The sequence below is a fragment of the Burkholderia cepacia GG4 genome (genome assembly GCF_000292915.1).
In the GTDB taxonomy this organism is placed as follows: domain Bacteria; phylum Pseudomonadota; class Gammaproteobacteria; order Burkholderiales; family Burkholderiaceae; genus Burkholderia; species Burkholderia cepacia_D.
Genome location: NC_018513.1, coordinates 56,268 through 517,640, shown reverse-complemented (window position 1 = coordinate 517,640; position 461,373 = coordinate 56,268). Strand labels below are relative to the sequence as shown.

Genomic DNA, 461,373 nt, shown 5'->3' with positions numbered 1-461,373 from the left:
GGCGTGCCGAGCGCGCTCGCGGGCTCGATCGGCGAGGACTGTTTCTCGGACGTGCTGTGGCGCACCAGCGAGGCAGCCGGGCTCGACCTGCGCTTCCTGCAGCGCGTCCCGCGTGCACCGCTGCTCGCGATCGTCCACGAGACGCGGCCGCCCGCGTACTTCTTCATCGGCGACGCGAGCGCGGATCTCGCGTTCGACCCGGCGCGGCTGCCGGCCGGCTGGACCGACCACGTGCAATGGGCGCACTTCGGCTGCATCAGTCTCGTGCGCGAACCGCTCGCGGGCACGCTTGTCGCGCTCGCGGCCGACCTGCACGCGCGCGGCGTGAAGATCAGCTTCGATCCGAACTACCGGAACCTGATGACGGCCGCGTACCGGCCGACGCTGGAGAAGATGGCCGGTCTCGCCGACCTGATCAAGGTGTCCGACGAGGACCTGCGCCACCTGTTCGGCGGCGACGGCCCCGACGCGGTCGCGGCGGTGCGTGCGCTGAACCCGCGCGCTGCTGTGCTCGTCACGCGCGGCGCGCAGGCGGCGACGCTCTACGCGGACGGCGACGTGCACGAGGCCAGCCCGCCGCGCGTCGAGGTGGTCGACACCGTCGGCGCGGGCGACGCGTCGATCGGCGGCATGCTGTTCAGCCTGATGGCCGCGCCGCAACGGTCGTGGCGCGCGCATCTCGAATTCGCGCTCGCGGCGGGCGCCGCCGCGTGCCGGCATACGGGTGCGCACGCGCCGACGCTCGACGAGGTCGTGGCGCTGCTCGAACGGTGACGCAATGACGACGGCGCGCTGATCGGTCGCCGATAAGCGGCGCTGTACATGCTGCGCCGCAGTGCTACGATGAAGTGTCCTATTGCGGGAGAGGCACGATGGACACGAACACGTTCACCAAGGGCATCTACACGGCCAAGGCGCATACGCAGCACTCCGCCAACGGGCAGTACCAGGGCTACGTGCTCCTCGCCCGGGACGACGGCGACGAGACGGAGAACATGCGCTACGACGTCCACACGACGAGCCCGAGCGAGGAAGAAGCGTTCGACGAGGCGAAGGCGCTGGCGCACCGGATCCTCGGCGAAATCGAACTGTAATGCGCCGAACCGTCACGCGCGCCGCGGCCCGAACGCGACGCGCCGCGTGCGGCGCGGTTCGAGGTCACCGCGCCATCATCGACACCGGCCATCAGAGCAGCCGCGCCACCAGCGACACCAGCATCGTCAGCACCAGCGTCGACATGAACGGGAACGGGTAGCGCCGCCCGCCGAGCGTCAGCGTGACGTCGCCCGGCATCCGCCCGATGCCGAGCTTGCCGAGCCACGGCCAGCAGCGCTGCAGGATCATCACCGCGACGAACGACGCCATCAGCCAGCGCAGCATCCCGGGCTCCGGTCAGAGTACGTGCGAGCGGTCGCCGCGCGCGAATGCGTCGAGCGTGCCGTCGATCCCGCGCGAGAACGCGATCACCTTGAACAGCTCGCCCATCTCGGCTTCCGAGATCAGCTTCTGCACCGCGTTCGCGGCCGGCAGGAACTGGTGGATGTCGGACGGATCGATCGCGGCCAGCGCGTCGGTAATGCCCGCGTTCAGCAGGAAGCGCGCCTGCGACGTGTAGCCGAGCAGGTCCGCGCCGGTGGCGATGCCCGCGTCGTAGATGCCAGTGAATTCGACGTGCGCGGTAATGTCCTGCAGGCCCGGGTACAGGAACGGGTCGTCGTGCGCATGGTGGCGGTAGTGGCACATGAGCGTGCCGCGGTCGCGCTGCGGATGGTAGAACTCGTGCGCGGGAAAGCCGTAGTCGACCAGCAGCACCGCGCCGCGCGCGAGCATCGTGCACACGGTGCGCGTGAACGCGAGCGCGGCTTCATGCGTCTCGGTCAGGTAGCCGTCGTCGACGTCGAGCCCCGCGAGCACCGGCGGCAGCCCGGCCGGCCCGGCGGGCCGGTCGTCGAACACGAACGCGTGCCGTGCGTCGAGCGCGACGCCGCGCTCGAGCCAGGCACCGCCCGCCTTCGAGAACAGCCGCACCGGCATCGCGTCGAGCACTTCGTTGCCGACCACCACGCCCTCGAAGCGCTCGGGCAACGCATCGAGCCAGCGCACCTTCCCGGCCAGCGCCGGCGCGGCGGCCGCGATCGTGTCGCGCTGCCGTTCGCGCAGTTCGCCGGACAGGTCGACGATCAGGTAGTCGTCGAGCTCGACACCGAGTGCATCGAGCGCGGCGAGCAGCCCGGCCGCGAGCTTGCCCGTGCCTGCGCCGAATTCCATCACGCGGCGCGTACCGCTCGCCGCGAGCGCGTCCGCGACGGGATTCGCGAGCGTCTGCGCAAACAGCGGCGACAGCTCGGGCGCCGTCACGAAGTCGCTGCCGTCGTCGGCGCGGCGCCCGAACTTGCGCGCGCCGCCGCTGTAATAGCCGAGGCCGGGCGCGTACAGCGCACGCTCCATGAAGCGGTCGAACGGCAGCCAGCCGCCGGCCGCCGCGATCTCGTCGCGCAGTTGCGCGGCGAGGGTTTCGGACTGCGCGAGCGCGTCAGGGCCGGGAGCAGGTAAACTAGCGGGTTCGTGAGCTTTCGGGTTCATCCCGGCATTGTAAATGACCGTTTCAGCCGATACGTCGCCCCCGCGCATCGCGCTCGTCGCTGGCGCGCTCGGCAGCGCGGCCGACGCCGCGTCGATCGGCCGTGCGCTCGCGACAGGATTCGCGCGGCGCGGCTGGGACGTCGCGCTGCAGCGCAGCCCCGGCGTGGCGCCCGCAGCCGCCGACGCGCTCGTCGCCGCAGTCGCCGCACTGGGCCGCCGCGCGGCCGTGCTCGACGCCGATCTGGCCCTGGAAGCCGACGCGGCCGCGCTCGTCGCCGCCTGCGGTGCGGCGCTCGGCCGGCCCGGCTGCGTGGTGTTCGTGAGCGCGTGCGCCGACACCGACGACGCGCACACGGTGGACGGCGCGTCGCTCGCCGGCGCGCTCGCGCGCAACGTGACGGCGCCGCTCGCACTGGCCCGTGCGCTCGCCGATGCGACGCCCGACGCCGCGCGCAACGACGAAACGCTGCGGGCATGCGCGATCCACGTGCTGGATCAGGCCCTGTTTCACCCGGCGCCTGCGCAGTTGTCGCACGCGCTGATGCAGGCCGCGCTGAACCGCGCGACTTCCGCGCTGGCGCTGGCGCTGGCGCCGAAGGTGCGGGTCGCGGCGCTGGTGCGCGGCCGCGCGCCGCACGCCGACGACATCGCGGCGGCGGCCTGCTATCTCGCGAGCGCGCCCGGCGTCACGGGCGCGACGCTGACCGTCGACGGCGGCGAGCACCTCGTGCCGCCCGCCGCCGGCCCGAATGACTGAACCGCGCGGGCGCGCGACCTGATCGCCGCCGCCCGCGCCGCTTTGCGTGCATGCACGCCAATTTGACTGGGACGACCATGTTTTCCGCTCTCCTGCACCCCCGCCTCGCGGACTGCCGCAGGCTCTACCTGCGCGACTACGAGGTGCACATCAACATCGGGGCCTTCGAACACGAGAAGCGCGGCGAGCAGCGCGTCGTCATCAACGTCGACCTGTTCGTGCCGCTCGCGCTGTCCACCCCCGTCGACGACCGGCTGCATGAAGTCGTCGACTACGACCTGATGAAGCAGAGCGTCGCGCAGTGCCTGGCGCGCGGCCACATCCACCTGCAGGAAACGCTGTGCGACGCGATCGCCGCGAACCTGCTGACGCACGACGCCGTGCGCGCGGTACGCGTCTGTACCGAGAAACCGGACGCCTATCCGGACTGCGACGCCGTCGGCGTCGAAGTCTTTCGCATCAAGGACGAGGAGCGCGCATGAACGCCCCCCACATGAATGACACGGCGGCCGATGGCGCCGCCATCGAAGCCACCGTCGCCGAACCCGGCCGCCGCGTGCTGACGCGCCGCGAGCAGAAGGAAGCGTACGAGAACAACAAGCTGTTCAAGCGGATCGTGCGCCAGGTCGGCCAGGCGATCGGCGACTACAACATGATCGAGCAAGGCGACAAGGTGATGGTGTGCCTGTCGGGCGGCAAGGACAGCTATGCGATGCTCGACGTGCTGCTGCGCCTGCGCGAGCGCGCGCCGATCGACTTCGACATCGTCGCGGTCAACCTCGACCAGAAGCAGCCGGGCTTCCCCGAGCACGTGCTGCCGGAGTACCTGACGCAGGTCGGCGTGCCGTTCCACATCGAGAACCAGGACACCTACAGCATCGTCAAGCGGCTCGTGCCCGAAGGCAAGACGACCTGCTCGCTGTGCTCGCGGCTGCGCCGCGGGATCCTGTACCGCGTGGCCGGCGAGCTCGGCGCGACCAAGATCGCGCTCGGCCACCACCGCGACGACATCCTGCAGACGCTGCTGCTCAACATGTTCTACGGCGGCAAGCTGAAGGGGATGCCGCCGAAGCTGCAGTCGGACGACGGCAAGAACGTCGTGATCCGCCCGCTCGCGTACGTGAAGGAAACCGATCTCGAGAAATACGCGGAACTGCGCGAATTCCCGATCATCCCGTGCAACCTGTGCGGCAGCCAGCCGAACCTGAAGCGCGCGGAAATGAAGGCGCTGATCCGTGAATGGGACAAGCGCTTCCCGGGCCGCGTCGACAACATGTTCAGCGCGCTCTCGAACGTCGTGCCGTCGCACCTGATGGATACGACCCAGTTCCCGTTCGCGTCGCTGCGCGCGACAGGCGTTGCCGACCCGCAGGGCGACATCGCGTTCGACGAGGAACCGTGCGCATCGGGTGACGCCGCCGCGGCGCCGGGCGCCGCGCAACCGATCTCGATCGTCCAGTTCGACGACCTGTAAACAGGGCGCGACCATCCGCCGGAACGGGGGCCGCGCCGCGTTCCGGGGCTGTCGCCCCGCCGCGACAGCCCCGGAACGGCAAGGGCCGCATGCTAAAATGGTCGGCTTCGAACTCCTCAGACAAGCTGGCGCCATGAATATCGTGATTTTGGCGGCAGGCACCGGCAAGCGCATGCGTTCCGCGCTGCCGAAAGTGCTCCATCCCCTGGCCGGCAGGCCGCTCCTCTCCCACGTCATCGCCACCGCGCGCACGCTGCAGCCGTCGCGGCTCGTCGTCGTCGTCGGTCATGGCGCCGAGCAGGTCCAGGCCGCCGTCGCCGCGCCCGACGTCCAGTTCGCGTTGCAGGCCGAGCAGCTCGGCACCGGCCATGCAGTGCGCCAGGCGCTGCCGCTGCTCGATCCCGCGCAACCGACGCTGGTGCTGTACGGCGACGTGCCGCTCACCCGCGCATCGACGCTGCAGCGTCTCGTCGACGCCGCGCGCGAGGGCCGCTACGGGATTCTGACCGTCACGCTCGACGATCCGACCGGTTACGGCCGCATCGTGCGCGACGCGTCCGGCTTCGTCACGCGCATCGTCGAACAGAAGGATGCGTCGCCCGAGCAGCTGAAGATCGCCGAGATCAACACCGGCATCATCATCACGCCCACGGCGCAGCTGTCGATGTGGCTCGGCGCGCTGAGGAACGAGAACGCGCAGGGCGAGTACTACCTGACCGATGTCGTCGAACTCGCGATCGAGGCCGGCTTCGAGATCGTCACGTCGCAGCCCGACGAAGAGTGGGAAACGCTCGGCGTGAACAGCAAGGCGCAGCTCGCGGAGCTCGAGCGCATCCACCAGCGCAACGTCGCGGATGCGCTGCTCGTCGACGGCGTCACGCTCGCCGATCCGGCGCGCCTCGACGTGCGCGGCACGCTGCGCTGCGGCCGCGACGTCTCGATCGACGTGAACTGCGTGTTCGAAGGCAATGTGACGCTCGCCGACAACGTGACGATCGGCGCGAACTGCGTGATCCGCAATGCGTCGATCGGCGCGGGCACGCGCATCGACGCGTTCACGCACATCGACGGCGCCGAACTCGGCGCGAACACCGTGATCGGCCCGTACGCGCGGCTGCGCCCGGGCGCGCAGCTCGCGGACGAAGCGCACGTCGGCAACTTCGTCGAGGTGAAGAACGCGGTGATCGGCCACGGCTCGAAGGCGAACCACCTGACGTACATCGGCGACGCCGACATCGGCGCGCGCGTGAACATCGGCGCGGGCACGATCACCTGCAACTACGACGGCGCGAACAAGTTCCGCACCGTCATCGAAGACGACGTGTTCGTCGGTTCGGACACGCAGCTCGTCGCGCCGGTGCGCGTCGGCCGCGGCGTGACGATCGCGGCGGGCACGACGGTATGGAAGGACGTCGCCGAGGGCGTCCTCGCATTGAACGAGAAGACGCAGGTCGCGAAAAGCGGCTACGTCCGCCCGGTCAAGAAGAAAAATTAACATCATGCGGGCGCTGCACGGCGCCCGTTTCCACATAGAGGGTAGATTTTTATGTGCGGCATTGTCGGCGCAGTTGCGCAGCGTAATATCGTTCCGGTGCTGATCGAAGGATTGCGGCGCCTCGAATACCGTGGCTACGATTCGTGCGGCGTCGCCGTGCTCGAGCCGGGCGCACCGAAGCGCGCGCGCAGCGTCGCGCGCGTCGCCGATCTCGACGCGCAGGTGCAGGAATCGCACCTCGAAGGCACGACCGGCGTCGCGCACACGCGCTGGGCGACGCACGGCGCACCCGTCACGCACAACGCGCACCCGATCTTCTCGTCGAACGCGCTCGCGCTCGTCCACAACGGCATCATCGAGAACTTCGAGACGCTGCGCGACACGCTGCGCGCGAAGGGCTACGAATTCGTGTCGCAGACCGACACCGAAGTGATCGCGCACCTCGTGCACAGCCTGTATCGCGGCAACCTGTTCGAGGCCGTGCGCGAAGCCGTGCAGCAGCTGCACGGCGCGTATGCGATCGCAGTGACCCACAAGGACCAGCCGCACACCGTCGTCGGCGCGCGCCAGGGTTCGCCGCTCGTCGTCGGCCACGGCGACGGCGAGAACTTCCTCGCGTCCGACGCGCTCGCGCTGGCCGGCAGCACCGACCACTTCACGTTCCTCGAGGAAGGCGACGTGTGCGAGCTGTCGCTCGACGGCGTGAAGATCGTCGACCGTCACGGCGCGCTCGCGCAGCGCGAGATCCGCGTCGTCAGCGCGTACGGCGGCGCGGTCGAGCTGGGCCCGTATCGCCACTTCATGCAGAAGGAAATCTTCGAGCAGCCGCGCGCGATCAGCGACACGGTGCCGCAAACCGAAGCCTTCGACGCAACGCTGTTCGGCGACGCCGCACCCGCCGCGTTCGCGGACATCGACAGCCTGCTGATCCTCGCCTGCGGCACGAGCTACTACTCGGGCCTCACTGCGAAGTACTGGCTCGAATCGATCGCGAAGATCCCGACCCAGGTCGAGATCGCGAGCGAATACCGCTACCGCGACTCGGTCCCGAACCCGCGCCAGCTCGTGCTGGTGATCTCGCAGTCGGGCGAGACGGCCGACACGCTCGCCGCGCTCAAGCACGCGCAATCGCTCGGCCACACGCATACGCTCGCGGTGTGCAACGTCGCGACGAGCGCGATGGTGCGCCTCACCGAGATGCAGTTCCTGACGCACGCGGGCACCGAGATCGGCGTTGCGTCGACGAAGGCGTTCACGACCCAGCTGGTCGCGCTGTTCGTGCTGGCCGCGACGCTCGGCAAGCTGCGCGGGCACGTCGACGCCGCGCAGGAAGCGGAATTCCTGAAGCAGCTGCGCCACCTGCCGGCCGCGCTGAACAGCGTGCTCGCGCTCGAGCCGCAGATCATCGCGTGGGCGGAGGAATTCGCCCGCAAGGAAAACGCGCTGTTCCTCGGCCGCGGGCTGCATTACCCGATCGCGCTCGAAGGCGCGCTGAAGCTGAAGGAAATCTCGTACATCCACGCGGAGGCCTATCCGGCCGGCGAACTGAAGCACGGGCCGCTCGCGCTCGTCACGGAAGCGATGCCGGTCGTCACGGTCGCGCCGAACGACACGCTGCTCGAGAAGCTGAAGTCGAACATGCAGGAAGTGCGCGCGCGCGGCGGCGAACTGTACGTGTTCGCCGACGCGGATACGCAGATCGTCAACGACGACGGCCTGCACGTGATCCGGATGCCGGAACACTACGGGCAGCTGTCGCCGATCCTGCACGTCGTGCCGCTGCAGCTGCTCGCGTATCACACCGCGTGTGCGCGCGGCACCGACGTCGACAAGCCGCGCAACCTCGCGAAGTCGGTGACGGTAGAGTAAGCAATCGGCGCAGTGCAGTCCGGCGCGCCGACGAGACAGACGGAGAGACCATGGTAAGACTGTTTGGATGCGGATTGCTGGCGCTGACCGTCGCGTCGACGGGCTGGGCGGCCGAGCACTACGTCGAAGTCTGGAACCCGCCGGAGGCGCGGCTGCCGGCGGCCCGCACGCCGGCAGCACGCACGGGCGCCGACCCTCGCGCCGGCAGCAAGGGCGCGGAAAAGCATGCGAGCGTGCCGCCGAAAGCTGTCGTGAAGCCGCACAAGCGCCGCGTCGCGCAGGCCATGAAAACCGCCCCGCATCGTCCGCCCGCCGCCGCGGCCGAAGCGCCGGCCGCACCGCACCCGGTCGCGCAGCCCGCACCGGGCCGGCTCACGGTGATGCAGCCGGCCGCGCCCGACGCGACGCACGCGCTCGGTTTCTCCGACATCCCGCGTCAATACACGCCGGACGGCAACGTGCTGCGGGTCGGCACGGGCAGCCGTTCCGCGGAGGTGACTCGATAATGGAAGCGCAGACCTATCACGGCTACCAGATCTGGGGCCATTCGATCCTGCAGCAGGACGAGATCCTGCAACCCGAACGCTTCGCGGCGAGCGGCACGATCACGCAGAACAACCGCCTCGTCGAAGCGTCGGGCGTGCTCGGCGTGTTCGATACCGAGGACGACGCGCGCGAAGCGGGGCTCGAATGGGCCCGCGCCTGGATCGACAGTCATCGCTGAGCGGCCGTGAACCGTGCATGAAACAACAAGGGGCGTCGATGACGCCCCTTGTCTCATTCGAACCGGGAAAGATCAGGCCGCCGGCCGCGGCGGCCGCATGGCCGTCTGGGGCCGGCCGACGAGCCGTGCCAGCACGACGATCGTGACCAGCGTCGCGACGTACGCGGCGATCTGGATGCCCGCCGGACGCGCGGTATAGCCGATCAGCGTATGCAGCGCCTTGCCGACGATGCTCGTTTCCTTGAGCAGCCACGACGTATCCCACACCGCATCGCCCCACGACGGCACGAGGCCGGCGGCGAGCAGGAAACCGACGCACTGGCTCGCCATCCCTGCCGCGAGCAGCACGATCAGCCCGTTGGTGACGGAGAACAGGCGCTTCAGCGGAATCTGCAGCAGGCCCGCGTACATCGCATAGCCGAGCCCGGCCCCGCCGAGCACGCCGAGCAGCCCGCCGACGATCATCTGCGGCGTCTGCCCCGGATCGCCCGCCGCGATGCCGTACAGAAACAGCACGGCCTCGGAGCCCTCGCGCAATACCGCCACGCCGACCACGATCGCGAGCCCCGTCAGCGGCCGGCTGCCGGCCGCGACGGCCCGCCCGACCTCACCCATGTGCAGCGCCATCTCGCGGCCGTGCCGGCTCATCCAGATGCAGTGCCAGGCCAGCATCAGCGTCGCGACGAACATCACGCCGGCGTTGAAGACTTCCTGCCCCATGCCGGACGCCCATTGCGAGATCACGTCCGCGAATGCGGCGATCAGGCCGGCGCCGATCACGCCGCCGACGAGCCCGCCGCCGACCCACCAGCCGCGGCGCGGCACGCCCTTCGTCGCGGCCATCACGATCGAGACCACCAGCGCGGCCTCGAGCACTTCACGAAAGACGATCAGGGCAGTAGACAGCATGTCGGTATCCGCTTACTTGACGGTCAGGTGCGTCTTCGACTGCGCTTCGTGATACTCGTCGTGGAACTCGTAGGTGCCTGCCTTCAGCGGCCCGACCAGGATCTCGACCGACTTGCCGGCCGGCACGACCTTCTCCGCCTTGAAATCGTCGCTCTCGAATTCCGCGGGCGTCGCATCGAGGTTCTTCACAACGAACTTCACCTTCTTGCCGGCCGGGATCGTCACGCCTTCGGGCGAAAACTTGTGATCCTTCAGCGTCAGGTTGACGACATCGTCGGCAGCGAATGCGGAGGTTGCCGATGCGCCCAGCAGGGCCAGTGCGAAGCCGATAGCGAAACGAGTCATGTGCGTAATGAAGTGAAATATCGAAGGGGATTGATACTAAGATCGATTCGCATTTTCACCCCGGAGTACCCTTACTGCAATCATGGAGATTGTAGGTCAGCGGCGCGCCGCGCGCCTTGTCGCACAAGGCTTCCACCAGACTTCGCCGACAATGCGTCGCCGTCAATCGGGACAAGTTCGGACTGACGCTCGCGCGCGAGCCGCAATTCATCTGACTTCCGCCTTACAAATCGCCACGCGACACCGAACGCTGCGAGCACACTTGACCTTCCCACCATGGCAAGCTTCATGCTGAGCGTACTCGTCAATCGTCAACTCAGGAGAACACGATGGAATTCGAAGTCCAGGACATGACCTGCGGCGGCTGTGCCAACGCGATCACGCGCGCGGTGACGGCCGCCGATCCCGCCGCGAAGCTCGATATCGACGTCGCCGCGAAGACCGTCAAGGTCGAATCGACGCAAGGCGTCGAACGCGTGCAGTCGATCATCGAGGCCGCGGGCTTCCACCCGGCGCTGCGCACCGCCTGAAGCACGCGGGCGCGGTGCCGCCCGGCGCCGCGCCCGCAGGTTGGTCCGTCGCGTCAGCGCAGCCGGATCAGCGTCGACTTCAGCTCGGTGTACTTCTCGAGCGCGTGCAGCGACTTGTCGCGGCCGTTGCCCGACTGCTTGTAGCCGCCGAACGGGAAGTTCATGTCGCCGCCCTCGTCGTAGCAGTTCACCCATACCGTGCCCGCCCGCAGCCGGCGCGACACGTCGTGCGCGGTCGTCAGGTCCGACGTCCATACGGCCGCCGCGAGCCCGTACTCGGTATCGTTCGCGATCCGCACCGCCTCGTCGACATCGTCGAACACGATCACCGACAGCACGGGGCCGAAGATCTCCTCGCGCGCGATCCTGGCATCGGGCTTCACCTCGAACACGGTCGGCTCGACGTAGAAGCCGCCCGACTCCTCCTTCACGCGCGCGCCGCCCGTCACGAGCGTGCCTTCCTTGCGCCCGGCGTCGATGTAGCCAAGCACGCGTTCGAGCTGGATGCCGTCGACGATCGCGCCCATCGACACCGACGGATCGAGCGGATTGCCGGGCACGTACGCACGCGCGGCCGCGACGAGTTTCTCGATGAACGCGTCCTTGATGTCGCGATGCACGAGCAGCCGCGAGCCCGCCGTGCACATCTCGCCCATGTTGTAGAAGATCGCACCGGCCGCGGCCTGCGCGGCGCGGTCGAGATCCGGACAATCGGGCAGCACGATGTTCGGCGACTTGCCGCCAAGTTCGAGCCACGCGCGCTTCAGGTTCGACTGCGCGGCGTACTGCATGATCAGCTTGCCGACCGCGGTGGAGCCGGTGAATGCGATGCAGTCGACGTCGCGGTGCAGCGCGAGCAGCTTGCCCGGTTCGCCCGCGCCCGGCACGACGTTGAACACGCCCGCCGGGATGCCGGCCTCGTATGCGAGCTGCGCGACGCGGATCGCGGTCAGCGGCGACTTCTCCGACGGCTTCAGCACGACGCTGTTGCCGGCCGCGAGTGCCGGGCCGAACTTCCATGCGGCCATCAGGATCGGGAAGTTCCACGGCACGACGGCCGCCACCACGCCGACCGGTTCGCGCGTGACGAGGCCGACGAGATGATGGTCGGCCGGCGCGACCTCGCCGCCGACCTTGTCGATCGCCTCGGCGAACCACTCGACGCAATACGCGGCGCCCGGCACATCGACCGTCGTCGTGTCGCCGATCGGCTTGCCCGCGTCGAGCGTCTCCAGCAGCGCCAGTTCGTCGAGATGCTCGCGCATCAGCGCGCCCCAGCGCAGCAGCACGGCCTTGCGCGCGCGCGGGTTCAATCCGGCCCACACGCCCGCGTCGAACGCGCGGCGCGCGGCCGCGACGGCGGCGTTCACGTCGGCTTCGCCGCAATCGGCCACCTTCGCGAGCACGCGGCCGTCGATCGGGCTCACGCAGTCGAACGTCTTGCCGCCGTGCGCGTCTCGCGACGCGCCGTCGATGAATGCGCGCCCATCGATCTCGAGCGACGCCGCCTTGTCCTGCCAGTCAGCCAAAGTCAACTTGTTCATCAGGATGCCTCAATTGTTGTGGCATTCGCGCTGCAGCACGCCGCGCAACGGCAACACTGCCGGCGGCGAATGCGGTGATGCGCGGTCAGAAGGTGGCCGGCGAATTGGCCGACACGACCTCGCAGAGCTGTTCCGCGCTGGGATTGCGAAAACGGTGCGGCAAACGGCTTTCGAAGTAGTAGCCGTCTCCGGGGTCGAGCAGCCAGGTCGCGCCGTCGACGGTGAGCTCGAGCCGGCCCGACACGACGACACCGCCCTCATGCCCCGCGTGCACGAGCATCTCGGGCCCCGTATCGGCGAGCGGCTGGTAGATCTCGCGCATGATGCACATGTTGCGGTCCTTCACGCCCGCGCCGACGAGATGAAACGCGAGCGCGTCGTTGCCGAGGTTCGGCATCTCGTCGCGACGCGACACGACCGAGCGCGACTCGACCAGCTCGAACGTGAAGAACTCCGCGAGACTCATCGGGATGCATTCGAGCAACTTCTTCAGCGAGCCGACCGACGGGCTCACGCGGCCCTGTTCGATCAGCGAGATCGTGCCGTTGGTCACGCCGGCCCGCTTCGCGAGCTCGCGCTGCGACAGGCCATGCTTGTTGCGCACGAAGCGCAGGCGCTCGGCGACTTCGGTAGACATCGATTCGGTTTCGGGCACGATAGGTAGCGCGGTGAGAAAGTGAAACGACGCGTTAGGCAGCCGTTGAATATTCTAATCACTTTATGCCGCGCATCAGCGGGGAAAACCCTGAAAGGCGTTCGAAATAATGAACACCTCGCGAGTCATTCCGTTTACGAATATTTTGTTCGCAGTGCTCGGGAAAGCCCTGACACACGACCGTCAAAAAACATTTGACGCCGTTTTTGGCTCGTATATGCTGGCTCTCAGGTCAGCGTCATTGGCCATTCATAGGCACCAGAAAACGTTATCGCAACGTAAAAATTGATGCCCATCGATGTAAGTGACGCGAGCCCGGCACCTCGATTATTTTAAACGCCCCGCGCGCCAAAACGATCAGGTGTTCAATACTTTCAACAAACCAGTCGAGTGTAATCGTGAGAGTCCGTGGCCCTCTGGTGAGGTGGGATCGAGGCGATGTGCGAAGTTTGCGCAGCGCTGTTCCCGCTTCCGATGGCAGTTGCGGCTGGCATAGTCCTCGCCTGCTGCACCTGTCGATCTACACCATCCTGTCCCGTCGTTCCGTTCGGCGTCACAACGCCGTTTCCGCACGCGCATTCGTGGCCGTCGATACCGACGAAGTCGCGTCGCTGCTGCCATAGCGCCTCTCCCCCTTTTCTCGTCGTTCGTTTCAGCTGCCTGCTCGTTAGCCGCGTCGTCTGCGCGGTGACGGAACGCGTTCGCGCATGCCTTGCCGCGTCGCGCCTCGCAACGAAACGAACGACGGCCTGACCGTCGCGCGCAGCGCGGATCGCCATGCGAGCCCGTTGCGCCCATTCACCAGCGGCCTTGCGCATTTCGCCAGGCTGCGGGGCCGTGTCGCGCCTGCATTTCGCGCTGTTCCTGCGCAATGCACACGGCAGCCCTACGGACAACTGATTGACGTCATGGAAAGGAAACCCCTCGTCGGCATCACCGCCGACTTCACGCAGCTCGGCGCACACGCGTCGCACACGGTTGGCGACAAGTACGTCGCGGCGATCGTCGACGGCGCGCACGCGTTCGCGATGGTGCTGCCGGCACTCGGCGATCGCCAGTCGGTCGACGACGTGCTCGACACGGTCGACGGCCTGCTGTTTACCGGCAGCTACTCGAACGTCGAGCCGCACCTGTATGGCGGCGAGCCGAGCGCGCCAGGCACGAAGCACGATCCCGCACGCGACGCGACGACGCTGCCGCTGCTGCGCGCCGCGATCGCGGCGGGCGTGCCGGTGCTCGCCGTATGTCGCGGCTTCCAGGAGCTGAACGTCGTCTGCGGCGGCACGCTGCACCAGCGCGTGCACGACGTGCCGGGCCTCGCCGATCATCGCGAAGACGACGATGCGCCGATGGACACGCAATATGGCCCGGCGCACACCGTGCGCCTGACGCACGGCGGCGTGCTGCACGCGCTCGCCGGCGGCCGCGACGACGTGTACGTGAACTCGCTGCACAAGCAGGGCATCGCGCAGCTCGGTTCCGGCCTCGCCGTCGAGGCCGTCGCGCCGGACGGCCTGATCGAGGCCGTCAGCGTCGTCGATGCACCGGCGTTCGCCCTCGCCGTGCAATGGCACCCGGAATGGCGGCATGCGCATGACCCGCTGTCGAGCGCGATTTTCCGCGCCTTCGGCGACGCCTGCCGCACGCGCCGCAACGCCCGCACGCGTGCCGCGGCCGCCGCCGCGCTCGCTTGAGCGCGCCGACCCACATAACGAGAACGAGAACGAGAACGAGAACGAGAACAGACATGCAAGACATCGAAGATTTTCTGAAGCAACACCGGATCACCGAAGTCGAAGCGATCATTCCCGACATGGCCGGTATCGCGCGCGGCAAGATCACGCCGCGCAACAAGTTCACGTCCGGCGAATCGATGCGCCTGCCGCAGGCCGTGATGGTGCAGACCGTCACCGGCGAATATCCGGAAGACGGCTCGCTCACCGGCGTGACCGACCCCGACATGGTGTGCGTGCCCGACACGTCGACGATCCGCCTGATTCCGTGGGCGGTCGACCCGACCGCGCAGGTGATTCACGACTGCGTGCACTTCGACGGCTCGCCGGTCGAGATCTCGCCGCGCTACGTGCTGCGCCGCGTGCTCGACCTGTACAAGGCGAAGGGCTGGAAGCCCGTGGTCGCGCCGGAGCTCGAGTTCTACCTGGTCGACATGAACAAGGACCCGGACCTGCCGCTGCGTCCGCCGGTCGGCCGCACAGGCCGCCCCGAGACAGGCCGCCAGTCGTATTCGATCGAGGCGGTGAACGAATTCGATCCGCTGTTCGAGGACATCTACGAGTACTGCGAAGCGCAGAACCTCGACATCGACACGCTGATCCATGAAGTCGGCGCCGCGCAGATGGAGATCAACTTCATGCACGGCGACGCGCTGTCGCTGGCCGACCAGGTGTTCCTGTTCAAGCGCACGGTGCGCGAGGCCGCGTTGCGCCACAACATGTACGCGACGTTCATGGCCAAGCCGATGGAAAACGAGCCGGGCTCCGCGATGCACGTGCACCAAAGCATCGTCGACGAGGAAACGGGCCGGAACCTGTTCACCTCGCAAGAAACGGGCGGCGCGACCTCGCTGTTCTACAACTACCTCGCGGGGCTGCAGAAGTACACGCCGGCGCTGATGCCGATCTTCGCGCCGTACATCAACTCGTACCGCCGGCTGTCGCGTTTCATGGCCGCGCCGATCAACGTGCAGTGGGGCTACGACAACCGCACGGTCGGCTTCCGCATCCCGCACTCGGGCCCGGCCGCACGACGCATCGAGAACCGGATCCCGGGCGTCGACTGCAACCCGTACCTCGCGCTCGCGGCGACGCTCGCGGCCGGCTATCTCGGCATGACGCAGCGCCTCGAGCCGACCGAGCCGCTCGTCAGCGACGGCTACGAGTTGCCGTACCAGCTGCCGCGCAACCTCGAGGAAGGACTCACGCTGATGGCCGCGTGCGAGCCGCTCGGCGAGATTCTCGGCCACAAGTTCCTGAAGGCGTATTTCGCGCTGAAGGAAACCGAATACGAAGCGTTCTTCCGCGTGATCAGCTCGTGGGAACGCCGTCATCTGCTGCTGCACGTGTAAGCGCGCGCACAACCGCATTACGGAAATACGGAGGAAACATGACTTACCGCAACGAATCCGCGTGGATCCAGCCGGCCGCGCCGGCGGCCCGCACGACGCAGGCACGCTCGACTGCCGAATACCGCGCGCTCGACGCCGCGCACCACATCCACCCGTTCTCGGACATGGGTGCGCTCAATCGCGCGGGCAGCCGCGTGATCGTGAAGGCCGACGGCGTCTACCTGTGGGACTCGGACGGCAACAAGGTGATCGACGGCATGGCCGGCCTCTGGTGCGTGAACGTCGGCTACGGCCGCAAGGAACTTGCGGACGCCGCGTATCGCCAGATCCAGGAACTGCCGTTCTACAACACCTTCTTCAAGACGACGCACCCGCCGGTGATCGAACTGTCGGCAATGCTCGCCGAAGTGACGCCCGCAGGCTTCAACCACTTCTTCTATTGCAACAGCGGCTCGGAAGGCAACGATACCGTGCTGCGCCTCGTGCACCAGTACTGGCGCGTACAGGGCAAGCCGCAGAAGAAGTATGTGATCTCGCGCAAGAACGGCTATCACGGCTCGACGATCGCCGGCGGCACGCTCGGCGGGATGGGCTACATGCACGAGCAGATGCCGTCGAAGGTCGAGCACATCGTGCACATCGACCAGCCGTATTTCTTCGGCGAAGCGCAACCGGGCGAGACGCCGGAAGCGTTCGGCCTCGCACGCGCGCAGCAGCTCGAAGCGAAGATTCTCGAACTCGGCGCGGAGAACGTCGCGGCGTTCATCGGCGAGCCGTTCCAGGGCGCGGGCGGCGTGATCTTCCCGCCGTCGACGTACTGGCCGGAAATCCAGCGGATCTGCCGCAAGTACGACATCCTGCTGGTCGCCGACGAAGTGATCGGCGGGTTCGGCCGCACCGGCGAATGGTTCGCCCACCAGCACTTCGGCTTCGAGCCGGACCTGATCACGATGGCCAAGGGCCTGACGTCGGGTTACGTGCCGATGGGTGCGGTCGGCATCCATGAACGCATCGCACGCCCGATCATCGACAACGGCGAGTTCAATCACGGCCTCACGTACTCGGGCCACCCGGTCGCAGCTGCGGTCGCGGTCGCGAACCTGAAGCTGCTGCGCGACGAAGGGATCGTCGAGCGCGTGAAGCACGACACGGGCCCCTACTTCCAGGCGCTGATGCGCGAAACCTTCGCGCGTCACCCGATCGTCGGCGAAGTGCACGGTCACGGGATGGTCGCGAGCCTGCAGCTCGCCGAGTCGCCGGCCGAACGCCGCCGCTTCGCGAACGGCGGCGAGGTCGGCACGATCTGCCGCGACTTCTGCTTCAACGGCAACCTGATCATGCGTGCGACCGGCGACCGGATGCTGCTTTCGCCACCGCTCGTGATCTCGCGTCAGGAAATCGATGAACTCGTATCGAAGGCGAAGAAGGCCGTCGATGCGACCGCCCAGCAACTGGGCCTTTCGTAACGGCTTTGCCTACAGGCGTGCGGCGGGCGCCGCACGCCACCATAACCCAAGGGAATTCCACCATGCGTGCCTGCCTTCTTCGCCAAGCCTGTTCCGTCGCGGCCCTTGCCGCCGCGGCCGCGTTCACGTCGGTCGCCAGCCCGTCGGCGCATGCCGACGAGCTGAACGTCTACAACTGGTCCGACTACATCGCACCCGACACGATCCCGAACTTCCAGAAGCAGACGGGCATCCACGTCAAGTACGACAATTACGACAGCGACGACACGCTGCAGGCGAAGCTGTTGGCGGGCAGCTCGGGCTACGACATCGTCGTGCCGACCTCGAACTACATGGCCAAGCAGATCCAGGCCGGCGTGTACCAGAAGCTCGACAAGTCGAAGATCCCGAACCTCGCGAACCTCGATCCGCTGTTGATGAAGATGATCGCGGATGCCGATCCGGGCAACCAGTACGGCGTCCCCTGGGCGTACGGCACGGACGGCATCGGCTACAACGCGCAGGCGGTGAAGAAGGCGCTCGGCGACAAGGCGCCGGTCGACAGCTGGGCACTGGTGTTCGACCCGGCCAACATGGAGAAGCTGAAAGGCTGCGGCGTGTCGTTCCTCGACCAGGCCGTCGACGTGTTCGCGGCCACGCTGCAGTACATGGGCAAGGATCCCAACAGCAAGAACCCCGGCGACTACCAGGCGGCGTTCGAAGTCCTGAAGAAAGTCCGCCCGTACATCACCCAGTTCAACTCGTCCGGTTACATCAACGACCTCGCGAACAACGACGTATGCGTCGCGCTCGGCTGGTCGGGCGACGTCGGCATCGCGCACCGCCGCTCGTCGGAGGCGAAGCGCTCGTACGACATCAAGTTCTCGAACCCGAAGGAAGGCGGCCTGCTGTGGTTCGACGTGATGGTGATCCCGAAGGACGCGCCGCACCCGGAAAGCGCGATGAAGTGGATCAACTACGTGTCCGATCCGAAGGTCAACGCGGCGATCACCAACACGGTGTTCTACCCGACCGCGAACAAGGCCGCGCACCCGTTCGTCACGCCGTCCGTCGCCCAGGACCCGACCGTGTATCCGCCGGAAGACGTGCTGAAGAAGATGGTGCTGATGAAGCCGATGCCGGCCGACATCCTGCGCCTCGAGAACCGCCTGTGGGCGCAACTGAAGACGGGCCACTGATCGCGAACCAGCACGGCGGCGCAGGCATCGGCTGATCGTCGGCTGACGCCTGCCCGCTCGAGATCCGCGGACGTTCCGTCCGCCCGCGCGCACCGCGCGCCCTGTTCCATCCGGCACGAGCCGTTGTCCGCGAGTCGCGTTGCGCGCCTCGTGCGGGGACGCTCACGCCTGCAATCCGTGAAGAACGAATGGTGACTCCCATGCAATCGATACCCTCTTCCGCTGCTGCACGACAGACCCAACCGGCCCCCGTGGCCCGTTCGAAGAACGACGCGTTCGTGCGCATCGAAAACGTCGTGAAGAAATTCGGCGACAGCACCGCCGTCGACAACGTGAACCTGACGATCGCGAAGAACGAGCTGTTCGCGCTGCTCGGCAGCTCCGGCTGCGGCAAGTCGACGCTGCTGCGCATGCTTGCCGGGCTGGAGACGGCCACCTCCGGCAAGATCTTCGTCGACGGCGAGGACCTTGCCTCGCTGCCGCCGTACCGGCGCCCGGTCAACATGATGTTCCAGTCGTATGCGTTGTTCCCGCACATGTCGGTCGAGTCGAACGTCGCGTTCGGCCTGAAGCAGGAAGGCACGCCGAAGCACGAGATCAAGGAACGCGTGGCCGACGCGCTCGCGCTGGTGCAGATGAGCAAGTACGCGAAGCGCAAGCCGCATCAGCTGTCCGGCGGCCAGCAGCAGCGCGTCGCGCTCGCACGTTCGCTGGTCAAGCGCCCGAAGCTGCTGCTGCTCGACGAGCCGATGTCCGCGCTCGACAAGAAGATCCGCCAGAAGACCCAGCTCGAACTCGTGAACATCATCGAGAAGGTCGACGTGACCTGCGTGATGGTCACGCATGACCAGGAGGAGGCGATGACGATGGCGAGCCGCCTCGCAGTGATGAGCGAAGGCAAGATCGTGCAGATCGGCACGCCCGGCGAAGTATACGAATACCCGAACAGCCGCTTCTCGGCCGAGTTCATCGGCTCGACGAACCTGTTCGAAGGGCGCGTGGTCGAGGACGAACCGGATCACATCTTCGTCGAAAGCGACGACCTCGAGGCACGCATGTACGTGAGCCACGGCGTGACCGGCCCGCTCGGGATGCCGGTCGGCATCTCGGTGCGCCCGGAGCGCGTGCACGTATCGCGCGACAAACCGGGCTCGCATCACAACTGGGCGCGCGGTGTCGTCACCGACATCGCGTACATGGGCAGCTACTCGCTGTATCACGTGCGGCTGCCGAGCGGCAAGACGGTGGTGTCGAACCTGTCGAGCTCGCACCTGCTGCATGACGGCGCGCCGTCGTGGAACGACGACGTGTTCGTGTCGTGGTCGCCGGCCAGCGGCGTCGTGCTGACGCAGTGAGGGCGACATGATGAGAACTTCCGCTTCCACTCCGTCCGCGCCGGTGCCGACCGGCGCTACCGCTGCGACCCAGGCCGCCAAGCGCCGCAGCCGCTTCGCCGCGCTGTCGCGCTTCCTGCCGTCGGGCCGCAACCTCGCGATCGGCGTGCCGTTCCTGTGGCTCACTGTCTTCTTCGCGCTGCCGTTCGTGCTGGTATTCAAGATCAGCTTCGCCGACCAGGTGATGGGGATCCCGCCGTACACGTCGCTCGTCGAGATCAAGGACGGCGTCGTGCACTTCGCGCTGCAGCTGTCGCACTACGCGTTCCTGCTGCAGGACGACCTGTACATCGCGACCTACCTCAGCTCGCTGAAGATGGCCGCCGTGTCGACGCTGCTGTGCCTGCTGATCGGCTTCCCGATGGCGTACTACATCGCGCGCTCGGAACCGGGCCGGCGCAATGTGCTGATGATGGCCGTGATGCTGCCGTTCTGGACGTCGTTCCTGATCCGCGTGTACGCATGGATCGGCATCCTGAAGGACGACGGCCTGCTGAACCACGCGCTGATCGCGCTGGGCATCATCCACACGCCGCTGCGGCTGTATCACAGCGATGCGGGCGTCTACATCGGGATGGTCTATTCGTACCTGCCGTTCATGGTGATGCCGCTCTATGCGCACCTCGTGAAGATGGACCTCACGCTGCTCGAGGCCGCGTACGACCTCGGCGCGAAGCCGTGGGTCGCGTTCACGCGCATCACGCTGCCGCTGTCGAAGAACGGGATCATCGCCGGCAGCCTGCTGGTGTTCATCCCGGCGGTGGGCGAGTACGTGATTCCGGAACTGCTCGGCGGCGCCGACACGCTGATGATCGGCCGCGTGATGTGGGATGAATTCTTCAACAACATGGACTGGCCGATGGCGTCCGCGGTGACGGTCGCGATGGTGCTGCTGTTGCTGGTGCCGATGGCGCTGTTCCAGTACTACCAGGTCAAGGAACTGGAGGACGCGAAATGATCAAGCCGAGCAAACCGCTGTCGACGGGCGTTCTCGCCTTCGGCTTCCTGTTCCTGTACATCCCGATCATCAGCCTGGTCGTGTACTCGTTCAACGAGTCGAAGCTGGTGACGGTGTGGTCGGGCTTCTCGCTGAAGTGGTACGCGGCGCTGTGGCAGGACGACGAGCTGCTGACGGCCGCGTGGCTGTCGCTGAAGATCGGCCTGCTGACGGCGACCGCGTCGGTCGTGATCGGCACGTGGGCGGGCTTCGTGCTCGCGCGCTTCGGCCGCTTCAAGGGCTTCACGCTGTACACGGGGATGATCAACGCGCCGCTGGTGATTCCGGAGGTGATCCAGGGGATCTCGCTGCTGCTGCTGTTCGTTGCGCTGGAGCAGATGTTCGGCTGGCCGAAGGGTCGCGGGATGGTGACGATCTGGATCGGCCACGTGATTCTATGCGTGTCGTACGTGGCGATCATCGTGCAGTCGCGCGTGAAGGAGATGAACAAGTCGCTGGAGGAGGCGGCGCTGGATCTGGGCGCAACGCCGCTGAAGGTGTTCTTCGTGGTGACGCTGCCGCTGATCTCGCAGGCGCTGCTGTCCGGGTGGCTGCTGTCGTTCACGCTGTCGATCGACGACCTGGTGCTGTCGGCGTTCCTGTCGGGGCCGGGTTCGACGACGCTGCCGCTGGTGGTGTTCTCGCGCGTGCGGCTCGGGCTGAACCCGGAGATGAATGCGCTGGCGACGCTGTTCATCACCGCGGTGACGATCGGCGTGATCGTCGTGAACCAGATGATGATCGCGCGCGAGCGGCGTCGTGTGGCCGACATGAAGGCGGCGTTCGCGGCGGCTTGAATCCCCTCTTCCCCATCCCTCGATAACAAGACCCGCGCGCCGCACGATGCGGCGCGCAAACCGATCGCACATTGACAGGCACACGACAAGGAGAATCCGCAATGAAGAAGAAACTGATCTGCCTGCTGGTGGCCGGCGCGCTGCCGGGCATCGCGCTGGCCGACTCGACTTCCGCCGAGATCAAGGCGCTGCAGGCGCAGGTCGCCGCGCTGCAGAAGCAGATGAAGGCCATGCAGGCGCAGCTCGCCGCGAAGCCCGGCGGCGCGCCGGTGGTCCAGGCCGGCGCGACGGCCGCGACCAAGCCGGTCATCGTGGCCGCCGATCCGTCCTCGCCGGATTACGGCCGTGCCCAGGCCGCGCTGACCAACGACGAAGTCAGCGAAATGAAGCAGCAGATCGCGAACCAGCAGCTGAAGGTCGACTCGCTGACGGACGCGGCCAACACCGGGCCGCTCGCGGGCCTGTCGGTGACGGGCTACATCGACCCGACCTACATCTACAACCGCGCGGCCGGCACGTCGTCGTTCCTGTTCGCGAACCACGAGAACGCGTACAACTACTTCAACAGCACGTTCGGCGATCTCTACCTCGACATCAAGAAGACGTTCGGCGTCGGCCCGATGGCGCCGTCGGCGGAAATCACGCTGATGCCGAACCGCGGCAACGGCATCACGCTGCTGCAGAACTCGCGCGGCTCGATCACCGACAACCTGCTGAACACCGCAGTCGTCAACGTGCCGATCACCGCCGAGACGACGCTCGTCGCCGGCCTGATCCCGAGCTTCGGCGGCTACGAGGTGCAGCAGTCGAACCAGATGCTCACGCTCACGCACAACCTGCTGTACGACTTCTCGGATCCGGGCAGCTACGTCGGCGTCGGCGCGAACTACACGAAGGGCAACTGGGCGTGGAAGTTCTTCCTCGGCAACGAGCAGTACCGCACGTATGGTTCGGTCACGCAGAAGGGCGTGAATGCGCTGGGCGATCCGATCACCACCAGCAACAAGGTGCCGACCTTCACCGCGCGCGCGGACTACACGTGGTCGAGCGCGCTCGATATTGGCGGCTCGTTCAACATCGGGAGACAGACTCTGTCGTCAGCCGCAGTGACCGACCCGGTAACCGGCCAACAGATCGGTGTCAACTACGGCCCGGGTGGTGCGGCCCCGAGCGCATACGGTTCGTTCTTCTTCGGCGAACTCGACGCGACCTACACGCTCGCCGACATTCAGTACAACGCGGAAGTCGACTACGGCCAGCAGCAGCATGCGGCGTACAACGGCGGGCTGGCGCAGTGGTACGGCCTGTCGCTGCTCGCGCACCGCAAGTTCAACGCGCCGGTGGTCGGCCGCATGGGCGTGACGCTGCGCTACGACCTGCTCGCCAACTCGAAGAACGGTGGCGGCGGTGGCGGCATCGCGCTGAACGGCAACGGGATGGATCCGAGCAACGGCTTCGGCGTCGACGCGGACTGCCTCGCGCAGTCGAAGGCCGGCGGCGGCCTGGGCTTCGAGTGCAAGGGCGCGATCCGTCAGGACGTCGCGCTCGACCTGCTGTTCTATCCGACCCAGCAGATCACCGTGAAGGTCGAATACCGGCACGATTGGGCGAACAACAAGGTGTTCCTGCGCAACGACGGTTCGTACGGCAAGTCCAACGACCTGCTCGCGACGCAGTTCATCTATTCGTTCTGATGCGGGCCGCGCGGGACGCCGTGCCGCAATCATGGCGTCCCGCGCCGTTTCACCCGGCCGGATGGCGGTGCAGCGCGCACCGGCGCCGGCCGTCTTCGACGGAGTCGGTTTGATGACGCAGTCTTTCACCCAGCGCGCCGATGCGCTCGCGCGCGACTCGTACTACGAAGCAACCGCCACGCGCCCCGTGGTCGACGACCCTGTGCTCGACGATGCGATCGACGTCGACGTGTGCGTGATCGGCGCGGGCTTCGCGGGCCTGTCGACGGCGCTCGACTGCCGCGCACGCGGGCTGTCGGTCGCCGCGATCGACGCGCACCGCCCCGGCTGGGGCGCGTCGGGCCGCAACGGCGGCCAGGCGATCACGGGCTTCGCGAAGGACGAGGTGATCGAGCGGCAGCTCGGCGCCGGCGGCGCGCGCGCCGCGTGGTCGCTGTCGCTCGACGGCGTCGCGCTGATCGCCGAGCGGATCGCACGCTATGGGATCGACTGCGACTTCACGCGCGGCTACCTGACGGTCGCGACGAAGTCGCGCCGCATCGACGACCTGCGCACGTGGATGGAGGCCGCGACGTCGCGCTGGGGTCATCCGTCGCTGGCGTGGCTCGATACCGGCGAGATTCGCGCGCGGATCGCATCGTCCCGTTATCTGGCAGGCGTCTACGATCCGCTGTCGGGCCACCTGCATCCGCTCAAGTATTGCCTCGGCCTCGCCGAGGCCGCGCGCCGCGAAGGCGTCGCGCTCCATGCGCATACCCCCGCGCTCGACGTCGTGCGCGGCGCACGGCCGGTCGTGCGCACGCCGTCGGGCGAAGTGCGCTGCCGCTTCGTCGTGTCGTGCTGCAACGCGGGCCCCGGCGGCATCTTGCCCGCCGCGACCGCCGCGCGCATCGCGCCGATCGCGTCGTACATCATCGCGACCGAACCGCTCGGCCGCGCGCGCGCCGACGCGCTGATCGCGCAGCGCGAAGCCGTGTGCGACAACAACTTCTTCCTCGACTACTTCCGGCTGTCGGCCGACCACCGGATGCTGTTCGGCGGCCGCGCGAACTCGGCCGGCGCCTCGCCCGACACGCTCGCCGAAACGATCCGGCAGCGCATGGTCGGCGTGTTCCCGCAACTCGCCGACGTGCGTGTCGACCACGCGTGGGGCGGCTTCGTCGACGTCACGCGCAACCGCGCGCCGGACTTTGGCGCGCTCGATCCGAACTTCTTCTACGTCCAGGGCTTCAGCGGACACGGCGTCGCGCTGACCGGGATCGCCGGGCGCACGATCGCCGCCGCGATCGCGGGCGACACGCGCGCGTTCGACCTGTTCGCACGGCTGCGCCACCGGCGCTTTCCCGGCGGCGACGCATGGCGGCAGCCGGCGCTCGAACTCGGGATGCTGTACCACCGCGTGCGCGAGCTGTTCTGAGCCCCCTTTCTCCGTTCTACTGATCATGCAGACATTCGCCAACCAGCCGCACGTCGCGTCGTACTACGCGGCGACCGCCAACGATACGACCCGCCACGCGCCGCTCGCCGGCACGACCGACGCCGACGTGTGCGTGATCGGCGCGGGCCTCACGGGCCTGTCCGCCGCGCTCAACCTCGCCGAGCGCGGCCATTCGGTGACCGTGCTCGAGGCGTCGCGGGTCGGATGGGCGGCGAGCGGGCGCAACGGCGGCCAGTTGATCGGCGGCTTTGCGTGCGACATCGATACGTTCGGCAACTTCATGCCCGAAGGCGACGTGAAGCGGATCTGGGACATGGGGCTCGAAACGTTGTCGCTCGTGAAGTCACGGATCGCACGGCACGACATCGACTGCGCGCTGGTGCCCGGCTACCTGACCGCCGCGAACACCGAGCGCGATGCCGATTCGCTCAAGCGCTGGCGCGACGAGGCCGCGAAGCGCTTCGGCTACGACCGTTTCCACTTCGTCGAAGCCGACGAACTCGGCGACTACGTGCAGTCGGCGCGCTATTGCGGCGGCCTGTACGATCCGGACAGCGGCCACCTGCATCCGCTCAACTACACGCTCGGCCTCGCGCGTGCGGCAACCGACGCAGGCGTGCGCATCCACGAGGACAGCTGTGTGACCCGCGTGCGCGACGTCTCGGGCGGCCACGTCGTCGAAACCGGCCAGGGACAGGTGCGGGCACGCTTCGTCGTGCTCGCATGCAACACCTACGTCGGCACGCTCGCGCCCGCGCTATCGAAGAAGATCATGCCGGTCGGCACCTACGTGATCGCGACCGAGCCGCTCGGCGACGCGCGCGCCGCCGCGCTGATGCCCGCGCGCGCGGCGATCTGCGACAGCCGCTTCGTGCTCGATTATTTCCGGCCGGCGCCCGACACGCGGCTCGTGTGGGGCGGCAAGGTCAGCTATTCGACGCGGCAGCCGCGCGATCTCGCGGCGGCAATGCGCGCGGACATGCTCAAGACGTTCCCGCAGCTCGCGGACGTGAAGGTCGACTATGCATGGGGTGGCTTCGTCGACATCACGATGAACCGCGCACCGCACTTCGGCCGTGTCGCGCCGACGATGTACTTCGCGCAGGGATTCTCGGGGCACGGCGTGAACACGACCGCGCTCGCGGGCAAGCTGATCGCCGAGGCGATCGACGGACAGTCGAGCCGCTTCGACCTGTTCGACAGGATCCGCCATCGCGACTTCCCGGGCGGCGCGACGCTGCGCACGCCGGCGCTGGTGCTCGCGATGAGCTGGTACCGGATGCTCGACGCGTTCGGCGTGCACTGAGCGCCATACGCGCCAATGAAAAACGGCCGCGTCAAGCGCGGCCGTGCGGCTCTCGTGTAGCGCGGCTGCGTGCCGCCCTCGCTAGTCCGCCACCTTCTGCCGCATCGTCACGAATTCCTCGGCCGCGGTCGGGTGGATGCCGATCGTGTCGTCGAACTGCGCCTTCGTCGCGCCCGCGCGAATCGCGATCGCGATGCCCTGGATGATCTCGCCCGCATCGCGGCCGACCATGTGCGCACCGATCACGCGCTGGCTGTCGCGCGCGACGACGAGCTTCATCATCGTGCGCTCGTCGCGGCCCGACAGCGTGTGGCGCAACGCCTTGAACGACGTGCGGTAGATGTCGAGGTCGGCGTGCACGCGACGCGCATCGGCCTCGGTCAGGCCGACCGTCGCGACCTCGGGCTGGCTGAACACGGCCGACGGCACCCATTCATGATCGGCCGCGACGCGCGACCCGCCGAACAGCGTCCGCGCAAGCAGCCCGCCGTCGCGTGTCGCCACCGGCGTGAGCTGCGGCCGCGACGTGACGTCGCCGATCGCATGGATCGAAGGCACCGACGTCGCCGAATACGCATCGACGGCGATCGCGCCGCGTGCGTCGAGCATGACACCCGCCTGTTCGAGCCCGAGCCCGTCCACGTTCGGCACGCGGCCGGTCGCATAGAGCACCGCGTCGTAGGGCCCGTGCCGCGCATCGCCGACACGCACGGACAGCGTGCCGTCGTCCGCGCGCTCGATCGACTCGACCACCGAGCGCGCGTGGATCGTGACGCCCTGCTTCGTCATCTCGTCGGTCAGGAATTGCCGCACGTCGTCGTCGAAGCCGCGCAGGATCTTCTCGCCGCGATAGAACAGGTCGACGTGGCTGCCGAAGCCGTTGAAGATGCCCGCGAACTCGACCGCGATATAACCGCCGCCGACCACCGCGATGCGCTTGGGGCACGTCCCGAGCGACAACGCCTCGCGCGACGTGATCGCATGCTCGATGCCGGGACGGTGCGGCAGCACCGGCCGCGAGCCGGTCGCGATCGCGATGTGGCGCGCGCGGATCGTGCGGCCGCCGATCGCGACCGTATGCGCGTCGACCAGCGTCGCTCGCCCCGCGTGCATGTCGACGCCCGATTGCCGCAGCAGGTTGATGTAGATGTCGCTGAGCCGGTTGATCTCGCGATCCTTCGCGGCGATCAGCGCGGACCAGTCGAGCGTGCCGGCGCCGAAGCGCCAGCCGAAGCCCTGCGCGTCCTCGAGCTCGTGCGGATAGTGCGATGCGTAGACGAGCAGCTTCTTCGGGATGCAGCCGCGCAGCACGCAGGTGCCGCCGATCTGCTCCTGTTCCGCTATGCCGACGCGTGCACCGTATGACGCCGACATCCGGGCGAGCCTCACGCCGCCGGAGCCGGCCCCGATGACGAACAGGTCGTAGTCGAAATCCATCGCAAGCCCTCATCGCAGTTCGGATGACGGCACGATAGCAAGATTCCGGAATTCGTGCGGGACGTGGCGCCGCAGCACACGCGCCCCATAAAAAACGGCGAGAGACGTCGCCTCTCGCCGGTCAAACCAGCTGCCGGGTGTGCCATGCGTCACCGATCGACCACATGCCCGGCCTGCCGGCCGCGCGGCACCGGTCCGCCCGGGCGCGCGAACGGCGCACCCGCGGCGGGACCAGCCGCCATGCTCAGGCCTGCGACGTGTCGCTGCCGTCCGTCGCCTGCGTGTCGTCAGCCTGCTGCGGCTGCTCTTCCTTCTTCTCGAGCATGCCTTCGATCGCCTCGGCGCCCTTGAAGCCGGCGACGGCTGCCGCCGCCTTGGTCAGCAGGCCCGCATCCGGATCGACCTTCTCGGCCGCCTCGACGGCTGCCACTGCGCCAGCGATTTCACCCACGGTGTTCAGGATACCCATCGTCATCCCCTTTCAAGAAAATCGTGAGCGCATCGTCCCACGAAAAAAAACCGGCAGACCGTGTCTGTCATCACCGGATACACAAGTTACGCACCAGGCCGGCCGTGCACGACGCGCACTCCGGAACGACGCCCGCGCGTGCCCATTGCGACACACGGCGGACCATGCACGCAGCGTAGCGGAAACACCGGGCGCGCACTGTCAAAGTATGTTCTGTCATGCCGACGGAACCCTTACGGCCGGGCCTTTCCTGATGGAGCGATCGCTGAATAGTCGGCCGCGCGCATGAAGGTCGCGTGACGAAAAAAAGAGGCTCCCGCGGGAGCCTCTTCGATGCGCGCCGAGCCGAGGCCGGTGCACGCGTGCCGACGTTCGTCAGAAGATATTGCGCAGGCCGATCGCGATGCCGGTCTGGTTGCTGCGACCCGGCAGCTCGACGTTCGCCGCGCCGTTCGTCTTGTTGAAGTCGACGGTGCCGTAAACTTCCGTGCGCTTGCTGAGCGCGTATTCGGCGATGCCGACGATCGCGTAGCGGTTGCCGCTCGCGAGCGTGCCGTTGGTGGTCATCGCGTTGCGCATGTGGTCGTAGTAGAACGCGCCCGTCAGCGTCAGCGGCGTGCTGACCTGCCAGCTCACGCCCGCGAACGGACCGTCGTCGATCCGGCCGGTACCCTTCGCGACCGGAATCGACTGCTGCGCGAGCAGGCTGTCGACGAAACCGGTGTCGTCCTTCGAGCGCAGGTAGCCCGCGTAGACCTTCGCCTTGCTGAACGCGTACACGACGTTTGCGTGGTAGATGGTCTGCTTGCGTGCGGAGTTGTCGCTGTTCTGCTGCGCGCCGGCCGCGATGCTGAGCGGCCCCATCACGTACGACAGCGACACGCCCCAGGCATTGCCCTTGCCGAGCGAGCCCGGGATCTGGCCCGAGAAGCCGCCCGCGCCGGTCGATTCGTAATTGGTGCCCGTCGAGTACATCGCCTTCGCGGTCAGGCCCGCGAACTTGCCGGTGTACTTGATCTGGTTGTCCGCATACAGGCCGCCACCCAGCGCGACCGGCAGCCACGCGTTTTCGAGGTAGTTGCCGACCGTCAGCGGATCGTAGGTGTCCGACAGCAGGTCGAACAGCGGGGTCTTCTGGCGGCCGAGGGTCACCGTGCCGTACGGGCTCTGCAGGCCGACGTACGCTGCGCGGTTGAACAGGCGGCCGCTGTCGGCGAATGCGCCGTTCTGCAGGTTCACGCCGCTTTCGAGGTTGAACAGGGCCTTCAGGCCGCCGCCGAGGTCTTCCGTGCCGTAGATGCCGAAGCGGCTGTTGGTGATCGCGCCGTTGGTCATCGACAGCAGGCCGTCGTTCTTGGCGTTCGCGTTGGTCAGGTACCGGACGCTGACGTCGGCGACGCCCCACAGCGTGACCGAGCTTTGTGCTGCTGCGTACTGGCTGGCGAAGGCCAGGGCCGCGCCCCCTGCGATGGCTGCGAGTCGGGTGGTCTGCTTCATGAGCTTTCCTATTTGTAGGTGTCTCCATTCATGGCCGGCCGCGTGCGCAACCGGGTGGCGATCGCGAACGTTCTTGGCGCGCGCGATGTGGGCTGAATCATAAGACCAGTGCGCGCCCTGAAAGAAATTGAAATGCGTGGTAACGCGCGATTGTCGCCCGGGAACAACGTTTCCCGCGCCAGGCTTGCCTCTCGCGGCGCTGACCCGGGGCGAATCGAGCGTCGAAAGCGGGTCGGTGCTGTAAGGATCGAGTGGATGCGGGCGACGCGGTTCGTCGCGCGGCGGGCGGCGGGCGGCGGTGGCACGGTCCACGGAGGGTCGGCAGTGGCGCCGATCGACGGTATCGGATGCGGCCGGGGCAACCGGTTTGCATTCGGGTGTAACTGCGGGTCGGTGACGGTATGAACCGGTCAATCCGTCACGCGGTAATTCGGTCACGCGCTGCCAGGCAAGCCGCGCGGTGGCGGCCCTCGGCCCTCTGCACGCGTCAGGCGGCCGGCCTCGGCGTCCCGCCGTCGGGAGTGCTGGCGTTGCTGCCATTGCTACCGACGTCGCCCGCCCTGCCGCCGCCGCCGTCACGGTCACCACCCACACGCCGCCACGCCCGCCGCACGATCTCCGCGAACGCACCGGCGAGCAGCAGCACGGCGCCCCACAGCGCAAGGTCCGGCACGAGCCGCGTCACGAGGCCGCCGACCACCGCGCCGGCCAGGAAGCAGAAGCTGATCGTCGCGAGCAGTGCCGAGTCGTGCAGCGCGCCCGCGTCGTAGCGCGGAATCAGCCCGATGAACAGCTTCTGCGCGGCGCGCCGCAGGTTGCCGGTCGTCATCACCGACGTGTAGGACAGCTCCTCGAGATGGGTGAACGACAGCGTCTGCAGCGTCGCGACGAACGAGATGCCCGGGATCAGCCATGCGCTCGACGCGCCGACGAGCCCGCTCGCGGCGATGCCGAGAAACGCGATCTCGACGATCAGGCTCGCGAACGCCGTGTGGCGCATCCAGCCGCGTTGCGCGGCGAGACCGAGCAGGTGCGCGACGAACACCGCGACCACGAAGCCGCCGAGCGGCGGCACGTGATGCAGCGCGGCCGCCCATTCGCCCGCCGACAGATTGATGCCGAGCAGCGCGACGTTGCCGGTCATCGTGTTCGCGAACACGTGGCCGTGGCCGACATACGTGTAGGCGTCGAGGTAGCCGCCGGACAGCGTCAGCAGTGCGGCGACAGTGAGGTTGCGGCTTGCGCCGTCGAGATCCATCGATCCTCCCGTGTGGCGCGTCGCCCGGCCGCACGCGGCGGGCGGCGCCAGGTTCATCGGTGCCGGCGGGCGCAGGACGCCGCGGCTTCGGCGCCGCCCTGGCTCAGGCTCGCGGGCCGCGCCAATATCATGCTCGGCGTCGGGCGAGCATCCAGTCGCACGGTGCCGGCACGCACCACCGTCGCGGATGGCCGCGCCGAAAGACCGGCCGAGTAGACCGGCCACCTCGCCGGCCACTTCACTGACCCCGATTCACTGGCCGATGCCGGTGAGCCCGATCAGCGCGCCGGCCGCGAGCAGCCACAGCGGGTGGATGCGGGTACGCCACGCAAGCACCGCGCACGCGGCGGTGATACCCCACTGGATCGCGGTGCGATTCGATGCCGCCGAAATCAGCACCGCGCTGGCCGCGACGAGCCCGGCCGTGACCGGCATCAGCCCCTGCTGCACGTAGCGGCGCCACGGCCGGTCGCGAAAGCGCTCCCACGCATGCAGCGCCAGCACGGTGACGACCGACGACGGCCCGAATTTCGCGATCGACGCGACCAGCAGCCCGGCCCAGCCCGCCACATGCCAGCCGACCAGCGACACGATCATCATGTTCGGCCCCGGTGCCGCCTGCGCGAGCGCGAACAGTGCGGTGAACTCGTGTGCGCTCATCCAGTGATGCACGTCGACCACCTGCCGCTGCATCTCCGGCAGGATCGTGTTGCCGCCGCCGAACGCGAGCAGCGACAGCTGGCTGAAGATCGTCGCGATTGCGATCAGCGTGTCGTTCATGACCGGGCTCCGTCGCGCGCGGTGGTGCGCGGCGCTGCCGGCGTATCGCGGCGCCGCGACGCGAGCCAGATGCTGACCGGCGTCAGCACCAGCATCGTCGTCAGCAGCGGCAGGCGCAGCACCGCGATCGCGACGAACGCGAGCGCCGCGACGCCGGCCGCCGCGCGCGGCGCGTGCCGCAGCGGCTTCACGACCTTCACCGCCATCGCGACGAGCAGGCCCGCAGCCGCGGCGGCGAGCCCGCCGAACAGGTGCTGCACGCGCGGATCGCCCTGCGTCTTCGCATACAGCACGCCGAGCGCGACGACGACCAGCGTCGGCCCGGCGATCAGCCCGAGAATGCCGGCGAATGCGCCCGCGACGCCGCGAAAGCGCATGCCGACGGCGACCGACAGGTTGATCACGTTGCCGCCCGGCAGGAACTGACACAGCCCGAGCAGATCGGTGAATTCTTCGGCGGACAGCCATTTGCGCTCGTCGACGATGGTGCGCCGCGCAAACGGCAGCGCGCCGCCGAACGACATCAGGCCGAGCGACAGGAAGCCGGTGAACAGCTCGGCGAGGCCGACCCGGCGTGCGGACGCGGCGGGCGGCGGAGAAACGGATTGCATGGGGATCCTCACAAACGGTGCCTCGAGGTTACCGCCGTTCAGGAGGCCGGCAAAACGATTTTATCGGCGCGTCCTTGTGATCTAGAATCACAAGCATGGCACGTGATCTCCCGCCCTTTTCCGCGCTTCGGGCCTTTGAAGCGGCGGCACGACATGAAAGCTTCAGCGCTGCCGGCGACGAGCTGCATGTGACTCACGGTGCCATCAGCCGGCAGATCGCCGGGTTCGAGGCATGGCTCGGCAAGCCGGTGTTCCACCGCTACGGCAAGCGCGTGAAGCTCACCGACGAAGGCCGCCGCTATCTGGACACCGTGCGCGCCGCGTTCGACAGCATCGCGCTCGCCACCGAGCAGCTGCGCAACACCGGTGCCGCGCGCGTGCTGCGCATCAATGCGCTGCCGACCTTCGCGATGAAATGGCTGCTGCCGCGCCTGTCGCGATTCCAGCGCGACGTGCCGAACGTCGAGCTGAAGCTGTCGACTTCGAATGCGCCGCTCGACACGCTCGACGGCTTCGACGTCGCGATCCGCCGCGGCCCCGGCCACTGGCCGAATTGCACGAGCGGCCACTTCCTCGACGAAAGCGTGATCCCGGTCTGCAGCCCCGCGCTGCTCAAGCGCGCGCCGATTACCCGCGCGGACGATCTCGTGCGGCACGTGCTGCTGCATTCGGATACGCGGCCGGAAGGCTGGCGCGACTGGTTCGCGGCGGCCGGCGTGACGATGAAGGGGCGCAAGCGGCAGTCGTTCGACCACTTCTACCTGGCGCTACAGGCGGCCGTCGACGGGCTGGGTGTCGCGCTCGGCCCGCTGCCGCTGATCGACGACGAACTCGCGAGCGGCCGGCTGGTGATGCCGCTCGACGGACCGCGCATCGCGACGCGCAGCTACTGGTGGATCGCGCCCGGCGCGCCGGCCGACGATCCGCTCGTCGCGCAGTTCTGCGCGTGGCTGCAGGGGCAGTCGAATACCAACACATGACGCGACACGCACCCGGCACGAGATCGAAACGGCAGCGATACGCCGCCTCCCGCCCCGCACGCGTTGCACGGATGAAACCGATCCGCACGCGCCGCGTGCGTTTCCCCAGCAGAATCGCCATCGCGCGGCACCGCAATTCCCCCGTCATTCCCGTCATTGCGCACCGGGCCTGATGCGCCGCCGACCGGCCCCGCCACCCGTGTTTCACGCCTGAAACATTTTCGCGTCCGCAACGTCGCACAACCGCCACGCCGTACCCGCTCAGCCCCTGTCCGCGCCGCAGTCCGCGCGCTGGCCCGTTGCTTGCTGATGCTGCCGTGCAGACAACAACGACTGCACGGGCGAGCGGCTCGATGCAGGCACACACAATCACTAAGCGGGTCGGGGAAATCATGTCGAAACTCACATCGGCCGTCATACGGCTGCTGTCCTGCCTCACTCCTCCTGTTACGCATCGGCTGATGCCGGCGGCGCGACTTCGCCCCGTCGACGCCCGGTGCGCCCATTCGATCCGCGCCGTCACCCGACGTCACGACGCCCCGATTCGATAGCCGAATCCCGGAAAGCTGCCTGCCTGGCGCATGCGCGCCACGACAATCCGTGCCGTTCGCACGGGCATTGCCGCCGGCGCTCGCCTGCGCGCAGATCCGCGCGCGGGCGGCGACGGCCGCGATAGAAGTCGTACGCCCGCGGCGGCGCAGCCAGGGTGCTCGTGCCCGAGCACCGCGCCGGTCCGACTCCGCATACCGACACAAAGGAGGTGCCCGCCCAGCAAGCGATCCGACTCCGACGCACCCGGAAGACCCATCGCGCATCCGGACGATCGAGACCCCGTCCCGAATGACCCTCTCGTCGCACCGGCTGCACATTCCAGCTTTCAAGGGAGAAATGCATCATGAAGCAATCCTTACTGACCAAGGCGGCGCTTGCCGCATCGCTTGCTTGCGTGACCGTTGCGGTATCGGCCGGACAAGCCAGCACGACGTTCGGCGTGTCCGCCACGGTCAACGCAACCTGCCTGATCGACTCGGCGGGCGCACTGACCTTCCCGGCCTATACGCCGGGCACCGGCGATCAGACCGCGCAGTCGGCGGTCACGGTCCGCTGCACGAACGGCACGAATTTCAACATTGGCCTGAATGCGGGCACCACGTCCGGCGCCACCGTGACCAACCGCATCATGACGAGCGGCTCGAATCAGCTCAACTACTCGCTGTACCAGGATTCGAACCGTACGGTCGTCTGGGGCAACACGCCGCCGACCGACACCGTCAACGGCACGGGTGCGGGCATGGCGATGGCCCAGGCGATCACCAAGACGGTCTACGGCAAGGTGCCCGATCAGCCCAATGCGGTGCCGGGCAGCTACGCCGACACGGTGACGGTCACCGTGACGTTTTAGTGCCGAGCGGAGGGCTCGCGGCATCCCGCCTGCGCGCCCTCCCGACCCGCGGCCGCCGCGCGTGCCGACGCGAATCTCCTGAAGGTGGATCTGTCATGAAACCGAACGTGTGCAAACTCGCGACCTGGATCGCGGCCGTGACGCTCGCCGCCGCATGCGCCGACAGCCAGGCGACCGACTTCACCGTGTCTCCCGTTCGCGTCGAGCTCTCCGCCGCGCAACGGAGCGTCGCGCTCATGGTCAGGAACGAGTCGTCCGACCAGCCCGTGATCGTTCAGCTGCGCACCGCTGCGTGGTCGCAGAACGCGGGGGATGACGTCTACGCGTCCACCGGCGACCTGATTGCCGCCCCGCCCATCTTCACGATCGCGCCCGGCGGTTCGCAAGTCGTGCGCATCGGCCTGCGGCACCCGCCGGCCGCTGATCGGGAAACCGGCTACCGGCTCTATCTGCAAGAGATTCCGCCCGCGCCGAAGCCGGGCTTCGCCGGCGTGCAGATCGCGCTGGAAATGAGCCTGCCGATCTTCGTCAAGCCGGCCACCGACACCGCCCCGCGGCTGCGCTGGAGCGCGGAGCCGCGACCGGGCGGGGCCGGCATGCTCGCACTGCGCGTCACCAACGACGGCACCGCGCATGCGCAGGTCGCGAACCTCGCGCTGTTCGCGCCGGGCAACGATCGCCCCGTCGCCACGCATGCGGAATTCGCGTACGTCCTGCCGGGCCAGTCGCGGGAACTGATGTTCAAACCCGGCGCCGGAGCCTCGCCGGCCGTTGTTTCCGGGTTGCATCTGGTCGGCTACTCCGATGCGGGCGACATCGATTCGACGGTCGCGCCGAGCGCGCGCTAACGCGGCGCTTCTGATCGCGATCCTCATGAACGCGCAGATGACACTCGCGGAAGAACGCCTCGTCGCGGTACCGACTGCGCCTGCGTCGCATGGCGCAGCGGGCGGCCCGGCCGAGCTGCTGTATCAAGTCGACATCAACCGACAGGGGCTCGATGAAACCGCGCTGCTGATCAAGGCGGCCGACGGCGAATTCTACGTGTCGGCCGACGACCTGAAACGCTGGCGGCTCCGGCAGCCGGACGTCCCGCCGCTGGCCGGGACCGACGCGCCGTTCTATCCGCTCAAAGCAATCGCGGGACTCACGTACACCGTCGACGAGCCAAGCCTGACGATGGCGATCAGCGCCCCCGCGCAAGCGTTCACCCGCTCGACCTTCGACGAGACCGACAGGCACCGCGCGCCCGCAGTCGAACCGGGCATCGGCGGCTTCTTCAACTACGACCTGCTCGCCGAGCAGGCGGGTGGCCAGACGCACGGCTCGGGCCTGTTCGAGCTCGGCTTCTTCAACCGCTTCGGCGTCGGCGTCGGCACGTTCCTCGCGGACGAATCGGGCCCGACCCGGCGGCTGACGCGCCTCGAAACCACCTGGACGACCGATCTCCCCGGCAAGCTCGCCAGCCTGCGCATCGGCGACGCGATCAGCCGCCCCGGCATGTGGGGCCGCGCGATCCGCTTCGGCGGCATTCAGTACGCGACCAATTTCGCGACGCAGCCCGGGCTCGTCACGATTCCGCTGCAGGGCGTGAGCGGGCAGGCCGTGCTGCCGTCGACCGTCGACGTCTACGTCAACAACGCGCTGACGTCGTCGCGCGACGTCGCGCCCGGCCCGTTCGCGATCAACAACGTGCCGGTGGTGACCGGCCAGGGCGACGTGCGGGTCGTGGTGCGCGACGTCATGGGCCGCGAGCAGGTGATCACCCAATCGTTCTATGCAAGCGCCAATCTCCTCAAGCAAGGCATGCAGGACTTCTCGTATGAGGTCGGCAAGGAGCGGCGGGATTTCGGCCTGGCGAGCAACGACTACGGGCGATGGTTCGCCAGCGCGACGCACCGGATCGGCATGACCGACCGGTTCACCGGCGAGATCCACGCCGAAGCCGAAGCGTCCCGGCAGAACCTCGGCGTCGGCGGCGTGGTGCTGGCCGGGCCGCTCGGCGTCGTCAACGCGTCCGCCGCAGCGAGCCGCAGCACCGACGGCCCGGGCGCGCTCGCGACGATCGGCATCGAAAGCCAGTCCGGCCTCGTCGAGTTCGGCGCGCACGCGCAATGGGCCACGCCGCATTTCGCGCAGATCGGACTCGAGCCGGGCACGCTCGCGCCGAAGCTGCTGACGAGCGTCAACGTCGGCGTCGGGATGGGCCGCTTCGGCTCGCTCGGGCTCGCGCATGTGTTCCTCGACAATCGCGGCGGCTACAAGACCCAGTTGCTGTCGCTCAGCTACAGCGCCCAGCTCGGCCGCTTCGGCTTCGCCAACGTCAGCGTCAGCAAGCCGTTGGGCGGCACGGGCGCGACGCTCGTGGGCGTTGCGTGGACGATACCGGTCGACAACCGCACGAGCGCGTCCGTCACGCTGACGCACCAGCAGGGTGCCACCGAAATGCTCGCGCAACTGCAGCGCAGCCTGCCGGTCGGCGAAGGATTCGGCTATTCGCTGCAGGCGGGCAACGACACACAGGATGCGAGCGCGACGCTGCAAACGCGCACCGGCACCTACAGCGTCGAGGCGGCGTCCTATCGCGGCCGGGCCGGCGTACGCGCCAACGCGGCGGGCGGCATCGCTTTCGTCGACGGCACGGCACGCCTGTCACGGCAACTCACGGACAGCTTCGCGCTCGTCAAGGTACCGGGCTTCGCCAACGTCGGCATCCTCGCGGACAACCAGCTCGTCGCACACACCGACGCCAGCGGCGTCGCGCTGCTGCCGCGGCTGCGCGCGTACGAAAGCAACCCGATCTCGATCGAGCAGGCCGACCTGCCGTTCGACGCGACGATCGGCACGCTGAAGCTCGACGCGGTGCCCTACTTCCGCAGCGGCATGGCGCTCGAGTTTCCAATTACGCGTTCGCGCGGCGCGATGCTGACGCTCGATCTCGAGAACGGCGCGCATCTGCCGGCCGGCGCGACCGTCACGATCGCAGGGCGGAACGAAACATTTCCGGTCGGCCGCGACGGCGTCGTCTACGTCACCGGATTGTCGGAACAAAACCGTCTGCATGCGGCGTGGCGCGACCGGCAGTGCGACGTGACCGTGCGCTTTCCCGCCGGCGACGACCCGCTGCCGGACCTGGGCACCCATCTTTGCAAGGGAGTCACACCATGAGACATCGCAAGCATGGCGGGCGGCCGGTCCGGCTCGCGCGCTTCGGCGCCGCCGCGGCGCTCGCCGCCGGTGCGGCCGCGCTGGTGGCACTGCCCGTGCGCGCGGCGACGACGTGCACGATGAATGCGCCGTCGTCGATGGTGTTCGGCACGTACGACACGATCAACGCCGCCACCTCGGCCGTCACGATCTCGATCAACTGCACCGGCAACGGCAACGCCACGCCGACGGTCACGGCGAGCGCGGGCGGCGGCACTTTCGCGAACCGCTTGATGACGCGCACCGGCGCGACCCAGACGCTCGGCTACAACCTGTATCTCGACAGCGCACACACGTCGATCTGGGGTGACGGCACGAGCGGCACGTCGGCGATTTCGTGGGGCAAGATCACCGGCGCCGGGGCCTTCAGCGCGACCGTGTACGGGCTGATCCGCGGCGGCCAGAACGTCGTGCCGGGCGGATACGCGGACCACAACATCACGATCCTGTTCAACTACTAGATGCGGTGGCGGCGCAGGCCTGGCGCGTACCGCCACCGGTCGCCATCACGGACTCGGACAACGGGGACATACCATGAATCGAACCGAGACAGCGAACGCCGCCGCATCGCGGTGCGACCGGTGCGGACGGACCCGCGCTGCGTCTCTCGGCCCGCAGCGGGCCGCCCGCCGCGCACGCCGGCTGGTTGGCGCCGCGGTCGCGCTGTCGATCGCGCTGCTCGGCGCGGCGCCGGGTCATAGCGATGCGAAGCAGTCGAGCCGATCGGTGCAGGTCGGTACGACGGTCCAGGCGTATGCGCGGGTCAATGCGACCAATCCGGCCAAGCTCGTGATCGCGAACAAGGACACGAGCATCGGCTACCTGGCCGTGCCGAACGTCAGCAACCCCACCGGGACGACGCTCGCGATCCAGACCAACGACCGGGCCGGGTACACGGTGCTGGTGCAGGTTGCGGCCGCCAGCCAGTCGCAGTTCAGCTCGATCGAGATCAGCGGCTTAGGCGGCAAGGTCGTGCTACCGGGGACGGGCGGCACGATCGCCGTGCCCTATACGGCGCTGAACACGACCTTCACGCTGACCTATCGTTTCGTGTTCGCGCCGAAGGCGAAGGACGGGACCTTTGCATGGCCACTCACGTTTTCGGTGCACCCGAACCCGTGACGCCCGGCTCGCAGGTGCCCGCGGCCACGATCCGCGCCGCGGTCACACCACCGGGCCCGGTTCCTTTTCCTTGCGCAGGATCGCGTACAGGATGATCGCGCCGAACGTCGCGGTGCCGATCCCGCCGAGCCCGAAACCGCCGATCTTCAGCGAGAAGTCGCCGGCGCCGAGCACCAGCGTGACGGCCGCGACGATCAGGTTGCGGTTGTCGGAGAAGTCGACCTTGTTGACGACCCAGATCCGCGCGCCCGTCACCGCGATCAACCCGAATACGACGATCGACACGCCGCCGAGCACCGGGCCCGGAATCGTCTGGATCACCGCGCCGAATTTCGGCGAGAAACCGAGCACGATCGCGATCAGCGCGGCGACGACGAACACGAGCGTCGAGTAGATCCGCGTGACGGCCATCACGCCGATGTTCTCCGCATAGGTCGTGACGCCCGTGCCGCCGACGCTGCCCGACACGATCGTCGCGAGCCCGTCGCCGATGAACGCACGGCCGACGTAGCGGTCGAGGTTGTGGCCCGTCATCGCGCTCACGGCCTTGATGTGCCCGAGGTTCTCGGCGACCAGGATCACCGCGATCGGCGCGAGCATCAGCATCGCATGCGAATCGAACACCGGCGTGCGGAAGGTCGGCACGCCGAACCACGCGGCATGCGCGACGACCGCGAAGTCGATCGGCTTGCCGAGCGCCATGCCGTTGGTCGCGATCGCGTAGATCACGTAGGCGATCACGAGCCCGACGAGGATCAGGAGACGCTGCATCATCCCGCGCGCGAACACTGCGACGCCGCCGACGCACAGCACCGTGACGAGCGCCATCACCGAGTCGAAGGTCGAGGCCGACACGCCCTTGACCGCGATCGGCGCAAGGTTCAGCCCGATCACCGCGACCACCGCGCCGGTGACGACGGGCGGCATCAGCGTCTCGATCCAGCGCGTGCCGATCGCCTGCACCAGCGCACCGAGCGCGACGTACACGACGCCGCACGCGATGATCCCGCCGAGCGCGACCGGGATGTTCGGGTTCGGGCCGCTGCCGCCGTAGCCGGTCACCGCGATCACGAGGCCGATGAACGCGAAGCTCGAGCCGAGGTAGCTCGGCACGCGGCCGCCGACCAGCACGAAGAACAGCAGCGTGCCGATGCCCGACATGAAGATGCACAGGTTCGGGTCGAAGCCCATCAGCAGCGGCGCGAGCACGGTCGAGCCGAACATCGCGACGACGTGCTGCACGCCCATCGCGACCATCTGCGGCCATGCGAGGCGCTCGTCGGGGCCGACCACGCGCGACGCCGCGCCGGTCGATTGCTCCCGCCAGCGCGGGAAGTAGGAATCGGACATAGGGAAAAGGGCTCCTGTCGAACGCCGGCTGCGGACGGTGCGCCGGTCTGGAATCTGGCGCGAGTTTACGGAGCGGAAATGGGGCTGGCAAGCGCGAACCGCCAATGCGACGGCCGTGCCCGCCGGGCGGGCATCGGAGCGGCGCGACCGCATCGGCGGCGGTCGGCCGGCGCACCGCACGATGTAAGCGGGCGCTCACATCGCAGCGGACGCCACGGGGATCACGGATTGATGTACTGGAACAGCGACATGTTCTGCAGCTGCGCGTAGGCCTTCTGCGCGCCGCTCAGCGCGTTCTGCACCTGCAGGTACTGGCTGATGGTCGTGACCATGTTGGCGCTCGTCAGGTCCGACAGGTTGCTGGTCGTCTGCAGCGCCGCGGTCTGGTTGACGGTCTGCATCGCCTTGACCTCCTGCTCGCGGCCGCCGACCGTCGCCAGCACGGTCGTGACGTTGCGCATCGAGTTGCCGATCTTTATCGCGGCCGTGCTCAGCGTGTTCGACAGCGCGGCGGTCGCCGTCGGATTGCCGGCGACGGGCGTCTTCAACGCCGTGATCATCGAATCGAGCGTCGAGAACACGTCGACCCCGCTCGCCTGCGGCGCGGGCGTGACCGAAAAGGTGTCGGTGGGCGACGGCGTGCCCGACACGGCGACCTTCATCCCGTTGCCGAGCGCGATCGCGGTGCCCGACGTATAGGCCTGCGCGGGCCCGGGCGTCGGGGGCGAAATCGAGTTGTCGGTCACCGTGTAGGTCGGCGCGGCCGCCGTGCCGCCGAAGGTGATCGTGAACTGATGGCCGTTGGTCGCAGCCGACGGATCCGTCACCGTGACGTTGCCGATGGTGGCCGTGCCGGTGTTGGCCGCGCCGGCCGCCTGGACGGGCGAGTTGCCCAGCGCCTGCACCGACATGAACACCGAGAGGCCCGAGTCGCCCTGCGGCACGTTGCGCGAATCGTCGATCTGTACGGTGCGCGTGCCCGTATCGCCGACATAGCTGATGCTGCCGGCGGCGTTCTTCGTGAACGGCGCCGTCGAATTCTGGTAGCCGGCGAACAGGTAGTTGCCCGCGCCGTCGGTCGAGTTCGCGAGCGACACCAGCTGGTCGCGGTAGCCCTCGAGCTGCGCCGCGAGCGCCGCGCGGTTGTTGTCGGCGAGCGAACCGTCGCCGGCGCGCACGATCGTCGACTGGACGCTGCCGAGTACGTTGCCGACGCTCTGCAGCGTCTGGTCCTCGGCCTGCAGCGACGCGAGCGCCGTGCTCTGGTTCGCCGCGTACTGCGACAGCGTGGCCGACGTCATCGACAGCTGCACGGCCTGCGCCGCGCCCAACGGGTTGTCGGCCGGCGTCGCCAGGCTCACGCCGCTCGAGATCTGCTGGTAGAGCTGCGCGAGCTGGGCCTGCTGATCGTTCATCTGGCCGACGTTCAGCTGGTAGAACTGGGTCGTGGAAATCCGCATCGTTTCTATCCTCTCGAATCCGGTCAGCTGAACAGGCCCAGCACGGTCTGGAACAGCGAAGCCGCCGTCTGGATCACCTTCGCGTTGGCCTGGTAGAGCTGCTGGTACTGCATCAGGTTCGCGGCTTCCTCGTTCTGGTTCACGCCCGACACCGACTGCTGCGCGGAGGTGATCTGGCCGACCAGCGCTGTCTGTGCGGTACTCGACGACTTGAGCTGGCTCGCCGCGTTGCCGATGTTGTTCACGTAGTTCGCGTAGGCGCCCGTGATCGTCGTCGTGCCGCCGCCGAGGGTCTTCGCGTTGACGAGCCGCGACAGCGCGAGCGCGTTGCTGCCGTCGCTCGTGCCGCCCGCGTACGGCCCGATCGTGAACGAATCGCCGTCCGACGGCGTGCCCGACAGCGTGACGGTCACGCCGTTCAGCGCCCCGGCGGCCGTGCCCGACATCGTCATCGCCGCGCCGTTCGACGGGTCGTACGGCACGGAGTCGGTCGGATTGCTGATCGTCACCGACGTCGGCGGCGTGCCCGGGATCGTCACCGTGGTGCCGACCGGGAAGCCCGACAGCGACTTCGTCGCCGCGTCGTAGGTCAGCTTGGTCGACGGTACCTGATAGCCGGAGGTCACCCCGCTCAGCGCGATCTCGCCGGTGCCGATGTTGGTGCTCGACGCCGACGTGACGGCCGGCGACGCGGCCGCGATCGCCGAGCCGCTCGTCGTCGCGAGGCCGAAGCCCGTCAGCGCGCCGCGCGTCGGCAGCACGGTGAACTGGTCGCCGGCATTCATCGTGCCCGATGCAATCGAGAAGTTCAGCCCGGTCGCTCCACCGAGCGAAACCGGCATCGGTCCGCTTTTCTGGTCGACCACCGCGCCGGAAGCGCGGTCCGTCAGCGTGTAGTTGGTACCGTCGTACGACAGCGTGTAGTCGCTCGTCGTCGGCTGCGACGCGTTGGCGAACGAGACGGACAGCGCCGCGTTGCCGGTATTGCCCTGGTTCGAATAGACGGTCGGGTTCGCCACCGTGAACAGGTTGCCGCCCGGATTGCCCGCCAGGTCGACGCCGAGCGCGTTCTGCCCGTTGACCTGCGCGGCGAAGCTGGTCGCGAGCGCGCCGAGCTGCGCCTGCGCGGGGTCGAGCGTCTGGCTGCGGAACGCGAGCAGGCCGCCGAGCGTGCCGCCCGACAGCGACGAATCGGGCAGCGCCTGGTTCGGCCCCGGCGGGTTCGCGCCCGCGATCCCCTGCGACACGACGGTCAGCTCGCTCGGATCGGACGACGACGTGACGGTCGCAAGCTGGTAACTCTTGTCGGCGAGGACGAGCGGCTGGCCGCCCGCGAGGAACACGCTGTAGCCGCTGTCGTTGCGCACCACCTGCACGCCGGCGAGGCTCGACAGGTTCGACACCGCGAGGTCGCGCTGGTCCATCAGCTGGTTCGGCGGCTGCCCCTGGCTGCTCGCCGCCGAGATCTGCTGGTTCAGCTGCGCGATCTGCTTGGTGTACGTGTTGATCTGCGACACCGCGCTGGTGAGCTGCGTATTCACGCTCTGGCGCAGCGCGTCGTACTGCTGGCCGGCCGCGTTGAGCTGGTTCGCGAGGACCTGCGCATTGCTGACCGCGGTCTGCCGCACCGACGGATCGGCGGCGCTGTTCGCGACGTTCTGCAGGCCGGTGAAATAGCCGGTGATCGCGGTCGAGATGCCGGCCGTCGGGCTGCCGACGTAATTGTTCAGCTGCGCGACGAGCGAATACCACGTCGACAGCGAGCCGCCCTGCGACTGCGCGCTGTTCAGCTGGTCGCTCAGGTACTGGCTGTACTGCCGCTGCACGGTGACGGTGTTCACGCCCTGCGGCATGTAGCCGCTCGACGTGTACTGGCCGCTCGCCTCGGCATAGACCGGGCGCTCGACCGAATAGCCGGGCGTCGCGGCGTTGCTGATGTTCTGGCCGGTCGTCGTGAGGCCCCAGAGCGCGGCATTGAGGCCGCTGACGCCGAGGTTCATGAGTGTGTTGGACATGCGCGATCCTGATGAGCCGGCCGCGCTGCGGCCGCCGGGTTGCGTGACTCCCGGTATAACGGCCGCGGATCGGAAAAATTGAGGAAAAAATGCGCATGCGACGCGCGGGTGCGCGTCGTCGGTCGAGCGTCTCGGCAGGCCCTGCCGGCGCCGCTGCGAACGCGGCCCCGCGCGGGGCCGCGCGCGGCCGTGTCAGGCCCGCGCGAGCGAGCGGCGCTTCATCTCGAGCTGCGTGATCAGGCGCTGCAGCGTGTTCTCGGCGCTGCCCGGCAGCGACATGAAGCGAAAGCCGAGCTGGTAGCGCCGCGAGCCGTTCGGCATCTGCGTCGAACGCTGCGACACGAGCCGCAGGTCGAGCGACAGTTTGCCGTGGCCGGTCAGCTCGAGCTCGACGTCGGGCAACAGCGTGCCGACCTCCAGCGCCTCGACGCGTTCGTCGGCCGTGCGCAGCCCGACGCCGCCGAGCGACAGGTTATGCACCTCGAACACGAAACCGTCGCCGTCCGGCAGCTTGCCGCGGCACAGGAACGGATCGACGATCGGCGCATCGACGCGGAAATACTCGCGGCGCTGGATGCACATCAGCACGTCGGGGAAATCGGCGACGAACGCGGGCAGCCCCTCGTAGCGCGTCTCGCGCGGCGTGTTCGTGGTGAACTCGACGCGCACGCCCTCCGGCGCGGCCGCGAACGTGCAGTGCGACGCGCCGAGGATGCCGGCGTTCTGCTCGGACAGCGCGCCCCAGTCGAACGTGAACGTGCGCGCGCCGACGTCGACCTCGAGCAGGCGCGTGACGAGCTGGCCGCCCGGGTACTGGACGGTCAGGAAGTCGCCGCGGTTCACGAGGTTGCGCAGCTGCACGCCGATCTCCAGCGGATTGCGGCGGGCATAGTCGGGCCCGGAATGGCCCGCATCCAGGCTCGGATCGGTCGACGTTTCGATATTCATGGCTAGCCGGTTTTCTTTTCATGGGCGCCCGGGCGACCGGTGCGCAGTAAAACCGGGCCAGAACATGGCCCGGTTACAGGTCTCTCACACTTAGCGGCAGTGCTCACCGAAAGTTTAGATCGATTTACCGATTTTTTTCGCGCAAACGTTGAAACCGCGCGCGGCGGTCAGCCGGGCGCGGTCCGAATGAGGGCAAACGGGCGGCGGGAACGGGCTCTGGCCGTCAGCCGATCTGCTGCATGATCGAGATCAGTTTCTTCGCGTAATTCGGGTCGGTCGCGTAGCCGGCCTTCTGCATTCCATGCGCGAAGCCCTCGACGCTGCGGCTCGCGCTCAGCACGCCCGCGTAGCGCGGGTTGTTCTTCAGCAGGTTCGCATAGTCGGTCATCGCGTGCTCGTACGAATCGTACGCGCGGAACTTCGCGACGACGCGGCGCGGCGTGCCGTTCACGTATTCGGTCGTCAGCGCCGACACCGTGCGGCCCGTCCAGCCCCTGTTCGCCTTGATGCCGAACACGTTGTAGCTCGTCGAGCCGTCGCTTGCGCGAATCTCGCGCTTGCCCCAGCCCGATTCGAGCGCCGCCTGGCCGACGATGAAGCGCGCCGGGATGCCGGTGGTTGCGCTCGCCGCCTGCGCCGGGCCGGCGAGCCGGTCGACGAATGCGTCGGCGTCCGGCGTACCGCCCGCGCCCTTCAGCGGCGGCGTCAGCGCACTGCCGGCCGAGTAGCCGCGCGCGCCGGCAAGCGCGCCGTTGCCGCCGGCCGCGCTCGCGTTCGCGTACGCCTTTGCCATCGCATTCATCGCGGCGAGGCTGCCTTCGTTGCCCGACGTGCCTAAGCCGGCCACGCCGGCGTCGGCCGCCGTGTCGTCGCCGGTGCCCTGCCCGGCATTGCGCAGCAGCTGCTTCATCAGTGCATCGGCCACGCCGATCCCGCGCTTCGACATCTGCTGCGCGAGCTGCTGGTCGAGCATCGACGTGTACATCTTCGACGTGTGCGAATCGAGCAGCCCGCCCTCGGGCGACGCGTCGCGCATGCTCTTGAGCATCATCTGCGTGAACATCGCGTCGAACTGGCCGGCGACCGCTTTCGCGCCGGCCTGCGGCGACTGCTTCGCCTGCGCGCGCAGCGCATCGAAGCCCTGCACGTCCAGTGCGAAGCGCTGCGTGAGGTCGTTCGCGTTCGGAAGGTTCGCTGCCATTTAGATGATCTCCAGGTCCGCGCGCAGCGCGCCGGCCGCCTTCATCGCCTGCAGGATCGACATCAGGTCCGCCGGCGTCGCGCCGAGCGTGTTCAGCGCCTTCACGACGTCGGCGAGGTTCGCGCCGGCCGTCACCATCTTCAGCGCGCCGTTGTCCTGCTTCAGCTGGATCTGCGACTGCTGCGCGACCACCGTCTGGCCGTTCGAGAACGGCCCCGGCTGCGACACCACCGGCTGCGTGTTGACGACCACCGACAGGTTGCCGTGCGCGACCGCGCAGCTTTGCAGCGTGACCATCTGGTTCATCACGATCGAGCCGGTGCGCGCGTTCAGGATCACCTTCGCGGCGGCCTTGTCCGGGCTCACGTCGAGGTTCTGCAGGCGCGCCATGAACGCGACCTGCTGCGCGGAATCCGCCGGCGCGGCGAGCTGGATCGTGCGGCCGTCGAGCGCCGTCGCGGTGCCCGGGCCGAAGCTCGAATTGACTGCGGACACGATCCGCTGCGCGGTGCCGTAGTCCATGTCGTTCAGCTGCAGCTGCAGCACGCCGTTCATCTGCGCGATCGCGTTCGGCACCGAGCGTTCGACGATCGCGCCGCCGACGATCCGGCCGGCCGCGAGCTGGTTCACCTGCACGCGGCTGCCGTTCGCGCTGGCGCCCGCGCCGCCGACTGCCATGTTGCCTTGCGAGAGCGCGTACACCTGCCCGTCCGCGCCCTTCAGCGGCGTGAGCAGCAGCGTGCCGCCGCGCAGGCTCTTCGCGTTGCCGAGCGACGATACCGTCACGTCGAGCGCCTCGCCCGGCCGCGCGAACGGCGGCAGCGTGGCCGTCACCATCACGGCCGCGACGTTCTTCAGCTGCATGTTGTTCAGCGACGACGGGCCGCCGTTGGCCGACCCGTTGTTGATCGAGATGCCGAGGTTCGCGAGCATGTTCGCGAGCGTCTGCGTCGTAAACGGTGTCTGCATCGTCTGGTCGCCCGTGCCGTCGAGACCGACGACGAGGCCATAGCCGATCAGCGGGTTGTCGCGCACGCCCTGGATCTGCGCGAGATCCTTCAGGCGCTCCGCGTGCGCGGGCAACGCGCCGAACGCGCACGCCGCCAGCGCGAGCGCGGCGGCGATCCGCGCGACGGCGCGCGCGCGCGACGACAGGCGGTGGAAACGGTGAAAAAGAGGCTGCTGCATCGTCATCACCACGGTGCGATGTTGAGGAAGAAGCGCTGCAGCCAGCCCATCGTCTCGGCTTCGTTGATGTAGCCCTTCGCCGAGTATTCGATCCGCGCGTCGGCGACCTGCGTCGAGTAGACCGAGTTCGAGCCCGAGATCGAGTTCGGGTTGACGACCCCGGAGAAGCGCACGAATTCGTTGCCCTGGTTGATCAGCATCTGCTTCTCGCCGCTGACGACGAGGTTGCCGTTCGGCAGCACGTTGGTGACGGTCACCGTGATCGTGCCGTTGAACGTGTTCGCCGCGCTCGCGCCACCCGTCGACGCAAACTTGTTGTTGCCGGCCGCCGACAGGTTCGCCTTCGCGAACAGGCCGCCGAGGAAGCCGGCCGTCGGCACGTTGAAGTCGGTGGTGCCCTGCCGGTTGGTGTTCGCGCCCGACGATTTCGTCGCGTTGATGTTCTCGGCGATCACGATCGTCAGGATGTCGCCGATGTTGCGCGGCCGCTGATCCTCGAACAGCGGCCGGCCCGCGTAGCCCGGGTTGTAGATCGAGCCGGGCGCCTGCATCGACATCGGCATCGGCGGCTGCGCCGTCATCGGCTGCTGGATGATCGGATCGCGCGGAATCTGCGCGCAACCGGCGAGCGCGGCCACCGCGACCGCACACGCGGCGCGGACGGGGGCTGACGGGAGGAGGCGAACCTGCTTCATGGCGACGGCGGGACTTTCCGGTTAGCTCTTCATCTGCGTGACGGTCTGCAGCATCTGGTCGGACGTCGTCACGGCCTTGCTGTTGATCTCGTACGCACGCTGCGTCTGAATCATGTTGACGAGCTCCTGCACGACGTTCACGTTCGACGCCTCGACATAGCCCTGGTTGAGCACGCCCGCGCCGTTCAGGCCCGGCTGCGACACGTTCGGCGCGCCCGACGACGTGGTCTCGGCGAACAGGTTCTCGCCCTTCGCCTCGAGGCCGGCCGGGTTGATGAAGGTCGCGATCTGCAGCGAGCCGATCTGCACCGCGTTGCTCGAGCCCGGTTGCGTGACCGACACGACGCCGTCCTTGCCGATCGTCAGGGACTGCGCGTTCTGCGGCACCGTGATCGCCGGCAGGATCTGGTAGCCGCTCGACGTGACGAGCTGGCCCTGCGCGTTGGTCTGGAACGAGCCGTCGCGCGTGTACGCGTTCGTGCCGTCCGGCATCAGCACCTGGAAGAAGCCGGCGCCGTTGATCGCGACGTCCTTCGAGTTGCCGGTCTGCGTGAGGCCGCCCTGCGTGTACAGGCGCTCGGTCGCGACCTGCTGCACGCCGGTGCCGAGCTGCAGGCCCGACGGCAGTTCGGTCTGCTGCGTCGAATTCGCGCCCGGCTGGCGGATGGTCTGGTACAGCAGATCCTCGAACACCGCGCGCGACGCCTTGAAGCCGTTCGTGCTGGTGTTCGCGAGGTTGTTCGAGATCACGTCCATCTGCGCCTGCTGCGCATTCATGCCGGTGGCGGCGATGTAGAGCGATCGGTTCATGTTGAATCTTCTCCTGGTAGCGAGGGCCGTGCCGCTCAGCTGAAGTTGAGCAGCTGGTTCGCCGACTGCTCGTTCTGGTCGGCCGTCTGGATCAGCTTCGACTGCAGCTGGAACGCCCGTGCGTTGTCGATCATCGCGACCATCGCGGTCACCGGGTTGACGTTGCTGCCTTCGAGCGAATTCGGCGTGACGACCACGTTCGGGTCGGCCTCGGCCGAATTGCCGTCGGCGGTGCGGAACAGCCCGTCGTTGCCCCGCGTGAGCGTGGCCGGATCGGGGTTCACGAGCTTCATCCGGTCGACGATCGCGACCGCCGTCGGCGGGTCGCCCGGCATCAGCGCGGACACCGTGCCGTCCTTGCCGATCGTCACTTCGGCGTTCGGCGGCACCGAGATCGGGCCGCCGTTGCCGACCACCGGCAGGTTGCTCGCGTTGACGAGCTGGCCGTTTTCATCGACGTGCAGGTTGCCGGCGCGCGTGTACGCCTCGCCGCCGTCGGCCGTCTGCACCGACAGCCAGCCGGCGCCCTGCACGGCGACGTCGAGCGGATTGCCGGTGCGCGTGATCGGCCCCGGCGCGAAATCCGCGCCGGGCGTCGACGCGAGCACGTAGGTGCGCGTCGTCGTCGGGTCGATCGTGCTGCCGTCGCCGAAATTCATCGGCACCGCGCGATAGGTCGCAAGCTGCGCGCGAAAGCCCGTCGTCGAGGTGTTCGCGAGGTTGTTCGCGACGATCGCCTGCTGGTCGAGCGACTGCGACGCGCCCGTCATCGCCGTGTAGATCAGTCGGTCCATGGCTGCCGGTTATCCGCGCATTACAGGTTGATGAGCGTCTGGTCGACGGTCTGCTGCGTCTTGATCGTCTGCGCGTTCGCCTGGTAGTTGCGCTGCGCGGTGATCAGGTTGACGAGCTGCGACGTCAGGTCGACGTTCGAGTTCTCGAGCGCGCTGCCCTGCAGCGCGCCGTGGTTGGTGCTGCCCGGCGCGGAGATCTGCGGCACCCCCGACGCGGCCGTCTCGGCGTACTGGTTGCCGCCGAGGCTGACGAGCCCGTTCGGGTTGTTGAAGTTCGCGAGCGCGATCTGGCCGAGCACGGCCGTCTGCCCGTTCGAGTAGTTGCCGGTCAGCTTGCCGTCCGAGCCGATCGAGAAAGTCGTCAGCGTGCCGCTCGCGTAGCCGTCCTGCGCGAGGTTGTTCACGCCGTCCTTGCCGCCGTACTGGGTGGTGCCGGTCAGGTCGAGCGTGAGCTGCTGCGGCGTCGCCGAGCCATCGGTGGTCGGCACGGTGAACTGGAACTGGCCGAGCGACGCGGTCGGCGCGACCGGCGCGGCCGTCGTCGTGCTCTGGATCGCGCCCGACTGGTCGAACGTGACCGTGCCGAGGTCGGTCGCGGCGCCGCCCTGCACGCCCGCGTAGGCTTCCCAGGTGCTCGACGCCGACTTCACGAAGTACATGTTGACCGCCTGCGAGCCGCCGAGCGAGTCGTACACCTGGACCGAGGTCGAGAAGTTGTACGTCGTGGTGTCGGTCGGGTCGAACGGCGTCTTGGTCGGCACCGTGTCCTGCGAGTTCAGGTTGAACTGGCCGGTGATCTTGGTCGTCGGGGTCGGCGCGATGTTGGTGGTCGGCGCCTGCAGCGGCACGGTCTGCGCGGTGCTCACCACGCCGTTCTTGTCCGCCGCGTAGCCCATCAGGTTCATGCCCTGCGCGTTGACGATGTAGCCGTTCTTGTCGCGCTGGAACGTGCCGTCGCGCGAGTACGACGTCACGCCGTTGTTCGACATCTGGAAGAAGCCGTTGCCGTTGATCGCGACGTCGAGCGCCGAGTTCGTCGAGTTGATCGTGCCCTGTCCGAACTGCTGCTGCACCGACGCGAGCGTCGTGCCGATCCCGATCTGCGTGTTGACCGACGTCGCGATCGAGTTCGCGTACATGTCGGCGAACTGCGCGGTGCTCGACTTGAAGCCGACCGTGTTCGCGTTCGCGATGTTGTTGCCGATCACGTCGAGCGCGCTCGATGCGCCGGCGAGGCCGCTCAGACCCTGTTGATAACCCATTTCGGTCTCCGTTGCGAGAAAGCTGGATCAGTTGGTGGTGGTCGTGCCGCCGGACGACGACGACGCGGTGTTCGGGAAAATCGACGCGACCTGGGTCAACCCCACCGTCGTGCCGTTCGACAGCACGAGCCCCGCCGTGCCGTCGGCCTGCTTGATCACGCTCTGCACCTGTGCGGCCGCGAGCACGGTCGGCGCATACGTCTTGCCGTCGGTGCCCGTGTACTGCGCGCTCACGGTGTACTTGCCGTCCGCCAGCGTGTTGCCGGCCGCATCGGTCGGCGTCCAGTTGAACGGCACCGTGCCGGCCGACTGCTGGCCTGCGTTGATCGTGTTGACGACGACGCCCGAGCTGTTCTTCACGGTGATCGTCAGGTTCGACACGTCGTTCGCGAGCGACACGCCGAACGGCGACGCCGCGCCGCTCTTCACCGCGACGCTGTTGCCCGGCGCGAGCACGTTGGTGCCGATCAGCGCCGCCGCCTGGGTCTGCTGGCCGGCCGCGAGCTGGGTCGACAGCGAAGTGAGCGACGTGTTCAGCTGCGCGATGCCGCTCACCGTGTTGATCTGCGCGAGCTGCGACGTCATCTGCGAGCTGTCGACGGGGCTCGTCGGATCCTGGTTCTGCAGCTGCGTGACGAGCAGCTTCAGGAACGTCGCCTGCAGGTCGCTCGCCGACGTGCCGGTCGTCGACACGCTGTTGGTGTTCATCGTGTCGGTCGGCAGGGTCGACACGTTGGTGCCGTTGCTGCCGATCGTCGTGCTGGAGGAGGTCATCCTGGGTGGCCTTGTGTCGGAACTGTCGGGTCTGGGTGTCGGTCTGGAAGGTCGCTCGGCGCGCGGCTTACGTGCCGATCGTCAGCGTCTTGAGCATCAGCGTCTTCGCGGTGTTCAGCGTCTCGACGTTGGCCTGGTACGAGCGCGACGCCGAGATCATGTTCACCATCTCCTGCACCGGATCGACGTTCGGCATCTGCACATAGCCGTTCGCGTCGGCGGCCGGGTTCGCCGGGTCGTAGGTCGACTTCATCGGCGACGGATCGTCGACCACCTTCGACACGCGCACGCCGCCCACGCCCTGGCCGGACGCGGTGCGCGCGCCACCCATCGGGTCGGCCGCGAACACGACCTGCTTGGCCTTGTACGGCTTGCCGTCGGGGCCGGTGGCGCTGTCGGCGTTCGCGAGGTTCGACGCGGTGACGTTCAGGCGCTGCGATTGCGCGGACAGCGCCGAACCGGCGACGCCGAAGATGTTCATCAACGAAGGCATGGAGGCTCCTTGTGCTCGGGTGCGGAAGCGGCGCGCGCTTACGAGTTCGTCGAGATCGCGGCGATCATCGCCTTGATCTGCTGGGTCATCACGGTCATCCCGGTTTCGTAGTGCAGCGCGTTGTTCGCGAACTGCACGCGCTCGACGTCGAGATCGACCGTGTTGCCGTCGAGCGACGGCTGCAGCGGCATCCGGTACTGCGCGCGACCGTAGTCGTCGGCCGGGCCGCCGGTCGGCATCAGCTTCGCGGTGCCGGCCATGTGGCCCGGCGCCGTCGACACCATCGACATCCCGCTCGTCACGCCGGCCGGCTGCGCCATCGGCAGCTGCGCGGCGTTGCTCGGCGCGAGACCGCCGCCGGTCTGCTTCAGCGAGCGCGCGAGGGTCGACGCGAAATCGGTGTCGCGGGCCTGGTAGCCGGGCGTGTCGGCGTTCGCGATGTTCGACGACAGCAGTTCCTGCCGATAGGCGCGCACGTCGAGCGCCTGTCGGCCGAACGCGAATTCGGCATCGAGTTTGTCCAGCATGTGTGCGTCTCTCCGTATGAAGCGCTGCACGCCCGTTGCGCCGGATGGCGACGCAAGGGGCTTTTTTCCATGACAGCGATGGTAGGCGGCGGGCGCAACCGGCAATCGGGCGAATAACGCGGCAAAGGCCCCCTCTATTCATCGTTTGCGCGACGGCCCCGCTCCCTAGAATGCGAATCGGATCAACGGTTCGAGGACACGGCGATGGCAGGCAGCGCACTTCGCGGAAACGACGGACGCCGGACGCGCGTCCGGCGTGCGCTCGCGCTCGCCGCGGCGCTGTGGCTCGCGGTGCCGGCCGCGCACGCGGACGACGGCATGATCGTGATTCCCGGACGTGGCGAGACGGCCGAGACCGCGCTCGCGCATGCGAATGCGGCGAGCGGCGGGCAGTTCGGCGGGAATGCGGGGACGGCTGCGGGCGCGGGCATGGCGATGGCGGGCGGCGTGACTGGCGTTGCCGGCGCGACTGGCGTTGCCGGCGTGACCGGCGCGGCCGCGGCCGGCTACGCGGCGCAGCCGGCCAGCTCGATGGTCGTGACGAGCTTCACGAGGTTGCTTCTTGCGTCGTCGACGGTCTTGGCCTGCCACGGCGTGAAGCCGCCTGCTGCCTTGACGTCCGCCGGCGTGCGGCCGGGTTTGCCCGCGTGGGCGTTGTCTTCACCGCGATATGCGTATTGCATGATGTGCCTCCGGTTCGATGTCGATCGGTCTGGATGGGTCCGCGTTGCGAGTGGACACGAGCACGATATCGGCGGCAAACCCGGCGGGAAATGGGCCGAAGGTGTGACGGGGCGTCAGGGGAGGGATGGCACGGGAGGATTCAAGCTAAAGAAGCGTACGCCAATAGCGAACCTCTTCGATTGGCGCGCCGTCGATCTCGAACGTCTTGACGTCGCGCTCGACGACAAAGCCCTCGCGTTCATAGAATGCCTTCGCACGACGATTCTCGACGAGCACCCACAGCGACACCCGGACATGCCCTGCGTCATGCAGCGCACGGCACGCATGGTTGACCAGCGCCGCGCCGATTCCTTGGCCGCAATGCGACGGATGCAGGTAGATCGCTTCGATTTCGCCCCAGGTCGAGTCCTTGTCGGTGTCGCGTGTCGGACCATAGGCAACCCAGCCTCGCGGCTCGCCTTCCTGCAGCAGCAGGTCGCGGGCCTGCCGGGCAAAACCACCGCGACCGTCGCGGCCGCGTTTCCGCGCGGGCTCGCCGCGTGCACGACGCTCGAGCCGTTCCTGCCGACCGGCGCACGCCTGTGGGGCCGCACGACGGTCGGCGTGCGCTGCGCGGGTGAACGGCCGTGGACCGTCTACCTGCAGGCGAAGGTCGCCGTGCAGGCCACCTACTACGTCGCCGCGCGGCAGATCGCGCCGGGCGAACCGCTCAGCGCGGCCGACCTCGTCGCGCGCGACGGCGACCTGACCGTGCTGCCGCTCGCGGTGATCACCGATCCCGCGCAGGCAGTCGGCGCGACCGCGCTCGTGCGGATCTCGGCCGGGCTGCCGCTGCGTCAGGACTTGCTGAAGAGCCCGGCGTCGGTGTCGGCCGGCCAGACGGTGCGGGTCGTCGCGGCGGGGCCCGGCTTCACCATCTCGGCCGAGGGCAGCGCGCTAGCGAACGCGGCGCCCGGCCAATCGGTGCGGGTCAGGATGGCCGCCGGCCAGATCGTCACGGCGATCGTCAAGGACGCCGGCACCGTCGAAATTCCGCTGTAGGGACGGATCTCGCCGGAAGATTGTAAAGAATTGTTTCTTCGGAGAATTTCAGGCTCACGATGCTAAAGTTCGGGCCGACCCGGCCGTTATCTGGGTCATACCGTCCAGGAAACCCATCGTGAAGATCGATTCCACTCCGAACCCGAGCCCACTCGCGTCGACCGGCAACGGCGCGACCCGCGCGCAATCCGGCGCGGCTTCGTCGTCCGCACAGGCGGCCGACGCAGGATCGACCGGCGGCGACACGACCGTGAACCTGTCGGGTTTGTCCGGCCAGCTGCGTTCGGTGTCGGCCTCCGGCAGCGCCGACATCGACACGGCCCTCGTCCAGTCGATCAAGGACGCGCTGAACAACGGCACGTTGACGATCGACGTGAACAAGATCGCCGACGGCGTACTGAATACCGCCCGCGACCTGCTGCAACGGCAGCGCTCGCAGGGTAACTGAGCCGGCCCGGGGCCCGTCACGCCCTGACCGGTCCCCTGGTTTGCCGGCATGCGGAAACGCGTGCCGGCGCGACGAGCATGACGCGATGAGAGAAGAGCTGCTGGCCACGGTCAACGACGAACACGCGACGGTCGAAGCGTTCGCGTCCCTGCTCGCCTACGAGGAAAAGGCGCTGACGACGGCGGAGCCGCTTGAAATGCTGCCCGGCATCGTCGAGAAGAAAAGCGCGCTGATCGACCGGCTCGCGCAGCTCGAGCGCACGCGCGACACGCAGCTGTCAGCGCTCGGCTTTCCGGCCGGCAAGAAAGGGATGGACCAGGCCGCCGAGCGCGATGCGCGCCTGGCCGGCCGCTGGCAACTGCTGCTGCAGGCCGCCGAACGCGCGCGCCAGGCCAATGCGACCAACGGGATGCTGATCCGGATCCGGATGGACTACAACGAGCGTGCACTCGCGGTGCTGCGTTCGGCTCCCGCGCCGGCCGGCGTGTACGGGCCCGACGGGCGTGTGTCGGCACTGATGCGCTAATGCGCTGATCCCACTGACGTCATGATCACGCCGGCGCACCGACGCGCCGGCTGCGCATCGACGCGCCGGCTGCGCATCGCGCGGCCCTGCTGCGGCCGCGCGCACCTTCCCCGTCTTACAACAGCGGACACGCGGTGACCTGCGTGCCGCGCTCCACGCAAAGCCGTTCGTAGTCGCGCAGGTACGTGCGCTCGTCGTCGTCCAGCAGCGTGACATCGATCAGGTCCCAGTCGTAGCCGACCGTGACGATGTTCTCGAACGCCACGGTGTCCGACTCTTCGTCATCCGCGCGCACGATCACGATGTTCTCGATCCGCACGCCGCCCTTGCCCTGCAGGTAGATGCCCGGCTCGACCGAAATCACCGCATTCGGCACCAGCCCGTACTTCGCGCCCGGCGCGAACCGCACGCCACCCTCGTGCACGTGAATCCCGACACCGTGCCCGGTGCCGTGGCCGAAGTCGTAGCCGTGATCGCGGCACACCTGGCGCACCGTCGCGTCGACATCGCCGCCCGTCGCCGCTTTCGGGAAGCGCGTGACGAGCCCCTTGATGCACGCCTTCAGCGCGACCGTGTAGATCTCGCGCTGCCACGGCTGCGCCACCGTGTCCGGGTGCGTGCGGCGCAGCACGACACGGGTGCAGTCCGTCGCGAAACCGGCGTCGTAGTACGCGCCGCTGTCGAGCAGCACCAGTTCGCCTTCGGTCAGCTCGACCTCGGCGCTCGCCGCCGTGTAATGCGCGAACGCACTGTTCGCGCCGTTCGCGGCGATCGACGGGAACGTCAGCGCGACCGCCGAGCGTGCGCCGTACGCGTCGTTGATCGCACGCGCCAGGTCGTATTCGGTATGGCGCTGCCCCGGCTCGCCGGCCTTCGCCCAGCGCATCGTCTCGGCGATCGCCGCCGAGCTGCGCGCGAACGCGTCGCGGAACCGGTCGAGCACGGCCGGCGTCTTGCCGGCCCGCAGCGCCTCGACCGGGTTGAAATCGGCGTGGCGTGCATGCGGCCACACGCGGCGCACCGATTCGACGAGCGCGCAGTTGACCGACTCGAAGCCGTAGCACACGTGATCGACCGCGAACTGCGCGAGGAAGCGCTCGAGTTCGGCGAAGTCGCGCCGGATCACGTGCAGCGCCGGATACGACGCCAGCTCGACCGGGCACGCGTCGCAGCCTTCCGGCAGGAACAGCGCGACCTGCTCGCCGACCGCGAACAGGAAGCCCAGGTGCGACGACGCATTCGGGATGTGATAGCCGCGGCTGTTCAGCAGATACGCGAGGTCGTCCGATGCGCACGTGAAGAACGCGGTCTTGCCGTGCGCCGCGCCGGTGTGCGCGGCGAGCCGCCGGTTCAGCGTGTCGAGGTTCTGCGCGACGCTCGCGCCGGTCATCACTTCGGGCAGCTCGAAGATCGGCCGCTCGACCACCCAGCCCGGCAGCGCGATCGCGCGGTCGATCTCGCGCTCGGCCAGGCTCGTCCAGTCGAGCGACGCAGCCTGCGTCTGCTCGATCAGCCGGTCGCGCTGCGCGACGCTGATCCGCAGCGCGTCGTAGCCGACCCGGGCGAGCCGGCTCGCGTGCGCGACCAGCCAGTCGGCCAGCGCCTGCCAGATCGTCACGTTCATCCCGAGCTTCTCGATGCGCACCTGCGCCGGGTCGCACTGCTGTTCGGCCTGCAGGTGATAGCGGCCATCGACGAACAGCACGAACGGCGGCACGCCGAGCGCCTGCGCGGTCGCCGCACTCAGGAAGATCCCGCAGCCGGCCGAGCCGTCGAAACCCGACAGCGCGTAGCGCGGGTTGTTGCGGCGCGGCAGGTATTCGGTGATGTATTCGTCCTGCGACGTGACCACTACCGCGTCGAGCCGCGCTGCGTCGAGCAGGCGCGACAGGCCGGCCTGCGTGTCGGCGACGGACGCGTCGTACGAGGGAAGGCCGGAGAAGCTGTATTTCAGTCGATCGATCATCGGATGCCCGTTATTGATTGTCGTCGGCGGACAGCGTCACGCGGCATGGCGCACGCGTGAAGCGACACACCGCCCGTGCGTGGATGACGCGCGGCCCGGCGAGCAGCCGGGCTGCGGTGCCGTTCCAGCGGCAGACCCTCGGGAAAGTTTTGTCTCACTTAACTTTGTTTGATGCGTGCGACAGAATCTAGAGCACGCTGAAATTGAGGTCAAGCTAAAATTTTCGTAGGGCTAAAATTTCCGGCATGGCGCCCGACGGCGGCGCGGCCCTGCGCGGCCATACGCGGCGCAGCGCCGTCCGGGCGCCACCGCGCGCGGTACAATCCGCCGGCATCGTCGTCCCGACGGCCGTGTTTCGTGCGATTCGCGGAAAGCTACATCCCGGCGACAGCACCGCCCCTCCGCTCGCCTTCCGACTCGTTGCCACGAAAGAGATTCATGGATTCAGACATCATGCGTATCGGCCAGCGCATTCGCCGCCTGCGCCGGGAAGCGAAGAAGACGCTGCTGGAAGTCGCGACCGAAGCAAACCTGTCGGTCGGGTTCCTGTCGCAGGTCGAGCGCCATCTCACCGGCATCTCGCTCTCATCGCTCGTCAACGTCGCGAAGGCGCTGAACGTGCCGCTCGGCACGCTGATCGACCAGCCGCGCCAGGCGCAGCCCGACTCGCACGCGGGCCGCCGCGAACCGTACGCAGTCGACGCCGCCTCGCAGTGGTACGAGCGGCTGTCCACCACCTTCGACGGCAGCCAGCTCAACGCGCTCAAGGTGCGGATGATGGAGGGCTACCGTTCGGAATGGGTCGCGCACGGCGGCGACGAGTTCGTGTACGTGCTGACCGGCCGGATCTGCTACACGATCGGCAAGAAGGATTACCCGCTGTCGCCCGGCGACTCGCTGCACTTCGACGCGAGGAAGCGCCATCGCGTCGCGAACGTCGGCGACGGGCCCGCCGAGCTGATCGCGGTCGGCACGCTGCCCCTCTTCGACGACAACTGCGCCGAGTTGGGGACCGCGGCGATGAAAATCAGGCTGCTCGCGCGCGACGCCGGCGCGACGCCGGGTGAGCCGCGCGTGAGCCGCCGCGATCCCGCGCCGAAGCGCGAACGCGACGCGGACGCGGCAGCGCCCGCCGACAACCCGGCCCGCGCAACGGCACAGCCGGCTGCCGGGAAGCCGCGCGCGGCCGCCGGCAAACGTCCGGCTGCCGCCACCCCGGCCCGCCGCGCCACCCCGCGTACGAAGAAATAACGGCCGCGGCCGAGCGGCGAACCACGCCACCCGAGCGCGTCGTCCCAGGCTATTCGGCGATCGCCAGCGCCTGCTTGACGGCCTCGACCCGCGCGCGATGCACGGCCTCCTTGATCTGCATCGCGTCGTTGCCGATCGCGCGCGCGATCGCGCCCGCGTCGACGCTGCGCGCGGCCACCAGCGCCACCCGCAGCCGCTCGGCCTGCGGATACGGCTGGGTGTCGAGCCCGAGCCGGCCGCGCGCGTCCGACTCGCACGCCTGCAGCATCTCGGCGAAGCGCGCCGGCTTGCGCAGTGCGTCGCTACGCTCGAAGAACCGCACCAGCGCGGCGGCGCCCATCTCCATCACGCGATGCAGGTTGCCGTGCTCGCGCGCGACCACCAGCGCGAGGTCGCGGCAGTCGTTCGGCACGCGCAGCCGCTCGCACAGCGGCTTGAGCAGGTCGACGCTGCGGCCTTCGTGGCCGACATGGCGCGGCAGCACGTCCGCGGGCGTCGTCGCCTTGCCGAGATCGTGCGTGAGCGCCGCGAAGCGCACCGGCAGCGAATAGCCCTGCTTCGCCGCATAGTCGACGACCATCATCACGTGCACGCCGGTGTCGACTTCCGGGTGGTAGTCGGCGCGCTGCGGCACGCCCCACAACGCGTCGATCTCGGGCAGGATGCGCGCGAGTGCGCCGCAGTCGCGCAGCACCGCGAACATCCGCGACGGCTTCGCCTCCATCAGCCCGCGCGCGATTTCCTGCCACACGCGCTCGGGCACCAGCGCATCGACCTCGCCCGCGTCGACCATGTGCCGCATCAGCGCAAGCGTTTCGTCCGCGACCTTGAAATCCGCGAAGCGCGCGGCAAAGCGCGCGATCCGCAGGATCCGCACCGGATCCTCGACGAACGCGTCGCTCACGTGCCGGAACACGCGCGCACGCAGGTCGGCCTGCCCGTCGAACGGATCGATCACCGGGCCGACCAGCGCACCCTTCGGGCTCACTTCGCGCGCCATCGCGTTGATCGTCAGGTCGCGCCGCGCGAGATCCTCGTCGAGCGTCACGTCCGGCGCATAGTGGAACTGGAAGCCGTGATAGCCGGCCGCCGTCTTGCGCTCGGTGCGCGCGAGTGCGTATTCCTCCTGCGTGTCCGGATGCAGGAACACGGGAAAATCCTTGCCGACCGGCCGGAAGCCCTGCGCGGCCATCTGCTCCGGCGTCGCCCCCACCACCACGTAGTCGCGGTCCTGCACCGGCACGCCGAGCAATTCGTCGCGGATCGCGCCGCCTACTGCGTAGATATTCATGGCTGCGGTTCGTATTCGGCAATCACGTTGGTCTCGCCGCGCGCGCCATCGATCCAGCGCTGCACCGCCGGCAGCGCCGTCACGCGCGCCGCGTAGCCGGCCGCGTCCGGCGACAGCGCCGGCTCGTACGTGTTGAAGCGCATCACGACGGGCGCATACATCGCATCGGCGATCCCGAATTCACCGAACAGGAACGGCCCGCCCGATGCCTCGATGCACGCGCTCCACAGCGCGTCGATGCGCGCGACGTCGGCGAGCGCATCGGGCGTCGCGCCGCGCCCCGGCATCGACGCGCGCACGTTCATCCCCATCTGCGTGCGCAGCGCGGCGAAACCCGAGTGCATCTCGGCCGAGATGCAGCGCGCATGCGCACGATCGAGCGGATCGGCCGGCCACATCGGGAATTGCGGATAGCGCTCGGCGAGCGTCTCGGCGATCGCCAGCGAATCCCAGATCGCGACGCCGTGGTCGTCGATCAGGCACGGCACCTTGCCGGTCGGCGAATACTCGCGAATGCGCGCGGCCGTGTCGTCGCGGCGCAACTCGATCGCGATCTCGTCGAACGGGATACCGAAATGCGCGAGCAGCAGCCACGGCCGCATCGACCACGACGAGTAGTTCTTGTCTCCAATGACGAGTTTCATGGCGATGTTCCGAAAAAGCGCGAAAGTGAATGACGAAAGCGACGGCCCGCGACGCCTAGCGGCGCGAGCGGAACCAGTCGAAGCGGGAGCGCTGCGCGGCGTTGCCGAGATACGCGGGCGCGATGCTCTCGAGACTCGCCGGCGACAGCCCGAGTTCCGGCGCGAGCGGCCCGGACAGCACGTTCGGCACCGACATCGACGCGAGATTGTCCCGCGTGAGCACCGGCTCGCCGGGCAGGCATTCGAACACGCTCGCCTGCAGCCGCGCGAGCGCGTCGGGCAGCCGCACGATGCGTGCCTGCCGGCCGACCAGCGTGCCGCAATAGCGCACCAGTTGCTCGAGCGTATAGACGGTCGGCCCGCCGAGCTCGTAGGTCCTGCCGTACGCGGCCGCGAGATCGAGCGTGTTGACGAACGCGCGCACGACGTCGCCGACGAACACCGGCTGGAAACGCGCGTCGGGCATCGCGAGCGGCAGCACGGGCAGCGTGCGCTGCAGGTTCGCGAACGTGTTGAGGAAAGCGTCGCCGGGGCCGAACACGACCGACGGGCGGAAGATCGTCAGCGCGAGCGAATCGGTCGCCGCGACCGCATGCAGCGCGGCCTCGCCGTCGCCCTTCGAGCGCTGGTACATGCTCGCGCCGTGCGAATCGGCGCCGAGCGCGCTCATGTGCAGCACGCGCTGCACGCCGACCTCCACGCACGCGGCGGCCAGCGCGGCCGGCAGCGCGACGTGCGCGCGCTCGAACCCGGGCCCGTACGGCGTGCCGCGGCCGCCGTGCAGCACGCCGACCAGATTGACGGCCGCGTGCGCGCCGGCGACGAACCGGGCCAGCGTGCGCGTATCGAGCGCGTCGAGCTCGACGATCTCGACCGGCAGCATCTGCAGGTGGCGCGCGTGTTCGCGCCGCCGCGTGCCGATCCGCACCTGCTTGCCGGCGTCGATCAGCGCATTGACGAGCCGGCTGCCGATGAAGCCGGTGCCACCGAGCAGCGCGACGGTCTGATCCATGTTCCGAACCTCAAAGGGGCTGTTCACGCTAATGACGGGCTTGCGAACGAGCCTTGCCGGCTGCAGTGCAAGAAGCAAGGAGCGCCGTTTGGCCGAGCCAAACAAGCGACGCGCGACGCCGCAATGCGGCCGGCAACGCTCGTTCCCCAGACCGGGAAAAATCATAAATGGGGCTGGCCGCCAGAAGGGCCGATCGCTGCGTCATGCTCCTTGCGAATACGTCGAGTATTCGCCTCGTCACACTCCTTGCGCTCGGCCCTTCTGGCGGCCAGCGCAAGCCCGTTATTAGCGTGAACAGCCCCTTCACACCGCCGCGTCTCGCGCGGCAGTGTGAAGATTGTCGATCAGGGCGAGATCATGCCCAGGCGTTTCTTCAACGACTGCGGTTTGCCCTCGAAGAGCGCCGCGTAGTAGACGGTATTCGACAGCACGTTCTTCACGTAGTCGCGCGTCTCGTTGAACGGAATCGTCTCCGCGAAGATCGCGCCTTCGACCGGCTGCGTCAACACCTGGCGCCACTGGCGCGGCCGACCCGGGCCCGCGTTGTAGCCGGCGGTGGCCAGCACCGGCGAGCTGTCGAAGTTGTTGTAGATGTCCGCCAGATACCAGGTGCCGAGCTGGATGTTGGTATTGATGTCGTGCATCTGCGCGCGCGTGATGGTGCCCATCCCGAGCTTCTTCGCGACCAGCTGCGCGGTGGCCGGCATCAGCTGCATCAGGCCGCCTGCACCGACCGACGAACGCGCGTTCGTGATGAAGCGCGATTCCTGGCGAATCAGCCCGTATGCCCATTCGATGTCGAGGCCCGACGACTGCGCGTAGCGCTCGACGATGTCGCGGTACGGCGACGGGTAGCGCAGCGTGAAGTCGTGCTCGGCCTTCGTGCGGTCGGCCGTGTTGACCGTGCGGTCCAGCAGGTCGACGCGCTTGCCGTATTCCGCGGCCGCCAGCAGCTGGCGATCAGTCATCCCGCGCAGCGGCCAGTTCCATTCGCGGTTGCCTTCGAGGCGCAGGTTCAGCCCGTAGAAGCGCTGCGCGAGCGCGAAGCCCGGAATCTTGCCCATCGCGTCGACCTCGGCGTCGCTCACCTTCGTGCGCGGCGGGATCGACGTGCGCTGGCCGAGCTCTTCGCCGGCGAGCTGCCCGTAGAAGTTGAACTGGCCGGCGACCTGCTCGAATTCCTGGTTCGCCTGCAGCGTGTCGCCGCTCTGCTTGAGCGCGCGCGCATGCCAGTAGATCCATGCCGGATCGTCCCGCAGCGACGGCGGCATCTGCTCGATCGACCAGCGCACCATCGGCCAGTCGCCGGCCAGCAGCGCGGCGCGCGTACGCCATTCGTAGCTCGGATTCGACAGCGGCGCATTCGCGGATTTCGCGTACCAGACCGACGCGAGCGGCGAGCGCTTGATCGCGCCCTGGTAGCCGATCGCACCCCACGCGATCGCCTGTTCCTGCTTCGTCAGCGACGCGGCGACCGACGTCAGCATCCCCGCCGCCGCGTCCGGATCGTTGCGCGCCATGCGGCCGAGCGCGATCAGCGCGAGCTGGTGCGATGCCGCGTCGGAGCCGACGCCGCGCGCGAGGTACAGCGGTGGGGCGCTCGTCGCCTGGTCGAAGCCGGCCGGGCGCTGGCCGAGCGCATCGACGATCTTGCCGCCGAGCGTCGTGTAGTTCTGCTCGTACGCGAGGCGTGCCTGCTGCCACACGTCGTCGCTCGTCAACTGCTGGTTGATCGTCAGCGCGGTAATCAGGTCGACACAGGCATCGCCGTAGTATTTCGGTTCGACGAGCAGCGCACGCGCCGCCTCGGCGACGTTCTCGCCGCGTGCCGCGCGCGATTCGAGCGCGTAGCACTTGACCTGCGTGTCGTCGTCGAGCACGAAGCGCTTGTACTGGTCGTCGAAGTTGCGCCAGTCGTGGCGCGCGCCGAGCACGAGCAGGTAGTCGTTGCGCAGGCGATCGGCGATCGCCTGGCCGTCGTAGCGCTGCAGGAACGACTGCACGGACGCGTCCGGCGCATCGACGCGCGCGCGGCCCGTCGAATCGAACAACTGCGGCTTGATCTGGAAATACTCGACGTAGGACGGGACAGGATAGTTCGGGATCGTCGACGCGAGCTGCGCGGCCTTCGCGGCGTCATTGCGGCGCGCGGCTTCGCGAAGCTGCACGAAGATCTGGTCGTCCCCGGCGAGCGTGTCGTCGCCCGGTGCGGCGCACGCGGCCGTGCCCGCGACGAGCGCGGCGGCCGAAAGCGTGAGCGCGACCGCGCGATATACTCGGAAAAGGCTGTTCGACATCGTTTTGAATGGAGCACGAATTGAGCGAAAGCATAGCATGCAACCCTGTGCCTAACCCGAAGGTTGCGCTGCGCAAAACGCTGTCCGGCGCGCGTCGTGACGCCGCGTCGCAGCCCGCCGCGAACGCCGCGCTCGACGCGCGGCTGCGCCTGTTGCTCGCACGGCTCGCGCCGCGCACGGTCGGCTTCTACTGGCCGCTGCCGGGCGAATTCGACGCGCGCGACGCGGTGCTCGCGTGGTCCGCGGCAGGCGCGGGCCGCCGCGCTGCGCTGCCCGTGATCGGCGAGCGCCACACGCCGCTCGAATTCCATGCGTGGGACGCACACACGCCGATGCGCGAAGGGCATCACCGGATTCCGGAGCCGGCGTCGGGCGTCGTCGTCGTGCCCGACCTGTTGCTGATTCCGTGCGTGGGATTCGATCTGGAGCGCTACCGGCTCGGCTATGGCGGCGGCTATTACGACCGCACGCTCGCCGTGTGGCCGGGCGACACGCTGCCGGTGACGGTCGGCATCGCGTATGAAGCATGCCGCGTCGATGCGCTGCCGGCCGAGGCGCACGATCTCGCGATGCGCTGGATCGTGACCGACGGCGCACTCTACCCGGCTGCCGGATGACCCGGCGCGCGACGGAGCGGCCAGCGCCGGACGCGCGTCAGCATCATGCTGCGCGCACCCTCGCTCAGCGCGCCGTCCGCAATCGTTTACAACGACGCCGCCGCGCGCGCGGCGGTGTCGTAGAGGCCCGATGCGTGGCGCAGCAGTTGCGCCGCGTCACCGATCTGCTCGTTGGTGAGGCCGCTGTCCTTCAGCGTCTCGATCAGGCAATGCTCGCGCACTTCCCGATACTTCAGGCACAGATCGCGGCCCGCGTCGGTCGCGAAGAAGAACACTTCCTTGCCGCTCTTCTCGCTCTTCACATAGCCGCGGGCGATCAGTTTTTTCAGCGCATAGGTCGCGACGTGCGTATCCTCGATATTGAGCACGAAGCAGATGTCGGCGAGCTTCTTCTTGCGTTCGCGATGACTGACGTGATGCAGCAGCGACACCTCGACCGCCGTCATGTCCTTCGCGCCCGCGGCCGACATGCAGCGCACCATCCAGCGGTTGAACGCGTTGCCGGCCATGATGAGCCCGTATTCGAGTTCCGACAGCTCCGCGCTCGAATCGGAAACGAGGTGTTCGGATGACACGATCTTGGTCGGAGGACGCTTCATGGACATGCGGAGCAAGCAGGATGTCAGGGTGTGCCGAGTGTACGACAGAAGCATCGGCACGCGAGCTAGGCAAAAACGCTTATTGGTAAGTTATCGATATCTTATTGACAATGTGCGCTAACATTGCCGTCCGAACCGTGCCAGTCCGATGACGCAACCCCGCATTTATCCGCTCGGCGATGCCGCCCTCGTCTGCGAGGTGCCGCCGCCCGCCACGCTCGATTGCCAGCGCCGCGTCTGGGCCGTCGCCGAGGCCGCGCGCGCGTGGCCCGACGTGATCGACGTCGTGCCGGGCATGAACAACCTGACCATCGTGTTCGACGCGCTCGCCGCGACGGCCGAGTCGCTCACGCCGGCGCTGCGCGACGCGTGGGAGACGGCCGACGTCGAGCACGCGGACGGCCGGGAGATCGAGATTCCGGTCGAATACGGCGGTGCGGCCGGCCCCGACCTGGCGGCCGTCGCCGCGCACACGGGGCTGTCGACCGACGAGGTCGTCGCACGCCATGCGGCCGGCGAATACGTCGTGTTCTTCGTCGGGTTCCAGCCGGGCTTCGCGTATCTCGGCGGCCTCGACGCGTCGCTGCACACGCCGCGCCGCGCCGCGCCGCGGCTGGAAGTGCCGGCCGGCTCGGTCGGCATCGGCGGTGCGCAGACCGGCATCTATCCAGCCACGTCGCCCGGCGGCTGGCAGCTGATCGGCCGTACGTCGCATGTGCTGTTCGACCCGGCCCGGCCGCAGCCGACGCTGCTGCTGCCCGGCGACCACGTGCGCTTCACCATTGCGGGAGTCGATGCGACATGAGCCAGAACACCGCACCGGGCACCATCGAGGTGGTGCGCGCCGGCCCGCTGTCGACCGTGCAGGATCTCGGCCGCCGCGGCACGCGCCATCTCGGCGTCGCGCAGGGCGGCGCGCTCGACGGCCTCGCACTCGAAGTCGGCAACCGGCTCGTCGGTAACCGCGCTGACGCGGCGGCGGTCGAGATCACGATCGGCCCGGCAGCGTTCCGCTTCACGCGCGCGACGCGCATCGCGATCACCGGCACCGAATTCGGCGCGACGCTCGACGGCAAGCCCGTGTACTCGTGGTGGAGCCTGCCGGTCGAAGCCGGGCAGACGCTCGTGCTGCCGGCCGCGAAACGCGGAATGCGCGGCTACCTGTGCATCGCGGGCGGCATCGACGTGCTGCCGATGCTCGGCTCGCGCAGCACCGATCTCGCCTCGCGCTTCGGCGGCCTCGGCGGCCGCACGCTACGCGACGGCGATCGGCTCCCGGTCGGCGTGCCGCCGGCCGGCGCGGGCTGCCTGGCAGCCGACGCACCCGAATTCGGCGTGAAGGCGCCCACTTGGTGCGCGTTCGTGCGGGTCGACGAGCCGCCGCGTCGCCACCGCCCCGCGCATGCGCCGTGGGCGATGCCCGTGCGCGTACTGCCGGGTCCCGACTACGCATCGTTCGGGGCCGACTCGCAGCAGGCGTTCTGGGACGAGGAATGGCTCGTCACCGCGAACAGCAACCGGATGGGCTACCGGCTCGCCGGCGCCGAGCTCGTACGCGAGCGGCCGGCCGAGTTGCTGTCGCACGCGGTGCTGCCCGGTACGATCCAGGTGCCGCCGAACGGCCAGCCGATCGTACTGATGCACGATGCGCAGACCACCGGCGGCTATCCGAAGATCGGCACGGTGATTCGCGCGGATCTATGGAAACTCGCACAGGCGCGGCTCAACCTGCCGATCCGGTTCGTGCGCACGACGCCCGACGCCGCGCGCGCCGCGCTGACCGCGGAACGTGCGTATCTGCGGCAGATCGACGTCGCGATCGAGATGCGCGAGGAAACGCGCCGCCGCGCGCAATCGCGCGCGGCGTGACAATGGCAACAGCGGCACGGAGGACGCGCCACGCCACCAGTGGACGAGGGACATCATGGAAATCGATCTGAATGCCGATCTCGGTGAAGGATGCGGATCGGACGAGGCGCTGCTCGATCTCGTCACGTCGGCGAACATCGCGTGCGGCTGGCATGCCGGCGGCCCCAATGCGATGCGCGACTGCGTGCGCTGGGCCGTGCAGAAAGGCGTGTCGATCGGCGCGCACCCGAGCTTTCACGATCCGGAGAACTTCGGCCGCAAGGAAATGCAGCTGCCGGCCGGCGAGATCTACGCGGGCGTGCTGTACCAGCTCGGCGCGCTGTCGGCGATCGCGCAGGCCGAAGGCGGCCGCATCGCGCACGTGAAGCCGCACGGCGCGCTGTACAACCAGGCCGCGCGCGACCCGATGATCGCCGACGCGGTGGTGTCCGCGATCCACGACTTCGACCCGTCGCTCGCCGTGTTCGGGCTCGCGAACAGCTTGTTCGTCGCGGCCGCGCGGCATGCGGGTCTCGCCGCGGTCGAGGAAGTGTTCGCCGATCGCGGCTATCGCGCGGACGGCTCGCTGGTGCCGCGCAGCCAGCCCGGCGCACTGATCGACGATGAAGACACCGTGCTCGCGCGCACGCTCGACATGGTGCGCGAGCGGCAGGTGCGCGCGGTGAGCGGCGAATGGGTGCCGCTCAATGCGCAGACCGTCTGCCTGCACGGCGACGGCCCGCATGCGCTGGCGTTCGCGAAGCGGATCCGCACGGCACTCGAGGCAGCGGGCGTCGACGTCGTCGCGCCCGGCGCGCTGCAGGCCGACGAAGGCGCGTAACGTCCCCGGTCCCCGGTCCCCGCCGTCGCCGGACGAAAACCGCCGCACCAAAGAAAAAAGCGCCCTCGTGGCGCTTTTCTGTTGGCGCAATCGCCGCGGACTTCGCCGTCTGTCGATTCGCCCCCCGAAGCCGTCGGTCGACGGCGACCGGAAAGATGCTCCGGATCAAAAAACGTCCGCCGCCGCCCGATTACCGCTTCCCCCGGTCGGACGACGGAACGTCGCTTATCTGCAAGTCTGCCGCATGCATTTGTTCTGCCGACGATGTTTGGCCCCGCCGTGCATGCAGACACTCCGTGGCCGGCACGTACATCACGTGCCGGCTACGCTAACCCCGCGCTTTGTTTTTGCTACCCCGTAGAACGTTTTCTATTCTTTTCATTTTTTCAACTTGTGGGATGAAGAATAGAGATTGCCAGAACCGGATGTCAATCGTTTTAAACGCTATTTTCTGAAGATTCGAGGGTTTTCCTTATCGGTGCGCACGGCTGCACCAGCGCCTCGCAGCGCGTGCGCGCCATCGATCGGACCGGGGAAGATCTGTACGTGCGACCGGCCGCGATCAGTTCGCGTCGACCCGGTATCCTTGCTGGCGCAACAATTCGAGTACACCGCGCTGGCCACCCAGATGCAGCGCGCCGATCGCGACGAACAGCGGCCGGTTCGGCGCGGCGATTGCCGTCATCCGTGCAACGAAGCGCCGGTTGCGCTCGTACAGGATCTTGTTGTCGATCGACGCCGACAGTGCCTTCGAACGGGCCAGCCGCTCGCTCTTCGCAACCGCCCACGCCGAGATCGCGTCGGCGTCGCCAATTTGCCACAGCCGGTGCAGCGCCTTGATGTCGTCGGCGTTCTGCGCCGGGGTCTGCACCATGTCCTGGGCGAGCATCTCGCGCTGCTCGGCGAGCGTCAGCCCGGTGAATGCGCGCATCTGCTCGGCGAGCGTCTCGAGCCCGATCACGCGGCCGCCCGTCTTCTTCAGGAACACGTTCTGCAACTGCGCCTCGGTGCCGTACTCGGTCTGCAGGCCGGCCGACAGCGAGTCGTAGGTCTCGACGACGAGCGCCGCGAGCCACGGCCGCATCCGGCGGATCTCCGCGAGCGCGGCCGGGTTGCCGCGCAGGCGCGCCGCGAGCCGCTGCCACAGCGGCTCGGGCAGCATGCGCTGCAGGCACGGGTAGCGGCACACGCCGTACTTCGACACGTCGTCCTGCGATTCGAGCAGATCGTCGGGCGACAGCTCGAGCGCGACCGTCGGCGACGCGGCGAGCGCCGCGAGGATGCGCGGCCGGAACGGCTGGGCGGGCGGGTAGTCGGACGGGTCGCCCGTATGCAGCGTGCCGAGCACGTACAGCGTGACCTTGCCCTTGGTGGCGACATAGAACGGCATGCGCGCAGGCTGCACACGCACCGTGCCGCGCGCGACCGTGCCGTTCGACACGGACGGCACGTGGAAGCCCGGCAGGTTCAAGCCCGGTGGCGGAACCTGCGACGGACGGATCGGCGAACTCGCCGGCGCGCGCCCTTCGGCACGCGCGGCGTCAACGGGAACCAGCACGCTGGCGGCCACGCACGCGCCGGCCAGCGCCGCGCCCGTGACCGTGCGCACGCTCCAGCGCCGTGCGTTGCGGCACGCGCGCATCACGCGCGCGCTGCCGGCCCCCGAACGGCGCACGCCAGGCGCGCGCGCCGCCAAACCATCAGGCATTCGCCTCCCCCACCTCCTCGGCGCGATGGCAGGCCACGCGGCGTCCGTCGACGTCGCGCAGCTGCGGTTCCTCGACGCGGCAGCGCTCGACCGCGTACGGGCAGCGCTGGTGAAACGCGCAGCCCGACGGCGGATTGAGCGGCGACGGCAGCTCGCCCTGCAGCTTGATCTGGATCCGGCGGTCTTCTTCGAAGATCGCCGGCGTCGCCGACATCAGCGCGCGCGTGTACGGATGGCGCGGCCGTGCGTAGATCGTCGCCTTGTCGCCGAGCTCGGCGACACTGCCGAAATACATCACCATCACGTCGTCCGCCACGTGCTCGACCACCGACAGGTTGTGCGAGATGAACACGTAGCTCGTCTTGAACTGCTCCTGCAGATCCATGAACAGGTTCAGGATCTGCGCCTGGATCGACACGTCGAGCGCGGACACCGGCTCGTCGGCGACGACGATGCGCGGATCGAGGATCATCGCGCGCGCGATCGCGACCCGCTGGCGCTGGCCGCCCGAGAACATGTGCGGATAGCGCTTCGCATGCTCGGGCCGCAGGCCGACCGTGCGCATGATCTGCGCGATGCGCTGCGCGCGCTCGGTGGCCGTCAGGTTCGTGTTGATCTCGAGCGGCTCGGCGAGCGTCTGCTCGACGGTCTTGCGCGGGTTCAGCGACGCGAACGGGTTCTGGAACACCATCTGCACGCGGCGGCGCAGGTCGGCGACCGTCTCGCGGTTCGCACCGGCCACGTTCTTGCCGTCGATCACCAGGCTGCCCGCGGTGGGCGTCTCGATCATCGTGAGCTGGCGCGCGAGCGTCGATTTCCCGCAGCCCGACTCGCCGACGACGGCGAGCGTCTTGCCGCGCTTCAGCGTGAACGACACGCCGTTCAGCGCCTTCACCGTGCCCTGCCCGAACATCCCGCGCTTGACCGTGTAGTGCTTCGCGAGCTGGTCGGCGACCAGCACCGCGTCCTCGTCGTGCGGCGTGGCACGCGTTTCGTGGACTGCATTCATCGTGCGCCTCCCGTCAGGTCGAGGTTGGAAACATTGAGCGGCTTGATGCAGCGCGCACGCATCGCATCGTTGCCGGACACCAGCGTATCGAGCGCCGGACGTGCCTTGCGGCAATCGTCGACGACATACTTGCAGCGCGGCGCGAACAGGCACCCGGACGGGCGATCATCGCGGCCGGGCACCATGCCGGGCAATGCGGCAAGGCGACGCGCCCCCTGATTGTGCTCGGGAATCGCCGCGAGCAGCGCTTCGGTATACGGATGATGCGGCGCACGGAAGATGTCCGGCACGCGATTGGTCTCGATGACCTCGCCCGCATACATCACCGCGACGCGCTGCGCGACCTCCGACACCACGGCCAGATCGTGCGAGATCAGCACGAGCGCCATGCCGCGCTCCTTCTGCAGCTTCACGAGCAGGTCCATGATCTGCGCCTGGATCGTCACGTCGAGCGCGGTGGTCGGCTCGTCGGCGATCAGCAGCTTCGGATTGCACGCGACCGCCATCGCGATCATCACGCGCTGGTTCATCCCGCCCGACATCTGGTGCGGGAACGCCGTGATGCGGTTCTTCGCATCGGGAATCCCGACCTGGTCGAGCAGTTCGAGCGCGCGCCGGTGCAACGCGTCGCCGCGCAGCCCTTCGTGCAGCTTCAGCACCTCCTTGATCTGGTAGCCGACCGTGTAGCTCGGGTTCAGGCTCGTCAGCGCGTCCTGGAACACCATCGCGATGTCCTTGCCGACGATCTTGCGCCGCGCCTTCGGCGACGCCTTCAGCAGGTCCACGCCGTTGAACGTGACCTCGTCGGCCGTCACCTTGCCGGGCGCATCGATCAGGCCCATCAGCGCCATCATCGTCACGCTCTTGCCCGAGCCCGATTCGCCGACGACGCCCACCACCTCGCCCGGCGCGATCGACAGGTTGATCCGGTCGACGGCGGGCAGGCCGTTGAAGTTCACCGCGAGATTGCGGATGGTCAGAAGATTCTGGGTCATGTCAGGCCATCCGCTTCAGTTTGGGATCGAGCGCGTCGCGCAGCCCGTCGCCGAGCAGGTTGATCGCGAGCACCGAAATCAGGATCGACAGGCCGGGCATCGTCACGATCCACCATGCGTTGTCGATGTAGTCGCGCGCGGATGCAAGCATCGCGCCCCACTCGGCGGTCGGCGGTTGCACGCCGAGGCCGAGGAAGCCGAGCGCGGCCGCATCGAGGATGGCCGACGAGAAGCCGAGCGTCGCCTGCACGATCAGCGGTGCCGTGCAGTTCGGCAGCACCTGCGAGAACATCAGGCGCAGCGTGCCGGCACCGGCCACGCGCGACGCCGTCACGTACTCCTTCTGCAGCTCGCCGAGCGCCGATGCGCGCGTGAGACGCACGTAGGCCGGCAGCGCGACGATCGCGATCGCCAACATCGTGTTGGTGAGGCCCGGGCCGATGATCGCGACGACCGCGACCGCGAGCAGCAGCGACGGCAGCGCGAGCAGCACGTCCATGATGCGCATCACGGCCGTGTCGGCCCACTTCTGGAAGAACGCGGCGACCAGCCCGAGCACGATGCCGGGGATCAGCGCGAGTACGACCGACACGAAGCCGATCCAGAACGACATCCGCGCGCCGAACATCAGGCGGGACAGAATATCGCGGCCCGCTTCGTCGGTGCCGAGGATGAACTTCCAGTTGCCGCCGTCGAGCCACGCGGGCGGGATCTTCACGAAGTCGCGGTATTGCTCGACCGGGCTGTGCGGCGCGATCAGCGGCGCGAACAGCGCGACCAGGATCAGCACCAGCACGACGATGCCGGCACCGACGGCGCCGCGGTTACGCGAGAAGTTGGCCCAGAACTCGCGCAGCGCGAGCGCACGGCCGCCGGCCGGCGCGGATTCGGTCGGCAGGGTGTTTTGCAGATTGCTCATGGAATTACCTCGTGTGGCGAATGCGCGGATTCAGCACGCCGTACAGCAGGTCGACGACCAGGTTCACGACGATCACGAGTGTCGCGATCAGCAGGATGCCGCCCTGGACGACCGGATAGTCGCGGCGGCCGATCGCATCGATCAGCCATTTGCCGACACCGGGCCACGAAAAGAGCGTCTCGGTCAGCACGGCGCCGGCAAGCAGCGTGCCGATCTGCAGGCCGATCACGGTGACGACCGGGATCAGCGCGTTGCGCAGCGCATGCACGACGACCACGCGTGCGGGCGACAGCCCCTTTGCGCGTGCGGTGCGGATGTAGTCCTCGCGCAGCACTTCGAGCATCGACGAGCGCGTCATCCGCGCGATCACCGCGAGCGGGATCGTGCCGAGCACGATCGCAGGCAGGATCAGGTGGCTGACCGCCGACTTGAACGAGCCTTCATCCGGCGCGAGCAGCGCGTCGATCAGCATGAAGCCGGTCGGGTGCGGGAAGTCGTACTCGACCGCGATGCGCCCCGACACGGGGGTCCAGCCGAGGTAGGACGAAAACACCATGATGAGGATCAGCCCCCACCAGAAGATCGGCATCGAGTAGCCGGTGAGCGCGGTGCCCATCACGCCGTGATCGACGACCGAGCCGCGCCGCAGCGCGGCGATCACGCCGGCCGGCAGCCCGACCGCGAGCGCGAACACGAGCGCGCACAGCGACAGCTCGACGGTCGCCGGGAAGCGCGCGAAGAACTCGCCCGCGACGCTGGTGTTGGTGATGATGGACGTGCCGAGGTCGCCGTGCAGCGCCCGGCCGATGTAGTGGATGTACTGCATGGGCAGCGGCTGGTCGAGCCCGAGGCGTTTCATTGCCTCCGCATGCATCGCGGGATCGACGCCGCGCTCGCCCATCATCACTTCGATGGGGTCGCCCGGTATCAGGTGAATCAGCGCAAACGCCAGGATGGTGATGCCGATGAAGGTCGGGATCACCATGCCCACGCGGCGCAACACGAATGTGAACATGATGCGTCTCGTATTTTCTTGTGGGAAATGTGCGACCGGCGACGGGAAGCTTTTGGCCTCCCGCCGCCGGATGAGTTAGCCGGTCACGATCTTCCTGGACAGCTTACACGGGCCGTATTACTTCACGCCGACACCGTCGAAGCGTGCGTAGCCAAGCGGCTCGATGCGCATGTCGACCACGTTCTTGCGTACCGGCTGGTAGACCGTCGAGTTCGCGATCGGCGAGAACGGCAGTTGCTGCGCGAAGATCTGCTGGGCCTGCGTGTAGATCTTCGTGCGCGCGTCCTGGCCCGTCGTCGTGCGACCCTTCTGGATCAACTCGTCGAACGGCTTGTAGCACCAGTGCGAGAAGTTGTTGCCCTTGATCGCTTCGCAGCCGAGCAGCGTGCCGAGCCAGTTGTCGGGGTCGCCGTTGTCGCCCGTCCAGCCGATCAGCATCGTGTCCTGCTCGCCCGTGTGCGCGCGCTTGATGTACTCACCCCACTCGTACGTGACGATCTTCGCCTTCACGCCGATCTTCGCCCAGTCGGCCTGAATCATCTCGGCCATCAGGCGGGCGTTCGGGTTGTACGCGCGCTGCACCGGCATCGCCCACAGCGTGATGTCGAAACCGTTCGGATAGCCGGCCTTCGCGAGCAGCGCCTTCGCCTTCTCGGTGTCGTTCGGGGCCATCTTCAGGTTCTTGTCGTACGACCATTGGGTCGGCGGCATCGGCGCGCTGGCGGCCTGGCCTGCGCCCTGGTACACGGACTCGAGAATCGCCTTCTTGTTGATCGCCATGTCGAGCGCCTGACGCACTTCGAGCTTGTCGACCGGCTTGTGCTCGACGTTGTACGCGAGGTAGCCGAGGTTGAAGCCCGGCTGCGACGGCATGTCGATGCCCGAGTCGGCCTTCAGCGTCGCGATGTCGGCCGGACGCGGATAGCTCATCACCTGGCATTCGTTGCGCTTGATCTTCTGCACGCGCACACCCGGGTCGGGCGTGATCGAGAAGATCAGCTTCGACACCTTCACCGCGCCCTTCTTCCAGTAATCAGGATTGCCGTCGAAACGGATCGTCGCGTCCTTCGTGTAGCTGCGGAAGATGAACGGGCCCGTGCCGACCGGCTTCTGGTTGATGTCGGCGGCCTTGCCGGCCTTCATCAACTGATCGCCGTATTCGGCCGACAGGATCGACGCGAATTCCATCGCCATGTTCTGGATGAACGGCGCGTTCGGCTCGGACAGCGTGAACTTCACGGTGTACGGATCGACCTTCTCGACCTTCGTGATCAGCTTGTCGAGGCCCATGTCGGTGAAGTACGGGAACGACACCGGATACGCCTTGCGGAACGGCTGGTTCGGATCGAGCATGCGCTCGAACGAGAACACGACGTCGTCCGCATTGAACTCGCGCGTCGGCTTGAAGAAGTCGGTCGCGTGGAACTTCACGCCGTGGCGCAGGTGGAACGTGTACACCTTGCCGTCGGACGAGACGTCCCACTTCTCGGCGAGGCCCGGCTCGACCTTGGTGCCGCCGCGCTCGAATTCGACGAGACGGTTGTAGACGGTGAACGTGGCGGCGGTGAAATCGACGCCGGTCGTGAATTGCGCGGAATCAAAACCCGCCGGGCTGCCTTCTGAGCAGTAGACGAGCGTTTTGTTCGGGATCTGTGCGAATGCAGAACCCGCGACGCCGAGCGATGCCGCTGCCACGCCTGCAATGGCGGTAACACGCAGGGTGTGCAACAGACGGTTGTATTCCATGTTTCCTCCAGGTCTCCAGATCGGAACCGGTCCCCCAGGGGGGCCGGGTACGCGGATATTACTTGAGCTAGCGATTTTGCAACAAGCTGGAGAAAAAACTCTTCTACACGCGCCCACACGGGTTTTTGCGGATGTCTTGCGCACGCGAAAAGTGCCTCTGCGCGCGCAAGCGGCCATTTCGATCATCCCGCGCATGTTTCCTTCGGCAACTAAACATTTCGTACGCGAACGCGAACGTGCGTCACGTGCTTTTCCGGGACCTGCCGGCCATCGTCACGTTGATTGAAAGGATCGATGGACGGCCGCGCGCCGTCAGGCCGGCGCGTCGAGATCCGCGCTGCGCGCCGGCACGAACGCGACCGCGACGATCGACAGCACGAGCCCCGCCATCACGTAATAGGTCGGCGCGAGCGGCGAGCCCGTCACCTTGATCAGCCAGGTGACGATGAACTGCCCGAAGCCGCCGAACAGCATCACCGCGACGTTGTATGCGATCGACAGCCCGGTCGAGCGCACGTTGGCCGGGAACAGCTCGGCGATCATCGCGCCGAACGGCCCGTAGTAGCCCGCGAGCGTCACCGACAGCACGGCCTGCACCGCGATCAGCCGGCCGATGCTCGGCGCCGCGTCGAGCCATGCGAACAGCGGATACATCAGCACGAGCGTCAGCACGAGCGACCACAGCGACAGCCCCTTGCGGCCGATGCGGTCCGACCATGCGCCCGCGACCGGTGACAGCACCATCAGCAGCAGGTTGCCGACGATCACCGCGTAGAACGATTCCGCATAGGGCAGCTTCAGCTGCTTCACCGCGAAAGTCGGCAGATAGCTGATCAGCACGTAGATCGTCACCGTCAGCGCGATCACCGAGCCGAGCCCGCACAGCACCTCGCGCGGGTGGCGCGTGAACACCTCGCCGAGCGTCGCGCGGCGCGCGCTTTGCTGCGCATGCAGGAACGCTTCGGAATCGGCGAGATGACGGCGGATATAGAAGCCGATCGGGCCGATCACCAGCCCGAGGATGAACGGCACGCGCCAGCCCCAGCTGCGCAGCGCGTCGTGCGACAGCCCGCGCGTGATGGCCGCGCCGACGAGCGCGCCGATCAGTAGCGCGGCCGCCTGGCTCGCCATCTGCCAGCTGCCATAGAAGCCGCGTTTCGAGAACGGCGCGGCCTCGATCAGCAGCGCGGTCGCGCTGCCGAATTCGCCCCCCGCCGAGAAGCCCTGCAGCAGGCGGCCGAACACGATCAGGAGCGGGCCGCCGATGCCGATCGCAGCATACGGCGGCGCGATCGCGAGCAGGAAGATGCCGGCCGTCATCAGCAGGATCACGAGCGACAGCGCAGCCTTGCGGCCTGCGCGATCCGCGTACAGCCCGAACACGATGCCGCCGATCGGGCGCATGAAGAAGGCGACGCCGAACGTCGCGGTGGTCAGCAGCAGCGACGAGTACTCGCTGGAAGTCGGGAAGAACAGTTCAGCGATCACGACCGTCATGAAGCCGAACACCGTGAAGTCGTACCACTCGAGCGCGTTGCCGATCACGGCCGCCGCGACTGCGCGCCGGTTCAGCGCACGCTCGGGCCGGATCGTTTTGGTTGAATTCGCAATCGTCGCCATGCGTGCCTCTTCCTCGTGGATTCGCCGTGTCGGGCGGCGCGGCGCGCGGGGTGGCCGCAGCGCGCTGGTTTGCAGCGAGTGTAGAAAGCGACGGAACCGTTTTCAAGCATAAAAAACGCCCGCCATCTTCCGACGGCGGGCGTTTTGCGGTTTTCGCCACATTGCGGCATCGCACGATGCCGCCGCGGACATCAACCCATCTTCGAGAATGCGCTGCACCAGCCCTTCGCTGACACCTGCTTGCCGGGGAATGCGCCGCACGGGCCGGAAGCCGAGCCCTTCTTGCCCTGGTACAGCATGCAGGCCGCGCAATCCTGGCCCGCTGCGTATTTCGGATACTTCGTCTTGTCGACCTTCGTGGCATCGGCCTTGTAGCCGAGCGCCACTGCGGTCGGATCCGTTTCCGACAGCATCGGCGCATCGGCCAGTGCTTCGCGCGACAGCGCCAGCGCGGACACGACGCCAACGCTCGAAATCAGGAAACTCCGACGGGATGTTTTCATGGGGGACTCGCTCCAACGTTATCGGTTTGAAAGCTGTTCTGGCGACAGCCGTTCAACAGAATAACCGCCAAGCGAATAAATGTGCGCGCCGAAATGCCGGAGATAAGGGATTTCACACGGGGATTTCACGCATCCGGCCCGCGCGGGTGCGGGCCGGATCCGTCATGCATGCGACGTCATGTCGCCCACGCGCTGCGCGAGCGCGAGCGACGCGGTCAGCCCTGGCGACTCGATGCCGAACAGGTTCACGAGCCCGCGCACGCCGTGCTGCGCGGCGCCCTGCACGATGAAGTCGGCCGGCGGCTCGCCGGGCCCCGCGAGCTTCGGGCGGATTCCCGCGTAAGCCGGCTGCAGCGCGTCGTCGGGCAATTCCGGCCAGTACGCGCGGATCGATGCGTAGAACGCCTGCGCGCGCGCCGGATCGACTTCGTAGCGCAGCGCATCGACCCATTCAACGTCCGGGCCGAAGCGTGCCTGCCCGGCCATGTCGAGCGTCAGGTGCACGCCGAGCCCCGCCCGGTCGGGCATCGGGTACACGAGGTGCGAGAACGGCGCGCGCCCGGACAGGCTGAAGTAGTTGCCGCGCGCGAGATACAGCGGCGGCACCCAGCGCGGGTCGAGGCCGCGGATACGGCGCGCGAGCGCCTGCGCGCCGAGGCCCGCGCTGTTGATCACGCACGCCGCCTCGATTTCGGTCGGCGCGTCGCCGCCGGTGCGCACGACGAAGCAGCCGCCGCGCAACACCTCGATCGACTCGACCGGCGATTTCAGCGCGCACACGGCGCCGTTGCGCTCCGCGTCGCCGAGCAGCGCAAGCATCAGCTGGTGGCTGTCGACGATGCCGGTGGCCGGCGAGAACAACGCCTCCACGCATTCGAGCGCGGGCTCGAGCGTCTGCGCCTCGGTACGCGTGAGCGGCATCAGGTCGAACACACCGTTTTCCGCCGCGCGCGTGGCGATCGCCTTCAGTTGCTTCACCTGCGCGGCGCTCGTCGCGACCAGCAGCTTGCCCACACGCCGGTGCGGCACGTGATGCGTATCGCAGAATTGGTACAGCAGGTCGCGGCCGTGCACGCACGACATCGCCTTCAGCGAGCCGCGCGGGTAGTAGAGCCCCGCGTGGATCACCTCACTGTTGCGCGAACTCGTGCCCGTGCCGATCGCATCGGCCGCCTCGAGCACGATCGTCTCGCGCCCGCGCGCAGCCAGTTCCCGCGCAATCGCCAGACCGACGACGCCGGCGCCTATCACCACACAATCCATCTGCTCCATAGCGTTTCGCGTCGCTCACGCGTCGAGGGGAGGAAAAGGAATTGTACGTCCCGGTTCGCCCGCTTGCCGAATGCATCTGCATCCGCGCGTGCGCGCGCCTCGCGATACTCGTCGCGACGCGCGCGCTGCCGGCTCAGAAGCCGATCGGCCGGCGCTTCGCCGCGCCCTCGTCGGCGCGGATGTCGCCGGGCGCGATCACGTCGCGGCTATCGAGCCGCGCGGCGCCGAATGCATGCAGCAGCGCGCGACGCATCGTGCGCGGCGGCGTCGCGGCCAGCACGTCGAGCGCGTCGTCGTCGAGCGCGTCGGGGAAGCGCCGCCCCCACGCGTGCGACGTGCGGATCTCGTCGTAAATGGTCTGCGCGATCCGACGCGCGCCGGCCGCATCGGGCGGCGCGATCTCGTACACGTTCATCCGGTTCAGCAGCGGCTCCGGAATCGCCTGCGCGTCGTTCGCAGTCGCGACCCAGATCACGTTGCCCGCATCGATCGGCACTTCGGCGAATTCGTCGACGAACGCGCGCGCAGTGTCGTGCTCGAGCAACGCATACAGCGCGCCGAGCGGATCGTATTGCGCATCGCTGCCGGCCTTGTCGATCTCGTCGACCGCGATCACCGGGTTCGCATAGCTGCCGTTGACGAGCGCTTCGAACACCTTGCCCGGCTTCGCGTTCTTCCATTGCGACGACGCGCCCGACAGGATCCAGCCGGCCGTCAGCGAACTCATCGGCACGTAGTGATACGCGGTGCCGAGCAGCTGCGCGAGCGCCTTCGCGAAATGCGTCTTGCCGATGCCGGGCGGCCCGAGCAGCAGGATCGGCATCAGTTCGAGCCGATCGTCCGTCTCGAGGCACAGCGCGACCTGCTTGCGCACGTCGCCGAGCGGCTCGGTGAAATTGGGCAGCGCGTCGCCGAGCTCGTCGAACGACGGCATCCGGTTCGGCTTTACGCAAAAGCGCAGATTGCCGGTCTTGAGCATTCGCTCGTAGGTGGCGCGCAGTGCGTCGCTCGCGCCCTCGTTCAGGTCGTTCAGCGCCGCCTCGACCTGCTCGAGGTCGTACACCATGCTGAAGGACGCCACCGCCAGTTCCTGTTTCACCATCGCCGTCGTCATACCAACCTCGCTGCCGCTACCGTCACACCACCATCAGACCCTTACGATTTCAGTGTAGCGATCCCGCAACCGCGTGCAAGCAAGCAGCCGAGCGAGTCTGCTGCTAACAGCGCGCGTGCGCTGCAGCGTCGCGCGGCGCGGCGTATCATCGACAGTTCACCGGCCGCCGCGCCGGCCTCGCCGACGGCGCCCGCGCGGCGCGTCGCGCTTCGTTCCGAAGGTATGCCGATGCCCGCCCCCGCCGCTTCCCCGCGCGTCGACACCGACGCGCTCCCCACGGTCGACGCCGTCGACACCGCGCTCAAGTCGCGTCGCGCGATTCGCGCGTTCCTGCCGACACCCGTGCCGCGCGACACGCTCGAGGCGATCCTCGAAGCCGCGAGCCGCGCGCCGTCCGGCACCAACATCCAGCCGTGGCACGTGTACGTCGCGACCGGCGCGACCCGCGACGCACTCGCCGCGGCGCTGACGGCCGCCTACGACGATCCGGCGCGCGACGAAAAATACGTCGCCGAGTACGACTACTATCCGCGCGAATGGGTGTCGCCGTATATCGACCGGCGCCGCAAGGTCGGCTGGGACCTGTACGGGCTGTTGAACATCGGCCGCGACGAGAAGGCGCGCATGCACGCGCAGCACGCGCGCAATTTCCGCTTCTTCGATGCGCCGGTCGCCTTGTTCTTCACGCTCGACCGCGTGATGACGCACGGTGCGTGGCTCGACTGCGGCATGTTCGTGCAGGGCGTGATGACGGCCGCGCGCGCACGCGGCCTCGATACCTGCCCGCAGGCCGCGTTCGTGCCGTTTCACCGGGTCGTTGCCGAGCACCTCGGCATACCGTCCAACCAACAGCTCGTCTGCGGGATGTCGCTCGGCCATGCGGATCCGGACGCGATCGAGAACGGCCTCGTCACCGAGCGCGCGAGCGTCGCCGAGTTCGCGCGCTTTTTCGCTTGAAAACGTGTGACGCGCACCTACCTTTCGATCAGGACCGCATCGTGCGGCGAACCTGCGGCGCCCCGTCCTGTCACACCATCGTCCAAATCGATCGGGCGTAAGATGTGCGTCCGTTACCCGCTACCCCGCGTTTCCGGAGAAGTTTCATGCTGAAACACGGCCTGGCCGTCCTGCTCGCGAGCGTCGCGCTCGCCGCCCACGCACAAAGCCCCGCACCGGCCAGCGTCGCGTGGGAGATCCAGGTGCTACGCGACGGTCAGACGATCGACACGTTCCAGCAGCGCACCACCGTGGGTCAGACCCGCACCGATACCCATCGCTATCCGTCCGCCGTGCCCGTCGGCTGCGGCAATGCCGCGCGCGTCGTGCCGACCGAGCGCTCGCGTTCGGTGACGGTCGCGCCGCTCACCGTCGACGCCACCGCGAACACGGTATCGCTCGCGCTCGACGTGCAGGAAACCCTCGACGACGAAAACGCGACGCGCAGCGATCCGTGCTTGCCCGCGTCGCCGCGGCAGATCGTCGCGAGCCACCCCGGGCTGTCGGTCGGCGGCGATGCGTGGACCGACTGGACGCTCGTCGAGCAGCATCCGCATCTTGTCTACCGTGTGCGTGCGCACGTCGCGAAGGACTGAACGCCATGTCCGCCGACGCCCTGTCCTTGCCGTTCGCCGAGCCGCACGCCGCGCCCGACGAAATCACCGCGGTCAGCTGGAACCTGCACAAAGGCCGCTCGCCGCTCGGCTTCACCGCATGGAACGCGATGCGCAACTGGATGCAGTCGACGCACGCCGACGTGTATTTTCTGCAGGAAGCGATGGCGCGCCGCATGCCGCGCCCGCTGCTCGCACCCGGCTTCGGCGCACCGATGGACGACGCGGTCGACGACGTGTGGCATTGCCAGGCCACCGAGATCGCGCAGGCGCTCGACTGGCAGATCGCGCTCGGGCCGAACGTGTTCAAGCCGTCATGGCGGCACGGCAACGCGATCCTGTCGCCGCACCCGCTCGACCTCGGCGGCCGCTGGGACATCTCCGCGCACCGCTTCGAGCGGCGCGGGCTGCTGGTCGCGCGCGCGACGCTCGCCGGCGCGCGCCCCGTCACGCTGCTGTGCGCGCACCTCGCGCTCACGCGCGCGGCGCGACTGCGCCAGATGCACTGGATCGCGCACTGGATCGTGCGCAACGCGGGCGACGACCCACTCGTGCTCGCCGGCGACTTCAATGACTGGCGCAACGATTCGGTCGCGCTGTTCGGCGAGATCGGGCTGTCGGAGGTCGCGACGCTGCTCGGCCAGTCGGGCCGCACGTTCCCCGCGTTCTCGCCGGCGCTCGCGCTCGACAAGATGTTCGTGCGCGGGCTGACGCCGCTCGAATGGCAGGCGCCATCCGGCGAAACCGCCTGGCTGTCGGACCACCTGCCGTATATTGCGCGATTGCGCCTCGATCCACAGTGATCCGGTAACGCCGCAAGCGCGGCCGCGCGGTGCACGCTACAGTAGCGCTTTGCCCGCCCCGCCGCCGCGCCGCCATGTCCTACCTCCCGATCCTGCTGCAAATCGCCGTGGTCTACCTCGTCGCGGCGATCACGCCCGGCCCGAATTTCTTCATGATTTCGCAACTGTCGCTCGCGGGGCGGCGCAGTCTCGGCGCCGCGTCGGCGCTCGGCGTCGGCACCGCATCGGTCGCGTGGGCAACGCTCGCGATGCTCGGCCTCGCGGCCGTGTTGCACCAGGTCGAATGGCTGTACGAGACGATCCGGATCGGCGGCGCCGTCTATCTCGTGTATTTCGGCGTCAAGCTGCTGCGCTCGGGCGTGCGCCGCGATCCGGCGCCGGCCGACGCGCCGGACGCGCGCGTGCCGCCTGCCGCACCGCACCCGCGCGACTACCTGCGCGCCTATCGCAGCGGCCTGCTCACGTGCCTGACCAACCCGAAATCGTGCGCGTTCTGGACCAGCGTGTTCGCGGCGATGCTGCCCGCGCACGTGCCGCTGTGGTTCAACGGCGCGGTGCTGGTGACGATCGGTGTGCTGTCGGCCGGCTGGTATTCGAGCGTCGCCTATCTGTTCGCGAGCCCGCGCGCGCAGCGCGGCTACCGGCGCGTGCGGCGCCCGCTCGACGCGCTGTGCGGGGCCGCGCTCGTCGGCCTCGGCGCAAAGCTCGCAGCCGATCGCTGAAAGCCGGTTGAAATAATTCGTTGCGCCAAATCCGCGCAGCCGCGCGGGTCAAGCCCGCATCTGCCCCAAGCAGGGTAAAATAACCAGTTCCTCAATCGTCTGTCATCGAGAAGGCGCGTGTCCGACGCGCCGGCCGGCCGATCCTCGATCGGGCCGACGCACTCGGTTTTTTGCCCGTTTTTGGGCCCGTTACACGCGTTCGCTACGCGCGTCCGTTTTCAAAGCCATGAGCAAATACGACACCGCCACCGTCCAATCCGTCCACCACTGGACCGACACGCTTTTCAGCTTCACCTGCACTCGTGAGCCGAGCCTGCGCTTCAACAACGGCGAATTCACGATGGTCGGCCTCGAGGTCGACGGCAAGCCGCTTGCGCGCGCCTACTCGATCGTCAGCCCGAACTACGAAGAGCACCTCGAATTCTTCAGCATCAAGGTCCAGAACGGCCCGCTGACGTCGCGCCTGCAGCACCTGAAGGTGGGCGACCCGGTGCTGATCGGCAAGAAGCCGACCGGCACGCTCGTCGCCGACAACCTGCTGCCCGGCAAGACGCTGTGGATGCTGTCGACCGGCACGGGCCTCGCCCCGTTCATGTCGATCATCCGCGACCCGGACATCTACGAACGCTTCGACAAGGTCATCCTGACGCACACCTGCCGCCTGAAGGGCGAGCTGGCGTACATGGACTACATCAAGCACGACCTGCCGGGCCACGAGTACCTTGGCGACATCATCAAGGAAAAGCTCGTCTACTACCCGACGGTCACGCGCGAAGCGTTCGACAACGAGGGCCGCATCACCGACCTGATCGCGACGGGCAAGCTGTTCACGGATCTCGACGTGCCGCCGTTCTCGCCGGAAAACGACCGCGTGATGCTGTGCGGCAGCACCGCGATGCTGAAGGACACGACCGACCTGCTGAAGCAGGCCGGACTCGTCGAAGGCAAGAACAGCGCACCGGGTCACTACGTGATCGAGCGCGCATTCGTGGACTGATCGATCCCCGAATTTGTGCCGCATCAAGAACCGGAGCAAAAGCTCCGGTTTTTTTTCGTCCCTACTTGGCGAATTCGTTACAAACTGGGACCATCCCATCTCAAATAGTTACATTTGGATACGGGCTGTTCGCATACTTTCATGTCAGTGTTTTTCCTACAACAGCTTCATTCCGATTATTCACATTTACCCTTAAATGTCCGCCCGACATGACCTTTTCAGAATTTTTGAGATATGATTCGGCCCGCGTGGTTGCCGTTCGGACGGTCATTGAAGGGTCGGATGCAAACGTTACAAAATGTAACTTTTGTTACCTCTGGATGCGGCGATTCTCTGGCGGCGGCCGTCATCGAAACGGCAGCCAATTCACCCAGCCAGCCGGTGTCTGAACCGCTTTCTGACAGCAGGGAGAGTCATGGATACGTCGCTCAACGCGCCAGCGGGCGCTCACGCCCCGTTCCCGTCGCGGCAGCTGGTGCACAGCTGCGCCGCTACGCCGGCCATGGCCGAAGCCCTGCCCACACGCGAAGCGTCCGCAGCCCGGATCGCGGCGCTGTCGGAGCAACTGCTGGCCGCCGACGAAGCGGCCCGCCGCCATCTGGCCGGCGAGTTGCATGACGGGCTCGGCGCCGAACTCACCGCCGCACGTTTCGCGCTCGCAAACGTTCAAACGTGGCTGCCGGCCGATGCGCCGGACGGCTGCCTGCGCGCGCTCGAGCTCGCCCAGCAGGCGCTCGAGGCCGCGACCGACGCAAATCGCCGGCTGATCGACGAACGCGACACGCCGGCGCTCGACGGAGGGCTGGTCGGCGCGTTGTCGGCATGGACCGACAGCCACGCGGCGCGCACCGGCCTGCGCACGAGCTTCGTGTGCGCGGCCGACGCACGACTCACGCAACTCGGTGGCGCCAGCGCGCTCGCGATCTTCCGCGTCGCGCAGGAAGCGCTGGCGAACGTCGCGAAGCACGCGCGCGCCGCGTCCGTCGACGTGCAGATCGACACGGACGGCACGCATCTGTCGCTGATCGTCACCGACGATGGGACCGGTTTCGCGCGCAGCCGGCGCAGCGGCTACGGCCTCGCCGGCATGCGCGCCCGCTGCGAAGCGTTCGGCGGCAGCTTCGACACCAGCGCGCCGGAATCGCGCCGCGGCACGCGCGTCACCGCGCGCTTCGCGTGGGACTCGCTGTTCGCCGTACGCGCCGCGACGCGCCGTGCGTCGTGTTCGTGAGGTCCTGATGAGCCTGAACATCCTGCTCGTGGACGATCACGCAATCGTCCGGCAAGGGATCCGCCACCTGCTGATCGACCGCGGCATCGCGCGCGAAGTGACCGAAGCCGAGACCGGCGGCGATGCGGTGGCCGCCGTCGACCGCCAGAGCTTCGACGTGATCCTGCTCGACATCTCGCTGCCGGATGCGAACGGCATCGAGGTGCTCAAGCGCATCAAGCGCAAGCTGCCGGGCACGCCGGTGCTGATGTTCTCGATGTACCGCGAGGACCAGTACGCGGTGCGCGCGCTGAAGGCCGGCGCGGCCGGCTACCTGTCGAAGACGGTGAATGCCGCGCAGATGATCGGCGCGATCCAGCAAGTCGCGGCCGGCCGCAAGTACGTGAGCCCGGCGATGGCCGAGGCGCTCGCCGAATACGTGTCGTTCGAGAACGAGCCATTGCCGCACGAGAAGCTGTCCGACCGCGAATACCAGACGCTCTGCATGCTGGCGTCGGGCAAGCGCCTCACCGACATCGCGAACACGCTGTCGCTGTCGGTGAAGACGGTCAGCGTGTACCGCTCGCGGCTGCTCGAGAAGATGCGGCTGTCGAACAACGCGGAACTCACGTTCTACGTGATGAGCAACCGGCTCGTCGACATGGCGCCCGCGTCGGGCGCCTGAAGCACCGGGGTCGCCCGATTCACCGGCCCGGTGCGCGGCGCGGCACCCGCCGGGCGTCGCGCATGGCACGCAAGCGCTTGTTTTATCGGACGATTCCGCAGTGCAGCGCTGCGCCGCAGCGAGGTTTCCACGCCAAATCGGCTAAAATTACGGGTTTTCACTCGGTCAGCGTCCCCGCGCTCGCGCGCGCTGGCGATTCATCGCAATGTCACTCTTCCGCAAGAAAAACGTCGATCGCATGATCGCCGGCGCGCATGGCGCCGGGCTCAAGAAAGCGCTCGGCGCGATCGACCTCACCTTCCTCGGCATCGGCGCGATCATCGGCACCGGTATCTTCGTGCTGACCGGCACGGGCGCCGTGCAGGCCGGCCCGGCGCTGATGCTGTCATTCGTGATCGCCGCGATCGCGTGCGGCCTCGCCGCGCTGTCGTACGCCGAATTTGCGTCGACGATTCCCGTCGCGGGCTCGATCTACACGTATTCGTACGCGACACTCGGCGAGCTCGTCGCGTGGATCATCGGCTGGGACCTGATGCTCGAATACGGCCTCGCCTCATCGGCCGTGTCGGTCGGCTGGTCGGGCTACCTGCAGTCGCTGCTGCAGGGCTTCGGGCTCACGCTGCCGACCGTGCTGACGGCCGCGCCTGGCGCGATTCCGGGCGTCGCCACGTGGTTCAACCTGCCTGCGTTCCTCGTGATGCTGGTGATCACAACGCTGCTGTCGATCGGCATCCGCGAGTCGACCCGCATCAACAACATCATGGTGTTCATCAAGGTGACGGTGGTGCTGCTCGTGATCGCCGTCGGCCTGTTCCACGTGACGCCCGCGAACTGGAAGCCGTTCATGCCGCACGGCTGGAACGGCGTGTTCGGCGCGGCGGCCGTGATGTTCTTCGCGTTCATCGGCTTCGACGCGGTGTCGTCGGCGGCCGAGGAAGTGAAGAATCCGAAGCGCGACCTGCCGATCGGCATCATCGCGTCGCTCGCGGTGTGCGCAGTGCTGTACGTGACGGTGGCGGCGATCGCGACCGGTATCGTGCCGTCGGCCCAGTACGCGAACGTGTCACACCCGATCTCGTATGCGCTGCAGATCGCCGGCGAGAAGTGGGTCGCGGGCTTCATCGACCTCGGCGCGGTGCTCGGCATGCTGACCGTGATCCTCGTGATGAGCTACGGCCAGACGCGGATCATCTTCGCGATGTCGCGCGACGGGCTGCTGCCGGCGACGCTGTCGCGCGTGCATCCGCGCTACGCGACGCCGTTCCTGACGACCTGGCTCGTCGGCCTGTTCTTCGGGCTAATCGCCGCGCTCGTGCCGCTCAACGTGCTCGCCGAGCTGATCAACATCGGCACGCTCGCCGCGTTCTCGATGGTGTCGATCGCGGTGCTGGTGCTGCGCCGCACGCACCCGGACCTGCCGCGCGCGTTCCGTTGCCCCGGCGTGCCGGTGGTGCCGATCCTCGCGGTCGGCTCGTGCCTGTTCCTGATGCTGAACCTGCAGCCCGTCACGTGGGCCGCGTTCGGCATCTGGCTCGTGATCGGCCTCGTGGTCTACTTCCTGTATTCGCGGCACCACTCGAAGCTCGCCCGCGGCCACGCGGACTGAAACACGACGGCGACGCGCCATGCGTCGCCCCGCTGAAACGGCGCACTCGCCTCGCGGGTGCGCCGTTTGCTTTTTTGCGGGCGCGGCAGGCAGTCCGAACAAGCCCTCCGCGCCGGCCCTTCACACCAGCCGTCCGCACCGGCCCTCCCGATTCCCGCCACCGCTCGGCCACGCGCCGGCACGCGGCAAGCAAGGCGGCGGCAGGCGGTTCATAATGCGCCCAATCAATGAGGTAACGACGATGGAAAGTGTGGATCTCGACGTGTTGAAGTCGAGCGCGCGCTGGCTCGACGAAGGGCGTCGCGTGCTGCTCGTGACGGTCGTGAAGACGTGGGGCTCGTCGCCGCGCCCCGAGGGCGCGATGCTCGCGGTGCGCGAGGACGGGCTCGTGGTCGGCTCCGTGTCCGGCGGGTGTATCGAGGATGACCTGATCGCTCGCGTGCATGCGAGCGGCATCGCGGCCGACGCGCGCCCGGAAGCCGTCAAGTACGGCGTGACGGCCGAGGAAGCGCACCGCTTCGGCCTGCCTTGCGGCGGCACGATCCAGCTCGTGCTGGAACCGCTCACGCGCGACAGCGGGATCGCCGCACTGTGCGCGGAAGTGGAAGCCGGCCGGCTCGTCACGCGCACGATGACGCTCGCGACCGGCCGCGCATCGCTGTCGCCCGCGCAGGCAACCGACGGGCTCGCGTTCGACGGCGAACGGCTCGTCACGATCCACGGGCCGCGCTACCGGATGCTCGTGATCGGCGCGGGACAGTTGTCGCGCTATCTGTGCCAGATCGCGGTCGGGCTCGACTACCAGGTGACGGTCTGCGATCCGCGCGAGGAATACACGGATGCGTGGGACGTGCCGGGCACGCGCGTCGTGCACACGATGCCCGACGACACCGTGCTCGACATGAAGCTCGACGCGCGTTCTGCCGTGATCGCGCTCACGCACGACCCGAAGCTCGACGATCTCGCGCTGATGGAGGCGCTGAAGACGCCCGCGTTCTACGTGGGCGCGCTCGGCTCCCGGCGCAACAACGCGGCACGGCGCGAGCGGCTGCTCGAATTCGACCTGAACGACGCGGAACTCGCGCGGCTGCACGGGCCTGCCGGCATTTACATCGGCAGCCGGACGCCGCCGGAAATCGCGATCTCGATCCTCGCCGAGGTCACGGCCGCGAAGAACAACGTGTCGCTGCCGACGATCCTGCAGGTCGAAGGCGCGAAGGCCGCCCGCGAGATCGCGGCCAACAACGGCGCGACCTGCGGCTTCTGAGGTCGACCGGCGCCGGCGCATGGCCGCACGGCCGGATCCGCATCACGCGCCAGCCGCAGGCCGGCGCGATCCGACGCTTGCGTCAGGCGAGGCCCGCGGCGAACGCCGCGGCGACCGAGCCGGCCACCAGCACGACGCCGACCGTGCGGCGCTTGTTCAGCTCCGTCCACAGCAGCACGCCGGTCAGCGACAACAGGATCAGCGAGCCCGCGATCGTGTCCATCAGCAGCACCCAGCCGAGACTCATGCCGACACCGCGATGCAGGTTGTTCAGTGTCGTCAGGAACGTGTTGCCGGTGCGCTTCACCGACACGTAGCCGTTGCCAACCCAGTATTCGGCCTGCAGGTTCTGGTGCGGCCCGAACAGGCCCATCTGCCAGTGCTCGGGCTGCATCACGCGCTTGTCACCCCAGGCCACCGGCTGCGCGGGCTCCTTGCGCACGCGGCCCGGCCGGCCGTCGAAGTGCAGCTCGTGCTGCAGCCACTTCGTCATCGCGGCCGGCGACTTCGGCACCGGGTCCGGCAACGCAATCTGCATCTGTTCGACCTGCGGCTCGCCCGTCGGGATCTTCAGCGGCGGCGCGCGATGGTTGAGCAGCACGCCCGTCACGCCGAACAGCAGCCCGAGCACCGCGCCCCATAGCCCGACCCAGCCGTGCACCTTGCGCAGCCATTTGATGAAGGTCGCGCGCCGCGAACGCTGGCGGCGCGCCGCCAGTTCAGCGTCGGTCAGGGGACGTGCGGCCGGATGCAGCACGGTGACGCCCGCAGGGGGCATGCCCGCCTGCGGCGGGGCGATCGTTTCGGGCGCGTTCACGCGAGAGTTTCCATTCGTTCAAAGCAACGGGCGGCGCACGAAGAAACGTGCGCCGCCCGGGCAGCATGAAAATGAGAATGGATATCATTACACAAACAGCGGGGCGGCTCAATCCTTCCGCGTGTCGCGGGCGCGCACGAAAATCCGACGATGAACGACAAAGTGCGCAGATTGCGTACTGATCGAACCAAGTAAACAAAAGATGGCGGCGAAATAACTACGAAAGGCCGAGACAGGATTTCGCAAGAAACCGTGGCGTGCCGCGCGCTCAGCGACGCAGCGGCGGCAGCGGAAAGCGCGGCGCGGCGTCGCCCGGCACGGGTTCGGCCTCGGTGCGCTCGAGCGCGTACAGCCACGCGAGCAGGTCAGCGACGGCCTGGTAGAGCTGCGGCGGAATCCGGTCGTCGAGGTCGACCTGCATCAGCAGCGACACCATCTCCGGCGCGGTGTGCACATAGAGCCCCGCATCGCGTGCGCGAGCGACGATCATCTCGGCGAGCAGGCCGTACCCCTTCGCGACGACGCGCGGCGCGGCGTCGCCGCCTTTCGGATCGTAGACGAGCGCGGCCGCGCGCTTGCGGGACATCATGCTCATCGCGGCGCCTCGTCGTCGGCGCCCTGCGTGCCGCCGGCCGCGCTACGCGCGTACGCGGCGGCCGCCGCTTGTGCAACCAGCGGGTCGAAGGCGTCCTGTGCGTCGTCGACCGCGCGGATCGACAGTCCGCCGAGCCGCAGCCCCGATCCCTCGAACCGCTGCCGCAGCGCGGCCTCGTTCCGTGCGAGAAGGTCGGCGCCGGCCGAATTCGCGCGCAGCCGCGCGACGAGCTGGGCGCCGTTCAACACCAGTTCCGCATCGACCGTGCCGAGCGACGGCAGCGTCAGCGTCAGCCGCGTGCGCCACGCGATGCCGTCACCCGGGTCGTCGCCGCCGCGCGACGCATGGCCGCCGGGGTCGTCGGGCTCGATCGTCCAGTCGAGCCGCGCGCCGGGCCATGCCTCGCCCGCCCAGCGGAACTGGTCGGTCGCGAGCGCATCGAGCTGTTGCCGGACGATCGGCACGGCGGCCGGATGGACGGAAGGCGAGGTCTGCGCGTGCGGATCGGACGACGCGGCGGCCAGTTCGGCGCGCGCGGCAGTCGAGCGCGTGTCGGGGGGGGCGCCGAGTGGATCGGCCACGCCCGCCGCGCCCGACGTTGCGCCTTGCCGGACGGCCATCGCAGCATTCTGCGCGAACGCATGCGCAAGCGCGCCGCCCGGCGCGGGCGTACCCGGCGGCGCGGCGGTTCGCGCCGCCGCCGGCAACGGCAACCGCTGCGCGAGCAGTTCGTCGAGCACGTCGGGCGCATCGTGCTGCGCGGCATCCGGGGCGGCCGGCACCGGCATGGTCACGAGGCGCGCCTGCGGTTCGCGCATCAGCGCGGCGAGCGGGCGCTGGCCGGCCAGCCACTGCGCGAGATGGGACTCGTAGAACAGGCCGCTTTCGCTCACAGCCTGCGCGAGCGCCGCGCGCAGCGCAGCGACGGGCGGCAAGCTCGCCGCATCGCGCGCGGCAGCCGCGGACGACGTAGCGGACGCCCCGGCGGACGAGCCGGCGGACGAAGATGCGGAGGAAGGTGTGGAAGACGCCGGTTCAGCCGCCTGCGGCCCGTCCGGCAGCGCGGCCGGTGCGCTCAGCAGCACGGCAGGATCGGCCAGCAGCGGCGCACGCCCGGCGATCACCGGCGTCGCGACGCCGCCCGAGCGCGAGATCGCGTCGAGCACGAGCGCGACATCGGACAGCGCGGTCTGCGCGGAGGCCGGCGGCGCGGCCGGCGGGCTGCCCACCGAAGTCGGGGACGAAGCGCCGGCGCCCGGCGTGCCGACCTGTACGGTCGAGCCGCCGCCCGCGGGCGCCGTCATGGTGCCGGTCAGCAGGCTGTCGAGGCGGCTCGCCAGCAGGGCGGCCGCAACGGAGTCGATACCGGTCATGATCGGAGCCTGCTCACCTCAGCCACTTCGTTGCGAATCCGGGCACACGGCCACCACCGCCCCCGGCAAACGGGCACTACCCGCGCGCGCGGTAGAGATCGGCCAATACCTTGGTCGAGCGCCGCGCCTCGAACAGCGCGGACAGCCGCGCGACTTCCGGGCTCGCGAGATCGCGGATCGCGGCGTCGTCGGCGAGAATGCGGCGGATCAGGGCAAGCTTGCGGCCGAGGTCCGATTCGTCGAGCGCCACGCCCGGATCGGCCTCCTTCAACCCGTCGACGAGCCGCAGGAATTCGGCCTGCAACTCCGGCAGCGCGGCCCAGTCGGCACTGCGCGCGGCGCACAGCATCCGGCCCGACACGGCTGCGAGCGCCTCGTAGCGAGCGAAGTATTCGGCCTTGAGATTCATCGCGCCGCGTCCGCCGCCTGTTGCGCGGCGATCCGCGCGACTTCCGGCGCGATGCCCGTCCACGCTTCCTCGAGCGTCGCCAGCAACCCGTCGACCTCGACCAGCATCGCGTCGCTCGCCTGCGCGTTGGCCTGGAGCAGGCGCCGGCCGATATACGCATACAGCGCATCGAGGCGCCCGGCGATCTCGCCGCCCACGTCGCGGTTCAGCGAAGCCTGCAGGCCGCTCTCGACGATGTCGATCGCCTTGCCGATCGCTTCACCGCGCGCCGGCGCGTTGCCCTGCTGCAATTGCATGCGCGCGAGCGCGATCGCCTGCCGCGCGCCCTGGTACAGCATCGCGATCAGCCGGTGCGGGGAGGCGCCCATCACCCCCGTCTCGACGCCGACACGCGCGTACGCACTGGCTCCAGCGTGTCCTGGGGAAAACATGCGCTTCTCCTTGTGATGCGTTGGCTATGCGGTAGCCGCCGCCCTGCATTGCACGACGCCACCTTGTTCCGGAGTTATCGGAAGGGAATTGAAAAGCTTTAGACACACGGGCCGCCGGCCCGGCCGGCAAGCCGCCCTCGGGATGCCCGTCGCCAGATGCCTGTCGCCGGGTGCCCGTCGCGTCACACCGACATCTGCATGATGTCGTTGTAAGCGCTCACCAGCTTGTTGCGGACCTGGAGCCCGAACTGGAAGCCGATATTGGCCTTCTGCATGTCGACCATCACGTCGTTCAGCGACACGTTCGCCGCGCCAACCTCGAATGCCTGCGCCTCGCCGAGCGCGTGCTGCTGGTCGCCGCTGATCTTGTCGAGTGACGCCTTCATCGCGCTCGCGAACGTGCCGGCCGTCGCGGCGCCCGAGCCGGCGAGCGCCGCCGCCGGGCTCGCGACCCCGCCGGACGCCTGCGCAGCCATCGCCTGCATCTGTTGCAACACCGAACCGATTCCGCTGACGTTGGCAGCCATGCTGTCCCCAGACATAAGAGTAGAGACCCGGACGTACCGGGCGTTTCCGCCGGCGCCGCACGACGCGCACCATGCCGGATCGCGAAAAAGGATAGCAGCGTGCCGCGCGCCAAAGCCGCGAAAGTACGGGGGAAACCCCGCTCTTTTCGGTCGATCGGAGTGCCGCCCGGATCCCGATAATCGCATCGTGTCATTGTCCGTCCGCTCGTCCGAGCGGCTCAGTCGTCCCGCTCCGGAGAAACTCCACGCATGGATTCGCAGGCCAACTCGCTGATCAACCCCGACGCCCGCACGGGCCTCGCCAGCCCGGTGCCAGGCGCCACCGCGGCCGCCGCGTTGCCGGGCGCGGGCGCAGACTTCGGGTTCGGCGGCTTCGCGGAACGGATTCCCGGCATCTCGCGCATGAAGGGCAACCCGAAGCTGCCGTTCGTGATCGCCGTCGCGTTCGCGATCGCCGCGATCACCGCGCTCGTGCTGTGGAGCCGCGCGCCCGACTACCGCGTGCTGTACAGCAACCTGTCGGACCGCGACGGCGGCGCGATCATCACCGCGCTCCAGCAGGCAAACGTTCCCTACAAGTTCGCCGATGCCGGCGGCGCGATCCTCGTGCCGTCGAGCCAGGTGCATGAGACGCGCCTGAAGCTCGCCGCGATGGGCCTGCCCAAGGGCGGCTCGGTCGGCTTCGAGCTGATGGACAACCAGAAATTCGGCATCAGCCAGTTCGCCGAGCAGGTGAATTACCAGCGCGCGCTCGAAGGCGAGCTGCAACGCACGATCGAATCGATCAACGCGGTGCGCGGCGCGCGCGTGCATCTCGCGATCCCGAAGCCGTCGGTGTTCGTGCGCGACAAGGAAGCGCCGAGCGCGTCGGTGTTCGTCGACCTCTACCCGGGCCGCGTGCTCGACGAGGGCCAGGTGCAGGCGATCACGCGGATGGTGTCGTCCGGTGTGCCCGACATGCCCGCGAAGAACGTGACGATCGTCGACCAGGACGGCAACCTGCTGACGCAGTCCGCCTCGGCGTCCGGCCTCGACGCGAGCCAGCTCAAGTACGTGCAACAGGTCGAGCGCAACACGCAGAAGCGCATCGACGCGATCCTCGCGCCGATCTTCGGCACCGGCAACGCGCGCTCGCAGGTCAGCGCGGACGTCGATTTCTCGAAGCTCGAGCAGACCTCGGAAAGCTACGGCCCGAACGGCACGCCCCAGCAGACCGCGATCCGCAGCCAGCAGACCAGCAGCGCGACCGAGCTCGCGCAGGGCGGCGCCTCGGGCGTGCCGGGCGCGCTGTCGAACACGCCGCCGCAGCCGGCCTCCGCGCCGATCGTCGCGGGCAACGGCCAGACCGGGCCGCAGTCGACGCCCGTCAGCGACCGCAAGGACCAGACGACCAACTACGAGCTCGACAAGACGATCCGCCATGTCGAACAGCCGATGGGCAGCGTGAAGCGGCTGTCGGTCGCCGTCGTCGTCAACTACCAGCCGGTCGCCGACGCGAAGGGCCACGTGACGATGCAGCCGCTGCCGCCCGCGAAGCTCGCGCAGATCGAGCAGCTCGTGAAGGACGCGATGGGCTACGACGAGAAGCGCGGCGACTCGGTGAACGTCGTGAACAGCGCGTTCTCGACCGTGAACGACCCGTACGCCGACCTGCCGTGGTGGCGCCAGCCGGACATGATCGAGATGGCGAAGGAAGCCGCGAAGTGGCTCGGCGTCGCGGCGGCCGCGGCGGCGCTCTACTTCATGTTCGTGCGCCCGGCGATGCGCCGCGCGTTCCCGCCGCCCCAGCCCGCCGCACCGGCGCTCGCGGCGCCGAGCGATCCGGTCGCGCTCGACGGCCTGCCCTCGCCGGACAAGGCCGGCGAGCCCGATCCGCTGCTGCTCGGCTTCGAGAACGAGAAGCACCGCTACGAACGCAACCTCGACTACGCGCGCACGATCGCCCGCCAGGATCCGAAGATCGTCGCCACCGTCGTGAAGAACTGGGTGTCCGATGAACGCTGAAGGCCTGACCAAGAGCGCGCTGCTGCTGATGTCGATCGGCGAGGAAGAGGCCGCTGAAGTATTCAAGTTCCTCGCGCCGCGCGAGGTGCAGAAGATCGGCGCCGCGATGGCCGCGCTGAAGAACGTCACGCGCGAGCAGGTCGACGACGTGCTGCAGGACTTCGTCAAGGAAGCCGAGGAGCACACCGCGCTGTCGCTGGATTCGAGCGAGTACATCCGCTCGGTGCTGACGAAGGCGCTCGGCGAGGACAAGGCCGGCGTGCTGATCGACCGCATCCTGCAGGGCAGCGACACGAGCGGCATCGAGGGCCTGAAGTGGATGGACTCGGGCGCGGTCGCCGAGCTGATCAAGAACGAGCATCCGCAGATCATCGCGACGATCCTCGTGCACCTCGACCGCGACCAGGCCTCCGAGATCGCGTCGTGCTTCAGCGACCGGCTGCGCAACGACGTGATGCTGCGGATCGCGACGCTCGACGGCATCCAGCCGGCCGCGCTGCGCGAGCTCGACGACGTGCTGACCGGCCTGCTGTCCGGCAGCGACAACCTGAAGCGCAGCCCGATGGGCGGCATCCGCACCGCGGCAGAGATCCTGAACTTCATGACGAGCAATCATGAAGAGGGCGTGCTCGAAAGCGTGCGCCAGTACGATGCCGATCTCGCGCAGAAGATCGTCGACCAGATGTTCGTGTTCGAGAACCTGCTCGACCTCGAGGATCGCGCGATCCAGATGGTGCTGAAGGAAGTCGAGTCGGAAACGCTGATCATCGCGCTGAAGGGCGCGCCGCCCGCGCTGCGCCAGAAGTTCCTCGCGAACATGTCGCAACGCGCGGCCGAACTGCTCGCCGAGGATCTCGACGCGCGCGGCCCGGTACGCGTGTCCGAAGTCGAGACGCAGCAGCGCCGCATCCTGCAGATCGTCCGCAATCTCGCCGAGAGCGGCCAGGTCGTGATCGGCGGCAAGGCGGAAGACGCCTATGTCTGATTCCCCGCGCGACCGCGCCGGCACCCTCACCGCGTACCAGCGGTGGGAGATGGCGTCGTTCGATCCGCCGCCGCCCCCGCCGCCGCCCGACCACGCGGCAGCGACCGCCGCTGCGCTCGCAAAGGACCTGCAGCGCGTGCGCGACTCAGCACATGCCGAGGGCCATGCGGCCGGTCACGTCGAAGGCCAGGCGCGCGGCTACCAGGCCGGCTTCGACCAGGGCCGCGAACAGGGCTTCAAGGCCGGCCAGGCCGAAGCGCGCGAACAGGCCGCGCAGCTCGCGGCGCTCGCCGCATCGTTCCGCGAAGCCGTGTCGAGCGCCGAGCACGATCTCGCGGCCGACCTCGCGCAGCTCGCGCTCGACATCGCGCAGCAGGTCGTGCGCCAGCACGTGAAACACGATCCCGCCGCGCTCGTCGCGGCCGTGCGCGACGTGCTCGGTGCCGAGCCGGCGTTGTCCGGCACGCCGCATCTCGCGGTCAATCCGGCCGACCTGCCCGTCGTCGAAGCCTATCTGCAGGACGATCTCGATACGCTCGGCTGGAACGTACGCACCGACGCGACGATCGAGCGCGGCGGCTGCCGCGCGCACGCAGCGACGGGCGAGGTCGACGCGACGCTGCCCACCCGCTGGCAGCGCGTCGCCGCCGCGATCGGCAAGGTGAGCGCATGGTGACGCCCACGCCCGAATCGATCCTGCACGACGGGATGACGCCGCTCGAGCGCGAACTCGCGCTCGCGTCGTTCGGCCCCGACAGCGGGCCTGACAGCGCACACGGCGCCACCCCGCACGCGGCGAGCGCTTGCGGCGATGCGCCGCGCGCGCCGCACAACCCGCATCTCGCACACTGGCGCACGCACCTGAACGGGCTGGCAGCGCGCAGCCACCGCGCGCTGCCGCTGCGGCCGTGCGGGCGCCTCACGCGCGCGGCGGGCCTCGTGCTCGAGGCGATCGGGCTGCGCCTGTCGGTCGGCGCCGAATGCACGATCGAATTGCCGCCCGGCAGCACGCTGCCGCACGCGGAAGCGGAAGTCGTCGGCTTCTCCGGCGATCGCCTGTTCCTGATGCCGACCACCGACGTCGCAGGCGTCTTGCCCGGCGCGCGCGTGTGGCCGCTGGAAAGCGCGCCCGTTGCCGATCCGCTCGCCGGCGCGAAGCGGCTGCCGGTCGGCTGGGAAATGCTCGGACGCGTCGTCGATGCGTCGGGCCGCCCGCTCGACGGCCTGGGCCCGCTCGCGTCGAAGGTCGACGCGCCGCTGTCGGCGCCGTCGATCAACCCGCTCGATCGCGAACCGATCCACCACGTGCTCGACGTCGGCGTGCGCGCGATCAACGCGCTGCTCACCGTCGGCCGCGGGCAGCGGATGGGCCTGTTCGCCGGCTCCGGCGTCGGCAAGTCGGTGCTGCTCGGCACGATGGCGCGCTACACCAGCGCGGAAGTGATCGTGATCGGGCTGATCGGCGAACGCGGCCGCGAAGTGAAGGAATTCATCGAGCAGATCCTCGGCGAGGACGGACTCGCGCGCTCGGTCGTCGTCGCGGCGCCGGCCGACGTGTCGCCGCTGCTGCGGATGCAGGGCGCGGCCTACGCGACCTCGCTCGCCGAGTATTTCCGCGACCAGGGCAAGCACGTGCTGCTGCTGATGGATTCGCTGACGCGCTACGCGATGGCGCAGCGCGAGATCGCGCTCGCGATCGGCGAGCCGCCCGCGACCAAGGGCTATCCGCCATCGGTGTTCGCCAAGCTGCCCGCGCTCGTCGAGCGCACCGGCAACGGGCCCGAGGGCGGCGGTTCGATCACCGCGTTCTACACGGTGCTGACCGAAGGCGACGACCAGCAGGACCCGATCGCCGATTCGGCGCGCGCGATCCTCGACGGCCACATCGTGCTGTCACGCGCGCTCGCCGAGGCCGGTCACTATCCGGCGATCGACATCGAGGCATCGATCAGCCGCGCGATGACCGCGCTGATCGACGAAACGCATCTCGACCGCGTGCGGCACTTCAAGCAGATGCTGTCGCGCTACCAGCGCAATCGCGACCTGATCGCGGTCGGCGCCTATGCGCCCGGCCGCGACGCCCAGCTCGACCGCGCGATCGCGCTCTATCCGCGCATCGAGGCGTTCCTGCAACAGGGCTTTCGCGAATGCGCGCCGTTCGCGTCGAGTCTGGACGCGCTCGATGCCCTGTTCGACGTACACGGAGGCTGATCCCGATGGCACACGGCTTTCCCCTTCAACTGCTGCTCGACCGTGCGCAGGAAGACCTCGACACGGCCGCGAAGCAGCTCGGCACCGCGCAGCGCGACCGCAGCGCGGCCGCCGACCAGCTCGACGCACTGCTGCGCTATCGCGACGAATACCACGCGCGCTTCGCGCAGTCCGCGCAGCACGGGATGCCGGCCGGCAACTTGCGCAATTTCCAGGCGTTCATCGATACGCTCGACGCGGCAATCGTGCAGCAGCGCAACGTGCTGGCCGCAGCCGAAGTGCGCATCGACGAGGCACGCCCGAACTGGCAACAGAAGAAGCGCACCGTCGGCTCATACGAAATCCTGCAGGCGCGCGGTGTCGCGCAGGAAGCGCAGCGCGCCGCGAAGCGCGAGCAGCGCGATGCCGACGAGCACGCCGCGAAGATCCTGCGCATGCGGGCCGACGCGGCCCGATCGGCGTAACCGCCCACCGCTTTCGAACGAGAGAATCGTCATGCCTCCCCTGCCCCTGCTCGGCGCGCTGCTCGACACCGCCGGCGCCGCACTCAAGGCCGTCCGCGACGCCGGTTCGTCCAGCGCCGCCACCCCGTCCGCCGGCAACGATGCCGCACCCGGCGCGGCGGCCGTGCCGTTCGCGCAGACGCTGAAGCAAAGCATCGTCACGCGGCATGACGCAGCGAACGCCGGCAATCCCGACGTCACATCGAAGCAGGCAGCGTCGACGCCGGCCGCCGGCACGAAGCCGTCCGGCACCGACGACGACAAGTCGACCGACGACGCAAACGCCACCACCGCCAATCCCGATGCCGCCGCGCTCGCCGCGGCAGCCGCCGTGCAGGCACAACTGCAGGCGCGCATGAACGATGCGGCACCGGCCAGCGCCGATGCCGCCACCGCTGCCGCCGCCGCCGCGCAAACGACGGCCTTATCCGGCCAGCCGGATGCCACGGCCGCGCTGACCGGTCATGCAGGCAAGGACGCGGCCGCCGAGCCGGCCGTGCCGGCGTCGGGCCGCGACGCGCTGCCGACGGCGCTTGCGAAGCTGACCGGCGGCTCTGGGGCGATCGCGATGCCCGCGACGGGCGCGGCAGCACCGGCGGCGACGCTTTCCGCATCGGCCACCGCCGCACCGCTGACGCCGAAAGTCCCGACCTTCGATCACACGCTCGCCGACGCGAAAGGCGCACTCGCCGCGCAGCAGACGCCCACGCAGGCCGCCGCGCAGGCGCTGCAGCCCGGCGCACCCGGCCAGCCCGCCGCGCAGCATGCATTCGCGGCGACCGAAGAAGCCGCCAGCCCCACCGCCGACGCGTCGGTCGCGGCCGCCACAACGGCTGCGGCTGCGGCAGCCGCACAAGCGAACCAGCAGGCAGCGCCCGTCGCGAACACGATCGCAGCAGCCAACACGCATGTGCTGGCGCCGCATGTCGGCACCGCCGACTGGACCGACGCACTGAGCCAGAAGGTCGTGTTCCTGTCGAACGCGCACCAGCAGAGCGCCGAGCTGACGCTGAACCCGCCGGACCTCGGCCCGCTGCAGGTGGTGCTGCGCGTCGCCGACAACCACGCGCACGCGCTGTTCGTGTCGCAGCACCCGCAGGTGCGCGACGCGGTGGAAGCCGCGCTGCCGAAGCTGCGCGAAGCGATGGAAGCGGGCGGGCTCGGCCTGGGCAGCGCGACCGTCAGCGACGGCGGCTTCGCCTCGCAGCAGCAGAACCCGCAGCAGCGCTTCGCCGGCGGCCAGCAATCGCCGCGCGCACGCGCCGGATCGTCAACCGTCGATGCACCGGTCGACGCTGCGCAATCCGCAGCGGCCGGCGCGATCGTGAGCCGCGCGGGCCTCGTCGATACGTTCGCCTGAGCATCGCGTGCGTCGCGTGCCGGTGCGCGCCGCTCAGCGGCCGTGCACCGCCGCGGCCGCCTCGCCGCGCGGCACGCCGCCGCGGCGGGCCGCGACGATGAAGTCCGCCGCGCGTTCGCCGATCATCACCGACGGCGCATTCGTGTTCCCGCCGATCAGCGTCGGCATCACCGACGCGTCCACCACGCGCAATCCTTCGACGCCCCGCACGCGCAGTTGCGGATCCACGACCGCGCGCGCATCCGAACCCATCCGGCAGGTGCCGACCGGGTGATAGATCGTGTCGGCGTGCGCGACGATGGTCGCGCGCAGCTCGGCTTCGCTCTGGTCCGCCCGCGTGTACAGCTCGCGCCCGCCCTGCGACGCGAGCGGCGCCTGCGACAGGATCCGGCGCATCGCCTGCGCGCCGCGCACGAGCAGGTCGAGGTCGCGCGTGTCGCTGAAGAAGCGCGGATCGATCAGCGGCGCATCGCGCGCGTCGCCGCTCGCGAGCGCAACCGTGCCGCGGCTGAACGGCCGCAGCGCGCAGACGTGCAGCGAATAGCCGAAGCCCCAGTGCATCTTGCGGTTGTGGTCGTCGACGAGCGCCGTGCAGAAATGCAGCTGCAGGTCCGGACGATCGAGCGATGGATCGCTCTTGATGAAGCCGCCGGCCTCCGCGACGTTGCTCGTCATCATCCCCGTGCGGCTCGAGAAGTAGCGTGCGAGCGCCGGCGTCATCTTCGCGATCCCGCGCAGGCAGATGCCGACCAGCTCCGACGAATTCACGCGCGTGTTGATGATGAAGTCGATGTGGTCGATGAGGTTGGTGCCGACGTCCGGCGCATCCTGCACGACCGCGATCCCGTGCCGGCGCAACTGCTCCGCCGGACCGATCCCCGAGCACATCAGCAGTTGCGGCGAATTGAACGCGCCCGCCGACAGGATCACTTCCGCGCGCGCGCCGAGCGTCTCGACGCGTCCGTTGCGCGACACCGCGACGCCGACCGCGCGCTTGCCGTCGAAGCCCACGCGCAGCACCGTCGCATCGGTGATCACGTGCAGGTTCGGCCGGTTGCAGCCGTAGATGTACGCTCGCGCGACGCTGCAGCGCGAGCCGTCGCGGTGCGTGACCTGATAGAAGCCGACGCCTTCCTGCGTCGCGCCGTTGAAATCGTCGTTGAGCGGGTAGCCGGCCGCATGCGCGGCCTGGATGAATCGTTCGGAGAACGGATTACGAAAGCGCAGGTCGGACACCGTCAACGGGCCGTCCGCGCCGTGCCATGCGTCGGCACCGCGCGCGTTGCCTTCCGCGCGGCGGAAATACGGCAGCACGTCCTGCCAGCCCCAGCCCGTCGCGCCGAGTTGTGCCCACTCGTCGTAGTCGCCCGGGTGGCCGCGCGTGTAGATCATCGCGTTGATCGCGCTCGAGCCACCCATTCCGCGTCCGCGCGGCTGGTAGCCGCGGCGGCCGCCGAGGCCCGGTTGCGGCACCGTCTCGTAACCGTAGTTCGTGCCGAGCTTGAACGGCACGAGCGCCGCGATCCCCACCGGCATGTTGACCAGCAGGTTGCGCTCCGTGTGCGAGCCGGCCTCGATCAGCGCGATCGTCGCGTCGGGGCATGCATCGGCGAGGCGGCTGGCGAGGCTCGACCCGCCCGACCCTCCGCCCACGATGATGTAGTCGTATTGCATGTCACGTCTCCTTCGTGTCATGAACGGCGCCCGGCGCGGCCCGGCTCCCGCTTGTAATGTTCGGGCATTGTAGGAACGACCGTCGCGCCCGCGGCACGCGGATTCAAGAGCGATTCCTCTAAACGCCCGCGTGAACTAAATTTAAGATGTATCGATTGAATCGCCGCGATGCACCGGCCGCGAGAAGCCGCGCCGTCGCGAAACTGGGGAGACGACGATGCAGCGCCACGTTCCGCAGGCCGTGCGCCGACCGGGTTGTCCGGACGCGCCGCGCAGGGTCCGCATTTCATTTCAAACGGCAGCCCGTGCGGTGATCTGCGACACCACGCGCGCAGCCACGCGAGATCGAACGACAACGCGCGTCGCCGACCGTTTGGACGGCGTTTCGCATCAACGGCACGAGAGGCCGGAGCGTGAGTGGCGGCATGCAGCGCGCCGCCCCGCTGCCGTGCAGCGGACCACGCACGACGCGCGGCACCGCACGCCGGCCAGGAACCGCCTCGGGCCGCACCTGCTGACCGTGCGATCCCGCTTTCGGATGCGGCAAGCGTCGCGCGCATACGACGCTTGCCGCACGCTGCAACCTGTTTTCGACCGTGCATCGCATCCGGCCTCGCGCCGCGCGACGCGCGCCATCCTGAACCGCCCCGCCACGCTCGCCGAGCGCGCACGTGCGGCCTGACTGCTGGCCGACGCGCCACGCCCCACTGGAGGAGACGACATGAAGAACGACCTGCCCGAACTGGCCCCGCAAGCGCTGCCGTCGGTCGATGCGCTGACGTCGCTGCTGCGCGACCAGCGCGCGGCCTACCTGCGCGCGCCGTACCCGGAATGGGACACCCGCGCGCAGCACCTGCGCGCGCTGCGCACGATGCTGATCGATCACGCGGATGCGCTCGCCGACGCGATCAGCGCCGACTTCGGCCACCGCGCGAAGCAGGAGGTCCTGCTGTCGGAAATCTGGATGGCGAAGGAAGAGATCGACGATGCGCTCAAGCACGGCAAGCGCTGGATGAAGCCGAGCCGCAAGCCGATGAACAAGTGGCTGCGGCCCGCGCGCGCGAAGGTCATTCCGCAGCCGCTCGGCGTGGTCGGTATCGTCGTGCCGTGGAACTATCCGGTACTGCTCGCGGCCGGCCCGCTGATCTGCGCGCTCGCGGCCGGCAACCGCGCGATCATCAAGATGTCCGAACTGACGCCGCGCACATCGGCGCTGTTCGAGCAGCTGATCGCGAAGACCTTCTCGCGCGACCACGTCTCGGTCGTGAACGGCGATGCGGAAGTCGGCGCCGCGTTCAGTGCGCTACCGTTCGATCACCTGCTGTTCACCGGCTCGACGCACGTCGGCCGCCACGTGATGCGCGCGGCGGCCGACAACCTCACGCCCGTCACGCTCGAGCTCGGCGGCAAGTCGCCGGCGATCGTCGGCCCGAATGCACGCTTCGATGCGGCCGTCGACGCGATCGTCGCCGGCAAGACGCTGAATGCGGGCCAGACCTGCATCGCCCCCGATTACGTCCTGCTGCCGCGCGGGATGGAAGCCGCGTTCATCGAGCGAGCGCGGGCGCGGTTCGCGAAGATGTATCCCGACCTGTCGGCGAACGGCGACTACACGACGATCGTGTCGCCGCGTCACTACGCGCGCCTGCAGCAACTTGCGAGCGACGCGCAGGCGGCCGGCGCGCAACTGCATCCGCTGTCCGACGCGCAGTCCGATCCCGCGGCGCGCCGCTTCGTGCCGTGCGCGGTCACGCACGTGCCGGCTGCGTCGCAGCTGATGCAGGAGGAAATCTTCGGGCCGCTGCTGCCGCTCGTGCCGTACGAGCGGCTCGACGAGGCCATCGCCTATGTGAACGCGCGCCCGCGACCGCTCGCGCTGTACCTGTTCGACGAAGACGGCGGCACGATCGACCGCGTGATGCGCGAAACGATCTCGGGCGGCGTGACGGTCAATGACGCGCTGATGCACATCGCGTGCGGCAGTTTGCCGTTCGGCGGGGTCGGCGCGAGCGGGATGGGCGCGTATCACGGCTACGACGGCTTCGTGACGTTCTCGAAGATGAAGCCCGTGCTCACGCAGGCACGGCTGAACGCGCGCAACCTGCTTGCGCCGCCGTACGGCAAGCGCTTCGCCGCGCTGATCAAGCTGATGCTGAAGTTCTGAGCGACGCGGGCCGCGTGCCGCGCGCGGCGGCCCGCCCCGGGATACCGCGCGGCGCCCCCGCCGCGCGAGCCGTCACACGGGCCAGAGCGGCCCTTCCTGCATCGCGCCGATCTGCTCGCGCAGTTCGAGCACGCGTGCTTCCCAGTAGCGATGGGTGTTAAACCACGGGAACGCCGCCGGGAAGGCGGGGTCGTCCCAGCGGCGCGCGAGCCACGCCGCGTAGTGAATCAACCGCAGCGTGCGCAGCGCTTCGACCAGATGCAGTTCGCGCGGCTCGAATTCGCAGAAATCCTCGTAACCGGCGAGCAGGTCCGCGAGCGCGCGCGACGCGCCTTCGCGATCGCCCGGCAGCAGCAGCCACAGATCCTGGACGGCAGGCGCCATCCGGCTGTCGTCGAAGTCGACGAAATGCGGGCCCGCATCGGTCCACAGCACGTTGCTCGGATGACAATCCCCATGCGTGCGCAGCAGGCGGATCTCGCCGGCTCGCTCGAACGCGGCCTCGACGCCCTCGAGCGCGAGCGTGACCGCCGTCTCGTACGCGGGCCGTACATCGTCGGGGATGAAATCGTGCGCGAGCAGGTAGTCGCGCGGCTCGTAGCCGAAGGTGCGGATGTCGAGCACGGGACGCGCGACATACGGCTGCGTCGCGCCGACCGCGTGAATCCGGCCGATGAAGCGGCCGAGCCATTCGAGCGTGTCGCTGCGGTCGAGATCGGGCGCGCGACCGCCGCGCCGCTCGAAGATCGAGAAGCGGAAGCCGTCGAACGCGTGCAGCGTGCGGCCGTCGAACGCGCGCGCGGGCACCGCCGGAATCTCGCGCGCGGCGAGTTCGGCGACGAACGCGTGTTCTTCCAGGATCGCCTCGTCCGTCCAGCGCGCGGGCCGGTAGAACTTCGCGACGACCGGCGGGCCGTCTTCGATGCCGACCTGGTAGACGCGGTTTTCGTAGCTGTTGAGGGCGAGCAGGCGCCCGTCTGTGCGCAGCCCGTCCGGCATCAGCACGCTGTCGAGCGCGTCGAGCACGCACTCGGGCGTGAGGCCGGCGAACGGCGGGCCGGCGGGAGCTGCGGGGGCGGAAGTGTCGTCTTTCATGCCCCGCATTGTGCCGTCAGCCGCGCCGAAACACGAGCGTCCGCTACGGCAGCGCGCTCAGTGGACCGCGGCGCCGGCCGGCAGCACGGATTCGCCGGTATCGATCAGGTCCTCGAGAAAGAACGGCTCGGTGTTGAGTTCCTTCGACTCGCCCGGCACGCCCGCGTACCAGGTCACCATGGCCATGTCGCCCAGAACGCGCTGGACGATGCCGCGCGCGCCCTTCGGCACCGCGATATGGGTAGTGCAGACAATCGACCCGACATGCATGATGGTTCCCCACTCTTGAAACTTGAAACCCGGCTCGCTGGCGAGCCGGCAAATGCACGATCCGCGCCGCCCTCGTCGGGGTGTTGCGCGTAATCCCATTGTTCACGGTTTATCGAAGCGCGAAAAGAAGAAGAAGCAGGCGAAGTGCCGCGAATTCGTCGAATGTCTCCAATCAACCACTGCATCGCGCGTGCGCTTGCACGGGCGGCTACCCCCATCATACCCTGTCGAATGTGACCGCCCGCCGAATCCGGCCACACGCGCGGCGCGCACGCGAATTGCACAACGGGCGTATCGTCTGCCCTTTGCCCGGTTGTCAGGAGACTTCGCGTGACCGCACCGAACGGAACCACGCCCGCGGCCGCGCGCCGCGACACCTCGCCCCCCTATCTCGAACGCGGCTCGCGCAGTTACTGGCGCGCGAGCGTCGCGCTGCTGTTCGCGGGCTACGCGACCTTCTCGCTGCTCTACTACGTGCAGCCGCTGCTGCCGGAATTCTCGACCACGTTCGGCGTGAGCCCCGCGCAGAGCAGTCTCGCGCTGTCGTTCTCGACGGGCGCGCTCGCCATCGCCGTGTTCGTCGCGGGCTTCGTATCCGAAGGCCTGAGCCGTCACCGGCTGATGACCGCGTCGCTGATGCTGTCGTCGGTGCTCACCCTCGTCGCCGCGTTCGCGCCGCACTGGCATCAGATGCTCGTGCTGCGTGCACTGACCGGGCTCGCGCTCGGCGGCGTGCCCGCCGTCGGCATGGCGTATCTCGCCGAGGAGGTGCACCCGGACGGGCTCGGGCTCGCGATGGGTCTCTACGTCGGCGGCAATGCGATCGGCGGGATGGCCGGGCGCGTGATCGCGGGCGTGCTCGCCGACCTGTTCACATGGCGGATCGCGATCGCCGCGATCGGCGTGCTCGGCCTCGCAGCGACGCTCGCGTTTCGCGCGCTGCTGCCGCCGTCGCGCCATTTCACGCCGCGCCGCGGGCTCGGTTTCGCCCAGCATCGCGCGGCGCTCGCCCGGCATCTCGCCGGCCGCCGTGAACTGCCGGTGCTGTTCGCGATGGCCTTCATCCTGATGGGCGGCTTCGTCACGCTGTACAACTATGTCGGCTACCGGCTGCTCGCGCCGCCGTATTCGATGAACCAGGCGACGATTGGCGCGATCTTCGTCGTCTATCTCGTCGGCGTCGTCGCGTCGCCGTGGTCGGGGCGCATGGCCGATTCGCTCGGCCGCGGCCGGGTGCTGATCGCAAGCGTCGTCATCATGCTGGCGGGCGTCGCGTTGACGCTGCTGCAGCCCGTCGCCGCGATCGCGTGCGGCATCGCGTGCGTGACGTTCGGCTTCTTCGCCGGGCATTCGACCGCGAGCGGCTGGGTCGGCCGCCTCGCGACGCAAGGCAAGGGCCAGGCCGCCGCGCTCTACCTGCTGTCCTACTATCTCGGCTCGAGCATCGTCGGCTCGCTCGGCGGACGCTTCTGGAGCGCATCCGGCTGGGCCGGCGTCGCGGCGCTGGTCGCCACGTTGCTCACCGCCGGGCTCGCGGCCGCGGCATGGCTGCGCAGGCGCGAACGCAGCGGCGCCGCGTAACGTGCGGGCGCGCGGCGCCGGCTTCCCGCCGACAGTTGTTGCGCTGGATGGCCGCCTTGCGTTACCTTTGACGTTCATTCGCGTTCAAGCGCATTTCGACACGATGCATCCGCTCACGTCCGCCCTCGCAAAATCCCGGCCGCAGTTCGACTCGCGGCCGCAGGCGTGCGCGCATCCGTCGGTCCTCCCTCCTCCTGTCGCACCGCCGCTCGTCGGCGCCGCGCCGCCCCCGCCGGCGGCACGCGTCGGCTGACCAGCCGGCTTTCGTTTTCCGTTTTCCATTCGCCCGTTTTCGGCCGTTCGTGCGTCATCACGCACGGCGTGTTGCTGCGCGCGCGACATGGAACGTTTCGATCCGTTCGACAGGTGGATTCACATGGTTTCGTTCAAACGCGCGCTCGCCGCGCATGGCGCGACGTCGCTCTTCGTGCTGCTGTGGAGCAGCGGCGCGATCTTCGCTGAATTCGGTCTGCGTCACGCATCCGCGTTCGTCTTTCTCACCGCACGCTTCGCGCTCGCGTCGTTCGTGCTGCTCGTGCTGGCCATGATGCGCGGACGCTGGCTGCCGCCGCGCGGCGAGCGGCGCATGGCCGCGCTGACCGGCCTGCTGATGATGGGCGGCTATTCGATCTTCTATCTGCTCGCGCTCGAGCGCGGGATCGCACCGGGCGTGCTCGCGACGATCCTCGGCGTGCAGCCGATCCTCACGCTCGCGATCGTCGAGCGGCGCTGGCAGCCGATGCGCGTCGCCGGGCTCGGGCTGTCGCTGGCCGGTCTCGCGCTCGTCGTATGCCGCGGCGTAGGCGGTGCCGGCCTGCCGATCATCGGCGTCGCGTGCGCGCTCACGGCGCTCGTCGCGCTGACTGTCGGCGCGCTGCTGCAAAAGCGCGTGCGTGCGGCACCCGCCGACGTGCTGCCGCTGCAGAACGCGATCGGCCTCGCGCTGTGCATGGCGATCCTGCCGTTCCGGCCGATCTCGCTCGATGCGAGTTGGGCGTTCGTCGTGCCGCTGCTGTGGCTCGGCATCGTGATCTCGGTGATCGCGCAGTTGCTGTTCTACCGGTTGATGCAGCGCGGCGATCTCGTCAACGTGACGAGCCTGTTCTATCTCGTGCCTGTCGTCACCACGCTGATGGATGCGGTATGGCTCGGCAACCGGCCCGAGCCGCTCGCGCTCGCCGGCATGGGGGCGATCGTCGCGGGGCTCGCGCTCGTGTTCCGCACGCCGGCCGTTCGCGCGCAACCCGATCGCGCGTAAGCGGATGGTCCGCCGCGCCCGCGGGTACGGCGGACCATCTCGAACACGTACGACGTTTCCGCACAAAACGAAAGGAACGAGAAAGACTTGCGCAAGGCATTCGTCTAATTCGCGGGAAACATGCGGAATCCTCGGGTTTTTCCGCAGACTTTTAATGGTTCGGATAGCGAAAAGCGCCGCGAGGTTGCCTATACTCGAACTGTCCGTCCCGCTCGCAATCGGGTCGGCCCAACATTAGAAATGCCCGGCATGGGGCTGGAACACGCGCATGCGCCTGTTCCGGCCGACTACGGAGACACGCATGACGACCTATTTCACGATCGGCGACTTCATCCTGTTGATTCCGATGGCGCTGGCCGGGGCGCTATTTCTCGGCGCGGTGCCGTGCGCAACCGAATTCCGCCACAACCTGCTGCGCGTGCTCGGCGTCATCCTCGGCGTCGGAGTTGCGGTATTGCTCGTCGAAGGCCTGCCAGCGCTGCTGTAGCGACACGTTGGCGCGCGCCGCCAGTCACATCGCTGCATCGCAGCGACGTGACGGCTTGTGTGCGTGCGCTGCGATACGGCATGCGATAGTTCGCATCCCGTATCGACTGCCTTTGCTGCCGGTCAGATCGCTTGGTCGGTGGATGGCTTTTCCCACAGATTGATGCCGCCTTCGGTCGCGTAGCGATCGATCTCCGCAAGTTCGTCGGCCGAGAATTCGAGGTTCTTCAGCGCGCCGACGTTTTCACGCACCTGCTCCGCACGGCTCGCGCCGATCAGCGCGGACGTCACGCGGCCATTGCGCAGCACCCACGCGAGCGCCATTTGCGCGAGGCTCTGCCCGCGCCGTTCGGCGATGCCGTTGAGCTTGCGCACCTGCTCGAGGTTGTCCGCGCTCAGATGATCCTGCTTCAGCGAGCCGCCGCCCGGCTTGTTCACCCGCGCATCGGCCGGCACGCCGTTCAGGTATTTCGACGTGAGAAGCCCCTGCGCGAGCGGCGTGAACGCGATGCTGCCCGTGCCGATCTCGTCGAGCGTGCCGAGCAGGTCGGGCTCGATCCAGCGGTTCAGCATGTTGTACGAAGGCTGGTGGATCAGCAGCGGCACCTGGTATCGCGCAAGCAGCTCGGCCATCTCGCGCGTCTTCGCGGCCGAATACGACGAGATGCCGATGTACAGCGCCTTGCCCTGCTGCACCGCCGACGCGAGCGCACCGGCCGTCTCCTCGAGCGGCGTGTGCGCGTCGAAGCGGTGCGAATAGAAGATGTCGACGTAGTCGAGCCCCATCCGCTGCAGGCTCTGGTCGAGGCTCGCGAGCACGTACTTGCGCGAGCCGCCGCCGCTGCCGTACGGGCCCGGCCACATGTCCCAGCCGGCCTTCGTCGAGATCAGCAGTTCATCGCGGTACGGCCGGAAATCCTCCTTCAGCAGCCGGCCGAAGTTGGTTTCGGCGCTGCCGTACGGCGGTCCGTAGTTGTTCGCGAGATCGAAGTGATTGATGCCGAGGTCAAACGCGGTGCGCAGGATGTCGCGCTGCGTCGCGATCGGCGTCGAGTCGCCGAAGTTGTGCCACAGGCCGAGCGACAAGGCGGGCAATTTGAGCCCGGATTTGCCGCAGGTGCGGTATTGCATGTCGGCATAACGTTCGGAAGCTGCTTCGTAGGCCATGGGTCTGTTCCGTCAGGACGTCGGGGAAGGGACGCGCGCCGCACGCGAACAGCGCGCGCCGGCGGCGAAGGAAACCTATGACGGCTATGGTAGCGAACGGGGCGCAAGCGCGCACGGCGATGGACGCGGCCGCGCACGTCGCCTAAACTGCGGCGTCTCGAATCACCGTTACAGCGAGGTTGGTATGTCCCGGGTCATCTCGGTTGCGCTGCTCGTCGTCGGCGTCGTGCTGCTGTATTTCGGCGGACAGTCGTTTCATTCGATCAACGACAACGTGTCGCGCTTCTTCACCGGTTCGCCCGCCACGAAGACGATCCTGCTGATCGCGGGCGGCGCCGTCGCATTGCTGATCGGCCTGACCGGCCTCGCGATGCCGTCCAACAAGCGCTGATCGCGCAGCCGCGCGACCGGCAGCGGCCCGCATCGCGCGAGCGGGCTGCGCAAAACGCAACGGGCGGCCAGGCCGCCCGTCTTTTCATGCGCCCACGCGGCCGCCGCGCCCCATCGGGCAATCGGCGCGGCGTCGTCGCCGGCCCGCAGCGCGGCTAGAACTGCACTTCCGGCTTGGTCGCCGAACGCGTGCCCGGCACCGGCCGGTTGCTCAGGCCGTGATACGTGTACACGAGCGAGAACTTCACCTGGTCGGAACGGTTCTGCCCCGCCGAATGCAGCGTGTTGCAGTGGAAGAACACGACGTCGCCCGCCTGGAGCGGCGGGCAGGTTGCCGCGTCGATCATCTTGCGGTTTTCCGGCAGGTCGCTGCGGAAGAACTTCGCGTCGTCAAACGCCTCCGGCCCGAATTCGGCCGTATGCGAACCCGGCACCAGCCAGAGCGCACCGTTTTCGTTCGTTTCCGGCCCGAGCGCGAGCCACACCGACACCATGTCCGCGCGCTCGAACGACCAGTAACGGAAATCACGATGCCAGCCCGTGAGGCTGCCGTACGCAGGGTGCTTCGTCATCATGCAGTTGTGATGCGTGCGCGACAGCACCGGCTGCTCGCCGAAGTACTCGCGCATCCACACGCCGATTTCCGGCGCGATCGCGCGTTCGGCGAACGCCGGATCACGCGTGTATGCGTCGAGCAATCGCCGCACCGTATGCCCGCCCGGCGCATGCTTCGACTCGGGCGCGCCCGGGTAGCGCAGGTCCGCCTCGAACTCGATCGGCTCCGCCGCTTCCTGCAACTGGCGCTCCGCGATCTGCTTGAGCGCCGCGCACTGCGCTTCGCCGACGAGGCCGCGCGCGACGACGAAGCCGCGTTCGCGCAATTCCGCGACTTGCGCGCGGATCGATTCCGACTGCAATGGAGACGACATGGGATGCCAGACGTTTATTGTGTGAATGTGACGATTGTAAATCGGCGCCGGATGCCGCGAACAGCACCATTGTCGTGCGCAGGGGCATGCCAATTGCCGATTTGATCTGGCTCAAGGGAACTGTGCGGCGCGGCGCGAGCCTCAACGACAGGCGGTATGCGGAAACACGCTTGCGGCACAAGGGTTTATCGCGACTTTTGCGCGTCACGAAAGCCCTGTAGCCTGTCGCGGCCTGTCAATTCTGGCGGGCGCGGCGCGCAACGACTTTCGGTAAGATGCGTTGCGCCATCCGAGGCCGTTCATACCAGTGCGCTCTTCAAGGGCGCCACCCATACAAGCGAAGCATCGTTCACATGCCATTCCGTCTGACTTCCCGTCTCAGCCGCGCTGCGAAGCGCGTCGTGCCGTCCGCTCCTGCCCGCCCGCTGCGCCATCACCGCGCCCGCACGCAGGCGCTCGCCGAGCACACGCACGCGCACAGCCGGCTGGACGGCATCCGCGCGTGGTTCCACGCGTTCTTCTCGATGATGAGCGCGCAGGCGTTCGCACGCCGCGCCGGCCTGCGCTCGCTGCTGCAGAAGCCGTCGTCGCTGCGCGCGCTCGCGCTGCGCCGCGCGCTGGGCCCGCAGCGCCGCGTGAACCGCCCGCGCCGCCTGGCGGCGAGCAACGGCTGGTTCGGGTTCGGCGCACGCTGAAGCCGCGCCGGCGGGCAAGGCCCGCCACGATCGCCGTCATCTCGACGGCGCTCGACTCGCATAAAAAAACCCCGGCATGCCGGGGTTTTTCGTTTCGGGCGAACGGCGCTTACGCGACGCGTGCCGTCGGCTCCACGCCGGCCGCTTCGGCCAGTGCGAGTGCCTTGTCGGTTGCTTCCCACGAGAATTCCGGCTCTTCGCGGCCGAAGTGGCCGTAAGCTGCCGTCTTCTCGTAGATCGGGCGCAGCAGGTCGAGCATCTTGATGATGCCCTTCGGACGCAGGTCGAAATGCTCGCGCACGAGCTTCGTGATCAGCGCATCCGACACGCGGCCCGTGCCGAACGTGTTGACCATCACCGAGGTCGGCTCGGCGACGCCGATCGCGTACGACACCTGGATCAGCGCGCGCGATGCGAGGCCCGCGGCGACGATGTTCTTCGCGACGTAGCGGCCGGCATAGGCTGCCGAACGGTCGACCTTCGACGGATCCTTGCCCGAGAACGCGCCGCCGCCGTGCGGTGCGGCACCGCCGTAGGTGTCGACGATGATCTTGCGGCCGGTCAGGCCGCAGTCGCCCTGCGGGCCGCCGATCACGAACCGGCCGGTCGGGTTCACGAGGAACTTGATGTCGCCCTTGATCAGGTCGGCCGGCAGCGTCGGCTTGATGATTTCCTCGATCACGGCTTCGCGCAGTGCCGGCAGTTCGATGTCCGGTGCGTGCTGCGTGGACAGCACGACGGTGTCGATCGAATCGGGGCGGCCATCGACGTAGCGGATCGTCACCTGCGACTTCGCGTCCGGGCGCAGCCACGGCAGGCGGCCGTCACGGCGCAGGCTGGCCTGGCGCTCGACGAGGCGGTGCGACAGGTGGATCGGCAGCGGCATCAGTTCGGGCGTTTCGTCGCACGCGTAACCGAACATCAGGCCCTGGTCGCCCGCGCCTTGATCGAGGTTGTCGTCATGTGCGCGATCGACACCCTGCGCGATGTCCGGCGACTGCTTGTCGTACGCGACGAGCACCGCGCAACCCTTGTAGTCGATACCGTACTCGGTGTTGTCGTAGCCGATGCGCTTGATGGTGTCGCGCGCGATCTGGATGTAATCGATGTTGGCCGTCGTGGTGATTTCACCGGCCAGAACGACGAGACCCGTGTTGCACAGCGTTTCGGCTGCGACGCGGGAATATTTGTCCTGCTCGAGGATGGCGTCGAGAATCGCGTCCGAGATTTGGTCCGCGACCTTGTCCGGATGGCCTTCGGAGACGGATTCGGACGTGAAGAGATAATCGTTTGCCACTTTTTCAGGCTCCTGTGTGGTTACGGTGGGTTTCACGTAGCCAGCTTCGTTAGGCCTGAAGCGGCGACGCTTTAGCGGATTACCAGGACCGGGCAGCGCGCTTCGCGCCAGCCGGCTTCGCCCCGCAAGTTGTCAGTTAACTCGGCGAAGCCCGTATTATAGCGGCTTTCGTGAATTGTCACAGAGCGCCGCCCGTGCCGCATCATCCGCTGTCCTACCCCCCTGTTCGCAACGTGCCGGCCAGCCGGCCCCACGGAGATTCCGCATGCTAGGCCGCCTCGGCACGCACCTCGCCATTGGCTTGCTGAAGCTGCTCGCCCTGCTACCGTACGGACTGACCGCACGGCTCGGCGACGGCCTCGGCTGGCTGCTGTACCAGATTCCCAGCCGGCGAAAGCGCATCGTACATATCAATCTGAAACTTTGCTTCCCCGACTGGAGCGACGAACGGCGCGAGGAAGTGGCGGGCCTGCATTTCCGCCACGCGATCCGCAGCTACGTCGAGCGCAGCTACCAGTGGTTCGCGTCGGAACAGGCCTACCGCAAGCTGTTTACGGTTGAAAGCGAGGTCGACCTCAGCGATCCGGACATGCCGCCGACGCTCTTGCTCGGCTTCCATTTCGTCGGCATCGAGGCAGGCTCCATGGCGATCAACCTCGCACTCGACCGTCCGTGCGGCTCGCTCTACACGCCGATGAAGAGCCCGGAAATCGAAGCCGCGGCCAAAGCCGGCCGCAGCCGCTTCGGCGCGGAACTCGCGAGCCGGGCCGACAGCGCGCGAACCGTGCTGCGCTGGCTGCGCGACCGCAAGCCCGTGATGCTCGGCGCCGACATGGACTACGGGCTGCGCAACTCGACGTTCGTACCCTTCTTCGGCGTGCCCGCATGCACGCTGACGGCCGTCGGCCGGTTCGCAAAGACCGGCCACGCGCAGGTTCTGCCCTTTATCGGCGAGGTGCTGCCGAACTACAAGGGCTACCGGCTGAAGGTGTTCAAGCCGTGGGCCAACTACCCGACCGGCGACGACGATCTCGACGCGCGGCGGATGAACGAATTCCTCGAGGAACAGATTCCGCTGATACCCGAGCAGTATTATTGGGTCCACAAGCGCTTCAAGACGCGCCCGCCCGGCGAGCCGAGCCTCTATTGAGTCGAACCCGCGGGCGCGCCGTTACACACGCGCCTGCACCCTCGCCACCTTCGGCGCGCCTTTCGCACGCGCCTGCCAGAGATCGTAGGCCGACTGCGGCGCGAGCCATCGATCCGCCTTCCCGCCGCTTTCCTCGCCCAGCCACGCTTCGAGACGCAATGCCATTTCAGGCGAGATGCCGGCATGGCCGTGCAGGATGCGCGACAGCGCCGCCCGCGTGACGCCGGATTCACCTGTCGCGACAACGCTCGCCACACCGCACCACCTCAATCTGCCCACTCCTCTCTGCCCGCGCAACCAGTCAGCCGATCGGCCGACACCGTCCCGCTCCGCCGTTAAACGACGCCCGGCGCCCCGCCCGCGCAGGACGCCCCTGTCGGCTGCATGTATCATTTGCGGTTGAGATCAGCACGACGAACAAGGCCGCCCGCGATGGCGGCACACCGCGTCCGTCGCGCCGACCGCCTTGTTCGTCATGGAATTCCCGACCCAGTGAAACTCTCGTTCACCAAGATGCACGGCGCGGGCAACGACTTCGTCGTGCTCGACGGCTATTCGCGCGCGTTGCCGCCGCTCACCGAAGCGCAGGTACGCGCGCTCGCCAACCGACACTTCGGCATCGGCGCCGACCAGTTGCTGCTGGTCGAGAAACCGACCGTCGACGGTGCGGATTTCAAGTACCGGATCTTCAATTGCGACGGCGGCGAAGTCGAACACTGCGGCAACGGCGCGCGCTGCTTCGTGAAGTTCGTCAGCGACCGCGGCCTGACCGGCAAGCGCAGCGTGCGCGTGCAGGTGATGAAGGGCCTGATCACGCTGACGATGCAGGACAACGGTGAAGTCGTCGTCGACATGGGCGCGCCCGTGTTCGCGCCGGCGCAGGTGCCGTTCGACGCGGCGGGGCTCGACGGCCAGACGGAAGGCAACGACACGCTGTGGCCGCTCGACGTCGGCGGCCACACGCGCTGGATCTCGACGGTGTCGATGGGCAACCCGCACGCGGTGCAGATCGTCGACGACGCCGAAGCGTATCCGGTGCTCGAAGAAGGCCCGCTGATCGAGCGCCACGCACGCTTCCCGCAGCGCGTGAACGCCGGCTTCATGCAGATCGTGTCGCGCAACGAGGTGAAGCTGCGCGTGTACGAGCGCGGCGCGGGCGAGACGCTCGCGTGCGGCACCGGCGCGTGCGCGGCGGTGGCGGCCGGCATTCGGCGCGGCCTGCTCGATACGCCCGTGACCGTGCACACGCACGGCGGGACGCTGACGATCGGCTGGGACGGCGCGCGCGACGAAGCGGCCGCGCTGATGATGGCCGGTCCCGCTGCGACCGTCTTCGAAGGCGAGATCGACCTGAACGTCTGACCCTTCAACGTCCTGATAACTGAACGCTCCAGCCACATGAACGATCGCGAAGTCGCCGACTACCTGCTCGCCAATCCCGAATTCTTCGCGCAACACGCGGAGCTGCTCGCGACGATCCGTCTCGCGAACCCGCACGGCAAGGCCGCGATCTCGCTGCAGGAGCGGCAGATGGAGATGCTGCGCGACAAGAACAAGCATCTCGAGCGCCGGCTCGCCGAGCTCGTGCGCTACGGGCACGAGAACGACAGCCTGTCCGCGAAGTTCAGCCGCTGGACCGCACGCGTGATCGCGGAACGCGACCCGTACGCGCTGCCGCGCACGATCGCCGACGGCATCGCCGACGTGTTCGACGTGCCGCAAACGGCACTGCGCGTGTGGGATGTCGCCGACACCTACGCGCAGGCCGAATTCGCGCGCCAGGTCGGCGAGGAAGTGCGGCTCTTCACGAACGGGCTGTCGACGCCGTACTGCGGCGCGAATACCGGTTTCGAAGCGGCCCAATGGCTCGCGCCCGCGCTCGCCGCACCGGCCGCGAATGCTGCGGAAGGCGCCGAAGCCACGCCGGCCGGCGACGGCTCGGCCACGTCGGTCGCGCTGCTCGCGCTGCGCGCGCCGCTCGCCGGCACCGATGCGCCCGCGTTCGGCCTGCTCGTGCTCGGCTCGCCCGATCCGCGCCGCTTCCACGACGGCATGGCCACCGATTTCCTCGCGCAGATCGCGACGCTCGCGAGCGCCGCGCTCACGCGCCTGCTGCCGCACTGATGTCGCGCCCGCGATGACCGACGATCCGATCGCCGCCTACCTGTCGAACCTGAAGCACGTCAGGCTGCTGTCGGAACACACGCTGCGCGCGTACACGCACGAACTCGACGAACTGAAGAAGCTCGCGGCCGGCCGGCCGCTCGCCGCGCTGACGGCCGCCGACATGCGCGGCGCGGTCGTGCGCGCGCATGCGGGCGGGCTGTCCGCACGCTCGATCTCGCACCGGCTGTCCGCCTGGCGCGCGTTCTACCGCTGGCTCGCGCAGCGCATCGAGATGCCCGCGAATCCCGTCGCCGGGGTTCGTGCGCCGAAACGCGAGAAACCACTGCCCAAAGCGCTGTCGGTCGACGACGCGGTCGCACTGATGGATACGCCGCTGCCCGACACGACCGAAGGCATCCGCGATCACGCGATCCTCGAGCTGTTCTATTCGTCCGGGCTGCGCCTCGCGGAACTGGTCGGGCTCGACGTCATGTACACGCAAGGCGACGGCTACCGCTCGGCCGGCTGGCTCGATCTCGCCGAAGCCGAAGTCACGGTGCTCGGCAAGGGCAACAAGGAACGCAAGGTGCCGGTCGGCCGCAAGGCGATCGACGCGCTGAACGCGTGGCTCGCGGTGCGCGGCGAATTCGTGAAGCACGATCCGCACCCGCTGTTCGTATCGGTGCGCGGCAATCGCATGGCGCCAGGCGTCGTGCGCGACCGCGTGAAGCGTGCGGCGCTCGCCGCGGGCATCCCCGCCAACGTCCACCCGCACGTGCTGCGCCACTCGTTCGCGACGCACGTGCTGCAGTCGAGCGGCGACCTGCGCGCGGTACAGGAACTGCTGGGCCACGCGAGCGTCGCCGCGACGCAGGTCTATACGTCGCTCGACTTCCAGCATCTCGCGAAGATTTACGACAGCGCGCATCCGCGCGCGAAGAAGCGCGACTGACGCGCATCCCGTGTTACCCGCCGCGCGCGGCAACCGGCCACGGCCGGCGCCGGGCGCGGCCCATTTCGATCCGATCATGCAAACCGTCACACTCAAACCGTCCAAGGAAAAATCGCTGCTGCGCCGGCATCCGTGGGTCTACGCCAATGCGATCGACCGCGTCGACGGCAAGCCCGCGCCCGGCGCGACCGTGATCGTGCGTGCACACGACGGCCGCTTCCTCGCGCGCGGGGCGTACAGCCCGCAATCGCAGATCCGCGTGCGCGCATGGAGCTTCGACGAGAACGAACCGATCGATCACGCGTTCTTCAAGCGCCGCGTGCAGCGCGCGGTCGCGCACCGCACGACGATGGTGTCGGGCACCGGCGCGGTACGGCTCGTGTTCGGCGAGGCCGACGGCTTGCCGGGGCTGATCGTCGACTACTACATCGCGGACACCGCCGAGCCCGGCGCCGCGCCGCGCGGCCAGCTCGTGTGCCAGTTCATGGCCGCCGGCGTCGAAGCGTGGAAGGACGCGATCGTCGCGGCACTCAGCAGCGCGACCGGCTGCCCGAACGTGTACGAACGCTCGGACGTATCGATCCGCGACAAGGAAGGCCTCGAGCAGACGACCGGCGTGCTCGCCGGCGACGCACCGCCCGCGACGCTGATCGCGAACGAAAACGGCGTGCGTTATCACGTCGACGTGCCGAACGGCCACAAGACGGGCTTCTACGTCGACCAGCGCGACAACCGCGCGCTCGTCGCGCAATACGCGGACGGCCGCGACGTGCTCAACTGCTTCTGCTACACGGGCGGCTTCTCGCTCGCGGCGCTCAAGGGCGGCGCGAAACGCGTCGTGTCGATCGACTCGTCGGGCGACGCGCTCGCGCTCGCGCAACAGAACGTCGTGGCCAACGGCTTCGACACCGAACGCGCGACCTGGCTCGACGCGGACGCGTTCAAGACGCTGCGTCGCCTCGTCGACGAAGGCGAGCGCTTCGACCTGATCGTGCTCGATCCGCCGAAGTTCGCGCCGACCCGCGACAGCGTCGACCGCGCGGCCCGCGCGTACAAGGACATCAACCTCAGCGGCTTCAAGCTGCTGCGTCCGGGCGGCCTGCTGTTTACGTACTCGTGCTCGGGCGCGATCGACATGGACCTGTTCCAGAAGATCGTCGCGGGCGCGGCCGCCGACGCAAAGGTCGACGCACGCATCCTGAAGCGGCTCGGCGCGGGCGTCGATCACCCGCTGCTCGCTGCGTTCCCGGAAGGCGAATATCTGAAGGGCCTGCTGTTGCAAATCGTCTGATTGCCCCGATCTAGACGCACACCCGCGTCCGCCGGCCCTTCCGCGCTGGCGGACCCGCGCTCGAGCCTGTCGTCCGGACGACGGGCGAGGGCTTGACAGGTATGTTTCAATGGATGGTTGTGCGCCCCGGCTCGCGAGTCGAAGGCGCGACGCACCCACCCTGGTTTTGACCCCGATTCACGAACCACAGGCGACCGACATGGCCACTCCCGTCACCATCCTTACCGGCTTTCTCGGCAGCGGCAAGACGACGCTGCTCAAGCGCATCCTGAACGAACAGCACGGCATGAAGATCGCCGTGATCGAGAACGAATTCGGCGAAGAGAACATCGACAACGAGATCCTCGTGCAGGATTCGAACGAGCAGATCATCCAGATGAGCAACGGCTGCATCTGCTGCACGATCCGCGGCGACCTCGCCCGCGCGCTCGGCGATCTGGCCGCGAAGAAGCGCGAAGGCAAGCTCGACTTCGACCGCATCGTGATCGAGACGACCGGCCTCGCGAACCCGGGCCCCGTCGCGCAGACCTTCTTCATCGACAGCGAGATCGCCGACGATTTCCTGCTCGACGCCGTCATCACGCTGGTCGACGCAAAGCATGCGAACGCGCAGCTCGACGAACACGAAGTGGTGCAGCGCCAGGTCGGCTTCGCCGATCGCCTGTTCATCACGAAGTCGGACCTCGTCGACGACCAGGCCGTCGCGGCGCTCAAGCACCGCCTGATGCACATGAACCCGAAGGCGACGATCAAGGTCGTGAACTTCGGCGAAGCCGACATCAAGGAAATCTTCGACCTGCGCGGCTTCAACCTGAACGCGAAGCTCGAGATCGACCCGGACTTCCTCGCCGAGGACGATCACGCGCACCAGCACCACGATCACGACCATGACCACGATCACGCGCATTGCGACCACGATCACGGTCAATGCGCGCACGATCACGACCACGGCCATCACCACCACGCGCACCACGACGACAAGATCAAGTCGTTCGTGTACCGCAACGACCGCCCGTTCGACCCGAACAAGCTGGAAGACTTCCTCGGCGGCATCCTGCAGATCTACGGCGAACGGATGCTGCGCTACAAGGGCGTGCTGTACATGAAGGGCGTCGATCGCAAGGTCGTGTTCCAGGGCGTGCACCAGATGATGGGCAGCGACCTTGCCGCGAAGTGGCTGCCGGTCGAGAAGAAGACCAACAAGATGGTGTTCATCGGTGTCGACCTCCCGCAGGACCTGATCACCGACGGCCTCGACGCCTGCCTCGCCTGAGCGTCCAGGCAGGCGCCGTGCGCCGCCCGGGCGGCCGCCTTCGCGGGCGGCCGCGGCCGTCGCGCGGTGCCTTTTCCGGGCAGGGCTTCGTCGTCATCGCTTTTTCGCGATTTGCGCGTTATATTTTCTAGATATTGGCGCAGCCGACGGGGATCGACCCGATACGGCGCCCGCTTGCGATTCAGTTACAATACGTGCCCGCTGGAGTACGGTAATAACAGGTCCGGTTCTTGCTGAACCAATACCCGGGCATCGCAACCGCGCCGGATCGCTCATCCGCCACCCGGCCGCGGCCGATGCGATCTGCCGCGCAGCACCGGTTCGCCGCGCGCGCAAATCCGCGCCAGGCCTATCCTGGTATTTGAGAACCGGTTTTCCAGAGGCTTTCGGCCCCGCGGCGGCAAATCGCAAATGATTGCAAGCGCGGTTGCGGGTAATCCCAAAGTGCAGGCAATATCTCTTGATTTGCCGCACATTGAAGAAGCAAGCAGATGACGAAGAAACTCTTGACCGAAGCCGAAATCCTGAAGATGAGCGACAAGGATTACATGAATGAGGATCAGCTCGCCTTCTTCAAAAATCGGCTCGAACAGTTGCAGGCGGACATCCTCAAGAATGCAGGCCAGACGACCGAGAACCTGCGTGAGACGGTGATCGTGCCCGACCCCGCCGATCGCGCGACGATCGAGGAAGAGCACGCGCTCGAGTTGCGTACGCGCGATCGCGAACGCAAGCTCCTCAAGAAGGTTCAGCAATCGCTCGCCCGCATCGATTCCGGCGATTATGGCTGGTGCGAGGAAACCGGCGAACCGATCGGCATCCCGCGCCTGCTCGCGCGCCCGACGGCCACGCTGTCGCTCGAGGCGCAAGAGCGCCGCGAGCTGCGCCAGAAGCTGTTCGGCGACTGATCGAGCGGCGTTCCGCTCCGACACGCTGCTTCCCGAAAGCGCGCGGCCTGCCGCGCGCTTTTTGTTTTTCCGGCACCGGTTCCCGGTTGGCCGATTTGCCCCCCCCTCTTGATATCCCGGCGCCCGCCCTAAAATGAAACGGACGCGCGCCGGGCCGCTCCCCGGCGCACTGCGATTCATGCGGCGGCGCCCCGCGCCGCCCGACTCTTCCCCGTTTTTCTCAAGGAACGCAGATGGAGCAATTTCACGGCACGACCATCGTTTCGGTCCGGCGCGGCGACAAGGTCGCACTCGGCGGCGACGGCCAGGTAACACTCGGCAACATCGTCATGAAGGGTGGCGCGCGGAAAGTGCGGCGGATCTACAACAACCAGGTACTGGTCGGATTCGCGGGCGGCACCGCCGATGCGTTCTCGCTGCTCGATCGCTTCGAGGCGAAGCTCGAGAAGCACCAGGGCAACCTGACCCGCGCGGCCGTCGAGCTCGCGAAGGACTGGCGCACCGACCGGATGCTGCGCCGCCTCGAGGCGATGCTGATCACGGCCGATGCGACCACCACGCTCGTGATCACCGGCAACGGCGACGTGCTCGATCCTGAAGGCGGCATCTGCGCGATCGGCTCGGGCGGTGCGTACGCGCAGGCCGCGGCCCGCGCGCTCGCCGAGAACACCGAGCTGTCGCCGCGCGAGATCGTCGAGAAGTCGCTCGAGATCGCCGGCGACATGTGCATCTACACGAACCACAACCGCATCATCGAAACGATCGAGTAAGGACCGCACCATGAGCACCATGACCCCTGCCGAGATCGTCTCGGAACTCGACAAGCACATCATCGGCCAGGACAAGGCGAAGAAGGCCGTCGCGGTCGCGCTGCGCAACCGCTGGCGCCGCCAGCAGGTCGCCGACCCGCTGCGCCAGGAAATCACACCGAAGAACATCCTGATGATCGGGCCGACGGGCGTCGGCAAGACCGAAATCGCGCGCCGCCTCGCGAAGCTCGCCGACGCGCCGTTCATCAAGATCGAAGCGACCAAGTTCACCGAAGTCGGCTACGTCGGCCGCGACGTCGACAGCATCGTGCGCGACCTGATCGAGATCTCGGTCAAGCAGACGCGCGAAACCGAGATGCGCAAGGTGCGCAGCAAGGCGACCGACCAGGCGGAAGACCGCATCCTCGACATCCTGCTGCCGCAGCCGCGCGCGGTCGGCTTCGGCGGCAATGCCGAACACGCGAACGACGACAACAACGCGACGCGCCAGACCTTCCGCAAGCGCCTGCGCGAAGGCCAGCTCGACGACAAGGAAGTCGAGCTCGATATCGAGCAGCCGTCGGCCGGCATGGACATCATGGCGCCGCCCGGGATGGAAGAGATGACCGAGCAGATCCGCTCGATGTTCTCGAACCTCGGCAGCGGCAAGAAGCAGCGCCGCAAGGTGAAGATCAAGGAAGCGCTGAAGCTGCTGACCGACGAGGAAGCGGCGAAGATGCTCAACGACGAGGAAGTGAAGGCGAAGGCCGTGCAGAACGTCGAGCAGAACGGCATCGTGTTCCTCGACGAGATCGACAAGATCACGTCGCGCAACAACGAAGGCAGCGGCGGCGAAGTGTCGCGCCAGGGCGTGCAGCGCGACCTGCTGCCGCTCGTCGAAGGCACGACGATCAACACGAAGTACGGGATGGTGAAGACCGATCACATCCTGTTCATCGCGAGCGGCGCGTTCCACCTCGCGAAGCCGAGCGACCTGATTCCGGAACTGCAGGGCCGCTTCCCGATCCGCGTCGAGCTCGACTCGCTGTCGGTGAAGGACTTCGAGGCGATCCTGGTCGCGACCGACGCGAGCCTCGTCAAGCAGTACCAGGCGCTGCTCGCGACCGAAGACGTGCAGCTCGAGTTCGCCGACGACGGCATCCGCCGCCTGGCCGAGATCGCGTATTCGGTCAACGAGAAGACCGAGAACATCGGTGCGCGCCGCCTGTACACGGTGATCGAGAAGCTGCTCGAGGAAGTGTCGTTCTCGGCCGGCAACCACGCCGGCGAGCGCGTGACGATCGACGCGAAGTATGTCGACCGTGCGCTCGGCGAAGTGTCGCAGGACGAGGACCTGTCGCGCTACGTGCTGTAACGCGCGCGGCGTCGGACAAACGAACGGGCGACCTCGTCGGGGTCGCCCGTTTTTTCATGGCTGCGCGATGCCGCGCAGCTATCTGCGATTCGGAATGCGTCAGGTGGCCAGCGGGCCGAAGCGTCCCTAAAATCGGAACTCCCCTGACTCCGAGCCGTCACCGCCATCCGATGATCATCTATCCGTCCATCGCCGGCCAATTCGTACCGGCCTTGCGCGCGCTGACGCGTGCCGACATCCGCTCGCTCATGCAGCGTATCAGGCGGGATTCGCTGCCCCGCTACAACCTCGCGTTTGCGCTCGCCTGGCTGGGCGCGCTGGCCGGTACGGCGCTCGCCGGCGTGACGATCTATCTCGGCATCCACTTCGTCGCGCGCTGCGCATCGGCAAAGCCGTGGCCCGTCGCCACCGCCATCGTGGTCGGCGGGCTCGCGCCGCTGCTCGGCAACATTTTCTACTCGGCGCTGATCGCGCTCATGCTGAAACGCGAGATCGTCGCACGCGTGCCGCTGGCCCCGGGCCCGCGCGGATAACGCGCCCGGCTTACTGGCGCACCGGCTTCTTCGCGAGCTTGCGCTGCAGCGTGCGGCGGTGCATGTTCAGCGCGCGCGCGGTCGCCGAGATGTTGTTGTTGTTCTCCGCCAGCACGCGCTGGATGTGCTCCCATTCGAGCCGGTCGACCGACAGCACGACCGGATTCTCGAGCGCCTCGTCTGCCTGCACTTCGCTGGCATTGGTCTGCAGCGCAGCCAGGATGGACTCGATGTTCGCGGGCTTCGCGAGATAGTTGTCGGCGCCGTCCTTCACGGCCTGCACGGCCGTCGCGATGCTCGCGTAGCCGGTCAGCACGAGAATCCGCGCGTCGGGCTGCAGGTCGCACAGCGGCGCGATCAGGCTCAGGCCCGAATCTTCGCCGAGATGCAGGTCGACGGTGATGAACTGGAACTTGCCGCCGGCCGCGAGCCGCAGCGCCGTCTCCTTGTCGTGCGCCTGCTGGACCGCATAGCCGCGGCGCTCGAGGCCGCGCGCGAGCGTACCCGCGAACACCTCGTTATCGTCGATCACCAGGAAATTGTTCTCGCTCATGTGGTTTCTCCGTCTACGTGTTGGTTGAGGCCGCCGGCACCGCGATGCGCGCCACCGGCAGGCGCAGCACGGCACGCGTGCCGCGGCCGGGGCCGCCGGCCGGGCGGCTGTCCTGCGTGAGCACCGCGCGTTCGCTTGCGCGCTGGCCCGACGCAGCAGCGGCATGGCCATTCGCACCGCCACCGGCGCGCCCGTTGCCGCCGGCCGCGCGCGGCATGACATCGGACAGCTCGATCTCGCCGCCGAGCCGCACGGCCGCGCTGAACGCAAGGTACAAGCCGACCCCGTGCCCGCCCTGCGTGCTGTCGACCGGCATCGCGCCGAGCGATTCGCGCAACGCGGCCGGAATCCCGGGGCCGTCGTCGCTTACCTCGAATTCGATCTGGTCGGCCGCCCGCTCGTTGTACGCGAGCTTCGCGGCCAGTGTCACGCGGTGCGGGCTCGCCCGCGCGGCGTTGTCGAGCAGGATCGTCAGGATCTGGCCGGCGGCGACCGTGTCGTCGAGCGCGACGCCCGACGGTCGTGCGCCGAGCAGCTCGAACTGCACGTGCGGGTGCCGCAGGCGCCAGTGCTCGACGAAGGTGTCGAGCCAGTCATCCACCGGCTGGCGGCTCGCCGGCGCGCTCGCCCGGCTGCGCAGGCGCGCCAGCGCCGACGTGCAAAGCGTCATCTGTTCCTCGAGCACCTTCAGGTCGGCCTCGTAGCGCGCGAGCCCCGGATCGGCGCGTGCCGCGTCGCGCAGTTCCTCCGCGAGCATCGCGATCGTCGACAGCGGCGCGCCCATCTCGTGCGCGACGGTGGCGGCCTGCACGCCGAGCGCGACCGCCCGCTCGTCGCGCAGCAGGTGCGCCTGCGCTTCGCCGAGCGCTGCATCGCGCTGGCGCAGCGCGTTCGACATGCGCGCCACGAACCACGCGATCAGCCCGACGCTGACCATGAAGTTCGCCCACATCCCGGTGCGGTAGTAGTCGAACAGGTTCGCCGGGTTATCCATGTTGAGCGGCACCGAATCGAAGCCGAGCGCCGCGTAGCACGCGACCGCGAACGCCGCGAGCCAGATCATCAGGTGCCACGGCAGCACGGCCGCCGCGATCGCGAGCGACGGCAGGTACAGCGACACGAACGGGTTGGTCGTGCCGCCCGACAGGAACAGCAGCGCCGACAGCGCACCGAGGTCGACCCACAACTGGCCGAGCAGCTCGAAATTGGTCTCGGGCCGCGCGCGCAGCACGCGCACCCAGGTCAGTGCGTTGAAAACGATTTCGAGCGCGATGACCATCAGCATCGCCGGCAATGGCAGATGCACGCCGAAATAGGTCTGCACGACGCCGATCGTCACGAGCTGGCCGATGATCGCGAGATTGCGCAGCCAGAACAGGTGACTGAGGTTGACGCGCCCGGTGGTGGTGATTCGTTGCATCCGAGCAGTTTACCCGTTTAGCGCCCGGCGCCTCTACCGGGGCCGGATCGGAATCGACGAACGGCCGGGCGGGCGAGCCGGCATCTCGTCCGGTTGCACGGGCCTGCGCCGTCAGCCGGGCGCACCGGCCATGCGCTGCGCGATCTCGTCGGCGAGGCATTCCGGGCACCGGCAGCGCGCGCCGGCTGCCGGCTGCGCGCCGCCGGGCAGGGCCGGCATCGACGCGCACCAGCAGTCGAACGGCTGCGTACGGCCGTCGGTGGCAAGGGTGACGACAGTGAGTTCGGCCTGGGCTTTGGGAAGGCGGGCTACTACACGCTGGCTCTGAATAAAGCAGTCGGCGACAGCAATGCGCTGGACGTCGTGGCGGCTCCCGCTGGCTCCGACGCGTGGGTGCTCGACGGCGCGGGATTGATGGCGAACGGCTCGGCGCGCAAATCGTTCTCGGAATCGGGCAACACGGCGCCCGGGGCATACAAGACCATCTCGGCTGATCTGACCGTCACCCCGACGATCAACAAGCTGCCGGAGCTGGATCTTTCCAATGGCGGCGTTGCGCTGGATGGCTCTGCGACCCTCGAGTTGACCTATCTGTAAGCAGAGCGATCGAAGTTGGCCGGAGCGTTGGCGGCAGCGATGGCCGGTGCTCGGGCCAATTTCTGTCGGACACTGCTGTTCGCCGGGCAAGCAGGGGGCGAGGGACTTGGCTAGCTGACGCTATGCGCAGTGTTCCGATTTGGCGGGTTTTTCGAAAGGCGGACATTTCGGTCGGGACATCACGACACTGGCGCTATTGGGTGGACGGAAGAGCGGCTCAAGCAAGGCTTCGCGCGCGACGTGATCCTGCTGAAACTGGTCGGCATCAATCCGGTGATCGTCCACGGCGGTGGCCCGCAGATCGATCACGCGCTGAAGAAGATCGGCAAGGCCGGCACCTTCATCCAGGGCATGCGCGTGACCGACGAAGAAACGATGGAAGTCGTCGAGTGGGTGCTGGGCGGCGAAGTGCAGCAGGACATCGTGATGCTGATCAACCACTTCGGCGGCCACGCGGTGGGCCTGACGGGCAAGGACGGCGGCCTGATCCACGCACGCAAGCTGCTGATGCCGGACCGCGACAACCCGGGCCAGTACATCGACATCGGCCAGGTCGGCGAAGTCGAGGCGATCAACCCGGCGGTCGTGAAGGCGCTGCAGGACGACGCGTTCATCCCGGTGATCTCGCCGATCGGCTTCGGCGAAGACGGCCTGTCGTACAACATCAACGCCGACTTGGTCGCCGGCAAGCTCGCGACGGTGCTGAACGCCGAGAAGCTGCTGATGATGACCAACATCCCCGGCGTGATGGACAAGGACGGCAACCTGCTGACCGACCTGTCCGCGCGCGAGATCGACGCGCTGTTCGAGGACGGCACGATCTCGGGCGGCATGCTGCCGAAGATCGCGTCGGCCCTCGACGCGGCGAAGAGCGGCGTGAAGTCGGTGCACATCGTCGACGGCCGGATCGAACACTCGGTGCTGCTGGAAATCCTGACCGAGCAGCCGTTCGGCACGATGATCCGCTCGCATTGAGCGCGCGCCGCCAGCCAGCCAGCCCCGGCCTGCCGGCGTCGCTGCGACGCCGGCGCATCTCCCGCAGCCGGCCGCGCGCCGGCGCCCCCGTCTGGCTGTTCGATCTCGACAACACACTTCACCACGCATCGCACGCGATCTTTCCGGAGATCAACCGCGCGATGACGCAGTACATCATCGACGCGCTCCACGTCGAGCGCGCCGAAGCCGACCGGCTGCGCACCGGCTACACGCAGCGCTACGGCGCCGCGCTCCTCGGCCTCACGCGCCATCACCCGATCGATCCGAACGACTTCCTGCGGGTCGTCCACACGTTTTCCGACCTGCCCGCGATGCTGCGCGCCGAGCGCGGTCTCGCGCGCATCATCGCCGCGCTGCCGGGCCGCAAGTTCGTGCTGACCAATGCGCCCGAGAACTATGCGCGCGCGGTGCTGCGCGAGCTGCGCATCGAGCGGCTGTTCGAGCGCGTGATCGCGATCGAGCACATGCGCGATCGCCGCACGTGGCGCGCGAAGCCCGACCACACGATGCTGCGCCGGACGCTGCGCGCCGCGCATGCGCGCCTCGCCGACGCGATCCTGGTCGAAGACACCCGCAGCCATCTGAAGCGCTACAAGCGCCTCGGCATCGGCACGATATGGATTACCGGCCACCTGCCGGGCCATCTGCCGAATATCGGTCGTCCGCACTATGTCGACCAGCGCATTCGTTCGTTAAAATCGCTCCGACTGGGCACACGATCGGGGCGACAGAAATGCAGCCGACTTACCCGCAGGACCAAGCCGTAACGGAAGACCATGCCACGCCGTCCCGCCCGCGCCCGAAGCCGGGCGAGCGGCGCGTGATGATCCTGCAGACGCTCGCCGCGATGCTCGAGGCGCCGAAGCCGGAAAAAATCACGACGGCCGCGCTCGCGGCCCGGCTCGACGTGTCGGAAGCCGCGCTGTACCGGCACTTCGCCAGCAAGGCGAAGATGTACGAAGGCCTGATCGAGTTCATCGAGCAGGCGCTGTTCGGCCTCGTCAACCAGATCGTCGCGAAGGAGCCGAACGGCGTGCTGCAGGCGCGCACGATCGCGCTGACGATGCTCAATTTCGCTGCGAAGAATCCCGGGATGACGCGCGTGCTGACCGGCGAGGCGCTGGTCGGCGAGGACGAGCGGCTCACCGAGCGCGTGAACCAGCTGCTCGACCGGATCGAGGCGACCGTCAAGCAATGCCTGCGGGTCGCGCGGACGGAGGCGCAGGCGCCCGACGGCGCGGCGCCGTTCGTGCTGCCGGCCGATTACGATCCCGCTGCGCGCGCGAGCCTGCTCGTCAGCTATGTGATCGGCAGGTGGCATCGGTTCGCGAAGGGCGGGTTCCAGAAGCCGCCGGGCGAGCAGGCCGATGCGCATTTGCGGTTGATCCTGCAGTGATGTGCGGCGCGCACGCGCCAATCGACGCAAGATCCGGCACCTCCGCGTAACGGCCGCCCACCACTGAATCAAGCGCCATTTCCGATTTGCGTGGCCGGATGCACGCGACGCCCGCCCGTGCGCACTTTGCCCGGGCGTCGTCCGCCTTTGTGACGATCGGCACGGCCGACGAACGAACCCGATGCAACTACACATCTGAGCGGGCGCCACTAATAATCAGGATTCCCGTTCATTAATGCGCATCTGCGGCTCCCGGTCAAGGTCACATTCCGCCAGCATCCGCCGCCACACGCCCGGGCGATCGCAATGCGCGCCTCAACTCCACTGAATACCCCCTGCCCCGCTCCGACTGCATCCGCGCCCAGCGACGATGGACGCTGAGCCCGTATGCCTGACGATTTTTAAAATAGTTTGGGACTTGACCTAATAAATCCCCAAGCGAATTAGTAATCGTCCAATTCTTTCACCCCCCTTAAAAATCAACAATATCGCCTGTTTCCTGTCGCCGTTTCAGTTCGTTTCGACGACGTCGACAGACAGCGTTCAGGAAACGTCGGTGCGTCGCCCTTCGACGCAGGATTCCTTACTAACAGGTACTTTCATGTCCAATAAAGCACTTTCCATTCTGATGGCGACAGCGGGTCTCCTGGCCGTTGCTTCGTCGGCCCAGGCAGCCGACGGCACGATCACGATCACCGGCGAGATCACCGCTCAGACCTGCAACATCTCCGGCGACGGCGGCGGCAAGGACTTCACCGTCACGCTGCCCAACGTGTCGACGTCGGCACTGAGCACGCCTGGCTCGACGGCCGGCCGCAAGCCGTTCCGCATCGCACTGTCGAACTGCTCGCCGAACTCGGGCAATGCATCGGTGTACTTCGAGCCGGGCACGACCGTCAACGCGCAGACGGGCCAGTTGTTCAACGCGACGGGTGACGCGAAGAACGTCGAGGTCGGCCTGCTGAACAAGGACGGCTCGAACATCAAGCTCGGCGCGGCCCAGGCGCAGCAAAACTCGCAGGTCGTTCCGATCTCCGGCGGCGCGGCAACGCTCGACTACTACGCGCAGTACGTCGCAACCGGCGGTTCCGCCACGGCCGGCTCGGTCGGCACGTCGGTCCTGTACTCGGTCTCGTATCAGTAATCCGGTCTCGCGACCGGCGGCCCGTGCGCAGCCATGGCAGCGCACGGGCCGCACCCGACCGACGGTATGCGATCTGACTATCTACAAGGAGAAATCGGTGATGGTGATGCCAATCAACTGGCGCTCGAGCGTGGGCGCCGCGGCGGTGGTTGCGTCGATGTCCGGCATGGGCGCGGCGGACGCGAGCGTGGTCATCAGCGGGACACGCGTGATCTATCCCGAGAAGGAACGCGAAGTCACGGTCAAGCTGACCAACAATGGCGACAGGCCGTCACTCGTGCAGGCCTGGGTAGACGACGGCATTGCGAACGCCCTGCCTGACGATTCGAAAGTGCCGTTCACGCTGACCCCGCCGTTGTTCCGCCTCGATCCGAACAAAGGCCAGAGCCTGCGGCTGATCTACACGAAGGAGCCGCTCGCGCAGGACAAGGAAACGCTGTACTGGCTCAACGTGCTCGACGTTCCGCCGCAGGCCACCGACGATCCGGACACCCCCAACTTGCTGCAGCTCGCGTTCCGTTCGCGCATCAAGCTGTTCTTCCGTCCTGCCGCACTGCAAGGCGTGGCCGACGAGTCTGCGGAGAAGGTGACCTGGAACTTCGCGCCGAAGGCCGACGGTGGCTATGCATTGCAGGCGAAGAACCCGACGCCCTACCACGTGACGTTCACCAGGCTCACCGTCAAGTCTGGCGGCGCAACGTGGAGCAACGACAAGGGCGGCATGGTCAAGCCCGGCGCCACCGAGCAATTCGACGTCGGCAACGTGCCGCCGCTGCCTGCCGGACCGATCGAGGTCGACTACACGTTCCTCAACGACTACGGCGGCGGCGTCGAAGGCAACTACGCGCCAAGGAAAGTGCACTGACGTCACTCGCCCGCCCCTGACTCAACCCATCGCTGGCCCGCCGACGCAGCAATCGCATCGGCGCAGGCAATCCGTCGTTCGCATCATGCAGATGCGGCATTAATACATCTAATTCATGCGAACAACTTATCAACACCGAACACTCGAGGCGCCGGCGCGCTTCCCGCTCAAGCCGGGATATCTGCTCGTCACGGCGGCGCTCGGCAGCTGGGCTGCCGACACGCTCGCCGCACCTGCGGACGGTTTCGATGTCGCGCAGGTTCAGTTCAACGACACGCTGATGATGAAGCCGCGCGGGCAGCGACTCGACCTCGATCGTTTCTCGAAAGGCAATCCGGTTCCGGCGGGCGACTATCTGGTCGATCTCTACGTCAACGGCACGTGGAACGGCCGTTCGACGGTGCGCTTCAGCGCGGCCCAAGGCGCGGACAACGCGACGCCATGCTTCGATCGCGCGCTCGTGACCCGGCTTGGCCTCGACGATCAGGCGCTGACCGACACCGGACGCGCCGAACTGGCCCGCGTGTTGGCAGGCGCATGCACGGACGTCGACAAGCTGGTCGCCGACGCGACGGTCGAATTCGACATGTCGGAACTGCGCCTCAACGTGAGCGTTCCGCAGGCGGCGCTGCTGCGCAATCCGCGCGGCTACGTGAGCCCGGAACTGTGGGACGACGGCGTACCGAGCGCGACGCTCAAGTACAACGCGAACGCGTACCGCAACGCGTCGTCGGGTTACGCAAGCACGCAGGCGTACGTGGGGCTGAACGCGGGCGTAAACATCGGGAACTGGCATTTCCGGCACAACGGCTCCTACACGTCGCAATCGCAGGGCGAGAACCGCTATCAAGCGCTGAACACGTACGTTCAGCGCGACCTGCCGGCCTGGCGCAGCCAGCTGAAGATCGGCGAGACGTACACCGACGGCACGCTGTTCAACAGCGTGGGCATGCGCGGTGTCACGCTCGAGACCGACGATCGCATGTTGCCCGATTCGATGCGTGGCTATGCGCCGGTAATTCGCGGCGTTGCAACGAGCAACGCGCACGTCACGGTCGTGCAGAACGGCGCCGTGCTGTACGAAACGAACGTCGCACCGGGGCCGTTCGAAATCAACGACCTGTACGCAACGGGCTACGGTGGCAACCTGCTCGTCACCGTCACCGAGGCCGACGGCAAGAAGCACAGCTTCACGGTACCGTATTCGGCCGTCGTGCAATCGCTGCGCCCTGGCGTCTCGCGCTTCGGCGTCGCACTCGGCCAGTTGCGCGAGCCGCAACTCGATCGTCATCCGAATTTCGCGCAGGCCACGTATCAGCGCGGCATCAGCAACCTGATGACGGGTTACGTCGGCGCGATCGTCGCGGAAAACTATCTGGCCGGGCTGGTCGGCGCGGCGTTCAACACGCCGGTCGGCGCGCTCGCCGTCGACGTCACGCACGCCAGTGCGCGCATCCCGGGCGTGTCGGCGACGAGCGGGCAAAGCGTGCGGGTGAGCTACAGCAAGTCCGTCGAGGCGACCGGCACGAATATCGCGGTCGCCGCGTATCGCTACTCGTCCCGCGGTTACTGGGAACTGCGCGACGCTATGTACGCTCGCGAACAGGCGACAGCAGGCGCAGATCCGAACAATGCCTACCGGCAACGCAACCAGGTTCAGTTGACGCTCAACCAGACGCTCGGCGAAGGGCGCGGCAGCCTGTTCGCGGTGGGCTCGACGTCCAGTTACTGGAATCGCAAGGGCACGACGACGCAGTTCCAGCTCGGCTACAACAACAGCCTGCGGATCGGCGGCCGCAACCTGAGCTACAACCTGTCCGTTTCGCGGCAGCACGACGGCTACACGGGCCGCCCGAACAACCAGGTGTACGCCAACGTGACGGTTCCGCTCGGCCGGCGGTCGCATGCGCCGACCCTGTCCTCGAGCATCGCGCACGACAGCAATGGCGGTGCAACCGGGCAAATGTCGCTGACCGGTTCCGTCGGGCAGTCCAATGCGTTCTCGTATGGGGTCAACGTCAACACCGGTGGGAGCGCGACGTCCGGCGGCGGCAACGCGCAGTATCGCAGCCCGTACGCGACGCTCTCGGGCAGCGCGAGCGGCGGCAGCGGCTACTCGAGCGTGTCCGTCGGCGTGTCGGGTGCGGTCGTCGGCCATGCGGGCGGCCTCACGCTCGCCAACGACCTCGGCGAAACGGCCGCGATCGTCGAGGCGAAGGATGCCGTCGGCGCGCGCGTCACGAACGGCACGGACATCCGGATCAACCGGCGCGGTTATGCGGTGCTCCCGTACCTGACACCGTACCAGATGAACACCATCGAGCTCGATCCCAAAGGCATTCCGCTCGATGTCGAAATGACCTCGACCAGCGAACGGATCGCGCCGCGCGCGAATTCGGTCGTGAAGGTTCGCTTCGCGACGGTCAGCGGGCGAGCGGCGTTGTTGACAGTGCGCCAGCCGAACGGGGCGCCGCTGCCATTCGGGACCGGCGTAACTGACAGCGAAGGCAAGCATGTCGGGACCGTGGGGCAAGGCGGACACCTGTTCGTTCGAGGCGCGGACGACACCGGCACGCTGACGGCCAAATGGGGCAATCGATCCACGGACAGCTGCGCATTCACCTATCAGTTACCGATCAAGGACGTGAAGGGTGTCGCTTATGCGCGTGCCGATGTGATCTGTGACTACAGCGTGCCGAAGGCCCACACGCCCCTCGATACGATCGAGTCGGGTGCGTTGCCGCATACCGATGCAGAGACTCGCCTAATCGAACGCAAGGGCATCGCGAGCAGCATCCGCAGCAACGCAAGCGTCGATGCTCTGAATGGAGAGAAATTTAAATGAAATTTCATGCTAACAATCGAGCGATCGACGCCCTTAAATTCATCATCCTTTTATTTTTTTCATGGATAGGCGTCAATCAGCATGCGCACGGCCAAATGTGCAATTTTCCGGGTAACAACAATGCGTCCAGCTTTCCGCACTTCACCTTCAATAACCCGTCTCTTCCATTCGACGCACCGGACGGAGCAGTGCTTGCAACAGCGACAATCGAACAGCCATTCGAATGCCAGGCTGCGCCGGACGGTATTGGAGGTTACAGCCTGGAATACACTCCCATGCTACACGCAACACAGTTCCCCGACGTTGGCAGATATGGCGGCTCGGGCAATATGCACTGGTACGTTGGTTATAGGGTAACCAATATGGCCACCGGAAAGGTATTCAATCCATCCGGCAACGCTCCTCAGGAGTGGGCCCCACCAATTACCTCCACCAAGCCAGTTACGGGCTCATTCAGAGCAAAAATTGAACTGATTAAAATAAGCGACAACCTATACAACGTAAAGGAATGGCCATATGGACCACTACAAATTGGCAATTTCAGAATCAGAAAACGAGCACAGCCCGACGTATACAACTACCGATATTTAACGCTTGGGTCAAAACGCGAAAATATCAAACCCATGCCGGAGAGTTGCACCATCGTGAATTCGTCGGTGGACGTGCGATTGCCGCCGGTCAGTTCGGGCAAGCTGGGTCATGTGGGCGCTTCCGCAGGCGAGACGGGTTTCAACATCGGACTGAATTGCAGGGCCGGCTCGAATGTATACGTGACCTTGACGGATCTGACCGACCCGGGCAACACGGGTGACCAGTTGACGCTGACCCAGGATTCGACGGCGAAAGGCGTGAAGTTGCGCATATCGCGAAATGGGCAGCCGGTTCGCTATGGTCCCGATTCGCGTCTTCCCGGCAATCCGAACCAGTGGTATGTCGGCCCGTCGGTTTCGACGTCGAATATTCCGCTGACCGCGCAATACGTCGCCGACGGTCCGGTATCCGGTGGAACCGTGAAGGGAGTCGCCACGTTCACCATGAGCTATCAGTGAGCGCGCGGGTCCCTTGCCGTCCCGAATTCCAGGGTAGCGATGCGTGTTCGCGACGAAGTCGCGCAACGCAAGTTTTCCCTGGCAAGCCGCCGACAGGCGGCTGAAACAGGCTTCTGGTTAGCAATCCGAAGTGGCTGAATCAGGAGGCCATCGCAGGAAGAAGCCGCGAGTCACGGAAGGTACCGCGAAGTCGGCGGCAGGGACTCGACGACGGAATCCTCTTTTCTACTCATGTACTACAGGAATTGACATGAAACTCGCATTCTCCAGCATCGCCGCTCTCACCATCGCTGCCGCGGCAGCACTGCCTGCCGTGTCGCACGCCGCGGATGGCACGATCACGATCAACGGCAAGATCGGCACGCAGACCTGCACGATCGACGGCAACGGCACCGGCAGCAAGAACTTCGCCGTGGCACTGCCGAAGGTGTCGACGTCGGCGCTCGTCAACGGCGGTTCGACGGCCGGCCGCACGCCGTTCAAGATCAGTCTGAAGAACTGCTCGCCGGCAAGCGGCAACGTCTACACGCACTTCGAGGCGGGCACCACGGTCAACTCGACGACGGGTCAGCTGTTCAACGCAACGGGTACCGCGAAGAACGTCGAAGTCGGCCTGCTCAACGGCGATTCGTCCAATATCGCCCTGGGCAAGGCCGATGCAAACTCGAAGGCGGTCGCGCTGGCGAGCGGCTCCGCGGAACTCCCGTACTACGCGCAGTACGTTGCAACGGGTGGGTCTGCGGGCCAGGGGACGGTGAATACGTCGGTGATGTACTCGATCATGTACCAGTAAGAAACGGCGATCCGGCGCGCGTCCCGCGTGCGCCGGATCGTTGCCGGGGCGCGGCAGGATGCGTGCCCCGGCCTTCCGATGGCTGCCGGACGCACACAGTCGCTCGGCAGCCGTCCATTCGTGCCCGGACAAATCCGGCACTCGCGCGGTCAGCACCGCACACCATTCGTTTTGCAGTTGCCGCGCCAATTGGCTGGAAACATGCACGCCCGATCGCGTGCGTCCGTCCAGTACGCCATCCGCTCTCGTCGAATACCCCGCAGGCAATCCGAATAACGCGCGTCGAAAGATCCCCGTATTTCGTGCGTGCTCCGTGCCGCCCGCCAGGCAACCGCAAAAATTCGAACTTGTCCAATTTCAAAATAGCTAGCACCGGCTCATCTTCACTAACTTGGAATAAATCAAGGTGATCAGGTGAACCCCAGTCATTTCGCTTTTTTTCATTCACGCATCGGCCGGCGTGTCCTGCATTCCGCGCTGCTCGCCGGTGCGGCAATGCCATAGGCGTCGACGGCACAAGTCGTCGGCGGCGGACCGCAACTCGCCGATGGCATCGCGCTCGAGGTCGCACCGGGCGACTATTCGACAACCGCATCCGCCAAGGCCGCGCTGTTCGCCGTCAACGGCGGCGTACTGACGACCCTCGGCAAGACCCGCGTGTTAACGACCGGCTACGTCTCGGCCGGCGCTGCCGCGTAGGGCACCGGGTCGCGCGTCGCGCTGCGCGATGCGGAAATCCGTACGCGCGGCAACTCGAGCGCAGGCATCGATCTTCGTCAGGGCGGCAGCGCATCCGCTGAGCGCATCTCCATCGATACCGACGGCGACTACGCGCACTGCGCATTCATCGACGGCACCAACGGCCGGCTGTCGCTCTCCGACAGCGTGATCGTGACACGCGGCGAGGAGGCGTCGGGCATCGCGACGATCCTGGTTCCGGGTGGCACGATCGACGTGGCCGACACGCTGATCCGTACCAGCGGCCTGTTCGGCACCGGCCTGTCCCTCAGCTACGGCGGCATCCGGGCCACGCTGAAGCGCACCGATATCCGCACCGATGGCGACTATGCGTCGGTGCTGTACATGCCGGGCGCATCCACCGTCATCTTCAGCGACTCGCATCTCGAAACGAGCGGATACGCGGCGCTCGGCGTGGATACCCGCGAGGGTAGCGTCGAGTTCGAACGCACGCGCATCGTCACGCACGGCATCAGTTCGCACGGGCTTTACGCGTCGAAGGAGTACACCGACACGCCCGTCATCGACGCCACCGATACGCACGTGACGACCACCGGAAAGGGCGCGATCGGCCTGGTCGCCCGACTCGGCGGCAAGGTCGCGATGCTCGATCGCAATGCATCCTCGTTCAGCGTGCCGCGCGACCGCGCGGCGCTCCGGGTCGGCGCGACGGGCCAGGTGTCGAAGCGCTTCGCGATATCGGCGGGCCTCGGCGTGGAGGCGAACCTGTCGGACTATGCGATGGTCAAGGGCGAACTGGCGGCGAAGTACCGCTGGTGACGGGGTGCGGCCGGCGCCGCCTGCTCCCCGCGCAGGCGGATCCGGCCGGCCCGGCGGATCCGCAGGGCCGGGCCGCCGGCCAGCCCGCACACCTCCCGAATCCGCGTCCCACAATTTCCGCTATACTTTGCCGACTTGCCGCCCCCTTGGCGGCAGGTCGGAAGCGCGCCGATTTGCTGACTCGATTGCGGGCGCGCGAACCGGCCGGGCCTTGATGCGTCGATGCGTCGTTCCCCGGCGGTTCACTATAAATGCGGCTAAAGAGGTCGTCAGCCGCGCATCTCCGACTCCGCGCATCGCCGACACCATTTAGCCGCCCAGTCATAAGGCATAAGGCGGAACGAATGGAATCGATCGGCATCGTCGCTCCACAGACCATGCACTTCGCCGAACCGCTGCGCTTGCAAAGCGGCAGCGTGATCGGCAACTATCAGCTCGTCGTCGAGACGTACGGCGAGCTCAACGCCGCGCGCTCGAACGCGGTGCTCGTCTGCCACGCGCTCAACGCGTCGCACCACGTCGCCGGCGTCTACGCGGACGATCCGCGCAGCACCGGCTGGTGGGACAACATGGTCGGCCCGGGCAAGCCGCTCGACACCAACCGCTTCTTCGTGATCGGCGTGAACAACCTCGGCTCGTGCTTCGGCTCGACCGGCCCGATGAGCATCGATCCGTCGACCGGCAAGCCGTACGGCGCGCGCTTCCCGGTGGTCACCGTCGAAGACTGGGTGCACGCGCAGGCGCGCGTCGCCGACGCGTTCGGCATCGAGCGCTTCGCCGCCGTGATGGGCGGCAGCCTCGGCGGGATGCAGGCGCTCGCATGGAGCCTGATGTATCCGGAGCGCGTCGCGCACTGCATCGACATCGCGTCGACGCCGAAGCTGTCCGCGCAGAACATCGCGTTCAACGAGGTCGCGCGATCGGCGATCCTGTCCGATCCCGACTTCCACGGCGGCGATTACTACGCGCACGGCGTGAAGCCGAAGCGCGGCCTGCGCGTCGCGCGGATGATCGGCCACATCACGTACCTGTCCGACGACGACATGGCCGAGAAATTCGGCCGTGCGCTGCGCCGCGCGGACGGCGCGCTCGACGCGTACAACTTCAGCTTCGACGTCGAATTCGAGGTCGAGTCGTACCTGCGCTACCAGGGCGACAAGTTCGCCGACTACTTCGACGCGAACACGTACCTGCTGATCACGCGCGCGCTCGACTACTTCGACCCGGCGAAGGCGTTCGACGGCAACCTGACGGCCGCGCTCGCGCACACGCAGGCGAAATACCTGATCGCGAGCTTCTCGACCGACTGGCGCTTCGCGCCGGCACGCTCGCGCGAGATCGTGAAGGCGCTGCTCGATAACAAGCGCACGGTCAGCTACGCGGAAATCGATGCGCCGCACGGCCACGACGCGTTCCTGCTCGACGACGCGCGCTATCACAACCTGCTGCGCGCGTATTACGAACGAATCGCCAACGAGGTGGGCGTATGAACCAGCAAGCGCTGAATTCCCTGTCCGCGCGCGCGGACTTCCGCACGATCGCACGCTGGGTCGAGCCGCGCTCGACCGTGCTCGACCTCGGCTGCGGCGACGGCTCGCTGCTCGCGCTGCTGATGGAAGAGCTGGACGTCACCGGTTACGGCATCGAACTGCACGACGCGGGCGTGCTCGCGAGCGCGAAGAACGGCATCAACGTGATCCAGCAGAATCTCGAGGACGGCCTGCGGCTGTTCGAAGACCACAGCTTCGACATCGCGATCCTGTCGCAAACCTTGCAGACGATCCACCAGACGGCCGCGATCCTGCGCGAAACGGCGCGCGTCGGCCGCGAGTGCATCGTGTCGTTCCCGAACTTCGGCTACTGGTCGCACCGGCTGTCGGTGCTGCAAGGCCGGATGCCCGTGTCGAAATCGCTGCCGTACCAGTGGCACAACACGCCGAACGTGCGGGTGCTGACGATCAAGGATTTCGAGGCGCTCGCGCCCGAAGTCGGCGTCACGATCCTCGACCGCGTCGTGCTGCACGAAGGCCAGCCGATTCGATGGGGAGCGAACTGGCGTGGTAGTCTTGCTGTCTACCGCGTCAAGCGCAGCTGAGCCGGGGGCCGTTGACGGATGATCCGGCCCGCACGTGCGTGCGGCCGCCCCTCCTGTGCCGTCCGCGCCGCCTGCGCTGCCGCCGCAATCAGTCAACGCTACCCGGTTCCTGTCCATGTCCAAAACGCCACACGAGGCGCCCGCACTCACCGCTCACGAGGATCACCCCGGCTGGCGTGCCTATCTGAACACGCACATGCTGATCTGCGTGTTCCTCGGCTTCACGTCGGGGCTACCGCTGTTCACACTCGTCTACCTTGTGCAGGCATGGCTGCGCTCCGAGGGCGTGAACCTGAAGGAAATCGGCCTGTTCGCGCTGATCCAGTTCCCGTATACGTGGAAGTTCCTGTGGGCGCCGCTGATGGATCGCTACATCCCGCGCCTGCCCGGCTGGCGGCCGGGCCGCCGGCGCGGCTGGATGCTGCTCACGCAGGTGCTGGTCGCCGGCGCGATCGCCGCGCTCGGCTTCGTGTCGCCGCGCAATTCGATCTGGACGGTCGCCGCGCTCACGACGCTCGTCGCGTTCTTCGGCGCCAGCTCCGACATCGTGATCGACGCGTATCGCCGCGAGCTGCTGCGCGACACCGAGCAGGGCCTCGGCAACGCGGTGCACGTGAACGCGTACAAGCTCGCCGCGCTGATTCCCGGCTCGCTGGCGCTGATCCTGTCCGACCACATGCCGTGGGACGCCGTGTTCGCGCTCACCGGCGCGTTCATGCTGCCGGGCATCCTGATGACGCTGCTCGTGCGCGAGCCCGAAGTGGTCGGCACACCGCCGCGCAACCTGCGCGACGCGATCGTGCTGCCGTTCCGCGAATTCATCCAGCGCGACGGCTGGGCCGGCGCGCTGCTCGTCATCGCGTTCATCTTCCTGTTCAAGATCGGCGACACGATGGCGACCACGCTGTCGACGTCGTTCTTCCTCGACATCGGCTTCACGCGCACCGAGATCGGCATCGTCGCGAAAACCACCGCGCTCGTCGCGAGCGTCGCCGGCGGCATCATCGGCGGCGTCTGGCTCGTGAAGATCGGCATCGGCCGCGGGCTGTGGATCTTCGGCGCGCTGCAGATGGTGTCGACGCTCGGCTTCGCGTGGCTCGCGCAACTCGGCCCCGGCTCGCCGGTGCTCGCCGTGCTCTACGACTTCACGATATCGACCAGCCACGCGATCGCGGCGGGGCTGTCGGTGTTCGGCATCGCCGTCACGCCGCAATTCAGCCCGATGACGGTCGCGCTCGCGATCGTCTACGGCGTCGAAACCTTCACGACCGGCCTGACGATGGCTGCGTTCGTCGCGTATATCGCGAGCACGACCGACCCGCGCTACACCGCCACGCAGTTCGCGCTGTTCACGAGCCTCGCCTCGGTGCCGCGCACACTCGCATCGGCCGCGAGCGGCTTCATCGTCGCGAAGATCGGCTGGTTCGACTACTTCATCGCGTGCACCGCGCTCGCGATCCCCGGCATGCTGTTGCTGTTCAAGATCGCGCCGTGGAACGGCACCGCGCGCAACGGCGAGGCCAGCCGTGCGCAATGATCGACTGCATCGCCTGGCACGCGTCGCCGCGTCGCTGAGCGTCGCCATCGCGACGCTCACGGCGACCGGTGCGCACGCGGCCGACGCAAGCGCGACCGCGCCCGCCACCGCGCCGGCTGCACCGTCGACGGCGGCGACCCCCGTTCCGCCTTCCGCCGCCGAAGCCGCGCAGCCGACCGGCGCGGCCGTGCCCGCGAAAGCCTATACGCCGACACCGCAACAGGTCCGCTACGGCAACGCGATCGCGTTCCGCACGCTGATCCCGTCGCCGCTGCTCGAACAGCTCACTGCGAGCGAATACGCGCAGATCGTGCAGGCGGCCGCGGACAGCGACCGCCTGCTGCCCGCGAACCAGCCGCGCGTGAAGCGCCTGCGCACGATCGTCATGAAGCTCGCACCGTATTCGGTGAAATGGAACGATCGCGTGAAGAACTGGACGTGGGAGGTCAACGCGATCCGCTCGCGCGACATCCGCATCACCTGCCTGCCGGGCGGCAAAGTGCTCGTGTACGGCGGGATGCTCGATCGCATCCGCCTGAACGACGACGAATTCGGCGTGCTGCTCGCGCACGGCATCGCGCATGCGCTGCGCGAACACGCGCGCAGCAATTTCAGCGTGACGTCGCAAACCTCGCTACGCGCGGCCGCGCTGCCGCCGCTGTTCGGCGTCGGCGATCCGCTGCCGCAGGCGCTGAACCTCGGCGCGCGCCTGCAGACGCTGCGCTTCGACCCGACCGACGAGACCGAAGCCGACGTGATCGGCGGCGACATCGCCGCACGCGCGGGCTTCGATCCGCGCGCGGCGATCACGCTGTGGGACAAGCTCGCGGCGGCGACGCGCGCGAACAAGACGACGGGCTTCATCTACATGCACCCGTACAGCGCGACGCGGCGGCAGGATCTGCTGAACCGCCTGCCGGACCTGATGCCGCTGTACGCGAAGGCGACGGCCAAGCGCGTCGACACGCTGCCCGACTACGCAGGCATCAGCGCGCAGCGGCGCAAGGTCGTGCGGCGCTGAGCGCCGCAGCCGGCCGCTCCGTCTCGAGCCCGGCCGGCGCACGACGCCGCACGCTATGCGCCGGCGTCCGCTTCGACCGGCCGGCCTCCGCTTTCGCGCATCGCGCGCACCTCGTCTCCGGGGCTACGGCCGAACAGCCGCTTGAACTCGCGGCTGAACTGCGACGCGCTCGCGTAGCCGACCCGCGCGGCAGCAGCGCCCGCCCCCACGCCGTCCTGCATCATCATCAACCGCGCCTGGTGCAGGCGCGCGGCCTTCACATACTGCATCGGCGACGTGGCCGTCACGTGCTTGAACTGTGCGTGGAACACCGCGAGACTCATGCCGGCCTCGCGCGCGAGCGTCTCGACGTCGAGATCGGCCTTCAAATCCGCATGAATACGCCGCAGTGCCTTCGCGATGCGACCGAAATGATGCTGCTGGACGAGCGCCGCGCGAATCGCGTCGCCTTGCGCGCCCGTCAGCACGCGGTACGCGATCTCGCGCATGATCGCCGGCCCGAGCACGCAGGTGTCGTGCGGCGACGCGAGCGCTTCGAGCAACCGCACCACCGCGTCGGCGAGCGGCGCATCGAGCGGCGTCGAATAGACGCCGTGCGGCTCGCTGATCGCAGCACCCAGCGTCTCGTCGAGCAGGATCGCGAGCTCGGCGATCACCGCAAGATCGACGCGGATCGAAATCGCGAGAAACGGCTCGTCCATGCTCGCGAAGGTCTCGCATTCGAACGGCAGCGGCACCGACAGCACGAGATATTGCTGCGCGTCGTAGACGAACGAGCGGTCGCCGAGATAGCCGAGCTTGCGCCCCTGGCACACGACGATGATGCTCGGTTCGTACAGCACCGGCATGCGCGGCACCGGGCGGCTCACGCGAATGAAGCGCACGCCGTCGAGCGCCGCCAGCGTATCGCCCTCGTTCGGCGCGAGGCGCGCGTGCAGCTCGATCATGCGACGCTGCACACGGTCGCCCGAGTCGTCAAAAAGGGGCTGGAAGCTCATCGGCGTCGTCCTGTCCGGCAAGAGAATCTGGCTCGCAATGTAGCACCTTGAAAGCGTTTTGACGGCCGTTCGCGCGCAATTCGAGAGGAATAGGCAAATCTTCGAGACCTTCGTGTATTTCGCCGACGCGGCCCGCTCCTTACGATGGGCACCTGTCTCGCCGCGTCGCCACATGATGCGGCGGCAGTCTGTTTCGCCGGAAGTTTTCCCGGACAAGGAGCCCCCTGCATGAGCACAACTTACGCTTACGCGGCGACCGACGCGCAGTCGCCGCTCGCCCCGTTCGAATTCCAGCGCCGCGCGCTGCGCGACCTCGACGTCCAGATCGAGGTGCTCTACTGCGGCGTCTGCCACTCGGACCTGCACCAGGCCCGCAACGAATGGCGCAACACGATCTACCCGGTCGTGCCGGGCCATGAAATCGTCGGCCGCGTGACCGCGACCGGCCCGCAGGTGTCGCGCTTCAAGGTCGGCGAGCTGGTCGGCGTCGGCTGTCTCGTCGATTCGTGCCGCACCTGCCCGAGCTGCGCGGAAGGCCTCGAGCAATATTGCGAGAACGGCTTCGTCGGCACCTACAACGGCCAGGACCGCGTGAGCGGCGACGTCACGTACGGCGGCTATTCGACGCAGCTCGTGGTCGACGAGGCATTCGTGCTGCGCGTGCCCGAGACGCTCGACCCGGCCGGTGCCGCGCCGCTGCTGTGCGCGGGGATCACGACCTATTCGCCGCTGCGCCAGTGGAACGTCGGCCCCGGCAAGAAGGTCGGGATCGTCGGCCTCGGCGGGCTCGGCCACATGGGCGTGAAGCTCGCGCGCGCGATGGGCGCGCACGTCGTGTTGTTCACGACGTCGCCGTCGAAGATCGAGGACGGCAAGCGGGTCGGCGCGCATGAGGTGGTGATCTCGAAGGACGACGCGCAGATGAACGCGCACCTGAACAGCTTCGACTTCATCCTGAACACGGTCGCCGCGCCGCACGACCTGAATCCGTTCCTGCACCTGCTGAAACGCGACGGCACGATGACGCTCGTCGGCGCGCCGGAGCACGACCATCCGTCGCCGCAGGTGTTCAACCTGATCTTCAAGCGCCGCCGCCTCGCGGGCTCGCTGATCGGCGGGATCGCGGAGACGCAGGAAATGCTCGACTTCTGCGCGGAGCACGGCATCACGTCGGATATCGAAACGATTCCGATGCAGCAGATCAATGCCGCTTACGAGCGGATGCTGAAGAGCGACGTGAAGTACCGGTTCGTGATCGACATGGCGTCGCTCAAGCAGTAAGCGACGCGCCAAGCGAAACGGGCCGCATGTCAGACATGCGGCCCGTTCTGCATCCGGCGACCGGCGGGTTCGACTGCGATGCGCACCACGTCGCATCGCGTCGACGATTACTTCTTGTAGTCGTAATCCACCGTCAGCGGCGCGTGATCGCTGAACTTGATGTCCTTGAAGATCGACGTGCTTTTCGCGGTGCCGGCCACACCCGGCGTCGCGATCTGGTAATCGATCCGCCACCCGACGTTCTTCGCGTACGCCTGGCCGCGGTTGCTCCACCACGTGTACTGCTCGGCGCGCGGATCGAGCGTGCGGAACACGTCGACATAGCCGACGTCGTCGAACAGCTGCGTGAGCCACGCGCGCTCTTCCGGCAGGCAGCCCGAGTTCTTCTGGTTGCTCTTCCAGTTCTTGATGTCGATTTCCTTGTGGACGATGTTCACGTCGCCGCACAGGATCACCTCGCGCTTCTTCTTCAGCTCGGCGAGATGCGGCATGAACTCGTCCATGAAGCGGTACTTCGCCTGCTGGCGCTCTTCGCCGCTCGAGCCGGACGGCACGTACACCGACACGACCGACAGCTTGCCGTAGCGCGCCTCGACGTAGCGCCCCTCGGAATCGAATTCGCTGCTGCCGAAGCCGATGATCACGTCATCCGGCTCGTGGCGGCTGTACACGCCCGCGCCGCTGTAGCCCTTCTTCTCGGCGTGGTGGAAATAGCTCCTGAAGCCGTGCGGCTCGACGAATTCGGCCGGCAGGTCGTCGGCCGACACCTTGATTTCCTGCACGCACACGCAGTCGGCATTCTGTTCGCCGAGCCATTCGAAGAAGCCCTTCTTCGCGGCGGAGCGGATGCCGTTCAGGTTGGCGGTAATCACTCGCATCATGTCGGATTCCGTTGTTCAGTTCAGTTCGGTTCGATGTGTTTGGCAGGATCGCAGCCTAGCGGATCTTCACGCCTTCGAGTTCCGGCTTCGGCGGCGGGAATTCGAGCTTCATGTCGGTCATCGTGCGCAGCAGCAGCTCGGCGATCATCACGTTGCGGTGCGTCTTCGAGTTCGCCGGGATCACGTACCACGGCGCATGCTCGGCCGACGTCGCGGCGAGCGCATCGCGGTAGGCCGACTGGTACGCATCCCAGTGCTTGCGCGCGTCGAGATCGGAGATGTCGAACTTCCAGTGCTTGGTCGGATCGTCGATGCGCGCCTGCAGCCGCTCGCGCTGCTCGTCCTTCGAGATGTGCAGGAAGCACTTGACGATCGTCGTGCCGTTCTCGGCGAGCATCGTCTCGAAATCACAGATCTGCCGGTAGCGGCGTTCGCATTCCTTGTCGCTGATGACCTCGAGCACGCGCGGCACGAGCACGTCCTCGTAGTGGCTGCGGTTGAAGATCGCGAGTTCGCCGGCAGCCGGCACCTGCGCGTGCACGCGCCACAGGAAGTCGTGCGCGGCCTCGATCGGCGTGGGCGCCTTGAACGGCACGATGCGCAGGCCGAGCGGATCGACGTCGCGGAACACCGCACGCACGGTGCCGTCCTTGCCGCTGGTGTCCATCCCCTGCAGCACGAGCAGCACGCGCTTCTTCTGCTGCGTGTGCAGGCGCTCCTGCTGCACGTCGAGCTCCGTCGACACGGCCGTCAGCCGTTCGCGGTCGGCGTCCTTCGACCCCGACGAAAACGGCTTCGCGGCCGGATCGAACGCATCGAGCTTGAATGCGGCAGCTTCCTTCTCGCGCGTGCTGTAGGGCACGCGGAAATCGTCGAGCGACGGTTGTTTCGCCATTCGTTCCTCCGTTGGGCGGTGCAATGCACACGCGCACACGATAACGCATGCACCAAAACGACGGGCCGCCCCGAACGAATTCGGCGGCGGCCCGTCGTCAGGCGCGGTTCAGGCGCGCGGCCATGTTCAGCCGAGTTTCTTCTTCAGCAGTTCGTTCACCTGCTGCGGATTGGCCTTGCCCTTGGTCGCCTTCATTGCCTGGCCGATCAGCGCGTTGAACGCCTTTTCCTTGCCCGCGCGGAATTCCTCGACCGACTTCGCGTTCGCCGCGAGCACTTCGTCGATGATCGCTTCCAGCGCGCCGGTGTCGGAGATCTGCTTCAGCCCCTTCGCGTCGATGATGCGGTCGGCCGCCCCTTCGTCGGTCGCCTTCTCGTCCCAGATCGTCGCGAAAATTTCCTTCGCGATCTTGTTCGAGATCGTGCCGTCGGCGATGCGCTGCAGCACCAGTGCAAGCTGCGCGGCCGAGACCGGAATCGCGTCGATCTCGATGCCGTCGCGGTTCAGCTGCGACGACACGTCGCCCATCAGCCAGTTCGCGGCGATCTTCGCGTTCGCCGCGCCGGCCTTCGCGACCACGGCCTCGAAATATGCGGCCATCGCCTTGCTCGACGTCAGCACACCCGCGTCGTACGCGGACACGCCGTACTGCTCGGCAAAGCGCTGCTGCATTGCGGCCGGCAGCTCGGGCATTCCGGCCTGCACGCGCTCGACCCAGTCCTGGCCGATCACGAGCGGCATCAGGTCGGGGTCGGGGAAGTAGCGGTAGTCGTGCGCGTCTTCCTTGCTGCGCATCGAACGCGTCTCGCGCTTGTCCGGATCGTAGAGGCGCGTTTCCTGCACGACTTCGCCGCCGTCCTCGATCAGCTCGATCTGACGACGCACTTCGTAGTTGATCGCTTCCTCGAGGAACCGGAACGAGTTCAGGTTCTTGATCTCGGCGCGCGTTCCGAACTTTTCCTGGCCGACCGGGCGCACCGACACGTTCGCGTCGCAGCGGAACGAGCCTTCCTGCATGTTGCCGTCGCAGATGCCGAGCCACACGACGAGCCCGTGCAGCGCCTTCGCATAGGCCACGGCCTCGGCCGCGCTGCGCATTTCCGGCTCGGTGACGATCTCGAGCAGCGGCGTGCCCGCGCGGTTCAGGTCGATCCCCGTCATCCCGGCGAAGTCTTCATGCAGCGACTTGCCCGCATCTTCCTCGAGGTGCGCACGGGTCAGGTTGACGGTCTTCTCGTACGCTTCCTTGCCGGCCTTTTCGTTGGCGGGCACCTGGATCGTGATCTGGCCGCCCTGCACGACCGGAATCTCGTACTGGCTGATCTGATAGCCCTTCGGCAGATCGGGGTAGAAATAATTCTTGCGCGCGAAGATGCTGCGCGGCGCGATGGTCGAGCCGATCGCGAGGCCGAAGCGGATCGCACGCTCGACCGCGCCGCGGTTCAGCACCGGCAGCACGCCCGGCAGCGCCAGGTCGACCGGGCAGGCCTGCGTGTTCGGCTCGGCGCCGAACTGCGTCGACGCGCCGGAGAAAATCTTCGAGACGGTCGACAGTTGCGCGTGCGTCTCGAGACCGATGACGACTTCCCACTGAGTAGCCATATGCTTACACCCCCGCCGGAACTTGCTTGTGCCAGTCGGTCGCGCGCTGGAACGCGTCGGCGACCTGCAGCATCCGGGCTTCGTTGAAATAGTTGCCGATGATCTGCAGACCGACCGGGCGCTTCGCGTTCGCGCCGGCGCCGAAGCCGCACGGCACGCTCATGCCGGGCAGGCCGGCAAGGCTCACCGACAGCGTGTAGATATCCGCGAGATACATCTGTACCGGATCGTCGCCCTTCGCGCCGAGATCCCATGCGACCGTCGGCGACGCCGGGCCCATGATCACGTCGCAGGAGTTGAACGCTTCCTGGAAGTCCTGCGCGATGATGCGGCGGATCTTCTGCGCCTGCAGGTAGTACGCGTCGTAGTAACCGTGCGACAGCACGTACGCGCCGACCAGGATCCGGCGCTTCACCTCGGGGCCGAAGCCTTCGGCACGCGACTTCTTGTACATGTCGAGCAGGTCGCCGTACTGCGCTGCGCGGTGGCCGAAGCGCACGCCGTCGAAACGCGACAGGTTCGACGAGGCCTCGGCCGGTGCGATCACGTAGTACACGGGGATCGACAGTTCCGTCTTCGGCAGCGACACGGGCACGAGCGTCGCGCCGAGCGCTTCATATTGCTTGAGTGCCGCGTCGATCGACGCGCGCACGTCGTCGGCGAGGCCGGCGCCGAAATACTCGTTCGGCAGGCCGATGCGCAGCCCCGCGAGCGGCTTGCCCGCATCATTGCCGGCCACCCACGGCTGGCCGAGGTGGCGCGTGAAGTCTTCATCATCGCGCTCGAGGCTCGTCGAATCGCGCTCGTCGAAGCCCGCCATCGCGTTCAGCAGCAGCGCGCAGTCGGACGCGCTCTGCGCCATCGGGCCGCCCTGGTCGAGCGACGATGCGAACGCGATCATCCCGTAGCGCGACACGCGCCCGTAGGTCGGCTTGATGCCCGTCACGCCGGCGAACGACGCGGGCTGGCGGATCGAGCCACCGGTGTCGGTGCCGGTCGCGGCCGGCGCAAGGCGCGCGGCGACGGCGGCCGAGCTGCCGCCCGAGCTGCCGCCCGGCACCGCGTTGGTGTCCCACGGGTTCTTCACTGCGCCGAACGCGGAGTTCTCGTTCGACGAGCCCATCGCGAACTCGTCCATGTTGGTCTTGCCGAGCGTGACCATGCCGGCCGCCTGCAGGCGGGCGACGACGGTCGCATCGAACGGGCTCTCGTAGTTCGCGAGCATCTTCGAGCCGGCGGTCGAGCGCCAGCCGCGCGTGACGAACACGTCCTTGTGCGCGATCGGCAGGCCGGTCAGCGCGCCGCCCGCGCCGCGCGCGAGTTCGGCGTCGGCGGCCTTCGCCTGCGCAAGGGTCAGATCGGTGTCGACGTGGACGAACGCGTTCAGGTCGCGAGCCGCGTCGATCCGTTTCAGGTAGAGCTGCGCGAGCTCGACGGCCGAGCATTCCTTGGCGGCGAGCGCGGCGCGCAGTTCGGTCAGGCTTTTTGCGTGCATTGAGTGGTTTTCCTGGGAATTCTGGGTGGCGCGCGGCGCGGCGCCGGCGCGCTTGTCATCGAATGCTTACTCGATCACCTTCGGCACGAGATAGAGGCCGTCCTGGACGGCCGGCGCCGGACGCTGGTTGTCGTCGCGATTGACGACTTCCGTCACGGCGTCGTCGCGCAGGCGCTGCGCGACTTCCTGGATCTGTTCGATCGGGTGGGCGAGCGGCGCGATGCCGGCGGTGTCGACCGCCTGCATCTGCTCGACGAGCCCGAAGAATTCGTTGAGCTGGCCGAGCATATGCTCGGCGTCGGCGTCGGCCATTTCGAGTCGCGCCAGGTGCGCGATGCGTTTCACATCGGTCAGGGTCAGGGCCATGCGATCACCGGAAAAACAAGGCTGCGCAGCACATCAAAAGCAGCGCTGCGGCGGGGGGTTGGAGGGTACGATCCCACCCTCAAAAATCGGGGCCGAAGCGGCAAAAATACCGCCCGTTTCGATTCAAATACCGTGAAATTATAAGGTATCATTACGCGTTCGACCCAAACCCGGCAGCCTTTTCCCGCACCGTTTCGCCCCGCTTCGGCAAGCCGTGCGTGCTTCGTGCGATCCCCGGTAGACATCACTCGCAGCTTCGTGCGCCGCGGCGGCCGCTTCCGCCACGCTTCCCGAGGCTGTTATTTTTTCCGCTGCCGCCCTCAGCGCTCGCTATGCAGGGCCGGCCCAGAGCGAAACAGGATTCTGAATGTTCGGTTTTTTGCGCAGCTACTTCTCCAACGATCTGGCGATCGACCTCGGCACCGCAAACACCCTGATCTACATGCGCGGCAAAGGCATCGTGCTCGATGAGCCGTCGGTCGTATCGATTCGCCAGGAAGGCGGTCCCAACGGCAAGAAAACGATCCAGGCGGTCGGCAAGGAAGCCAAGCAGATGCTCGGCAAGGTGCCGGGCAACATCGAGGCGATCCGCCCGATGAAGGACGGCGTGATCGCCGACTTCACCGTCACCGAGCAGATGATCAAGCAGTTCATCAAGACGGCGCACGAGTCGCGCATGTTCTCGCCGTCGCCGCGCATCATCATCTGCGTGCCGTGCGGCTCGACCCAGGTCGAGCGCCGCGCGATCAAGGAAGCGGCGCACGGCGCCGGCGCGTCGCAGGTCTACCTGATCGAGGAGCCGATGGCGGCCGCGATCGGCGCGGGCCTGCCGGTGTCGGAAGCGACCGGCTCGATGGTCGTCGACATCGGCGGCGGCACGACGGAAGTCGGCGTGATCTCGCTCGGCGGCATCGTGTACAAGGGCTCGGTGCGCGTCGGCGGCGACAAGTTCGACGAAGCGATCGTCAACTACATCCGCCGCAACTACGGGATGTTGATCGGCGAACAAACCGCCGAGGCGATCAAGAAGGAAATCGGCTCCGCGTTCCCGGGTTCCGAAGTCAAGGAAATGGAAGTGAAGGGCCGCAACCTGTCGGAAGGCATTCCGCGCAGCTTCACGATCTCCAGCAACGAAATCCTCGAAGCGCTGACCGATCCGCTGAACCAGATCGTGTCGTCGGTGAAGATCGCCCTCGAGCAGACGCCGCCGGAACTCGGCGCCGACATCGCCGAGCGCGGGATGATGCTGACGGGCGGCGGCGCACTGCTGCGCGACCTCGATCGCCTGCTCGCAGAAGAAACCGGCCTGCCGGTGCTCGTCGCCGAAGATCCGCTCACCTGCGTCGTGCGCGGCTCGGGCATGGCGCTCGAGCGCATGGACAAGCTGGGCAGCATCTTCTCGTACGAGTGATCGTCTAGGCAGTTTCTTGACATGACGCACCCGCGGCGTGGCCGGATCGCTCGTTCAGAACGAACCGCCACGCCGTTTGCGCGTCTGAGCATTATTTAACCGATCACCACGCGCCCGGCGCCGACCATGGAATACAGTCCGCCGCCCCTCTTCAAGCAAGGCCCGCCCGCGCTCGCGCGGCTCTTCTTCTTCGTCGCCCTCGCCATTGCGCTCCTCGTGTCGGACGCGCGCTTCAGCACGCTCGAAATCGTCCGCGGCGTGCTCGGCACCGTGCTGTACCCGCTGCAGCGCGCGGCGCTCGTGCCGCGCGACCTGTTCATGGGCGCGGCCGACATCGCCGTCACGGGTGCGTCGCTGCGCCACGAGAACGACGCGCTGCGCAAGCGCAACCTGCAACTGTCCACGCAGGCCAACCAGGCCGCGGTGCTCACGCAGGAAAACGGGCACCTACGTGCGGTGCTCGAGCTGCGCCAGCACATCGCGACACAGTCGACGCCGGTCGAGATCCAGTACGACACGAGCGACCCGTTCACGCAGAAGATCGTGATCGGGCAGGGTTCGCAGCAAGGCATCCAGAACGGCGCGCCGGTCGTCAGCGAAGACGGCGTGGTCGGCCAGATCACCCGCGTGTTCCCGCTGCAGGCCGAAGTCACGCTGATCACCGACCGCGATCTCGCGATTCCGGTGCAGGTGCTGCGCACCGGCCTGCGCAGCGTGATCTACGGCACGCCGAAGGGCGATGCGCTCGACCTGCGCTTCGTGCCGACGAGCTCCGACCTCGTGGTCGGCGACGAACTCGTCACGAGCGGCCTCGACGGCGTCTATCCGCCGGGTACGGCCGTCGGTGGCAAGGGTGACGACAGTGAGTTCGGCCTGGGCTTTGGGAAGCTACTATACTACACGCTGGCTCTGAATAAAGCAGTCGGCGACAGCAATGCGCTGGACGTCGTGGCGGCTCCCGCTGGCTCCGACGCGTGGGTGCTCGACGGCGCGGGATTGATGGCGAACGGCTCGGCGCGCAAATCGTTCTCGGAATCGGGCAACACGGCGCCCGGGGCATACAAGACCATCTCGGCTGATCTGACCGTCACCCCGACGATCAACAAGCTGCCGGAGCTGGATCTTTCCAATGGCGGCGTTGCGCTGGATGGCTCTGCGACCCTCGAGTTGACCTATCTGTAAGCAGAGCGATCGAAGTTGGCCGGAGCGTTGGCGGCAGCGATGGCCGGTGCTCGGGCCAATTTCTGTCGGACACTGCTGTTCGCCGGGCAAGCAGGGGGCGAGGGACTTGGCTAGCTGACGCTATGCGCAGTGTTCCGATTTGGCGGGTTTTTCGAAAGGCGGACATTTCGGTCGGGACATCACGACACTGGCGCTATTGGGTGGACGGCTTCGTCGAGGCCGCGCTGTGGCCGATCGCGAGCCACCTGCTGCTGATGCCGCAACGCCGCCCGGTCGACCCGGACGACACGCGCCCCATCTGAGCCGGACCGACCTTGAATACCCGCCGCCCCCACGCCCGCCGCGCGCCGCGCTCCGGGGCGGCCCCTCGCCCGCGCCCGCTCGCCGCGCCCGGGCCAGATCGACTGTAACCGCATGACCGAATTCAACGACACCCAACAGCAGCTCTCGAAGTTCCGCCTGCGCGTCGCGGCGGCGGGCGTGTTCGTGTTCGTCTGCTTCGGGCTGCTCGCGAGCCGTTTCTTCTACCTGCAGCTGATGCAGCACGGCAAATACGCGCTGCAGGCCGAGGAAAACCGCATCTCGGTCGCGCCGATCGTGCCGAACCGCGGGATCATCACCGACCGCAACGGCGTGATCCTCGCGAAGAACTATTCGGCGTACACGCTCGAGATCACGCCGTCGAAGCTCGACGACACGCTCGACAACACGATCGACAAGCTGTCCGAGATCGTCCCGATCGACGCGCGCGACCGCCGCCGCTTCAAGAAGCTGCAGGAAGACTCGAAGAACTTCGAGAGCCTGCCGATCCGCACGCGCCTCACCGACGCGGAAGTCGCGCGCTTCACCGCGCAGCGCTTCCGCTTCCCCGGCGTCGACGTGCGCGCACGGCTGTTCCGCCAATACCCGCTCGGCATGACGGCCGCGCACGTGATCGGCTACATCGGCCGGATCTCGAAGCGCGACCAGGATCGCATCGACGCGATGAGCGACGACAACGACAGCGATCAGGAGCATTACGATCCGCGCCGCGACGCGAACAACTACAAGGGCACCGACTACATCGGCAAGATCGGTGTCGAGCAGAGCTACGAAACCGAACTGCACGGGCTGACGGGCTTCGAGGAAGTCGAGGTCACGGCCGGCGGCCGGCCGGTGCGCACGCTGTCGCGCACGCAGGCGACGCCCGGCAACAACCTCGTGCTGTCGCTCGACATCGCGCTGCAGCAGGTCGCCGAGCAGGCGTTCGCCGGCAAGCGCGGCGCGCTCGTCGCGATCGAGCCGAAGACGGGCGACGTGCTCGCATTCGTGTCGTCGCCGAGCTTCGACCCGAACTCGTTCGTCGACGGCATCGACCAGCAGACCTGGGACGAACTGAACAACTCGCCCGACAAGCCGCTCCTGAACCGCCCGCTACACGGCACCTACCCGCCCGGCTCGACCTACAAGCCGTTCATGGCGCTGGCCGGCCTGACGCTCGGCAAGCGCACGCCGGGCTGGGGCTTCCAGGATCCCGGCTACTTCACGTTCGGCGGCCACACGTTCCGCAACGACGTACGCTCGGGCCAAGGCTGGGTCGACATGAACAAGGCGATCATGGTGTCGAACGACACCTACTTCTACATGCTCGCGCGCGACCTCGGCGTGAACGCGATCGCGAACTTCATGAAGCCGTTCGGCTTCGGCCAGATCACCGGCATCGACATCCAGGGCGAGGCGCGCGGGATCCTGCCGTCGACCGACTGGAAGAAGAAGGCGTTCAAGAAGGCCGCGCAGCAGAAATGGTTCGACGGCGAGACGATCAGCCTCGGGATCGGCCAGGGCTACAACTCGTACACGATCCTGCAGCTCGCCCATGCCACCGCGACGCTCGCGAACGACGGCGTCGTGATGAAGCCTCACCTCGTGAAGGAAGTCGAGGATCCGATCTCGCGCGGGCGCCACCTGACCGTGCCGAAGGAAAGCGAAGTGATTCCGCTCAAGCAGGCCGACATCGACGTCGTGAAGCGCGGGATGGAGAACGTGATCGAGAACCCGTCCGGCACCGCGTACAAGGTGTTCCGCGGCGCGCCGTACCTCGCGGCCGGCAAGACCGGTACCGCGCAGGTGTTCTCGCTGCAGGGCTCGAACTACAAGGGCCACCTGCTCGCCGAGCACCTGCGCGACCACGCGCTGTTCATCGCGTACGCGCCGGTCGACCATCCGCAGATCGCCATCGCGCTGGTCGTCGAGAACGGCGGCTGGGGCGCGCAGGCCGCGGGCCCGATCGCGCGCCGCGTGCTCGACTACTACCTCGTCGACCGCCAGAACCCGAAGAACGAAGCCGCGGCCGTAGCCGCCGCCGCGTCGGCGACCGAGCCGGTGAGCGCGCCCGTGATCGGCGATGCGGTGAAGGCCGCCGCCGTCGCGGCCGGTTTCACCGCGCTGCCGCAGCCGGTCGTGCCGAATGCTGCCAGCGCGGCGGAGGCCGCCTCGGCCGCGCTGGCGCCCGCTGCATCGAGCGCGGCACTGCCGGCGGACGCGAGCGCCGCGGCGCCGATGCCCGCGAGCCTGCCGCCGATCCGGCGCCCGCACCGGCCGCACCGCCCTGCCAGCGACGCGCAGCCGCTCGCCACCGCGCCGCGCGACGACAACTTCCGTGCCACGGCCCCCGCGAAAGCGGTGACCGCCGGCACCGCTCATTAACGGAGATAGGCATGCAATTCGACAAGCGCGCCTGGCTCGACAAGATCAAGCAGATGTTCGCGGGCTTCGACCGCCCGCTCGCCCTCATCGTGTTCCTGCTGATGTGTGTCGGCATCGTCACGCTGTACAGCGCGGCGATCGACATGCCGGGCCGCGTCGAGGACCAGCTGCGCAACATCCTGCTGACGTTCGTGCTGATGTGGGTGATCGCCAACATCCCGCCGACGACGCTGATGCGCTTCGCGGTCCCGCTCTATACGTTCGGGGTCGCGCTGCTGGTCGCGGTCGCGCTGTTCGGGATGACCAAGAAGGGCGCGAAGCGCTGGCTGAACGTCGGCGTCGTGATCCAGCCGTCGGAAATCCTCAAGATCGCAACGCCGCTGATGCTCGCGTGGTACTACCAGCGCCGCGAAGGCGGGCTGCGCTGGTACGACTTCATCGCCGCGTTCGCGATCCTGCTGGTACCGGTCGGCCTGATCGCGAAGCAGCCCGACCTCGGCACGGGCCTGCTCGTGTTTGCGGCCGGCTTCTTCGTGATCTACCTCGCCGGACTGTCGTTCAAGCTGATCGTGCCGGTGCTCGTCGCGGGCGTGATCGCGGTCGGCTCGATCGCCGTGTTCGAAGAGCGCATCTGCCAGCCCGAAGTGCAGTGGCCGCTGATGCACGACTACCAGAAGCACCGCGTATGCACGCTGCTCGACCCGACCTCCGACCCGCTCGGCAAAGGCTTCCACACGATCCAGGCCGTGATCGCGATCGGCTCGGGCGGCGCGCTCGGCAAGGGCTACCTGAAGGGCACGCAGGCCCACCTCGAATTCATTCCGGAGAAGCACACCGACTTCATCTTCGCGGTGTTCTCGGAAGAATGGGGGCTCGCCGGCGGCCTCGTGCTGCTGACGCTGTACATGGCGCTGATCGCGCGCGGGCTCTATATCGCCGCGCAGGGCGCGACGCTGTTCGGCCGGCTGCTCGCGGGCTCGCTCACGCTCGCGTTCTTCGTCTATGCGTTCGTCAACATCGGGATGGTGAGCGGCGTGCTGCCCGTCGTCGGCGTGCCGTTGCCGTTCATGAGCTACGGCGGCACCGCGCTCGCGACGCTCGGTGTCGCGATCGGGATGATCATGAGCGTCGGGCGACAGCGGCGGCTGATGAAGAGCTGACGACGCGGCACGGCTCGCAGCCGCCAGCAGTCGCTGCAACGGAAAACGGCGCCACGGGCGCCGTTTTTCATGGTGGAAGCCGAACGCGGCGGGCGCGGGCCGATCACTGCTGCGGCGGGCGCGGGCCCCCATGATCCTCACCGCCCCCCGGGGCAGGCTCCTGCGCCTTCAGCCGCGCGCTCAGCTCCTTGAATTTCAGTTCGGCCGTCTCGTCGCCCTGCGCGGCCGCCGCCGCGTAATACGCGCGCGCGATGTTCAGGTTCTGCGTGACGCCGTCGCCGCCGCGCTCGTAGAACGACGCGGTCACGTACTGCGCGGTCGGCTCGCCCGCGTCGGCCGCCTGCTTGTACCACGCGAACGCCTGCCGGTTGTCGCGCGGCGTACCGCGCCCGTCGAGGAACTGGTTCGCGAGCGACAGCTGGGCCTGCACGTGCCCCTGCTTCGCTGCCCGCAGGAACCACCGGTGCGCTTCGGCCGGATTGCGCGCGACGAACTCGCCGTCGTCGAACATCCGCCCGTACACGTACTGCGCATGCGACATGTTCGCGTCGGCCGCCCGTTTCAGCCAGCGCAGCCCTTCGTCGACGTTCGCGGTCACGCCGACGCCGGTGAGCAGCATCATCGCGTAATTGAACTGCGCGAGCCGGTCGCCGCGCTCGGCCGCGTCGTGGAACTGCACCAGCGCCGCGCGATAGTCGCCGGCGTTGTAGTCGGCGACCGCCGATTGCGTCTCGTGCGCGGGATCGGGTTTCGCGGGCGCCGCACCCTGCGCGCCCGCGGCGACGCACACGGCCCACAGCCCGAGCAGCGCGGCGATCCGCCCGCGCGCACCGGTCGCACCCCACGCGCGCGGGCAGCCCGCGCCGTCACCTCCGTTCATGACCGTACCTCCTGCAGCGCCTGCCGCGTCGCGCGCAGCAGCCAGCTCACGTCCGCCGACAGCGTGATCATCCGGTAGCCGGCCTCGCGATACTGGCGTGCAGTTGCCGTATCGCTCGCGAAAATGCCGACCGCGACGCCGGCCTGCTTGCCGGCCGCGAGCACCCGCGCCATCGCGGTTTCGACGTCCGGGTGGCGGCTGTCGCCGAGATGCCCAAGGCTCGCCGCAAGATCGGCCGGGCCGATGAACAGGCAGTCGACACCCGGCGTCGCGGCGATCCGCTCGACCTCGTCGATGCCGCGCGCCGATTCGATCTGCACGATCACCGCCACCTGCGCGTTCGCCGTCTGCAGGTAGTCGCGGCGCATGCCGAACGCCGCCGCGCGCACCATGCCGGCGACGCCGCGCAGCCCGTCGGGGGAATCCGGCGACGGGAAGCGCGTGAGCCGCACCGCGTGGGCGGCCTCGTCGGGCGTCTCGATGCACGGGAACATCAGCGTGCGCGCGCCTGCGTCGAGTGCGCGCTTCACGAGCCACGGTTCGCGCCCAGGCACGCGCACGACGGGCTCGCTCGGCAGGTGCGCGGCAGCCAGCGCGCGCAGTTGCGACGCGACGTCGCGGCTGTCGTTCGGCGCGTGCTCCATGTCAATGCAGAGCCAGTCGTAGCCGGCGTGCGCGAGCGCTTCCGCGGCCGAATCGCAGCCAAGCGACAGCCACAGGCCGTACAGCGGCTCGTCGCCGTCGTGCAGGCGTTGTTTGAGGGAATTGGTGAGCGTGCTCATCGATACGGCCTCCTGGACGGAACGGCAATCGAACGGGACAAGCAACAGGCGAAGCGGGCACAACCTGGCGGGCCGCCATGCCAGGCGGCGCCGGACCGGGCCCTGGAACGTCAGTCGGCCGTGGGCGGCCGATCTGACAGCGCGGGCCGTGCGACGGCGCACGGATGCGTTTTCCGGTGCCACGCAACGATCATAGCGCGGCGCTACGCGGAATGTGGGAACAGGCAGGGCAGCGCCGGACGAGGCCGCACGGCGCGGTGGCAGGCAGCCCGCGCCGGCTGGCGGGGCTGCCGGAACGGCAGGATCAGCGGCCGGGCTGGCGCTCGACGTCGGCCCAGCAGTTCGGCGTTTCGTACAGGCGCACGCGTTCCAGACGCAGGTTCACGCCGTAGTGCGCGTCATACACGTTCGCGAGGATGTCGAACGCGATCGCCGCGAGGTTCTCGACGGTCGGGATCCGGTCGATCACGACGGTCTTGTGGTCGGCCATCTGCTCGAGGAACGAGCGCACGACTTCGTCACGCGCATAGACCAGGAACGCGTGATCCCACTTGTTGACGAGGTGCTCGACCGCGAGCGCCTTCACGTCGGCGAAATCCATCACCATGCCGCGGTCGGGCGCCCCCTCGGTATCGACGAGATCGCCGCGCAGCGTGACTTCGAGCACATAGCGATGGCCGTGCAGGTTCCTGCACTGGCTGCGGTGATCGGGAATGCGGTGGCCCGCGTCGAATTCGAGTTTTCGGGTAATCAGCACGATGTCAAAAGCCGTGGCTCAGGGAATGTTCAGATATTTGTGGGTCTGCATCGACAGCCGCCACTGCGGATGCCGCTTGCACCAGTCGATCGCGAGCTTCGTGTTGAGATCGCGCGACGGGCCGTCCATCGGCTGCACGAGAAAATACTCGAAATCGAGCTTCGCGTAGTCGGCGAGCCGCTGGTTGTCCTGCGGGATCACGACCTTCAGTTCATTGCCCTTCGTGACGACGAGCGGCGCGTCGGCCTTCGGGCTCACGCAGATCCAGTCGATCGTCTCGAGCACCGGCAGCGAGCCATTGGTCTCGATCGCGATCTCGAAGCCCGCCGCGTGCAGCGCGTCGACGAGCGGCTGGTCGAGCTGCAGCATCGGCTCGCCGCCGGTGCAGACGACGAAGCGGTGCGCCTCGCCGTCCGGCCACAGGCCGGCGATCGTCGCGACGAGCGCCTCGGCGTCCTTGAACTTGCCGCCGTTCTCACCGTCGGTGCCGACGAAGTCCGTATCGCAGAAACGGCACACGGCCTCCGCACGATCTTCTTCGCGGCCCGACCACAGATTGCAGCCGGCGAACCGGCAGAACACGGCCGGACGGCCCGCGTTCGCGCCCTCGCCCTGCAACGTGTAGAAAATTTCCTTGACCGCGTAAGTCATCGTTCTTCGTCCGGCTCGCGCCGCTCGTTGTCGATCAGAATCCGTTATTCATCAAGCGCTGCCGGCGCACCCGCGTCACAGCGGCGCTTCGGTTACCCGCTCGCCCTTCAGGTAAGCCTCGTAGCCGCGCTTGCGCAGCTTGCAGGCCGGGCATTCGCCGCAGCCGAAGCCCCAGTCGTGCAGTTCCGCGCGCTCGCCCACGTAGCACGTGTGCGTCTCGACGCGGATCAGTTCGACGAGCGCCTCGCCGCCAAGCTGCTCGGCGAGCTGCCAGGTCTGCGCCTTGTCGAGCCACATCAGCGGCGTCTCGAGCACGATGCGCGTGTCCATGCCGAGGTTCAGCGCGACCTGCAGCGCCTTCATCGTGTCGTCGCGGCAGTCGGGGTAGCCCGAGAAATCGGTCTCGCACATCCCGCCGACCAGCACGCGCAACCCGCGGCGATAGGCGATCGCCGCGGCGATCGTCATGAACATCAGGTTGCGTCCGGGCACGAACGTATTCGGCAGGCCGTTCGCGGCCGTCTCGATCTCGATCGTGCGCGTCATCGCGGTATCGCTGATCGCGCCGAGCACCGACAGGTCGATCATGTGATCGTCGCCGAGCCGGTCCGACCATGCGGGAAAATCGCGCTTCAGTGCTTCGCGCACGCCTTCGCGACATTCGAGTTCGACGCGGTGGCGCTGGCCGTAATCGAAGCCGAGCGTCTCGACCGTCTGGTAGCGTTCGAGGGCCCAGGCCACGCACGTGGCCGAGTCCTGCCCACCGGAAAACAACACGAGCGCGCCGTCTTTAGCGTCTGTCCGAATCACCGTGATACTCCGTGAATGTGTAGGCTCGCGTCGCGCTGCGCCCCGGGGCCGGCTGCCGCCGGGCGGCCCGACGCGTGCCGGCCTGCGCCGGCTCGACCAGTATAGGCAGCGTGGTCGGCCGCGAACGCGGCGGGGCGCTTATACCGCCCATCGCGCAGCATCGTTGCCGCGCATCACGGCGGCGCCTGCGGACAGCCTTGCTGTGCGCCTGAAACGATGCGCTAAGTCATTGAGCGGGCACGGATTTTATCACGCCCCACCAAATGCTGCCGTGGCACGCCGCCGATGACGCGCAACGCAATACCCACCACAAACGAAAAACCCCAAGAACCTTCCGATTCTTGGGGTTTTAAATGCTGGTGGCCTGGGACGGAATCGAACCATCGACACGCGGATTTTCAATCCGCTGCTCTACCAACTGAGCTACCGGGCCAACGAAGAATGAAAGTATATCGAGCTATTCGTACCTGAGCAAGTGCTTTCGCAAAATATTTTTATACGGCGCCTTCGGACGGCTTCTTGCCGAGCTCGACACCGAGTTGCTTGAGCTTGCGATACAGGTGCGTGCGCTCGAGGCCCGTCTTCTCCGCGACGCGCGTCATGCTGCCGTTCTCGCGCGCGAGGTGATATTCGAAGTACGCGCGCTCGAACGCATCGCGCGCTTCGCGCAACGGGATGTCGAACGGGATCGCGGCCGTCTGGCCCGCGAGGCCGAGCGCCGCGGCCATGTCGTCGCCGAGCGTCGGCAGCGCCGCCGCGGACGCGACCGCCGACTGGCCCGATGCCTGACCCGCACCGGCCTTCGCCGCCGCGTTGACGGACACCGGTGCTGCGCCGCGTGCGAGACCGTGCTCGACGGACTTCAGCAGCTTCTGCAGTGCGATCGGCTTCTCGAGGAAATCGAGTGCGCCGATCTTCGTCGCCTCGACGGCCGTGTCGATCGTCGCGTGCCCGGACATCATGATCACGGGCATCGTCAACAGGCCCTGCGCCGCCCACTCCTTGAGCAGCGTGACGCCGTCGGTATCGGGCATCCAGATATCGAGCAGCACGAGATCGGGCGCCTGATTCAGGCGGTATTCCCGCGCGGCCTGCGCGTTCTCCGCCGCCTCGACGACATGTCCTTCATCGCTGAGGATCTCCGAGAGCAATTCCCGGATGCCCATTTCATCATCTACCACCAGGATGGTTGCCATTTACGCTGCCTTTGTCTGCACACTTGCTTTTGTCTTGGCGGGGGCCGCCCCGCCCTGCGCGCCGGGTTCGGCGCCTGGCGTATCGCTCGCCATCTGCAGGAACAGGATCGACACCTGCGCACCCTCGACGGTCTCGCCGTGCATGCGATTGCGCAGATCGATCCGCGCGCCGTGCTCATCGACGATTTTCTTGACCGTGGCCAATCCGAGCCCCGTGCCCTTCGCCTTCGTCGTCACGTAAGGCTCGAACGCACGGGTCAGGATGCGTGCCGGAAAACCGGGCCCGTTGTCGGACACGGTAAGACGTACCGCGACGCGCGTTTTGCCCTCTGCGTCGGGATCGCCATATTCTACTGTCTTGGTTTCGATCAACACACGCGGATGCGCGACTTCCGCGACCGAATCCTGTGCGTTCTGCAGCAGGTTGTGAATCACCTGGCGCAGTTGCGTCGCGTCGCCGCGAATCACCGGCAGCGACGGCGCCAGTTCGGCGACGATCGCACTCTTGCCTTCGCCGACACCATACAGCCCGAGCACCTCGCTCGCGAGTTCGTTCAACTGCAGGTTCGACAGCACGGCCGGCGGCGTGCGCGCGTATTCGCGGAAGTCGTCGACCATCCGCTTCATCGCGGCCACCTGGTTGACGATCATCGTCGCGCCGCGCTTGAGCACGTCCGCATCGGGCGGCGCGAGCTTGTCGGACAGCTTCATCTGCAGCCGCTCGGCCGACAGCTGGATCGGCGTCAGCGGGTTCTTGATCTCGTGCGCGAGCCGCCGCGCGACCTCGCCCCACGCGACCGAACGCTGCGCGGAAATCACGTCGGAGATGTCATCGAACACGACGACGTAACCGGACGTCTGCGGATCGTCGGCCTGCCCCTCGACCGTCGACACGAGGCGCGTGCCGCGCACGAGCAAGGTCAGCGGATCGGCTTCGCCCGGCACTTCAACCGCGAACTGCTGCTGCCAATGGCCGCGATCGCCGCTGCCACCGTCGGATGCCGCTTCGCGATCGGCGAACGCCTTGCGTACCATCGCGCCGAATTCCGCAACGACGTCGATCCGGTCGAGCGCCGTGCCGATCAGCGAGTTGAACGGCTGCCGGAAGATCCGCTCCGCGCCGCGGTTGGCCGTCGTCAGCCGGAACTGGCGATCGAGCACGAACACGCCGGCCGTCAGGTTCGCGAGGATGCTCTCGAGATACGTCTTCGAATGCTCGAGCGCGACCCGGTTCTTCTCGACCGCGAGCCGCGCCTCGGACAGCTGGCGCGTCATCGCGTTGAACGACTGCGTGAGGAAGCCGAGCTCGTCGCGCGACTTGATCTCGCGCTTCGGCGTGTAGTCGCCTTCCGTGATTTCCTTCGTGCCCTGCGCGAGCAGGAACAGCGGCCGCGCGAGCTGCTGGCCGAGCGCGAGCGCGAGCATCATCGCGATGAAGGTCGCGAGGAATAGCGCGAGCGTCAGCGTGCCGATGTACATCTTGCGCAGCCCGGTGCGGCCGAGCGATTTTTCCTGGTACTCGCGATACGCGCGCTGCACGGCGTCCGCGTTGTGCGCGAGCGTGGGCGGCACCGGCTGGGTGAGTTGCAGGAACCGCTCCGCCGGCTGCAGCAGCGACGTCGTCGCATCGGGAATCGGCCGCACGACGCGCAGCCGCAACGCGCCCTTCGCGCCGTGCGCACGCGGGTCGCCGTCGACTTCGCCCTCGATCGCCGCATACGCGCCATGCTCGCGCGCCTGGCTCAGCATCAGCGGAGTCGGCAGGTCATCCGGAATCAGCGCGGCGAAATTGCCCGACGCCTGCGCAACGATGTGCAGGTCGGGCGCCGCACCCGAGGCGCCACGGCTCGGCTCGACGATCGTCGCGTCCTGCACGCCGAACTGGTCGCGCAGGCGCAGCAGCGTGAGCGTCGTGCCGTTCGTGTTCGCGTCGACGCTCGCGAGCTGGTCGGACATCAGCCGCGCCTTCGTCTGCAGGTCGGACAGCGACGCATCGAGCATCCCGCGGCCGAGGTTCAGGCCGGCCGTCAGCGCAGTCTCGACGTTCACGTCGAACCACGATTCGATGCTGCGCGACACGAACTGGTACGACACGATGTAGATGATCCCGCCCGGCACCACGCCGACGAGCGCGAAGAACACCGCGAGCTTCGCGAGCAGCCGCGTGCCGAACTTGCCCTTCCTCAGGCGCACGACGATCATCCCGATCAGCCCGAGCACCACCAGCAGGAACACGAGCGCGACGATGATGTTCATCGCGTACAGCCACGAGTAGTAGCGGTCGAAGAATTCCGTGTTCGCGCTCGCGGCCGCAAGCAGCACGAGCAGCAGCAGCGCAGTGAGCGCGACGGTCGACACGATCACGCGAATGAGGAGGCTCTTCCCGCTGGCCGCGCGGCGCACTTTATTTAGCACGTTCGGTCACCGTGAAGTTGAAGCGCTTCCAGTCGGACCCGAGCGTCCAGTCGCGGTTGTTCACCGCGTCGACCTGGAACGGCTTCGGCATCAGCGCCGTATCGAGCTGCATTCGCACCGATGCCGTATAGGTTTCGCCGGCACGCACCTGATTGCGGTCGATCACGTGCCACGACGTGATGTGCCTGACGACCGCGAGCGCATCCTTCAGCGACGGGAAGCCGAGTTGCAGGCCGCCCGTCGACACGCGGTATTCGCGCGTGAGCGGCTGGAACGACAGGCGAATCGTCTGCGACACCGACACCGGCTGCTCGTCGAACCAGTACCAGCGCGCGCGGCCCAGTTCGAAGTCGGTCGTGAAGTAAAGCGGGATGCCCTTGTTGACGGCATCCTCGAGGTTCGGATTCAGCTCGAAATCGAAGCGGGCATCGAGGCTCCAGCCGCTTCCGTCGGCCTGCAGCGACGCGCGCTGCACGGCGATCGATTCGGCGCGCGCCGGCCGGACGACAGTCAGGCACAGCGTCAACGCGACCATCAGGACGGCCGCGAGCCGAAGTGGAAAAAGGTGTTTGATCGTCACCGTTTCTGAAACCGCGCGTAGAAAAATCCGTCGTGATCGGTGTTCTGGTCGAGTGCGCCGGCAGCCCCGCCGTGCACGCCGCCCGGCAGCAGTTGGCCGGGCGCGTCCAATCGTACCGCATCTTCACAGGCCGCTTCAAACCAGCGGGCCTGCAACTCGCCTTCTTCCGGGAAGATCGAACAGGTCACGTAGAGCAGTTCGCCGCCCTGCTTCACGAGCGGCCACAGCGCCGCCAGGATGCGGCGCTGTTCCGCGACGAGCGCGGCGATGTCGGCTTCGCGGCGCAGCCAGCGGATGTCGGGGTGGCGGCGCACGATGCCGGATGCCGAGCACGGCACGTCGGCCAGGATGCGGTCGAACGCACGGCCGTCGTACCACGCGTCAGGCGCGCCCGCGTCGCCGACGCGCACGTCCGCCGTGAGCGACAGGCGCGCGAGGTTCTCGCCGATGCGCGCCGCACGGGCCGCGTCGCTCTCGAGCGCGACGACATCCGCGTCGGCCAGCTCGAGGATATGGCCGGTCTTGCCGCCCGGTGCCGCGCACGCGTCGAGCACGCGCATGCCGTCGCGCACACCGAGCCATTCGGCCGCGAGCTGCGCGCCGGCGTCCTGCACCGACACGACGCCGTCGGCGAAGCCCGGAATGCGGTCGACCGGCAGCGCCGACGCGAGCCGCACCGCATGGCGGCCGATCGCGGTCGCTTCGATGCCGCTGGCGCGCAGCGTGTCGAGATACGCGTCGACGGTCGCGCGGCGCGCGTTCACGCGCAACGTCAGCGGCCCCTGGCGCTCGCCGGCCGCGAGCATCGCCTGCCACGCGTCGGGCCATGCGCGCTTCACCGCATCGACCCACCAGGTACGGTAATTCCAGCGTGCGACCGGATCGCCCTGCATCGCCGCGACGAGCGCGTCGCGCTCGCGCAGGAAACGCCGCAGCACCGCGTTGACCATCCCCTTCGCGAACGCGTATTCGCGCCGCGCGCCGATCACGGTCACGGCCTGGTCGACGACCGTGAACGCCGGATACGCGGCCGTGTCCTCCGGATCGAGCAGCAGCGCGAGCGCGCCGGCGAGCACCGCGTGCACATGCGCGGCCGGCGCCTTGCTGACGAGCTGGCCGATCAGCCAGTCCGCGCTGCCGAGGCGACGCATCGTCCGGTACGCGACGTCCTGCGTCGCGCCGCGCGCCAGCGCCTGCGCGCCGGCGGGCATGTGCGCGAACACCGCGGCGAGTGCCGCCGGCAGCGCCGTACCGCGCCGCACCGCATCGACCGCCTGCGCGGCCGAGTCGAGCGCGAACGCCAGCGAATCGGGCGCGAGGTGCAGCGCGGACAGGCGCGCCGGGCGGCCGGAGGAAGACGGGGCGGAGGAACGGGTTCGTGTCATCGGAGCAAAATCGGCAAACGGGTGCGGCTAGCGGCAGGAACCCTGCAGCCGCGTGGCCGCCGCGATCCCAAACCGCGCATTGTAGCGTGTGGACATGCGGCCCCTTTACGGGACGCGCAAATGAAACACCCCGCAGCGCGAGGCATGCGGGGCGAGGTATCGAGTGCGACGCGACTTAGTCGAAGCGGCCGGTACGCGCCATCTCCATCAGGCGCGCGATGCGCTCCTCGGTCGCCGGGTGCGTGGAGAACAGGTTCTGCAGGCCGCCGCCGTGCAACGGGTTCATGATCATCATCTGCGCGGTGGCCGGATGCGCCTCGGCCGCCTGGAACGGAATACCGGCCGCATAACGATGAATCTTGTCGAGCGCGGTAGCGAGCGACTGCGGATCGCCGGAAATCTGCGCGCCGCCGCGATCGGCCTCGAACTCGCGCGCCCGCGAGATCGCCATCTGGATCAGCGCGCCGGCGATCGGCGCGAGCAGCGCAACCGCAATGCCCGCGATCGGGTTGGCCGGCCGGCCGTTCTCGTCGCGACCGCCGAAGAACATCGCAAAGTTGGCCAGCGCCGAGATCGCGCCCGCCATCGTCGCGGTGATCGTCGAGATCAGGATGTCGCGGTGCTTCACGTGCGCAAGCTCGTGCGCCATCACGCCGCGCATCTCGCGCTCGGACAGCACGCGCAGGATGCCCGTCGTCGCGGCAACGGCCGCGTGCTCGGGGTTGCGGCCCGTGGCGAACGCGTTCGGGGCATCCTCGTTGATCAGGTAGACGCGCGGCATCGGCAGGTTCGCGCGCGTGGCCAGCTCGCGCACCATCCGGTAGAACTGCGGCGCCGTGTTCTCGTCGACTTCCTGCGCGTTGTACATGCGCAGCACCATCTTGTCGGAGAACCAGTACGAGAAGAAATTCATGCCGAGCGCGAACAGCAACGCGATCGTCATGCCGCGCGAACCGCCGATCATGCCGCCGATCACGATGAACAGGGCCGTGATCCCGGCCATCAGCATCGCCGTTTTGACCCAATTGAACATACCCACTCCTTATCCGTCAGGGGACACGCCGCACATCACAGCGCACGGCGGAAAATTGTAAGCGATTCGTTAGATAAGGTCTTGCCGGAAAAATTCAATTTCAGCGTTGCGACGCCGCGAGCCGCAGCCCAAGCCCGACGAACGCGCTGCCGACCGTGCGGTCGAGCCACTTCTTGACGCCCGGCTTGCCGGAAAAGCGCTGCGTGACGCTGCCCGCAACCCATGCGACGACGCCGGTCCAGATGGTGCTCATCACGACGAACACCGCGCCGAGCGCCAGGAACGCCAGCGTCTTGTGCGGGCTGTCGGCCGACACGAACTGCGGGAAGAACGACACGAAGAACAGGACGACCTTCGGGTTCAGCACGTTGGTCCAGAAACCCTGCATGAACAGCTGGCGCAGCGGCTTCGCGGCCGCGGCCTGCGCGGCATCGGCGCCCGCCGGCGCGGCGGCCTGCTTCGTGACGATCATGCGCACGCCGAGGTAGATCAGGTACGCGGCGCCGACCAGCTTGATCACCGTGAACGCGGCGGCCGACGCCGCGAGCAGCGCGGTCAGGCCGAATGCGCAGGCAAGCGCGTGCACGCAGCAGCCGGCCGAGATGCCGAACGCGGACATCAGCCCCGCGCCGCGGCCCTGCGCGACGCTGCGGCCGACGATATACGCGGTATCGGGGCCGGGCGTGACGTTCAGCAGGAAAACCGCGAGTACGAAGAAGCCGAAATGGGTGATGCCAAACATGAAAACCTCGAAACCGGAAAGCGCAGGGAAATTCTACGCGCGCCTGCCGCGCCGCGCGACTCGGCCGTCCGGCCGATTGCGCGCGGCCGGCACGCCGGATCGAATGGCGCTCAGGCCGGGTCGGGCAACGCGAAGCGCTGGCCCGCTGCGAGCGGCGAGCCAGCCAGGAATTCGCGCGCGGGCAGCCGCTTGCCGCCCGGCTTCTGCAGTTGCGTCACGCGCAGCGCGCCGCTGCCGCATGCGACGACCACGCCTTCTGGCGCAGCCTCGACGATCGTGCCGGGCGCCGCGTCGCCACGCGCCGCCACGGGCTCGGCCGCCCACAGCTTGATTGCCGCGCCGTCGAGCGTCGCGACGCCGCCCGGGAACGGGTCGAACGCGCGCACCTGGCGTGCGAGCACGTCGGCCGGCTTGCGCCAGTCGAGCGCCGCCTCGTGCTTGCCGATCTTTTCCGCATAAGTCACGCCGTCGGCCGGCTGCGGGGTGGCAGGCAGCGTGCCGTCGCGCTCGAGCCGCACCAGCGCGTCGACGATCAGCCGCGCGCCGTCGGCGGCCAGCCGGTCGTGCAGCGTCGCGGTCGTATCGTCGGGCGCGATCGCGACGCGTGCTTCCTCGATCATCGCGCCGGTGTCGAGACCGACGTCCATCTGCATCAGCGTGACGCCCGTCTCGGCGTCACCGGCCTCGATCGCCCGGTGGATCGGCGCGGCGCCGCGCCAGCGCGGCAGCAGCGACGCGTGGATGTTGATGCAACCGGCGCGCGGGATGTCGAGCACTTCCTGCGGCAGCAGCAGGCCGTACGCGGCGACCACCATCACGTCGTGCGGGGTCGTGCGCAGCAGCTCGATCGCGTCGGCCGCCTCCGCCGGGTACTTGCCCGCGCGCCGTAGCGACGGCGGCTGCGCGACGGGCATGCCGTGCTCGACGGCATAGCGCTTCACCGCGCTCGCCTGCAGTTTCATCCCGCGCCCTGCGGGGCGGTCGGGCTGGGTGAGCACGAGCGGCACCGGAAAACCGGCCTCGTGGATCGCGGCGAGTGCGGCCGCGGCGAATTCCGGCGTGCCGGCAAAAATCACGCGCAACGTATGGGTCATGACAGCGTTCGGGAGGGCTGGTTGAACGCGCGTCACATCGCGCGTTCGAGTTTCTTCATCTTCGTCTTGATGCGGGTCTGCTTCAGCGGCGACAGGTATTCGACGAACACACGCCCCATCAGGTGATCCATCTCGTGCTGCACGCACACGGCCAGCAGGCCCTCGCAGTCGAGCTCGAAGGTCTCGCCCTGCTCGTTGAGCGCGCGCACGCGCACGTGGTCGGGACGCTCGACTTCGTCGTAGATCCCGGGCACCGACAGGCAGCCCTCCTCATAGACCTGCTTCGCGTCGCTCGACCAGATGAGCTCGGGGTTGATGAACGCGCGCAGCTCGTTCTTCTCCTCGGAGATGTCGATCACGATCACGCGCTCGTGCACGTCGACCTGCGTCGCCGCGAGGCCGATGCCCGGCGCTGCGTACATGGTTTCAGCCATGTCCGCGACGAGCTTGCGGATCCGGTCGTCGACCTGGTCGACGGGCTTGGCGACCTTGTGCAGCCGCTTGTCGGGATAATGAAGAATGTTCAGCAAAGCCATGGTGTTCGGTATTCGGTGGGGCGGCGTGCCGCATCGGCCATCCGGCCGGCTGGCGCCGCCGCCGCGATGCAATGAAGATGAGGCGGACGCGCGGCATATCGATGCAATGCCGCAGGTCGTGCCTCCTGCAATTGGCCGGACGCCCGTGCGCGCGGCCCTGTCGAGTATTTCGGATGATGAAAATTTTATCATGGCGCCACGCTGTCCGCTGGCCGTCGCGTTCGAGGGGAACCTCATGTCGCCGCAAACGCTGACCACCTCCGCGCTGCGCGCCTGGCTACAGCTCGCACATGCGCCGGGGCTCGCCCCCGCCGTGCTGCATGCGCTGCTCGATGCATTCGGCTCGCCGGCGGCGCTGCTGCGCGCGTCCGACGAGGCGATCGCCGCGGCGAGCAGCGCCGCCGCCGCGCGGGCCGTGCGCGCGAGCGAGCGGGATGACCTCGACGCGCGTACCGACGCCACGCTCGCCTGGCTCGATGCGCCGGGCAACGCGATCGTCGCGCTCAACGATCCCGCCTATCCGCCGCGGCTGCGCGACCTGCACGATCCGCCGCCGCTGCTATATGTAAAGGGCCGGCTCGACCTGCTGCACGCACGCGGCCTGGCCGTGGTCGGCAGCCGTCACGCGACGCCGCAAGGGCTCGCCGATGCGACGCGCTTCGCGCACGCGCTGTCCGATGCCGGGCTCGCGATCGTCTCGGGCCTCGCGCTCGGCATCGACGCCGCCGCGCATCGCGGCGGGCTCGACGGCCGCGCGGGCACGATTGCGGTAATCGCGACCGGCGCCGATCTCGTCTATCCGGCGCGGCACCGCACGCTGGCGCACGAGATCGCCGCCCGCGGCGCGATCATGTCGGAATGGCCGCTCGGCACGCCCGCGCGGGCGTCGCATTTCCCGCAGCGCAACCGGCTGATCGCCGCGCTCGCGGCCGGCGCGCTCGTCGTCGAAGCCGCGCCGCGCTCCGGCTCGCTGATCACCGCGCGGGTCGCGAACGAGTTGGGCCGCGACGTGTTCGCGATGCCCGGCTCGATCCACGCGCCGCTCGCGCAGGGCTGCCATGCGCTGATCCGCGACGGCGCGAAGCTCACCGCGACACCGCTCGACGTGCTCGAGGAATACGGGCTGGGCGAACCGGCGGCTCGGGCCAACCACGCCCCGGCGAATTCGGGCCAGAGCCACGATGACGGCGACCCAGGCCACGCCGCCGTGCGCCGCGCGACGGCAGATGCCGTCGATTCCGCCGCCGCGCCCGCCCGCATCGAGGCCGCACCGCCCCCGCTGCCCGACGACCCGGCCCAACATGTCGTATTCGCCGCATTGGGATACGGCCCCGTTACTTACGAGTGGCTCGCCGAGCACAGCGGCCTGGCCGACGACGTACTGCACCGCGCGCTGCTCGCGCTCGAACTGGCCGGCCGGGTCGCGAGCGTCGCCGGCGGACGCTTCGCGCGGCTTGACGCGGCGCCCACCCCGCCCGCGTCCGGCATGCTACATTTCCCCGCATAGGGGCGGCCGTGCCGCCGACGAAACTCAAGGAATACCATGCCCGTGCTGAATCTCGACACCGATGCGGATCGGATCGCCGAGCGCCTCGCCGATCCCGACACGCTGCTGGTCGCCTGCCTGTGCGCCGAATGGTGCGGCACGTGCCGCGACTACCGGACGGCCTTCGAGCAGCTCGCCGACGCGCATCCCGACGCCTGCTTCGCCTGGATCGACATCGAAACCCATGCCGACCGGTTCGACGATCTCGACGTCGAGAATTTCCCGACCATCCTGATCGAGGACACGAACACCGCGCGCTTCTTCGGCACGGTGCTGCCGCACGCGGCGATCGTCGAACGGATGTTGTCCGACCTGAGCGCGGTGCCCGGCGCGCCGCACGCACCGAAATTGCGCAACGTCCTGACCGTCGAGGCGTGAACCGCGCGCCGGCCGCGCGGCTTTTGGCGCCCTTGCGCGTGGCGCCGCGCCGGGCGCTTGCCGCCGGTGCGGCCCCCCTCTATGATGAGCCGCTTTTTGCACGCCGAGCCGCCGTCGCCGCGGCGTGTGCTATAAAGCCGTCGTAAAAGGGACCCACGCCGGCGAACCCGGTCTACCAACACACACCTGTCATGTCCAAAGCACTGATCATTGCGGAAAAGCCTTCTGTCGCGAACGACATCGCGCGCGCTTTGGGCGGCTTTACCAAGCATGACGAATACTTCGAGAGCGACGAATTCGTCCTTTCGTCCGCGGTCGGCCACCTGCTGGAAATCGCCGCCCCGGAAGAGTACGAGGTCAAGCGCGGGAAATGGAGCTTCGCTCATCTGCCCGTCATCCCCCCGCATTTCGACCTTAACCCGATCGCAAAAAGCGAATCGCGCCTGAAGGTCCTTACGAAGCTGATGAAGCGCAAGGACGTCGACCGCCTGATCAACGCATGTGACGCGGGGCGCGAGGGCGAGTTGATTTTCCGCCTGATCGCACAGCATGCGAAGGCGAAGCAGCCGGTCCAGCGTCTGTGGCTGCAGTCGATGACGCCGCAGGCGATCCGCGACGGTTTCGCGAACCTGCGCAGCGATTCGGACATGCAGCCGCTCGCGGATGCCGCGCGTTGCCGCTCGGAAGCCGACTGGCTTGTCGGGATCAACGGCACCCGTGCGATGACCGCGTTCAACAGCAAGGGCGGCGGCTTCTTCCTGACGACCGTCGGTCGCGTTCAGACGCCAACGTTGTCGATCGTCGTCGAACGTGAAGAGAAAATCCGCCGCTTCGTCCCACGCGACTACTGGGAAGTGCGAGCGCAGTTCGTCTGCGCCGGCGGCTTCTACGAAGGCCGGTGGTTTGACCCGAAATTCAAGCGCGACGAACTCGATCCGGAAAAACGCGACTCCCGCCTGTGGAGCCTGCCTGCGGCCGAGACGATCGTCGCCGCGTGCCGCGACCACACGGGCACGGTCTCCGAGGAATCGAAGCCGTCGACGCAATTGTCGCCGCTGCTGTTCGACCTGACGAGCCTGCAGCGTGAAGCGAACGGCCGTTTCGGCTTCTCCGCGAAGAACACGCTCGGCCTCGCGCAGGCGCTGTATGAAAAGCACAAGGTGCTGACCTACCCGCGTACCGATGCGCGCGCGCTGCCGGAAGACTACATTTCGACGGTGCAGTCCACGCTCGAGATGCTCAAGGAGAGCAACAACTATCTGCCGCACGCAAAGCAGGTGCTCGACAAGGGCTGGGTAAAGCCGAACAAGCGGATCTTCGACAACTCGAAGATCAGCGACCACTTTGCGATCATCCCGACGCTGCAGGCGCCGAAGGCGCTGTCCGAGCCCGAGCAGAAGCTGTACGACCTGGTCGTGAAGCGCTTCCTCGCGGTGTTCTTCCCGGCCGCCGAATTCCGCGTCACGACGCGAATCACCGAGGTGGTCGGCCATCACTTCAAGACCGAAGGCAAGGTGCTCGTCGAGCCGGGCTGGCTGCAGGTGTACGGCCGCGACGCCGAAGGCGCGGACGCGAACCTCGTGCCGGTTCAGAAGGACGAGAAGGTGAAGACGGACGAGATCGCTGCAGTCGCGCTCGTGACGAAACCGCCCGCCCGCTACTCGGAAGCCACACTGCTGTCCGCAATGGAAGGCGCGGGCAAGCTGGTTGAGGACGACGAGCTGCGCGAGGCGATGGCCGCGAAAGGGCTCGGCACACCGGCCACGCGTGCGGCGATCATCGAAGGCCTGCTCGGCGAGAAATACCTCGTGCGCGAGGGTCGCGAAATGATCCCGACCGCGAAGGCATTCCAGCTGATGACGCTGCTGCGCGGGCTCGGCGTGAAGGAACTGACCGCGCCCGAGCTCACCGGCGAATGGGAATACAAGCTGTCGCAGATGGAGCGCGGCAACCTCGGGCGCGACGCGTTCATGCAGGAAATCGCCCGCATGACGCAGCAGATCGTCAAGCGCGCGAAGGAATACGATTCCGACACGATCCCCGGCGACTACGCGACGCTCGAGACGCCGTGCCCGAACTGCGGCGGCCAGGTGAAGGAAAACTACCGCCGCTTCGCATGCACGAAGTGCGAGTTCTCGATCTCGAAGATCCCAGGCAGCCGGCAGTTCGAGATCGCGGAAGTCGAGGAGCTGCTGCGGGAGAAGACGATCGGTCCGCTGTCCGGTTTCCGCAGCAAGATGGGCCGTCCGTTCTCGGCGATCCTGAAGCTCTCGTTCGACGACGAAACGAAGAACTACAAGCTCGAGTTCGACTTCGGCCAGGACCAGGGCGGCGAGGAAGGCGAGGCGCCCGACTTCTCCGCGCAGGAGCCGGTCGGCGCGTGCCCGAAGTGCAGCGGCCGCGTGTTCGAGCACGGCATGAGCTATGTGTGCGAGCACTCGGTCGCGAACCCGAAGACCTGCGACTTCCGTTCGGGCAAGGTGATCCTGCAGCAGGAAATCACGCGCGAGCAGATGGCCAAGCTGCTCGCCGACGGCCGCACGGATCTGCTGCCGAACTTCAAGTCGTCGCGCACGGGCCGCAACTTCAAGGCCTTCCTCGTCAAGCAGCCGGACGGCAAGATCGGCTTCGAGTTCGAGAAGAAGGAGCCGAAGGCCGCCGCCGCGAAGAAGACGGCAAAATCGGCGACGAAGGATGCCGAAACCGTAACGGAAGGCGCCGATGAGAAACCGGCACCGGCCCGCAAGACCGCAGCCCGCAAGACGACGACGCGCAAGACGGGCTCTTAACGACCCGGCCGCCGGGGCTTCCCCCGGCGCGTCGCACGCCGGTCAAACGGCGAAAAAAAACGCGGATCGATCACTCGATCCGCGTTTTTTCTTTGGGCCCGCTGTCGGTGCACGGCCGCCGCGCCGTTACAGCGGCGACGGCACCGCGACGCGCGCACGCGTCGAACGCGCGAGGCGCGGCTGCAGGTTCGGGTCGGTCGATTCCGGCTGCTCGGCACGCATCTCGACGCCGATCGGGGCAAGCGTCGCACTCTGTGCGGCCCACTGCTCGCCCATCATTGCGTCGGTCGAGTGGCTGAAATACTCGACGAGGTGGTCGATGAAGGTACGCACCTTCGCGGGCAAATGGCGCCGGCTCGGATAGGCGATGTTGATCTCGACCTGCGGCAGCCGGAAATCCGGCAGCAGCCGCACGAGCGCGCCGCGCGCGATGTCGCTGCCGATCAGGTAGCTCGGCAGGATCGCAACGCCCATCCCGAGCAGCGCGAACTGGCGCAGCATCGCGGTGTTGTTCGCGACGATCACGTTGGTCGGGCGCACGCGCACTTCGCCATCCGGCCCCGTGAATACGCGCTCGTCGCCCCAGTATTCGGTCGGCAGGCTCAGGGCCGGGTGCTCGGCGAGGTGTTCCGGGTGGGTCGGCACGCCGTGCTTTTCCAGATAGCTCGGCGTCGCGCACACGGTCATGCAACCGGTGGTCAGCCGCCGCGTGACGATGCTCGCGCTGCGCATCTGGCGCGTGACGACGATGCCGACGTCGAAACCTTCCTCGACGAGATCGACCTGGCGGTCGACCAGCGTCAGATCCGGCACCACTTTCGGGAAATTCTCCGTGTACGACTGCAGGACGGGCGCAAGGTTGTGCAGGCCGAACACGACCGGCGCAACGATGCGCAACGTGCCGACCGGCTCGTGATTGCGCGCGACGACCATCTGTTCGACATCCTCGAGCTCATCGAGAATCTGGCGCGCCCGCTCCAGATAGACCTGGCCCGACTCCGTCAGCGAAAGGCTGCGCGTGGTGCGGTTCAGCAAACGCGTGCCGAGCCGGCCTTCCAGATCGGCGACGTGACGCGTCGCGACCGCGTTGGAGATATCCATAGCACTCGCGGCCCGCGCGAAACTGCCGAGATCCGCAACCTTGACGAACACGCGCATCGACTGCAAATGATCCATAAACGACTCCTGCCGCTGTTACAACTTCAAAAAGTTGAAGCAAATGCGTAATTCTCCTACGACAGCGGAAATGATGCAGAGTTGCTCAACAAACCCCCGGTTGACGATAAAAATAGTCAAAAATCCTCACCCGTTGCGGATGGATGACCCAATTATTCTGATTGGAGCAACAATTGGGTGAACCTCGTCGGGTTAGCGTCCGAATCAGGAAGGACGTGTTTGATGCGACACAGCAGCGCACGGCGCCGCACCGCACGGAAGCGGCGCCGGATCAGGCCGGCGCCAATTGCGGCGGAGCGTAACAACCTGTTAAAAAGACACCACGAACCACGCCGACGTAGCATCATGTCGGCCCCGGCCGGGCGGGACGGGTGCGCGACGTGCGCCGCCGCCACCGCCGCTTTCAACGCGCGACTCCCGCTGATCATGAAAATTGCCATCCTCGACGACTACCAGGACGCCGTCCGCAAGCTGAACTGCTTCGAGATGCTTGCCGAGCACGACGTGAAGGTCTTCAACAATACGGTGCGCGGCCTGGGACAGCTCGCGAGCCGTCTGGCGGAAGTCGAGGCGCTCGTGCTGATTCGCGAGCGCACGCCGATTTCGTCGCAACTGCTCGCCAAGCTGCCGAACCTGCGGATGATCAGCCAGACCGGCCGCATTTCGAGCCACATCGACCTCGAAGCGTGTACCGACCGCGGCATCGCGGTGCTCGAAGGCACGGGCTCGCCGGTCGCGCCGGCCGAACTGACCTGGGCGCTCGTGATGGCTGCCCAGCGCCGCATTCCGCAATACGTCGCGAACCTGAAGCAGGGCGCATGGCAGCAGTCGGGCCTGAAGACGTCGGCGCTGCCGCCGAACTTCGGCCTCGGCCAGGTGCTGCGCGGCCAGACGCTCGGCATCTGGGGCTACGGCAAGATCGGCCGGCTGGTTGCCGGCTACGGCAAGGCGTTCGGGATGAACGTGTTGATCTGGGGCCGCGAGCATTCGCTCGAGGCCGCACGCGCCGACGGCTACACGGCCGCCGAGAGCCGCGAAGCGCTGTTCGAGCAGAGCGACGTGCTGTCGCTGCACCTGCGGATGCACGACGACACGCGCGGGATCGTCAAGCAGGAAGACCTGATGCGGATGAAGCCGACGTCGTTGCTCGTCAACACGAGCCGCGCGGAACTGCTCGAGGAAAACGCGCTCGTCAACGCGCTGTCGCACAACCGTCCGGGGATGGTCGCGACCGACGTGTTCGAGAGCGAGCCGATCCTGCAGGGCTACAGCCTGCTGCGGATGGAAAACGTGATCTGCACGCCGCACATCGGCTACGTCGAGCGCGAAAGCTACGAGCTCTATTTCAGCGCGGCGTTCCGGAATATCCTCGCGTTCGACCAGGGCGACCTGTCGAGCGTCGTCAACCCGGAAGCGCTGACGCCGCGCCGGGTGCGCTGACCGGCGCGGGCCGCGCTCGCCGCGCGGCCCCGCTGCCGGCTTCCCGCCTTCAGGCGGCCACGCGGCCGCCCGTCATCGCGTCGACGCGCGTGAGGAAATGCTCGCCGTCGCGCAGTCCGAGGTCGTACGCATGCCGCATCTGCGACGGACTCGTGTAATCCCAGCTCGAAATCGGTACCTTGCTCGACGGCTGCACGTACAGCCGCCGCTGGTCGCCGTGCGCGACCGTGAACATCTGCGGGCGCGGATACAGCCGCGTGACGAGCACCAGCACGTCGCCCGGCGATGCATCGAGCGCGCCGACCGGTACATTGTCGACCATCCCGCCGTCGAGCACGGGCCGGCCGCCGCGATGCAGCACCGGTGTGAACGGTGGCGTGCACGACGACTGCAGGATCAGGTCGGCGAGTTCGTCGACGCTCGTACAGGCCTGCGCCCGCACGAACTCGGGCCGAAATCCGAGCGTGCGCCCGAGCGTCGGGTGCAGCGTCTTGCGCAGGTATTTTTCGATGTTGTACGCGACGAGGCCCGCAGCCACCGCGCTGCGTGCGCCGAGCCAGCGCGGCACGTGCGACACGCCGATGCGGATCTCCGGTGCGTCGGCGAGCTGCGCGAACGGCTCGCCGTAGATGTCGAGCAGCGCCTGACGGTAGATCCGGTAATGCGGAAACACGGGCTCGCGGCCAAACAGGTTGCCCCAGTACGCGTTCTTGCGGTTGTGTCGCAGCGCTTCCTCGTAATAGCGCATCACCCACGCGGCGTCGCGCGTATACAGCATGCAGGCGGTCGCCGCGCCGGCCGAGATGCCCGCGATCACGCGCGGGCGCAGGCCGAGCGCGGGCTGCGCGACGTCCCAGAAGCCGGCCTGCCACCAGCAGCGATTGCCACCGCCGGCAAAGACGATCTGATCGAACATCGCGCCGCTCAGCTGACGAGCGCGTAGGTCGACGTCGCGTGAACGGCCATCTTGCCGTCCTCGTCGAACAGCTCGACTTCCCCGAACACGAGGTTGCGGCCCATCCGCAGCACGCGCGCGGTGACGAGCACGTCACCCTTGCGCACCGGCCGCATGAAGTTCGTGTTCAGCGACACGGTGGTCATCGGCCGGAACTCGCCGAGCGCGGCCGAGATCGCGACCACCATCGCCGTGTCGGCGGCGGCCGTGAACACCTGGCCGCAGATGACGCCGCCCGAATGGCGGAATTCGCCGGAAAACGGCAAACGCATCGTGACAGTGTCGTCGCCGATCGATACGGGAACCAGACCCAGCGAGCGGACCCATGGGGCCAGCAGGCGATCCAGCAATTCGCGGACTGCGTTTTCGTCCATCTTCGAATGTCCAGAAAACGTTGCGCGACCGCCGCGCAACGGGTGTGGACGTCATCATACCGGGAGCGCGCCAACTGCGATGACTCGTTACCACGCCGACGGCTTCCGTTGCCGTGACGAAATATTTTCAGGAAATTTGGTGAAAGGGCTTGCCAAGCCCAAAATGCTCGTGCATAATCTTTCTTCTGTTGGGGGCGTTAGCTCAGTTGGTAGAGCAGCGGACTCTTAATCCGTAGGTCGAGTGTTCGAGTCACTCACGCCCCACCAGGAATTCCAAAGGCCGGTCAGCGCAAGCTGACCGGCCTTTTTCATTTTCCGGCTCCGCCCGGCCTCTGTCTCGTCACGGCAGGCAATCGCATACATGCCTCGCCCGTACACTTTCCGCTAGAATCGTCCGACAAATATCACACGACCGGCCCGGCGAACACCGTCTCGCCGCCGGCACTGAGAGAGCATGGGGCGCCAGATATGGAATCATGTGAACGAGACGCGGCCATTCAGAGGGCATGGTCACGCCGACAGCGGCGCGCAGATCGAATCGCGCGATCCCCCCGATCGCATCCGGCCCCGTCGTACGACGCGCGCAGCGGATTCGGTCATGCCGCGTAGGGACGCGTTCGTCGCGCTCGCGCTCGGCGTTGCGCTGCTCGTGCTCTCGGCCGTTTTCGCCGTCACCGCCAGCGGCGTGGCCGACGATCTGGTCCGGGCGCCGGGCACGGTCGTGCGTATCGTGCAGGACAGCGACGCGATGCGTGCATACCGCCCGATCGTCGCCTATCTCGGCAACGACGGGCGCCGCCGCGAAGTCGCCGGCAATACCGCATCGACCACACCCGCGTACGACATCGGCCAAAACGTCGACGTCCTGCTCGATCCCGCCCATCCCGACCGCCCCGCACTGATCGACGATTTCTCGCAACGCTGGTTTCCGATCGCGGTGCCGGCGCTGCTCGCGGTCGTGTCGCTCACGATCGGCGGCCTGCTGCACGCGAACGAGCGCCGCAACCGGCACGCCGACGCCCTGTCTGCGCCGGCCGCGCGCAAGCCGGTGCGGCGCTGCTGGGACATCGCGATCGTGCTGATTCTGATCGCAATCGGCACCGGCTTCCTGGCGGGCGCCGGCGCAGCCGGCTTGCGCCAGTGGCTGCTCGCCCGTCATTACACACACTCCACCGGCCACGTCGTCGAGATCGCCGAAACCGCACACTCGCCCCGCGCCCGCACGTCGCTCTATTCGGCAATCGTCGCGTTCACGACCGACAGCGGCCGCCGGGTCACGTTCGCACAAGGCTCGGCTTCATCGCATCCCGGGCTGTACGAAGGCGAGATCGTCAACGTGCTGTACGACCCCGTCACGCCCGAGCGCGCGGTCATCGACCGGTTCTGGGATCGCTGGGGGCTCACGGCGATCCTGTTCGCGATCGGCACGCCGTTCCTTGCGGCCGGACTGTTCGCGGCCGCGACACTGTGGCCCGAGCATCGGCCGCACGAAATCACTGAGTGACGGATACGCGGCGCGGCTGCCGCTTCAGCGCTCCCTGAAGGCCTCCACCTTCGCGCGATTTCCGCACGTTCGCATGTCGCACCAGCGTCGCCCGACGCCGCGCCCGCGATCGACGAAGAACCACGTACAGCGGCCGCACTGCCGCACGCGCGCGAAATCGTCGCTGCGCAGCAGCTGCTCGAACCCGAGCGCGGCCGCATCGACCCAGCGCGACGCGGCGCGCGCGTCCGGTCGCCATGCGAAGCGGCCGTCGACCGCGTCGAACGCACTGCGCCCGATCGCATCGCGAATCGCCGCGGCGAGCCGGTCCGCCGCGCGCGCGCCGGCGCTGCCGCCGTCCGCAGCCGTCAGGTGCGAGAGCGCGGCATACGCATCCTCGCGAAAGCCATGCAGCGCGGCCAATTCGTCGGCGCCGTCCTGCCGTGCATGACGCAGAAACCGCGCCAGATCGGCCTGCGCCAGCAATCCCGCGCTCCCTGCCCAGGCACGCACGGTCGGCCAGTCGATGAGCTTGTCCGCGTCGCGCGTCTTGACCGTATCGGCCACGGTGTTCAGGAAGTCGAGCGCCGGATGGCCGCCGACGAAATCGGCCGCGCCCCATTCGTGCGCCGGTCGCGCAGGCTCGTGTCGAGTAACCATTTATTTCCGCCTATAGGTTTCACATCCGGACAAACCGGCGTAACCTGTTAACAACCAAAACAGGTTAGCACGGAGACGCCGATGCTCGAACTTGGCAACCGCTTCAGTTTCGAAGGCCACCGGATCGCGTGGGGAACACTCGGTGAAGGGCCGCCGCTCGTGCTTGTGCACGGCACGCCGTTTTCGTCGCAGGTGTGGCGCCGGATCGCGCCGTGGCTCGCGCGGCGTCATCGCGTGTTCTTCTACGACCTGCTCGGCTACGGCCAGTCGGACATGCCGGACACGGACGTGTCACTCGGCCGGCAGAACGTGCTGTTCGGCGCGATGCTGGACGAATGGAAGATTGCGCGTCCGCGCGTGCTCGCGCACGACTACGGCGGCGCAACCGTGCTGCGCGCGCATTTCCTCGACGGCATCGCGTATTCGGACCTGACACTCGTGAACCCGGTCGCGATCGCGCCGCAGGGCTCGCCGTTCGTGCGACACGTCGCGCAGCACGAAGCCGCGTTCGCCGGGCTGCCGGCGTACGCGCATCACGCGCTCGTGTCGGCCTATATCGGCCATGCAGTCGCGCGGCCGTTGAGCGACGACGTGCTGTCGATCTACCGCTCGCCCTGGCTCACGCCGGCCGGCCAATCCGCGTTCTACCGACAGATCGCGCAGATGCGCCAGCGCTACATCGAGGAAGCAGAGGCCCGCTACGCGCCGCCGGACTTTCCGGTGCGCATCGTGTGGGGCGAGGACGACGGGTGGATTCCGCTCGAGCAGGGGCAGGCGCTCGCCGACCGCATCGCAGGCGGCAAGCTGATTCGCGTGCCGCACGCGGGCCACCTCGTTCAGGAGGACGCGCCGGAAGCGATCGTCGCGGCCGTGCTCGACGGGCACGGGCAGGATTGAGCCGCCTCGGCCGCCGCGCCGCGTCGCGTCGTGCGTCAGAATGCCGGCACGCCTTGCGCGAGCGTCGCGACGAACTTCGCGGTGCGCGGGTCGCGCGGCCGGCCGAACAGCTCGCGTGATGCCCTTGCCTCGACGACCCGGCCATCCGCGAGAAACACCGCATCGTGCGCGACCGACGCGGCCAGGCGCAGGTCGTGCGTGGCCATCAGCATCGTCGTGCCTTCACGCGCGAGCTGGCGCAGCACGTCGACGACTTCGACCGACAGCTCGGGATCGAGCGCCGACGTCGGCTCGTCGCAGAGCAGCACCTCCGGCGACGGCGCGAGCGCGCGCGCGATGGCGACGCGCTGCTGCTGGCCACCCGACAGCGTCGCGGGCCACGCATCGGCCTTGTCCGCGATGCCAACTTTGTCGAGCAACGCGAGCGCCCGCTGGCGCGCCTGCTCGCGCGGCCAGCGCTGCACGGTCACGAGCCCTTCCATCACGTTCTGCACGACGCTCAGGTGCGGGAACAACTGGAAGTTCTGAAACACCATGCCGGTCTGCCGGCGCACCGCGAACACGGCATCGCGCGACGGCCGATGGCCGGCCGCGAAGTCGATGCGCGCATCGCCGACCGTGAGCGCACCCGTCTCCGGCACTTCGAGCAGGTTCACGCAGCGCAGCAGCGTGCTCTTGCCGCTGCCGGACGGGCCGATCAGCGCGGTCACGCTGCCCGGCCGCAACGCGAGGTCGATCGCGGTCAGCACGCGATGCCCGCCGAACGACTTGTCGATGCGCTCGAGACGGATCATCGCAACTCCGCGTGGAACAGCGCGTGACGGCCGAACCGGAGCTCGAGGCGACGTTGCAGTGTCGAGAGCACGGAGCTGAACAGCAGATAGATCAGCGCGGCTTCGGTATAGAGGATCAGCGGCTCGTAGGTGACGGCCGCGATGCGCTGCGCGGCCTGGAAGATCTCGGGCACGGTCAGCACGGCCGCGAGCGAGGTGTCCTTCACGAGCGATATGAACGAATTCGACAGCGCGGGCAGCGCGACGCGCGCGGCCTGCGGCAGGATCGCGCGACGCAGCGCCTGCGCGCGCGTCATCGCCATCGAGTACGCGGCTTCCCACTGCCCCTTCGGGATCGACTCGATCACGCCGCGGATCACCTCGGCGTTGTACGCGCCGACGTTCAGCGAGAAGCCGATCACGGCGGCGGTCAGCGGGTCGAGCACGATGCCGACGCTCGGCAACCCGTAGAAGATCACGAACAGCTGCACGAGCAACGGCGAACCCCGAAACAGCCAGATGTAGAAGCGTACGCCGGCCTGCGCCCAGCGCGGCCCGAACAGGCGCGCGAGCGCCGCGCCGAACGCGAGCAGCAGGCCGATCGCGAACGATGCGAGCGTGAGCGGAACCGTGAACACGAGCCCCGCAACCAGCAGGGGCCGCAGCGATTCCGCCATCAGGTGCAGCCAGGACGGCATCGTTCAGCCTCGCATCACGGCTGCGACACGTCGCGGCCGAAGTACTTCTGCGAGATCTTCGCGTAGGTGCCGTCGGCCTTGATGTCCGCGAGCGCCCGGTCGACCGCGGCCACCAGCGCCGGGCTGCCCTTGCGCAGCAGCACGCCCGATGCATCGCCGGCGCCGGTCGTGTCGGTCGCCGCGATCTTCAGTTTCGCGTCGGGCTTGTGCTTGCGGAAATCGAGGTACGACAGCGAATCGTTGATGGTCGCGTCGACGCGACCCGAGCTCAGCAGGTCGATCGATTCGTTGAAGCCCTGCACAGGCACCACGTCCGCGCCGTGCGCGGCCGCGAGCTTGCCGAAATTGCTGGTCAGCGTATTCGCCGATTTCTTGCCCTTCAGGTCGTCGAACGAGCGGATCGACGTGTTGTCCGCGCGCACGATCAGCACCGCGTGCGACGTGATGTACGGCGTCGAGAATGCGTACTTCGCCTTGCGCGCATCGGTGATCGACACTTCGTTGACGACTGCGTCGTAGCGGTTCACGTCGAGGCCCGCGATCAGCCCGTCCCACTTGCCTTCGACGAACTCCGCCTTCACGCCGAGACGCTGCGCGATCGCGCTCGCGATGTCGACGTCGAAGCCCGTCAGCTTGCCCGTCGCGTCGTGATACGTGAACGGTGCATAGGTGCCTTCGGTGCCGACCCGGAACACGCCGGCCGACTTGATCTGCGACAGGTCGTCGGCAGCCAGCGCGCTCGTGACGGCCGAGGCCTGCAGCAATGCGACGATCAGGATGGAGCGTAGGAATTTCATAGTGCGGACCCCGAACGATGGAAGGGAGTGAACCCGCCGGCCCGAGCGGCCGCGCGAGAGGTCCGCAAATTCTACCGACGCGTCGAGGCCCGGCAAAAACGCAAATCGGCTAACGATATGAGCGCGTCGAATAACGCGCCGGCCAGCCTCGCCCATCCCTCAGACGAATCCGTCGCGATGCAGCGCGGCGATTGTCCGACGATTCGTTACCGGCGGTTACAGAAGCGACACCGCGGTATCACCTGTTCGGCATGCGCTACGTACCATGAACACAGGTGAACCTATTGCTCGCGGGCCTTGCCCCCCACGAACGGAGTGAACGGCAAATGAAACGCATCGTGTTGTCCAGTGCCCTCGGCATCGCGGCCGCCTGCCTGTCGGCAAGCGCGTTCGCGCACGCCGACATCGGCGTGTATTTCGGCGTGCCGGGGCCGGTGATCGAGGCGCCGCCGCCTGTCTACTACCCGCCGCCGCCCGTCGTGTACGAGCCGGCGCCCGCCTATTACGCCCCGTACTACGGCGAATATCGCTACCGCCGCTACCGGCACGACAACGGCTGGCATCGCGGCTGGCGACATCACCACGACGACGACGACGATTGACCGTCGCCTGGCGGCCGTCGCGGCCGCATCCCGTCGGGGGACAATCCACGCGCCGGCCTTCGAGCCGGCGCGTCCGCATCACACGCCACTTACCATGGCAGCGAATAGGTCTTCGTGTTCGTGAAGCTCTTCATCGCTTCCTGCACGCCCTCCTTGTAGCCGAGACCCGAATCCTTCACGCCGCCGAACGGCGTCAGTTCGAGCCGGTAGCCCGGCACTTCGCGCACGTTCACGCTGCCGACTTCGAGCTCGGTGATGAAGCGCGTGATGCTGTCGAAGCGGTTCGTGCAGACCGACGATGACAACGCATAGTCGGTGCTGTTCGACATCCGGATCGCCTCGTCGATGTCGCGAAAGCGCATGATCGGCGACACCGGCCCGAACGTCTCGTACTTCACGAGCGGCATGTCGGGTGTCACGCGATCGATGACCGTCGGCGAATACAGCGCGCCGTCGCGTACGTTGCCGACCAGCAATCGTGCCCCACGCGCAATCGCGTCGTTCACCTGCTGCTCGCAGAACTTCGCGGCCGCTTCGTCGATCACCGTACCCATGTCGACCGACGGGTCGGCCGGGTTTCCGTACGCCCACGCGCGGGTTTTCTCGACGACCAGCTCGGTGAAGCGGTCGGCCACGGCCTCGTGCACGAGCATCCGCTTGATCGCCGTGCAGCGCTGCCCCGAGTTCTTGTACGAGCCCGATACGGCGAGCGTGCTCGCCTCGTCGAGATCGGCATCCTCCATCACGATGATCGGATCGTTGCCGCCGAGCTCGAGCACCGCGCGCCGGTAGCCCATCCGCGACGCGATCGACTTGCCGATCGATACGCCGCCGGTGAACGTGATCAGGTCGATCGCCGGGTTCGTGACCAGCTCGTCCGCGATGTCCTTCGGGTCGCCGGTAATCACCTGCAGCATCTGCGGCGGCAGGCCGGCTTCATAGAGGATGTCGGCGAACAGGTAGCACGACAGCGGCACCTTCTCCGACGGCTTCACGACGATCCGGTTGTTGGTCGCGACCGACGGCACGACCTTGTGCGCGACCTGGTTCATCGGATGGTTGAACGGCGTGATCGCGGAAATCACGCCGAGCAGTGGCTCGCGCTGCGTGTACACGCGGCGCTTCTTGCCGTGCGGCGTCAGATCGCACGAGAAGATCTGCCCGTCGTCCTTCAGCACTTCGCCCGCGCCGAACGTGAGCACGTCGGCCACGCGCCCGGCTTCATAGGTCGAATCCTTGATGCACAACCCGGCCTCGGCCGTGATCAGCGCGGCGATCTCGGCGGTGCGCGCGCGCACGATGTCGGCCGCGCGGCGCAGGATCGCCGCACGCTCGTGCCGCGTGAGCGACGGCCGGTACGCACGCGCAACCGCGAACGCGCGGCGCACGTCGTCGAGCGTCGCCTTCGGGACGGTGCCGACCAGCGCGCCGTCGTACGGGTTGCGCACCTCGATCACCGCGTCGCGATAGATCCTTTCACCATCGATTCGCAGTGCTTCACGATAAAGTGCGCGGACTTCCGTCGATGCTGCAATGGCGTTCATGAGTGTCTCCCTGGCGGATGCGTCCGCGTCACTGCAGATGGTTGAGCGCGATATCGATGATGTCGAAGTTGCGCAGCCGCGCGCGCCCCGTGACGTCAGTCGCGACCGGCTTGCTGAAGATCAGCGGCACGATCTGCTCGGAGATCCCGCCGTGCGAGCGCAGCGGCACGTCGAGGCCCGACAGGTCGTGCTTGATGCGGCGCGTGCCGAGCACGACGTCCTGCTTCGAGATCACGATCAGGTCGCCCATCCGGTCGGGCGGCAGCTCGAAGCGCGCGCAACCTTCGGCGCCGGTCAGCACGACCTCGATGCCGTCCACCGCGGCGAGTCGCGCGCGCAGCGCGTCGGTATCGGCGTCATCCGGCACATAGACGGTCGCGAACGAACCGAGCGCGCCGTGGTGCACGACGTACGGATCGGTGATCGGCAGGATCACGCGCGCTGCGTCGTGGCCGAGCCATTCATCGAACAGCTCCTGCAGGTAGATCACGTTCGGCTCGCCGGTTTCACCGTCGTGCTTCGCGTTCATCCCGTGGTCGGCCGTGATCGCGACGATCGCGCCGAGTTCGTCGAGCCGCTTCAGGTACGTGTCCATCATCTGGTAGAACGCGTTCGCACCGTCGGTGCCCGGTGCGCACTTGTGCTGCACGTAGTCGGTCGTCGACAGGTACATCAGGTCGATCGGACGCGTCTCGAGCAGGCGCACGCCGGCCGCGAACACGAATTCCGACAGGTCCGCGCTGTACACGCTCGGCACCGGCTTGCCGACCAGCTCGAGCACGTCGTCGATGCCGTTTTCCTCGATGCTCGCTTCATCGGCCTTCTCCGACGAGAAGCAGATGCCCTTGAGCCCCTTGCCGAGCAGGCGGCGCAGCTTGTCCTTCGCAGTGACGACCGCGACGCGCGCGCCCTGCTCCGCGAAGGTCGCGAGCACGGTGGGCGCGACGAGGTACTTCGGATCGTTCATCAGCACCTCGGCACCGGTGTCGCGATCGTAGAAGTAGTTGCCGCTTATCCCGTGGATCGCCGGCGGCACGCCGGTAACAATCGACAGGTTGTTCGGGTTCGTGAAGCTCGGCACCACGCACTCGCCCTTGAGCGCCGTGCCCGGCTTCAGCAGCGTGCGCAGGAACGGCGCGACGCCGGCCTCGGCCGCCATCTCGAGATATTCATAGGCGCAGCCGTCGACGCAGACGACCACCACGGGGCGGCTCATCCAGTTGTAGCGGCGGCCGTTCACTTCCACGGATACAGGCGTTTCAGTCATGACGTTCAGTCCTTTCGGTTCGAAGGGGGTTGAGCTGTCGGCGCCCGCGCCGCGCCGAGGAGGTGTTTTCCATGCTTGACATTAAAATTGATGATTTGTAGATTGTCAACAACATGCAAATAACAGAAAGCAAAATACGGAAGCACGAGGAAGCACAAAGAGGGCTGGTCTCCACTCATCCGCCGCGTGCCGCGGCGCCACAGTCAAGGGGTCTGAAGATGAACGAAGTGCCGGTACACAAGCGTTTCAATGGATGGGCGACGGGCGCGGCCCGTGTCGCGCTGGCTGCCGCGGTCGCGCTCGGTGCGGCCCAGGCGGCGCACGCGAAGACGTCGCTGCTCGTCTACACCGCGCTGGAAGACGAGGCGATGAAGCCCTACAAGGACGCGTTCGAGAAAGCGAACCCCGACATCGAGATCCGCTGGGTGCGCGACTCGACCGGCTCGGTCACCGCGAAGCTGCTCGCGGAAAAGAACAATCCGCGCGCGGACGTCGTGCTCGGCCTCGCCGCATCGAGCCTCACGCTGCTTGACCTGCAGGGGATGCTGATGCCGTACTCGCCGAAGGACTTCGACCAGCTCACGCGCAAGTACAGCGACGCGAACACGCCGCCGCACTGGGTCGGCATGGACGTGTGGGGCGCGACGATCTGCTACAACCGCGTCGCCGCACAGGCCAAGAACATTCCGAAGCCGACGTCGTGGGAAGACCTGACGAAGCCGGTCTACAAGGGCGCGATCGTGATGCCGAGCCCGGTGTCGTCGGGTACCGGCTATCTCGACGTGACTGCCTGGCTGCAAACCTTCGGCGACGACAAGGGCTGGAAATTCATGGACGCGCTCGACAAGAACGTCGCGCAGTACGTGCACTCGGGCTCGAAGCCGTGCACGCTCGCCGGCACCGGTGAATTCCCGATCGGCATCTCGTTCGAGTTCCGCGGCCACGAGCTGCAGGCGCAGGGCGCGCCGATCGACCTGGTGTTCCCGAAGGAAGGGCTCGGCTGGGACATGGAAGGCACGGCGATCATGAAGACGACCAAGCAGCCTGACGCCGCGAAGAAGCTCGCCGACTTCATGGCCAGCAAGGACGCGAACCAGATCACCGCACGCTGGTGGGCGATCGTCGCGTACCCGGGCGTCGCGCGCAAGCTGGCCGGCATCCCCGACAACTATGCGGACCTGCTCGTGAAGAACGATTTCGTGTGGTCCGCGAAGAACCGTCAATCGATCCTCGATACCTGGCAGAAGCGCTACGGGGCGAAAGCCCAGCAGTAACGCCGCAACCGGCAGCGGGGCCGCGCCACGCGCCGCCCCGCATCCCTTTCCATCGTCGTATCCGGCCCGCGTCCGGGCCGCCCGCAGCGTGGAGGCGTGCATGGCACCCTATCTGAGCGTAGAACGCATCGAAAAGCGGTACAACGACACACAGGTCCTCACCGACATCAACCTGAGCGTGATGAAGGGCGAGATGATCTGCTTCCTGGGGCCGTCCGGCTGCGGGAAAACCACGCTGCTGCGGATCATCGCGGGGCTCGAGACGCAAAACGCCGGCCACATCACGCAGGACGGCCGCGACATCTCGCGGCTGCCGCCGCAACTGCGCGACTACGGGATCGTGTTCCAGTCGTATGCGCTGTTTCCGAACCTCACCGTCTTCGACAACGTCGCGTACGGGCTGGTGAACCGCAGGATGAAGCGCGACGCGATCCACGAGCGCGTGCATACGCTGCTCGCGCTGGTCGGCCTGCCCGACAGCCATCGCAAGCATCCGGGCCAGTTGTCCGGCGGCCAGCAGCAGCGTATCGCGCTGGCGCGCGCGCTCGCGACATCGCCGGGCCTGCTGCTGCTCGACGAGCCGCTGTCGGCGCTCGACGCGCGCGTGCGCGTGCGGCTGCGCCAGGAAATCCGCGCGCTGCAGCAGCGGCTCGGCGTGACGACGATCATGGTCACGCACGACCAGGAAGAAGCGCTGTCGATGGCCGACCGCATCGTCGTGATGAACCACGGCGTGATCGAGCAGATCGGCACGCCGCTCGAAATCTACCGGCAGCCCGCGTCGCCGTTCGTCGCGGACTTCATCGGCCGGGTCAACACGATCCCCGCCGAAGTCGCGCAGGACGGCACGCTGCGGGCGGGCGGCGTCGGCTTCGACTGCCGCCACGGCACCGCCCGCCCGGCCCAGGGCGCGGCGGTATCGGTCTACGTGCGGCCCGAGGACCTGCGCATCCGCGTGCCGGGCGAGACGGCCGACAACGTGCTGGCCGGCCGCGTCGAGAAGCTCGAGTTCCTCGGCGCGTTCTGCCGCGTGAGCTTCCGGATCGACGGACTCGACGGCCAGGAGATCGTCGCCGATCTGTCGTATCACGACGTCGACCGCACCGGCGTGCAGGCCGGCGCACGCATCGACCTCGCGCTCGATCGCGAGCATGTCCGCGTGTTCCCGAGCGCGAAGGAGCGACTGCAATGAGCACCGTCCTGACCGAGCGCCGCCGCGGCGCCCCCGCCCCCGCCGACGTGCGGCAGATCACCCACTGGCACGACCGCCTCGCGCAGCTCGCGCTCGTCGCGATGGCCGCGCTGATGTCGCTGTTCCTGCTGCTGCCGCTCGCGCTCGTCGTGCAGAAATGCTTCGTCGACGCGGACGGGCGTTTCGTCGGCGCGCACAACTTCGTCGAGTATCTCGAAGACAGCGGCGTGCTGCGCTCGATGCTGCATTCGCTGACGGTCGGCGCGCTCGTCACGACGATCGTCGTGCCGATGGCGTTCACCTTCGCGTATGCGCTGACGCGCTCGTGCATGCCGCTGAAGAACGCCGCGCGCACGATCGCGCTGCTGCCGCTGCTCGCGCCGACGCTGCTGTCGGCCGTGTCGTTCATCTACTGGTTCGGTAACGCGGGGCTGCTCAAGCCGCTGCTGCACGGCCACTCGATCTACGGGCTGCCAGGCATCGTGCTGAGCATGGTGTACGCATCGTTCCCGCACGTGCTGATGATCCTCGTCACCGCGCTGTCGCTCGCGGACGGCCGGCTCTACGAGGCCGCCGACGCGATGGGCACGAGCCGCATGCGCAAGTTCTTCACGATCACGCTGCCCGGCGCGAAATACGGGCTGATCAGCGCGACGATGGTGGCGTTCACCATGTGCATCAACGACTTCGGCGTGCCGGTGGTAATCGGCGGCTCGTACAACGTGCTGTCGACCGACATCTACAAGCTGATCATCGGGCTGCAGGACTTCAACCGCAGCGCGGTCGTGAGCCTGATGCTGCTGTGCCCGGCCCTCGTCGCGTTCGGCGTCGACTTCTTCATCCGCCGCCGCCAGCAGTCGCAGCTCGGCGCACGCTCGACGCCTTACCAGCCGAAGCCGTCGCGCGGCTTCGACGCCGCGATGCTCGCGTACTGCGCGCTGGTGTGCGCATTCTTCATCGCGGTGGTCGGCATCTCGGTGTTCGCGTCGTTCGTGAAGTTCTGGCCGTACCAGATGAGCCTCGGGCTGCAGCACTACCGGATGGGGCTGATCGGGGCCGGCATCTTCGACGCGTACAAGAACAGCCTGCGGATGGCCGCGACCGTCGCGCTCGGCGGCACGATCGTCGTGTTCGGCGGCGCCTACCTGATCGAGAAGACCCGCGGCGCGCGCTGGCTGCGCGGCTTCATCAGCCTGTGCGCGATCCTGCCGATGGGCGTGCCCGGCCTCGTGCTCGGCATCAGCTACATCTTCCTGTTCAATGCGCCCGGCAATCCGCTGAACGGGCTGTACGGGTCGCTGTGGCTGCTCGCGATCGTCACGGTCGTCCACTACTACGCGTCGAGCCACCTGACCGCCGTCACCGCGCTGCGGCAGATCGACAGCGAGTTCGAGGCCGTGTCGGCGTCGCTGAAGGTGCCGTTCTACAAGACCTTCCTGCGCGTGACCGTGCCCGTGTGCCTGCCCGCGATCCTGCTGATCGCGCGCTACCTGTTCGTCAACGGGATGACGACCGTGTCGGCCGTCGCGTTCCTGTACTCGCCGGACACCCAGCCCGCCTCGGTCGCGATCCTGAACCTCGACGACGCGGGCCAGATGGGCCCGGCCGCCGCGATGGCGACGCTGGTGCTCGCGACCTCGTCGTTCGCCTGCGTGCTGTTCGCGTGCATCTCGCACCGCCTGTTGCGCCGCACGCAGGCCTGGCGCAACCCGCATCGCCGTTGATCCTTTAGCCGCATTCACGTGACGTCCCGACTTCATCCAGGAGACACCATGACGCTCGCCACCCAGCCCATCCTGCTCACCCCCGGCCCCCTGACGACCTCGGACCGCACGCGCGACGCGATGCTGCGCGACTGGGGTTCGTGGGACGGCGACTTCAACGCGATCACCGCGCGGCTGCGCGAACGGCTGCTGCAGATCGTGCACGGCGAAGGCACGCACGAATGCGTGCCGTTGCAGGGCAGCGGCACGTTCTCGGTCGAGGCCGCGATCGGCACGCTCGTGCCGCGCGACGGCCACGTGCTCGTGCCGAACAACGGCGCGTATTGCCAGCGCCTCGCGAAGATCTGCCGCGTGCTCGGCCGCCGGCTCACGACGATCGACTACAGCGAGGATCGCCGCGTCGATCCGGCCGACGTCGAGCGCGCGCTCGCCGCAGATCCGACCATCACGCACGTCGCGCTCGTGCACTGCGAAACCGGCGCCGGCGTGCTGAACCCGCTGCACGACGTCGCGCAGGTGGTCGCGCAGCACGGCCGCGGGCTGATCGTCGACGCGATGAGCTCGTTCGGCGCGATCGAGATCGACGCGCGCACGACGCCGTTCGACGCGGTGATCGCCGCGTCCGGCAAGTGCCTCGAGGGCGTGCCGGGGCTCGGCTTCGTGATCGCGAAGCGCACCACGCTCGAACGCTGCGAAGGCAACAGCCACTCGCTCGCGATGGACCTGTACGACCAGTGGGTCTACATGCAGCGCACGACACAGTGGCGCTTCACGCCGCCGACGCACGTGGTCGCGGCACTCGATGCGGCCGTCGCGCAATACGTCGACGAAGGCGGGCTCGCCGCACGCGGCGGCCGCTACCAGCGCAACTATCGCGCGCTGATCGACGGGATGCGTGCGCTCGGCTTCCGGCCGTTCCTCGATCCGGCAATCCAGGCGCCGATCATCGTCACGTTCCATGCGCCCGACGATCCGAACTACGACTTCAAGCGGTTTTATCAGGAGGTCAAAAAGCGCGGCTACATTCTGTATCCGGGCAAGCTGACCGAAGTCGACACGTTCCGCGTCGGCTGCATCGGCCACTTCGGCGAAGCCGGCATTCCAGGCGCCGTCGCCGCGATCGCCGACACGCTGAAGGCGATGGGCGTGCACCGCGTGTCCGCCGAAGCGGCGGCCTGACGCGATGCACCGGGCCGCACCGCGGCGCGCGGCCCACCGCCGCGCGTCGCCGTGCGGCGGTTTCGTTTTCTTTTTTCCCGCTGTGCGCGGCACGGCGCCCGACCCTTACCGGCACGACATCCGATGCGACCCTTCTGGATCGAACAAGCCCTGTTCAACGACGGCGATCTCGCCCCCGCGCTGCAGGGCGCAACCCAGGCCGACGTCTGTATCGTCGGCGGCGGCTTCACGGGGCTCTGGACCGCGATCCAGGCAAAGCAGCAGAACCCGGCGCTCGACATCGCGATCGTCGAAGCCGACCTGTGCGGCGCCGGCGCGAGCGGACGCAATGGCGGCTGCCTGCTCACGTGGTCCGCGAAATTCCTGACGCTGCGGCGCCTGTTCGGCGAAGCGGAGGCGATCCGCCTCGTGAAGGCGTCGGAAGCGGCCGTCCAGCACATCGCCGATTTCTGCCGCGCGCACGGCATCGACGCCGAACTTCGGCTCGACGGCACGCTGTACACGGCGACGTCGCGCGCGCAGGTCGGCACGCTCGCGCCGGTGCTCGACGCGCTCGCCGCGTGCGGCATCCACAGCTACGAGCCGCTGCCGGCCGCCGAAGTCGCGCGCCGCTCGGGTTCCGCACGCAATCTCGACGGCGTGTACTCGCCGATCGCCGCGACCGTGCATCCGGGCAAGCTCGTGCGCGGGCTGCGCCGCGTCGCGCTCGACATGGGGATCCGGATCTACGAGCGCACGCCGCTCGTCGACTTCACGCCGGGGCAACCGGCCGTCGTGCTCACGCCGTCCGGCAGCGTGCGCGCGAACAAGCTGGTATTCGCGATCAACGCGTGGATGGCGAGCCGCTTCCCGCAGTTCGAACGCACGATCGCGGTCGTGTCGAGCGACATGGTCATCACCGAGAAATGCCCGGAACTGCTCGAGCGGACCGGACTCGTGGACGGCGTGTCGGTGCTCGATTCGCGGATCTTCGTGTACTACTACCGCACGACCGCCGACGGCCGGCTGATGCTCGGCAAGGGCGGCAACACGTTCTCGTGGCGCAGCCGCATCGCGCCCGTGTTCGACCGGCGCTCGCCCTACGAGGCGCAGCTCACGCAGAGCCTGCGCGACTTCTTCCCGTCGCTCGCGGGCGTGCCGGTCACCGCGAGCTGGAACGGGCCGTCGGACCGCTCGGTGACGGGCTTCCCGTTCTTCGGCCGCCTCGACGACGCGCCGAACGTGTTCTACGGCTTCGGCTATTCGGGCAACGGCGTCGGGCCGACCTACATGGGCGGGCAGATCCTGTCATCGCTCGTGCTGGGCCTGGACAATGCGTGGACGCGCAGCCCGATCGTGCGCGGCCCGCTCGGCCATTTCCCGCCGGAGCCGATCCGTTATGTCGGCGCGCATGTCGTGCGCAATGCGATCCGCCGCAAGGAGCGTGCGGAAGACGAGAGCCGGCAGCCGTCGGTCGTCGATACGTGGCTCGCGAAGTTTGCGAGCGCGGCCGGAAAGGCCGACAAGGCGTGACGATGCGTTGACCGGAAGACGCAACGAAAAAGGGACGCTGCGAAGCGTCCCTTTGCGTTTGCGTAGCAGCCCGCGCGGGCGCTGCCGGTGCTCACACGCGCGCGGTTTTCTCCCGCGCCGCCTTGCCCGTCGCGGGCAGCCCCTGCTCGTGCGTGCGACGCATCCGTGCGAGACCATGCGTGACGTGCTCGCGCACGAGCGCGACGGCCTTCTCCTCGTCGCCGCTGGCAAGCGCCTGCACGATCTTGTCGTGCTCGGCCGCCGACACGGCGATCGCGTCCTCCTCGGCCTCGATCGCCGCCTGGCGCAGCAGCCCGAGCTGACGCACCAGCCGGCGATAGGTGTCGGTGAGGTGCGTATTGCCGACGCCGACCACCATCGCGTCGTGGAACTGCACGTTCAGCTCGGTGTAGCGCGTGACATCGTGCGTCTTCGCCGCGTCCTTCATCGACTGGATGATGCCCTTCAGCACCTTCAGCGTGTCGGGCGAAATGCGCTTCGCGAGCGCGCGCGCGACCGACTCGTCGAGCATCGCGCGCACTTCGTAGATCTCCTCGGCCTCGCGCAGCGGCACGACCCGCACCGTCACGCCGCGGTTCTTCTCGTTGCGCAGCAGCCCGGCCTGCTCGAGCGCGCGGAACGCTTCCCGCACGGGGCCGCGCGACACGTTCAGCTTGGTCGCGATATCGACTTCGTTGAGTTTCTCACCCGGTGCGTATTCGCCGGACACGATCGCGCGCTCGAGCATGTCCTGGACAATCATCGCGAGCGACTGGCTTTGCAGGAGTTCGATGGCGTTGAGCGCGTTCGGGGCTGTCATGGTCGGGCAAGCAGCGTAGCTGCGGATGAAAACGAGGGCGCCATATCGGCGAATGATCCTTATATATCCTCGGCCCGGAATATTGTCAACAGTTTTCAGTTTCCAAAAACCAGTCGCACGGCCGGCGTGAGCACGCCGGCCGTGCGATGCAGGCCCGCCGTCAGGCCGTCTGCTTCACCGGCCCCGGATCGCTCTGGCTCGGCCGGCCCGTCTCGACGTGGCCCGCGAAGCGGCGCACGACCTTGTCGTCGCCGCCGCGCAGCGTCGTCGCGGTGATCGTCAGATCGTACCAGCCGTGGCTCGACGACAGCTCGAAGTGATCCTCGATGCGTTCGCCCGGCTCCAGCGTGTAGGTCCGCGCATGCGCATGGCTGTACGCGTTGTCGACGACCACGCGGCACGCCGCGCGGCCGCTGTTGCGCAGTTGCAGGTACACGTGGCGGTTGCGCACGTCGTAGCCGATCTTCGCTTCCGGGTTCGCGTGGCTGCCGTCCGCGGCGAGCCGCGTGTTGCCCTGGAATTCGCACAGATAGCCGTTCGGGCCGTAGGCGGCGAGATGGTAGTCGCCGCGCGCGGCCGCCGTGCTCCAGGTATCGGCGAAGCGGTCGTGCGACGACACCGCATAGCGGCGCGGCGGCGTCGCCGGGTTACGACGGTCGTACACGTAGAACGCGGCGCCCGCGTCGCCCGAGTTCGCGAAATCGAGCGACACGCTGTCGTCGCGGCCGTTCACGCGAGCATGCACGAACAGCTCGTACGGCAGCGCGCGTGCCGGACGCGTGCCCGGCTCCTGAGCCGGCATCGACTGCTGCGCGGGCACCTGGTACGCCTGGCCGGCCGTGGCGATGTGCTGCGGCACCGTGAAGCTCACCGTGCGCGTATCGGGTCGCGCGGAGAAATCGAACGCCGACGTGAGGTCGCCGCAGATCGACCGGCGCCACGCGCTGATGTTCGGCTCCATCACGCCGAAGCGCGCCTCGAGGAAACGCAGCACCGACGTATGGTCGAACGTCTCCGAGCAGACCCAACCGCCCTTCGTCCACGGCGAGATGATGATCAGCGGCACGCGCGGCCCGAGGCCGATCGGCTGGATCCCGCCCGGGTCCGCACCCGGCACCAGCGGGCTCATCTCGCCCGGGTACTTGTTCAGGTCGAGCAGTTCGTCGCCGAGGTTCGACAGCAGGTTCGACGACACGATGCCCTGGCCGCCCACCCCGCTCGTCACCGGCGGCACCGGCGGCACGACGTGGTCGAACAGCCCGTCGTTCTCGTCGTAATTGAGGATGAACACCGTCTTCGCCCACACCTCGGGGTTCGACGTCAGCGCCTCGAGCACCATGTTGATGTAGAACGCGCCGTCGGTCGGCGACGCCTGCGGGTGCTCGCTGTACTTGTACGGCGACACGATCCACGACACCTGCGGCAGCCGGTTCGCCTGCACGTCGGCCTTCAGCTCGGCGAGCGTGTGGTCCGATGCGCCCTTGTCGACCAGCGGGCCGCTCGCGCCTTCCTTCACCTGGAACTTCTTGAAGAACATCAGCGAGTTGTCGGTGTAGTTGTCGGTCGGGTCGCCCGGGATACCCGTGCCGCCCTGGTACACCTTCCAGCTGACCTTCGCGTTTTCGAGGCGTTCGGCGTAGGTCGTCCACGTGTAGCCGTTCACGTCGTCGCGCTCGCCGATGCCCGGGCCGTTCGGCGGGCTGCCGTAGATGTTGCGCGGGTCGACCGTGCCGGTCCACAGGTAGATGCGGTTCGGTGCGGTATCGGCGTGCGCGGAGCAGAAGTACGAATCGCAGATCGTGAACGCGTCGGCCAGCGCATAGTGGTACGTGAGGTCCTGGCGCTTCAGATAGCCCATCGTCAGCACGTCCTGCTTCTGGTTCACCCACTGGTCCCACTGGCCGTTGTTCCAGGACAGGTGGCCGCTGCTCCAGCCGTGGTTGGTGCCCGGCTGGAATTCGGTCGTCTGCTTCGGGTCGAGGTAGAACGGCAGCACGTACGGCGCCGCCGGATCGAGCCCGCGCGAATGGTAGTGCTTGGTGAACACCGACGCCGGCGGCTGCTGCCACACCGGCGCGCCGCTCGGCAGCAGGTGCGGACGCGGGTCGTTGAAGCCGCGCACGCCGCGCAGCCCGCCGAAGTAATGGTCGAACGAGCGGTTTTCCTGCATGAAGATCACGACGTGTTCGACGTCGCGGATCGTGCCGGTGCGATACGCGGCCGGCATGGCCAGCGCGTTGCGGATCGCGGGCGGGAAGCCGGCGTAGGCGGCCATCGCGCCGGCCGACTGGGCGGCGAGGCGCAGGAAATCGCGTCGATTGGTGGCGGACATGAAGAGGATCCTGTGGGTCGGTAAGAGTGGCGCCGGTCGAGCGGGGCCGGCGGTCGGTGCATGGCCGTTATTAGTCCGCACCGGCATGTCCCGGCCGTGACCGGTTCCAGCAGGTTTCTTGTGGCCACCCCCAGCTTTTTTTCGAAGCGGCGCACGACGCGCCTTTCATCCGGCCGACACACGCGTGCGCTATGCTGACGCGCGATCAAGAGGGGGAGAAGCCGAGTCGTGTTCGATCAGCTGAAGGCGTTCCACGCGACCGTCCGGCAGGGCAGCATCACGCGCGCCGCGCGCCACCTGGGCGTCAGCCAGCCGACGATCGCCGCGCAAATCCGGCAGGTCGAGCAGCTGTACGGCGTCGAGCTGTTCTATCGCAGCGGCCGCAAGCTCGAGGTCACCGAGACCGGCATCGAGCTGCTACCGCTGGTCGAGAAGATGATCGCGCTCGAGGCGCAGGCCGACATCATGCTGCGCAACGTCGGCGGCCTGTTCGAAGGACACCTGCGGATCGGCGCAACGGGGCCGTACTACATCATGGACGCGGTCGGCCGCTTCTCGCATGCGCATCCGTCGATCGCACTCACGTGCCGGATCGGCAATTCCGAGGAGATCCTGCAGGCGCTGCATGAATTCCGCATCGACCTCGCGGTGTCGTCGCAGCGCAATGACGCGGACGGCCTCGAACGCAAGGTGATCTCGACCGATCCGCTCGTGCTCGTCGTGCATCGCGACCATCCGCTCGCGCGCTTCGATGCGATCGATGCCGCGCAGCTCGCCGACGTGCGGCTGCTGATCCGCGAGGAAGGCTCGGTCACGCGCCGCTGTACGGAGACGATCCTCGCAGCGGCCGGCGTCGCGGCCACGTCGGTCGCCGAGATCGGCAGTCGCGAAGCGATTCGCGAGGCGATCCTGCATGGGGTCGGCGGCAGCCTCTTTCCGCGCGGCGAGGCCGAGCGTCATCCGGACCTGCGCGTCCTCGCGCTGCGCGGCGTCGACACGACGATCGACGAATACGTGTACTACCTGAAGGCGCGCCGCCAGAGCCCGGCGATCGATGCGTTCCTCGCGTGCATCCTGCCGGCGCAGCACGCTGCGAGCGACGCGATGCGGCAGGTGAACGCGCGCTGAGCCGCCGCGCGCTCACCGGTTTCGCGCATTTCCCGGCGGTGTTCCCGGCGCTTTTCCCGCACCGTCCGTCGTTGCTTTCCTCGCGCCGTCCTTCTCGCATCCCGCCACGCGTTACTTCGGCAGCGCGGGAATCATCCACGTCAACACGTGCTGCTGCAGGAACACGAGCACGCCGAGCAGCAGCGTGAGGATCACGCTGTGCCAGAAGGTGCGCGCGAACACGACGCCCTCCTGCCCCTTCAGGTCGGTCGTCGACACGCCCGTTGCGATGTTCTGCGGCGAGATCATCTTGCCCATCACGCCGCCCGACGAATTGGTCGCGGCCATCAGCACCGGATCGAGGCCGAGCTGCCGGGCGGCGACGACCTGCAGGTTGCCGAACAGCGCATTGCCGGACGTGTCGCTGCCGGACAGGAACACCGCGATCCAGCCGAGCGACGCCGACACCAGCGGGAACAACGCGCCGGTCGACGCGACGCCGGTGCCGAGCGTGTAGCTGATCCCCGAATAGTTCAGCAGATACGCGAGCCCGACGATCATCATCACCGTGACGATCGCGATCCATGTTTGCCGCCACGTCTTGACCACGCATTCGAAGAACGCGCCGACGCCGGTGCGCGTCAGCACGGCCGTGATGATCGCCGACACGAGGATCGCGGTGCCGGTGCCGAGCGGCTGGAAGTCCCAGATCGCCGCGTACGGCTTGTGGTACAGCGACACGAACACCGTGTTGTGCAGGCCCGGCCACTTGATCTTGACGTCGCCGATCGCCGCGATGTTCGCGTGCACCCAGACGATCACGATCACCGATACGACGAGCCACGGCAGCCAGCCGCCGAAGCCCGCGCGCGCGGCGCCGGCCGTGGCGGGCACGCTGCGCGCGAGTGCGTACTGCGGATCGGGCTGCGGTTTCCACACTTGCAGGAAGCCGATCGTGACGATCAGCGACGTGAGCGACGACAGCACGTCGGTGAGCTGGTAGCCGAGGAAGTTCGACGTGACGAACTGCGCGATCGCGAAGCTGCCGCCCGACACGAGCAGCGCGGGCCACAGTTTCGCAATCGAGCGCAGGCCGCCGTACGCGCCGACCACGTAGAACGGCAGCAGCAGCGCGAAGAACGGCAGTTGGCGGCCGACCATCGCGCCGAGCGTCGCCGGCGGTAGCGACGTGACCGCGCCGAGCACGGTGATCGGCACGCCGAGCGCGCCGAACGCGACCGGCGCCGTGTTGAACAGCAGCGTGTAGGTGAGCGCTTCGAGCGCGGGGAAGCCGAGCGCGATCAGCAGCGCGCTGGTGATCGCGACCGGCGTGCCGAAGCCGGAGATCCCTTCGAGCAGGCAGCCGAACGAGAACGCGACGACGAGCAGCACGAGGCGGCGGTCGTCGGGCAGGTTGTCGAGCATCCACTGCCGGAACTGGTCGAAGCGGCCCGACTTCACCGCGATGTTGTACAGCAGCAGGGCATTGAAGACGATCCACATCACCGGCACGACCGCGAGCGCCATGCCGGCGCCGACCGCGTTGAACGCGAGGCCGGCCGGCATGCCCCATGCGCCGATCGCGACCGCGAGGCCGGTGACGAGCCCGGCCAGCGACGCCTGCCATGCAGGGCGGCGCAGCACGCCCAGCGCGATCAGCGCGACCGCGATCGGGATCACCGCGACGAGGAACGACAGGAACAGCGAGTTGGCGACGGGCGTCAACGGCTGCGCGAACAGGATGCCGGGCGGCAGGGCTGCGGTGGGATTCATCGTGTCTCCGTTGTCGGCATCGGAGTTTGCGCTGAAGCGCTTTAGTGCTGACTCCAATCCCATGCTTCGCGGTCGGCCGGAGGTCGTTGGGGGTTGGCGCTTCAGCGCCTGGTCGCACCCCATGCAAGGCTGTTGGCGCTTAAGCGCCTACGCACGCCCCGGTCCCGTTCAAAACCTTCGCTCCACGACCTCGACACCTGCTCGACGCTTGCGCATGCAACCACACCGCAGCGCCGACCGATCGGTCGCTTAAAAAAGGTTAGGAGGCGCGTCGCGCTTGTACAAGGGGGACAAGCCCGATGCGCATGGCTCCGATACACGCCATCCGCCGAGCGATGAACCGCGGCTGGCGCCCCGCTGACCCGCGCGCCAGGAAGCCGCGGGCGCAATGTTGCTCAGCCGACAAAGGTGACTGACGGCAAGCGGGGTGTTTCGTTTGGCATCCGAAGCCTAGACTGGCTGCATCGATTCCGCCCGCACCGACGAAGGCGCGGCTCCGGAACCTCACGGAGCAAACACGATGAAAGCGATGAAACTTGCAGCGTACGCGATACTGCTGATCGGCCCGGCGTTCGCCGCCCAGGCCCAGGCCGAATCGACGCTGACGCGCGCGGAAGTTCGCCAGGAACTCTCGGAACTGCAGGCGGCAGGCTACCGGGCGAACCTCGCGAGCAGTCCCGACTTTCCGCAAAACATGCAGGCGATCATGCAGCGCGCCGCGCAGGTGCGCGGCGACACGGCCGGCTACGGCAGCGCCGGTCATGCAAACGTGGAATCAGGGAAGCCGGCATTGCCGCCCGTGGTCGACCGCGACACGTACGCCCCTCACTGAAGCGGGCGAGAGCGGGCCGGGCGCGTGAACGCGCGACGACCCGCCCCGCTGCCGGCATACCCGCCGCGCGACACACGGCGGGCAGCGGCGGTCAGACGCTGAAGCGGTTCAGCGTGTACGCACGATAGGCCGCGACGAACGCGTCGAATGATCCGGCCTCCTTCGCTTCCAGCTCGGCCTGCTCGGCCAGCGACTTTGCCGCGAGCGCTTGCTCGGTGCGCATCGTCTCCGCCGACGGCGGGTTCGCACGGAAATGCGCGGCATGCGCTTCGCTGTGTGCACGCGCGAACGCGAGGAACGACTGGCCGTTCTCGCGCATCGTGCGCAGCACGCGCGCCGACGGCGTGCGCTCCGGATCGGCGAGCTTCTCGCGCTGCGCGGCGATCGCGCGCGCATGCTCGTCGCCGCCGCGGATCTCGTCGAGACGGCGCCCGACGGTTTCGATATCGGTCATCAGGTCGTCCGCCCACGCCTGCAGCGTAACCGGCTGGCCGTCGCGCGTCAGCGTGAGTCCGGGCATGCGCCCTTCCATCGTCACGCTGCCGAAGTTCGCATTCGCTTCCTTGTACGCGTCGCAATCGAGCACGGGGCTCTCGTCGAGTGCGCACGCGAGCAGGAATGCATCGATGAAACGCGCGGTCTCGAGCGCGATGCCGGTCGGCTCGAACGGATCGATGTCGAGGCAGCGCACTTCGATGTACTGCACGCCGCGCGACGCGAGCGCATGCAGCGGCCGCTCGCCCGAATACGTGACGCGTTTCGGCCGGATCGTCGAGTAGAACTCGTTCTCGATCTGCAGCACGTTCGTGTTGATCTGGATCCACTCGCCGTCGCGATGCGTACCGATCGCCTCGTACGCCGGATACGGCTCGCTCACCGCCTTCGACAGCGCATCCAGATAACCGGACAGCGTGTTGTAGTCGACCTGCAGCGCGGCCTGCGCGGTCGTGTTCGAGTAGCCGAGGTCGCTCATCCGCAGGCTCGTCGCATACGGGCGATACAGCGTATCGGCATCGAACACGTCGAGCGTGTGCGGCTTGCCGCGCAGGAATTTCGCGTCGAGCGCGGGCGATGCGCCGAACAGGTACATCAGCAGCCAGCTGCGACGGCGGAAGTTGCGGATCTGCGCGAGATAGCGCTCCGACTGGTAATCGACGAGCGTGGCCGTCGAGCCTTCATCCGCATGCAGGCGCCGCCACACTTCCTCGTGCAGCGAGTAGTTGTAGTGGATGCCGGCGATGCACTGCATCGTGCGGCCGTAGCGATACGCGAGGCCGCGCCGGTACACCGTCTTCAGGCGGCCGATGTTCGACGTGCCGTAGTCGGCGATCGGAATGTCGTCGTCGGCCGGCAGCAGGCCCGGCATCGAGTCGTTCCACAGCATCTCGTCGCCGAGCGACGCATACACGTAGCGGTGCAGATCGTCGAGACGTTCGAGCGTGATCGACGCGTCCGCTTCCGCCGGCGTGATCAGTTCGATCAGCGCTTCGGAATAGTCGGTCGTCAATGACGGGTGCGTGAGGGCCGAACCGAGTGCGCGCGGATGCGGCGTGAACGCAATCATCCCGTCGCGCGTCACGCGCAGGCTTTCCTTTTCGATGCCGCGCAGGCCGTCGGGCAGACGCTGCCGCGTCGGGCCCGAGCTCAGCGCTTCGAGACGATTCAGCAGCAGTTCGGACTGGCGGTGAGTCATGGTGTTCGACATGGAGACGCAAGTGCGTGACGGCCGCGCGCAGAATACCGCGCGCGGCCGGCTGGATTATTGGTCGCTTCGTTGGTAGCGGGCACTTTAACATCTCGCCGAAACCCGCGCTTGAGGTCACTCCGGGCCGCGTGCGCAGGCCGTAGCGGTCCGCCGGGCGGGGCGATGACGACTATTGACGCGTGCGCTGCCGACTGCGGTCAGCGGCAACGAATGCCGCGATCGCGAGAAATTCGTCGGATGGAACGTGACCGGGGCGCGAAGCCACGACGACAGGTGCAACCCGCGCCGCCGTACCCGCTATTCAACACCTTCGCGGTTCAGCCGACCGTGCGCCGGGGCGGCGGACGCCGGATTTGTTTGATCGCCGTCAAGCGTCGCAACCATGAGGACGACCGACCGATCGATCGTCGCCGGAGCGGCGCCCTCCGCGGGTCGCGTCGCGGCCTCGCCCGGTCGCACCGGCCGAGCCAGCCACCGCTGCCGTCATCCGCCGCGCGCGCCGCCGGCCCGGTCCGCGACGTCGTTCCATAAATGAAGCGCCGCGTACGCGCGCCACGGCCGCCACGCTTCGGTGCGGCGCTTCTGGCTTGCGAGCCGGTCGAGCGACGGATCGCGCGCGGTAATCGACTGCATCAGCACGAGGTCGGACGCCGGCCAGGCATCAGGGTCGCGCCATGCGCGCATTGCGATGTATTCGACCGTCCACGGGCCGATGCCGGGCAGGTCGAGCCACGCGCGGCGCAAGGTCCCGAGATCGGCATGCGCGGGATCGAGCGGCACGTGGCCGGCCGCCACCGCGCGCGCCATGCCGGTCAGCGCCGCCGCCCGCTTGCCGGGCATCCCGATTTTCTCCAGGTCGCATGCGGCAAGCGCGTCCGGCGTCGGAAAGCGCCAGGCGGGTGCGCCGTCCGGTGCCGCCATGCCGTCATCGTGCACGACGCGCTCGCCGGACCGCTGGACGAGCCGGCCGACGATCGTCGTCGCTGCCTTCACGCTCACCTGCTGGCCGACGATCGCGCGGACCGCGAGCTCGAACCCCGACCATGCGCCGGGCACCCGCAGCCCCGGCGCGGCCTCGACGAGCGGCGCGAACCACGGGTCGCGCGCGAGCCCGCCGCCGATCGCGGCCGGATCGGCGCCGAGATCGAACATCGACGCGACGCGGCGCGCGAATGCGTCGTCGACATGGCGCGCGGCGGCTCCTTCAACGGTCGCGATCAGGCAATGCCGGCGCGGATGCTTCGTGACGGTGAGTCGGCCCGCGTCGCCGTGCAGGTCGACGATACGGCGATAGACGCCGTCGATGACCTGCTCGACGCCCGGAATCGCCCGCCCGCTGAAGAAGCGCAGCACGCGCGCCCAGTCGTACGGCGCCTTGAAGCGCAGCTCCATTTGCGCGGACGGCGGCACCTGGCCGCCGTTCGCGATCGACGTGATCGTGGTCGTTTCGATGCTCAAACTGCGTTTCCCTCCGCAACGGCTTCGGTTTCATCGTCGCGCACGTGGCTCGCCTCGGACGCGAGCAGCGTCGCCTTGCGGCGCACGCCCCAGCGATATCCGGCGAGCGCGCCGCCCTTCTGCACGACACGGTGGCACGGGATCGCGAGCGCGACCGGGTTCGACGCGCAGGCCGACGCGACGGCCCGCACCGCACGCGGCGAGCCCAGCGCCTCGGCGATCTCCGAGTAGCTGCGCGTTTCGCCGTACGGGATATGCGTCAACGCCTCCCAGACGCGCTGCTGGAACGCGGTCGGCGCAATGTCGAGCGGCAGGTCGAACGCGTGCCGCGTGCCGTCCAGGTATGCGCGGATCTGCGCGACGAACGGCGCGAGCTGCGCGGCGGATTCGACCAGCTCGGCGCGCGCGAACGCGTCCTTCAGCTCGTCGACCAGCGACGCCGGCTCGTCGCCGAACGCGATCCGGCAAATGCCCTGTTCAGTCGCGGCGACGAGCACCGTGCCGAGCGGCGTCGACGCGGTCGCATAGTCGATCCGCAGGCCGGCGCCCTGGCGGCGGAACGCAGATGGCGCCATCCCCAGTTCGCGCGGCACCGATGCATAGAGCCGCGACGGTGAGTTGAAACCCGCGTCGACGGCCGCCTGCGTGACCGGCTGCCCGCTTTGCAGCGCCTCGCGCAGCGCGGCGCCGCGCTGCGCGGCCTGGTACTGCCGCGGCGACACGCCGACCACGCGCTTGAACAGCCGCTGCAGGTGGAACGGGCTCACGTGCACGGCGTCGCTCAGCTGCTGCAACGTGAGCCGCTCGGCATGTGCGTCGAGCACCGCGCATGCGCGATTGACGATCTCGAGCTCGCGCGGCAACCCTTCCGGCTGGCAACGCTTGCAGGGCCGGAAACCGGCCGCGCGGGCGGCGGCCGGATCGGCAAAGAAGGACACATGCTCGCGCCGCGGCAGCCGCGACGCGCAGCTCGGGCGACAGAACACGCCGGTCGTGCGCACGGCATAGAAGAACGCGCCGTCCGCGTGCGGATCGCGGGCGGTCACGGCGCCCCAGCGGGCATCATCGGTCGGATAGGCGGTTTTCATCTGAACCTCGCACTCTCTAGTGTAGATGGTGCCTACTCTAGACATCGGCATGCGCCGTCGCGCCCTGAATCTTGCTCTGTGATTCGCGTTTGCGAAACCGGGCGCGCATCGCAATCGTTTAATCAGATGAAAACGCGTGCGGGTGCTGCTCCGGCACCGTTTTCGTCATGATTCCGTCACTGTTTTGCTGCAGTGCAGCTGCGACAAATCGCCGTCCTGACGATTTTTTACACTCGGAATATTGCAACGCAGCATCGCCGTGTGTATAGTTGGAACTGTCTCCTCCATGTCTCCTCCTGATATGGATTAAGCCCGTTCCGCTCTGCGTGAACGGGCTTTTTTTCGTCCGTCGATCGTGTCGCGTTCCGGCGCGCGTCGCCGGCGCGGTCTACACTCGGTGCACGCTATCCGCGAAGGAGTGCCCGCTCATGAAACCGACCATCCGCGCGATCGATCACGTCGTGCTGCGCGTGACCGACATGGCTGCGATGACGCGTTTTTACTGCGACGCCGTCGGCTGCCACGTGGAGAAGGAACAACCCGACCTGGGCCTCGTGCAGTTGCGCGCCGGCGATGCGTTGATCGACCTGCTGTCGGTCGGCGGTCCGATCGACCGTCCCGACAGCGGCCCGCCCGGCGCGGGACGCAACCTCGATCATCTATGCCTGCGCGTCGAGCCGTTCGACTCCGACGCGCTGATCGAGCATTTCGCCGCGTATGGCGCGCGCCCCGGCGCCCCCGCCGAACGCTACGGCGCCGGCGGCTACGGGCCGTCGATCTACCTGTTCGATCCCGAAGGAAACATGCTGGAATTCAAGGGGCCGCCTGCCGCGCTCGGCTGAGCGCCGGCCGTCACGCGTCGGCGCGCGCCTTCAGGACCGTCCACTCGACCGCGACCGGATCGTGGTCGGCACTCGAGATCCACGCGGTGCCGTCCTGCACCGTGCACTGCAGGCGCATCGTGCGCTCGGCGAGGCGCCCGAGCGCGGCCGCGACGCCGTCGGCCAGCGACAGCACCTGCACGTTGCGCAGCCGCTCCACCTTGCTGCGCACGCCCTGCCACCAGATCTCCGAGGTCTTGCCGCCATATGCGATCACCGTGACCTGTCCGGCGCGGCCGGCGGCCTTCGAGATACGCCGCTCGTCGGGCTGGCCGGCCTCGATCCACACGTCGATCGCGCCCGTCAGGTCCTTTTGCCACAGATCGGGTTCGTCGACGTCCGACAGCCCCTTGCAGAATTCGAGACGCTCGTGCGCGAACAGCGCGAACGCGACGATGCGCACCATCATCCGGTCGTCGGTTTCCGACGGGTGACGGGCGACCGTCAACGCATGATCGGCGTAGTAGTGCCGATCCATGTCGGCGATTTGCAGCTCGGCTTTGTAGATCGTGGATTTCAGCGCCATGCGGATACGGCCCGGGCGGGCATTCGGTTCGGTCGGGCCGTGATGATACCGAATGCGCGCCGCCCGGCGCATGATCTGTGCGCCACAGCACAACGGCCCGGCATCGGCCGGGCCGCGTTCAGGACGCGCCGCCGGCGTGTCGGGCCGGTGCGCGGATGCGAGAGGTGCGCGTGCGGGTTATTGCTTGACGAAGCGCGAATCGGTCCAGAGACCCTGCTGGTCGCTGTTGTCGGCGCTGACGAACTGCACGTCGCCCTGATCGACCGACACCACGCGGAAACGCTGGCCTTCCGGCACCGACAGGCAACGGTAGTCGTCGAAGTACTGCTGCTTCGCCTGCGACTTGCCGTCACGCTCGTGGTTCAGTACGGAGTCCAGATTGTCTTTCGACAGACAGCCCCACGCATTCTTCGTCAGCTGGATTTCCTGCTTCGGCTGGACAGCCGAATCGCCGCCCGCCTGGGCGATCGAGACCACGGAAAATGCGCCGACAAGGGCAACAAGGACACCGGTTCGCTTCATCATGTTCTGTCTCCAGGCTTGCGGGCACCAGGCTGGGTTAGCTATGTGTTTAAAGATGATCGTGAACCCGCGTTTTTCACTTTAGAAGACCGGCAAGCGATATCAAGCACATTTGTTGTGCGATCGCAATAGCGGCGAATTGTCGCACCCTGCGCGCAGCCGGTTTTTCGCGTGTCGCGCACGCGCGGTGGTGCCTGCCGTCCAGCGGACCAGCCCGCGCCGCCGGGCGCGAAGCGTTGTCCGGCAAGACGTGCGGCAAAGTTACGCTGCACCGGTTGAACGGTTTGGATAATTCATTTCAATATCGAGACCATTTTGACGCGCTGCACACAAAGTCGTCCGAAACGATATGAATTTACCGCAGTGCGGCGCCGGATTTACCTGATACAAGAAAAATGCCAGGTATAAGCGCGTGCGTATTTATCCGTATTTTCCCGCATGCGCCCCGTGCCCGCGGCAGCGGGGCCCCGGGGTTTCTTTCGTCGGTGTTTTTACCCGGCGTTACTCAGGCCGATTGCGGGCGCTCGAAATAATCGCGCTGGAAGATGCACATGCGATATGCGTTGTGATACGCGCCGTTTCCGAAAAATTCTTCCTTCAATTCAGCCTCGTGCTGGAATCCGCATTTCTCGTACACGTGGATGGCCGCCGCATTCGACGTATCGACGATCAGGTACAGCTTGCGCATGTTCAATACCTTGAACGCGTACTCGATCGCGAGACGCGTCGCCTGGCCGGCATAGCCGCGCCCCTGGCATTGGGGCGCGATGATGATCTGGAACTCGCCGCGACGATGGATGTAGTCGAGCTCGATCAGCTCGACGAGGCCGACCAGTTCGTCCTGCGGATTGACCGCGACGAAGCGGCGCTCGCGCTGGTCGTGCACGTGGCGGTCATACAGCTGCGACAGCTCCGAGAAGGTTTCGTACGGCTCCTCGAACCAGTAGCGCATGATCTTCGCGTCGTTGTTCAGTTCGTGAACGAAGCGCAGGTCCTGGCGCTCCAGCGGCCTCAGTGCGAGCGTGTGCTTGTCGTTCTGGAGTTGCATGTTCGTGTCCTTTTTGATGCCCGCGTGTGGGTGCGACGCCCGCGCGGCGCTGCCGCGAAGCCGGCCCGTTCCGCGCGGCAAGAAGTTGACCGCGGGCGAAGTTCAGAGCCTAGAATGGGAGCAAGGGTTCCTGCCACCGCAAGGAGGCTATCGTGATCGAGCAAGTCATACTCGGAATTTTCCTCGTGCTGCCACTCGTGATCGTGGCTGCGCTGTTCTCCGACGAACTGTGGCAGGAACATCGGCGCCAGCATCCGCGCGACGAAAACGCACCGCATATCGACTGGAAGCATCCGTGGCGCCGTGTGCGGCGTGAGCACTGAGCCGATCACCGCCTGACTGATGTAACCGCCTCCGTTTCGAACCGATTCCCGCTCAACCCGCGAGACGCCGACGTGAACGACAAACCCGCGCTCCCTGCGCACGACATTCCTAGCGAAACGATCGACCTGCAGATCGCCGACGTGCTGGCGGCCGTCCGCTACCCGGCGAACAAGGACGCGATCGTCGACGCCGCGCGCGACGCCGGCGCCAGCAACGAAGTGCTGTCGATGCTCGACGGCTTGCCCGAACAGGACTACGCGGACGTCGATGCCGTCACGCGCTGGGTCGCCGGCAACTTCGGCCCCGGCCTGGGTATTTGAGCGCACGCGAATAACACGATAGGATCGGGCCGCACCGGTCAAGCTGCGGCCCGATGCATGCCGCCCGGCGCCAAGACCGGGCGTTTTCGCACGAGCGCCCGGGGGAATCCATGGAAGGTATCCTGATTCAGCACACGTCGCGTCGTCAGCTATGGTTCGGCGCGCTGACGGCGCTCGTCATCGTGCTCGCACTCGGGATCGCCGTGCCGCACGCGAACGTCGCGCTGCCGGCCGTCGACCCGTTCATGCCGATGTGCGCGCTGACCGTGTTCACCACCGCGAGCATCGCCGCGTTCTTCCTCGGCGCGCAGTTCACCGTGACACGCCAGCCGGTGCTCGGTGCGCTCGGCGGCGCCTATGCGTTCACCGCGCTCGCCGTGGCGCTGCAGTTGCTCACCTTTCCCGGCGTGTTCGCGCCGCACGGGCTGCTCGGCGCGCGTCCGCAAAGCGCCGCGTGGATGTGGGTCTTCTGGCATGCCGGGTTTCCGTGCTTCGTGATGGCCGCGCTGCTCGCGCGCGAGCGACTCACGCGTACACCCGTCGGCACGATGCAGACGCGCTGGTGGGCGATCGGGCTGGTCGGCGGCCCGGCCGTCGCGGCCGCGCTGCTCTGCGTGCTCGCGCTGAACGTGGCGCTGCCGCCCGCGTTCCAACCGCCCGGCGACACGGCCGCACTGCCCGTCAACGAGATCGCGCTGGTCGTGTGGATCCTCAATGCGCTCGCGCTGGGTGCGGTGCTGGCTGCCGGCCGGCTGCGTACGACGCTCGACCTGTGGCTCGCGATCGCGGTGCTCGCGTGCCTCACCGACACGACGCTGAACCTGCTGACCACGAACCGCTTCACGGTCGGCTGGTATCTCGCGCGCGTGTTCAGCATGTTCACGCCCGGCGTGCTCGTGTGCGTACTCGCGTGGGAAGTGACGAAGCTGTATCAGCAACTGTTCGAGGCGCACGCGACGCTGGTTCGCTCTTCCGCACGCGACGGGCTGACCGGTGCGTTCAATCGCAGTCACTTCAACGATCACTTCCATACGCTGTTCCTGCAGGCGCGGCGCCAGAGCGAGCCGTTGTCGCTGCTGATGGTCGACGTCGATCACTTCAAGGCCTACAACGACGCGTTCGGTCACGTGAAGGGCGATGCATGCCTGATCGCGGTCGCGAATGCGCTGGCCAGCGCGGTGCGGCGGCCAGCGGATATCGTCGCGCGCTACGGCGGCGAGGAGTTTGCGATCGTGCTGCCGAACACCGGCGCGCGCGGTGCACGGGTCGTGGCCGAGGAAGCGCGCGAAGCGGTGCTGCGGCTCGATCTCGCGATGCCTGCTTCGGCGAGGCGCTTGAGCGTGAGCGTCGGGTGCGCGACTGTGTCGGCCGATGACCTGTCGACGCCCGACGCGTTGATCGAAGCCGCCGATGCCGCGCTGTACCGCGCGAAGGATGCCGGGCGAAACCGGGTCGTTATCGCCTGAAAACGTCTGCGGATTGGGGATTTGTTACGGACATTGTGACCGGAATAATCCGCCGTTACGGATTATGGATCAGGGAAACGATCGCTTACAGCCGGTGTTGAGGGTGCTCGCTATGCTCGATTCATGTCGAATCCGAGCAGGTGAACGCGATGAAGAAAACCCTTTTGCTGATTGCCAGCGTGGCCGCGTTGTTGAGCGGATGTATCGTGGTGCCTGATGGCGGTGGGTATTACGGTGGTGGCGGGTATTACCACCATCATCATCATTGGGATTGATGGCATTCCACGCCGCGGTTCATCGCGGCTGCCGCGATGACGCCGTCCGGACCAGTCGATATTTTAAGGCTCAGCGCCCGTCGATCGGCCCGGACCGCGGCTGGATGTGCAGCCGAATGCACCAGCCCCAGGAGATAGCGATACTCGCCTTCGCAGTGCTAACGCCTGCATCAGCCATCGGCAAGGCATTCATCTCGGCGTTTGGTCCAGCATGAGCAAACGCCGATCCCGCCGCGATGGTGTTCCGGGAAGTTGAATTCCGCTGGCGTGGCGTTTTACTTCCCGATACAGAACCTGCTGAAAATCACCCCCAGCAGATCATCCGAAGTGAACTCACCCGTAATCGCATTGAGCTGCTCCTGCGCGAGCCGCAGTTCCTCCGCAAACAGATCGAGCGACTGCGCGCGCTGCTCCGCATGATCGGCCGCTTGCGCCAGATGTTCCTGCGCGGCCCGCAGCGCAATCAGATGGCGCTCGCGCGCCAGATAAACACCTTCAGCCCCCGCCTGCCACCCCGCGATCCGCAGCAGTTCCGCGCGCAGCATGTCGATCCCGTCGCCGCGCTTGGCCGACAGATGCACTTCGGTCAGATCGCCTTCGGCCGCCGGGTGCTCGACGCACGCCGGCACGCCGGTGAGGTCCGTCTTGTTCAGCACGCGCACCACCGGCACGCGATCCGGGAACCGCGCGGCGATCGTCTCGTCGTCCGCCGTCATCCCCGTGCGCGAATCGAGCAGATGCAGCACGACATCCGCACGCTCGATCTCGCTCCACGTGCGCGCAATCCCGATCCGCTCGACTTCATCCTCCGTCTCGCGCAACCCGGCCGTATCGATAATGTGCAGCGGAATCCCTTCGACCTGGATCGTCTGCGCCACCTTGTCGCGCGTCGTCCCGGCAATCGGCGTGACGATCGCCAGCTCCGCGCCGGCAAGCGCGTTCAGCAGCGACGACTTGCCGACGTTCGGCTGCCCCGCCAGCACGACCGACAGCCCTTCGCGCAGCAGCGCACCTTGCCGCGCATCGCCGAGCACGTGCGCCAGTTGCTCGCGGATCCTCGCAAGCTTGCCGCGCGCATCGGCCGCTTCCAGGAAGTCGATTTCCTCTTCCGGAAAATCGAGCGTCGCCTCGACCAGCATCCGCAGCGTGATCACGTCCTCGACCAGCGCATGGATCTGCCGCGAGAACGCGCCGTCCAGCGAACGCCCGGCCGAGCGCGCCGCGGCTTCGGTGCTCGCCTCGATCAGGTCGGCGACCGCCTCGGCCTGCGCGAGGTCGAGCTTGTCGTTGAGAAACGCACGCCGCGTGAACTCGCCCGGCTCCGCGAGCCGCAGCCCGAAGCCGCGCCCCGCATCCAGGCAGCGCTGCAGCAGCAGCTGCATCACGATCGGCCCGCCATGCCCCTGCAATTCCAGCACGTGCTCGCCGGTGTACGAGTGCGGCGCGGGGAAATACAACGCGATCCCGCGGTCGAGCGGCGCACCGTGCTCGTCGAGGAACGGCACGTAGCTCGCATGGCGCGGCGCCAGCCGCTGCCCGCACAGCGCGTCGATCAGCGGCAGCGCGGCCGCCTCGCCGCCGCGCCCGAACGACACGCGGACGACGCCGATGCCACCCCGGCCGGCAGCAGTGGCAATGGCGACGATCGGATCGGAATCGGTAGCGAGCATGGGAATCGGGTAATCAGGCAGTGAATAGTGCGCCCGCGCAACAGTTCGGGCATCGGAACGCGGGCATTGTAGCGCGCCGGCCCGCACGCCACCGGACGCCATGCCAGTTTCGAACTCGCCCGAATTTATCCCGGCGGAGCTAAGCCGAGTATCAATTCCGGGCAGCCGCGAGCTGTCCGTTTCGGACAAGTATGCCTGTCGTAGCGGCCCGACGCTGAGGCCCCCAATTCGAGCAGACACTCCGCGCCTGATTGGGATTCATCCGAATAAGCTACGTTTATCTCATATGGTTGTCTGATACGCGTCAGCGGAATTGCACAATCACCCCCATGCCGACACCCGAAGAAAAAGCAGCGTTCTCGGAACGCCTGAAATTCGCCTTGCGGCGCAGCCCGGAGAAGGCCACCGGTGCGACGGAACTGGCGAACCGGTTCAATCTGCGTCACCGCGGCACGCAGCCCGTTTCGCCGCAAACCGCGCACAAATGGCTGACAGGCCGGACGATTCCGACGCCGGACAAACTCGAAACGCTCGCCAACTGGTTGCGCGTCGAACTGCATTGGCTGCATTACGGCCCGTCGCCGAGCGTGATCGAACATACGACGCCGCAACCGCTGCCGCGTGACGAGCGCTATCCGCCGACGCCCGAGACGATCGAACTCGCGTCGAAGATCGAGGCATTGCCGCCGCATCAGCGTTACCTCGTTCAGGAACTGATCGAGCAGTTCTACGGCGGCGAACCGAAACTCGAAGCGAAGAAGGCCTGAACGGGAACGGCCGAACGCACGCGCACGCCGCCCCCGAAAACAAAAAGCCGCATGGATCGAACCATGCGGCTTTTTTACGTGCATCGCGGGCGACTTGGCCGCCCGCGTGTGCCACGGGCGTCAGGCCGGCTTCTTCTTGACCCCGCCGAGCTTGCGCGTGATGTAGTACTGCTGTGCGATCGACAGCACGTTGTTCACGACGTAGTACAGCACCAGACCAGCCGGGAAGAAGAAGAACATCACCGAGAACGCGATCGGCATGAACTTCATCATCTTCGCCTGGACCGGGTCCGGCGGCGTCGGGTTCAGGCTCGTCTGCACGAACATCGAGACGGCCATCAGCACCGGCAGGATGAAGAACGGATCGCGCTGCGACAGGTCGTGAATCCACAGAATCCACGGCGCACCGCGCATTTCGACCGAGGCGAGCAGCACCCAGTACAGCGAGATAAACACCGGGATCTGGATCACGACCGGCAGACAGCCGCCGAACGGATTCACCTTCTCGGTCTTGTACAGCTCCATCAGCGCGGCATTCATCTTCTGCGGATCGCTCTTGAAGCGTTCGCGCAGCGCCTGCATGCGCGGCGTGATTTCCTTCATGCGCGCCATCGACTTGTAGCTCGCGGCCGACAGCGGGAAGAACACCGCCTTGATCAGGACTGTCAGCAGCACGATCGCCCAGCCCCAGTTGCCGACGAAGCCGTGGATCTTCTCGAGCAGCCAGAACAGCGGCTTCGCGATGATCGTCACCCAGCCATAGTCCTTCACGAGTTCCAGGCCCGGCGCGACGCCTTCGAGCATGCGCTCTTCTTCCGGACCGGCGAACAGGCGCGCCTGCACGTCGGCCGACTGGCCCGGTGCGATCGCGGCGACCGGCTGCTTCACGCCGACGCGGTACAGCGTCGGATCGATCTTTTCAGCGTAGATGTCGCGCTTCACGCCCTGCTGCGGGATCCATGCCGACGCGAAGTAGTGCTGCACCATCGCGACCCAGCCGTTGTCGGCGGAGTTCACGAAGTCGGCCTTGTTCTTGTCGAGGTCGCTGAAGTTGATCTTCTGGAAGTGCTTCGCGTCCGTGTAGACCGCCGGCCCGAGGAACGTATGCGAGAACATCGGCGTTTCGACGGCCGTGTTGTCGCGTACCAGTTCCATGTAGACCGTCGGCGTGACAGGTGCCGTGCCGACGTTGTCGATCTTGGTGTCGACGCCGATCACGTAGCTGCCGCGCGTGAACGTGTAGGTCTTCACGACCTTCACGCCGCCCTTCACCGGCGATTCGAACGACAGCTTCAGCGTGTTCTGGTCGCCCGTCAGCGACGTCGAGCCCGCATTGACCTGCGTGTAGACGTCGTTGTGGTTCGGGAAATCGCCGCCGAGCAGGCCCGAGCGCGCGAGATACGTGTGGCCGGCCGTGTGGTCGAACAGCGTGATGTACAGGTCGGGCTGCTTGCCGTCGCCCTGCTTCTTCAGCGTCAGCTTGGCGAGCGTGCCGCCGCGCGTGTCGATTTCGCCGTCATACACGTCGGTCGAGAACTTCACGAGCTGCGCTTGCGCGGCCGGGGCCGTCGTCGACGGTGCGGCGCCGGCTGCAGCGGCAGGCGCGTCACCTGCGGTCGTCGTCGCGCCCGTGCCCGATGCGCCGCCGGCAGCCACGGGGGCCGTCTGCGTTGCGCTCGGGAAGAACATCGACGGGCGCCCATGGGACCGCTGCCAGTTGTCGTACAGCATGACAGCTGACATGAAGAAGATCACCCATAGGACGGTGCGTTTGATATCCATGCGTTGTCTCAGAGTCGATGGGACCGCGCGTCGGCTTCGCCGCGAGCGCGAGTGTCGGAGTTGGGCGGCGGGACGAGGTCGATGCCGCCCGCGGAAAACGGATGGCATCGACACACGCGCCTGACGGCGAGATACGTGCCGCGCGCGGCGCCATGATACTGGATTGCCTCGCGCGCGTAATCAGAACAGGAAGGATAAAAACGGCAACGGTTGCCGAGCATAGGGCTCACGGCAACCTTGTAGAAGCGCAGCAAGGCGATCAATACCGTTTTCATACCTTGGGCGGCGCCGTTCGACGCCGCGTCAAAACCAGCCGGGCAGGCGCGAACGCCGCACCACGGATGGATGCGTCACTCGGACGCGGGCTTCGACGCCCGGCGGGCGATCTCCCGAACCGCTCTATCGAGCAGCTCACGGATTTCGGCCGCGCACATCGCCGCGAGCGGGGCGGAAGCCGCGCTCGGCAGCGCTTTCTTGTCGAAGCGCGTGTGCTGCCGCAGCAGCAGGTCGTAACCGGCGAATTCGGCCCGGCGCAAGCGAAACGCGTCGCGCGCCAGCCGCTTCACGAGGTTACGTGTGACTGCACGCGGCGCATACTTCTTGCCGACGACGAGCCCCAGACGAGCAGGCTGACCGGTCGGCTTGCCGTAGATCACGAAGTGCGCGGAGCGCCGCCAGGGGCGCAAACGAAAAACGGATGAAAATTCATCCGTTTTCAGAAGTCGCGCAGCTTTCGGGAAGGCGGCTTTCGTCTGCGACGGATTCGCACCCGGCTCGACGGCACCTTCCGCAGGACTGCGGACGGCGGACACAGCGCGCAACCTGCCTTAGATGGCGAGGCGCTTGCGGCCCTTCGCGCGGCGAGCGTTGATGACCTTGCGGCCACCTGCCGTCTTCATACGGACACGGAAGCCATGGGTGCGCTTGCGGCGCGTCACGGACGGTTGGTAAGTACGTTTCATGATGTTCTCACTTGTTCGAGAATGTCGAAATTCAGGGGACCGCGTGCCCTTAACCGGAGGCATTCGGGCGAACGCAATCGCCGGGAATACAGGATTGGTTTTCGCGGAACCCGCTATTTAAACCGTTTTTCTCTTGACGGTCAATACTTTAGGAGTCGTCCGCCTGTGCCGGCCCACACCGATCCGGCCCCGCGGCCCACAGCCACGGCCTGTGGATAAGTCGCGCTGTGGCCGCGTTTGGCGGTAGAATCTCGCCTTACCTCCAAGAATCCCGCACGCCGCTTCGGCCCTCGCCTGCCGCTCCACGACTGTGACGCAGGCGTCCGAAGCACGCTCGCACGACCGCTTCGGGCCTTGTTGCGCAACCGCCACAAGGGCGCCGGCGAGCCGCGCTGTGCACGCAAAAAACGACAGTTACTTGATGAACGATTTCTGGCAACACTGTTCCGCACTGCTGGAGCGCGAGCTAACGCCCCAGCAGTACGTGACGTGGATCAAACCCTTGGCCCCGGTGGCCTTCGATGCGTCGGCGCACACGCTGTCCATCGCCGCGCCGAACCGCTTCAAGCTGGACTGGGTCAAGAGCCAGTTTTCGGGCCGCATCTCCGATCTGGCCCGAGATTTCTGGAACGCGCCGATCGAAGTCCAGTTCGTCCTCGATCCGAAGGCTGGCATGCGCAGCGCCGCTGTGGGCGCCGCGCCGGCCGCTCCGCGCGCGCCGCTGGCACCGACCGGCCCTGCCGCCACGGTGGCCGCGATCGCCGCCAACCTGAGCGCGAATGCAGCTGCTGCGCCCAGCGCGCCGGCCAACGTGCCGATGACGGCGTCGGCAGCCGCCGGGCACCACCTGCACGCCGACGACGCCGACATCGACCTGCCGAGCCTGCCCGCGCACGAAGCGGCCGCCGGCCGTCGCACGTGGCGTCCGGGCCCCGGTGCCGCACCCGCCAACGGCGGCGAAGCCGATTCGATGTACGAACGCTCGAAGCTGAACCCCGTGCTCACCTTCGACAACTTCGTGACCGGTAAGGCGAACCAGCTCGCACGCGCCGCCGCGATCCAGGTCGCGGACAACCCAGGCATCTCGTACAACCCGCTGTTCCTGTACGGCGGCGTCGGCCTCGGCAAGACCCACCTGATCCACGCGATCGGCAACCAGCTGCTGCTCGACAAGGCCGGCGCACGAATCCGCTACATCCACGCCGAGCAATACGTGTCGGACGTGGTGAAGGCGTACCAGCGCAAGGCGTTCGACGACTTCAAGCGCTACTACCACTCGCTCGACCTGCTGCTGATCGACGATATTCAGTTCTTCTCCGGCAAGTCGCGCACGCAAGAGGAATTCTTCTACGCGTTCGAGGCGCTGGTCGCGAACAAGGCGCAGGTGATCATCACCAGCGACACGTATCCGAAGGAAATCTCGGGCATCGACGATCGCCTGATCTCGCGCTTCGACTCGGGCCTCACCGTCGCGATCGTGCCGCCCGAGCTGGAGATGCGCGTCGCGATCCTGATGCGCAAGGCGCAATCGGAAGGCGTGAACCTGTCGGAGGACGTCGCGTTCTTCGTCGCGAAGCACCTGCGCTCGAACGTGCGCGAACTCGAAGGCGCGCTGCGCAAGATCCTCGCGTATTCGAAGTTCCACGGCCGCGAGATCTCGATCGAGTTGACCAAGGAAGCGCTGAAGGACCTGCTGACCGTGCAGAACCGGCAGATTTCGGTCGAGAACATCCAGAAGACCGTCGCCGACTTCTACAACATCAAGGTCGCCGACATGTATTCGAAGAAGCGCCCCGCGAACATCGCGCGGCCGCGGCAGATCGCGATGTATCTCGCGAAGGAACTCACGCAGAAGAGCCTGCCGGAAATCGGCGAGCTGTTCGGCGGGCGCGACCACACCACCGTGCTGCACGCCGTGCGCAAGATCGCCGACGAGCGCAGCAAGGATGCGCAGCTCAACCACGAGCTGCATGTGCTGGAACAGACGCTGAAGGGCTGAGCGCGCGGGCGCGCTTGATAATTCGGCATCCGCCCCAAATTAAGGGGGGCGGTTCGGTTTTGAGGCACAATACTGGTTTGACCGCCCCGGTGGTGGCGGGCCAAGAGCCCGGCCGGCGGGGCGCTGCGAGGCTGCTGCGCTGCAGGCCGTTACTCAACGAAGGAACTCTATGCAACTGGTCAAGACCGAACGAGACACCCTCCTCAGGCCGCTGCAAACGGTCAGCGGCATCGTCGAACGCCGCCATACGTTGCCGATCCTCGCCAACCTGCTGATCACCAAGAACGGCCCGGACGTTTCGTTCCTGTCGACCGACCTGGAGCTGCAGATCACCACGCGCGCCGATTTCGGCGTCGGCGGCGACCAGGTGGCCACCACCGTCGCGGCCCGCAAGCTGCTCGACATCCTGCGCGCGATGCCTGACGGCCAGGTCACGCTGTCGCTGGCCGACAAGCGCCTCACCGTTCAGTCCGGCAAGAGCCGCTTCGCACTGCAGACGCTCGCGGCCGACGAGTTCCCGACCGTCGCGCAGGCGAAGGATTTCGGCGCGACCCTGACCGTCCCGCAGAAGTCGTTCCGCCAGCTGCTCGGCATGGTGCACTTCGCGATGGCGCAGCAGGACATCCGCTACTACCTGAACGGCATGCTGCTCGTCGTCGACGGCGACCAGCTGATGGCCGTGGCCACCGACGGCCACCGCCTCGCGTTCTCGTCGATGAAGCTCGAAGGCGGCACGTTCGGCCGCCAGGAAGTGATCGTGCCGCGCAAGACGATTCTCGAGCTGCAGCGGCTGCTCGAGGACATCGACGACACCGTCACCATCGACATCGCGCAGACCCAGGCCAAGTTCACGTTCGGCCAGGTCGAGCTCGTGTCGAAGCTGGTCGAGGGCAAGTTCCCCGACTTCCAGCGCGTGATCCCGAAGGCCCACAAGAACACGTTCGAGATCGGCCGTGAAGAGCTGCAGCGTTCGCTGCAACGCGCGGCAATCCTGACCTCGGACAAGTTCAAGGGCGTGCGCTGCATCATCGCGCCGGGCCAGCTGAAGATCATGTCGACCAACGCCGATCAGGAAGAGGCGCAGGAAGAACTGGAAATCGCTTACCAGGGCGATACCGTCGACATCGGCTTCAACGTCACGTATCTGCTCGACGTGCTCGCGAACCTGAAGGTCGACACCGTGCAGGTGAGCCTCGGCGACGCCAGCTCGAGCGCGCTGATTACCGTGCCCGAGAACGAAGAGTTCAAGTATGTCGTGATGCCGATGCGCATCTGACGCGCTCGACATCGCAACACACACCAGGGGGCGGCAAGCCCCTTTGGCGTTTTTATGGCGAACCGACAACCCGTCCCTTTGGTGCCTTTTCGGCACTTCGGGCGGGCCAGGAAACTGGAGCGGCCCGGCGATTTCTCTCGCTGAAACGCACCGCGCCGCCACGAGAGTGGCCTCGCAGAACCGGAAGATATCCATGAGTGAACAGCACAATACGCAACCCGATAACAGCAGCTACGGCGCTTCGTCGATCCAGATCCTCGAAGGTCTGGAAGCGGTGCGCAAGCGCCCCGGGATGTACATCGGCGACACGTCGGACGGCACCGGTCTGCACCACCTTGTGTTCGAGGTGCTCGACAACTCGATCGACGAAGCGTTGGCCGGGTACTGCAACGACATCCACGTGACGATTCACGCCGACAACTCGATTTCCGTGACCGACAACGGCCGCGGGATTCCGACCGACGTGAAGATGAACGACAAGCACGAACCGAAGCGCAGCGCCGCCGAGATCGTGATGACCGAGCTGCACGCCGGCGGCAAGTTCGACCAGAACAGCTACAAGGTGTCGGGCGGCCTGCACGGCGTGGGCGTGTCGTGCGTGAACGCGCTGTCGAGCTGGCTGCGCCTCACAGTGCGCCGTGATGGCAAGAAGCGGTTCATGGAGTTCCATCGTGGCGTCGCGCAGGATCGCGTGCTCGATCAGGTGGACGGCGTGGAAGTGTCGCCGATGCTGGTGACCGGTGATACCGAGAACCGCGGCACTGAAGTGCATTTCATGGCTGATCCGACGATCTTCGGGACTGTCGAGTATCACTACGACATTCTCGCCAAGCGGATGCGCGAGCTCTCGTTCCTGAACAACGGCGTGCGGATCCGTCTCACGGACCTGCGCTCGGGCAAGGAAGACGATTTCGCATTCGCCGGCGGTGTGAAGGGCTTCGTCGAGTACATCAACAAGACGAAGACCAACCTGCATCCGACGATTTTCTTCGCCACCGGCGAGAAGGATGGCGTGGGTGTGGAAGTCGCGATGCAGTGGAACGACAGCTACAACGAAAACGTGCTGTGCTTCACGAACAACATTCCGCAGCGCGACGGCGGCACGCACCTGACCGGCCTGCGGGCCGCGATGACGCGCGTCATCAACAAGTACATCACCGACAACGAAATCGCAAAGAAGGCGAAGGTCGAGACGACCGGCGACGACATGCGCGAAGGGCTGTCGTGCGTGCTGTCCGTGAAGGTGCCGGAGCCGAAGTTCAGCTCGCAGACGAAGGACAAGCTGGTTTCTTCTGAGGTTCGTGCACCGGTTGAAGAGGTTGTGGCGAAGGCGCTGGAAGAATTCCTTTTGGAAACGCCGATCGACGCGAAGATCATCTGCGGGAAGATCGTTGAAGCCGCGCGGGCGCGGGATGCTGCGCGGAAGGCGCGTGAGATGACGCGTCGCAAGGGTGTGCTCGACGGCGTTGGCCTGCCGGGCAAGCTCGCGGACTGCCAGGAAAAAGACCCGGCTAAGTGCGAAATCTACATCGTCGAGGGTGACTCGGCAGGTGGGTCGGCGAAGCAAGGGCGTGACCGGAAGTTCCAGGCGATCCTGCCGCTGCGCGGCAAGGTGCTGAACGTCGAGAAGGCACGCTACGACAAGCTGCTGTCGTCGGAGCAGATCGTCACGCTCGTGACCGCGCTCGGCTGCGGCATCGGCAAGGAAGACTACAACCTCGACAAGCTGCGCTATCACCGCATCATCATCATGACCGACGCGGACGTCGACGGTGCGCACATCCGGACGCTACTGCTCACGTTCCTGTATCGCCAGATGCCGGACATGATCGAGCGCGGGTACGTGTATATCGCGCAGCCGCCGCTTTACAAGATCAAGGCGGGCAAGGACGAGCGGTATCTGAAGGATGACGTGGAGCTCAACGCGCATATGCTGCGGTTGGCGCTGCAAGGGTCGGAGTTGGTGCCGGGTGAGAATGCGGCGGCGATTTCGGGCGATGCGCTTGGGGAGCTGGCGCGATCGTATCTGCTGTCGCAGAGCGTGATCGAGCGGTTGAGCCGGTTGTATGACCCGGCCGCGCTGGAAGCGATCATGGACGGCGTGGTGATCGACCTCTCCAACGAGGCTTCGACCGAGGCTTCGGCGAAGGCGCTGCACGCTGCTTTGCATGATGAAGCGTTGAAGAATGAAGTGCGGGTTGTGCCCTCGTATGACGCGGTTCGCGAACAACGAGCGCTGCATGTCGAGCGGACGCATCACGGCAATGTGCGAGTTTCGGTCATCGACCAGGAATTCCAGCACACGGCGGATTATCAGCAGCTCGTGACCACCGCGAATACGTTCAAGGGGCTTATCGGGGAAGGTGCAGTCATCAAGCGCGGTGAGCGCAGCATGGCCGTCGCGGACTTCAAGAGCGCGATGAAGTGGCTGCTGGCGGATGCTGAACGCAACGTCTCGAAACAACGCTATAAGGGGCTCGGCGAGATGAACCCCGAGCAGCTGTGGGAAACGACGATGGATCCGGCGGTGCGGCGACTGCTGCGTGTGCAGATCGAAGACGCGATTGCGGCGGACGGGATCTTTACTACCCTCATGGGGGATGATGTCGAGCCGCGGCGGGCGTTTATCGAGTCGAATGCGTTGCGGGCGGGGAATATCGACGTTTGACCTGCTCAACAACCGCTACGTCGTAGGGCGCGAGAACAAATGCGACTGCCCAACGCCAAGATGAACGTCGACTCGGCATGTTGATTTCTGGACTTCCACTCCGTAAATCAAAGGTCCGAGTCGCTCGCACCTCATCGATAAATTCAAAGGGTTACAGTGCTTCTCGCCTGTAGCCCTTTGCCTTTTCTAGTGTTCTGTCGCATAAGTAACTTTACATAGACGACTTTCTAAAGAATGGAATCGACGGTTGCGGTCCAGACGAACGGACGTTTGTGCTGGTTGTACTGCTCGACATAGCGCTCGATGCCGGCAATCAGTTGGCGCACATTTCTGAAGGAGCCGTGCCGAATAGCCTGCCATGTGATCAGACCAAACAGTGCTCCACTTGATTGAGCCAACTCAAATACGTCGGTGTGAAGTGCATGTGATACCGCAGGCGCTTCGCCAGCCATGCCTTGACCTCCGGGTGCTTATGCATTGCGTAGTATCGACGATCAGATGCACGTCGAGATCCTCCGGGACCGCATGGTCAATGTGATTCAGGAATGCCAGAAACTCCTGATGTCGATGACGCGACTTGCATTGCGCGATGCCCCCGTCCGTTGCCGTATTGAGCGCAACAAACAAGGTTATCGTGCCATGCTGTATATAGTCATGCGTAACACCTTCGAGATAGCCCAACCCCATCGGCAACACTGGCTGCGTACACTCCAGCGCCTGGCACTCGCTCTTCTCGTCGACACACAGTACCAAGGCGTTGATCGGGGGGCTCAGATACAGCCCCACAATATTGCGGACCTTCTCGACGAAGTACGGGTCAGTAGAAAGCTTGAAGCTCGTCGAGCGATGAGGTTACACACCGAACAGCGACAGATACCGGGCCACCGAGCTCTTCGAAATACCCGTTTTCGCAGCAGCAGAACGCACACTCCAGTGCGTTGCTCCGTCCGGCTTCTCATGCAGCACCTTCGCCAGCAACTCCGCCACGGCTTCATCGTCATGCGCGCGCGGTCGCCCCGGACGTGCTTCGTCATGCAGACCGGCAAGCCCATGCGCGACAAACCGCTTCTTCCAATGCGTGATCGCTGGAGAAGTTACTTCACATTGCGTCGCAATCTCCTGGTTCGTATGACCGTCACCCGCCCTCAAGACAATCTTTGCTCGGCGCACCAGCGAATGAGGCAGCGAACGCGAACGGCTCATCGATAACAATTGTTCTCGCTCCAGCTCCGACACCACAACCTCGATTCCCTTGCGCCCCATGATCGCCTCCTTTCCACTATGGCTCGATCATAAAGCAATGCGAATTTACGTAAGGTTATTTATGGGACGGAACACTGGTAACGTGTAAACATTTCACGGCACGCGACCCGAGCCGAATGCTTCGAGCCCACAGACATCATCAAAAGCAAGCCAATTCTGTATGCCTGTCAGGCCAAGGTGACAATGCATCCCTATCCCGTCCATACTCCGTTTTCCGCATTCACCTTTGTTGCGCATCACGACGGCAAGGCACCGGCCAACGCAATCCCATCTCGTGAACAGCCTCACGGCCGATACCGGAACTTCTTACCGAGCGGCGGAGCCGCTTAGGAAGTCACGCAGTCGATCGGCTTGCGTCGTGCCGACAAAACTGCTACGACCCGAATTCGTCGATTTGATCTAGCGACCTGAGTGAACTGGTGAATCTCACCAGTTCCGCTAAAATAGCGACCTATGACACCCGTACACAGCGCTCCCAAAAGCACTCCTGCCCATTTCTCTGGCCACGAGACGTTCCCCTTACGTCAGATGTGGCTCAAGAAGGTCTGCCATGAAGCAATCAACGGCCAAATTAGCAAAACCACCTTCACCGATAGCAATGCTATCGCGATCTTTGGAGTTGGCAAGAACATGGTGGCCTCAATCCGGCATTGGGCTTTGGCCTGCGGTGTCATGTACGAGGAAGGTGATCACTTTCGATTGAGCCGCCTTGCTTGTGAGATCCTTCAAGACAATGGGCTCGACCCCTACGCCGAAAGCCCGTCAACAGCGTGGCTTGCTCATTGGCAACTAGCTGGCCGCTGTTATCGCTCGACGACATGGTATTGGTTGTTCAATCACGTAACTGCCCCATCGTTTACACGCCAAGAGCTCGAAGAACCTTTGGCGCGCTATGCGCGTGAACTGGATACAAAACACCGCCTTTCTGCCTCGACGCTATCTCGGGACTTGGAGACGTGTCTGCGTAGTTATGCTCCGCGTGTGGCAGGAGGATCTCCAGAAGATTTCGCCGAACCTTTGCTGGGGGAGCTCGGGCTGCTTCAAGAAGTCCACAAAGGCCAATATGCGTTTCGACGCGGCCCCAAAACGTCGTTGCACGATGGCATTTTCGCCTACGCGTTAGTCGATTTTTGGAACCGCGAAGCCGAAGGACAAAGCTCGCTGGCCTTCGAGACTATCGCCTACGCTGATGGCTCCCCCGGTCGCGTTTTCAAACTCGACGAGGAGTCGATCGCCCAACGACTGATAGCACTCTCAGACTTCACAGGGCGCAAGCTCGAGTGGACTGACTCCGCCGGCCTTCGCCAAGTCCACCGTAAAGAACTGTCCAAGAACGACCTCAAAAACATGATCAGGCGCGCCTATGACTGACAACAAGCATGAGACCTTGTCGGACATCGTCCAGATTTCGCGCCAGTATCAGCGCTCCATCCGCATCGACGCCGACATCGGCCGCACCGACGCCCTCTCCGGTTATATCTGCCACACCACTGCTACGTCCGTAGTCGATGGTATGTGCAATCAGCTCTCGGGTACAAACCAACGCTGCTTCACCTGGACGGGCCCGTTCGGCGGGGGCAAGAGTTCATTGGCCGTCGCGCTAGCGAGCGCGCTACATCCCGATAAGAACCTTCGGGTGAAGGCACGCCAAGTCTTGCGCCTGGATTCTAAGCCCGCCTTCGACAAAGCATTTCCTGTCCGCAAGGGATGGCTAATGGTTCCGGCAGTAGGGAGACGTGGCAGCGTTGTTGCCGCACTCCATGGAGCGCTTCGACACGCAGTGGACAAGACAGTCGACGGCCGGGCCAAGCCCACTCCCCAAACCCTAATCGCCGAATTACTCGAAGAGGCCAAGAGTCGCCCGAATGACGGCGTGCTGGTCATCATCGACGAGATGGGCAAATTCCTAGAGGCGTCGGCGCTTGGCTCCGGGGATGATGTTTATTTTTTTCAAGAGCTCGCGGAAGCCGCAGCCCGATCAGAGGGTCGCTTGGTGGTCGTCGGCATACTGCATCAGTCCTTTGCACAATACTCCGTTCGCTTGGGTATTGACACTCGCGAGGATTGGGCTAAGGTTCAGGGCCGTTACGTAGACTTACCCTTCGTCGCCGCCAGTGACGAGGTGGTGGAACTCATCGGTCGCGCAATCGAAGCAAAGCGCCGCCCGGACTGGATGTTCGATGCATCGACAGCTATCGCGGATGCGATTCGCTCACGACGTCCTGCCGTAGGGCAAGACTTCGCTAACGCCTTGGCAACCTGTTGGCCATTACATCCGGCCATGGCCGCGCTGCTCGGGCCAATCTCCAAACGTCAATTTGGTCAGAACGAGCGTAGTACCTTCGGCTTCCTGTCGTCTGTTGAACCGTACGGCTTCCGCTCCTATCTGAACTCGACGCTCATCAGCGAAGCAAGCTGGTATCGCCCCAGTGACTACTGGGACTACCTACGATCGAATCTCGAGCCCGCGATCCTCGCATCTCCCGATGGGCATCGCTGGTCGCAGGCAGTAGAAGCGGTGGAGCGAGCAGAAACCAAGACCGGTGATCCACTGCTTGTATCTCTAATCAAGAACATCGCAGTCATCGACCTTTTCCGCAATGGGTCAGGGCTAGCAGCCGATGCAGCGGTCATCAGCGCACTCTTCTACGATAGGACGCGTGAAGAGCTTGATACCGCACTGCAAAAGCTCTCAGCCCTCAAGGTCATCCTCTACAAGAGCTACACCGGAGCCTGGTCAGTTTTTGAAGGTAGTGACTTCGATATCGATGCGGCCATCGCACAAGCTCTCGCGGCCTCGACCGGCCTCGACTATTTGCGCCTCGCGCAGCTCACGAGTTTGCATCCAGTAGTAGCCAAGCGGCACTATCATGAGACAGGCTCCATGCGTTGGATGGAGCTGTCTCTGTGCAGCATTGAGCAGGCCGAGAAGATCGCCGCCGATTTCTACCCGCGCAAGGGTGAATTCGGGACCTTCATACTGGCACTGCCTAACAAAGGGATGAGTCCGCGGGCCGCGCGCCTGCGTGCGCAAGCTTGCTCGAAGCTCCGCCCTTGGCCAGTGCTGGTGGGTATTCCTACTAACCATGCTCGAATCGCCGAACTTTCCGCGGAGCTAGTGGCTTTGGAGCAAGTTAAAGAGCGCCATGAACTGTCTGGCGACGCTGTCGCTCGCCGCGAAGTCTACGCGCGCTTGGCCGCAACCCGCGCCGACTTGGAGGACCAGCTCCAAGCTGCGGTGTCGCTGGCGAAATGGCACGACGGGACGGATCAAATCATCGAGCCTGGCTCGAAGCTATCACCCGTGGCGTCCCAGCTCGCCGAGGAACTTTTCAGTGCCTCGCCTCCAGTTTGGAGTGAGTTGGTCAACCGCGACAGCATCTCGAGCAACAGTGTGAAGGCCCGACGCGATCTGCTGCATGCGATGGTCAACGCAGAAGGTCAAGAGGCACTCGGCTTTGAAGGCTTCCCCGCTGAGCGTGGGCTCTACGAGACGCTACTCAAAAGCACAGAACTACATCGCCAAGACTCTTCTGGCACTTGGCGCTGCACAGTCCCGGGTGATGGATTTGCCAGGGATTTCGAGCCGTTGTGGGAAGCGACTAGAGCCCTCTTCTCGGACGCAGATGCCCGTGTCGGCGCTCACGAAATCTATGCTTTGTGGAGCGCACCTCCCTTCGGCATGAAGCAGGGCATTCAGCCGGTGATCCTCACCGCGTTCATGCTTGCCCATAAGGCAAACATCGCTGTCTACAAGGACGGGATGTTCGTGCCTCGCCTCACCGATTTCGATATCGACGAGTGCCTACAAGATCCAGATCGTTTCTCGATGCGCTGGGTGGCCATCGACGAAGACAAGAACCGAATCCTCGACGGCATCTCGAAGCTACTGATCGAAATTGGCGAAAGTGCGGGTGCAGCTGACCCGCTCGAAGCTGCGCGCGGGCTAGTAGCCATGGTTTTCAACCTGCCCGAATGGGCTCGAAGAACCCAGCGCTTGGGCGAAACGGCCAAGGCCATACGCGACATGCTCTTGAAGGCCAACGACCCGCACAAAGTCTTGTTCGTCGACCTAGTATCACTACTTAATACCGCCGATGGTAAATCCTATGTGAAGGCCCTGCGCGCGCCACTACGAGAGATCGCGGGCGCATACGGGAAGATGCTTGGCGAGGTAGAAGGCAAAATGCTCGAGGCGCTCGATGCGGACAGGGACGATCTCGAAGCCTTGCGCAAACGCGCTCACTCCGTCGCCGGCGTCTCAGGTGACCTGAGATTGGACGCGTTCGCTACTCGCCTGGCCAACTTCGATGGAGGCCAAGCCTCGCTTGAGGGAATTCTGAGTCTGGCGACAGAGAAACCACCGCGCGACTGGGTGGATCGACACATCGACGCCGCGATCTTGGAGCTCGTGATATTTGCCCGACGCTTTCGCGAAGCCGAGGCTTTCGTTGCCGTCCAAGGGCGCAAGGCACACAGCGAGGCCATCGCTGTCGTTATCGGCACGGGCTCGGATACAAAGACGATCTCACGCTCATTTGCGATCTCGGATCGCCATCGCCAAACAGTGGAAGCCAAAGCCGACGAGCTTGCATCAATGCTAGAGGGCCAAGGGCTAGAGATCGATGTGTTGTTGGCGATCCTGGCCAAGACGGGGATGAAGCTAGCGTTAACCGACAATGAGGTAACCAATGATTGAGCGACACGTTCTAGGGATTTCCGGCGGCAAGGACAGCGCCGCGCTGGCCGTCTATATGCGCGACCGACACCCCGAACTCGATATCGATTACTTCTTCACCGATACCGGCGAGGAGCTTCCCGAAGTTTATGAGTTCCTCGGCAAGCTCGAAGGCCGACTTGGCAAGCCCATTTTGCGGCTAAACCCCGGGCGAGACTTTCGCTTCTGGTTGCGCCAATACAACCACTTCCTGCCCAATCCCAACACGCGTTGGTGCACCCGCCAGTTGAAGCTTGCGCCCTTCGAGACTTGGGTGAAACCTTGGCTGGCGGCCGGCGACAAAGTTACCTCCTATGTAGCTATCCGCGCCGACGAAGACTATCGCGAAGGTTATGCCGCCAAAGCTGACAACTTATTTGTAAAGTTACCCTTCCGCGAAGCAGGCATCGACAAAGCTGGTGTGATCGACATCTTGGAAAATTCCGGCGTCGGCTACCCCAAATATTACGAGTGGCGTTCGCGCAGCGGCTGCACGTTTTGCTTTTTTCAGCAAAAGATCGAATGGGTTCGCCTGAGGAATAAGCATCCGCAGGCTTACGAGGCCGCTAAGGCCCTGGAGAAGGATGCGTTGACGCATGGCTCACCGTTCACCTGGTCCAAGGGCGAGTCGCTCTCCGACATGGAACAGCCTGGACGCGTTGCAGAGATCGAAGCGGAATACGAAATCCGCCGCGCACGGCTACGCAGAAGTATCCCCATCAATCCACTTCGGCCCGTGAAGGCCAGTCCCGAAGACATCGACGATGTCTACGGGGAAGATGAGGGCAACGGCGCTTGCGCCATTTGCCATAAGTAAGATCGAGCTCAAGTGGCAAAATTTGAGTCCACTTCCATACATTCGAAAGTCGATGAGTTAGAGCTGCCTTTTCAGCGCTAACTCACGGACAACGGCCGCATGAAGCCCGCAACAACATGCACGATTTGATTGCAGATCCGAAGACTGTCTGAACACTTGGCTGAACTTGGGCTAGCCGCTGGCTTCCTTTGGGGCGAACGTACTAGCCACAGAGTGTCAACGCAGCCAGGCATCAAGCTTGTCGAACACTCGCCCACAAATGTGCTCGGACCGCTGATCGATAAAGTTGGCGTCCCATTTCAGGCCTGATTCGCCGCGATATGCCAAAGGTGCGAGGTGAGGCAAGTAGTTCGATGCCGCCGTCAAAGCTCTCAATCCGGGTGGGATACTTGTCAGTCCGAGCGCCGTCATCAGCGCCGTCCCAGAGGGGCCAGATGCAGTGTTGCTAGGCGTCGTGAGACTCCAGTAGTAATAGACCTTGTCGGGCCACTCCGAATACACAGACGAATTGACCTGAACAGACAGCAGCGTGAGGTTGCCAATTTTGTCCACAACCGAAAAATTGCCAGGATAGATCGTCTGATCAAAATGAGCTGGAAACTTGATCGTTGACGGTTGGTCGCGCGTCGCCACATGCTCAATCACTTCGTATTCGCGCGCATGCCATGCCCGGCAGTTGAGGAAATTAGCCGAATTGGGCATGCCGTTGGTAAACAATCCTTCGCTGCCTGCGGACAAATCAGGGGCTGCGTCGTGGGAAGCAACAAAGAGCGCGAATCGGCAGACTGACTTCCTCGAATACCATGCCGACTCCTTGGCTTGGTCAACCCAGAGCTGCCGGGCGGCCGAAACATTTGCCGCGTCGTAGATTCCGTGAGCGGCTAGTGCGCGTCTAAACGCGCCCTTCACAAAAGCCTCGTTCTGATTGGCAACGCCCGACATCACGGACATGTTCGCCGTCGAGGACTGAAACAATTGTCGATAGTCTGAGTCTGGGAACCGCCCTTGCTGCGCCCCCATCCAAAGCGTGAAGAACGCTGCCGTGGCCTTGCACACCGATTGAAACTCAGCTGCGGCGATCGCGACCGCCGCGGTGTTGCCCTGCGCCCGCAGAAGCTTGGCATAGAAGACGCTCAAGACGCTGTGCGCAAACTGATGGCCTGCATCTCGCAGAAAGAAGATGCAGAGAGCCGACATGTCGGCCTGCAGCGCGTTCAGCCCAAGTCCTTGCAAGTAATTGACCAAGCCAAACGTCTGCGCGTTCTTCGGAGATTTCCTCGGCTGAATGAAATGCGAGCAGTATTCGGCTTGATCGGCAATGCATGCGACGAAGTCTTTGGCCAGAGCCTGTGGCGGCTGAGGCAACGTGTTGAAGAGCCAATCGCGCTCATCGCTAAACTTTTTGCTGATGACCTCGCCGTTGTAAATCAATGCAGATGAAACGATGACTTTGTCTGTTAGCTCTTCTTTTCCACTGGCCGTGCTTTCAGTCTCGAAGACCCGCTCAATGCGATCCACTTCGGGTTTAATCTCTGTCGCGTAGTTCGCGCCCCATGCTCTCACGATCACCGGCTTGAAGACCTCAAAAGCCGTCAATGGTGTCCCCGTCGCGTTCAGAGACTGAAACATGTCGAATGCCAAGCCCAAGTCCAAACATTCGATCACAACGAGATGACATGAATTCTTCAAGAAAGAACAGGCCGCCAACAGCAGCATCCCGCCATAAAAAGCCGATTGAGCATCGGAAGGCAATACCTGAATGTTCGCCAGATTGGGCGGGTAGGCCATGAAATTCGACAGGCTTCCATTCTGAACTCCATTAGCCATAAATAAGCCATTGGCCAAAGAGAAATCGGCGCCACTTACTTCTCCATCGATCTGACTTTGAAAGACTTCTAGAACACTGCCAACGCGATCGTCAGATTGGATGTTCGCAAGTGGAATACCATCGATGAACTGGGACAAGAACGTAGACGTATTGGATCGATAGAAGTTTTTTCCCATGCCGGCCAGAGTCCATTGATCAGACACGGGGTTTGATGTCACATCCCCAGCGCGAATGATTAATGGTTTGAGTCGAGGCTGAACCCCATTCTTTTTAATCTCTACGGAGAAAAACTCACTAATCTCAGGCTGCTCGTTTTCGAGCTCGCTCGCGAGAACCGCAAATTCTGGCGCCAATGAATTAAATAAATTCAGCTTCTCGACAGTATTGGAAATGCTATGGCTCAACGCGCAAGCCAACATGGCTATTGAGGTGATACGCTGCTGGCCGTCAACGACGTTGGAAACCTTAGTTAAAAGGTTTGGCGTGTCGGTATGCGTACCAACCGTCACATTCTTCTCATCGTGAAGTATCACCGTCCCGAGGAAGATGCTGTTGCTCGGCTTCGTAAGTGTCCGTTTGATTCCAGAAAAGATATCGGTTACTAGTTTCTCGGCGTTCTCCTCATCCCATGAGTAATTCCTCTGATAGTAGGGGATGTAAAACCCTCGCCCAGGTTGAGAGAAAAAGCTTTGCAGACTATCTGCGCTATGCGTAAAGGACTGGCTCATGTACCCCCCGTCGTGTCTATTAGTTAGTGTTGTCAGATCGAATAGCCGCCACAGCCGCCTCAATATCTTGGTCGGAAAGGAACGGGGCCTGAGCGAAAACCAAGCCCTGTTCGCCGTTAAGCTTGGCTGCCAAGTGTCCGCGGCCAAGCAGCAATTCAGCTCCGGGCCTGTCGAGCGCGATCTTGGACGTTGCCTCACTGGACACCTTCAAGATCAGGCGATTGCCCAAGTTCTCTCGAAGCTGCATGGGCATGACATCCTTGTCGGGCCGTTGCGCCGCAAAGATCAGGTGGATACCGGCAGCGCGGGCTTTCACACCTAAGCGCTGGACTGCGGCCCCCACCGCCGACTTATAGGCATCGTCGAGCATCCAGTCGGCGAACTCGTCATGCACCAAGAAGACCATCGGAAGGCGCTCCTCGGCCGAAACCTTCGAGTTGTAGGTCGGCAGATCGCGAGTCCTGGCCTTGGCGAAGGCCCGATAGCGATCCTCCATCTCCTGGACCAAAGCCTCGAGTACCTCGGAAGCCTTCTCCTTAGAGGTAACGATCTCGTCGCGCATGTGTGGCAAATCCGCCAGGGAAGCGTAATCCACACCCATCTTGGGATCGATCAAGATGATCTGCGCCAACTCTTTCGGATTGGTCGCGGCGATGTCCAGGAGCAGCGCTTGGATTAGCACCGACTTGCCGCTACCAGTAGCACCAGCCACGAGCGAATGCGGTTCATGTGACGAGAGGCCGCCGAACTCGGCGCCGAGGTTCAGATACAGTAGCGCGCCGTTGATCTCCTGAAGCCCAAGCAAGAAAGAAGTGTTGATGCCGGCTACGTTGCGATTGATCTCACGGCGTGACCACAGCTCCCACAGCGACACCGCCTGTCTCTTCGCTCCGGCGACTGTCACCACGATCTCGCCTGGTTTCGGTTGAACCGTCACGAGGTTTATCGCGTGCGTTGTCAGAAGCTGCATACGTTTGCTTTCAATGTCCTCGACGCGCAACCTATCGGAGCCTGCCAATCGAACCAGACAACCATTGGGCGTCAGACGCGTACCCAGAATCGCCGCCTGCAGGCCGTAGCTGTTAAGCGCAGTTTTGAGCTTCTTGGTGACGTCTTGGGCCCACGCCTCTCGCTCGACATCCGCCAGCGCACCACCTGCAAACTTGGTGGCGACTAGGTCGGAAAGCGAGGCGCCGAGTTCGGTGGGCACCGCATGCCCTGGAATCGCCGCCGAAGCTGTCGCGGCAGGTGTAGATTCGGCCGGCTCTTGCCACGGAGCCTCAGACTCGGGCACTGAGCCACTTGATTGGATCAGCGCACCGGTATCCGTCACGGCCGCAGAAGCTTCGTCCGAGAAGGACGCCACGGGACCATTGGCAAGCTGCCCAATGGCCGCGAGCCATGGCACCCGCGGAGCTGGCTTCTTGAAGCCGTGGCCGGCCCAAGGCTGATGGGAACCAAGTCCAGCCCGAGCTTCAAATCCCCCGTTTCCTTTGGCATAGGCCTCGGCGAGCTTTCGAAGATCAGGTCTGTCGAAGACCTCTTGCCAAGCTTGAATGCCATCGACGTCCTCGAGCAATTCCTGGTCCGAAGCGGAAGTCGAACCTGCATCGGAAGTATGGACAAACACTTGCGAGTAGCCACGTAGGGAGATTTCTACGTCACCTTCGCGGAGCTTCGCTCTCGCACGCTCCATCAGGTCAGTCATGCCCGGCGGGATCTCCGCATCGATGAGCATGTCAGCCAAGCGGGCGAGCCACACGTCGCGATCGAGGCGACCTGGGTCGCCGAAGAGCGCCTCCCGGAACATGCTCAGCGTCGCTAGGAGCTGGTCCTTAGAGTCGCGACGAGCCTTGGCCAGGCCATCGGCACCGACATACTTTGATTCGACGATCGAGATGATGACGCGGACACCCTCCTCTCGCTCCTCGACATTGAGCGCGAGAATGTCGGCGATGCGACTCTCGGGCTGGGAAAGCCAGCTCGCGTAGTCGTCAAGCAGGAAATAGGCCGTCAATACCTGATCCCCGCCAGCCGCGGCCTTGAATTCCTCGGCCAGCAAGTGACGAGAAAACACTAAGCCGATCATCTCTCCGGCGGAGACGCCGCGCTTTGCAGCGCGAAGCACGATGTCGCCCGAGACAGAAAGCGCGTCGCGTTTGGCCTTAGCGGAAGCAGCCTGGATCTCCTCGGATCCCAGCTGGAGGTTCAGCTCGTCCAAGCGCCGGCGCACTAGCACGCCGAGCAACCGCAGCTCGGAGGTTGAGCTGACAATCATGTTGCGGCCGTTTGTCGAGCCGCGGCGGTAGCGCACCACCGTGATGTTGTTGTGCTGGAGCTGGCGTTTATCAAGCAGCTCATCGTAAGTCGCGACCCATTCGGCCAAATCGTGCGCGTCCTTGATCATTCCCGCCAAGGCTGGGCTTTGCAGTGAGATGCGCCGGGCCGGCAGATATCGCTCGTCGGGCAACGCATCAGTTTGACGGCAAACGGCGGCGACGGCGGACACATAAGCCCAGCCCGAAGCGGTCTGCCAAGGGCACGTCAAGAACGTCGTCGATTTGAGCTCGTTTTCGCCTGAGACGCTACGGTAGGACCATCGCGAGGGCGCATGCTCCATAGTGGGCCGATCGTTAGTCCAGGGAACTGACAACCACTCCGACTTGGCTGCGCGCGCGATCACGTCATGCAGGAAAGCGACGTCGAAGGCTTTGAAGCCCTGCGCGCTCTCGCTGGGTGTGGCTGAAATTGGCATTACAGAGATGCGCAGCTTCGAGATGAAGTTGTCACTGGTCTCGCTAACCACCGGCAGATTCGGATCGTCGCCGGCCTTGTTGACTAGCTCACCATAGACGCTACGAAGCTTCGCCGGATCAGAGTGGCGCATTGACACACTGCACTGGAGCTTTCCATCCACCTGAATCGATGAAAGCTCACGCACAGTCGCGAGGGGCAACTCCGCCGCATCGGCGTTGTAGAGCACAACACTAAGGTTGGAGGCCTCATGCGGCTGTAAACCGACGTAGCGCTCTAAGAGTTCGCGCACCTGCTTGGCAGCACCAGCCGGATCGACATCGGTCATGGCGTCTTCGACGCCGCGCGTAGGCGATTCAAAGAGGCTGTAACCGTTGACCGTGCTGCTCTCAGAGACCAGCACCGGAGCACCCGCGCGGTTGAGGACAGCTATCTCGGGATAGAACGGGTGCGCGATTTCATCGGAGAGCTCACGCATGAAGATCTCGCGATCTCCGTAGAGAATGTTCGTACTTGCGAGCAAGTGCGTGGCAAAACCTGCCACGCGCCGGGACTTAACTGCCAACGCCTTCATCCGCTCTGGGTGCCACGGCGGGATGATCAGCGCCAGATTGTCGCCAGCCACGCGTGCCGTACCAACCGAAAGCACCTCGGAGACCAAGCGAGAACGGCAAACGTCACCGCGCGCGTGAGCCATTAAGGTCGTCAGTAGCACTCCAAAGGATTCGGCCTGCCGCATGACGGCCTCGCCATGCAGGCCCGTGGAGACAAAGTCCTCCAACGCCTTGATGTACTCCTCCTCGAACTTATCCCACGCACCGCGGATCTCGTCGCGCTGATGCAGCGTCAACCGACCTTCGTCATAGAGCTCTTTAATCCGCCCCTTTATATCGTGGCGAAGGCTGCGCAGCTTATTGGCCGCGGGGACTAGCGAGCCGGCGTCCGTCGAATAGGTCGCTTCCAAGGTGCCGGTGTCGATCAGAGAGACATTCTGGACGCCCCCCTTCTTGCTCACGAGTCTGCGGGAAACTTCCGTGCACCCCACCGCTCCTTTCTCCAGGAGGCGTCGCATATCGGCGGCCATCGATAAACCGATCGACGTTGGCTTGTAACTCCACAGGAGCTGTGTCTTGGCCAGCACCGTTTCTTTGCCGTTTGCGACCTGCATCAGGGCGACATCGAATTTGATCTGCAATGCTGTCCGCGAAAGCGAGGCATTTGGCCGGACCTTGTTCTTCTTGTCGTTGCGCAGCTCCTTTTCCTTGGCAAAGAACGCTTCATAGTCAAACAGCGGGTCGGGCAAGTTCGCATTGCCCAGCCGCTCGACCTTCCAATCGACTTTGGAGCCCATCAGCTCCTTCAAGCCGCGATACATCGCCGAGAAGTAGCTGCCGACATCATAGTTGAAGCGTTCGCGCCACTCCTTGCGGCCCTTGGTGACGGTAAATCGCAGGATGCGCTCACCCTCATGATCGCGCAGGCCGGCATGCAAACTGTTGACCACGCGGACGAAGCCGTCAAAGAAATCGTTGCACTCGATGGGTTTACCATACAGGGCCTTTTCCCAGCGGGAGCAAAGCCTGGCATCTTGCTCAAGCAAGCGGCGATGCCTGACGAAAAACTCTTCATCCTCCTCATTGAAGTCGGAGCGGCGCTCGCGCGACTTCAAGTCATCCAAAAGCGTACGGCACTCGGCGTCCAAAGAATTCTCTTGATCACAGTCGTGGTCAAAAAAATGGATCGTCGAGTCGGCCAAGCCGAGCTGCTTCTCCTTAGGTTTGTCGAATGCCAAGTAAACGCCGTCGCCTTCCCACTCGAACTGCGCGAGGTCCGAGGCCGCTTCTTGATCGCCAGCCGGAGCTATAGCAAATGCGTCTAGTGCCTGGCGCGCACCTTCGGTGATTTCCGCCGCGTTGGCTTCGATACGCTCGGCAAGCTCTTCAGCGTCGAGCGGTTGGCCGTTCTGTCGAAGCTTCTTGAGCAGTGGCGCTCGCTGGGTGAAGAGCTTGGAGAAGGCCTTCTGCCACGGCTTGCGCGTAGCCGCGAACGTCTTGGCGTTGGAGAAGAAAGAGCTATCCCTGGGAAGCCCCGCTCGCGGCAGCGCAAAACCGACTGCATCACGGATGGGCAAGCCACGGGTGCAAATCGCCTCGACGATGTCGGAGCAAAACCCGCCAAGCTGTACCAGCGAGAGTTCAGAGGAGGAAATCAGTCCATCGAGAGCTGCATAGAACACAGCCCGGTCGTCAGGCACCGGCGAGAGTCCGCCCGCGTATAACGCAGCCTCGACCCAAGGCTCGGGGTCGACTCGCATCTCCTTAGCACCGATGGCCATAACATGACCCAGTGTGTCGGCCAGGTTATGCTCGTTGCCGTTCGCCGTGAGGATTGACGCCTTGGAGGTCACAGCGTTGTTGCGCACGTAGCCAGCGTTGTGAGAAATCAGGATCTCCGCAGGCAGGTTCTGGCCTTCGACCAGTGCCTCGGGAATCATCAGATCAACGCGGGCAAGTAGATCCGGATTAGCCAAGATCGCCCGCGCTACTGCCGCGATCTGGCTGGCCGAGAGCTTGTCGAGCCGGAAGAGCGCCGCCGTGTCACCCGGCTGCTCGGGATTGGAAATGCGCTTGGCGAGGATGTCTGCGCCGACGCGCCCGATGATGCGATCGGTCAGCATTCAGCCTCTCCCTTAAACGCAAACGGGTTTTCAACAAACGAACAAGAATCGGAAAGCCTGCGGACCAAGCCCAAGCCAACAAGTCGAGCTTCGAGGTTGTTCCGATTCTCGCTGAACTCCTCTTGGTCAACCAACTTAGCGTCAATCAAGCGCGCGCCTTCGGCGTCGCCGAGCACCAGACCATAGCGCCGCTTGGCTTCGGCCAGAAACTCGTCGAACTGCATGCGATCGTCCACGATGGCCACTACGATCGACTTGAGCAGTCGGTCGTTGGGAGCGTAGCGAGTACGGCGCGAAAGTCGGCGAGAGCTGAGGCCGATCGCGCGCGCCCAAGACGCGTGGATCTTACCGACATGCTGTTCGTGCCGCGCGAGTGCCAATTCGACCAGTTTTCCGACGAGATCGTCCGGGCTCCTTCCGGAGTATTCTTCGTCGTCGCCGCCATCGGGCGGCGGCCACTGGAAGCGCTCACGCATATGCTTCACACGCTCAGCCTCGGGAAATTCACTCGAGACGGCCGCGCTCCATGAAGTGTCCTGCCGAACCGACTCCACATGAGCACGCACCGCCTTGGCTGGCAGCCCCTGATTAAACTGGTAGCTGTCGCCTGAGAGCGCGCGAACTTTCGTTCGCTCCCTGGAAACGATTTCGCAGACGATCTCGACTGGATCGTCATCGCCCGCGATCCGCTTGGCCCGCTCAAGGAAGTAGAGGAGCATGTTCAGGCCAGAGATGGTGATCAGGTGCTCCAAGGCGTCGTAGATTGGCATATCCTTGGCAAGAATGGACAGCCAGTCTTCGCAGATTTGATCGAAGCGCGCGTTCGAAACCTCGGGCAAGTAGCCCGAAGGCCGGGGATCGTCTGCAAGCTGTGGCGGCCCCTGCAACGCACGCGCCAGCCGGTTCATCGGAGCCTCGCGGTCAAACAGACGCTTGGCCAAGATGTCGCCAAGCTCCGCTCCCCGCTTTGCACGGGTGAGCATCAGATAGAGCAACTCGCCAGTGCGCGCGAAGAAGCGCCGGTCGTTACTCATCTTACCGCGCGAGTCGATCTCCAAGTCCTCATAGAGGGCGTCGGGACCGAAAGGGAAGACGAACTTCGAGCTCCAACGCTTGTTACTACGTGATTCGAACGAGGAGGAGCGCAACAGCTCGATTGCCTTGGCGAAGTCGTCGAAGCTAGAGAACGAGTGACGCAGGTAGGCCATGTCGTCATCGCCGTTGCCCGTCTTACCCTGGTCGAACTTCTCGAACCACTGCTTCCACTTCTCCTCGTCAGGTAGAGCACTTTCGGCGATAGACTCGACGTAGGGGTTGTTGAACAGCAAGCCGCGCAGGCGGATTTGCCGCTGGGGTCGAAACTTGATCGCACCACCCGAGCCCTCGTGGGAGCGCAACGGCTTGTCGAGGTTCGAGCCGAGTACGCCCAAGAACTCGAGCACTGTCAAATGCGGAAGCTGCTCGTCGTAGAGGCGGTGCCCCCAAATATTCTCATCGACGCAAAAGTCGACGCTCTTGATCTCTGGACGTTTGATGATGTCGCTCACGCCGGCGCCCTCACAGTCACGGGACGAGCAAAGCCGCGGCCTCCAGGTTCGATGTCGATGAAATTCAGCGTCAGCGCGGTTGCCTCCCCGCCAAGTTCGTCGTCGTCACCTGCGAGCCTGGCGTTGCGAACGATCTCAGCCTTGCGCAGCAGCTTGGCCTTGAAAGCCAGCAGGTCCTCAAGACATTCGTTGGAAAAGCTCGCCGGCAGCGCGCCGCTGGCAACGCGCGCTAAGAACTCGTACCGGATGGGTGTGAGATCGAAGGCAACAGAATTGCCTGGGCCGGGCGAGAGCGATACGTCGAGCTGCGGGCGACCGGTCTCCTCGTCGAGCTTGATCGCCATGCCCACCCCGCCTTGTCGCCGCGAAGGCGTCTCATGGTCGCAGAGCACACTCACACGGCTTTGGGTGAAGCCGCCAGAACTAGCGATGAAGATGCGATCGACATTCTCCAAGAGCAGGCCCGTCATGACCCGGTTGAGTCCCTTGGCGATATTCCCTCGGACCGTCTCGTTCACGGGTTTCTTGAAATTGAGTGATTCGATGATATCCAGGTAGTCGCCCGCAAAGCGAAAGGCGGTCATCGACCAGCGGGAGTAGCCCGCCTCGGCTTCCGGCACGGTGAAATAGAGCCGGCGACGCTGAGCTTCGAGCATATCCAAGAACTCGGACGAACCGCCCTCCAAGCGCGCACCCTCGTGCCCCTCCAAGTAAGCGTCTTGACCAGCACGGAATTCAGCAGTCGCACCGTAGACAGGATCTCCGCCCACTAGGCGATTGAAGTCGGCTTGGAGCCGCGAATCATCCTTGCCGTATACCAAGAGGCCGTCGGCCGCGTTAGTGGTTTCCTCCCCGACTCCGAAGCTGGCCATGGCCTTGAAGACGGGACGGTCGGCGGCCCTGCGCGTAGGCAAGTTAGCTCCGAAGGCATTAGCGTAGATGCTGGCCTTGCCGATGTGGCCGCCTTCTTGGATCTTGGCCACGTCCGCGCAGGTCATCAGGTTTTCCTTGGCGTCCTTGGCGTCGGAATAGCCAAGGACCATGTTTGAGCACAGCGCAAGCAGGTCGCGCACCGGAAGGTGCAGCCCGTTGAGCCGCGCAATTTCGACCAGATCACCCAGACGACGCGCGAGTTGCCCTCCATCAGAATCGCCAAGAAGCCTGCGGCGGTTTTCATCGATCGGGCAGATCTTGCCGTCAGCTTTGAGCGAGCAACGTTTGCAGTTGTCCCACTCAGGATGACCTGCCACTGCCTTGGCGACCTCGTCGAGCGTCTTGCGGGTAGTCGTACGGCTGAGGTCGAAGACGGCCAGCCGATCGGGCGCCGGACCCGCTTGCAGGAAGCGCTCTTGCAGGGGCTTTCGAAGTGGGTGGACTCGGCCCTGACGCTTGCCCAGATCGCGCAAGCGGTCAAGAAGTTGGCCGTGGTTGGCCGCCAAGATCACCACCTCAGAGTCATCGCCTCCCAGAACTGACTTTTCGAGCCGCTGCAACGGCACATCACTCTCCTCGCCATTGAACTCGGAGAGATCTTTGATGAAGACTGCCAAGCGGCCGTCGGGCAGGAGCAGCTCCTTTACATTGCCTTTACCCGCCCAGACTTTGGGATCGCCGCCAATGTAGGCCCACAGAGCCCGGCAGTGGTAAGTCTTGCCATCGCCGGCCGTCCCGGCTATCAATAGTGACCCCGGCACCTTGGATTCGATATGCTGAACCATCGCCTCGAGCTGCGGCGTCGACAGGCTAATCGGTTGGACTCTCGCCCTACCCAGCGCACCGGACACGTATTCGTCGAACATCGTCAAGTTGTTCGGCGTCGGGCCATAGCTACGCAGAAATCTGACCCAGCTACTTGCTGGCAGCCCCTCACTTTCTTTGCGCTCATATTGTGGATTTTCAATCACGCCTTGTCTCTCTGCATTTATGCGCGCTATCGCATGGGTACAATCGAGCCCAACCTAGCGCCAGCGCTCCCCAATCGCCCGAATTAGACACTAATCTGATTCTTCGACAACAACTCAAAAACACACGTTACATTCAAAAAAGCACCGGTTGCGTCACTGTTGCCGCTACGAGCACGACGACGCCCTACCGTTCCGCCAACGCAACCCCGCGTTGGCATACCTCTCAGCCGTGATGTCCACCGGCCAATCCCTACTCGAGTACCTGATCGTCTTCGCCATCGGTGTAGTCGCGTCATTCGCCATGGTATCTTCATTGCCGGCTTCCTCGCTCTAGAGGCGTAACTGTCGCTTGGATAGCCGGCGGCCACAAGGCCAAACCGCACGCCATGATCTGGATATCGGCACAGATTGTCGCTAGTTTACCAAGCTTTCAGTTCCTCCTCTGCCAACGACTCAAACTGGTGCATGTTCAAGCATTCGTTTTGGAACCACGCATTGAACGTTCCGATGAGACTATTATTAGAGGGCTTGCCATCAGCCGAAGTCGATCTGCAACTTGTAGTGGTATGTCCACATATCCACCAATCGCTCAGAGAATTCACTGCGGTATCGGCAAGCAGAAACCTCAGCAACCGGCACAGTACAAGAAGGCGATTAAATACGACCACCATATGCTCGGCTCGCAAGCGTTTCCTGATGTCAACGGCCAATGGCCCAGTTCCGTACTACTCCGATCGTAAGCGAGTGAGTCAGCGATGGATTATGGGACGAGGTATGCGTCGCCCGTTGGCTACCTCTCTCATCTCATACGCGTCACCCTGTGGCTTCTCTGCATAGCTGACGTGTACGGGGCACGCCTTCCCATAGAAGTACAGTCGGTCAAACGGTAAATTTTCCATAATCCACCGACTGACCTCTTCCATGTCCTCATCCGGGACAATGAAATCGCATGCAGCCCCTCCTCTGTCACAAATCAGCTTTCCTCTCGAACTACGTTCATAGGCAGCGTGCTGGTCGAGCTGGGGAGCGACGCGCGCCTTGATGTGTTTGCTCAACGCACGCGAACAAAATCCGTACGTCAGCTTGATGCCGCCGAAGTAATCGATGATCGGATCCAAGAGGTTGGTTGCCAGATCGTGCAGTGCATTGAACGATTCTGGTCGTTGAGGAGCATTGTCGATGCCTGTGTTCAGCTGTGTTTCGCCACATTCAATGAAATCGCGATAGCAGAAGTATTTTCCACATGACTGATCCAATGGTGGAATAGTGTCACTTCTAACAAGAGAGAAACCACGGACAGATCGTCGATGCAGCTCGAGCGAATCAGCAAACTTTAGCGCAGGAATCCCATGCCCAGCGGAGTCGAACAATTCAAGCCGTTCCAGCTCACTATCAAACGCCAGTTGCTCTGCATACCTCGGGTACTCTTCGTTTAGGTAGCGCGACTTGTAATACAGATATGGTTTCTCGTATTTTCCCCCGTACTCGAAAACTTCATAGTCTTGTTTCCGGATGTTTATTTTTATGCGCTTGGCCATGAGAGGCAAAGGAGACGCATCAAAGCCTTCGTACTCAAGCAAGGTAAGTTTTCCGGATAACGAATGTACTTTGATCAGCTGAGCCTCCCCGGCATCTCCATAAATCAAGAGGCCGCATCCGACGTAAACACGGAGAATCACCGGAAGTCGGTCTATTGCAGTGGTATGCAGGTGCAAAGCGTCTTCCTTGTCGAGCCAACCTATGCCTTGTTCTGCAGCTACCCGACAAGCCATCCGAATTGCATCTGGGGTGGCCGCATCCCTAAGCAGCCGCATACCATCAGCCTGCGCGGATCGGTAATCGCCAAAGAACGCCTTGATGTCTCTCTGCAACCTCGTTTCGAGGCTTCTGTACGGAGGGCGTTTTGAAAAGTGCCCCAATGCAAAGAATAGACGCAGGTCATCAGCGCGGACAGCGGCTGCCATCGTCAGCTGGGCTCGATCGAACGCTGTCTCGATGAAGCGCAATGCTCGCCGATAAGATCCAACATTGTTTTCAATATCCGGCAGAAATGGCACTTCGTCGCGTTCTGGCACTCTCCCCAGATCCAGGGCAACTTCCCACATGCGCCCGAGCCACGCGCGAGCATCTTCCGGTAAGCGCTCGTAGGCGCTCGATGGTTTACGAGGTCGTACGCTGCTTTCTTTGTGATGTCGTTTGAGGATTCGATTCGGCAGATCCCGTCGACGATATCGATTGGCAGTAAATCGTTGCTCGACATTCTTATCCTTGAACACGAAACACACGCCCGGCCCAACTAGAAACGCCTCCTCACCAAGCTCCTGTTGGACGTACTGCTTCAGCTCCTCCTGTGAAAAGTACTTCTGAAACGTGTTCCGCGACGTGAGCACCCCATCACGATAAGGAAGTCCTGGTGTCGCACCTCCACCCAACATGACGGCAATAGCCAGTACTTCATCCGCGACATGGAATGCCCTATGCAGGGCTTCCCGTCGTTCATTCGGGTCCTCGATGACATTCAGAACGAATCCCAGATTGACTACGGGGGCTTGGCTTATCGTATTATCGGCAGCATAGAACGGATCCCAACCACGAGCTGAGTAGCCTTGAGCGTTCAGGGTGGCGATATCGTCGCCTTTACCACAACCGTAATCTAGGATCTCTTTGCCCGGGGAAAGTAAGGCGTGTCGTATTAGAAGCTGAACGGGGGCTGACAGACTCCACCTACTTAGAGCCGTGAGATGGCGATATACCGGAGTATGATCCGAAATATCAACTGGAAGGTGTTTTGACTCAATCTCCATATTTCCAATTGGTACGAAGTCCGAACCGACAATCTTGTATCCCTTGGCAGAAACCAGACGAGACCAATTTTCTCGAAAACCGATCGTCGTTGTCTCGTCGAACAGCCCCAATTCCTCTGCCTGACGGGTAACCGCTTCGAATTTCGGGCGCAGTGGATGCGATGGCGGCAGCAACAATTCTTTCCGATGAAGAATCGGCGGATTTAGCGAGTCGAGGTATGAACGGTACGTGATCGTCTGCTCACTCTGAGCCGAGAGGCTCCACGACTCCAGAAGCACTGGAAACGAGGCGTCAAAGAAATCGTCGTATCGAAGCAGAGATATTCGTAAGGACGCGAGATTCAATTTGATTACATTTGCCCGCTCATAGGCCACCCCCGGGGCAGACTCTAGTGCAGCAATGACGATCGCCTGAAGCCCTTTCTCCAAGAACTCGATGCCGATACGATGGATATACCAGTCGTCCATGACTCGCTTGCCAAAGCTGAGGCGCGAAGACGATCGTTCGATTTCTTCCATAGTCCGCTCCCCTTACCGTCGTCGTAATAACACCAGTGGTTATCCTACGCTAACGTCACGAGATCCACTGATACTACTCTCTGCCAACGTCGCGTCGCAGCGCTTTATGAGATGGCCATCTGTATAGACTCAAACAGCTGCACCGCAAAAAGCGCGGGGCGCGTGCGCTGCCACTGACCTTTCCCCTCTGAAGTATCCCACTGTAAGGTTAGTGGCTAGGCCGCAGGAGAACCCTTGTCATGAAGAAATCGCGGTTCAGCTAAGAGCAGATTATCGGGGTGCTGAAGAAAGCCGACGCAGGCATGAAGGTCGCAGACCTATGCGGCAATGCGACGTTCTATAGCTGACGTAGCCGTTACGGCGGCATGGATGTGTCGGAAGCGCGACGATTGCGGCAACTGGAGTGACCTGCGGCGGGATTTTGTAGCCAGTTAAGCAGTGAGTCGCATGTCGATATTATCGGACTCCAGCCAGGCTCGACGGACCGTGGCTGGAGGTTGGTAGCGATGAGCGCTATGCGGGCGCCGCTCGTTGTAAAACTTTCGCCACTGCTCGATGAGCACCTTAGCTTCGGCGGGACTGCGGAACCATTCGCGATTCAGCAACTCGTCGCGCAGCTTGCCATTGAAGCTTTCGACAAAGCCGTTTTGCCATGGGCTACCGGGCGTGATGAAGGCCGGGCCGATAGACGCATCGCGCAACTAGCGCATGACGCGGGCGGCGGTAAATTCCGCGCCGTTGTCCGACCGAATGAACGCCGGCTTGCCGTACAACCGCATCAACCTCGACAGCACCAGAATCACGTCCTGCGAGCGCAGGCTGGCGCCGACCTCGATCGCCAGACATTCCCGCGTGTATTCATCGATTACGCACAGCATCTTCAAGACCCGGCCGTCCACCAACTGATCATGGACGAAGTCGTAGCTCCAAACCGAATTGGGCCGCGTCGCGCCGGGCAGGCGAATGTCGCTGCCGCAGCGTCGCCGGCGCGGTCGCCGTCTCGGGATACTCAGCTTCAGGTTTCGCCACAGGCGGCGCACCCGCGATTCGCCCAACGACAGCCATGCCGAGATACGGCGATAGCCAAAGCGCGGTACCTCCTGAGACGCTGCGATCAACTGCTCGCCCAGAAGCCGATCTTTCTCTGGCTGCTTGGGTTTGTAAGCCGGCATCCGGCGACTTAACTCCAGGTAACGACATGCCTTGCGTTGTGACAGCCCCCGCCGGATCAGGACGTCGGTGTGTCGCTTCTTCATCGAGTTCTCCTTGCCTCTAGGATAAGAGAACTCACTTGCCGCTTGGCTACACGATCTGTCTCAGGTCATCTGGTCCAGAACCACAAGCGCACTGAGCGGCTGTACCGCGCAGAAGGCCTGTCGCTTCGCCTGAAGCGTCGAAAGACACGCCCGAGTCATCCACGCGTGGTGATGCCGACAGCCAATGGCGCCGACGAAAGCTGGGCGATGGACTTTGTTGCTGACGCGCTGGTGCATGGCCGACGCATACGCATGTTGGCGATCATCGACGCGTGGAACCGCGAGTGTCCGCACATCGATGTCGACTTCTCGCTAACGGGTGTACGCGTGGCGCACGTGCTCGAGCAGTTGCGGCAACGAGGGCGATGTCCCAACCCGACTCAGGTGGATAATGGACGGGAGTTCGTCAGCAAGGCGCTCGATGCCTGGGCGCACGAACATGGCGTCAAGCTGCAGTTCATTCGTCCAGGCAAGTCGGTGGAAGACGCGCACATCGAAAGCTTCAACGGCCGACTGCGCGAAGAATGTTTGAACCAGCATGCGTTCGTCAGTCTCGACGATGCACGCATGCGAATCGAAGCCTGGCGCACCGACTACAACTCAGTGCGCCCGCATAGCGCCTTTAGGCAACTGGCGCCGGACCAATTCCGGCAACTGCATCAACCGAAAACCGGCAAGCCCACTAAATTACGAATGATGTACTCGGCGGAGTGGGGTCAGCATCTCCCGTTTGGCTATTCGACAACAAAACCGATTTATGAGATGCCCCACGAACTAGACTGTCTGTGGCGCTCGATAGAGAAGATCGCTTCGCTAGAAATCGCGAATGAGTAGGAAGACTGAAGAGAGAGCGAAACAGTAAGAGCGCGGGCCGCATGGGCTGCCACCCATACGACCCGCTGACCACCACCAACTCAACCCAGGAGTCGGAAATGGCTAACGCCAATCATAAGTCACACCCCGTCGTAACGGAACGCTTCGTCAAGATTCAAGAGTCAGCACGCCATCACTCCTTGTCTAGAGTCCTCCGTGCCATCAGAGCGCACCGGAAACTGAACACGACGTATTACCCGTGGATCAAATTAGCGGGCGTATGACTTGAGGACGCGGGATTCGAGGCGGGAGAACGCGTCCGAATTACTGTCGAGCACAAGCGACTCATCATCACGCCGATGTGATCGGCGCATTGCCCATGGTGGGCGTCGCAAGTCACCATCCGTCTAGGTAGCTCGGTGCCCGATACTCTGACCTGCCCCCTGCAAACAGGGCCAGCCGGAGTCTAGTAAAGTTCGTTTTCGGAGAAGAAGACGAACATGAAGAAGCGCTTTACGGAACAGCAAATCATCGGGTTTCTGAAGGAAGCCGAGGCCGGTGTGCCGGTCAAGGAACTGTGCAGGAAGCACGGGTTCAGTGACGCGTCGTTCTACACCTGGCGGGCGAAGTTCGGCGGCATGGAAGTCTCGGAAGCCCGCCGGCTCAAGGACCTCGAGGTGGAGAATGCCCGGCTGAAGAAACTGTTGGCCGAAGCAATGCTCGATATGGAAGCGTTGAAGGTCGTCGTCAAGGGAAAGCCCTGAGCCCGCAAGCCAAACGCGAAGCAGTGTCGGCGATTCGGGAGAAGGTCAACATCTCTGAGCGCCGCGCCTGCCGGCTTGTCGGGCTTTCTCGCAGCGTGCTGCATTACGACGCGAAGCCGGACCACGAGAATGAGGTGCTAGCGGCGCGTCTGGTGGAGTTGGCGCACGAACGTCGTCGATTCGGCTACCGCCGACTGCACGCCCTGGTGGAACGCGAAGGCACGCACGCCAATCACAAGCGCATCTATCGTCTGTACCGTGAGGCAGGGCTGGCTGTGCGGCGCCGTCGCAAGCGCCACGGCGTCATGATTGAGCGCGAGCAACTGGCATTGCCGGGCGCGCCCAACGAGGTGTGGTCAATCGATTTCGTGATGGATGCGCTTTCCAACGGCCGGCGCGTGAAGTGCCTGACCGTCGTCGACGACTTCACGAAAGAGGCTGTCGACATCGTCGTCGACCATGGCATCTCAGGTTTGTATGTCGCTCGGGCATTGGACCGTGCAGCTCGCTTCCGTGGCTATCCCAAGGCCGTGCGAACAGACCAGGGCCCCGAATTTACGAGCCGCGCGCTTGACCAGTGGGCGTATGCGAACGGCGTCACGCTGAAGTTGATTCAGGCGGGCAAGCCAACGCAGAATGCGTACATCGAGTCGTTCAACGGCAAGTTCCGCGACGAATGCCTTAACGAGCACTGGTTCACGACGCTTGCACACGCTCGGGCTGTCATCGCGGCATGGCGTCAGGACTACAACGAGCAAAGGCCGCACAGCGCATTGAACTACCTTGCGCCGTCAGAGTTTGCGGCGAAACATCGGGCAACCGCGGATGCTCCTGCCGCTTTCCAGGAGTTGGTTTAAAGGGACTTTGCTAGAAGCCCATTGGCCCTACTGATGGGGGCAGGTCAACTCCGCACCGTTAGTAACTGTGACAAGCGACGATCGTGCTGCAATCGCAGCGGGCCGGTCACTCAGGCCCGCTGCCGTGTAGCCTTTCAGCACGAGCTGCAACCCATACCAGGCGCACCGCGCATTTCCGTCGCTCAAATGCAAAAACCCCCGCCTTTCGGGCGGGGGTTTCTGGCTTAGGGAGCCTGACGATTACCTACTTTCACACGGGAATCCGCACTATCATCGGCGTAGAGTCGTTTCACGGTCCTGTTCGGGAAATTTCCCCCCGACAAGGGGAAATTTCCGTTACCCTTTAAGACCCGGTTAATAGTTTACGGGCCCGCCCGGTTTACCCGGGGAATTTCAATCCAAAAAGCTTTGCGACCCCCATCCATTTAATCTTTCCGGGCACCGGGGCAAGGGGTTCACCACCCTTATACGTTCCACTTTTCGTGTTTTGCAAAAGTGCTTGGGTTTTTTATTAAACCAGTTGCAAGCCCCCCAGTTTTATTGCAAACCCCTTTCAACCCTTTGCCCGGCAAGGGGCATTCAAGCTACAAAGGGCGGTACCTTATCCCGGAAGTTACGGGTACCAATTTGCCGGAGTTCCTTTTTCCCGAGTTCTTTCCAAGCGCCTTAGAATATTCATCTCGGCCCACCTGGGTCGGTTTGCGGTACGGTCATCATTAGACTGAAGCTTAGAGGCTTTTTCTTGGAACCACTTCCAATTGCTTCGCTCCCTAAAGAGCTCGCGCCACACCCTTGAATTACGCACCCGGATTTGCCTAAGTGCCTTCTCCAATGCAGCGACCGGGACTTCCACACCCGCACGGGCCACTACGATCCCTTACCACTCACTGCGCTGATATTCTTGGTGGAGGAGGTTGGATTCGAACCAACGTAGGCGTAAGCCAACAGATTTACAGTCTGCCCCCTTTAGCCACTCGGGCACCCCTCCGTAGAGAACTGACGATTATGGGGGTGCATCGAACTCTTGTCAAGCACATCCGGAAGATTATTTTCATTCTCTTCCAGCGCGCCCGCTCGACTCACCCGACACCCACACTCGCCTGGCTGAGGCAAGCACGAGAGGATCGCCTATCGGCGCCCACATCTTCGTCAGACTCCGCCTTCAGCGCCGATTTGCATCTTCGCTGAAAACGAAAGACCGCCATCATACGACCTCCCGCGCATAATGCCAAGCGGGCAGATGAAAAAAATCGCAATTTCCATGCCGGATGGGTTTGCAGCACCTTCTTCGGCGGCTCGAACCGGTCGAAGTCGGTTAATAGCGACACATCAGCCTGCCGCCAGCTACGGGACGGCTCGCGACTTTACAGGGTTGGCCGGCGCGCCGAAACCGGATTCGGGATAGAGCACCGCCGCTTCCGCCAGCTCCGCTGCGACGCCAGAACCGACCTTTCAGGAACAGGTGCCAGGATCGACGAAGCCCTCATCACCGCGATCGGAAAGCAGGCACGGTACCATCCCGTGTCGCGCGATCGCCCCCTCCTCCGCCCCATGCGAGATCCAGTTTTCCTTTTTGCCTTCGCGTTGATCTTCTGCGCTCCCGCGGCACAAGCAGGCACCCCCGAAAATGCCTGGTGCCGCGCAGGAACGATCGCCGCGATCCGGCAGCAGGCGCTTTCCGAGAGCCACACCGCGCTCGCGGCGTACGACACGACACGTTAAAGCCGGCCATCGACGCCGGTTGCTTGGCCGCGACATATGACGGGGCGAAACCCGCGAGCGCCATGACTCCGGAAGCGATTGCGTACGCGTGGCTACTGAACGATGCATCGGTCTACCTTATCGCAGCCAGCAGCGACGATGACGCCACCCGGGGCGACTCGGACAACGCGACCTGCCTTGATGTCTTGCTGCCGCTGATACGCGACGATATGCGACCGCGCTCCGGGCTGCCGCATGGCCCTGCGCATCGCCGTCGCAGCGAACGTCCAGCAGTGCAGCGCGTGTTGTGTCGGACCGTCGTGCAGGCCGACCAACATGAGCGTTTGGTCGGCCTATCAGAGCGAGGCCGCGTTGTACACACGACGTCCGTCATGTCGATACGACGCGCGTCTCGTTCAGTTGAGCGCATATACCTGCGTCGGCTTCGACGGCGGGGCATATGGCGCGCCTCATACCGATCAGGATGCAGGGAAGTTGACGTGCGACGCGAGTTCGTCGCCATCGATCGCTCGTTGCCCGGCGCTGCCGCGTTGACCCGAGAACAGGGTAAAAGCGCGATTCGCCGGCTTGCCGCGGTCGAGCATTCGGCATTGAGCGATCCAGGCACCGCATGCACGGTACGGTCGACCGGCGTCAACCTGGACGGTGCGCATTTTGCATTGATGGGCGAAGGTCGTGACTGCTTCGGCGGCACCGCCTATTCGCTCGTCGAGGAAATCTACGTCCTCCGGAATGGCCAGCCCGCGCTCGTCAGAAACAACAGCGCGGACTTCTGACAGGATCGAGCCGCTGGACAAATTTTGCGTCTTGCTGCGTCGACTTCGCTGGATCGCTCGATGACGGTTTTGCACCTCATTCGGCTACCAACGGTCTTGCTCTCGCGGGCTTGCGCTGCTGACGGAGATGCTGCGGATGTGCCCCGAATTGCGCCAATTGCGGGGCGGCTTCACCACCAAAAAATCGCCGACATTGACCGAAGATAGCAAAGGTAGACCACCAATTAACTAGAAATAACAAATTGACCAAACACGACGCCTCGTTGCGATGTGCGACGTACCCCAGGGGACAAATAGCGGTGAAAGACCAGGAGACGAAATCGCGCCGAGCATGACGCAGCCAGTCCCGGCAGCCAGACGAGTCACCGGACCCTCGCCGCGCGCCCGGGGGATCGGCGGCGTAACCGCCGGTCGAGTCATTCGGAGGATGGAAACCGCATGGCACTCAGTGCCTGCGGCTGTAGAGCCGAAGGAAGCCGCGGATCTCGCTGCGCGAGGTCCGATGCTGCCGGCCGTGATGCGGATTGAATTGCCTCGTTCAGCTGCCGCCAGCTCAAACGATTCAGCGTCGATCCGGCAACCGTGCTGCGAGCGGTGCGAGACTCACGGTCATGGCTGCGGTCCGACAACGGGTTGCAGCGAGATCCAGTTGATCTCAACCAGGTTGCGGCATGGAGTTACCGGCGTGCATTAGAGTACAGCTCGCGGCCAGCTCACCGCCCGTCGATGCCAGCGACCAGCTCAGCGCCTCAGCACCCCACCATTTCCGCCGCGCCAATGCAAAAACCCCCGCCTTTCGGGCGGGGGTTTCTGGCTTAGGGAGCCTGACGATTACCTACTTTCACACGGGAATCCGCACTATCATCGGCGTAGAGTCGTTTCACGGTCCTGTTCGGGATGGGAAGGGGTGGGACCGACTCGCTATGGTCATCAGGCAAAGAGGGTTGTCGCGTTGCTTCGCAACGCGACCAATCTGGGAAGAAGCAGTAATTTTGGTTGTGTGTATCACACACGAGAATCCAACTTGTCGCTCTGGATCTTGCGGCCAGTGCTTGCGCACGGCGCCGATCTACAAGGCAGACTTGTTATAGGATCAAGCCTTACGGGCAATTAGTATCAGTTAGCTGAACGCATTACTGCGCTTACACACCTGACCTATCAACGTCCTGGTCTCGAACGACCCTTCAAGGGGATCTAGTCCCCAGGGATATCTCATCTTAAGGCGAGTTTCCCGCTTAGATGCTTTCAGCGGTTATCTCTTCCGAACATAGCTACCCGGCGATGCCACTGGCGTGACAACCGGTACACCAGAGGTTCGTCCACTCCGGTCCTCTCGTACTAGGAGCAGCCCCCTTCAAATATCCAACGCCCACGGCAGATAGGGACCAAACTGTCTCACGACGTTTTAAACCCAGCTCACGTACCTCTTTAAATGGCGAACAGCCATACCCTTGGGACCGGCTACAGCCCAGGATGAGATGAGCCGACATCGAGGTGCCAAACACCGCCGTCGATATGAACTCTTGGGCGGTATCAGCCTGTTATCCCCAGAGTACCTTTTATCCGTTGAGCGATGGCCCTTCCATACAGAACCACCGGATCACTATGACCTGCTTTCGCACCTGCTCGACTTGTCGGTCTCGCAGTTAAGCACGCTTATGCCATTGCACTATCAGCACGATTTCCGACCGTACCTAGCGTACCTTCGTACTCCTCCGTTACGCTTTGGGAGGAGACCGCCCCAGTCAAACTGCCTACCATGCACTGTCCCCGACCCGGATCACGGGCCAAGGTTAGAACCTCAAACAAACCAGGGTGGTATTTCAAGGACGGCTCCACCGAAACTAGCGTTCCGGTTTCATAGCCTCCCACCTATCCTACACAGATCGGTTCAAAGTCCAATGCAAAGCTACAGTAAAGGTTCATGGGGTCTTTCCGTCTAGCCGCGGGTAGATTGCATCATCACAAACACTTCAACTTCGCTGAGTCTCGGGAGGAGACAGTGTGGCCATCGTTACGCCATTCGTGCAGGTCGGAACTTACCCGACAAGGAATTTCGCTACCTTAGGACCGTTATAGTTACGGCCGCCGTTTACCGGGACTTCAATCAAGAGCTTGCACCCCATCATTTAATCTTCCGGCACCGGGCAGGCGTCACACCCTATACGTCCACTTTCGTGTTTGCAGAGTGCTGTGTTTTTATTAAACAGTCGCAGCCACCAGTTTATTGCAACCCCTTCACCCTTTGCCCGCAGGGGCATCAAGCTACAAGGGCGTACCTTATCCCGAAGTTACGGTACCAATTTGCCGAGTTCCTTCTCCCGAGTTCTCTCAAGCGCCTTAGAATACTCATCTCGCCCACCTGTGTCGGTTTGCGGTACGGTCATCATTAGACTGAAGCTTAGAGGCTTTTCTTGGAACCACTTCCAATTGCTTCGCTCCCTAAGGAGCTCGCGCCACACCCTTGAATTACGCACCCGGATTTGCCTAAGTGCCTTCTCCAATGCAGCGACCGGGACTTCCAACACCCGGACAACCTTCCGCGATCCGTCCCCCCATCGCATCTAACAATGGTGCAGGAATATTGACCTGCTTCCCATCAGCTACGCATTTCTGCCTCGCCTTAGGGGCCGACTCACCCTACGCCGATGAACGTTGCGTAGGAAACCTTGGGCTTACGGCGAGGGGGCCTTTCACCCCCTTTATCGCTACTCATGTCAGCATTCGCACTTCCGATACCTCCAGCACGCTTTTCAACGCACCTTCGCAGGCTTACGGAACGCTCTCCTACCATGCGTGCAAAGCACGCATCCGCAGCTTCGGTATATAGCTTAGCCCCGTTACATCTTCCGCGCAGGACGACTCGATCAGTGAGCTATTACGCTTTCTTTAAAGGGTGGCTGCTTCTAAGCCAACCTCCTGACTGTTTTAGCCTTCCCACTTCGTTTCCCACTTAGCTATATTTGGGGACCTTAGCTGGCGGTCTGGGTTGTTTCCCTCTTGACACCGGACGTTAGCACCCGATGTCTGTCTCCCGTGATTGCACTCTTCGGTATTCGGAGTTTGCTATGGCGGGGTAATCTGCAATAGACCCCCCAACCATGACAGTGCTCTACCCCCGAAGGTGAGACACGAGGCACTACCTAAATAGTTTTCGGAGAGAACCAGCTATTTCCAAGTTTGTTTAGCCTTTCACCCCTATCCACAGCTCATCCCCTAACTTTTCAACGTTAGTGGGTTCGGACCTCCAGTACGTGTTACCGCACCTTCATCCTGGCCATGGATAGATCACTTGGTTTCGGGTCTACGCCCAGCAACTGAACGCCCTATTCGGACTCGCTTTCGCTACGCCTGCCCTATACGGTTAAGCTTGCTACTGAACGTAAGTCGCTGACCCATTATACAAAAGGTACGCCGTCACCCCTTACGAGGCTCCGACTGTTTGTATGCATGCGGTTTCAGGATCTATTTCACTCCCCTCCCGGGGTTCTTTTCGCCTTTCCCTCACGGTACTGGTTCACTATCGGTCGATCACGAGTATTTAGCCTTGGAGGATGGTCCCCCCATCTTCAGACAGGATTTCACGTGTCCCGCCCTACTTGTCGCACACCTAGTTCTTTCATACTGTTTTCGCCTACGGGGCTATCACCCGCTATGGCCGCACTTTCCAGAGCGTTCGGCTAACAATACAAATAAAGAGTGCAAGGCTCATCCCATTTCGCTCGCCACTACTTTGGGAATCTCGGTTGATTTCTTTTCCTGCGGTTACTTAGATGTTTCAGTTCACCGCGTTCGCTTCGCATAGCCTATGTATTCAGCTATGGATACTCCAAAAGGAGTGGGTTTCCCCATTCGGACATCTACGGATCAAAGCTTGTTTGCCAGCTCCCCGTAGCTTTTCGCAGGCTACCGCGTCCTTCATCGCCTGTGATCGCCAAGGCATCCACCACATGCACTTGTTCGCTTGACCCTATAACGAGTCTGTCTCATCGACAGTCGCTACAGGTTGAGTTCTCGCGTTGTGCCGTATTCCAATTGAGTCAAACATAGAGTTCGAATCATCTTGAGATACATCGATACAATCACAACCCGGATAGTTTTCACGTCCATCTCATAGACGCTTCCGCTATCCAAATTACTTACTTCTTCCAGATTGTTAAAGAACGACAGCCGATACTTTCGTACCGCTCTGACTGGCTCAATCGCCAATGAGAAAGACTCGAATGAATCATCATTCGAACATTTTTCATTGAAGATTATCGAAAGCGGCCGGCATTATAACCGATAAAACCGCTAACAGACAGTCTTTCTGTCTTTATCAACAGCCGATAAGCGTGAGCGCTCAACTTTGCGAGAAGCTCTGGAAAGGAGGTGATCCAGCCGCACCTTCCGATACGGCTACCTTGTTACGACTTCACCCCAGTCATGAATCCTACCGTGGTGACCGTCCTCCTTGCGGTTAGACTAGCCACTTCTGGTAAAACCCACTCCCATGGTGTGACGGGCGGTGTGTACAAGACCCGGGAACGTATTCACCGCGGCATGCTGATCCGCGATTACTAGCGATTCCAGCTTCATGCACTCGAGTTGCAGAGTGCAATCCGGACTACGATCGGTTTTCTGGGATTAGCTCCCCCTCGCGGGTTGGCAACCCTCTGTTCCGACCATTGTATGACGTGTGAAGCCCTACCCATAAGGGCCATGAGGACTTGACGTCATCCCCACCTTCCTCCGGTTTGTCACCGGCAGTCTCCTTAGAGTGCTCTTGCGTAGCAACTAAGGACAAGGGTTGCGCTCGTTGCGGGACTTAACCCAACATCTCACGACACGAGCTGACGACAGCCATGCAGCACCTGTGCGCCGGTTCTCTTTCGAGCACTCCCACCTCTCAGCGGGATTCCGACCATGTCAAGGGTAGGTAAGGTTTTTCGCGTTGCATCGAATTAATCCACATCATCCACCGCTTGTGCGGGTCCCCGTCAATTCCTTTGAGTTTTAATCTTGCGACCGTACTCCCCAGGCGGTCAACTTCACGCGTTAGCTACGTTACTAAGGAAATGAATCCCCAACAACTAGTTGACATCGTTTAGGGCGTGGACTACCAGGGTATCTAATCCTGTTTGCTCCCCACGCTTTCGTGCATGAGCGTCAGTATTGGCCCAGGGGGCTGCCTTCGCCATCGGTATTCCTCCACATCTCTACGCATTTCACTGCTACACGTGGAATTCTACCCCCCTCTGCCATACTCTAGCCTGCCAGTCACCAATGCAGTTCCCAGGTTGAGCCCGGGGATTTCACATCGGTCTTAGCAAACCGCCTGCGCACGCTTTACGCCCAGTAATTCCGATTAACGCTTGCACCCTACGTATTACCGCGGCTGCTGGCACGTAGTTAGCCGGTGCTTATTCTTCCGGTACCGTCATCCCCCGACCGTATTAGGGTCAAGGATTTCTTTCCGGACAAAAGTGCTTTACAACCCGAAGGCCTTCTTCACACACGCGGCATTGCTGGATCAGGCTTTCGCCCATTGTCCAAAATTCCCCACTGCTGCCTCCCGTAGGAGTCTGGGCCGTGTCTCAGTCCCAGTGTGGCTGGTCGTCCTCTCAGACCAGCTACTGATCGTCGCCTTGGTAGGCCTTTACCCCACCAACTAGCTAATCAGCCATCGGCCAACCCTATAGCGCGAGGCCCGAAGGTCCCCCGCTTTCATCCGTAGATCGTATGCGGTATTAATCCGGCTTTCGCCGGGCTATCCCCCACTACAGGACATGTTCCGATGTATTACTCACCCGTTCGCCACTCGCCACCAGGTGCAAGCACCCGTGCTGCCGTTCGACTTGCATGTGTAAGGCATGCCGCCAGCGTTCAATCTGAGCCAGGATCAAACTCTTCAGTTTAAACCTGTTACTGTTTTCGGTTCAGTTAAGAACCGGTCGCTCACTCAAAGCTGACAGGAATATGAATTGCTTCATAAACCTGACTTACTTTAGTGTGAGACTCTTGATACTTTCGCTATCTGATCCGAAGATCAGCTCGCTGCCATCAAGCGCCCACACTTATCGGCTGTTAATTTTTAAAGAGCATTTCTGCAAGAAACTTCGCGTTTCTCAGCAGCGCTGCGTTTTCAGCAGCAGAGAAGCGAGATTATGAACCGTCTTTTTCAACTCGTCAACAACTTTTTTAACTACTTCGTTGCGACGGCTGGGGTTCAACTTCGTGTGCGCCTGGGTCGCTACCACCAACCCCGACAGCACCGCTTCCCTTCCCTCCCGCGCTGCGTTTCCGTTAGCGCGAAAGAGGCGTGATTCTAAGCACCCTGCCCCGTCTCCGCAAGCCCCTTTGTGAAAATATTTTGAAAAAGCCCCCGTGCGCTGCCGCGCACGGGGGCTTTGGGTTCGTTGGGCTACGTGTCGCCCCCGATCTTGAGGCAGCGGGCGGCTCGCCCCTCTATATATAAGGCGACGTCACTTGCCGCCGACCGCGGCCTGCAGCTGCTCCACCGGAACCGCATCGGCCATCGCCGCATAGCCGGCGTCGCTCGGGTGAATACCGTCGCCGCTATCGTAGCGGCGCTGCAGCACACTCGGGCGCGCCGGATCGCGCAGTACCGCGTCGAAGTCGACCACACCGTCGAACCCGCCGCCGCTCCGAATCCACCGGTTCACCTCGAGCCGGATCGCCTCGCGTCCGGCCGGCAACGCGGCAGGCGTGAGCGTCGCACCGAAGACCTTCACCCCCTGGCGGTGCGCTGCCTCGATCAACCGGCGATAGCCGTCGATCAACGACGCGGCCGTGACCTGCGTGTGGGGACTGTCGCAATCGAGCCCGGCTCGCGGCGGCATCGTCGCAAAATTGATGTCATTGATACCGATCAGAACGATAGCCGCCTTCACCCCCGCACGCGACAGCGCATCGCGCTCGAACCGCGACGCCAGCGACGTGCCGTAGCATGCCGAATCGCTGAGCAGCCGGTTGCCGCTGATCCCGAGATTCACCACGCCGAGCGAATCCGGCCCCGACGCGGCCAGCCGGCGCGTCAGCGCGTCCGGCCAGCGCCGGTTCAGATTCAGGCTGGAACGCAATCCGTCGGTGATCGAATCGCCGATCGCCGCGACACTCGCCCGCGCGGAACCGGCCTCGACGGCAAGCTCGGTCACCCATACATATTGGGTAAAGCGGGTGCGGAACGCGCTGGCGCCCGAATCGTTCACGTGATCGCCCGGCGCCGATACGTAATTGTATTGATTCGACACGCGGTGCCACACGGTCATCCGCTGGTTCGCGCCCATCCGGAGACTGACAGCAACCGGCCGCCCGGCCGTCACGTCGATCGCCACCGGGTCGCTCTCGAGTTCCTGGCCCGGCGCGAGCGTCACCGACGCCTTGCCGCCGAAGCGCACCGGAGCGGCGGTACCGTCCGCAAGCGCGGCGCCGTCACCCGCGCGCGCAAGACCGGCAACCTCGATCACCAGCGGCGCGCGACCGTATGCATTGCTGACGCGAATCCGCGCGGCACGCCCCGACACCGTCGGGTAGACGATCTGCCGGACGGTCCGCCCGGCCACGTCGGGCGCGCGATAGAGGGGCGGCGGCGCGGCGAGGTCGGGAATCGGCTGCAATGCGGTCGCCCATGCGGCGACCCACCCTGCCGGCGCGGCCGAGGCCGCAAGCGGCGACAGGAAAACGGACGCGCCCAACACGGTCGCGACGAAACTGCTTCGGAATGACATCGGCGAAATCCTCATCGGAAAGCGGGCATTGTGCCGCAGAAGCCGCCGCTGACACGCGCCGAACCGCCCTTTGCCCGTGCGATTGCGCCCCGACGCCCCACGTTTACCCGAGTCTTACCGCAAATCGTCAAGAAATTTATTAACCGACCGGTCGGTTGGTTTATACTGCGCACACATTCAACCGGACGAGAACCTCCGCCATGTACACGCAATCCCTCGACATCCCCGGCAACGTCGCGCCGCTCGACGCCGCAGCCGAGTCGCCCGAGCAGGCGCGGTTCGACGCGGTCGTGGCCGCGGACGGCAAGATCGAACCGCAGGACTGGATGCCCGACGCCTACCGCAAGACGCTGGTCCGTCAGATCTCGCAGCACGCGCACTCGGAAGTCGTCGGCATGCTGCCGGAGGGCAACTGGATCTCGCGCGCGCCGAGCCTGAAGCGCAAGGCGATCCTGCTCGCGAAGGTCCAGGACGAAGCCGGCCACGGCCTTTATCTTTATAGCGCGGCCGAAACGCTCGGCGTGTCGCGCGATTCGCTGATCGACGCGCTGCACGCCGGCAAGGCGAAATATTCGAGCATCTTCAACTATCCGACGCCGACCTGGGCCGACGTCGGCGTGATCGGCTGGCTCGTCGACGGCGCCGCGATCATGAACCAGATCCCGCTGTGCCGCTGCACGTACGGCCCGTACGCGCGCGCAATGATCCGCGTGTGCAAGGAAGAGTCGTTCCACCAGCGCCAGGGCTTCGATGCGCTGCTGTCGATGATGAAGGGCACCGACGCGCAGCGCGCGATGGTCCAGCAGGCGGTGAACCGCTGGTGGTGGCCGGTGCTGATGATGTTCGGCCCGAGCGACGCCGATTCGGTCCACAGCAACCAGTCCGCGAAATGGGGCATCAAGCGGATCACGAACGACGACCTGCGGCAGAAGTTCGTCGACGCGACGGTCGACCAGGCGAAGGTGCTCGGCGTGACGCTGCCGGACCCGGACCTGAAGTGGAACGAGGCGCGCGGTCACCACGACTACGGCACGATCGACTGGGACGAATTCTGGCGCGTGGTGAACGGTGACGGCCCGTGTAACAAGGAACGCCTCGCGACCCGCGTGAAAGCACACGACGACGGCGCCTGGGTGCGTGAAGCGGCGCTCGCGCACGAAGCGAAGCGCCAAGCCCGCGCCGAACAGCACGCCGCCTGAGCGGCAACACTCGAATTCAGGAATCAGGAGAAAGCGATGAACAAGGAATGGCCGATCTGGGAAGTGTTCGTGCGCAGCAAGCAGGGCCTCGACCACAAGCATTGCGGCAGCCTGCACGCGGCCGACGCGTCGATGGCGCTGCGCATGGCGCGCGACGTCTACACGCGCCGCCAGGAAGGCGTGAGCATCTGGGTGGTGCCGTCGGCGGCGATCACCGCGTCGGATCCGGCCGAGAAGGCCGAGCTGTTCGAACCGGCGGGCGACAAGATCTACCGTCACCCGACGTTCTACACGCTGCCCGACGAAGTCAACCACATGTAACGCCCGCGCCATGACGATCACGCCCGAACACCTCTCCTACGTGCTGCGCCTCGCGGACAACGCGCTGATCCTCGGTCAGCGCAACGCCGAATGGTGCGGCCACGGCCCGATCCTCGAGGAAGACATCGCGCTCACCAACATGAGCCTCGACCTCATCGGCCAGGCCCGCATGCTGTACACGCACGCAGCCGAACTCGAGCGCCAGCTCAACGGCGCGGCGAAGACGGAAGACGACTACGCGTATTTCCGCACCGAACGCGAGTTCGCGAACTTCACGCTCGCCGAGCTGCCGCACTACGGCCCGATCGCCGGCACCGCGCACGCCGACAAGGACTACGCGGTGACGATCGTGCGCAACTTCCTCTACGCGACGCTGATGCTGCACGTGTGGAGCGCGCTCGAAACGTCGACGGACGCGCAACTCGCCGCGATCGCCGCGAAATCGGTGAAGGAGACCCGCTATCACGTGCAGCACGCACGCGAATGGCTCGTGCGCCTCGGCGACGGCACCGACGAATCGAACCGCCGCGCGCAGGCAGCGCTCGATTACCTGATCCCGTACACGCGCGAATTCTTCGCGGCCGACGCGATCGACGACGCGATCTCCGCCCCGGGCATCGGCCCGGCACCGGCCGCGCTCGAAGCCGCGTGGCGCGCGGACGTGGACGATGCACTCGCCGAAGCGACGCTCGTGCTGCCGGCGCCCGTACAGCATGTGACGACCGGCAAGCAGGGCGAGCACTCGGAGCACATGGGCTACCTGCTCGCGGAAATGCAGAGCCTCGCGCGCCAGCATCCCGGCGCGACCTGGTAACCGGCCGACCCAACGGAGCCCGACGATGTCCGTCCAGACCGCCGCCCCCGCTCATGCCGGACCCGCCGCGCACCGCAACGATCCGTTGCTTGCGCGCGCGTGGGACGTGCTCGAAGCCGTGCCCGATCCTGAAATCCCGGTCGTGTCGATCCGCGAACTGGGCATCCTGCGCGACGTCCGTCGCGCGGACGACGGCCTGCTCGAAGTCGTGATCACGCCGACCTACTCCGGCTGCCCGGCGATGTCGCAGATCGCCGAGGACATCGCCGCCGCACTGCAGGCCGCCGACCTGCCGCCGCACCGGATCGAGACGGTGCTCGCGCCCGCGTGGACGACCGACTGGATCACGCAGGAGGCCCGCGACAAGCTGCGCGCGTACGGCATCGCGCCGCCGGTCGGCCAGTGCGGCAGCGCCGCGCCGCGGGAAAACGTCGTGCGTTTCGTACCGCGGCCCGTCGCGGCGCCGGTTTGCCCGCGCTGCGGCTCGGCCCGCACCGAGCGTCTCGCGCAATTCGCGTCCACGGCCTGCAAGGCGCTGTATCGCTGCGTCGACTGCCGGGAACCCTTCGACTACTTCAAACCCTATTGATCATGGCGACCCCGCAATTTCACCCGCTGCGTATCCGCGACGTGCGGCCCGAGACCGCCGACGCCGTTACCGTCTCGTTCGACGTGCCGCCCGAACTGCGCGACGCGTACCGCTTCACGCAAGGCCAGTTCGTCACGCTGAAGACCCACATCGACGGCGAAGAGACGCGCCGCTCGTACTCGATCTGTGTCGGCACGACCGACTACGACCGCGACGGCGAACTGCGCATCGGCATCAAGCGCGTGCGCGGCGGCCGCTTCTCGAACTTCGCGTTCGATTCGCTGAAACCGGGCCACACGATCGACGTGATGACGCCGGACGGCCGCTTCTTCACGCACCTGAACGCCGATCACGGCAAACAGTACGTCGCGTTTTCCGGCGGCTCAGGCATCACGCCGGTGCTGGCGATCGTGAAGACGACGCTCGAACTCGAACCGCGCAGCACGTTCACGCTGATCTACGGCAACCGCAGCGTCGACGCGATCATGTTCGCGGAGGAGCTGGAGGACCTGAAAAACCGCTACATGAACCGCTTCGTCCTGTATCACGTGCTGTCGGACGACCTGCAGGACGTCGAGTTGTTCAACGGCGTGCTCGACCAGGCGAAATGCGCGGAATTCCTCGCCACGCTGACGCCGGCCGATGCCATCGACGAAGCGTTCATCTGCGGCCCCGGACCGATGATGGACGCGGCCGAAGCCGCATTGAAGGCAGCCGGCGTGCCGCCGGCCAAGGTACATGTCGAACGCTTCGGCACGCCGCTGCCGCAGGCCGGCGCGCCCGTCGTCGAAATCACCGACCAGACGCCGGCCGCCGACCTCGAAATCGTGCTCGACGGCAAGAAGCGCAAGCTGCGCCTGCCGTACGAAGGCGTCAGCCTGCTCGACGTCGGCCTGCGCGCGGGCCTCGCGCTGCCGTATGCGTGCAAGGGCGGCGTGTGCTGCACCTGTCGCGCGAAGGTGGTCGAAGGCGAAGTCCGGATGGAAAAGAACTACACGCTCGAGGAACACGAAGTGCAGGACGGCTTCGTGCTCACGTGCCAGTGCCACCCGATCAGCGACAAGGTCGTCGTAAGCTTCGACGAGCGTTGAGCGACTTCGCACCGGCACGCCGCACCGGTTTCTCGTCGTCACACATCTCGCTTACACTAGGGGCCGCCGGCCGGCTGGACGTCGCAACGTCCGCCCGGCCGGCGGTTTTCTTTTGTTGATGACAGGCCGATGAGTACCATTCACGTGATTCAGGGCGGCTCCGCCGCCGCGTCGCTGCGCGAGGCCCTCGCGCAAGCCGGACGCGACGAGCGCGTCGTCGGATTGCTCGACGATCTCGCGGTCGGGCCGCTGAAGGGCGTCGACGAGACGCCCGAGACGCGCGCCACCTTCTGGCAGCGCGTGCTCGGCGACCAGATTCCCGACTGGAACGCGGAAATCGAAGGCGAGTTCGCCCGCCTCGACCAGCTCGCGATGGATACGGGGCAGGTGGTCGTCTGGCATGCGCCAAGCGTCGGCGACAAGCTGCTGCTGCGCCGCGTCGCCTATCACCTGCGCAACGTGCCGCAGCGCCTGAACGAGGTGCGGCTGTCGGCCGCCGACCTCGACGCGCCGCAGCGCGCGGCGCTGACCCGCACCGACCAGGCATGCTCGACCGGGATGTTCTCGCCTGCGGCGCTGAGCCGGAAACGGCCGGTGGCCGCGCCGATCTCGGTGCTGCGCATCGGCCGCCTCGCGCTCGAATGGCAGGAGGCGAAGCACCTGAATGCCGAGTTGCGCTACTGGGTCAGCAATACGATCAAGAGCGGCCATTACGCGGACCTCGACGCGCTGATCGTCGCGCACGCGGAAACCGGCTGGCTGCCCGCGCGGCACGTCGTCGGCAGCATCATGGCCGGCGCCGACCGCGGCGGGCTGTTCGTCAGCGACTCGATCGCCTGGTGGCGCTGCCGCGAACTCGCGGCGGCCGGCCGGCTCGAGCTGCAGGACGACGCACCGGCCGCCCTCTCTTCCACGCAGGTGCGCGCCGCGGCCGCGCCTCGCTAACGCTACTCTTTCGCATTCGACCATGGCCCGTACCCGAGCGCCCGACCACGAATCCCAGCGCGAGCAGATCCTCGATCTCGCCGCCGAGAAATTCGCGCAGACGAGCTATCCGAGCACGTCGATGTCCGATCTCGCGACCGCGAGCGGCACGTCGAAGGCACGTCTTTATCACTATTACGAGAGCAAGGAAGCGATCCTGTTCGATCTGCTCGACCGCTACACGAAGCGCTTGATGCTGATCATCGCCGAGGTCGAGGGTGCGAGCCAGCGGCGCGGCCTGAGCGAGCGCGACGCGTTCGCGGAACTCGTGCGCGCGTTTCTCGCCGAGTACGAGACGTCGCACAGCCGCCATGTCGCATTGCTCAACGACGTGAAGTACCTCGAGGATGCGCAGCGCGAAATCGTGCTCGATCGCCAGCGCGACATCGTCGCGGCATTCGCACGCCAGCTCGCGCGCGCGTATCCGGACCGGATCTCGAAGGAAAACCAGACGTCGGTCACGATGATGGTGTTCGGGATGATCAACTGGACGTTCACGTGGCTCAAGCCGGGCGGCCGCCTCGGCTACCGCGACTTCGCCGAGCAGGTGATCGACCTGATGGAACGCGGACTGTCGCCCGGCGCGTGATTGCCGCGCAGCAGCATGCACTGCACGGCGGGCACACTGAGACAGCCTGCCACACGTTTCATATGATGAATTTTAAATTCGTTTAAAATCAAATAAGTAGCTTATGAACTAAGCGGATTTAGAATTCACCCTCAAGACAACATACGGGTTTTCCCCAATCCTTCGGCCTCGACTCGGGTAAAATGCTGCTGCATCGCACAACCCGTTGTGCGGCTACCGACTGAGGAACCCACGATGAACACGCAATTCAACCGCCGTGCCGATGTTGTCGGCAACGCCGGTACTGCGCCGGTTCTCGTCAGGGAACTGGCTTCCAAAGACCGTGAGCAAATGCTCACTCACTTTCTCTCGCTCGACGAAGAGGACCGCCTGCTGCGCTTCGGCCAGATGGTGCCCGACCACGTGATCGAGAACTATGTCCGCACGATCGACTTCGGCCGCGACACCGTGTTCGGCGTGTTCGACCACGCGCTTGAACTGATCGGCGTCGGCCACTTGGCCTACCTGCCCGCCGACGGCGACAAGCGCACGGCCGAGTTCGGCGTGTCGGTGCTCGAAAGCGCCCGCGGCCGCGGCGTCGGCTCGAAGCTGTTCGAGCGCGCGGCGATCCGCAGCCGCAACACGCGTGTGACGATGCTGTACATGCATTGCCTGTCGCGCAACGCGACGATGATGCACATCGCGAAGAAGTCCGGGATGCGGATCGAGTACGCGTACGGCGAAGCCGACGCGTATCTGTCGCTGCCGCCGGCCGACCATTCGACGATCCTCGCCGAGATGCTGCAGGAGCAGGCCGCGGTGTTCGACTACGCGCTCAAGCGCCAGGCGCACCGCACGTCGAAGTTCATCGAATCGCTGATGCCCGCCGCGCTGACGGCGTGACGTCGGCCAACCGGGCTGCCCCGCGGGGCGCCCGGTCTTCTGTCCTTTCCCGCCTCGCGATCGTCGCGCGTTAGCGCACCGACCGGATCGGCAACGCCGTCGTCTCCTTGAAGCATTCGAGCGAGAAGCTCGTCTTCACGTCGATCACCGACGGATGGTGCAACAAATGCTCCTGCACGAAGCGGGAGAAGTGCGCCATGTCCTCGACCTGCACGCGCAGCAGGTAATCCATGTCGCCCGTCATCGCGTGGCACGCGACCACCTCCGGCCAGGTCTGCACGGCCGCGCGGAACAGTTCCGCGTGGGTCGCGCCCGCGCGCGCCGACGTCTCGTCGGCGCGGACCGGCGCCAGGCCGCCGCGCTTCTCGAGCCGCACGCTCACGTATGCGAGCAGATCGAGCCCGAGCTTCTGCGGATCCAGCAGCGCGACGTAGCCGGTGATCACGCCGATCTCCTCGAGCCGCCGGATCCGCCGCAGGCACGGGCTCGGCGACAAGTTCACACGCTCGGCGATCTCCTGGTTCGACAGGCGCCCGTTCTCCTGAAGAATCGCGAGAATGCGCCGGTCGATGGCGTCCAATTCGGCTTGCGCCATTTTCTGCCCTCCGATGTTTAATTCGAGACTGGAAATTGCGCCATCGTAGGCACGGACAATCAAGTTCGCAAGTTAACGCTCCGCCCTGCCCGCTACACTTTGTCGCATGTACCGATTCATTGCGCGCGCCGCGGCGCGCGTCACCTTCGACATGGAACCGGCCGGGGCCCCCGCATCGCCCAGGCCGCTCGGAAAGGACACAGGAGACACGGCATGCAGATCCCCAACTGGGACAACCCCGTCGGCACCGACGGCTTCGAATTCATCGAATACACCGCACCGGATCCGAAAGCGCTCGGACAACTGTTCGAACGGATGGGTTTCACCGCGATCGCGCGCCACCGCCACAAGGACGTGACGGTCTACCGTCAGGGCGACATCAACTTCATCATCAACGCCGAACCCGATTCGTTCGCGCAGCGCTTCGCACGCCTGCACGGCCCGTCGATCTGCGCGATCGCGTTCCGCGTGCAGGACGCCGCGAAGGCATACAAGCATGCGCTGGAACTCGGCGCGTGGGGCTTCGACAACAAGACCGGCCCGATGGAGCTGAACATCCCGGCGATCAAGGGCATCGGCGATTCGCTGATCTACTTCGTCGACCGCTGGCGCGGCAAGAACGGCGCGCAGCCGGGCGCGATCGGCGACATCAGCATCTACGACGTCGACTTCGAGCCGATCGCCGGCGCGATCCCGAACCCGGTCGGCCACGGCCTCACCTATATCGACCACCTGACGCACAACGTGCATCGCGGCCGCATGCAGGAATGGGCCGAGTTCTACGAGCGCCTGTTCAACTTCCGTGAAGTGCGCTACTTCGACATCGAAGGCAAGGTAACGGGCGTGAAGTCGAAGGCGATGACGTCGCCGTGCGGCAAGATCCGGATCCCGATCAACGAGGAAGGCTCGGACACGGCCGGCCAGATCCAGGAATACCTCGACGCGTACCACGGCGAAGGCATCCAGCACATCGCGCTCGGCACGAACGACATCTACGGTGCGGTCGACGGCCTGCGCGGCAAGGAAGTGAAGCTGCTCGACACGATCGACACGTATTACGAGCTGGTCGACCGGCGCGTGCCGAACCACGGCGAATCGCTGGACGAGTTGAAGAAGCGCAAGATCCTGATCGACGGTGCACGCGACGACCTGCTGCTGCAGATCTTCACCGAAAACCAGATCGGCCCGATCTTCTTCGAGATCATCCAGCGCAAGGGCAACCAGGGCTTCGGCGAAGGCAACTTCAAGGCGCTGTTCGAATCGATCGAGCTCGACCAGATCCGCCGCGGCGTGGTCCAGGACAAGGCCTGACGCGTCCGGCGGCGCGGCGCCCGGCAGACCGGGCGCGCGCGAACCGGCGGCACAAAGAAAAAGGGCGGGAATCGTGAGATTCCCGCCCTTTTGACGTTCCGGCGCGGCCCGGCGGCCGCGCGAACGGATCAACGCACGTTCGCCTTCGACACGACGGCGCGCTCGGCCGTCGGCTGTGCGTCGGCGTCCTGCGCCGGCGCGATCTGACGCATCTGCGCGCCGGCTGCCGCCAGTGCGCTCGCGCCTCGCGCGTGCACCGGGCCGGTCATCGCGAAAAACGCGGCGGACACGATCAGGAAACTCTGGATATGACGTGTGTTCATTGCACCTCCTTTAAAACTGCCGGCGCCTCCCCGGGTGCGTCGAAACGGGCCGACGCGGCCGGGCACCTCCGGCAGGCCGACAAGATTAACGGCATTTGTATGAGGATGGGGCCGGCTTTACATGCCTTTACATGATGTAACGCATCCCCACGCGTCATTTCGTCGACGCAGCGCGGCACGCCGGCCGGTGGTCGGCGGGTTTATCCCAGTGCTACCATCAGTTAAAACCGGCCAATATGCCGGCCACTGCCGATACGTTCACAAGACGTCGACGCAATTGAAGCTTTGGTGATCCCAAACTGGGTGGAGGAGACAGTTCAATGAATGCCCCGCTAGACGCAGGCCAACGCGCGTCGCTTGAAGCCGCGCTGAAGTCCGTCACGCTTGACGACAAATACACGCTCGAACGCGGCCGCGCATATATGAGCGGCATCCAGGCGCTCGTGCGCCTGCCGATGCTCCAGCAGGAGCGCGACCGCGCCGCCGGCCTCAATACGGCCGGCTTCATCTCCGGGTATCGCGGTTCGCCGCTCGGTGGCCTCGACCTGTCGCTGTGGAAGGCCAAGCAGCACCTCGCGGCCCACCAGATCGTGTTCCAGCCCGGTCTCAACGAAGATCTCGCCGCCACCGCCGTGTGGGGCTCGCAGCAGGTGAACCTGTACCCCGGCGCGAAGCACGACGGCGTGTTCGGCATGTGGTACGGCAAGGGCCCGGGCGTCGACCGCACCGGCGACGTATTCAAGCATGCGAACTCGGCCGGCTCGTCGAAGCACGGCGGCGTGCTCGTGCTGGCCGGCGACGACCACGCGGCGAAATCCTCGACGCTCGCGCACCAGTCCGAACACATCTTCAAGGCCTGCGGGCTGCCGGTGCTGTTCCCGTCGAACGTGCAGGAATATCTCGACTTCGGCCTGCACGGCTGGGCGATGAGCCGCTATTCGGGCCTGTGGGTCGCGCTCAAGTGCGTGACGGACGTGGTCGAATCGGCGGCGTCGGTCGACATCGACCCGCATCGCACCGAGATCGTGCTGCCGACTGACTTCATCGTGCCGGACGGCGGCCTGAACATCCGCTGGCCCGACCCGCCGCTCGTGCAGGAAGCACGGCTGCTCGACTACAAGTGGTACGCGGCGCTCGCCTACGTGCGCGCGAACAAGCTCGACCGGATCGAGATCGACTCGCCGCACGCGCGCTTCGGGATCATGACCGGCGGCAAGGCGTACCTCGACGTGCGCCAGGCGCTGACCGACCTCGGCCTCGACGACGAAACCTGCGCGCGGATCGGCATCCGCCTGTACAAGGTCGGCTGCGTGTGGCCGCTCGAAGCGCAGGGCGCGCAGGCGTTCGCGCGTGGCCTCGACGAAATTCTCGTCGTCGAGGAAAAGCGCCAGATCCTCGAATACGCGATCAAGGAAGAGCTGTACAACTGGCCCGACGGGCAGCGCCCGCGCGTGTTCGGCAAGTTCGACGAGAAGGACGGCGCCGGCGGCGAATGGTCGGTGCCGATGGGCAACTGGCTGCTGCCCGCGCACTACGAACTGTCGCCCGCGATCATCGCGAAGGCAATCGCAACGCGTCTGGAGAAGTTCGAGCTGCCGTCCGACGTGCGCGCGCGCATCGCCGCGCGGCTCGCGGTGATCAGCGCGAAGGAAATGGCGCTCGCGAAGCCGCACGTGCAGACCGAGCGCAAGCCGTGGTTCTGCTCGGGCTGCCCGCACAACACGTCGACCAACGTGCCGGAAGGCTCGCGCGCGATCGCCGGCATCGGCTGCCACTACATGACCGTGTGGATGGACCGCAGCACGAGCACCTTCAGCCAGATGGGCGGCGAAGGCGTGCCGTGGATCGGCCAGGCGCCGTTCACCGACGAGAAGCACGTGTTCGCGAACCTCGGCGACGGCACCTATTTCCACTCGGGCCTGCTGGCGGTGCGCGCAGCGATCTCGTCGAAGGCGAACATCACCTACAAGATCCTCTACAACGACGCTGTCGCGATGACGGGCGGCCAGCCGGTCGACGGTGTGCTGACGGTGCCGCAGATCACGCACCAGCTCGCGTCCGAAGGTGCGAAGAAGATCGTGATCGTCACCGACGAACCGGAGAAGTACGACGGCCAGAAGGCGCTGCTCGCGCCGGATGTGACGATCCATCACCGCGACCAGCTCGACGACGTGCAGCGCGAGCTGCGCGAGATCGAAGGCACGACGATCCTGATCTACGACCAGACCTGCGCGACCGAGAAGCGCCGCCGCCGCAAGCGCGGCACGTATCCGGATCCGGCGAAGCGCGTGGTGATCAACGACGCGGTGTGCGAAGGCTGTGGCGACTGCTCGGTGCAGTCGAACTGCCTGTCGGTCGAGCCGCTGGAAACCGAATTCGGCACGAAGCGCCAGATCAACCAGTCGAGCTGCAACAAGGACTTCTCGTGCGTGAAGGGCTTCTGCCCGAGCTTCGTCACGGTCGAGGGCGGCCAGTTGAAGAAGCCGAAGGCCGTGTCGGTCGACGGCAGCGCATTGCCGCCGATTCCGGAGCCGACGCTGCCGGCGATCGAGCGTGCGTACGGCGTGCTCGTCACCGGCGTCGGCGGCACGGGCGTCGTCACGATCGGCGCGCTGCTCGGGATGGCCGCGCACCTGGAGAACAAGGGCGTGACCGTGCTCGACGTCACGGGCCTCGCGCAGAAAGGCGGCGCCGTGATGAGCCACGTGCAGATATCGCACGCGCCGACCGACATTCATGCGACGCGGATCGCGATGGGCGAAGCCGACCTCGTGATCGGCTGCGACGCGATCGTCACGGCTGGCGACGAATGCACGTCGCGGATGCGGCACGACACGACCCGCGTGGTCGTCAACAGCGCGCAGACGCCGACGGCCGAGTTCATCAAGAACCCGAACTGGGCGTTCCCGGGCCTGTCCGCGGAAAACGACATCCGCGCGGCGGCAGGCGAAGCCGTCGATTTCATCGATGCGAACCGCTTCGCGGTCGCGCTGCTCGGCGACGCGATCTACACCAACCCGTTCGTGCTCGGCTACGCATGGCAGAAGGGCTGGCTGCCGCTGACGCTTGCATCGCTCGAACGCGCGATCGAGCTGAACGCGGTGTCGGTGGAGAAGAACCGTGCGGCATTCGACTGGGGCCGCCGCGCCGCGCATGACCTCGCAAGCGTGAAGCAGGCCGCGGCCGGCGACGCGCGCCCCGCGCAGGGCGCGACGGTGATCGCGCTGCACACGAAGAAGGCGGTCGATGCACTGATCGCGAAGCGCGTGGACTTCCTCACCGCGTACCAGAACGCCGCATACGCATCGCGCTATGCGGCATTCGTCGACAAGGTGCGCACGGCCGAACGCGCGCTGGCGGACGGCGACGCCGTACAGGAGCCGCTGACCGAAGCGGTCGCGCGCAACCTGTTCAAGCTGATGGCGTACAAGGACGAATACGAGGTGGCACGGCTGCAGTCAGACCCCGCGTTCCTCGCGCGCCTGTCGTCGCAGTTCGAAGGCGACTGGAAACTGAAGTTCCACCTCGCGCCGCCGCTGTTCGCGAAAACGGACGCACACGGCCATCTCGTGAAGAAGGCGTACGGCCCGTGGATGTTGTCGGCGTTCCGGCTGCTTGCGAAGGCGAAGTTCCTGCGCGGCACGGGGCTCGACCCGTTCGGCCGCACCGAGGAGCGCCGCACCGAGCGCGCACTGATCGGCGAGTACGAAGCGCTGATCGGCGAGGTGCTGGTCAAGCTGAACGCGGCCAACCGCCCGCTCGCGCTCGAGCTCGCGGCGTTGCCGGACGGCATTCGCGGCTACGGCCACGTGAAGGAGAACAACCTGCGCGCGGTTCGCCAGAAGTGGAACACGCTGCTCACGCAGTGGCGTTCGCCGACGGGTGGCCATTCCCGCCAGCAGGTCGCGTAACGGCGCGCAGCGGGCGTTCGCGGTCCGGACGCCCGCCTGCACCGCCGGCGGGTCACGAAAAAACTCGCAAAAAAAACGCCACGGAATGCAGGTTCCGTGGCGTTTTTCATTGCGCCGCGCGTGCTGCGCGGCGCACGCAGATGCAAACTTACTTCGTGTTCGCGTTCGCGGCGGCCACCGCCGTCATGTTGATGATCCGGCGCACGGTTGCAGCCGGCGTCAGGATGTGGACCGGCTTCGCCGCGCCGAGCAGGAACGGGCCGACCGTCACGCCTTCGCCGCCGACCATCTTCAGCAGGTTGTACGCGATGTTCGCCGCTTCGACGTTCGGCATGATCAGCAGGTTCGCTTCGCCCGACAGCGTCGTGCCCGGGAACGCGGCCTTGCGGACCGCTTCGGACAACGCCGCGTCGCCGTGCATTTCGCCGTCGACTTCGAGGTTCGGCGCACGCTCGCTGATCAGCTGGCGGGCCTCGGCCATCCGGCGCGACGACGCCGACGGCGCGCTGCCGAAGTTCGAGTTCGACAGCAGCGCGGCCTTCGGCGCGATGCCGAAGCGCTCGATTTCGGCGGCAGCCTGGATCGTCATGTCGGCGAGCTGTTCCGCGCTCGGCACTTCGTTCACGTACGTGTCGCACAGGAACAGGTTGCGGCCCGGCAGCATCAGCAGGTTCATCGCGGCGTAGTGCTCGGCGCCCTGCGCACGGCCCAGCACTTGCTCGATGAACTTCAGGTGCGTGTGGTACGTGTCGATCATCCCGCAGATCATCCCGTCCGCATCGCCCAGGTGCACGAGCATCGCGCCGATCAGCGTGTTGAACTTGCGCAGCGCGGCCTTCGCGACTTCCGGCGTGACGCCGTCACGCGCGCCGATCTCGTGGTACGCCTGCCAATAGCGGTGGTAGCGGGTGTCGTCTTCCGGATTCACGATCTCGAAATCGATGCCGGCCTTCAGCTTCGAGCCGATCTTCTGCAGGCGCATCTCGACGACCGACGGACGGCCGACGATGATCGGCTTCGCGATCTTTTCCTGCAGCACGAACTGCGCGGCGCGCAGCACGCGTTCGTCCTCGCCCTCGGCGAACACGATGCGCGCCTGCTTCTTCTTCGCGGTCGCGAACACCGGACGCATCACCATGCCGGTGCGGTAGACGGTCGCGCCGAGCTGCTCGCGGTACGCGTCCATGTCCTCGATCGGGCGCGTCGCGACGCCCGAATCCATCGCAGCCTGTGCGACGGCCGGCGCGATCTTGATGATCAGGCGCGGGTCGAACGGCTTCGGAATCAGGTAGTCCGGCCCGAACTCGAGCGAATGGCCTTCATACGCCTTCGCGACTTCTTCGCTCTGGTCGGTTTCCTCGGCCAGCTCGGCGATCGCGCGCACGCACGCGAGCTTCATTTCTTCCGTGATCGTCGTCGCGCCGACGTCGAGTGCGCCGCGGAAGATGAACGGGAAGCACAGCACGTTGTTGACCTGGTTCGGGTAGTCCGAACGGCCGGTCGCGACGATCGCATCCGGGCGCACGGCCTTCGCGTCTTCCGGGCGGATTTCCGGTTCCGGGTTCGCAAGCGCCAGGATCAGCGGGCGGTCGCCCATCGTCTTGACCATGTCCTGCTTCAGCACGCCCGCGCTCGAGCAGCCGAGGAACACGTCCGCGCCGACGATCGCGTCGCCAAGCGTGCGCGCGTCGGTGGTCGCCGCATAACGCTGCTTCGACGGGTCGAGGTTGCCGCGCCCTTCGTAGATCACGCCCTTCGAATCGGCGACGAGGATGTTCGCCTTCGTCAGGCCGAGGTTCACGAGCAGGTCCAGACACGCGATCGCCGCGGCGCCCGCGCCCGAACACACGAGCTTCACTTCCGACAGCTTCTTGCCGACGACCTTCAGGCCGTTCAGGATCGCAGCCGACGCGATGATCGCGGTGCCGTGCTGGTCGTCGTGGAAAACGGGGATCTTCATGCGCTCGCGCAGCTTCTGCTCGATGTAGAAGCATTCCGGCGCCTTGATGTCCTCGAGGTTGATGCCGCCGAGCGTCGGCTCGAGCATCGCGATCGCCTCGACGAGCTTGTCGGGGTCGGACTCCGACAGTTCGATGTCGAACACGTCGATGCCCGCGAACTTCTTGAACAGGCAGCCCTTGCCTTCCATCACCGGCTTCGCAGCCAGCGGGCCGATGTTGCCGAGGCCCAGCACGGCCGTGCCGTTCGTGATGACGCCGACGAGGTTGCCGCGCGACGTGTACTTCTGCGCGTCGAGCGGATCGGCGTGGATCGCCTCGCACGCCGCCGCGACGCCCGGCGAATACGCGAGCGACAGATCGAGCTGGTTCGACAGCGGCTTGGTCGGGGTGACCGAAATCTTGCCGGGTTTCGGGTTCAGGTGATAAGCGAGAGCGGCCTGCTTCAGTTGTTCGTCCATGATTGACCTGCGAGAGACATGCGAAATTTTGACGGTTCAGTACACAGCACCTTGGGCCGCGTCTGCTTGGATCGAGGGGATGGTCGACTGCGAGACGGCACGCAGCGCGCCGGGTCGGCACGCCATCGAACCTTGGCGGGTGGCAAGAGGAAAGTACAAAGTACTGAACGATTTCTAAGGGTCGCCTAGTGTACACCCCCTAAATGACGTCCGTTGGTGCGGCGCCGCATCCTTGGCATCAGCATCGGGCTGATCGCACCCCGTTTGTTTCGCCGGTGGTGAGCGGCGCGCCGAACCCGCGCGAATTCCGCCGAAAACCGCCCTGAATCGGGTAAAATAGCCGGCTACGCGCGCAGCGATGCGATTGGCCCTCCGATCGCGCCCCGGCCCCTCGGGCAGGTTCCCCTTGCTGCGCCACCGGGCCCGCGCCCGCTCTTCGCTCATCACCCAAGGAATGCCCATGACAGGCTACGATCGTCAGTCGATCTCGGATACGACCGCCAAAATCCTGCTCGAAGTGCAGGCGGTGCACTTCAACGCCGAAAAACCGTTCATCTTCACGTCCGGCTGGGCAAGCCCCGTCTACATCGACTGCCGCAAGCTGATCTCGTATCCGCGCGTGCGTCGTGCGCTGATGGAAATGGCGGAAACGACGATCATGCGCGACGTCGGCTTCGAGCAGATCGACTCGGTGGCGGGCGGCGAGACGGCCGGTATCCCGTTCGCGGCATGGCTCGCGGACCGCATGATGGTGCCGATGCAGTACGTGCGCAAGAAGCCGAAGGGTTTCGGCCGCAATGCGCAGATCGAAGGCCATCTGGAAGAAGGCTCGCGCGTGCTGCTGGTGGAAGACCTGACGACCGACAGCCGCAGCAAGATCAACTTCGTCAACGCGTTGCGCACCGCGGGCGCGACGGTGAACCACTGCTTCGTGCTGTTCCACTACAACATCTTCAAGGAAAGCGTGTCGGTCCTGAAGGACATCGACGTCGACCTGCACGCGCTCGCGACCTGGTGGGACGTGCTGCGCGTCGCGAAGGCGTCGGGCTACTTCGAAACGAAGACGCTCGACGAAGTCGAGAAATTCCTGCACGCGCCGGCCGAATGGTCGGCCGCGCACGGCGGCGCGACGGCCCCCAAGGAATAAGGCCGCGCCGGCTCGCTGGCCGGCGCCCTGGCGCAGAAAACCGCTCGCTTCATCGCGAGCGGTTTTTTTTCGTCCGTCGATCCGCATCCGGATCGGCCCGAATCGCGGGTCGCGGCGTGCATCGCGCATCGCGCATCGAACCCTAATGCTAGACTTGATCTGCCGCCGCCATCCGCTGCGCGGGCAACCTGCAACGCCAACCATGCCGGGCGCATCGGCCCGGCTCACGTGACGGGAGAAGCGCCTTATGCGTGTGGATCGCCGGATCACTCTGCCTGCGCCGCCGGGTCCTTCGTCCCCGTTCATCGCCACTGTCCTCTGCGTTGCCGCCTGGGTCGCGTGCGCCGCCCTGCCGGCGCGGGCGGAAGGCCCGTTCACCGTGTCGAGCGACCAACTGACACCCGGCGGGCGCGTCGGTGCCGCGAACGTGTTCGACCGTGGCGACTGCAAGGGCGAAAACCGCTCGCCGCAGCTCAGCTGGCGCAATCCGCCGCCCGGCACGCGTGGTTATGCGATCACGATCTTCGATCCCGATGCACCCGGGCACGGCTGGTGGCACTGGGCCGTCGCCGGTATCCCGGCGACCGTCACGAGCCTGCCCGCGGATGCGAGCGCGTCCGGCTTCCTGCGGCGCATCGGCGCGAGCGAGGCGCGCAACGACTTCGGAATCGACGGCTACGGCGGCCCGTGCCCGCCGCCAGGCAAGCCGCACCGCTACGTGATCACCGTCTACGCGCTGAAGGGGATAGACCTGCGCATCGCTCAGGGGCGCCCCGCGCCGATGTTCGAGCACGAGATCGGCACGCTCACGATCGGCACCGCGCAACTCATCGTCAATTACGGACAGTAACCGGCGGCGCGCTGGCGCAGGTTGCGTGTCGGATTGCCCGCGCCGGCGAATTTCCGTGCGCCGCACACGCGCTTTTTTCCCGTCATTTCGGCTTGCTAGACTCGCCTGCACCGGTCGCGGCATCCCGCCGCGGATCCGCCGCGCCGCCCGTCCGCGGCGCGTCACGCGGCAGGCCGCAGCGCCCGCCGTTTCGCCCCTTTCCGGAGAACGCTTCATGTCGAACATCGTCATCGTTTATCACAGCGGCTACGGTCACACGCAGAAACTGGCCGACGCCGTTCACGCAGGCGCGCAGGACGCCGGCGCGACCGCACGCCTGATCGCCGTCGGCGAGCTCGACGACGCAAGCTGGGCCGCACTCGATGCGGCGGACGCGATCGTCTTCGGCGCGCCGACCTACATGGGCGGGCCGTCCGCGCAGTTCAAGCAGTTCGCCGATGCGACGTCGAAACCGTGGTTCACGCAGAAGTGGAAGGACAAGATCGCCGCGGGCTTCACGAATTCCGCGACGATGAACGGCGACAAGTTCTCGACGATTCAGTATTTCGTCACGCTGGCGATGCAACATGGGATGGTGTGGGTCGGCACGGGCATGATGCCGGCCAACTCGAAGGCGGCCACGCGCAACGACATCAACTACGTCGGCGGCTTCACGGGCCTGCTCGCGCAGTCGCCGGCGGACGCGACGCCCGATGAGGGCCCGCTGCCGGGCGATCTCGAGACCGCGAAGGCGTTCGGCCGGCGCGTCGCCGAAGCAACGGCCCGCTGGGTGGCCGGCGCCCGCTGAACGCGTCCGCGCGCCCGCTCGATCGCGCCACGGGTGGCGCGGCGACGCGGCGCAGGCGCGTGTCAAAGGGACACAAGACGGCCCGCGGGCCGTCTTTTTTTCACCCCGTGCGATGCAGGCCCGCCGGATGACGTCTTAAAATGGCGGTTTCAGGGCGCCGCGGCTCCCGTTTCATTCAGTGAGAGCGAAATGAGCACCAAAGTTTTTGTCGACGGCCAGGAAGGCACGACCGGCCTCAAGATCTTCGAATACCTGTCGGCGCGCAACGACATCGAGATCCTGCGCATCGAGGAAGCGAAGCGCAAGGACGTCGACGAGCGCCGCCGCCTGATCAACGCGTCGGACGTCACGTTCCTGTGCCTGCCGGACGTCGCGTCGCGCGAATCGGCATCGCTGGTCGAGAACCCGAACACGACGCTGATCGACGCGAGCACCGCGTTCCGCACGAGCGCCGACTGGGCGTATGGGCTGCCGGAACTGACCCGCGCGCAGCGCGAGAAGATTCGCACGTCGAAGCGCATCGCGGTGCCGGGCTGCCACGCGTCGGCGTTCGTGCTCGCGATGCGTCCGCTCGTCGACGCAGGCATCGTCGCGCCGACGTTCGCCGCGCACAGCTACTCGATCACCGGCTACAGCGGCGGCGGCAAGTCGATGATCGCCGAATACGAAAGCGCGGCGCCGGGCGGCAAGCTCGCGAGCCCGCGTCCGTACGCGCTCGCGCTGGCGCACAAGCACCTGCCGGAAATGGCCGCGCACACGGGCCTCACGCACGCGCCGATCTTCACGCCGATCGTCGGGCCGTTCCTGAAGGGTCTCGCGGTGACGACCTACTTCTCGCCGGAACAGCTCGCGAAGCGCGCGACGCCGCAAGACGTGCAGCGCGTGTTCGCCGAGTACTACGCGGACGAACCGTTCGTGCGCGTCGCGCCGTTCAACGCCGATGCGAATCTCGACAGCGGCTTCTTCGACGTGCAGGCGAACAACGACACGAACCGCGTCGACCTGTTCGTGTTCGGCAACGAAGAGCGCTTCGTCACGGTCGCGCGCCTCGACAATCTCGGCAAGGGCGCATCGGGCGCCGCGATCCAGTGCATGAACCTCAACATCGGCGCCGCCGAGGATAGCGGTCTCACGCGCTGACCCTGCTTGCACGCGATGCAAAGCCGGCCACTGGCCGGCTTTTTATTTGCCCGTATCGGGCAATATATAAAAATCCGAATCGCGCATTTACAAATATTTACAAGCTTTCCATTGCGCGATTGCCGGCGAATTAATTCCACCCACCTTTCTCCAGTCAATCCCGAATAGGGATAAACCGGATATCGCCGCTTTAAACACTGCCGTTATACGCGGGAAGGCCTCGAGAGCCTGTTGCGCGTGGCAGCCGCCCCACTCCAGCAGCACTCTAGCGCCCTCTGCGCGTTTTAATTCTTACTGAAAGCCTCATCCGGCAAGGATTCATATCGCGACTTTTGTTTCAATCGTCTTTTTTAGACGAGTTCATCAATTGACAGCAAAAATCCGCGCAGCGACATTAGCTCGCACAATTAAACGATTGGAGACAGCGGCATGTCGCACGCCTTATCGAAGGGGGTGGCAACGGCCTTTGCCATCGCCCCTTTCCTGGTTGCATGTGGTGGAGGGGATTCCGGCGGCTCGCCCGCGCCGATCGAAGCGCCCCAATGTTCCGGATCGAGCTGCGGCACGCAAGGGCCACCGCCGTCGCAGCCCGTCAACGGCGCGCTGTGCCCGGCCAACGCCGACATCGTGAAGAGCACGTACCTCGGCGGTGCGGGTAGCGGCGAGATCGTCAGCGTCAACATCGATGCGGTCGCGATGACGTACACGCTCACGTGGCTCGAATCGCCGATTCCGCTCGCGACCGGCACCGTCACGCCGAGCCGCGCCGGCACGACGATCACCGGCAAGGTCATCCACCCGCCGACCGGCATGCTGCCGACCGCGGAGCAGACGCGCTGCGCATTCGTCCTCACGCCGGGTTCGGGCACGGCACCGAACGGCTCGACCTATTCGACGGCCGCCGACTTCAACCAGGCAAACCCGCCGATGCTGCTGGTCGGCATGGGCGTCGCCGGCGGCGGCATCCCGGGTGCGACGGTCCAGTACGACGGGCTGACGATCATCCCGGGCGTGATCCAGAACGTCGGCCAGGTGCCGAACCGCCACTTCGACTTCTATCCGTTCCTCGGCTTCGCGAACACGACGACCGACCTCACGAAGCTGCCGGGCACCTACAACGCGCTGATCTACCACCTCGTGCCGTCGGGCAACTACGCGACGAAGGGCACGAATTCGAGCGAGACGTTCGACGCGAACGGCGCGTGCACGTCGACGAGTGCCGGCGGCTGCCAGACAACCGGCAATCCGTGGACGGTGAACGCGACCGGCGGCTATCTCAACAGCGCGAAGGCGCCGCAGACCCTGCCGCAGACGCAGCTGCCGCTGATCGGCGCGACCGGCAAGTCGGCCACCGCGCACATGGTGATCGGCCAGCTCAACGGCGCGACCGTGCCGGTGGTCGTGCGCACGGGCAACGTGAACCTCGGCACACCGCCGCTGCACACCGACGCGCAGGTCGACGATGAATCGGGCATCGCGGTGCTCGGCGCGGCGACGGCGATCCAGTCGGGCGCGATCGACGGCGGCTACGCGGGCGCAGATTCCAACTTCAAGTACACGGCCGCGCTGATCCGTGGCGGCAACGCGTCGTTCATCAACCCGACCACGCAGGCCGAGGAAGACGCGTTCACGCTCGACTACGGCCAGGGCACGCCGGGCCTGCTGAACGCGACGACGACGCCGCCGAGCGGCGCGACCTATCCGTCCGCATCGGGCGTGGTGATCGCGACGGGCGGCCTGTACGCGGCGCTCATCCAGGGCACGGTGAACGGCGGTGTCACGTCGACGTCGGCGAACTCGAGCACGTCGTCGACGCCGTACTTCGGCGTGGGTGCGCAGATCAGCAAGTAGCGCTCGGGGATGCGGCGGCGGCCAACCCGCCGCCGCGCGATGCGCCGAAGGCACGAGACGAAAGCGCCCGGCACGGCGCGGGCAGCACGAGCACAAGCAATAGAAGCGGCCGACAGGGAGCCGGCCGCCTTACAAGACAAATCTGGAGGAGCAACATGAAGCGCAACCTCATTCTGGCCGCGGCGCTTGCCGCCCCCCTTCTGTCCGCCTGCGGCGGCGGCAGCGATAATCCGCCCCCGCTCGTCGAAGACCGGCTCTGCCCCGCGTCGCTCGACTACAGCACCGTGTTTACGGGTGGCGCAGGCAGCGGCGAACTCGCCAAGGTCCAGCTCGACACGACCAAGATGACCTGGCAGGTGACCTATGTCGAATCGCCGGTTCCGCAAACGACCGGCACCGTCACGCCGACGCGCGCGGGCACCGTCGACAGCGGCACGCTCACGCAGGAAACGATGCTGCCGACCAACAAGCTGAACCAGTGCGCGTTCCGCCTGAACGGCGCGAGCCTCGATTCGTCGCGTCCTGCGCGCATCTTCGTCGGCTACGGCGTCGCGGGCGGCACGATTCCCGGCAAGGAAATCCAGTTCAACGGCGTGCTCGGCCAGGCTGCCGTGCCCGACACGAAATTCCCGTACTACCCGTTCATCGGCTTCTCGTCGATCGAAACCGACATCACGAAGGTCGCGGGCACGTACAGCCATGTGGGCTTCGGTGAAGTACCGTCGCAGAAGTTCGCGCCGGCGTCGATCGACGCGAAGGTAACGATCAACGCGGACGGCACCTGGACCAAGTGCGACACGACTGGCCAGTTCGCCGGCGGTGCGTGCGTGCAGCAGGGCACGAACTTCGTGCAGTCGGCCGACGGCAGCGGCGCGTTCCAGAGCAACAACTACCAGAGCCAGCTGAAGCCGACGCTGTCGGCGACGCCGCAGGGCAAGGGCTTCATGATCGTCGGCAAGCTGCGCAACCAGCTGGTGCCGATCCTCGTGCGCACCGGCGTCGCGAACCCGAACCCGACGCCCGACAGCAATGGCGTGCCGGGCCTGACCGCCGACGACGAATCGAGCATCTCGATCCTCGCGCCGCAGACCGCGATCGCGGCCGGCTCGCAGAACGGCGAGTACATCGGCGTCGACAGCCAGTTCGACTATCGCACCACCGCGCTGATCAACAACCAGGCCACGCTGCTCGATCCGTTCCAGCCGTCGCAGGCATCGCTCGCGACCGCGCTCGATCTGGACTACACGCAGAAGGTGCCGGGCACGGTCACGACGATCCACACGGGTTCGGGCAGCACGTCGCCGACCGGCAAGTTCATCTTCACGGGTGGCGTGTTCGGTTTCCTCGACAACGCGGGTTCGACGCCGTATTTCACGATCGGCGCGTTCGTCCAGTAAGCGGAGAGAAGCCGTGATGAAGAAGACCCTTCTCTGCGCGGCGGCCGGGGCCGCCGCCCTGGCGCCGCTCGCGGCGCACGCGCAGAGCGCTGGCAGCAACGTCGTCACGCTCGGCTGGTTCCACGTGATGCCGCAGCAGAGCAGCACGCCGATGACGACCAATGTCGCGCCGACGCCGATCAACACCCCGCTGCGACTGCCGGCGTCGTTCACGTCGCCGGGCACCGGGCTGCGCACCAGCGGCGCGGATACGGTCGGCCTGACGGTCAGCCACTTCCTGACCGACCACATCGCGGTCACGTCGGTGGCCGGCGTGCCGCCGGTGTTCAAGGTGTCGGCCCAGGGGACGATCAAGCCGCCAGGACCGGCCGGCGCGCTCGGCACGCAGAACATCGGCCTCGCGTCGGTGAACCCGATCGTGAAGAGCGTGCGGCAATGGAGCCCGGCCGTGCTGCTGCAGTACTACTTCGGGCAGGCGAACGCGAAGTTCCGGCCGTTCCTCGGCCTCGGCGTCTCGTACAACTGGTTCAGCGACCTGCAGCTCAACACGAACTTCATCAAGCAGACGCAGGACAACCTCGGCGCAATTCTCGCGGCGGGCGCGGGCAAGCCGGGTACGACATCGGTGGAAGCGAAGGCGTCGTCGTCATGGCAGCCGGTGTTCAACGCGGGCCTGCAGTACAACATGACCGAGCATTTCGGGCTGATCGCGTCGGTGACCTACATCCCGCTGAAGACGACGTCGACGGTGACGATCAAGGCAGCCGACGGCACGGTGCTCGCCGAGTCGAAATCTGACCTGAAGGCCGACCCGATCATCAGCTACGTCGGGATGACCTACAAGTTCTGACGCCGGCGACGGAGGAAGCATGGACTGCCCGCGGCAAAATCGCGGGCAAAAAAAAGCCCGCCTAAGAGGCGGGCTGAATCCATATCAGAGGAGACATGGAGGAGACAGGTGTAACTATAGCGAATCGGTTTCCGCATTGCAACATTTCCGTAGAGAAAATAAGGACTTTCCCTCGAATACGCACTCTAGATCGCTAGTTTTCATCCGACCCCTTCATGTTTACCCGGTCGAGCACCTCGCCGAGCGCGGGCCGGAGCAGTTGTCTGGGAGCGTGTGCAAGCGTGCAAGCCAGGCGCGACGGGCGCAGATGTGCGAACGCCCCGCCCTCTGACGAGGCGCGGGGCGTTCGGCAGGCCGCGCGGGCCTGAATCAGTGACGGACCAGCGCCATCATCGCGCCGAAGCCGACGAAGATGCCGCCCGTCAGCCGGTTGAAGATCTTCGCGACGCTCTGGCTCTTCAGTGTCGCGCCGATGCGCGTGCCGAACGACGCGTAGACGAGATACCAGCTCACCTCGATCACCGCGAACGTGACGACGAGGATGCCGAACTGCGGAAGCGTCGGCTCGGCTGCGTTGATGAACTGCGGCAGCAGTGCGGCCGCGAACAGGATCGCCTTCGGGTTGCTGCCGGAAACCAGGAAGCCGTTGCGGTACAGCGCCCAGCGCGACGTGCTGGGCGCGTGGCGCGCCGCCGGTTCGGCGTCGGCCGCCGGCACCTCGTCGGCGCCCGAGCGCCACGCCTTCACGCCGAGATAGACGAGATAGGCCGCGCCCGCGAAACGCAGCGTGTTGAACATTGCCGGCCATGCCTCCAGCACCGCGCCGAGGCCCGCCGCCGATACCGACAGCATCAGTACCATCGCGGTCAGGCAGCCAGCCATGGTCGACGACGAGCGGCGCAGCCCGTGCCGTGCGCCGTGAGTCATCACGAGCAGCATGTTCGGACCCGGAATCGCCGACACGACGAACACCGTCGCCACGAAAAGCCACCACGTATGCAAGTTCATCACCGCCTCAGCCGAAAGAGAAACAAAATGTTAATTATGCCGCGTGTGCCGCGCGTCTGTCCCGCGCCGGCTCAGCGGCCCGCGCGGCGCAGCGCGACTTCGCCGAGCACCGCGAAGTCCTGTTCGCCGCCGCCGTGCGCGAGCGCATCGAGCAGGCTGTCGCGCACGACGCTCGCCACCGGCAGCGGCACCGCCGCAGCGTCGCCGGCTGCCAGCGCGAGCCGGACGTCCTTCAGCCCGAGGCGCGCCTTGAAGCGCGCGGGTTCGTAGCGCCGCTCGGCGATCATCCCGCCATAGCCCTCGTAGACCGGCCCCGGGAACACGCTGCTCGTGATCACGTCGAGAAAATCGCGCATCGCGACGCCGTGCGCGCCAAGCAGCGCGGATGCCTCGCCGAGTGTCTCGATCGCCGATGCGAGCGTGAAATTCGCCGCGATCTTCGCGACGTTCGCATGCTGCGGCAACGAGCCGAACCGCCAGGTCTTCTGGCCGATCGCGTCGAACAGCGGCTGCACGCGGTCGATCGCCTCGGCCGGGCCGCCGGCCATGATCGTCAGGCGCGCGGCGGCCGCGACGTCCGGGCGCCCCATCACGGGCGCGGCAACATAGTCGAGGCCGCGCGACGCATGCGCGTGCGCGAGCGACTCGGCCAGCGCGACCGACACCGTCGCCATGTTCACGTGGATCAGGCCGCGCGGCGCCTGCGCGAGCAGCGCGTCGTCGAACACTTCGCGCGCGGCCGCATCGTCGGCAAGCATCGAGAACACGGCATCGCCGCGAAACGCGTCGGCCGGCGACGCGACGATCTGCGCGCCGAACGCGGCGAGCGGCTCGGCACGCTCGCGCGACCGGTTCCAGACCCGCACGGCGTGCCCCGCCTTCAGCAGGTTCGTCGCGATCGCCTGCCCCATTTCGCCCAGCCCGATAAATCCGAGATCCATTTCCCGCTCCTTCGACCCGTGAAGCGGGGAGTTAAACACAGATAGCGGCGACCTGCAGCACCGGCGAGCGGCCGTGCGCGGTGCGATACTGCGCGGATGGCGACCGCGACCTTCCGCTTCCACGGTGAACTGAACGCGTTTCTCTCGCGCGCGCAGCGCGAGCAGGCGTTCGCGCATGCGTTCGCGCGCGACGCGACGGTCAAGCACGCGATCGAGGCGCTCGGCGTTCCGCATACGGAAATCGGCCTGCTCTGCGTGAACGGCGCACCGGCCGCGCTCGACCGGCCGCTCGGCGACGGCGACCGCATCGACATCCATCCGCAGCGCGCGCGGCCGGCGGACGCATCGCCGATGCCGCAACCGGACCGCTGGTGCTTCGTCGCCGACGCGCATCTCGGCGGCCTCGCGCAGCTGCTGCGCCTGGCCGGCTTCGACACCTGCTACGACAATCACTACCGTGACGACGAGCTCGTCGCGCTCGCCGCGCGCGAAGGCCGGACCGTGCTGACCCGCGACCGCGAGCTGCTGAAACGCCGCGCGGTGGTGCGCGGCTGCTACCTGCACGCGCAGCAGCCGGCCGAGCAGTTGCGCGAGCTGTTCGCGCGGCTCGACCTCGCGCCGCACATGCGGCCGTTCCGGCTGTGCCTGCGCTGCAACGCGCCGCTGCACCCGCTCGATGCGGCCGACGCCGCGCCGCGCGTGCCGGCCGGCGTCAGCCAGCGGCACCGGCGCTTTGCCGCGTGCGACGTGTGCCGGCGCGTGTTCTGGGAAGGGTCGCACTGGCGGCGCATGCGCACGGTAGTCGACGCGATGCGCGCGCCGCCGCCCGGCGCGCCGGATGCACCGGACACGGCGGACACCTGAAAAAAACAAAACCCCGCGTGCCGAAGCGTGCGGGGTTTCGCGACGGGCGGCCGGCGGTGCCGGCCCCGACACGGCGTGCTTAGTTCTGCGAGCCTGCGTCGTTCGTGCCGGCGGCCGAAGCGGCTGCGGCCTTCGCCTTGCCCTTTGCCGAACCGTGTTGCTTCAGCTGGTGCTTCGGCTTGCTGTGATCCTTCTTGGCCGGTGCCGGCGCAGCAGCCGACATGTCGGCTGCCGGCGCGGACGCCTGTGCGAATGCCGAAACCGATGCGAGAGCGAATGCTGCGGTCATGATCGAAGCGAGCGTCTTCTTCATTGTTCTTCCTTTAGCGGAGAAAAAGTCAAACGTACCGGTAAGAGATGCGAGGCATTCGCATCGGAACATCAGTCGCGCCGGGTTGCCGGTCACCGCCGGGCGGGTCGGCTCTCGCCGTTTCGCCTCGACAAATACTGACGCACTGGCTCCATAACGCACCGTCTGCACGGCGAGTTGACACGTTGCCTGCATCCCTCGGGTTTCCCCGGGTGCGCGGGCTTCGGGCCCGCGCAACGCGCCGCCGGGACCTGTGTCAATCGTCCGACAAACCGGCTCTCGTGGCCGCCGCGGCAACGCTATACTGGCCTCCTTCCGTCCCAACCGGATCGCGGCCGGTCACGCGACCGCCGCCGTCACGAGGCGCCCAAATTGCCCGATCACAATCTGGACAAACTGAAAATCGACCGGCGTCCGATCGCGCCCGCGCCACGCCGGCGCCGGTGGATCCGCTATGCGGTCGCCGCCGCGCTCGTCATCGTCGCGATCGTCGCCGCGCTGGCGCTCACCGGCCGGCCGGCGGTCGACACGACGTCCGTCACGTCCGCCTACCCGTACCAGAACGACACCCAGCTCAACGCGACCGGCTACGTCGTGCCGCAGCGCAAGGCCGCGGTCGCGTCGAAGGGCCAGGGACGCGTCGAATGGCTCGGCGTGCTCGAAGGCACCCGCGTGAAGAAGGACGAGATCATCGCGCGGCTCGAAAGCCGCGACGTCGAGGCATCGCTCTCGCAGGCGCTCGCCCAGGTGAAGGTCGCCCGCGCGAATCTCGGCGTCGAGCAGGCCGAACTGAGGGACGCCGAGATCGCGCTGCGCCGCACCACGGTGCTCGCGCCGAAGGGCGCGGTGCCGGCCGCGCAGCTCGACACCGACACGGCCCGCGTGAACAAGGCGCGCGCGTCGATCAACAGCGACCAGGCCGCGATCGCGTCGGCCGAAGCGAACGCGCAGGCCGCGCAGGTCGCGGTCGACCAGACGGTGATCCGCGCGCCGTTCGACGGGATCGTGCTCGCGAAGCACGCCAATGTCGGCGACAACATCACGCCGTTCTCGTCCGCGTCCGACAGCAAGGGCGCGGTCGTGACGATCGCCGACATGGACACGCTCGAGGTCGAGGCGGATGTCGCGGAATCGAACATCGCGAAGATCCGCGCCGAGCAGCCGTGCGAGATCCAGCTCGACGCACTGCCCGAGATGCGCTTCGCGGGCCGCGTGTCGCGCATCGTGCCGACCGTCGACCGCTCGAAGGCGACCGTGCTCGTGAAGGTGCGTTTCGTCGACCGCGACGAGCGCGTGCTGCCCGACATGAGCGCGAAGATCGCGTTCCTGTCGAAGCCGGCGACGCCGCAGGACCGGCAGCCGGTGACGGCCGTGCAGGCGAGCGCCGTGGTCGAGCGCGACGGCCGGCCGGTCGTGTTCGTCGTGAAGGACGACACCGTGCATGCGGCGGCCGTGACGACGGGCGCACGGATCGGCGAGCTCGTCGCGATCCGCGGCGTGAAGCCCGGCGACACGGTCGTGCTGGCGCCGGGCCCGAAGCTCACCGACGGCGCGAAAGTGACCGTCGCGAAGAAATAGCGTGGCCCGCGTGAACGACGCCCCGCCGCCCCTCGTCGAGATCAGCCACGTCGCGAAGTCGTACCGGCGCGGCAACCAGATCGTGCCGGTGCTGACCGACATCACGCTCGACATCGGCGCAGGCGACTTCGTCGCGCTGATGGGGCCTTCGGGTTCCGGCAAGAGCACGCTGCTCAATCTCGTGGCCGGCATCGACCGGCCCGACAGCGGCGAGCTGCGGGTGGGCGGCCTCGACATCTCGCGGCTCGAGGAAGCGCAACTGGCCGAATGGCGTGCGGCGAACGTCGGCTTCATCTTCCAGTTCTACAACCTGATGCCCGTGCTCACCGCGTTCGAGAACGTCGAACTGCCGCTGATGCTCACGCACCTGTCGCGCCGCGAACGGCGCGAGCGCGTCGAGCTGGTGCTCGACATGGTGAACCTCGGCGACCGGACGAGCCATTACCCGTCCGAGCTGTCGGGCGGTCAGCAGCAGCGCGTCGCGATCGCACGTGCACTGATCACCGATCCCGTGCTGATCGTCGCCGACGAGCCGACCGGCGACCTCGACCGCGCGTCGGCCACCGACGTGCTCGCGATGCTGCAGCGGATGAACGCCGAGCTCGGCAAGACCATCATCATGGTGACCCACGATGCGCACGCGGCCGGCGCCGCGCAGTCGCTCGTGCATCTGGAAAAAGGGGAGCTGATCGATGGGCACGCCGCCTGACGGACGGGAGCGCGCGCGATGTACGTGCTGAAGCTGATCGCGCGCAATGCGCTGCGGCACCGGTTGCGCACGCTGCTGACCGTGCTCGGGCTGACCATTGCGGTGCTGGCGTTCGGGCTGCTGCACACCGTCGTCGACGCGTGGTACGCGGGCGCGGCCGCCGCCTCCAGCGGACGGCTCGTCACGCGCAACGCGATCTCGCTCGTGTTCCCGCTGCCGGTCAGCTACGAGAACCGGATCCGCGGCATCGACGGCGTGACGGCCGTGGTCCGCTCGAACTGGTTCGGCGGCGTGTACCGCGACCCGAAGAACTTCTTCGCGAGCTTCGGGGTGTCGGACAACTACCTCGACCTGTATCCGGAATACATCCTCCCGGCGCAGCAGCGCGCCGACTACGACCGCGACCGCCGTGGCTGCCTCGTCGGGCGCCAGCTCGCGACGCAGTTCGGCTTCAAGATCGGCGACGTGATTCCGCTGAAGGGCACCATCTATCCCGGCACGTGGGATTTCGTCGTGCGCGGGATCCTCGACGGCCGCGACGACTCGACCATCACGCGCCAGCTGGTGTTCCACTGGGAATACCTGAACGAGACGGTGCGCAAGCGCACGCCGAAGCAGGCCGACCAGGTCGGCGTGTTCATCCTCGGCGTCGCGCACCCGGACGACGGCGCCACGATCGCGCGCAACGTCGACGCCGTATTCAAGAACTCGCTCGCCGAAACGCTGACCGAGACCGAGCAGGCGTTCCAGCTCGGCTTCGTCGCGATGTCGAACCAGATCATCGCGGCGATTCGCCTCGTGTCGTACGTGGTGATCCTGATCATCATGGCCGTGATGGCCAACGCGATGGCGATGAGCGCGCGCGAGCGCACCGCCGAATACGCGACGCTGAAGGCGCTCGGCTTCGGCCCCGGCTTTCTCGCGCTGATCGTGTTCGGCGAATCGGTCGTGATCGCGGTGGCCGGCGGCGGGCTCGGGATGCTCGCGACGTCGCCGGCCGCGCGCCTCTTCAAGCAGGCCGCGGGCGGCATCTTCCCGGTGTTCAGGGTGTCGACCGAGACGATGGCGCTGCAGGCCGCCTGCTCGGTCGCGGTCGGCATCGCGGCCGCGATCGTGCCGGCGTGGCAGGCGGCACGCGTGCGCGTGGTCGAAGGCCTGCGGGCGATCGGGTAGGCGCATGGCGATTCCGCTCACGTATATCGCGCGCAACCTGTGGACCCGGCGGCTCACGACCGCGCTCACCGCCGGCGGGATGGCGCTGGTGATCTTCGTGTTCGCGACGGTGCAGATGCTCGACGCGGGGCTCACGCAGACGCTCGTGTCGACCGGCGAGCCGGACAACGTCGTGGTGATCCGCAAGGGCGCGGAAACCGAGATCCAGAGCGCGATCGACCACCAGCAGGCCAACGCGCTCGAGATGCATCCGGCCGTAGCGCTCGGCCCCGACGGCCGGCCGCAAGTGTCGAAGGAAGCGGTCGTGCTGATCTCGCTCGTGAAAACGTCGACCGGCAAGCCGTCGAACGTCGTGATCCGCGGCGTGTCGCCGGCCGGCCTCGCGCTGCGCCCGCGCGTGAAGCTCGTGGCCGGCCGCACGTTCACGCCCGGCTCGTCGGAGATCGTCGTCGGCAGCGCGATCGCGAAAGGCTTCAGCGGCACCCAGCTCGGCGACCGCCTGCATTTCGCGCAGCGCGACTGGACCGTCGTCGGCGTGTTCGACGCGGGCGGCAGCGGCTTCGATTCGGAAATCTGGGGCGACGTCGATCAGCTGATGCAGTCGTTCCGGCGTACCAGCTATTCGTCGATGGTGCTGCGCATCCCGAGCGCCGACGGCTTCGCGCGCTTCAAGGCAGACATCGACGTGGACCCGCGGCTGACCGACGAGGCGAAACGCGAGCAGACCTTCTACGGCGACCAGTCGAGGGCGCTGTCGACCTTCATCAACATCCTCGGGATCACGCTGTCGACGATCTTCTCGATCGCCGCGATGATCGGCGCGATGATCACGATGTACGCGTCGGTCGCGAACCGCACCGCCGAGATCGGCACGCTGCGCGCGCTCGGCTTCAAGCGCATGAACGTGCTCGCCGCGTTCCTGCTGGAGGCGCTGCTGCTCGGCTTCGTCGGCGGGGTCGCGGGGCTCGCGTGCGCGTCGCTGATGGAGTTCGCGTCGTTCTCGACCACCAACTTCCAGACCTTCTCGGACCTGTCGTTCCGTTTCGTGCTGACGCCCGCGATCGTCGTGAAGACGCTGCTGTTCTCGCTGGTGATGGGGCTGGTCGGCGGATTCCTGCCGGCGATGCGTGCCGCGCGGCTGAACATCGTCGACGCGCTGCGCGCGCAGTGACGCGCGCGGCCGCTCACGCCCGGCGCTCGCGCGGCACCCACGCGCCGTGGAACCCCGCCGGCACGCGGCGCGGCAGGTGCACCGTCGCGACCGGCGCCGCATCGATCTCGCGCGCATCGAGGATCACGACGTCGCTCGTATCCGTCGCCGCGCGGTAGACCACCACCAGCAACCAGCCGTCGTCCTCGTCGGTGCCGCCCGGGCGCGGCACGAACACCGGCTCGCCGTTCTGGTCGCCGGCCGGCACCGCGTAACGCGTCGTCGTGCCGCGCACGTGGTCGAAGCGCATCACGCCGCGCATCTCGGCGTTGTTCGGCTGCTCGACCGCATACAGATAGCGGTAGCGGCGCCCCGTCCGGCTTTCGTTGATGCGCGGCAACTCGATGCCGCCGTCGGCCAGCGGCCCTTCGTCGATCAGCCCATTCGCCGTATCGATCACGTAGCGCCACAACTCGCCGACCGGGTTGTCGGCAAAGCGGCCGGTGCGCGCGTCGAGCCGCAGGAACCACGGATAGCGCACCGCATCGAGCACGATGCACGACTCGTCGCAGTCGTACGCGTTCACGACGTGCTGAATGAAGCACGGCTCGATACCGAACCAGCGCACGTCGCCGCCGTGGCGCGGCATCACGCCGATCCGCGCGTCGCGCTCGTCGTGCCAGCGCAGCGGCATCCGGTGCCCCTGCTTCAGCATCGCGAAGTCGTAGCCGACGTTCAGGTCGAGCAGCAAGCTGCGGGTTTCGGTAATCGCGAGGTCGTGCATCATCGACGGCGCGCGCACGTCGACGGTGAGGTCGACGCGCTGCACGCCCTGCGCGTCCGCGACGCCGTAGCGCAGCCACGGCGCGCGCCAGTCCGCGCGAAACAGGATCAGTTCGCCCGTGACCGGATCGATCTTCGGATGCGCGGTCATCGCGCCGCCGAACGCCGCGTGCCGCGCGGGCGCACCGAGCGTGTCGAGTGCGGCCGTGATCGCGAGCGGCGCGCCGCCCTCGGCCAGCGCCAGCAATTCGCCGGCGTGCTGCAGCACGTGCACGTTCGGATTGGTGTCGGGCAGGTGCGGCGCCCGATCCGGCGCGTGCACGTCGGCCCAGCGGCGCGTGCGCACCCAGCGGTTCCGGTAGCCGGCCGCGCGCCCGCGTTCGAACGCGATCGCGTGCAGCATCGCCGCCTCCGGCCACCACGACAGCACGTCGGTCCCGTCGAAACGGCCACCCGGCGGGTTCGGGCCGTTGCGCAGCAGCGTGCCGTCGAGTTCGGGCGGGATCGTGCCGGTCACCCGCAGGTCGACGCGGTCGGCTTCGTCTGCGACCGGCGCGAGCGCGCCGCGGTTCAGGTCGAACGTCGTCATCGTGTCGCGTGCTCCGTCAGCAGTCTTCGGTCGACGGCGGCAGATCGCCACGTGCCAGCGCGAGCGCATGGTCGCGCACGTCGTCCGGCCAGCCGGCGATCAGTTCGGCCAGGCGCGCGAGGTCGTTCGCATACAGCGCACGCGCGGCCTCCTCGAAAGCCGGCAGGTCGCCCGCGATCGCGGACATGAAGTGGTAGGCGCGCGCCTGCGCGTCGCGGCGCCGGTCGGCCGCCGCATGCGTGCGCCGGGCGTCCTCGACGAGCTTGCGCAGCGCGACGGACGCGCCGCCCGGCTGCGCGGCGAGCCAGTCCCAGTGACGCGGCAGCAACGTGACCTCGCGCGAGACGACGCCGAGCTTCGGGCGACCGCGGCCGCGTTGTTCGCCCGCGCCGGCCGGCTCGCCGGCTGGCGCGGACGCATCGGCTGGCGCCGCCGCGTATCGCGTGCGGACGTCGTCCGCCGTGCCGCGCAGGTCGAGGTCGATCGAGCGGCCCGTCGCGTCGTCGAAGATCACGATCGTGCCGGACATCGCGTCGCCGGCGGCCTGCCGGACCGCGAGCGCCACCGTCGCGAGCGGGCCCGACGCGACGCGCCGGTGGCCGTCGAACGCCGTGTAGGAAGGGAGGAGCATGGAAGGAGTCATCGTGGTCGCCCGCAGGCAGGAAAGAGTGACGCTATTTTTATCCGGGTATAAATTGGATGTCAATATCACCCGGGTAAAAAACAGGTGCTCGACGCAAGCGATCGATTCAAATCCTGAATCGATCAAGTCAGTAATTGGCATGCAAACGCAAATTTCGCCATGACAGAATGAGCCGGACGCCCTGCCCCGGCATCGGCGTCCGGCCGGCAAGACCACCACGAAAAAACGCGCGCATTCGACGCGCAGCCGCACGACGGCACCTTCCGCCCTTCGGAGGAGACAGTCATGAATCCGCTTCACGCATTGCCGGCGTCCGCGTCGGCAACGGCCCGGCGCACCCGCGTGCGCTGGCTCGTGCTGACCGTGCTGTTCGCGGTCACGACGATCAACTACGCGGATCGCGCGGCGATCGCAATCGCGGGCCCGGCGCTTGCCCGCGCGATGCATCTGAGCCATGTGCAGATGGGCTTCATCTTCTCGGCGTTCGGCTGGTCGTACGTGGTCGCGCAACTGCCGGGCGGCTGGCTGCTCGACCGCTTCGGGTCGCGCATCGTCTATGCGTTCAGCATCTTCTTCTGGTCGCTGTTCACGCTGCTGCAGGGCGGCATCGGCTTCTTCAGCGGCGCGGCCGGGTTCGCGCTGCTGTTCGGGCTGCGCTTCCTGGTCGGCGCGGCCGAGGCGCCGTCGTTCCCGGCCAACAGCCGGATCGTGTCGACCTGGTTCCCGGCCGCGGAGCGCGGCACCGCGTCGGCGATCTTCAACGCCGCGCAGTATGCGGCGACCGTCGTGTTCGCGCCGCTGATGGGCTGGCTCGTGCACGCGTACGGCTGGCAGTCGGTGTTCGCGGTGATGGGCGTGCTCGGCTTCGCGTTCGTGCTGGTGTGGAACCGCACGATGTACGACCCGAAGGTGCATCCGCGCGTCAACGGCGCGGAGCTCGACTACCTCACCGAAGGCGGTGCGCTCGTCAACATCGACCAGGCGACCGGCACGCGCGACGGCGGCCCGTCGATGCAGCACGTGAAGGCGCTGCTGCGGAACCGGATGCTGGTCGGCGTGTACGTCGCGCAGTACTGCATCAACGCGCTCACCTACTTCTTCATCACCTGGTTTCCGGTCTATCTCGTGCAGGCGCGCGGGATGTCGATCCTCAACGCGGGGCTCGTCGCGTCGATCCCGGCCGTGTGCGGGTTCCTCGGCGGGATCCTCGGCGGCATCGTGTCCGACGCGCTGCTCAAGCAGGGCCGGTCGCTGTCGGTCGCGCGCAAGGTGCCGATCGTGATCGGCATGCTGCTGTCGATGTCGATGATCGTCTGCAACTACACCGATTCGCACGTGCTCGTCGTGCTGTTCATGGCGCTGTCGTTCTTCGGCAAGGGGCTCGGCGCGCTCGGCTGGGCCGTCAACGCCGACACCGCGCCGCGCCAGATCGCGGGCCTGAGCGGCGCGCTGCTCAACACGTGCGGCAATCTTTCCAGCATCACGACGCCGATCGCGATCGGCTATATCGTCGACACCAGCGGCTCGTTCAACGGCGCGCTGGTGTACGTCGTCGCGCACGCGCTCGTCGCCGTGATCTGCTACCTGTTCGTCGTCGGCGAGATCCGCCGCGTCGAGCTGAACTGAATGGCGCGGGCCGCGCCGGCGCACCCGGCGGCCCGTGCATGACCGGAACCAGGAGCGAACCGATGTCCGAATCCCGCCGTGCCGGCACCCCGCGCGTCACGCGCATGCAGGTGATTCCCGTCGCCGGCCGCGACAGCATGCTGCTGAACCTGTGCGGCGCGCACGCGCCGTATTTCACGCGCAACCTCGTGATCCTCGAGGACAGCAGCGGCCACACAGGCGTCGGCGAAGTACCGGGCGGCGAAGGCATCCGCCATGCGCTCGAACGGATGACCGATCTGGTGGTCGGCCAGTCGATCGGGCGCTACCAGGCGACGCTCAACGCGGTGCGCGCGGCGCTGTCCGGCGCCGCCGCGGGCGCCGGCCGCACGATCCGCCACGAAGTGACGTCGGCCGGCGAAGCGGCCGTGCTGCGCCAGCCACACGAGATCAACCTGCGGCTCGACAACGTGATCACCGCGATCGAGGCCGCGCTGCTCGACCTGCTCGGCCAGCATCTCGACGTGCCGGTCGCGGCCCTGCTCGGCGAGGGCCAGCAGCGCGACGCGGTGCCGATGCTCGCGTACCTGTTCTACATCGGCGAGCGGCGCCGCACCGACCTGCCGTATCGCGACGAGACGCACGCGGCCGATCCGTGGTTCCGGCTGCGCAACGAAGCGGCGCTGACGCCGGCCGCGATCGCGCAGCAGGCCGAGGCCGCGGTCGAGCGCTACGGCTTCGTCGATTTCAAGCTGAAGGGCGGCGTGATGGCCGGCGCGGACGAGATGGAAGCGATCGCGGCGATCAAGGCACGCTTTCCCGACGCGCGCGCGACGCTCGACCCGAACGGCGCGTGGTCGCTCGACGAGGCCATCGCGCTGTGCCGCGGGCAAGGCCACCTGCTCGCATATGCGGAGGACCCGTGCGGGCCGGAGGCCGGCTACTCCGGCCGCGAGGTGATGGCCGAATTCCGTCGCGCGACCGGCATCCCGACCGCGACCAACATGATCGCGACCGACTGGCGGCAGATGGATCATGCGGTGCGGCTGCAAGCGGTCGACATCCCGCTCGCCGATCCGCACTTCTGGACGATGCAGGGCTCGGTGCGGCTCGCGCAGCTGTGCCGCGACTGGGGGCTCACGTGGGGCTCGCATTCGAACAACCACTTCGACGTGTCGCTCGCGATGTTCACGCATGCGGCCGCGGCGGCGCCCGGCACGATCACCGCGATCGACACGCACTGGATCTGGCAGGAAGGCGACGCGCGGCTCACGCGCGAGCCGCTCGAGATCGTCGGCGGCCAGGTGGCCGTGCCCGAGCGGCCGGGGCTCGGGATCGAGCTCGACATGGCGCAGGTCGAGGCCGCGCATGCGCTGTACCGGGAGGTCGGCGGCACGGCGCGCGATGATGCGATGGCGATGCGGTATCTGGTGCCGGGGTGGGCGTACGATCCGAAGCGACCGAGTTTCGGGCGGGGGTGATTGCGGCGGGCCGGGGAACGGGCGGGATGGTGGGCTGAACCGGCGCTCAGCGGGGGCGGTGCCGGGCGTCGTGTGCCGGCTACCGGATCGGCAAGGTGATCTCGCGATTACCAAACCGCACAAACGGCCGCATCCTGCCGGCTGCCCGATCCGCCGACTCGCCGACCGCCGGCGTCGCGAACGGATCGGCGCGATCCGTCCAACAGAACAAGAACCGCCCGCGATGAAGCCCCTCGACCCGACCCTGCGCCTGCTCGTCGTCATCGTGCCCTGCTCGATCCTGTGCCTGCCGGCCAGCACGACCGTCGCCGGCTATGTCGCGCTCAGGATGACGCAGAACACGTCGCACTTCGAGGGCGGCGCCGGGTATGCGTGAATCTGGCTGACGATCCTGCTGAGCTGCGCGTTCCATGCGCTGGGCATCGGCATCTGCGTGCTGTTGCGGAAAAGGCTCGCGCTGCTTGCGATCGTCGCGGCGGCGTTCGTCGCGTTGTCGGTGCCGACCTTCAAGACCGTCAATGAATGGCTGAACTAGCCGGCGAACCAACGGACGTTCAGAACGTTTCGAGCCGCGGGCCAGCCTCTAATCGTCTTCGCGGCGCGCATCCACGACCCCGGTTCGAACCCCACAGCGCCAGCTTCCGGATCGATTGTTTCACGCCTGAAACACGACGTGCCGCGCGAGGTTTCGTCCGGTGCACTTCGATCGCGACACAGCGCAACCGGGATCCGGAAGCCCGGCCCGCACCGCTCACGCGTTACAGGACTGAAACAATTCCGACGGCGAAATCGCAATCGCGCGCGAAGCGGCGACCCGCGGTCAGCCGGCAGGGCGTTTCCAGGTACATGGCACGCTCCCTGCATGCGTCGTCAATCGTCTCGCCAGCCCAAAGTCAGAAGATTTGAGTCAACGCTGGTTGGACGGCGCACGTAGACGCCATACACTCAAATAGTCGTTTCGTATTCGGGGCGAATATGAAAACCAGAACTCAAGCCGCATGGCCGGCGAATTCGGGGTTGAGCAGCATGCTGCGCTCATTCTGTTCGGCATTGCGAAGAACATGCCGTCTCGATATCCATTTCCGGATCCCGCCCGCGCATTCCCGCGGTCGCGGCCACACCCTATCTGCACCGCCCAGCCATTTCGAGCCCTTTGCTGGCGCGGCCTGCGCAACCGTCGTCGCACATCCGCCGCACCGTCGAACACGATCGAATTTCGGAATGTGATGGGCGGCGCCGGACGTCGGCGCTGCCAGCCATCGCCTCCGGCATCGCGCGGATACGTGAAATCGCACCGCCGCGTGGCATCCGCGGACTTGGCATCGAGCACGAACTGCGTTGCGTTCGCTCCGGACGATCCGGACTGCGCGGCACACGCTCGCGTCGACGGCAGTCGCGCTGGCACTTCCTGACCGACCAGCGAATCGGTACGCGGCGTCAGGTCCGGCCCGCCGCAACGCGAGCGCCAGGAAAAGCATGTAACCAATCAGGAGACCAAAATGGCGAGCGATATTGTTCTGCGCGAGGATTGTGGCGGCGCGTCGGCTTCGAATCATGCCGCGCCAACCGCAGGCGAGAACGGTCCCGCGGCCGATCGGATCAGGGTGTCGGCCGTTATGCCCTGCCTCGACGAGGAAATGACGCTGGCCATGTGCATCGTGAAAGCGCAACGCAGCTTCGCCAAGCTGGGTGTCACCGGTCAGGTCGTCATCGCCGACAACGGCTCCACCGACCGCTCAGTCGAGATTGCTCGCGAACTCGGCGCCAAGGTGGTGCATCAGCCGGTTCGGGGCTACGGCTCGGCGCTGATGGCCGGCATTGCCGCGGCCGACGGCGACATCATCATCATGGGCGACGCGGACGACTCCTATGACTGGTCGAACATCCGCGGCTTCGTCGCGAAGATCGAGGAGGGCTACGAGTTCGTCATCGGCAACCGCTTCAAAGGCGGCATCATGCCGCATGCGATGCCGCCGCTTCATCGCTATCTCGGCAATCCGGTACTGTCGACGATTGCACGGCTGACCTGCAGCGTCCCGGTCGGCGATTTCCATTGCGGGATGCGTGCGTTCACGCGGGAAGCGTTCGCGCGCATGGATCTGCAGACGCCCGGGATGGAGTTCGCATCGGAGATGGTGATGAATGCGGCGCGCAACGGATTGCGCATCGTCGAGATTCCGACCGTGCTCCACCCCGACAAGCGCAACCGTCCGCCGCACCTGCGTTCGTTCCGCGACGGCTGGCGGCACCTGCGCTTCATCCTCACGTACGCACCCAACCACGTCTTCGTGATGCCAGGGCTCCTGCTGTTCGTCGCGGGCCTGCTGCTGCTCGGTCTGCTGGCGGGCGGCCCGACGACCCTGTTCGGACACTTCATGGGCCCGCACTTTCTCGCGCTCGCCAGCGTCCTGACGCTGATCGGATTCAATTTCATCACGATGGGCGTGCTCGCCAAGGTGATCATGGCCGACAAGCATCCATCGCTGCGAGGGCGTATCGTCCGATGGGCCACTGGCCCGTTCGCGATGGAAGCGTGTCTGCTGGGGGGCGCTGCGACCGCGGCGCTCGGGTTGATCCTGGATGCGAATATGCTCTTCAAATGGCTAACCCATCCGGCGCTTCCAATGGAAAGCACCGTGCATCTGGCCAGTGTCGCCACGACCCTGATCGTACTCGGCATGGACGGCGCATTTTCCGCCTTCCTCCTCAATCTGCTCGTACGTGAAGGGGAAAGACATCACGCACATGCCGTGCCTTTCATCGGGAAATAAGCGAACCATGAAAACGGTGTCCCAAACTGCCGCCGCCCCGATTCGTGTCGCGTCCGTCGGGCTGGGATGGGTGACGACTCATCGTCATCTGCCAGTGATGCTACGCGACCCGAGCTTCGAAGTCGTCGGCCTGATCGATCGCCAGCCGCAACACGCGGAACGCGTCGCGCAACGACTCAAGATCCGGCACCACGCCTGTGCCGGATCGCTTGCCGACGTTCCGTGGCTCGACGACGTCGATGCCGTGACGATCGGCGCCGGCCCGCACGCTCATTACCCGCTGATCCGGGAAGCGCTGCGCGCGGGCAAGCACGTGCTGACCGAAAAGCCGTTCACGATGCGGGTGGCGGAAGGCGAAGAGCTGGTCAAGCTGGCGAAGGCCCATGAGCGGACCCTGTGCATCGTGCACAACTTTCAATTTGCCTCTTCGACCAAGCGCCTGCTGCGAGACGTCGAATCCGGCTGCTATGGCAGCATCCGCTCGATTACCGCCCATCAATTCGGGAATCCGGAACGTCGCCTGCCTGCCTGGTACGAAGATCTTCCGCTAGGCCTCTTCTACGACGAGAGCCCACACATGTTCTATCTGCTGCGGCGCCTGGCTCCCGGCGCGCTGGCGCTCAGGCATGCGACTGTCGTCCCGAGCAGCACCGGCCTCGAAACACCGTGCATGATCACCGCACATTACCAATGCAATGCCCAGCACGGCTCGATTCCAGTCATGTTGAACATGAATTTCGAATCGCCGGTCAGCGAATGGCAGGTGATCGTGTGCGGCGAGCGCTTCATGGGAATCGTCGACGTTTTTCGCGATATCTACATTCGTCTGCCGAACGACGGCGCCCATACGACCGCGACGGTCCTGCGCACGTCGCTGTCCGCCACCTGGCAACACTGGCAGCAACATTTCACGAGCGGAATCCGGCATCTCAGAGGGATGCTCTTTTACGGCAACGACGATGTCTTCGCGGGTTTCGCCCGCTCGATTCGCACCGGCAACGCGGTCGAGCCCATCGGTGCCGACTCGGCGCTAGCGATCCTCGGCATGCAGCATCAGATCATCGAATGTGCGGCACGGGTATGACCGGAGGTATCACGAAATGACCATGAATGTCGATTTGCTCCGGCGCTTCTTCACGGAAACGCCGTTTCAACCCGCGACGAGCCTGTGGCGGGCCATCGAGATCGACGTCGTGCTGTCCCGGCCGTTTCCGCCCGGTCGCGGCATGGACCTCGGCTGCGGCGACGGCAAGCTGATGAAGACCATCACGGATCACGTCGGCCGGCGCGAACTGGTGGGTGTCGACATCGATCCGCTCGAAACCGGCCAGGCAAGCGCGCTCGGGCTCTACGACACGATTCATACGACCTCGGGCGGTCGCATTCCCGAGCCGGAAGACTCGTTCGATTTCGTGTTTTCCAACTCGGTCCTCGAGCATATCGACACCATCGGGGACGTGCTCGATGAAGTCTCCCGCGTCCTCAAGCCTGGCGGTAAATTCGTGTTCACGGTGCCGAGCAAATATTTCCACGCGTGCCTGATGGGTCCGTGGCTGCCAGCGACGAGCCGCTCCGCCTACCTGGACGAAATCGATCGTCGCTGCGCGCACAAGCGCTACTGGGGCATCGAGCTCTGGGAACAGGAGCTCGCCCGCAGGGGGCTGAAGGTTAGCGACCATGTCGAGTACCTGACCGTAAGCGAGGTACGGCGTTGGGAAAACATTTCCAGACTGACTGCGGGCATTCTTTATCTGGCGTTCGGCAAGCGCCGTCAACCGATCGACATTCAGCGCAGTCTCGGCTTGCGCAAGTCGAAGTCTTCCGTTCCGAATGCGCTTGCGGTCATGGCCAGCAAGATGCTGGCGATCGGTCTGAACCGATCCGCACCATCGACAGGCCCCTTCGGTTGCGTGCTCGTCGAATCCGTCAAGGTCGCGTGAGCAACTAGAGCGATGCCTCCGCAACCGGCCTCTCGCGTTCCGCCCCTACCCGGAAAGTTTCTACGCTTCGTCCTGGTCGGGGGCATCTGCACGCTGCTGAACCTGTCAATGCTCTGGTTCGTGACGACCCACCTCGGGTGGCATTACCTGATTGCCGCCACGATCTCGTTCTTCACGGTCAACGGGGTGGGTTTCGTTTTCAACAAGTACTTTACCTTTACGAAAATATCGCACCCGAACTTCCGCGAGATCCAGCGGTACTACTTCGTGATGTCGAGCTCCCTTGCGTTGAATCTGGGCATCATGTTCATCATGGTCGACGTGCTAGGCATCAATTACCTGCTCTCCAGTGTTGCGATCACCCTGCTGTTCATGATCTTCAATTTCCTCGCCCATCTCGGCTGGACCTTTGCGCCGTGACACACGACCTGCCGCCGGAAGACGACGTGACCGCCCAGACGCTCGCCCCCGTGCGCGTCGACGCCGCATCGCTGTCCCGGGACACCACACAACGCGTGCGCATCGTCCTGATTACCCATTTTTTCCCCGCCCACCGCGGCGGCGTGGAACTCGTCGCGGGCCATCTTGCCGAGACGCTCGTGCGGGACTCAGCGGCCGTCATCGAATGGTTCGCGAGCGATTGCGACCCGGCCCCGGCCATCGAAGGCATCACGTGTGTCAGCGTACCGGCCTGGAATCCCCTCGAGCGCCGCTGGCATCTCCCGTATCCGCTCTGGTCACCGTTGCGCCTGAAGGCTCTGTGGAATGCGGTCCGGCGAGCCGATCTCGTACACATTCACGATTACATTTACGTCGGCAGCATCGCTACGTTCGCGATTGCGAAAATCCAGCGCAAGCCGATCCTGATCACCCAGCATATCGGCGCAGTTCCGTTTCGCAACATGATGGTTCGCCGCCTTTTCGCGTTGGCAAACATGACGCTCGGCAGGGCGATGCTCGAGTACGCCGATGGCGCAGCCTTCGTCAGCACCGTCGTCAGGCAATTCTTCCTGCCCGGCGAGACATCCGAACGACGGGGCTGCCTGATTCAAAACGGACTCGACCGCTCGACCTTCTTTCCGGTCGCCGATGCCGAGCGAGACAGGCTGCGCGCCGGCCTGAACATTCCGGCCGGCCGCACATGCTTTCTCTTCGTTGGCCGCTTCGTCGAGAAGAAGGGACTCGATCTGCTAGAACGCCTGACGGAATCGCTCCCCGACGTGATCTGGATATTTGCCGGCAAAGGGGAAATGGACCCCGAAAAATGGGCAAGAAGCAACGTCCGGATTTTCCGCGACCGTTCCGGTTCGACGCTTGCCGAACTCTATCGCGCGGCCGACCTGCTCGTCTTGCCCAGCGCAGGAGAAGGCTTTCCGCTCGTCGTGCAGGAATCCATGGCCTGCGGCACGCCCGCCATCGTCGGCCGCGATACCGCATCGGCGCTGCCGGGCGTCGAACAGGTACTGTTCTCCGAAACCGTGGAGGCCGGCGATGCGCTGCCGGCGTGGCATCGCCGCCTGACGACACTCGCCGCCGATCCCCCCGTGCTCGCACGACGGCGCAGTGAGGTCGCGAATTGGGCCGCCACTCATTGGTCATGGGATCGTTGCGCGAACACCTATCGAGACTTGATCCGGACAATACTCGAGCAACAGAGGTGATTCATGGGGAGCGCTGAAAAATCCGTGTCTCGGGTCCAAAGCCCCTCGTCCGCCGCAGTGCGGCTGATCGTGCGGACCGGCATCGGAGGATGTATCTGCGCGCTGCTGCTCGCAGCCGATGCACCTTTGAATATCTTTTCGCCGTTCTTCTCGTATCTGCTCAAAACCTACGATCGTCCGGCCGCGCACCTGAGCCTGCTGGTGCTGGTCATCGCCGTCGCCATATCCCCGCTCTGTCATCGCGTGTCCACCGTCGCCGCCGCATGCGGACGCCATCCATGGAGACTCGCTGCGTTGACCGCCGTCACGTTCGCGTTCGGTGCGCGTTTCATCTATCACGCGCATCCCTTGTCAACAGACGAATACGCGGTGTGGTTCCAGGGCCGCGTCTTCGCGAACGGCGCGCTGACCGGACAGTTTCCGCCCGATTGGCTGAATCGCCTCATCTATCCGAGGTTCCAGAACTACCTCCTCGTCGTGTCCCGCACCACGGGTCAGGTAGCCTCTGCCTATTGGCCCGGCTTCGCACTCTTGCTGGCTGCCTTCAACCGGATCGGAGCCGACTGGCTGTGCAACCCGGTGCTATCAGCTCTCACGCTGGTCGCCACCGCGCGCACCTGCCGACTCGTCTTTCCGAACGAGGACGCAGTGGCTGGCTGGGCGATGCTGTTCACGCTGGCGTCCCCGGTCTTTGCGGCCTCGGGCATTTCCTACTTCGCGATGACGGGCTTGCTGCTCGCGAACCTCGCATTCGTTTGGGGATTTCTCCGGCCGACTCCGCGTCAGCTTTTCTTCAGCGGCGTGATGGGCTCGATCGCGCTGACCTTCCACAATCCGTTGCCCCACGTGCTCTTTGCGTTCCCGTGGCTGGTCTGGTTTCTGTTTCAGCGCCCGTCCTGGCGACAGATGCTGACGCTGATCGCGGGATACGCGCCTCTCACGCTGCTGCTGGGCATCGGCTGGGTATTGTTCAAGGCGCATATCGCGACCGACATCGCCAATCACGCGGCTCATCTGCCATCGCAAGGCGCCCTCGACTGGATCGCGTCGGCCTTCACGCTGCCGGACCTCGGAATCCTGTTCGTGCGACTGGCCAGCACGGTCAAGCTGTGGATCTGGGCGATGCCCGGTCTGCTGATCCTAGCCGGAATGGGCTACGCACGCAGGCGCGAAAACATCGCCGTCCAGTTGCTCACAGCGTCGGCCGTGCTGACCTACTTCGGCTATTTCTTTGTACCGTTCGATCAGGGGAACGGCTGGGGCTACCGCTACTTCCATCCGGCATGGAGCGTGCTGCCCATCCTCGCCGGCGCAGCCGTCGCCGGCTCGCTTCCGCACCGGAACGACGCAACGCCCCCCGCCCTGCGCAATCTGGCGGGATCCCTGATTGTGTGCAGCCTGATGATTCTCGTGCCGTGGCAAATGACAAGCATCGAGCACCACATCAGCACTCAGTTGGCACGCATCCCGGAAGTCCCGGCCGACAAGCGCAGCATCGTCTTTCTCTCCATCGAGCGTAGCAAGTTTCTCATCGACCTCATCCAGAACGATCCTTACTTGCGGAATCGATCGATTCGGATGATTAGTTCCGGAGAACATCAGGACGCGGAATTTCTGCGCAATGCGCACATCGATGCCGTGCCGCTTCCGGCGACGGAATTCGGACAGGCGTGGCTGATCCGGTAATGCGGCGACGTGCCCCTGATCCATCTCAGCGGATCATTGCGTCAGCAGACAATCGCTTCGCTTCTGCGTAGTCGTGTGTCTTGAGCGGAAACATGATTTGCTTTCGCTGGACGTGCTCTTGACGCTCGACGAGAATCTTGCGACCAGCCCCTTTGCCGCCTCCGCTGTGCCACGATTTCCTGTCAAACGCGCGAGAGCGGCGCCCAACGGCGCCGGGCTGCCTCGCGCCCACCAGAGTGCGTGTCACGCGAATCAACGCACTGATCGGCTAGTTGCTCGACCGTGCGAAGTGCCTGCACGGACTTTGGCCCCTTGTTGCGCCATGTCACATTTGTGCACACGGCTGCGTTGATTGGCTGATGCCTGCAAGATTGATGCTGACGGTCACTGAAGTCTCGGTAGAGTCGCGGAGGGATTTCTACCGATCACCGGTGCAATGGTTGAAGATGGCATTGCGCCACAAATTTGCCACACACGATGTGGAAAAAACTGCACCAGAATGCAAAACAACGCACTACGTCGCGAGACGTAGTGCGTTGTTTTTACTGGAATTTATGGTGGAGCGGAGGAGGATCGAACTCCCGACCTTCGCATTGCGAACGCGACGCTCTCCCAGCTGAGCTACCGCCCCAACAGACAACCATCATACACATCCATTTCCGCGCTTGGCAATAGGGGTTCCGTCACCCCGAACGCGTCACTTCGACGGCGCGCCGGCGAGCACCCATTCGACCACGGACCGCAGATCCGCATCGCTCATGCGCGGGTGCGCAGGCATCGGGATCGCGCCCCAGACACCGGAGCCGCCGTCCTTCACTTTCTTCGACAGCTTCGCGACGGCCTGCGGATCGGACTTGTAGCGGGCAGCGATGTCCTTGAACGACGGGCCGACCAGCTTGCGGTCCACTGCGTGGCAGCCCATGCATGCGTTGCTGCGGGCGACCTTCAGGCCGTCGCCGACATCCGCGTGCGCGGTGCCGAACGCACCGGCCGCGAGCACCGCCGCCGCGGCGCCCTGCGCCATCCATTGCTTGATCTGCGTCGACTTCATTGCGGCGTCGCCTTCGGGTTGCCCGGGTGCACGCTCGACGAATTCGAGATCGGCGCGGGCGGTTGCAGCGGCATGGACTGGACCGACGCATCGGGCACTGCACCGACCGTCGCGGCATCCGCGGGCGCGGCGGCAGCCTGCGCGCCGGACGCATCGCTCGGCGACGCTGCCTGCAATGCCTGCGCGTCCTGCGCCTGGATGTACTGGAACACCTTCACGACCTTCTCGACGCCCGGCACCTGGCTCGCCGCATCCGCACCGCGATTGCCTTCGTCGACCGTCACGAGGCCCAGCAGGTAGATGTTGCCGCGCTCGCTGACGACCTTGTAGTAGTTCGCCGACAGGCCCTTCGTCGCGATCAGCTCGGACTTCACCCGCCCTTCGAGATACGAGTCGTTCGCGCGCGACGACAGCGACGACGCCGGCTCGACCGACAGCTCGTTGACGATCGCGTTCACGTTGTTGATGCCGCGCACGATTTCCTCGGCACGCTGCTTCGATGCGTTGTTCGGCACTTCACCCGTCAGCAGCACGCGGCGGTTGAACACCGTCACGTTCACGTGCGACTGGTCCGGCAGCCCGTTGTTGATCTGCGTGAGCGACTTGACCTGGATCTCGCGATCCTCGGTCTGTGCGCCGAGCGTACGGCGATCGGTCGCGATCAGCGCGCTGCCGCCGGCCGCCGCACCCAGCACGCCGAGCACGCAGCCCTGCAGCGACATGGCGAGACCCGCCGTCAGCGCGGCGAGCAACGTGGTTCTGACGAGCGTCTGTTTGACGCGACTTTGATTCATCGACGGCTCTCCTTCGTTCAATCCTCACCCAGCAGCATCGCGTCGATGCCGTCGCACAGGCAGTGGATGGTCAGCAGATGGACTTCGTGGACGCGCGCCGCGCGAACGGCGGGCACGCTGATCGGAATATCGGTATCGGACAGCGCGGCCGCGACGGCGTGGCCGCTTCCGCCCGTCAGCGCGACGACGGTCATTTCGCGCTCGTGCGCCTCGTCGATCGCGGCCAGCACGCGCGGCGACGCGCCGCTCGCGTCGAGCACCAGCAGGATGTCGCCGGTCTGCCCGAGCACACGCACCTGCTGCGCGAACAGCTGATCGGCGGCCAACGCCCCCGTGAGACCGCCCTGCGACGCATCGGTGGCCAGCGCGATCGCGGGCAGGCCCGGACGCTCGCGCTCGAAGCCGCCGACGAGCGCCACGGCGAGGTAGTGCGCGGCGGCGGCCGACGGGCCGTCGCCGCATGCGACGATCTTGTTGCCGTTCGCCAGCGCGGCGAACATCGCGTCGACCGCGGCTGCGATCGGCAGCGACAGCGCGTCGGCCGCTTCGGCGTGAAGCTCGATATTGTCGCGGAAATGTTGCTGGATACGTTCGACTGACATCGATTCCTGGTGAACTGGGCGCGCGGCACACAGCGCGCAACGTCATGGGTGCGGCGAGTTTACCGCACTCCGGCACCCTCTCCGGGGGTATGACAAGAACTCTTTACATCTCGTCACAGCTCGCGGCTACGCATCGTCGGCACGAAATGCGTCACGCAGCCACTCGAGCCGGCCGGCCTCGAATGCAACGACGTCGAAGCGGCATGCGGCGCCCGCGCCGTGCCGCGCCCAGAAATGGAGCGCCGCCGCGACCAGACGCCGCCGCTTGCGCCAGCCGACGCTCGCCGCTGCGCCGCCATGCCGGGTGCTGCGCCGCGCGCGCACCTCGACGAACACCAGCGTGCCGTCGGGCATGCGCATCACGAGATCGAGTTCGCCGCCGCGCATCGTCACGTTCGCCGCGACGAACACGAGACCGCGGCGCTCGAGGAACTGCCGCGCACGCTGCTCGAACGCGGCGCCGACCGGCCTGGATCGCGCCGCGCCGGAAAAATTGCCGTCTCCGGGCGGCAAACCGCGCCCGCCGCCCGGCACGGCCGGCGCCGCGTGGCACAATGCCGTCCTTGTTCCGCTTGCGCCGCGATTGCGCGCATTGCCTGTCATGACTGCCCTCCTCGAACTCGCGCAAACGCAGCACTACCCGAGCGCCGCGCTCTATATCGTCGCGACGCCGATCGGCAACACCGCCGACATCACGCTGCGCGCGCTGCACGTGCTCGGCCTTGCCGACCGCATCGCGGCCGAAGACACCCGCAACACGGGCCAGCTGCTGGCCCGCTACGGGATCTCGAAACCGCTCGTCGCCGTGCACGAGCACAACGAACGCGAAGCCGCGCTGCGCGTGATCGAGCTGCTGCGTGCCGGCGAACGCGTGGCGTACGTGTCGGACGCCGGCACGCCCGGCATTTCGGACCCCGGCGCGCGGCTCGTCGACACCGTGCGCGCCGCCGGCTTCGCGGTGATCCCGCTGCCGGGCGCGAGCGCCGCCGTGACCGCGCTGAGCGTGGCGGGCGACTGGGCCGGCGCGTTCACGTTCGCGGGCTTCCTGCCGCCGAAGGCGAAGCAGCGCGCGAGCGCGCTGCAGGCGCTCGCGCAGCACCCGTACGCGCTGGTGTTCTACGAAGCGCCGCACCGGATCGCCGAAACCGTCGCCGCACTCGCCGACGCGTTCGGCCCCGCGCGCCGGCTGCTGATCGCGCGCGAACTCACCAAGCTACACGAGCAGTTGTTCCAGGGCACCCTGGCCGAAGGACAGACCTGGCTCGACGGCGATGCGAACCGGCAGCGCGGCGAGTTCGTGCTGGTCGTCGAAGGCGCGCCGGCCGACCGCGGCGAGGCCGACGACACCGCGCACGACGCGCTGCTCAAGCTGCTGCTGGAAGAGGTGCCGGTGAAGAGCGCCGCGAAGCTCGCGGCCGCGCTGACGGGCGCGTCGCGCAACGCGCTGTACGCGCGCGCGCTCGTGCTGAAGGAAGGCTGACGCGCGAACCGCCAATCCTCGGAAACGAAAAAGGGCTGCCCGACGGCAGCCCTTTTTGCATCAGCGGACGAACCGCCGCGTTACTTCGTCGAGACCGACGCGAACATTTCGTCGCGTGCCTCGCGCGCTTCCTGCGGCGACAGCCCTTCGATCTTCACGCGGCCCGTGCCGGCATGCACGAGGCCGATCATCCTGGCGGCGGCATACGACAGGTCGAGCACGCGGCCGCGCTTGTACGGCCCGCGATCGTTGACCTTCACGACGACCCACTTGCCGGTCGACGCGTTCGTCACCTTGATGTACGAAGACAGCGGCAGCGTGCGGTGCGCGGCGGTCAGCGCATTCATGTTGAAGCGCTCGCCGTTCGCGGTGCGGCGGCCGTGGAAATCCCTGCCATACCACGATGCCCGGCCCGACTGACGGAAGTCGGACACATCCTTGCCGTCGATCGGCTCGGCGTCCGCCAGCGACGACTTCTTCGCGTCCTTGCTGTCGGCAGCCGGCATCGATGCCAGCGCGGAATCGAAATTCAGTTGCTGCTTGTCGTCGTCCGCTTTCGCTGCAGCGGCCGTCTTGTTGGCTGCGTTCTTCTGGTTCGCGCTGCCGGTGGTCTGGCTGGGTGGCACCGCACAGCCCGTCAGCGCAAAAAACAATGCAATGGTCCCGAATCGACTCGGAAAACGTAAATTCATCGACGTGTCGCCTTCTGGTTCGGGCCGCACCGATACAACGCTGCTTGACAACGCAGGTACGCGGCCCGGACGGCAAATGCGTGCACGCCCCGCTCGGTTGCGAGCAGGCGGCTAGCATGGGCGCGGCTTTTCGTCAGTGCCGCAACCGTCCTGATTAGTTTTCACGTCTGGCGCAACCTGTCCCCGGCAGCCTGACCAGACCCCACATGCCGCCATCGAACATGGCTTTCACGTTCGCGCGCGTCGCGTACAGCCAACGCACAGGAACGGCGGCACAGGCCTCATCCGGCGGCGCGGCAGCAGGGCCGCAGGCGGGCGCGCAGCACCCGGCCGGACAAGACGTGAGCACCGAATGCTCGGTGCTGGATACACCGCCGGACTCCCCGGCGGTCGATGCTTGACGGTGAATCCGACGCCCCGTTTAACGGGGCCGAAACACCAGCGAATTGCGTGAAATTCACGCAGGATGGACCGCATTATACATAAATCAAAAGGTCCACCGGAAAAGCACCCCGTCCGGACCATTGATTCTCACTATGGCGGTAACAATCGGGATGCCCCGGGATTGCCCGCGGACCTGTGTCGGCCGACGCGCCGCAGGGTCGGCAAGCCGCCCGCGCGACCGGTACAATCGCTCCTTTTAGCCGCCGGTGCCTCCATGAAAGTCACGCTCATTCCGGTCACGCCGTTCCAGCAGAACTGCTCGCTGCTCGTCTGCGAAAAGACCGGCCGCGCCGCCGTCGTCGATCCGGGCGGCGATCTCGAACGGATCGAACAGGAGATCGCGCGGCAGGACGTACAGGTCGAGAAGGTGCTGCTCACGCACGGCCACGTCGATCACTGCGCGGGCGCGAAGGCGCTCGCGACGCACTACGGCGTGCCGATCGTGGGGCCGCAGGAAGACGAGCGCTTCTGGATCGAGCAACTGCCGATGCAGAGCCAGCGCTTCGGCTTTCCGGCCGCGGAAACGTTCGAGCCTGACCACTGGCTGAACGACGGCGACACCGTGAAGTTCGGCGACGAGACGCTCGAGGTCTATCACTGCCCGGGCCACACGCCCGGCCATGTCGTGTTTTTCAGCCGCGCGCATCGCGTCGCGATCGTCGGCGACGTGCTGTTCGCCGGCTCGATCGGCCGCACCGACTTCCCGCGCGGCAACCACGCGGACCTCGTGCGTTCGATCAAGGAAAAGCTGTGGCCGCTCGGCGACGACGTCACGTTCGTGCCGGGTCACGGCCCGGTATCGACCTTCGGCGACGAGCGCCGCACGAATCCGTTCGTGTCCGACAAGGTATTCGGATGAACCAGACCGCCATCCCCGAAATCTACGTCAGCACCGACGTCGAGGCCGACGGCCCGATTCCCGGCCCGCACTCGATGCTGAGCTTCGCGTCGGCCGCCTATACCGAGGACAAGCAGCTGATCGCGACGTTCTCGGCGAACCTCGAGACACTGCCCGGCGCCCAGGCCCATCCGGTGCAGGAGGCATGGTGGAAGACGGAGCCGGAAGCGTGGGCCGCGTGCCGGCGCGACCTGCAGGCGCCCGAGGCAGCGCTCGTCGCGTACGTCGAGTGGGTCGAGGCGCTGCCCGGCAAGCCGGTGTTCGTCGCGATGCCGGCCGGCTTCGATTTCACGTTCATGTTCTGGTACATGATGCGCTTCGCGGGACGCTGCCCGTTCTCGTGGTCGGCGCTCGACATCAAGACGCTCGCGTTCGCGATGACGGGCCTGCCGTACCGCAAGGCGATCAAGCCGCGCTTTCCGAAGCACTGGTTCGACGATCATCCGCACACGCATGTCGCGCTCGACGATGCAATCGAGCAAGGCGCGCTGTTCTGCAACATGCTCGCCGACCTGCGCCGCCAGCAGGCCGCGCTCGCAGGCCTCGCGGTGTCCGACACCGATCGGTCGGAAGGCGCGGGGGCGGGACAAAATCCCACGGATCCGCGCGCAAATTAGCGAATCTCGCTCATCGGCGCACCGCCAGATTGCCTTTCCTTTCCCGGCCCTCTAACATTCAGCGTGTTGTAGCTGCCGCATGGAGGCGCAGGTGACGCTCGATTCCTTTTCGCAAAAAATCCTTCGCCTGTTGCAGCTCGACGCGCGCCGTTCCGTACAGGAAATCTCCGACCAGGTCGGCCTGTCGAGCACGCCGTGCTGGCGCCGCATCAAGGACATGGAACAGTCCGGCGTGATCCAGCGCTACACGGCGCTGCTCGATCGCGAGAAGCTCGGCCTGCACGTATGCGCGCTCGCACACGTGCACCTGACGCGCCACAACGAGGGCGGCGTCGAGCAGTTCGAACGCGAGATCGCGACCTGCCCGGAAGTCACCGAGTGCTACAGCACCACCGGCGAAGCCGATTACATCCTCAAGATCGTCGCGCCCGACATCAAGGCGTACGACGTATTCCTGCACGAACGGATCTTCAAGATCCCGGCCGTGTCGCAGGTGCGCACGAGCGTCGTGCTGCGCGAAATCAAGTTCGATACGCAGTTGCCGCTGTAACGCGCGGCGCGCGTTCGCCGGCACGTCTCACGCCTGCGCGGGCAGCCCGCGCGTGAAGCCGATCCGGCGCGCGCCGAACTGGCGCTTCAGCATCTCGACGTCGAGCCGGCCGGCCAGCGCCGCGTCGGTATCGCCGGCGCCGGCGTCGAGCGTCACGTCGATCTCGAGGCCCGTGCTCAGGTAGTGCAGGTTGATCGCGGCCGCATGCAGCCCGCGCTGTGCGAGCGCGGTCTCGAGCCGTGCGGCAATCTCGTCGCGTGGCGGCAGCGCGAGCGCCGGACGGCGCGCTGCGTCGTTCTCCGGGTCGACGTGGATCAGCGCATCGAGCACGCGCGGGTCGGACAGCACGCGCGCACGCGCGCTTTCCGCGATGTAGTGCCCTTCGGATACGGAGATCATCGGATCGACCAGGATGTGTGCGTCGACGAGCGCCGCATCGCCCATCTTGCGCGTGCGCAGGTCGTGCACGTCGCGCACGCCGGGCGTCGCCGCGAGCAGTGCGCGGATCTCTGCCGTGTCGGTGATGTCGAGCGCGCGATCCGACAGGTCCTGCAGCGCGTCATAGCCGAACGTCCAGCCCATGCGCGCGACCATGAAACCGACGATCGCCGCGGCGATCGGGTCGAGCAGCCGCACGCCGGCCAGGCTGCCGATAATGCCGATCGCGACCACGAGCGACGACGCGGCATCCGAGCGCGCGTGCCATGCATTCGCGACGAGCATCGCCGAACGCACGCGCCGCGCCTCGCGCAGCATGTAGCGGAACAGCGCCTCTTTCGACACGAGCACGGTCAGCGCGACGATCAGCGCGGAGAAATGCACGGCCGGGATGTTTTCGAGATTCACGAGACGATTGCCGGCGCGCCAGAGCATGCCGATGCCGACGGCGATCAGGATCGCGCCGAGAAACAGCGACGCGACCGTCTCGTAGCGGCTGTGTCCGTAATTGTGGTCGGCATCCGGCGATGCACCACTATGGCGATTCGCAACCAGGACGACAAAATCCGAGATCAAATCGGAAATCGAATGGATCCCGTCGGCAATCAATGCCTGCGAATGCGCAACCACCCCCACGGCGATCTGAAATGTCGCGAGCACGACATTCAGCACAATACTGACGAGGGTGCTCTTGCGCGCGACCGCGTGCTTATCCGCGCTTTGCGCGTCACCAGAAAACGTGGACATGAAATACGAGATATCGGTTGGGATACGGAATTCTATCAAAAGAAGCCCGCGGGGCATTCCGATAACCCCAAATTCTTCATTTAAATCAACCGCTTATGCGAACGGATCGCATTTTCATTCACGCGCCGATTCTGACATTTTCATGACAACATGCATACAGCCCGATGCCGGCATACAAAAAAGCCGCGCTCCTGGACGGATACGCGGCTCTTTCGCGACGGCAACTTAAACAGTTGTTTAAATCACAAACTGTTCGCGGTTCTTCCCGGCGATCCAGCGCGGCGGCTTGCCACGGCCCGACCACGTCGCGCCCGTTTCCGGATCGCGGTATTTGGCAGCCACGCCTGCGCGCGGGCGGCCGACCTTACCGGCCTTGGCGCGGCTGAGGCCGAGATCGGCGAGCGAAAAGCCGTAGTCGGCAATTTTCTGCTTCACGTCATTCAGCACTTCGGCGTATTCGCGCGACTTCGCTTCTTCGATTTGCTTCTCCAGCTTCTCCCGCTGAGCCAGCAGGTCCTTGTAAGAAGACATAGTTTCCCTTTCTATATGACCAAATGGCGCCGGTCTGTAGCCAGCTCACCATTCATGGAATATTTGTGCCTCGGATTTTCGAAGGCAGAGGTTAGCACAAAAAAGATTTGATAGAAGCGGGATTCATGAAAATCCCGAGACCAATTGTAATTCACGCATGTCATTCTGACCGGCCACGGCCTTTTCTCAAATTTTTACCCGCTTACATAGAGATTAGGACATTACCGATCCGGTAATAGGCCTATCAACATACGCAATTACCCTGCATGCGAAAAAATAGAAGCTCTCATCTGGCGACAAGTTCGTGAAAATCGCGCAGCCCGACACGCTAAACGAACATGACACGCGCCCGCGACGTCAGGTCACATCCCGCGCACTCGCAATCAGCTGCTCGCGCAGCACGCCGGCATCGGCCGGCGCCGGGTCGAACGGCGTGCGCACGCGGCGGTCGTCGCAGCGCCAGTCGGCGCCGTGACGGTCGACGCCGAGCAGCTCGAGCCCGTCGCGGCGCGCAGCGCTCGCGTCGTACGCATCCCATAACGCCCGTTCGTCGTCGAACGACAGCGGCGGCAACGTATCGAGGCTCGTGCCGTCCACCCAGCCCATCCGGCCGAATCCACCGATATAGCGCAGCCGCTCGAGCTCGAGCGCCCAGAACGCGAAATCGCCGAGCGCGAGATAGCGCGCGGCATCCGGCTCGTAACGCGTGTAGCGCGCGGCGACGTGCGGATCGTCGCCGAGCGGCACGAAGCGGCCGAGCAGCGTGGCGCGCTCGGCGTTCAGCACGTCGCCGTCCGGCGAATCGACGACGAGGAAACCCGCGCGCGGATCGGCGGCGAGGTTGCGCGTGTGCTCGGCGAGGCCGCTCACGAGAATCACGGGCCGATGGCGCGCATCGGGCGCGAACGGCACGACCGTCGGATAGGGAAAGCCCTGCGGATCGCGCGCGTGGGTCGCGAGCGTGCCCAGCGCGCAGCGGTGCAGCAGGTGCAGGGCAAGGGCGGGATCGATGTTCATGGCGACTCCTGCGGTCGGAAGGCAATGGCGGCGAGGATGGCGACGGCGCATCGGACACGCCGCATGCGCATCGATGTTACCCGCGGCGGCGGCGCGTCGCGCATCGGCCGGACGGCCAGCTCGCCGGCAAGACCGTAAGCGGTTCGATAGAATCGGACAAATCCGACGGGCGCCGCGCCCGCGCATGGTCCATTCAAGAGCATTCCGTGTCCGATTCTTCCTCCCGATCCTCGTCCGACTTCGCCACGCCGCCCGATGTGCATCGCGTGCTGGCGCTCCCGGTCCGCCAGCGTGCCCGCACGGCCACGATGGCGCTGTTCTTCGTCGCCGGCATGATGTACGCGTCGTGGGGCGTGCATGTGCCGACCGTGCGCGACAAGTTCGCGCTGAGCCCGGGGCTGCTGTCGATCGCGCTGTTCGCGGTGGCGGGCGGCTCGATCGCCGCGATGCTGACGATCGCGCGCTGGATCGCGCGCGTCGGCTCGCGCACCGCATGCCTCGCCGGTGGGCTCGTGATGTCCGCGTGCGCAGCACTGATCCTCGTCGTGCCCGACTACTGGATGCTGCTCGTGGTGCTCGCGCTGTTCGGCTTCTCGATGGCCACGCTCGACGTCGCGATGAACGCCGAGGCAAGCGCAGTCGAGATCGCGCTCGGCAAGCCGATCATGTCATCGCTGCACGGGATGTTCAGCATCGGCGGGATGTCGGGGGCGGCGGCCGGCGGCGCGCTGCTGTCGGCCGGCATGGCGCCGGCCGTGCACCTCGCGCTCGCGGCGGCCATCAACGCGGCGGTGCTGCTGGCCGCGAGCCCGGCCGTGCTGCCGCACGTCCCGCATCACGAACACGCGCACGGCGGCGGCAACCGCTGGCGCTCGCCCGCGCTGTGGATGCTCGGCGGCATCGCGTTGGTCGCGTTGATCGCCGAAGGCGCGATGTACGACTGGGCGACGGTCTACATGCGCGACGTCGTCGCGGCGAGCCCCGCGCTCGCGAGCGCCGCGTACGCGGCGTTCTCCGGCGGGATGGCGATCGCGCGTTTCGCGGGCGACGCGGTGCGTGCGCGCTTCGGCGCGCCGCAGCTCGTGTTCGCGAGCGCGTCGCTCGCGTGCGCCGGGATGATCGGCGCGCTGCTGCTGCCGAATCCGCTAGCCGTGCTGACGGGTTTCACGCTGATGGGCCTCGGCCTCGCGAACATGATGCCGGTGCTGTTCGCGGCCGCCGCACGCGTGAAAGGCATCCACGCGGCAGAAGGCCTCGCGCACGTGGCCGGGCTCGCATATTTCGGACTGCTGTTCGGTCCGGTCGTGATCGGCGCGGTCGCGCAAACGGCGAACCTGACGATCGGCCTGTCGGTCGTCGCGCTGTGCGCGGCGCTCGTCGCGACCGTCGCGCCGAAGGTGCTCGCGCACCTGAAGATCTGACGACGCGCGGGCACGCCACCGGCTGCGGGCCCGCCAAAAAAGAAGGCGCGCCCGCGTGACCGCGGGCGCGCCTTCACCCCTTCTGTTGACCGCTTGTCAGCTTACATCTTCACTTCGTCGAGCAGCGTCTTCTTGCCGCTCTTGTAGTTGTACAGCGAGATCACGCCGTGCTGCAGGTCGCCCTTCGAGTCGAAGGTCGTCGTGCCGATCACGCCCGTGTAGTTCGTCGCCGGCATCGCCGCGAGGATCTTCGCCGGGTCCGTCGAGTTCGAGCGCTTCATCGCGTCGACGATGATGTACACAGCGTCATACGTGAACGGTGCATAGATCTGGATCGGCTGGCCGAAGCGCTTCTCGAACTTTGCCTTGAACGCGCTGCCGCCCGGCATCTTCTCGAGCGATGCACCGGCTTCCGAGCACACGACGTTGTCGGTCGCGTCGCCGGCCAGGTCGGCCAGCTTTTCCGTGCACACGCCGTCGCCCGCGAAGATCTTCGCGCGCAGGCCGAGCTGCTTCGCCTGTTTCGCGAACGGGCCGCCGGTGGCGTCCATGCCGCCGTACATGATCGCGTCCGGGTTCTCGCCCTTGATCTTGGTCAGAATCGCGCGGAAGTCGACTGCCTTGTCGTTGGTCGCGTCATGCGACATCACCTTCAGGCCGAGCGACTTCGCCTTCTTCTCGAACTCGTTCGCGAGACCCTGGCCGTAAGCGGTCGAATCGTCGACCACCGCGACGCTCTTGATGCCCTTCGAGTGCGCGTAGTTCGCGAGTGCCGGGCCCTGCTGCGCGTCGGTCGCAACCACGCGGTAGGTGGTCTTGAAGCCTTGCTGCGTGTAAGCCGGGTTGGTCGCCGACGGCGAGATCTGCACGACGCCCGCATCGCTGTAGATCTTCGAGGCCGGGATCGACGTGCCCGAGTTCAGGTGACCCACCACGGCGACGACCTTGTCGTCGACCAGCTTCTGCGCAACCTGCGTAGCCTGGCGCGGGTCGGCCGCGTCATCCTGCGCATCGAGTTGCAGCGTGATTTTCTGGCCGCCGATCGTGAGACCCTTGGCGTTGATCTCCTCGACTGCGAGACGAGCACCGTTTTCGTTGTCCTTGCCCAGGTGTGCAATACCGCCCGTCAAGGGCGCGACGTGGCCGATCTTGACGACTTGATCGGCGGCCGCGTTGCTTGCAGCTGCAACGCACAGCATCGCCGCGGCGGTGATCGGCAACAGCTTTTGCATCTTGATATTCATGTAAGTCTCCAGTTTCGGTCCCAATAAACGCCATCGCCCGGTGCCCCGCTGCCATCCCTGTGTTTGCATCACTGGACGATTCGCCGGTTGCATCGTTCATGCACTTGGCCTCAAGCACGTGGAAACAACCGCTTTTAGCGGCCGCCCGCCCGTACTTGCGCGCAAGTGTAGGTGATCAAATTAATTTGTGGGACTTTTTTGGGGTAGTGGTAACACTACCGATACGGGCACTTTGGAATGGTTACTCGAATATCGCCGCAAGCCCCGCCAGATAAGGGTTTCCGCTAATTACGGGCGGTCTGATGAAAGGTGGATTTAAAGCATTCCCGCGACATTTCGATTCGGTATTTTGTGCGAGGGATCATTGAATGAAACGCGCGTGACAACACGCGCGTTTCAGGTGCCGATACGAGCCGTTCAGGCGGCCGTCGTACCGTTCAGGCGGCCGTGGCGCGCCATTCGGCGTCGAGCGCGTCGACGAGCTGCGACACCGTCAGTGCGGCGCCGCGCCGCCGTGCGAGCGGCGCGCCCTGCCCGGCCCACAACGACAGGTAGTCGCCGTCGTTCGCGCGTGCGGCGGCCTGGCGCAGCGGCTGCGTGAGCGCGTTCTGCACCGGATACGGCGCAACGTCGGCCACGCGTTCGCCGAGCCGCGCCATCAGCGTGTTGCGCAGCCCGCGCGCATGGCGCCCGGTGATCGCGCGCGTGACCTGCGTCGACGTATCGGTGCTCGCGAGCAGGCGTGCCTTCCAGTCCGCCGCGATCGCGCTTTCCGTGCAGGTGAGGAACGCGGTGCCGAGCTGCGCGCCCTGCGCGCCGAGCGCGAGCGCGGCGGCAATGCCGCGGCCGTCCATGATGCCGCCCGCGGCGAGCACGGGCAGGCCGGTCGCGTCGACGAGCTGCGGCACCAGCGCGAGCGTGCCGACCAGCGCATCGTCGGCCGGCCCGATGAAGGTGCCGCGATGGCCACCCGCTTCGGCGCCCTGCGCGGACAGCGCATCGGCGCCGGCCGCCTGCCATGCGAGCCCTTCGGCGACGTGCGTCGCGGTGCCGATCACGTAGGTGCCGGCGGCCTTCAGGCGCGCGACGTCGGCCGCGTCGAGCACGCCGAACGTGAAGCTCGCGACCGGCACGCGCAACGCGACGAGCGCATCGAGCTGCGCGCGGAAGTCGGGTGCATAACGCGCGGGCGCGCTGCCCGGCGACAGCCCGAGCGCCGCATTCAGCGGATCGATCGCGGCGAGCGCGCGCGCGACGGTTGCCGCGTCGGGCGCGGCGTCGGACAGCACGAACAGGTTCACGGCAAACGGGCGATCGGTCGCCGCGCGAATCGCGTCGACTTCGGTCGCGAGACGGTCCGGCGCGAACGCGCCGGCGCCGAGGCTGCCGAGCGCGCCGGCGTTGGAGGCGGCCGCGACCATCGCGGCCGTGGTCGCGCCGACCATCGGCGCCTGCACGAGCGGCAGGCGCAGGCCGAAGCGTTCGGAAAACGGGGTGGAAAATGTACGGGCGGACATGGCGAATCCTTCGATGACGATGCGCGAAAGCGCTTTGTAAAGGCCGACCCGTCGACTCTATCGAAGCGGCACGCCGCCGAAAAATGAATAATCGAGATCGAAACGATCGCTGCGCGAGAAGCGGGCCGGGACCGCAGCTTCGACAAGCGCGTCGACCCGGCAGGCGCGGACCTTGCGCGCGCTGCAGCACCCCGGGATTGGTGGCACACTAGGCCGCCCCTCTTCCACCCGCGGCGCGCCTGTCGCGCGCCCGTTCGCCAGGAGTTCCAACGTGACTGCCCAATGGATCGACATCCCGACCGGTAACGACAGCTTCGGCGGCTATCTCGCGCTGCCCAAGCGCGGCAAGGGTCCCGCCGTCATCATCATCCAGGAGATCTTCGGCGTGAACTCGCACATCCGCGCGGTCGCCGACCAGTACGCGGCCGACGGCTTCGTCGCGCTCGCGCCGGACGTGTTCTGGCGCACGCAGCCGCGCGTCGAGCTGACCTATGAAGGCGCCGACCGCGACAAGGGCATCGAACTGATGAAGAAGACCGACGTCGGCCTCGCGGTCGCGGACCTCGGCGCCGCTGCCGACGTGCTGCGCGCGCGCCCCGAAGTCGCCGGCAAGGTCGCCGCGATCGGCTACTGCTTCGGCGGCCAGCTCGCCTACCGCGTGGCCGCGGCCGGCAAGGTCGATGCGGCGGTCGCCTATTACGGCGGCGGCATCCAGAATGCGCTCGACCTCGCCGGCAAGGTCACGCAGCCGATCCTGTTCCATTACGCGGAGAACGACCACGCGATCTCGCTCGATGCCGTCGAGCAGGTGAAGGCCGCGTTCGCCGGCCGCGACAACGCATCGTTCCACGTGTACCCGGGCGCCGAGCACGGCTTCAACTGCACCGACCGCGCGTCGTACCACCAGCGCGCCTCGGCGCTCGCGCACGGCCGCACGCTGACGTTCCTCGCCGAGCACCTGTAAAGGCGACCGACTACGGGCCCGGCACGCCGGGCCCGCGTTATGCTCCCTCCATCGCCACGAGTCACAACGGGGGTGACAGCGATGCACTCGGACTATCTCGCGCATGACGCGATCGGTCTCGCCGCGCTCGTGCGCGACCGCAAGGCGAGCCCGCGCGAATTGCTCGACGCCGCGATCGGACAGGCCGAAGCGGTGAACGGCGCGGTCAACGCGATCGTGCTGCAGGACTACGACGACGCACGCAAGCGGACGGAGTCGGTACACGATGCCGGCGCCGACGCGCCGTTCGCGGGCGTCCCGTATCTCGTCAAGGATCTCGGCGCGGCGGTGGCCGGCCTGCCGCTGTCGATGGGCAGCCGGCACTACCGGTACTTCGTGCCCGCCGACGATTCGCCGGTGATCGCGCGAAGCCGCGCGGCGGGGCTCAACGTGTTCGGCAAGACCAACACGTCGGAAATCGGCCAGATGCCGTACACCGAACCCGAGCTGTTCGGCGCATGCCGCAATCCGTGGAATCTCGATCACACGCCCGGCGGCTCGAGCGGCGGCGCGGCGGCGGCCGTCGCGGCCGGCATCGTGCCGCTCGCGCATGCGTCCGACGGCGGCGGCTCGATCCGCATCCCCGCGTCGTGCTGCGGGCTGTTCGGCCTGAAGCCGAGCCGCAACCCGGTGCTGGTCGACCTGCCGTCGAACGGCGAACTGGTCGTCCAGCATGCGGTGTCGCGCAGCGTGCGCGACAGCGCGCTGCTGCTCGACGTGACGACCGGCCAGACGCTGCCGCCCGGCGCGCCCGGCACCTTCCTCGGCGAACTCGACGCGCCGCCCGGGCCGCTGCGGATCGGCCTCGTCGTCGACCCGATGCTCGCACCGGCGCTCGCCGACGACACGCGCGCGGCGCTCGCCGATGCGGCCGCGCTCCTCGAATCGCTCGGCCATCGCATCGAACCGGCAACGCTGCACATCGACTACGCGCGCGCGGCCGAAACCTTTCTGACGTTGTGGGCGACGATCGCCGAGGAGATGGTGCTCGGCGCGCGCGCGCTGACCGGGCGCACGCCGAAGCGCGCCGAGTTCGAGCCCGCGACGTGGGCGATGGCCGTGGTCGGCAAGCGGGTCGCGCGCGCGCGGTTGCCGGACGTGCTCGAATGGCAGCGCCAACTCACCGTGCAGGTCGCAGGCCTCGTATCGCGCTACGACGCGATCCTGTGCGCGACGCTCGCGGCGCCGCCGGTCAAGATCGGCGAGTTGCAGCCGACCCCGTTCGAAGCCGCGCAGATGAAGCTGCTCGGCGCGCTGCCGGTGAAGCCGCTGCTGCGGGAAATGCTCGCGAAGTCGTCGGAGAAGGCGTTCGCGTGGGCCGGCTGCACCGAGCTGTTCAACCTGACGGGCCAGCCGGCGATGTCGGTGCCGCTCTACTGGAACGCGCGCGGACTGCCAGTCGGCGTGCAGTTCGTCGCGCGCCACGCCGACGACGCGCTGCTGCTGAAGCTCGCGCGCCAGCTCGAACAGGCACGGCCGTGGTTCGACCGGCGCCCGCCGCTGATGCAGGCGCAGCGCTGAGCCATGCCGCGCCGATGAAAAAAAGCCCCGCCGGCACAACCGGCGGGGCTTTTGGCTGGCAGGCGCCGCGCGGCGCTCAACCCGCGAGCCGTTCGCAGATCGTCCGCGTCGCGGTCGCTGCGTTCAGCGTGTAGAAGTGCAGCCCCGGCACGCCCGCGTCGATCAGGCGCCGGCACAGATCGGTGACGACGTCCGCGCCGAACGCACGGATAGCGTCGCGATCGTCGCCGAAGCTCTCGAGCCGGCGCGCGACCCAGCGCGGCACTTCCGCGCCGCACATTTCCGAGAAGCGCATCAGCTGCGAGAAGTTCGTGATCGGCATGATGCCCGGCACGATCGGCACGTCCACACCCAGCTTGCGCGCATCGTCGACGAAGCGGAAATACGCGTCGGCGTTGAAGAAATACTGCGTGATCGCGGAATTCGCGCCGGCTTTCACCTTGCGCGCGAAGTTCTCGAGATCGGCCTTCGGCGAGCGCGATTGCGGGTGGTACTCCGGATAGCCGGCGACCTCGATGTGGAACCAGTCGCCATGCTCGGCGCGGATGAAGCTGACGAGCTCGGACGCGTAGCGCAACTCGCCGACCTCGCCCATCCCCGACGGCAGGTCGCCGCGCAGCGCGACGATGTGCCGGATGCCGTGCGAGCGGTACTGGTCGAGGATCGCACGCAGGCTGTCGCGCGACGAGCCGATGCACGACAGGTGCGGCGCGGCCTCGAGGCCGTCCTTCTGCATGTCGAGCACGGTATCGAGCGTGCCTTGCTGCGTCGAGCCGCCGGCGCCGAACGTCACGGAGACGAATTTCGGCTTCAGCGGCAGCAGCTGCGCACGCGTCGCGCGCAGCTTCTCGACGCCGTCCGCCGTCTTCGGCGGGAAGAATTCAAACGAAAGTTCGATCGGTTTCATGATTCGCAAGAGTGGGCCCGGCCGTCAGCCGATGTCGCGCTGCCCGAAGATCAGCGCGGACAGCAGCCACGACACGATGCTGTACAGGATCGAACCGAAGAACGCGGACCAGAAACCCGACACCTCGAACCCTTTCAGCAGCGACGACGCGAACCAGAAGCACAACGCGTTCACGACCAGGATGAACACCCCGAGCGTGACGATCGTGACCGGCAGCGTCAGCAGGATCAGCACCGGACGGATCACCGTGTTGATCAGGCCGAGCACGACCGCGATGATCAGCGCGGTGCCGAAGCTCTTGATGTGGATCGACGGCACGAGGTACGTGATGATCAGCAGCGCGAGGGCGTTGATGACCCAGGTGAGGATGACGCTCATGGAGGGCTCCGGTTCGATTGTCGATCTGTACGGTCGATGGCCGCCGCCGGCCGCCACGCGTGCCTGCGGGCACGGCGCGACGACCGGCGATCCGGCACCGTGCCGCCGTACCGCGCCCGCCCGCTGCGGGGCGCACGCGGCACGGCGGCGGCGGTGCATCAGTAGCGGTAGTGGTTCGGCTTGAACGGGCCGTCCTTCTGCACGCCGATGTACGAAGCCTGCTCGTCCGACAGCACGGACAGGTTCGCGCCGATGCGCGCGAGGTGCAGGCGCGCAACCTTTTCATCGAGATGCTTCGGCAGCACGTACACCTTGTTCTCGTACTCGGCGCCGCGCACGAACAGCTCGATCTGCGCGAGCGTCTGGTTCGCGAACGAGTTCGACATCACGAACGACGGGTGGCCGGTCGCGCAGCCGAGGTTCACGAGGCGGCCTTCCGCCAGCAGGATCACGCGCTTGCCGTCCGGGAAGATGATGTGGTCGACCTGCGGCTTGATGTTTTCCCACTGGTACTGGCGCGTCGACGCAACGTCGATTTCCGAGTCGAAGTGGCCGATGTTGCAGACGATCGCGTTGTGACGCATCGCCTTCATGTGGTCGTGGCCGATCACGTGGAAGTTGCCGGTCGCCGTCACGAAGATGTCGGCCTTGTCGGCCGCGTATTCCATCGTCACGACGCGGTAGCCTTCCATCGCCGCCTGCAGCGCGCAGATCGGATCGATTTCGGTGACCCACACGGTCGCGCCGAGGCCGCGCAGCGACTGCGCGCAGCCCTTGCCCACGTCGCCGTAGCCCGCGACGACCGCGACCTTGCCCGCGATCATCACGTCGGTCGCGCGCTTGATGCCGTCGACCAGCGATTCACGGCAGCCGTACAGGTTGTCGAACTTCGACTTCGTGACCGAGTCGTTCACGTTGAACGCCGGGAACGGCAGGCGGCCGTCCTTTTCCATCTGGTACAGGCGGTGTACGCCGGTCGTGGTTTCTTCGGTCACGCCCTTGATGTGCGCGAGGCGCGTCGAGTACCAGGTCGGGTCGGCGTCGAGGTGCGTCGCGATCGACTTGTACAGCGCGACTTCTTCCTCGTTGGTCGGCTTCGCGATCACCGAACGGTCCTTCTCGGCCTTCGAGCCGAGGATCAGCAGCAGCGTGGCATCGCCGCCGTCGTCCAGGATCATGTTCGCGAATTCGCCGTTCGGCCATTCGAAGATGCGGTGCGAGAACTCCCAGTATTCGTCGAGTGACTCGCCCTTGAACGCGAACACCGGCGTGCCGGCTTCGACGATCGCGGCGGCAGCGTGGTCCTGCGTCGAGAAGATGTTGCACGATGCCCAGCGGACGTCCGCGCCGAGCGCCTTCAGCGTCTCGATCAGCACGCCGGTCTGGATCGTCATGTGCAGCGAACCAGCGATGCGCGCGCCCTTCAGCGGCTGCTGCGCCTTGTATTCGTCGCGGATCTGCACGAGGCCCGGCATTTCGGTCTCGGCAATGTTCAGTTCCTTGCGGCCCCAGCCGGCAAGCGCCATGTCGGCGACGACGTAATCCTTGGAAGCTTGCGAATCGATAATGGCGTTCATCACGCCCTCCTTTCTAAAAAAGTTCTAGAAATTGGTGACGTGAGCGCCGTTCAGGAAGCGGGGCCGGCGCGAAAATCGCCGCACGGCTGCTTGGTGAAGCTCTCCGAGCCTGGCGGACGCTGGATGGTCCGTCGCAACGCTCCTCGGAAAACGGGAGGGATTGTAGCAAATTGGCGCGGGAATTGCGCGACACGCGCCACGTCGGGCGCGCGCGGGCGCAATGAAAGGGTCAATTCTCGGCGCCGACCCACGCCTGTTCGCGCAGCCGCGTGCGCAGTCGCGCGACCGCCTGGCTGTGCAGCTGGCACACGCGCGACTCGCTGACCTCGAGCACCGCGCCGATCTCGCGCAGGTTCAGCCCGCGCTCGTAGTACAGCGACATCAGCAGCTTCTCGCGCTCGGGCAGCCGGTCGATCGCGTCGACCAGCGCCCCGCGCAGGTGGTCGTCGAGCAGCGCGGACAGCGGATCGGCGTGATCGACGCGATAGCGATCGAGGAACGGCTCGTCGTCGGCCGCGCGGTCGAAATCCTCGTAGTAGATGAGCTGGCTGCCGTGCAGGTCCTGCAGCATGCCCTGGTATTCGTCGAGCGGCATCTTCAGGTGCTGCGCGATCTCGGTCTCGCTCGCCGAGCGGCCGAGCTGCTGCTCAACCTGGTGCACCGCGTACTCGACCTCGCGCGACGTCTTGCGCAGGCTGCGCGGCAGCCAGTCGTTGCTGCGCAGCTCGTCGAGCATCGCGCCGCGGATGCGCTGGGTCGCGTAGGTCTCGAACTGCGCGCCCTGGTCCTCCTTGTAGCGGCCGGCCGCGTCCATCAGGCCGATCATGCCGGCCTGGATCAGGTCGTCGAGGTCGACGCTCGCCGGCATCTTCGCGACGAGCTGCAGCCCCAGGCGCCGCACGAGCGGCGCGTATTGCGCGAGCACGTCGGCCTGGGTCATCTTTCCTTGAGCGTTGTACATCATGGCTCTCTCCTTCCGCTCACGCGGCGTGGGCCGCACCCGTCTCGTACGACGGCTTGCCGCCCGCATGCACGGCACGGCCTGCACCCAGGCTCGGGCGCATCGGCCAGTACAGCAGGTCGGCAGCAATCTGCCGGTAGTCCCGCGCGGCGGCCGACGACGGGAACGCATCGACCGCGGTATGCATCAGCTCGCGCGCGTGCTCGACGAGCGGATCGGCGCTCACGCAGCCGGCGTCGGCGATCGACACCGTCAGGTAGCGGCTCGCAACGCCCGCGAGGTTGTCGTACGCGACCTTCGCGTCCGCGTGACTGCCGACGTGATTGGTCAGCACGCGGAACTGCGCGACCGCGTGCGCGAAATGCAGCCGCTTCATGCACGCGTACGCCTCGGTGATCGCCTGCGCGGCGACCCGCGTGACGATCAGCACGTCGTGCGCCTCGCGCGCGAGCGCGGAGAACGTGCCGTCGGCGCCGAGCTGCGCGTCGACCAGCACGATGTCGGCCTGGCCGTCGATGAAGTCGCTCAACTGCGTATCGCTGTAGCCGTCGCGCGCCAGCCGCGCGGCCGCACACAGGCCGAACCCGGCGGCGACCCGCGTGCGTTCGCCGTCGCGCAGCCAGGCGCCCGTGAGCGTCGCCGCGGCCGAATCCACGTCGGCGCGCTCGTCGACGACGAGCACGTCCTTGCCGAGCGCGGCGAGCGCCGCCGCGACGTTCACGACGGTGGCGGTGCAGCCGACGCCGGCCGGCCCGCCCGTCACCGCGACGATGCGCGACGCGCGCCCGGCCAGCAGGCGCCGCAGCCCTTCGGCCTGATCGATGATCCGTTTATCCAAATCGCACCTCGTGCAGCTCGGCGGTGGAACGCGCGGTCAGTGCGGAAAGCAGCGTCGGCATGTCCTCGTCTTGCGGCACGAAGGGCGAGCCGTCGCGCGGCACACAGAACGCGCTCTTCAGCAGGAATCGGGTCGTCGCGACGTACAGGTTCTCCGGCACCTTCTGGCCGGTCGACACGTAGTGGACGGGCAGCTTGTAGCGGATCACCGTGTCGAGCACGCCGCCGAGGTGGGTCGCCTCGTCGAGCTTGGTCAGGATGCAGCCGGCGAGGTCCGGATGCTCGCCCGCGCTGCGGTACGCCTGGACGACCTCGTTGAGCGTGTCGCCGTGGCTCGTCGCGTTGAGCAGCAAGAGGCGCTGCACCGGCGCGTTCGCACCGTGCAGCATCCCGATCTGGTCGGACAGCGCGCGGTCGCGCTGGCTCATGCCGATCGTGTCGATCAGCACAATGTGCTTGTTGCGCAGCTCGGACAGCGCAAGCGCGAGATCACCGGCATCCTTCACCGCGTGCACCGGCACGCCGAGGATCTTGCCGAAGATGCGCAACTGCTCGTGGCCGCCGATCCGGTAGCTGTCGGTGGTCAGCAGCGCGACCTTGCTCGCGCCGAAGCGCATCACGCAGCGCGCGGCGAGCTTTGCGGTGGTGGTCGTCTTGCCGACGCCCGTCGGCCCCATCAGCGCGAACACGCCGCCGCGCTCCATCAGCGCATCCTCGCTGTCGAGCACCGGCAGGTTCGCCGCGAGCACCGACTGCGCCCATTCGGCGGCCTGCTCGACGGTCTGCGCGCCGTCGCCGGACGGCAGGTTGTCGACCAGCATCCGCACCAGCTGCGCGGAGAAACCGGCCGAGAACAGGTGCTTGGTCAGCGCGCCGTGCACCGGACTGCGGCGCTGGCGGTCATGCCACTTCAGGCTGTCGAACTGCTCTTCCATCATCCCGCGCATCGCGCCAAGCTCGTGCATCACCGTGTCGTTGACGATGCTCTCGAGCCGCGACTTCACCGCGTCGGCGAGCACGGCGGCCGCGTCGGCGGACAGGCGCGCGCGTTCGGCCGGCTTCGCGGCGCTCGTGTCGCTCGTGCGGGCAGCGGCCGGCGGGATCCGGCGTTCGGCGTCGCGCACGATGTCGCGCGCCCAGCCGGCCGGCGTCGCGGCAGCAGCGTCCTGCGGCTTGCGCGCAGGCGCCTGCGGTGTGGCTTGTGCCGCCTCTGCGCGGGCGATCAGCGCTTCGCGCTGCTGCGTCAGGCGCTTCGCGTGCTCGACGAGCCACGCCGCGGGTTCGGAGGATGCCGCGGGCGCGGCTGCGCCGGCAGCGGACGCAGTTGCCAGTGGCGACAGCGATGCAGCGTCCGTTGCGTTCGCGTCGGCATCGAAGGCGGCCGGCTCCGTCGCTTCGGCGCTCGCGCCGAACACCGACGAGAACACGTCCGGCAGCCCGCCGTCGCCCGCTGCATACGGATTGACTGCGGGGCGCGCGAGCGTGGCGCCCGGGCGCGACACGATGCCCGGTACCGCGGCGGCCGGCACGGATTCCGGCGCGCGCGGCGCCATGGCGCGCGGACGGGCGGCGGGCGGCGGCGTCACCGCGGCGAGATCCGAGTCGGCGAGTGCGACGATTTCGACACTGCCGTCATCGAGCGTGCGGTTCGACAGCACGACGGCGTCGGCGCCGAGTGCCTCGCGAACCAGGCGAAGCGCGTCGCGGCTGGTCGCGCCGGTGAATTTGCGAATGTTCAAGCGGAACCCCCGATGACGTTAACGACTTTGATCGTGCGTGTATCCGGCACTTCGGCGTACGACAGCACTTTCAGTTGCGGCAGGCTGCGGCGCAGAAAGCGCGCGAGCATCGCGCGCAGCGCGTGCTGCACGAGCAGCACGGGCGGCAGCCCGAGATTCTGTTGACGCAGCATCGCTTGCTGCGTGCCGGTCAAAAGGTTGTGCGCGAGGCCGGGTTCGAGGCCCGGGTTCGCGCCGGTGGCGAGCGCCTGCGACAGTACGCGCTCGAGATTCGAATCGAGTCCCATCACCTGCATCTCGCCGGCGCCCGGATACCACTGCTGGGTGATCGCGCGGCCGAGCGACAGCCGCACCGCGGCGGTGATCTCATACGCGTCGCCGCGGCCCGCCTGCTCGGACACGGCCTCGAGGATCGTGCGCATGTCGCGGATCGGCACGCCTTCCTCGAGCAGGTTCTGCAGTACTTTCTGCAGCGTGGTCAGCGAGATCGTCTTCGGCACGAGGTCCTCGACGAGCGACGGCGCGTCCTTGCCGGTGCGCTCGACGAGCGACTGCACTTCCTGGCGGCCGAGCAGTTCGGCCGCGTGCTGGACGACCAGATGGTTCAGGTGGGTCGCGACGACCGTGCTCGCGTCGACCACCGTGTAACCGTACACCTGCGCCTGCTCGCGCATCGCGACGTCGATCCACACGGCCGGCAGCCCGAACGCCGGATCCTGCGTCACGGCGCCCGGCAACGCGGCCGTCACCTGGCCCGGATTGATCGCGAGCCACTGGCCCGGGAACACTTCGCCCGTGCCGATCTCGACGCCCTTCAGCGCGATCCGGTACGCGTTCGGCCGCAGCTCGAGGTTGTCGCGGATATGGATCACCGGCGGCAGGAAGCCGATTTCCTGCGCGAATTTCTTGCGGATGCTCTTGATGCGCTTGAGCAACTCACCGTCGCTGTTCTTGTCGACAAGCGGAATCAGCCGGTAGCCGACTTCGAGGCCGAGCGGGTCGATCAGCTGCACGTCGTCCCAGGTCGCCTCGTGGCTGTCGCCCGACAGCGCGGCGGGCGGCGCGACCTCGGTCACGTCGCCCGCCGCCTGGCGGGCCGCGGCGCGGCGGACCTGCGTGCGGGCCAGCCAGATCGCGCCGCCGCCGAGCGCGAGGAACGCGAAGTGCGGCATGCCCGGGATCAGCCCCATCAGCACGATGATCGCGCCGGTAATGGTCAGCACACGCGGATTCGTGAACAGCTGGCCGGTGATCTGCGTGCCGATGTCCTCGTCGGTCGCGACCCGCGACACGATCACGCCGGCCGCCGTCGAGATCACGAGCGACGGGATCTGCGCGACGAGGCCGTCGCCGATCGTCAGCAGCGTGTAGTTGGTGCCGGCCGCCGCGAAGCTCATGTCGTGCTGCACCATCCCGACGATCAGCCCGCCGATCACGTTGATCGCCATGATGATCAGGCCCGCGATCGCGTCACCGCGCACGAACTTCGACGCGCCGTCCATCGACCCGTAGAACTCGGCTTCCTGCGACACGGCCAGGCGACGCTTGCGCGCCTGCTCTTCGTTGATGAGGCCCGCATTCAGGTCGGCGTCGATCGCCATCTGCTTGCCGGGCATCGCGTCGAGCGTGAAGCGTGCGGACACTTCGGCGATCCGCCCCGCACCCTTGGTGATCACCATGAAGTTGATGATCATCAGGATCACGAACACGATGATGCCGACCGCGAAGTTGCCGCCGACCAGGAAGTGGCCGAACGCCTCGATCACCTGGCCCGCCGCGTCGGGGCCCGTATGGCCCTCGAGCAGCACCACGCGGGTCGATGCGACGTTCAGCGACAGGCGCAGCAGCGTCGAGAACAGCAGCACGCTCGGAAACGCCGCGAAATCGAGCGGCTTCATCGTGTACATGCTGACGAGCAGCACCATCACCGACAGCGCGATGTTGAACGTGAACAGCAGATCCAGCAGCAGCGGCGGCAGCGGCAGGATCATCATCCCCAGGATCATGCAGATGAGGATCGGGCCCGCGAGCGCGCGCAGGTTGGTGCCCGCGAACGGGTTCGCTCGCTTGGCGAACAGGCCGGTGGTCGGGGTGCTCATGCTGCGTTCCCTTGCTTGCCGAGCGTGTCCTCGGCTTCCTCGCGCTCGTCGTCGGCCGCGACCGACGTGCCCTTGTCGAGTTCGGCCGGCACGTCGAGATCGACCGGCGCGGCCGGGAACGCGCCGCCTTCCGAGCGGAAGCGCCGCAACTGGTAGACCCACGCGAGCACCTCGGCGACGGCCGAGTACAGCGAGCCGGGGATCTCGCGTTCGAGTTCGACGTTGTGATACAGCGAACGCGCGAGCGGCGGCGCCTCGAGCAGCGGCACGTTGTGCTCGGCCGCGAGGTCGCGGATGCGCGCAGCGACGAGGTTCACGCCCTTCGCGACGACCTTCGGCGCGCGCATCTCGCCGTCCGTGTATTGCAGCGCGACGGCGAAGTGCGTCGGGTTCGTGACGACCACGTCGGCCTTCGGCACGGCGGCCATCATCCTGCGCCGCGCGATCGCGCGCTGCTGCTGGCGGATCCGGCCCTTCACGTGCGGATCGCCTTCGTTCTCGCGATGCTCGCGCTTCACTTCTTCCTTCGTCATGCGCAACTTCTTGTTGTACTGCCAGAGTTGGTACGGCACATCGAGCGCGGCGACCACCAGCATCCCGGCGACCGTCGTGCCGCAGCACACGGCGACCAGATGCATCGCATCCGCGAGCGCCGAGCCGAGCGGCTGCGTCGCGAGACCGAGCAGTTCGTCCTTGCTGCGCCAGATCGCAATCCCGCCGATCCCGCCGACGATCAGGGTCTTCGCGAGCGACATCCCGAGCTGGATCGGCCCCTGGATCGAGAAGATGCGGCCGAGGCCCGAGATCGGGTTCAGGCGGTCGAACTTCAGCTCGAAGGTCTTCTGCGAGATCAGCCAGCCGCCGAGCGCCATTGGCGCGAGCAGCGCGGCGAGGCCGGTGAGCGCGAGGATCGGCAGCAGCGCGGCGAGGCCTTCGACGCTCGCGCTGCCGGCCGCCGACAGCATCCGGTGCGTGTCGAACGCGGTGGCGCGGTCGAACGCGAACGCGCCGCGCAGCATCGCCTGCAGATGGGCGCCCGACGGACCCGCGAGCAGCCACGCGCCGTAGAACCCGGCCGCGAGCAGCGCGAACGAAGCCAGTTCGCGCGAGCGCGCGACCTGCCCCTCCTCGCGCGCCTTCTCGCGGCGTCTCGGAGTGGCGGCTTCTGTTCTGTCGAGATCGCTCTCGTCTGCCACGGGGCCTCCAGTCGGGTACGGCGACATGCCGCTTTCCAGTGACACCGATTATTCATGCGCGCGTCAAACGCCGATCGGTCGAGCAAAGCCGGGAAAGGGGGGTATTTCGGGGAATCGGGCGAGGCGGCGCGGCGGCGGGGATGGACTGATGCGGCGCGTGCGGAGGCGGTGGAAAACGCGTCGCCGGGATGCGTGATGCAGTGTCAGGACGGATGAGGCGGGGAATCGTTGCAGCGGCGCTGCGATGAGCCAGCCGCCCCGACGCGACGGCGTCGTGCGTCGGGGCGGACGGCGCTCAGATGGCCGGAATCGGATCCGTGCCGTAGCGGTTCGGTCCGTTGGTGCCGCGCGAGCACATCCACACGAGCAGCAGGATGCCGCCGACCAGCGGAACGAACGCGATCAGCAGGAGCCAGCCGGAGTGGCCCGTATCGTGCAGGCGGCGGACGGTGACCGCGAGGCTCGGCAGCACCAGCGCGAGCGACGCGACCGCTGCGACGATCGTCACCAGCAGCGAGATCGCGCCCGCATCGTGTCCCACCATGGTGATCAGCTGACAGATGATCGACACGACGCTCGTGAGCAACGCGAAATACCAGTATTCCGCACGCCGAGCGCGGCCCTCGAATTTCGTGTATTGATTGAGCGCAGAACGAACGGCTTCACTGAAATTCATTTTATTGCCCTCATGTTTTATATCAAACACCCCGAAAACACCGCGGGCATTATAAGTTTGAATTTCAGCCGACTCCATCCATTTTCGCGTGCCACGGTGCGCCAATACGCCCCAGGAACGGCCACGACAGCGGCACCCCGGATCGCCGATTCGCACGTCACATTATTTTCATAATCGTGATGTTCCAGAAAAAATAACAAGACGATAATTCATCAATTGATTACATCCGAATGAAACGCAACACAATCGATAATCGAAACGATCGCCGGGCAAGCGATTAACCGGCCGGCCGGAATATCCACGTTCGGCACGCGCACGCGCGAAGGCATCGCGTCCCGGCCGGCCTTCGCGCTAGCCGGCCGCCGCCTGCTGCAGCACAGCGAGATCAAGCTTCTTCATCTTCAACACTTGCGCCATCACGCGCTCGGCGCGTGCCGGGTCGCCCGCCATCAGTTCGGGCATCTGCACGGGCACGACCTGCCACGACACGCCGAAGCGGTCGCGCAGCCAGCCGCACTGCTGCGCGCGCTCGTCGCCGCCTTCGGCCAGCGCCGCCCAGTAGCGGTCGATCTCGCGCTGGTCGCGGCAGTTGACGACGAACGACACGGCCGGCGTGAGCGGGAACGCCGGACCGCCGTTCAGCGCGAGGAAGCCCTGCCCGTCGAGTTCGAACGACACCGTCATCACCGCGCCCTCGGCCTGCCCGGACGCCTGCGCGCCGGACTTGCCGTAGCGCGCGACGTGCACGATGCGCGCGTCGTCGAACACCGACACGTAGAAGCCGGCGGCCGCCTCGGCGTCGCAGTCGAACCACAGGAACGGCGTGATGCGTTGAATGCGCTGGCTCATGGCGGTGTCTCCTCGATGTCGTCCCGGCATCGGTGCCGGTCTTATATCGTAGGCGCTGCACCCGGACACCGCGGCCCGCGCACAAATAAAAAAGGGGGCGATCGCTCGCCCCCTTTGCTGCTGCTGCCCGTGCCGCGTCAGAACGCGACGTAAGGCTGCGCGCCGCCGCTCCCGGTCTTGTCCATCCCGAAGTAGATCGTCTTGCCGTAGAAATGCGGCATGCCGAGATCGAGCCACCCGGCCGCGCCGAACGGGCCGGCGATGTCGTTGAACGCGAACGTCGACGTGTTCGTAAACAGCGCATCGGCGTTCGCGACCGGCATCGACACGCCGCCCGTCGTACCGTTCTGGCCGGTCAGCGTCGCCGTATAAGTGGTCGACGACGACGGGCAGTAGAACTGCTTGTTGACCGGGCACGGCGTCTGCGCCGAATCGTTGAAGAAATACGCGTTCGAGCCCGTATCGAAGAACGCGGTCACGGCGCCGCCGAGGAACGTCGCGCTCACGTCGCCGGTCGTCGTCGACGTCAGCACCGTCGATGCGGCAAGCGCGTTGTTGCTCTGCGTACCGATCCCGAACGTCAGCAGGCCGGTCGCGCTGCCCTGCCCGCTGCTCGAGACGCTCGGCATCTGCACGATCACGCCGTTGTTGTCGGTCGCGAAGCGATGGACCGGGTTGGCCACCTGCTGGTTGACCGGCACCAGCGCGACCGCGCAGCTCGAATTGCCGTTCGGGCACGCGTAGTAGTTGTTGGAGGTCGCCGACGTCGACGTCGCGCAGGTCGTGCCGCAGTCGAGCGGCGCCGGCCCGATGCCGAGGATGCCGTTCGCGCCGAGATCGCTCGCCGTGTTGGCCGACGTTCTGGCACCGTTGTTCGAGCACGAGCTCGGCACGTTGGTCGTACCGAGATCGCCGATGATCTGCACCGGCAGCGAACTCGCCCGCTCGGTGCCGATCGACAGGTCGACAGTACGCACCGAGCCCCAGGTGAAGCTCGTCACGAACTTGCCGCACTCGGCAACCGGCGCGCCGCCGCTCGTCACCTGCGGCAGGCTGCCGAGCACGCCAGACACGGCGCTGCCGACCAGCCGCAGCCCATACGACGCGGTGTCGACGAGCACGTTGTTGACCACCTGGCAATTCGACGTGCCCGGCGCACAGATCTTCACGTTGACCGTCGGGATGTTGATCACGCGCGCGACGCCGGTGCCGACCGAAATCACGGCCGTGTTCGCGGTATTGCCGTCCGACACGCTGGAGCCGCCGTTGCTGCCGCCGCTCCCGCCATTGTTGTCGCCGCCGCCGCCGCATGCGGCCATGAGCATCGCCGTGGCAGCCGCCAGGCCCAGGAGGCCGAGCCAGCGCTTGAAGGTAAGAGGAATATTCACGATCGCTCTCCCGCTGTCACTGGATGTCGGTGCCGGTCAGGCCGGCCGGCAGCGCGGCCGGCAGCCATGCCTGCCCCGCGAAGGCGCCCATGTGGCCGCCCGTCCGGATGACGAGGCCGCTCGTCTCGACGGACACGGGCGCGCGCCAGCCGCCCGCCGCGTGCGCCGCCTGGACACCGGCGGTGTATTGCGGGAAATAGCCGCCGAGCAGCGACTCGAGGTCCGGCATGCTCGGCCCGCGCCATGCGAGGCCGAACACGGCGCCGGTGACGGACGTGTATTCGTGGATGACAGTGCCCGACGCGAGCGTGATCTCGCGAACGGTGTACGCGGCCGCGCTCGCCTGCACACCGTCGGCCGAGCGCATCGCGCGCTGCATCGTGCGCACCGTGGCGGCATGATCGTCCGCCGGCGGCGACATCGGCGCGCCGCCCAATTCGGCGTGTGCGTGGACCGCCCACAGCACACCCGTCGCTGCCGTCGCGTGCGCGACGGCCCAGCCCAAGCGTTTCAGCTTCACGTTCCCCCCCAAAGGGACTGGCTTCGTTGCCAGCGGCACCGCCATCAGGCTCGGCCCCGTGGGTCAACGAATGAAAGTCTCAAGATTGACGCTTCGTTGCTGCTGACGCGTAGTATGCCTCCGGAGTGTGCCGGAGTGTCAAATTGCCGCGGCATGACAGGCAGCGCGGCCCGCTCGCGGTGGGCCCGGGGAACGGCAAAAGCCATGCGCACCGGGCCGCCCGACGAAACGAACGGGCGCCGGCGCGAGGCGGCAAGCTCAGAAGCCGAGGCTCGCGAGCAGGTCGTCGACCTGCGCCTGGTCCTGCACGACGTCGGACTTGCCTTCGGGCGCGATCTGCGGCCCGTTCAGCAGCGACTCGGGGCTGCCGGTCGCGCTGATCTGCTCGGCCGCGAGTGCGGCCGCGGTCGCCGCGAACTGCTCGCGCCGCTCGGGCGCGATGTTCTCGACGAGCACGGTGAGCAGCTGCTGCTCGATCAGGTAGACCATCTCCATGATCTTCTTGATCACTTGCCCGGTCAGGTCCTGGAAATCCTGCGCGAGCATGATCTCGAGCAGCTGCGCGCTGGTCGCGGAAGTCGCTTCGGGCAGCGCGTGCAGGAACGTGCGCGTATCGCCCATCAGCTCGCGCACTTCCGCGTGCTCGATCGGCGCCGCGTACCACTGCGCCCAGCGGGCGTCGAGCGCCTCGGCCTCATTCTGGATGCGCTCCTGCACCGGCTTGGCGATCTCGATCGCGTTCAGCACGCGCTCGGCCGCCTGCTCGGTCATCGTCGCAACGTAGCGCAGACGGTCGCGCGCATCGGGCACGGCTTCCGCCGCGCGCTCGACATGCTTGTCGAGTCCGAGCTCGCGCATCGAATCGCGCAGCGTGCGCGTGACGTGGCCGATGCGCGCGAGGATCCGGTCGCTCGCGAAATCGGCCCCTTCTGCGTGGCTCTCGGCACTGAACGCCGCGCCGGCGAGCGCCGCATGGATCGACTCGTTCACGTCAGCTCCCGGCCTTCGCCATCTTTTCGATGATCTTGTTCAGCTTCTCGTCGAGCGTCGCGGCCGTGAACGGCTTCACGACGTAGCCGCTCGCGCCCGCCTGCGCGGCCGCGATGATGTTTTCCTTCTTCGACTCGGCCGTGACCATCAGCACCGGCAGGTGCGTGAGCGTCGCGTCCCCGCGGATTTCCTTCAGCATCGCGAGGCCGTCGAGGTTCGGCATGTTCCAGTCCGAAATCACGAAGTCGAAGCCGCCGCCGCGCAACCGTGCGAGGCCGGCTGCGCCGTCCTCGGCTTCGTCGACGTTCGTATAGCCCAGTTCCTTGAGCAGGTTGCGGACGATCCTGCGCATCGTCGGGAAATCGTCCACCACCAGGATTTTCATGCTCTTGTCCATCGTCGTTCCTTTGCAGATTCGTTACCGTCGGGACCCGCAGCGTCGCACGCGCCCCGTGACATTTCATTCAGACCCGCTGCACGCGGTCGCCCATCGTTGCGAGCCGCGCCATCACGCGCCGGCTCATCTCGGCGAGCGGCGCGATCTCGTCCGCGCCGCCGAGCGCGATCGCCTCGCGTGGCATCCCGAACACGATGCAACTCGCCTCGTCCTGCGCAAAGGTGTGGGCGCCCGCGCGCTTCATGTCCAGCAGGCCGGCCGCGCCGTCGCGACCCATCCCCGTGAGGATCACGCCGATCGCGTTCTTGCCCGCGTGCTGCGCCGCCGAGCGGAACAGCACGTCGACCGACGGGCGATGGCGATTCACCGGCGGCTCGTCGGACAGCTGCGCGATGTAGTTTGCGCCGCTGCGTGCGAGCAACAGGTGCGCATGGCCCGGCGCGATATACGCATGGCCGGGCAGCACCCGCTCGCCGTGCTCGGCTTCCTTCACCGCGATCCGGCACAGGCCGTTGAGCCGCTGCGCGAACGATTTCGTGAAGCCGGGCGGCATGTGCTGCGCGATCAGCACCGCCGGCGCATCCGGCGGCAGCGGCGTCAGCACTTCGCGGATCGCCTCGGTGCCGCCCGTCGACGCGCCGATGATGATCAGCTTCTCGGTACTGACGAGCGGGTTGTTGACCAGCGGCGCGGCCGGGTGGCTGCCCGCTGCGCGCGCGACTGCCTGCGGCTGCGGCGCCTGCCGCACGCGCGCGCGCGACGCCGCGCGGATCTTGTCCGCGAGCTTCTCCGCATAGTCGAGCATGCCGTCGCGAATCCCGACGCGTGGTTTCGTCACAAAATCCACCGCGCCGAGTTCGAGCGCGCGCAGCGTGATCTCCGAGCCGCGCTCGGTCAGCGACGACACCATCACGACCGGCATCGGCCGCAAGCGCATCAGCTTCTCGAGGAAGTCGAGCCCGTCCATGCGCGGCATTTCGACGTCCAGCGTCAGGACGTCCGGGTTGTGCTGCTTGATGAGTTCGCGCGCGACGAGCGGATCGGGCGCGGTCGCGCACACCGTCATGTCGGGCTGGCTATTGATGATCTCCGTCATCAGGCTGCGAATCAGCGCCGAGTCGTCGACGCACAACACTTTGATCTTCTGCACTGCGGTCATGCCTCCTGCTTTCTCGAAAGGTTGCCCGCCAACGGGCTGCCGGCCTTCGGGTTCGCCGCCTGCGCGCTGCCGGCGCCGCGGGCGCCGAACAGCTCGATGCGCGGACGCGCCGGCGGCGGTGCGGCCGGGCGCTTCGCCGCGAACAGCTCGACGTGCGCGCGCGGCCGGGCGGCGCGCACGCGGTCGGCTTCGCGCGCCAGCGCGGCTTCGCGCTCGGTGACGCCCGGCACCTGCAGCCGCAGCTTCTTCACCATCGCGCGGCCCGTGCGCGGCATGAACGCGACCTTGCGCGGGTGCACGCCCTGCAAATCCTCCGCGGTGATGCGGATGCGTTCGAGCGCAAGGTAGCGGCGCACGAAATCCGCGTTGCGATCGCCGATGTTGATCGTGGTCATCCCGGCCAGCACGGCCGCGCCGCCGAATACCTTCGCCTCGATGCGTTCGCGGCGCCCGCCCGCCTTGATCAGTTCGTTGATCAGCACTTCCATCGCGTATGCGCCGTAGCGCATCGAATCGGACGCAGCCGCACCCGCGTCGGCGCCGTCGTCGGGCAGCATGAAGTGGTTCATCCCGCCGATGCCCGCGAACGGGTCGTGCAGGCACGCGGCGACGCACGAACCGAGCACGGTCATCAGCACCATGTCCTCGGACGTCGTGTAGAACTCGTTCGGCAGCAGCTTCACGCCGGGGCGTTCGAAGTGGTTGTCGAAGTAGCGATTGGTCGCGATCGGCAGAGCGCTCATCCGCGTTCTCCGTAAGCAGGTGCGGCACGTGCGGGGACGCGCGGCGGCACCGCTGCCGCCGTGGCCGCGGCGCGCGGGCGCGTGCCCTGCGCGGCATCGCGCGTCAGTTCGTACACGGTCTGGCCGCGCAGCCGGAACGCCTGCGAGACGTACGTGAAATTCTCGGAATGCCCGGCGAACAGCAGCCCGCCCGGCTTCACGAGCGGCTCGAAGCGCGCCAGCACCTGCCCCTGCGTCGGCTTGTCGAAATAGATCATCACGTTGCGGCAGAAGATCGCGTCGAACGGCTTCGCGATCCCGTAATCGGCATCGGTCAGGTTCAGTTGCTCGAAGCGGATCATCGCGCGCAGTTCCGGGCGGACCTTCACGCGGCCGGCCTGTGCGCCGGTGCCCTTCAGGAAGAAGCGCTTGAGCCGCTCCGGCGCCAGGTGCTTGACCTGGTCGTAGGTATAGATACCGGCCTCGGCCTTCGCGAGCACCTGCGTGTCGAGGTCGGTCGCGAGAATCGATGCGCCGCGCGCGGCCGATTCGCCGAGCGCCTCGATCAGCGTGATCGCGATCGAGTACGGCTCCTCGCCCGTCGACGCCGCCGAGCACCAGACCGACACCGGCGCCGCCCGCCCCTTCACGAAATCCGCGAGGATCGGGAAGTGGTGCGACTCGCGGAAGAACGCGGTCAGGTTCGTCGTCAGCGCGTTGGTGAACGCTTCCCACTCGAGCGGATCGTCCTCCTGCTCGAGCAGGTCGAGGTAGTCGCGGAACGTGTCGAGGCCGCGTGCGCGCAGCCGGCGCGCGAGCCGGCTGTACGCCATGTCGCGCTTGTGCTCGGACAGCGAGATTCCCGCGCGTTGATGGATCAGCGCGCGGATGCGAGCGAAGTCCGCGCCGGTGAACGCGAAGTCGCGCCCCGGCTCGCCCGCGCGGGGCGACGGATCCGGTGCATCGGGTCGAAACGGTGCGCGCGCGGACGACATGGCTTAGAAGGTCTCCCAGTCGTCATCGGACGTGCCGGCCGCGACCGGCGCCGGCTTCTCGCCGTGCAGCGCCGGACGCACCAGTGCGGGCTTCTCGGCCGGCTTGTGCGCCGGTGCGGCGGCTGCCTTCGCGTTCGCGTTCGCGAGACGCGGGCCGTAGCCGCCCGCGGCCGGCGCGGCCTTCGACGCGCGTGCGACGGCATCCGTCGCGCGTTTCGCGTCGTGGCCCGACGCCGGTGCCGCGGCATGCGCCGCCGGCGCGGCGCGACGTGCCGGCTGTGCTGCGGCCTGCGGTGCCGGCAGCGCGGCCGGCGCGGCTTCGTAACGGCTCGCCGGCGGCAACGCCGGCGCCTCGGCCGGTGCATGCGTGGCCACGCGCACGGCGCTGCGCGCCGGCGCGAGCACGATGCCGCCCGCCACGCGCCAGTCCGACACGATCGCCTTCATCTGGCGCGTCTGCTCCTCGAGCGACGCGGCCGCCGCCGCGGCCTGCTCGACGAGCGCCGCGTTCTGCTGGGTGACCGAATCCATCTGGCCGACCGCGCGATTGACCTGCTCGATGCCGGTCGACTGCTCGTCCGACGCAGCGCTGATCTCGCCCATGATGTCGGTCACGCGGCGCACGGCCTGCACGATCTCGTCCATCGTCGAGCCGGCGCGCGCGACGAGCGCCGACCCGCTTTCGACCTTCTCGGCCGAATCGCCGATCAGCTGCTTGATTTCCTTCGCCGCGCTCGCGCTGCGCTGCGCGAGCGAGCGCACTTCGCCCGCGACCACCGCGAAGCCGCGGCCCTGCTCGCCGGCCCGCGCGGCTTCGACTGCCGCGTTCAGCGCGAGGATGTTGGTCTGGAACGCGATGCCTTCGATCGTGCCGATGATGTCGACGACCTTGCCCGAGCTCGCCGCGATGTCCTGCATCGTCGACACGACCTGACCGACCACGTCGCCGCCCTGCGTCGCGATGTCGGACGCATTCACCGCGAGCTGGCTCGCCTGGCGTGCGTTCTCCGCGTTCTGGCGCACGGTGCCGGTCAACTGCTCCATGCTCGATGCGGTTTCCTGCAGCGACGCTGCCTGCTCCTCGGTGCGCTGCGACAGGTCGGTGTTACCGGTCGAGATCTCGCGCGCGCCGACGTCGATCGACTCGGTGCCGCGATGCACGGCCTGCACCATCGTCGTCACGGCGTCCTGCATCCGCTTGACGCCGCCGAACAGGCGGCCGATCTCGTTGGTGCTGAACACGTTGACTGGCTGCGTGAGATCGCCGCCGGCGATGCGCTCGAAGTGCGCGATCGCATCCTCGAGCGGCTTCACGATCAGCCCGCGCAACACGAAGCGGATCGCGATCACCATGACGAACGCGATCGCGATGCCGGCCGCGATCAGGCCGATCATCATCGAGATCTGCGACTGCGTCGCGGCCTGGCGTTCTTCCGCGCGCTTCTGCAACGATGCGACCACGACCGACGCGGCCTGGTCGTACGCGACGAACATCGGGCTGATCTTCGTGTCGGCGACCGCGTGGTATGCGGCCATGTCGCCCGCGCGCGCGGCCGCGAATTCCGGCTCGACGCCTTCCTTCACGATCGCCGTGTAGCGCGCGGTGAGTTCGTCGACGAGCGCCGGCTCGACGCCGAGCTTCGGCGTCGCCTGGAACGCCTGCCAGTTCTGGTTCGACTTCGCGTACAGCTCCTGCGCGCGGTCGAGCACCTTGGTGGCCTCGGCCGCGTTGCCGGCCTCGGTCAGCGAGCGGAAGCGGTCGAGCGACACGCGCGCGCGCAGCAGGTACGACGACGTGTCGTCGAGCGTGTGGATCGCCGGCAGGTCGACGTGCGCGATCTCGTCGAGCGAGCGGCTCGCGTGATTGAGCGCGTAGAGGCCGAGCCCGCCGACCGCGGCGGCCAGGCACACGAGGATGAGTCCGACCGCCGTCAGCGTCGTGCGGATCGACCAGTTATGCAACATTGCGAATTCTCCCGAAGTTCCTGCGCGCGCGGCGCGCTTACGTGCCGAGCGTCTCGATCAGCGCCATTTCCCGGCTCGACATCAGCTTCTCGATGTCCATCAGGATCAGCATCCGGCCGTCGACCGTGCCGAGGCCCGTCAGGTACTCGGTCGTCAGTGTCGCGCCGAACTCCGGCGCCGGCATGATCTGGTCGGTCTGCAGCGTCAGCACGTCCGACACGCCGTCGACCACCATCCCGACCACGCGGTTCGACACGTTCAGGATGATCACGACGGTCTGGTGGTCGTACTCGACGCGGCCGAGATGGAACTTGATCCGCATGTCGACGATCGGCACGATGATCCCGCGCAGGTTGATCACGCCCTTGATGAAGTCCGGCGCGTTCGCGATGCGCGTGACGCTGTCATAGCCGCGGATTTCCTGCACCTTCAGGATGTCGATCCCGTATTCCTCGTCGCCGAGCGTGAAGACGAGGAATTCCTGGCCCGTCGCATCGCCCTGCTCGGCGTCGCGGCGGCTGGTTGCCGCGTTCGCCGCGGCCGGATTGATCATTTGGACTTCAGCAGACACGTTTGCCCCCAATCGGTTGAATGGCGAAAGTCAGAAGATCGCGAGCTCGGCGCCGGCTCGGGCGCCGTGCGTCGCACGGGTTTCGCGGTTCAGCGCCGCGACGTCGACGATCAGCGCGACGCTGCCGTCGCCGAGGATGGTCGCCGCCGAGATGCCGTGCACCTTGCGGTAATTGGTTTCGAGGTTCTTCACGACCACCTGCTGCTGGCCGACCAGCTCGTCGATCAGCATCGCGAAGCGGCGCCCCTCGGTTTCCATGATCGTGACGATCCCCTGGGTCGGGTCGGTGCGCGCATCCTCGACCGAGAACACCTCGTGCAGCGCGACGAGCGGCAGGTATTCGCCGCGCACGCGCACCACGCGCTCGCCGTTGCCGACCGTGTAGATGTCGTCGATCGACGGCTGCAGCGACTCCATCACGAAGTTCAGCGGCAGGATGAAGATCTCGCTGCCGACCTTCACCGACATCCCGTCGAGGATCGCGAGCGTGAGCGGCAGCACGATCCGCGTGGTCGTGCCGCGGCCGGCCTGCGACGTGATCTCGACATGGCCGCCCATCGACTGGATGTTGCGCTTCACGACGTCCATCCCGACGCCGCGCCCCGACACGTCGGTCACGGTCTCGGCGGTCGAGAAGCCCGGCGCGAAGATCAGGTTCCACACTTCTTCGTCGCTGATGTTGTCGGACACCTGCATGCCCTGCTTCGCGGCCTTCGCGAGGATCCGCTCGCGGTTCAGGCCCGCGCCGTCGTCGCTGACCTCGATCACGATGTTGCCGCCGTGATGCGCGGCCGACAGCACGAGCTGGCCGACCCCGTCCTTGCCGGCGGCGACGCGCTTGTCGACCGTCTCGATTCCGTGGTCGAGGCTGTTACGCACGAGGTGCGTGAGCGGATCGATGATCCGCTCGATCAGGCTCTTGTCGAGTTCGGTCGCCTGGCCGAACGTGACCAGCTCGACCTGCTTGCCGAGCTTGCCGGCGAGATCGCGCACGAGCCGCGGGAAGCGGCTGAACACGTAGTCCATCGGCATCATGCGGATCGACATCACCGCTTCCTGCAGGTCGCGCGCGTTGCGCTCGAGCTGCGCCATCCCGTTGAACAGGCGATCGTGCAACGCCGGATCGAACGCGCTCGCCGTTTCCGCGAGCATCGCCTGCGTGATCACGAGTTCGCCGACCAGGTTGATCAGCTGGTCGACCTTCTCGACGCCGACGTTTCAACTCGGCGAGCGCACGTTGCAAGCAGTCGTGAACGTGATCCACGGCTGTCGCGTATGGACCAGCATGCAGATCATCAGGCGCCAAAGAAAACGCGCCGCAATCTTAGTTAACAGCCGGATTCGGCCGCGCGCGACCTTGTCTTCGTAAACTGTGTAAGCCGCTCAAGGGCACGAACGGCAAGTGTCAAGCAGGTCCGGGCAGGTCGAAGGTGAGAACAGACACCAGTCGGCACGGTCAACCAGGCGCTTCATGAACAGGTCGGGAATCCAGTTTACCGTGTTCATGTGCAGGGTGACACGGAGATGTTCCCCGATGTTCGCAAGCACCCCGAGGAAGTTCTCGACGGCGAGCTGCCAGGATACGAGGTACGCGCACTTCGCGACCTGTTCATGAAGCGCGTGATGGAAGGCGACGGCTGGGTGGTGTTCTACCTTCAGGAACGGGCCACGCCCACGACAAGTTCGTTCGTGGAGTTGGTATGGGATTACAGGGCACGCGCACGCAACCAGTCGTGCCCGAAGACCCAGCTGAACTTGAAGAGCAGCCGCATTAGTTCAGCGGCTAAAAGCTGCGCATGAGGTCTAAACGACCGTCGTCAGGTAGCACGACAAGGAGCCGCGACCGGCTCGGCGGCGGCCGGCGTGGCGGCAGGCGCCGCCGGCGCGGTGCCGCGCGCAATGCGGATCTGGCTGTCGTCGATCACGAAGCAGCACACGGCGACGATGTCGTCGGACGGCACGTCCGATTCGAGCCACAGCGTCAGGTCGCCGCCCGCTTCCTCGCGGCCGACGATCCGGCCCAGATTGCCGAGTTCCTCGGCGAGCAGCGCCTGGTCCTTCGCGTCGACGCCGACGAGCGTGATCCTCAGGTGCGGGCCGTCCGCGCCGGCGTCGGCCGCCGGATGAGCGGCCGCGACGGCCTGCTCGACCACGTGGTCGGGCGCGCGATCGCCGCCGGCGACGGGTGCCGGCACCAGTGCCGGTTCAGCGACAGCGGGTGCGGCAGGCGCGGCATCGACGACCGCGGGCGCACCCGCGCCGCTCTCGGCCTTCAAGCGTTCGAGCTTCGCACAGATCGTCGCGGCGGCCGCCGCGTCGGGCTCGGCGCTCGCACGGTAGTCGACCAGCTGGTCGGACAACACGTCCTTGGTCTCAAGGAATGCGTCGACCATTTCCTTGGTCAGCGTCAGCTCGTGATTGCGCGCACGGTCGAGCAGCGATTCGAGGATGTGGGTCGTCTCGGTCAGCGCGGAAAAACCGAACGTCGCCGCGCCGCCCTTGATCGAATGCGCGGCGCGGAAGATCGCCGCCAGGTCCTCGGGGTCGGGCGAGCCGACGTCGAGGTTCAGCAGCAACTGCTCCATCTGCGCGAGCAGCTCGTCCGCTTCGTCGAAAAAGGTCTGGTAGAACTGCGTGATGTCGAGAGTCATGCCCGGTCACCGGTTGGATTCGTCGCGTTCATGTCAGGAAGCTGCCGGCTCGGACAGCGTCGCGACCAGGTCGACCAGCACGGTCGGGTCGATCGGCTTTTCGATCCAGCCGGTCGCGCCTGCGTCGCGCGCGGCGTCCTTGAAGGCGTCGCTGCCTTCGGTCGTCAGCACGAGGATCGGCGTGTCGGCGTACGCGCTCAGCTTGCGCAGCGCGGCGATCACCTCGAGCCCGTTCTTGCGCGGCATGTTCTGGTCGGTCAGCACCAGGTCGTACGGCACGGTGGCCGCCATGTCGAAGCCGGCTTCGCCGTCCGGCGCCACCGTCACGTCGTAGCCGGCCTGCGCAAGCGTCGCCTGCAGCAGCGCACGCATGGTCGCGGAGTCGTCGATGGCGAGAATGGTTCGGATCATGTCTGTCTCGGAATCTGGGAAACGTCAGGGTTTCGGTGCCACGGCGACGGCGCTCGCGAGCGCCGGTTGCGCGGCCGACGACGGGCCGCCGAGCTGCTGGGCCAGCAGCTTCGAGCCCGCCGCGTCAGCCGACAGCGTCGTGGTCGTCGCGTCGTCGCGCATCAGCGCGTCTTCGGATTTGCGGTTCAGCACGATCACGCTGATCCGGCGGTTTTCCGGGTCGAGCGGATCGGCCTTGTTCAGGTTCTGCGTCGACGCGAGGCCGAGCACGCGCAGTACCTTCTCCTCGTCCATGCCGCCCGCGATCAGCTCGCGGCGCGACGCATTCGCGCGGTCGGCCGACAGCTCCCAGTTGCTGTAGCCGCCTTCGCCGCCCGCGTAAGGCACCGCGTCGGTGTGGCCCTGCACGATGATCCGGTTCGGCACGTCGTTCAGCGTCTTGCCGATCTCGCGCAGGATGTCGCGCATGTACGGCTCGACGTGGTCGCTCGACATCGCGAACATCGGCCGCTTCTGCGTATCGACGATCTCGATGCGCAGCCCCATCAGCGTCGAGTCGATGCGGATCTGCTGCTTGAACTGGCGCAGCGTCGGGTTCGCCTCGATCGCGGCCATCAGCTTGATCTGCAAGTCGTGCAGGCGCGCCTGCTCTTGCCGCTCGAGCGCGCCTTGCGCCTGCGAGTGCGACTTCTCGTCGACCGGCTTCGCGACGCGATCGGCGAGCGGCGTCGTGCCGTCGGTACGGCGCAGCGTGCCCGCGTCGGCGCTCGACAGGTCGCGGCCGCCGCCGTTGATGATGCTCGAGTCCTGCGAGCTGCGATCGCCGTTGCCGAACAGCGCGGCCTTCAGCGGCGTGTTGAAGTACTCGGCGATCCCCTTCAGTTGCACCGGCGTGACCGAGCTCAGCAGCCACATCAGCAGGAAGAACGCCATCATCGCGGTCATGAAGTCCGCGTACGCGAGCTTCCATGCGCCGCCATGGTGGCCCTTCTTCTGCGGGGCCACCCGTTTCACGACGATCGCGCGGTCCTTGTTCTTGCTCATCGAACGCTCCGCGTCACTTCGCCTTCACGCGGCGCACATGCTCTTCGAGCTCGGTGAACGACGGACGCTCGGTCGAGAACAGCACCTTGCGGCCGAACTCGACCGCGATCGCCGGCGCATAGCCGTTCAGGCTCGCGAGGATCGTGACCTTGATGCACTGGAACATCTTGGTCGACTCGGCGACGCGCTGCTCGGCGAGGCTCGCGAGCGGCCCGATCAGCCCGTACGACAGCAGAATCCCGAGGAACGTGCCGACCAGCGCCTCCGCGATCATCGCGCCGAGCACCGCGGGCGGCTTGTCGGCCGACGCCATCGTGTGCACGACGCCCATCACCGCCGCGACGATCCCGAACGCCGGCATCGCGTCGCCGACGCGCATCAGCGCGTGCGCGGGGCCTTCGCCTTCCGCGTGGTGCGTCTCGATCTCCTCGTCCATCAGGCTCTCGATCTCGAACGCGTTCATGTTGCCGCCCACCATCAGGCGCAGGTAGTCGGTCAGGAATTCGACGATGTGGCGATCCGCGAGGATTTTCGGGTATTGGGTGAAGATCGGGCTCTTGTCCGGATCGTCGATGTCGGCCTCGAGCGTCAGCGTGCCTTCCTTGCGCGCCTTCGCGAGCAGCACGTACAGGAGCGCCATCAGCTCCATATAGACGTCCTTGGTGTACTTCGAGCCCTTGAAGAGCGTCGGCAGCACGCGCAGCGTCGCCTTGATGGTCTTCATGCCGTTGCCGAGGATGAACGCGCCGACACCCGCGCCGGCGATCATCAGGATCTCGAGCGGCTGGACCAATGCGCCCAGATGCCCGCCTGCCAGCGCGTAGCCGCCGAAGACGGACAACAGCGTCACGAGTGTTCCCACGATAATCAGCACTGCCTGTCCCTCACGAAAGACCGGCGGGGAGACCGCCGTTAATCAGGTTTACGGCAGTCGGCAGGAAAACTTTCGCGGTCGCGCCGCGACGGCACGGCGGTGTTTACCAGCAATCCCCGGCCGGTTCGCGCGGCCCGCGGCGACCGTTCGGCCCTACCCGCGCCACGCCCGGCGGCGCTCAGGCCGCGGCGGCGGACAGTTCGGCGCGCGCCGCGGCGGCCTTGCGGGTCTTGCCGGCGCGCGACGGCGGCTGGCACAGACCGCACACGAAACCTTGATGCGGATCATGCGCATGCGCGACGAAGTGACCGCCGCAGCGCGTGCACGGGGTCATCTGCAGCATCCCCGAGTCGAAGAAGCGCACCAGCGTCCATGCGCGGGTGAGACTCAGCGCAGCCTCGTCGCCGGACAGGTTCACGTGCTCCAGATAGAGCCGGTACGCCTTCACGATCGACTGGATCGGATCGCAGCGGCCGTGGTCCTGCATGAACCGGTAGATGTTGTAGAACAGCGACGAGTGGATGTTCGGCTGCCACGTCATGAACCAGTCGGTCGAGAACGGCAGCATCCCCTTCGGCGGCGACACGCCCTTCAGTTCCTTGTACAGCTTGATCAGGCGGTCGCGCGACAGGCTCGTCTCCGCCTCCAGCAGTTGCAGGCGGGCGCCCAGTTCGATCAGTTCGATCGCGAGGGTGATTTCCTTCACCTCGATCACGACGCTTTTGCTTGCCATGGTGAATAACCGTCCGCTTGACGTTGTTCGGATGAGTGGCCAATACGCTGCCCGCCGGCGCGGCGCGCCGGGACAAACGCAAGGCGGGGAAGGATCAGCGGACGCTTTCGACCGGCTGGCCGGCCATCAGGATGGCCGAGTGCGCGTGCGTGACGACGTCGCTGCGCCCTTTGTCGGCGAGCGAGGACAGCAGCGCGTGATCGTCGAAGCGAAAACGGCACAGCATCTGGTTCGACGCGGCGAGCTTCACGGTCTGGGCGAGCGTGAGGTTCGCGAGCACGTCGGCAAGTTCCTGGGAAACGCCCATGCGGAACATGCCCATCGCTTTGTCTTCCCGCAGCAGGCGCTGCGCGAGGAGGAGGTACGACAGGTTGACCTCTTTGATCTCACTGAGCATTTCGCTGGTGGCGCTCATGATTCCCCCGTTAAAGAGCTTTGCTTTGGCCTTGCATCTTATGAAAACGTTTGCTCGAGCAGGGCGCTCTTGGCGTCCTTCGGCACGTTTATATTCTTACAGGGCGAATTCTGGCCAAACGGCATTTATGCCGGTATCAGCGAAGTGGCGTATGCCTTGCAGGATTTGTCTGTAAACCGTGTAGGAATTTTTCCGACAAGGCGAATTGAAAGGAAGCGAGTGAGGCGCGGATTCATCAGTGATGCGGTGTCGCATCGGGCGATTACGGCGGAAGGCTGCCTGGCAAGGCCGCCGGCAAGTGAATCGGTAAAAATTATAGTGGTTTTTCACAATAGCGCAACAATAGTTGTGGCCATCTCGCTTTATGATTCCGGACCCTTTTTATCGGGGTTTTCGCGTATTTCAGCGTGTAACAAGCCTTAAGTGTTTGAAAAAACACTCGAACCCCCGAAGGCGATATCGATAATGGACTCCACTGGGCGACGGCGGGAGCCGTGCCGGCCCGCCCCGCAGCTTGCCACCCGGCGTCCCGCGCACCCCGCCACGGACCCGGCCCCGCACCGCACGACGCGTGTGTCGGCGAGTTCCGCAACCTTGCAGGACCAGCACACGCCCTCGAGCATCCACGCTGGTCGTCACTGGAGAACGCCCATGCGTATTGCCCAGATCGCGCCGCTTTACGAAGCTGTCCCGCCGAAACTGTATGGCGGCACCGAGCGTGTCGTGTCCTACCTCACCGAGGCGCTCGTCGAGCTCGGCCACGACGTGACGTTGTTCGCCAGCGGCGACTCCGTCACGTCCGCCCGCCTCGAGGCGGCATGGCCGCGCGCACTGCGGCTCGACCCGTCGATTCGTGATTCGATGGCGCCCCATATGCGGCTGCTCGAGCAGGTCGCCCGCGTCGCGCACGAATTCGACGTGCTGCACTTCCACCTCGACTACTTGCCGTTCCCGCTGATGTCGCGTCTCGATACGCCGTACGTGACGACGCTGCACGGCCGCCTCGACCTGCCGGAACTGCAGCCCGTGTTCGACGCGTTCCCGGACGCACCGGTGGTGTCGATCTCGAACAACCAGCGCAAGCCGCTGCCGCAGGCTGCCTGGGCCGGCACCGTGTATCACGGGCTGCCCGACACGCTGCTCACGCCGCAACCGGACGTGAAGCCCGAATACCTCGCGTTCCTGGGCCGGATCTGCCCCGAAAAGCGTGTCGACACCGCGATCCGGATCGCCGCGCAAAGCGGGCTGCCGCTGAAGATCGCCGCGAAGGTCGACAAGGCCGACGCCGACTACTTCAAGGAAGTGATCGAGCCGCTGCTCGGCGAAGCGCACGTCGAATTCATCGGCGAGATCAACGAGGCGCAGAAGCCCGCGTTCCTGTCCGGCGCGAAGGCGCTGCTGTTCCCGATCGACTGGCCGGAGCCGTTCGGGCTGGTGATGATCGAGGCGATGGCATGCGGCACGCCGGTCATCGCGTTCAACCGCGGCTCGGTGCCGGAAGTGATCGAGGACGGCGTGACCGGCTTCATCGTCGAGGACGTGCAGGGCGCGGTCGGCGCGCTGCACCGGATCGACAGCCTGCCGCGCGACGCCATCCGCGCGCGTTTCGATACGCGTTTCAGTTCGAAGGCGATGGCGCGGCGTTATGTCGAAACTTACGAATCGCTTTGCATGACGGCCAAGCAACCGGCCTTGCGCCGGGTCGCAGGCGCCTGACACCGAAATCCACCGGGAAATATTCGGTAAAATTCGCGCCGAAACCCGCGCCAAAAACCAAAGAGCCGCATCGTCGATGCGGCTCTTTCTTTTTGTCCGGTCATTCGATCAGGAAACGATCGCGGTTTTTCCCGACGATCCAATTCGGCGGCTTGCCGCGACCGCTCCAGGTCGCACCCGACTTCGGATCGCGGTATTTCGGGGGCAGCGGCGCCTTCTTGGGCGGACGGCCGCGCCGCGCCCGGTCCGCGAAGCCCAGGTCCTGGGCCGTCAAGCCATACTCGGCAATCATCCGTTGGACCTCGGCGATCACCGCCGCCACTTCCTGGCGACGCACATCGTCCGCCTGGGCCTGCAGATCGGCGATCTGCGCCTTGAGTTTCGCGTATTGAGACATTTTTCGGCTCCCTTTATCCATGATGCGGCTCCGGCGAGTCCGGCCGGAACGCCAACACCCGTTACGTCATCCGCCCTGCCGCCCTGCTCTTCGAAATTAATGCTGTCATCTTTAACCGATTCGGCTATATCGAGAATGCGGACTTATTCTAATAAAAGCCATTCGTCAGCCATTCAAATTTAACAATCGTTGACCCTCCCGAACCCGTTTCATTTCCTATAATCCAGACCAATTCCCGACGACGGAATAAATCAACCGGTCGTCCGCTTGTCACCCACACACTTGAACAAGGTCCTTACATGAATCTTTCTCAGCGTCTGGCTGCAGAGACATTCGGCACGTTCTGGCTGGTGCTCGGCGGGTGCGGCAGCGCCGTGCTGGCCGCCGCCTTTCCGGGCCTCGGCATCGGCTTTGCCGGCGTCGCACTTGCATTCGGCCTGACCGTGCTGACAATGGCATTCGCGATCGGCCATATTTCGGGCTGCCATTTGAATCCGGCGGTGAGCGTGGGCCTGACGGTCGCCGGCCGCTTCCCGGCACGCGATCTCGCGCCGTACATCGTCGCGCAGGTCGTCGGCGCGACGCTCGGTGCGTTCGTGCTGTACCTGATCGCGACCGGCAAGCCGGGCTTCGACGTCGTCGGCAGCGGCTTTGCGACGAACGGCTTCGGCGAGCGCTCGCCCGGCCACTACTCGCTCGGCGCGGCGTTCATCTGCGAAGTCGTGATGACGGGCTTCTTCCTGTTCGTGATTCTCGGCGCGACCGACAAGCGCGCGCCGGCCGGCTTCGCGCCGATCGCGATCGGACTGTGCCTGACGCTGATCCACCTGATCTCGATTCCGGTCACCAACACGTCGGTGAACCCGGCGCGCTCGACCGGCCCCGCGCTGTTCGTCGGCGGCGACGCGATCGGCCAGCTCTGGCTGTTCTGGGTCGCGCCGATCATCGGGGCGGCCATCGCAGGGATCATCTACCCGCTGATCGCAGGGCGCGACGATGCCGTCGGCCTGCTGCCCGCATCCGCTCGCACTATCGAATAAAACGCCACGGGGTGACGCGAGCAGAGCAGCGAGCCTCACGCTGTCCAACAACATCGAGGCAAGTGATTTCGACGGGCGCCATTGGCGCCCGTTTTTCATTTCCGCTCAGGAAGCGGCGACGTCGTCGAGGGTGTCCTCGAGCGCGAACAGCGTACGCAGGTGGCGGGCCACACCCGCGTCGAAGTTGTTGCCGATCCGCGGGATGTGCGGCAGGCGCGCGACCAGGTCGGGGTTCGCGTTGTTCATCATGAACGCGTGGCCGGCGGTTTCGAGCAGGTCGATGTCGTTCATGTTGTCGCCGAACGCGATGCAGTGGCCGGTGTCGACGCCGAGCCGCCCGAGCACCGCGCGCAGCGCCCGGCCCTTCGATACGTTCGCGGTCATCACTTCGAGACAGTCGGGCAGCGAGTACGTAACGTACAGCGCGTCGCCGAACTGCACGCGCATCTGCTCGGCGACCACCGCCAGATCGGCCGGCTCGCCGATGTACAGCACCTTCGCGATGTCCGCGCCGTCGTGCGCGGCCATGTCGATCACGTCGTAGCGGAAGCCTGAATCCTGGTGGAATTCGAGCAGGTGCGGCGCGTCGCGGTCGATCAGCCAGTTGCGGTCGGTGAACAGGTTGACGATCACGCGCCCGTGCGTGCCCGTCACGTCCGGCTGCACGAGGCCGCGGACGATCGCGGGATCGATGTCCTCCGCATGGATCGCCGTATCGTCCGGTGCATGCACGCGCGCACCATTCGACGTGATCAGGTACGGACGGATGCCGAGCACGTCGCGAATGCCGGCGACGTCCGCGTAGTGGCGCCCCGTCGCGATCACGAACTGCAGGCCGTCGCGGTCGAGCCGGCGGACGGTCTCGATCGTGTACGGATCGAGCTGGTGGTCGCTGTTCAGCAGGGTGCCGTCGAGATCGGTGGCGATGACTTTGTACATGGGGACGGGTGAATGGCGCGCTGGACGCTGCGGAACCGCCATTTTAACGTCGTGTCCCGCCCCGCGTCGGACGGTTGCCGGGAGGGGCGCGCGTGCCGGGTCGAGGCCGGCTCGGTCGACTTCGGCTCCGTTGGGCTCCGTTGGGCTCCGTTTTAGTCCGGCTGCGGCGCTATTTCAGCTCCGCTCAGCTGCCTCGGCTCACTCAACCCGCCCAGCCAACCCGCTCAGCCCGCTTCGGCCACCTTCAACGCCTGCAGCGCGAGCCGGAGCGCACCGTGCGCGGAATCGTCGAGCGGCGCGCGCAGCCGGGCAGCATGACGCGCCGGAACGGCCGGTGCGAGCGCGTCGGCCAGCCCGCCGCACAGCGCGACCGGCAGCGCCTGGCGTGGATCGAGCGCGTCGATCATCTTGCCGATCTCGTCGCCGGCCTGCGCGATCAGCGCGGCCGCAAAAGGATGTGCGCGGTGCGCAAACACGATCGGCGCGAGGCGCGCGTAGATCGTCTGGTTCGCATCGCACGACCACTGAACGAGTGCGTCGCGATCGTGCGCGCCCGTTTCCGCGAGCAGCGCGCCGGCGAACGCATCGCGCGGCACGCGGCCGTCGAGCGCCTGCTGCGCGTAAGCAAGCGCGCGCACGCCGAGCCACGCGCCGCTCGCCTCGTCGCCGGACGGAAAGCCGAAGCCGCCCGCAATGTGGCACTCGCCCGCTGCGTCGAGCGCTGCCGCGATGCTGCCCGTGCCGAGCGCGACGATCAGCCCCGGCGCGCCGCCGTGCGCGCCGACGACGGTCGTATAGGCGTCGCTCTCGATCGCGAGCGCGTCGAGTGGCGCCTGCGCCCGGAAGGCTGACAGCCATGCGGCATTGTTGACGCCCGCGAGTCCGCAGCCGAGCGCGCACTGCGACCAGTCGAACGCGAGCCCCGCCCGCGTGAACGCGTCGGCACAGGCCGCGCCGATCGATGCCCACGCGCGCTCGATGCCGAGACCGAGCCCCGACGGGCCGCCGCGCCCCTGCGCGAGCTCGCGCCCATGCCGGTCGGCCAGCACCGCACGGGTGCCGGTGCCGCCGCCGTCGATGCCGATCGCAAAAAGTAATGCCGTCATGCGTTGATCCTGCTGATTCAAACAGGCGCCAAGCTTAACCGGATCCGCGCCGCGCGCCCATCTGCCGTTCGGCCGGCTATCCCGTGAATGGGGCTTCCGCTATGCTGGCGCGATCGAATCGACACTGGAATGAGGCTGACGATGTCGCAGCGGTGCAACTGGGTGAAGACTGAAGCGGACGCTCACTATCACGACACCGAATGGGGCGTGCCGTCGCACGACGATCGCCACCTGTTCGAAATGCTGATCCTGGAAGGCGCGCAGGCGGGGCTGTCGTGGTCGACGATCCTGAACAAGCGTGCCGGCTATCGGGAGGCGTTCGCCGACTTCGAGGTCGATGTGGTCGCGCGCTTCACGCCGAAGCGCATCGAAAAGCTGCTCGAGAATCCCGGCATCGTGCGCAATCGCGCGAAGGTGGAATCCGCGGTGACCAACGCGCGGGCCGTGCAGCACATTCGTGAAGATCACGGGTCGCTCGCACAGTTCCTGTGGTCGTTCGTCGACCATACGCCGATCCAGAACGCATGGCAGTCGTATCGCGACGCGCCCGCATCGACTGCCCAATCCGATGCGCTCAGCAAGGCGCTGAAGGCGTACGGCTGCAAGTTCGTCGGTTCGACGATCTGCTACGCGCTGATGCAGGCAACCGGGATGGTCAACGATCACGAGACCGGCTGCCCGTGCCACGCGGCCTGCGCGGCGCTCGGCGGCAAGCAGCGGGCCCAGCGGCGCAAGGCCGGTTGACGGCGGCAAAACCTGCCCGGCTCGCCGGGTTGGCGCATCAGCATGCCGCCAGGCGATCCGCGCACGGCGAGCCCGAGCGCGAAACGCGATTTCCGTGCGAGGGCACCGGCGGCCGAACCCGTTGGCTGCCGGCGGAACCGCCGTGCCGTCGCCGTTTGACGACCGATCGGCCGCCTTTTCGCTCCGATCCGCAACCTTTTTCCGGCCCCGAAAAGCAAAACGGCGGAGCGGCTTCTTTCGAAGCACGCTCCGCCGTTTCGCGGCAAACCGTCAGACGCTCTTAGTGGAGCTTCTTCGGCAGCATCTGGCTGCGCAGGCGCTTGTGCAGACGCTTGACGGCTGCTGCCTTCTTGCGCTTGCGGACTGCGGTCGGCTTTTCGTAGGACTGGCGTTCGCGCAGTTCAGCGATCAGGCCATTTTTTTCGATAGCACGGCGAAAGCGGCGAATCGCCACTTCGAACGGCTCGTTTTCTTTCAGAAGAATCGTCGTCATGTCGTTCCTAAATTGCTTAAACGGTCAAAAACGTAGCGGCCAAGCGCCACGCACCGGCCATCCGAGCGTCCCCACAACAGGCGAAACGAGCGGAAATACGGCCTCGGAGGCCGGAAAAGAGAGGCGGAAAGCACCGCGAGTACGCTTCACAACCGCGTGCAGCGCCGCGTTTGACTGCCAGCAGGAATGCCTAACGGCATAGGCGTGACAGAAAATCTCAATTCAGCCCGCCATCATAGCAGGAAATCACAGACAAAACTACCCTTTTGTCGATCCCGGTTCGTCGCCCTGCATGGCGCGGCCGCATACGTCACCCGACAAGGCCGCCTCTCGCATCCGCCGAAATCGCTGCCGGCCATGCCTGGCGCGGACTTCGCGGCGACGGCACCCTTCAGTCCCGAATTTCCTCGAACATCCCTCTAAAGTTTTCGCCGGGTGCCGCCGTCAACCAGGAAAGGCGGGCAGCGCCACTCGCGATAAAGCGCAACGCCGAAAACGAACCTGTCTGTACTCAGGCATTTTCCAAAACGAGGACGCAAATGCTGAACATCAATACCAACATTTATTCACAGACCGCTCAAACGAACCTTTCGTCGACGCAGAACGCGCTGTCGCAAGCGATCAACCGCCTGTCGTCGGGCAAGCGCATCAACTCCGCGGCAGATGATGCGGCAGGCCTCGCGATCTCGACGACGATGCAAGCGTCCATCAACGCATACACGCAGGGCGTGTCGAACGCGAACAACGCCGTGTCGATGGCTCAGACCGCATCGAGCGGCCTCTCGGCAATCACCGCCGACTTGCAGCGTATCCGCCAGCTCGCTGTTCAGGCATCCGATTCGTCGATCGGCGCAGCCGCTGCAGGCAACCTCGACACCGAAGTGCAAGCGCGTATCACCGAAATCGGCCGTATCGCGAGCCAAACGACGTTCAACGGCATCAACCTGCTCGACGGTAGCGCGAACAGCGCAGGCTCGCCGCTGACCTTCCAGATCGGTGAAAAGGCTGGCCAGCAACTGTCGCTGGACCTGAGCGGCAAGTACGATACGACGACGCTCAACCTGACCGGCGGCAGCGTGACGAGCGTCGCCAACGCGCAAACGATGATGACCACGATCGACACTGCGCTCGGCACCGTCAACACCGCGCAAGCTCAGCTCGGTTCCGACATCAACATCTATCAGGCAGCGATCTCGCAGACCACCGCGCAATCGACGAACCTGAACGCAGCAAGCGCGCAGATCACCGACGCAAACTTCGCGCAGGAGACCGCCAACCTGTCGAAGGCACAGGTGCTGCAGCAAGCCGGCATTTCGGTCCTCGCACAAGCGAACTCGATGCCGCAGCAAGTGCTGAAGCTCCTGGGCTAAGCACGCCGGACGGCGCGCGCCGCGGGATCGCGAACGACGCGGCGCCGCCATCGGAACGGGAACCCCCGTCCTCCCAATGCTTATCCGATCACGTCGGGTAAGCATTTTTACTTTTTCGTGCTTCGCGCACGACGTCGCCCTGCCCCAGCTTCGCGCAGGACTAATCTCATCGAATGGAGTCCTACATGTCGACGACTACCACCACATCGGCGAACAGCGCACTGGCGGCAGCCGCCCAATCGATCATCAGCGGCGTGACGAATTCGAACACGGACGTCTCGTCGCTCGTGTCCGCGCTGGTCGCAGCGAAGACGTCTGCACAAACGGCCCAGAACACCAATCGGCAAACGCTCGACAACACAACGCTGTCAGCGATCGGTTCGCTCAAGTCGTCGCTTTCGTCGTTGCAAAGCGCACTTTCCGGCCTCACCGACGGCTCGGCGCTGTCAAAATTCACGGCATCCGCGAGCGGCAGCGGCCTCACGGCCACGACGTCGACGGGGGCGGTCGCGGGCAGCTACTCGATCGCAGTGACGCAGGTGGCGACGGCGCAAAAGCTTTCGTCGATCACGGGCATTCCATCGACGAACCCGGTCGGCACCGGCAATCTGACGATCCAGCTCGGCAGCGGCACGCCGATGACTGTCGCGATCAAGTCCGGCACCAATACGCTCGCCGACATCGCAAATGCAATCAACACGGGAAGCGGCAATCCGGGCGTGACCGCCACCGTCGTCACGGGTACGGATGGCTCGCACCTCGTGCTGACGTCCAACGTCACGGGCGCGGCAAACACCATCAAGGTGTCGACCAATTCGACGGACGGACTGGCTGCGCTGGCAACCGTCGATAACACGGGCGCGGCGACAAGCAACTACAACGAGACGGTCACCGCGCAGGACGCGCAGCTCTCGATCGACGGCACCAACGTGGTTAGCGCGAGCAACACCATCACGGGCGCGATTACGGGCGTGACGATCAACCTGTCTGCTTCGTCGGCAAAGACGACCCAAACGCTCTCGGTCTCGCCGGACAACACCACCGCCACCAATACGATCAACGCGTTCGTCTCCGCGTACAACGCGTTCGTCAACACCGCATCGTCGCTGTCGAGCTTCAATTCAAGCGCAGCCGCAGGTAGCCAGGGTGGCCCGCTGATCGGCGATTCGATGCTGAATTCGATCGTCAACACGCTGTCGACGAAGGTCGCCCAGGGCGTAACGAGCGGCGGCAGCACGGTCAGCCTGAGCGCGATCGGCCTCAACCTTCAGCCGGACGGCACGCTCAGCGTCGACAGCGCGGCCCTGTCGTCGGCGCTGGCGAACAATCCGTCATCCGTAGCGACTGCGTTCAACGCGACCAACGGCGTGGGCGCAACGCTCAACAACAACATCACGACATTCCTGCAGACGGGCGGCATCATCGACACGCGCGTCACGGCGTTGAACCAGGATCTCGCCGATGCGAAAACGCAGGCCACGACGCTGCAGACTTACGCCAGCCAGCTCACCGATCAGTACAATACGCAATTCACCGCGCTCAATACGCTGATGGCAAAGATGCAAAACAATTCGCAATACCTGACGCAACTGTTCGGCGGTACCAACAGCGCTGGCGCGCTGGCCACGAACAAGGCATAGCGGCAGGCGACGCCACGGCCGGATCAACATGGGAGAAAGCATGACGATGGACTCGACCACTCTGCTGGAGCGCGTGTGGTCACTCACGCAGGCAATCGAACATGCGGCATCGATGGCCGACTGGCCGGGCGCGGCGCGCCTCGTCGAACAGCGCTCGCCGCTGCTGATGTCCCTGGCCGCCCCGCAATCGCCCGACGCGCTGGCGATCCTGAAGCGCATCGAGGAGATCGACGCGGCCGTGATGGCGGACGCGCAAACGACGCGCCGGGAGTTGCAGGCCGAGTTTCAGGCGGCTATCGGCCGCACGGAAGCAGCGCTGCAATATCAGCGGATCGCGGGTTTCTAAACGAACGCCCTGGTGCCCGCCGCGCCTGACGATCTCGCGTCATCGCCCGGCGGGAATCGCTCGCCGGTCGAGCGGATTCCACTCATTACCAGTTCATCGTGTTTACCGTCATCATCGCCACCCACGACCGGCCACTGCTGCTGCGCCGGGCGTTGCAGTCCCTGATCGACCAGACGTGGCAGGACTTCACCGTCATCGTCGTCTCCGATAGCGCGACCTACATGCCGCCATTCGAGGAGCTGTCGGCATTGCACGGGCGCTACGTCCACGTGATCCGCAGCGGCGCGCCCGGGCCGGCCGAAAGCCGCAACATCGGACTCTCGCTCGCCAAATCGCGCTATGTCATGTTCCTCGACGACGACGACACGCTTGAACCGACGCACCTCGACGCGCTGGCCCGAAGCATCGGCACCGACGAGCCGGAAATCCTGTTTTGCGATTTCAAGGTCTGTTACGAGGATCGCACGACACATCCGCCACGCACCACCTCGATCGAAACGGTGCGCATCGGCGACGTCGACGCGGACAGCGTCTACGTGCGGAATCGCGTGCCGAATAGCTGCATCGCCTATCGCGAGGACGTCGTCGCGCACGTCCGATATGCGACCGATCTCGAGATTTACGAAGACTGGGACTTCCTGCTCGCTTGTCTTTCCGGACGCGCAATGGTTCATGCCCCGCTCAGCTCCGTCGTCATTCACAAGAGCCCGGCCGGCGCGCAGGAGAACATGCGACGCGGCAATACGCGCGACGATCTGATCGCCTCGACGATGCTCGCGCTCTACCAGCGGCATCCAGCCCCCAATACGGACGTTCGCCTGAACCGCCAACGGCTGATGGCCTCGGCGGGCATCGTGCTGGATCTCGACTACTTCTGACCGGCGGCGCGATCCGGCGGTCGGCCTGCCGGGGGGCCGACCGACCAGAGCGCCGATCAGTCCAGCGCGCCGATGAGACGCGAAAAATGCGCCTCGAGGTTGTTGACGAATCGCGGCGTGTCGAACAACACGCCATCCCTGCGCTCGGCGTTCAGCACCTCTCGCAGGCGCCTGCACTCGTTCGGCGCACTCGCGAGCGCCACCGCCTTCTCCTCGTATGCCTGCAGATCGTAGGTGATCAATTCCTCGATGCCTGCGGCGGTCAACATCGCGCCCGCCATCCGCGATGCGAAGCTCTTGCCCGAGAGCGTCAGAACGGGCAGCCCCATCCAGAGCGCGTCGTTCGCCGTCGTGCCCGCGTTGAACGGGAAGGAATCGAGGAACAGGTCCGCGACCGCAAACCGGGCAAGATAATTCTCCGGCGAGACGCGGGACGCAAAGACGAGGCGTCCGCCGTCGATGCCGTACCTGGCCGCTTCCTTTCGCAGATTGGCTTCGGCCCACGGATTGTCGGCAAGCAGCCAGAGCACGCTTGCCGGCACCCGCTGCAGGATCCGCATCCAGGCGCCGAACACCTCGGGCGTGAACTTGTAATTGTTGTTGAACGAACAAAAGACGAAGCCGTCTTCCGGCAGGCCGCAGCTTGCGCGCGAGGGCGCCGGCGCACTGACCCGCTTGCGATCGCTGACCTGGTAAATGTCCGGCATGTACAGCGGCTTCTCCGAGTAGAAGTGCGCGTACGCTTCGGGAATCAGGAACCGGTCGGCGATCACAAAATCGATATACGGCAGGCCGGTCGTGGCCGGCAAGCCCAGATACGTGATCTGGATGGGCGCCGGCCGATAGGCAAGCAAGTCCGTGCGTGCGCCGAGCGTCTGCCCGTGCAGGTCAACGACGATGTCGATCTCGTGTTCGCGGATCAGCTGAGCGGCAGCCTCGTCGCTCATCGTGTCGATGCGATGGAAATGATCCATCGACTGGATGATCCGCTTGCGCAGCGCGGAGCCGTCATCGCGCGACCAGCAATAGCCGTACACCTCGAAACGCCGCCGGTCGTGCAGTTCGAACAGCTCGGCCGTGAGCATCGAAACGGGATGCAGGCAGAAATCCGACGAAAGATACGCGATCCTGATCTTCTCGTGACCGTATGCCTTCTTGCCGGACAATGCGGGCACGTCGACATTGATCTTGGTGTCGACGTAATGCCGGGCCGCCGACAATTGCTCCGCCGGATCGTCCGACTGGCTGATCATCGCCAGTGCGGAAGTCGACCGCCGCATGAGGTCCGGATCGACGCCCTCGACGGGCGCAAACACGGGCCACTCGCACTGCTTGCCGCGCAGGAATACCCAGTGGTGCAGCACGTCCGGCTGGTTCGGCTCCATCCGCAAACTTTCCGTCAGGCACACCAGCGCATCGGCGTAGCGCCGTTGGTTTTCATGGACACGCCCGAGGTTGTTGAGCGCGGACAGCCGCAGCGGCCGTTGCTCGGGATGATCAGCCGACGCGTGCTCCACGACCCACGTCCATTCCGCGATCGCCGTGTCGAGCTCGTTGGCGCGCTCGCACATGACACCCAGATTGAAATGCGGATGAATGAAATCGGGCGCGAGCTCGATGGCCGTGTATTGCGCCTTTTTCGCGGCCTCGATGTCGTTGGCGTTGAACAGCGCGACGCCGAGGTTGAAGTACACGAAATGATTGAACGGCGCGGCATTGCGCTCGAGCCAGGTGCGGTAAAGGATCGCCGCCAGCTCGAACTGCCGGCTCGCTTCGAGCGCGCCCGCGCGCTCGAAGAGACCTGTCATGTCGATCTTGCCGTGCCACGCGAGCAGAAGATCGGCAGCAAAATTTTCTTCAGACGAAACCATGACTTCATTCATACGTAACACCGTAAGGTACGGCAGTCCGCCGGACGGCTGCCCGCCAGCCCCCGCGCAGGCACGACGGCGCGCCGCCGCCCCACCTGCCCGGGACGCGCGGCTGCCGCCACGTCACGCGTGGCCGGCAGTTTAACCGGCCAGTACTCGCGCCTTGCCCAAACCGGTGAGGCGGGATGGCGCCGGGAACCCCGGCGCCATGCAACGCGATCGATCAGAAGTGAAGCTGCTGGATCTGATCGGTCGTCAGCGCCCCGACCTGCGTCGACGTCAGCGCGTGCACCTGGGTCGTCGTCAACGCAGCCACCTGATCGGTCGTCAGGTTATGCACCTGGGCCGTCGTCAGCGCAATCACCTGACTCGTCTTCAACGCCACGATCGACGCCGTGGACAGCGCCGCGGTCTGCGTCGTCGTCAGCGCCGCAAGGTCAGCCGTCGTCAGCGCCGCCACCTGCCCCGTCGTCAGCGCCTTGACCTGATCGGTCGTCAGGCCGTTCTGCACCTGGTTCGTCGTCAGCGACGCGATCTGCGTGTAGCTCAGTGCTGCCGCCTGAGCCGTCGTCAGATTCTGCAGCTGGTCCGTGCGCAGTGCCGCAACCTGATTCGTCTTCAGCGCGGCCACGTCAGCCGTCGACAGCGCAGCCGACTGCGCCGTCGTCAGCGCGGCGACGTCAGCCGTCGTCAACGCGGCCGCCTGCGCGGTCGTCAGCGCCTTGACCTGGTCGGTCGTCAGGCCGTTCTGCACCTGATTCGTCGTCAACGCGGCCACTTGCGCGGACGTCAGCGCACCTTCCTGCGCCGCGCTCAGGTTGGCGATCTGCGTCGTCGTCAGTGCCGCGACCTGCGTCGGCTTCAGCGCCGCGAATGCGGCCGTCGTCAGCGCGTTCACCTGATCGGTCGTCAGCGCCTTGACCTGATCGGTCGTCAGCGACGTCACCTGCGCGGTCGTCAGTGCCTTGACCTGGTCGGTCGTCAGGTTCTGCACCTGCGTCGTCGTCAACGCTGCGACCTGCGTCGCCTTCAGCGCCGCGACGTCGGCCGTCGTCAGCGCCGACGCCTGCGCGGTCGTCAGCGCCGCGACGTCAACCGCCGTCAATGCCGCTGCCTGCCCCGTCGTCAGCGCCTTGACCTGATCGGTCGACAGGCCGTTCTGCACCTGGTTCGTCGTCAGCGACGCGATCTGCGTGTAGCTCAATGCTGCCGCCTGAGCCGTCGTCAGGTTCTGCAACTGGTCCGTACGCAGTGCCGCAACCTGATTCGTCTTCAGCGCAGCCACGTCGGCCGTCGACAGCGCAGCCGACTGCGCCGTCGTCAGCGCGGCGACCTGCCCGGTGGTCAACGACGATGCCTGCGCGGTCGTCAGCGCCTTGACCTGGTCGGTCGTCAGGCCGTTCTGCACCTGATTCGTCGTCAACGCGGCCACTTGCGCGGTCGTCAGCGCGCCGGCCTGCGCCGTGCTCAGGTTGGCGATCTGCGTCGTCGTCAGCGTTGCCACCTGCGCCGGCTTCAGCGCCGCGAATGCGGCCGTCGTCAGCGCGTTCACCTGATCGGTCGTCAGCGCCTTGACCTGGTCGGTTGTCAACGACGTCACCTGCGCGGTCGTCAGTGCCTTGACCTGGTCGGTCGTCAGGTTCTGCACCTGCGTCGTCGTCAACGCTGCGATCTGAAGACCCTTCAGCGCTGCGGCATCGGCCGTCGACAGCGCAGCCGCCTGCGCGGTCGTCAGCGCCGCGACGTCAGCCGTGGTCAGCGCCGCGGCTTGCGCCGTGGTCAGCGCCTTGACCTGATCGGTCGTCAGGCCGTTCTGCACCTGATTCGTCGTCAACGCGGCCACCTGCGCGGTCGTCAGCGCACCTTCCTGCGCCGCGCTCAGATTGGTGATCTGTGCCGTCGTCAGTGCCGCGACCTGGGTCGGCTTCAGCGCCGCGAATGCGGCCGTCGTCAGCGCGTTCACCTGATCGGTCGTCAGCGCCTTGACCTGATCGGTCGTCAGCACCGATGCCTGCGCGGTCGTCAGCGCCTTGACCTGATCGGTCGTCAGGTTCTGCACCTGGGTCGTCGTCAGCGCGACGATCTGGGGCGTTTTCAGCGCCGCAATGTTCGCCGTCGCCAGGGCCGTGACTTGCGTCGTCGACAGCGCCGTTACATCCGCGGCCGTCAGCGCTGCGGCCTGCGCGGTCGTCAGCGCCTTGACCTGGTCGGTCGTCAGGCCGTTCTGCACCTGATTCGTCGTCAGCGCCGCTACCTGCGAGGTCGTCAGTGCACCTTCCTGCGCCGCGCTCAGGTTGGCAATTTGCGCCGTTGTCAGCGCCGCCACCTGCGTCGGCTTCAGCGCCGCGAACGCCGCCGTCGTCAGCGCGTTCACCTGGTCCGTCGTCAGCGCCGACACTTGCGCCGTCGTCAACGACTGCGCCTGCGCGGTCGTCAGCGCCTTGACCTGATCGGTCGTCAGGTTCTGCACCTGGGCCGTCGTCAGCGCCACGATCTGGTTCGTCTTCAGCGCCGCCACGGCGGACGTCGTCAGCGCGGTCGTCTGCGTGGTGGACAACGCCGTCACGTCAGCAGCCGTCAGCGCCGCAGCTTGCGCGGTCGTCAGCGCCTTGACCTGATCGGTCGTCAGGCCGTTTTTCACCTGCGCGGTCGTCAATGCCGCGACCTGGCCGGTCGTCAGCGCGCCTTCCTGCGCCGCGCTCAGGTTGGCGACCTGCGTCGTCGTCAGCGCCGCCACCTGCGTCGGCTTCAGCGCCGCAAATGCGGCCGTCGTCAGCGCGTTCACCTGGTCCGTGCTCAGCGCCGCGATCTGCGCCGTCGTCATGGCGGACGCCTGCGCGGTCGTCAACCCGTGGATCTGATCGGTCGACAGGCCGTTCTGCACCTGCGCCGTCGTCAGCGCCGCGATTTGCGTGCTCGTCAGTGCCGCGGCCTGAGCGGTCGTCAGGTTCTGCACCTGGTCCGTCCGCAGCGCCGCAATCTGAGTCGCTTTCAACGCGGCCACATCGGCCGTCGTCAGCGCGCTCGACTGCGCCGTCGTCAGCGCGGCGACCTGCGCCGTCGTCAACGCCGCGGCCTGCGCCGTCGTCAGCGCCTTGACCTGGTCGGTCGTCAGGCCGTTCTGCACCTGATTCGTCGTCAGCGCCGCTACCTGCGCGCTCGTCAGCGCACCTTCCTGTGACGCGCTCAGGTTGGCAACCTGCGCCGTCGTCAGCGCCGCCACCTGCGTCGGTTTGAGCGCCGAGAACGCCGCCGTCGTCAGCGCGTTCACCTGATCGGTCGTCAGCGCCGCCACTTGCGCCGTCGTCAACGCGGCCGCCTGCGCGGTCGTCAGCGCCTTGACCTGGTCGGTCGTCAGGTTCTGCACCTGCGTCGTCGTCAAAGCAGCGACCTGGTTCGTCTTCAGCGCCGCAACATCGGCCGTCGTCAGCGCAGTGACTTGCATCGTCGTCAGCGCCGCGACGTCAGCCGTCGACAAGGCGGCGGCCTGCGCCGTCGTCAGCGCGTGGATCTGGTCCGTCGTGAGGCCGTTCTGCACCTGGCTGGTCGTCAGCGCCGCCACTTGAGCGCTCGACAGCGCACCGGCTTGGGGGGCGCTCAGCTTCGAGAGTTGATCGGACGTGAGTGCGGCAATCTGGTTCGCCTTGAGCGCGGCAATGTCAGCCGTGTTCAGCGAGCCGAGCTGGTCGGAGCTGAGAATCGCGACAGCCGTCGTGCTGAGGCTGACGACTGCCGACGTGGTCAGCGCAGCCACCGAGTCGGTAGTCAGCGCCTTGACCTGGTCGGTCGTCATTGCGCTGATGTCGGTCCCAGTCAGCGCGTGCGCCTGAGCCGTCGTAAACGCCGCGATTTGCGCCGTAGACATGCCGGTTACGATCGAAGTCATGCTTCATCCTTTCCAAGTTCGTTGTTCAGAAGCGGCATGTCCGAGACTGGCCCCCCGTCAGCCGACGCTTTACTTTGATTTGGCCCTATCCTGCACCCGACTGATTAACGACCATGGAGCGACAAACTTTAGGTAGATCCGACGATCGATCGAATCTACCGGGACAGCGCGAGACAATGCCGATGCAGCGGCAGGATTTGAATGCGTTCTGAAAGAATTCACGAGCCCGTGACGGCCATTTCGCATCCGGCGTCGGCCGGTGGCTGCGTGAGCAATGTGCTTGTGTTGAAGTGAAGCGGCGGAAGCGTCTGGATCGTTCGCGAACGGGCTAGCAGCGCAGCGCAAGCTGCCGTATAGCTGACGCGCTCGCTGTCGATGCTGAGCCAACCGGCGCGCGTTGCCCTCACGTTGCCCTGGTTAGGCACGCGAGATGAACGATCAAAAAATGAAATCGATACGAAGAATGCTCGATCAGGCTTGGCGCGCCCGGCTGGGATCGAACCAGCAACCCCTGCCTTCGGAGGGCAGTACTCTATCCATTGAGCTACGGGCGCGTGTGACAGTGAAACGACCCTGATAAACCGGCCGCCCACCATTGGCAAGACGGCAAGGATACCCGGTTTCCCATGACGCGTCCACCTTGCCCGCCGAATCCCCGCCGGGCCGCCATTCGTGCGGGTAAACACGCGCCTTCGCACCGCTCGCCGTGATGTAAACGTTCCGTCTATAATCGTCCGTGCTTCATTGGACTGCCATTTTGCCGTTGCACCGCGCTCACAATTCCTATTCATGGAGACGAGGCAAGCATGAGCGAAGCACCCCACGAATCTCCCGTCAAAACTCCCGGGCAACTGATTGCCGTTGTCATCGCATCATTCGCGATTCCGATCGCCCTGATCGTCCTGTTTGCCACCTATGCCAACCATGCGTTCCGTTCGGGCGCCGGCACGGATGCGCTATCCGATCAACAGGTCGCCGCGCGTATCGCACCGCTCGCGCAGGTCGACGTGAAGGACGCCAATGCGCCCCGCACATACAAGACCGGCGAGGAAGTCTACAAGGCCGTGTGCGTGACCTGTCACGGCACGGGCGCCGCGGGCGCACCGAAGTTCGGCAACAAGGACGACTGGGCGCCGCGCATCTCGCAGGGCTTCGATACGCTGCTGAAGACGGCGCTGTCGGGCAAGGGCGCGATGCCGCCGCGCGGCGGCACGAGCCCCGACGACGTCAGCGATTATGAAATCGCGCGTGCGATCGTCTACATGGCGAACAACGACGGCGCGAACTTCCCCGAACCGGCTGCCCCGGCCGCCAACGCGGCGCCGGCAGCAAGCGGCGCAGCAGGTACGGCAGGCGCATCGGGCGCCGACGCGTCGAACGCGCAGGCCGCCGCAGCGATGGCCGCAATCGCCGCGATTCCGAAGGCCGGCGAAGCACCCGCGGCCGCGCCGACCAGCGCCGACGCCGCATCGGCCGGCAAGGCGCTGTACACGCAGGTCTGCCAGGCGTGCCACGCGGCCGGCGTGCTCGGCGCACCGAAGTTCGGCAGCAAGGATGACTGGGCGCCGCGCCTGAAGGACTCGATGGATACCGTCTACAACTACGCGCTGCACGGCAAGGGGGCGATGCCGCCGAAGGGCGGGTCGACCGCGCCCGATGCCGACGTGAAGGCGGCCGTCGACTATATGGTCAACGCGTCGAAGTAACGCCTGCCGACCAGAAAAAACCCCCGCGATGCACACGCATCGCGGGGGTTTTGTTTTGCCGGATTGCCGGATTGCCCGGGCGTCAGTTCGTCGACCCGCGCCGCATCACTTCTGCAGCAGCGCCTTCAGGCTCGCGAGCCGGTCCTTCGGCGTCATCGGCGCCTCTTCCGGCGTCGGCGGCGGCGCTTCGTCGAGGCCCATCTCGGGGATGAAACGCGACGGCTCGCACACGACCGTCTCGCGCGCCCGCTTGCGCTTCTTGCACCAGTTCAGGTGCAGGCTGCGCTGCGCACGCGTGATCGCGACGTACATCAACCGGCGCTCCTCCTCGATCCGCTCGCTGTCGATCGGGCCGTCGTCCTCGCTGCCGCCGCGGTGCGGCATGATGCCTTCTTCGACGCCGACCAGGAACACGTGCGGATACTCGAGCCCCTTCGACGCATGGACGGTCGACAGCCGCACGGCGTCCGGATCCTCGTCCTTGCCTTCCAGCATCGACATCAGCGCGACGGTCTGGATCAGGCCGAGCAGGTTCTTGCCGGTATCGGCCAGCCCGTCTGCGTTGTGGAACCCTTCCGCCTCGCCGTCGACGGCCTCCGTCTCGGGCTTCGTGCCCTTGCGCTTCAGCCACTCGAGGAATTCGAGCACGTTCTGCCACTTCGACTGCGCCTGCCGCTCGTCGAACGCGTCGTACAGGTAGGCCTCGTAGTGGATGGCCTCCATCATGTCGTCGAGCACGACGGTCGCGGGATCCTTGTCCGCGCGATCGGTCAGGCGCTGGATGAAGTCGCAGAACATCCGCAGCGGCTCGACCTGGCGCGCGGACAGCCGCGCCTCGATCCCGCCCATGTACACGGCCTCGAATAGCGACACCTTCGCCTGGCCCGCGAACGAACCGAGCGCCTCGAGCGTCGTGTTGCCGATCCCGCGGCGCGGGGTCGTGACCGCGCGGATGAATGCGGGATCGTCGTCGGCGTTCGCGATCAGGCGCAGGTACGCGCACAGGTCCTTGATCTCGGCCTTGTCGAAGAACGACTGGCCGCCCGACAGCACGTACGGGATCCGCTCGCGGCGCAGCACCTGCTCGAAGATCCGCGCCTGGAAGTTGCCGCGATACAGGATCGCGTAGTCGCGGAATTGCGCGCGCCGCTCGAACTTGTGCGCGGACAGCCGGAACACGACCGATTCGGCTTCATGCTCCTCGTCGTTGCACGGCGTGACGGTGATCGAGTCGCCCATCCCGTGCTCGGACCACAGCTTCTTCTCGAACAGCTTCGGGTTGTTCGCGATCACGTTGTTCGCGGCGGTGAGAATCCGCACCGTCGACCGGTAGTTCTGCTCGAGCTTGACGAGGTGCAGCTTCGGGAAATCCTTGCCGAGCTGCGCGAGGTTCTCGAGCGTCGCGCCGCGCCAGCCGTAGATCGCCTGGTCGTCGTCGCCCACCGCGGTGAACGCGGCGCGCGGGCCGGCGAGCAGCTTCAGCAGCTCGTACTGGCACGCGTTGGTGTCCTGGTATTCGTCGATCAGCAGGTAGCGCAGCTTGTTCTGCCAGCGGTCGCGCACCTGCTCGTTCTTCGCGAACAGCTCGGCCGGCAGGCGGATCAGGTCGTCGAAATCGACCGCCTGGTATGCATTCAGCGTCGCGACGTAGTTGCGATAGACCAGCGCCGCCTGGTGCTCGTCCTCGTTGGCCGCGATCGTCATCGCCTCCTCGGGCATGATCAGGCCGTTCTTCCACAGCGAGATGGTGCTCTGGATCTTGCGGATCAGGCCCTTGTCGGTGGTGCCGATCTGCTCCTGGATCATCCCGAAGCAGTCGTCCGAATCCATGATCGAGAACTGCGGCTTCAGGCCGACGTGCTCGGCTTCCTGGCGCAGGATCTGCACGCCGAGCGAGTGGAACGTGCACACGGTGAGCTGGTTGACGGGCACCTTGCGGCCTTCCTTGCCGGGCGTGGTGAGCGTCTTGCCCTCCAGCAGCTTCGAGACGCGCTCGCGCATTTCGGCGGCTGCCTTGTTCGTGAACGTGACGGCGGCGATGTGGCGCGGCTCGAAGCCTTTCGCTTCGATCAGGTGCGCGATCTTCTGCGTGATCACGCGGGTCTTGCCGCTGCCCGCGCCGGCGAGCACGAGGCAGGGACCGTCGAGGTAGCGCACCGCTTCGTTCTGAGCGGGGTTGAGGCCTGCGGACATGATGGCGGATGACGTTGCGGTTGACGGCGGGACGCCGGGAGGATGCCGCGCGCGGCAGGCCTGGGATGCAGGCGGATACGCGGGCTGGACGCGCATGTTAACACGTCGGCGGCGCACTTTTCGGGCGCCCCGCCGGACGGGGCCGATCGGACAGGTGGCCGCTTCGCCCCCCTGTCCGATCGGCCAATCCGACCCCATCTGTGCGCCGATCGGCCACAATGAGCACACGCCGCAGCGGTACGCGCGCCGGCCGTGCACGGCACCGCCGGTCGCACGGTCAGCATACGTTGCACACTGCGGCGCTGCGCAAAATGCCGGCTGCGGCCGTGCGTGCGCCGCATCGTGCCGCGCGTTTTGCCGAACGCGCCGGTGCATGCCGCCGCACCATGCCAAAATAGCCGGTCGTCCGCGCGCCTTCGCGGCGCGCCATCCTTTCGTTCCGTTCGCAGCCAGGGATTGCCATGTCGTCATTGCTCAGGATTGGTTTGATGGGTTTCGGTTTCGCCGGCGCGACGTTCCACGCGCCCGTGATCGCCACGAGCGGCCGCACCGAGGTCGCCGCGATCGCGACGGGGCAGCCCGATCGCGCGCGCGTCGCGTACCCGGACGCGCGCATCGTCCCCGATCTCGATGCGCTGCTCCGCCTCGACGACATCGACTGCGTGGTGATCGCCACGCCCAACGACACGCATTTCGCGCTCGCGCGCCAGGTGCTCGAAGCCGGCCGCCACGTCGTGGTCGACAAGCCGGTCACGCTCACCGCCGACGAAGCGCTGGCGCTCGCGCGGCTCGCGAACGCGCGCAGCCGCCTGTTCGCACCGTTCCACAACCGCCGCTGGGACGGCGACTTCCTCACCGTGCGGCGCATCGTCGAAGCGGGCGAACTCGGCCGGCTCACCTATTTCGCGTCGCACTTCGACCGCTTCCGGCCGACCCCGCGCACGCGCTGGCGCGAGGAGCCGGCACGCGGCGGCGGCCTGCTGCTCGACCTCGGCCCGCACCTGATCGACCAGGCGCTCGCGCTGTTCGGGCTGCCGGAGACGGTCAGCGCCACGGTCAAGACGCGTCGCGACAACGGCACGGCGCCCGATTTCGTGCACCTGCTGCTCGGCTATCCGGACAAGGATGTCGCGCTGCACGCGAGTGCGCTGTCAGCGATCGAGCCCGCGCGCTTCACGCTGCACGGCACGCGCGGCAGCTACCAGAAGTTCGGGCTCGACACGCAGGAAGACCAGTTGAAGGCCGGCCTCACGCCGGACCACGTCGAGTTCGGCGGCGGCAACCCGCCCGGCGTGCTGCGCGTGCTCGACGGCGAGGTCGAGGTCGAACGGCCGGTGCCGACGCTCGACGGCCAGTATGCGGAGTTCTACCGCGCGCTCGCCGCGTCGGTCCACGACGGCGCACCGTTCCCGGTCACGCCGCAGGACGCCGTCGACGTGATGACGATCATCGAGCTCGCCGCGCAGAGCGAGCACGACGGCCGCCGGGTACCATTCGTGCGCCGGACGGTCTGACGCCCGCCGGCCGGATCGATACCGGTCCGGCCGCGCGTCGCCATCCCGCGCCGCACACTGGTAGCGGTCACGCGTCAGCCGCTACGGCGGCTCCGTCCCGAACAATCCGTTACAAATGGTGCGGGAACGAAAGTCAGCGGTCGCCCGGTCTGACGCGTTTCTCAAAAAGTCGATCCGACACCAAACCGTCAGGAGAATGTGATGCAACGGTTGATTCGCGCAGCGGCATGCTGCGTCCTGGTTTCCTCACTCGCGGCCTGTGTCGTGCAGCCGCAGCGGCCGGCCCGACAGGCACCTCCGCCCCCGCCGCGGCCGAATCCGCAGGTCGTCGCGAACGATCGCCTGCAGGAGGTCCAGGGCCGGATCGACAACCTGCACCGCCGGATCGACGCGCGCGTCAACGGCGGCTACTACCCGCCGCCGTACGGCGCGCAACTGCACCACCGCCTCGACGTGATCCGCCAGGAAGCGAACGACATGTCGGCCCAGCACAACGGCGGCCTGTCCGGCGACGAGCAGCGCGTGCTGAACCAGGAACTCGACACGACCGTGCGCGCAATCGGCGAGTAACGCGGCCGCCCCCGGAGGCTCAAAAGGCGGCGGAGGCTCAAAAGGCGGCGGCGCCCCACGCCGCCGCTTGTCGCGAAGCGACATTCTTTTGCTCAAATTGACAATGCCCACCCGCTCGCGTACAGTCGCCCGCACGCGTCGGGAGAGCGTGTGACCGCGTAGCTAGCAACGCCGGTCGCGCCGCCGAAGGGGCACACCCGCAAACTCTCAGGCAAAAGGACCGACCGCGTCGGGGAATCCCGTCCGCGCATTGCGCGGGCCGCACTCCCCGCACTCTGGAGAGCGGCAGTAGCCCGTTGCGCGAATGCAGCGCGGGCAGGCTGCCCACCGAAGGGGCGCGCGTTCGCCGGCTTGTGGCCGCGGCGCAATCTCTCAGGTATCGAGGACAGAGGGGCATGTACCGGATCGCTCGCAGGCCGCTGGCCGCGACGGTCGGCACATGGCCGTTCTGACCCGCGCGCAAGCGCCTTGCCTGAGGCCTCGATGACTGCACTGAATCACACCCCGCTCAACGCCGCGCACCGCGCGCTCAATGCCCGCATGGTCGACTTCGGCGGCTGGGACATGCCCGTCAACTACGGCTCGCAGATCGAAGAACACGAAGCCGTGCGCACCGACGCCGGCATGTTCGACGTGTCGCACATGTGCGTCGTCGATTTCACCGGCAGCCGGGTGCGCGCGTTCTTCGAGCACGCGATCGCGAACAACGTCGGCAAGCTCAAGACCCCCGGCAAGGCGCTCTACTCGTGCCTGCTCAATCCGCAGGGCGGCGTCATCGACGATCTGATCGTCTATTACTTCACCGAAGACTTCTTCCGCGTCGTCGTCAACGCCGGCACGGCCGAGAAGGACATCGCGTGGTTCAACCAGCTGAACGAACAAGGCGGCTACGGCCTGACCATCGCGCCGCGTCGCGACTTCGCAATCGTCGCCGTTCAGGGCCCGAACGCCCGTGAAAAGACCTGGACGACGGTGCCCTCCGCACGCGCCGCGACGAGCGAGCTGAAGCCGTTCAACGCCGCGCAGGTCGCCGCCACGCCGTTCGGCGACCTCACCATCGCGCGTACCGGCTACACCGGCGAAGACGGCTTCGAAGTGATCGTCCCGGCCGTGCACGTCGAAGCGCTGTGGAACGCACTGCAGCAAAACGGCGTGCGCCCGTGCGGGCTCGGCGCACGCGACACGCTGCGCCTCGAGGCCGGCATGAACCTGTACGGCCAGGACATGGACGACAACGTGTCCCCGCTCGACGCGGGCCTCGCGTGGACGGTCGACCTGTCGGCGCCGCGCGAGTTCGTGGGCCGCGCCGCGCTCGAGCGCGACGGCACGCGCGCCGCGTTCGTCGGCCTGATCCTGCAAAAGGAAAACGGCAAGGCGGGCGGCGTGCTGCGCGCGCACCAGAAGGTCGTCACGCCGCACGGCGAAGGCGAGATCACGAGCGGCACGTTCTCGCCGTCGATGCAGGAATCGATCGCGTTCGCGCGCGTGCCGGCGGCCGTCCAGGTCGGCGACACCATTCATGTGCAGATTCGAGACAAGCAACTTCCCGCGCGCGTGGTAAAACTGCCGTTCGTGCGCAACGGCAAGGTCCTCGCTGCGTAACGACCGGGAAGCGACCGGCAGGCCGCCTCCCGGGAAGCCGGGAAATGGCGCCCGGCGCAACCACACCCGGCGCGCCCCCGCGGCGCGCCAGCATAACGAACATACCCTTTTATCCAGGAGCATCCGATGAGCAACGTCCCGGCCGATCTGAAGTACACCGACGAACACGAGTGGATCCGCACCGAAGCCGACGGCACGCTGACGGTCGGCATCACCGATCACGCGCAGAGCACGCTCGGCGACATCGTCTTCCTCGAACTGCCGCAAGTCGGCAAGTCGGTGAACGCGGGCGACGCGGTTGGCGTCGTCGAATCGGTGAAGGCGGCATCCGACATCTACTCGCCGGTGTCCGGCGAAGTCGTCGCCATCAACGAAGAAGCCGCCGACTCGCCGGAAGAAGTGAACAGCGACGCATACGGCGTGTGGCTGTTCAAGATCAAGCTCGCGGCCGGCGCCTCGACCGACAAGCTGATCGACGCCGATGCCTACAGCAAGCTGATCGACTAATTTTCCTTACCCGAACCGCGCGCGGCCGGCCTCGGCCCGCGCGGGACCAGAGTCACGCCATGAAGCTCGAACACCCGGACCGTCTGATGAACCGCACGCCCCTCTCGCTCGCCGCGCTCGAAACGCACGACGCGTTCGCAGAACGCCACATCGGCCCCGACGCCGCCAGCCAGCAGGCCATGCTCGACACGCTCGGCTTCGCGTCGCGCGCCGCCCTGATCGACGCCGTGATCCCGGCCTCGATCCGCCGCGCCGAAACGCTGCCGCTCGGCCCGTTCGCGCAACCGAAGAGCGAGGCCGAAGCCCTCGCCGCGCTGCGCGCGCTCGCGGACAAGAACCAGGTGTTCCGCTCGTATATCGGCCAGGGTTACCACGACACGCACACGCCGGCCGTGATCCTGCGCAACGTGCTCGAAAACCCGGCGTGGTACACGGCCTACACGCCGTACCAGCCCGAAATTTCCCAGGGTCGCCTCGAGGCGCTCCTGAACTTCCAGCAGATGGTCGCCGACCTCACGGGCCTCGCGATCTCGAACGCATCGCTGCTGGATGAAGCAACGGCCGCGGCCGAAGCGATGACGCTGCTGCAGCGCACCGGCAAGCCGACGTCGAACGTGTTCTACGTCGCCGACGACGTGCTGCCGCAGACGCTCGAAGTGATCCGCACGCGCGCGCTGCCGATCGGCATCGAAGTCAAGACGGGCCCGGCGGCCGACGCCGCACAGGCCAACGCGTTCGGCGTGCTGCTCCAGTACCCGGGCGTGAACGGCGACGTGCGCGACTACCGCGCGCTCACCGACGCGATCCACGCGGCCGGCGGCCATGTCGTCGTCGCGGCCGACCTGCTCGCGCTGACCGTGCTGACGCCGCCCGGCGAATGGGGCGCGGACGTCGCAGTCGGCAACACGCAGCGCTTCGGCGTGCCGATGGGCTTCGGCGGCCCGCACGCCGCGTATCTCGCGGTGCGTGACGAATTCAAGCGCCAGATGCCGGGCCGCCTCGTCGGCGTGACGGTCGACGCGCAGGGCAAGCCCGCGCTGCGCCTCGCGCTGCAAACGCGCGAACAGCACATCCGCCGCGAGAAGGCGACATCGAACGTGTGTACCGCGCAGGCGCTGCTCGCGATCATGGCGAGCATGTACGCGGTCTACCACGGCCCGCACGGCCTGAAGACGATCGCGCTGCGCGTGAACCGGATCGCGGCGCTGCTCGCCGCCGGCGTGAAGCAACTCGGCTTCGCGACCGTCAACGACTCGTTCTTCGACACGCTGACGATCGACACCGGCGCGCGCACCGCGCAGGTCCACGAATTCGCGAAGGCGCAGCGCATCAACCTGCGCCGCGTGAGCGACACGCAAGTCGGCGTGTCGGTCGACGAAACGACGACCCGCGACGACCTCGCCGATCTCCTCGGCGTGTTCGCGCAGGCTGCGGGTGGCACCGCGCCGGGCGTCGACGCGCTGGACGCGGGCCTTGGCGGCGCAGCCGCGCTGCCGGCCGGCCTCGAGCGCACGAGCGCGTACCTGACGCACCACGTGTTCAACCGCCACCATTCCGAAACCGAAATGCTGCGCTACCTGCGCAGCCTGTCGGACAAGGATCTCGCGCTCGACCGCTCGATGATCCCGCTCGGCTCGTGCACGATGAAGCTGAACGCGACGTCGGAAATGCTGCCGGTCACGTGGCCCGAATTCGGCCAGATCCACCCGTTCGCACCGGCCGAGCAGACCGTCGGCTACCGCGAGATGATCGACCAGCTCGAGCAGATGCTCGTCGCGGCCACCGGCTACGCGGCCGTATCGCTGCAGCCGAACGCCGGCTCGCAAGGCGAGTACGCGGGCCTCCTGATCATCCACGCGTATCACGCATCGCGCGGCGAAGCCCATCGCGACGTGTGCCTGATCCCCGCGTCCGCGCACGGCACGAACCCGGCATCCGCGCACATGGCCGGCATGAAGGTCGTGGTCGTCGCCTGCGACGCGCAGGGCAACGTCGACATCGCCGATCTCCAGGCGAAGGCCGAACAGCACTCGAACGACCTCGCGGCGATCATGATCACGTATCCGTCGACGCACGGCGTGTTCGAGCAGAACGTCCGCGAGATCTGCGAGATCGTGCATGCGCACGGCGGCCAGGTGTACGTCGACGGCGCGAACATGAACGCGATGGTCGGCCTGACCGCGCCGGGCCAGTTCGGCGGCGACGTGTCGCACCTGAACCTGCACAAGACCTTCTGCATCCCGCACGGCGGCGGCGGACCGGGCGTCGGCCCGGTCGCGGTCGGCGCGCACCTCGCGAAGTTCCTTCCGAACCAGCGTTCGACCGGCTATGCGCGCGAGGAAGACGGCATCGGCGCGGTGTCGGCCGCGCCGTACGGCTCGGCGTCGATCCTGCCGATCTCGTGGATGTACATCGCGATGATGGGCGCGAAGAACCTGACCGCCGCCACCGAAACCGCGATCCTCAACGCGAACTACATCGCGAAGCGCCTCGCGCCGCACTATCCGGTGCTGTATTCGGGCCCGGGCGGGCTGGTCGCGCACGAGTGCATTCTCGACCTGCGTCCGCTCAAGGAAACGAGCGGCATCAGCGTCGACGACGTCGCGAAGCGCCTGATGGACTACGGCTTCCACGCGCCGACGATGAGCTTCCCGGTGCCGGGCACGCTGATGGTCGAGCCGACCGAATCGGAATCGCAGGAAGAACTCGACCGCTTCATCGCCGCGATGATCGCGATCCGCGACGAAATCCGCGCAGTCGAGGAAGGTCGCGCCGACCGCGAGGACAACCCGCTGCGTCACGCGCCGCACACGGCAGCCGTCGTCACCGCGAACGAATGGCCGCACGCGTACTCGCGCGAGCAAGCTGCGTACCCGGTCGCGTCGCTCGGCACGAACAAGTACTGGCCGCCGGTCGGCCGTGCGGACAACGCCTACGGCGACCGCAACCTGTTCTGCTCGTGCGTGCCGATGTCGGAATACGCATAACGCCCGCCGCGCTCCGGAGTCCGGCCGTGACCACACCGCACGCAACCATCGGTTGCGTGCGGTTTTTACGTCCGCTGCCCGGCCGACCGTTTCACGCTTGCCCGCCAATCCGGCTAACATCACACGCGATCCAGCCAATCAAGGAGTTCCGCATGGTGCGTCCGATGTTTCCGGGCCATGGTGCAACGCAGAAGCGGCCGCGCACGCGCCGCTTCGTGCCGCTGCTCGTCGCGTCGCTGTCGTTTGCCGCCGCCGGCCTCGGCACGGCCGGCAGCGCGCGCGCGGCAATGAATTTCTGCGCAGCGCCCGCGTTGCAGGCAAGCGAGACAACGCAGGCCGAGCCGGGCGTGCAGGCGCTGATCCGCAGCGTCGACGCGCGCATCGGCGAGCAGCCGAAGGCAATGGCGCGCGTGCACACCGAAGGCACGCTGCCGCACGAAGGCATCTACGACCAGAGCGCCGACGCGCTGAAGGACATGGAGCTGATGCGCGACGCCGCGCTCGCGTGGCGCGTGACCAATGCGCCGCGCTACCTGCAGCTCGTCGACCGGTTCCTGTCCGCGTGGGTCTCGACCTACCAGCCGAGCTTCAACCCGATCGACGAGACGCGCTTCGACAGCCTGATCGTCGCATACGACATGACGGCGAGCGCGCTGCCGGTCAAGACGCGCAACGCGACGGCGGCGTTCATCGCGAAGCTCGGCGCCGGCTATGTCGCGCAGATCGACGCGCAGAAGCGCCCGCTCGCCGGCACCTGGCGCAACAACTGGCAAAGCCACCGGATCAAGCTGATCGCGCTGTCCGCGTTCACGCTCGGCGATCGCAAGATGATGAACGCCGCGCAGCGGCTGTTCGTCGAGCATCTCGCCGACAACATCGGCCCGGACGGCAAGACCTGGGATTTCGACGAACGCGACGCGCTGCACTACGCGGTGTACGACCTGCAGCCGCTGGTGACGGCCGCGCTCGCCGCGCGCCGCTTCAACCGCAACTGGCTGCGCGAGCGTGGCGCGAACGGCGCGACGCTCGCGGCCGCGCTCGACTGGCTCGTGCCGTATGCGCTCGGCGAGAAGACGCACGAGGAATTCGTGAATTCGCCGGTGCCGTTCGACGCGAAGCGCCGCGAAGCCGGCTTGCCGGGCTACACGGGGCAGTGGGACCCGAAAAACGCCACCGAACTCTTTCATCTGGCCGCGCGGCTCGACGGGCGCTATGCCCGTGTCGCGCGGCAGCTATCCCCCATGCCGCCCGCATGGCTCGCCGCGTGCCTGCCATTGCAGGCGCGCTAGCATTATTCTTATAGCAAGGCAGGAATCAAAATGGCAGTCAGCGTGTTTGACCTCTTCAAGATCGGCATCGGCCCGTCCAGTTCGCATACGGTCGGACCGATGCGTGCGGCGCTGATGTTCGTCCAGGGCCTCGAGCGCGACGGGCTGCTCGACGCGACGGCCCACGTGAAGGTCGAGCTGTACGGCTCGCTCGGCGCGACCGGCAAGGGCCACGGCACCGACCGCGGCGTGATGCTCGGCCTGCTCGGCGACGCGCCCGACACCGTCGACCCCGAAACGATCGACGCGCGGCTCGAGGACGTCCGCAAGTCGAAGCAACTCGCGCTGCTCGGCACGCATCCGGTGCCGTTCGTGCTGAAGGAAAACATCGCGTTCTACCGGCAAGCGCTGCCCGAGCACCCGAACGGGATGAAGCTGCGCGCGTCCGATGCGAACGGCGCGGTGCTGGTCGAGCGCACTTACCTGTCGGTCGGCGGCGGCTTCGTCGTGACGGCCGGCGCGCCGAACACGAAGGTGCTGAGCGCGGCCGAGCAGATGACGCACCCGTTCCGCACCGGCGCCGAGCTGCTCGCGCTGACCGAAGCGACCGGCAAGTCGATCGCGCAACTGATGTGGGAAAACGAGCGCGCGTGGCACACCGAGGAACAGACGCGCGACGGGCTGCTGAAGATCTGGGCCGTGATGCAGTCGTGCGTGTCCCGCGGCTGCGGGATCGGCAACCCGGAGGCCGACGGCAACCTGCCCGGCCCGTTCCAGGTCAAGCGCCGCGCGCCGCAGCTGTATCGCGCGCTGACCGGCAACCCGGAGCGCGCGCTGCAGGATCCGCTGTCGATGGTCGACTGGATCAACCTGTACGCGATCGCAGTCAACGAGGAAAACGCGGCCGGCGGCCGCGTCGTCACCGCTCCGACCAACGGCGCAGCCGGCATCATTCCGGCCGTGCTGCACTACTACACGCGCTTCACGCCGGGCGCAAACGAGCAGGGCGTGATCGACTTCCTGCTGACGGCCGCCGCGATCGGCATTCTCTACAAGCTCAACGCGTCGATCTCGGGCGCGGAAGTGGGCTGCCAGGGCGAAGTGGGGGTCGCATGCTCGATGGCGGCCGGCGCGCTCGCGGCCGTGCTCGGCGGCACGCCGCGCCAGGTCGAGAACGCAGCCGAGATCGGCATGGAGCACAACCTCGGCCTCACCTGCGACCCGGTCGGCGGGATGGTGCAGATCCCGTGCATCGAACGCAACGCGATGGCGTCGGTGAAGGCCGTCAACGCCGCGCGCATGGCGCTGCGCGGCGACGGCTCGCACTATGTGTCGCTCGACTCGGTGATCAAGACGATGCGCGAGACGGGCGCCGACATGAAGACGAAGTACAAGGAAACGTCGCGCGGCGGGCTGGCCGTGAATATCGTCGAGTGCTGAGTGTCCGCGTGCCTGTCGCTTGACGCCAAGCTTCGCCCAAGTGAACGTCCCTCGGCGCCCCTGGCGTTTTCCCGGGCGCGCCGTACATCACGGCCACTGCCGTCGCGCATGCAGCACGCGGAGAATCTCCACGATGCCGTCGGCCGGCCGGAGGCGATACACGAGCACGTAGTTCGGCGCGATCACCAGCTCGCGCGTGCCGGCCACCCGCCCTTGCCGATACAGCTCGGCGTGGGCTGGTAACATCGCGGCCCGTTCTTCCAACAGTTCGTCGAGTTCGAGCGCGGCCAGCGGGTCGTCCTCGCCGAGGTAGTCCATGATCGCGGCGCGATCCTCGCACGCCTTCGGATTCCAGTGCAGCGCGAGCGTCAAGAAGCATCCCCGCGCCTGCCCGCGAGCCGTTCACGCAGCGCCGCACGGCGCGACGCGAAGTCGGCGCTGACTTCGGCGTCGGGAATCGACGCACGCGGATCGTCCAGTGCCTGCTGCACCTGCTCGCGAAACCAGCGATCGTGGGCCGCTGCCTCGTGTGCCGCCTTCAACGCAGCCGCGCGATCGGGCCGGGTTGCCCGGCCGGCCGCATCCGGGTCGTACGTCGACGCATCCACATCGAACCGGCTGATGCCGATGTCGCGCAGAAAACCGACCAGCGTCTCAAAACGACGAAACACCCGCACGTCGCCGCGCTTGGCCGACAGGAAGCGTTCGTGCACGCCGCAACGGGCCGACAGCGCCCAGCCGTTGCCGCAACCGACCACACGGGCCCCGCGTACGGCGCCGGCTTCGACCAGTTCCACCAACGTCTTTTGATCGATCGTTTCGGTTGCCATGGTGATCCTCGATTCCGTTATCCATCAGTCACGTGCCGAAATTTTACTATTAAATGGAATCCCATTTTATTGTTACTTGGGCGCCCCTCTTTTCAAGTCGGGGCAAGCGTCCGGCTCGACGTCCGTAGCGCCCACTTTTTCACCACCGCGCGAGCATGCACAAGCTGGCCGCTCGGCCAGCCGAAACCAGCACGTGCAACACACACGGCCCGGTCGCCCGCCGTTCCGACACTTTTCACCGGCCGGCGTACCGGCGCCCTGCCAACGGGCGTAAGCTGTACGTCCCGCTACCCAGGGAGACGGCAGCCCATGTCGCATTCCAAGGAACTCGAGCCGCGCGCCACCACCGGTGCGCGACTGCTCGTCGATGCGTTGCTCGCCAATCACGTCGAACGCGTGTTCTGCGTGCCGGGCGAGAGCTTCCTCGCCGTACTCGATGCGCTGGCGGACGACACCGCGCGCATCCAGACGGTCGTCTGCCGCCACGAGGCGGCGGCCGCGAACATGGCGGAGGCGGTCGGCAAGCTGACCGGCCGCCCCGGCATCGCGTTCGTCACGCGCGGGCCCGGCGCGACCCATGCGTCGATCGGCGTTCACACCGCGTTCCAGGATTCGACGCCGATGATCCTGTTCGTCGGCCAGTGCGCGCGCGAGCACCTCGACCGTGAAGCCTTCCAGGAAATCGACTACCGCCGGATGTTCGGCCAGATGGCGAAATGGGTCGCGCAGATCGACGACCCGCGCCGCATTCCCGAATACCTGAGCCACGCGTTCCACGTCGCGACGTCCGGCCGGCCCGGCCCGGTCGTGCTCGCGCTGCCGGAGGACGTGCTGTCCGAGGCCTGCGCGGCGCAGCCCGTCGTACCCGCCGCGAAACGCGTCGCGGCATCGCCGTCGGCCGCGCAGATCGACGAGCTGCGCGAGCGGCTCGCACGCGCCGAGCGGCCGTTCGCGATCGTCGGCGGCAGCGGCTGGACGCCCGACGCATGCGCGAACTTGCGCACCTTCGTCGAACGCTGGCAACTGCCGGTCGCCTGCGCGTTCCGCTTCCAGGACACCTTCGACAACGCGCACCCGAACTATGCGGGCGACGTCGGCCTCGGGATCAATCCCGCGCTCGGCAAGCGCATCCGCGACGCCGACCTGCTGCTGGTGCTCGGCCCGCGGCTCGGCGAGGCGACGACGGGCGGCTACACGCTGCTCGACATCCCGAAAACACGCCAGACGCTGATCCACGTGCACCAGGGTGCGGACGAACTCGGCCGCGTGTATGCGGCCGACCTGCCGATCGTGTCGGGGATGCCCGAGTTCCTGGCGCCGCTCGCCGCGCTCGAACCGCCGGCGCACCCCGCGTGGGCCGGCACGGCCGCCGACGCGCACCGCGCGTACCGCGAATGGCATGCGCCGCTGCCGATGCCCGGCGACGTCCAGCTCGGCGACGTGATGGTACAGCTGCGCGAGCGCCTGCCGCACGACGCGATCCTGACCAACGGCGCCGGCAACTACGCGATCTGGCTGCATCGCCACTTCGCATACCGGCACTTCCGCTCGCAGCTCGCGCCGACCAGCGGCGCGATGGGTTACGGGCTGCCGGCCGCGCTTGCCGCCAAGTCGCTGTATCCGTCGCGGGCCGTCGTCGCGCTCGCCGGCGACGGCTGCTTCATGATGGCCGGCAACGAGCTCGCGACCGCGATGCAATACGGGCTGAACATCGTCGTGATCGTCGTCAACAACGGTCATTTCGGCACGATCCGCATGCATCAGGAGCGCAACTATCCGGGACGCGTGCACGGCACGGGGCTCACGAACCCCGATTTCGCCGCGTATGCGCGCGCGTTTGGCGCGCACGGCGAGACGGTCGAGCGCACCGCCGATTTCGCGCCCGCGCTCGAGCGCGCACTGACTTGCGGGCTGCCGGCGCTGATCGAGATCCGCATCCCGCAGGATGCCAGCACACCGGCGGCGACGCTCGAGCAGATCCGCGAGCAGGGCCGCCGCGCACGCGGCATATGAAGGTGCGGACGCACGCCGTGCCGGCCGGCCTCGCGCTGTCGCACGATGACGCGCTCGTCCACCCCGGCACGCTGCTCGCGCCCGACGGCACGCTCGTCGCGCCGTACGACATCGAGCACGGCAGCGATCGCGCGGAAGGCCACGTGCCAGCCGCACCGGCGCTGGGTTTGCTGCACGCCGCGCACCGACCGTTCCGGCTCGACTACGACCGCGCGACGGACGTGCACGTGATCAACGGGATGGGCGTCACGCTCGGCGATTCGGTGATCGGGCTGACCGCGCTCGACGCATTGCGCGGCGCGCATCCCGGCCTGCGCTTCACGCTGTACCGGCCGGCCCGCGCGCCGCGCTACGTCGACGCGCTGTATGCGCTCGCGGCCGACGTCGTCGCGCCGTCACGCGCGCTGCCCTGCACGATCGATGCGCTGCCCGCGCACGTGCCGTGCATCGATCTCGGCAATCACCTGTACTGGCCCGCGTTCGCGTCGCAGCCGATGATCGATTTCTTTCTCGACGCGCTCGGCGCGGACCCGGCCGCAGTGCCGGCCGCCGCGAAGCGCAACCGCTGGCTCGCGCGGCTGCGCCTGCCCGCGCTGCCGGCCGAATGGCAGCGGCCGTACGTGCTGTTCTGCCCGAATGCGAGCACCGCGGTGCGCAGCGTGCCGCCGGCGCTGCGCGCGGCATGCGTGGAGCGACTCGTGCAGCGCTACGGGCTGCCGGTGGTCGGGTTCGGCCCCGTCGCGCATCCCGCGTATGTCGACGTGAGCCGCGACGCGACCGACACCGCATGCTTCATCACATGGATCAAGGGTGCGAGCGTGCTGTTCGCGCCCGACACGGCCGCGCTGCATCTCGCCGACGGCTTCGACGTGCCGACCCTCGGCTGCTTCACGACGATCAGGCCGACGCTGCGCGTGCGTGACTATCCGCACTGCGTGCCGGTCGCGCTCGACCTGCCGGACGCATTGCACGGCATGCATCGCAGCGAACGGCCGGACGATCTCGCGGCAGTCGAAGCCGCCTATCGGACGATTGACTGGGATGCGCTGCCGTGGCCGGCACCGCGCGCAGCCGCGGCTACGGCCGAATCGAAAATCGAAACGAGATAGTCGCCCGAAAGACCGAACACGCAGCGGTATCCACGTGCCGCCGCCCGGCTCATCCCGCCGCCACCATCACCGCGCGATCGCGCAGCGTCTCCGACGGCCGCTTGCCGAACAGCCGCCGGTAGTCGGTCGCGAACTGGCTCAGGTGCCAGAAGCCCCACGCCTCCGCGACGTCCTGCACCGAACCCGCGGCCCGCCCGCACAGATCGCGCCGCGCGCCGTTCAGCCGCAGCGTGCGCAGATAGGTCGCGGGTGCCATGCCGAGCACGTCCTGGAAACAGTACTGCAGCGTGCGCCGGCTCACGAGCAGCTGCTCGCACAGCTCCGGCACGCCGACCGGGCGCGTGCGGTGCGCGAGCACGTAGTCGCGCGCCTGCTCGACGATCCAGCGCCGCGTCGACGGCGCGCCGCCGGCACCGTCGTCCGCCGGTTGCGCGCATGCGTCGAACAGTGCGGCCAGCACCTCGGCCTGCAGGTCGTCGCGCTGCGCATCGGGCAGCGGGCCGCCGACGGCCGCCGCGCCGTCGAGCCGGCGGCCGAGCAGCGCGCACAGGCGCGCGAGCCGCGTATCGCCGGCCTGGATCACGCGCTGTGTGAACAGCCGCTCGTCGAGCGCGCGGCGTTCGACTTCTTCCGCATAGCGGCGCAGCACGTCGCCGCGCACGACGACGCCATAGATCGAGAACTGCGCAGGCGTCAGCAATTCGAATTCGACGTTGCCGGGCCGGAACGCCAGCGCGCCGGGCCCGATGCGGCACGCATCGACGCGCGCGGTGCCGTCGCCCGCGAGCGGGATGCCGAACCAGTACGCATCGCCGCGCACCTCGCACGCCTGGCGCAGCAGGTGGCTGGTCGATTCGCGAAACAGCTTCATCGTGTCGAGCGGCAGCTCGGTCAGCGTGCCGACGAAGCGGCCCGCCGCGAGCTGGTCGTAAGTCTGCCGCCAGCCGATCAGGTTGCGCGCCTGCTCGTCGGCGTCGTGTGCGACGCTGACCACGGCCTGGCCGGCCAGCGCGTCGTCGCCCTGCGCGCTGCACCGCGTGTCCTCGGCCGTCGGCTCGTCAATGCACTCCATGCGTCGCTCCATCGTGTTCTCCTCACCTGCCCGGCACCGCGTCCATCATGCAAGTCCCGTGCCGAACCGGGCGGTTCGGCGACAAGCCCGTCATTCCACGCTGCCCGGGCCGCGCGCGCCATGCGGGCGCACCCGAAGGCGGCGTGTCGCGCACCGTGCGGGTGCGGCAGGCGCGCCGCCGCCGGCTAGCGGCCAGGACCGGCTATGTACCCGGTCGGAGCCGCACGACCCGCGTGCCGCAATTTCCGTACGCCTGCACGATCGCCAACTCGACGATCGGGCTGCCGGCCGCCCAGGGCGTTGCGTCCGCGCCCGGCAGATCGGCGCGCACCGTCGCGCGGCCGTTGATCCGGTAGCGGATGCCGCGCACGAAATCGACGAACAGCAGCCCGACGCCGCTGCCGTCGCATGCGCGCGCATCGATCCGGCCAGCGGCGCCGTGCGTCGGCAACGCGAAGCGCAGCGTTTTCGTGTCGATCACGCGCACGACCGGCAGCAGATCGCCGTTCGCGTCGCGCAGGCTCTGCACGATGTCGCAGGTCACGCGTGCCGGTGCGCCGCTCGTCGTGCCGACGAACATGAACGGCTGCGATTCGATGAACTGCCGCACGCCGATGCTCACCCGCGTCGTCACGACGTCGCTCATCCGCTCGGCTTCGTCGGCGACGCCGAAGCGCTGATGCGCGTCGAGTTCGCCCGCGTGGAACACCGGGTGGCGCGGCAAGGATCGGGGCGGTTCTGCCATGCTGGTTTCTGTCGGACCCATCGGTGCACACCCTGCGGCCGCGAACCCGCGACTGCCGGTATCGTTTCCGGCGCAGGCCGCAGCAACGCACGGCCGACGCCGCGTATCGAATGTCGAAACGCAAAAACGGCGAAGTGCCGGATCGACGATCGTCAGCGCATTGCCGCGGTGCGGGCACCGCGCGACGGCCGGACCCGCATCGCCCGGCCGTCGAACGTTCCCCGGCAATCCGGCGTCAAACGCGTCGCCGTCCGGAGCCGGCAACCGCACCGGTCGGCGTTGCGCTGCCGACCGGCCGGCTCCGGCCCTTCGCCCCTGCTCCGGTGCTCAGAAGAACCCGAGCGCCTCGGCCTGGTAGCTGACCAGCAGGCACTTCGTCTGCTGATAGTTCGACAGCGCCATCTTGTGCGTCTCGCGACCGATCCCCGACTGCTTGTAGCCGCCGAACGCCGCATGCGCGGGATACAGGTGATAGCAGTTGGTCCACACGCGGCCGGCCTCGACCTCGCGGCCCATCCGGTACGCACGCGTGCCGTTGCGCGTCCACACGCCCGCGCCGAGCCCGTAGAACGTGTCGTTCGCGAGTTCGATCGCTTCCTGCTCGTCCTTGAACGTCATCACCGACGCGACCGGCCCGAAGATCTCTTCCTGGAACACGCGCATCTTGTTGTTGCCGAGCAGCATCGTCGGCTTCACGTAGTAGCCCGTGCCGAGCTCGGCGGCCGGCGCCGTACGCTCGCCGCCCGTCAGGCATTGCGCGCCTTCGTCGCGGCCGATGTCGATGTACGACAGGATCTTGTCGAGCTGCTGCTGCGACGCCTGCGCGCCGATCATCGTCTGCAGGTCGAGCGGGTGGCCGCCCTTGATGCGCTCGACGCGCGCGACGGCCTTCTCGATGAAGCGCTCGTAGATCGATTCCTGGATCAGGATCCGCGACGGGCACGTGCACACTTCGCCCTGGTTCAGCGCGAACATCGCGAGCCCTTCCAGCGCCTTGTCGAGGAACGCGTCGTCCTGGTCGAGCACGTCGGCGAAGAAGATGTTCGGGCTCTTGCCGCCCAGTTCGACCGTCGACGGGATCAGGCTGTCGGCCGCCGCATGCAGGATGTGCTTGCCGACCGGCGTCGAGCCGGTGAACGCGATCTTCGCGATCCGCTTGCTGGTCGCGAGCGCCTCGCCCGCTTCCTTGCCGAAGCCGCTCACGATGTTGATCGTGCCGGCCGGGAACAGGTCGCCGATCAGCTCCATCAGCACCATCACCGATGCGGGCGTCTGCTCCGCCGGCTTCATCACGACGCAGCAGCCGGCCGCGAGCGCCGGCGCGAGCTTCCACGCGGCCATCAGCAGCGGGAAGTTCCACGGGATGATCTGGCCGACCACGCCGAGCGGCTCGTGGAAGTGATACGCGACGGTGTTGTCGTCGATTTCGGAAATGCCGCCTTCCTGCGCGCGGATGCAGCCCGCGAAATAGCGGAAGTGGTCGATCGCGAGCGGCAAGTCGGCCGCCATCGTCTCGCGCAGCGGCTTGCCGTTGTCGATCGTCTCGGCCACCGCGAGCAGCTTCAGGTTCTTTTCCATCCGGTCGGCAGCGGCGAGCAGCAGGTTCGCGCGCTCGGCCACCGACGTCTTGCCCCACTTGCGGCGCACGGCATGCGCGGCGTCGAGCGCGAGCTCGATGTCGTCGGCACCCGAGCGCGGCACGCGGCAGAACGGCTTGCCGTTGATCGGCGACACGTTCTCGAAGTACTCACCCTTCACCGGCGGAACCCACTTGCCGCCGATGTAGTTGTCGTACTGCTGACGATACGGATATTCGACGTCGAGGCCCAGTTGCTTCAGGTCAAACGGGTTCATACATGTCTCCTGTTCATCGTGCTTGTGTGAATGCAGCGCCGGTTGGATCGCGCTGCACCGTTTACGCAACATGCGTGCCAAACGGAGCGGAAACGGAACAGGAGCGGCGTGTGCGGCCGCGCGCCGTGCGGGGCATCCGCGCGCGGCGAACGGGTGTACCGATTCTGAACACCGCGATGACACAGCGGCGCGGCGGGGTGTTCGGATTTTCCACAGCGCCTGTGCGCAGCCGCATCTGCGCATCACGTGCTCGTGCCTGGCATGTCGCTTGCGTGCGGATCGCAAATCCGCCCGCACCGACCACGCGCCGACCGAAACCATGAGCGATCCGGCCCCCCTGACCGACGACGCCGTCGCGTTCATCCGCGAACAGGCCTTCCTGATCGTCGCGACCGCGAACGCGGCCGGCGACAGCGACTGCTCGTATCGCGGCCGGCAGCCGCGCGCAGACGGTTCGTTCGAACTGCTCGTCGACCTGCCCGATCGCCGCACGCTGGTGTTGCCCGACTTCGCAGGCAACAACCTGTTCAACACGATCGGCAACCTGCTCGTGAATCCGGCAATCGCGCTGCTGTTCGTCGATTTCGTCCGGCAGACGACGTGGCTCGTGCAGGGACGCGCGACGATCGACGAGGATGCGGGAAGCCGCGCGCACCTGTGGCCCGATGCGCGGCGCTATGTGGTCGTTGAAGTGGCAAGTGCGCACGCGCGGGCCGATGCGGCGCTGCCGCCGCTCGTGCTGGCGTGATGGGTGCGGCGCCCGGTCGCCGCCGATGCGGAGCGTTCACGTATGCGGGTTGACGCGACGCGGGTGGCCGGTCGTCGCGGCAGGAAGGTGACGATCGCGAAATGCACGGCCGTCGTTGCCGGATCGCGCCGGACCAGTTCTCGATCGTGTCGCCGTCGAGCCGGCAGCTGTCGCCGAAGCTGCGCGTGTTCGTCGACCTCCGGTGCGAGCGGCTGTTCAAGTCACCGCGCGGCGTGCACCGCCGCGTCACGCCATCACTCGGCGCCGATCCGCTCCGCTTCCTGCTGCGGCAGCAGCGCATCGCTGTCGTCCTTCAGCCCGACACCCGTGAGCCCGAGCCGGCGCGCATGTGTGATCAGGTAATGCAGCTTGTGTGCGGCGGCGGCATGCGGCAGCCCTTCGGGCCGCACGTTCGAGATGCAATTGCGCAGCGCGTCGTGGCAGCCGACCTTCGGCGCCCAGGTGAGGTACACGCCGAGGCTGTCCGGCGAACTGAGCCCCGGCCGTTCGCCGATCAGCATCGCGACGACCTGCGCGCGCAGCAACTCGCCGATCTCGTCGCCGAGTGCGACGCGCGCCTGCGTCGCGACCACCACCGGCCCGAGCCGCCAGCCGTCCGCGTCGAGCCGCGGCCGCACGGCCTGCAGCAGCGGCAACGCCTGCTTCGCGGCCGCGAACGCCGACAGCCCGTCGCCGACCACGAACACGATGTCCGGCGCATCGTCGAGCGCGGCGCCATAGCCGGCCAGGAGCGCGCGTCCGTCGTCCGACAGCTTGCGGCCGAGGTCGGGCCGGCGCAGGTAATGCTGGCGGTCGGGCGCCGCACTCTGCACGCCGAGCGTCGCGAAGCCGGCTGCGTCGATCTCGCGCCGCAACGCGTCCGCGTCGAGCGGCTGGTGCACGGCGTCACGCGCCTGCGCGTGCGACAGGTTGAACGCGAGCAGCGGCGCGGTCGGCAGGCTGTTGCCCGCGCGGCCGAGCGCGATCCGCGCGTTCGTGAACGACTTCAGCTGCGCCCACGGGTTCTTTTCGACGGCGTCGCTCATGCGGAAATCCCCATCCAGTCGTTCGCGCCCGAGAGCAGCGGCACGCGCGAGCTCGCGGCGCGCAGCGCGCCGTGCGCGTCGGCGATCTCCATCGTCTCCAGCCATTCCTCGAACTCGGGCGCGCGGCGCAGGCCGAGCACCTCGCGCACGTAGAGCTGGTCGTGAAACGACGTGCTCTGGTAGTTCAGCATCACGTCGTCCGCGCCCGGAATCCCCATGATGAAGTTGATGCCGGCCGCACCCAGCAGCGTCAGCAACGTGTCCATGTCGTCCTGGTCGGCTTCCGCGTGGTTCGTGTAGCAGATGTCGCAGCCCATCGGCACGCCGAGCAGCTTCCCACAGAAGTGATCCTCGAGCCCCGCGCGGATGATCTGCTTGCCGTCGTACAGGTATTCGGGCCCGATGAAGCCGACCACCGTGTTCACCAGGAACGGATCGAACTTGCGCGCGACCGCGTACGCGCGCACCTCGCAGGTCTGCTGGTCGACGCCGAAGTGCGCGTTCGCCGACAGCGCGCTGCCCTGCCCCGTCTCGAAATACATCAGGTTGTTGCCGACGGTGCCGCGCTCGAGCGACAGCGCGGCCTCGCGCGCCTCGCCGAGCAGCGCGAGCGAGATCCCGAAGCTCGCGTTCGCCTTCTCGGTGCCCGCGATCGACTGGAACACCAGATCGACCGGCGCGCCCTTCTCGATCGCGGCGATCGTGTTGGTGACGTGGGTGAGCACGCACGACTGGGTCGGCACGCCGTAGCGCTCGCGGAACGTGTCGATCATCGCGAGCAGCTTCACGATCGCCGCGAGGCTGTCGGTCGCCGGGTTGATGCCGATCATCGCGTCGCCGCAGCCGTACATCAGCCCGTCGAGCATCGACGCGGCGATGCCCTTCACGTCGTCGGTCGGGTGGTTCGGCTGCAGCCGAACCGACATCCGGCCGGCCAGCCCGACCGTGTTGCGAAAACGCGTGACGACGCGGCGCTTGCGCGCGGCGGCGATCAGGTCCTGGTTGCGCATCAGCTTCGACACGGCCGCGACCATCTCGGGCGTGAGGCCCGGCGCGATCCGCTCGAGCGCGGCGCCGTCGGCCGCGGGCGACAGCAGCCAATTGCGGAAATCGCCGACGGTGAGGTGCGAGATTTCCGCGAACGCGGCCGCATCGTGATCGTCGATGATCAGGCGCGTGACTTCGTCGTGTTCGTACGGAATCACCGCCTCGCTCAGGAAGGCTTTCAGCGGCACGCCCGCAAGTGCGATCTTCGCGGCGACGCGCTCCTCCTCGCTGGCCGCCGCGACGCCGGCGAGCTGGTCGCCGGAGCGCAGCGGGCTCGCCTTCGCGAGCAATGTCTTCAGGTCCGCGAAACGGTACGTGCGCGGGCCGATCGTCTCCGTGTAGGACATCGTTCGAATCTCCTTGCCAGTCCTTGCCCATCGTTGCCGGACGGCGATGGCGCGCCCGTTCGACGGGGCGCGCCGGATGCCGTCAGGAACGGCCTTGCAGGTTCGCCATCGTCACTCCTCGAGCAGCACGTCGCCCGGCGCGCTCGCGCGCTGCGAACGGGTCGCGAGGAAGTACGCGTAGCCGAGCGCGAGGAACGCGACGAACACCATCGCCACCAGCCCGTTGAAGTACACCATCGTCCCGAGGCAAATCAGGGCCGCCACGATCGCGAATGCCGGGAAGAACGGGTACAGCGGCGCGCGGAACGGCCGCTCCATGTTCGGCTGCGAGCGACGCAGCTTGAACAGCGCCGCCATGCTTACGATATACATCACGATCGCACCGAACACCGACATCGTCACGATGTTCGCGGTGAGCGTCTGGCCGCCGAACTGGATCAGCTCGTCGCTGTAGATCGCCGCGATCCCGACCACGCCGCCCGCGAGAATCGCGCGATGCGGCGTCTTGAAGCGCGGATGCACCTTCCCGAGCCACTCCGGCAGGTAGCCTTCACGGGCCAGCGCGAAGATCTGGCGCGAATAGCCGAGGATGATCCCGTGGAACGACGCGACGAGCCCGAACAGCCCGAGCCACACGAGCATGTGCATCCAGCCGCTGTTTGCGCCGACGATGTATTTCATCGCCTGCGGCAGCGGGTCGTTGATGTTCGCGAGCTTGGTCCAGTCGCCCGCGCCGCCGGCGAACACCATCACGCCGACCGCGAGCGTGACGAGCGTCAGGATGCCGGCCACGTATGCGATCGGGATCGAGCGCTTCGGGTTCTTCGCTTCCTCGGCGGCCATCGCGACGCCCTCGATCGCGAGGAAGAACCAGATCGCGAACGGGATCGCCGCGAACATCCCGTGGAATGCGCCGACGCTGAAATGATCGGCGCCCGACCAGCCGCCCTTCATGAAGTTGCTCCACGCGAAGCCCGGCGACACGACGCCCATGAACACCAGCAGCTCGAAGATCGCGAACAGCGTGACGACCAGTTCGAAGGTCGCCGCGATTTGCACGCCGACGATGTTCAGCGCCATGAACACGAGATACGCGCCCATCGCCGCATGTTTCGGTTCGAGCCCCGGAAACTGCACGTGCAGGTACGCGCCGATCGCGAGCGCGATCGCAGGCGGCGCGAACACGAACTCGACGAGTGTCGCGGCGCCGGCCAGGTAGCCGCCTGCCGGGCCGAACGCCCGGCGCGCATACGCGAACGGGCCGCCCGCATGCGGGATCGACGTCGTCAGTTCGGTAAAGCTGAAGATGAAGGTGGTGTACATCGCCGCGACGAACAGCGCGGTGACCACGAAACCCAGCGTGCCCGCGCTCGCCCAGCCGTAGCTCCAGCCGAAGTATTCGCCTGAAATCACGAGGCCGACCGCGATACCCCACAGTTGCCAGGTCCCGAGCGTCTGCTGCAGCGCGGGCTGGCCGGACGACTTGGCGCCGGCGGCGGGCCGGCCATTCGACTCTGCTTTCATCGGATTCTCCTGAAAGGCGCCGGCCTGCCGGCCCGCGCGACTGAGAATCGATGCTAGAGAGTCATTAAACGACGTGTTATCGAAATTCGGCAAAGATGACGGCTGACATTTCGCCCACCGCAACGCCGCCGCCTGCGTCCCCACCGCGATCCGGCCGCCCGCGGCAGCCGGACCGCCGCGACCCGCTTACTGGCCGCCGCCGCGCTGGTTGAACCAGCGGTCGAGCAGCTTGCCGGCCGCTTCGCGACCGCCGAGGCCGAACGACAGCGCGACCGCCACCGCGATCGCGCCGAGCACGAGGCCGAACGCGAGCTGCACGATCTCGTTCGCGATGCCCATCGCGCGCAGCCCCATCGCGAACACCAGGCCGAGGATCGCAAATTGCGCGATCCGCGCGAACAACACGCTGTGCTCTCGGTCGGCCTGCTCGATCACGCGGCGCGCGAGGCCCGCGAGCCACACGCCGATCACGAGGATCACGCCGCCCATCAGCACGTGGCCGCCGAATTCGATGAACAGCGTGACGACGTCGCGCACCTGCGTGAAGCCGAGCCGGTTCGCGGCCTCGACCGCCGCGAACAGCATCGCGAAGAACACGATCAGCCGCGCGACCAGCACCGACGGCTGCAGCATCCCCGAAAACACGCGTTCGACGCCAAGCACGGCCGGCAGTCCGTCGGCACCGGCGGCTTCCAGCAGCTTCTGCGCGAGCGACGCGACGAAGCGCGCGAAATAGAACGTGACGAGCACGATCACGATCGCCGCGACGATGTCCGGCACCGCGCCGAGGAACTGGTTCAGCATGTTGGTGGCGGGAATCGAGATTGCTTCGATCTTCAGCGCGTCGAGCGCGGAGATCAGCGTCGGCACGAACACGAACACGTAGACGATCGTGCCGATCAGGCTCGACACGCGCACCGGCGTCGGGCTGTCCAGACGCGCGGTGAGGCGGTCGGCGCCGGCGGCGACCAGCAGGTTCGTCACGAGGCCGCGCAGCACGCGCGCGACGACCCAGCCGACGAAGCCGATCACCGCGGCCGCGAACACGTTCGGCACGATCTCGAGCAGCTTGTCGACCATCCCCTGCACCGGCGACAGCAGGCCGGACAGCGCGAACGACGCGAGAATCGCCGGCAGGAACATCAGGATCACGAGCCAGAACAGCACGTCGCCGAGATAGCCGCTCATCGGCTGCATGCCAGCGCTTTCGGACAGCTTGTCGTCGACCTTGCTCGCCTTCAGCGCGCGGTTCGCGAGGCTGCGCAGCAGAGATGCGATGAGCCACGCGATCAGCGTCAGCGCCGCGCCGCCGATCAGGTTCGGCAGGTAGTTGACGATGTGCGTGACGAGCAGCGAGAACGGATTGGAGACCGCGTACAGGTTGAGCACGTTGAAGATGCCCACCGCGGTGACGAGCAGCACGAGCCAGAACAGCCCGCCGGCGATGATGCGCTCGACGTACGCGCCCTGGCCGGTGCTTTCGTTGATCCGCTGATCGACCTTCAGCGCATTGAGCAGCCGGAGCGCGCCGGCCCGCACCGCCACGGCGATCAGCCAGCCGATCACCAGGATGCCGATCGCGCCGGCGATCTTGGGCAGGTATCCGCCTAGCGTGGTCTGCAGCGACGTGATGAAGCTGGAAGCATCCATTTCTTCTTCTCCCGAAAAACGTGGCGTTGCGATTGAACATCGACGAACTACCTGCGTACTTCGAAAACCGTGCTTTGCCGCCCGAAGCAACTTACCCGAGAAAAATGACGCGTTGACCCGATTTCACCGTCTTTAACTTTAGACAGTTATCGGCGGGGACGAGACCCCATTTCGGCCAAATAAAAAGGGGGCAGATTTCGGTGCCCTACGCATCTCCGCAAGATTTATCAAACGGCGGCGTGCTACCGTGACGTCGATGCTTGCCGGGGCGCGCCAATGACCGTTGAAACGAAAGCCGAAACGCCTGCGTGGGTCCGCTATGCGGCGCGGGTCGCGCGCGTGCACGACTATATCCGCGCGCACCTCGACGACACGCTCGACCTGAACCGGCTCGCCGACATCGCGTGCCTGTCGCCGTATCACTGGCAGCGCGTCTATCGCGCGCTGTACGGCGAGTCGATCGTGCTGACGGTGCGGCGGATGCGAATCGTGCGAGCGTCCGAGGATCTCGTCTGCACGGCGCTGCCGCTCGACGCGATCGCGCGGCGCGCCGGTTACGGCTCGACGCACGCGTTCGCCCGCGCATTTCGCGATGCTTACGGCGTGCCGCCCGCACAGCACCGGCGCGCCGGGGTCCATCGGCCGATCTATCCATTACAGCGAGGAGAGGAAGACATGTTCAAGCATGAAGTCGAAATCCGGCAGCAACCGGAACTGCGCGGTTATGCGGTCGCGCATACGGGCGCGTACCTGAAGGTCGGCGACGCGTTCGGGCGGATCGGCGCGTGGGCCGGGCAGCACGGAATGATCGGCCCCGGCGCGAAGATGATCGGGATCTTCCATGACGATCCGGATACGACGCCGGAAGCGCAGCTGCGCGCGAAAGCGTGCTTCGTGCCGGCCACCGGCGCGCCGGACGTCGAGCCGGCGCCGCCGGTCGAGCGCACGACGATCGCGGGCGGCGACTACGCGGTGCTGCTGCATACGGGACCGTATGCGGACCTGAAGACGGCCTACCAGTGGCTGTACGGCGACTGGCTGCGTCACTCGGGCCGCGAAGCCGCCGATGCGCCGCCGTTCGAGCTGTACCTGAATACGCCGATGGATGCGGCGCCGGCCGACCTGCGCACGGAGATCCATTTGCCGCTGCGTTGATCGACGGGGCGGTGCTGGGGTGCTGGGGTGCTGGGGTGCTGGGGTGCTGGGGTGCTGGGGTGCTGGGGTGCTGGGGTGCTGAGGTGCTGAGGTGCTGAGGTGCTGAGGTGCTGAGGTGCTGAGGTGCTGAGGTGCTGAGGTGCTGAGGTGCTGAGGTGCTGAGGTGCTGAGGTGCACGGCGACGCCCGTTGCAGGCGCCATACCGTCGCTGGTCGGCTTTCACGCCGGCAACGAGGCCGGCGATCGCGCCTTAGCCGGCTTGCGTCCCGCAGCCCGGGCAGAACCGGGCGTCGGCGGCCAGCGCCGCGTGGCAGCGGCTGCAGGCCCTGCCGCGCTGTGCTGTGCCGCACTGCGCGCAGAATCGCGCATCCGTCCCGTTGAGCGCGCCGCAACCCGCGCAGGCGATCTGGCGCACCGGCACGTTGCCGCCCTTGCCGCCATGGCCGTCGGACGACGGCTGCCAGCCCCACCCGTGACGATCGCGGCCGCGCGCATCATGGCCGCCGTGATCGTCGCGGCGCGGCGCGCCGTGATGCTCGCCACCATGGCCGCCATCGCCATGCCCACCGCCGTGGCCACTAGCGTGGCCGCCCAGGATCCGTTTCAGAAAGCTCATCGCCCGCTCCTCAGCGCTTCGGCTGCGCGCTCTCGAACACGCCCGCCTTCGACAGCAGCCGCAAGCCGTTGCCGACGACGATCAGGCTCGCGCCCGCGTCGGCAAACACGGCCATCCACATCGTGCCGAGCCCGGCGACCGTGAGGCCGAGGAACACGATCTTCACGCCGAGCGCGAAGCCGATGTTCTGCACCAGCACGCGGTGCGTCGCGCGCGACAGCCGCACGAACGCGGGAATCTTGCGCAGGTCATCGTCCATCAGCGCGACGTCGGCCGTCTCGATCGCGGTGTCGGTGCCCATCGCGCCCATCGCGAAGCCGATGTCGGCGCGCGCGAGCGCCGGCGCGTCGTTGATCCCGTCGCCGACCATCCCGACCGCGCCCGCGCCGCCGGCCGACAGTTCCTCGACTGCCGCGAGCTTGTCCTCTGGCAGCTGGTTGCCGCGCGCATCGTCAATGCCGGCCTGCCGGGCGATCGCCTGCGCGGTGTGCGGGTTGTCGCCGGTCAGCATCGCGGTGCGGATGCCGAGCGCGTGCAGGTCGGCGATCGCCGCGCGGCTGGTGTCCTTGATCGTGTCGGCGACCGCGAAGATGCCGAGCACGCGCGTGTCGTCGACCAGCATCACGACGCTCTTGCCCTGCCGCTCGAGCGCGTCGAGCTTCGCCTCCAGCACCGGCGAGCAGCGTTCGAGTTCCTCGATGAGCCGGTGGTTGCCGAGCCAGTAGCGTGCGCCGTCGATCGTGCCGCGCACGCCGCGTCCGACGAGTGCTTCGAAATCCTCTACATTGGCGAACGCCACCGCCTGCGCGTCGCGGGCCGCCGCGGCGATCGCCTGCGACACCGGGTGATCGGAACGCGCCGCGAGGCTCGCGCCGAGGCGACGCACGTGCACGGCGTCGACGCCGGATGCATGCAGGTCGAAGTCGGTCTGCACCGGCTTGCCGTGCGTGATCGTGCCGGTCTTGTCGAGTGCGAGCCACGCGAGCTTGCGGCCTTCTTCCAGATACACGCCGCCCTTCACGAGAATCCCGCGCCGCGCTGCGGCCGCGAGCCCCGACACGATCGTCACCGGCGTCGAGATCACCAGCGCGCACGGGCATGCGATCACGAGCAGCACCAGCGCACGGTAGATCCAGTCGTGCCATGCGCCGCCCAGCACGAGCGGCGGCGCCACCGCGACCAGCAGCGCGACCGCGAACACGATCGGCGTATAGACGCGCGCGAACTGGTCGACGAAGCGCTGCGTCGGCGCCTTCGCGCCCTGCGCTTCCTCGACCGCATGGATGATCCGCGCCAGCGTCGAGTTGGCCGCGACCGCCGTCACGCGATAATCGAACGAGCCCGATTCGTTGATCGTGCCCGCGTACACCGCGTCGCCGGCCGCCTTGTCGACCGGCAGGCTCTCGCCGGTGATCGGCGCCTGGTTCACCGTCGAGCGGCCCGCGACGACCTCGCCGTCCAGCCCGATCCGCTCGCCCGGCTTTACGCGCACGACTGCGCCGAGCGCGACCTGCGCGGCCTCGATCGTGCGCCACGAGCCGTCGGCGTCCTGCACGGTCGCCGTATCCGGCGCGAGCTGCATCAGGCCCTGAATCGCATTGCGCGCGCGATCGAGCGACTTCGCCTCGATCAGCTCGGCGATCGTGAACAACACCATCACCATCGCGGCTTCCGGCCACTGGCCGATCGCCATCGCGCCCGTCACCGCGATGCTCATCAGCGCGTTGATGTTGAGGTTGCCGTTGCGAATCGCGATCCAGCCTTTCTTGTAGGTGGTCAGCCCGCATGCGAGCACCGCCGCGAGCGCCAGCACCGCCGACAGCCACACCGGCAGGCCGGCCCAGCTCACGGCCTCGGACGCGATCGCGGCGACGCCGGCCAGCGCGAGCGGCCACCACGGCTTCGCGGGCGGCGGCGCGACGGACGTTGCCGGCGCGTCGGCCGACGCGGCCTCCGGCGTCATCCCGAGCGTGCGGATCGCGCTTTCGATCGCCGGCTGCGCGCCCGGCACGTGTTCGACGGTCAGCATCCGCTGCATCAGGTTGAATTCGAGTGCCGACACCTGCTGCATTGCGCCGAGCTTCTTGCGGATCAGCGTTTCCTCGGTCGGGCAGTCCATCTGCATGATCCGGAACGCCGAGCGCACGTGGCCCGATGCGATCGCCCGCGCGACCGGCAGCGGCGCGAGCGTCAGCGCGGCAGGCGCGCAGCAGTCGCCGGCCGCGTGGTCGTGGTCGTGGTCGTGGTCGTGGTCGTGGTCGTGGTCGTGGTCGTGACCAGCATGGTCATGCGCCGCGTGATCGTGCGAGCACGCCGCGCCATGCCCGTGCCCGTGCCCGTCGCCGTGCGCGTGGCCGGCATGGTCGCCGTGGGCGTGTTCTTGCCCCGCGCCGTGCACGGATGCGTGATCGTGCTCATGATCGTGGCCGCCTGCATGCGGCTGCGCGCCGCGCGCCGCCGCGTCGCCGTGTGCGTGCTCGCCGGCCGCCGGCGCCGCGTCGGCAACGGTCGCCGCCTGCGTGTCGCGCGCGTCGGCGCAGCAGGTCTTGGCGCCGCCGGCATGACGGTGTCGTGGGTCGTGGGTACGCTGGGCGTCGGTCATGACAACCTCCTCTATGGCTTGACGGTGTAGAGTTAACACCCTGAAGCCACTACAAGGTCAACCCTTACAACGGAGAAAGCCATGAAGATCGGCGAACTGGCCAAGGCGGCCCGCTGCACGCCCGAAACGATCCGCTTCTACGAGAAGGAGGGGCTGATGCCGGACGCGGAGCGCACCGATTCGAACTACCGCAACTACACCGACGTGCACGTCGAACGACTGCGCTTCATCCGCAACTGCCGCGCGCTCGACATGGCGCACGACGAAATCCGCGCGCTGCTGCAGCTCACCGACACGCCAGCCGATCCATGCGATTCGATCAACGCGCTGCTCGACGAACACATCGGCCACGTCGATGCGCGCCTCGCCGAACTGACCCATCTGCGCGACCAGCTCACCGAATTGCGCCGCCAGTGCGTCGGTGAACATTCGGTCGAGGACTGCGGAATCGTGCACGGTCTCGCGACGATGGAAACCGTCGCGCCGGCCGCGAAACGTTCGCACCTCGGCTGAAACCCTTGTGGAATATGATAGTCCAGTTAATAATAGTTATATTATTACTAGACATAAACTAACTATTCATGACAACAAGTCGCCCGTCTCCGCTCGCGCTCGCGGTCCTCGCGACACTCACCGACACGCCGATGCATCCGTACGGGATGCTGCAGCAACTGAAGGCACGCGGCTACGACGAAGTCGTCAACGTACGGCAGCGCACGAGCCTCTACCAGACGATCGACCGGCTGCTGCGCGACGGGCTGATCGCCGTGCACGACACCGAGCGCGACGGCGCATTTCCCGAGCGCACGCTGTACACGCTCACCGAGGCTGGGCACACCGCCGGCCAGGCGTGGCTGCACGCGCTGCTCGCTGAACCCGCGCGTGAGTTTCCGGCGTTCGGCGCCGGCCTCGCGTTCCTGCCGTTGCTCGACGCCGAAGATGCGCGTCACCAGCTCGAGCGCCGCATCGCCGCGCTCGAAGCCGAGCGCGCACGCCTGGAGTCGCTGCGCAACGCGGCGCAGAACGATCAGGTGCCGCGCCTGTTTCTGCTGCAGAACGAACACGCGCTCGTCCTGCTCAACGCGGAGCTCGACTGGGCGCGCAGCGTCGTCGAACACCTGAAGATCGGCGCGCTGCGCTGGGTCGACGGCTGACGCGCAGTCGCACGGCCGGCGTCACGCATCGCGGCGGCCAGCCCGGCCGCCAGCCGCTCCGCTTACTGCGTGGAGATGTCGATATTGCCGAAGTACTTCTGGCCGAGCGACTTAACCGTGCCGTCCGCCTTCAGCTTGTCGATCGCCGCATCGAGTTTCGCCTTCAACGCGTCGTCGCCCTTGCGCAAGCCGAACGCGATCCCGCTGCCGAGGATCCGGTCGTCGCGCACCGGCTGGCCGACGAATGCGAAGCCCTTGCCGTCCGGACGCGACAGGAAGCCGCGCTGGCCGGCCGGCGCAAGCACCAGCGTCGCGTCGAGGCGGCCCGCCACGAGATCCGCGTACGCCTGGTTCTGATCCTGGTACGCGACGACCGACACACCCGCCGGCTCCCAGTGCGCCTTCGCGTAGGTTTCCTGGATCGACGCCTGCAGCACGCCGACGCGCTTGCCCTTCAGCGCTTCCGGCGTCGGCAGCAGACCGCTGCCGGTGCGCGCGATCAGTTGCGTCGGCACGCGGTAGATGATCGTCGTGAAGTCGATCGCCTGGCGCCGCTGCTCGGTCGCGTTCATCGCCGAGTTGATCGCATCGAACTTGCGGCCCTTCAGCGCGGGAATCAGCCCGTCGAACGACGTCTCGACCCACTTGCACGACAGCTTCGCAGTCTGGCAGACGGCATTGCCGACGTCGATATCGAAGCCCTGCAGGTCGCCGTTCGGCGCTTTCGACTCGAACGGCGGATACTGCGCCTCGAGGCCGAAGCGCAGCGTCTGCCCGTCGGCGAACGCCGCGCCGGCGCCGAGCGTGCACGCGAGTGCGAACGCGAGTTTCAGGGTGTGTCCATGCTTCATCGTGATCTCCTGACTTGTCGACCGGCGCCGTGCTTCGGCACATACGCCGGTACCATCCGTGGCTGTCGAGACGACGTACGCGTCGCCTGCCGGTGTGCGGGCCGCGCCCGCGATTACAGCGACCGCAACCGCCGCGCGCCTTCGACCAGCGTCGCGTCGTCCTTCGAGAAACTGAGCCGGATCACGCCCGCGTCGGTGCCGTCGGTGTAAAACGCCGACAGCGGAATCGTCGCGACGCGCGCATCGCGGATCAGGCGCAGCACGAAATCGCTGTCGCTTTCGTCCGAGAAGTGCCGGAACCGCGCGAGCATGAAGAACGAGCCTTCACTCGGCAGCAGCTCGAAACGCGAACCGGCCAGCTCGCGCGCGAGCAGGTCGCGCTTGGCCTGATAGAACGCCGCCAGGCCGAGATAGCTTTCCGGCCGGGCGAGGATCTCCGCAAACGCGACCTGCATCGGCGTATCGGCCGCGAACACCATGAACTGGTGCACCTTGCGGATCTCGTCCATCAGTTCGGCCGGCGCGATGCAATGGCCGACCCGCCAGCCCGTCACGTGGAACGACTTGCCGAACGACGACACGATCACGCTGCGCTCGGCCAGTTCGCTGTGCCGCGCAACGCTCTGGTGCTGCGCGCCGTCGAACACGACATGCTCGTAGACCTCGTCGGACAGCACCACGATGTCGGTATTGCGGGTGAGCTGCGCGAGCCGCTCGAGATCGTCGGCGGAGAACACGGTCGCGGTCGGGTTGTGCGGCGTATTGACGATGATCATCCGCGTGCGCGGCGTGATCGCCGCGGCGACTTCGTCCCAATTCACGCGGAAATGCTCGGCCGACAGCTTGATCGCGACCGGCGTCGCGCCCTGCATCCGCACGATCGGCGCATAGCTGTCGAACGACGGCTCGAAATAGATCACTTCGTCGCCCGGATGCACGAGCGCACTGATCGCCGCGTACAGCCCCTCGCTCGCGCTCGCGATCACCGTGATCTCGGTGCCTGGGTCGTAGCGGGTGCCGTACAGCGCCTCGGTCTTCTCCGCGAGCCGCTCGCGCAGCGACGCGATGCCGGCCATCGGCGCGTACTGGTTGTGGCCGTCGCGCATCGCACGCGCGACGCCCTCGACGAGCGCCGGATCTGGCGCGAAATTCGGCGCGCCCTGCGACAGGTTCAGCGCATCGTACTGTGCGGCGAGCTGGCCGATCACCGTGAAGATCGTCGTCCCGACGTCCGGCAGTTTCGAACGGGGCGTGGTGGCGCTTCGCATGACTCCTCCTCCTGATGTCCTTCGGGCTGGCCCGCGCGAAGCGCGCGGCCCTGCTCATGCCGCATGATTTAGCCCGAGCCAATATCGGCAGACAATCGAAAGTTCGTCATGGCAGCCATGCATTTTTCTCATTGCCCTGGATAAGAAGAGCGCGGCGTCAAGGCAGTACCGCCGACAACGCATGCGAATCAGGCATTCCTCCTGGGGCCGCGCAGCCGCGCCGTGCATCAATCGCCTGCCGCCGCCAGATACGCACGCAGCACGGCCTGCAGTTCAGCGCGCAACGCGGCGAAGTCGAGCGTGGGCCCGAGCGTCAGCAGCGCCTGCGACACGCCGCCATAGCAGACCGTATGCGCCATCCGCGCGCACGCGTCGAGCCGTGCGGCCGACGGCGGATCGGCGGCCTGCGCGAGGGCATCCCGCCACAGCGCGACGTACGCGTCGTAATGTCGGCGATATGCGGCCAGCGGCGACACCTGCCGCTCCAGCGCGAAGAACGCGCTCCACAGCGCGGCGTCGGCGCCGATCGCATCGACTTGCAGGTCGACGAGCGCGGCCGCGAGTTCGGCGCGCGGCCCGCCGCGCAGCCCGTTCGCCGCGTCGCGCAGCCGGTCGGCCAGCGCCAGCACGTGCCGGTGGATACACAGCGCGGCGAGACTCTGCTTGTCGCCGAAGTATTCGTAGAAGGTGCCGATGCTCACGCCCGCGACCGCCGCGATCTCGCGGATCGTCGCCTTCGCGTAGCCGCGCTCGAGCAAAAGCTGAACGAACGCCTGCTGCAGCGCATCGGAGGTGGCCTGCGCGCGCGACTGGCGCGGCCGGCGGCGCAACGCGGGCGCGGGTTGCGCCGCCGGCTGGCCGGGCGGCGCCGGAACCTGAACATGTCGCGGCGGCATATTTGCTACTCTGAAATTCAGCGGAAACGCGTTTGACCGGGCGCCGGCACCCGACCGGCCGATCGACCGAGCGCGAAGCATGAGACCGGAGACAACCCGATGACCGAATCGCCCCATGCCGTCACGAACCAGTTCGACGAACTGGTCGACTATAACCTCTTCGCGACCGACCTCGCGCTGCGCGAGGCACTCGCCCGCGCGGGCGCCGGCTGGGCCGTGCCGCGGCTCGACGCGTACGGCGCGCGGCTAGGCAGCGCCGACACCGCGCAGCTCGCCGACGAAGCGAACCGCCAGACGCCGGAACTGAACGCGTTCGACCGGCGCGGCCGCCGCATCGACCGCGTCGATTTTCATCCGGCGTGGCACACGCTGCTCGGCATGTACCGCAACGAAGGCTTCGTGTCGCTCGCATTCCGCGATACGCGCCCCGGTCGCTGGGCCGCGACCGCGGCCGGCTTCTACCTGCACGGCCAGATCGAGGCCGGCACGCTGTGTCCGGCGACGATGACGCAGGCCGCGATTCCGGTGCTGCAGAAGGAGCCCGCGCTGTGGGACCTGCTGCGCGACAAGCTCTACAGCGACGACTACGATCCGCGCGACGTGCCGGTCGCCGCCAAGCGCTCGATCTGGTTCGGCATGGGGATGACCGAGAAACAGGGCGGCTCCGACGTGCGCGCGAACACGACGCTGGCTACCCCGGTCGGCGCGGGCGGCCGCGGCGGCGAATACCGGCTGCGCGGCCACAAGTGGTTCTTCTCCGCGCCGATGTGCGATGCCCACCTCGTCGTCGCGCGGACCGAAGCCGGCAGCCCGTCGTGCTTCTATGTGCCGCGCTGGCAGCCCGACGGCACCAAGAACGCGGTCGAGATCCAGCGGCTGAAGAACAAGGTCGGCAACCGCAGCAATTCGAGCAGCGAGATCGAGCTGAACGACGCGTGGGGGATCATGCTCGGCGACGAAGGCCGCGGGATTCCGACCATCATCGAGATGGCCACCTACACGCGGCTGAACTGCGTGCTCGGCAGCGCGGCGATGCTGCGCCAGGGCGTCGTGCAGGCGATCGCCTACACGCGCCAGCGCCACGCGTTCGGCCGCGCGCTCGCCGAGCAGCCGCTGATGCGCACCGTGCTCGCCGATCTCGCGCTCGAGAGCGAGGCCGCGCTCGCGCTCGCGATGCGCCTAGCCGATGCGTTCGAGCGCGACGACTCGCCGCGCGAGCGCGCGTGGAAGCGCATCGTCACGCCCGCCGCGAAATTCTGGGTCTGCAAGCGCGCGGTCGAGCTGACCGGCGAGGTGATGGAAGTGTTCGGCGGCAACGGCTACGTCGACGACGGCCCGATCGCGCGACTGTTCCGCGAAGCACCCGTCAACTCGATCTGGGAGGGCTCCGGCAACGTGATGTGCCTCGACGTGCTGCGCGCGGTGTCCCGCGAGCCCGACGCGGCCGCCGCGCTGCTCGCCGAACTGACCGATCTCGGCGCGGGCGAACCGCGCATCCGCGCGGCGCTCGATGCGCTACGCGCGATGCTCGCCGCACCGGCAGACACGCTCGAGGCATCGGCCCGCGTGTTCGCGCAGCGACTCGCGCTCGTCGCGCAGGCGTGCCTGCTGCGGCGCGACGCGCCCGCGGCCGTCGCCGACGCGTTCGTCGCGACGCGGCTCGCCGCGCCCGACTGGGGCCGCATCGCGGGCGGCTTCGATCCGCACTCGCTCGACGTCGCCGCGCTGCTGCAGCGCGCGTATCCGGCCTGACGCCAGGCCGTCCGTTCGTCCACCTCGCCCGCCCAGCCAGGAGTCCCGATGAACCTCGTCGCCGCCCTCGACCGCGCCGCCCGCGCGACGCCCGACCTGCCGTTCCTGATCCATGACGACACGACGATCACCTACGCCGAAGCGCGCGAGCGCTCGCACCGCGCAGCGGGCGTGCTCAGCGCGCTCGGCGTCGCGGCCGGCGACCGCGTCGCCGCGATGTGCCTGAACACGCCCGCGTTCGTCGACCTGATGTTCGGCGCGTGGCGGCTCGGCGCCGCGTTCGTGCCGATCAACCACAAGCTGCAGGCGCCGGAAGTCGACTATGTGCTCGAACACAGCCGCAGCAAGGTGATCCTGTTCGACGCGGTGCTCGCGCCGGTGCTGGCGCGCGTGATCCATCCGGCGCGGCGGCTCGTCACCGAAGGCCATGCCGCCGGCGTGCCGAACTTCGACGCGATGCGCGCGGCGATGGACGGCGTCGCGGGTATCGAACCGGCCGACGGCGACGTCGCGCAGATCCTCTACACGTCCGGCACGACCGGACGCCCGAAAGGCTGCGTGCACAGCCACCGCACGGTGACGTTCGCGGCGATGGCGGCGGCGCTCGCGACCGGCATCGGCCGCCACGAACGCACGCTGATGGCGATGCCGATCTGGCATTCGTCGCCGCTGAACAACTGGTTCGGCGGCACGCTGTATGCGGGCGGCACCGTCGTGCTACTGCGCGAATACCATCCGCTGCGCTTCCTGCAGGCCATCGAGCGCGAGCGCGTGACGCTGTATTTCGGCGCGCCGGTGTCGTACACGCTGCCGCTCGACACGATCGACGGCTTCGCAGCGTTCGACCTGTCGAGCGTGCGCGCGTGGCTGTACGGCGGCGGCCCGATCGGCACTGCGCAGGCCGAACGGCTCGCGCGCGCGTATCGCACCAACGCGTTCTTCCAGGTGTACGGGATGACGGAAACGGGCCCGGCCGGGACCACGCTGTATCCGGACGAGCAGATCGCAAAGGCCGGCTCGATCGGCCGCCAGGGCGGCCCCGGCGTCGACCTGCGGGTCGTGCGGATCGATGGTGCCGACGCCCAACCGGGCGACACCGGCGAGATCTGGCTGAAGGCCGACAGCATGATGCTCGGCTATCTCGACGACACGGCCGCGACGCGCGCCGCGTTCGCGCCGGGCGGCTGGTACCGCACCGGCGACATCGCGCGCATCGATCAGGATGGCTACCTGTTCATCGTCGACCGGCTGAAGGACATGATCGTGACGGGCGGCGAGAACGTCTATTCGAAGGAAGTGGAGGACGTGCTCGGCGCGCATCCGGGCGTCGCCGAGGCGGCCGTCGTCGGCATGCCGCATCCTGACTGGGGCGAGACGGTCGTCGCGCATGTCGTGCTGCGCGCCGGCGCCGCGCGCGATGCCGATGCGCTGCGCGCGTTCTGCGGCGAGCGGCTCGCCGCGTACAAGATCCCGCGCGAATTCGTGTTTGCGGAAACGCTGCCGCGCACGCCAACCGGCAAGCTTCAGAAGTTCCTGCTGCGCACGCGCCGCGAGTAGCAACGAAGCAGCGCGCGTTCGATCGACGCGTCGATGCGTCGACGCCAAGGACAAAGAAAAAGCCACCGGACCCGACGGCCCGGTGGCTTTCTCGCATGGTGCGCGAGGCGGCGCCCTTCGACGCCGCCCGCGACTCAGGTACTGCTTACTTGCCGCCGATGCTCTTCAGCGGCTTCCACTCGCCCTTCTCGACCTTGTACATCGTGATGCCGCCGTTCTTCAGGTCGCCCTTCGCGTCGTACGCGACGTGCGACGACGTGACGCCGGACATGTCGGTCTTCGCGAGCACCGGCAGGTACTTCGCCGGGTCGGTCGAATCGGCCTTCTTCATCGCGTTGAGCATCGCCATCGCGCCGTCGTACGCGTACGGCGAGTAGGTCTGCACGTCTTCGCCGAAGCGCTTCTTGTACTTGTCGGCGTAGGTCTTGCCGCCCGGCATTTCTTCCAGCGGGAGGCCTGCCAGCGATGCGATCGTGCCGTCGGCCGCGTTGCCCGCGATCTTCAGGAACGTCGGCGTCTTCACCATTTCGCCGCTCATCAGCGGTGCCGTCATGCCGAGCGTCTTCATCTGCTTGACCATCGGCGCTGCCTGCGAATCCGCGCCGCCGTAGTAGACGAGGTCCGGCTTCGCCGCCTTCAGCTTGGTCAGGATCGCCTTGAAGTCGACCGCCTTGTCGTTCGTGAATTCACGGTCGACGATCGTCGCGCCGCCGGCCTTCGCGGCCTTCTCGAACTGGTCGGCGAGACCCTGGCCGTAGGCCGTGCGGTCGTCGACGATCGCGATCTTCTTCATGCCGAGATCCTTCGACGCGAAGGTGCCCGCCACCGAGCCCTGCTGCGTGTCGGACGTCATCATGCGGAAGGTCGTCTTGTAACCCTGCTGCGTGTATTCCGGCGCCGTCGCCATCGCGATTTCCGGAATGCCGGCGTTCGCATAGATGCGCGAGGCCGGGATCGTCGTGCCCGAGTTGAAGTGGCCGAGCATGCCCTTGATGCCGTCGTCGACGAGCTTCTGCGCGACCGTCGTGCCGGTGCGCGGGTCAGCCTGGTCGTCTTGCGTCTCGAGCACGAACTTCACCGGCTTGCCGCCGATCTTCGGGTTCGTCGCGTTGAAGTCTTCCAGCGCGAGCGCGATCCCGTTCTGCATATCCTTGCCGTAGTGAGCCTGGGCGCCCGTCATCGGCCCTGCGTAACCGATCTTCACGTCATCCGCATGGGCCGTCCCCGCCAGCGACATGACCGCGACGAACGTCGCGCCTGCCAGCTTTTTCATCGTGTGTTGCATAGCATCTCCTTGGTACCAGGGTAAATGGAGCGGCTTCGGGATCGCCTTGCCGCTTCCTTTGTTTGATCCGAACGGCAAGGATGGTCAGCCGATCGTCATCAAATTCGCATTGCCGCCCGCCGCCGCCGTGTTCACGCTCACCGAGCGCTCGGTCAGCAGCCGCTCGAGCGCGTAGTCTTCCGCATCGCCATGCTCGAACGCGCCCGCCGACACACCCTGCACCGACACGATCGGGCCCGGCCGCTGCGCGATTTCCTTCACGAGCGTCTGCAGTTCGTCGCTGTCGCCTTCGAACAGCACCGCGTCGAACGGCACGTCCGCCTGCTTGCGCACGGCCGCATGCGCCTTCAGCGCAGCCGGCAGCGCGGCCACCAGCGCCTCGCCCGCCGCACCGGCGAACAGCGCGCGGTTGCCGGTCGCCAGGACCGCCGCAAACTGCGCGCGGGCCCCGCTCGGCGTTGCCGCGACACACAGCACCGTGCCGCGCGGGCCGAGTGTATACGTGTTTCGCTCACCCGTCGGCCCGGTCAGCACTGCGGTCGCGCCGGCCGGCACCTGCGCGAGATAGCCGTCGCAGCGTGCGGCGAGCGCCGGCTCGCGCTGCTCGATCAGCCAGTCGCGCAGCGCGGTGAGCACTGCCGCCGGATTGCCGCGCGCGTCGCCTTCGACCGCGCCGTCCGCGATCAGCATCTGCGCGAGCGAACGCGGCAGGCCCGACGGACGCGTCGCGAGCAGGCGCTGCAGGTACAGCGCGCCGCCGGCCTTCGGGCCCGTGCCCGACAGCCCTTCGCCGCCGAACGGCTGCACGCCGACCACCGCGCCGATCACGTTGCGGTTCACGTAGATGTTGCCGACGTGTGCGTTCGAGATCACGTGCGCGATCGTCTCGTCGATCCGCGTGTGGATCCCGAGCGTCAGGCCGTAGCCCGTCGCGCGGATCTGCTCGAGCAGCTTGTCGAGCTGGCTGCGGCGGTAGCGCACCACGTGCAGCACGGGGCCGAACACTTCACGCTTCAGTTCGTCGATGCTGCCGATCTCGATCAGCGTCGGCGGCACGAACGTGCCGTGTGCGCATGCATCGGGCGCCGGCAGTTGCGTGACCGTGTGACCCTTGTCCGTCATCGTCGCGACGTGCGTGTCGATCGTCTGCTTCGCTTCGCCGTCGATCACCGGGCCGACGTCGGTCGACAGCCGGTCCGGGTTGCCGAGCGCCAGCTCGTGCATCGCGCCCTTCAGCATCGTCAGCGTGCGGTCCGCGACATCGTCCTGCAGACACAGAACGCGCAGCGCCGAACACCGTTGACCGGCCGAGTCGAACGACGACTGCATCACGTCCGCGACAACCTGCTCCGCGAGCGCCGACGAGTCGACGATCATCGCGTTCTGGCCGCCCGTTTCGGCGATCAGCGGAATCGGCTTGCCGTCCGGGTCGAGGCGTGCGGACAGCGTCTTGTTGATCAGGCGCGCGACTTCGGTCGAGCCGGTGAACATCACCGCGCGGGTGCGCGCATCGGCGACCAGCGCCGCGCCGACGGTCTCGCCGGTGCCCGGCAGCAACTGCACCGCGCCGGCCGGCACGCCGGCCTCGCGCAGCAGGCGCACGGCCTGGGCGGCGATCAGGGGTGTCTGTTCGGCCGGCTTCGCGAGCACCGTGTTGCCGGCCGCCAGCGCGGCGGCCACCTGGCCCATGAAGATCGCGAGCGGGAAGTTCCACGGGCTGATACAGACCACGGGACCGAGCGGACGGTGCGTGTCGTTCGAGAACTCGTCGCGGATCTGCGCCGCGTAGTAGCGCAGGAAGTCGACGGCTTCGCGGATTTCGGCGATCGCGTTCGGCAGCGACTTGCCGGCTTCGCGCACGATCAGGCCCATCAGCGTGTGCATCTGCGCTTCGAGCAGGTCGGCCGCGCGCACCAGGCAGTCGGCGCGCGCATCGACCGGCGTCGCCTGCCAGATCGGCGCGGCAGCCACCGCGTGCGCGAGCGCCGCGCTCACGTGTTCGGCCGTCGCTTCGCTGACCGTGCCGACTACGTCGCGCTGATCGGCCGGGTTGCGCACGTCGCGCGCCGGAGCGTCGGCAAGCGCGTCGTCGGCGAGCAGCGGCGCCGCGCGCCACGGATGATGCGCGCTCGCGAGCAGCGCGGACGACAGCGACGCGAGACGGTGTTCGTTCGACAGGTCGAGGCCCATCGAGTTGGGGCGCTCGTCGCCGTACAGGTGGCGCGGCAGCGGGATCTTCGCGTGCGGCGCGCCGAGCGGCACGACCTTCGCGGCTTCGTCGACCGGGTCGGCGACCAGCTCCTTCACCGATACCGTCTTGTCGGCGATGCGGTTCACGAACGACGTGTTCGCGCCGTTCTCCAGCAGGCGACGCACGAGGTATGCGAGCAGCGTTTCGTGCGTGCCGACCGGCGCATACACGCGGCACGGACGGTTCAGCTTGTCGCGGCCCGTGACTTCCTCGTACAGCGGCTCGCCCATCCCGTGCAGGCACTGGAACTCATACTGGCCCGGGTAGTAGTTCTGGCCGGCCAGGTGATAGATCGCGGCCAGCGTGTACGCGTTGTGCGTCGCGAACTGCGGGTAGACGGCGTCGGGTGCCGCGAGCAGCTTCTTCGCACACGCGAGGTACGACACGTCGGTGTAGATCTTGCGCGTATAGACCGGATAGCCTTCGAGGCCGTCGACCTGCGCACGCTTGATTTCGGTGTCCCAGTACGCGCCCTTGACCAGGCGGATCATCAGGCGGTGACGGCTGCGGCGCGCGAGGTCGATCAGGTAGTCGATCACGAACGGGCAGCGCTTCTGGTAGCCCTGCACGACGAAGCCGATGCCGTTCCAGCCCGCGAGCTCCGGATCGAAGCACAGCGCCTCGAGCAGGTCGAGCGACAGTTCGAGACGGTCGGCTTCTTCCGCGTCGATGTTCAGGCCGATGTCGTAGCGGCGCGCCAGCAGTGCGAGCGAACGCACGCGCGGCAGCAGCTCGCTCATCGTGCGGTCCTGCTGCGAGCGCGAGTAGCGTGCGTGCAGCGCCGACAGCTTGATCGAGATGCCCGGGCCTTCGTAGATGCCGCGGCCGCCGGCCGCCTTGCCGATCGCGTGGATCGCCTGCTCGTACGACGCGTAGTAGCGCTGCGCGTCCTCTTCGGTCGTCGCCGCTTCGCCGAGCATGTCGTACGAGTAGCGGAAGCCGCGCGCTTCGTATTTACGGCTGTTCGCGAGCGCTTCGGAAATCGTTTCGCCGGTGACGAACTGCTCGCCCATCAGGCGCATCGCCATGTCGACGCCCTTGCGGATCAGCGGCTCGCCGCCGCGGCCGATCAGGCGCGTGAGCGCCGACGACAGGCCCGCTTCGCTGTTGGTCGTCACGAGCTTGCCGGTGATCATCAGCCCCCAGGTCGCCGCGTTCACGAACAGCGACGGCGCGTGGCCGACGTGCGAACGCCAGTCGCCCTTGCTGATCTTGTCGCGAATCAGCGCATCGCGCGTCGCGCGATCGGGAATCCGCAGCAGCGCTTCCGCGAGACACATCAGCGCGACGCCTTCCTGGCTCGACAGCGAGAACTCGTGGATCAGCCCTTCGACGCCGCCGCCCGAGCTCTTCTCGCGCAGCGCCTCGACGAGCGCCGTCGCGAGCGTCTGCACATCGGCCTGCAGGTTCGCCGGCAGGCGCGCCTGGCCCAGCAGAAACGGCACGCATTCCGGCTCCGGGCGGCGATACGCGGCCGTGATCGCCGCGCGCAGCACCGATTGCGGCTGCACGTTCTGCGCGAACTCGAGGAACGGATGCGGCGAGTTGTCGTCGTCGCCGTCCGGCGACTGGCCGTCGGCGAGCTCCGTGACACCGCTGCTGCCCGACAGCTCGGGCGGCAACTGGCCGTGCTCGATCCGCTCGAGATACGCGAAGATCGCCTGCTTGATCAGCCAGTGGGGAGTGCGCTCGAGACGCGCGGCCGCGTCTTTCAGGCGCGAGCGGAGAAGGTCGTCGACTTTGACGCCGAGAGTCGTGCTTGCCATGGTGGGTTCGTGCGCCGGTGCGAGCCCGGCAATGTGGTGTGAGAGGATGCGCGAAATCCTACGGCACGCAATAAAAAGGTGCAACCGAATTACGAGATTGGTTGCACCCTTGAGTTACTCAATATAATCAGCCACTTAGACGGTTGCAACCTAGGGGTTGCCCGTGGTCGGCGGATCGGTGTTTTCCCTGATCGGGGCAAATTTGCGCGCGCGGGCAAGCTTTGGTGCGTCGCACCGAGGAGGAAAACGGGTTGCACTGGGCGTGCCGGCGGGCGATGCGAGGCAGGGTTGGAACGGGTCCCGACAACGGGATGACGGGTCGCCCGGCGGTCCAGGCGGCGGTCCGGGCGGCAGGTAGCGGCGCACGGCACGGCGGCCGTGGTGGCGGCGCTCGGCTCAGATGTCCAGCGGATCGACTTCGACGCTCCAGCGCAGCACGCCCTTCAGCCTGCGCAGCTCCGGCTGCCATGCGCGCAGCGCATGCTGCAGCGCGGCCCGCGACGCGCTTTCGAGCAGCAGCTGCGCGCGGTGGACGTTCGCGACCTTCACGATCGTCATCGGCACCGCGTCGTACACGGTCACGCGATCGGCGCCCGGCAGCCCCGGCAATGCGGCCGCGGCCTGCAGCAGGAACGCGAGCGCCGCGTCGAGCGTGCGCCCTTCGGCGCGCAGCAGCGCCTGATAGACGAACGGTGGCAGGTGCGCATCGCGGCGCTCGCCGAGCGTCGAATTCGCGAAGCCGACGTAGTCCTGCCGCCCGAGCGCGTGATACAGCGCGTGACGCGGGTAACGGGTCTGCACGAGCACCTCGCCCGGCAGCCCGGCGCGCCCCGCGCGGCCGCTCACCTGCATCAGCTGCGCGAACAGCCGCTCGCTCGCGCGGAAGTCGTGCGAAAACAGCGCCGTGTCGGCATTGAGCACGCCGACGAGCGACACGCGCTGGAAGTCGTGCCCCTTGGCGATCATCTGCGTACCGACCAGGATGTCGACCTCACCCGCGTGCACGTCCGAGAAAAGCGCCTGCGCGCTGCCCTTGCGCCGCGTGCTGTCCGCGTCAATCCGGAGTACGCGCGCGCCCGGCACGGCCTCGGCGAGCGCTTCCTCGATACGCTGCGTACCGCGCCCGAGCGGCGCGATATCCACGTTCCCGCACTCCGGGCATGACCGCGGAATGCGTGCCTCCCAGCCGCAGTGATGGCAGCGCAGCGCGTGCTCCGGTTTGTGCAGCACGACGTAGGCGCTGCAGCGCGGACACCCGGCGACCCAGCCGCACGCGTCGCAGGCGAGCTGCGGCGCATAACCGCGCCGGTTCAGGAACACGAGGCTCTGTTCGCTGCGCTCGAGCCGCGCCTTCAGCGCCGCGACGAGCGGCCCCGACAGCCCGCCCATCGACGCGCGCCCGCGCCGCCGCTCCTCCTCGAGATCGATCAGCCGCACGGTGGGCAGCGTCGCGTCGGCCACCGCGCGGCGCGACAGCGTGAGCCGCGTGTAGCGGCCCTGCTCGGCCTGCCACCAGGTCTCGAGCGACGGCGTCGCCGAACCGAGCACGACCGGAATGCCGAGATACTTCGCGCGCCACACCGCGAGATCGCGCGCCGAATAGCGCAGCCCTTCCTGCTGCTTGTACGCGGGCTCGTGCTCCTCGTCGACGACGATCAGCGCGAGCGTCGGCAGCGATGCGAGCACGGCGAGTCGCGTGCCGAGCACGATCCGCGCGCGGCCCGTGTGTGCGGCGAGCCAGTTGCGCGCGCGCTCGCCCTCGGCGAGCCCGCTGTGCAGGGTGACGATCGCATCGTCGGCGAGCGTGCCCGCGAAGCGCGCGCGAAACGCGGCCTCGAACTGCGGCGTCAGGTTGATTTCGGGAACGAGCACGAGCGCTTGTGCGTCAGCGCGCGCGTCGAGCAGCGCCGCGAGCGCATGCAGATAAACCTCGGTCTTGCCGCTGCCCGTCACGCCATGCAGCAGGAACGGTGCGAAGCCCTGCGCGGCGCGGATCGCGTCGAGCGCCTCGGCCTGCTGATCGGTGAGCGCCGGCGGCACAGCTCGCCCACCGGTTGTCGACAGGTTATCCACAGCTTTGGGCACAGGCGCATCGGCCCAGCCGATTTCCTCGACGCCGACCCAGCCGCGCGCCGCCCAGTCGTCGAGCGTCGCGCCCGCCTTCGGGTGCAGCGCGCGCGCGTCGGGCAGCGTCAGCGAATCGGTGTCGGCGAGCGCCTGCGCGAGCCGCCGCAGCGCGGCCCCGCGCGCGGGCAGTGCGTCGGGGAGCGCCGCGCGGCCGGCTTCGGTCAGCCGGTAGCGCACCTCGGGCGCCAGCAACCGCCCCCAGCGCTCCGCGTCGCGCAGCGCCTGCGGCAGCGCCGGCAGTGCGACTTCGCCGCGGCCGCGCTGGTAGTAGTCGGCCGCGAACGAGACGAGCGCGAGCCAGTCCGGCGACAGCGGCGGCAGTTCGGTGCAGATCGCGTCGACCGCACGCAGCCGCGACGGCGGCACGTCGGTGTGAGTCGTCACTTCGCAGACGAGCCCGACGACCAGCCGCTTGCCGAACGGCACCTGCACGAGCGTGCCGGGCTCAGGTGTCGGCTGCACGTCGCAGCGGTAATCGAACAGGGTGGCGAGCGGATGGTCGAGCGCGACCCGCAGGTAGGTGCCGTCCATCACCGCGCTCCGGCGGCGGCTCGGGCCGTGCGGACGGCTGGCACCCGCGGCCACGTGACGGCGGCGGACTTAAAGTAAAACTTCAGATTCGGCGCTAAGTTTTGGATTCGCATTAGGAATCGCCGTATACCCTGACCAGCCTGTGGATAACTTTGTTGAGAACTCGCCGCTCAACCGCCGCGAAGCGCCCGGGGCCGTGCTTTCCGCTGTTTTCACCTGCCGTATGCCGCCCCCCGCGGAGCCTTATCCCATAAGGCTGCTATTCAAATTACCGCACCATAGCGAGACAATTCGACCGATACAGGGCTCTACCGCGCTGCAACGTGGAAAATGTGCATAAGTCAAGTCTTGACAAGCAACGAATCGGCAACGGGTGCGGGATTGCGCCCTGTTTAGCGCCGACAGCGAAACGCTGTCATCCCGCAGCGCAGCATGACAGCGCTTGCGCTCAGCCCGCCGCTCCGCTACGGATCGCGCGGCTGTGAGTGTGCACTTCGTCGACCAGTTCGGCGACGTGGTCGGGCGACGTGAACTGCGAGATGCCGTGGCCGAGGTTGAATACGTGGCCCGGGTGGTTGCCGTAGCTGTCGAGTACGGCGCGCGCCTGCTCGCGCACCGCGGCCGGCGGCGCAAACAGGATCGTCGGATCGAGGTTGCCCTGCAGCGCGACGCGCCCCGCGACGCGCTCGCGCGCGGTGCCGAGGTTGACCGTCCAGTCGAGCCCGACCGCGTCGACGCCGGTCGCCGCGATTTCCTCGAGCCACAGCCCGCCGCCCTTCGTGAAGGTGATCACCGGCACCCGCTCGCCGTCGTGCTCGCGCTTGAGCTGCGACACCACGCGGCGGATGTAGTCGAGCGAGAAGCGCTGGTATGCGCCGTCGGCCAGCGCGCCGCCCCACGTATCGAAGATCATCACGGCCTGCGCGCCGGCTTCGATCTGCGCGTTCAGGTATGCGGCCACGGCTTGCGCGTTCACGTCGAGGATCCGGTGCATCAGGTCGGGGCGCGAATACGCCATCGACTTCACCGTGCGGAAATCGTCCGACCCGCCGCCTTCGACCATGTAGCACGCGAGCGTCCACGGGCTGCCCGAGAAGCCGATCAGCGGCACGCGCTGGCGGCCCTGGCCGTCGGTCAGCGCGCGGCGGATCTCGCGCACGGCGCCGGTCACGTAGCCGAGCGTCTCCTCGATGTCCGGCACCGCGAGCTTCGCGACGTCGGCCTCGGTGCGCACCGGATGCGCGAACTTCGGCCCTTCGCCGACCTGGAAGTCGAGGCCGAGGCCCATCGCGTCGGGAATCGTCAGGATGTCCGAGAACAGGATCGCGGCGTCGAGCGGGAAGCGCTCGAGCGGCTGCAGCGTCACTTCGGTCGCGTAGTCGGGATTCTTCGCGAGGCCGAGGAAGCTGCCGGCGCGCGCACGCGTCGCGTTGTATTCGGGCAGGTAGCGGCCGGCCTGACGCATCAGCCAGATCGGCGTGTAGTCGGTCGGCTCGCGCAGAAGCGCACGCAGGAAGGTGTCGTTGAGCAGGGTATGGGCCACGGTAGGAGCGACGATGCGAAGGCAAAGCGGCATTTTACCGGAGCGGGGCCGCGAGGCTGCGTATGCCGTTGCGATGGCGGCCATATGACGCGCGCGATGGCTCCGTTATGATCGGACGCTGATATCAAACCGAACGAAGGAGGAGACCGATGAAGACATTCGCCACGCTCGCTGCGGCCGCCATGCTGTGCTGCGCCGCCGCGCACGCGCAGACCGGCGCGGGCGCCGTCGCCGCCGGCTCGCGGCTCGACGACGTGCTCGCACGCGGCTCGCTGCGCGTATGCACGACGGGCGACTACAAGCCGTATTCGTACTACCGGACGGACGGCCGCTTCGAGGGCATCGACATCGACATGGCCGAATCGCTCGCGAAATCGCTCGGCGTGAAGGCCGACTACGTGAAGACGAGCTGGTCGAACCTCACCGGCGACTTCGTCGCGAAGTGCGATATCGCGGTCGGCGGCGTCTCGACCACGCTCGAGCGCCAGAAGCGCGTGTTCTTCACGCAGCCGTACGTCGTCGACGGCAAGACGCCGATCGTGCGCTGCGCGGACGCCGACAAGTACCAGACCGTCACGCAGATCGACCGGCCCGATACGCGCGTGATCGTGAACCCGGGCGGCACCAACGAGCGCTTTGCGAAGCAGTTCTTCACGCACGCGAACCTGAGCGTCTATCCCGACAACGTGACGATCTTCAAGCAGATCCTCGCCGGCAAGGCGGACGTCATGGTGACGGATGCGTCCGAGACGCTGCTGCAGCAAAAGCTGAACCCGGGCCTGTGCTCGGTGCATCCGGACAAGCCGTTCCAGTTCGGCGAGAAGGCGTACATGGTGCCGCGCGGCGACGTCGCGTTCCAGCAGTACGTCGACCAGTGGCTGCACCTCGCACTGTCGACCGGCGAATACCAGGCGATCTCCGACAAGTGGCTGAAGTAAGCTGAATCGCGCGCGGCAACGGCAACCCGTAGCGGACACCGACCCCGGTAACGGCCGGTGAAATCGGTGCGGCGGCGGCGTCCGGCGCCCCGCCGTTACACATTGGCCGCCGCGCGGCGCGGGCGAAACCGTGAAAATTGTCCGAACGGACGACTATCGCGCGCCGCGATCACGTTTCAAAATCTTTCTGACGAATCAATCGTGATGGGCGGGATCTGCCGCGCGATGCACATTCCGGCGTGTAAATCGGCAATTCATCGATCCCGATACGCATGAAAAACGCATTGCGCGCATACGATGAAAACTCTGCGGAAAAGATAAGTAAATATGACCTTTATCAGGACCCCGAAAACAGCAAAATATCCCGGAAAGCCTTATCTGGCGGGCGTTACAACCTGAAACACTTTGTTACCGCGAGGGGTCAGTAATTCGCCCACAATGGGCTCAACGGTTTCAACACGGATGCGGTCTCGTGTGCCAAGTGTGAGCGGACGCGAAGCGCTGCGAGCCAGTCGGTCACGTACCGAAGCCCTTCCGAGGGGCATCCCTGTTGGAGTCGTTTCCGGCCCCCCGCCGGACTCGGTTTCATCTTTGGTCTCCTCGCGCTAACCCCGTAGCGTGTGGTTTTTAGCGGGCTAATAAGCCCGCTTTTTTTCGTCTATCGAAACCGCAACGGCCCGCAGGCCGCCGCGTTTTTCCCGCCGCCTGACCGTGTTATGCGGTCTTCTGCACATCGAGCTTCAGTTCCTCGATCATCCGTTCGCGCATCACGAACTTCTGCACCTTGCCCGTCACCGTCATCGGCAATTCGTCGACGAAGCGGACGTAGCGCGGAATCTTGTAGTGCGCGATCTGCCCGTTGCAGAACGCCCGCACGTCGTCCTCCGACATCTGCTCGTCCGCACGCAGCACGATCCACGCGCACAGCTCCTCGCCGTATTTCGCATCGGGCACACCGAACACCTGCGCGCTCTGAATCTTCGGATGCCTGAACAGGAATTCCTCGATCTCGCGCGGATACACGTTCTCGCCGCCGCGGATCACCATGTCCTTGAGCCGGCCGACGATGTTGCAGTAGCCGTCCGCGTCGAGCGTCGCGAGGTCGCCCGTATGCATCCAGCCGTCGACCAGCACCTCGCGCGTCTTCGCGTCGTCGTCCCAGTAGCCGAGCATCACCGAATAGCCCTTCGTGCACAGCTCGCCCGTTGCGCCGACCTGCACGACGTCGCCATTCGGATCGACGATCTTCACCTCCAGATGCGGCTGGATGCGGCCGACCGTCGTCGTGCGCTTCTCGAGCGGATCGTCGGTCGAGCTCTGGAACGACACCGGGCTCGTCTCCGTCATCCCGTATGCGATCGTGATCTCCGACAGGTGCATCTGCGACACCACGCGCTTCATCGTCTCGATCGGGCATGGCGAACCGGCCATGATCCCGGTGCGCAGCGTCGCCAGGTCGAATGTCGCGAACGCCGGATGATCGAGCTCCGCGATGAACATCGTCGGCACGCCGTGCAGCGCGGTGCAGCGTTCGTCGGCGACGGCCGCGAGCGTCGCGACCGGATCGAACGCCTCACCGGGGAATACCATCGCCGTGCCCTTCGACACGCACGCGAGCACTGCCAGCACCATGCCGAAGCAGTGATACAGCGGCACCGGAATGCACAACGAATCCTGCTCGGTGAAGCGCATCGCCATCGCGATCGAGCGCGCGTTGTTGACGACGTTGCGGTGCGTGAGCGTCGCGCCCTTCGGGCTGCCGGTCGTGCCGCTCGTGAACTGGATATTGATCGGATCGGTGGCGGCGAGCGTCGCGCCGATCGCGTCGAGCCGCGCGACATCGAGCGTGTCCCGGCCGCGCGCCATCACGTCCGCGAAGCGGAACATGCCGGCCGGCGCGACCTCGCCCATCGACACGACCGTGCGCAGGCTCGGCACGCGTGCCGCATGCAGGTCGCCCGGCGTCGCGCTTGCGAGCTCCGGCGCGATGGTCTGCAGCATCTCGACGTAGGCCGACGTCTTGAAGCGCTCGGCCGCGATCACGGCCTTGCAGCCGACCTTGTTCAGCGCGTATTCGAGTTCCGCGAGCCGGTAGGCCGGATTGATGTTGACGAGAACCGCGCCGATGCGCGCGGTCGCGAACTGCGTGAGCAGCCATTCGCTGCGATTCGGCGACCAGATGCCGACGCAATCGCCCTTCACGATTCCGAGCGCGGCGAGGCCCGCCGCGAGCACGTCGATCTCGTGCGCGAACTCGCGCCAGGTCCAGCGTACCTGCTGCTCGCGGAACACGACCGCCGGACGTTCGGGAAAGCGGCCGGCCGTGTCGAGCAGGAATCGGCCGATCGTCGCTTCGGATAGCGGCACGTCGGTCGCGCCGCGCACGTACGACAGTCCGTTTTCGGGCGCGATCAGCGCCCCCTTGCCAAGGTCTGCTGCCATCGATGTCTCCGTCCGGTTTTGTCTGATCGGCCTGGCACGCGGTCGATGCGCGCGCCTGCTCCGCCGCACTCGCGGCGGACAGCCTCTGAGCGGATGATGCCGCGCTCTGCTGACGACACTCTGACATCAAATCGCGGCGGACGGATGAAATAGCACGACCGGCCGATACGATCCGGCCCGCAAAAAACAGACGAAAACGACGGGCGAAAAAAAAGCAGCCCGAAGGCTGCTTTCTTTCGCGCGATACGCGGCGCGGCTCAGTGCCGGCTGCGAATCTTCGCCAGACGCTGGATCGCTTCGAGCTGCGCCATTGCGGTCGCGAGTTCGGATTGCGCCTTTGCGAGGTCGAGGTCCGACTTCGCGTTCTGCAGCGTTTCCTCGGCACGCTTGCGCGCTTCCTCGGCTTTCGCCGCGTCGAGGTCCTTGCCGCGGATCGCGGTATCGGCGAGCACCGTCACGGCGCCCGGCTGCACTTCGAGAATGCCGCCCGCGACGAACACGAATTCGTCGTTGCCGCCCTCGACTTCGATGCGCACCGCACCCGGACGAATCCGCGTGATCAGCGGCGTGTGACCCGGCAGAATGCCCAGCTCACCCGTTTCGCCCGGCAGCGCGACGAATTTCGCCTCGCCCGAGAAGATCTGCTCTTCCGCGCTGACGACGTCTACTTTGATGGTTGCCATATCGACTCCTGTCGATCGGGGTCAGCGCTTTTGCGCTGACTCCGATCCCATGCACGGCGGGTTGAGCGTATTACGTGGGCGCCTGTCCGCGAACGGATACCATCAAGGTATCCCTCACGGACGCACCAGCGCCCGCTGCGTTACGCCTGACCCTTACGAGATCTTCTTGGCCTTTTCGAAGGCTTCGTCGATCGTGCCGACCATGTAGAACGCCTGTTCCGGCAGGTGATCGCACTCGCCGTCGACGATCATCTTGAAGCCACGGATCGTTTCCTTCAGCGGCACGTACTTGCCCGGCGAGCCCGTGAACACTTCAGCGACGTGGAACGGCTGCGACAGGAAACGCTGGATCTTACGCGCACGTGCGACCGACAGCTTGTCTTCCGGCGACAGTTCGTCCATGCCCAGAATCGCGATGATGTCGCGCAGTTCCTTGTAGCGCTGCAGCGTCTGCTGAACGCGACGGGTGATCGAGTAGTGCTCTTCACCGATCACGTTCGGGTCGATCTGGCGCGACGTCGAGTCGAGCGGGTCGACTGCCGGGTAGATACCCAGCGAAGCGATGTCACGCGACAGAACGACGGTTGCGTCCAGGTGGCCGAAGGTCGTAGCCGGCGACGGGTCGGTCAAGTCGTCCGCAGGGACGTACACGGCCTGAACCGACGTAATCGAGCCCTTCTTGGTCGACGTGATGCGTTCCTGCAGCTTGCCCATTTCTTCAGCCAGCGTCGGCTGATAGCCCACTGCCGACGGCATACGGCCGAGCAGTGCCGACACTTCGGTACCGGCCAGCGTGAAACGGTAGATGTTGTCGACGAAGAACAGCACGTCGAGGCCTTCGTCACGGAAGTGCTCGGCCATCGTCAGGCCGGTCAGCGCGACGCGCAGACGGTTGCCCGGCGGCTCGTTCATCTGGCCGTACACCAGCGCGACCTTGTCGAGAACGTTCGAGTCCTTCATTTCGTGGTAGAAGTCGTTCCCTTCACGGGTACGCTCGCCCACGCCCGCGAACACGGAGTAACCGCCGTGTTCCTTCGCGATGTTGTTGATGAGCTCCATCATGTTGACGGTCTTGCCCACGCCAGCACCGCCGAACAGGCCAACCTTGCCGCCCTTTGCGAACGGGCAGATCAGGTCGATAACCTTGATACCCGTTTCGAGCAGTTCGGTCGACGGCGACAGTTCGTCGAACGCCGGAGCCTTCTGGTGGATCGAACGCGTATGTTCGCTTTCGATCGGGCCAGCTTCGTCGATCGGACGGCCGAGGACGTCCATGATACGGCCGAGGGTCGGCTTGCCGACCGGCACCGAGATCGGCTTTGCCGTGTTCTTCACGGTCAGGCCGCGGCGCAGGCCGTCGGATGCACCCAGACAAATGGTACGGACCACGCCGTCGCCCAGCTGCTGCTGGACTTCGAGCGTCAGTTCCGAGCCATCGAGAATGAGCGCGTCGTAGATCTTCGGCATGCTGTCGCGCGGGAATTCCACGTCGATAACGGCGCCGATGCACTGTACGATCTTGCCTTCTACCAAAGCAGCAGTACTCATCGCTTTTCCTTTAAATACCTGATTCTTTACTCGCGCAAAGGCGCAGTTGTCGTCCGGGGCGCGCGCTTAAACAGCAGCTGCGCCGCCGACGATCTCCGACAGTTCTTTCGTAATCGCGGCCTGGCGGCTCTTGTTGTACACGAGCTGCAGTTCGCTGATCACCGTCTTCGCGTTGTCGGACGCGGCCTTCATCGCGACCATCCGCGCCGATTGCTCGGACGCCATGTTCTCCGCGACGGCCTGGTACACCAGCGCCTCGACGTAACGCACGAGCAGTTCGTCGACGACTGCCTGCGCGTCCGGCTCGTAGATGTAGTCCCACGACGTGGCCGGCGTACCGTCATCGGCTTCGAAGTGTTCCGACGACAGCGGCAGCAGCTGCTCGATCACGGCTTCCTGCTTCATCGTGTTGACGAAGCGCGTGTAAGCGATATAGACCGCCGACAGCTTGCCTTCCGAGTACAGATCGAGCTGCGTCTTCACGGCGCCGATCAGCTTGTCCAGATGCGGGGTGTCGCCGAGGTGCACGACCTGCGACAGCACCTTCGCGCCGAAGCGGTTCAGGAACCCGAGGCCCTTGCTACCGATCGCGGTGGCTTCGACCTTCTGGCCCTTCTCTTCCAGCTCCTTGAACTTCTGCACCGTCGCACGCAGCACGTTGGTGTTCAGACCGCCGCAAAGACCCTTGTCCGTCGTGACGAGGATGATGCCGGCCGTCTGCGCGCCGTCGTTTGCCACCATGAACGGGTGGCGGTACTCCGGGTTCGCACGGCTCATGTGCGCGGCGATGGCACGGACCTTGTCTGCATACGGACGAGCGGCGCGCATGCGTTCCTGCGCGCGACGCATCTTCGATGCAGCCACCATCTCCATCGCCTTCGTGATCTTGCGCGTGTTCTGCACGCTCTTGATCTTGCCGCGAATTTCCTTCATTCCAGCCATAGCTTGCTCCTTGACCGAAGCGGCGCGGGCGCATCAGCACCCGCGCGGCCTCAGTGTGTCACTCGCGGATCAATAGGCACCGGACTTCTTGAAGGATTCGATTGCCGAGCGCAGTGCGCCTTCGTCGTCCTTCGAGAGATCCTTGGTGTCTTCGATGCGCTTGATGAGGTCAGCGTGGCTGGTCTTCAGGTTGTCGCGCAGGCCCTTCTCGAACGACAGCACTTGCTTGACGTCGAGATCGTCGAGGTAGCCGTTGTTCGCGGCGTACAGCGACACGGCCAGTTCCCACACCTGCAGCGGCTGGTACTGCGGCTGCTTCAGCAGTTCCGTCACGCGGCGGCCGCGCTCGAGCTGCTTGCGGGTCGCTTCGTCGAGGTCCGATGCGAACTGTGCGAATGCTGCCAGTTCACGGTACTGCGCGAGGTCGGTACGGATACCGCCCGACAGCTTCTTCACGACCTTCGTCTGAGCAGCGCCACCGACTCGCGACACCGACACGCCGGCGTTGATTGCCGGGCGGATGCCTGCGTTGAACAGGTCGGTTTCCAGGAAGATCTGGCCGTCGGTAATCGAGATCACGTTCGTCGGAACGAACGCGGTCACGTCGCCAGCCTGCGTTTCGATGACCGGCAGTGCCGTCAGCGAACCGCTCTTGCCCTTCACTTCGCCGTTCGTGAACTTCTCGACGTACTCTTCCGACACGCGAGCAGCACGCTCGAGCAGACGCGAGTGCAGATAGAACACGTCGCCCGGGTAAGCTTCACGGCCCGGCGGGCGGCGCAGCAGCAGCGAGATTTGACGGTATGCCCAAGCCTGCTTGGTCAAGTCGTCATAAATGATCAGCGCGTCTTGACCACGGTCGCGGAAGTATTCGCCCATCGTGCAGCCGGCGTACGGTGCCAGGTACTGCATTGCGGCGGAATCCGATGCCGAAGCGGCGACGACGATCGTGTATTCCATCGCGCCCGTTTCTTCGAGCTTGCGAACCACGTTCATGATCGACGAAGCCTTCTGGCCGATCGCGACGTAGATACAGATCAGGTCCTTGCCCTTCTGGTTGATGATCGCGTCGAGCGCCACCGCGGTCTTGCCGCACTGACGGTCGCCGATGATCAGCTCACGCTGGCCACGGCCGATCGGCACCATCGCGTCGATCGACTTGATGCCCGTCTGCACCGGCTGCGACACCGACTTACGCCAGATCACGCCCGGGGCGATCTTTTCGATCGCGTCGGTCAGCTTGGCGTTGACCGGGCCCTTGCCGTCGATCGGGTTGCCGAGCGCATCGACCACGCGGCCGACGAGTTCCGGACCAACCGGGACTTCCAGAATGCGGCCCGTCGTCTTGACGATGTCGCCTTCCGAGATGTGTTCGTATTCGCCGAGAATCACCGCGCCGACCGAGTCGCGCTCGAGGTTCAGCGCGAGACCGAACGTGTTGCCCGGAAACTCGAGCATTTCGCCCTGCATCACGTCCGACAGGCCGTGGATACGCACGATACCGTCGGTCACGGAGATCACGGTGCCCTGGTTGCGAACGTCTGCGCTCGCTTCAAGGCCCTGGATCCGGCTCTTGATCAGCTCGCTGATCTCAGAGGGATTGAGTTGCATTATTCGCTCCTGATAGTCAATTCTGTTGCGTGCCGGCGTGGCGCTCAGGCGGTCAAGGCAGCCTGCATCGATGCGAGGCGCGCGCGAACCGAGGTGTCGAGCACTTCGTCGCCGACCGTCACGCGCACGCCGCCGATCAGCGACGAATCGACTTCGACCGTCGGCTTCAGCTTGCGCTTGAACTTGCGTTCGAGGCCAGAGACGAGGCTTTCGAGATCCGCGCCGTTCAGCGGGAACGCGCTCACGATCTCGGCGTCGGCTGCACCTTCACGTTCGTTCTTGAGCGCCTCGAACTGCTCGGCGATTTCCGGCAGCAGCGCGATGCGATGATTGTCGACCAGCATCTGCACGAAGTTCTTCGCTTCGGCGCCTGCCGCGACCGGCGACTTCACCGCAGCAAGCAGCAGCTCGGCCACTTGCGTGCGCGTCACCTTCGGGCTCGACGCGACCGACAGCACTTCCGGCAGACGCGCAACCTGGGCCAGCTCTTGCACGAGCGTGGACCAGGCGGCGATGTCACCTCCCTCGGCCACGCGGAACAGCGCTTCTGCGTAAGGGCGGGCGATGGTTGCAAGTTCGGCCATGATCAGAGCTCGGCTTTCAGTTGATTCAGCAGTTGGGCGTGGGCCGTTTGATCGACTTCGCGCTTCAGGATCTGCTCGGCGCCCTTCACGGCCAGCGAGGCGACTTCGCCACGCAGCGCTTCGCGCGCCTTCACGATTTGCTGTTCTGCTTCCGCTTTCGCCTGAGCGACGATGCGGGCGGCTTCAGCTTGGGCGTTGGCCTTGATTTCCTCGGCGACCGCCTGGGCACGCTTTTCAGCGTCGGCGATGCGCTGCTGGCCGTCGTTGCGGGCCTGCGCGAGTTCCTGGTCCACGCGCTTGTGCGCTGCGTCGAGTTCCGCCTTGCCCTTCTCCGCGGCGGCGAGGCCGTCGGCGATCTTCTTCGAACGTTCGTCGAGGGCGTTGATCAACGGCGGCCACACGAACTTCATCGTGAACCACGCGAGGACCAGGAACACGACCATTTGCGCAAACAGAGTTGCGTTGAGATTCACGGTGTTTCCTTATCTGCTATTCCGGAAAAATGAAACGGTAAGGCGCTCATCGAGTTGCATTCGATCAGCGCCCCAAGTCTCCGTTCCGCCCTGCGCCGGCTTACGCCGGGCGCATATTTCCGAGGAACCTTAGCCTGCGAGCTTCGACAGGAGCGGGTTCGCGAACGCGAACAGCATTGCGACACCAACGCCGATCAGGAATGCAGCGTCGATCAGGCCAGCCAGCAGGAACATCTTCGTTTGCAGCGGGTTGATGAGTTCCGGCTGACGCGCGCAGGCTTCGATGTACTTGCCACCCATCAGCGCGATACCGATACAGGCGCCGATTGCACCCAGGCCGATGATGATGCCGATACCGATGGCGGTCAGACCCTGGATGTTGGCGATGTAAGCTTGCATGATCACTCCTTTGTGAAAAGACTTGGAACTGAGATTTAAAAAACTAAAACGGAAACTCTTTTTTGCACGCCGCGCTTAGTGCTTGTCGTGCGCCTGGCCGAGATACACCAGCGTCAGCATCATGAAAATGAATGCCTGCAACAGAACAATCAGGATGTGGAAGATTGCCCAGACGCTACCCGCGATCACATGACCAACGAAGCCGAGGAACGTTGCGTCGCCACCGAAGCTCCACATGCTGCCGAGCAGGGCGATCAACAGGAACAACAGCTCACCCGCGTACATGTTGCCGAACAGCCGCATACCGAGGGAGACGGTCTTGGCGAGATATTCGACGATGTTGAGCGCGAGGTTAGGGATCCACAGCAGCGGGTGGGCGCCGAACGGGGCCGACAGCAGCTCATGCACAAAGCCGCCCGCGCCCTTGATCTTGATGCTGTAGTAGATCATCAGGACGAACACGCCGAGCGCGATGCCGAGCGTGCCGTTCAGGTCGGCCGTCGGGACGATGCGATGGTGGGAAATCACGTCCGACAGACCGAGCAGGCCGATCACGCGGCCCGGCAGGTCGACCGGGAGAAAGTCGAGGGAGTTCATCAGCGCGACCCACACGAACACCGTGAGCGCGAGCGGAGCGATGAAGGTACGATTGCCGTGGACGATGGCCTTCGACTGGTCTTCGACCATTTCGACGAGCATCTCGATTGCGCACTGGAAACGGCCCGGCACGCCCGACGTCGCCTTGCGGGCAGCCAGACGCAGCAGGACGAACGTCACGAAGCCGCAAACGATCGACCAGAACAGCGTGTCGAGATTCCAGACGTGGATGTCGAAAATCGACGTCTGATGCGAGGTGGAGAAATTCTGCAAGTGGTGCGCAATGTACTCGGACGGATCCGGACCGCGCGTGCCTTCGCTAGCTGCCATATCGTTAATGCCACCCAAATTGTCGAAAATCGTTTTGCCTGTTCCGCAACACGCTATTGCGGGAACGGGCCGGTGCGGTTCGTTGTCGAAACCGCACGCTGCTTGTTTTTTACCGCCAGGCCAGCGCGATCCAGTACGTCTTCAGCACGACGAGGTAGGTGACGAGGAGTGCCGGCCAGTGCACGCCGGCATAGCCGTACGCCACTGCGGCGAACATTCCGACCGTCACACCGAGCTTCAGGGCTTCGCCCATCACCCAGCTCATCACGGTGGCCGAGCCACCTGCCTTCAGTCGTGCCACGAACAACGCGCTTGGCACCCAGCCGATCGCCCCGCCCAGAAACGCGGACTGCGCAGCGGCGCCCGGTGACTTTGAAAACAGCCACCACGCCAGCGTTGCAACCAGGGACAAGACCACCTGCGCGGTCACCACCTTGTAGGGGGTTACGCGCGATGGCTTGCTCACGTTCGGACCGAACAACCTCTCGGCGTCCGTCCGCGTGAGCGGAACGATGTTGTCATCTTGCTGCTCGACATCCCACTCGTCGCCATCGGACTCGCGCCGCTCGCCGGCCGCTGAAGCGGTGCGTTGCGCGCGGTGATCATCGTGCCTGTCGTTCGGCGCCTGACCCGCCATCGCAATCTTCCGCAAAATCCTTGAACCCGGCCCCAAGCTTTCTGAAAGCTTTCAGGGGTGCCTAGCTAACAAATCCGGGCGATTGTAAGCGATAGTTGCAAGTGATTCAAGGCTTTAGACGCGACAAAAACCTGCGTAAAACGACGCCTCATCATGTGAAAAACGCGCGATTCTACGACGTACGATGACAGTTGTAAGGTGGGATTTTTGCACCAGTATTTCTTGCGCGAAAAAGTCCTGTGACGATGCAATGGCGTGGCATCGATGCCTGGTGCGGGCGCCACCGGCGCGCCGCGATCGCAGCAGGAATTCTGCTGTGACGCGATCACGGGAAATGACTCGGCGCGATGACGCGGGACAGGCGAAATACTGTGACCAGCCACCAGGCGCGATGCGTGAAATACCGTCGGTCGCGAGCGTACCGATGCAGGCAATCAGTTGTTACGCCGCCACAGTAAACCGACTGTGGAACGCGGCACTTATCAACAACCCCGGCTTCGCAACGAGCGCGAATGCTGTGCCCCTCCCCGCCAAGCTTGCGTTACGCCTGCAGCGCACGCAGCCGCACCGCTCAGCCGTGCACGAGCAGCCACGCGCCGAGTGCCGCACTCACGAGCGCGAACGGAATCGAAACGAGGTGAAACGGCAGCCACATGCGCGGCTCCTTCGCGAGACGCACCGCGATCAGGTTCGCGAGCGAACCGATCGCGAAGCCGAAGCCGCCGACCGACACGCCGAACGCGAGCGCGCGCCAGTCGTGCGTGAATTCCGACAGCAGGATCGCGGCCGGTACGTTGCTGATCCCCTGCGACAGCACGGCGCCCGCCGCAAACACGCGCAGCGGCGAATCGAGGTGGGTCTGTGCGATCACGTCGTGGACGACGGGCAGCGCGGCCGCGCTGCGCAGCACGACGAACATCAGCACGAAGATCAGCAGCAGCAGCCAGTCGATCTTCAGGACTGCATCACGTTTCGCAACCAGCAATGCGATCACGACGGCGATCAGGCCCGGCACCGGATGATGCGCGTCGGCGAGCAGCACGAACGCACCGAACAGCACCGTCGCGAGCAGCGCGTGCATGCGCTGCACGGGAACCGCGTCGACGTCGCCGGACAGGTCGAGCGGTTTCGCGCGAAACGCGCACGCCGTCAGCACGAGCAGCAGCGCCATCATCACAACGGCGAGCGGCCCGAGCGTGACGACGAAGCGGCCGAACGACACGCCACTCAATTGCCACAGGAACAGGTTCTGGGGATTGCCGAGCGGCGTCGCGACGGACCCCGCGTTGACGGCCAGCGCGACGGCGATCACGAGCCGCCTGAACGGCAGCGGTGTCAGCTTGCGCAGCGACACCATCAGCGGAACGACGACGAACAGCGCGACGTCGTTGGTCAACCACATCGCGAGTGCCGCCGCGAACACGACCAGCAGCATCGCGAGCCCGCGCTCGGATCGCACGTGATGCACGATGCGATGCGCGAGCCACATCAGGCACCCGGACAGCTCGAGCGCCTTGGTCAGCATCAGCAGGCCCGCGAGCGTCACGACGGTCTGCCAGTCGACAAGGCCGGCCAGCGCGGCAATTGGTTGCGGGCGCAACCATTGAACAAGAATCAGCGCAAGCGCCAGCACCGTGAGCACGGGCTCCTGCATCAACCATCCGAACCACCTGCGCGGCGCAGCCGCTCCCGCGTTCTCCATCGATTGCGCCTCGTTACTCTTCGGTCGCGACGTTGCCGCGCAGGCGCACGAGAATGCCCTCGAGCGCATCGAGGTTGCCGAAGTCGATCAGCACCTGCCCTCGCCCGCGGCGGCCGAGCTTGATTTTCACCGTCGACGCGAGCAGGTCGGACAACTCTTCTTCGAGACGGCGCGTGTCGCGGCCGCCGTCATCCTTCGCGCGCGCCTTCACGGCCGGCGCTTCCTTGGTCGTGTGCGCGACCAGCTTCTCCGTCTCGCGCACCGACATGCGCTTGTTGACGACCTGGTGCGCGAGCGTGATCTGCGTCGCCGCGTCGACGGCGAGCAGCGCGCGCGCATGCCCCATGTCGAGATCGCCGGCCAACAGCATCGTCTGCACCGGCGATGCGAGATTCAGCAGGCGCAGCAGGTTCGACACCGCGCTGCGCGAACGGCCGACCGATTCAGCCGCCTGTTCGTGCGTAAAACCGAACTCGTCGAGCAGACGCTGGATACCGTGCGCCTCTTCCAGCGGGTTCAGGTCCTCGCGCTGGATGTTCTCGATCAGCGCCATCGCCGCGGCAGCCTGATCGGTCACGTCCTTCACGAGTACCGGCACTTCGTCGAGGCCGGCCAGGCGCGCCGCGCGGAAACGCCGCTCGCCCGCGATGATCTCGTACTTATCGGATGAGATGGGCCGTACCAGGATCGGCTGCATCACGCCCTGCGCGCGAATGCTGGCCGCCAGCTCCTGCAGGCTGCCCTCGTCCATCCGCGTCCGCGGCTGGTACTTGCCGGCCTGCAGCTTGCCGAGCGCGAGCGTGTTCGGCGCCCCTTCGATCTTCACCGCTTCGGTGATGTCCGCACTGCCGCCGAGCAGCGCTTCGAGGCCACGTCCCAAGCCCTTCTTCTTTGGTACCGCGTTCATGTCTTTCTTCCTCGCTTCGCTCATGTCCGGATCACGACACCTCGAACGCGCGGACGCGGTCGATCATCTCGGCACCGAACTGGAGATACGCCTGCGCACCGCGCGAGTTGCGGTCGAACACAACACCCGGCAACCCGTAACTCGGCGCTTCGGCCAGACGCACGTTGCGCGGAATCACCGCGTCGAACACCTTGTCGCCGAAGTGCGCTTTCAGTTGATCGGAGACTTGCTGCTGCAGCGTGATGCGCGGATCGAACATCACGCGCAGCAAGCCGATGATCTTCAGGTCGCGATTCATGTTCGCGTGAACCTGCTTGATCGTATTGACGAGATCCGACAGCCCTTCCAGTGCGAAGTACTCGCACTGCATCGGGATCACGACACCGTGCGCCGCGCACAGGCCGTTCAGCGTCAGCAGCGACAGCGTCGGCGGGCAGTCGATCAGCACGAAGTCGTAATCGTCCGCCACGCGCTCGAGTGCGGCCTTCAGCCGACGCTCGCGGTTGTCGATGCCGATCAGCTCGATCTCGGCACCGGACAGCTCGCGGTTTGCCGGCAGCACGTCGTACGTGACGCCTTCCGGACGCACGCGCGCGTCGGTCACCGATACGCCGTCGATCAGCACTTCGTACACGGTCGACTCGCAAGCGGCCTTGTCGATCCCGCTGCCCATCGTCGCGTTGCCCTGCGGGTCGAGATCGATCAGCAGGACTCGTTGCTCCTGCGCTGCAAGGCTTGCGGCGAGATTAACCGATGTCGTCGTCTTGCCGACGCCCCCCTTCTGGTTCGCAACGCAGAAGATCTTTGCCATCGTTGGTGTGTTCCTCTTACTTCAAACAAACGGCGCGCACTTGCGCGCCTTCAAATCGCCTCGTCGACGGTGACCTCGATCAGATGCCGTTCGGCATCGAGCATCGGTACCGCCAGCCGCATCGTCTGCTTTACGCGACTGCCTTCCGGCAACCGCGCAATTTCGTCATCCGGGTGGACGCCCTTCATTGCCCAGATCGATCCACCGGGCGCGACGAGATGTCGAGCAAGTTTAACGAAGTCGGACAGATCAGCGAAAGCGCGGGATACGATCATGTCGAATTTTTCCGGTACTTCGACACCCGGCTGCAGCGACTCGACTCGACCGGTGACGACCGACAGGTTCGCGAGCTTCAGTTCCGCACGCATCTGCGTCTGGAATGCAGACTTCTTCTGCACGATATCGTTCAGCGTCACTTGCCAGTCCGGCTGCACGATCGCCAGCACGATACCGGGTAACCCGCCGCCCGAACCCACGTCCAGCACGCGCGCCGATGCGCGGCCGCGCAGATGCGGAACGATGGAAAGCGAATCGAGGATGTGCTGGATCAGCATCTGCTTCGGGTCGCGGATCGCGGTCAGGTTGTAGACCGCGTTCCACTTGCCGAGCAGCGCGACATAGTCGAGCAGCTGGTTGCGTTGTGCATCCGTCAATGCGATGTCGAGCGCGGCCGTGCCGTCGACGAGCATCCCTTCAAGTACGTCCCGATTAACCGCCGGCGCGCGACGCGCCGTCATTGTTGCGTCGGGACAGTGCCGTCCCCCTGCTCGGTCGCCTCTGCGGCGGTGCCATTACGACGGCCGAGGCCACGGCGCTTCAGGTGCACCATCAACAGCGAGATCGCAGCCGGCGTGACGCCCGAGATGCGCGATGCCTGGCCGATCGTTTCCGGCCGGAACTCGTTGAGCTTCTGGCTCACCTCGAACGACAGGCCACGCACCTCGCGATAGTCGATACCGTCCGGCAGGCGCGTGTTCTCGTTCGCATCGTTGCGCTCGATCTCGCTGGCCTGACGTTCGATATAGCCCTGATACTTGATGCCGATCTCGACCTGTTCCTTGATCTGCTCGAGCAGCACCGGATCGTCGGCCAGCGGCTCCGCCGGCGCGCATTCACCGCCCTTCAGGCCGCACACGCCGTCGTAGCTGATGCCGGGACGGCGCAGCAATTCGGCGAGGCTGTACTCGTGATCGATCGCCTTGCCGAGCAACGCGGTCGCCTCTTCCGGCGGCAGCGTCTTCGGCGTGACCCACGTCGATTTCAGTCGTTCGGTTTCACGTGAAACAGCATCGCGCTTCCGCGAGAACGCATCCCAGCGAACGTCGTCGACGAGGCCCAGCTCGCGGCCAAGTTCGGTCAGGCGCATGTCGGCATTGTCTTCACGCAGGCTCAGGCGGTACTCGGCACGGCTCGTGAACATCCGGTACGGCTCGGCCACGCCACGCGTGACGAGGTCGTCGACCAGCACGCCAAGGTAGGCCTGGTCGCGACGCGGGCACCATGCGTCCTTCTCCTGCACGTAACGGCCTGCATTCAGCCCAGCGAGCAGGCCCTGTGCGGCCGCTTCTTCATAGCCGGTCGTGCCGTTGATCTGGCCCGCAAAGAACAGCCCGTTGATCGCCTTCGTCTCGAGCGACGCCTTCAGCGCACGCGGGTCGAAGTAGTCGTACTCGATCGCGTAGCCGGGGCGCAGGATGTGTGCGTTCTCGAGGCCACGCATCGAGTGCACGAGTTCGAGCTGCACGTCGAACGGCAAGCTCGTCGAAATCCCGTTCGGATAGAACTCGTTGGTCGTCAGCCCTTCCGGCTCGAGGAAGATCTGGTGCGATTCCTTCGACGCGAACCGGTGGATCTTGTCCTCGATCGACGGGCAGTAACGCGGGCCGACACCTTCGATCACGCCTGTATACATAGGCGAGCGGTCGAGGCCGCCGCGAATGATGTCGTGCGTGCGCTCGTTCGTATGCGTGACCCAGCACGGCAGCTGCTGCGGATGCTGCTCCGCGCGGCCCAGGAACGAGAACACCGGGATCGGATCGAGGTCGCCCGGCTGCTCGTCCAGCTTCGAAAAATCGATCGAGCGGCCATCGATACGCGGCGGCGTACCGGTCTTCAGGCGGCCCTGCGGCAGCTTCAGCTCCTTCAGGCGCGCCGACAGCGACACGGCCGCCGGATCGCCTGCGCGACCACCCGTGTAGTTGTTCAGGCCGACGTGGATCTTGCCGTCGAGGAACGTACCGGCCGTCAGCACCACCGCACGAGCACGGAAGCGGATGCCGATCTGAGTCACGGCGCCGACCACGCGATCGCCTTCGACCATCAGGTCGTCGACGGCCTGCTGGAACAGCCAGAGGTTCGGCTGATTCTCGAGCCGATGGCGGATCGCAGCCTTGTACAGGATACGGTCGGCCTGTGCACGCGTGGCGCGCACAGCCGGACCTTTCGACGAATTGAGGATCCGGAACTGAATACCGCTCTCGTCCGTCGCGGCAGCCATCGCGCCGCCGAGCGCATCGACTTCCTTGACCAGATGGCCCTTGCCAATGCCGCCGATCGACGGATTGCAGCTCATCTGCCCGAGCGTTTCGATGTTATGGGTCAGCAGCAGCGTCTTCGCACCCATACGGGCGGATGCCAACGCGGCTTCCGTGCCTGCGTGACCGCCACCGACGACGATGACGTCAAATTCTGTGGGAAAAAGCATGGTGGATTCCGTACACAGGACTGCGCACGGACCTATCTGAGAAATGTATGGGCCGAATTATAGCGGGTTCGCTTTTCACCCGAAGACCGTCCGAATGGTAGGGTCCGTTCATTTCGCCGATTTTTTTCGCTCAAGCGGCCAATCTGTGCCCTCCGCCCCGCTGCTGCGGCGCCGCCTCGACCTCAACACACATCAACTGGGTGTGCAAAACCGGGGTTCGGGCAGCGGGCCTGTGAAACGGACATCGCATCCCGTCACAGTATTTCCAATCAATCGTGCGCCCCTTATCCACTGTGCGGTCCGGCTCGCGATGGCGGAGCCCTGGCGCGCACCCAACACTCACCAGCCTGTGCAGCCACACTGCCCTGAGCATCCGATTCGCCGCCCATCACAGGGCTTCCACTTGTTCCTCCGGCACTTATCCCCTACCCGGTTCACCCACGCACTGCCCTGCCCCCGAAAACAAAAACGGCGTGTTTCACGTGAAACACGCCGCTCGTTTCATGTCACCCGCCCGGCCATCAAGCCGTTTTCTTCGCCAGCCCCAGGTATGTCTCAATCACACGCGGATTCTGCGCCAGTTCGGCCGCCGGCCCTTCGAGCGCGAACTCACCCGTCTCCAGCACATAACCGTAGTCGGAGATCTGCAGCGCGGCCCGAGCATTCTGCTCGATCAGCAGCGTCGCGACGCCGGTGCCGCGCAACGCGCTGATGATATGAAAAATCTCCTTCACGATCAGCGGCGCCAGCCCGAGGCTCGGCTCGTCGAGCATCAGCAGGTCAGGCTTGCCCATCAGCGCACGGCCAACCGCGAGCATCTGTCGCTCGCCACCCGACAGCGTGCCGGCTGCCTGCTTGCGCCGCTCCTTCAGCCGCGGAAACAGCACAAACACGTGATCGAGCTGGTCGAGGAAGTTCGACTCGCCCGCCAGCTTGCGGCGATACGCGCCCAGCACGAGGTTGTCCTCGACCGTCATCGTGCTGAACAGCTCGCGCTTTTCAGGCACCAGGCACATCCCGCGCGCGACGCGCTGCTCGACCGGCAGCGCGCCGACATCGCTACCGCGATACAAAACCGCGCCGGAAGCATGCCCGGTCACCGGCAGCGCGCCCATGATCGCGTTCAGCAACGTCGATTTGCCGGCCCCGTTCGGGCCGATCACGCTGACGATCTGCCCTGCGCCAACCTTGATCGCCGCGCCGTGCAGCGCTTCCACCTTCCCGTACCGGACCGCCAGTCCGCGCACCTCGAGAATCGGCATCGTCGTGTCCGTCATCACTCCACCCCGCCCAGATACGCTTCGAGCACCGCCGGATCCTGCTGCACATCCTGCGGCAGCCCTTCCGCGATCCGCGTGCCGAACTCCATCACCACCAGCCGGTCGGTGAGGTTCATCACGAAATCCATGTCATGTTCCACGAGCAACACGCTCATGCCTTCGGCCTTCAGGCGCCGCAGCAGGTCAGCGAGTTGCTGCTTCTCCTGATAGCGCAGCCCGGCGGCCGGCTCGTCGAGCAGCAGCAGCGTCGGATCGCAGCACAGCGCGCGGGCGATTTCGAGAATCCGCTGCTGGCCGAGCGCGAGGCTACCCGCCTCGTCATACATGTGCTTTTCCAGCCCGACGCGGCGGATCTGCTGCGCCGCTTCGGCCAGCAATTGCGTTTCCTCATGCGCATTGAGCCGCGCGATGCTGCGCCACACGCCCGTATGGCCGCGCAGATGCGCGCCGATCGCGACGTTCTCGAGCACCGTCATCGTCGGCAGCAGCTTCACGTGCTGAAACGTACGGCCGATCCCACGCCGGACGATCTGCCGCGACGTGAGCCCGTCGATCCGCTCGCCACGGAACGTGATCGTGCCGCCGGTCGGCTGCAGCACGCCGGTCACGAGGTTGAACGTGGTCGACTTGCCGGCGCCGTTCGGGCCGATCAGCCCGATGATCTGCCCCGCTTTCACGTCGAAACTGACGTCGTTGACGGCCACCAGCCCGCCGAACTGCTTGCGCGCGTTGTCAACGACGAGCAGCGGTTCGCCTGCCGTCGGCTTGGCACGCTGCGGCAGCGGATCGGCATGGTCCGGCACGTGTGCGCGCGGCCCGCGTGGAAACAGCTTCGCGACGAACGGCCACACGCCCTGGCGCGCGTACTGCAGCAGCAGCACCATCAACACGCCGAACACGATGATCTCGAAGTTGCCTTCCGAGCCGAGCAGCTTCGGCAACAGCGTCTGCAGGTAGTCCTGCAGCACCGTCAGGATCGCCGCACCGAGCACCGCACCCCACACATGCGACACGCCGCCGACCACCGCCATGAACAGGAATTCGATCCCGTGGTTCAGGCCGAACGGGGTCGGGTTCACCGCACGCTGCAGGTGCGCGTACAGGAAGCCCGATACCGCCGCGAGCACGGCCGCATAGACGAAGATCACGACGCGCATCCACGCGGTGTTGATGCCCATCGCCTCGGCCATCACGCCGCCGCCGCGCAGCGCGCGGATTGCCCGGCCGGGCCGGCTGTTGAGCAGGTTCTGCACCGACACGATCGCAGCCAGCACGACGGCCCAGATCAGGAAGTACAGGCTGCGGCCGCTTTCGAGCACGATGCCGAACAGGTTCAGCGCCGGAATCCCGTTGATCCCGTCGTACTTGCCGAGCAGTTCGAGATTGCCGAACAGATAGAACAGCGCGAGGCCCCACGCGATCGTGCCGAGCGGCAGGAAGTGCCCGGACAACCGCATCGTGACTGCGCCGAGCACGAGCGCGACCAGCGCCGTCAGCACGACGCCGACGATCAGCGCGAGCCACGGCGACACGCCGTATCGCGTCGTCAGGAGCGCGGTCGCATACGCGCCGATGCCGACGAACGCGGCCTGCCCGAAGCTCGTCATCCCGCCGACGCCCGTCAGCAGCACGAGCCCGATCGCGACGATCGCGTAGAGGCCGATGTAGTTCAGCAGCGTGATCCAGTATTCGGGCACCTGCAGCGCGCCGGGCAGCACCGGCAGCGCGAACAGCACCACGAGAAACATCCAGAAGGTCTTGTTGCGTACCATTGTCTTCATCGCGTCACTCCTCTTCCTCTTCCGCGTGCGGCGTCGCGAAGCTGCGCCACAGCAGCACCGGAATGATCAGCGTGAACACGATCACTTCCTTGTATGCACTCGCCCAGAACGACGAATACGATTCGAGCACACCGACCAGCAGCGAGCCGGCGGCCGCGAGCGGATAGCTGACCAGCCCGCCGATGATCGCGCCGACGAAACCCTTCAGGCCGATCAGGAAGCCGGAGTCGTAGTAGATCGTCGTCAGCGGACCGACGAGGATGCCGGACAGCACGCCGAGCCCCGCCGCCAACGTGAACGCGAGGCGCCCTGCTTCAGTCGTGCCGATGCCGACGAGCCGCGCGCCGAGCCGGTTCACCGACGTCGCGCGCAGCGCCTTGCCGGCGATCGTGCGCCCGAAGTACACGTAGAGCGCACCGATCAGCACCAGCGCGGTCACGACCACCAGGATGCTCTGCACCGACACCGTCATGCCGCCGATCGCCAGCGACGCATCGGTGAATCCGTTGGTGCGCGAGCCTTCCGCGCCGAACATCACGAGCCCGAGGCCGACCATCGCGAAATGGACGGCCACCGATACGATCAGCAGCAGCAGCGTCGTGCCTTCGGCGATCGGCTGATAGACGAGCCGGTAGACGAACGGCCCCATCGGCACGACGATCGCAAGCGTCAGTGCGATCTGCGCGAGCATCGGCAACGGCTGCGCGGCGACGCCGCGCGTGACCGCGAACACCGCGAGCGGCAGCAGGACGTAGCGGCTGGTCAGCGTCGTGAGCGTGCGGCCGAGCTGATGGCGACGTTCGCGATGGCGAATCAGGCCGCCGACTTCCAGCAGGAAGCACGCGATGCCCATCACGAACAGCAGCCAGCAGGTGGCGGGAAATTTCTGTGCCTGCAACGCCGCGAGCGTCAGCGCACCGTAGGCGACGAATTCGCCCTGGGGAATGAAGATCACCCGCGTGACGGAAAACACCAGCACGAGCGCCAGCGACAGCAATGCATAAATGGCGCCGGTCGTGATGCCGTCTTGCGCGAGGATCGCCGCAATCGAGAGATCCATACGTTTCGTGTATCGAGAATGCTGCGGAGAAACGGCGACGGGAGCAGCCCGGGCGCGCGGACCGCAAGACCGGAGCGTCAGGCGTCGCGCGGGGGCTTCCCGGAGATTCCATGCGGCGCGGATGCGGGCCGCCAGGCCCGCCGCGCTGCCGACGGCGAGCACGGCGCCGTTCGCGCCGCGCCCGCCGGTTTCACGTGGTGCTTACTCGGCCTGCAGCTTCCACTTGCCGTCGACGATCTGCACCATCACGCGCGCACGCGTGTCGAAGCCGTTGTGGTCGGTCGACGTCATGTTGATCACGCCGTGCGACACGGGCAGGTCCTTCACGCTCTCGAGCGATGCGCGCAGCGCCTCGCGGAACGCCTCGGTGCCCGGCTGGCCCTTCTTCAGCGCGTCGGGAATCGCATGCTGCAGCAGCAGCCCCGCATCCCACGCATGCCCGCCGAAAGTCGACAGCGAACCCGCGCCGTTTGCCTTCTCGTATGCGGCCTTGTAGCCGAGCGCCGGCTTCTTCACCGGGTTCGTATCGGGCAGCTGGTCGGTGACGAGCACCGGGCCGGCCGGCAGGATCTCGCCTTCGCAATCCTTGCCGCACACGCGCAGGAAGTCGTTGTTGGCGACGCCGTGCGTCTGGTACACCTTGCCCTTGTAGCCACGCTCCTTCAACGTCTTGGCCGGCAGCGCGGCCGGCGTGCCGGAGCCGGCGATCAGCACCGCGTCCGGATTCGAGCCCATCAGCTTCAGCACCTGCCCCATCACCGATGCGTCGGTACGGTTGTAGCGCTCGTTCGACACGACCTTCAGACCGTTCTTCGCGGCGGCCGCGTTGAACGTGTTGTACCAGCTGTCACCGTACGCGTCGGCGAAGCCGATGAAGCCGACCGTCTTCACGCCGTGCTTCGCCATGTAGCCGGCGATCGCGTCGGCCATCAGCTGGTCGTTCTGCGGCACCTTGAACATCCACGCGCGCTTCGCGTCCATCGGCGAGATGATCTGCGCGCTCGCCGCGAGCGAGATCGTCGGCGTCTTGCCCTGCGACACCGGGTCGAGCATCGCGAGCGAGTTCGGCGTGACGGACGAACCGATGATCGCGTCGACGTGATCCTCATCGATCAGCTTGCGCACGTTCTGCACCGCGCGGCTCGTGTCGGACGCATCGTCGAGTACGATGTACTGCACGCTCTTGCCCGCGATTTCCTTCGGCAGCAGCGCGATCGTGTTCTTTTCCGGAATCCCGAGCGACGCGGCCGGCCCGGTGGCCGACAGCGTCACGCCGATCTTCACCTGCGCCGACGCCGTTGCCGCCGCGCACACGAGGCCCGCGGCAAGCACGGCCTCCATCCATCGATTCATCTTCATCTAGGTTGTCTCCAAACGCTGCTCGAAAAATCCGCGGGTCGCTCGGGCGGCTCCCGTTCCCCAAAACAAGTTAATAATTTAACTATCTCGCCGGACCACGCCTACGCTCGTTTTCCCGTGAAACGCCACCGCCGCGACAGCGCCCGGACGACACCACATGCGCGCGCGCCGCATCGCGCGCCGAAACGGTCGTTCGACCGCAACACGATGCGCGACGGCGATGTCGTCGGAATGAAGCAAACAGAGGAATGCGCCGTTGCGCGAGATGCGATCGATGCGAATGCAACGATCTGCGGAAGGCAGGCTGGCCCGGACTGATTCGGCCACGCGCGCGGGCGGCTCAAGCTGAGAAAGCCGGCCATTCATGCCAATGCGAACGCGAATGACGATACGGATGCGAACGCAACGACTGGCGAAACAGCCTCCCCGGCAAATCGCGCCGAAACGCGCATAGCGGCCGCTGGACGGCTCGCGCACGCCACGAGATACCCACGCGCACCCGACCCCGAACGAGCGGCACCAGCCGCCCCTCCTGCCCCGATCCTTCGCCCTGCGCTTCTCATCCAACCGTACTCCCTCTTCTGCATTTTGCTTGTAGGAGAACTGCCGACCGATTTTCCCGACCGCGCGGTCGGCGAAAGCTGAGTGTAACGGACGCCATTTGCGCACGCCAACCGGGTAAGCCCGAACGGCATGCGCGTGGCTGCGCGCCAGCGGCGAACGGCTTGCAGGAAAGGAGAGGAACGGGGGGGACGCGCGTGAGCCGCGGGAGACGCACGGTGCGGGCGCGATCGTGCAGACACGACGCCGGCCGCTGCACCATCGAAGGAAAATCGTGCACGCAAATGAAAAAGCGCTGTTGGATTCCGTCCAACAGCGCTTTGGGGTCCGGGCACTTTGTGCCTCGATTGTCTCCTCGTTCTCCACCTGCAAATTCGTTTCGCGGTGCATCAGAACTGAGACGAAGATTAAAGGACCTTTCACCCTGCGACAACTTAGCATTTACCCCTATGGTGCATCGCCGCACGAAAATGGGGCGCCAGCCTTGCCGCGCGGCGCCGGCCGGCGCCCGCCGCGGCACCCTTCCGGGCCGTGCCGGATGGTGCTTCGCATCAACGCGTCGCATCGCCCGGCGCGATGCCATCAGGACGGCCGGAGCGTCTTGACCCGCGCGACCATCTCGCCGACGATCCCGCGCCGGAACGCCAGCACGCATGCGATGAAGATCAGCCCCGTGACGATCGTCGCCGATTCGCCGAGCGAGCGGAACCAGCCGACGCCGGTGATCGACGCGAGCGATTCGCCGATGTCGCCGAGGCGGTCCTCCAGCGCGACGATCAGCGCCGCGCCGAGCAGCGGCCCGAACAGCGTGCCCATCCCGCCGACGAGCGTCATCAGCACGACGAGGCCCGACATCGTCCAGTACGCGTCGGACAGCGTCTCGAAGCCGAGCACCAGCACCTTCAGCGAGCCGGCCAGCCCCGCGAGCCCGGCCGACAGGATGAACGCGAGCAGCTTGAAGCGGTCGGTGTCGTAGCCGAGCGAGATCGCGCGCGCCTCGTTCTCCTTGATGGCGACGAGCACCTGGCCGAACGGCGAGTGCACGATCCGCACGATGAACGCGCACGCCGCGACGATCACCGCGAGCACGACGTAGTACAGCGCGACGTCGTTCGACAGGTCGACGAGCCCGAACAAGTGCCCGCGCGGCACGCCCTGCAGGCCGTCCTCGCCGTGCGTGAACGGCGCCTGCAGGTAGATGAAGTAGACCATCTGCGCGAACGCGAGCGTGATCATCGCGAAGTAGATGCCCTGCCGGCGGATCGCGAACAGGCCGACGACCAGCCCGAGCAGCGTCGCGGCGAACGTCCCGACGAGCACGCCGAGCTCCGGCGTGAAGCCGAGCGTCTGGATCGCATAGCCGGCCGCGTAGCCGGCGGTCGCGAGGAACATTGCATGGCCGAACGACAGCAGCCCCGTATAGCCGATCAGCAGGTTGAACGCGGCCGCGAACAGCGCGAATGTGAGCACCTTCATCACGAACACCGGATACGCGCCGATGAACGGCGCGGCAAGCAGTGCGGCAAGCAGCACGCCATAGAGCACTTTTCTCTGCATCATTTTTCCTTGCCGAACAGGCCCGCCGGGCGGATCAGCAGCACGATCGCCATGATCACAAACACGACGGTGGCCGATGCTTCCGGATAGAACACGCGCGTGAAGCCCTCGATCACCCCGAGCATCAGCCCCGTGATGATCGAGCCGAGAATCGAGCCCATCCCGCCGATCACGACCACCGCGAACACGGTGATGATCATCGGCTGGCCCATCAGCGGCGACACCTGGATCACCGGCGCGGCGAGCACGCCCGCGAACGCGGCGAGCGCGACGCCGAAGCCGTAGGTGAGCGTGATCATCATCGGTACGTTCACGCCGAACGCCTCGACGAGCTTCGGGTTCTCGGTGCCCGCGCGCAGATAGGCGCCCAGGCGCGTCTTCTCGATCACGAACCAGGTCACGAGGCACACCGCGAGCGACGCGACGACCACCCACGCGCGGTAGTTCGGCAGGAACATGAAGCCGAGATTGGTCGCGCCGGAGAGCTGCGACGGCACGTCGTACGGCTGGCCGGACGATCCGTAGATCGACCGGAACACGCCTTCGACGACGAGCGTGAGGCCGAACGTGAGCAACAGGCCGTACAGGTGATCGAGCTTGTACAGCCAGCGCAGCATCGAACGCTCGATCACGATCCCGAACGCGCCGACGATCAGCGGCGCCAGCACGAGCATCGCCCAGTACGGCAACCCGAAGTACGACAGGCCCATCCACGCGAGCATCGCACCCAGCATGAACAGCGCGCCATGCGCGAAGTTGATCACGTTGAGCAGCCCGAAAATCACCGCGAGCCCGAGGCTCAGGATCGCGTAGAACGAGCCGTTGACGAGCCCGAGCAGCAACTGGCTCAGCATCGCCGGTAACGGAATGCCAAAGATTTCCATCGACTTAGCCGTCAGAATGAGTTTCGTTGCGTGCACAACCTTCAAGCAGTCGCGCACGCGGGCGGCGCAGCGGGCACATCGCTGCGGCCGCCGCTACGCGCCGCTACGTTGCGCTTACTTCCACAGCGCGCAGCGCGATTCCTGCTTCGTGCCGAACGCCTGGTCGCCCGGAATCGTCGCGAGCACCTTGTAGTAGTCCCACGGCTCCTTCGATTCCGACGGCTTCTTCACCTCCATCAGGTACATGTCGTGGATCATGCTGCCGTCCTGGCGGATGGCGCCCTTCGCGTAGAAGTCGTTGATCTTCATCTTCTTCAGCTCGGCCATCACCTTGTCGGAGTCGGTCGTGCCGGCCGCCTGCACGGCCTTCAGGTAGGTCGTCACCGACGAATAGTCGGCCGCCTGCAGGCTCGACGGCATCTTCTTCATCTTGCCGAAGTAGCGCTGCGCCCACTGGCGCGATGCCGCGTCGCGGTTCCAGTACCAGCTGTCGGTCAGCACGAGGCCCTGCGTCGTCTCGAGGCCGAGGCTGTGCACGTCGTCGATGAACATCAGCAGCGCGGCGATCTTCATCGACTTCGTGATGCCGAATTCCTTCGCGGCCTTGATCGAGTTGATCGTGTCGCCGCCCGCGTTCGCGAGGCCGAGGATCTGCGCCTTCGACGACTGCGCCTGCAGCAGGAACGACGAGAAGTCCGACGCCGACAGCGGATGCCGCACCGTGCCGAGCACCTGGCCGCCGTTCGCCTTGACGACGTCCGACGTGTTCTTCTCGAGCGCCTTGCCGAACGCGTAGTCGGCGGTCAGGAAGAACCAGCTCTTGCCGCCCTGCTTCACCACCGCCGAACCGGTGCCCTTCGCGAGCGCCATGGTGTCGTATGCATAGTGGACCGTGTACGGCGTGCACTGCTCGTTGGTCAGCGTGTCGGCGCCCGCGCCGATGTTGATGTAGACCTTCTTCTTCTCGGCCGCGACCTGGTTCATCGACAGCGCGGTCGCCGAGTTCGTGCCGCCGACCAGCAGGTCGAGCCCGCCGCGGTCCATCCACTCACGCGCCTTGGATGCGGCGATGTCCGCCTTGTTCTGGTGGTCGGCATAGACGACCTCGATCGGCTTGCCGAGCACCTTGCCGCCGAAGTCGGCGACCGCCATCCGGATCGCCTCGAGGCCGCCCTGCCCGTCGATGTCCGCGTAAAGCCCCGACATGTCGGTGATGAAGCCGATCTTCACGCTGTCTGCGGCGTGTGCGGCGCCGGCGGTAAACGCTGCGGTCGCGACCGCGAGACAAGCGTGTGCGAGGGTCTTCATTTTCATTGACGTCTCCTGTTGTTCTGATGCGTTGTGGTTGTTCGAGGGCCGCCACGGCTAGCGGCAAGGGAAACGGTGTGGCGTCACACTCCGAGGAGGTCGTGAAGGATCGGCATCTTGCCTTCCAGTTCGGATGAGCGGAAATGCTCGACGATGCGGCCATGCTCCATCACGTAGAAGCGGTCGGCGAGGGGTGCGGCGAAGCGGAAATTCTGTTCGACCATCACGACCGTGTAGCCGCGCGCCTTCAGCGCGATGATCATTCGCGCGAGCGCCTGCACGATCACCGGCGCGAGGCCTTCGGAAATCTCGTCGAGCAGCAGCAGGTTCGCGCCGGTACGCAGGATCCGCGCGACCGCGAGCATCTGCTGCTCGCCGCCGGACAGCCGCGTGCCCTGGCTCTGCCTGCGCGACGCGAGGTTCGGGAACATCGCGTAGATCTCGTCGAGCGACATCGCGTGCTCGCGCGGCCCGATCGGCGGCGGCAGCATCAGGTTCTCCTCGCACGACAGGCTCGAGAAGATCCCGCGCTCCTCCGGGCAATAGCCGACACCGAAATGCGCGATGCGATGCGTCGCGAGGCCGACCGTCTCGTTGCCGGCAACCTTGATCGAGCCGCTGCGGCGGCCCGTGAGGCCCATGATCGCGCGCAGCGTCGTCGTGCGGCCCGCACCGTTGCGGCCGAGCAGCGTGACGACCTCGCCGCGGTGCACGCTCAGGTCGACACCGTGCAATATGTGGGATTCCCCGTACCAGGCCTCGAGGCCCGTGATCTCCAGCGCGGGCGTGCCGCTTTCGACGCCGCTCAATTCGCGTTCCTCCCGTTCGCTGTGCCTCATGCGTGCGCCCCCGCGAGCGCCGCGTCGGCACTGCCCATGTACGCCTCGATCACGAGCGGATTCTTCGACACTTCCGCATATGAGCCTTCGGCCAGCACCTCACCGCGCTGCAGGACCGTGATCGTGTCCGAGATGCCGGCGATCACGTTCATGTTGTGCTCGACCATCAGGATCGTGCGGCCGGCCGCGACCTTCTTGATCAGCGCGGTCACGCGGTCGACATCCTCGTGGCCCATCCCCTGCGTGGGCTCGTCGAGCAGCATCAGTTCGGGTTCCATCGCGAGCGTCGTCGCGATCTCGAGCGCGCGCTTGCGGCCGTAGGCGAGCTCGACGGTCGGCACGTGCGCGAAATCGGTGAGGCCGACCTGCGTGAGCAGGTCCATCGCGCGATCGTCGAGGCGCTGCAACGTGCGCTCGCTGCGCCAGAAATGGAATTCGGTGCCGAGCGAGCGCTGCAGGCCGATGCGCACGTTCTGCAACGCGGTCAGATGCGGAAATACCGCAGAGATCTGGAATGAACGAATGATGCCGCGCCGCGCGACCTGTGCGGGCCGCTCGTCGGTGATGTCGATCCCGTTGAAGACGATCTGACCGGCCGTCGGTGTCAGGAACTTGGTCAACAGGTTGAAGCAGGTGGTCTTGCCCGCGCCGTTCGGTCCGATCAACGCGTGGATCGAACCGCGGCGCACACGCAGGTTGACACCGTTCACGGCGGTGAAGCCCCTGAATTCTTTCGTTAGTCCGCGTGTTTCCAGAATCGTGTCGCCGAGAATCATGTTCCCTTCCGTACGAAGTCAGGCGAAGCACCGGGAAGATTCGCGCCAGCGACCGCGAACAGGTCAGCGGATGAGCAGGCTGCCCCCGGACGCCATATTACGCATCGAGGGTGGTCTCCCGCGCCGACGCGTATGCACACTGCGCAACATTGTCTCCCCGTTGGTGCAGTGCAATCATCGGGATTTGCACTTATAGGGCTGGCCGCCATGCGGGGTGCGGCTGCACGCGAATTTGCACCGCGTTTTTTTGACACGTGCATCATCGATAGCGACGCAAACGCACGGTCCGTGCCCGCGCGAATGCAGGCATGCCGCGCTGCGTGTCGCCTCGCCGCGCGACAAGAAAAAACCGCGCGAAATGCGCGGCTTGCGGTGCAGTTGCGCGTTGCGCAACGCCTATTGCCGTTCGTGCCGTTGCGATCCTCACGCGACAGCTTGCTTCGCATAGCGAACCAGCGGGCGCCCGGATGGCGGCCCGCTGTCGCGCATGTCAGCGGGCTGTCATGCCGACGTCACGGCGGCTTCCGTGCGCACCTGCGTCGCTTCGTGCGCCGCGCGACGATCGGCGCGAATCATGTCGCTCGCACGCTCGGCGATCATCAGCGTCGGTGAATTCGTGTTGCCCGACGTAATGAACGGCATCACCGATGCGTCGACGATCCGCAGCCCGGCGATCCCGCGCACGCGCAGCCGGCTGTCGACCACGGCGCGCTCGTCGTCCGCGCGCCCCATCCGGCACGTGCCGACCGGATGGAAGATCGTCGTGCCGACCGCGCCCGCCGCTTCGATCAGTTCGGCTTCGGTCCGATACTGCGTGCCCGGCAGGATTTCCTCCGGACGGTAGCGCGCGAGCGCCGGTGCCGACGCGATCCGGCGCGTGAGGCGCAGCGCGTTCGCGGCGACCTGACGATCGTGATCGGTCGACAGGTAATTCGGTGCGATCGCGGGTGCCGCACCCGTATCGGGGCTTGCAATATGCACGCTGCCGCGCGAGCTCGGCCGCAGATGGCAAACGGATGCGGTAAATGCGTTGAAGTCGTGCAGCGGCTCGCCGAAGCGCTCGAGCGACAGCGGCTGCACGTGGTATTCGAGATCGGGGCGCGTGAGCGCGGGATCGTCCGGATCGGACTTCGCGAACGCGCCGAGCTGCGACGGCGCCATCGACATCGGCCCCCGTTGCAGCAGCGCATATTCGGCGCCGATCATCAGCTTGCCCCACCAGTGCGCCGACAGCGTGTTCAACGTGCGCACGCCTTCGACGCGAAACGCCATCCGCAATTGCAGGTGATCCTGCAGGTTTTCGCCGACGCCGGGCAGGTCCTGCACGACGTCGATGCCGAGCGCCTGCAGCCGTGCGCCCGCGCCGATGCCCGACAGTTCGAGCAACTGCGGCGAATTCACCGCCCCGGATGTGAGCAGCACTTCGGCGCGGGCGCGCGCGACGTAGTCGGTGCCGCCGCCGTGGTATTCGACGCCGACCGCGCGCCGCCCGTCGAAGATCACGCGCTGCGCCTGCGCGCCGGTGATCACGGTCAGGTTCGGTCGCGTCATCGCGGGCCGCAGGAACGCCTTCGACGTATTCCAGCGCACGCCGCGCTTCTGGTTCACCTCGAAATAGCCGACCCCGGAATTGTCGCCGCGGTTGAAGTCGTCGGTCGCCGGAATGCCCGTCTGCTGTGCGGCCTGCGCGAACGATTCGAGGATCTCCCAACGCAGCCGCTGCTGCTCGACGCGCCATTCGCCGCCCGCGCCGTGCGCGTCGCTCGCGCCCGCGTGATGATCCTCGCTGCGCTTGAAGATCGGCAGCACGCTGTCCCACGACCAGCCGGCGTCTCCGGTTTCCTGCGCCCAGCTGTCGTAATCCTCGCGCTGGCCGCGCATGTAGATCATCCCGTTGATCGACGAGCAGCCGCCGAGCACGCGCCCGCGCGGATACGACAGCACGCGGCCGTTGAGCGCCGCTTCGGGCTGGGTCTTGTACAGCCAGTCGGTGCGCGGATTGCCGATGCAGTACAGGTAGCCGACCGGGATGTGGATCCAGTGATAGTCGTCCTTGCCACCCGCTTCGAGCAGCAGCACGCGGATGTCGGGATCCTCGGTCAGGCGATTCGCGAGCACGCAGCCCGCGGTGCCGGCACCGACGATCACGTAGTCGAATTCGCCCTCGAGCGTGCGTTGAGTAGTCACAACGTGTCTCCTGTCGACCCGAGTTAGTGCTTTAGCACTTACTCGGGTCCCATGCTTCGCGGTCGACCCGAGTTATTGCTTTAGCGCTTACTCGGGTCCCATGCAAAGCGCCTTGTTTTGTGCACCGCGCGGTGCGGCCCCACGCGTCGTTTTCAGCATAGTGCGTCGCGAGCGACACGACCGATGAAGCGTACTCCGGCCACCGGCCACCGATCCAATGAGTTATGCTGAACTGCGTTATAAGCTGCGCTCATATCACGACGATGGATCTCACCTTGCTCCGCGCGTTCGCGACGGTCGCACGCGAAGGCAACCTGACGCGCGCCGCCGCGCAGCTGCACCTGACTCAGCCGGCCGTCAGCCTGCAGATCAAGCATCTGCAGGAAACGCTCGGCGTCAGGCTGTTCACGCGCATGTCGCGCGGGCTCGCGCTCACCCGCGACGGCCAGACGCTGTTGCCGCACGCGGAGCGCGCGCTCGCCGCGGCCGCCGACGTGCAGCGCGCCGCTGCTGCGCTGCGGCACGAGGTGCGCGGCCGGCTGCGGATCGGCACGATCCTCGACCCGGGCTTCCTGCGGCTCGGCGGCTTCCTGCGCGCGCTGGTCGAGACCCATCCGCAGATCGAGACCGCGCTAAGGCACGGAATGTCGGGCTGGGTGCTCGAACAGGTGCGCGCGCAGGCACTGGATGTCGGCTACTACATCGGCCGGCCCGACGACGACGATCCGCGCGACGACGCGCTGTTCCACACCGTCACGCTCACGCATTTCCAGTATCGCGTGCTCGCACCGGCCGGCTGGAAGGAGCGGGTGCAGCGCGCACACGACTGGCGCGCACTCGCCGCGCTGCCGTGGATCTGGACGCCGCCGGCGTCCGCCCATCACCGGCTGCTGTCGCGGCTGTTCGCGGCGGCCGGTGCGCAACCGGTGAAGGTCGCCGAAGTCGACCAGGAGCAGTCGATGCTCGACCTCGTCAAATCGGGGATCGGGCTGACGCTCGCGCGCGACTCGACCGCGCTGGCCGAAGCGCACGCGCATGCGCTGACGATCGTCGAACGTGTGACGGTGCCGACCGAACTGACATTCGTGACGCTTGCCGAACGACGCGACGAACCCGCGATCGCGGCCGCGCTCCGATTGATCGAGACCCAGTGGGCAATATGAGTGCTGCTGATGCCGATGTCGCTGCGGCCGGCCGCGCACCGGGCTTCGGCGGCTAACGCGCGGCGGCTGACCAATCGTCGACCTGCAGCCACGCGAGAAATCGTGACCTCGGGCGGACCCGAAACACCCGCGTCGCGCCGCTTCGCCACGCCGCCGCCGCTCGTCACGCCATCATCGCGGGCTTTTTGCTAGATTGTCCGTTCGCACACCGCGAGACCCCTGATTGATGGAGACCCGCATGGCCCGCAACATCGAGATCAAAGCCCGCGCCCGCGAATTCGACCAGCTGCGCGAACGTGCGGCGACGCTCGCGACCGAAGCGCCGCTCTTCTACCGCCAGCAGGATTTCTTCTATGACGTGCCGCGCGGCCGGCTGAAGCTGCGCCGCTTCGAGGACGGCACGCCGGCCGAACTGATCTTCTACCAGCGCGACGACCGCGATGGCCCGAAGGCGTCGTACTACACGCGCAGCCCGGTCACGAACCCGGACGCGATGCATTCGCTGCTCGCCACCGCGCTGACCACGCGCGGAATCGTGACGAAGGAACGACACGTGTACCTCGTCGGCCGCACGCGCATCCACCTCGACCGCGTCGACGGCCTCGGCGACTTCATCGAACTGGAGGTCGTGCTCGGCCCCGACGACGACGAAGCCGGCGGCGAAGCCGAGGCGCACGACGTGTTCGCGAAGCTCGGCGTCGCGCAGGAGGATCTCGTCGCGGTCGCCTACGTCGACCTGCTGAACGCCGACACGCAGCACGTAGCGACCTGATCCAGCCCTATCCGCAGCGGGACCTTGCGCCCCGCCGCCGGCCCGGCCAGCGCATCACGCAGCGCCGGGCGCCAGGTGCGCGAGCGGCAGCGCGCCGTTGCGCTTGAAGGTCGTCAGCACGATGTTCGAGCGCACGCTGTCGACTCCCGGCACGCGCATCAGCTTCTTCATCACGAACTGCGACAGCGCATTCAGGTCGGGCGCGACGATCCGCAGCAGGTAGTCGGCGTCACCGACCACCGCGTGGCATTCGAGCACCTCGGGCAGCACGTCGATCTGCTGCTGGAACTGCTCGATGATCGAATCGCCATGGTGCTTGAGCTTCAGGCTCGTGAACGCGGTGACGCCGAGCCCGAGCTTTTCGGGACGCAGCATCACGCGATAGCCTTCGATCACGCCCGCCGCCTCGAGCCGCTGCAGCCGCCGGCCGATCTGCGACGGCGACAGCGGCACTTCCTCGCCGAGCTGCTGGTGCGTCGCGCGGCCGAAGCGCTGCAGCACGTCCAGAAGCGCGAGATCGAAGTGATCGAGTTCAAGCATGAGTATTCTCCGCATTGATTCCTGTTTTGATGCGAGATTATCGCATCAAAAAGCAAATCCACGCCATCTTTGCGCCCATTCCGCACGCCGGCCGCTCTACACTTGCATGGTTCCCAACCACAGCGTGCAGAGCCTGATCATGTCCACCGTCGTCACCGCGAAACTGCAGGAGCAGTTCGACGCGGGCCTCGAAACCCGCGCCGATTTCACCATCGACCAGCCGCTCGAACGCTACGGCCAGGTCGACCACGCGGTGTGGCAGCAGCTCTACGCGCGCCAGTCGGCGCTGCTGCGCGGGCGCGCGTGCGACGCATTCGTCACCGGGCTCGGGAAGATCGACCTGCCGGCCGACCGCGTGCCGTCGTTCGCCGACGTGAACCGCCAGTTGAAGCCAGCAACGGGCTGGGAGATCGTCGCGGTGCCCGGCCTGGTGCCCGATCGCGTGTTCTTCGAGCACCTTGCGAACCGGCGTTTTCCGGTCACCTGGTGGATGCGCCGCCCGGACCAGCTCGACTACCTGCAGGAACCCGACTGCTTCCACGATCTGTTTGGCCACGTGCCGCTGCTGATCGAGCCGGTGTTCGCCGACTACATGCAGGCATACGGCCGCACCGCGCTGGCGGTCGCCGACGACGAAGCGGCGCTCGCGCGGCTCGCGCGCCTCTACTGGTATACGGTGGAATTCGGGCTGATCCGCGACCCGAACGGCACGAACGGGCTGTCGATCTACGGTGCCGGGATCGTGTCGAGCAAGGGCGAGAGCCTGTATAGCCTGGAAAGCGCGGCGCCGAACCGGCTCGGCTTCGACCTCGAGCGCGTGATGCGCACGAAGTACCGGATCGACACGTTCCAGAAGACCTACTTCGTGATCGACGATTTCGCGCAGTTGTTCGCGCTCGCCGACGTCGACGGCCGTGCGCTGGCCGACCGGCTGGCCCGGCTGCCCGAATTCCCGGCCGGCGCGGTCGTCGACAGCGACCGCGTGCTGCATCGCGGCACGGGCGAAGGCTGGACGGACGACGCCGACGCGTGACGCACCGGGCCATGCCGGCACGATCCGGCCGCGGGCGCCCGCGGCCGGACGCCCGTCGCCGGATGCCCGTCGCCGGATGCCTGTCCCACAACTATGAAACAATGACCGGTACCGGCTTTGCCGCGCGGCGTTGCCCGCGCCCGGGCGCCGTTACCGAACGAGGTGCAACATGATCCACAAGCTCACATCAGAAGAACGCAAGACCCGGCTCGAAGGCCTGCCCCACTGGACGGCCGTGCCGGGCCGCGACGCGATCCAGCGCAGCCTGCGCTTCGCCGATTTCAACGAAGCCTTCGGCTTCATGACGCGCGTCGCGATCAAGGCGCAGGAAATGAACCACCATCCGGAATGGTTCAACGTGTATAACCGCGTCGACGTGACGCTGTCGACCCACGATGCGGACGGGCTGACCGAGCGCGATATCGCGCTCGCGCAGTTCATCGACCAGGTGTGCACGCATACCCAGCCGGCCGCCTGAGCGTTCCCTCTACCGCCGCGCGGCTTTCGACGCGCGGCGCGTCAACTTTTCATTTCGCTGAACGTTTCCTAGGATGTACTCAGCGAAAGCCTTCAGCTTTCCAAGCCATCCTTAAGGCGCGCGTAAGTCTCGTACGCTTTCCGCGCCTTGGGGTCCAAACCTTCCAGTTGCAGCGCGCTTCCGCGCTGTACAATCAGCAGCGCATACGGCTTGGAGAGCGCGCTGGCCTCTTCGCAGAGTTTGAGTTCGTCGCCGCTCGATGGCGAGCGGGCGCGCCAGAAATTGATCGCGGCTTCGAGGTCGTGGATCGAAATATCGGACATGATTGGATTTAATCGTTCGCTGGCCGCCATGCTTGATGTCAGGCGATGCGGCGCCCCTGTGGAAACGGCGTCGTGCTGTCCGCGTGCCTGAACCGCCAACCCATTGTACTTGAGCGAACTTCATGCGACTCCTTCTGATCGAAGACGACCGCCCCATCGCACGCGGTATCCAGAGCAGCCTCGAACAGGCTGGCTTCACCGTCGACATGGTGCATGACGGCATTTTTGCCGAACAGGCGCTGGCGCAAAACCGCCACGAACTCGTGATCCTCGATCTCGGCCTGCCGGGCATCGACGGGATGACGCTGCTCACGCGTTTCCGCCAGACCAACCGCCACACGCCCGTCATCGTGCTGACCGCACGCGACGAACTGAACGACCGGATCCAGGGCCTGAACTCCGGCGCCGACGACTACATGCTCAAGCCGTTCGAGCCGGCCGAGCTCGAAGCGCGCATCCGCGCGGTGATGCGCCGCAGCGGCCCGCACAGCGACATGCCGCGTCCGGAAGTGTCGCTCGGCGGCGTCCGCCTGTCGGGCGTCGATCGCCGCATCTTCAACGATGACAAGCCGCTCGAACTGTCGCCGCGCGAATTCGCGGTGCTCGAAATGCTGCTGCTGCGCCACGGCCGCGTCGTCAGCAAGGCCCAGCTGCAGGATCACCTCACGCACTTCGGCGGCGATCTCGGCGACACCGCGATCGAAGTCTACGTGCACCGCGTGCGCAAGAAACTCGAGCAGTGCCGTGTCGAAATCGTCACGGTGCGCGGCTTCGGCTACCTGCTGCAGGAAATCCGCCAGACGGCGAGCGTCTGAGCGGCGCCGCACGCCGGCCGGCCGCGTGCCGCCGGCGAGCCGCCCTGCCCGCGTCGCCGTCCGACGCACGACCGCGCCGCTCCCCGTGAGCGGCGCTTATCCATTTGCCCGTCGAAATGTCTCCTGATCCGGCTGTCACCACCAGCCTGCGCCGCTCGCTGCTCCGGCGCCTCGCCGCACCGCTGTCGATGCTCGCGCTGATGAGCGGCCTGATTGCCTACTGGCTCGCGTGGCAATACACGCAACACGTGATCGACCGCTCGCTCGCCGATCTCGCGACCGCCATCTCCAAACAGATCCAGATCGCCGGCCCCGACGCGCCGTTCACGGTGCCGCCGCTCGCGCAGGCGATGTTCTCCGATCCGGCCGAGGCGCTGATCTACCGGATCAGCGACGGCGAACAGGAACTCGCCGGCGACCCGAAGCTGCCGCTACGCGGCATCAACGTGCGCCGCATGCATCACGCGTACGTGTTCGAGGCCGAGTACGACAACCGCGCGGTGCGGGTCGCGCAGGTGCGCGTCGACGAGGTCGAGGGCGGCCGGCCGATGGTGGTCGAGGTCGCGCAGCCGGTGCGGCACCGCTACCGGATCGCGGCCGAATTCCTCGTCGCGATCATGATGCCGCTGCTGCTGCTGCTGCTCGCGGGCTGGGGCATCGTGTGGCGCGTCGTGAACCAGCAGCTCGGCCCGCTCACCCATCTCGCCGATTCGCTGAACCGGCAGACCCACACGTCGCTGGAACCGGTCGACGAAACCGACGTGCCGCTCGAGATCCGGCCGCTGACGAGCGCGATGAACGCACTGCTCGGCCGCCTGAAGACCGCGCTCGACGCGCAGCGCAAGTTCATCGCCGACGCCGCGCACCAGCTGCGCACGCCGCTCACGGCCGTGAAACTGCATGCCGAGCAGGCGGCCGTCGCGCGCGACCCGCAGCAGACCTACACCGCCGTGCGCGAACTGCGCGCGGCCGCCGACCGCGCGGTGCGGCTGTCGAACCAGCTGCTGTCGCTCGCGCGCGCGGAGCCGGGTGAACAGGCCGCGCGGTTCGTCGACGTCGACCTGGCAGCGATGGCGTTCGAGACCGGCGCCGAATGGGTGCCGCGCGCGCTCGCGTCACATGTCGACCTCGGCTTCCAGCGCAGCGACGATCCGGGCGAAGACGAAACGCTGAACGTGCGCGGCAACCCCGTGCTGCTGCGCGAAGTGATCGCGAACCTGCTCGACAATGCGCTGAAATACGTGCCGCTCGCACGGCCGGACGGTGCGCGGATCACGGTGAACGTCGCGCGCGGGATGCTCGAGGACGGCCTGCCGGCAGCCGAGATCGTCGTCGAGGACAACGGCCCGGGCGTGCCCGCGAACCAGCAGGCCGACCTGTTCAAGCGCTTCTTCCGCGGCGATGCGCAAAGCGGCAACGGCGTCGAAACAGGCGCCGGGCTCGGCCTTGCGATCGTGCACGACATCATCGCGATGCACGGCGGCACGGTGTCGTACGAGGATGCGTCGGAAGGCGGCTCGCGCTTCGTGGTTCGGGTGCCGCTCGCCGAGCGCACCCAGAAGCCGGTCAGCGAGACGCCGGCCGCCGCACCGACGCACTGAGTCGCGCCGGGCGAGCCCGTATCGGGAGGGACGGAACAATGGCCGCGCGGCGGCCGTCCGGTGAGGCGGCCGCGCACGATGCGCGGCCGCCCCGGTCACTTCTGCTTTTTCTTGTCCTTCGCGCCGGCCTCGGACTTGCCGTCCTTCTTCTTTTTCTTCTTGCCGTCGTCGTCGGGCGTCGCGAGCAGCGTGCCGCGGCACGCGGCCGCGCCGCAATGGCATGCGTATTCGCGCTTGAGCTTCTTCGTCAGCTTCTCGTCGATCACGAGGCCGTAGTCGTAGAACAGCTCCTCTTCCGGCCCGATATCGCGCAGCGCGTGGATGAACACGCGGCCCTTGACCTCCTCGGCCTCGCAATTCGGCGCGCACGAATGGTTGATCCAGCGCGCGCTGTTGCCGTCGATCTTGCCGTCGATCACCCCACCCTCTTCCAGTGCGAAGTAGAACGTATGGTTCGGCTCGTTCGGATCGTGCGGGTGGCGACGCAGCGCTTCCTTCCACGAAATTCGCTCGCCCTTGTATTCCACTACGCGCTCGCCGGCCTTGATCGGCTCCACCGCGAACACGCCCTTGCCGTGTACTCCCGAGCGGCGCACCGCGATCCTGCGTGAACTCATCGAACGAATCCTTGTGAAGACGACTTGAATGGAATACGGCCGCGGTCACGGCCCTGGGTCGCGCCAAACAAAACGCGGCACCGGTCGGTGCCGCGTCGGGGCATACGGCGAATCACCCGCATCCTACACGTTCACGATTGCTTCGCTCAACATCGCGCGCAATATTGCGCGCAGGACACTCAGCGCTGGCCGAAAGCGATGTCGCCGAACAACGCCTTGTGCTCGCGCGGCTGCGAACGCCAGTACTGCGGCGGCGCCGCAACCTCCGCGCCGAGCTCGGCGGCCGCATGCCACGGCCAGCGCGGGTCGTACAGCATCGCGCGTGCCATCGCGACGAAATCGGCATCGCCGGCCTCGATCAGCCGGTTCGCGTGCGCGGGGTCGTTGATGAGGCCGACCGCGATCGTCGGCATCCCGACCGCGCGCTTCACCGCCTGCGCGAACGGCACCTGATAACCCGGCGACAGCGGAATCTTCTGCAGCGGCGACACGCCGCCGGACGACACGTCGATCCAGTCGCAGCCACGCCGCTTCAGCTCGTGCGCGAACGCGATCGTGTCGTCGAGTTCCCAGCCGCCCTCGACCCAGTCGGTCGCCGACACGCGCACGCCGACCGGCCGGTCCTCCGGAAATGCCGCACGCACGATCTCGAAGATCTCGAGCGGAAAGCGCATCCGGTTCTCGCGCGAGCCGCCGTATTCGTCGGTGCGCTGGTTCGCGAGCGGCGACAGGAACTGATGCAGCAGGTAGCCATGCGCCGCGTGCACTTCGAGCGCGTCGATGCCGAGCCGCGCGGCGCGCTTCGCGGCCGCCGCGAACGCTTCGCGGATCCGGTTCAGGCCGGTCGCGTCGAGCGCGAGCGGCGGCGTCTCGCCGTCCTTGTGCGGCAGGGCCGACGGCGCATGCGGCAGCCAGCCGCCGTCGGCGACGGACACGAGCTGGCCGCCCTTCCACGGCACCTCGCTCGACGCCTTGCGCCCCGCATGCGACACCTGCATCGCGATCCGGACCGGCGAATGCTTGCGGATCGACGCCAGCACGGGCTTGAGTGCCGCTTCGGTCACGTCGTCCCACAGGCCGAGGTCGCCGGCCGTGATGCGTCCGTCGGGTTCGACGGCGGTCGCTTCGATGCAGAGCAGGCCCGCGCCCGACAGCGCGAGATGGCCGAGGTGAATCATGTGCCAGTCGGTCGCCTCGCCGCGCTCGGCCGAGTACTGGCACATCGGGGAGATCACGATCCGGTTCGGAAGGGTCACGCCGCGCAGCGTGAACGGGGAAAACAGCGCAGTCATGGATGCCACTCGCCAGGAAAGGGAAAGAGCGGACGAGCGTAGCACGCAGCCCCGTAGCGTGCTGGCGGCCGGCTCGGCGGTAAGCGGAGGGGGGGCAGGTCAGGTCGGGCCGGCGCGCAGCCGGCGACGCTGCAGGGCGCACGCGGATCACGGCGATACACCGGCCTGCATTGCATGCGGGCCGGTCACGTACGGGGCCGCACGCTTCCGATCAAATCCCGACGCTGTCGAGCCACTCGGCGAACATGCGCCGTGCGGCCGTCTCGAGCGCGGGACCACGCTGCGCGGTGTCCGCCCGGAGCTGACACGCGTCGATGCCCGGCGTCGACGCGATTTCACCCGCGTTGCCGATCAGCCAGGGTTCGAAATGGTCGGTGCGGATTTCAGGATGACATTGCAGCGCCAGCACGTGCTGCCCCCAGGCGAATGCCTGGTGGCGGCACGCCGGCGTCGCTGCGAGATGGATCGCGCCGCCCGGCAGGTCGAACGTATCGCCGTGCCAGTGCAGCATCGACGTCGCCGCGCCGTCGAGATGGCGCATCGGCGACGCGCGGCCGGCGTCGGTGAGCGTCAGCGGCGCCCAGCCGAGTTCCTTCTGCGCAGCCGGATAGACGCGCGCACCGAGCGCGCGCGCGATGAACTGCGCTCCCAGGCAAATGCCGAGGATAGGCAGCCCCGCGTCGATGCGCCGGCGTACCAGCGCCGCCAGCGGCGCGATCGACGGATACTGCGCATCGTCGTACACGCTGAGCGGCCCGCCGAGCATCACGAGCAGCGACGGCTGGAGCGCGTCGAGCACCTCGACGCGCGACGATCCGACGTCGACGTAGCGTACCCGTCGCCCGCGCTCCCCGAGCACCTGCTCGAAGCTGCCGAGGTCCTCGAAATGCACGTGGCGGATCGCCACCACTTCAGCGTTCATCATCGGCCTCCCGGTCGATCGACGGACGTCAGCCGGCGAAAATCTTCCAGGTCTTCTTTTGCGTCGCCGCGTCGGCTTCTTCGTGCACCGAACAATCGAGACGCAGGTCGCTGTCGGCCATCGTCAGGTCGAGTGCCGCGCAGTGATGCACGGGCTTCTTCGACTGCTTGCCCGGCTGGAAGTGCGCGCACGTCAGGCACATGCGCTGCGGCGGCGTCGCACCGGCCACCTGCAGTTCGCGCAGCGTCTTCAGCAGCGCGCGGTACAGCGCGCCCTGCTCGTCCGCGCCGAGCTTGCCGACTGCTTTCGTCAGGAATTCCGGCCATTGCAGCGCCTTCTTCGCCGCGGTACGGCCGCGAGCCGACAGGCGCACGGCGAGCGCACGGCCGTCGTCCAGGGCGCGACGCTTCTCGACGAGCCCCTTCGTCTCGAGCGTGCTGACCGCATCGCTGGTGGTCGCCGCGGTGAGCTGCGTCTCACGCGCGATTTCGCCGAGCCGCATCGGGCCCTTGCGCTGCAGCAGCAGCACGAGGATCTCGCCCTGCGTCGGCGTCAGGCCCGCGCCTTCCGCCCAATCCCATGCCTGGCTTCGCATGGCCGTACTCAACCGCAGCAAGCTGTGGGTCACACGTCCCGAAGCCTGATTCCCGTAAACGCCTTCGCTCATAGTCTTTTCGCTTTGCCGCCGCCCGGATTGCCGAGCAGCCGTAGTGTGGAGATCGAATGTCTATCTCAAAACAGACGCTCGATGAAGAGCGTCGACACGGCCGTCGCGAGGCACACGCGGCGGTCGCGTTCGCGGCGACCGGTGAGACACACGTCGTTCCGGTGTCCGCAAAGCCGACATTCTAAGCGAGAGCGGAAAATCGCACAGCTAAGTTATCCCCTTCATTCTGTGGAAAATCGCTGGATAACCTGATTTTTGCGTTGTGCCGGCAATCCCTGCCGGCTGCACGGCGGCACGCGCAAGCATTTTCCTGTTCGGATCGGCCAATGGGAAAACCACTTCGATCCACCGGGTTATCCCGCCCACAGAGCATTGACTTTGAAGCGGAATATCGGGTTATCCACAGATTTTCAGGACGACTGGCGACGCAGCCGGCCCGAATTGGCGCCGACCGCCGTTCAGTGAATCGCCGCGCGGTCGAGCCCGTAATCTGCAAAACATTTTTTCACTCGCGCCAGCGCAGGCACTGCTGGCGAACCGTCTCGTTCAGCGATCTTTCCTGTTTGAAAACGGTTCTCAACCACGATGCGTCGTTCACGCGCGCCTTCGCGAGCGCGCCGATCTCGTCGAGCGCCGCGCGCGAGCCGAGCGCGGCCGCATGCGGCGCGATCCGGTCGAGCGTGTCGAGGATGTCTTCGGCGATCGTGCGGCGCTCACCCGTCTGAGGATTGACGCAGGTGCCCTCGAGACCGAACCGGCACGCTTCGAAGCGGTTGAACGTGTAGACCAGGTAGTCGTCCTCCGACAGCTTCAGCGGTCGGTCGATCAGCAGGTAGCGCGCGAGCGTCTGGATGTAGCACGCGATCGCGGCTGCGCGGTCGACCGACAGCGGCGTGTCCATCACGCGCACCTCGATCGTCCCGTAGCCGGGCTTCGGCCGGATGTCCCAGTAAAAGTCCTTCATCGAGTTGACGACGCCCGTGTTGACCATCTTCATGAAGTACTCCTCGAAGCTGTCCCAGGTCAGCACGAACGGCGCCCGGCCCGACAGCGGGAACGCGAACACCGAATTCAGGCGCGCCGAATGGAAGCCGGTATCGACGTTCTGCACGAACGGCGACGACGCGGACAGCGCGATGAAGTGCGGAATGAAGCGCGACATCGAGTGCAGCAGGAACAGCGCGCTGTCCGGATCGGGACAACCGATGTGCACGTGCTGGCCGAACACGGTGAACTGCTTCGCGAGATAGCCGTACAGCTCGGAGATGTACTGGAAGCGCGGCGCGTCGTAGATCTGCCGGTCGCTCCATTGCTGGAACGCGTGCGTGCCGCCGCCGCCCAGCCCGACGTTGAGCTGGTCGGCCGCCTTCACGAGCACGTCGCGAATCGCATGCAGCTCGGAGACCGCCTGCTCGTGCGAATGGCAGATGCCGGTCGACAGCTCGATCATGCTCTCGGTGATTTCCGGCGTGATGTTGCCCGGGAAGGTCTCGCCCTGGATCAGCCGCATCAGGTCGGATGCCGCTTTGGTCAGGTCGTAGTTGTGCGTGTTGACGACCTGGATCTCCAGTTCGACGCCGAACGTGAACGGCTCGGAATTGACGAAGGTTTCGAGTGCCATGGCAGGTTCCGGAATCAGTTTCTGTCGCTGCGTTCGCTGACCGCCGACAGGCAGCGGTAGACGACGAACGGGCTGACGAGCTGCAGGATCACGATCGTGCACATCACGATCGCGCGCAGGTGCGGGTCGAAATTCGGATAGAGCTGGTAGGTGTCGTCGACGAGCAGGTACGACAGCGCGGACATCGGTGTCAGCGCGATGCCGAGCGCGACGCCCTGCTTCATCCCGAGCCCGCTCGGCTTCGCGAACGCGACCACGCCGGCCAGTTTCGCGACGAGCCGCGTGACGATCAGCGCGATCGCGAGCAACCCACCGAGCGCGATGTCGCCCCACGTGAACGACGTGAGCGTCAGCACGAACAGGACCACCGTCAGCAGCCAGCCGGCCGTGCCGAAATGCTCGGGCCACAGCTGCGGACGCGCTTCGAGGTTCTTCACGATGATGCCGGCGAGCAGCAGCGTGAGCAGCGTCGACAGCTTGAGCGCCTGCGCCACCGCGATCGCGAGCATCACGAGCCCGAACAGTGCGACGAATGAATGCTCGTCGCGCATCGTCGCAGTCATGTGGCGGAACAGGTAGTTGCAGGCGCGTGCGACCAGATACGCGACGATGAACGAACCGGCGAGCAGGTAGAGCGGTTGCAGGATTGTCGCGAAAACGTTGCCATACGCTTCCTGGTGGAGCCAGCTCGTCACGAGCTTGGTCAGCACGAGCGCATACACGCTGTTGAGCGCGGTCAGCGTGATGAGGCGCTGCGACACCTGCCCTTCCGCGCGCAGTTCGGTCTTCAGCTGGATCACCATCGACGGCGAGGTCGCGATCGCGATCGCCGACAGCACGAGCGCGACCATCCCCGACACGCCAAGCGCGAGCATCGCGAACAGCACGAGCACGAACGTCAGGGTCGCCTCCGCGAGGCTCGATGCGATCAGCCACGGATTGCGGCGAATCCATTTCAGGTCGAGACGGCTGCCGAGCTCGAACAGCAGCAGGCCGAGCGCGACGTCGATCAGCAGCCGCGAGGTTTCGTCGGTGCTCGCGTCGATCACGCCGAATCCGAACGAACCGGCGATGAGACCGATCACCGCATAGCCGGTGATGCGCGGCAGCCGCCACGCGCGGTAGCACAGCTCGCCACACAGACCGGCCGCAAACAACGCGAGTCCGGCCCAGAACACGGCATCCGGCGCGAGCGGCCAGTTGGGCAGGAATGAGTACGCCGACTTCATCGTGGTGACTTCTCCTTTGGAAGCAATCGCCAGCGGCGCGGGGTCAAGCGTCAGAAATGAGATGCGCGCCGGCTGGGTATCGCCCCGAATGTACTTGTTGTGGTCGACGACGGCGGACATGGGATCCGCCTCTTCCACCGTTCGGCGGAACTGTCGTTCAGGCTGCCGATCTGGATTGTCGGCCTGGTGTGTGAACGGACTGCGCTGTCTCGAAGATTCAGATTCGAAATCGTGCCGACCGTTCCATTGAAGCATGTCCGGCGCTTGGCCGAACGAACGCGAAGGAAACTGATTGTGCCACAGCTTTTTCGCTCTGGAACCGATTGAATCGACTCGCGGCGCTGTGCGGCACCGCAGGTCTTTGGTTTCAACGGTTTACTTGTATATATACGTAGTAGAAGTTAACAAGGCGCGCACAGTTCTGTGGATAACTTCAGTTTCCGTAGACAGATCAATGTGTTGGCGCTCACGTAACCCGTTGAACAGGCTGTTTGCTCACAGAGGTTTGAGTTGAGCAACTTTCGGGCCGTTTCACAGCTGTGCCGAGTTACCCAGTTTACGTCCACTGTGATTGCACACGGAGTGCGCGCTTATTCCGCGCGGTTATCCACAGCGCCGAGTGGATAACCTTGCGCAGGAAAGTCGGGAAACTGTGAGGATTCGACTGACCAGATCAGCCGATCTGGCGGCCGCGCAGTGCGCGGATCAGGAACCGGGCCGGGTCGACGGCATCGACGAGTTCGCGCTCGAGCGGCAACGGCTCGCCTTCGAGTTGCGACGCAATCAGTTCCGCGCCGAGCGCGGCCCACACAAGGCCGCGCGAACCGTAGCCGAAGGCGCCGTAGAGGCCGGCGGTGCGCGGCAGGTCGCGCGCCTTCGCACCGCTCAGCGCGCGCGCGTTCGCGACGGCCTGCGCTTCGTCGGCGAGCGGACCGATCAGCGGCACCCGGTCGGCGACGACCCAGCGGAACGCGACACGGCCGTGCAGCGTGCCGACGTCCGGCACGTCGCCGATCAAGCCTGGCAGCAGGTGCCGCACGCGCTCGAGGTTTTCGATATGTCCGGCGGTGCGCATCGCCGGATCGACGTCGTCGGGCTCGAACGTCGCGCCGATCAGCAACGTGCCGTCATCGAGCGGCACCGCGTAGCCGTCGCCGATCGCGGGGCACGGCAGCGGCGCCGTGCTGCCGGGCGGTAGCAGCGTGAGCTGGCCGCGCACCGGCTGCAGCACGACATGCCGCAGGCCCGCGAGACGCACCGCGTCGCCCGCGTTCGCGAGCACGACGACCGGTGCTTCGGCCAGCGTGCCGCCCGCCGCATCGACGGCGCGCCACGTGTCGCCATGACGCTCGAGCCGCGCGACTTCGGTGCCGGCCTGGAGCGTCACGCGCTCGCCGGCCGCCGCGAATTGCGCGGCGCACAGCCCCGCCGGCCAGACGGCGCCACCGTGCGGAAACAGCAGGCCGCCGTGGGCGACCGGCAGGTTCAGGTGCGCGCGCGCGGCGTCGGTGTCGAGCAGCGACACATAGTCGGATGGCGCGCCGAGCGCGTCGAATGCATCGCGCATCCGCGCGAAATCGTCGGCCGATTCCGCGAGATGGATCATCCCGTGCGTGCTGCGCGCGAATGCATGACCCGCGCGTTCGAGTGCGCGCCAGCGTCCGAGCGCATGCAGGAAACCGCCGCGCGTGAGCCGGCTCGCGACGTTGTCGTCGCGTGTCATCAGCGGATGGAACACGCCGGCCGGATTGCCCGATGCCGCGCTCGCGATCCGGTCGTGCCGCTCGATCAGCGTGACATCCCAGCCGCGCGCGGCAAGCCGTTCGACGACCGCGCAACCGGCAAGGCCCGCGCCGATCACGATCGCGCGGCGCGCGGCAACCGGCAATGCGCGCGGCGGTTCGTGCCGGCGCATCCGCCAGCGCGGCGCATATTCGCCGGCGCGCATCGCAGGTTCGCCTGCGCAATCGTCGATGTCGCGGCTCGTGAACCCCGTTTCGACGAGCGCTTGTTTCACGGCGTCGGTGCGCGCATGCGTCGCATAGGTCGCGCCTTCGCCGGCGCTGCGCGCGAGTGCGCGAATCACGTCGGTCGACAACGGATCCTCATCCGCGGCCGCTGCGACACTGCCGAGATAGAACGCATCGGCATGCGCGACGAGCCGTTGCAGCATGTCGCGCGCATCGCCGAACGCAAGCGTGAGCACCACGCGTCCTGCGTCGAATTCGAGCCGGTGCAGGCCGGGCACGAGCATCGGCCATGCGTCGACCAGCGCATCGGCATTCGCCGAATTGGTTGTGTTAGCAACTATATGGGAAACGGCACGACGCAGGTCTTCACGCGAGAACGGATGCGGCTCGACCGCGACGAAATGCAGCCGCTCGCAGCGTGCGGGATCGTCGCGCCATGCGGCCCACGTCGCGAGGAAATGGCTACCCGTGCCGAATCCCGTCTCGACGATCGTGAACGTGCGGCGGCCCTGCCAGCGCGCCGGCAGACCGTTGCCGGCGAGCATGCGATGCGCGTGCGCGAGTGCGTGCGACGCGTCGCGATGGAGCTCGCCGTACTCGGGCGAGACGAGAATGCCGTCGTCGCGAAGCGCGAGCGTGGCGGGAACGAGTCGGTCGGGCATGCGAAACAAAAATCGTGGCAGCCAAGCCTGGCAAGGGATTGCGCGGAGGTGTCCGGCGCGCCGTCGGCAAAAGCCAACGGCGTTGCGCGCGGGCGAACCCGGCCGCGTCTCCTGTTCGGTTGGCGCAGGTCAAAAAACGGGCAATCGACGAATCATTCGGCGAAATACCGATGAAAATCTTTGAAACCCTTGTCGTTATTGGGTTTGCGCTGCGCTATCATAGCAACGCCGTACCGCGGGGTGGCCGCCGGCAAGCCGGCCGGCACGTCGCGCGGGCCAGGATTCGGCGCTGTGACGTCGGAGTCTGACTCTCGACGGCACGGTTCGCGCACGTATAATCGGCGCGTTCGCGCTGTTCGTGTCAAACCTAACCTGAAAAAGGAACCTTAATGAACAAACAGGAACTGATCGACGCCGTCGCCGCCCAAACGGGCGCCAGCAAGGCTCAAACCGGCGAAACGCTGGACACGCTGCTCGAAGTTATCAAGAAAGCCGTGTCGAAGGGTGATGCGGTTCAGCTGATCGGCTTCGGCAGCTTCGGTTCGGGCAAGCGCGCAGCACGTACGGGCCGCAACCCGAAGACCGGTGAAACCATCAAGATCCCGGCAGCCAAGACGGTCAAGTTCACGGCTGGCAAGGCGTTCAAGGACGCCGTCAACAAGCGTTAATTCAGCGCCTGTTCCAAAAAAAACCCGCCATTCGGCGGGTTTTTTGTTGGGTGCGGCGGCATTTTCGCCACAGTCCGCACCACTCTTGCAAGATTTAACGGTTACTTTTTGCTGACCGTTTTTACCGCGCGTTACGCGTGCACGATCTGCGCGTCACCCGGCTCGTCGTCGTCGTGCGCGTCGACATCCCATGCCGGAAACGGATCGTCGAACGCAGTCCATTGCGCTGCGCCGAGCGCGAATTCCGCATCGGTGAGCAGGCATGCGTCAAGCTTCTCGCGCCATGCATCGGCGTCGAGCCCGATGCCGATCAGCACCAGTTCCTGACGGCGATCGCCGATCGAGCGGTCGTCGAGGTCGCCCTGCCATTCCGTGCGAATTTCTGCGAGCAGCTCGTCGTCGTCCGGCCATTCCGCACGATCCTGCGCGGCCCACCAGAGGCCCGCGGGGCCGTGCCGGCAGACACCGCCCGCCTGCGACAGCGAACCCGCGATGTCGTTGCGCGTCGCGAGCCAGAAGAAGCCCTTGCTACGGAGCACGCCCGGCCACTCCTGATGCAGCAGTGCCCAGAGTCGTGCCGGATGAAACGGCCGGCGCGCACGGTAAACGAAATTGCCGATACCGAATTCGTCGGCTTCACCGTGCACGTGCGCATGATGCGGATCGTGGCACTCGGGGTCGTCGCAATGCGTGTGATCTTGATCGAGCGACGCGAGCCAGCCCGGCGCGTTTGCTGCCTCGTCGAAATCGAAGCGGCCCGTGTTCAGCACTTCGTCGAGCGGCACGTTGCCGAACGTCGAGACGACCTGGTGCGCGCGCGGGTTGAGCCGCGCGAGGATGTGCTGCAGGCGCGCGAGTTCGTCCGCGCCGACGAGGTCGGCCTTGTTGATCACCAGCACGTCGCAGAATTCGATCTGCTCGATCAGCAGTTCGACGAGCGTGCGATCGTCTTGCTCCGACGCAGCGATGCCGCGCGTCGCGAGCGCATCGTCGGAACCGTAGTCGCGCAGGAAATTGAACGCGTCGACCACGGTGACGAGCGTGTCGAGCCGGGCGACCTTCGACAGCGATGCGCCGTCGTCGTCGACGAACGTGAAGGTTTCGGCGATCGGCATCGGCTCCGCGATGCCGGTCGATTCGATCACGATCGCATCGAAGCGGCCGTCCGCCGCGAGGTTGCGGATCTCGACGAGCAGGTCGTCGCGCAGCGTGCAGCAGATGCAGCCGTTCGACATCTCGACGAGACGTTCCTCGACGTGAGACAGCGCCTGCGCATCGCGCACGAGCGACGCGTCGATGTTGACTGCGGCGAGATCGTTGACGATCACCGCGACTTTCAGGCCCGCACGGTTCGCGAGGATGTGATTGAGCAGCGTGGTCTTGCCGGCGCCGAGGAAACCGGACAGCACGGTGACGGGCAACGGCTGGTTCATTGCCGGATTCATAACGATTTGCACCAACGGAAAAGATGAAAAAGCGGCCGCGGTGCCCTTGCGGGGCGCGATCGGCCCGAAGCCGGTCGTCCGAAGCCGGTCGCCCGGGGCCAGTCGAAACTGCGGCGTGAGCCCGCATTGTGCATCAAACGCGCGCCGGCCGAGCGGCGCGGTGTCAGCGCGCGATGCGGTGCGGCGTCACGGCGTGGGCGGCAGCAGCTTCCACTGCGTCAGGATGCCGGCGATCTGCCGCGCATACTTGTCGCGCAGCGACGGCGTTTCAGAATGATAGGCGCCGACGGCCTGCCAGGTGTTGCCGTAGCGATTCATCTTCTGGCGCAGATGCCACGCGGCGATGTAGACGTTCTTGCACGGTTCCATCAGCGTGTCGCGGCCGATGCCGTAGCGCGACAGCGCCGGCAGGTGAATCGAATTGATCTGCATCAGGCCGTAGTCGACCGAGCCGTTCGTGTTCTTGTTCTGCGCGTCGGGCCGGTTGCGCGATTCCTGCCAGGCGATCGCACGCAGGATCAGCGGATTGACCTTCTGGTAGCGGGCGGCCTCGTCGAAACAATCCGCGCGAGCGTTTCCGCAGGCGAACCACACGCCGGCGGCGATCAACGCGATCGATGCGAACCGTCTGTTCATGGTGCGGAAACGAAAAGGGAATGGCACGTGGGTCGGGAAAACCCGTGTCAGTTATTCGTGCGGCGCGAAACGCGTCGCTCGTATCATACCGATAGTCCGTCACGTTGCGACATGCGAAAGACGGCAGCCCGTTTATATCGCATTTCCGTGTCGATTCATCGCAAAACGACGGCGATGGCCGGAATGCCAAGGCGGCGCCGGAATCTTACAAATCGCATACGCTACGCCGGATACATGTCGTATGTGAGACAGTCCTCGGATCAATGTGATATTTCGGACATGAAAAACTGCTAATGTCGCCCCTTTAGGACCTGGATCCCAGCACTACCGCCGGAAGTGGCCTGAGCCGGCATCGACCCATTCATCCATGACAAGAAATCGCTTCGTTATGCGGCGCGTTGCCACGACCCTGATCGTCGCCGGCATCATCGTCTCGCAGGCCGCCTACGCTCAGGTCACGCTCAATTTCGTGAATGCGGATATCGACCAGGTCGCCAAGGCGATCGGCGCCGCAACCGGCAAGACCATCATCGTCGACCCCCGGGTGAAGGGGCAGCTCAATCTCGTCGCTGAACGGCCGGTGCCGGAAGACCAGGCGCTGAAGACGCTGCAGTCGGCACTGCGCATGCAGGGCTTCGCGCTGGTCCAGGATCACGGAGTGCTGAAGGTCGTGCCCGAGGCCGATGCGAAGCTGCAGGGCGTGCCGACCTACGTCGGCAATGCGCCGCAGGCGCGCGGCGACCAGGTCATCACGCAGGTGTTCGAGCTGCACAACGAATCGGCGAACAACCTGCTGCCGGTGCTGCGGCCGCTGATCTCGCCGAACAACACGGTCACCGCCTACCCGGCGAACAACACGATCGTCGTCACCGACTACGCGGACAACGTGCGCCGCATCGCGCAGATCATCTCGGGCGTCGACAGCGCCGCGGGCGCGCAGGTGCAGGTCGTGCCGCTGCGCAACGCGAACGCGATCGACCTTGCCGCGCAACTGCAGAAGATGCTCGACCCCGGCGCGATCGGCAACAGCGATGCGACGCTGAAGGTGTCGGTCACGGCCGACCCGCGCACCAACTCGCTGATGCTGCGCGCCTCGAGCGCCTCGCGCCTCGCGGCGGCGAAGCGCCTCGTGCAGCAGCTCGACGCGCCGAGCGCGGTGCCCGGCAACATGCACGTGGTGCCGCTGCGCAACGCGGATGCGGTGAAGCTCGCGAAGACGCTGCGCGGGATGCTCGGCAAGAGCAGCGGCGACAGCGGCTCGTCCGCGTCGTCCAACGATGCGAACAGCTTCAACCAGAGCGGCGGCTCGTCGTCGAGCGGCAACTTCTCGACCGGCACGTCCGGCACCCCGCCGCTGCCGTCCGGCGGCCTCGGCGGTTCGTCTTCGTCGTCCTACGGCAGCGGCGCGTCGGGTAGCGGCGGCCTCGGCACCGCCGGCTTGCTCGGCGGCGACAAGGACAAGAGCGACGACAACCAGCCCGGCGGGATGATCCAGGCCGATGCGGCGACCAACTCGCTGATCATCACCGCGTCCGATCCGGTCTACCGGAACCTGCGCTCGGTGATCGACCAGCTCGACGCGCGGCGTGCGCAGGTCTATATCGAAGCACTGATCGTCGAGCTGAACTCGACGACGCAGGGCAACCTCGGCATCCAGTGGCAGGTGGCGAGCGGCCAGTTCCTCGGCGGCACCAACCTGGCGGCCACGGCCGGCAACGTCGCGGGCAACAGCATCATCAACCTGACGACCGGCGGCACGGCGGCCACCACCGGGCTGGCCGCCAATCTCGCGAACCTCAACCAGGGCCTCAACATCGGCTGGCTGCACAACATGTTCGGCGTGCAGGGGCTCGGCGCGCTGCTGCAGTATTTCGCGGGCGTGAGCGACGCGAACGTGCTGTCGACACCGAACCTGATCACGCTCGACAACGAGGAAGCGAAGATCGTCGTCGGCCAGAACGTGCCGATCGCGACCGGTTCGTATTCGAACCTGACGAGCGGCACGACGAGCAATGCATTCAATACCTACGACCGTCGCGACGTCGGCCTGACGCTGCACGTGAAGCCGCAGATCACCGACGGCGGGATCCTGAAGCTGCAGCTGTACACGGAGGATTCGGCGGTCGTCAGCGGGACCACGAGCGCGCAGACCGGCCCGACCTTCACGAAGCGCTCGATCCAGTCGACGATCCTCGCGGACAACGGCGAGATCATCGTGCTCGGCGGCTTGATGCAGGACAACTACCAGGTGTCGAACAGCAAGGTGCCGCTGCTCGGCGACATCCCGTGGATCGGCCAGTTGTTCCGTTCGGAATCGAAGCAGCGCCAGAAGACCAACCTGATGGTGTTCCTGCGTCCGGTGATCATCTCCGATCGCAGTACCGCGCAGGAAGTCACGGCGAACCGCTACGACTACATCCAGGGCGTGACGGGCGCGTACAAGTCGGATAACAACGTGATCCGCGACAAGGACGATCCGGTCGTCCCGCCGATGCCGCTCGGCCCGAGCCAGGGCGGTACGCCTGCCGGGAACCTGTTCGATCTCGACAAGATGCGTCGCCAGCAGCTGCAGCGTCAGGTTGCGCCCGCGCCCGCACCGGCCCAGGTGCAGCCGCAGAGCGTGCCGCAGCAGACCATCCCGCAACAACCGCTGACCGCCACGCCGGGAGCCTCGCAGTGAGCAACGTGCTCGCGTCCTCTGCCCAAGACGGCGCGCCGGGCGAACGGCAGCCGCCGTCGCCGCTTGCCGCGCGCCTGTTGCCGTACGGCTTCGCGAAGAGCGGCCAGGTGCTGATCGCGCACCAGCTCGACGACGCGCTCGAGGTGTGGGTCAGCGAGCGCACGAACGATGCGGCGCTCGCCGAAATCGCGCGCAACTTCGGTTCGATTTCCGTGCATCGCGTGCCGGCCGACGAGCTCGCGCAGGCGATCAACCAGGCCTACGCGCGCCAGGACGGCAGCGCGGCGCAGATCGTCGGCGAGGTCGAAGGCGAAGTCGACCTGTCGCGACTGATGCAGGACATCCCCGAAGTCGAAGATCTGCTCGAGTCGGAAGACGACGCGCCGATCATCCGGATGATCAACGCGCTGCTCACTCAAGCGGCGCGCGAACAGGCATCGGACATTCACATCGAGCCGTTCGAGAATGCGTCGGTCGTGCGGTTTCGCGTCGACGGCACGCTGCGCGACGTCGTGCGCCCGAAGAAGGCGCTGCACGGCGCGCTGATCTCGCGGATCAAGATCATGGCGCAACTCGACATCGCCGAGAAACGCCTGCCGCAGGACGGCCGCATCACGCTGCGTGTCGGCGGCCGGCCGGTCGACGTGCGGGTGTCGACGCTGCCGACCGGGCACGGCGAGCGGGCGGTGCTGCGTCTCCTGGAAAAGGATGCGCAGCGCCTGAACCTCGAAGCGCTCGGGATGGGCCGCGACACGCTTGGCCAGTTCGACAAGCTGATCGGCCGCCCGCACGGGATCGTGCTGGTGACGGGCCCGACCGGCTCGGGCAAGACGACGACGCTGTACGCGTCGATGTCGCGGCTCGAGACGGCGACGACCAACATCATGACCGTCGAGGACCCGATCGAATACGACCTGTCCGGCATCGGCCAGACGCAGGTGAACGAGCGGATCGGGATGACCTTTGCCCGTGCGCTGCGTTCGATCCTGCGCCAGGACCCGGACGTGATCATGATCGGCGAAATCCGCGATCTCGAAACCGCGCAGATCGCGGTGCAGGCGTCGCTGACGGGCCACCTCGTGCTCGCGACGCTGCACACCAACGATGCGGCATCGGCGGTCACGCGTCTGACCGACATGGGCGTCGAGCCGTACCTGCTCGCGTCGTCGCTGCTCGGCGTGCTCGCGCAGCGCCTGGTGCGCCAGTTGTGCCCGGTCTGCAAGGAAGAGCGGCACGAGGAAGGTCGCACCGTCTGGCATCCGGTCGGCTGCGCCAAGTGCGGCCATTCGGGTTATGCGGGCCGGCGCGGCGTATACGAACTGCTGGTGATCGACGACTCGATCCGCACGCTGATCCACCGCAACGCGGCCGATGCGGAGATTCTCGCCGCGGGCCGCGCGGAAGGGATGCGCACACTGCGCGACGACGCCGAGCGCTGGCTCGCGGCCGGGGCGACGTCGCTCGAGGAAGTGCTGCGCGTGACGGGAGGCGCGTAGCGCGATGCCGGCATTCCGTTTCGAAGCAATCGATTCGGCGGGGCGCCCGCAGAAAGGCGTGATCGATGCCGACAGCGCGCGTGGCGCGCGCGGCCAGCTGCGCACGCAGGGGCTCACGCCGCTCGTCGTCGAGCCGGCCGCCAGCGCGACGCGCGGCGCGCGTTCGCAGCGGCTCGCGTTTGGCCGCAAGCTGACGCAGCGCGAACAGGCGATCCTCACGCGCCAGCTCGCGAGCCTGCTGATTGCGGGGCTGCCGCTCGACGAAGCGCTCGGCGTGCTGACCGAGCAGGCCGAGCGCGACTATATCCGCGAACTGATGGCCGCGATCCGCGCCGAGGTGCTCGGCGGCCATTCGCTTGCGAATGCGCTGGGCGAGCATCCGCGCGACTTCCCGGAAATCTATCGCGCGCTGGTCGCGGCGGGCGAGCACACCGGCAAGCTCGGCATCGTGCTGTCGCGGCTCGCCGACTACATCGAACAGAGCAACGCGCTGAAGCAGAAGATCCTGCTGGCGTTCACGTATCCGGGAATCGTCACGCTGATCGCATTCGGCATCGTCACGTTCCTGCTGAGCTACGTCGTGCCGCAGGTCGTCAACGTGTTCGCGAGCACGAAGCAGCAGCTGCCGCTGCTGACGATCGTGATGATGGCGCTGTCCGATTTCGTGCGGCACTGGTGGTGGGCGATCCTGATCGCGGTCGCGCTCGTCGTGTGGTTCGTGAAGGCGACGCTGTCGCGCGACGGGCCGCGGCTCGCGTTCGACCGCTGGGTGCTGACCGCGCCGCTCGCGGGCAAGCTCGT

The 461,373-nt window shown here is 66.3% G+C and carries 395 protein-coding genes, 4 tRNA genes, 3 rRNA genes, 12 pseudogenes, 3 riboswitches and 1 other annotated feature (2 of these 418 running past the window's edge); of the genes and pseudogenes, 192 read left to right on the top strand and 222 right to left on the bottom strand.

The window, feature by feature from the left end; all coding sequences use genetic code 11:
• Positions 1-774, top strand: the 3' portion of a protein-coding gene (locus GEM_RS02310; RefSeq protein WP_014895843.1) for a carbohydrate kinase family protein. 135 nt of this gene lie to the left of the window's left edge; 774 of the gene's 909 nt are visible here — the last part of the coding sequence; its start codon lies off the left edge, out of view; it ends in the stop codon at positions 772-774.
• A gap of 98 nt (positions 775-872) precedes the next feature.
• Complete coding sequence (locus GEM_RS02305; protein ID WP_014895842.1) at positions 873-1,094, top strand: hypothetical protein; 222 nt, start codon at positions 873-875, stop codon at positions 1,092-1,094.
• Positions 1,095-1,185: 91 nt separating this feature from the next.
• On the opposite strand, the gene GEM_RS02300 is transcribed toward GEM_RS02305, so the two are convergent.
• Positions 1,186-1,380: a DUF2905 domain-containing protein gene (locus GEM_RS02300; protein ID WP_014895841.1), complete on the bottom strand. Its 195-nt coding sequence runs from the start codon at positions 1,378-1,380 to the stop codon at positions 1,186-1,188.
• A 12-nt stretch (positions 1,381-1,392) separates the two neighbouring features.
• Positions 1,393-2,583 (bottom strand): class I SAM-dependent methyltransferase, encoded by a 1,191-nt coding sequence (locus GEM_RS02295; RefSeq protein ID WP_014895840.1) that lies wholly within the window; start codon positions 2,581-2,583, stop codon positions 1,393-1,395.
• Between the two features lie 13 nt (positions 2,584-2,596).
• Here GEM_RS02295 and GEM_RS02290 point away from each other — a divergent pair, with 13 nt between their 5' ends.
• The 7 genes from GEM_RS02290 to GEM_RS02260 all read left to right on the top strand — a co-directional run bounded on the left by GEM_RS02290 (position 2,597) and on the right by GEM_RS02260 (position 8,902).
• The gene (locus GEM_RS02290) at positions 2,597-3,340 is read left to right on the top strand and encodes an SDR family oxidoreductase (protein ID WP_014895839.1); all 744 of its coding nucleotides are present in this window, start codon (positions 2,597-2,599) and stop codon (positions 3,338-3,340) included.
• Positions 3,341-3,417: 77 nt separating this feature from the next.
• Positions 3,418-3,822: a dihydroneopterin aldolase gene (locus GEM_RS02285; RefSeq protein ID WP_014895838.1), complete on the top strand. Its 405-nt coding sequence runs from the start codon at positions 3,418-3,420 to the stop codon at positions 3,820-3,822.
• Positions 3,819-4,814, top strand: coding sequence for a tRNA 2-thiocytidine(32) synthetase TtcA (gene ttcA, locus GEM_RS02280; RefSeq protein WP_014895837.1), 996 nt, complete (start codon positions 3,819-3,821; stop codon positions 4,812-4,814). Before GEM_RS02285 ends, ttcA begins: the two co-directional genes overlap by 4 nt.
• A 133-nt stretch (positions 4,815-4,947) precedes the next feature.
• Positions 4,948-6,309, top strand: coding sequence for a bifunctional UDP-N-acetylglucosamine diphosphorylase/glucosamine-1-phosphate N-acetyltransferase GlmU (glmU, locus tag GEM_RS02275; RefSeq protein ID WP_014895836.1), 1,362 nt, complete (start codon positions 4,948-4,950; stop codon positions 6,307-6,309).
• Positions 6,310-6,360: 51 nt separating this feature from the next.
• A complete protein-coding gene (gene glmS, locus GEM_RS02270) occupies positions 6,361-8,178 on the top strand; it encodes a glutamine--fructose-6-phosphate transaminase (isomerizing) (RefSeq protein WP_014895835.1) in 1,818 nt (605 codons plus the stop codon).
• A gap of 50 nt (positions 8,179-8,228) precedes the next feature.
• On the top strand, positions 8,229-8,684 hold the full coding sequence (locus GEM_RS02265; RefSeq protein ID WP_014895834.1) for a hypothetical protein: 456 nt from the start codon (positions 8,229-8,231) through the stop codon (positions 8,682-8,684).
• The gene (locus tag GEM_RS02260; protein WP_014895833.1) at positions 8,684-8,902 is read left to right on the top strand and encodes a hypothetical protein; all 219 of its coding nucleotides are present in this window, start codon (positions 8,684-8,686) and stop codon (positions 8,900-8,902) included. The genes GEM_RS02265 and GEM_RS02260 overlap by 1 nt, the downstream gene beginning before the upstream one ends.
• Positions 8,903-8,974: 72 nt before the next feature.
• On the opposite strand, the gene GEM_RS02255 is transcribed toward GEM_RS02260, so the two are convergent.
• A complete protein-coding gene (locus GEM_RS02255) occupies positions 8,975-9,811 on the bottom strand; it encodes an FTR1 family iron permease (RefSeq protein ID WP_014895832.1) in 837 nt (278 codons plus the stop codon).
• 12 nt (positions 9,812-9,823) lie between these two features.
• Positions 9,824-10,156 carry a cupredoxin domain-containing protein gene (locus tag GEM_RS02250; protein WP_014895831.1) on the bottom strand — a complete coding sequence of 111 codons (333 nt, stop codon included), beginning with the start codon at positions 10,154-10,156 and terminating at the stop codon, positions 9,824-9,826.
• A gap of 329 nt (positions 10,157-10,485) precedes the next feature.
• On the opposite strand from GEM_RS02250, the gene GEM_RS02245 reads away from it, so the two are divergent.
• Entirely contained in the window at positions 10,486-10,686 is a 201-nt protein-coding gene (locus GEM_RS02245; protein ID WP_014895830.1) for a heavy-metal-associated domain-containing protein, read from the top strand.
• A gap of 53 nt (positions 10,687-10,739) precedes the next feature.
• Here the strand turns inward: GEM_RS02245 and GEM_RS02240 are convergent, their stop codons facing one another.
• Both GEM_RS02240 and GEM_RS02235 read right to left on the bottom strand, forming a co-directional pair.
• Entirely contained in the window at positions 10,740-12,230 is a 1,491-nt protein-coding gene (locus GEM_RS02240; RefSeq protein WP_014895829.1) for an aldehyde dehydrogenase, read from the bottom strand.
• Between the two features lie 85 nt (positions 12,231-12,315).
• Positions 12,316-12,867, bottom strand: a complete 552-nt coding sequence (locus tag GEM_RS02235; RefSeq protein ID WP_014895828.1) for a cupin domain-containing protein — start codon at positions 12,865-12,867, stop codon at positions 12,316-12,318.
• Between the two features lie 458 nt (positions 12,868-13,325).
• On the opposite strand from GEM_RS02235, the gene GEM_RS32100 reads away from it, so the two are divergent.
• The 11 genes from GEM_RS32100 (at position 13,326) to GEM_RS02185 (ending at position 26,240) form a co-directional block, all read left to right on the top strand.
• The gene (locus tag GEM_RS32100; RefSeq protein ID WP_006488040.1) at positions 13,326-13,508 is read left to right on the top strand and encodes a hypothetical protein; all 183 of its coding nucleotides are present in this window, start codon (positions 13,326-13,328) and stop codon (positions 13,506-13,508) included.
• A 285-nt stretch (positions 13,509-13,793) separates the two neighbouring features.
• Positions 13,794-14,579: a gamma-glutamyl-gamma-aminobutyrate hydrolase family protein gene (locus GEM_RS02230; RefSeq protein ID WP_014895827.1), complete on the top strand. Its 786-nt coding sequence runs from the start codon at positions 13,794-13,796 to the stop codon at positions 14,577-14,579.
• A gap of 53 nt (positions 14,580-14,632) precedes the next feature.
• Positions 14,633-15,970 carry a glutamine synthetase family protein gene (locus GEM_RS02225; RefSeq protein WP_014895826.1) on the top strand — a complete coding sequence of 446 codons (1,338 nt, stop codon included), beginning with the start codon at positions 14,633-14,635 and terminating at the stop codon, positions 15,968-15,970.
• 38 nt (positions 15,971-16,008) lie between these two features.
• Complete coding sequence (locus GEM_RS02220) at positions 16,009-17,436, top strand: aspartate aminotransferase family protein (protein ID WP_014895825.1); 1,428 nt, start codon at positions 16,009-16,011, stop codon at positions 17,434-17,436.
• A gap of 62 nt (positions 17,437-17,498) precedes the next feature.
• A complete protein-coding gene (locus GEM_RS02215; RefSeq protein ID WP_014895824.1) occupies positions 17,499-18,614 on the top strand; it encodes a polyamine ABC transporter substrate-binding protein in 1,116 nt (371 codons plus the stop codon).
• A 200-nt stretch (positions 18,615-18,814) separates the two neighbouring features.
• Complete coding sequence (locus tag GEM_RS02210; protein ID WP_014895823.1) at positions 18,815-19,969, top strand: ABC transporter ATP-binding protein; 1,155 nt, start codon at positions 18,815-18,817, stop codon at positions 19,967-19,969.
• A gap of 10 nt (positions 19,970-19,979) precedes the next feature.
• Complete coding sequence (locus tag GEM_RS02205; RefSeq protein ID WP_041490591.1) at positions 19,980-20,966, top strand: ABC transporter permease subunit; 987 nt, start codon at positions 19,980-19,982, stop codon at positions 20,964-20,966.
• A complete protein-coding gene (locus GEM_RS02200; protein ID WP_014895821.1) occupies positions 20,963-21,802 on the top strand; it encodes an ABC transporter permease subunit in 840 nt (279 codons plus the stop codon). Before GEM_RS02205 ends, GEM_RS02200 begins: the two co-directional genes overlap by 4 nt.
• 101 nt (positions 21,803-21,903) lie before the next feature.
• On the top strand, positions 21,904-23,496 hold the full coding sequence (locus GEM_RS02195) for a DUF3138 family protein (RefSeq protein WP_014895820.1): 1,593 nt from the start codon (positions 21,904-21,906) through the stop codon (positions 23,494-23,496).
• A 112-nt stretch (positions 23,497-23,608) separates the two neighbouring features.
• The gene (locus tag GEM_RS02190; protein WP_014895819.1) at positions 23,609-24,913 is read left to right on the top strand and encodes an NAD(P)/FAD-dependent oxidoreductase; all 1,305 of its coding nucleotides are present in this window, start codon (positions 23,609-23,611) and stop codon (positions 24,911-24,913) included.
• Positions 24,914-24,938: 25 nt separating this feature from the next.
• Positions 24,939-26,240, top strand: coding sequence for an NAD(P)/FAD-dependent oxidoreductase (locus GEM_RS02185; protein ID WP_014895818.1), 1,302 nt, complete (start codon positions 24,939-24,941; stop codon positions 26,238-26,240).
• Between the two features lie 81 nt (positions 26,241-26,321).
• On the opposite strand, the gene gor is transcribed toward GEM_RS02185, so the two are convergent.
• From gor to GEM_RS02155, 6 genes are all read right to left on the bottom strand, one after another.
• A complete protein-coding gene (gene gor / locus GEM_RS02180) occupies positions 26,322-27,677 on the bottom strand; it encodes a glutathione-disulfide reductase (RefSeq protein ID WP_014895817.1) in 1,356 nt (451 codons plus the stop codon).
• Between the two features lie 244 nt (positions 27,678-27,921).
• Positions 27,922-28,146, bottom strand: a complete 225-nt coding sequence (locus GEM_RS02175) for a hypothetical protein (protein ID WP_014895816.1) — start codon at positions 28,144-28,146, stop codon at positions 27,922-27,924.
• 375 nt (positions 28,147-28,521) lie between these two features.
• Positions 28,522-29,643 carry a porin gene (locus GEM_RS02170; RefSeq protein WP_014895815.1) on the bottom strand — a complete coding sequence of 374 codons (1,122 nt, stop codon included), beginning with the start codon at positions 29,641-29,643 and terminating at the stop codon, positions 28,522-28,524.
• A gap of 487 nt (positions 29,644-30,130) precedes the next feature.
• Entirely contained in the window at positions 30,131-30,901 is a 771-nt protein-coding gene (locus GEM_RS02165; RefSeq protein ID WP_014895814.1) for a YoaK family protein, read from the bottom strand.
• A 252-nt stretch (positions 30,902-31,153) separates the two neighbouring features.
• Positions 31,154-31,681, bottom strand: a complete 528-nt coding sequence (locus GEM_RS02160; protein ID WP_039317776.1) for a chromate transporter — start codon at positions 31,679-31,681, stop codon at positions 31,154-31,156.
• Positions 31,678-32,292 carry a chromate transporter gene (locus GEM_RS02155; protein ID WP_041490436.1) on the bottom strand — a complete coding sequence of 205 codons (615 nt, stop codon included), beginning with the start codon at positions 32,290-32,292 and terminating at the stop codon, positions 31,678-31,680. Before GEM_RS02155 ends, GEM_RS02160 begins: the two co-directional genes overlap by 4 nt.
• 95 nt (positions 32,293-32,387) lie before the next feature.
• Between GEM_RS02155 and GEM_RS02150 the strand changes: the two genes are divergently transcribed.
• The 6 genes from GEM_RS02150 to GEM_RS02125 all read left to right on the top strand — a co-directional run bounded on the left by GEM_RS02150 (position 32,388) and on the right by GEM_RS02125 (position 39,003).
• Entirely contained in the window at positions 32,388-33,272 is an 885-nt protein-coding gene (locus tag GEM_RS02150; RefSeq protein ID WP_014895813.1) for a transcriptional regulator GcvA, read from the top strand.
• Between the two features lie 895 nt (positions 33,273-34,167).
• Positions 34,168-34,674, top strand: coding sequence for a spore coat U domain-containing protein (locus GEM_RS02145; RefSeq protein ID WP_014895811.1), 507 nt, complete (start codon positions 34,168-34,170; stop codon positions 34,672-34,674).
• A gap of 95 nt (positions 34,675-34,769) precedes the next feature.
• Positions 34,770-35,522: a molecular chaperone gene (locus tag GEM_RS02140; protein ID WP_014895810.1), complete on the top strand. Its 753-nt coding sequence runs from the start codon at positions 34,770-34,772 to the stop codon at positions 35,520-35,522.
• A gap of 25 nt (positions 35,523-35,547) precedes the next feature.
• Positions 35,548-37,842 carry a fimbria/pilus outer membrane usher protein gene (locus GEM_RS02135; RefSeq protein WP_014895809.1) on the top strand — a complete coding sequence of 765 codons (2,295 nt, stop codon included), beginning with the start codon at positions 35,548-35,550 and terminating at the stop codon, positions 37,840-37,842.
• Positions 37,839-38,342: a spore coat U domain-containing protein gene (locus tag GEM_RS29400; protein WP_014895808.1), complete on the top strand. Its 504-nt coding sequence runs from the start codon at positions 37,839-37,841 to the stop codon at positions 38,340-38,342. Before GEM_RS02135 ends, GEM_RS29400 begins: the two co-directional genes overlap by 4 nt.
• A 73-nt stretch (positions 38,343-38,415) precedes the next feature.
• Positions 38,416-39,003: a hypothetical protein gene (locus GEM_RS02125; RefSeq protein WP_014895807.1), complete on the top strand. Its 588-nt coding sequence runs from the start codon at positions 38,416-38,418 to the stop codon at positions 39,001-39,003.
• 42 nt (positions 39,004-39,045) lie between these two features.
• Here GEM_RS02125 and GEM_RS02120 read toward each other — a convergent pair whose 3' ends face one another.
• The 15 genes from GEM_RS02120 to GEM_RS02050 form a co-directional block, all read right to left on the bottom strand.
• On the bottom strand, positions 39,046-40,353 hold the full coding sequence (locus GEM_RS02120; protein WP_014895806.1) for a solute carrier family 23 protein: 1,308 nt from the start codon (positions 40,351-40,353) through the stop codon (positions 39,046-39,048).
• A gap of 221 nt (positions 40,354-40,574) precedes the next feature.
• Entirely contained in the window at positions 40,575-41,813 is a 1,239-nt protein-coding gene (gene flgL, locus GEM_RS02115) for a flagellar hook-associated protein FlgL (protein WP_014895805.1), read from the bottom strand.
• Between the two features lie 23 nt (positions 41,814-41,836).
• Positions 41,837-43,828: a flagellar hook-associated protein FlgK gene (gene flgK, locus GEM_RS02110; protein WP_014895804.1), complete on the bottom strand. Its 1,992-nt coding sequence runs from the start codon at positions 43,826-43,828 to the stop codon at positions 41,837-41,839.
• A gap of 192 nt (positions 43,829-44,020) precedes the next feature.
• Positions 44,021-44,776 (bottom strand): flagellar brake protein, encoded by a 756-nt coding sequence (locus GEM_RS02105; protein ID WP_014895803.1) that lies wholly within the window; start codon positions 44,774-44,776, stop codon positions 44,021-44,023.
• A 223-nt stretch (positions 44,777-44,999) separates the two neighbouring features.
• Positions 45,000-45,977 carry a flagellar assembly peptidoglycan hydrolase FlgJ gene (gene flgJ, locus GEM_RS02100; protein ID WP_014895802.1) on the bottom strand — a complete coding sequence of 326 codons (978 nt, stop codon included), beginning with the start codon at positions 45,975-45,977 and terminating at the stop codon, positions 45,000-45,002.
• Positions 45,978-47,165: a flagellar basal body P-ring protein FlgI gene (locus tag GEM_RS02095; RefSeq protein ID WP_041490588.1), complete on the bottom strand. Its 1,188-nt coding sequence runs from the start codon at positions 47,163-47,165 to the stop codon at positions 45,978-45,980. It lies immediately after the preceding gene.
• A 5-nt stretch (positions 47,166-47,170) separates the two neighbouring features.
• On the bottom strand, positions 47,171-47,860 hold the full coding sequence (gene flgH, locus GEM_RS02090; RefSeq protein WP_014895800.1) for a flagellar basal body L-ring protein FlgH: 690 nt from the start codon (positions 47,858-47,860) through the stop codon (positions 47,171-47,173).
• Positions 47,861-47,881: 21 nt separating this feature from the next.
• The gene (gene flgG, locus GEM_RS02085; protein WP_014895799.1) at positions 47,882-48,670 is read right to left on the bottom strand and encodes a flagellar basal-body rod protein FlgG; all 789 of its coding nucleotides are present in this window, start codon (positions 48,668-48,670) and stop codon (positions 47,882-47,884) included.
• Between the two features lie 35 nt (positions 48,671-48,705).
• Complete coding sequence (gene flgF / locus GEM_RS02080) at positions 48,706-49,464, bottom strand: flagellar basal-body rod protein FlgF (protein ID WP_014895798.1); 759 nt, start codon at positions 49,462-49,464, stop codon at positions 48,706-48,708.
• 20 nt (positions 49,465-49,484) lie between these two features.
• Positions 49,485-50,726 carry a flagellar hook protein FlgE gene (flgE, locus tag GEM_RS02075; RefSeq protein WP_014895797.1) on the bottom strand — a complete coding sequence of 414 codons (1,242 nt, stop codon included), beginning with the start codon at positions 50,724-50,726 and terminating at the stop codon, positions 49,485-49,487.
• A gap of 27 nt (positions 50,727-50,753) precedes the next feature.
• Positions 50,754-51,500 (bottom strand): flagellar hook assembly protein FlgD, encoded by a 747-nt coding sequence (locus GEM_RS02070; protein WP_014895796.1) that lies wholly within the window; start codon positions 51,498-51,500, stop codon positions 50,754-50,756.
• A gap of 67 nt (positions 51,501-51,567) precedes the next feature.
• The gene (gene flgC / locus GEM_RS02065; protein WP_014895795.1) at positions 51,568-51,993 is read right to left on the bottom strand and encodes a flagellar basal body rod protein FlgC; all 426 of its coding nucleotides are present in this window, start codon (positions 51,991-51,993) and stop codon (positions 51,568-51,570) included.
• 38 nt (positions 51,994-52,031) lie between these two features.
• Positions 52,032-52,520: a flagellar basal body rod protein FlgB gene (locus GEM_RS02060; RefSeq protein WP_014895794.1), complete on the bottom strand. Its 489-nt coding sequence runs from the start codon at positions 52,518-52,520 to the stop codon at positions 52,032-52,034.
• 506 nt (positions 52,521-53,026) lie between these two features.
• Positions 53,027-53,203 carry a hypothetical protein gene (locus tag GEM_RS31740; RefSeq protein ID WP_187293250.1) on the bottom strand — a complete coding sequence of 59 codons (177 nt, stop codon included), beginning with the start codon at positions 53,201-53,203 and terminating at the stop codon, positions 53,027-53,029.
• 145 nt (positions 53,204-53,348) lie between these two features.
• A complete protein-coding gene (locus GEM_RS02050) occupies positions 53,349-53,672 on the bottom strand; it encodes a GNAT family N-acetyltransferase (protein WP_272148372.1) in 324 nt (107 codons plus the stop codon).
• Between GEM_RS02050 and flgA the strand changes: the two are divergent.
• The 3 genes and pseudogenes from flgA to GEM_RS02035 form a co-directional block, all read left to right on the top strand.
• A pseudogene (gene flgA, locus GEM_RS02045) lies at positions 53,658-54,245 on the top strand (flagellar basal body P-ring formation chaperone FlgA); the annotation flags it as partial. The gene GEM_RS02050 and the pseudogene flgA overlap by 15 nt on opposite strands.
• 118 nt (positions 54,246-54,363) lie before the next feature.
• Positions 54,364-54,693, top strand: a complete 330-nt coding sequence (gene flgM / locus GEM_RS02040) for a flagellar biosynthesis anti-sigma factor FlgM (protein ID WP_014895792.1) — start codon at positions 54,364-54,366, stop codon at positions 54,691-54,693.
• A gap of 85 nt (positions 54,694-54,778) precedes the next feature.
• On the top strand, positions 54,779-55,219 hold the full coding sequence (locus GEM_RS02035; protein WP_014895791.1) for a flagella synthesis protein FlgN: 441 nt from the start codon (positions 54,779-54,781) through the stop codon (positions 55,217-55,219).
• 115 nt (positions 55,220-55,334) lie between these two features.
• On the opposite strand, the gene GEM_RS02030 is transcribed toward GEM_RS02035, so the two are convergent.
• Positions 55,335-57,185 (bottom strand): M24 family metallopeptidase, encoded by a 1,851-nt coding sequence (locus GEM_RS02030; RefSeq protein WP_014895790.1) that lies wholly within the window; start codon positions 57,183-57,185, stop codon positions 55,335-55,337.
• Between the two features lie 438 nt (positions 57,186-57,623).
• Between GEM_RS02030 and GEM_RS02025 the strand changes: the two genes are divergently transcribed.
• The gene (locus GEM_RS02025; protein WP_041490434.1) at positions 57,624-58,436 is read left to right on the top strand and encodes a helix-turn-helix domain-containing protein; all 813 of its coding nucleotides are present in this window, start codon (positions 57,624-57,626) and stop codon (positions 58,434-58,436) included.
• Positions 58,437-58,485: 49 nt separating this feature from the next.
• Here the strand turns inward: GEM_RS02025 and GEM_RS02020 are convergent, their stop codons facing one another.
• The 4 genes from GEM_RS02020 to GEM_RS02005 form a co-directional block, all read right to left on the bottom strand.
• Positions 58,486-59,727 (bottom strand): multifunctional CCA addition/repair protein, encoded by a 1,242-nt coding sequence (locus tag GEM_RS02020; RefSeq protein WP_014895788.1) that lies wholly within the window; start codon positions 59,725-59,727, stop codon positions 58,486-58,488.
• Positions 59,724-60,371 carry a glutathione S-transferase family protein gene (locus GEM_RS02015; RefSeq protein WP_014895787.1) on the bottom strand — a complete coding sequence of 216 codons (648 nt, stop codon included), beginning with the start codon at positions 60,369-60,371 and terminating at the stop codon, positions 59,724-59,726. The genes GEM_RS02020 and GEM_RS02015 overlap by 4 nt, the downstream gene beginning before the upstream one ends.
• 55 nt (positions 60,372-60,426) lie before the next feature.
• The gene (locus GEM_RS02010) at positions 60,427-61,383 is read right to left on the bottom strand and encodes a complex I NDUFA9 subunit family protein (RefSeq protein WP_014895786.1); all 957 of its coding nucleotides are present in this window, start codon (positions 61,381-61,383) and stop codon (positions 60,427-60,429) included.
• Positions 61,384-61,727: 344 nt separating this feature from the next.
• The gene (locus GEM_RS02005) at positions 61,728-63,680 is read right to left on the bottom strand and encodes a lytic transglycosylase domain-containing protein (RefSeq protein WP_014895785.1); all 1,953 of its coding nucleotides are present in this window, start codon (positions 63,678-63,680) and stop codon (positions 61,728-61,730) included.
• Positions 63,681-63,688: 8 nt separating this feature from the next.
• Between GEM_RS02005 and GEM_RS02000 the strand changes: the two genes are divergently transcribed.
• Positions 63,689-64,297: a 5-formyltetrahydrofolate cyclo-ligase gene (locus GEM_RS02000; RefSeq protein ID WP_014895784.1), complete on the top strand. Its 609-nt coding sequence runs from the start codon at positions 63,689-63,691 to the stop codon at positions 64,295-64,297.
• A gap of 86 nt (positions 64,298-64,383) precedes the next feature.
• Here the strand turns inward: GEM_RS02000 and GEM_RS01995 are convergent, their stop codons facing one another.
• Complete coding sequence (locus tag GEM_RS01995) at positions 64,384-64,896, bottom strand: winged helix DNA-binding protein (protein ID WP_014895783.1); 513 nt, start codon at positions 64,894-64,896, stop codon at positions 64,384-64,386.
• A 148-nt stretch (positions 64,897-65,044) separates the two neighbouring features.
• On the opposite strand from GEM_RS01995, the gene pxpB reads away from it, so the two are divergent.
• From pxpB to pxpA, 3 genes are read left to right on the top strand one after another with little or no spacing between them, the layout of a single operon-like run.
• The gene (gene pxpB, locus GEM_RS01990; RefSeq protein ID WP_014895782.1) at positions 65,045-65,701 is read left to right on the top strand and encodes a 5-oxoprolinase subunit PxpB; all 657 of its coding nucleotides are present in this window, start codon (positions 65,045-65,047) and stop codon (positions 65,699-65,701) included.
• The gene (locus GEM_RS01985; protein WP_014895781.1) at positions 65,698-66,765 is read left to right on the top strand and encodes a biotin-dependent carboxyltransferase family protein; all 1,068 of its coding nucleotides are present in this window, start codon (positions 65,698-65,700) and stop codon (positions 66,763-66,765) included. Before pxpB ends, GEM_RS01985 begins: the two co-directional genes overlap by 4 nt.
• A 55-nt stretch (positions 66,766-66,820) precedes the next feature.
• A complete protein-coding gene (gene pxpA, locus GEM_RS01980) occupies positions 66,821-67,585 on the top strand; it encodes a 5-oxoprolinase subunit PxpA (RefSeq protein WP_014895780.1) in 765 nt (254 codons plus the stop codon).
• A gap of 562 nt (positions 67,586-68,147) precedes the next feature.
• Here pxpA and GEM_RS01975 read toward each other — a convergent pair.
• From GEM_RS01975 to GEM_RS01930, 10 genes are all read right to left on the bottom strand, one after another.
• Positions 68,148-69,293, bottom strand: a complete 1,146-nt coding sequence (locus tag GEM_RS01975) for a TraB/GumN family protein (RefSeq protein ID WP_014895779.1) — start codon at positions 69,291-69,293, stop codon at positions 68,148-68,150.
• Positions 69,286-70,302, bottom strand: a complete 1,017-nt coding sequence (locus GEM_RS01970) for a peptide ABC transporter ATP-binding protein (protein ID WP_014895778.1) — start codon at positions 70,300-70,302, stop codon at positions 69,286-69,288. Before GEM_RS01970 ends, GEM_RS01975 begins: the two co-directional genes overlap by 8 nt.
• Positions 70,299-71,297 (bottom strand): ABC transporter ATP-binding protein, encoded by a 999-nt coding sequence (locus GEM_RS01965; protein ID WP_014895777.1) that lies wholly within the window; start codon positions 71,295-71,297, stop codon positions 70,299-70,301. Before GEM_RS01965 ends, GEM_RS01970 begins: the two co-directional genes overlap by 4 nt.
• Before the next feature lies 1 nt (position 71,298).
• Positions 71,299-72,216 (bottom strand): ABC transporter permease subunit, encoded by a 918-nt coding sequence (locus GEM_RS01960; protein ID WP_014895776.1) that lies wholly within the window; start codon positions 72,214-72,216, stop codon positions 71,299-71,301.
• A gap of 4 nt (positions 72,217-72,220) precedes the next feature.
• Positions 72,221-73,231, bottom strand: a complete 1,011-nt coding sequence (locus tag GEM_RS01955; protein WP_014895775.1) for an ABC transporter permease subunit — start codon at positions 73,229-73,231, stop codon at positions 72,221-72,223.
• A 117-nt stretch (positions 73,232-73,348) separates the two neighbouring features.
• Entirely contained in the window at positions 73,349-74,977 is a 1,629-nt protein-coding gene (locus GEM_RS01950) for an ABC transporter substrate-binding protein (protein WP_014895774.1), read from the bottom strand.
• Positions 74,978-75,289: 312 nt separating this feature from the next.
• Positions 75,290-76,597, bottom strand: coding sequence for an MFS transporter (locus GEM_RS01945; protein WP_014895773.1), 1,308 nt, complete (start codon positions 76,595-76,597; stop codon positions 75,290-75,292).
• 191 nt (positions 76,598-76,788) lie between these two features.
• Entirely contained in the window at positions 76,789-77,100 is a 312-nt protein-coding gene (locus GEM_RS01940; protein WP_014895772.1) for a high-potential iron-sulfur protein, read from the bottom strand.
• A 162-nt stretch (positions 77,101-77,262) separates the two neighbouring features.
• Positions 77,263-78,372, bottom strand: coding sequence for an NAD(P)/FAD-dependent oxidoreductase (locus GEM_RS01935; RefSeq protein ID WP_014895771.1), 1,110 nt, complete (start codon positions 78,370-78,372; stop codon positions 77,263-77,265).
• A 133-nt stretch (positions 78,373-78,505) separates the two neighbouring features.
• Positions 78,506-79,486 (bottom strand): AAA family ATPase, encoded by a 981-nt coding sequence (locus GEM_RS01930; RefSeq protein ID WP_014895770.1) that lies wholly within the window; start codon positions 79,484-79,486, stop codon positions 78,506-78,508.
• A gap of 228 nt (positions 79,487-79,714) precedes the next feature.
• On the opposite strand from GEM_RS01930, the gene GEM_RS01925 reads away from it, so the two are divergent.
• The 9 genes from GEM_RS01925 to GEM_RS01885 all read left to right on the top strand — a co-directional run bounded on the left by GEM_RS01925 (position 79,715) and on the right by GEM_RS01885 (position 88,386).
• Positions 79,715-80,443: a nitroreductase gene (locus GEM_RS01925; protein WP_014895769.1), complete on the top strand. Its 729-nt coding sequence runs from the start codon at positions 79,715-79,717 to the stop codon at positions 80,441-80,443.
• A 146-nt stretch (positions 80,444-80,589) separates the two neighbouring features.
• Positions 80,590-81,078: a hypothetical protein gene (locus GEM_RS01920; protein WP_014895768.1), complete on the top strand. Its 489-nt coding sequence runs from the start codon at positions 80,590-80,592 to the stop codon at positions 81,076-81,078.
• A 5-nt stretch (positions 81,079-81,083) separates the two neighbouring features.
• On the top strand, positions 81,084-81,899 hold the full coding sequence (locus GEM_RS01915; RefSeq protein ID WP_014895767.1) for an endonuclease/exonuclease/phosphatase family protein: 816 nt from the start codon (positions 81,084-81,086) through the stop codon (positions 81,897-81,899).
• Between the two features lie 74 nt (positions 81,900-81,973).
• Positions 81,974-82,621, top strand: a complete 648-nt coding sequence (locus GEM_RS01910; protein ID WP_014895766.1) for a LysE family translocator — start codon at positions 81,974-81,976, stop codon at positions 82,619-82,621.
• A 226-nt stretch (positions 82,622-82,847) separates the two neighbouring features.
• The gene (locus GEM_RS01905; protein WP_014895765.1) at positions 82,848-83,618 is read left to right on the top strand and encodes a ferredoxin--NADP reductase; all 771 of its coding nucleotides are present in this window, start codon (positions 82,848-82,850) and stop codon (positions 83,616-83,618) included.
• Positions 83,619-84,033: 415 nt separating this feature from the next.
• Entirely contained in the window at positions 84,034-84,849 is an 816-nt protein-coding gene (gene rqpS / locus GEM_RS01900; protein ID WP_014895764.1) for a quorum system sensor histidine kinase RqpS, read from the top strand.
• 7 nt (positions 84,850-84,856) lie between these two features.
• On the top strand, positions 84,857-85,513 hold the full coding sequence (rqpR, locus tag GEM_RS01895; RefSeq protein WP_014895763.1) for a response regulator transcription factor RqpR: 657 nt from the start codon (positions 84,857-84,859) through the stop codon (positions 85,511-85,513).
• Positions 85,514-85,718: 205 nt separating this feature from the next.
• On the top strand, positions 85,719-87,119 hold the full coding sequence (locus GEM_RS01890) for an amino acid permease (RefSeq protein WP_014895762.1): 1,401 nt from the start codon (positions 85,719-85,721) through the stop codon (positions 87,117-87,119).
• Between the two features lie 241 nt (positions 87,120-87,360).
• Positions 87,361-88,386 carry an XdhC family protein gene (locus tag GEM_RS01885; protein ID WP_014895761.1) on the top strand — a complete coding sequence of 342 codons (1,026 nt, stop codon included), beginning with the start codon at positions 87,361-87,363 and terminating at the stop codon, positions 88,384-88,386.
• 82 nt (positions 88,387-88,468) lie between these two features.
• Here the strand turns inward: GEM_RS01885 and GEM_RS01880 are convergent, their stop codons facing one another.
• From GEM_RS01880 to fliE, 6 genes are all read right to left on the bottom strand, one after another.
• The gene (locus tag GEM_RS01880) at positions 88,469-89,203 is read right to left on the bottom strand and encodes a PepSY-associated TM helix domain-containing protein (protein ID WP_014895760.1); all 735 of its coding nucleotides are present in this window, start codon (positions 89,201-89,203) and stop codon (positions 88,469-88,471) included.
• A gap of 268 nt (positions 89,204-89,471) precedes the next feature.
• Complete coding sequence (locus GEM_RS01875) at positions 89,472-89,798, bottom strand: EscU/YscU/HrcU family type III secretion system export apparatus switch protein (RefSeq protein WP_014895759.1); 327 nt, start codon at positions 89,796-89,798, stop codon at positions 89,472-89,474.
• Entirely contained in the window at positions 89,795-91,171 is a 1,377-nt protein-coding gene (locus GEM_RS01870) for a flagellar hook-length control protein FliK (RefSeq protein ID WP_014895758.1), read from the bottom strand. Before GEM_RS01870 ends, GEM_RS01875 begins: the two co-directional genes overlap by 4 nt.
• A gap of 76 nt (positions 91,172-91,247) precedes the next feature.
• Positions 91,248-91,580: a flagellar protein FliT gene (locus GEM_RS01865; RefSeq protein WP_014895757.1), complete on the bottom strand. Its 333-nt coding sequence runs from the start codon at positions 91,578-91,580 to the stop codon at positions 91,248-91,250.
• Complete coding sequence (gene fliS / locus GEM_RS01860) at positions 91,577-92,011, bottom strand: flagellar export chaperone FliS (protein ID WP_014895756.1); 435 nt, start codon at positions 92,009-92,011, stop codon at positions 91,577-91,579. The genes GEM_RS01865 and fliS overlap by 4 nt, the downstream gene beginning before the upstream one ends.
• 182 nt (positions 92,012-92,193) lie before the next feature.
• Positions 92,194-92,538 carry a flagellar hook-basal body complex protein FliE gene (gene fliE / locus GEM_RS01855; protein ID WP_014895755.1) on the bottom strand — a complete coding sequence of 115 codons (345 nt, stop codon included), beginning with the start codon at positions 92,536-92,538 and terminating at the stop codon, positions 92,194-92,196.
• A 249-nt stretch (positions 92,539-92,787) separates the two neighbouring features.
• Between fliE and fliF the strand changes: the two genes are divergently transcribed.
• Genes fliF through GEM_RS01825 form a run of 6 tightly spaced genes read left to right on the top strand, consistent with a single transcriptional unit; the run spans position 92,788 to position 99,601 of the window.
• The gene (gene fliF / locus GEM_RS01850) at positions 92,788-94,542 is read left to right on the top strand and encodes a flagellar basal-body MS-ring/collar protein FliF (protein ID WP_014895754.1); all 1,755 of its coding nucleotides are present in this window, start codon (positions 92,788-92,790) and stop codon (positions 94,540-94,542) included.
• Positions 94,532-95,527 (top strand): flagellar motor switch protein FliG, encoded by a 996-nt coding sequence (gene fliG, locus GEM_RS01845; RefSeq protein WP_014895753.1) that lies wholly within the window; start codon positions 94,532-94,534, stop codon positions 95,525-95,527. Before fliF ends, fliG begins: the two co-directional genes overlap by 11 nt.
• Positions 95,520-96,203 (top strand): flagellar assembly protein FliH, encoded by a 684-nt coding sequence (fliH, locus tag GEM_RS01840; RefSeq protein WP_014895752.1) that lies wholly within the window; start codon positions 95,520-95,522, stop codon positions 96,201-96,203. Before fliG ends, fliH begins: the two co-directional genes overlap by 8 nt.
• Positions 96,197-97,738, top strand: coding sequence for a flagellar protein export ATPase FliI (fliI, locus tag GEM_RS01835; RefSeq protein WP_014895751.1), 1,542 nt, complete (start codon positions 96,197-96,199; stop codon positions 97,736-97,738). The genes fliH and fliI overlap by 7 nt, the downstream gene beginning before the upstream one ends.
• Before the next feature lie 5 nt (positions 97,739-97,743).
• On the top strand, positions 97,744-98,202 hold the full coding sequence (gene fliJ / locus GEM_RS01830) for a flagellar export protein FliJ (protein ID WP_014895750.1): 459 nt from the start codon (positions 97,744-97,746) through the stop codon (positions 98,200-98,202).
• Positions 98,203-98,233: 31 nt separating this feature from the next.
• On the top strand, positions 98,234-99,601 hold the full coding sequence (locus GEM_RS01825) for a flagellar hook-length control protein FliK (RefSeq protein ID WP_014895749.1): 1,368 nt from the start codon (positions 98,234-98,236) through the stop codon (positions 99,599-99,601).
• A gap of 33 nt (positions 99,602-99,634) precedes the next feature.
• Here GEM_RS01825 and GEM_RS01820 read toward each other — a convergent pair whose 3' ends face one another.
• Entirely contained in the window at positions 99,635-101,275 is a 1,641-nt protein-coding gene (locus tag GEM_RS01820; protein WP_014895748.1) for a GMC family oxidoreductase, read from the bottom strand.
• 217 nt (positions 101,276-101,492) lie between these two features.
• Here GEM_RS01820 and GEM_RS31735 point away from each other — a divergent pair, with 217 nt between their 5' ends.
• Both GEM_RS31735 and GEM_RS01815 read left to right on the top strand, forming a co-directional pair.
• Positions 101,493-101,957: a hypothetical protein gene (locus GEM_RS31735; protein WP_187293238.1), complete on the top strand. Its 465-nt coding sequence runs from the start codon at positions 101,493-101,495 to the stop codon at positions 101,955-101,957.
• A 39-nt stretch (positions 101,958-101,996) separates the two neighbouring features.
• Positions 101,997-103,439 (top strand): coniferyl aldehyde dehydrogenase, encoded by a 1,443-nt coding sequence (locus tag GEM_RS01815; RefSeq protein ID WP_014895747.1) that lies wholly within the window; start codon positions 101,997-101,999, stop codon positions 103,437-103,439.
• A 72-nt stretch (positions 103,440-103,511) separates the two neighbouring features.
• Here the strand turns inward: GEM_RS01815 and GEM_RS01810 are convergent, their stop codons facing one another.
• Positions 103,512-104,543 (bottom strand): serine/threonine protein kinase, encoded by a 1,032-nt coding sequence (locus GEM_RS01810; RefSeq protein ID WP_014895746.1) that lies wholly within the window; start codon positions 104,541-104,543, stop codon positions 103,512-103,514.
• Between the two features lie 48 nt (positions 104,544-104,591).
• Positions 104,592-104,804: a hypothetical protein gene (locus tag GEM_RS01805; RefSeq protein ID WP_014895745.1), complete on the bottom strand. Its 213-nt coding sequence runs from the start codon at positions 104,802-104,804 to the stop codon at positions 104,592-104,594.
• 330 nt (positions 104,805-105,134) lie between these two features.
• Between GEM_RS01805 and GEM_RS01800 the strand changes: the two genes are divergently transcribed.
• The 3 genes from GEM_RS01800 to GEM_RS01790 all read left to right on the top strand — a co-directional run bounded on the left by GEM_RS01800 (position 105,135) and on the right by GEM_RS01790 (position 108,130).
• A complete protein-coding gene (locus GEM_RS01800; RefSeq protein WP_014895744.1) occupies positions 105,135-106,385 on the top strand; it encodes an MFS transporter in 1,251 nt (416 codons plus the stop codon).
• 376 nt (positions 106,386-106,761) lie between these two features.
• Entirely contained in the window at positions 106,762-107,643 is an 882-nt protein-coding gene (locus GEM_RS01795; protein WP_041490585.1) for a DMT family transporter, read from the top strand.
• 301 nt (positions 107,644-107,944) lie between these two features.
• On the top strand, positions 107,945-108,130 hold the full coding sequence (locus tag GEM_RS01790) for a hypothetical protein (protein ID WP_014895742.1): 186 nt from the start codon (positions 107,945-107,947) through the stop codon (positions 108,128-108,130).
• Positions 108,131-108,252: 122 nt separating this feature from the next.
• On the opposite strand, the gene mgrA is transcribed toward GEM_RS01790, so the two are convergent.
• Positions 108,253-109,296 carry an L-glyceraldehyde 3-phosphate reductase gene (mgrA, locus tag GEM_RS01785; protein WP_014895741.1) on the bottom strand — a complete coding sequence of 348 codons (1,044 nt, stop codon included), beginning with the start codon at positions 109,294-109,296 and terminating at the stop codon, positions 108,253-108,255.
• Positions 109,297-109,480: 184 nt separating this feature from the next.
• On the opposite strand from mgrA, the gene GEM_RS01780 reads away from it, so the two are divergent.
• On the top strand, positions 109,481-109,687 hold the full coding sequence (locus GEM_RS01780; protein ID WP_014895740.1) for a DUF3185 family protein: 207 nt from the start codon (positions 109,481-109,483) through the stop codon (positions 109,685-109,687).
• 154 nt (positions 109,688-109,841) lie between these two features.
• Here the strand turns inward: GEM_RS01780 and GEM_RS01775 are convergent, their stop codons facing one another.
• Entirely contained in the window at positions 109,842-110,615 is a 774-nt protein-coding gene (locus GEM_RS01775; protein WP_014895739.1) for a phytanoyl-CoA dioxygenase family protein, read from the bottom strand.
• A gap of 353 nt (positions 110,616-110,968) precedes the next feature.
• Between GEM_RS01775 and GEM_RS01770 the strand changes: the two genes are divergently transcribed.
• Positions 110,969-111,310 (top strand): hypothetical protein, encoded by a 342-nt coding sequence (locus tag GEM_RS01770; protein ID WP_014895738.1) that lies wholly within the window; start codon positions 110,969-110,971, stop codon positions 111,308-111,310.
• A 109-nt stretch (positions 111,311-111,419) separates the two neighbouring features.
• Here the strand turns inward: GEM_RS01770 and metK are convergent, their stop codons facing one another.
• Positions 111,420-112,607, bottom strand: coding sequence for a methionine adenosyltransferase (gene metK, locus GEM_RS01765; RefSeq protein ID WP_014895737.1), 1,188 nt, complete (start codon positions 112,605-112,607; stop codon positions 111,420-111,422).
• A 265-nt stretch (positions 112,608-112,872) separates the two neighbouring features.
• Here metK and GEM_RS01760 point away from each other — a divergent pair, with 265 nt between their 5' ends.
• Positions 112,873-113,757 (top strand): lipid A biosynthesis lauroyl acyltransferase, encoded by an 885-nt coding sequence (locus GEM_RS01760; RefSeq protein ID WP_014895736.1) that lies wholly within the window; start codon positions 112,873-112,875, stop codon positions 113,755-113,757.
• A 21-nt stretch (positions 113,758-113,778) separates the two neighbouring features.
• Here the strand turns inward: GEM_RS01760 and GEM_RS01755 are convergent, their stop codons facing one another.
• Positions 113,779-114,012 (bottom strand): HigA family addiction module antitoxin, encoded by a 234-nt coding sequence (locus GEM_RS01755; protein ID WP_041490432.1) that lies wholly within the window; start codon positions 114,010-114,012, stop codon positions 113,779-113,781.
• Between the two features lie 237 nt (positions 114,013-114,249).
• On the opposite strand from GEM_RS01755, the gene dapF reads away from it, so the two are divergent.
• The 9 genes from dapF to GEM_RS01710 all read left to right on the top strand — a co-directional run bounded on the left by dapF (position 114,250) and on the right by GEM_RS01710 (position 122,944).
• A complete protein-coding gene (gene dapF / locus GEM_RS01750) occupies positions 114,250-115,119 on the top strand; it encodes a diaminopimelate epimerase (protein ID WP_041490431.1) in 870 nt (289 codons plus the stop codon).
• 36 nt (positions 115,120-115,155) lie between these two features.
• Positions 115,156-115,881 (top strand): DUF484 family protein, encoded by a 726-nt coding sequence (locus tag GEM_RS01745; RefSeq protein ID WP_014895733.1) that lies wholly within the window; start codon positions 115,156-115,158, stop codon positions 115,879-115,881.
• A 13-nt stretch (positions 115,882-115,894) separates the two neighbouring features.
• Positions 115,895-116,815, top strand: a complete 921-nt coding sequence (xerC, locus tag GEM_RS01740) for a tyrosine recombinase XerC (RefSeq protein WP_014895732.1) — start codon at positions 115,895-115,897, stop codon at positions 116,813-116,815.
• Between the two features lie 76 nt (positions 116,816-116,891).
• Positions 116,892-118,106 carry a class I SAM-dependent rRNA methyltransferase gene (locus tag GEM_RS01735; protein ID WP_014895731.1) on the top strand — a complete coding sequence of 405 codons (1,215 nt, stop codon included), beginning with the start codon at positions 116,892-116,894 and terminating at the stop codon, positions 118,104-118,106.
• A 199-nt stretch (positions 118,107-118,305) separates the two neighbouring features.
• Positions 118,306-119,379 (top strand): CobW family GTP-binding protein, encoded by a 1,074-nt coding sequence (locus tag GEM_RS01730; RefSeq protein ID WP_014895730.1) that lies wholly within the window; start codon positions 118,306-118,308, stop codon positions 119,377-119,379.
• 491 nt (positions 119,380-119,870) lie between these two features.
• Complete coding sequence (gene dksA, locus GEM_RS01725) at positions 119,871-120,287, top strand: RNA polymerase-binding protein DksA (RefSeq protein WP_006477498.1); 417 nt, start codon at positions 119,871-119,873, stop codon at positions 120,285-120,287.
• 233 nt (positions 120,288-120,520) lie between these two features.
• Positions 120,521-121,057, top strand: a complete 537-nt coding sequence (hslV, locus tag GEM_RS01720; RefSeq protein WP_006760749.1) for an ATP-dependent protease subunit HslV — start codon at positions 120,521-120,523, stop codon at positions 121,055-121,057.
• 10 nt (positions 121,058-121,067) lie between these two features.
• Positions 121,068-122,411, top strand: coding sequence for an ATP-dependent protease ATPase subunit HslU (hslU, locus tag GEM_RS01715; protein WP_014895729.1), 1,344 nt, complete (start codon positions 121,068-121,070; stop codon positions 122,409-122,411).
• A gap of 170 nt (positions 122,412-122,581) precedes the next feature.
• A complete protein-coding gene (locus tag GEM_RS01710) occupies positions 122,582-122,944 on the top strand; it encodes a hypothetical protein (protein ID WP_014895728.1) in 363 nt (120 codons plus the stop codon).
• A gap of 10 nt (positions 122,945-122,954) precedes the next feature.
• Here GEM_RS01710 and GEM_RS01705 read toward each other — a convergent pair whose 3' ends face one another.
• On the bottom strand, positions 122,955-123,497 hold the full coding sequence (locus tag GEM_RS01705) for a response regulator transcription factor (protein ID WP_014895727.1): 543 nt from the start codon (positions 123,495-123,497) through the stop codon (positions 122,955-122,957).
• Between the two features lie 13 nt (positions 123,498-123,510).
• Positions 123,511-124,917, bottom strand: coding sequence for a sensor histidine kinase (locus GEM_RS01700; RefSeq protein WP_014895726.1), 1,407 nt, complete (start codon positions 124,915-124,917; stop codon positions 123,511-123,513).
• Positions 124,918-125,010: 93 nt separating this feature from the next.
• Here GEM_RS01700 and GEM_RS31730 point away from each other — a divergent pair, with 93 nt between their 5' ends.
• The 14 genes and pseudogenes from GEM_RS31730 to GEM_RS01630 all read left to right on the top strand — a co-directional run bounded on the left by GEM_RS31730 (position 125,011) and on the right by GEM_RS01630 (position 140,773).
• Positions 125,011-125,514, top strand: coding sequence for a hypothetical protein (locus GEM_RS31730; protein ID WP_014895725.1), 504 nt, complete (start codon positions 125,011-125,013; stop codon positions 125,512-125,514).
• A 189-nt stretch (positions 125,515-125,703) separates the two neighbouring features.
• Positions 125,704-126,489, top strand: a pseudogene (argB, locus tag GEM_RS01690) (acetylglutamate kinase); the annotation flags it as partial.
• Positions 126,486-127,277, top strand: a complete 792-nt coding sequence (locus GEM_RS01685; protein ID WP_041490430.1) for a pyrimidine 5'-nucleotidase — start codon at positions 126,486-126,488, stop codon at positions 127,275-127,277. The pseudogene argB and the gene GEM_RS01685, both read left to right, overlap by 4 nt.
• Positions 127,244-127,906 (top strand): nucleoid occlusion factor SlmA, encoded by a 663-nt coding sequence (gene slmA, locus GEM_RS01680; protein WP_014895722.1) that lies wholly within the window; start codon positions 127,244-127,246, stop codon positions 127,904-127,906. The genes GEM_RS01685 and slmA overlap by 34 nt, the downstream gene beginning before the upstream one ends.
• Before the next feature lie 601 nt (positions 127,907-128,507).
• Complete coding sequence (locus GEM_RS01675) at positions 128,508-129,050, top strand: fimbrial protein (protein ID WP_014895721.1); 543 nt, start codon at positions 128,508-128,510, stop codon at positions 129,048-129,050.
• Positions 129,051-129,150: 100 nt separating this feature from the next.
• Complete coding sequence (locus GEM_RS01670) at positions 129,151-129,915, top strand: molecular chaperone (RefSeq protein WP_014895720.1); 765 nt, start codon at positions 129,151-129,153, stop codon at positions 129,913-129,915.
• A gap of 115 nt (positions 129,916-130,030) precedes the next feature.
• Entirely contained in the window at positions 130,031-132,760 is a 2,730-nt protein-coding gene (locus GEM_RS01665) for a fimbria/pilus outer membrane usher protein (protein WP_014895719.1), read from the top strand.
• The gene (locus tag GEM_RS29365; RefSeq protein WP_014895718.1) at positions 132,757-133,809 is read left to right on the top strand and encodes a fimbrial protein; all 1,053 of its coding nucleotides are present in this window, start codon (positions 132,757-132,759) and stop codon (positions 133,807-133,809) included. Before GEM_RS01665 ends, GEM_RS29365 begins: the two co-directional genes overlap by 4 nt.
• Positions 133,810-134,059: 250 nt before the next feature.
• Entirely contained in the window at positions 134,060-134,602 is a 543-nt protein-coding gene (locus tag GEM_RS01655) for a fimbrial protein (RefSeq protein ID WP_014895717.1), read from the top strand.
• An 891-nt stretch (positions 134,603-135,493) separates the two neighbouring features.
• On the top strand, positions 135,494-136,120 hold the full coding sequence (locus GEM_RS31725) for a hypothetical protein (RefSeq protein WP_187293237.1): 627 nt from the start codon (positions 135,494-135,496) through the stop codon (positions 136,118-136,120).
• Between the two features lie 344 nt (positions 136,121-136,464).
• Complete coding sequence (gene metX / locus GEM_RS01645; protein WP_014895714.1) at positions 136,465-137,610, top strand: homoserine O-succinyltransferase MetX; 1,146 nt, start codon at positions 136,465-136,467, stop codon at positions 137,608-137,610.
• Positions 137,607-138,215, top strand: a complete 609-nt coding sequence (gene metW / locus GEM_RS01640) for a methionine biosynthesis protein MetW (RefSeq protein WP_014895713.1) — start codon at positions 137,607-137,609, stop codon at positions 138,213-138,215. Before metX ends, metW begins: the two co-directional genes overlap by 4 nt.
• A 115-nt stretch (positions 138,216-138,330) precedes the next feature.
• Positions 138,331-139,752 carry an AmpG family muropeptide MFS transporter gene (locus GEM_RS01635; RefSeq protein WP_014895712.1) on the top strand — a complete coding sequence of 474 codons (1,422 nt, stop codon included), beginning with the start codon at positions 138,331-138,333 and terminating at the stop codon, positions 139,750-139,752.
• A complete protein-coding gene (locus GEM_RS01630; RefSeq protein WP_014895711.1) occupies positions 139,742-140,773 on the top strand; it encodes a M48 family metallopeptidase in 1,032 nt (343 codons plus the stop codon). Before GEM_RS01635 ends, GEM_RS01630 begins: the two co-directional genes overlap by 11 nt.
• Before the next feature lie 53 nt (positions 140,774-140,826).
• Here the strand turns inward: GEM_RS01630 and GEM_RS01625 are convergent, their stop codons facing one another.
• Positions 140,827-141,771: an AraC family transcriptional regulator gene (locus GEM_RS01625; protein ID WP_014895710.1), complete on the bottom strand. Its 945-nt coding sequence runs from the start codon at positions 141,769-141,771 to the stop codon at positions 140,827-140,829.
• A 228-nt stretch (positions 141,772-141,999) separates the two neighbouring features.
• Between GEM_RS01625 and GEM_RS01620 the strand changes: the two genes are divergently transcribed.
• On the top strand, positions 142,000-143,052 hold the full coding sequence (locus GEM_RS01620; protein ID WP_014895709.1) for an NAD(P)-dependent alcohol dehydrogenase: 1,053 nt from the start codon (positions 142,000-142,002) through the stop codon (positions 143,050-143,052).
• 107 nt (positions 143,053-143,159) lie between these two features.
• On the opposite strand, the gene GEM_RS01615 is transcribed toward GEM_RS01620, so the two are convergent.
• The 5 genes from GEM_RS01615 to gatC all read right to left on the bottom strand — a co-directional run bounded on the left by GEM_RS01615 (position 143,160) and on the right by gatC (position 148,291).
• Positions 143,160-143,933 carry an exodeoxyribonuclease III gene (locus tag GEM_RS01615; RefSeq protein WP_014895708.1) on the bottom strand — a complete coding sequence of 258 codons (774 nt, stop codon included), beginning with the start codon at positions 143,931-143,933 and terminating at the stop codon, positions 143,160-143,162.
• 55 nt (positions 143,934-143,988) lie between these two features.
• Positions 143,989-144,828 (bottom strand): polyphosphate kinase 2 family protein, encoded by an 840-nt coding sequence (locus tag GEM_RS01610; RefSeq protein WP_014895707.1) that lies wholly within the window; start codon positions 144,826-144,828, stop codon positions 143,989-143,991.
• Positions 144,829-144,954: 126 nt separating this feature from the next.
• Positions 144,955-146,430: an Asp-tRNA(Asn)/Glu-tRNA(Gln) amidotransferase subunit GatB gene (gene gatB / locus GEM_RS01605; protein ID WP_014895706.1), complete on the bottom strand. Its 1,476-nt coding sequence runs from the start codon at positions 146,428-146,430 to the stop codon at positions 144,955-144,957.
• 4 nt (positions 146,431-146,434) lie between these two features.
• On the bottom strand, positions 146,435-147,925 hold the full coding sequence (gene gatA, locus GEM_RS01600) for an Asp-tRNA(Asn)/Glu-tRNA(Gln) amidotransferase subunit GatA (protein ID WP_014895705.1): 1,491 nt from the start codon (positions 147,923-147,925) through the stop codon (positions 146,435-146,437).
• A gap of 66 nt (positions 147,926-147,991) precedes the next feature.
• Positions 147,992-148,291, bottom strand: a complete 300-nt coding sequence (gene gatC / locus GEM_RS01595) for an Asp-tRNA(Asn)/Glu-tRNA(Gln) amidotransferase subunit GatC (protein ID WP_006477478.1) — start codon at positions 148,289-148,291, stop codon at positions 147,992-147,994.
• Positions 148,292-148,658: 367 nt separating this feature from the next.
• Here gatC and GEM_RS01590 point away from each other — a divergent pair, with 367 nt between their 5' ends.
• The 5 genes and pseudogenes from GEM_RS01590 (at position 148,659) to rodA (ending at position 154,729) form a co-directional block, all read left to right on the top strand.
• The gene (locus tag GEM_RS01590) at positions 148,659-149,702 is read left to right on the top strand and encodes a rod shape-determining protein (protein WP_004189550.1); all 1,044 of its coding nucleotides are present in this window, start codon (positions 148,659-148,661) and stop codon (positions 149,700-149,702) included.
• A gap of 126 nt (positions 149,703-149,828) precedes the next feature.
• Positions 149,829-150,884: a rod shape-determining protein MreC gene (mreC, locus tag GEM_RS01585; RefSeq protein ID WP_014895704.1), complete on the top strand. Its 1,056-nt coding sequence runs from the start codon at positions 149,829-149,831 to the stop codon at positions 150,882-150,884.
• A gap of 188 nt (positions 150,885-151,072) precedes the next feature.
• Positions 151,073-151,186, top strand: a pseudogene (locus GEM_RS29355) (rod shape-determining protein MreD); the annotation flags it as partial.
• A gap of 112 nt (positions 151,187-151,298) precedes the next feature.
• Positions 151,299-153,569 (top strand): penicillin-binding protein 2, encoded by a 2,271-nt coding sequence (gene mrdA, locus GEM_RS01580; protein ID WP_014895703.1) that lies wholly within the window; start codon positions 151,299-151,301, stop codon positions 153,567-153,569.
• A gap of 11 nt (positions 153,570-153,580) precedes the next feature.
• Positions 153,581-154,729, top strand: coding sequence for a rod shape-determining protein RodA (rodA, locus tag GEM_RS01575; RefSeq protein ID WP_014895702.1), 1,149 nt, complete (start codon positions 153,581-153,583; stop codon positions 154,727-154,729).
• A gap of 103 nt (positions 154,730-154,832) precedes the next feature.
• On the opposite strand, the gene GEM_RS01570 is transcribed toward rodA, so the two are convergent.
• The 14 genes from GEM_RS01570 to def all read right to left on the bottom strand — a co-directional run bounded on the left by GEM_RS01570 (position 154,833) and on the right by def (position 167,590).
• The gene (locus GEM_RS01570) at positions 154,833-155,609 is read right to left on the bottom strand and encodes a tetratricopeptide repeat protein (RefSeq protein ID WP_014895701.1); all 777 of its coding nucleotides are present in this window, start codon (positions 155,607-155,609) and stop codon (positions 154,833-154,835) included.
• Entirely contained in the window at positions 155,606-156,391 is a 786-nt protein-coding gene (locus GEM_RS01565; RefSeq protein WP_014895700.1) for an HpcH/HpaI aldolase family protein, read from the bottom strand. The genes GEM_RS01570 and GEM_RS01565 overlap by 4 nt, the downstream gene beginning before the upstream one ends.
• Before the next feature lie 304 nt (positions 156,392-156,695).
• Entirely contained in the window at positions 156,696-157,148 is a 453-nt protein-coding gene (gene queD / locus GEM_RS01560; RefSeq protein ID WP_014895699.1) for a 6-carboxytetrahydropterin synthase QueD, read from the bottom strand.
• Between the two features lie 18 nt (positions 157,149-157,166).
• Positions 157,167-157,799, bottom strand: a complete 633-nt coding sequence (queE, locus tag GEM_RS01555) for a 7-carboxy-7-deazaguanine synthase (RefSeq protein WP_006755430.1) — start codon at positions 157,797-157,799, stop codon at positions 157,167-157,169.
• A 75-nt stretch (positions 157,800-157,874) separates the two neighbouring features.
• Positions 157,875-158,609, bottom strand: a complete 735-nt coding sequence (gene queC, locus GEM_RS01550) for a 7-cyano-7-deazaguanine synthase QueC (protein ID WP_014895698.1) — start codon at positions 158,607-158,609, stop codon at positions 157,875-157,877.
• A 357-nt stretch (positions 158,610-158,966) separates the two neighbouring features.
• Positions 158,967-159,042: transfer RNA gene (locus GEM_RS01545), tRNA-Phe, on the bottom strand.
• Positions 159,043-159,103: 61 nt separating this feature from the next.
• Complete coding sequence (gene esaR / locus GEM_RS01540) at positions 159,104-159,805, bottom strand: response regulator transcription factor EsaR (protein ID WP_014895697.1); 702 nt, start codon at positions 159,803-159,805, stop codon at positions 159,104-159,106.
• Positions 159,806-162,220 (bottom strand): sensor histidine kinase EsaS, encoded by a 2,415-nt coding sequence (esaS, locus tag GEM_RS01535; protein ID WP_014895696.1) that lies wholly within the window; start codon positions 162,218-162,220, stop codon positions 159,806-159,808. It abuts the gene before it with no gap.
• On the bottom strand, positions 162,210-162,800 hold the full coding sequence (locus GEM_RS01530) for a DUF4390 domain-containing protein (RefSeq protein WP_039318027.1): 591 nt from the start codon (positions 162,798-162,800) through the stop codon (positions 162,210-162,212). Before GEM_RS01530 ends, esaS begins: the two co-directional genes overlap by 11 nt.
• Positions 162,797-164,185, bottom strand: a complete 1,389-nt coding sequence (rsmB, locus tag GEM_RS01525; protein ID WP_014895694.1) for a 16S rRNA (cytosine(967)-C(5))-methyltransferase RsmB — start codon at positions 164,183-164,185, stop codon at positions 162,797-162,799. Before rsmB ends, GEM_RS01530 begins: the two co-directional genes overlap by 4 nt.
• A 175-nt stretch (positions 164,186-164,360) precedes the next feature.
• A complete protein-coding gene (gene htpX, locus GEM_RS01520) occupies positions 164,361-165,218 on the bottom strand; it encodes a zinc metalloprotease HtpX (RefSeq protein ID WP_014895693.1) in 858 nt (285 codons plus the stop codon).
• Positions 165,219-165,318: 100 nt separating this feature from the next.
• Positions 165,319-165,960: a LysE family translocator gene (locus GEM_RS01515; protein ID WP_014895692.1), complete on the bottom strand. Its 642-nt coding sequence runs from the start codon at positions 165,958-165,960 to the stop codon at positions 165,319-165,321.
• Between the two features lie 110 nt (positions 165,961-166,070).
• Positions 166,071-167,054 (bottom strand): methionyl-tRNA formyltransferase, encoded by a 984-nt coding sequence (gene fmt, locus GEM_RS01510; RefSeq protein WP_014895691.1) that lies wholly within the window; start codon positions 167,052-167,054, stop codon positions 166,071-166,073.
• Between the two features lie 32 nt (positions 167,055-167,086).
• On the bottom strand, positions 167,087-167,590 hold the full coding sequence (gene def / locus GEM_RS01505) for a peptide deformylase (protein ID WP_014895690.1): 504 nt from the start codon (positions 167,588-167,590) through the stop codon (positions 167,087-167,089).
• A gap of 235 nt (positions 167,591-167,825) precedes the next feature.
• Between def and dprA the strand changes: the two genes are divergently transcribed.
• The 3 genes from dprA to GEM_RS01490 all read left to right on the top strand — a co-directional run bounded on the left by dprA (position 167,826) and on the right by GEM_RS01490 (position 172,303).
• Complete coding sequence (gene dprA, locus GEM_RS01500; RefSeq protein WP_014895689.1) at positions 167,826-169,097, top strand: DNA-processing protein DprA; 1,272 nt, start codon at positions 167,826-167,828, stop codon at positions 169,095-169,097.
• A gap of 36 nt (positions 169,098-169,133) precedes the next feature.
• Positions 169,134-169,514 carry a thioredoxin family protein gene (locus GEM_RS01495; RefSeq protein WP_014895688.1) on the top strand — a complete coding sequence of 127 codons (381 nt, stop codon included), beginning with the start codon at positions 169,134-169,136 and terminating at the stop codon, positions 169,512-169,514.
• Between the two features lie 191 nt (positions 169,515-169,705).
• Positions 169,706-172,303: a DNA topoisomerase III gene (locus tag GEM_RS01490; RefSeq protein ID WP_014895687.1), complete on the top strand. Its 2,598-nt coding sequence runs from the start codon at positions 169,706-169,708 to the stop codon at positions 172,301-172,303.
• Positions 172,304-172,564: 261 nt separating this feature from the next.
• On the opposite strand, the pseudogene GEM_RS01485 reads toward GEM_RS01490, so the two are convergent.
• A pseudogene (locus GEM_RS01485) lies at positions 172,565-173,479 on the bottom strand (LysR family transcriptional regulator); the annotation flags it as partial.
• Positions 173,480-173,905: 426 nt separating this feature from the next.
• Here GEM_RS01485 and GEM_RS01480 point away from each other — a divergent pair.
• The gene (locus GEM_RS01480; protein WP_039318218.1) at positions 173,906-174,919 is read left to right on the top strand and encodes a D-2-hydroxyacid dehydrogenase family protein; all 1,014 of its coding nucleotides are present in this window, start codon (positions 173,906-173,908) and stop codon (positions 174,917-174,919) included.
• Positions 174,920-174,968: 49 nt separating this feature from the next.
• Here the strand turns inward: GEM_RS01480 and GEM_RS01475 are convergent, their stop codons facing one another.
• Positions 174,969-175,835: a patatin-like phospholipase family protein gene (locus GEM_RS01475; protein ID WP_014895684.1), complete on the bottom strand. Its 867-nt coding sequence runs from the start codon at positions 175,833-175,835 to the stop codon at positions 174,969-174,971.
• A gap of 8 nt (positions 175,836-175,843) precedes the next feature.
• Complete coding sequence (locus GEM_RS01470) at positions 175,844-176,248, bottom strand: PaaI family thioesterase (protein ID WP_014895683.1); 405 nt, start codon at positions 176,246-176,248, stop codon at positions 175,844-175,846.
• A 191-nt stretch (positions 176,249-176,439) separates the two neighbouring features.
• Here GEM_RS01470 and GEM_RS01465 point away from each other — a divergent pair.
• A tRNA-Lys gene (locus GEM_RS01465) sits at positions 176,440-176,515 on the top strand.
• A gap of 187 nt (positions 176,516-176,702) precedes the next feature.
• Entirely contained in the window at positions 176,703-177,752 is a 1,050-nt protein-coding gene (locus GEM_RS01460) for a DUF3592 domain-containing protein (protein ID WP_041490428.1), read from the top strand.
• 24 nt (positions 177,753-177,776) lie between these two features.
• Here the strand turns inward: GEM_RS01460 and GEM_RS01455 are convergent, their stop codons facing one another.
• Positions 177,777-178,391, bottom strand: coding sequence for a CGNR zinc finger domain-containing protein (locus tag GEM_RS01455; protein WP_014895681.1), 615 nt, complete (start codon positions 178,389-178,391; stop codon positions 177,777-177,779).
• A gap of 81 nt (positions 178,392-178,472) precedes the next feature.
• Between GEM_RS01455 and GEM_RS01450 the strand changes: the two genes are divergently transcribed.
• Positions 178,473-179,288 carry an alpha/beta fold hydrolase gene (locus tag GEM_RS01450; RefSeq protein ID WP_014895680.1) on the top strand — a complete coding sequence of 272 codons (816 nt, stop codon included), beginning with the start codon at positions 178,473-178,475 and terminating at the stop codon, positions 179,286-179,288.
• A gap of 35 nt (positions 179,289-179,323) precedes the next feature.
• Here GEM_RS01450 and GEM_RS01445 read toward each other — a convergent pair whose 3' ends face one another.
• The 3 genes from GEM_RS01445 to GEM_RS01435 are packed head-to-tail and all read right to left on the bottom strand — an operon-like array spanning position 179,324 to position 181,556.
• Entirely contained in the window at positions 179,324-180,082 is a 759-nt protein-coding gene (locus GEM_RS01445; protein ID WP_014895679.1) for an amino acid ABC transporter ATP-binding protein, read from the bottom strand.
• The gene (locus GEM_RS01440; RefSeq protein WP_014895678.1) at positions 180,079-180,759 is read right to left on the bottom strand and encodes an amino acid ABC transporter permease; all 681 of its coding nucleotides are present in this window, start codon (positions 180,757-180,759) and stop codon (positions 180,079-180,081) included. The genes GEM_RS01445 and GEM_RS01440 overlap by 4 nt, the downstream gene beginning before the upstream one ends.
• Before the next feature lie 14 nt (positions 180,760-180,773).
• A complete protein-coding gene (locus GEM_RS01435; RefSeq protein WP_014895677.1) occupies positions 180,774-181,556 on the bottom strand; it encodes an amino acid ABC transporter substrate-binding protein in 783 nt (260 codons plus the stop codon).
• Between the two features lie 326 nt (positions 181,557-181,882).
• On the opposite strand from GEM_RS01435, the gene GEM_RS01430 reads away from it, so the two are divergent.
• Positions 181,883-182,158, top strand: coding sequence for a hypothetical protein (locus GEM_RS01430; RefSeq protein WP_014895676.1), 276 nt, complete (start codon positions 181,883-181,885; stop codon positions 182,156-182,158).
• Positions 182,159-182,247: 89 nt separating this feature from the next.
• Here GEM_RS01430 and phnY read toward each other — a convergent pair whose 3' ends face one another.
• Positions 182,248-183,702: a phosphonoacetaldehyde dehydrogenase gene (phnY, locus tag GEM_RS01425; protein WP_014895675.1), complete on the bottom strand. Its 1,455-nt coding sequence runs from the start codon at positions 183,700-183,702 to the stop codon at positions 182,248-182,250.
• Positions 183,703-183,730: 28 nt separating this feature from the next.
• A complete protein-coding gene (gene phnA / locus GEM_RS01420; protein WP_014895674.1) occupies positions 183,731-184,969 on the bottom strand; it encodes a phosphonoacetate hydrolase in 1,239 nt (412 codons plus the stop codon).
• A 218-nt stretch (positions 184,970-185,187) separates the two neighbouring features.
• On the opposite strand from phnA, the gene GEM_RS01415 reads away from it, so the two are divergent.
• The 5 genes from GEM_RS01415 (at position 185,188) to GEM_RS01395 (ending at position 191,850) form a co-directional block, all read left to right on the top strand.
• On the top strand, positions 185,188-186,243 hold the full coding sequence (locus tag GEM_RS01415) for a putative 2-aminoethylphosphonate ABC transporter substrate-binding protein (protein WP_014895673.1): 1,056 nt from the start codon (positions 185,188-185,190) through the stop codon (positions 186,241-186,243).
• Positions 186,244-186,343: 100 nt separating this feature from the next.
• Positions 186,344-187,435, top strand: a complete 1,092-nt coding sequence (locus GEM_RS01410; protein ID WP_014895672.1) for a putative 2-aminoethylphosphonate ABC transporter ATP-binding protein — start codon at positions 186,344-186,346, stop codon at positions 187,433-187,435.
• Positions 187,432-189,159: a putative 2-aminoethylphosphonate ABC transporter permease subunit gene (locus GEM_RS01405; RefSeq protein WP_014895671.1), complete on the top strand. Its 1,728-nt coding sequence runs from the start codon at positions 187,432-187,434 to the stop codon at positions 189,157-189,159. Before GEM_RS01410 ends, GEM_RS01405 begins: the two co-directional genes overlap by 4 nt.
• A gap of 48 nt (positions 189,160-189,207) precedes the next feature.
• Positions 189,208-190,338: a 2-aminoethylphosphonate--pyruvate transaminase gene (locus tag GEM_RS01400; protein ID WP_014895670.1), complete on the top strand. Its 1,131-nt coding sequence runs from the start codon at positions 189,208-189,210 to the stop codon at positions 190,336-190,338.
• A gap of 123 nt (positions 190,339-190,461) precedes the next feature.
• Positions 190,462-191,850, top strand: coding sequence for an FAD-dependent oxidoreductase (locus tag GEM_RS01395; protein ID WP_014895669.1), 1,389 nt, complete (start codon positions 190,462-190,464; stop codon positions 191,848-191,850).
• A 91-nt stretch (positions 191,851-191,941) separates the two neighbouring features.
• Here GEM_RS01395 and GEM_RS01390 read toward each other — a convergent pair whose 3' ends face one another.
• Both GEM_RS01390 and GEM_RS01385 read right to left on the bottom strand, forming a co-directional pair.
• The gene (locus GEM_RS01390) at positions 191,942-192,670 is read right to left on the bottom strand and encodes a phosphonate utilization associated transcriptional regulator (RefSeq protein ID WP_014895668.1); all 729 of its coding nucleotides are present in this window, start codon (positions 192,668-192,670) and stop codon (positions 191,942-191,944) included.
• A 160-nt stretch (positions 192,671-192,830) separates the two neighbouring features.
• The gene (locus GEM_RS01385) at positions 192,831-195,002 is read right to left on the bottom strand and encodes a phosphocholine-specific phospholipase C (RefSeq protein ID WP_014895667.1); all 2,172 of its coding nucleotides are present in this window, start codon (positions 195,000-195,002) and stop codon (positions 192,831-192,833) included.
• A 228-nt stretch (positions 195,003-195,230) separates the two neighbouring features.
• Here GEM_RS01385 and GEM_RS01380 point away from each other — a divergent pair, with 228 nt between their 5' ends.
• On the top strand, positions 195,231-196,130 hold the full coding sequence (locus GEM_RS01380) for a LysR family transcriptional regulator (protein ID WP_014895666.1): 900 nt from the start codon (positions 195,231-195,233) through the stop codon (positions 196,128-196,130).
• 111 nt (positions 196,131-196,241) lie between these two features.
• Here the strand turns inward: GEM_RS01380 and GEM_RS01375 are convergent, their stop codons facing one another.
• Positions 196,242-197,882 (bottom strand): L-lactate permease, encoded by a 1,641-nt coding sequence (locus tag GEM_RS01375; RefSeq protein WP_014895665.1) that lies wholly within the window; start codon positions 197,880-197,882, stop codon positions 196,242-196,244.
• A gap of 520 nt (positions 197,883-198,402) precedes the next feature.
• Between GEM_RS01375 and GEM_RS01370 the strand changes: the two genes are divergently transcribed.
• On the top strand, positions 198,403-198,714 hold the full coding sequence (locus GEM_RS01370) for a DUF4148 domain-containing protein (RefSeq protein WP_014895664.1): 312 nt from the start codon (positions 198,403-198,405) through the stop codon (positions 198,712-198,714).
• Between the two features lie 91 nt (positions 198,715-198,805).
• Here the strand turns inward: GEM_RS01370 and gshA are convergent, their stop codons facing one another.
• From gshA to ada, 3 genes are all read right to left on the bottom strand, one after another.
• Positions 198,806-200,419, bottom strand: coding sequence for a glutamate--cysteine ligase (gshA, locus tag GEM_RS01365; RefSeq protein WP_041490427.1), 1,614 nt, complete (start codon positions 200,417-200,419; stop codon positions 198,806-198,808).
• Between the two features lie 483 nt (positions 200,420-200,902).
• Complete coding sequence (locus tag GEM_RS01360) at positions 200,903-201,877, bottom strand: DNA-3-methyladenine glycosylase family protein (RefSeq protein WP_014895662.1); 975 nt, start codon at positions 201,875-201,877, stop codon at positions 200,903-200,905.
• Positions 201,874-202,965, bottom strand: a complete 1,092-nt coding sequence (ada, locus tag GEM_RS01355; protein ID WP_014895661.1) for a bifunctional DNA-binding transcriptional regulator/O6-methylguanine-DNA methyltransferase Ada — start codon at positions 202,963-202,965, stop codon at positions 201,874-201,876. Before ada ends, GEM_RS01360 begins: the two co-directional genes overlap by 4 nt.
• Positions 202,966-203,393: 428 nt before the next feature.
• On the opposite strand from ada, the gene GEM_RS01350 reads away from it, so the two are divergent.
• Positions 203,394-203,807, top strand: a complete 414-nt coding sequence (locus GEM_RS01350) for a VOC family protein (RefSeq protein ID WP_014895659.1) — start codon at positions 203,394-203,396, stop codon at positions 203,805-203,807.
• A gap of 10 nt (positions 203,808-203,817) precedes the next feature.
• Here GEM_RS01350 and GEM_RS01345 read toward each other — a convergent pair whose 3' ends face one another.
• The 3 genes from GEM_RS01345 to speG form a co-directional block, all read right to left on the bottom strand.
• Positions 203,818-204,372: a YaeQ family protein gene (locus tag GEM_RS01345; protein ID WP_014895658.1), complete on the bottom strand. Its 555-nt coding sequence runs from the start codon at positions 204,370-204,372 to the stop codon at positions 203,818-203,820.
• Between the two features lie 177 nt (positions 204,373-204,549).
• On the bottom strand, positions 204,550-204,897 hold the full coding sequence (sap1, locus tag GEM_RS01340; RefSeq protein WP_014895657.1) for a surface attachment protein Sap1: 348 nt from the start codon (positions 204,895-204,897) through the stop codon (positions 204,550-204,552).
• A 502-nt stretch (positions 204,898-205,399) separates the two neighbouring features.
• Positions 205,400-205,942 carry a spermidine N1-acetyltransferase gene (speG, locus tag GEM_RS01335; protein WP_014895656.1) on the bottom strand — a complete coding sequence of 181 codons (543 nt, stop codon included), beginning with the start codon at positions 205,940-205,942 and terminating at the stop codon, positions 205,400-205,402.
• A 152-nt stretch (positions 205,943-206,094) separates the two neighbouring features.
• Here speG and GEM_RS31720 point away from each other — a divergent pair, with 152 nt between their 5' ends.
• The 4 genes from GEM_RS31720 to GEM_RS32090 all read left to right on the top strand — a co-directional run bounded on the left by GEM_RS31720 (position 206,095) and on the right by GEM_RS32090 (position 208,327).
• Positions 206,095-206,265, top strand: coding sequence for a hypothetical protein (locus GEM_RS31720; protein ID WP_014895655.1), 171 nt, complete (start codon positions 206,095-206,097; stop codon positions 206,263-206,265).
• Between the two features lie 72 nt (positions 206,266-206,337).
• Positions 206,338-206,586, top strand: a complete 249-nt coding sequence (locus GEM_RS01325; RefSeq protein WP_014895654.1) for a DUF2795 domain-containing protein — start codon at positions 206,338-206,340, stop codon at positions 206,584-206,586.
• Positions 206,587-206,696: 110 nt separating this feature from the next.
• Complete coding sequence (locus tag GEM_RS01320; protein ID WP_014895653.1) at positions 206,697-208,052, top strand: GGDEF domain-containing protein; 1,356 nt, start codon at positions 206,697-206,699, stop codon at positions 208,050-208,052.
• Positions 208,053-208,201: 149 nt separating this feature from the next.
• Positions 208,202-208,327 (top strand): hypothetical protein, encoded by a 126-nt coding sequence (locus tag GEM_RS32090; RefSeq protein ID WP_268745853.1) that lies wholly within the window; start codon positions 208,202-208,204, stop codon positions 208,325-208,327.
• Between the two features lie 275 nt (positions 208,328-208,602).
• Here GEM_RS32090 and mnmE read toward each other — a convergent pair whose 3' ends face one another.
• Complete coding sequence (gene mnmE / locus GEM_RS01315) at positions 208,603-209,997, bottom strand: tRNA uridine-5-carboxymethylaminomethyl(34) synthesis GTPase MnmE (protein ID WP_014895652.1); 1,395 nt, start codon at positions 209,995-209,997, stop codon at positions 208,603-208,605.
• Positions 209,998-210,326: 329 nt separating this feature from the next.
• On the opposite strand from mnmE, the gene GEM_RS01310 reads away from it, so the two are divergent.
• Positions 210,327-210,764, top strand: coding sequence for a transcriptional regulator (locus tag GEM_RS01310; RefSeq protein WP_014895651.1), 438 nt, complete (start codon positions 210,327-210,329; stop codon positions 210,762-210,764).
• Between the two features lie 120 nt (positions 210,765-210,884).
• Here GEM_RS01310 and yidC read toward each other — a convergent pair whose 3' ends face one another.
• The 4 genes from yidC to rpmH all read right to left on the bottom strand — a co-directional run bounded on the left by yidC (position 210,885) and on the right by rpmH (position 213,508).
• Positions 210,885-212,546: a membrane protein insertase YidC gene (gene yidC / locus GEM_RS01305; RefSeq protein WP_014895650.1), complete on the bottom strand. Its 1,662-nt coding sequence runs from the start codon at positions 212,544-212,546 to the stop codon at positions 210,885-210,887.
• A gap of 8 nt (positions 212,547-212,554) precedes the next feature.
• Positions 212,555-212,821, bottom strand: a complete 267-nt coding sequence (yidD, locus tag GEM_RS29345) for a membrane protein insertion efficiency factor YidD (RefSeq protein WP_006489939.1) — start codon at positions 212,819-212,821, stop codon at positions 212,555-212,557.
• A 75-nt stretch (positions 212,822-212,896) separates the two neighbouring features.
• Positions 212,897-213,358, bottom strand: a complete 462-nt coding sequence (gene rnpA / locus GEM_RS01300; protein WP_021157986.1) for a ribonuclease P protein component — start codon at positions 213,356-213,358, stop codon at positions 212,897-212,899.
• A gap of 15 nt (positions 213,359-213,373) precedes the next feature.
• Positions 213,374-213,508, bottom strand: a complete 135-nt coding sequence (gene rpmH / locus GEM_RS01295) for a 50S ribosomal protein L34 (RefSeq protein ID WP_004198824.1) — start codon at positions 213,506-213,508, stop codon at positions 213,374-213,376.
• A 421-nt stretch (positions 213,509-213,929) separates the two neighbouring features.
• Here rpmH and dnaA point away from each other — a divergent pair, with 421 nt between their 5' ends.
• From dnaA to gyrB, 3 genes are all read left to right on the top strand, one after another.
• Entirely contained in the window at positions 213,930-215,507 is a 1,578-nt protein-coding gene (gene dnaA / locus GEM_RS01290; RefSeq protein ID WP_014895648.1) for a chromosomal replication initiator protein DnaA, read from the top strand.
• 169 nt (positions 215,508-215,676) lie between these two features.
• The gene (gene dnaN, locus GEM_RS01285; RefSeq protein ID WP_006750113.1) at positions 215,677-216,783 is read left to right on the top strand and encodes a DNA polymerase III subunit beta; all 1,107 of its coding nucleotides are present in this window, start codon (positions 215,677-215,679) and stop codon (positions 216,781-216,783) included.
• A 193-nt stretch (positions 216,784-216,976) separates the two neighbouring features.
• Positions 216,977-219,451: a DNA topoisomerase (ATP-hydrolyzing) subunit B gene (gene gyrB / locus GEM_RS01280; RefSeq protein WP_014895647.1), complete on the top strand. Its 2,475-nt coding sequence runs from the start codon at positions 216,977-216,979 to the stop codon at positions 219,449-219,451.
• A 227-nt stretch (positions 219,452-219,678) separates the two neighbouring features.
• Here the strand turns inward: gyrB and GEM_RS01275 are convergent.
• A pseudogene (locus tag GEM_RS01275) lies at positions 219,679-220,714 on the bottom strand (IS630 family transposase).
• Positions 220,715-221,242: 528 nt separating this feature from the next.
• Here GEM_RS01275 and GEM_RS01270 point away from each other — a divergent pair.
• The 3 genes from GEM_RS01270 to GEM_RS01260 are packed head-to-tail and all read left to right on the top strand — an operon-like array spanning position 221,243 to position 226,248.
• On the top strand, positions 221,243-222,085 hold the full coding sequence (locus tag GEM_RS01270; protein ID WP_041490426.1) for a DUF4007 family protein: 843 nt from the start codon (positions 221,243-221,245) through the stop codon (positions 222,083-222,085).
• A complete protein-coding gene (locus GEM_RS01265) occupies positions 222,078-225,413 on the top strand; it encodes a hypothetical protein (protein ID WP_014895645.1) in 3,336 nt (1,111 codons plus the stop codon). The genes GEM_RS01270 and GEM_RS01265 overlap by 8 nt, the downstream gene beginning before the upstream one ends.
• Entirely contained in the window at positions 225,406-226,248 is an 843-nt protein-coding gene (locus GEM_RS01260) for a phosphoadenosine phosphosulfate reductase family protein (RefSeq protein ID WP_014895644.1), read from the top strand. Before GEM_RS01265 ends, GEM_RS01260 begins: the two co-directional genes overlap by 8 nt.
• Positions 226,249-226,464: 216 nt before the next feature.
• On the opposite strand, the gene GEM_RS01255 is transcribed toward GEM_RS01260, so the two are convergent.
• From GEM_RS01255 to GEM_RS01230, 7 genes and pseudogenes are all read right to left on the bottom strand, one after another.
• A complete protein-coding gene (locus GEM_RS01255) occupies positions 226,465-228,804 on the bottom strand; it encodes a DUF262 domain-containing protein (RefSeq protein WP_041490425.1) in 2,340 nt (779 codons plus the stop codon).
• 19 nt (positions 228,805-228,823) lie between these two features.
• Positions 228,824-234,235: an FtsK/SpoIIIE domain-containing protein gene (locus GEM_RS01250; protein WP_014895642.1), complete on the bottom strand. Its 5,412-nt coding sequence runs from the start codon at positions 234,233-234,235 to the stop codon at positions 228,824-228,826.
• Complete coding sequence (locus GEM_RS01245) at positions 234,229-235,782, bottom strand: hypothetical protein (protein WP_014895641.1); 1,554 nt, start codon at positions 235,780-235,782, stop codon at positions 234,229-234,231. Before GEM_RS01245 ends, GEM_RS01250 begins: the two co-directional genes overlap by 7 nt.
• The gene (locus GEM_RS01240; protein WP_041490580.1) at positions 235,779-237,581 is read right to left on the bottom strand and encodes a hypothetical protein; all 1,803 of its coding nucleotides are present in this window, start codon (positions 237,579-237,581) and stop codon (positions 235,779-235,781) included. The genes GEM_RS01245 and GEM_RS01240 overlap by 4 nt, the downstream gene beginning before the upstream one ends.
• A 527-nt stretch (positions 237,582-238,108) precedes the next feature.
• Positions 238,109-238,396 (bottom strand): annotated as a pseudogene (locus GEM_RS32085) (integrase core domain-containing protein); the annotation flags it as partial.
• Positions 238,397-238,435: 39 nt separating this feature from the next.
• Positions 238,436-241,009 (bottom strand): DNA phosphorothioation-associated putative methyltransferase, encoded by a 2,574-nt coding sequence (locus GEM_RS29340; protein ID WP_014895639.1) that lies wholly within the window; start codon positions 241,007-241,009, stop codon positions 238,436-238,438.
• 431 nt (positions 241,010-241,440) lie between these two features.
• Positions 241,441-242,244 (bottom strand): annotated as a pseudogene (locus GEM_RS01230) (IS3 family transposase); the annotation flags it as partial.
• Between the two features lie 192 nt (positions 242,245-242,436).
• Here GEM_RS01230 and GEM_RS01225 point away from each other — a divergent pair.
• From GEM_RS01225 to GEM_RS31030, 4 genes and pseudogenes are all read left to right on the top strand, one after another.
• On the top strand, positions 242,437-243,099 hold the full coding sequence (locus GEM_RS01225; RefSeq protein WP_080599346.1) for an integrase core domain-containing protein: 663 nt from the start codon (positions 242,437-242,439) through the stop codon (positions 243,097-243,099).
• 272 nt (positions 243,100-243,371) lie between these two features.
• Positions 243,372-243,443 (top strand): annotated as a pseudogene (locus GEM_RS32480) (hypothetical protein); the annotation flags it as partial.
• A 135-nt stretch (positions 243,444-243,578) separates the two neighbouring features.
• Positions 243,579-244,699, top strand: a protein-coding gene (locus GEM_RS01215) for an IS3-like element IS407 family transposase (RefSeq protein WP_148283797.1) whose coding sequence is annotated in 2 segments (ribosomal slippage) — positions 243,579-243,837 and positions 243,837-244,699 — 1,122 coding nt in all. Because the reading frame shifts where the segments join, the coding sequence is not laid out codon by codon here.
• 257 nt (positions 244,700-244,956) lie between these two features.
• Positions 244,957-245,728, bottom strand: a sequence feature (23S ribosomal RNA rRNA prediction is too short).
• A 1,172-nt stretch (positions 245,729-246,900) separates the two neighbouring features.
• Positions 246,901-247,197: a hypothetical protein gene (locus GEM_RS31030; RefSeq protein ID WP_148283796.1), complete on the top strand. Its 297-nt coding sequence runs from the start codon at positions 246,901-246,903 to the stop codon at positions 247,195-247,197.
• A gap of 822 nt (positions 247,198-248,019) precedes the next feature.
• Here GEM_RS31030 and rrf read toward each other — a convergent pair.
• From rrf to GEM_RS01185, 4 genes are all read right to left on the bottom strand, one after another.
• A 5S ribosomal RNA gene (gene rrf / locus GEM_RS01200) occupies positions 248,020-248,132 on the bottom strand.
• Between the two features lie 154 nt (positions 248,133-248,286).
• A 23S ribosomal RNA gene (locus GEM_RS01195) occupies positions 248,287-251,167 on the bottom strand.
• 394 nt (positions 251,168-251,561) lie between these two features.
• Positions 251,562-253,094: ribosomal RNA gene (locus GEM_RS01190) — 16S ribosomal RNA — on the bottom strand.
• Together the 16S, 23S and 5S rRNA genes form the textbook arrangement of a ribosomal RNA operon.
• Positions 253,095-253,661: 567 nt before the next feature.
• Positions 253,662-254,927, bottom strand: coding sequence for an SGNH/GDSL hydrolase family protein (locus GEM_RS01185; protein WP_014895633.1), 1,266 nt, complete (start codon positions 254,925-254,927; stop codon positions 253,662-253,664).
• A 200-nt stretch (positions 254,928-255,127) separates the two neighbouring features.
• On the opposite strand from GEM_RS01185, the gene paaA reads away from it, so the two are divergent.
• The 8 genes from paaA (at position 255,128) to GEM_RS01145 (ending at position 261,396) form a co-directional block, all read left to right on the top strand.
• On the top strand, positions 255,128-256,126 hold the full coding sequence (paaA, locus tag GEM_RS01180; RefSeq protein WP_014895632.1) for a 1,2-phenylacetyl-CoA epoxidase subunit PaaA: 999 nt from the start codon (positions 255,128-255,130) through the stop codon (positions 256,124-256,126).
• A gap of 36 nt (positions 256,127-256,162) precedes the next feature.
• On the top strand, positions 256,163-256,447 hold the full coding sequence (gene paaB, locus GEM_RS30830) for a 1,2-phenylacetyl-CoA epoxidase subunit PaaB (protein ID WP_014895631.1): 285 nt from the start codon (positions 256,163-256,165) through the stop codon (positions 256,445-256,447).
• Between the two features lie 10 nt (positions 256,448-256,457).
• On the top strand, positions 256,458-257,261 hold the full coding sequence (gene paaC / locus GEM_RS01170) for a 1,2-phenylacetyl-CoA epoxidase subunit PaaC (protein ID WP_014895630.1): 804 nt from the start codon (positions 256,458-256,460) through the stop codon (positions 257,259-257,261).
• A 25-nt stretch (positions 257,262-257,286) separates the two neighbouring features.
• Positions 257,287-257,850, top strand: a complete 564-nt coding sequence (paaD, locus tag GEM_RS01165) for a 1,2-phenylacetyl-CoA epoxidase subunit PaaD (protein WP_014895629.1) — start codon at positions 257,287-257,289, stop codon at positions 257,848-257,850.
• Positions 257,851-257,852: 2 nt separating this feature from the next.
• Positions 257,853-258,941: a 1,2-phenylacetyl-CoA epoxidase subunit PaaE gene (gene paaE / locus GEM_RS01160; RefSeq protein WP_014895628.1), complete on the top strand. Its 1,089-nt coding sequence runs from the start codon at positions 257,853-257,855 to the stop codon at positions 258,939-258,941.
• Between the two features lie 129 nt (positions 258,942-259,070).
• Positions 259,071-259,886, top strand: coding sequence for a DUF1835 domain-containing protein (locus GEM_RS01155; protein WP_014895627.1), 816 nt, complete (start codon positions 259,071-259,073; stop codon positions 259,884-259,886).
• Positions 259,887-259,908: 22 nt separating this feature from the next.
• Positions 259,909-260,514 carry a TetR/AcrR family transcriptional regulator gene (locus tag GEM_RS01150; protein ID WP_006757885.1) on the top strand — a complete coding sequence of 202 codons (606 nt, stop codon included), beginning with the start codon at positions 259,909-259,911 and terminating at the stop codon, positions 260,512-260,514.
• Positions 260,515-260,748: 234 nt separating this feature from the next.
• Complete coding sequence (locus tag GEM_RS01145) at positions 260,749-261,396, top strand: GNAT family N-acetyltransferase (RefSeq protein ID WP_014895626.1); 648 nt, start codon at positions 260,749-260,751, stop codon at positions 261,394-261,396.
• Positions 261,397-261,466: 70 nt separating this feature from the next.
• Here the strand turns inward: GEM_RS01145 and GEM_RS01140 are convergent, their stop codons facing one another.
• Positions 261,467-261,991 (bottom strand): Lrp/AsnC family transcriptional regulator, encoded by a 525-nt coding sequence (locus GEM_RS01140; RefSeq protein WP_011655746.1) that lies wholly within the window; start codon positions 261,989-261,991, stop codon positions 261,467-261,469.
• 213 nt (positions 261,992-262,204) lie between these two features.
• On the opposite strand from GEM_RS01140, the gene hppD reads away from it, so the two are divergent.
• Positions 262,205-263,302 carry a 4-hydroxyphenylpyruvate dioxygenase gene (gene hppD, locus GEM_RS01135; RefSeq protein WP_014895625.1) on the top strand — a complete coding sequence of 366 codons (1,098 nt, stop codon included), beginning with the start codon at positions 262,205-262,207 and terminating at the stop codon, positions 263,300-263,302.
• 128 nt (positions 263,303-263,430) lie between these two features.
• Here hppD and GEM_RS01130 read toward each other — a convergent pair whose 3' ends face one another.
• A complete protein-coding gene (locus GEM_RS01130; RefSeq protein WP_014895624.1) occupies positions 263,431-263,625 on the bottom strand; it encodes a hypothetical protein in 195 nt (64 codons plus the stop codon).
• A 320-nt stretch (positions 263,626-263,945) separates the two neighbouring features.
• On the opposite strand from GEM_RS01130, the gene GEM_RS01125 reads away from it, so the two are divergent.
• Positions 263,946-267,536: an indolepyruvate ferredoxin oxidoreductase family protein gene (locus GEM_RS01125; protein WP_014895623.1), complete on the top strand. Its 3,591-nt coding sequence runs from the start codon at positions 263,946-263,948 to the stop codon at positions 267,534-267,536.
• 148 nt (positions 267,537-267,684) lie between these two features.
• Here the strand turns inward: GEM_RS01125 and GEM_RS01120 are convergent, their stop codons facing one another.
• On the bottom strand, positions 267,685-269,955 hold the full coding sequence (locus GEM_RS01120; RefSeq protein ID WP_014895622.1) for an NADP-dependent malic enzyme: 2,271 nt from the start codon (positions 269,953-269,955) through the stop codon (positions 267,685-267,687).
• Positions 269,956-270,415: 460 nt separating this feature from the next.
• Here GEM_RS01120 and GEM_RS01115 point away from each other — a divergent pair, with 460 nt between their 5' ends.
• The 7 genes from GEM_RS01115 to GEM_RS01085 all read left to right on the top strand — a co-directional run bounded on the left by GEM_RS01115 (position 270,416) and on the right by GEM_RS01085 (position 277,977).
• Positions 270,416-271,102, top strand: a complete 687-nt coding sequence (locus tag GEM_RS01115; RefSeq protein WP_006752465.1) for an orotate phosphoribosyltransferase — start codon at positions 270,416-270,418, stop codon at positions 271,100-271,102.
• Between the two features lie 247 nt (positions 271,103-271,349).
• A complete protein-coding gene (locus GEM_RS01110; RefSeq protein WP_014895621.1) occupies positions 271,350-271,952 on the top strand; it encodes a YbhB/YbcL family Raf kinase inhibitor-like protein in 603 nt (200 codons plus the stop codon).
• A gap of 214 nt (positions 271,953-272,166) precedes the next feature.
• The gene (locus GEM_RS01105) at positions 272,167-272,739 is read left to right on the top strand and encodes a flavodoxin family protein (protein ID WP_014895620.1); all 573 of its coding nucleotides are present in this window, start codon (positions 272,167-272,169) and stop codon (positions 272,737-272,739) included.
• A gap of 189 nt (positions 272,740-272,928) precedes the next feature.
• Positions 272,929-273,879, top strand: a complete 951-nt coding sequence (argC, locus tag GEM_RS01100; protein ID WP_014895619.1) for an N-acetyl-gamma-glutamyl-phosphate reductase — start codon at positions 272,929-272,931, stop codon at positions 273,877-273,879.
• Between the two features lie 429 nt (positions 273,880-274,308).
• Positions 274,309-275,730, top strand: a complete 1,422-nt coding sequence (locus tag GEM_RS01095; RefSeq protein ID WP_014895618.1) for a DUF2957 domain-containing protein — start codon at positions 274,309-274,311, stop codon at positions 275,728-275,730.
• A 155-nt stretch (positions 275,731-275,885) separates the two neighbouring features.
• Positions 275,886-277,127: a DUF2957 domain-containing protein gene (locus GEM_RS01090; protein ID WP_014895617.1), complete on the top strand. Its 1,242-nt coding sequence runs from the start codon at positions 275,886-275,888 to the stop codon at positions 277,125-277,127.
• Positions 277,128-277,143: 16 nt separating this feature from the next.
• A complete protein-coding gene (locus GEM_RS01085) occupies positions 277,144-277,977 on the top strand; it encodes an OmpW/AlkL family protein (protein WP_014895616.1) in 834 nt (277 codons plus the stop codon).
• Positions 277,978-278,346: 369 nt separating this feature from the next.
• Here GEM_RS01085 and GEM_RS01080 read toward each other — a convergent pair whose 3' ends face one another.
• Both GEM_RS01080 and GEM_RS01075 read right to left on the bottom strand, forming a co-directional pair.
• Positions 278,347-278,985 carry a LysE family translocator gene (locus GEM_RS01080; RefSeq protein ID WP_014895614.1) on the bottom strand — a complete coding sequence of 213 codons (639 nt, stop codon included), beginning with the start codon at positions 278,983-278,985 and terminating at the stop codon, positions 278,347-278,349.
• Between the two features lie 71 nt (positions 278,986-279,056).
• Positions 279,057-280,103, bottom strand: coding sequence for an NAD(P)-dependent oxidoreductase (locus GEM_RS01075; protein WP_272148362.1), 1,047 nt, complete (start codon positions 280,101-280,103; stop codon positions 279,057-279,059).
• Here GEM_RS01075 and GEM_RS01070 point away from each other — a divergent pair.
• The gene (locus GEM_RS01070; protein ID WP_014895612.1) at positions 280,023-280,790 is read left to right on the top strand and encodes a Mut7-C RNAse domain-containing protein; all 768 of its coding nucleotides are present in this window, start codon (positions 280,023-280,025) and stop codon (positions 280,788-280,790) included. The two genes, GEM_RS01075 and GEM_RS01070, sit on opposite strands and share 81 nt — an antisense overlap.
• Positions 280,791-280,869: 79 nt before the next feature.
• Here the strand turns inward: GEM_RS01070 and GEM_RS01065 are convergent, their stop codons facing one another.
• The gene (locus GEM_RS01065; RefSeq protein WP_014895611.1) at positions 280,870-281,103 is read right to left on the bottom strand and encodes a hypothetical protein; all 234 of its coding nucleotides are present in this window, start codon (positions 281,101-281,103) and stop codon (positions 280,870-280,872) included.
• A gap of 369 nt (positions 281,104-281,472) precedes the next feature.
• Here GEM_RS01065 and GEM_RS01060 point away from each other — a divergent pair, with 369 nt between their 5' ends.
• The 4 genes from GEM_RS01060 to GEM_RS01045 are packed head-to-tail and all read left to right on the top strand — an operon-like array spanning position 281,473 to position 285,731.
• Positions 281,473-282,678, top strand: a complete 1,206-nt coding sequence (locus GEM_RS01060) for an efflux RND transporter periplasmic adaptor subunit (RefSeq protein ID WP_014895610.1) — start codon at positions 281,473-281,475, stop codon at positions 282,676-282,678.
• Between the two features lie 10 nt (positions 282,679-282,688).
• Positions 282,689-283,387: an ABC transporter ATP-binding protein gene (locus GEM_RS01055; RefSeq protein WP_041490578.1), complete on the top strand. Its 699-nt coding sequence runs from the start codon at positions 282,689-282,691 to the stop codon at positions 283,385-283,387.
• Positions 283,388-283,405: 18 nt separating this feature from the next.
• On the top strand, positions 283,406-284,560 hold the full coding sequence (locus tag GEM_RS01050) for an ABC transporter permease (RefSeq protein ID WP_014895608.1): 1,155 nt from the start codon (positions 283,406-283,408) through the stop codon (positions 284,558-284,560).
• Positions 284,561-284,564: 4 nt separating this feature from the next.
• Complete coding sequence (locus GEM_RS01045) at positions 284,565-285,731, top strand: ABC transporter permease (RefSeq protein ID WP_014895607.1); 1,167 nt, start codon at positions 284,565-284,567, stop codon at positions 285,729-285,731.
• Between the two features lie 13 nt (positions 285,732-285,744).
• On the opposite strand, the gene GEM_RS01040 is transcribed toward GEM_RS01045, so the two are convergent.
• A complete protein-coding gene (locus GEM_RS01040) occupies positions 285,745-287,082 on the bottom strand; it encodes a carotenoid oxygenase family protein (protein WP_014895606.1) in 1,338 nt (445 codons plus the stop codon).
• A 16-nt stretch (positions 287,083-287,098) separates the two neighbouring features.
• The gene (locus tag GEM_RS01035; RefSeq protein WP_041490422.1) at positions 287,099-287,725 is read right to left on the bottom strand and encodes a DUF2239 family protein; all 627 of its coding nucleotides are present in this window, start codon (positions 287,723-287,725) and stop codon (positions 287,099-287,101) included.
• On the opposite strand from GEM_RS01035, the gene GEM_RS31715 reads away from it, so the two are divergent.
• From GEM_RS31715 to GEM_RS00990, 10 genes are all read left to right on the top strand, one after another.
• Entirely contained in the window at positions 287,712-287,888 is a 177-nt protein-coding gene (locus GEM_RS31715) for a hypothetical protein (RefSeq protein ID WP_187293249.1), read from the top strand. The genes GEM_RS01035 and GEM_RS31715 overlap by 14 nt on opposite strands.
• Before the next feature lie 122 nt (positions 287,889-288,010).
• Positions 288,011-289,351 (top strand): MFS transporter, encoded by a 1,341-nt coding sequence (locus GEM_RS01030; RefSeq protein WP_014895604.1) that lies wholly within the window; start codon positions 288,011-288,013, stop codon positions 289,349-289,351.
• A gap of 62 nt (positions 289,352-289,413) precedes the next feature.
• Positions 289,414-290,811, top strand: coding sequence for an enolase C-terminal domain-like protein (locus GEM_RS01025; RefSeq protein WP_014895603.1), 1,398 nt, complete (start codon positions 289,414-289,416; stop codon positions 290,809-290,811).
• Between the two features lie 223 nt (positions 290,812-291,034).
• Complete coding sequence (locus tag GEM_RS32080) at positions 291,035-291,187, top strand: hypothetical protein (RefSeq protein ID WP_014895602.1); 153 nt, start codon at positions 291,035-291,037, stop codon at positions 291,185-291,187.
• A 1,123-nt stretch (positions 291,188-292,310) separates the two neighbouring features.
• On the top strand, positions 292,311-293,582 hold the full coding sequence (locus GEM_RS01015) for a glycosyltransferase family 2 protein (protein WP_014895601.1): 1,272 nt from the start codon (positions 292,311-292,313) through the stop codon (positions 293,580-293,582).
• Positions 293,583-293,589: 7 nt separating this feature from the next.
• Positions 293,590-294,666 carry a Gfo/Idh/MocA family protein gene (locus GEM_RS01010; RefSeq protein ID WP_014895600.1) on the top strand — a complete coding sequence of 359 codons (1,077 nt, stop codon included), beginning with the start codon at positions 293,590-293,592 and terminating at the stop codon, positions 294,664-294,666.
• 22 nt (positions 294,667-294,688) lie between these two features.
• Entirely contained in the window at positions 294,689-295,522 is an 834-nt protein-coding gene (locus tag GEM_RS01005; protein WP_272148361.1) for a class I SAM-dependent methyltransferase, read from the top strand.
• A gap of 12 nt (positions 295,523-295,534) precedes the next feature.
• The gene (locus GEM_RS01000) at positions 295,535-295,942 is read left to right on the top strand and encodes a GtrA family protein (RefSeq protein WP_014895598.1); all 408 of its coding nucleotides are present in this window, start codon (positions 295,535-295,537) and stop codon (positions 295,940-295,942) included.
• Positions 295,939-297,183 carry a glycosyltransferase family 4 protein gene (locus GEM_RS31025; RefSeq protein ID WP_014895597.1) on the top strand — a complete coding sequence of 415 codons (1,245 nt, stop codon included), beginning with the start codon at positions 295,939-295,941 and terminating at the stop codon, positions 297,181-297,183. The genes GEM_RS01000 and GEM_RS31025 overlap by 4 nt, the downstream gene beginning before the upstream one ends.
• A gap of 3 nt (positions 297,184-297,186) precedes the next feature.
• Positions 297,187-298,869 carry a hypothetical protein gene (locus tag GEM_RS00990; RefSeq protein ID WP_014895596.1) on the top strand — a complete coding sequence of 561 codons (1,683 nt, stop codon included), beginning with the start codon at positions 297,187-297,189 and terminating at the stop codon, positions 298,867-298,869.
• 555 nt (positions 298,870-299,424) lie between these two features.
• Here the strand turns inward: GEM_RS00990 and GEM_RS00985 are convergent.
• The 5 genes from GEM_RS00985 to GEM_RS00965 all read right to left on the bottom strand — a co-directional run bounded on the left by GEM_RS00985 (position 299,425) and on the right by GEM_RS00965 (position 301,871).
• Positions 299,425-299,500: transfer RNA gene (locus GEM_RS00985), tRNA-Ala, on the bottom strand.
• Between the two features lie 66 nt (positions 299,501-299,566).
• Complete coding sequence (locus GEM_RS00980; protein WP_014895595.1) at positions 299,567-299,920, bottom strand: c-type cytochrome; 354 nt, start codon at positions 299,918-299,920, stop codon at positions 299,567-299,569.
• Positions 299,917-300,714, bottom strand: coding sequence for a BON domain-containing protein (locus GEM_RS00975; protein WP_014895594.1), 798 nt, complete (start codon positions 300,712-300,714; stop codon positions 299,917-299,919). Before GEM_RS00975 ends, GEM_RS00980 begins: the two co-directional genes overlap by 4 nt.
• A 17-nt stretch (positions 300,715-300,731) precedes the next feature.
• Positions 300,732-301,316, bottom strand: a complete 585-nt coding sequence (locus GEM_RS00970) for an SIS domain-containing protein (RefSeq protein WP_014895593.1) — start codon at positions 301,314-301,316, stop codon at positions 300,732-300,734.
• Positions 301,317-301,442: 126 nt separating this feature from the next.
• Positions 301,443-301,871, bottom strand: a complete 429-nt coding sequence (locus GEM_RS00965) for a YraN family protein (RefSeq protein ID WP_014895592.1) — start codon at positions 301,869-301,871, stop codon at positions 301,443-301,445.
• Between the two features lie 46 nt (positions 301,872-301,917).
• Between GEM_RS00965 and rsmI the strand changes: the two genes are divergently transcribed.
• Positions 301,918-302,796: a 16S rRNA (cytidine(1402)-2'-O)-methyltransferase gene (gene rsmI / locus GEM_RS00960; protein ID WP_014895591.1), complete on the top strand. Its 879-nt coding sequence runs from the start codon at positions 301,918-301,920 to the stop codon at positions 302,794-302,796.
• An 80-nt stretch (positions 302,797-302,876) separates the two neighbouring features.
• Here the strand turns inward: rsmI and GEM_RS00955 are convergent, their stop codons facing one another.
• Positions 302,877-303,488, bottom strand: a complete 612-nt coding sequence (locus tag GEM_RS00955) for a septal ring lytic transglycosylase RlpA family protein (RefSeq protein ID WP_014895590.1) — start codon at positions 303,486-303,488, stop codon at positions 302,877-302,879.
• 658 nt (positions 303,489-304,146) lie between these two features.
• Here GEM_RS00955 and GEM_RS00950 point away from each other — a divergent pair.
• The 3 genes from GEM_RS00950 (at position 304,147) to GEM_RS00940 (ending at position 305,997) form a co-directional block, all read left to right on the top strand.
• Positions 304,147-304,791, top strand: a complete 645-nt coding sequence (locus tag GEM_RS00950) for an MBL fold metallo-hydrolase (RefSeq protein ID WP_014895589.1) — start codon at positions 304,147-304,149, stop codon at positions 304,789-304,791.
• Positions 304,788-305,447: an exonuclease gene (locus GEM_RS00945; RefSeq protein WP_014895588.1), complete on the top strand. Its 660-nt coding sequence runs from the start codon at positions 304,788-304,790 to the stop codon at positions 305,445-305,447. The genes GEM_RS00950 and GEM_RS00945 overlap by 4 nt, the downstream gene beginning before the upstream one ends.
• Before the next feature lie 79 nt (positions 305,448-305,526).
• Positions 305,527-305,997: an Lrp/AsnC family transcriptional regulator gene (locus tag GEM_RS00940; RefSeq protein ID WP_006477376.1), complete on the top strand. Its 471-nt coding sequence runs from the start codon at positions 305,527-305,529 to the stop codon at positions 305,995-305,997.
• Between the two features lie 27 nt (positions 305,998-306,024).
• Here the strand turns inward: GEM_RS00940 and GEM_RS00935 are convergent, their stop codons facing one another.
• The 3 genes from GEM_RS00935 to GEM_RS00925 form a co-directional block, all read right to left on the bottom strand.
• Positions 306,025-307,182 (bottom strand): cation diffusion facilitator family transporter, encoded by a 1,158-nt coding sequence (locus tag GEM_RS00935; RefSeq protein ID WP_041490421.1) that lies wholly within the window; start codon positions 307,180-307,182, stop codon positions 306,025-306,027.
• A gap of 237 nt (positions 307,183-307,419) precedes the next feature.
• Complete coding sequence (locus GEM_RS00930; RefSeq protein ID WP_014895586.1) at positions 307,420-307,713, bottom strand: H-NS family nucleoid-associated regulatory protein; 294 nt, start codon at positions 307,711-307,713, stop codon at positions 307,420-307,422.
• A gap of 357 nt (positions 307,714-308,070) precedes the next feature.
• Positions 308,071-308,730 carry a HugZ family protein gene (locus GEM_RS00925; protein WP_014895585.1) on the bottom strand — a complete coding sequence of 220 codons (660 nt, stop codon included), beginning with the start codon at positions 308,728-308,730 and terminating at the stop codon, positions 308,071-308,073.
• A gap of 206 nt (positions 308,731-308,936) precedes the next feature.
• On the opposite strand from GEM_RS00925, the gene GEM_RS00920 reads away from it, so the two are divergent.
• Entirely contained in the window at positions 308,937-310,151 is a 1,215-nt protein-coding gene (locus GEM_RS00920) for an MFS transporter (RefSeq protein ID WP_014895584.1), read from the top strand.
• 101 nt (positions 310,152-310,252) lie between these two features.
• On the opposite strand, the gene GEM_RS00915 is transcribed toward GEM_RS00920, so the two are convergent.
• Positions 310,253-311,395 carry a branched-chain amino acid ABC transporter substrate-binding protein gene (locus tag GEM_RS00915; RefSeq protein ID WP_014895583.1) on the bottom strand — a complete coding sequence of 381 codons (1,143 nt, stop codon included), beginning with the start codon at positions 311,393-311,395 and terminating at the stop codon, positions 310,253-310,255.
• 437 nt (positions 311,396-311,832) lie between these two features.
• Entirely contained in the window at positions 311,833-312,912 is a 1,080-nt protein-coding gene (locus GEM_RS00910) for an NAD(P)H-dependent flavin oxidoreductase (protein WP_014895582.1), read from the bottom strand.
• Between the two features lie 271 nt (positions 312,913-313,183).
• On the opposite strand from GEM_RS00910, the gene GEM_RS00905 reads away from it, so the two are divergent.
• Together GEM_RS00905 and GEM_RS00900 are read left to right on the top strand one after the other, a co-directional pair.
• Positions 313,184-313,876, top strand: coding sequence for a dienelactone hydrolase family protein (locus tag GEM_RS00905; protein WP_014895581.1), 693 nt, complete (start codon positions 313,184-313,186; stop codon positions 313,874-313,876).
• Positions 313,877-313,957: 81 nt separating this feature from the next.
• Positions 313,958-315,436 carry an amidase gene (locus GEM_RS00900; RefSeq protein ID WP_014895580.1) on the top strand — a complete coding sequence of 493 codons (1,479 nt, stop codon included), beginning with the start codon at positions 313,958-313,960 and terminating at the stop codon, positions 315,434-315,436.
• A gap of 76 nt (positions 315,437-315,512) precedes the next feature.
• On the opposite strand, the gene metF is transcribed toward GEM_RS00900, so the two are convergent.
• From metF to flhD, 27 genes and pseudogenes are all read right to left on the bottom strand, one after another.
• On the bottom strand, positions 315,513-316,343 hold the full coding sequence (gene metF, locus GEM_RS00895; RefSeq protein ID WP_014895579.1) for a methylenetetrahydrofolate reductase [NAD(P)H]: 831 nt from the start codon (positions 316,341-316,343) through the stop codon (positions 315,513-315,515).
• 24 nt (positions 316,344-316,367) lie between these two features.
• Complete coding sequence (locus GEM_RS00890) at positions 316,368-316,721, bottom strand: phage holin family protein (RefSeq protein ID WP_006477367.1); 354 nt, start codon at positions 316,719-316,721, stop codon at positions 316,368-316,370.
• Positions 316,722-316,879: 158 nt separating this feature from the next.
• Entirely contained in the window at positions 316,880-318,298 is a 1,419-nt protein-coding gene (gene ahcY / locus GEM_RS00885; RefSeq protein ID WP_014895578.1) for an adenosylhomocysteinase, read from the bottom strand.
• A gap of 34 nt (positions 318,299-318,332) precedes the next feature.
• A riboswitch (S-adenosyl-L-homocysteine riboswitch) is annotated at positions 318,333-318,449 on the bottom strand.
• A 78-nt stretch (positions 318,450-318,527) separates the two neighbouring features.
• Positions 318,528-319,262: an RNA polymerase sigma factor FliA gene (locus GEM_RS00880; protein ID WP_014895577.1), complete on the bottom strand. Its 735-nt coding sequence runs from the start codon at positions 319,260-319,262 to the stop codon at positions 318,528-318,530.
• A 16-nt stretch (positions 319,263-319,278) separates the two neighbouring features.
• Positions 319,279-320,097, bottom strand: coding sequence for a MinD/ParA family ATP-binding protein (locus GEM_RS00875; RefSeq protein ID WP_014895576.1), 819 nt, complete (start codon positions 320,095-320,097; stop codon positions 319,279-319,281).
• Entirely contained in the window at positions 320,090-321,835 is a 1,746-nt protein-coding gene (gene flhF / locus GEM_RS00870; RefSeq protein WP_014895575.1) for a flagellar biosynthesis protein FlhF, read from the bottom strand. The genes GEM_RS00875 and flhF overlap by 8 nt, the downstream gene beginning before the upstream one ends.
• Positions 321,832-323,934 (bottom strand): flagellar biosynthesis protein FlhA, encoded by a 2,103-nt coding sequence (flhA, locus tag GEM_RS00865; RefSeq protein WP_014895574.1) that lies wholly within the window; start codon positions 323,932-323,934, stop codon positions 321,832-321,834. Before flhA ends, flhF begins: the two co-directional genes overlap by 4 nt.
• Entirely contained in the window at positions 323,931-325,130 is a 1,200-nt protein-coding gene (flhB, locus tag GEM_RS00860; protein ID WP_014895573.1) for a flagellar biosynthesis protein FlhB, read from the bottom strand. The genes flhA and flhB overlap by 4 nt, the downstream gene beginning before the upstream one ends.
• A 295-nt stretch (positions 325,131-325,425) precedes the next feature.
• Positions 325,426-325,806: a DUF805 domain-containing protein gene (locus GEM_RS00855; RefSeq protein ID WP_014895572.1), complete on the bottom strand. Its 381-nt coding sequence runs from the start codon at positions 325,804-325,806 to the stop codon at positions 325,426-325,428.
• 351 nt (positions 325,807-326,157) lie between these two features.
• The gene (locus GEM_RS00850) at positions 326,158-326,655 is read right to left on the bottom strand and encodes a VOC family protein (protein WP_014895571.1); all 498 of its coding nucleotides are present in this window, start codon (positions 326,653-326,655) and stop codon (positions 326,158-326,160) included.
• Between the two features lie 137 nt (positions 326,656-326,792).
• Complete coding sequence (locus GEM_RS00845) at positions 326,793-328,043, bottom strand: DUF3443 domain-containing protein (RefSeq protein WP_014895570.1); 1,251 nt, start codon at positions 328,041-328,043, stop codon at positions 326,793-326,795.
• A gap of 16 nt (positions 328,044-328,059) precedes the next feature.
• Entirely contained in the window at positions 328,060-328,563 is a 504-nt protein-coding gene (locus GEM_RS00840; RefSeq protein WP_041490420.1) for a DUF2844 domain-containing protein, read from the bottom strand.
• A 258-nt stretch (positions 328,564-328,821) separates the two neighbouring features.
• Positions 328,822-329,553 carry a protein phosphatase CheZ gene (cheZ, locus tag GEM_RS00835; protein WP_014895568.1) on the bottom strand — a complete coding sequence of 244 codons (732 nt, stop codon included), beginning with the start codon at positions 329,551-329,553 and terminating at the stop codon, positions 328,822-328,824.
• 1 nt (position 329,554) lies between these two features.
• Complete coding sequence (cheY, locus tag GEM_RS00830) at positions 329,555-329,950, bottom strand: chemotaxis response regulator CheY (RefSeq protein ID WP_014895567.1); 396 nt, start codon at positions 329,948-329,950, stop codon at positions 329,555-329,557.
• Positions 329,951-330,017: 67 nt separating this feature from the next.
• The gene (locus GEM_RS00825; protein WP_014895566.1) at positions 330,018-331,109 is read right to left on the bottom strand and encodes a protein-glutamate methylesterase/protein-glutamine glutaminase; all 1,092 of its coding nucleotides are present in this window, start codon (positions 331,107-331,109) and stop codon (positions 330,018-330,020) included.
• Positions 331,106-331,852: a chemoreceptor glutamine deamidase CheD gene (gene cheD, locus GEM_RS00820; RefSeq protein ID WP_014895565.1), complete on the bottom strand. Its 747-nt coding sequence runs from the start codon at positions 331,850-331,852 to the stop codon at positions 331,106-331,108. Before cheD ends, GEM_RS00825 begins: the two co-directional genes overlap by 4 nt.
• Positions 331,849-332,826 carry a CheR family methyltransferase gene (locus GEM_RS00815; RefSeq protein ID WP_014895564.1) on the bottom strand — a complete coding sequence of 326 codons (978 nt, stop codon included), beginning with the start codon at positions 332,824-332,826 and terminating at the stop codon, positions 331,849-331,851. The genes cheD and GEM_RS00815 overlap by 4 nt, the downstream gene beginning before the upstream one ends.
• Positions 332,827-332,829: 3 nt before the next feature.
• Positions 332,830-334,791 (bottom strand): methyl-accepting chemotaxis protein, encoded by a 1,962-nt coding sequence (locus GEM_RS00810; RefSeq protein WP_014895563.1) that lies wholly within the window; start codon positions 334,789-334,791, stop codon positions 332,830-332,832.
• Between the two features lie 37 nt (positions 334,792-334,828).
• Positions 334,829-335,344 (bottom strand): chemotaxis protein CheW, encoded by a 516-nt coding sequence (gene cheW, locus GEM_RS00805; protein WP_014895562.1) that lies wholly within the window; start codon positions 335,342-335,344, stop codon positions 334,829-334,831.
• A 48-nt stretch (positions 335,345-335,392) separates the two neighbouring features.
• Positions 335,393-336,577, bottom strand: a pseudogene (locus GEM_RS00800) (chemotaxis protein CheW); the annotation flags it as partial.
• Positions 336,578-336,745: 168 nt separating this feature from the next.
• A complete protein-coding gene (locus GEM_RS32475) occupies positions 336,746-337,021 on the bottom strand; it encodes a hypothetical protein (RefSeq protein WP_420358929.1) in 276 nt (91 codons plus the stop codon).
• Positions 337,022-337,197: 176 nt separating this feature from the next.
• Positions 337,198-338,013, bottom strand: a pseudogene (locus GEM_RS00790) (Hpt domain-containing protein); the annotation flags it as partial.
• Positions 338,014-338,046: 33 nt separating this feature from the next.
• Entirely contained in the window at positions 338,047-338,424 is a 378-nt protein-coding gene (locus tag GEM_RS00785) for a response regulator (protein ID WP_014895558.1), read from the bottom strand.
• A gap of 24 nt (positions 338,425-338,448) precedes the next feature.
• The gene (motB, locus tag GEM_RS00780; protein ID WP_014895557.1) at positions 338,449-339,468 is read right to left on the bottom strand and encodes a flagellar motor protein MotB; all 1,020 of its coding nucleotides are present in this window, start codon (positions 339,466-339,468) and stop codon (positions 338,449-338,451) included.
• Between the two features lie 13 nt (positions 339,469-339,481).
• Entirely contained in the window at positions 339,482-340,342 is an 861-nt protein-coding gene (motA, locus tag GEM_RS00775) for a flagellar motor stator protein MotA (RefSeq protein ID WP_014895556.1), read from the bottom strand.
• A gap of 178 nt (positions 340,343-340,520) precedes the next feature.
• Positions 340,521-341,075: a flagellar transcriptional regulator FlhC gene (gene flhC / locus GEM_RS00770; protein ID WP_014895555.1), complete on the bottom strand. Its 555-nt coding sequence runs from the start codon at positions 341,073-341,075 to the stop codon at positions 340,521-340,523.
• A 94-nt stretch (positions 341,076-341,169) separates the two neighbouring features.
• Positions 341,170-341,490, bottom strand: coding sequence for a flagellar transcriptional regulator FlhD (gene flhD, locus GEM_RS00765; RefSeq protein ID WP_014895554.1), 321 nt, complete (start codon positions 341,488-341,490; stop codon positions 341,170-341,172).
• A 651-nt stretch (positions 341,491-342,141) separates the two neighbouring features.
• Here flhD and GEM_RS00760 point away from each other — a divergent pair.
• Positions 342,142-343,206, top strand: a complete 1,065-nt coding sequence (locus GEM_RS00760) for a glycosyltransferase family 4 protein (RefSeq protein WP_014895553.1) — start codon at positions 342,142-342,144, stop codon at positions 343,204-343,206.
• 100 nt (positions 343,207-343,306) lie between these two features.
• Here the strand turns inward: GEM_RS00760 and GEM_RS00755 are convergent, their stop codons facing one another.
• Complete coding sequence (locus GEM_RS00755) at positions 343,307-343,603, bottom strand: H-NS histone family protein (RefSeq protein WP_014895552.1); 297 nt, start codon at positions 343,601-343,603, stop codon at positions 343,307-343,309.
• 299 nt (positions 343,604-343,902) lie between these two features.
• On the opposite strand from GEM_RS00755, the gene aqpZ reads away from it, so the two are divergent.
• Positions 343,903-344,643, top strand: a complete 741-nt coding sequence (gene aqpZ / locus GEM_RS00750) for an aquaporin Z (RefSeq protein ID WP_014895551.1) — start codon at positions 343,903-343,905, stop codon at positions 344,641-344,643.
• Between the two features lie 105 nt (positions 344,644-344,748).
• Here aqpZ and GEM_RS00745 read toward each other — a convergent pair whose 3' ends face one another.
• Complete coding sequence (locus tag GEM_RS00745; protein WP_014895550.1) at positions 344,749-345,582, bottom strand: Cof-type HAD-IIB family hydrolase; 834 nt, start codon at positions 345,580-345,582, stop codon at positions 344,749-344,751.
• A 224-nt stretch (positions 345,583-345,806) separates the two neighbouring features.
• Positions 345,807-346,688, bottom strand: a complete 882-nt coding sequence (locus GEM_RS00740) for a BadF/BadG/BcrA/BcrD ATPase family protein (protein ID WP_014895548.1) — start codon at positions 346,686-346,688, stop codon at positions 345,807-345,809.
• Between the two features lie 141 nt (positions 346,689-346,829).
• Between GEM_RS00740 and GEM_RS00735 the strand changes: the two genes are divergently transcribed.
• Positions 346,830-347,432, top strand: a complete 603-nt coding sequence (locus GEM_RS00735) for a DNA-3-methyladenine glycosylase I (RefSeq protein ID WP_014895547.1) — start codon at positions 346,830-346,832, stop codon at positions 347,430-347,432.
• A gap of 280 nt (positions 347,433-347,712) precedes the next feature.
• Here GEM_RS00735 and rpsU read toward each other — a convergent pair whose 3' ends face one another.
• The gene (gene rpsU, locus GEM_RS00730) at positions 347,713-347,925 is read right to left on the bottom strand and encodes a 30S ribosomal protein S21 (protein WP_006401410.1); all 213 of its coding nucleotides are present in this window, start codon (positions 347,923-347,925) and stop codon (positions 347,713-347,715) included.
• 539 nt (positions 347,926-348,464) lie between these two features.
• On the opposite strand from rpsU, the gene GEM_RS00725 reads away from it, so the two are divergent.
• From GEM_RS00725 to GEM_RS00710, 4 genes are all read left to right on the top strand, one after another.
• Positions 348,465-349,295 (top strand): flagellin, encoded by an 831-nt coding sequence (locus GEM_RS00725; RefSeq protein ID WP_014895546.1) that lies wholly within the window; start codon positions 348,465-348,467, stop codon positions 349,293-349,295.
• Between the two features lie 173 nt (positions 349,296-349,468).
• Positions 349,469-350,935, top strand: a complete 1,467-nt coding sequence (fliD, locus tag GEM_RS00720) for a flagellar filament capping protein FliD (RefSeq protein ID WP_041490418.1) — start codon at positions 349,469-349,471, stop codon at positions 350,933-350,935.
• Between the two features lie 40 nt (positions 350,936-350,975).
• Complete coding sequence (locus GEM_RS00715; protein WP_014895544.1) at positions 350,976-351,281, top strand: flagellar protein FliT; 306 nt, start codon at positions 350,976-350,978, stop codon at positions 351,279-351,281.
• A 98-nt stretch (positions 351,282-351,379) separates the two neighbouring features.
• Positions 351,380-352,159 carry a glycosyltransferase family 2 protein gene (locus GEM_RS00710; RefSeq protein ID WP_014895543.1) on the top strand — a complete coding sequence of 260 codons (780 nt, stop codon included), beginning with the start codon at positions 351,380-351,382 and terminating at the stop codon, positions 352,157-352,159.
• Between the two features lie 56 nt (positions 352,160-352,215).
• Here GEM_RS00710 and GEM_RS00705 read toward each other — a convergent pair whose 3' ends face one another.
• The 4 genes and pseudogenes from GEM_RS00705 to GEM_RS00695 form a co-directional block, all read right to left on the bottom strand.
• Positions 352,216-353,475 (bottom strand): hypothetical protein, encoded by a 1,260-nt coding sequence (locus tag GEM_RS00705; RefSeq protein WP_272148370.1) that lies wholly within the window; start codon positions 353,473-353,475, stop codon positions 352,216-352,218.
• Positions 353,476-353,802: 327 nt separating this feature from the next.
• A pseudogene (locus GEM_RS32420) lies at positions 353,803-353,967 on the bottom strand (hypothetical protein); the annotation flags it as partial.
• A gap of 286 nt (positions 353,968-354,253) precedes the next feature.
• On the bottom strand, positions 354,254-357,916 hold the full coding sequence (locus GEM_RS00700) for a beta strand repeat-containing protein (protein ID WP_014895541.1): 3,663 nt from the start codon (positions 357,914-357,916) through the stop codon (positions 354,254-354,256).
• 478 nt (positions 357,917-358,394) lie between these two features.
• A tRNA-Arg gene (locus GEM_RS00695) sits at positions 358,395-358,470 on the bottom strand.
• Positions 358,471-358,722: 252 nt separating this feature from the next.
• Between GEM_RS00695 and GEM_RS00690 the strand changes: the two genes are divergently transcribed.
• On the top strand, positions 358,723-359,622 hold the full coding sequence (locus GEM_RS00690) for a c-type cytochrome (protein WP_014895540.1): 900 nt from the start codon (positions 358,723-358,725) through the stop codon (positions 359,620-359,622).
• A gap of 105 nt (positions 359,623-359,727) precedes the next feature.
• Here GEM_RS00690 and GEM_RS00685 read toward each other — a convergent pair whose 3' ends face one another.
• A complete protein-coding gene (locus GEM_RS00685) occupies positions 359,728-361,815 on the bottom strand; it encodes a UvrD-helicase domain-containing protein (RefSeq protein ID WP_014895539.1) in 2,088 nt (695 codons plus the stop codon).
• A 461-nt stretch (positions 361,816-362,276) separates the two neighbouring features.
• On the opposite strand from GEM_RS00685, the gene GEM_RS00680 reads away from it, so the two are divergent.
• The 7 genes from GEM_RS00680 (at position 362,277) to GEM_RS00650 (ending at position 371,703) form a co-directional block, all read left to right on the top strand.
• Positions 362,277-363,329, top strand: a complete 1,053-nt coding sequence (locus tag GEM_RS00680) for an oxidoreductase (RefSeq protein ID WP_041490417.1) — start codon at positions 362,277-362,279, stop codon at positions 363,327-363,329.
• Between the two features lie 201 nt (positions 363,330-363,530).
• On the top strand, positions 363,531-363,899 hold the full coding sequence (locus tag GEM_RS00675; RefSeq protein WP_014895537.1) for a hypothetical protein: 369 nt from the start codon (positions 363,531-363,533) through the stop codon (positions 363,897-363,899).
• 129 nt (positions 363,900-364,028) lie between these two features.
• Positions 364,029-364,133: riboswitch (glycine riboswitch) on the top strand.
• A 31-nt stretch (positions 364,134-364,164) separates the two neighbouring features.
• Positions 364,165-364,298, top strand: a riboswitch (glycine riboswitch).
• A gap of 84 nt (positions 364,299-364,382) precedes the next feature.
• A complete protein-coding gene (gcvT, locus tag GEM_RS00670) occupies positions 364,383-365,501 on the top strand; it encodes a glycine cleavage system aminomethyltransferase GcvT (RefSeq protein ID WP_014895536.1) in 1,119 nt (372 codons plus the stop codon).
• Positions 365,502-365,627: 126 nt separating this feature from the next.
• On the top strand, positions 365,628-366,008 hold the full coding sequence (gcvH, locus tag GEM_RS00665; protein ID WP_014895535.1) for a glycine cleavage system protein GcvH: 381 nt from the start codon (positions 365,628-365,630) through the stop codon (positions 366,006-366,008).
• A gap of 59 nt (positions 366,009-366,067) precedes the next feature.
• Positions 366,068-368,995, top strand: a complete 2,928-nt coding sequence (gcvP, locus tag GEM_RS00660) for an aminomethyl-transferring glycine dehydrogenase (protein WP_014895534.1) — start codon at positions 366,068-366,070, stop codon at positions 368,993-368,995.
• A 152-nt stretch (positions 368,996-369,147) separates the two neighbouring features.
• The gene (locus tag GEM_RS00655; RefSeq protein WP_014895533.1) at positions 369,148-370,284 is read left to right on the top strand and encodes an alginate lyase family protein; all 1,137 of its coding nucleotides are present in this window, start codon (positions 369,148-369,150) and stop codon (positions 370,282-370,284) included.
• Between the two features lie 30 nt (positions 370,285-370,314).
• Complete coding sequence (locus tag GEM_RS00650) at positions 370,315-371,703, top strand: L-serine ammonia-lyase (RefSeq protein WP_014895532.1); 1,389 nt, start codon at positions 370,315-370,317, stop codon at positions 371,701-371,703.
• An 87-nt stretch (positions 371,704-371,790) separates the two neighbouring features.
• On the opposite strand, the gene GEM_RS00645 is transcribed toward GEM_RS00650, so the two are convergent.
• Together GEM_RS00645 and GEM_RS00640 are read right to left on the bottom strand one after the other, a co-directional pair.
• On the bottom strand, positions 371,791-372,075 hold the full coding sequence (locus GEM_RS00645) for a type II toxin-antitoxin system RelE/ParE family toxin (RefSeq protein WP_014895531.1): 285 nt from the start codon (positions 372,073-372,075) through the stop codon (positions 371,791-371,793).
• Entirely contained in the window at positions 372,072-372,533 is a 462-nt protein-coding gene (locus GEM_RS00640) for a hypothetical protein (RefSeq protein ID WP_014895530.1), read from the bottom strand. Before GEM_RS00640 ends, GEM_RS00645 begins: the two co-directional genes overlap by 4 nt.
• A 309-nt stretch (positions 372,534-372,842) precedes the next feature.
• Between GEM_RS00640 and GEM_RS00635 the strand changes: the two genes are divergently transcribed.
• Together GEM_RS00635 and GEM_RS00630 are read left to right on the top strand one after the other, a co-directional pair.
• On the top strand, positions 372,843-374,546 hold the full coding sequence (locus GEM_RS00635; protein WP_014895529.1) for a thiamine pyrophosphate-binding protein: 1,704 nt from the start codon (positions 372,843-372,845) through the stop codon (positions 374,544-374,546).
• On the top strand, positions 374,543-375,655 hold the full coding sequence (locus GEM_RS00630; RefSeq protein ID WP_014895528.1) for a glycosyltransferase family 9 protein: 1,113 nt from the start codon (positions 374,543-374,545) through the stop codon (positions 375,653-375,655). The genes GEM_RS00635 and GEM_RS00630 overlap by 4 nt, the downstream gene beginning before the upstream one ends.
• Positions 375,656-375,704: 49 nt before the next feature.
• Here the strand turns inward: GEM_RS00630 and GEM_RS00625 are convergent, their stop codons facing one another.
• From GEM_RS00625 to GEM_RS00615, 3 genes are all read right to left on the bottom strand, one after another.
• A complete protein-coding gene (locus GEM_RS00625; RefSeq protein ID WP_014895527.1) occupies positions 375,705-376,739 on the bottom strand; it encodes a helix-turn-helix domain-containing protein in 1,035 nt (344 codons plus the stop codon).
• Between the two features lie 190 nt (positions 376,740-376,929).
• Positions 376,930-377,472, bottom strand: a complete 543-nt coding sequence (locus GEM_RS00620; protein ID WP_041490572.1) for a hypothetical protein — start codon at positions 377,470-377,472, stop codon at positions 376,930-376,932.
• Between the two features lie 327 nt (positions 377,473-377,799).
• Positions 377,800-379,326 carry an aldehyde dehydrogenase family protein gene (locus GEM_RS00615; protein ID WP_014895524.1) on the bottom strand — a complete coding sequence of 509 codons (1,527 nt, stop codon included), beginning with the start codon at positions 379,324-379,326 and terminating at the stop codon, positions 377,800-377,802.
• 319 nt (positions 379,327-379,645) lie between these two features.
• On the opposite strand from GEM_RS00615, the gene GEM_RS00610 reads away from it, so the two are divergent.
• Both GEM_RS00610 and GEM_RS29300 read left to right on the top strand, forming a co-directional pair.
• Positions 379,646-380,074 (top strand): pyridoxamine 5'-phosphate oxidase family protein, encoded by a 429-nt coding sequence (locus tag GEM_RS00610; protein ID WP_014895523.1) that lies wholly within the window; start codon positions 379,646-379,648, stop codon positions 380,072-380,074.
• Positions 380,075-380,193: 119 nt separating this feature from the next.
• Positions 380,194-380,295: pseudogene (locus tag GEM_RS29300) on the top strand (LysR family transcriptional regulator); the annotation flags it as partial.
• Positions 380,296-380,328: 33 nt separating this feature from the next.
• Here the strand turns inward: GEM_RS29300 and eutC are convergent.
• The 4 genes from eutC to GEM_RS00590 all read right to left on the bottom strand — a co-directional run bounded on the left by eutC (position 380,329) and on the right by GEM_RS00590 (position 385,688).
• The gene (gene eutC, locus GEM_RS00605) at positions 380,329-381,120 is read right to left on the bottom strand and encodes an ethanolamine ammonia-lyase subunit EutC (protein WP_014895522.1); all 792 of its coding nucleotides are present in this window, start codon (positions 381,118-381,120) and stop codon (positions 380,329-380,331) included.
• On the bottom strand, positions 381,117-382,514 hold the full coding sequence (locus tag GEM_RS00600; protein WP_014895521.1) for an ethanolamine ammonia-lyase subunit EutB: 1,398 nt from the start codon (positions 382,512-382,514) through the stop codon (positions 381,117-381,119). The genes eutC and GEM_RS00600 overlap by 4 nt, the downstream gene beginning before the upstream one ends.
• A 111-nt stretch (positions 382,515-382,625) precedes the next feature.
• Positions 382,626-384,038: an ethanolamine permease gene (eat, locus tag GEM_RS00595; RefSeq protein WP_014895520.1), complete on the bottom strand. Its 1,413-nt coding sequence runs from the start codon at positions 384,036-384,038 to the stop codon at positions 382,626-382,628.
• Positions 384,039-384,224: 186 nt separating this feature from the next.
• The gene (locus tag GEM_RS00590) at positions 384,225-385,688 is read right to left on the bottom strand and encodes a mechanosensitive ion channel (protein WP_014895519.1); all 1,464 of its coding nucleotides are present in this window, start codon (positions 385,686-385,688) and stop codon (positions 384,225-384,227) included.
• A gap of 276 nt (positions 385,689-385,964) precedes the next feature.
• Here GEM_RS00590 and GEM_RS00585 point away from each other — a divergent pair, with 276 nt between their 5' ends.
• Positions 385,965-386,843: an AraC family transcriptional regulator gene (locus GEM_RS00585; protein ID WP_014895518.1), complete on the top strand. Its 879-nt coding sequence runs from the start codon at positions 385,965-385,967 to the stop codon at positions 386,841-386,843.
• 250 nt (positions 386,844-387,093) lie between these two features.
• Here the strand turns inward: GEM_RS00585 and GEM_RS00580 are convergent, their stop codons facing one another.
• Complete coding sequence (locus GEM_RS00580) at positions 387,094-387,459, bottom strand: zinc ribbon domain-containing protein (RefSeq protein WP_014895517.1); 366 nt, start codon at positions 387,457-387,459, stop codon at positions 387,094-387,096.
• A gap of 10 nt (positions 387,460-387,469) precedes the next feature.
• Positions 387,470-390,061: a heavy metal translocating P-type ATPase gene (locus tag GEM_RS00575; protein WP_014895516.1), complete on the bottom strand. Its 2,592-nt coding sequence runs from the start codon at positions 390,059-390,061 to the stop codon at positions 387,470-387,472.
• 81 nt (positions 390,062-390,142) lie between these two features.
• Here GEM_RS00575 and cadR point away from each other — a divergent pair, with 81 nt between their 5' ends.
• Together cadR and GEM_RS00565 are read left to right on the top strand one after the other, a co-directional pair.
• Positions 390,143-390,574, top strand: a complete 432-nt coding sequence (cadR, locus tag GEM_RS00570) for a Cd(II)/Pb(II)-responsive transcriptional regulator (RefSeq protein ID WP_014895515.1) — start codon at positions 390,143-390,145, stop codon at positions 390,572-390,574.
• A gap of 68 nt (positions 390,575-390,642) precedes the next feature.
• Positions 390,643-391,215, top strand: coding sequence for a PadR family transcriptional regulator (locus GEM_RS00565; RefSeq protein ID WP_014895514.1), 573 nt, complete (start codon positions 390,643-390,645; stop codon positions 391,213-391,215).
• A gap of 62 nt (positions 391,216-391,277) precedes the next feature.
• Here GEM_RS00565 and GEM_RS00560 read toward each other — a convergent pair whose 3' ends face one another.
• The 3 genes from GEM_RS00560 to GEM_RS00550 all read right to left on the bottom strand — a co-directional run bounded on the left by GEM_RS00560 (position 391,278) and on the right by GEM_RS00550 (position 394,230).
• The gene (locus GEM_RS00560) at positions 391,278-392,066 is read right to left on the bottom strand and encodes an ABC transporter substrate-binding protein (protein WP_014895513.1); all 789 of its coding nucleotides are present in this window, start codon (positions 392,064-392,066) and stop codon (positions 391,278-391,280) included.
• 113 nt (positions 392,067-392,179) lie between these two features.
• Entirely contained in the window at positions 392,180-393,334 is a 1,155-nt protein-coding gene (locus tag GEM_RS00555) for a pyridoxal phosphate-dependent aminotransferase (protein WP_014895512.1), read from the bottom strand.
• Positions 393,335-393,561: 227 nt separating this feature from the next.
• Positions 393,562-394,230 carry a TetR/AcrR family transcriptional regulator gene (locus GEM_RS00550; RefSeq protein WP_014895511.1) on the bottom strand — a complete coding sequence of 223 codons (669 nt, stop codon included), beginning with the start codon at positions 394,228-394,230 and terminating at the stop codon, positions 393,562-393,564.
• Positions 394,231-394,329: 99 nt separating this feature from the next.
• On the opposite strand from GEM_RS00550, the gene GEM_RS00545 reads away from it, so the two are divergent.
• Positions 394,330-395,982, top strand: a complete 1,653-nt coding sequence (locus GEM_RS00545) for an acyl-CoA dehydrogenase family protein (protein ID WP_014895510.1) — start codon at positions 394,330-394,332, stop codon at positions 395,980-395,982.
• A 48-nt stretch (positions 395,983-396,030) separates the two neighbouring features.
• Positions 396,031-397,539, top strand: a complete 1,509-nt coding sequence (locus GEM_RS00540) for a class I adenylate-forming enzyme family protein (protein WP_014895509.1) — start codon at positions 396,031-396,033, stop codon at positions 397,537-397,539.
• 145 nt (positions 397,540-397,684) lie between these two features.
• Here GEM_RS00540 and GEM_RS00535 read toward each other — a convergent pair whose 3' ends face one another.
• From GEM_RS00535 to hemE, 4 genes are all read right to left on the bottom strand, one after another.
• Complete coding sequence (locus GEM_RS00535) at positions 397,685-398,824, bottom strand: branched-chain amino acid ABC transporter substrate-binding protein (protein WP_014895508.1); 1,140 nt, start codon at positions 398,822-398,824, stop codon at positions 397,685-397,687.
• 84 nt (positions 398,825-398,908) lie between these two features.
• The gene (gene putA, locus GEM_RS00530) at positions 398,909-402,841 is read right to left on the bottom strand and encodes a trifunctional transcriptional regulator/proline dehydrogenase/L-glutamate gamma-semialdehyde dehydrogenase (protein ID WP_014895507.1); all 3,933 of its coding nucleotides are present in this window, start codon (positions 402,839-402,841) and stop codon (positions 398,909-398,911) included.
• Between the two features lie 396 nt (positions 402,842-403,237).
• Positions 403,238-405,499, bottom strand: coding sequence for a primosomal protein N' (locus GEM_RS00525; RefSeq protein WP_014895506.1), 2,262 nt, complete (start codon positions 405,497-405,499; stop codon positions 403,238-403,240).
• A gap of 448 nt (positions 405,500-405,947) precedes the next feature.
• Positions 405,948-407,042 (bottom strand): uroporphyrinogen decarboxylase, encoded by a 1,095-nt coding sequence (gene hemE, locus GEM_RS00520; protein ID WP_039322498.1) that lies wholly within the window; start codon positions 407,040-407,042, stop codon positions 405,948-405,950.
• Positions 407,043-407,191: 149 nt separating this feature from the next.
• On the opposite strand from hemE, the gene GEM_RS00515 reads away from it, so the two are divergent.
• Positions 407,192-407,980 (top strand): transporter substrate-binding domain-containing protein, encoded by a 789-nt coding sequence (locus GEM_RS00515; RefSeq protein ID WP_014895504.1) that lies wholly within the window; start codon positions 407,192-407,194, stop codon positions 407,978-407,980.
• Between the two features lie 714 nt (positions 407,981-408,694).
• On the opposite strand, the gene GEM_RS00510 is transcribed toward GEM_RS00515, so the two are convergent.
• The 25 genes from GEM_RS00510 to GEM_RS00390 all read right to left on the bottom strand — a co-directional run bounded on the left by GEM_RS00510 (position 408,695) and on the right by GEM_RS00390 (position 437,942).
• Positions 408,695-410,422: an AMP-binding protein gene (locus tag GEM_RS00510; protein WP_014895502.1), complete on the bottom strand. Its 1,728-nt coding sequence runs from the start codon at positions 410,420-410,422 to the stop codon at positions 408,695-408,697.
• 257 nt (positions 410,423-410,679) lie between these two features.
• A complete protein-coding gene (locus GEM_RS00505) occupies positions 410,680-411,105 on the bottom strand; it encodes a F0F1 ATP synthase subunit epsilon (protein ID WP_006477288.1) in 426 nt (141 codons plus the stop codon).
• A 153-nt stretch (positions 411,106-411,258) separates the two neighbouring features.
• A complete protein-coding gene (gene atpD, locus GEM_RS00500) occupies positions 411,259-412,653 on the bottom strand; it encodes a F0F1 ATP synthase subunit beta (RefSeq protein ID WP_014895501.1) in 1,395 nt (464 codons plus the stop codon).
• 66 nt (positions 412,654-412,719) lie between these two features.
• Positions 412,720-413,595 (bottom strand): F0F1 ATP synthase subunit gamma, encoded by an 876-nt coding sequence (gene atpG / locus GEM_RS00495; protein WP_014895500.1) that lies wholly within the window; start codon positions 413,593-413,595, stop codon positions 412,720-412,722.
• Positions 413,596-413,664: 69 nt separating this feature from the next.
• Positions 413,665-415,206, bottom strand: coding sequence for a F0F1 ATP synthase subunit alpha (gene atpA / locus GEM_RS00490; protein WP_014895499.1), 1,542 nt, complete (start codon positions 415,204-415,206; stop codon positions 413,665-413,667).
• A gap of 44 nt (positions 415,207-415,250) precedes the next feature.
• The gene (locus GEM_RS00485; RefSeq protein WP_014895498.1) at positions 415,251-415,790 is read right to left on the bottom strand and encodes a F0F1 ATP synthase subunit delta; all 540 of its coding nucleotides are present in this window, start codon (positions 415,788-415,790) and stop codon (positions 415,251-415,253) included.
• Positions 415,791-415,792: 2 nt separating this feature from the next.
• On the bottom strand, positions 415,793-416,263 hold the full coding sequence (locus GEM_RS00480; RefSeq protein ID WP_006751767.1) for a F0F1 ATP synthase subunit B: 471 nt from the start codon (positions 416,261-416,263) through the stop codon (positions 415,793-415,795).
• Positions 416,264-416,392: 129 nt separating this feature from the next.
• Entirely contained in the window at positions 416,393-416,662 is a 270-nt protein-coding gene (atpE, locus tag GEM_RS00475; protein ID WP_006482730.1) for a F0F1 ATP synthase subunit C, read from the bottom strand.
• Positions 416,663-416,737: 75 nt separating this feature from the next.
• On the bottom strand, positions 416,738-417,589 hold the full coding sequence (atpB, locus tag GEM_RS00470) for a F0F1 ATP synthase subunit A (RefSeq protein WP_014895497.1): 852 nt from the start codon (positions 417,587-417,589) through the stop codon (positions 416,738-416,740).
• A gap of 109 nt (positions 417,590-417,698) precedes the next feature.
• The gene (locus tag GEM_RS00465) at positions 417,699-418,226 is read right to left on the bottom strand and encodes an ATP synthase subunit I (RefSeq protein WP_014895496.1); all 528 of its coding nucleotides are present in this window, start codon (positions 418,224-418,226) and stop codon (positions 417,699-417,701) included.
• Between the two features lie 571 nt (positions 418,227-418,797).
• A complete protein-coding gene (locus GEM_RS00460; protein WP_014895495.1) occupies positions 418,798-419,928 on the bottom strand; it encodes an SLC13 family permease in 1,131 nt (376 codons plus the stop codon).
• Positions 419,929-419,941: 13 nt separating this feature from the next.
• Positions 419,942-420,835 carry a ParB/RepB/Spo0J family partition protein gene (locus tag GEM_RS00455; RefSeq protein ID WP_014895494.1) on the bottom strand — a complete coding sequence of 298 codons (894 nt, stop codon included), beginning with the start codon at positions 420,833-420,835 and terminating at the stop codon, positions 419,942-419,944.
• Between the two features lie 31 nt (positions 420,836-420,866).
• Entirely contained in the window at positions 420,867-421,646 is a 780-nt protein-coding gene (locus GEM_RS00450; protein ID WP_014895493.1) for a ParA family protein, read from the bottom strand.
• Between the two features lie 50 nt (positions 421,647-421,696).
• Positions 421,697-422,383 (bottom strand): 16S rRNA (guanine(527)-N(7))-methyltransferase RsmG, encoded by a 687-nt coding sequence (gene rsmG, locus GEM_RS00445; protein WP_014895492.1) that lies wholly within the window; start codon positions 422,381-422,383, stop codon positions 421,697-421,699.
• Positions 422,380-424,350 (bottom strand): tRNA uridine-5-carboxymethylaminomethyl(34) synthesis enzyme MnmG, encoded by a 1,971-nt coding sequence (mnmG, locus tag GEM_RS00440; RefSeq protein ID WP_014895491.1) that lies wholly within the window; start codon positions 424,348-424,350, stop codon positions 422,380-422,382. The genes rsmG and mnmG overlap by 4 nt, the downstream gene beginning before the upstream one ends.
• Before the next feature lie 521 nt (positions 424,351-424,871).
• Positions 424,872-425,627, bottom strand: a complete 756-nt coding sequence (locus GEM_RS00435) for an ABC transporter ATP-binding protein (protein ID WP_014895489.1) — start codon at positions 425,625-425,627, stop codon at positions 424,872-424,874.
• Positions 425,627-427,411: an ABC transporter permease subunit gene (locus tag GEM_RS00430; RefSeq protein WP_014895488.1), complete on the bottom strand. Its 1,785-nt coding sequence runs from the start codon at positions 427,409-427,411 to the stop codon at positions 425,627-425,629. The genes GEM_RS00435 and GEM_RS00430 overlap by 1 nt, the downstream gene beginning before the upstream one ends.
• Before the next feature lie 4 nt (positions 427,412-427,415).
• Positions 427,416-428,471, bottom strand: a complete 1,056-nt coding sequence (locus tag GEM_RS00425; RefSeq protein WP_014895487.1) for a branched-chain amino acid ABC transporter permease — start codon at positions 428,469-428,471, stop codon at positions 427,416-427,418.
• Between the two features lie 201 nt (positions 428,472-428,672).
• On the bottom strand, positions 428,673-429,830 hold the full coding sequence (locus tag GEM_RS00420; protein WP_014895486.1) for an ABC transporter substrate-binding protein: 1,158 nt from the start codon (positions 429,828-429,830) through the stop codon (positions 428,673-428,675).
• 1,143 nt (positions 429,831-430,973) lie between these two features.
• The gene (locus tag GEM_RS00415; protein ID WP_014895484.1) at positions 430,974-431,948 is read right to left on the bottom strand and encodes a branched-chain amino acid ABC transporter permease; all 975 of its coding nucleotides are present in this window, start codon (positions 431,946-431,948) and stop codon (positions 430,974-430,976) included.
• Positions 431,948-432,832, bottom strand: a complete 885-nt coding sequence (locus GEM_RS00410) for a branched-chain amino acid ABC transporter permease (RefSeq protein WP_014895483.1) — start codon at positions 432,830-432,832, stop codon at positions 431,948-431,950. The genes GEM_RS00415 and GEM_RS00410 overlap by 1 nt, the downstream gene beginning before the upstream one ends.
• Before the next feature lie 114 nt (positions 432,833-432,946).
• A complete protein-coding gene (locus GEM_RS00405) occupies positions 432,947-434,146 on the bottom strand; it encodes an ABC transporter substrate-binding protein (RefSeq protein WP_014895482.1) in 1,200 nt (399 codons plus the stop codon).
• A gap of 77 nt (positions 434,147-434,223) precedes the next feature.
• Entirely contained in the window at positions 434,224-434,979 is a 756-nt protein-coding gene (locus GEM_RS00400; protein WP_014895481.1) for an ABC transporter ATP-binding protein, read from the bottom strand.
• On the bottom strand, positions 434,976-435,755 hold the full coding sequence (locus GEM_RS00395) for an ABC transporter ATP-binding protein (RefSeq protein ID WP_014895480.1): 780 nt from the start codon (positions 435,753-435,755) through the stop codon (positions 434,976-434,978). The genes GEM_RS00400 and GEM_RS00395 overlap by 4 nt, the downstream gene beginning before the upstream one ends.
• Positions 435,756-436,256: 501 nt before the next feature.
• Positions 436,257-437,942: a GMC family oxidoreductase gene (locus GEM_RS00390; RefSeq protein ID WP_014895479.1), complete on the bottom strand. Its 1,686-nt coding sequence runs from the start codon at positions 437,940-437,942 to the stop codon at positions 436,257-436,259.
• Between the two features lie 263 nt (positions 437,943-438,205).
• On the opposite strand from GEM_RS00390, the gene GEM_RS00385 reads away from it, so the two are divergent.
• Both GEM_RS00385 and GEM_RS00380 read left to right on the top strand, forming a co-directional pair.
• Positions 438,206-439,105 (top strand): LysR family transcriptional regulator, encoded by a 900-nt coding sequence (locus GEM_RS00385; RefSeq protein WP_014895478.1) that lies wholly within the window; start codon positions 438,206-438,208, stop codon positions 439,103-439,105.
• A gap of 238 nt (positions 439,106-439,343) precedes the next feature.
• Entirely contained in the window at positions 439,344-439,877 is a 534-nt protein-coding gene (locus GEM_RS00380) for a class IV adenylate cyclase (RefSeq protein WP_014895477.1), read from the top strand.
• Positions 439,878-439,931: 54 nt separating this feature from the next.
• On the opposite strand, the gene GEM_RS00375 is transcribed toward GEM_RS00380, so the two are convergent.
• Positions 439,932-440,417 (bottom strand): Lrp/AsnC family transcriptional regulator, encoded by a 486-nt coding sequence (locus tag GEM_RS00375; protein WP_006408082.1) that lies wholly within the window; start codon positions 440,415-440,417, stop codon positions 439,932-439,934.
• 106 nt (positions 440,418-440,523) lie between these two features.
• Between GEM_RS00375 and phhA the strand changes: the two genes are divergently transcribed.
• Together phhA and GEM_RS00365 are read left to right on the top strand one after the other, a co-directional pair.
• On the top strand, positions 440,524-441,450 hold the full coding sequence (gene phhA, locus GEM_RS00370; RefSeq protein WP_014895476.1) for a phenylalanine 4-monooxygenase: 927 nt from the start codon (positions 440,524-440,526) through the stop codon (positions 441,448-441,450).
• A gap of 169 nt (positions 441,451-441,619) precedes the next feature.
• Complete coding sequence (locus tag GEM_RS00365; protein ID WP_014895475.1) at positions 441,620-441,928, top strand: 4a-hydroxytetrahydrobiopterin dehydratase; 309 nt, start codon at positions 441,620-441,622, stop codon at positions 441,926-441,928.
• A 92-nt stretch (positions 441,929-442,020) separates the two neighbouring features.
• Here the strand turns inward: GEM_RS00365 and GEM_RS00360 are convergent, their stop codons facing one another.
• A complete protein-coding gene (locus GEM_RS00360) occupies positions 442,021-442,251 on the bottom strand; it encodes a DUF3717 domain-containing protein (RefSeq protein ID WP_014895474.1) in 231 nt (76 codons plus the stop codon).
• Between the two features lie 122 nt (positions 442,252-442,373).
• Between GEM_RS00360 and GEM_RS00355 the strand changes: the two genes are divergently transcribed.
• Positions 442,374-443,066, top strand: a complete 693-nt coding sequence (locus GEM_RS00355) for a response regulator transcription factor (protein WP_006401494.1) — start codon at positions 442,374-442,376, stop codon at positions 443,064-443,066.
• A 116-nt stretch (positions 443,067-443,182) separates the two neighbouring features.
• Entirely contained in the window at positions 443,183-444,667 is a 1,485-nt protein-coding gene (locus GEM_RS00350) for a sensor histidine kinase (RefSeq protein WP_014895473.1), read from the top strand.
• Positions 444,668-444,762: 95 nt separating this feature from the next.
• On the opposite strand, the gene GEM_RS00345 is transcribed toward GEM_RS00350, so the two are convergent.
• The 7 genes from GEM_RS00345 to mnmC all read right to left on the bottom strand — a co-directional run bounded on the left by GEM_RS00345 (position 444,763) and on the right by mnmC (position 453,647).
• Positions 444,763-445,284: an SET domain-containing protein gene (locus tag GEM_RS00345; RefSeq protein WP_014895472.1), complete on the bottom strand. Its 522-nt coding sequence runs from the start codon at positions 445,282-445,284 to the stop codon at positions 444,763-444,765.
• A 179-nt stretch (positions 445,285-445,463) separates the two neighbouring features.
• A complete protein-coding gene (locus GEM_RS00340) occupies positions 445,464-446,576 on the bottom strand; it encodes an NADH:flavin oxidoreductase/NADH oxidase (RefSeq protein ID WP_014895471.1) in 1,113 nt (370 codons plus the stop codon).
• Positions 446,577-446,787: 211 nt separating this feature from the next.
• On the bottom strand, positions 446,788-447,498 hold the full coding sequence (locus GEM_RS00335; RefSeq protein ID WP_014895470.1) for a glutamine amidotransferase: 711 nt from the start codon (positions 447,496-447,498) through the stop codon (positions 446,788-446,790).
• Between the two features lie 28 nt (positions 447,499-447,526).
• Positions 447,527-448,165, bottom strand: coding sequence for a MarR family winged helix-turn-helix transcriptional regulator (locus GEM_RS00330; protein ID WP_039322562.1), 639 nt, complete (start codon positions 448,163-448,165; stop codon positions 447,527-447,529).
• A gap of 505 nt (positions 448,166-448,670) precedes the next feature.
• The gene (locus tag GEM_RS00325) at positions 448,671-449,786 is read right to left on the bottom strand and encodes a YbdK family carboxylate-amine ligase (RefSeq protein ID WP_014895468.1); all 1,116 of its coding nucleotides are present in this window, start codon (positions 449,784-449,786) and stop codon (positions 448,671-448,673) included.
• Positions 449,787-449,800: 14 nt separating this feature from the next.
• Complete coding sequence (locus GEM_RS00320; RefSeq protein WP_041490569.1) at positions 449,801-451,015, bottom strand: cation:proton antiporter; 1,215 nt, start codon at positions 451,013-451,015, stop codon at positions 449,801-449,803.
• Positions 451,016-451,688: 673 nt separating this feature from the next.
• On the bottom strand, positions 451,689-453,647 hold the full coding sequence (gene mnmC, locus GEM_RS00315; RefSeq protein ID WP_014895466.1) for a bifunctional tRNA (5-methylaminomethyl-2-thiouridine)(34)-methyltransferase MnmD/FAD-dependent 5-carboxymethylaminomethyl-2-thiouridine(34) oxidoreductase MnmC: 1,959 nt from the start codon (positions 453,645-453,647) through the stop codon (positions 451,689-451,691).
• Positions 453,648-454,036: 389 nt separating this feature from the next.
• On the opposite strand from mnmC, the gene GEM_RS00310 reads away from it, so the two are divergent.
• Positions 454,037-454,315, top strand: coding sequence for an HU family DNA-binding protein (locus GEM_RS00310; protein ID WP_006401505.1), 279 nt, complete (start codon positions 454,037-454,039; stop codon positions 454,313-454,315).
• Positions 454,316-454,446: 131 nt separating this feature from the next.
• Here the strand turns inward: GEM_RS00310 and GEM_RS00305 are convergent, their stop codons facing one another.
• Together GEM_RS00305 and GEM_RS00300 are read right to left on the bottom strand one after the other, a co-directional pair.
• Positions 454,447-455,760 (bottom strand): GTP-binding protein, encoded by a 1,314-nt coding sequence (locus tag GEM_RS00305; RefSeq protein ID WP_014895465.1) that lies wholly within the window; start codon positions 455,758-455,760, stop codon positions 454,447-454,449.
• Between the two features lie 186 nt (positions 455,761-455,946).
• Positions 455,947-456,396 carry a lytic transglycosylase domain-containing protein gene (locus GEM_RS00300; protein WP_014895464.1) on the bottom strand — a complete coding sequence of 150 codons (450 nt, stop codon included), beginning with the start codon at positions 456,394-456,396 and terminating at the stop codon, positions 455,947-455,949.
• Positions 456,397-456,763: 367 nt separating this feature from the next.
• Here GEM_RS00300 and gspD point away from each other — a divergent pair, with 367 nt between their 5' ends.
• The 3 genes in view from gspD to gspF are tightly spaced (at most 4 nt apart) and all read left to right on the top strand, a layout consistent with a single transcriptional unit that may run on beyond the window.
• Entirely contained in the window at positions 456,764-459,076 is a 2,313-nt protein-coding gene (gene gspD / locus GEM_RS00295; RefSeq protein ID WP_041490416.1) for a type II secretion system secretin GspD, read from the top strand.
• A complete protein-coding gene (gene gspE, locus GEM_RS00290; RefSeq protein ID WP_014895462.1) occupies positions 459,073-460,572 on the top strand; it encodes a type II secretion system ATPase GspE in 1,500 nt (499 codons plus the stop codon). The genes gspD and gspE overlap by 4 nt, the downstream gene beginning before the upstream one ends.
• A 4-nt stretch (positions 460,573-460,576) precedes the next feature.
• A protein-coding gene (gspF, locus tag GEM_RS00285; RefSeq protein WP_014895461.1) for a type II secretion system inner membrane protein GspF crosses the window boundary here: on the top strand, positions 460,577-461,373 show its 5' portion. 421 nt of this gene lie beyond the right edge of the window; the window shows 797 of its 1,218 coding nt (coding positions 1-797); its start codon is at positions 460,577-460,579; its stop codon lies beyond the right edge, outside the window.

Coding starts and splice junctions, on each gene's coding strand:
- GEM_RS02305 (WP_014895842.1), top strand. CDS start 873: ATGGACACGAACACGTTCACCAAGGGCATCTACACGGCCAAGGCGCAT.
- GEM_RS02300 (WP_014895841.1), bottom strand. CDS start 1,380: ATGCTGCGCTGGCTGATGGCGTCGTTCGTCGCGGTGATGATCCTGCAG.
- GEM_RS02295 (WP_014895840.1), bottom strand. CDS start 2,583: ATGAACCCGAAAGCTCACGAACCCGCTAGTTTACCTGCTCCCGGCCCT.
- GEM_RS02290 (WP_014895839.1), top strand. CDS start 2,597: ATGACCGTTTCAGCCGATACGTCGCCCCCGCGCATCGCGCTCGTCGCT.
- GEM_RS02285 (WP_014895838.1), top strand. CDS start 3,418: ATGTTTTCCGCTCTCCTGCACCCCCGCCTCGCGGACTGCCGCAGGCTC.
- ttcA (WP_014895837.1), top strand. CDS start 3,819: ATGAACGCCCCCCACATGAATGACACGGCGGCCGATGGCGCCGCCATC.
- glmU (WP_014895836.1), top strand. CDS start 4,948: ATGAATATCGTGATTTTGGCGGCAGGCACCGGCAAGCGCATGCGTTCC.
- glmS (WP_014895835.1), top strand. CDS start 6,361: ATGTGCGGCATTGTCGGCGCAGTTGCGCAGCGTAATATCGTTCCGGTG.
- GEM_RS02265 (WP_014895834.1), top strand. CDS start 8,229: ATGGTAAGACTGTTTGGATGCGGATTGCTGGCGCTGACCGTCGCGTCG.
- GEM_RS02260 (WP_014895833.1), top strand. CDS start 8,684: ATGGAAGCGCAGACCTATCACGGCTACCAGATCTGGGGCCATTCGATC.
- GEM_RS02255 (WP_014895832.1), bottom strand. CDS start 9,811: ATGCTGTCTACTGCCCTGATCGTCTTTCGTGAAGTGCTCGAGGCCGCG.
- GEM_RS02250 (WP_014895831.1), bottom strand. CDS start 10,156: ATGACTCGTTTCGCTATCGGCTTCGCACTGGCCCTGCTGGGCGCATCG.
- GEM_RS02245 (WP_014895830.1), top strand. CDS start 10,486: ATGGAATTCGAAGTCCAGGACATGACCTGCGGCGGCTGTGCCAACGCG.
- GEM_RS02240 (WP_014895829.1), bottom strand. CDS start 12,230: ATGAACAAGTTGACTTTGGCTGACTGGCAGGACAAGGCGGCGTCGCTC.
- GEM_RS02235 (WP_014895828.1), bottom strand. CDS start 12,867: ATGTCTACCGAAGTCGCCGAGCGCCTGCGCTTCGTGCGCAACAAGCAT.
- GEM_RS02230 (WP_014895827.1), top strand. CDS start 13,794: ATGGAAAGGAAACCCCTCGTCGGCATCACCGCCGACTTCACGCAGCTC.
- GEM_RS02225 (WP_014895826.1), top strand. CDS start 14,633: ATGCAAGACATCGAAGATTTTCTGAAGCAACACCGGATCACCGAAGTC.
- GEM_RS02220 (WP_014895825.1), top strand. CDS start 16,009: ATGACTTACCGCAACGAATCCGCGTGGATCCAGCCGGCCGCGCCGGCG.
- GEM_RS02215 (WP_014895824.1), top strand. CDS start 17,499: ATGCGTGCCTGCCTTCTTCGCCAAGCCTGTTCCGTCGCGGCCCTTGCC.
- GEM_RS02210 (WP_014895823.1), top strand. CDS start 18,815: ATGCAATCGATACCCTCTTCCGCTGCTGCACGACAGACCCAACCGGCC.
- GEM_RS02205 (WP_041490591.1), top strand. CDS start 19,980: ATGAGAACTTCCGCTTCCACTCCGTCCGCGCCGGTGCCGACCGGCGCT.
- GEM_RS02200 (WP_014895821.1), top strand. CDS start 20,963: ATGATCAAGCCGAGCAAACCGCTGTCGACGGGCGTTCTCGCCTTCGGC.
- GEM_RS02195 (WP_014895820.1), top strand. CDS start 21,904: ATGAAGAAGAAACTGATCTGCCTGCTGGTGGCCGGCGCGCTGCCGGGC.
- GEM_RS02190 (WP_014895819.1), top strand. CDS start 23,609: ATGACGCAGTCTTTCACCCAGCGCGCCGATGCGCTCGCGCGCGACTCG.
- GEM_RS02185 (WP_014895818.1), top strand. CDS start 24,939: ATGCAGACATTCGCCAACCAGCCGCACGTCGCGTCGTACTACGCGGCG.
- gor (WP_014895817.1), bottom strand. CDS start 27,677: ATGGATTTCGACTACGACCTGTTCGTCATCGGGGCCGGCTCCGGCGGC.
- GEM_RS02175 (WP_014895816.1), bottom strand. CDS start 28,146: ATGGGTATCCTGAACACCGTGGGTGAAATCGCTGGCGCAGTGGCAGCC.
- GEM_RS02170 (WP_014895815.1), bottom strand. CDS start 29,643: ATGAAGCAGACCACCCGACTCGCAGCCATCGCAGGGGGCGCGGCCCTG.
- GEM_RS02165 (WP_014895814.1), bottom strand. CDS start 30,901: ATGGATCTCGACGGCGCAAGCCGCAACCTCACTGTCGCCGCACTGCTG.
- GEM_RS02160 (WP_039317776.1), bottom strand. CDS start 31,681: ATGAACGACACGCTGATCGCAATCGCGACGATCTTCAGCCAGCTGTCG.
- GEM_RS02155 (WP_041490436.1), bottom strand. CDS start 32,292: ATGCAATCCGTTTCTCCGCCGCCCGCCGCGTCCGCACGCCGGGTCGGC.
- GEM_RS02150 (WP_014895813.1), top strand. CDS start 32,388: ATGGCACGTGATCTCCCGCCCTTTTCCGCGCTTCGGGCCTTTGAAGCG.
- GEM_RS02145 (WP_014895811.1), top strand. CDS start 34,168: ATGAAGCAATCCTTACTGACCAAGGCGGCGCTTGCCGCATCGCTTGCT.
- GEM_RS02140 (WP_014895810.1), top strand. CDS start 34,770: ATGAAACCGAACGTGTGCAAACTCGCGACCTGGATCGCGGCCGTGACG.
- GEM_RS02135 (WP_014895809.1), top strand. CDS start 35,548: ATGAACGCGCAGATGACACTCGCGGAAGAACGCCTCGTCGCGGTACCG.
- GEM_RS29400 (WP_014895808.1), top strand. CDS start 37,839: ATGAGACATCGCAAGCATGGCGGGCGGCCGGTCCGGCTCGCGCGCTTC.
- GEM_RS02125 (WP_014895807.1), top strand. CDS start 38,416: ATGAATCGAACCGAGACAGCGAACGCCGCCGCATCGCGGTGCGACCGG.
- GEM_RS02120 (WP_014895806.1), bottom strand. CDS start 40,353: ATGTCCGATTCCTACTTCCCGCGCTGGCGGGAGCAATCGACCGGCGCG.
- flgL (WP_014895805.1), bottom strand. CDS start 41,813: ATGCGGATTTCCACGACCCAGTTCTACCAGCTGAACGTCGGCCAGATG.
- flgK (WP_014895804.1), bottom strand. CDS start 43,828: ATGTCCAACACACTCATGAACCTCGGCGTCAGCGGCCTCAATGCCGCG.
- GEM_RS02105 (WP_014895803.1), bottom strand. CDS start 44,776: ATGAATATCGAAACGTCGACCGATCCGAGCCTGGATGCGGGCCATTCC.
- flgJ (WP_014895802.1), bottom strand. CDS start 45,977: ATGGCAGCGAACCTTCCGAACGCGAACGACCTCACGCAGCGCTTCGCA.
- GEM_RS02095 (WP_041490588.1), bottom strand. CDS start 47,165: ATGCAGCAGCCTCTTTTTCACCGTTTCCACCGCCTGTCGTCGCGCGCG.
- flgH (WP_014895800.1), bottom strand. CDS start 47,860: ATGAAGCAGGTTCGCCTCCTCCCGTCAGCCCCCGTCCGCGCCGCGTGT.
- flgG (WP_014895799.1), bottom strand. CDS start 48,670: ATGAACCGATCGCTCTACATCGCCGCCACCGGCATGAATGCGCAGCAG.
- flgF (WP_014895798.1), bottom strand. CDS start 49,464: ATGGACCGACTGATCTACACGGCGATGACGGGCGCGTCGCAGTCGCTC.
- flgE (WP_014895797.1), bottom strand. CDS start 50,726: ATGGGTTATCAACAGGGTCTGAGCGGCCTCGCCGGCGCATCGAGCGCG.
- GEM_RS02070 (WP_014895796.1), bottom strand. CDS start 51,500: ATGACCTCCTCCAGCACGACGATCGGCAGCAACGGCACCAACGTGTCG.
- flgC (WP_014895795.1), bottom strand. CDS start 51,993: ATGCCTTCGTTGATGAACATCTTCGGCGTCGCCGGTTCGGCGCTGTCC.
- GEM_RS02060 (WP_014895794.1), bottom strand. CDS start 52,520: ATGCTGGACAAACTCGATGCCGAATTCGCGTTCGGCCGACAGGCGCTC.
- GEM_RS31740 (WP_187293250.1), bottom strand. CDS start 53,203: ATGCAATACGCATATCGCGGTGAAGACAACGCCCACGCGGGCAAACCC.
- GEM_RS02035 (WP_014895791.1), top strand. CDS start 54,779: ATGAGAGAAGAGCTGCTGGCCACGGTCAACGACGAACACGCGACGGTC.
- GEM_RS02030 (WP_014895790.1), bottom strand. CDS start 57,185: ATGATCGATCGACTGAAATACAGCTTCTCCGGCCTTCCCTCGTACGAC.
- GEM_RS02025 (WP_041490434.1), top strand. CDS start 57,624: ATGGATTCAGACATCATGCGTATCGGCCAGCGCATTCGCCGCCTGCGC.
- GEM_RS02020 (WP_014895788.1), bottom strand. CDS start 59,727: ATGAATATCTACGCAGTAGGCGGCGCGATCCGCGACGAATTGCTCGGC.
- GEM_RS02015 (WP_014895787.1), bottom strand. CDS start 60,371: ATGAAACTCGTCATTGGAGACAAGAACTACTCGTCGTGGTCGATGCGG.
- GEM_RS02010 (WP_014895786.1), bottom strand. CDS start 61,383: ATGGATCAGACCGTCGCGCTGCTCGGTGGCACCGGCTTCATCGGCAGC.
- GEM_RS02005 (WP_014895785.1), bottom strand. CDS start 63,680: ATGTCGAACAGCCTTTTCCGAGTATATCGCGCGGTCGCGCTCACGCTT.
- GEM_RS02000 (WP_014895784.1), top strand. CDS start 63,689: ATGGAGCACGAATTGAGCGAAAGCATAGCATGCAACCCTGTGCCTAAC.
- GEM_RS01995 (WP_014895783.1), bottom strand. CDS start 64,896: ATGAAGCGTCCTCCGACCAAGATCGTGTCATCCGAACACCTCGTTTCC.
- pxpB (WP_014895782.1), top strand. CDS start 65,045: ATGACGCAACCCCGCATTTATCCGCTCGGCGATGCCGCCCTCGTCTGC.
- GEM_RS01985 (WP_014895781.1), top strand. CDS start 65,698: ATGAGCCAGAACACCGCACCGGGCACCATCGAGGTGGTGCGCGCCGGC.
- pxpA (WP_014895780.1), top strand. CDS start 66,821: ATGGAAATCGATCTGAATGCCGATCTCGGTGAAGGATGCGGATCGGAC.
- GEM_RS01975 (WP_014895779.1), bottom strand. CDS start 69,293: ATGCCTGATGGTTTGGCGGCGCGCGCGCCTGGCGTGCGCCGTTCGGGG.
- GEM_RS01970 (WP_014895778.1), bottom strand. CDS start 70,302: ATGAATGCAGTCCACGAAACGCGTGCCACGCCGCACGACGAGGACGCG.
- GEM_RS01965 (WP_014895777.1), bottom strand. CDS start 71,297: ATGACCCAGAATCTTCTGACCATCCGCAATCTCGCGGTGAACTTCAAC.
- GEM_RS01960 (WP_014895776.1), bottom strand. CDS start 72,216: ATGAGCAATCTGCAAAACACCCTGCCGACCGAATCCGCGCCGGCCGGC.
- GEM_RS01955 (WP_014895775.1), bottom strand. CDS start 73,231: ATGTTCACATTCGTGTTGCGCCGCGTGGGCATGGTGATCCCGACCTTC.
- GEM_RS01950 (WP_014895774.1), bottom strand. CDS start 74,977: ATGGAATACAACCGTCTGTTGCACACCCTGCGTGTTACCGCCATTGCA.
- GEM_RS01945 (WP_014895773.1), bottom strand. CDS start 76,597: ATGGCGACGATTGCGAATTCAACCAAAACGATCCGGCCCGAGCGTGCG.
- GEM_RS01940 (WP_014895772.1), bottom strand. CDS start 77,100: ATGAAAACATCCCGTCGGAGTTTCCTGATTTCGAGCGTTGGCGTCGTG.
- GEM_RS01935 (WP_014895771.1), bottom strand. CDS start 78,372: ATGGAGCAGATGGATTGTGTGGTGATAGGCGCCGGCGTCGTCGGTCTG.
- GEM_RS01930 (WP_014895770.1), bottom strand. CDS start 79,486: ATGACGACGGCGATGGTGAAACAGGAACTGGCGGTGGCGTCCTTCAGC.
- GEM_RS01925 (WP_014895769.1), top strand. CDS start 79,715: ATGCCCGCCCCCGCCGCTTCCCCGCGCGTCGACACCGACGCGCTCCCC.
- GEM_RS01920 (WP_014895768.1), top strand. CDS start 80,590: ATGCTGAAACACGGCCTGGCCGTCCTGCTCGCGAGCGTCGCGCTCGCC.
- GEM_RS01915 (WP_014895767.1), top strand. CDS start 81,084: ATGTCCGCCGACGCCCTGTCCTTGCCGTTCGCCGAGCCGCACGCCGCG.
- GEM_RS01910 (WP_014895766.1), top strand. CDS start 81,974: ATGTCCTACCTCCCGATCCTGCTGCAAATCGCCGTGGTCTACCTCGTC.
- GEM_RS01905 (WP_014895765.1), top strand. CDS start 82,848: ATGAGCAAATACGACACCGCCACCGTCCAATCCGTCCACCACTGGACC.
- rqpS (WP_014895764.1), top strand. CDS start 84,034: ATGGATACGTCGCTCAACGCGCCAGCGGGCGCTCACGCCCCGTTCCCG.
- rqpR (WP_014895763.1), top strand. CDS start 84,857: ATGAGCCTGAACATCCTGCTCGTGGACGATCACGCAATCGTCCGGCAA.
- GEM_RS01890 (WP_014895762.1), top strand. CDS start 85,719: ATGTCACTCTTCCGCAAGAAAAACGTCGATCGCATGATCGCCGGCGCG.
- GEM_RS01885 (WP_014895761.1), top strand. CDS start 87,361: ATGGAAAGTGTGGATCTCGACGTGTTGAAGTCGAGCGCGCGCTGGCTC.
- GEM_RS01875 (WP_014895759.1), bottom strand. CDS start 89,798: ATGAGCATGATGTCCCGCAAGCGCGCGGCCGCGCTCGTCTACGATCCG.
- GEM_RS01870 (WP_014895758.1), bottom strand. CDS start 91,171: ATGACCGGTATCGACTCCGTTGCGGCCGCCCTGCTGGCGAGCCGCCTC.
- GEM_RS01865 (WP_014895757.1), bottom strand. CDS start 91,580: ATGAATCTCAAGGCCGAATACTTCGCTCGCTACGAGGCGCTCGCAGCC.
- fliS (WP_014895756.1), bottom strand. CDS start 92,011: ATGTTTTCCCCAGGACACGCTGGAGCCAGTGCGTACGCGCGTGTCGGC.
- fliE (WP_014895755.1), bottom strand. CDS start 92,538: ATGGCTGCCAACGTCAGCGGAATCGGTTCGGTGTTGCAACAGATGCAG.
- fliF (WP_014895754.1), top strand. CDS start 92,788: ATGGATTCGCAGGCCAACTCGCTGATCAACCCCGACGCCCGCACGGGC.
- fliG (WP_014895753.1), top strand. CDS start 94,532: ATGAACGCTGAAGGCCTGACCAAGAGCGCGCTGCTGCTGATGTCGATC.
- fliH (WP_014895752.1), top strand. CDS start 95,520: ATGTCTGATTCCCCGCGCGACCGCGCCGGCACCCTCACCGCGTACCAG.
- fliI (WP_014895751.1), top strand. CDS start 96,197: ATGGTGACGCCCACGCCCGAATCGATCCTGCACGACGGGATGACGCCG.
- fliJ (WP_014895750.1), top strand. CDS start 97,744: ATGGCACACGGCTTTCCCCTTCAACTGCTGCTCGACCGTGCGCAGGAA.
- GEM_RS01825 (WP_014895749.1), top strand. CDS start 98,234: ATGCCTCCCCTGCCCCTGCTCGGCGCGCTGCTCGACACCGCCGGCGCC.
- GEM_RS01820 (WP_014895748.1), bottom strand. CDS start 101,275: ATGCAATACGACTACATCATCGTGGGCGGAGGGTCGGGCGGGTCGAGC.
- GEM_RS31735 (WP_187293238.1), top strand. CDS start 101,493: ATGCAGCGCCACGTTCCGCAGGCCGTGCGCCGACCGGGTTGTCCGGAC.
- GEM_RS01815 (WP_014895747.1), top strand. CDS start 101,997: ATGAAGAACGACCTGCCCGAACTGGCCCCGCAAGCGCTGCCGTCGGTC.
- GEM_RS01810 (WP_014895746.1), bottom strand. CDS start 104,543: ATGCGGGGCATGAAAGACGACACTTCCGCCCCCGCAGCTCCCGCCGGC.
- GEM_RS01805 (WP_014895745.1), bottom strand. CDS start 104,804: ATGCATGTCGGGTCGATTGTCTGCACTACCCATATCGCGGTGCCGAAG.
- GEM_RS01795 (WP_041490585.1), top strand. CDS start 106,762: ATGGTTTCGTTCAAACGCGCGCTCGCCGCGCATGGCGCGACGTCGCTC.
- GEM_RS01790 (WP_014895742.1), top strand. CDS start 107,945: ATGACGACCTATTTCACGATCGGCGACTTCATCCTGTTGATTCCGATG.
- mgrA (WP_014895741.1), bottom strand. CDS start 109,296: ATGGCCTACGAAGCAGCTTCCGAACGTTATGCCGACATGCAATACCGC.
- GEM_RS01780 (WP_014895740.1), top strand. CDS start 109,481: ATGTCCCGGGTCATCTCGGTTGCGCTGCTCGTCGTCGGCGTCGTGCTG.
- GEM_RS01775 (WP_014895739.1), bottom strand. CDS start 110,615: ATGTCGTCTCCATTGCAGTCGGAATCGATCCGCGCGCAAGTCGCGGAA.
- GEM_RS01770 (WP_014895738.1), top strand. CDS start 110,969: ATGCCATTCCGTCTGACTTCCCGTCTCAGCCGCGCTGCGAAGCGCGTC.
- GEM_RS01760 (WP_014895736.1), top strand. CDS start 112,873: ATGCTAGGCCGCCTCGGCACGCACCTCGCCATTGGCTTGCTGAAGCTG.
- GEM_RS01745 (WP_014895733.1), top strand. CDS start 115,156: ATGAACGATCGCGAAGTCGCCGACTACCTGCTCGCCAATCCCGAATTC.
- xerC (WP_014895732.1), top strand. CDS start 115,895: ATGACCGACGATCCGATCGCCGCCTACCTGTCGAACCTGAAGCACGTC.
- GEM_RS01735 (WP_014895731.1), top strand. CDS start 116,892: ATGCAAACCGTCACACTCAAACCGTCCAAGGAAAAATCGCTGCTGCGC.
- GEM_RS01730 (WP_014895730.1), top strand. CDS start 118,306: ATGGCCACTCCCGTCACCATCCTTACCGGCTTTCTCGGCAGCGGCAAG.
- dksA (WP_006477498.1), top strand. CDS start 119,871: ATGACGAAGAAACTCTTGACCGAAGCCGAAATCCTGAAGATGAGCGAC.
- hslV (WP_006760749.1), top strand. CDS start 120,521: ATGGAGCAATTTCACGGCACGACCATCGTTTCGGTCCGGCGCGGCGAC.
- hslU (WP_014895729.1), top strand. CDS start 121,068: ATGAGCACCATGACCCCTGCCGAGATCGTCTCGGAACTCGACAAGCAC.
- GEM_RS01710 (WP_014895728.1), top strand. CDS start 122,582: ATGATCATCTATCCGTCCATCGCCGGCCAATTCGTACCGGCCTTGCGC.
- GEM_RS01705 (WP_014895727.1), bottom strand. CDS start 123,497: ATGAGCGAGAACAATTTCCTGGTGATCGACGATAACGAGGTGTTCGCG.
- GEM_RS01700 (WP_014895726.1), bottom strand. CDS start 124,917: ATGCAACGAATCACCACCACCGGGCGCGTCAACCTCAGTCACCTGTTC.
- slmA (WP_014895722.1), top strand. CDS start 127,244: ATGCAGCCGACTTACCCGCAGGACCAAGCCGTAACGGAAGACCATGCC.
- GEM_RS01675 (WP_014895721.1), top strand. CDS start 128,508: ATGTCCAATAAAGCACTTTCCATTCTGATGGCGACAGCGGGTCTCCTG.
- GEM_RS01670 (WP_014895720.1), top strand. CDS start 129,151: ATGGTGATGCCAATCAACTGGCGCTCGAGCGTGGGCGCCGCGGCGGTG.
- GEM_RS01665 (WP_014895719.1), top strand. CDS start 130,031: ATGCGAACAACTTATCAACACCGAACACTCGAGGCGCCGGCGCGCTTC.
- GEM_RS29365 (WP_014895718.1), top strand. CDS start 132,757: ATGAAATTTCATGCTAACAATCGAGCGATCGACGCCCTTAAATTCATC.
- GEM_RS01655 (WP_014895717.1), top strand. CDS start 134,060: ATGAAACTCGCATTCTCCAGCATCGCCGCTCTCACCATCGCTGCCGCG.
- metX (WP_014895714.1), top strand. CDS start 136,465: ATGGAATCGATCGGCATCGTCGCTCCACAGACCATGCACTTCGCCGAA.
- metW (WP_014895713.1), top strand. CDS start 137,607: ATGAACCAGCAAGCGCTGAATTCCCTGTCCGCGCGCGCGGACTTCCGC.
- GEM_RS01635 (WP_014895712.1), top strand. CDS start 138,331: ATGTCCAAAACGCCACACGAGGCGCCCGCACTCACCGCTCACGAGGAT.
- GEM_RS01625 (WP_014895710.1), bottom strand. CDS start 141,771: ATGAGCTTCCAGCCCCTTTTTGACGACTCGGGCGACCGTGTGCAGCGT.
- GEM_RS01620 (WP_014895709.1), top strand. CDS start 142,000: ATGAGCACAACTTACGCTTACGCGGCGACCGACGCGCAGTCGCCGCTC.
- GEM_RS01615 (WP_014895708.1), bottom strand. CDS start 143,933: ATGATGCGAGTGATTACCGCCAACCTGAACGGCATCCGCTCCGCCGCG.
- GEM_RS01610 (WP_014895707.1), bottom strand. CDS start 144,828: ATGGCGAAACAACCGTCGCTCGACGATTTCCGCGTGCCCTACAGCACG.
- gatB (WP_014895706.1), bottom strand. CDS start 146,430: ATGGCTACTCAGTGGGAAGTCGTCATCGGTCTCGAGACGCACGCGCAA.
- gatA (WP_014895705.1), bottom strand. CDS start 147,925: ATGCACGCAAAAAGCCTGACCGAACTGCGCGCCGCGCTCGCCGCCAAG.
- gatC (WP_006477478.1), bottom strand. CDS start 148,291: ATGGCCCTGACCCTGACCGATGTGAAACGCATCGCGCACCTGGCGCGA.
- GEM_RS01590 (WP_004189550.1), top strand. CDS start 148,659: ATGTTCGGTTTTTTGCGCAGCTACTTCTCCAACGATCTGGCGATCGAC.
- mreC (WP_014895704.1), top strand. CDS start 149,829: ATGGAATACAGTCCGCCGCCCCTCTTCAAGCAAGGCCCGCCCGCGCTC.
- mrdA (WP_014895703.1), top strand. CDS start 151,299: ATGACCGAATTCAACGACACCCAACAGCAGCTCTCGAAGTTCCGCCTG.
- rodA (WP_014895702.1), top strand. CDS start 153,581: ATGCAATTCGACAAGCGCGCCTGGCTCGACAAGATCAAGCAGATGTTC.
- GEM_RS01570 (WP_014895701.1), bottom strand. CDS start 155,609: ATGAACGGAGGTGACGGCGCGGGCTGCCCGCGCGCGTGGGGTGCGACC.
- GEM_RS01565 (WP_014895700.1), bottom strand. CDS start 156,391: ATGAGCACGCTCACCAATTCCCTCAAACAACGCCTGCACGACGGCGAC.
- queE (WP_006755430.1), bottom strand. CDS start 157,799: ATGACTTACGCGGTCAAGGAAATTTTCTACACGTTGCAGGGCGAGGGC.
- esaR (WP_014895697.1), bottom strand. CDS start 159,805: ATGGCAACCATCCTGGTGGTAGATGATGAAATGGGCATCCGGGAATTG.
- rsmB (WP_014895694.1), bottom strand. CDS start 164,185: ATGACACGAACCCGTTCCTCCGCCCCGTCTTCCTCCGGCCGCCCGGCG.
- htpX (WP_014895693.1), bottom strand. CDS start 165,218: ATGTTCAATTGGGTCAAAACGGCGATGCTGATGGCCGGGATCACGGCC.
- GEM_RS01515 (WP_014895692.1), bottom strand. CDS start 165,960: ATGTTTGGCATCACCCATTTCGGCTTCTTCGTACTCGCGGTTTTCCTG.
- fmt (WP_014895691.1), bottom strand. CDS start 167,054: ATGACCCATACGTTGCGCGTGATTTTTGCCGGCACGCCGGAATTCGCC.
- def (WP_014895690.1), bottom strand. CDS start 167,590: ATGGCTTTGCTGAACATTCTTCATTATCCCGACAAGCGGCTGCACAAG.
- dprA (WP_014895689.1), top strand. CDS start 167,826: ATGTCGCCGCAAACGCTGACCACCTCCGCGCTGCGCGCCTGGCTACAG.
- GEM_RS01495 (WP_014895688.1), top strand. CDS start 169,134: ATGCCCGTGCTGAATCTCGACACCGATGCGGATCGGATCGCCGAGCGC.
- GEM_RS01490 (WP_014895687.1), top strand. CDS start 169,706: ATGTCCAAAGCACTGATCATTGCGGAAAAGCCTTCTGTCGCGAACGAC.
- GEM_RS01480 (WP_039318218.1), top strand. CDS start 173,906: ATGAAAATTGCCATCCTCGACGACTACCAGGACGCCGTCCGCAAGCTG.
- GEM_RS01475 (WP_014895684.1), bottom strand. CDS start 175,835: ATGTTCGATCAGATCGTCTTTGCCGGCGGTGGCAATCGCTGCTGGTGG.
- GEM_RS01470 (WP_014895683.1), bottom strand. CDS start 176,248: ATGGACGAAAACGCAGTCCGCGAATTGCTGGATCGCCTGCTGGCCCCA.
- GEM_RS01460 (WP_041490428.1), top strand. CDS start 176,703: ATGGGGCGCCAGATATGGAATCATGTGAACGAGACGCGGCCATTCAGA.
- GEM_RS01455 (WP_014895681.1), bottom strand. CDS start 178,391: ATGGTTACTCGACACGAGCCTGCGCGACCGGCGCACGAATGGGGCGCG.
- GEM_RS01450 (WP_014895680.1), top strand. CDS start 178,473: ATGCTCGAACTTGGCAACCGCTTCAGTTTCGAAGGCCACCGGATCGCG.
- GEM_RS01445 (WP_014895679.1), bottom strand. CDS start 180,082: ATGATCCGTCTCGAGCGCATCGACAAGTCGTTCGGCGGGCATCGCGTG.
- GEM_RS01440 (WP_014895678.1), bottom strand. CDS start 180,759: ATGCCGTCCTGGCTGCACCTGATGGCGGAATCGCTGCGGCCCCTGCTG.
- GEM_RS01435 (WP_014895677.1), bottom strand. CDS start 181,556: ATGAAATTCCTACGCTCCATCCTGATCGTCGCATTGCTGCAGGCCTCG.
- GEM_RS01430 (WP_014895676.1), top strand. CDS start 181,883: ATGAAACGCATCGTGTTGTCCAGTGCCCTCGGCATCGCGGCCGCCTGC.
- phnY (WP_014895675.1), bottom strand. CDS start 183,702: ATGAACGCCATTGCAGCATCGACGGAAGTCCGCGCACTTTATCGTGAA.
- phnA (WP_014895674.1), bottom strand. CDS start 184,969: ATGACTGAAACGCCTGTATCCGTGGAAGTGAACGGCCGCCGCTACAAC.
- GEM_RS01415 (WP_014895673.1), top strand. CDS start 185,188: ATGAACGAAGTGCCGGTACACAAGCGTTTCAATGGATGGGCGACGGGC.
- GEM_RS01410 (WP_014895672.1), top strand. CDS start 186,344: ATGGCACCCTATCTGAGCGTAGAACGCATCGAAAAGCGGTACAACGAC.
- GEM_RS01405 (WP_014895671.1), top strand. CDS start 187,432: ATGAGCACCGTCCTGACCGAGCGCCGCCGCGGCGCCCCCGCCCCCGCC.
- GEM_RS01400 (WP_014895670.1), top strand. CDS start 189,208: ATGACGCTCGCCACCCAGCCCATCCTGCTCACCCCCGGCCCCCTGACG.
- GEM_RS01395 (WP_014895669.1), top strand. CDS start 190,462: ATGCGACCCTTCTGGATCGAACAAGCCCTGTTCAACGACGGCGATCTC.
- GEM_RS01390 (WP_014895668.1), bottom strand. CDS start 192,670: ATGACAGCCCCGAACGCGCTCAACGCCATCGAACTCCTGCAAAGCCAG.
- GEM_RS01385 (WP_014895667.1), bottom strand. CDS start 195,002: ATGTCCGCCACCAATCGACGCGATTTCCTGCGCCTCGCCGCCCAGTCG.
- GEM_RS01375 (WP_014895665.1), bottom strand. CDS start 197,882: ATGAATCCCACCGCAGCCCTGCCGCCCGGCATCCTGTTCGCGCAGCCG.
- GEM_RS01370 (WP_014895664.1), top strand. CDS start 198,403: ATGAAAGCGATGAAACTTGCAGCGTACGCGATACTGCTGATCGGCCCG.
- gshA (WP_041490427.1), bottom strand. CDS start 200,419: ATGTCGAACACCATGACTCACCGCCAGTCCGAACTGCTGCTGAATCGT.
- ada (WP_014895661.1), bottom strand. CDS start 202,965: ATGAAAACCGCCTATCCGACCGATGATGCCCGCTGGGGCGCCGTGACC.
- GEM_RS01350 (WP_014895659.1), top strand. CDS start 203,394: ATGAAACCGACCATCCGCGCGATCGATCACGTCGTGCTGCGCGTGACC.
- GEM_RS01345 (WP_014895658.1), bottom strand. CDS start 204,372: ATGGCGCTGAAATCCACGATCTACAAAGCCGAGCTGCAAATCGCCGAC.
- sap1 (WP_014895657.1), bottom strand. CDS start 204,897: ATGATGAAGCGAACCGGTGTCCTTGTTGCCCTTGTCGGCGCATTTTCC.
- speG (WP_014895656.1), bottom strand. CDS start 205,942: ATGCAACTCCAGAACGACAAGCACACGCTCGCACTGAGGCCGCTGGAG.
- GEM_RS01320 (WP_014895653.1), top strand. CDS start 206,697: ATGGAAGGTATCCTGATTCAGCACACGTCGCGTCGTCAGCTATGGTTC.
- GEM_RS32090 (WP_268745853.1), top strand. CDS start 208,202: ATGAAGAAAACCCTTTTGCTGATTGCCAGCGTGGCCGCGTTGTTGAGC.
- mnmE (WP_014895652.1), bottom strand. CDS start 209,997: ATGCTCGCTACCGATTCCGATCCGATCGTCGCCATTGCCACTGCTGCC.
- GEM_RS01310 (WP_014895651.1), top strand. CDS start 210,327: ATGCCGACACCCGAAGAAAAAGCAGCGTTCTCGGAACGCCTGAAATTC.
- yidC (WP_014895650.1), bottom strand. CDS start 212,546: ATGGATATCAAACGCACCGTCCTATGGGTGATCTTCTTCATGTCAGCT.
- yidD (WP_006489939.1), bottom strand. CDS start 212,821: ATGAAAACGGTATTGATCGCCTTGCTGCGCTTCTACAAGGTTGCCGTG.
- rpmH (WP_004198824.1), bottom strand. CDS start 213,508: ATGAAACGTACTTACCAACCGTCCGTGACGCGCCGCAAGCGCACCCAT.
- dnaA (WP_014895648.1), top strand. CDS start 213,930: ATGAACGATTTCTGGCAACACTGTTCCGCACTGCTGGAGCGCGAGCTA.
- dnaN (WP_006750113.1), top strand. CDS start 215,677: ATGCAACTGGTCAAGACCGAACGAGACACCCTCCTCAGGCCGCTGCAA.
- gyrB (WP_014895647.1), top strand. CDS start 216,977: ATGAGTGAACAGCACAATACGCAACCCGATAACAGCAGCTACGGCGCT.
- GEM_RS01270 (WP_041490426.1), top strand. CDS start 221,243: ATGTGGCTCAAGAAGGTCTGCCATGAAGCAATCAACGGCCAAATTAGC.
- GEM_RS01265 (WP_014895645.1), top strand. CDS start 222,078: ATGACTGACAACAAGCATGAGACCTTGTCGGACATCGTCCAGATTTCG.
- GEM_RS01260 (WP_014895644.1), top strand. CDS start 225,406: ATGATTGAGCGACACGTTCTAGGGATTTCCGGCGGCAAGGACAGCGCC.
- GEM_RS01255 (WP_041490425.1), bottom strand. CDS start 228,804: ATGAGCCAGTCCTTTACGCATAGCGCAGATAGTCTGCAAAGCTTTTTC.
- GEM_RS01250 (WP_014895642.1), bottom strand. CDS start 234,235: ATGCTGACCGATCGCATCATCGGGCGCGTCGGCGCAGACATCCTCGCC.
- GEM_RS01240 (WP_041490580.1), bottom strand. CDS start 237,581: ATGTTCGACGAATACGTGTCCGGTGCGCTGGGTAGGGCGAGAGTCCAA.
- GEM_RS29340 (WP_014895639.1), bottom strand. CDS start 241,009: ATGGAAGAAATCGAACGATCGTCTTCGCGCCTCAGCTTTGGCAAGCGA.
- GEM_RS01225 (WP_080599346.1), top strand. CDS start 242,437: ATGCCGACAGCCAATGGCGCCGACGAAAGCTGGGCGATGGACTTTGTT.
- GEM_RS01185 (WP_014895633.1), bottom strand. CDS start 254,927: ATGTCATTCCGAAGCAGTTTCGTCGCGACCGTGTTGGGCGCGTCCGTT.
- paaA (WP_014895632.1), top strand. CDS start 255,128: ATGTACACGCAATCCCTCGACATCCCCGGCAACGTCGCGCCGCTCGAC.
- paaB (WP_014895631.1), top strand. CDS start 256,163: ATGAACAAGGAATGGCCGATCTGGGAAGTGTTCGTGCGCAGCAAGCAG.
- paaC (WP_014895630.1), top strand. CDS start 256,458: ATGACGATCACGCCCGAACACCTCTCCTACGTGCTGCGCCTCGCGGAC.
- paaD (WP_014895629.1), top strand. CDS start 257,287: ATGTCCGTCCAGACCGCCGCCCCCGCTCATGCCGGACCCGCCGCGCAC.
- paaE (WP_014895628.1), top strand. CDS start 257,853: ATGGCGACCCCGCAATTTCACCCGCTGCGTATCCGCGACGTGCGGCCC.
- GEM_RS01155 (WP_014895627.1), top strand. CDS start 259,071: ATGAGTACCATTCACGTGATTCAGGGCGGCTCCGCCGCCGCGTCGCTG.
- GEM_RS01150 (WP_006757885.1), top strand. CDS start 259,909: ATGGCCCGTACCCGAGCGCCCGACCACGAATCCCAGCGCGAGCAGATC.
- GEM_RS01145 (WP_014895626.1), top strand. CDS start 260,749: ATGAACACGCAATTCAACCGCCGTGCCGATGTTGTCGGCAACGCCGGT.
- GEM_RS01140 (WP_011655746.1), bottom strand. CDS start 261,991: ATGGCGCAAGCCGAATTGGACGCCATCGACCGGCGCATTCTCGCGATT.
- hppD (WP_014895625.1), top strand. CDS start 262,205: ATGCAGATCCCCAACTGGGACAACCCCGTCGGCACCGACGGCTTCGAA.
- GEM_RS01130 (WP_014895624.1), bottom strand. CDS start 263,625: ATGAACACACGTCATATCCAGAGTTTCCTGATCGTGTCCGCCGCGTTT.
- GEM_RS01125 (WP_014895623.1), top strand. CDS start 263,946: ATGAATGCCCCGCTAGACGCAGGCCAACGCGCGTCGCTTGAAGCCGCG.
- GEM_RS01120 (WP_014895622.1), bottom strand. CDS start 269,955: ATGGACGAACAACTGAAGCAGGCCGCTCTCGCTTATCACCTGAACCCG.
- GEM_RS01115 (WP_006752465.1), top strand. CDS start 270,416: ATGACAGGCTACGATCGTCAGTCGATCTCGGATACGACCGCCAAAATC.
- GEM_RS01110 (WP_014895621.1), top strand. CDS start 271,350: ATGCGTGTGGATCGCCGGATCACTCTGCCTGCGCCGCCGGGTCCTTCG.
- GEM_RS01105 (WP_014895620.1), top strand. CDS start 272,167: ATGTCGAACATCGTCATCGTTTATCACAGCGGCTACGGTCACACGCAG.
- argC (WP_014895619.1), top strand. CDS start 272,929: ATGAGCACCAAAGTTTTTGTCGACGGCCAGGAAGGCACGACCGGCCTC.
- GEM_RS01095 (WP_014895618.1), top strand. CDS start 274,309: ATGTCGCACGCCTTATCGAAGGGGGTGGCAACGGCCTTTGCCATCGCC.
- GEM_RS01090 (WP_014895617.1), top strand. CDS start 275,886: ATGAAGCGCAACCTCATTCTGGCCGCGGCGCTTGCCGCCCCCCTTCTG.
- GEM_RS01085 (WP_014895616.1), top strand. CDS start 277,144: ATGAAGAAGACCCTTCTCTGCGCGGCGGCCGGGGCCGCCGCCCTGGCG.
- GEM_RS01080 (WP_014895614.1), bottom strand. CDS start 278,985: ATGAACTTGCATACGTGGTGGCTTTTCGTGGCGACGGTGTTCGTCGTG.
- GEM_RS01070 (WP_014895612.1), top strand. CDS start 280,023: ATGGCGACCGCGACCTTCCGCTTCCACGGTGAACTGAACGCGTTTCTC.
- GEM_RS01075 (WP_272148362.1), bottom strand. CDS start 280,103: ATGCGCGAACGCCTGCTCGCGCTGCGCGCGCGAGAGAAACGCGTTCAG.
- GEM_RS01065 (WP_014895611.1), bottom strand. CDS start 281,103: ATGAAGAAGACGCTCGCTTCGATCATGACCGCAGCATTCGCTCTCGCA.
- GEM_RS01050 (WP_014895608.1), top strand. CDS start 283,406: ATGTACGTGCTGAAGCTGATCGCGCGCAATGCGCTGCGGCACCGGTTG.
- GEM_RS01045 (WP_014895607.1), top strand. CDS start 284,565: ATGGCGATTCCGCTCACGTATATCGCGCGCAACCTGTGGACCCGGCGG.
- GEM_RS01040 (WP_014895606.1), bottom strand. CDS start 287,082: ATGACGACGTTCGACCTGAACCGCGGCGCGCTCGCGCCGGTCGCAGAC.
- GEM_RS31715 (WP_187293249.1), top strand. CDS start 287,712: ATGGAAGGAGTCATCGTGGTCGCCCGCAGGCAGGAAAGAGTGACGCTA.
- GEM_RS01035 (WP_041490422.1), bottom strand. CDS start 287,725: ATGACTCCTTCCATGCTCCTCCCTTCCTACACGGCGTTCGACGGCCAC.
- GEM_RS01030 (WP_014895604.1), top strand. CDS start 288,011: ATGAATCCGCTTCACGCATTGCCGGCGTCCGCGTCGGCAACGGCCCGG.
- GEM_RS01025 (WP_014895603.1), top strand. CDS start 289,414: ATGTCCGAATCCCGCCGTGCCGGCACCCCGCGCGTCACGCGCATGCAG.
- GEM_RS32080 (WP_014895602.1), top strand. CDS start 291,035: ATGAAGCCCCTCGACCCGACCCTGCGCCTGCTCGTCGTCATCGTGCCC.
- GEM_RS01015 (WP_014895601.1), top strand. CDS start 292,311: ATGGCGAGCGATATTGTTCTGCGCGAGGATTGTGGCGGCGCGTCGGCT.
- GEM_RS01010 (WP_014895600.1), top strand. CDS start 293,590: ATGAAAACGGTGTCCCAAACTGCCGCCGCCCCGATTCGTGTCGCGTCC.
- GEM_RS01005 (WP_272148361.1), top strand. CDS start 294,689: ATGAATGTCGATTTGCTCCGGCGCTTCTTCACGGAAACGCCGTTTCAA.
- GEM_RS01000 (WP_014895598.1), top strand. CDS start 295,535: ATGCCTCCGCAACCGGCCTCTCGCGTTCCGCCCCTACCCGGAAAGTTT.
- GEM_RS00990 (WP_014895596.1), top strand. CDS start 297,187: ATGGGGAGCGCTGAAAAATCCGTGTCTCGGGTCCAAAGCCCCTCGTCC.
- GEM_RS00980 (WP_014895595.1), bottom strand. CDS start 299,920: ATGAAGTCGACGCAGATCAAGCAATGGATGGCGCAGGGCGCCGCGGCG.
- GEM_RS00975 (WP_014895594.1), bottom strand. CDS start 300,714: ATGAATCAAAGTCGCGTCAAACAGACGCTCGTCAGAACCACGTTGCTC.
- GEM_RS00970 (WP_014895593.1), bottom strand. CDS start 301,316: ATGTCAGTCGAACGTATCCAGCAACATTTCCGCGACAATATCGAGCTT.
- rsmI (WP_014895591.1), top strand. CDS start 301,918: ATGACTGCCCTCCTCGAACTCGCGCAAACGCAGCACTACCCGAGCGCC.
- GEM_RS00955 (WP_014895590.1), bottom strand. CDS start 303,488: ATGAATTTACGTTTTCCGAGTCGATTCGGGACCATTGCATTGTTTTTT.
- GEM_RS00950 (WP_014895589.1), top strand. CDS start 304,147: ATGAAAGTCACGCTCATTCCGGTCACGCCGTTCCAGCAGAACTGCTCG.
- GEM_RS00945 (WP_014895588.1), top strand. CDS start 304,788: ATGAACCAGACCGCCATCCCCGAAATCTACGTCAGCACCGACGTCGAG.
- GEM_RS00940 (WP_006477376.1), top strand. CDS start 305,527: ATGGAGGCGCAGGTGACGCTCGATTCCTTTTCGCAAAAAATCCTTCGC.
- GEM_RS00935 (WP_041490421.1), bottom strand. CDS start 307,182: ATGTCCACGTTTTCTGGTGACGCGCAAAGCGCGGATAAGCACGCGGTC.
- GEM_RS00930 (WP_014895586.1), bottom strand. CDS start 307,713: ATGTCTTCTTACAAGGACCTGCTGGCTCAGCGGGAGAAGCTGGAGAAG.
- GEM_RS00925 (WP_014895585.1), bottom strand. CDS start 308,730: ATGAACATCGATCCCGCCCTTGCCCTGCACCTGCTGCACCGCTGCGCG.
- GEM_RS00915 (WP_014895583.1), bottom strand. CDS start 311,395: ATGAATATCAAGATGCAAAAGCTGTTGCCGATCACCGCCGCGGCGATG.
- GEM_RS00910 (WP_014895582.1), bottom strand. CDS start 312,912: ATGTCCGCCCGTACATTTTCCACCCCGTTTTCCGAACGCTTCGGCCTG.
- GEM_RS00900 (WP_014895580.1), top strand. CDS start 313,958: ATGCACTCGGACTATCTCGCGCATGACGCGATCGGTCTCGCCGCGCTC.
- metF (WP_014895579.1), bottom strand. CDS start 316,343: ATGAAACCGATCGAACTTTCGTTTGAATTCTTCCCGCCGAAGACGGCG.
- GEM_RS00890 (WP_006477367.1), bottom strand. CDS start 316,721: ATGAGCGTCATCCTCACCTGGGTCATCAACGCCCTCGCGCTGCTGATC.
- ahcY (WP_014895578.1), bottom strand. CDS start 318,298: ATGAACGCCATTATCGATTCGCAAGCTTCCAAGGATTACGTCGTCGCC.
- GEM_RS00880 (WP_014895577.1), bottom strand. CDS start 319,262: ATGATGTACAACGCTCAAGGAAAGATGACCCAGGCCGACGTGCTCGCG.
- flhA (WP_014895574.1), bottom strand. CDS start 323,934: ATGAGCACCCCGACCACCGGCCTGTTCGCCAAGCGAGCGAACCCGTTC.
- GEM_RS00855 (WP_014895572.1), bottom strand. CDS start 325,806: ATGAATTTCAGTGAAGCCGTTCGTTCTGCGCTCAATCAATACACGAAA.
- GEM_RS00850 (WP_014895571.1), bottom strand. CDS start 326,655: ATGAGCCAGCGCATTCAACGCATCACGCCGTTCCTGTGGTTCGACTGC.
- cheY (WP_014895567.1), bottom strand. CDS start 329,950: ATGGACAAGAGCATGAAAATCCTGGTGGTGGACGATTTCCCGACGATG.
- GEM_RS00825 (WP_014895566.1), bottom strand. CDS start 331,109: ATGACCGCAGTGCAGAAGATCAAAGTGTTGTGCGTCGACGACTCGGCG.
- cheD (WP_014895565.1), bottom strand. CDS start 331,852: ATGAGCGCTCTGCCGATCGCGACCAATCGCTACTTCGACAACCACTTC.
- GEM_RS00815 (WP_014895564.1), bottom strand. CDS start 332,826: ATGTCGTCCGCGCGCGCACCGTTTCGACCCGATGCACCGGATCCGTCG.
- GEM_RS00810 (WP_014895563.1), bottom strand. CDS start 334,791: ATGTTGCATAACTGGTCGATCCGCACGACGCTGACGGCGGTCGGACTC.
- cheW (WP_014895562.1), bottom strand. CDS start 335,344: ATGATCAATCCGGCCGCGGCGAACGCGGCAACCAGCCGCCGCGACGCC.
- GEM_RS00785 (WP_014895558.1), bottom strand. CDS start 338,424: ATGATCCGAACCATTCTCGCCATCGACGACTCCGCGACCATGCGTGCG.
- motB (WP_014895557.1), bottom strand. CDS start 339,468: ATGAGCAAGAACAAGGACCGCGCGATCGTCGTGAAACGGGTGGCCCCG.
- flhC (WP_014895555.1), bottom strand. CDS start 341,075: ATGGCAAGCAAAAGCGTCGTGATCGAGGTGAAGGAAATCACCCTCGCG.
- flhD (WP_014895554.1), bottom strand. CDS start 341,490: ATGAGCGCCACCAGCGAAATGCTCAGTGAGATCAAAGAGGTCAACCTG.
- GEM_RS00760 (WP_014895553.1), top strand. CDS start 342,142: ATGCGTATTGCCCAGATCGCGCCGCTTTACGAAGCTGTCCCGCCGAAA.
- GEM_RS00755 (WP_014895552.1), bottom strand. CDS start 343,603: ATGTCTCAATACGCGAAACTCAAGGCGCAGATCGCCGATCTGCAGGCC.
- aqpZ (WP_014895551.1), top strand. CDS start 343,903: ATGAATCTTTCTCAGCGTCTGGCTGCAGAGACATTCGGCACGTTCTGG.
- GEM_RS00745 (WP_014895550.1), bottom strand. CDS start 345,582: ATGTACAAAGTCATCGCCACCGATCTCGACGGCACCCTGCTGAACAGC.
- GEM_RS00740 (WP_014895548.1), bottom strand. CDS start 346,688: ATGACGGCATTACTTTTTGCGATCGGCATCGACGGCGGCGGCACCGGC.
- GEM_RS00735 (WP_014895547.1), top strand. CDS start 346,830: ATGTCGCAGCGGTGCAACTGGGTGAAGACTGAAGCGGACGCTCACTAT.
- rpsU (WP_006401410.1), bottom strand. CDS start 347,925: ATGACGACGATTCTTCTGAAAGAAAACGAGCCGTTCGAAGTGGCGATT.
- GEM_RS00725 (WP_014895546.1), top strand. CDS start 348,465: ATGCTGAACATCAATACCAACATTTATTCACAGACCGCTCAAACGAAC.
- fliD (WP_041490418.1), top strand. CDS start 349,469: ATGGAGTCCTACATGTCGACGACTACCACCACATCGGCGAACAGCGCA.
- GEM_RS00715 (WP_014895544.1), top strand. CDS start 350,976: ATGACGATGGACTCGACCACTCTGCTGGAGCGCGTGTGGTCACTCACG.
- GEM_RS00700 (WP_014895541.1), bottom strand. CDS start 357,916: ATGACTTCGATCGTAACCGGCATGTCTACGGCGCAAATCGCGGCGTTT.
- GEM_RS00690 (WP_014895540.1), top strand. CDS start 358,723: ATGAGCGAAGCACCCCACGAATCTCCCGTCAAAACTCCCGGGCAACTG.
- GEM_RS00685 (WP_014895539.1), bottom strand. CDS start 361,815: ATGTCCGCAGGCCTCAACCCCGCTCAGAACGAAGCGGTGCGCTACCTC.
- GEM_RS00680 (WP_041490417.1), top strand. CDS start 362,277: ATGTCGTCATTGCTCAGGATTGGTTTGATGGGTTTCGGTTTCGCCGGC.
- GEM_RS00675 (WP_014895537.1), top strand. CDS start 363,531: ATGCAACGGTTGATTCGCGCAGCGGCATGCTGCGTCCTGGTTTCCTCA.
- gcvT (WP_014895536.1), top strand. CDS start 364,383: ATGACTGCACTGAATCACACCCCGCTCAACGCCGCGCACCGCGCGCTC.
- gcvH (WP_014895535.1), top strand. CDS start 365,628: ATGAGCAACGTCCCGGCCGATCTGAAGTACACCGACGAACACGAGTGG.
- gcvP (WP_014895534.1), top strand. CDS start 366,068: ATGAAGCTCGAACACCCGGACCGTCTGATGAACCGCACGCCCCTCTCG.
- GEM_RS00655 (WP_014895533.1), top strand. CDS start 369,148: ATGGTGCGTCCGATGTTTCCGGGCCATGGTGCAACGCAGAAGCGGCCG.
- GEM_RS00650 (WP_014895532.1), top strand. CDS start 370,315: ATGGCAGTCAGCGTGTTTGACCTCTTCAAGATCGGCATCGGCCCGTCC.
- GEM_RS00640 (WP_014895530.1), bottom strand. CDS start 372,533: ATGGCAACCGAAACGATCGATCAAAAGACGTTGGTGGAACTGGTCGAA.
- GEM_RS00635 (WP_014895529.1), top strand. CDS start 372,843: ATGTCGCATTCCAAGGAACTCGAGCCGCGCGCCACCACCGGTGCGCGA.
- GEM_RS00630 (WP_014895528.1), top strand. CDS start 374,543: ATGAAGGTGCGGACGCACGCCGTGCCGGCCGGCCTCGCGCTGTCGCAC.
- GEM_RS00625 (WP_014895527.1), bottom strand. CDS start 376,739: ATGGAGCGACGCATGGAGTGCATTGACGAGCCGACGGCCGAGGACACG.
- GEM_RS00620 (WP_041490572.1), bottom strand. CDS start 377,472: ATGGCAGAACCGCCCCGATCCTTGCCGCGCCACCCGGTGTTCCACGCG.
- GEM_RS00615 (WP_014895524.1), bottom strand. CDS start 379,326: ATGAACCCGTTTGACCTGAAGCAACTGGGCCTCGACGTCGAATATCCG.
- GEM_RS00610 (WP_014895523.1), top strand. CDS start 379,646: ATGAGCGATCCGGCCCCCCTGACCGACGACGCCGTCGCGTTCATCCGC.
- eutC (WP_014895522.1), bottom strand. CDS start 381,120: ATGAGCGACGCCGTCGAAAAGAACCCGTGGGCGCAGCTGAAGTCGTTC.
- GEM_RS00600 (WP_014895521.1), bottom strand. CDS start 382,514: ATGTCCTACACGGAGACGATCGGCCCGCGCACGTACCGTTTCGCGGAC.
- eat (WP_014895520.1), bottom strand. CDS start 384,038: ATGAAAGCAGAGTCGAATGGCCGGCCCGCCGCCGGCGCCAAGTCGTCC.
- GEM_RS00590 (WP_014895519.1), bottom strand. CDS start 385,688: ATGGATGCTTCCAGCTTCATCACGTCGCTGCAGACCACGCTAGGCGGA.
- GEM_RS00585 (WP_014895518.1), top strand. CDS start 385,965: ATGACCGTTGAAACGAAAGCCGAAACGCCTGCGTGGGTCCGCTATGCG.
- GEM_RS00580 (WP_014895517.1), bottom strand. CDS start 387,459: ATGAGCTTTCTGAAACGGATCCTGGGCGGCCACGCTAGTGGCCACGGC.
- GEM_RS00575 (WP_014895516.1), bottom strand. CDS start 390,061: ATGACCGACGCCCAGCGTACCCACGACCCACGACACCGTCATGCCGGC.
- cadR (WP_014895515.1), top strand. CDS start 390,143: ATGAAGATCGGCGAACTGGCCAAGGCGGCCCGCTGCACGCCCGAAACG.
- GEM_RS00565 (WP_014895514.1), top strand. CDS start 390,643: ATGACAACAAGTCGCCCGTCTCCGCTCGCGCTCGCGGTCCTCGCGACA.
- GEM_RS00560 (WP_014895513.1), bottom strand. CDS start 392,066: ATGAAGCATGGACACACCCTGAAACTCGCGTTCGCACTCGCGTGCACG.
- GEM_RS00555 (WP_014895512.1), bottom strand. CDS start 393,334: ATGCGAAGCGCCACCACGCCCCGTTCGAAACTGCCGGACGTCGGGACG.
- GEM_RS00550 (WP_014895511.1), bottom strand. CDS start 394,230: ATGCCGCCGCGACATGTTCAGGTTCCGGCGCCGCCCGGCCAGCCGGCG.
- GEM_RS00545 (WP_014895510.1), top strand. CDS start 394,330: ATGACCGAATCGCCCCATGCCGTCACGAACCAGTTCGACGAACTGGTC.
- GEM_RS00540 (WP_014895509.1), top strand. CDS start 396,031: ATGAACCTCGTCGCCGCCCTCGACCGCGCCGCCCGCGCGACGCCCGAC.
- GEM_RS00535 (WP_014895508.1), bottom strand. CDS start 398,824: ATGCAACACACGATGAAAAAGCTGGCAGGCGCGACGTTCGTCGCGGTC.
- putA (WP_014895507.1), bottom strand. CDS start 402,841: ATGGCAAGCACGACTCTCGGCGTCAAAGTCGACGACCTTCTCCGCTCG.
- GEM_RS00525 (WP_014895506.1), bottom strand. CDS start 405,499: ATGGACGGCACCTACCTGCGGGTCGCGCTCGACCATCCGCTCGCCACC.
- GEM_RS00515 (WP_014895504.1), top strand. CDS start 407,192: ATGAAGACATTCGCCACGCTCGCTGCGGCCGCCATGCTGTGCTGCGCC.
- GEM_RS00510 (WP_014895502.1), bottom strand. CDS start 410,422: ATGGCAGCAGACCTTGGCAAGGGGGCGCTGATCGCGCCCGAAAACGGA.
- GEM_RS00505 (WP_006477288.1), bottom strand. CDS start 411,105: ATGGCAACCATCAAAGTAGACGTCGTCAGCGCGGAAGAGCAGATCTTC.
- atpD (WP_014895501.1), bottom strand. CDS start 412,653: ATGAGTACTGCTGCTTTGGTAGAAGGCAAGATCGTACAGTGCATCGGC.
- atpG (WP_014895500.1), bottom strand. CDS start 413,595: ATGGCTGGAATGAAGGAAATTCGCGGCAAGATCAAGAGCGTGCAGAAC.
- atpA (WP_014895499.1), bottom strand. CDS start 415,206: ATGCAACTCAATCCCTCTGAGATCAGCGAGCTGATCAAGAGCCGGATC.
- GEM_RS00485 (WP_014895498.1), bottom strand. CDS start 415,790: ATGGCCGAACTTGCAACCATCGCCCGCCCTTACGCAGAAGCGCTGTTC.
- atpE (WP_006482730.1), bottom strand. CDS start 416,662: ATGCAAGCTTACATCGCCAACATCCAGGGTCTGACCGCCATCGGTATC.
- atpB (WP_014895497.1), bottom strand. CDS start 417,589: ATGGCAGCTAGCGAAGGCACGCGCGGTCCGGATCCGTCCGAGTACATT.
- GEM_RS00465 (WP_014895496.1), bottom strand. CDS start 418,226: ATGGCGGGTCAGGCGCCGAACGACAGGCACGATGATCACCGCGCGCAA.
- GEM_RS00460 (WP_014895495.1), bottom strand. CDS start 419,928: ATGGAGAACGCGGGAGCGGCTGCGCCGCGCAGGTGGTTCGGATGGTTG.
- GEM_RS00455 (WP_014895494.1), bottom strand. CDS start 420,835: ATGAACGCGGTACCAAAGAAGAAGGGCTTGGGACGTGGCCTCGAAGCG.
- GEM_RS00450 (WP_014895493.1), bottom strand. CDS start 421,646: ATGGCAAAGATCTTCTGCGTTGCGAACCAGAAGGGGGGCGTCGGCAAG.
- rsmG (WP_014895492.1), bottom strand. CDS start 422,383: ATGACGGCGCGTCGCGCGCCGGCGGTTAATCGGGACGTACTTGAAGGG.
- mnmG (WP_014895491.1), bottom strand. CDS start 424,350: ATGCTTTTTCCCACAGAATTTGACGTCATCGTCGTCGGTGGCGGTCAC.
- GEM_RS00435 (WP_014895489.1), bottom strand. CDS start 425,627: ATGACGGACACGACGATGCCGATTCTCGAGGTGCGCGGACTGGCGGTC.
- GEM_RS00430 (WP_014895488.1), bottom strand. CDS start 427,411: ATGAAGACAATGGTACGCAACAAGACCTTCTGGATGTTTCTCGTGGTG.
- GEM_RS00425 (WP_014895487.1), bottom strand. CDS start 428,471: ATGGATCTCTCGATTGCGGCGATCCTCGCGCAAGACGGCATCACGACC.
- GEM_RS00420 (WP_014895486.1), bottom strand. CDS start 429,830: ATGAAGATGAATCGATGGATGGAGGCCGTGCTTGCCGCGGGCCTCGTG.
- GEM_RS00415 (WP_014895484.1), bottom strand. CDS start 431,948: ATGCAGAGAAAAGTGCTCTATGGCGTGCTGCTTGCCGCACTGCTTGCC.
- GEM_RS00410 (WP_014895483.1), bottom strand. CDS start 432,832: ATGGAAATCTTTGGCATTCCGTTACCGGCGATGCTGAGCCAGTTGCTG.
- GEM_RS00405 (WP_014895482.1), bottom strand. CDS start 434,146: ATGAAAATGAAGACCCTCGCACACGCTTGTCTCGCGGTCGCGACCGCA.
- GEM_RS00400 (WP_014895481.1), bottom strand. CDS start 434,979: ATGAGGCACAGCGAACGGGAGGAACGCGAATTGAGCGGCGTCGAAAGC.
- GEM_RS00395 (WP_014895480.1), bottom strand. CDS start 435,755: ATGATTCTCGGCGACACGATTCTGGAAACACGCGGACTAACGAAAGAA.
- GEM_RS00385 (WP_014895478.1), top strand. CDS start 438,206: ATGGATCTCACCTTGCTCCGCGCGTTCGCGACGGTCGCACGCGAAGGC.
- GEM_RS00380 (WP_014895477.1), top strand. CDS start 439,344: ATGGCCCGCAACATCGAGATCAAAGCCCGCGCCCGCGAATTCGACCAG.
- GEM_RS00375 (WP_006408082.1), bottom strand. CDS start 440,417: ATGCTTGAACTCGATCACTTCGATCTCGCGCTTCTGGACGTGCTGCAG.
- phhA (WP_014895476.1), top strand. CDS start 440,524: ATGGTTCCCAACCACAGCGTGCAGAGCCTGATCATGTCCACCGTCGTC.
- GEM_RS00365 (WP_014895475.1), top strand. CDS start 441,620: ATGATCCACAAGCTCACATCAGAAGAACGCAAGACCCGGCTCGAAGGC.
- GEM_RS00360 (WP_014895474.1), bottom strand. CDS start 442,251: ATGTCCGATATTTCGATCCACGACCTCGAAGCCGCGATCAATTTCTGG.
- GEM_RS00355 (WP_006401494.1), top strand. CDS start 442,374: ATGCGACTCCTTCTGATCGAAGACGACCGCCCCATCGCACGCGGTATC.
- GEM_RS00350 (WP_014895473.1), top strand. CDS start 443,183: ATGTCTCCTGATCCGGCTGTCACCACCAGCCTGCGCCGCTCGCTGCTC.
- GEM_RS00345 (WP_014895472.1), bottom strand. CDS start 445,284: ATGAGTTCACGCAGGATCGCGGTGCGCCGCTCGGGAGTACACGGCAAG.
- GEM_RS00340 (WP_014895471.1), bottom strand. CDS start 446,576: ATGACTGCGCTGTTTTCCCCGTTCACGCTGCGCGGCGTGACCCTTCCG.
- GEM_RS00335 (WP_014895470.1), bottom strand. CDS start 447,498: ATGAACGCTGAAGTGGTGGCGATCCGCCACGTGCATTTCGAGGACCTC.
- GEM_RS00330 (WP_039322562.1), bottom strand. CDS start 448,165: ATGAGCGAAGGCGTTTACGGGAATCAGGCTTCGGGACGTGTGACCCAC.
- GEM_RS00325 (WP_014895468.1), bottom strand. CDS start 449,786: ATGGCACTCGAAACCTTCGTCAATTCCGAGCCGTTCACGTTCGGCGTC.
- GEM_RS00320 (WP_041490569.1), bottom strand. CDS start 451,015: ATGAAGTCGGCGTACTCATTCCTGCCCAACTGGCCGCTCGCGCCGGAT.
- mnmC (WP_014895466.1), bottom strand. CDS start 453,647: ATGCCCGACCGACTCGTTCCCGCCACGCTCGCGCTTCGCGACGACGGC.
- GEM_RS00310 (WP_006401505.1), top strand. CDS start 454,037: ATGAACAAACAGGAACTGATCGACGCCGTCGCCGCCCAAACGGGCGCC.
- GEM_RS00305 (WP_014895465.1), bottom strand. CDS start 455,760: ATGAATCCGGCAATGAACCAGCCGTTGCCCGTCACCGTGCTGTCCGGT.
- GEM_RS00300 (WP_014895464.1), bottom strand. CDS start 456,396: ATGAACAGACGGTTCGCATCGATCGCGTTGATCGCCGCCGGCGTGTGG.
- gspD (WP_041490416.1), top strand. CDS start 456,764: ATGACAAGAAATCGCTTCGTTATGCGGCGCGTTGCCACGACCCTGATC.